This window comes from Streptomyces albiflavescens (assembly GCF_014645835.1).
GTDB lineage: Bacteria > Actinomycetota > Actinomycetes > Streptomycetales > Streptomycetaceae > Streptomyces > Streptomyces albiflavescens.
Genome location: NZ_BMMM01000001.1, coordinates 545,962 through 982,793, shown reverse-complemented (window position 1 = coordinate 982,793; position 436,832 = coordinate 545,962). Strand labels below are relative to the sequence as shown.

Sequence of the window (436,832 nt, the reverse complement as noted above, 5' to 3'; positions counted from 1 at the left end):
AGGCCGATGCCACGGCAGCGGAGCCGACCCCCGACTCCACCCTGCCCGTCCTGGTTGACCCGGTGCCACTGACCGTGCCAGAGAAGTGCGCCGCCCAGAGGCACCAACTGCGCATCAGCAGGGCGTTCTCGGGGAAGGACACGGCCACGTACGGGGAGATGCAGGACAAGCTGACGAGCCTGAACTACCCGGCGGCGCGGATCCACCGCATGCCGGACTTCTCGGGCGAGCCCGTGGCAAGGCTCGACGTGCGCGTGGGGGCCGAGCACTTGGCTCTGGAGGTCACCGACATCAACAACGGCGTGATGGTTGAGGCGTTCGGCGCTCCGGAGGGCGTGAGCGTGACCGAGGTACGGCTGGAGCGTCAGCTGGACCCGCCCACATCATAGGCTGGCACCGCAGCCATCGCCGCGCCCCTGTGCAGAGGCTTGGCCGGGGGGCTGGCAACTCCCGCGTCATCGCTGCCGGATCCACCAGAGGAATGCCCCGACCAGCGCACCGTCGGTATGTATCGACACCGACATGCGACCTGGTCCAGGTACCAGCGCTCGGCGCTGACGCGGTGCCACGCCGTCGCCTCGTCCCAGCGGTACCCGTCCCAGACGTACACGTGGTTACCGTTCCAGCGCTCTTCCCCGTAGTGGCCCTGGCGGTCGTCGTTCGTGTACCAGCCGCGGGGTGCGCCCCAGCTGTCGTCCTGTGCCTCGTGGTGAGCGCTCTGGTATCCGTCCGCGCGGTCGCCGCCGGTGGCGAAGGCGGTGCTCGCGGACTGCGTGTGCTCCCCGGGTGCCGAGGCCGTCGCCACTGACGCCGTGCCGCTGACTCCGAGAAGGGCTCCGCCTGCCAGCGCCGTAGAAGCGACAGCAGTCGAGACGCGCTTGATCCACTTGTTCATGGCCATCTCCTTGTGATGTGCCGCGATTCCGTTGACCGGGCGGCCGTCCTGTCCGTGATCCGGGGAATCCGGATCGGCCGGGCGCCGAACTGTGAGGATCATCCGGAGGGGACCCTCATGTTTGTTGTGAGGCTCATCACAGCACGTCGGAGGGGTCGACTGGCACGAATGACGCGACGGCGGCCGAGGCGGCGGGCGCCGGTTCTGACCTGCAGGAACGGGCATCCGGGACCCGGGGCGCCGACGCCAAGCTCGCGCTGGGAACCGCCGGGATCAGGCGCCGCCTGCGCCGCGACCTGCACACAGGGGATGTCGTCCAGCATTACCGCCCGGCTCTCCCGCGGCCGACGCGCACCGCGTGCCGCACACGGTGTCGCCGACGCGGACGGCCGCGCTGGCCAAGCCGGCACTCCGCGACCGGGGCAGGTGAGCAACGGCGCTTTCCTGGAAGGGAACCCACCTTTTTTTGGCGGGGCCGCTGCCGGCCTCTTGAGGGCAGCCGTTGGAGCAGCACGGTTCTTTGCATGGCGCCGGTATGGGGGACAGACGTAGGCCGGAAGCGATGGCGCGGCACGGTCATCGCCAAGGCGCGGGTGAACATGCACCGCAAGAAGGCCGCCACCAGCACCGGCATCACCATCGAGACCCGGGCCCGGTTCGGCTACACCGCCCCCGTCGGCACGACCGACGACCCCCGGATGCGGCGCCTGACCGTCCACCTCCCCGCCGCGTACGCCAGCCGCCTCTTCGAGGCCCAGCAGCAGGGTGCCGGCGACGCTCAACTTCGCGAAATCGTCGTCGAAGGCCTGCAGGAAATCTGTTTCAAGGACAACGGCCGCCGCGCCGACCACCTCGCAGTCGAGCTCATCGAAATCGACTACATCGACGTCTCGTTCTGACGAGGAGAGGCCATGCCCGAAGGCTTAACCGACAGGTGAGCCGAAGCGCGATAGTTGTCACAAAAGCAGACCGACTGTCACCAAAGCCTCTGGTGGACGCCCGGCGACGCGCCCGGATGGACACGAAATCAAGCCGCTGACCGCACTGTTGAGCCAGTGGTCCCTCTCGTGGAAGCTTGTGGGGTGAACGAGGACGGCGCATACATGCTGAGAGAACTCCAGTCGCTGGATCCCGCGGTGCGCGCGGACGTCCTGCGCGTGCTGGACTGCGTAGTGCGGGGCCTCCCCGCTCACTGGCAGCGCCGCAGGGGGGTACCGCAGCTCATGGTGTTCCTCGACGGCCCAGAGAACGTGCGGATGGAGAAGATCACCCTGCGGGAGCTGTCCGAGCACGGGTATCTCGACGAGTTCAGCCGCTGGGCCGCCGGCGTCCCGGCATCGAAAGCCAGGAAGCACGGCTGTGCCGCTCTGGTCCACGGGAACCGTATTCACGCGAGGATCAACCGGATCGGCCCCATCGGATCGGGCCGGCACTTTCCGGACACCTTCGTCTCCGTCCGCACCGTGCACCGGGATCTGCGAATGAGCCCATCGTTTTCGCTCAAGTTCGACGTCGAAGGACGGTTCTTCCCGCGGCTTGTGTTTCACGAGTGGGTGTTCGACACCATCGCCCGCGCCCGGCAGAGCTGACCCCGGGTCGAGTACTCCTGCCGTGCCGGGGAAGCTCTTTGGCCGCTGCCGCGCAACGCAGCCGATCACAGAACGTGGTGAATGCCACGGGCGTTGCTCCGGAGCGTGTGGGGGAGCGGCTGGCCGGGGCGCCCCCAGGCGGCGGCCGAAGCCGCTTCTGCGAGCGGCTGACCTTCCTGCGTGACACACGCCTGGATGCCCGCGGCAGGAAGCTCTCCCTCCGGAAGATCGCCAGCGAGGTCAGCGCGTCCTACGGCGTCAGCTTGTCGTACAACAACGTGCACTATCTCCTGAACGGGCGCAGCGAGCCCGGGCGGGAAGTCGCCGCCGCCTTGGAGAGGTTCTTCGGCGTGCCCGTGGGATGGTGCTCACTCAGCGAGAGCGAGGCACTTGCCGCGCATGTCGCCCCGCTCCTCCAGCAGTTGAAGACCGTCAAGGCGTACCGCCGGCTCCCGGCTCCGGGAAGGTGGAGAAGGACGGCTGAGCTCCCGGTCTGCGTAGACGGCCCCCGCTCCGGCGATTCGGTGGCGGGGGCCGTCGGGTTCACGGGCTGTGAGGGGCTAGCGGTTCCTCTTCGCCAGTCGCAGCTTGTCTTTCAGCCGGTCGTAGGCCCTGCCGAGCGCGGTCAACCGCGCGACCGAACGGGGCATTCCAACGGGAAACACGCCAGTCTTCTCCTCAATTAGGGGGATCACCGGGAGCAGTGTCGGCCCAGGATGGAGTGCAGGGACACCATTGGCCTGGGACCGTCCGGATTTCGTCTGCAGGCGAGGGCGTTCACGGCCCAGTTGGCGTGGTCGTCGCCGCTACTTGGGCCCCTTCTCGGGGCCTGGCGGTCATCTCGAGGGTGCTGGGCCGGACCGTGGCCCGGGCCACCGGGCGGATGGTCTGTCCAGGGGTGAGGTCGAGCCGCCAGGTCCGGGTGAGCGTTGCGATCGCGGTGGTGATCTCTGCCTGGGCGAAGCGGTCGCCGATGCACTTGTGCTTGCCGGCCCCGAAGGGCAGCCAGGCCCCCTCCGGCAGCTCCTGCTTCTCGTCCAGCCAACGGTCGGGATCGAACGCCAGGGGATCGGGGAAGAAAGCCGGGTCGCGGTGCAGGGCATGCTGGCAGTACGCCAGCTCGGTTCCCGCGGAAATCTCCCACTGGCCCAGGCGGGTCGGCTCCAAAGTGCGGCGGGTGACGAGCCATCCGGTGTGGTGCAGGCGCAGCGCCTCGGTGATCACGCGGCCCAGGTAGGGCAGGTTGGGCAGGTCGTCGAAGGTGATCGGGCGGTCACCGAGCACGTCGTTGAGTTCCGCCTGCAGACGGGCATCGATCGCGGGGTAGCGGGCGAGTTCATAGAGCACCCAGGACAGCACGGACGCGGTGGTCTCGGTGCCGGCTACAGCCAGGGTGAGGACTTCGGAGCAGATCTGGTGGCTGGTCAGCGGCCGGCCGGTCTCCTCGTCCGTCGCCTGAAGCAGCAGGGAGAGCATGTCGCCGGTATCCCGGTCGGCGGCGCGGAGTTCGGCGACCGCGGCGTCGATGGTGGCGCGGACGGCATCCCGGGCGGCGGTGAAGCGCCGGTTCGCGGGCAGCGGCAGCTTCTCCACCCAGTCCGGCAGCATGATGCGGGCGCCGACGCCGTTCATGACGACGGACAGGTCGCGGCGCAGCTGGTGGAAGGCCTGCTCGTCGATGCTGCCGGAGAACACCGTCGCGGAGAGCATGTCCAGGGAGAGCTTGACCATGACCTCGCGCACATCGAGGACTTGGCCGGGACGCCAGCCGTTCATCGTGGCGGTGACCTGCTCGCGCATGAGATCGACGTACCGGGTGATCTCGGTGTGGCGGAAGGCGTGCTGGAGTTGGCGGCGTTTGCGGACGTGCTCGGCGCCCGCAGCGGTGACCACGGAGTCGCCGAGCAGTTGGCCCATCTTTTCGAAGAAGCGGCCCTTGTCGAGGGTGGAGGCAACCTCGACGAGCATGGTGCGGATCAGTGGGGGGTCGTTGAGGACGATGGTCCGCTGGCCGGGCTGCAGCTGGATTTCGACGAGCGGTCCCTGGTCGCGCAGCGAGGCGATGAAAGCGAGGTTGTTGCGGATGAGCGGTATCGCGTGGCCGAGCAGCGGAAACGATCCTGCTGCCTTGGGTATGGGGGGAGGCGCAGCGATGGGCACGGTCAATCCCTTCACGGAGATGGCACCGTGATCAATTCCCGTGGCGTTTCAGTGGGCAATCCCGTCCGGTGCGTGGCGTTGGCCACGTGTAACCCGCTTTTCGGGGCTACCGAGCCCGTGTGCGGTCCGAAGTCGCTTCCTGCGCGGCAAGTTGGGCTGAAGTGGAGGCGAGGTGGTCCAGGGCGGCGGTCACCACGGGATGGTTCGGATAGCCGGCTACCGGGATCAGGTGGGCCCGCTGGCGGGTTGCCGGTACGCCGTCCCAGGCGAGCGCCGACGGACTGGGCTGGTGCTGCGGCGGCTGGTCCTGCACTTCCGCGCCGTCCCGCAGCCGCCGCGCGTGCCGCACGGCGGCCGCCGCCGTGAGGGCGTCGACGTCGACACGTTCCGCCTGGTGCTGCTTCAGCCTGGCGCTGACGGGCTCGTCGGCGGCAGCGCTCGTCCAGGGGTGCAGTACCCGGATGTCGTCGAGGATTTCGACCACGAGGTCGGTGAGGGCGTACCGGCTGTTCCACCGAGTCGCATATCGAGGGCCGGGCTGCCTGGTGACCGTGACGGCTTCCCGCAGGGGGAGCAGGGCCTGGTGGTCGCGGCGCTCGGCTGCGCGGGCGGTGAGCGCCGGCCTTGCGAGACCGTAGCCGGCGACCAGGGCGCTGCTGCTGGCGACCGAACCGAGCGCGGCCAGGACATCGAGGCCGTGCTCGCGCTGGGAGGCGGCCAGTACGGCGGTCGCGGTCCCCGCGACGTAGACCAGGTCGAGCGCGACCGCAGCGGCGAACAGCCGCAGGCTGTGGGCGAGTTCGGGGCGCTCGGGCAGAGCGATCACCTCGTCCGGTCCGCGGCACTGGCGGACCGTCGCGACGATGTCGACGACCAGGGCCGTCAGGGTCGGGCCTGAGCGGCGAAGACGGCGTCGACGTACGGTCCGCGCAGCTGCACCGGCCCGACTCGATTCCCGTGCACGGTCATGGAGACGTAGTGCTCGAAGCGCTCCATGGTGGCGACCCGGTCGGTCGCGCGCGCCACCACCACCACTGTGCAGGCAACGCACGCCCCCACCGCACCCGCCCCCACCGCACCCGCTGAGCTGCACGTATGCCGTATCGCCGCAGGTCGCGGCCGCGTAGCGTGGACGGTACGCGGCAGGCACGCCGACGGGGGCGCTGCACCGTACGGGCGGGGGAGCGGCAGGGCGTACGCGGGTCGCGATCATGGGTCCCCTCGGAAGCGTCAGGCGGCCTGCCTTCGCAAAAATTTTCCGCCCCCTCCCTCTCCGAACCCGACGGTCACGGACCGTGACGAAACCCTCCCCGCCCCCGACCAGGGGGTATGGGGTTACCCGTCGGTGTATACGCCCCTTCCTCACCGGCGGGTAGGCCGGACCCCTCCGACACGCCCGGCGCAGGATCGGCATAGACAAGGCGAATCGGACACCCCCTCGGTAACTCGGCGTGGAGGCTCGGCCGGAGCTCCACGATGGCGTCGGCGTCTGCCTCGTCGCCCTCCTCGTCGCGCCAGAGGCAGACCCGCACGTGCTTCGCCCGGTGAAGGCCGCGCGTCTTCCACTCGGTCATCAGGTCGACGAGGACGAGTGAGAGGGCGTACTGGGGGCCCTCGCTCGAATCGTCGGCGGTGATCGTGCCCCGCCACCGTTCGGGGTCGCTGCCGTAGGGGCGCCATCCCTGCGAGCCGTGCGGCTCGAACACCCGGTACACCCAGTCCGTCTCGGTGCCCATAGCACCGATCCTGCCACTGCAAGGAGCATCGTGCGCCGCATCGGGATCGACGCCTGCCGAGCGCGGGTGGGCCGGCTACAACAACTGCCCGGACGTCATCGAGCTGGACGACGGGGACTTCCCCGTGATCGGGAAGCTCACCTTTCTCGGGCTCAGCCTCGATTCGGGCACCGAGCTGCTGGTCCGGCTGAAGGAGCAGGGCGCGTCCGTCGGTGACGACGAGACGGTGGTCGTGGTGCCGCGCGACTGCATCTTGGCCGCGGCGAAGCAGCTCGTGGCCGAGGGGCAGCGAAGCAGTCGTGGGCCCTTCCTCGGCAGATCACGATGCCGATACTCAGCGTAGGTTCAGCGCACGCCGCGCCGCGTTGATCACGTTGTGGGCGTCGGCTCCGTACACCGTGGACTCCTGGAGCGTCTTCCAGGTCCGCAGGTAGAGGGCGATCGAGTCGGAGTCGTCGAGCCACAGCTCCGCGTGCCAGGTCTCGGTGACCACCTGGCGGTCGTCGTAGATCCAGAAGCCCAGGCCGGGCGGAACCTTGAGCGACGCAGTGAGCGGCACGATCCCCAGCTCCACGGTGTCCATGCCGATGACGCCGTGAGGCGGTCGAGCTGGACGGCGAGCACCGAGGGCGGGCAGACCAGCGAGCGCTACACCGGCTCCCACAGGAGGATGCGGTAGCGCCTGCCCCGTTGTAGAGCAGCTCCTGGCGCTTCATGCGGGCCCGTACCGCCTCCTCGATGCCCCGCGGAGACCTGTGCGGTTCGGCGGAGCGGGTGAGCACGGCGCGTGCATGGTCGGGCGTCTGGAGGACGCCGACGATCCACGAGGACTCCCATGCCCGCAACACCTTCGAGTTGGCCTGCGCCTCGTTGTGGGCGTCCGTGCCACGCGTGCCGCGCTGCCTGTGGGCGTCCTGCACGGGCTTGTGCCCGCCGACGAGCTGCCGCCGCCAGGAGCGGATGTGCGGCTCGAGCCTGCCAGCGGGGCGCGCAGCTCCTCGCACGAGTCGGGCCGGCCGCATGCCGCCGCCCACTGGTACAGGTCGTCCGGGCTGGCAGTCTGCTTGCCCAACTCCAGCTTCGAAACCTTCGAGTTGGGCAAGTCTGCCTCCCCCGTGGCGGATGGGCGGGGCCTCTTCGTGCTTCTGTCACTCAGCGGAGCGTTGGCATTTTCCAGAGATTCAGCCCGCAGAACAGAACGTGGAGGCCGTCCGCGACGACATCCGGCACGAGCCGGTCGCGGGCGGCCTCCAGGTCCGCGGGGGTGAGCCGCGTCAGAGGATCGCACCCGGCGTGTAGCCCGCGGCCTCCGGGTGCTGCTTCACGACTTCCTCGACACGGCCGACGACGGCGGCGACCTGGTCGGCAGCGGCACCCGTGAACGACAGCTTGTCGGCCATCAGCTCGTCGAGCTGGGCGCGGTCCAGCGGGATGCGCTCGTCCGCTGCGAGCTTGTCGAGCAGTTCGTTGCGCTCGGCGCCCTGCTCACGCATGGCGAGTGCGGAGGCGACGGCGTTCTCCTTGATGGCCTCGTGCGCGACCTCGCGGCCGACGCCCGCGCGCACCGCGCCCATCAGGACCTTGGTCGTCGCGAGGAACGGCAGGTAGCGGTCCAGCTCACGCGCGACGACGGCCGGGAAGGCACCGAATTCGTCGAGGACGGTGAGGAAGGTCTCCAGCAGGCCGTCCAGCGCGAAGAACGCGTCGGGCAGCGCGACTCGGCGTACGACCGAGCACGACACATCGCCCTCGTTCCACTGGTCGCCCGCCAGCTCGCCGGTCATCGACGCGTAGCCGCGCAGGATGACCATGAGGCCGTTGACGCGCTCGCAGGAGCGGGTGTTCATCTTGTGCGGCATCGCGGACGAGCCGACCTGGCCGGGCTTGAAGCCTTCGGTGACCAGCTCGTGCCCGGCCATCAGCCGGATCGTCTTGGCGAGCGAGGACGGGGCGGCCGCCAGCTGCACCAGTGCGGTGACGACCTCGTAGTCGAGAGAGCGCGGGTAGACCTGGCCGACGGAGGTGAAGGCCTGGGAGAAGCCGAGGTGCTGGGCGATGCGCTGCTCCAGGTCCGCGAGCTTCGCCGCGTCCCCACCGAGCAGATCGAGCATGTCCTGCGCCGTGCCGACCGGGCCCTTGATGCCGCGCAGCGGGTAGCGGGCAAGGAGCTCCTCGACCCTTCCAGACGCCACGAGCAGCTCGTCGGCGGCGGTCGCGAAGCGCTTGCCGAGGGTGGTGGCCTGGGCGGCCACGTTGTGCGAGCGACCGGCCATGACCAGCTCGGCGTACTCACCCGCGAGCTTGCCGAGGCGGGCCAGGACGGCGACCGTGCGGTCACGCATCAGCTCCAGCGAGAGCCGGATCTGCAGCTGCTCGACGTTCTCGGTGAGGTCCCGGGACGTCATGCCCTTGTGTACGTGCTCGTGCCCGGCGAGGTCGTTGAACTCCTCGATCCGCGCCTTCACGTCGTGCCGCGTGACCTTCTCGCGCTCGGCGATCGAGGCGAGGTCGACCTGGTCGAGGACGCGCTCGTAGTCGGCGATGGCGGCGTCCGGCACCTCGATCCCGAGGTCCTTCTGGGCCCGCAGTACGGCGAGCCAGAGCTGACGCTCCAGCTTCACCTTCTGCTCGGGGGACCAGAGCGTGGCGAGCTCGGCGGAGGCGTAGCGTCCGGCGAGGACGTTGGGGATACGGGGCTTTGCGGGCGCGGCAGTCACGTGTAGGGAGTTTACCCGGCGTCCGGTGGGGCTCCGTACGTCCACACAGTTCAGAGCCCCGCGGCCAGTCTGATGAAGCTCTAAGGACGGATGCCGTCGCAGGCGATCGGGAGGTGGCGCGGACCGCGAAGCACCGCGTTTTGCCGGTAGGGCGGCGGGTCCTCCAGCAGCCGCGGGTTCTCCAGTCTGCGGGCCAGCTCGCTCAGCGCGAGCTGTGCCTCCAGCCGGGCCAGGGGGGCGCCGAAGCAGCTGTGGATGCCGCTGCCGAAGCCCAGGTGCTGGATGTCCCCGCGTTCCGGGTCGAACCGGTCCGGGTGATCGAAGCGGTCGGGGTCGCGGTTGCCCGATGCCAGCACCAGCCACAGGGACGCGCCCTTGGGGATGGTGACTCCGCGGACCTCGATGTCGGCGAGCGTGGTGCGCTGCGGCACCAACTGCACGGGTGGCTCGAAACGGAGCAACTCCTCGACGATCGGGACGGACAGTTTGGGGTCCTCGCGCAGCCGCCCCAGGACGTCGGGGTTGCGCAGCAGGGTCAGCATGCCGTTGGTGATGAGGTTGACCGTCGTCTCGTGACCGGCGATCAGCAGGAGTGCCGCCGTGCTCAGGACTTCCATCGTCGTCATGGCGCCGTCCGGCCCGTGCGAGGAGGCCAGCTCCGACAGCATGTCGTCGCCGGGCTTCTTGCGGCGTTCCTCGATGAGCCCGGCCAGATACATGCCGAGTTCCGTGCGGGCGTTGTGCACGATCTTGTCGCGCTCCTCGCGATCGGCGTCCGGGGCGGGATCCAGGCCGGCGGCGATGGTGTCCGCCCAGGTGTGGAACCGCGACTCGTCCTCGCGCGGCACCCCCAGCACCCGGCAGATCACCGTCACGGGGAAGGGATAGGACACCTGGTCGACCAGGTCGATCCGATCCGGGTTGTCGATCCCGTCGATGAGCCCGGAGACGATGTCCTTCAGCTCGCCGTGCATGTCGTAGACACGTCGAGGGGAGTGCGGCGGCCCGAAGGGCCGGTTCGTCATACGCCGCAGCCGGTCGTGCTCCGGAGGGTCGAGCCGCAGGAAGCTCGGCGGCAGCGCCGTCTCCTCCTGTGCGTCGGCGGCCAGCGGGTCGGCCGCCGGCGACTTGAGATTGCGGGCATCGGAGCTGACCCGCGGATCGTGCAGCAGGCTCTGGATGTCGTAGTACTTGCTGACGACGTACGGTCCGTCCGCCTCGTGGAGCACCGGCGTCTTGCGGAGCTCCTCGTACAGCGGATACGGATTGGCACGGTGGGCGTAGTCGAGAATCTCCCGCAGGATGGCTTGCGTCATGGTGCGTCCTCGTGAGCGTCGGATCAGTGCCGAGCGGGGGTGAACGTCAGCCGCCGGTCGTCCGGCGCATATCCGCTGAGGGTGACGGTCGGGCCGTGCGTGGGCACCGACGGGTCGGGGAAGTCCGCGTCCCTCGGGTGCTGCCCCTCGAGGCGGCGGTCCACCGTGGGGAAGGGCGGGGGGAAGGGCGCTGTGGTCTCGATCTGCTGTTGGTAGAACTGCAGCCACTTCGACTGGTCGAAGGTGACAGCCCCGATGACGCGTCCCTGATACCCGTACACGCCAGTGAATCTGCGCTCGTTGAGGGCGCCCTGAGCGATGACGATCTCCGTCCCCATCGTCGGCACCCCGACGGACTTGATGTTCACACCGAACTGGGAGGACCAGAAGGCGGGCACCCAGATGTGCGGGCGGCGGTCCGCGCTTTCACTCATCATGTTGTGCGCCGCGGTCTCGGCCTGGGAAACGGCGTTCCCCCAGTGCTCCAGGGACAGGAACTGGTATCCGAACAGCGGATGCGGGGACCGTGCGACATCTCCGGCCACGTAAATGTCGTCGGTCACGATGCCCCGGATGTCGAAGGCCCGGCAGCCGGCGTCGCAGGCGATGCCACGAGGGCCCGCGCCGAGCCCGGATCCGGCGAGCCATTCGGTGTTGCGCGTGGCACCGAGGGCGACGACCACCACGTCCGCCTCGACGGAGTTCCCGTCGGAGAAATGGGCGGTGCGGACGCGTCCCGTGGAGTCGCCCTCGAGACCGGTCACCATGACGCCGCAGCGCAGATCGACGCCGTTCTCGTGGTGCAACTCGGCCGCGACCGCGCCGATGACTCCGCCGAGCGCTCCGACCAGGGGTGCGGCGGCCCGTTCGGCCACGGTGACCGCGATACCGCGTTCCCGGCAGGCGGAGGCGATCTCCGAGCCGGTGAACCCCGCGCCGATCACAAGGACCCGGCGGGGGCTCTGCGCGAGCGAGCGCTCCAGCGCGTAGGCGTCGTCGCGGGTGCGCAGCACGAACACTCCGTCGAGCTCCGCCTCGTCCTCCTTCGGCCACGGTCTGGCCCGTACACCGGTGGCGATGAGCAGCCGGTCGTACTCCACCTCGTCGCCGTCGCCCAGCCGAACCCGCCTGGCCGCCATGTCGAGACCGGTGGCCGGCACTCCGAGGCGCCACTCCGCGTCGATCGCCCGGCGCCGGGGCAGGAGGGTGTGATCCGCTGTCGCCCTGCCCAGCAGGATCTGCTTGGACAGCGGGGGGCGGTCGTAGGGCTCGTACGGCTCGTCCCCGATCATCGTGAGCGAGCCCGTGAACCCTTCCTCGCGCAACGTCTCCGCGCCCCGCAGCCCCGCCAGGGAGGCGCCGACGACGACGATGCGCCCGTCGCGCTTGAGCCGGTCCAAAGATCCGTCACCGCTCACCGGTCGCCTCCCGGTCGGGTCCGGGGGGCCTCGGCCGAGGGATCCGCCTCCACGAGGATGGCCTGGACGGGGCACGCGGCGACGGCTCGCGCCACTTCCTCGTGCCTCTCCTCCTCGGCCAGCGGGTTGTAGAGCAGCGACTCTTCTCCATGCATGGCAAACACATCGGGAGCGAGGAACGCGCACTGCGCGTATCCCTGGCAGCGGTTGAGATCGACGACAAGCCTCACCGAGGATCCGCCTTTCCGTAGCCCCCTCTCGCTCCGTCCTCCTCAGCATGCGCGAGTGGGTGCGAAGCCGCGCGCCGAGGCACCCGTCGGGTGCGCAACTCACCGCGCACCCGCGGAAGGGAGCGGCTCGCGGAGACCGACGCGCAGGATGTGGATGCTGACGACCAGCGCCCAGGCCGGGAAGACCAGCTCGGACCAGGGCAGGCCGGACCCGAAGATGAGCATCACAAGGCCCGCGAGGTACCCGAGGACGGCGAGCGGACGGGGGAAAACGCCGAGGCGGTGCGCGATGGTCGAGGTGGTGAAGACGAACACGGCCGCCATGCGGAGCGCGTACGTCGTCATGAGCGTGTACGCGAACTGGCGGCCGAAGCCCGAGGGCTGAGCCTCATTCAGTACGGTGCCCGCCGCGGCGCCGGCACCGAACGTGGTGGCGACGAAGACCAGTCCACTGCCCAGGAACACGGTGGCGATGAATCTGTCCTCGGCGTCCCCGACCTGCGCGCGCAGAGCGCCCATGAACCACAGGAAGAAGATTCCCGCGAACGGGAGGATCTCCAGGGCCACCCGCACCGCCCACCTCTCACCCGGATCGACCTTCGCGTCGGCGGCGTTCCCCGCGGGGATGGCGATCCGCACCAGTACGATCGCCGCCGCCATCAGGACGGCGAACACCGCCCCTGCCATACCGGCGGCCCGCGGCGTCCGCAGGCGCTCGTCCCTCGGCTCCATCGACGCTCGCCTTCTTTTCCGATTCCTCTCTCGGTCCAGAAAGCAGGCAGTGGCGCGCCCACGCCATCGGTGACAGCCACGGGAGTGACGGGCCCGGGCTCGGCCTACGAGGCGTCCGCCAGCTCCGCCAGGATGTCGCCGTGGCACAACTCGGGCGCGCACCAGCACGCCAGCGTCTTGCCGCGCAGGGCGGGCACCTGGGCGAGGAGGTCGGGGCGCTCGAGGAGATACGCCCGGTACTTCTCCATGACCTCGGCCCGCGGGCCGTCGCGCTTCTTGGTGGGGGTGTCGGGCGCGAACGGGTTGTAGAGCGGGTGCTGCGGGAGGTCCCAGTGGCCGATGGTCCAGCGGCGACCGATGTAGACGAGGTCGGCCGGCGCCTTTTCCAGCCGGGGGCCGAAGTCGTGGATGCGGCCCTTGAGATTGATCACGGTGGTGGGCATGCGGCTCCCTTCCGCCGTATGTCTACCCCACCGGCCCCTCGTACGGCAGCAGCTCCGGCCGCTTGGCCGGGAGTCCGTCACCCGACGAGCGGCCCGTCAGCCGCCGTCCTATCCACGGCAGCAGGTGCTGCTTGGCGAACCGGGCGTCGGCGGTGCGGCGCGTGACCCAGCCGGGCGGCGCCGTGGCCGGCATCGGCGTGCGCCACTCCGCGTCCTCTGGCTCGTACCCGAGCGTCTGCCACACCGCCTCGGCGACGCGACGGTGCCCCTCGGCCGTCAGGTGCAGCCGGTCCACGTCCCATATGCGGGGGTCGGCGAGCGAGGGCGCCCCGTACAGGTCGACCACGAGCGCGCCGTGCCGCTCGGCGAGGCCGTCGACGACGGCGAAGAGCTCCTCCATGCGCGGCCGGAATCGTTCGAGCACCGGGCCGTTGCGGCCCGGGCTGCGCATCAGGACGAGCTGGTTGCAGGCGGGGGCGAGCTTCTCCACGGCCTCCTCCAGGAGACCGCGGACGCGTCCCATGTCGACCTTGGGGCGCAAGGTGTCGTTGAGCCCGCCGACCAGTGTGATCACGTCGGGCCGCATCGCGGCCGCGACGTCCACCTGCTCTTCGACGATCTGCCCGATCAGCTTTCCGCGGACCGCGAGGTTGGCGTACCGGAAGCCGGGCGTCCGTGACGCCATCCGGGCCGCGAGGAGATCGGCCCATCCGCGGTAGGAGCCGTCGGGCAGGAGGTCCGACATGCCCTCGGTGAAGGAGTCGCCGACCGCGACAAGGCTGGTGTAAGTGGCATTCGTCTGCATGGCGGAAAAGATGGTATCCGGACGGCATACCCGTCGGTCGGTCGGGCCACCCGGACGCGGACGCCCAGGTGGCGCGGCCTGCTTACACCGGCTGCCCGAACAACTCCCGCAGCACGTCCTCCATGGTCACCAGCCCCGCGAGCCGCCCGTCGCTGCCCATGACCGCCGCGAGGTGCGTACGACTGCGCCGCATGGCCGTCAGTACGTCGTCCAGGGGAGTGCTCTCCCGGACGCGGGCGATGGGCCGCATGTCCTGCACGCGGAAGGCCAGGTCGCGCGGCATGGCGTCGAGCGCGTCCTTGACGTGCAGGTAGCCGACGATGCGCCGGCCCTCGTCGACGACCGGGAAGCGGGAGAAGCCGGACTCGGCGGCCAGCCGTTCCAGTTCCTCCGCAGTGACGCCCACGCGCGCGTGGACGACGCGTTCCACGGGGAGGACGACGTCGCGCACAGGTCGGCGTCCCAGCTCCAGCGCGTCGTGCAGTCGCTCCTGGGCGCGGTCGTCGATGAGCCCGGCGGCGCTGGAGTCCTTGACCAGCCGGGCCAGTTCGTCGTCCGAGAAGGTCGCCGTGACCTCGTCCTTGACCTTGACCCGCAACAACTTGAGCAGCCCGTTCGCAAAGGCGTTGACCGTGAAGATCACCGGGCGCAGCGCGCGCGAGAGCCCGACCAGCGGCGGGCCGAGCAGCAGTGCGGTGGGCACCGGCTCGGCGAGCGCGATGTTCTTCGGCACCATCTCGCCGAGCAGCATGTGCAGATACGTGGCCAGAGTGAGCGCGATGACGAACGAAACCGCGTGGCCCGCGCTCTGCGAGACGCCCACCGCGTGGAACACCGGCTCCAGAAGGTGTGCGATCGCCGGCTCGGCCACGATGCCCAGGACCAGCGTGCACAGGGTGATGCCCAGCTGCGCGGCCGCCAGCAGCGCGGACACGTGCTCCAGACCCCACAGCACACTGCGCGCCCGTCGGTCGCCCCGCTCGGCGTGCGGCTCGATCTGGCTGCGCCGCACCGAGATCAGCGCGAACTCGGCGCCCACGAAGAAGGCGTTCACAACCAGCGTCGCGAGGCCGATCAGCAGCTGTACGGCGGTCATCGCTCCCCCTCCTCGTCGTCGAGCGGTGCGTGTGACAGCACGCGCGCGGCTCGCCGCCCGGAGGCGTCCACCACTTCGAGGAGCCACCCGGCGACCTCGACGGTGTCTCCGACGGCGGGAATGCGGCCGAGCTCGGCCGCCATGAAACCGGCCAGCGTCTCGTACGGTCCCTCGGGCACCCGCAGCCCGACCCGTGCCAGCTGGTCGGTGCGGGCCGATCCGTCGGCCGAGTACAGCGCCCGTCCTTGGTCATCGGCGCCCGCCGGGGCGAGATCGGGCGTCTCGTGCGGGTCGTGCTCGTCCCGCACCTCGCCGACGACCTCCTCGACGATGTCCTCCAGCGTGGCGACGCCGGCCGTGCCGCCGTACTCGTCGATGACCATGGCCATGGTGCGCTTGCCGGACAGCCGGTCGAGCAGCCGGTCGACGGTCAGTGACTCCGGCACGAACAGCGGCTCACGGATGATCTGGGAGACGCGTGTACGGGCCCGTAGTTCCGCCGACACGGCGAGCGCGTCCTTGATGTGCGCGATGCCGACGACCGAGTCGAGGTTGCCGCGGTAGACGGGGAAGCGGGACAGTCCGGTCGCCCGTGTCGCGTTCGCCACGTCCTCGCAGGTCGCCTGCACATCCAGCGCGATGACCTGTACGCGCGGGGTCATCACGTTCTCCGCGGTCAGGTCGGCCAGGTTCAGCGTGCGCACGAACAGCTCGGCGGTGTCCGCCTCCAGGGCGCCCTGCTTGGCGGAGTGCCGGGCGAGCGCCACCAGTTCCTGAGGTCCGCGTGCGGAGGCCAGCTCCTCGGCGGGTTCGAGGCCGAAGCGTCGCACGATGCGGTTCGCCGCGTTGTTGAGGTGCGTGATGAACGGGCGGAACGCGGCGCTGAACCAGCGCTGCGGCGTCGCCACCCGTTTGGCCACCGCGAGCGGCGAGGAGATCGCCCAGTTCTTGGGCACGAGCTCGCCGACGACCATCAGGAAGACCGTCGACAGGGCCGTACCGATGACCAGGGCCACCGAGTTCGACGCGGAGGGCGAGATCCCGACCGACTCCAGCGGACCCGCGATCAGTTTGGCGATCGACGACTCCGAGAGCATGCCGACGACCAGGTTGGTGACGGTGATGCCGAGCTGAGCGCCGGAGAGCTGGAAGGTCAGATTCCGTACCGCTTTCAGGGCACCCGAGGCGCCGCGCTCACCGCGCTCGACGGCCCGCGCCAGCTCGCTGCGCTCGACCGTGGTCAGCGAGAACTCCGCGGCGACGAAGGCGCCACAGGCCAGTGAGAGCAGGACCGCCACCAGGAGGAGGAGCACTTCGGTCATCGGGTCACCTCCGTCCCATGGTCGGCCAGGGGCGGGGGGATCGCGCGATGTCGGGTGCTGGGAGGCTCGCCCATGGGCGGACGCTCACGCCTTTCCTTGGAGGATCGAGTGATCCTCCAATAGTAAAGGATCGGCAAAAGGCTCTCGTCGGCGGTGGGTCCTAGGGCCTGTCGTCACATTCCCGTCGTCGCCCGAAGGGCGGCTCCGCGGCGTCTGGTGCGTGCTCTCGGCGTGTCGGGCGGAAGTCCTCGTACTGGACGTACTTGGGCTTTCGCCCGGTGCGGCGAGAGTGCGTGCCAGGCGTCGCGGGGCAGACGGGAATGTGACGACAGGCCCTAGGCGGTGAGCGGCTTCACCCAGCGGCGCCAGTGCTCCTCGGGCGCATACCCGGCCGCCCGCCAGGCGTGGTGCGCGCTCTCGTTCCGCTGGAGCACCATCGCATCGCCGCGGCGCCCGCCGAGCCGTACGAAACGCTCCTCGGCCGCGGCGAGGAGCGCCGAGCCGATACCGAGACGCCGCCGCTGCGGGTGCACCGCGAGACGGTACAGATGACACCGCCAGCCGTCGAAGCCCGCGATCACCGTGCCGGCCAGCTCGCCGTCCTGCTCGGCGAGGATCAGCGCTTCGGGATCACGGGCGATCAGCCGCTCCACGCCGCCGCGGTCGTCACTGATGCTGGTGCCCTCGGCGGCCACCTTCCAAAAGGCCAGCACGGCGTCGAGGTCGTCGGGTGTCGCGGCCCGTATACGCAGGTCAGTCATGCCGCGATCCCATCACGAGGCCTCGCCCTCGCTACGGAAATTCCAGTATCCGGACGTCACTCGCCGCGCAGCGCCTCGACGACGGGGGCGAACGCCTCCATGTTCGGCTCCAGCACCGTCAGATAGGAGAATCCGTACCGCTCCCGCTGCGCCCGCACCTGCTCGATGATCTGCTCCAAGGTGCCCACCAGCACGATGGGCAGCTCCAGGACCTGTTGCTCGGTCAGGTGGGGAATGCGGGGCAGCCAGGGCTGGACGGCGGCACCGCGGTCGTCCGTGACGGTGACGATCTGCATCAGCAGGTTGAGCTCGGCGGGCTCCTTGCGCCCGGCGGCGGACTCCCGGAACCGGCTGACGCGTTCGTCGAGTTCCTCGGCCGTGAGGGGCTCCAGCGTGCCGCCCTCCAGAGTGCGCGCGCCGGTGAAGGCCGCGATGTCCGCGTGCTCGGCGGTGAGCCGCAGCATCCGGTCGCCGTTGGCGCCGATCAGCAGCGGCACCCGAGGCTTCTGCACCGCCTGCGGAATGGGGGTCCCCCCGCTTGAGCGCAGCCGAGACTGGGGGAGCGCCTCCGAGCCGAGGAGTCGGTCCAACTCCTCCACCGTGCGCTGAAGATGGTCGACCCGCTCACGCGGCGAACCCCACGGGAGATTCGCGGCCTCGTGCTCCGCCTGTACGTAGCCGGTGCCGAGGCCGAGTTCGAGACGTCCGCCGGTCAACGCGTCCGTGGTGGCCACCTCGCGGGCCAGCAGTGTGGGGTTCCAGAAGCCCGTGTTGAGCACGAACGTGCCGAGGCGGGGCCGCTCGGTCGCCTCGCCTGCGGCGACCAGGGCGGGGAAGGGGGCGGGCATGCCGAGATGGTCGGCCACGGTGATGACGTCGTAGCCGAGTTCCTCGGCCCGGCGGCACTTGGCGCGCCATTCGTCGGCGGGCGCGAGGCTGAGCAGGTTGACGCCGAAACGGAAGGGACGCGGCATGAACTCTCCTTGTTCGGAGGCGACTTGAGGCGAGTGCATCACTCGTGCGCGATCGCCGCCAGCACATTCATGCGCGATGCACGCAACGCCGGCAGCAGCGCCGCCACGATGCCCACGACCGCCGAACCGACCACCACCGCGATGATCGTCGTCCAGGGGATGGCGAGCGACTTCATGCCCTGCAGCGCGAGCACCTGCTGGATGCACACACCCCAGACGATCCCCAGTGCCAGCCCGAGGACCGCGCCGAACACGGCGATCACCACCGACTCCAGGCGGATCATCCGGCGCAGCTGGCGCCGGGCGAGCCCGATGGCGCGCAGCAGCCCGATCTCGCGGGTGCGCTCCACGACCGACAGGGCGAGCGTGTTGACGACGCCGAGCACCGCGATGACGATCGCGAGGCCGAGCAGCGCGTAGACGAGGTAGAGCAGCACGGCGATCTGGTCGTGGATCAGCTTCTTGTAGTCGGCCTGGTCGAGGACCTTTGCCTGCGGATACGGGTCGAGCGTCTTCTCCAGCCGCGCGCGCAACTGGTCGGCGCCGGTACCCGAGGCCGCGTTCACATACAGCGCGGAGTCCTGCCCGCCGGGCAGGTACCGCTCGATGGTGTCGAAGCCGAAGTACAGACCGCCCTGCATGCCGAAGCCCTCGGCGGCGTCCTGGTCGGTGAGCGCCGCCACCGTCAGCTCGGTCTTCCGTTTGGCGGGGAATTCGACGGGGATCACGCTGCCGAGGCGCACGTGATGTTTTCTTGCGAACTTCACGTCCATGGCGATGTGTCCGTCGCCGAGCGCCGCCGCGGTGTTCCCCTGCGCGTATGTGACGTGGGCGACGTCGTCCAGCCGCGGATCGTAGGCGGCGGCGGTCGTCTCGATGCGCTTGCCGTCCGGCAGCCTGACCGCGACCGGCGTGAACCGCTGGCGGACCACGAGCCCGGCGCCCTGCGTGCCGCGTACCTTGTCGGTGAGGTCCTGCGGGAACGGCACGAAGTTGCTGTTCTGGATCACGAAGTCGGCGCCCAGTGTCTTGTCGATCTGGTGGTCGAAGGACTTGGTCATGGACGCGCTGGCCACGGACATTCCACCGACCAGGGCGAGGCCCACCATCAGGGCGGCCGCGGTGGCGCCCGTGCGCCGCGGATTGCGCAGCGCATTGCGCTGGCTCATCCGGCCGACGGAGCCGAAGACCGCGGGGAAGGCCCCACCCAGGACCCTGATCACCGGCCGCACCAGGAGCGGACCCGCGATCACCGTGGCGATGAGCGTCAGGACGACGCCGAGTCCCAGCAGTGAGGCGGCCGTCGAGGTCTTCGACGACGCGGCGCACCCCGCGAGCGCGGCGGCACCGAACGCGCCGACGACCGTGCCCACCACGGCGCGCACCCGCAACGGCCGACCGACACCGGCGACTTCGGCGTCCGCGAGGGCCGCCATGGGGGAGACGCCCGCCGCGCGTCTGGCCGGGAGATACGCCGCCACGAAGGTGACGCCGACGCCGACGACGTACGCCGAGACGGGTGTCGCCCAACCGATCACCATCTCGGTCGACTTGAGGTTCATGCCGAACGCCGTCATGAGCTTGATCAGGCCCAGCGCGAGCCCGATCCCCGCGGCGAGTCCGAGCGTCGAGCCGACCAGGCCGAGCAGCAGTGCCTCGGTGAGCACGGACCGGCGCACCTGACGCCGGTCGGCGCCGAGCGCGCGCAACAGGCCCAGCTCACGGGTGCGTTGGGCGATCAGCATCGAGAAGGTGTTGACGATGAGGAAGACGCCCACGAGCACGGCGATGCCGGCGAAGCCGAGCATCACGTACTTGATGACGTCGAGGAATCCGCCCAGTTGGGCGGCGGCGGACTTGGCCTGTTCCTCTGCGGTCTTCAAGTCGTAGGTTTTCGTGCCGAGTTCGGCGGCGATGCGCTGCTTGAGCTGGGCGTCGCCGACTCCTGGCGCCGCGTCCACGGAAATGCTGGTGGCGGCGGCCGGGCTGCCGAGCAGCCTGGTCTGGGCGGTGGGGGTGTCGAGGAAGATCAGCGCGGCACCGGGGTTGGTGGTGGTGAAGGTGGCGATTCCGACGATCCGCACCTTGAAGGGGCCGGGCTGTGCCTGCACCGTCAGTGTGTCGTCGATGCGGACGTGCTTCTTCTTTGCGGTGTCCGCGTCCAGGAGCGCCTCGCCGTCGCCCCGGGGCTCATGACCGGAGGTCAGCTTCACCGGGCTGCGCTCGGTGACCTCCCAGTTGGTGACGATGGTGGGGGCGCCCGTAGTCGGACCGACCGACTCGTGTTCGCTGTCGACGACCGTGGCGTTCTCCACCGCCGCGTCCACATGGGTGGCGGCGACGCCGTCGACCTTCGCCAGTCGCTCCGCGAGCGAGGCGGGCACGGTCTGGGTGGCGCCGGTCGGGATCTGCGAGCTGAGATCGTTCTTCGGCTCCACGGTCACATCGGCCGAGGTGGAGGCGAAGAGCCGGTCGAAGGTCCGGGTCACCGTGTCCGAGAAGATGAGGCTGCCCGCGACGAACGCCACGGACAGCACCACGGCCAGCGCCGACAGCAGAAGCCGCCCCTTGTGCGCGAGAAAGCTCCGCAGAGTCGCTTTGAGCACGCCCGCCTCAGTCCTTCTCGAGGGTTACGTCGCCGGAGTCGCCGTCGAGAAACGCCGCGCCGGGGCTGTCATCAAGGGGTACGTCGCCCGAGGTGCCGGCAGGGGGCGCCCCGTCGGATCCGCCGCCCCCGCCGTCGAAGGTCACCCGGATCGTGTCGAACCGCTTCATCCGCTCCAGCACCGCCTCCGCCGAAGGCCGCTCCATCTCGTCCACGATCCGCCCGTCCCCGAGGAAGAGCACCAGATCGGAGTGGGCGGCCGCGCCCGGGTCGTGCGTCACCATGACGACGGTCTGGCCCAGTTCGTCGACCGCCTCGCGCAGGAAGCCGAGGACTTCGAGCCCCGCGCGGGAGTCGAGATTGCCCGTCGGCTCGTCCGCGAAGATCAGCTCGGGGCGTGAGGCGAGCGCGCGGGCGCAGGCGACGCGCTGCTGCTGGCCGCCGGACAGTTGTGCCGGCCGGTGCTTGAGCCGGTCGCGCAGACCGAGCGTGTCGATGACCTGATCCAGCCACTTCTGGTCGGGTTTCTGGCCCGCGATGTCCATGGGCAGCGTGATGTTCTCCGCCGCGTTGAGCGTCGGGATCAGGTTGAACGACTGGAACATGAAGCCGATCCGGTCGCGCCGCAGCCGGGTCAGCTCACGATCCTTCAGCCCCGTGATCTCGGTGTCGCCCAGCCACACCTGTCCGGCCGAGACGCTGTCGAGCCCCGCCAGGCAGTGCATGAGGGTGGACTTCCCGGAGCCCGACGGACCCATGACCGCGGTGAAGCGCCCGCGCGCGATGTCCACGTCGACCGAGTCGAGGGCGAGCACCGTCGTCTCGCCCGAGCCGTATGCCTTCGTCAGGCCGCGGGCGCGGGCGGCGATCCCATCCGCCTCCGCGCGGCCGACGGCATGCTCCGGAGCAGGTGTGGACAAGGCCGCCTCCTAGGTGATGGACGTCCTGACTCCCTTGTCCGGCCGAGCCTAATGTGATCCGAGGCACACTCGGTATCCCCCAGAGGTCCCGCGCGTTCTCCGCCCCAGGTCGTGCCCCTGATATCCGTGTAAGGGGCACGCTCCACCCGCGCCCTCCACCCCTCTCTCCGTCCGAGGCTCTCTTGCCGGTGCTAGCAATTCGGCGCTAGCTTCAAAGCATGGCGAAGACACAGCTGAACGTACGGGTGGACGAGGGCACGGCCCGCGCCGCCCGCGAGCGAGCCCTGGAGCGCGGGATGAGCGTGAACCGCTACATCGAAGAGCTGGTCAGACAGGACACCGGAGAAGTGGGCCACACCTTCGTGGACGCCGCCGCCGATTTCATGAAGCAGTACGAGTCCGTCTTCGCCGAGGAATTCGGCGCGGACCGCGAAGGCACACGCGAAGGTCGTCGTTGATCCCTTGAGCAGTCTCAGAGTCGACCTTGCCTGGCTCCTCATGATCGCCGAACAGAAGACGCCCGGAGATCCCCAGGTCACCGACTGGGGAGCCCTCGTCGCCGCCGTCAGCCGGCACGAGGCGGAGATATTCGGCATTCCCGTCTACGATAGCCCGTACGCCCGCGCCGCCGCGCTGCTCCAGCTCCTGCTGCACGTACCGGCGCTCGAACGCTCCAACGCGATGTTCGCCTCGGCCGTCGCGTACGCCTATCTCGTCGCCAGCGGTCTGAAGGTCGTCACCTCGCCCGAGCAGGTGCGCGATCTGGCCCGCCTGGTGAAGGGCGGCGACGCGACCGTGCACGACATCGCGCAGCAGCTGCGCCAGTGGAGCCTATGAGGCCGGGCGCCACGCCGTGCCGAGCACGCAGTACGAGGTGGGCAGCCGCGGCCCCTTCTCGGGCATCAACAGCTGCCGGTAGGGACCGAGTTCGAACCCGGCGTCGCGCAGCGCCGCGATCGGGTCGCGGGCCAGATGGCAGCCGCCGTTCAGCCGCGGCCACACGGTGCGGTCCAGGCCGCGCTGGGTGTAGGCCATCGCGCGCCCGCCGCCCTTCCCGTGCTCGAAGAACCGCAGGGTGCCGCCGGGGCGCAGCACGCGGCGCAGTTCGGCGAGCGCGCGTGGCACATCGCGCACGCTGCACAGCACCAGCGAGACCACGGCCGCGTCGAACGCCTCGCTCTTGACCGGCAGAGCCTCCGCCGCGCCCGGCACCACGTCGACGGGAACGTCGGAGCGCAACGCGGCCTCCACCGCCAACTGCCGTAGCAGCCGCTCGGGTTCGATGGCGACGACCTCCGAGACGGCGCTCGGATAGTGCGCGAAGTTCAGACCGTTGCCCGCGCCGATCTCGATGACCCGCCCGGACAGCCCGGCGAGCATCCGCTCGCGCACTCCGCCCATGCCCAACCGCGTCTCGGCGGTCACGCTGATCCGGGCGTAGTAGCGGGCGAACAGCGGATGGTGCACGGGGCCCCGTGTCACCTTGCCGGAGTCGGCTGACCTGAGCGGCATGACGGACCTCCCGGGAGGACGGGTTTTACGGTGATTGTCCCCACGGGGCGTCCGCCACACGCGTTGCGCCGACCTCCGGGCACAGCTTTCCGCGACTCTCAGGGGGCGTGGGACGAGGCGAAGGCACTCGCGTTCCACCTGCCGCCCAGCGTGGGTGCCAGCCAGCTCGGCGCCCCCGCACGGAAGTCGGCCGGCGGGTAGGCCCCCGCGCCTGACGGCAGCGCACCGAGCAGTGGGGCGCCGGACACCGTCGGCAGGTCCGCGAGGTTGCAACGGGACGCCAGGTCCGCGTCGTCGGGCCAGCTGCCGATGACCACACCGGCGAAGTCCAACCCACGGAGCCGCAGTTCACGGGTCGTGAGCTCTGTCGTGTTGAGCGTGCCCAGTCCCGCGGAGGCGACCACGAGCACCGGCGCGTCGAGGAGCCGCGCCGCGTCCGCCAGGGTGCCCCCCTCGTCGTCGAACCGTACGAGCAGTCCGCCCGCCCCTTCCACCAGCACGAGGTCGTGCTCGGTGGCCAGCTTGGCCGCCGCTTCCGCGACCTCCCGGGGTCGAACCGGCGCAAGCGCGGCGCGTCGTGCGGCGGTCGCCGGCGCCAACGGCTCCGGGTACCTGGCGAGTTCGAGTGTGGTGACGGTGCCCGCGAGCCGGGCCACCTCGTCGGCGTCACCGCGCTCGTCCGGACGTACACCGGTTTGGGCGGGCTTGAGTACGGCCACGGACCGCCCGGACGCCACGGCCACCGCGGCGACGGCGGCCGTCGTGACCGTCTTGCCGACCTCCGTGCCCGTGCCCGTGATCACCAGTACCGCCATGTCATCCCTCCCGAGCCGCCGCGCACACCGCGCGGGCGATCCGTGCCACATCGGCGTCGCTCGTGACGTACGGCGGCATCGTGTAGACGAGGTCGCGGAACGGCCGCAGCCACACGCCCTCGCGCACGGCGGCCGCCGTCGCCGCCTTCATGTCCACCTCGTGGTTCAACTGCACGACGCCGATGGCACCCAGGACACGCACGTCGCGAACCCCGGGAAGCTCCGCAGCCGGAGCCAGTCCCTCCCGCAGCCCCGCCTCGATGCGCTTGACCTCGGTCTGCCAGTCCTGCCCGAGCAGTAGGTCGATCGAGGCGCAGGCCACGGCGGCGGCCAGCGGATTGCCCATGAAGGTCGGCCCGTGCGCGAGCACCGGGACCTCACCCCGCGAGATGCCGTCGGCCACGCGCGAGGTGCACAGCGTCGCCGCCATCGTCATATAGCCGCCGGTCAGTGCCTTGCCGACGCACATCACGTCGGGTGTGACGCCCGCGTGCTCAGCCGCGAACAGCGTGCCGGTACGGCCGAAGCCGGTCGCGATCTCGTCGAACACGAGCAGCACGTCGTGCGCGTCGCACGCCTCCCGCAGCACGCGCAGGTAAGCGGGGGAGTGGAACCGCATTCCGCCCGCGCCCTGCACCACCGGCTCCACGATCACCGCGGCCAGCTCGTCGGCGTGCCGCTCGATGAGCTCGCGCAGCTGATCGGCGTACGACTCCTCGTAGGCGACCGGCGGCGGATCGGCGAACACCTGGCGCTGGAGCACGCCCTGCCACAGCTCGTGCATCCCGCCCTCGGGATCGCACACCGACATCGGCTGCCAGGTGTCCCCGTGGTAGCCGCCGCGCCAGGTCAGCAGCCGCTGCTTGCCGGGGCGGCCGAGCGAGCGCCAGTGCTGGAGGCACATCTTGACGGCGACCTCGACCGAGACCGATCCGGAGTCGGCGAGGAAGACGTGCTCCAGGCCCTCCGGCGAGATGTCGACAAGGCGCTTCGCCAGCCGAACGGCCGGCTCGTGGGTGAGCCCGCCGAACATGACGTGGCTCATGCGCCCCAGCTGGTCGCGCACCGCGTCGTTGAGCACCGGGTGGTTGTAGCCGTGGATGGCCGACCACCAGGACGACATGCCGTCGACCAGTTCACCCGAGCCGTCGGCCAGCAGCAGGCGTACGTCGCTCGCCGACTCCACGACCAGCGGTTCCTGGCGGCCGGGCATCGGCCCGTAGGGATGCCAGACGTGCCGTCGGTCGAGGTCGAGCAGTTCCTCGACGGACAGGTCAGGCATTGGGCGCGAGATCCGTTCCGGCGCCTCGGCGGCGTACGGCGACGAGGTCCGTACGGGCGTCAGTGGGCTTCTCGGCAGAAGCCGCTGAAGCCACAGAAGCCGCTGAAGCTACAGAAGCCGCAGAAGCCGCAGGAGCCGACGAAGCGGAACCGCACACGGAGCCCCCCTCGTGGGACCCGCACCCGGCACTCTCGTGCGAGCCGCATCCGGCACTCCCGTGGGACCCGCACCCGGCGTCCGCGTGCGAGCCGCACCCGCCACCGACCGAACCCCGGTGCTCCGGCAGAGTCACCTCGCCCGCGCTCTCCACCTCGAAGCCGGCGTCGGCGATCATGTCCAGGTCCGCCTTGCCTGCCTGGCCCTCACTGGTGAGGTAGTCGCCGAGGAAGATCGAGTTGGCGAGGTGCAGGGCCAGCGGCTGCATGGTGCGCAGATGGACCTCGCGGCCGCCCGCGATGCGGACCTCGACGTCAGGGCAGACGAACCGGACCATCGCGAGGATGCGCAGACAGCGCTGCGGGGTGAGGTTCCACTCCTTGGCGAGCGGGGTGCCCTCGAAGGGGATCAGGAAGTTCACCGGAACGGAATCGGGGTCGAGCTCGCGCAGCGAGTAGACGACATCGACGAGGTCCTCGTCCGACTCGCCCATTCCGGCGATCAGGCCCGAGCAGGCGGACAGCCCCGCCGCGTGCGCCTTCTGGACCGTGTCCACCCGATCGGCGTACGTGTGCGTGGTCGTGATGTCCCCGTACGTCCCCTCGGACGTGTTCAGGTTGTGGTTGTACGCGTCCGCGCCCGCCTCGCGAAGGCGTTCGGCCTGGCCGTCGGAGAGCAGGCCGAGGCAGGCACACACCTCGACGTTCTCGTTCTGGTCCTTGATCGCCTTGATGGTGTCGGAGACCCGGTCCACGTCGCGGTCCGTCGGGCCGCGGCCGCTGGCCACCAGGCAGACCCGCTTGGCGCCCCCGGCGAGTCCGGCCGCCGCCGCCTGCGAGGCCTCGTCGGGCTTGAGCCAGGTGTACTTCAGGATGTCGGCCTTGGAGCCGAGCCGCTGCGAGCAGTACGAGCAGTCCTCGGGGCACAGGCCCGACTTGAGGTTGACGAGATAGTTGAGTTTCACCCGTTGCCCGAACCAGTGGCGGCGCACCTTGCCGGCCGCGGCCACCACGTCGAGCACGTCGTCGTCGGAGGTGGCCAGCACGGCCAGAGCTTCGTCCCGGGTCGGCAGCTCGCGCCGAAGCCCCTTGTCCACCAGCGTGTTCAGCAGGTCCATGAGGTCCGATCCTGGCCTATGCGACCGCTCTCGGCCAAGGAGAGTTTGCACAACAGAGACGGTTCGACGTGTGGGTATTGCCACATCCTGGGCGGCTGGTCCGGCCGCTAGGGTCTGTGCACTGCCTACAAAACACCCGTCACCACGGCCCGGAGGACACATGGCGTTCGGCTGGATCGACGAGCAGGCCGAGGTGCGCCGCCGGGCCGGACTTGTGCGCACCCTGCGCCCGCGCCCCGCCGACTCGCCGCTCCTGGACCTCGCGAGCAACGACTACCTCGGTCTCGCCCGCCATCCGGAGATCACCCGGGCGGCGGCAGACGCCGCACGCCGCTGGGGCGGCGGCGCGACCGGCTCCCGGCTCGTCACCGGCACCACGGAACTCCACGGCGAACTGGAACGCGAGCTGGCCGACTTCTGCGGCTTCGAGTCCGCGCTCGTCTTCTCCTCCGGGTACGCGGCCAATCTCGCCGCCGTCACGGCGCTCGCGCCGCACGGCTCGCTCGTCGTGTCGGACGCGGGCAACCACGCCTCGCTGATCGACGGATGCCGACTGGCCCGCGGCACCACCCAGGTCGTCGCGCACGCCGACCCCGACGCCGTGCGCAAGGCGCTCGGCACCCACGCGGGCCCCGCCGTCGCCGTCTCCGACACGGTCTTCTCGGTGGACGGGGACGCAGCGCCGCTGTCCGAACTCGCCGTCGCCTGCAGAGAGTACGGGGCCGGGCTGATCGTCGACGACGCGCACGGGCTCGGAGTCCTGGGCGACGGTGGCAGGGGCGCTCCGCACGCGGCGGGGCTCGCGGGCGACCCGGACGTCGTCGTGACCGTCACCCTCTCCAAGTCGTTCGGCAGCCAGGGCGGCGCCGTCCTCGGCCCCGCCCCGGTCATCGACCACCTGGTCAACGCGGCGCGTACGTTCATCTTCGACACCGGCCTCGCGCCCGCGGCGGCGGGCGCGGCCCTCGCGGCACTGAGGCTGCTGCGTCGCGAACCGGAGCGCGCGGCGCGGGCGCGCGCGGTGGCGACCGCGCTGCACACCCGTCTGACGGCCGAAGGTCTGGAAGCGGTACGACCGGACGCCGCTGTCGTCTCCGTGCGTGCGCCGTCCCCCGAACGGGCCGTGCGGTGGGCGGCCGACTGCCGTGAGGCGGGACTGGCCGTCGGCTGCTTCCGTCCCCCGTCCGTGCCCGACGGCATCTCACGGCTGCGGCTGACGGCCCGCGCGGACCTCACTGAGGAGCAGATCGAGCACGCCGTACGCGTGATCAGCCAGAAGCGGTGAATGGGTAGCGGTCAGCTCAGTGCGGCGATGAATCCCTCCCAGGCGGCAGGAGCGAAGAGCACGGCGGGACCCGCCGTGTTCTTGGAATCGCGCACGGCCACCAGTCCGGACCAGGGGCCCGGTCCGGGGCGCGCCGTCTCGACACAGTTGTTCATTCCCGTGCTGCGGCTGCTGCGCAGCCATCGCACGTCGTGCAGTGAAGTGCTGGAAGGCAGGTACCGAGGCAGTGCAGACATGGTGCCTCCTTACGCGCCGTCACCAATCACGGCGATGTAATCCAACGAGTCCTCGGGCGAAAGGGCGTGGATCTGAAGGGCGTTGAAGGCCTCGCTGTAGGCCTGAAGGTCTTCTTTCCGTTCGAGGTAGAGGCTACTCGTCAAGTGGTCGAGAACAACCACATCCAGATCAGTTGTGTTCGGAAATGAGAAGATAACGAAAGGCCCGGTGACCCCGATGTGTGCTCCGGCGGCGAACGGCAGCACCTGAAGGCGCACTTGAGGCAGTGTGGCCGCCTCCCGCAGCCGCTCCAGCTGCCGTGCCATGACCTCCGGTCCGCCGACTTCCCGTCGTAACACCGCCTCGTCCAGGACGGCGCTCAGTTCCAGCGGCGGATTCGAACGCAGCACGTCCTGGCGGGCGAGGCGCACCTCGACGAGCGCGTCGAGCTTGCCGTCCTCCAGTCCGTCCACCGCGGCCTGCGTCACCGCACGGGCGTACTCGGGCGTCTGCAGCAGCCCCGGCACGACGGAGGTCTCCAGCGTGCGCATCCCGCTGGCCTGCGACTCCAGGCTGATGAAGTCGCGATATGTCGGCGGCAGCACCCCGCGATAGGCGTGCCACCAGTGGTGCCCTCCGTTGCCCTCGGAGCCCGCCAACACGACCAGGAGGTCTCGTAATTCGGGATCCTCGACGCCGTAGGCGTCCAGCAGTCGGGCTACGTCCGCCGGCTTCACCCCGCTGGTGCCGGTCTCGATCCGGCTCACCTTCGACTGATGCCAGCCCAGGAGGCGGGCCGCCTCACCACTCGTGAGACCCGTCTCGGCGCGCAGCGCGCGCAGTTCGGCACCGAGCTTGCGGCGGCGCACCGCGGGACCGTGCTGCATGGCCGTACTCCTTACTCCTTCCGAGCCGCCCAAATACGGTCTGCCGTCGCAGAGTTCACCGCTTCGAGCGACAGATATATGCACATCTTGGTGGATCGCACCCGTGACCGGCCCGGTGATGGCAGTCTGGCGCGAAGCACCAGTTCGGGACCGTACTCGAACCATCCGCTCCGTGTCGGACTCCGGTCCCGTGGGAAAGGGACGACGTCGCCATGGCAGATCATCAGGAAGCATCCGTCACTCTGCCGAGCGATCCCGCCTCGGTCTCCGCGGCCCGGAAATTTGTCGCCGACGTGCTGGCCGAATGGGGCCTGCCGTGCGACTGCGAAGTCGCGGACACCGTACGCCTGATCGTGTCCGAACTAGCCACCAATGCCGTCCAGCACACCTTCGGGCAGTCGCCCACCTTCACGGTGGACGTGCGGCTCGACCGAGACGAACACCTGCGCCTCGGCGTCACCGACAGCCACCCGCGCTTCCCGAAACGGCTGCCCGCAGCCGTCCAACAGGACAACGGCAGGGGCATGGTGATCATCCGCTGGCTGACCGCCGAGTGCGGCGGCAGACTCATCGTCCGGCCCACCCGGGAGGGCGGCAAGACGGTCTCCATCGAACTGCCCTGGACGGCGTCCGTCCAGCCGGTGGCGGCCGGGGGACCTCAAGAGCCTTGAGGAGAGGCGCGGTTGTCGTGTCTGTGCTGCCCGGCGTCGTGCCTGTACTGCCCGACCCGTCCGAAGGCGCCGCGCAGCAGGGCACGAAAGGCATCCGCCGCGGGTGCCGCCTCGTCGGTCCGGTGGACGACTGAGATCGTACGGCGCAGATCACCCGGTTCCAGCAGCCGCGCCCCCACCGGTGTCGCCGCGGTCGCGGCCACCATCTCCGGTACGACCGCCACTCCGAGACCGGCGCTGACCAGCGCGCAGACGAGGGCGTATCCCGGGGTCTCGACGAGCACCGCGGGGGTGGCCCCCGCCCGGGCGAGCGCGGCCTCCACGCCCTGCCGGGGCGGATGGCCCGGGGCCATGCTGATCAGCGGCTGTCCGGCGAGCTCGGTCAGCGGCAGCCGCGCCGAGCCGCCCGCGAGGACATGCCCGGGAGCGGTCACCAGCACCAACTCCTCCACCAGGACCGGCTCCGCGCGCACGGACGAAGGCAGTGGTGCGGGGGTGGAGGGCTCGTAGACGTGCGTCAGGGCCAGGTCTACCTCGCCCGCCGCGACCGCCGAAACGCCCTCCGGAGGCTCGTAGTCGGCCACCGCGAGCTCCACGTCGGGATGAGCCCGGCGAAAGGCGCTGAGCACCGGCGGCAGCAGATGGATGCCCGCCGTCTGGAAGGTGCCGAGCCGCAGTGTGCCGCCCGACAGGCCTGCCAGGCGGGCCAGTTCGTGCCGCGCCCGTTCCATCTCGTCGAGGACCCGGCGTGCCCGCGCCACGAGCAGCTCGCCCGCGTCCGTCAGCCGCGCCCCGCGATGCGACCGCACCAGCAGGGTCGCGCCCGCCTCCCGTTCCAGCTTCGCCAGCTGCTGGGAGAGCGCGGGCGGGGTGTAACCGAGGCGCTCGGCGGCCCGGGTGATCGACCCCGCCTCGGCGACCGCCACCAGCGCCGCGAGCCGCGTCGGGTCGTACATCGTGCCCCTCCCGCTGCCTGGGCTCCCCCCAGGCTCTGGGCTCCCTCGAGTCCTTGGGTCTAAACGATTGCTTAAGGCTCACCCAGGATATTCGACATACCTGCTGAAGGCCCGGCGGAGGCAGTCTGGTGCTCATGGACGCACAGCTCATCGCCTTCACGGGGGTCGCGGCCGGCATGGTCGCGATGCCGGGCGCGGACTTGACCGTCGTCGTACGCAATGCCCTGGCCTCACGCCGGGCCGGAGTCGCGTGCGCGCTCGGGATCACGGGTGGGCTGCTGCTGCACACGGCGCTCGCCGTCGCCGGGGTCGCCGCGGTCCTCACCGCCGTACCCGGGCTGTTCCGGGCGCTGCAGCTGCTCGGCGGCGCCTATGTGCTGTACCTCGGCGTACGGACACTGCGGTCGCTGGGACGGCCGCGCCAGGCGGTTCCCGACGAGGCGCCGTCCGACGCACGCCCGCTGCGCCAGGGCTTCGTCACCAACGCGCTCAATCCGAAGGCGCCGATCACCTTCCTCAGCCTGCTGCCGCAGTTCGTGCCCGCGGGCAGCCCCGCGATGCCCCGGACCCTGCTGTTGGCGCTGATCGTGGTCGTCCTCGCCCTGGTGTGGTTCCCCGCGGTGGCCCTCCTGGTGGACCGGCTCGGCCGGTGGCTGCGCAGGCCGAGTGCCGCCCGGGCCGTCGAGGCGGTCACCGGCACCGCGCTCACGGTGCTCGGTCTGGTGCTTCTGCTCGAACCTCTGAGGGGCTGACGCCACGCTGCACCAGCCGGGGAAGCAGGCCCCACAGCCCCAGGCAGACGACCAGCGTGCCCGCTCCTGCGGCGATGCCCGCGCCGCGCCCCAGGGCCACGTCCACGACGAGGAGCACCGAACCGGTGAACGCCAGCATCAGCACGTACAGACCGATGTGGGCGAGCCGCGATGAGACCCGCACGATGACGCGCTTCACGTTGTGCTGGAACAGCGCCCGGTGCAGGGCGGCAGGGGCCGTGAACAGGGCGGCGGCCAGCATCGAGAGCAGCAGTGTGGTGACGTAGACGGCGCGCTGCACGGTGTCGAGGGACGGGAAGCGCGGGGTGAAGGCCAGGGTCAGCAGGAAGGCGAAGAGGATCTGTACCCCGGTCTGGACGACGCGCAGCTCTTGGAGCAGTTCCGAGAAATTGCGGTCCGCTCGTTCGAGGGGCGTCTCGTCACGTGCCTCGGGGTGAGGATGCTCGGCCATGGTGCACGAGTAACCGGTTCCGCCCGCTTTCACGCACCGAGGGGGTGACGGCGGCGCGCGCCGTCACCCCCTCGGCCGGGTCAGCTGACTCGGCCGTACCAGACGCTCTTCGTCCAGATCTTCTGGAGCTTCACGACCTCCCCGGTCTTCGGGGAGTGCCAGATCTTTCCCTTCCCGGCGTAGATGCCGACGTGGTACACGTACCGGCCCGAGTGGAAGAACACGAGGTCTCCGGCCTTGCGGTGCGAGGCGGAGATGTGATGCGTCTTGTTGTACTGCGCCGCGGCCGTACGAGGCAGTTTCTTGCCCGCCTTCTTGAACGAGTAGAGCGTGAGCCCGGAGCAGTCGAAGCGGCGCGGCCCCGCGGCGCCCCACTGGTACGGGGACCCCTTCTTGGAGGCCGCGATCTGCAGTGCCTTCGCCGCAAGAGTGGCCGCCTCGGCGTCGGGTGCGACGCCCGGGACCACGAGGCTGCCGCCCACGGCGGCGATGGTGAGGGCCGAGGCCGTACCGGCCCTGGTCCACAGCGACGGGACACGATTGAGCGCAGTCATGCGCAACCCTTCGTCAGCCGCCTGTGAAGGATGACCTGTCGGATTCGGGCTGGCGAAGTAGCCCGGCCGCGTAAGCGGCTTCACCCCAAGGACCGCCCGGATCTCTCCGGCGGCCCGTCGTGCTGGGTCCTCCACTCCTGCCGATCCACTTCTGTCGACCGGTCATCCGGGCAGCGGCAGGACTCGGCGTCCGCCCGGACCGCCCCGCCGTTGTGGCGGGGGCTTGTCGTCGGAAGGGATCTTCACTCATGAGTGACGGAAATACCGAGCTGAATCGGTGGTTTGTGGGGTTACTCACCACTCACCCGTTCGGGTGGACACCCCTCCGTTCGAGGGGGTGTTGAGGAAGTCGACCACGCTCGTACCTGCGATGGAGGGGTTCATTCCGCCTCTGAGCTACGCGCGTTGCGCAACTTTTGCGCGCTCTTGAAAGGACCGGTGTCTACTCCATCGGGGGGTACATCATTCGGTCCGTTTGAAACCCGGGCCGGACGCTTCGCGTCGCGACGCGCACCGCGGCCCGGGTGTCCCTGCGTCAACTGCCGGAGTCGGGTGGCAGGGTGACCCGGGCCGCCCGCCGTTCGCCGTCGAGGACGCGCAGGGCTTGCGCCAGGGTCGGGGCGTGCACCTCGCTCTCGCCCCGCTGGTGCATCAGCGCGAGGGCGTCACGCAGTGCCGTCGCCTTGCCGACCAGCGCCTGAGCGGCCCTCAGGCCGCGGTAGGTGTCCCCGGGGCGGGCGGGGTTGATGCGTCCGACCAGATCGACCACGTCGAGGTAACGGTCGATCAACTCGGCCTCGGCGCGGGTCAGCGCGGGCAGCGGGGGCAGGTCGGGGATCATCGGGCGATCACCTGGAGCCGGGCGTGGTGCGCGAGGCCTTGCGGCTCGGGATGATCCGGTCGATCAGTCCGTACGCCACCGCCGCCGGCGCGTCCAGGATCTTGTCCCGCTCGATGTCCGCGGCGACTCGCTCCGGACTCTGCCCCGTGTGCCGTACGAGCATCTCCTCGAGCAGCCTCCGGGTGCGTACCAACTCCTCGGCCTGGATGGTGAGATCGCTCGCCTGACCCTGGATCGGTTCGGGGATCGACGGCTGGTGGATGAGCACGCGGGCACCCGGCAGCGCGAGCCGCTTGCCCGGTGTACCGCCGGCCAGCAGCACGGCGGCGGCCGACGCCGCCTGCCCCAGGCAGACCGTCTCCACGTCGCAGGTGACGAACTGCATCGTGTCGTACACCGCCGACATCGCGCTGAACGAGCCGCCGGGAGAGTTGATGTACAGCGAGATGTCCTGGTCCGGGGCCAGGTACTCGAGGTGCATGAACTGGGCCATCACGTCATTCGCCGACGTGTCGTCGATCGGCGTCCCGAGGAACACGATCCGTTCGTCGAGCAGCTTCGAGTACGGATCCAGGGTCCGGTGCCCCGCGCTGGTCCGTTCGGTGAACTCGGGCAGGACGTAGCGGGCGGACGGGCTCTCCATGGCACGTGCCTCCTCTGATCGACATCTGTAAAAAATGTACAGGACGTACGCTCTCCGTGGGGGTGCCCTCGCTGACAGCGAAATGCGCCGCAGGGGGAGATGTGGCGGATCCGAACGAGATCGTCCGCTCTGCGAGGGGTGTCGGGGGCCGGTCTAAGCTGGAGGACATGGCCTACGAGATTCCGGTGACGCAAGCCAGGGCTGAGCTCGCCGATCTGATCAACCGCGTGGTGTACGGCGGTGAGCGCGTCGTTGTGACGCGGCACGGGAAGCCCCTCGTCGCCCTGGTCTCCGCCGCCGACCTGGAACGCCTCGAAGAACTCCAGGACCCCGCGGACGAGCAGGTGATCAGTTCCCTCTCCAGCGTCCGCGAGGTCGCGTCCGCGCCGCGCGAGCGACAGCGGTTCGGCATCGCCGCGGAGCACCGGGGGCCCAACGCCTCCTAGGGCCTGTCGTCACATTCCCGTCTGCCCCGCGACGCCTGGCACGCACTCTCGCCGCACCGTGCGAAAGCCCAAGTACGTCCAGTACGAGGACTTCCGCTCGGCACGCCGAGAGCACGCACCAGACGCCGCGGGGCCGCCCTTCGGGCGACGACGGGAATGTGACGACAGGCCCTAGGCGCAAGGCGGTTCACCACAGACATAGAGGATCGGAAACGTCGACCGGGAACGGCGGAACAAAGAGACGCCGTCCGCCACCACGGAGGCGGGCGCCGAGCGGGAGTTCGCCCTGGTGAGCCGGCCGCCAGGTCAGGGACGGCGCAGGTCGGATCGCGGCGGCGCCGTCGAAGTACGACACCGAGCGCGGCAGTGACGCGCCCGCGGCCCCGGCCAGGGCCGACCGCCGGCCCGCCGGGCCACTGCCTGCTGGAGCAGCTGGGCGACGGGTGGGCTCGTGGTGGAGCCGGTCAACGGCTTGGGTCCCTGTGCGGTGGCGACGACCGCGCCGTATACGGTCCGGTGCTCGATGGCGTCGCGGGCGATCACGGCGACCATGGAGAGAGGTAGGGCCAGGCAGGCTGGACAACGGCGAAGGGGTGTTCCCCCGGCTGATGATCCAGGTGTGGACCGAGGCCCTGCGCAACGACGAACTGTCGGCCCTGACGACCGCGGGGTACGACAAGGCGCGCGCCGCCTGGGCGAAACTCGTCGAGAACTACAAGGCGGCGGGGCTGATGCCCGAGGACGCCCGCGCCGACGCCATGGCGCGCACGGTGATCGCGCTCGCGCAGGGGTCCGCGGCGCGGACGGCCGTCTTCGGCGCCTCCTCGGCGGTGGTCCTCAGGGACGCTCTGCGGGCCCTGATGGGCATGGGGGAGTCCACCGTGCGGCCGTGAAGGGACCAGGGGCTGGTTAACGTCCTCGAAACTCCGGCCAACTACCGTGCGCATCCATGCCACCAGGGGTTTTCGGTGGCTTCGGCCACCGGGCCCCGCACGGTCCGGAGCGAGGATGTGAGGTGGGACGCCGTGCAACTGACCCCGCACGAGCAGGAGAGGCTGCTCATTCATGTGGCCGCCGACGTGGCCGAGAAGCGGCGGGCCCGCGGGCTGCAACTGAACCACCCCGAGGCCATTGCCCTCATCACCTCGCACATCCTCGAAGGCGCGCGTGACGGCCGTACCGTCGCCGAGCTGATGTCCTCCGGACGCAAGATCCTCACCCGGGACGACGTCATGGAGGGCATCCCCGAGATGATCCATGACGTCCAGGTCGAGGCGACGTTCCCCGACGGCACCAAGCTCGTCACCGTCCACGACCCGATCGTCTGACGGGGGAGCGCGAGCCGTGATTCCCGGAGAGATCCTGTTCGCCGACGGACCCGTCGTCTTCAACGAAGGCCGCGAGGTCACCCGGCTAACCGTCCTCAACGCCGCCGACCGGCCCGTCCAGGTCGGCTCCCACTACCACTTCGCCGAGGCCAACCCCGGACTGGAGTTCGACCGTGCCGCCGCGCGCGGCAAGCGGCTGAACGTCGCCGCCGGCACCGCCGTGCGCTTCGAGCCGGGGATCCCCGTCGATGTCGAACTCGTTCCGCTCGCCGGCGCCCGTGTCGTGCCCGGACTGCGCGGTGAGATTGGAGGTGCCCTCGATGCCTGAGATCTCGCGTGCCGCGTACGCCGATCTGTTCGGCCCCACCACCGGCGACCGCATCCGGCTCGCCGACACCGATCTGCTGGTGGAGATCGAGGAGGATCGCTCCGGCGGCCCCGGACTCGCCGGTGACGAGGCGGTGTTCGGCGGTGGCAAGGTCATCCGCGAATCCATGGGCCAGGCGCGCGCCACGCGCGCGGACGGCACCCCGGACACGGTGATCACGGGTGTCGTGATCATCGACCACTGGGGGATCGTCAAGGCCGACGTCGGCATCCGCGACGGCCGGATCACCGGCATCGGCAAGGCGGGAAACCCGGACACCATGGACGGTGTGCACCCCGACCTGGTGATCGGTCCGGAGACCGAGGTCATCGCGGGCAACGGGCGGATCCTGACCGCGGGCGCCATCGACGCGCACGTCCATCTGATCTGTCCGCAGATAGCGGACGAGGCGCTCGCCGCCGGGATCACGACGCTGGTCGGCGGCGGCACGGGTCCCGCAGAGGGCTCCAAGGCGACCACCGTCACGCCCGGCCCCTGGCACCTGGCCCGGATGCTGGAAGCGATGGAGGGGTACCCCCTCAACTTCGGCCTGCTCGGCAAGGGCAACACCGTCTCGCACGACGCGATGTACTCGCAGATCCGGGGTGGCGCGCTCGGCCTGAAGATCCACGAGGACTGGGGCTCGACGCCGGCGGCGATCGACGCCGCGCTCACCGTGGCCGACCGTACGGGTATTCAGGTCGCCATCCACACGGACACCCTCAACGAGGCCGGCTTCGTCGGTGACACGCTCGCCGCGATCGGCGGGCGCGGCATCCACGCGTACCACATCGAGGGTGCGGGCGGCGGCCACGCCCCGGACATCATGTCCGTGGTCTCCGAGCCGCACGTGCTGCCCAGCTCCACCAACCCGACCCGGCCCTACACCGTCAACACCGCCGAGGAACACCTCGACATGCTGATGGTGTGTCACCACCTGAACCCGGCCGTCCCGGAGGACCTGGCCTTCGCGGAATCCCGGATCCGGCCCTCCACGATCGGGGCCGAGGACATCCTGCACGACCTCGGCGCCATCTCGATCATCTCGTCCGACTCCCAGGCCATGGGCCGCGTCGGCGAGGTCATCATGCGGACCTGGCAGACGGCACATGTGATGAAGCGGCGGCGAGGGGCTCTTCCCGGTGACGGGCGCGCGGACAACCATCGCGTACGTCGCTATGTCGCCAAGTACACGATCAACCCGGCGCTCGCCCAGGGGCTCGCCCGCGAGGTCGGTTCCGTCGAGACCGGCAAGCTCGCCGACCTCGTGCTCTGGGAGCCCGCGTTCTTCGGGGTCAAGCCGCATCTCGTCATCAAGGGCGGACAGATCGCGTACGCGCAGATGGGCGATGCCAACGCCTCGATTCCGACGCCGCAGCCGATTCTGCCCCGGCCGATGTACGGGGCCATCGGGCGGGCCCCGGCCTCGAACTCGTTCAACTTCGTGGCGCCGCTCGCCATCGAGGACGGGCTGCCGGAACGGCTCTCGCTCGGGAAGCGGTTCGTCGCCATCGAATCGACGCGTGGGGTGACCAAGGCCGACATGCGCGAGAACGACGCGCGGCCGCACGTGCGGATCGATCCCGACAGCTTCGCCGTGCACATCGACGGGGAGCTCGTCGAGGCGACTCCGGCCGCCGAACTGCCCATGGCCCAGCGCTACTTCCTCTTCTGATGTCCCGCGCAGCACTGCTCGTCCTGGCCGACGGCCGCTTTCCCGCCGGGGGACATGCCCACTCCGGCGGGGCTGAGGCGGCGGTCAAGGCCGGGCGGATCACCGGGGCGGCGAGTCTGGAAGAGTTCTGCCGGGGGCGGTTGCACACGGCCGGGCTCGTGTCGGCCTCGCTCGCCGCGGCGGGTGCGCTCGGCGTCGATCCGGTGGCGTTGGACGCGGCCGCGGACGCCCGTACGCCGTCGCCCGCGCTGCGGGTCGCTGCGCGCAGGCTCGGGCGGCAGTTGATGCGGGCGGCTCGGGCGACGTGGCCTTCGGCGGAACTCGACGCGGTGGCCCGGGAGTTTCCGAAGGGGGCGCATCAGCCCGTGGTGCTCGGGCTGGCCGTCCGCGCTGCCGGGCTTGGGACCGATGACGCCGCGTACTGCTCCGCGTACGAGTGTGTGAGCGCACCGGCGACCGCGACCGTGCGGTTGCTCAGTCTCGACCCCTTCGATGCGACGGGGGTGCTGGCGCGCCTCGCGCCGTCGCTGGATCTCGTCGCCCGGCAGGCGGTGGATGCCGCGCGGAGTGTCCTCGACCACGGGGTCGATGCGCTGCCTGCCGCGTCGGCTCCGCTGCTGGAGATCAGCGCTGAGGCACACGCGGCGTGGCCTGTACGTCTCTTCGCGTCATAGGGAGATCCTCGGCCCTTCCGCCCTACCCGTCCTGTATCCGGGGGCTGCGTCCCCGGACCCCCGCTTTCGGCCCGAACGGCCTCGTCCCCGAACGCCGACCGGGCGGAAAGCAGCCCGCCGGGCTGAAACATTGGAGCCACGCCATGCACCTCGACCACTCCCACTCACACGACGGTCCCTCCGCCGTCAGCGCTGATGCCCACCGGCCCGACGGGGCTCGTCGCGCGCTGCGGATCGGGCTCGGCGGGCCCGTGGGCTCCGGGAAGACCGCCACCGTCGCCGCGCTCTGCAAGGCGTTGCGTGACGAGTTGTCCCTGGCGGTCGTCACCAACGACATCTACACACGGGAAGACGCCGAGTTCCTGCTGCGGGAGGCCGTGCTGCCGCCCGAGCGGATTACCGCCGTCGAGACAGGGGCCTGCCCGCACACCGCCATCCGGGACGACATCTCCGCCAACCTCGAAGCGGTCGAGGATCTGGAGGACGAGGTGGGGCCACTGGATCTGATTCTGGTGGAGTCCGGGGGTGACAACCTCACAGCGACCTTCTCCAAGGGGCTGGTCGACGCGCAGGTCTTCGTCATCGATGTGGCGGGCGGGGACGACATTCCGCGCAAGGGCGGGCCCGGTGTCACGACGGCCGATCTGCTCGTCGTCAACAAGACCGACCTCGCGCCGTACGTCGGGTCCGATCTGGGGCGCATGGCGGCCGATGCCAAGGCGCAGCGGGCCGAGCTGCCGGTCGTCTTCCAGTCGCTCCGAACCGAGGCCGGGGTCACGGACGTCGCTGAGTGGGTGCGGGAGCGGCTCGCCGCGTGGACGGTATGACGACGGGGGGAGTTCGGGCCACCGCACGGATTTCGGCACGGGACGACGGGCGGGGCGGGACCTCGCTGCCCGTGCTGGAGGGGAACGGGCCGCTCGCCCTGCGCCGTACCCGGGCCGACGGCACCGAGGCGCGCGTGTTGCTCGTCGGCGCGATGAGCGGTCCGCTCGGCGGTGATCACTTCACGGTCGAGACGGAGGTGGGAGAGGGGGCGCGGCTGCACGTCGGGTCGGCCGCCGCCACCATCGCGCTGCCGGGGCAGAACAAGGGGGAGGCGCACTACGGCGTGCGGCTCCACGTCGCCGACGGGGGAGAACTGCGCTGGCTGCCCGAGCAGTTGATCTCGGCGGGCGGCAGCGATCTGTACGTCTCCTCGCGCATCGAACTCGACGAGGGTGCTCGGCTCGTCTTCCGGGAGGAGCAGGTGCTCGGGCGGGTAGGCGAGGAACCCGGGCGGCTCACCAGTCGTCTTGCCGTGCGGCTCGGTGGACGACCGTTGCTGGACCAGGAGTTGGCGTGCGGACCCGGTGCGCCCGGCGGCTGGGACGGGCCCGCCGTCCTCGCGGGGCTTCGGGCCCTGGGGCAACTCGTGGTCGTACGACCGGAGTTCGAGACGGAGCTGCCGCAGGCGCGACTGCTGGGGGAGTACGCGGCGCTCACGCCGCTCGCCGGACCGGCCGTGCTGGTGACCGCGCTCGCGTCCGACGGGCTGCGGTTGCGGCGCGTGCTGGACGAGGCGCTGCGGATGCTCGGCTGAAAGAAGGCGTCTCCGCTCAACGGAACAGTGGATACCGGCTATCGGATTAGTAAAGAAGGCCGGTCACATCTGTTCTCAGGGACCTCACAGCCGAAAGGATCCCCGTACCAATCGCAACGACGTACGGGGAGGTCCCACTTGAGGTCCATGAGACCGTCGAGACGGGTGACAGCGCTCGGTTCCGCCGGAGCGCTCGTCACGGCGACCCTGATAGCCGGGGCCGTGGCGGCCCCGTCGGCCACCGCCGACTCACGCCACGGTCAGAGCCGGGAGCAGCGCGGAGCGGCCATCGCCGCGGAGCGAGCCGCCAAGGCCGGAATCGACTGGCAGGACTGCCCCGCGGACTGGGGCTTCGAGAAGCCGATCCAGTGCGGCTGGGTCAGTGTGCCGCTCGACTACGCCCACCCGAACGGCAAGCAGATCAAGCTGGCCGTGGACCGTATCGGGAACACGGGCACCAAGGAGGAGCGTCAGGGCGCCCTCGTCTACAACCCGGGTGGCCCCGGTGGTTCGGGCATGCGCTTCCCGCGCCGTGTCACCACCAAGAACCCCATCTGGGCGAACACCGCCAAGGCGTACGATTTCGTGGGCTTCGACCCGCGCGGTGTCGGTCACTCGGCTCCCATCTCCTGCATCGACCCTCAGGAGTTCGTGAAGGCGCCCAAGGCCGACCCCGTCCCGGACACCGAGGCGGACAAGAGCGCCCAGCGCAAGCTGGCCGCTGAGTACGCGGATGGCTGCGCCGAGCGCAGCGGCGCCATGCTGCCGCAGATGACCACGCCGAACACCGCACGCGACCTGGACGTCATCCGGGCCGCACTCGGCGAGAAGAAGCTCAACTACCTGGGCGTCTCGTACGGCACGTACCTGGGTGCCGTCTACGGCACGCTCTTCCCGGGCCACGTCCGTCGCATGGTCGTCGACAGTGTCGTCAACCCGTCGCGCGAGAACATCTGGTACCAGGCCAATCTGGAGCAGGACATCGCCTTCGAGGGCCGCTGGAAGGACTGGGAGGACTGGGTCGCCAAGAACGACGCCGCCTTCCACCTCGGCGACACCCGCGCCAAGGTGCAGGACCAGTGGCTGAAGCTGCGCGCCACTGCGAAGCAGAGCCCGCTGGGTGGCGTCGTCGGCCCTGCCGAGCTCATCTCCTTCTTCCAGAGCGCCCCGTACTACGACTCCTCGTGGGTGCCGGTCGCGACGGTGTTCAGCAAGTACGTCGCCGGTGACACCCAGGCGCTCGTCGACGCCGCCGCGCCCGACCTGTCGGACACCGCGGGCAACATCGCCTCGGAGAACGGCAACGCCGTCTACACGGCCGTCGAGTGCACCGACGCCAAGTGGCCCACCAGCTGGAAGAAGTGGGACCGGGACAACACGCGGCTCCACAAGGACTACCCGTTCATGACGTGGGCCAACGCGTGGATGAACCTGCCGTGCGCCACCTGGCCGGTCAAGCAGCAGACCCCGGTGGACGTGAAGACCGGCAAGGGGCTGCCGGCCGTCCTGATCGTCCAGTCCACGCGTGACGCCGCCACTCCGTACCCCGGCGCCGTCGAACTGCACAAGCGCTTCAAGGGCTCCCGCCTGATCACCGAGAAGGACGCGGGCTCGCACGGCGTGACCGGTCTGGTCAACCCGTGCATCAACTCCCGGGTGGACGCCTACCTGCTGACCGGCACGACGGACAGCAGCGACGTGACGTGCACGCCGCACGCCACGCCGACGCCCTAGCTCGTCGTCAAGTGACCGAAGGGCGGCCGGAGTTCCGGCCGCCCTTCCCTCATTTCTTCAACCAGGCGTCCTCCGCCGCGTAGTCGAAGAGATCCCCGTACGCCCGGAACATCTCCGGATACGCCTCGCGCCAGTCCCGCCCGGCGAGCCGGCCTTCGATCCAGGCGACCGTCTCCGGGAGGGACTCGGCGTACCGGACCACGGGGCGGTAGCCCAACTCCCGTTCGGCCGCGGTCATGTCGCAGATCACGGGATGCGGAACCGACCAGGGTGTGTCGCCCACCGTGGGGGCGGGAGGGGGCCCATCCACGAGGACGTTCTCGCTCTCGACGCCCATCACCGCATCGACCGCCGCGCCGATCTCCGCCACCGTGGGTGCCTCGGGGTCACAGGCGTTGAGGACACGCGATCCCGGCCGCTCGGCCGCCAGGCGGACCAGCTCGGCGAGGTTGTGGACGCCGGCCGGATGGAAGCGGCTCGTGCCGCCGAAGGGGAGGATCCGTCTGCGGCGGCCGTCGAGGTTGCGCTTGACGAAATACAGCTCGCGGGGCGAGCGGCAGTGCGGCCCGTGGACGGCACCCGCGCGCAGCAGGGTCGCGGGCAACTGGTCGCCCAGGGAGAGAAGTTCGCGCTCCAGGGCGACCTTCCGGGTGCTGTACGTGTCGTCACCTGGCCGCACGGTGCGCTGACCCTCCGGGATCGGCACCGGATACTCCGGGAAGCCGTCCGGCTGCGACTGTGTGTCGAAGCCGCGCCCCTTGCCGTCCTCGTAGACCGACACGCTGGAGATCACCACGGCGGAGCCGACGCGACCGGCCAGGCCCGTCAACTGTCCTGCGTGCCCCGCTCCATAGGCGACGATGTCGACGACCACGTCGCAGCCGTCGCCGATCACCGATCCCAGTGCCGCGTCGTCCTCGCGGTCGAGGCGCGCGCTGCGTACGTCCTCGGGCCAGGTCTCGTCCTGGCCCCCGCCACGTGACGCGGCCGTCACGTCCCAGCCGTCCCGCGCGAGCGCACCCACGACCGCACGCCCGATCTGTCCCGTCGCCCCGATCACCACAGCTCGTCTCATGACAAGACCGTACGGCGGCGAGCACGGGTCTCTCAGTGGATTAGCCCTCGGCAGATTCGCGGGGCCCGCGGGGGTCAGCTGAGCGGCATCCGCCGGAAGGGGCGGGCCTTCGCCGCGCTCTCGGCGGCCTCCTCGGCCTTCACGACGGCCGCGTACCGGTCGACGTACTCCTGTTCGGAGAGGGTGAGGATGGCATACATGATCTCGTCGGTGATGGCACGCAGGACGGCCTTCTCGTTCTCCATGCCGGCGTAGCGGGAGAAGTCGAGGGGCTTGCCGAAGCGGATCACGACGGGGTGGATGTTCGGGATGACCTTGCCCGGGGGCTGGGCCTCGAAGGTGCCGATCATCGCGCAGGGAATCACCGGGACCTGGGCTCTGAGAGCCATCACCGCGACGCCGACCTTGCCCTTGTACAGACGGCCGTCGTGCGAGCGGGTGCCCTCCGGGTAGATGCCCAGCAGTTCGTTCTTGCGCAGGACGCCGAGTCCCTCACGGATCGCGGCCTGGCCTGCCTCCTTGCCGGAGCGGTCCACCGGGATCTGCCCGGCGCTGCGGAAGAATGCGGCGGTCAGCCGGCCCTTGATGCCGGGGCCGGTGAAGTACTCGGCCTTCGCGAGGAAGGTGATCCGCCGCTTGAGGATCGCGGGCATCAGGAAGTGGTCCGAGAACGACAGATGGTTGCCGGCGACGATGGCGGGGCCCGACGGCGGGATGTGCTCAAGGCCCTCGATCCGGGGCCGGAAGACAAGCCTCAGCAGCGGCCCGAGAAGGACGTATTTGAGGACGTAGTAGAACATGGGGTCGCTCCTCACTCTGGCGGATCGGCTCAACCGCCGCGTTCCAGCAGGTCAACCGGCATGTCGCGGAGTGCCAGTCTATGTGCAGGCGCAGCCGGCCGGAACCGTGTCCGAACGGACTCATGCTGACCCATGACCGCTTTCCTGACGGCAGGTCAGGGTGCGATGGGCGTGTTCTTGCGCAGGTCGGGACGATCGCTGGTCCAGCCTGCTGCTACTGACCGGTACACATCAACCTGATGGCGCAGTGTGGCGCAATCACGGCTGCCTGCTGGCAAGCGGGTGGGTCTTGTGTCCCCGGGGGTACTCCTGCTGCAGGTTTCGCGAAGCCGCAGCTCCTCGTCGGGCGCGAGCGGCGGATGCTTCGTAGATTGGAAGTGGCGCGTCACCAGGACTGGGCAGGAAGCACGTGACATCACCAGAGATCGACTACGCAGCGCTGTTCGCGGCCACGCCGAGCCCCTACCTCGTGCTGGGGCCCGACCTGGTGATCGTCGATGTGAACCGGGCCTACCTGCAGGCGACCAACCGCAGCCGCGACGACCTGGTGGGGCAGTACATCTTCGACGCCTTCCCCGACAACCCCGGGGACCCGAACGCCGACGGGGTGCGCAACCTGGACGCCTCGCTGCGCCGGGTCCTCGCGACGCGCGAACCCGACACCATGGCGCTGCAGAAATACGACATTCCCATCATGCAGCGGCCGGGCCACTTCGAAGAGCGGTGGTGGTCCCCGATCAACACCCCCGTCCTGGCACCCGACGGAACGGTGGCCTGGATCATCCACCGAGTGGAGGACGTCACCGCGTTCGTGCGCGCCCGTCAGACCTTCCGTCGGCTGTACGGCGTGAACGCGAGCGTGAGCGAGCGCGAGGAGGGAATGGAGGCCGAGCTGTACGCCCGCGCCCGGGAACTGCAGTGCCTCAACGAGGAACTGCGCCTGGCCCACTCCCGCGAACGCCAGGTCGCCGTCACCCTGCAAGAAGCCATGCTGCACTCCCCGGACCTCGCCCGGCACCCCGACATCGCGGTGCGGTATCTGCCCGCCGTCGGTTCCCTGAACGTGTGCGGCGACTGGTACGACGTCGTCGACCTGCCCGGCGACCGCTTCGCCGTCGCGGTGGGCGACGTCGTCGGCCACGGCCTGGAGGCCGCGACTGTCATGGGCATGCTCCGCAGTGCACTGAGTGCCTCCATCCGCACCGTGGGGGGGCCGGCGAAAGCCTTGGAGGTGCTCGGCTTGTACGCCCGGTCGGTCGAGGGTGCGATGGCCACCACCGCGGTCGCCGCACTGATCGACTCCGGTAGCCGGCAGGTCTCCTACAGCAGTGCCGGCCACCCGCCGCCCGTGCTGCTGCACTCCGACGGCACCTGCCGGCTGCTCGACCGGGCCACCGACCCACCGCTGGGCGCACGCCCCGAACACGTCGCCCGCCCCCAGTCAGCCGTCCCCTACACCCTGGGAGACACCCTCGTCCTGTACACCGACGGGCTCATCGAACGCCGGGGCGAAGACATCGACGCCGGCCTCCACCGCCTCACCGACGCCCTGTCCCGCTCCGCCCGGCTCGGCCCGGACCGCCTGGCCGACGCCCTGCTGGCCCGCCTCGGTGTCACCGGTGGCGCCCGCGACGACATCGCCCTCGTGGCCGTACGGCTCTGACACCTCCGGACCCCGCGGCCGCACCGGAAGACGGCTGTGGGGCCGGTGGGACCTTCACGGCCCCACCGGCCCCGGAACCTCCGTCGCCGTATCGCCCTGCGCGGGCCGAGGTGACGCCCCGACCCGATCGCCGTCGGTATCAGACGCCTTGGGTCAGGACCTTCTCCAACGCCCCGAGCGCCGACCGGAGTTCCTCGCCGGTGATGGTCAGCGGCGGGGCCAGCCGGATGGTCGAACCGTGGGTGTCCTTGACCAGGATCCCTTCGCGCATCAGGCCCTCGCTGATCTCGCGCCCCGTGCCGATGGCCGGGTCGATGTCGACGCCCGCCCACAGCCCGCGCGAGCGGAAGCCCTCGACGCCCTTGCCCACGAGTGCGGAGAGGCCTCCACGCAGGACCGCGCCCAACTCGGTGGCGCGGCGCTGGAATTCACCGGTCTCCAACAGCTCGACGACGGCCGAACCGACCGCCGCGGCGAGCGGATTGCCGCCGAACGTCGAGCCGTGCTCGCCGGGCCGCAGCACTCCGAGGACGTCCCGGCGGCCGACCACCGCGGAGACCGGCACGATGCCGCCGCCGAGTGCCTTGCCGAGCAGCAGCAGGTCCGGGACGACGTCCTCGTGGTCGACGGCGAGGGTGGTGCCCGTGCGGCCGAGGCCCGACTGGATCTCGTCCGCGATGAACAGGCAGCCGTTCCGCCGGGTCAGTTCGCGTACGCCGGTGAGGTAGCCGTCGTCGGGGATGACGACCCCCGCCTCGCCCTGGATGGGCTCGATCAGCACGGCCGCGGTGGTCTCGTCGACCGCCGCTTCGAGCGCGGCGAGGTCGTTGTACGGGACGACACGGAAACCGGGCGTGAAGGGGCCGAAGCCCGTGCGGGCCGTCTCGTCCGTGGAGAAGCTGACAATGGTCGTCGTACGGCCGTGGAAGTTGTCGGCGGCCACGACGATCGTCGCCCGGTCCGGCGCGACGCCCTTCACCTCGTACGCCCATTTGCGGGCCACCTTGATCGCGCTCTCCACGGCCTCCGCGCCCGTGTTCATGGGCAGGACCATGTCCTGGCCCGTCAACTCGGCCAGCGATTCGGCGAAGTGGGCCAGCTGGTCGTTGTGGAAGGCGCGCGAGGTGAGCGTCAGCCGGTCGAGCTGCTGGTGCGCCGCCTCGATCAGCACCGGGTTGCGGTGGCCGAAGTTGAGCGCCGAGTAGCCCGCCAGCATGTCGAGATAGCGGCGTCCCTCGACGTCCTCGACCCAGGTGCCCTCGGCGCGGGCGACGACCACGGGCAGCGGGTGGTAGTTGTGCGCGAGGACGGGCTCCTCGGCGCTGATGAGGTCGGCGGAGGTGCGCGTACGGGCGGGGATACGGGTGGGTGCCGTCATGAACGGATCTCCTGAGTGCAGCACTTGATGCCGCCGCCGGCCTTGTGGAACTCGGACAGGTCGACGGGGACGGGGACGTAGCCGTGGCGTACGAGCTGGTCGGCGAGGGCTTCGGCGCGCGGCGAGATGAAGACGTGGCGGCCGTCGGAGACGGAATTGAGGCCGAAGGTCATGGCGTCCTCGCGGGTCGCGAGCACCGCGTCCGGGAAGAGGCGGGCGAGCACCTCTCGGCTGCCCGGCGAGAACGCCTCCGGGTAGTACGCGATGTTCGCTTCGTGCCCGTCGTCCAGGACGAAGAGGGCCGTGTCCAGGTGGTAGAACCGCGGGTCCACCAGCTGGAGGCCGATCACCGGGACGCCGAAGAACTCCTGCACCTCGCGATGGGCCTCGGGGGTCGTACGGAATCCGGTGCCGGCCAGGACGTACCGGCCCGTCGGGACCAGATCGCCCTCGCCCTCGCACACCGACTCGGGGCGGTAGACGTCGAAACCGGCCGCCTTGAACCAGGTCTCGTACGCGGTGGACTCGGGGCGGCGCTGCGGCGCGTGGAAGAGCGAGCCGAAGACACGGCCCCCCAGGACGAGCGCGGAGTTCGCCGCGAACACCATGTCGGGGAGGTCGGCGACGGGCTCGACGGAGTCGACTGTGTGGCCGTGGGCGCGATAGGCGCTGATCAGCGCCTGCCACTGGCCGCGGGCCAGATCGACGTCCACCGGGGTGTCGGGGTGCATCCAGGGATTGATCGCGTACTGCACGGCGAAGTGTCTGGGTTCGCAGACGAGGAAGCGCCGGGGGCGCGGCACACGGCTGTCGGGCACAGAGAGGTACCTCCGCTTCCTGCGGTGTTGGCTGGGGGTGCCTCCACGGTAGGAAACGGGGGATACGGGCGACAAGCGACGAGAGCTGCGCGTGTGCGCAGCTTTGCTGCGCAATCCGGGGGGTCAGCGCACGGTTGCTGCGTCATCCGGCGCGGCGTGGGTCGCGCCCGCCTCCGGGGCCTCGGGCAGCAGGTGGGACAGCACCATGTAGCTGATCGTCTTCCGGATGAAGGGTTCGGCACGGATCCGCTCCAGCACCTCCTCGAAGTGCTCCACGTCCGTGGCGCGCACATGCAGCAGCGCGTCCGCGCCCCCGGTCACCGTCATCGCCGCGGTGATCTCCGGATGGTTGCGCACGACCTCCGCGAGCCGCCGGGGTGGGGCCGCGCCCTCGCAGTACACCTCCACATACGCCTCCGTGCGCCAGCCGAGCGCCGTCGGCTTCACCGTGGCCGTGAAGCCGGTGATCACGCCGGTCTCGCGCAACCGGTCGACGCGGCGCTTGACCGCGGTGGCGGACAGGCCGATCGCCGCGCCGATCTCCGCGAAGCTCGTCCTGGCATTGGCCATCAGGGCCGTGATGATCTTGCGGTCGAGGTCGTCGAACATCGCGGGCTTGCTGTTCATGGCGGCACTGTATCCAGCGCGCCGCCCGGGCCCCGTCCGGCGCAACATCCATGCCGCATCCAGCGGCAAGGTCCACGCCCCGCACATGTCCAGTCCCGCGAATCGCTCTTACACTCCACTCTCATGCTGCGCGCGCTCGCCGTCGACGACGAACGACCCTCCCTCGAGGAACTCCTCTATCTGCTGAACGCCGATCCACGCGTCAGCAGCGTCGAGGGCGCGAGCGACGCGACCGTGGCGCTGCGCCGGATCAACCGGGCGCTGGAGTGCGGACCCGGTGGGCCCGAGGCGATCGACGTCGTCTTCCTCGACATCCATATGCCGGGGCTGGACGGGCTCGACCTCGCCCGGCTGCTCACGGGCTTCGCCCAACCGCCGCTTGTCGTGTTCGTCACCGCCCACGAGGGCTTCGCCGTGCAGGCCTTCGACCTCAAGGCCGTCGACTACGTCCTCAAGCCCGTCCGCCGGGAGCGGCTCGCCGAGGCCGTCCGGCGAGCCACCCAGCTCAGGGACACCGCACCGCTGATTCCCGTGCACGAGCCCGACCCCGACCACATATCCGTCGAACTCGGCGGGGTGACCCGATTCGTGGCCGTCGAGGACATCACCCATGTCGAGGCGCACGGCGACTACGCCCGCCTGCACACCGCCCAGGGCAGTCACCTCGTGCGCATCCCGCTGTCCACCCTCGAAGAGCGCTGGCGCTCCCGAGGCTTCGTCCGCATCCACCGGCGCCACCTCGTCGCGTTGCGCCACATCGGCGAGCTCCGGCTGGACGCGGGTACGGTGAGCGTCCTCGTCGCCTCCGTCGAACTCCAGGTCAGCCGTCGGCACGCGCGCGAACTGCGCGACCTGCTGCTGCGCCGGACCACGAGCTGAGGAGGGCCGCGTGCCGCAGGACCCGACCGAGCGCCGTGTGGTCGTCACCGGCGTGCCCCGGCAAACCCGCCGGACGTCCGGCTACTACCGGCCCAGGACCGAGATCGACGAACAGACCACACTCGGCCACACTTACGTCCGCTCCCTGATGCGCAGTCAACTCCGCGTCGCCCTCGTGGTGTTCGCGGTCCTGGTACTGCTCGTCGGTCCCCTTCCCCTCGTCTTCGCCGCGATGCCGGACGGCGCGAGTCTGGAGTGGGCCGTGCTCGGATTCTGCGTGTACCCCCCGCTGGTGCTGCTCGCCCGCTGGTACGTACGCCGGGCGGAGCGCAACGAGAAGGACTTCGTGCGCCTGGTCGAGGACCGCTGAGCCGTGAACCAGAGTTACGCCGTTCCCGCGGTCGCCCTCGTCGTCGTCGCGACCGTCCTGGTCGGCGCCTTCGGCCTGCGCATCTCCCGGACCACCTCGGACTTCTACGTCGCCTCGCGCACCGTGGGCCCCCGGCTCAACGCGGCGGCGATCAGCGGCGAGTACCTCTCGGCCGCCTCCTTCCTGGGCATCGCCGGCCTCGTGCTGGTCCAGGGCCCGGACATGCTCTGGTACCCGGTCGGCTACACGGCGGGCTATCTGGTGCTGCTGCTGTTCGTCGCGGCCCCGCTGCGTCGCTCCGGCGCGTACACCCTGCCGGACTTCGCGGAGGCACGGCTCGGCTCGGGGGCGGTACGGCGGCTGGCCGGTGCCTTCGTCGTCGGCGTCGGCTGGCTGTATCTGCTGCCCCAACTCCAGGGCGCGGGACTGACGTTGGCCGTGCTGACCGACGCGCCCGACTGGTTCGGCGGAGTGCTCGTCGCCGTCGTCGTGGTCGCCACCGTCGCGGCGGGCGGCATGCGCAGCATCACCTTCGTGCAGGCCTTCCAGTACTGGCTCAAGCTCACCGCCCTGTTGGTCCCCGCGCTCTTCCTGGTCCTCGCCTGGCAGGCCCACGGCGCACCCCGCGACGCCTTCGACGAGCCGGCGACCTTCCGCGAACAGCGGGTCGTACGCGTCGACGACACCCTCGACCTGAAGCTCTCCCGGCCGCTGGGCGTCACGGCCACGGGCAGCGTCGACGGACGCCGGTACGAGGGTGAGCGCGTCGAACTCCCCGCGGGCGTCCACCACATCGAGCGCGGCGCCCGGCTCACCTTCACCAAGGGCGACCCGGTCCCGGTGGCCGACCGCGGCAGCAACGGCGGCATGTCGACCTCGCTGGCGGCCGGGCGCGAGGAGCGCCCGCTGTACGCCACCTACGGACTGATCCTCGCGACCTTCCTCGGCACGATGGGACTGCCGCATGTGGTCGTCCGCTTCTACACCAGCCCGCACGGCGTCGCCGCCCGCCGCACCACGGTCGCCGTGCTCGGTCTGATCGGCGCCTTCTATCTCCTTCCGCCCGTCTACGGGGCGTTGGGACGGCTGTACGCCCCCGAGCTCAGCCTCATCGGGAACGCGGACGCCGCGGTGCTGCTGCTGCCCGACCGGATGATCGGCGGAGTCGGCGCGGACCTCCTGGGCGCACTCGTGGCGGGCGGCGCCTTCGCGGCGTTCCTTTCGACCGCGTCCGGACTGACCATGGCGGTGGCGGGCGTGCTCACGCAGGACGTGCTGCCCGCGCGTGGGGTACGGCACTTCCGGCTCGGGACCGTGCTCGCGATGGCGGTGCCGCTCGCGGCGAGCGTGCTGGTGGGCGGGCTGCCGGTGGCCGACGCGGTGGGGCTCGCGTTCGCCGTCTCCGCCTCGTCCTTCTGCCCCCTGCTGGTGCTCGGCATCTGGTGGCGGCGGCTGACCCCGCCGGGCGCGGCCGCCGGGATGCTCATCGGCGGCGGCTCCGCGCTGGTCGCGGTCGGCGCGACCATGGCGGGCTATCCGGGCACGGGCTCCCTGCACGCACTGCTCGCCTGGCCCGCGCTGTGGTCGGTGCCGCTCGGATTCGTGACGATGATGCTCGTGTCACTGGCCACGCCGGGACGGGTGCCGGCCGGGACGGCGGCGATCCTGGCCCGGTTCCATCTGCCGGAGGAACTGGCCGGCGCTCAGGTGCGCGCCGCGGTGAGCGCCAAGGAGGTCGGGGCGTGAGGGGGAGCGGCGGGAGGCCAGGCGTGCGGGGAAGGGACGAGGGCCGGCGCCTGCGGGGGACGGACCAGCGTCGAGGCGTGTGGGGGATCGGCGGGAGCCGGGGCGTGGCGGGGGTCGGCGGGAGTGGAGGCGCCTGGGGGATCGGTCGTAGCCGGGGCGTGGTGGCGGTCGGCGGAGGGCGAGGAGTGCGGGGGACGGACGAGGGGCGAAGCGTGCGCGGCGTGCTGGGGGAATCGGCGGCATGAGTGGATTCCTCGCGGGGCTCTGCGTCGCGGTACTGCCGTTGCTCGCCGCCGGGTTCTGGCTCGGCAGGCGCACCGCGCGGCCCGAGAGCCTCGGTGGGCTCGGTACCCCCGTCGAGCACGCCACCTTCCAGACCCTGCACACGGCGTCGCTCGCCGCGCCCCCGCTGCGCGCGGGACTCACGGAGGAGACGGCGGGCCGGTCCGCGCGACGACTGCGCACGCTGCTCGGCACCGACGCGCTCTGCCTCACCGACCAGGAGACGGTCCTCGCCTGGGCCGGAGTGGGGGCGCACCACCGCGCCGAGATCATGGAGCGGCTCGGCGGACCGCTGGAGACCGGCCGCGGAGAGGCTTTCCGGCTGTCGTGTGACGAGCCCGCCTGCCCGCTGCGCTGGGCCGTCGTCGCGCCCCTCACCGTCGACGAACGGGTACACGGGGCGCTCGTCGCCTGCGCGCCCCGCGAGTCCGCCGTCCTCGTACGGGCCGCCGGCGAGGTTGCCCGCTGGGTCTCCGTGCAACTGGAACTCGCCGACCTCGACCAGTCCCGTACGCGGCTCATCGAGGCCGAGATCAAGGCACTGCGCGCCCAGATATCACCGCACTTCATCTTCAACTCGCTCGCGGTGATCGCCTCGTTCGTCCGCACCGATCCCGAGCGCGCCCGCGAACTGCTGCTGGAATTCGCCGACTTCACCCGCTACTCGTTCCGTCGGCACGGTGACTTCACCACGCTCGCCGACGAACTGCACGCCATCGATCACTACTTGGCCCTGGTCAGAGCCCGCTTCGGGGAGCGTCTGTCGGTCACCCTGCAGATCGCGCCCGAGGTGCTGCCGGTCGCGCTGCCCTTCCTCTGTCTCCAGCCGCTCGTGGAGAACGCCGTCAAGCACGGCCTGGAGGGCAAGACCGACAAGAGCCACATCAGCATCACGGCTCAGGACGCGGGCGCCGAGGCGCTGGTCGTCATCGAGGACAACGGCACCGGAATGGACCCCGACCGGCTGCGCCGGATCCTGGCCGGAGAGGTCAGCCCCTCCGGCGGCATCGGGCTCTCCAACGTCGACGAACGCCTGCGCCAGGTGTACGGGGACGATCACGGCCTCGTCATCGAGACCGCGGTGGGGGCCGGCATGAAGATCACCGCCCGGCTGCCCAAGTACCAGCCGGGCGTGCACTCGGCGGGACGGCTGCCCCGGGAGTGACCCCTACGTACTGCGCGAGGACAGCATCCCCAGCGTGATCAGGCCGAGCACGACCCAGCCGAACCACAACCAGCCGTTGCTGTCGAGCGCCACCGTGTAGGCCGTCACCACGACGAGCCCGCTCACGGTGATCACGCCCATCGCCTTCGTCGAACCGGGCATCGCAGCACCCTCCTCCAGGCGGGTCCGCGGCGCGGGCCGTGGCCTTGGGCCCATTTTCACCCGGAGGAAGGTGGTTCGCCAGAGCCGGGTGGTCTAGTTGACCGCGGGCATCAGGGCCTTGTCCACGCGCTCGATGCTGCAGACCACCAGGTATGTGCCGTTCGACCAGATCCCTGTGCTGCGCAGGCCGTGACTCCAGTGGGTGGTGGGGCTGTAGTGGTGCTTCTCGGGTGGGGCGTCCTTCTCGCACTGCGCGTTCGCCTGGTCCAGGGGGTCCTCGCCCGGCGCGTAGGTCGTGAGGTGCGTGATGTCGACGACGCGCCCGACGTGCTCCTTGTCGCAGGCGACCAGCTCGTAGTGATCGTTGACCCGTGCGTCGCCGTCGACATGGCCGAGGCAGTCCCCCCGCTGTATCTGGGTGGCGTCCGTAAAGGTCATCCCGTACGGGCGAAGGCCGCCCAGCGGGCCGTACACCGGGCCGTCCTTCCCGACCAGCAGGCACGCGACATTGCCCCCCGTGGCGCCGAACCCCTCGCGGGTGGGGACGACGGCCATGCTGCGCACGTTCCACGCGAGCCTGCCCGCGGTCTCCTTCGTCCGCTCCAGACACTGGTCCTCGCCCTGGCGTCGCGCGATCTCGAACGAGGGGGCTTTGTACAGCGCCATCACCTGCCCGTCGGGGCGCAGGGCCTTGCAGCTCGGATCGAGCGTCAGACGTGGGACACCCGCCACCTTCCACGGGGCGGGGTCGCCGAGGACGCAGTCGCCCTTCTGGAGCGGTTCGGAGAGTCCCACCTCGGCGCCGTACGGCAGCTCGGCCTTGTGCGCCATCGCGTACCAGACCCCGCCGGCGGTCAGCCCGAGCGCGAGGAGTACCGCCGCCACCGCTTGCAGGGCGCGAGGGCGCCTGCGCCGACGCCGGCCTCCGGGCCCCGGCGGAGGAGTGGGCGGTGCCCCGTACCCGGGCGGGCCGAACCCCTGGCCCGGCGGGGTGTACGCGCCCGGTCCCGGTGTGGTCGGGGTGTACGCACCCGGTGCCTGGGCGGTGGGCGCGTAGGCGGCCGGTGCGGCCAGGCCCTGGTCGCCGGCCGGGCTGCCGGAACCCATGACCGTGGGCGTGTACGCGTGCGGAGAGGCGGATCCCCGGTCTCCGACCGCGCCGCCCGGAGCCGAGGGCCCGTCGGAGGTGACGAGCCCCGCCCACGGCGGCTGCGAGCCCGTGTCGACCCGGGTCGGCGGATGCGGTTCGGGCGTGATGATCCGGGCCAGTGCCGCCGCCGTGTTCTCCGCGGAGATCCGCCGGGCGGGATCCTTGACCAGGAGTGCCTCGACGACCGGCCGCAGCGCCCCGGCCCGCCGTGGTGGCGGCGGCTCCTCCAGGACCACGGCGGTGATGGCGGCGAGATCGGTGTCGCGGTCGAACGGCCCGTGGCCCTCCACGCCGAAGTACAGGGTGCAGCCCAGCGAGAACAGGTCGGCCGCCGCGGTCGGCGGCCCGCCCGTGGCGCGCTCCGGCGCCAGATAGCCGGCCGTGCCCACCAGAATGGACGTCCTGGTCCAGCGGGTCTCGGGGGAGTCCGGCTGGACGGAGATGCCGTAGTCGGTGAGCAGGATCCGGGCGCCCGGTGTGCCCGTGCGGTCCGGAGCGAGCAGGATGTTGGCGGGTTTGACGTCCCGGTGCATGATGCCGCGCTCGTGCCCGGCGGTCAGGGCGTCAAGGACCGCGAGGCCGATGCGGGCGCACTCGGCGGGAGCCAGCGGACCGCGCCGGGCGAGCCAGGCGCGCAGATCCTCCGCGCCCGCCACGTACTCCATCACGATCCACGGTAGGCCCTCGTGCTCCAGGACGTCGTGCACGGTCACCACGTGCGGGTGCCCGCGCAGCACCGCCGCGTGCCGTGCCTCGGCGCGGGCGCGCGCGATGCGGGACTCGTGCTCCTCATTGCCTTCCGGCATGGTGCGGAACCTGATCTCCTTGAGCGCGACATCGCAGTCGAGCCGCTGGTCGTGGGCGAGCCACACATGACCCATCCCGCCCGAGCCGACCTGGTCCAGCAGCCGATACCGGCCGGCGATGATCCGGCCCACTCCCGATTGCGGTGATCCTGATGCCATCCGGTTGCTCCCCGGGTTCTGCGCTGATTCGTACGCGGGTCAGGACGTGCCTCCGGTGAGCCCACCGGAGTCGGTCGCGTCGGTCGCGGAGGAGGAGGCACCGGGCGCGGAGTCGCTGACGCCGGGGTCGACCGAGGAGGAGTCGCTCGACCCCGGCGCGCCGCTGTCCGTCGGCTGGGTGGGGAGCGGGGCGGTCGAGACGGACTCCGAGGAGGTGGCCGAACCGCTCGTCGACGTGCTCGGCGGAGTAGTGCCCGACACGGGCGGGGAGTCCGTGCCGCCGGTTGTCGGTGCCGTCGACGTTGTCGACGGCGTCGTGCCGGGGCCGGTGCTGGACCCGCTCGGTCCGGTGCTCGACCCGCCGGGGCCGGTGCTGGACCCGCTCGGTCCGGTGCTCGACTCGCCGGGGCCGGTGGTGGATTCATCCGGTCCGGTGCTCACCCCGCCAGGCCCGGTGCTCGACTCGCCGGGGCCGGTGCTCGCCCCGCCAGGTCCGGTGCTCGACTCGTCCGGACCCGTGGTCACCCCACCGGAATCCTGGGGGGTGCTCTGCCCGTCGTCGGCGGACTGTACGAACAGCGTCACGGAGGCGCCCCACTCCAGCGTGCTGCCCTGGACGGGCTGGGAGGCAGTGACCTGGGCGTCGTCCGGCGGCAGGGTGTCGCCGTCGTATGCCAGGGCCAGCCCGGCGTCGGTGAGGTTTTGCGCCGCCTGGGCGAACGTCATGCCGGTGACGGCCGGAACGGTCTGTTGCGCGTGCGGGTCGAAGGACGTGTCGTCACCGTCGACGCCCAGCTCGCGGGCGATCCCGCGATCGGGGTCGTCGACGTCGATGAGCTGGAGCCGGTCGATCTTGGGGTTCCCCGGCGGCGGTTCGACAATCACGATGTGGTCCTGCCGATATCCGGACCACTTCTTGTTTCCGTCCTTGAACTGCACCGAGGTCTTTTTGATGTTCACCTCGGACGGACGCAGTGGATTCCCGCAGGAGCACTTCACGGCGGGCAGTCCCTGCTTATCGACCAGAATGGCGATTCCTGCCTGCAACAAGGCGTCGAAGGGGACGGCTTTGCCGTGCTTGTACTCGTGATTCGTCACCAGAGTGTCGTGGCGCAACACGACGGGTGTGAGTTGATCGATGTAATTCGGGATCTCGGCGGTGCTGATATGCAGGACGCGTGCCCATTCCCGCGCCTTCGCGGAGTTCTCGGGAGCGGTGAGGAATTTCTTCAGCTTCGCCACGACGCAGGTGCCGGGCTTGGTCGACCCGCCGAACTCACCGGTGGACCCACCGCCACCATCCTGTCCTGGCGAACCGTTGTCCCCGCCCGTGCTGTCCCCGCCCGTGCTGTCCCCGCCCGTGCCGTTTCCGCCGGTGCTGTCTCCGCCCGGGCTGTTCCCGCCGCCCGGTGTGCCCCCGTACAGCCCCGGACTGTTGCTGGCCTGTACCCCGCCGGCCGGTCGTGCCTCGGGGACGCGGGTGTCCCTGCCGAGCTTGCCGTCCTCCTTGAAGAAGGGGCTGGCCTGCGAAATCCCCGCGGCCACGGCACGCACTACGAACAACTGATCGGATTTGCTGCACCCGCTGACTATCAGCACAGAAACCAGCAGTAGAGCGATCCTGCGGGCCGCCGATATCCCAGCCCTTTGCATGGACGCACGAAATGTCATGACCGCTCCCCCTGCGGTTTCCCCCGTGGACCCCGCGCACCGGAAGGCCGGGCGCAGGGGCTTCACATTCCATGCTACTGAATGGAAACGCCTTTCACGCAACGCGAAGAGAAAAGTTAATTCAGCGACCGCGTGTGTTGAGTGAGGCCAGATAGGCGTTGTACGCCTCGAGTTCCTTGTCGCCGTCGCGGTCCGCAGCCCGGTCCGCGCGCCTGGCCTGCCGTTGCTCGGAGCCGTACCACTGGAACAGCAGCGCGATCAGTACGAGGACGGAGGGGATCTCGCTGAACGCCCAGGCGATGCCGCCCGCCGCGTTCTGGTCGGCGAGCGCGTCGATGCCGAGTGAAGCGGGCGGGTTCTTGTACGTCTCGACCATGGGAGAGGACGCCATCATCAGTGCGATGCCGAAGAACGCGTGGAACGGCATGCCCGCGAACAGCTCCAGCATCCGCATGAGATAGCCGGGGCGGTGCGGACCCGGGTCGACGCCCATGATCGGCCAGAAGAACACCAGGCCGACCGCGAGGAAGTGGCACATCATCGCGATGTGGCCCGCCTTGGAGCCCATCAGGAAGTCGAAGATCGGCGAGAAGTACAGCGCGTACAGGCTCGCGATGAACAGCGGGATGGTGAACGCGGGGTGCGTGATGAGGCGCATGTACCGGCTGTGCAGGAACATCAGCAGCAGCTCACGCGGTCCCTTGTTGCCCCGCTTCGCCGCGACCGGCAGCGCGCGCAGCGCCAGTGTGATCGGCGCCCCGAGCAGGATCAGGATCGGCGACAGCATGCTGATCACCATGTGCTGCACCATGTGCACGCTGAACATGACCATGCCGTAGTCGTTCAGCTTGGTGCACATCACGAGCATCACGGTCAGTACACCGACGACGAAGGCGGCGGTCCGGCCCCACGACCACTTGTCGCCGCGTCGCGCGAGCCGCACGACCCCCCAGCCGTACAGGCCGAGCCCCACCAGGCAGGCGACGAGGAAGAACGGGTCCGCGGACCATTCGAGCCCCCGCCCCAGCGTGAACGGCGGCAGATCCATGGTCATGCCGTGCCCGCTGTGATCCATCCGCCGGCTCCTGATTCTGGGGGTACCTCCCAGGCCCTTTTAAGGCACTGGGGGAGGGTTGTGCGCTGTCTGTCCGCACCAGAGTAGAACTGCCCCCGGTCGCGGCTGCGACCGGGGGCAGTTCCACCTACGTATGCGTCAGAGCACGCACTCGGCTTCGGCGTACCGCTCGTCCGGAACCGTTTTGAGCGTCTCGACCGCCTCGGCGAGCGAGACCATAACTATGTCCGTGCCACGCAGCGCGGTCATCATGCCGAACTCCCCGCGGTGCACGGCCTCCACGGCGTGCCAGCCGAACCGCGTCGCGAGGACACGGTCGTACGCGGTCGGCGTACCGCCCCGCTGAACGTGCCCGAGGATCACCGGACGGGCCTCCTTGCCGAGCCGCTCCTCCAGCTCCAGCGAGAGCTGCCGGGCGATCCCCGCGAACCGCTCGTGCCCGTAGATGTCCTTGCCGCCCTCGTCGAACTCCATCGTGCCCGCGCGAGGCTTGGCGCCCTCGGCGGCCACGACGATGGCGAACCGCTTGCCCGCCTCGAAGCGCTCGCCGACCTTGGCGGCCAACTCCTCGATGTCGAAGGGGCGTTCCGGTACGACGATGGCGTGGGCGCCGGCCGCCATGCCGGAGTGCAGCGCGATCCAGCCGGTGTGGCGGCCCATGACCTCGACGATCAGGACACGCTGGTGGGACTCGGCGGTGGTCTTCAGCCGGTCCAGGGCCTCGGTCGCGACGCCGACTGCCGTGTCGAAACCGAAGGTGACGTCGGTGACGGCGATGTCGTTGTCGATGGTCTTCGGCACGCCGACGATGGGCAGCCCGCTGTCGCTCAGCAGCCGGGCCGCCTTGAGGGTGCCCTCACCGCCGATCGGGATGATCGCGTCGAGGCCCAGTTCCGCGACATGGCCCTTGGCTCGCTCCACGCCGTCACGCAGATGCGCCGGCTGGACCCGGGAGGAGCCGAGGATGGTGCCGCCGCGAGCCAGGATGCCGCTCACCGCGTCGAGGTCGAGCTTGAGGTAGTCGCACTCCAGGAGGCCCTTCCAGCCGTCCCGGAAGCCGATGACCTCGTCGCCGTGGTCGACGACGGCACGGTGCACGACGGACCGGATGACGGCGTTCAGGCCGGGGCAGTCGCCGCCGGACGTGAGGACACCAATGCGCATAGCCCGAAATACCTTCTCAACGTGGGCCGGAGACCGGACCACGCTGTCCGGCTGGACCCCGCCACCCTACCGGCGGCAGGGGGCGGGTCCGCATCGTGCGTCCGCCTGCTGGACGCCCCCGCACACGTGAGCGGAGGCCTTGTCAGACGGGCTCCCGCCCGCGCCCTGCGGAACCGTTTCTCGAGAGGGCCGGGCGGGTCTCCAACCGGTCAGGCAGGCCGCTCTGCGGCTGTCTTCACGCAGGCTGCTGCGCAGCCGCGATGCGCTCGTTGCGCAGCGCCTCGTACCACCGGTCGTCGATCGGCGGCAGCGCGTTCACGTCGAGCGCCAGCTTCAGCAGCAGGTCGGCGATCTGCGGGTTGCGGGCGAGGACGGGGCCGTGCATGTACGTACCGAAGACCGTGTCGTTGTACGCGCCCTCGGTGCCGTCGCCCGTGCCGTTGCCCTTGCCGAGCCGCACGTTCGCGAACGGACGGGCGGTGGGGCCGAGATGGGTCACACCCTGGTGGTTCTCGAAGCCGGTCAGCTGGGGCAGGCCGAGGCGCGCGTCGATGTCCGCGAGGACGTCGCCGACGCAGCGCTCGCCCTCGCCGCGCGTGGAGACCACGTCGAGCAGGCCGAGACCCGGCTCGCGCTGGCCGAGGTCGTTGATGAACTCGTGGCCGAGGATCTGGTAGCCGGCGCAGACCGAGAAGACGATCGCGCCGTTGCCGACCGCGCGGTGCAGACCGCCGTCGCGGCGCAGGCGCTCCGCGGCGAGCCGCTGCGGCCTGTCCTCGCCGCCGCCGATCAGGTAGATGTCGCCGGAGGTCGGGATCGGCTGGTCGCTGCGCACGTCGAGGCGGGCCACGTCGAGGCCGCGCTGGCGGGCCCGGCGCTCCACGACGAGCGCGTTGCCCTGGTCGCCGTAGGTGCTCAGCAGGTCCGGATAGATCCACACCAGACGCAGGCTGTTGTCACTCATTCTCTTCGTCCTCCGTGGCTCAGTTGCCGACACGACGCCGCAGATCCTGGAAAGCGGTGTAGTTCGCGATGACCTCGATGCGTCCGGGCGGCGCCATCTGCACGGCCTGGTCGAGGTTCTCGCAGACCTGGAAGTGCTGGTTGGCGACTTCCAGGCGCACGGCCAGGTCCAGCTTCCGGTCGCCGAGAACGAAGATCGGGTGCCCGGTCAGGCGCGTGTAGTCGACGTCCCACAGCCACGAGGTGTCCGTGCCGTCGGCGCCGCGCGCGTTCACGGACAGGATGACCGGGGTCGGCGGCGGGTCGATCAGGGAGAATGTCTCCAGCCAGCCCGCGGGGTTCTTGGCGAGCAGCAGACGCAGGTCGCGCTGCATGAACTGCACCACGTCGTAGCGCCCGGCCACGGCCTGCACCTGGTACATGCGCTCCAGGGCGACCTGCGGGGGGACGCCGAAGACCGCGGCGACGGCGGCCGACGAGGCGGCGTTCGCCTTGTTGGCGCGGCCCGGCAGCTGGAGGTGGATCGGCCAGGCCGAGCCGTGCGGGTCGAGGACGTGGTCGCCGGAGAGCGCCCAGGTCGGCGTCGGACGGCGGAAGCCGCACTCGCCGCAGAACCAGTCGTCGCCGGGGCGCTGCATCACACCACCGCAGGACGGGCAGGACCAGGCGTCGTCCTTCCACATCTGACCGGCCGCCACCCACATGACGTTCGGCGAGGAGGACGCGGCCCACACGACCAGCGGGTCGTCGGCGTTGGCCACCACGACGGCCTTGGAACCGGCCAGGCCCTCGCGCCAGTGCTCGGCCATCATCCGGGTCTCGGCGGCCCGGTCGAGCTGGTCGCGGGAGAGGTTGAGCAGCGCGATGCACTTGGGGTCGGTGTCGCGCGCGACACCGGCGAGGTACTTCTCGTCGACCTCGATGACCGCGTACTTGGCGTCCGAACCGCCCGCGAGCGCCGAGGTGATACCGGCCGGCATGTTCGCACCCAGCGCGTTCGACACGACCGGGCCCGCGGCGCGCAGCGCTTCCGCGATCAGCCGGGTGGTGGTGGTCTTGCCGTTGGTGGCCGAGACCAGGATCACGTCCAGGTGTGTGGCCAGCCGGGCCAGCAGGTCGGGGTCGAGCTTGAGTGCCACCCGGCCACCGATCACCGATCCACTGCCGCGTCCGGCGGCACGCGAGACGGCCGCTGCCGCCTTGCCCGCCGTCACGGCCAGCTTGGCCCGCGGCGTCAGCGGGTCCGAGTTGCCTGACATCGTTTCTCGATCCTCCTTGCGTACGCGCCGCGCCCCTGCCCCCGGCACCGTGTGGGCCTCAGCCTATCGAGATCCACTCACGTGCCCGAATCGCGGCACCACCACGGTGCCGGCGCGACATGCACGCGCCATCAAGGACCGTACCCTTGCCGCCATGCGACACGGCTCCATCCCGGGCACCCACGGGCGCGTCCGGCCCCTCACCCTGCTCGGCGACCCCGTCCTGCACACACCGTGTGAAGAAGTCACCGGGTTCGGCCCCCAACTCGGGCAACTCGTCGAGGACATGTTCGCGACGATGTACGCCGCGGAGGGCGTCGGCCTCGCGGCCAACCAGGTCGGCGAGTCGCTCCGGGTCTTCGTGTACGACTGCCCCGACGACGAGGAGGTCCGCCACGTGGGACATGTGGTGAACCCACGCCTTGTCGAGGCCGACGGTGTGGTGCTCCGGGGCCCGGAGGGTTGTTTGTCGCTGCCGGGCCTGGAGGCGGGGACCGAGCGCTACGACCACGCGGTCGTCGAGGGGTACACCGTGACCGGCGAGCCGGTGAGCGTGCACGGCACCGGCTGGTTCGCGCGGTGCCTGCAGCACGAGTGCGATCACCTTGACGGTGGGGTGTACGTGGACCGGCTCACCGGGTGGCGGCGTCGGCGGGTCATGCGCCAGGCGGCGCGGGCGTCTTGGAGCCGCTGAGCTCCGTCTGCTCGGCCACGGGCCGTCCGTGGCCGCTCGCGCGACCCCGTGCCCCGTTGCCGGGCTCAGAACCCAGGACCGCCGATCTTGTCCCCCGCCGCCGCCAGGCGGCCCCACAGCAGGTCGGCCAGACTCCGCACCAACTCGGCCCGAGGACACGGCCGTTCCCCCAGCCACCAGTCTCCGGCGGCATGCATCATGCCGACGATCCCGTGGCCCCACACCCGGGCCAGCTGCTGGCTGCCGGGGCCGAGGTCGACGCGCTCCTCGATGACCTCGGCGAGCTCCTCGCCCATGCGGCGCAGCAACGGCGCGGAGTGCTTGCCCACGTCGAAACCCTGGTCGCCCGGCTGGCCGCCCTCCGCCGGATGCATGAGGAAACGGTAGACCTGGGGGCGTGCCTCGATGGCCGCCAAATAGGTGTCGAGTGTCGACTCGACCCGCTCCCGGCGCTCGGCCGGCGCGTCCAGTGCGGCCCGCAGCGCTTCGAGGAGGGCGTCGGTGTGCCGCTTGGCGAGCGCGGCGTAGAGTCCGCCCTTGTCGCCGAAGTGGCGGTACAGGATCGGCTTGGTGATGCCCGCCTCGGCGGCGATGGCGTTCATCGATGCCCCGGGGCCGTCGCGGAGCACCACCCGGTCGGCGGCTTCCAGCAGCTCGCGCCGGCGGCGGTCGGCGGACCTCTGCTGATCGGTCCGCTGTGTGGTGTCCATGTGCTCTCCCCACCCGTGGTGATTCGGTGACGCCTGCGCAAACTAACACTCGTCGGCGTATGGGTATCGAACGGGCTACCGAGCGTGGCTCAGGAGTTGACTTTTCCTACTGGTCAGTAACACACTCCAGTTACCGCAAGTAACAGCTTAGTGCAGCCCTGGAGGGGACATGGCCGAGTTCACCATGGAGCTCAACGACGAACAGAAGGAGGTCCGCGACTGGCTGCACGGCTTCGCCGCCGATGTGATCCGCCCCGCGGCCGCCGAATGGGACGAGCGCGAAGAAACTCCCTGGCCGGTCATCCAGGAGGCGGCGAAGGTCGGCATCTACTCCCTCGACTTCTACGCCCAGCAGTACTTCGACTCCACCGGCCTCGGCATCCCGATGGCCATGGAGGAGCTGTTCTGGGGCGACGCGGGCATCGCCCTCTCCATCGTCGGTACCGGCCTCGCCGCCGTGGGCGTCCTCGCCAACGGCACCGAGGAGCAGATCGGCACCTGGATCCCCCAGATGTACGGCGATGCCAACGATGTCAAGGTCGCCGCCTTCTGCTCCTCCGAGCCCGACGCCGGCTCCGACGTCGCCTCCATGCGCACGCGCGCCGTCTACGACGAGGCCAAGGACGAGTGGGTCCTCAACGGCACCAAGACCTGGGCGACCAACGGCGGCATCGCCAACGTCCACGTCGTCGTCGCGGTCGTCGACACCGAGCTGGGCTCCAAGGGGCACGCCTCCTTCATCGTCCCGCCGAACACGCCGGGCCTCTCGCAGGGCCAGAAGTTCAAGAAGCACGGCATCCGTGCCTCGCACACCGCCGAGGTCGTCCTGGAGAACGTCCGTATCCCCGGCTCCTGCCTCCTCGGCGGCAAGGAGAAGCTCGACGAGCGCCTGGCCCGCGCCCGTGAGCGCGCCAAGGCGGGCGGCGAGCGCGTGAAGAACGCCGCGATGGCGACGTTCGAGGCCAGCCGCCCGGCGGTGGGTGCCATGGCGGTGGGTACCGCTCGGGCCGCGTACGAGGTGGCCCTCGACTACGCGAAGACGCGTGAGCAGTTCGGGCGGCCGATCATCGACAACCAGGGTGTCGCGTTCCAGCTCGCCGACATGCGGACGTCGATCGACGCGGCGCGGCTGCTGGTGTGGCGCGCCTCCTGGATGGCGGTCAACGGCAAGCCGTTCACCGCGGCCGAGGGGTCCATGTCGAAGCTGTTCGCCAGTGAGACCGCGAAGAAGGTGACCGCGCAGGCGATCCAGATCCTCGGTGGCAACGGGTACACCCGGGAGTACCCCGTGGAGCGGATGCACCGGGATGCGGCCATCTACACGATCTTCGAGGGTACGAGTGAGGTTCAGCGGCTGGTGATCGCGCGGACGTTGTCCGGGATGCCCATCCGCTAGCGGTTTCGAGGAGGCTGCGGACCGGTTGTGGCCGGTCGCGCAGTTCCCCGCACCCCCTGAAAGGGGCGCTCCGGCTAGCGGTGTTTCAAGGGTGTGAGTTGCTCGATGTCGTACCTGGAACGCAGCTCCTCGATCGCCGCATGGTCCGGGGGGCCGCCGTTGCCGAGGATCTCCAGGAGTTCCTCGAAGTAGTGCTCGTGGTCAGGGGGCGGTGACGCCTGGAAGAACATCTTCGCCGGGGTCTCCGTGGGGTTGGAGAAGGCGTGCGGGCAGCCTGGGGGCACGACGATGACCGTGCCGGGGGTCGCCCGGACCACCCGGCTGCCCGAACCGGACTCCCACTTCTGCCAGTTGTCCGGGGTCCGTACCCGCGGCTCGAAGGCGAGCACGTCCAGCTCGCCTTCGAGCACATAGAACAACTCCTCGCTGCGTGTGTGCACATGGGCGCCGACGTCGAAGCCGGGCGGCACGCGCACCTCGAAGGTGGACGCCGTGCGCGAGTGCGAGCCGGTCACCTTGAACGTCACGTGCTGCGCGGGCGTCTGCACGACACGGCCGTGCCCCGGCGGCACGAGTAGCCCTTCGGTCCTTGTCATCGGCCGCTCACCACGTCACAGGCAGGTTCGCGGGGCCACGGATCAACGCGCCCGTCCTGAAGGGAACCTGATCCGGCGGCACGGCGAGCCGCAGCCCCGGCATCCGGTCGAGCAGCACGTCGACCATGAGCTCGGACTCCAGCCTGGCCAGCATCCCGCCCGGGCAGTAGTGCGGGCCGAAGCCGAACGACACATGCGGGTTGGGGATGCGTGAGAAATCGATGGCCTCCGGGTCCGGGAAGACGTCCGGGTCGCGGTTCGCGGCCAGGTACGACACGTAGATCGCGTCGCCCGCCCGGATCCGCACGCCGCTGATCTCCACGTCCTCCAGCGCGATCCGCGACAGCCCGACCGCACTGCGGTGCGGGATGTAGCGGAGCAGCTCGTCGATGGCCCGGGGGCGGATCTCCGGCTCGGCCCGCAGTTGTTCGGCCAGGTCGGCGCGGGTCATCAGGATGTAGAACAGCTGGCCGCTGTTGTTGGTGACCGCCTCGCCGCCGATCTGGAGGAGCACGGCGAGCCCCACGGCCTCGTCCAGCATGATCTCGTCCCTGCCCACGGCGGCGCCCAGCAGCGAGGTGACGTCCTCGCCGGTGCTGTCGCGCCGATCGCCGATGAGCCGCGCGAAGTACGCGCTCATCTCCGCCTTGGCCTTCTCGCTGACCTCGGCGCCGTGCGACGAGGACAGGATCAGCTGGGTCCAGCTGTGCATACTCTGCCGGTCGGTGGCCGGGACGCCCATCAGCTCGCAGATGACGGCGATGGGGAAGGGGCTCAGGACCGTCGCGGTGAGGTCGGCGGGCGGCCCGTCCTGGAGCAGCTCGTCGACCAGCTCGTCGAGCATCCGCCGGGACTTCTCCCGCACCCGCTCCACGCCGCGCGCCGTGAAGGCGGGGGCCACCGAGCGGCGCAGCCGGGTGTGGTCGGGCGGATCCAGGAAGCCCACCGCGCCGCGGGACGGGATGAAGTGCGGGGCGAGCCGGGTGACCCGCCCGTCCATGACCGCCGCACGGCTGAACCGGGCGTCGTTGGTCACCGTGCGCACGTCGTCGTACCGCGTCACCAGCCACGCCCAGCCCTCGCCGTTGGGCAGTTGGATCCGGGTGACCGGGCCCTCCCGCATCAGCTTGGTGAGGACCGGGTCGAAGTCCACGCCTGGCAGGTCGACGACCGGCCAGGGGTGGACGGGTGGCAGTGGTTCGGTGATGGTGTCTTCGCTCATGCCTGTCACACCATCTCGTCGCCCGCGTTGCGCCAGCTGCCCAGCGCCATCTCCGCGGTGATGCCGGGGCCGAAGCCCGCGAGCAGTCCGCGCGCGTCGTGCTCGGCGCCGCCCTCCTCGAACAGCCGGCGCAGCGCGTCCAGGACGACGGCGCTGGCGATGTTCCCGTACTCCGTGAGGGTGGCCCGGCTGAACCGGAAGGCCTCCGGCGGTACTTCGAGGAACTTGCAGAGGTCGTCGAGGATCCTGGGGCCGCCCGCGTGGATGATGTAGAAGTCCAGGTCGGAGGCGTCCCAGCCGTGCTTTCGCGCGAGGGCGTGGAGCGCGGGGGCGAGGGGTTCCATCGTCCCGGGCACCCGCTTGTCGAGCAGGAAGTGGAAGCCCGTGGCCCGGACGTCGTACATGATCCACTCTTCGGTCTTGGGGATCAGGTACGAGCTGTTGCGCTCCAGCTTGACGCCGGTGCCGCCTTTGCCGCGGACGACCGCGGCGGCTATGCCGTCGCCGAAGAGTCCGTTGGAGAGCAGCGAGCCGACGCCGAGGTCGGTCGGCTGGTAGCAGAGCGAGCAGAACTCGCAGGCCACGATGAGCGCGTTGGCGTCGGGGTACGCCGTGCAGAAGTCATGCGCGCGGTTGATCGCGGCGCCGCCGGCCGCGCAGCCCAGCTGGGCTATGGGTATCTGCCGGGTGTCGCTGCCGAAGCCCATCGAGTTGATCAGCCAGGCCGTGAGTGAGGGCATCATGAACCCGGTGCACGATACGTAGATGATCACGTCGATGTCGGTGGTGAGCAGCTCGGCGTCGTCCAGTGCCCGCTGCACCACTGCGGGGACGCGGGCCTTGGCCTCGCTCTCGTAGACCTTGTTCCGGTCTTCGAAGCCCGGGTGCTTCAACGTCTCCTCGATGGGCTGGACGATGTGCCGGGTGGCGACGCCCGTGTTCTCGATCAGGCGTAGCGCCAGAGGCAGTTGTGGGTGGTCGGCGTGACGGGAGCGGCATAGCTCCAGCGTCTCCTCCATCGTGATGACATGTTCCGGAACCGAGACCGAGGGTCTGCACAAAGTCGCCATGGAGCACGCCTTCTTTCCGCCGTCCGGGGAACTCTTCGTCCCTCGGTGGTCCACCCACGATCACCCGGCTGCGCGCGGATATCTCGTCGAATTACTCCATTCCGGGGATCTTTGGGATGGTGTGGGACCCTGGTGGAAAGGGCCCCGGGACCGCCGAACCCAAGGAGCAGCAATGACGCGGACGGCCAGGGAACTGCTGGAGAGCACGACCGGGAAACTCGCCCCGGACCCGCACGCCAACCGGCTTCTGCCCCTGATCGCCCGGGGCGCGGCGCGGCGCTCGACCCTCGCCGCGCTCGCCCTCGAACAGCGCCATGTGATCGCCGCGGACCGCCGGGCCTTCCTGCATCTGGCCGCACGGTCGGCGGCCGGCGCCGAGATGTCGGCCGCCGCGCCGGAGAGCGCCGCCTTCTTCGAAATGCTTGCGGAGGGTGAAGCCGTGGCCTGGGAGCGGCTCGGTGCGTATGCCGCCGCGGTCGGGGCCGACGAGGCGCAGGAGGCCGCGTACGAGCCGCTCGCGGACTGCCAGACCTATCCCGCGTACGTCGCCTGGCTCGCCCTGAACGGCTCACTGGCCGACGTCGTGCTCACGCTGAGCGCCAACTTCGCCGCGTGGGGCGGCTACTGCGCGACGATCGCCCAGGCCCTGCGCCGCCATTACGGCTTCGCCGACGAGGCCTGCGGCTTCTTCGACTTCTTCGCCGAGCCCGCTCCGGACCTGGAGCGGAAGGCGCTGGCAGCGGTGCAGGCGGGACTCGACACCGGACAGGTCTCGGAAGACGCGGTGCACCGCTACGGGCGGCTGCTCCAGGCCTATGAGGCGAAGTTCTGGCACGCCCTGTGGGAGTTGGACCAGCGAGTCGCCTGACGCACGGTCAGCCGGCCGTCGTCCCACTGCTGTGCGCGATGCAGGCCACGTCGATGCGGTCGGCGAGCTTGGCGAGTTCGATCGTGAGCGCCGCCACCGTATCCTCGTCGAGCCCGTCCTGGCCGGCCTCCACCAGATGCAGCCACCGGCCGCCCACCGTGCGCAGCAGCTTGCTGACGTCGGCGGCCGCCACCTGCAACGTGCCGCGGTCGTCGACGATCAGAGGCAGGGTCACTTCGCGGTTCACAGAGGGGATCGTAGCTGCGGAACGCTCACGCTCCGTGCCATACGGTGGTGATGTTGCAGAACTCGCGGATTCCGTGCTCGGACAGCTCACGCCCGTAGCCCGACCGCTTCACCCCGCCGAACGGGAAGGCCGGGTGGGACGCCGTCATCCCGTTGATGTACACGCTGCCCGCCTCCAGATCACGGACGAATCGGTCCACCTCGGAGCCGTCGCGCGTCCAGACGTTCGAACTCAGCCCGAACGGGGTGTCATTGGCGAGGGCCACCGCCGTGTCCAGATCGGCCGCGCGGTAGAGCGTGGCGACGGGCCCGAAGGCCTCCTCCTGGTGGATGCGCATCTCGGGGGTGATGTCGGCGAGGACGGTCGGCGCGTAGAACCAGCCGCGGTCCCGGAAGCCGTCCGGGCGCTCGCCGCCGCACAGGACGGTCGCGCCGTTCTCCACCGCGTCGTCGACCAGCTCCTCCAGATCGCTGCGGCCCTGCTCGGTGGAGAGCGGACCGACGTCCGTGTCCTCGTCCAGCGGGTCGCCCACCTTCAGCGCCCGCATGCCCGCGGCGAACCGCTCGGCGAAGGCGTCGAACACATCGGTGTGCGCGATGAACCGCTTGGCAGCGATGCACGACTGCCCGTTGTTCTGCACACGCGCCGTCACGGCGACCTTCGCGGCCCGGTCGAGGTCGGCGGACGGCATGACGACAAAGGGGTCGCTGCCGCCCAGCTCCAGAACCGTCTTCTTGACCTCGTCCCCGGCGACCGAGGCGACCGCCCGGCCCGCCGGTTCACTCCCGGTGAGCGTGGCCGCCCTGACGCGCGGGTCGCGCAGGACGCCCTCGACGGCGCCCGAGCCGATCAGCAGCGTCTGGAAGCAGCCCTCGGGGAAGCCCGCGCGGCGGAACAGGTCCTCCAGGTAGAGGGCGGTCTGCGGCACGTTCGAGGCGTGCTTGAGCAGGCCCACATTGCCCGCCATCAGCGCGGGCGCGGCGAACCGGATCACCTGCCAGAGCGGGAAGTTCCACGGCATGACGGCCAGGACCGGGCCCAGCGGCCGGTAGCGCACGAGGACACGGGAGGCCCCGGAGTCCTTGACGTCGGAGTCGGCGGGCTCCTCGTCGGCGAGGAGCCCCTGGGCGTGGTCGGCGTACCAGCGCATCGCCTTCGCGCACTTGGCTGCCTCGGCACGCGCCTGCTTGACCGGCTTGCCCATCTCCGTGGTCATCACCCGGCCGATGTTCTGCTGGTCCTCGTCGAGCAGGTCGGCGGCCCTGTGCAGGAGCCGAGCCCGCTCGGCGAAGGACGTGGTGCGATGCGTACGGAAAGCGGCTTCGGCGGCCGCGAGCCTGCGCTCGATCTCCTCGGCGCCCAGGGCGTCGTACGTCTTGAGCGTCTCGCCGTTCGCCGGGTTCACCGTTGCGATGGGCATGGCCGACCTCCTGACTGCGGGCTGTGCTCCGACCCTCCCGCGCGGCGCGGTACGGCGCAACGCGGAAGGCCCTTCCTCGTGGGGCGAGACGCTCGGGCGGGTGACCCGGAGGCGCACCCCGGCCTTCTCAGCCCGAGTGCTCCGAGAGCCGGTCGAGAAACTCCGCCTGCGCCTTCACGATCGCCGACCGGGCCCGGTCCAGGTCGAACCACTCCACCCGGTCCAGCTCGGGGAACTCCTGCCGCCGTCCCGACTTCGGCGGCCACTCCATCTCGAAGGTGCCGGGGACCACGGCCGCCGGGGCGAGATCCGCCTCGACCGCCCAGGCCGTGACGACCTTGCCATTGGTCTGCGTGATCTCGCCCAGCGAGATGGCCTCGCCTTCGGGCGGCGGCAGCCCCAGCTCCTCCTGGAACTCGCGGCGGGCCGCGTCCCAGGCGGTCTCGTCGGGCTCGTACTCGCCCTTGGGCACGGTCCAGGCCCCGGCGTCGCGCCGCGCGAAGAACGGCCCGCCCATATGGCCGAGCAACACCTCCAGACCGCGGTCGGTGTGTCGGAACAACAACAGTCCCGCGCTCCGCTTCCCACTCACGGGGTGACCTCCGGGTGTGCGGCGAGCAGTGTCCCGACGGTGTCGGCCTCGGCCGGGGTCTTGTCCTCGCGGTAGCGCACGACACGGGCGAAGCGGAGGGTGACGCCGGCCGGGTAGCGGGTCGACTTCTGCAGACCGTCGTACGCGATCTCGACGACGAGTTCCGGTCGTACGGTCACCACGTAGCCGTTGTCCTCGACGGCCAGCTCCTGGAGGTGCTCGGTCTGCCAGGCGAGCATCGCGTCGGTCATGCCCTTGAACGTCTTGCCGAGCATCGCGAAGGACCCGTCCGCGTTGCGCGCGCCGAGGTGCAGGTTGGACAGCTTGCCGGTGCGCCTCCCGTGGCCCCACTCGGCCGCCAGGACCACCAGGTCGAGGGTGTGTACGGGCTTGACCTTCAGCCAGGAGGCACCGCGCCGGCCCGCGCTGTAGGGAGCGTCGAGGGCCTTGACCACGACGCCTTCGTGGCCGCGTTCCAGGGTGTCGGCGAGGAACCGCTCCGCCGCGGGGAGGTCCGCGGGGCCGTCCACGAGACTGCGCCGCACCCGCATGGGCTCGGGGACCAGCCGAGCCAGTTCCGCGTGTCGTTCGGTGAACGGCAGATCGAGCAGATCCTGGCCGTCGACGGACAGTGCGTCGAAGAAGACGGGGGAGACGGGCATGGTCCTCGCGGCCGTCGCCACGTCCACACGCGAGCCCACCCGTCCGGCCGTCTCCTGAAAGGAGCGCGGCCGGCCGTCCTCGTCCAGCGCGATCACCTCGCCGTCCAGGATGAACCGCTCGCCCTTCAACTCCAGTGCCGCGGACGTGAGTTCGGGCAGCCGGTCGGTGATGTCGTCGAGGGTGCGGGTATAGATCCGTACGTCGCCGCCGTCGCGGTGGAGTTGCACGCGGATGCCGTCCAGCTTCTCCTCGACGGCGCACGCGCCCAGTTTCTCGACCGCGTCGGAGACGGACCCCGCCGTGTGCGCCAGCATCGGCAGCACCGGGCGGCCGACGGTGAGCCGGAAGCCGTCGAGGGCTTCCGGGCCGTGGGACAGCAGTGCCTGTGCCACCGTCTGCAGCGAACCGGCGAGCATCACCGCCCGTCGTACGTCCGCGCCGGGCGCGCCGGTCGCCTCGGCGAGCCCCTCGACCGCGACCGCGTCCAGTGCGCCCTGCCGCACCTCGCCGCTGATCAGTCCGAACAGGAAGCGCTGCTCGTCCTCGGTGGCCGCCGCCATCAGCTCGCCCACCAGGCGCGCCCGTTCGGCCTGGGAACCGGTGCCGGTGACCGCACCGAGCCGCGTCAGCCGGGCGTCCACCTCCCGCACCGTGAGGGAAGGATCCGGCGCCGGAGGGACCGGGCGGCTGAGGATCTTCCAGCCGACGCCCAGCCGCCCCTGTGGCAGGCGGCCGGCCAGATACGGGATGACGATCGGCACGTCGTCCGCCTCCGCGTCCCGGAACAGCTCGGCGAGCAGCGCGATCTTCCGGGACCGCGCCGAGGTGGCGGCGATCTCCTGGGACACATGAGCGAGCCGGCTCAGCAGCATGCAGCCATGGTGCAACGCGGACGTCGGGTGCACACCCCTACGGGTACGGAACAAGGCCCCATCCGTACGGGTACGGAACGGGGCCACGGTTGTGCGGGCACAGACCGGATCCAGGTCCGTATGGGCACGGCTCGGGTCCACGCCGGAGCGGGTACGGAGCCGGCTAGGTCCTGTCGTCACATTCCCGTCGTCCGCCCGGAGGGCGGGCCCTGCGGCGTCAGGTGCGTGCTCTCGGCGTGCCGGGCACAGGCCCTCGTACTGGATGTACTTGGGTCTGTGCCCGGTGCGGCGAGAGTGCGTGCATGGCGTCGCGGGGCAGACGGGAATTTGACGACAGGGCCTAGCCCTGCCCCCGGGCGACGGCCGCGTCGAGGTCCGCGAAGAGCAGCTCCCCGTTGAGCGTGGCCGCCGCCCGGTACCCGCCGCTCGCCGCGTTCACGACCTGCTCCGCGAAGCCGATCGCGTTCCCCGCCGCCCAGACGCCGGGCACCGTCGTCAGCCCCGTCTCGTCGACCACCGGATACGTGCCGAACGGCGTCTCCCGCAGCTCGGCGCCCAGTCGCTCGAACAGACCGCTGCGCGGGACGGCGCGGGGCGCGACGAACAGCACCGAGCGGTCGTGTGCCGTGCCGTCCGCGAGACGCACCCCGGTCAGCCGGTCGCCTTCGACCCGCAGTCCCGCGACCTCGCCGGGCACCACGACGACCCCGGCGGCGGCGAGCCTGAGCGGATCCTCGTTCGACAGTTCGTCCTCGCCGACGGTGTGGAGGAACAGCGTCACGTCCTTCGACCACTGGCTGACCATCAGCGCCTGGTGCACGCTCATCGGCGTGGTGGCCAGCACCCCGAAGGCCTTGTCGCGGACCTCCCAGCCGTGGCAGTACGGGCAGTGCAGCACGTCCCGCCCGAAGCGCTCGGCAACCCCCGGCACCGGCGGCAGTTCGTCGGCCAGGCCTGTGGTGACGATCAGCCGGCGCGCGTGCACCGTGGGCCCGGTCGCCAAGGTGACGTCGAACTCCCCGGCGCCGTCCCGGGCCACGTCCACCGCGCGGTCGCGGACGAGCTCGACCCCGTACGCCTCGATCTCGCGCCGCCCCGCCGCGAGGAATTCGGCGGGCGGCATGCCGTCCCGGGTCAGATAGCCCTGCATGTGGGCGGCGGGCGCGTTGCGCGGTTCGCCCGCGTCGACGACGAGCGTGCGGCGCCGGGCGCGCCCCAGGACGAGCGCGGCCGACAGCCCCGCCGCGCCGCCGCCGATGACTACCGCTTCGTATATCTCGGTCATGGTGACCACCTCCACGGAAAAGGTCGCCCGGCCGCGGACGAATTGACAAACGGCTTTGCCGATTCTGCAATATGGACATGAGTGACGACGCGGAGACGGATCAGACGGACGAGGTGCTGGCCGAGGTCGGGCCGCGGCTGCGGCGGATCCGGAAGGAGCGGGGCGCCACGCTCGCGGGGTTGTCGGAGGCCACCGGTATCTCCGTGAGCACGCTGTCGCGCCTGGAGTCCGGGCTGCGCAAGCCCAGCCTGGAACTGCTGCTGCCGATCGCCCGTGCCCACCAGGTGCCGCTCGACGAGCTGGTCGGGGCGCCCGAGGTGGGTGATCCGCGGGTGCGGTCCAAGCCGATCGTGCGGTACGGCCGTACGCACTGGCCGCTCACCCGGCAGCCCGGCGGACTCCAGGCGTTCAAGGTGCTCGAGCCGCAGCGGTCGATGGCACCGGAACCACGCACGCACGAGGGGTACGAGTGGCTGTACGTACTCTCCGGGAGGCTGCGGCTCGTGCTCGGCGACCACGACGTGGTGCTCGGTCCCGGAGAGGCCGCCGAGTTCGACACCCGCGTGCCGCACTGGTTCGGGTCGACGGGGGAGGGGCCCGTGGAGTTCCTGAGCCTGTTCGGGCCCCAGGGGGAGCGGATGCATGTGCGGGCCCGGCCCGCCCGGTCATAGGAGGCCGCGTCGGCGCGTGACGGACGCTACTGTTCCCTGAAGGGCAAGCGACCGCTTAGTATGCGGTCGAGCCCGGTCAGACAGAGCAGTCCCGTGGAGGCCCCGCATGCAGGCATGGCAAGTGCACGAGCTCGGCGAGCCGAGTGAGGTGATGCAGCTCCAGGAAGTGGAGCGTCCGCAGCCCGGCGAGGGTCAGGTCCTGCTCAAGGTGCGCGCGGCGAACATCAACTTCCCGGACGCGTTGATGTGCCGGGGGCACTACCAGGTCAGGCCCCCGCTGCCGTTCACGCCCGGCGTGGAGATCTGCGGGGAGACCGAGGACGGACGCCGTGTGCTCGCGAACCCCGCGCTGCCTTACGGCGGTTTCGCCGAGTACGCCGTCGCGGACGCCGCCGCGCTGCTGCCCGCGCCCGACGCCCTCGACGACGCCGAGGCGGCCGCCCTGCACATCGGATACCAGACGGGGTGGTTCGGTCTGCACCGGCGCGCCGGGCTGGAAGCCGGTGAGACGCTGCTCGTCCACGCTGCCGCCGGAGGGGTCGGCAGCGCGGCCGTACAGCTCGGGAAGGCGGCCGGCGCGAATGTCATCGGCGTGGTCGGCGGGGCCGACAAGGCCGTCGTGGCACGGGAGCTGGGCTGCGACGTCGTCATCGACCGGCGTACGCAGGACGTCGTCGCCGCCGTGAAGGAGGCGACCGGCGGCCGGGGCGCCGATGTGATCTACGACCCGGTCGGCGGTGCGGCCTACGCCCAGTCCGCCAAGGTCGTCGCCTTCGAGGGCCGTATCGTCGTCGTGGGCTTCGCGAGCGGGACGATCCCCAGCCCGGCGCTGAACCACGCCCTCGTGAAGAACTACTCGATCCTCGGCCTGCACTGGGGCCTGTACAACACCAAGAACCCGAAGCTGGTCCAGCACTGCCATGAGCAGCTCACCGAGCTGGCAGCCCGGGGCGCGATCAAGCCGCTGGTGAGCGAGCGCGTGCCGCTGGACGGGGCCGCGGCCGCCGTGCAGCGAGTCGCCGACGGCGTCACCACCGGCCGGGTCGCGGTCGTACCGTCGCTGGAGAATGGAGCCGCCGCATGACCGACGAAGCCGAACTCAAGCGCCGTACGGCCGAGCTGCTGGCGGCTCACCCGCCGGCGACCACCGGCCGTGGGGACTTCCTGAAGGCCCGATTCGATGCGGGGCTCGCCTGGGTGCACTACCCGGAGGGCCTCGGCGGCCTCGGTGCCCCGCGCTCCCTCCAGGCCGTCGTGGACACCGAACTGGAGGCCGCGGGCGCCCCCGACAACGACCCGCGGCGCATCGGCATCGGCCTCGGGATGGCGGCGCCGACGATCCTGCGCTACGGCACCGAGGAGCAGAAGCAGCAGTACCTGAGGCCGCTGTGGACGGGCGAGGAGGTCTGGTGCCAGCTGTTCAGCGAGCCGGGCGCCGGGTCCGACCTGGCCGCGCTCGGCACCCGCGCCGTTCGTGAGGGCGACGCATGGGTGGTCAACGGGCAGAAGGTGTGGACCTCCAGCGCCCACGTCGCCCGCTGGGCCATCCTCATCGCCCGCACCGACCCGGGCGTGCCCAAGCACGCAGGCATCACGTACTTCATCTGCGACATGACCGACCCCGGCGTCGAGGTCCGTCCGCTGCGGCAGATCACCGGCGAGGCCGAGTTCAACGAGGTCTTCCTCACGGACGTCCGCATCCCCGACTCCCGCCGCCTCGGCGAGGTCGGTGACGGCTGGCGGGTCGCGCAGACCACGCTGAACAACGAACGCGTCGCCATCGGCGGCATGCGGCTGCCCCGCGAGGGCGGCATGATCGGCCCGGTCTCCAAGACCTGGCGCGAGCGCCCGGAGCTGCGCACCCACGACCTGCACCAGCGCCTGCTCAAGCTGTGGGTCGAGGCCGAGGTCGCCCGTCTCACCGGCGAACGCCTGCGCCAGCAGCTCACCGTCGGCCAGCCCGGCCCCGAGGGCGCCGGCATGAAGCTCGCCTTCGCCCGCCTCAACCAGGAGATCAGCGGCCTGGAGGTCGAACTCCTCGGCGAGGAGGGCCTGTTGTACGACGACTGGACCATGCGCCGCCCCGAACTGGTGGACTTCACCGGCCGCGACGCCGGCTACCGATACCTCCGCTCCAAGGGCAACAGCATCGAGGGCGGGACCAGCGAGGTCCTGCTCAACATCGTCGCCGAACGCGTCCTGGGACTGCCGTCCGAGCCGCGCACCGACAAGGACGTCGCCTGGAAGGACCTGGCTCGATGACCGATCTGCTCTACACCGAGGAGGAAGAGGCGCTGCGCGCCGCCGTCCGCGACCTTCTCACCGACCACTGCGACGCGCCGGGCGTCATCGCCCGCACCGAATCCGGCACACCGCACGACCCCCAGCTGTGGAAGTCGCTCTCGGTCGGGATGGGCCTGGCGGGTCTGCTGGTGCCCGAGGCGCAGGGTGGCCAGGGCGCCACGCACCGCGAAGTCGCCGTGGTGCTGGAGGAGTTGGGGCGGGCCGTCGCCCCCGTGCCATATCTGACGAGCGCCGTCGTCGCGACGGAGGCACTGCTTGCCTGCGACGGCGAGGAGGCCGCCCGGCTGCTGACGGCACTTGCCTCCGGCCGCACGGTCGGGGCGCTCGCCGTCTCCCTCGCGACCGCTCCCGGTGCGCCGTTCAAGGCCGTACGCCATGAAGGCGGCGCCCTGCACGGGGAGTTGACCGGCATCGCGGAGGCGGTGGCAGCCGATGTGCTGCTGGTTCCGGCGGAGGACGGCGCGCTGTACGCGGTGGACGCGGACGCGGTGACGGTCACTGCGCAGGTGTCCCTGGACCTGACCCGGCCGGTCGCGAAGGTCACCTTCGACGGGGCGCCCGCGCGGCTGGTGACCTCCGACGCCCCGACGGCCGTACGACGTGCCCTGCGCGCCGGTGCCGGTCTCCTGGCGTCCGAGCAACTCGGTCTGGCCGACTGGACGTTGACGGAGACCGTCCGCTATCTGAAGGAGCGCAAGCAGTTCAACCGGCCCGTCGGCGGCTTCCAGGCGCTCAAGCACCGGCTCGCCCAGCTGTGGCTGGAGGTCGTCAACACGCGCGCCGCGGCCCGCAACGCCGCCGACGCGCTCGCCCACGGCAGCGAGGACGCCGACGTGTCGATCGCCGTCGCCCAGGCGTACGCGGCGCCGGTCGCCGTCCACGCCGCCGAGGAGGCGCTCCAGTTGCACGCCGGGATCGGCATGACCTGGGAGCACCCCGTGCACCTGTACCTGAAGCGGGCGAAGGCGGATTCGATCGCGTACGGCACGGCGGGTGCCCACCGCGAGGCGCTGGCCGGACTGGTCGACCTCCAGGCGCCCTGACCACACCCGCTGACGCTGACGCACGCCCGCTGACGCACACCCGTGAGAAGCCCGCCCCAACCGGGGCGGGCTTTTCCGTGCGCCCTGCTCCGCCGAAGTGAACGCACAGCGGCAGTCCGGCCAACTCCCTGCACGGCACTGCTCCTTGGGACTGTTCGGAACGCATACTCTCCCCCAGTCTCGACTTCGCTCGACCGGGGGCACCCCCCTGGTTTCCGTAGGCACTTCCAGGGAGGCAGAGCATGGCCCTTACCACCCGCCGCAGAGCCCTCACCACCCTCGGCGCCGCCCTCGCGGGCTCCATCGCGCTGCCCGCCGCGTACGCGCGGGCGGGCGAGCAGAAGCACGGTCGGCGCCCGCTGTGGCGCGCCCACGCGCACAACGACTACGAGCACCCGCGCCCCCTGTTCGACGCCCTCGACCACCGCTTCGGCAGTGTCGAGGCCGACATCTACCTGGTCGGCGACCAGCTGCTCGTCGCCCACGACCCGGTCGAGCTCGACCCGACCCGCACCCTCGAATCCCTCTACCTCGACCCCCTCGCCGCCCGCGTCAAGGCCAACCACGGTGCGGTGTACCGGGGTTACCGCACGCCGCTGCAACTCCTCATCGACATCAAGACCGAGGGCTCGTCGACCTACCTCGAACTCGACCGTCATCTGCGCCGCTACCGGCACCTGTTCACGACGTACGCGCACGGTCGCGTGTACCCCGGTCCCGTCACGGCCGTGATCTCCGGCGACCGGGCCGCCCGTACGCCCATGGAGGTGCAGAGCGTGCGTCGCGCCTTCTACGACGGTCGGCTCGCCGACCTCGGCAGCGCGGCACCCGCCTCCTTCATCCCGCTGATCTCCGACAACTGGACGCTCAACTTCACCTGGCTGGGCGACGGCCCGTTCCCCGACGCCGAGCGGGAGAAGCTGCGCGGCATCATCGCGGCGGCCCACGCGCGCCGACAGAAGGTCCGGTTCTGGGCGACGCCCGATCTGGCGGGCCCGGCCCGTGACGCGCTGTGGGGCGAACTGCTCGCCGCCGACGTCGACTACCTCAACACCGACGACCTCGCGGGCCTTGAGGCGTTCCTCGACGCCCACGAACGCACGTACTAGCCGGTACAGACACCACACGTTCGGAGGACATGTCAGCCGCCCGGACGAACCCTCCGCTACGCCACACTTGCGGCCGTACGCCGCGAAGCGGACGTGGCGGAGGAGGTTGACGATGGCCATTTCCATCTCTGTGGTGCTGCTGCTTCTGACCCTGGCGGTGATCTTCCTGCGCAACGGCGGGTTGAAGTTCTCCCACGCCCTGGTCTGCGCCCTGCTCGGCTTCTATCTGGCGAGCACGAGCATGGCGCCGACCATCACCAGCGGGCTCACCGCGACGGCGGACCTCGTGGGCAGCCTGAAGCCGTGACACGCGGGGCCCGTCACGTCACGGGCCCGCGGGTCACGTCCGGGAGAACACACCGATGCCGTTCGGAACGGGGCGTTCGGCGCCCCCGCTGGGGTGGTTGAGAACGCTGACGGCGGCCGCCCCCGGCTGCCGGGCGACCATCGTGGTGGAGCCCCCGCCGTCGAGGCTGAAGGCATCGTCCGCCCCCAACTCCCGCATGGCCTTAGTCACTTCGGCGATGGTGAGTCCGCTGCGGAAGTCGGGCGCGCCGTCGAGAGCGAGGAGCAGCAGGCGCCGTCCGTGGTCCGAGATGCCTACGGCGGTCCGTACGGCCGAGGTCGTGTTGTCCAGGCCGGGAAGCGGTGAGCCGTCCACGAGCACCGGGTAGCCGCCGAGCGCGAAGCGGAACGGGATCCTGGTGGCCTTCGCCACCAGACGATGCCGCACTGCGACGGGTTCGCCCACCGGCAGTTTCCGCAACTGCTGGGCGCCTTCCTCGCGGCCCACCAGCACCGTGGTGCCCGGAGCGATGGGGCCGCCGCCGGGAGTGTTGGCCGCCGACACCACCCGACCGTGTTCGACCGTCACCTCATAGGTGTCGGTACTGCACGGCGCGGCCCGGTTGACGTCCGTGCCGCAGGTGGCGCGCACCCGGGAGACGCTTCCCCAGTCCGAGGTGAACGCGCCGATCGAACCCTCGGGCAGGGCGTACTGGTTGAGCCCGCCGAGCGGCCACCGCCCCTCGTCACTGCGTACGGAACCTTCGAGGGCCATGCTGTCGAGCCGGGCCTTGCGATCGATGCCCACGCCGAGGACGTCCTCGGTGGTCGTGCCGGGCGGCAGGGCGGGCCCGAAGCGCTGACCGTTTGGCACCGCCGCCTTGAGCTCGTGTCCGCTTGCGATCGCCGGGCCTACCGTCGCCCCCGTCGCCTCGACGCCCGGATGCTGGGTCTCCGTGATGTTGAAGAAGTCGCCGTTGACACCCGCGACGGCGCCCCGGGAGTCGGCCAGTTGGGAGACGGGCGCCCGGGACGCCACGGCTCCGGGATACAGCAGGTCGACCCGCACTCGTGGATTGCGCAGATCGACGCTCAGCACATGTGCGTGCGCCACACCTTTGGCGGCCGGGATGTCCAACTGTGTGTAGTCGACGCCGGGGGCGAGGGCAGTGTCCGTGGCCCCCTCCGCGCCGCTGGCCGGTGCCGCCCCCACCAGGGCGGTACCGGCCAGCGCACTCCATGCCACGACAACCGTCAGTGCCGTTCTGAAACGTCCGTTGAGACGCGTCACACGTGCCCCCTGATGTCTCGTCAACTCTCCCAGGACTCAAGGCGAGTGCACCAGATGGCGGTGACCGTGTCGTTGGCTAGGCATCGACAACGCGCGAACGGATGAGAAAACGCACTCCTTCGGGTGCCTCGAGAGAGAAGCCGCTGCCGCGGCCCGGCACGACATCGACGATCAGCCGGGTGTGGCTCCAGACCTCGTACTGACTCTTCGACATCCAGAACGTCACCGGCTCCTCGACCCCCTCGACCGACAACTCGGCGAGCAGCACGTCGGACCCGCCGGTACGGAATTCGCCCTCGGGATAGCACATGGGCGCGCTGCCGTCACAGCAGCCGCCGGACTGGTGGAACATCAACGGTCCGTGGACCGCCCGTAGTCGCCGCAGCAGGTCGGCGGCCGCGGGGGTCAATTCCACGCGCGGGACTTCCTCGATCACGCCAACCACCCCATGCAAGCCGGTTCTTGGTCACCGGACCCTCGTCGGTCCGGTGACCCAGCGAACATCGTGCGAGGTTGCGAGAGGGTTGCATACGACGGGCCCTGCCACCCACATCCGGCCTTGCCGGCCGGGCCCTGCGTAGTGTCTTGCCCCAGGCTCGGTCCTGTCGGCCTGACAGCGGTACGGCGGTGGAGCGGTGGGTGCTCAGATCCAGGTATCGAGCCACATCCTGGCGCGCCGGCCGGACTGCGGCCTTCGACGGTCATGCTCAGCGCCGCGGACACGGTCCCCGGCGCGGGGGCCACCTGGTTCAGGTGTGTGCCATATCTACGCCGCTTGCGGTTGTGCCGCGGGCTTTCGGGTCGCCTGAAAGCGGTCCACGTACGGCGTCGAGGATAACTTGGCCCTGTTGGTCTACGAACTTCGTGAAGAGCTGCTGAGAGTAGCCGAAAACGAGCGCCCAGGCGATAATCTGAGCCGTCGAGTCCAAAGCGCTTAGGCCAGGAATGAAGCCACCGCGCATGACGAGTAGGCCAAGCACGGCCGTGAGTGCGCCGGTCGGAAGCTTCAACAAAGCCAGTGAAACCGGCACCGGGTAAGGGGTTGCAGTGCCGTTAATTCTCCGCAGGGCCGAAGTCGCCGAGATGGACGCAGCCAGTACGCCGGCAACTTCAACAACTGCGTAGTCCGCCTGGGCTACAGCTGTGTAATTCTCCGAGGGGAGAAAACTCGGTCCGCTTGTTACTAGTTCGCTATATACGGGACAGACGACACGGTACGGCTTCTTGCTGTCAGGTGGATTCTGGGGGATGAAGCACAATGGAACCAGCCATGGCCAAATGGCGGTGAGTACGCCAACGGTCACTGCCAAGGCTGCGAGGCCTGCGGTGACGACCTGGACGATCCGGACGAAGCTTCCTACTCGCAGGTGTTCTCGGAGAGCTTCCAATTGGGAGACGCCTACAGCGTCAAGAATCGTCTGGACTTTGCTTTCGTCGAGTGTGCCGTCATGCAGGATTTTCTCGGAGTGGACCCTTCGGGGGTCGTCCTCGCGGAGTTGCTCCCTGATTACACCTACCAACCCTGGTAGCAATGGCAAGACTTCATCAGGGGGGATGGCTTGCAAGAGCAGTGCGCGGGCAGTATTCACGTGAATCTGTGCGACAGTCAGATGCGAACCGACCAGGTGGCCTGGGTGCTCATGATGTCCAAGTTTCTCGGACGCTTCTCCTAGTTCTTCCCTGATCTTGACGGCTAGCGCTTCTTTCCCTGGCAGGATTGGCTTACTCTCCAGGAGTGCTTCCAGCTCGTAGATATCGGAACGAACCACCTCTCGAAGCTCCCAGGAGCCGACCTCTAATCTCCTGTCATGGCAGCGCCGTTTCCAATCCGCCCACCAGCGGACGGGGTGACGGATAAGCGAGGGTCTCGCTTTGGTGGGCTGTTCGTGTGTCTGTTCGTCGGGCATGTGGAGATTGTGTGCCTGTCGGATGATCCAGGCGAGGTGGGTTGCTCTGCGCGGGCTAAATTTTCGCCTGCTGGGCGATGGGCGCTTGCGGTATCCGCATCTCTATTGTTCGACGCGTGAGCAGCCTTCTGTTTGGGATGCTCACCCAGGCCTGTTCCGCTCAGCTGAGCGAACACGTCAGGGGCGAGGCTCGGCGGCCGTCGGTTTCGCCGAGAGGTAGCGGCTGTGTCCTATGACCCTGGAGCACACCGCCAGTTGCCCCATGCGCGGAAGATCCCGTGGTTAGGCTGTCTGGTCTGCCGTGTCCGCGGGGCTGCGGTCCGTGACGAGCGGGGGATGGGTGCCTATGTGGTCCATTGGGGTGCAATTGGGGCTCTGGGTTGGTGTGGTGGGCGGCACCTCCTACCTTCTGACGCGTGAGCTGTGTCGGTGGGCGACCTTCCGATGGGACTTGAGCAAGCCGGTCGTGGAGGCCGAACACCGGCGCCGTGTGATCTCGCTGGCTGCCCTCTCCCGGTACTGCGGCCGGCGCATGGAATCGACTGTCGAAGCACTCGCTGGAAGACTGGCGAAAGCTGAGAAGGTCAAGAAGAGGGTCAGCCGCGTCGAGTGGCTCTGCGGCATCGTCCTGGTGGGCGGTCCGGTCGTCTGGCTTGCTGTCATGACGGCCCTGTCCCTTGCGCATGGCATGCCACGTGGGGGCAGAGCCACGCTGCTGTACGTGCTGGCGCCGGGAACCGCCTTCATAGGCGGGGCTGGGGCATGGCTGGCGTTGCACAGAGCGTGCCAGTACTGGTTTCGGCTCATCGGTGATTACAGGGCTTTTGTTGAGTGCGTTGACGTCCTCGCAAGCTGTGGTTTCCTGATACGCCACCCTGGGAGCAGCCGGTGGATGAATGTGCTCGTTGCGGACATCTGCACCGCCCTGAGCGAGTTCACTTCAGAAAAAGAGGCGTTCCCGGTTGAGGCGCAGCGCGATCAGGTCCGCAGGCACGTGTCGGCAGTGCAGCAGGAACTGATCTCGGTGGCGGGAGGGCTGTTCCGTGAAGGTCCCCCGGGCGTCACACGTCTAGTGGTCACAGTATCGGCCTTGGTTGATCGCCTGGTCGCCGAGAGATGGTTGAGCCTCCTTGACCTGGACGGGACGCACGGCGAAGCCGAGGGCTTCGCCTTTCAGGCCACGGAGAGGGGCCGTGACGGGTGGATCGTCATCGGGGGTTCCGCCACGGCGGCTCTCGGGCTCGCTACAGCCGTCTCACTAGGTGTTCCGATCGCGGCGGCCGTACCAGGCGCGCTGGTGCTCTTACTCGGTCCCGCAATGGTCTGGGGAGGCAGGCAGTGGAGGCCTTCTCCTCAACGGTTGATGACGCTGGTGCAAGACAGCATGAGCAGATCCTCGGGGTCCATCGAACCCGTTCAGACGGAGCTCGCACAGCCTCCAAGGTAAGGCTCGGGGGAGTCTACGGCTGAGGTGAGCCGCTCACGCCGCATGGGGCATCTGTGGGCTAGACCCAGGTGTCCAGCCACATCCGCGACCGCCATTCATCGATGGGGATCGCGGTGCCGGTGTACAGCGGCCAGAAATAGATGAAGTTCCAGATGATGAGCAGCACTAGAGCGCCTGCGGCCACCGCACCCCGTATGCGGCGTTTTTCATCCGCCCCCGGCGGACCCAGCAGCGCGCCCACCATCATCGCCACGGCCAGGCACAGGTACGGCACGAAGACGACAGCGTAGAAGGAGAAGATCGTTCGGTCCTGGTACAGGAACCAGGGAAGCCAGCCGGCCCCCACCGCACACAGGACGGCGCCCGCGCGCCAGTCGCGGCGCAGGGCCCACCGGTAGAGCAGATACACAAGCGCGCAGCATGCCGACCACCACAGCAGCGGCGTCCCCAGGGCGAGTACCTCCTGCGAGCAGCCGGACGCCGCGTGGCAGCCGTCCTCTCCGGCTTGCGGCGACGCATAGGAGAACAGCACAGGACGACCGAGGACCAACCAGCTCCACGGGTTGGACTCGTACCGGTGCGCGGCGTGCAGCCCCACATTGAACTGATAGACCCCGTACTCGTAGTGCCACAGGCTGCGGAGCGGAGCCGGAATCCACGACCAAGTGCCGCCACGGCCGTCCGCCCAGTGCCGTCCGTAACCGTCGTCGGACAGGAACCAGCCGGTCCACGTCGCCAGATAGGTCACCACGGCCACCGGAACGACCGACAGCACCGACCAGCCGAGGTCCCTGCGCAGCACCGCGCGGTACGGGTGGCGTGCCCCTGCGACGCGGCGAGCGCCGACGTCCCACAGCACGGTCAGGACCATGAAAAAGGCCAGGACGTACAGGCCGTTCCACTTGCTTGAGGCCGCCAGCCCCAGGAAGACGCCGACCGCGAGCCGCCATGGACGCAGTCCCGTTCCCGCCCGGCTGCCGGTGTCGTGGTCGGGGCCCACGTGGCCGTCCCCGCCCACTGGCAGGGCTGCCGCGAGCCGGGCCCGCGCCCTGTCCCGGTCGATCAGCAGGCATCCGAACGCCGCAAGTACGAAGAACATCACGACGAGGTCGAGCAGAGCGGCGCGGCTCATCACGTAGTGCAGGCCGTCCACCGCCATCAGCGTGCCGGCCAGGCAGCCCAGCACCGTCGACCGGAACAGGCGGCGTCCTATTCGGCACAGCATCAGCACCGACAGCGTGCCCAGGACCGCCGTCATGAAGCGCCAGCCGAACGGGTTGAGGCCGAACATCCACTCGCCGAGGGCGATCACCCACTTACCCGTCGGTGGGTGCGCGACAAAGGCCCCGGTGTCGGAGAGCGGGATCACCTGAGGGTGCGCCAGGATCTGCGGGTCGGAGATCTTGCGGTCCGGCCAGGTGCCCTCGTAGCCGAACCGCAGCAGGGCCCAGGCGTCCTTGGCGTAGTAGGTCTCGTCGAAGATGATGTTCTGCGGCCGATCGAGGCGCCAGAAGCGGATCGCCCCCGCTGTGACGGCGACGAGCACCGGCCCGAGCCAGCCCATGGCCTTCGCGACGCGGTACGCCAGTACCGGGCTGAGACCCATGAACTCCCAGACGCGAGTCCCCGGCTCCGGGAAGGGCGGAACCAGACGTTCGCGGATGTTGGTACGGGGGCGTCCGGTGTACCCGAACAGGCGCAGACGGTTCGTCCACGCGCCGGGCGCCGCCATGGGACGGGTGTCGTCGAGGACATGGGAACGCGTCGCGTCGGTGCTCGTCACCGGATGACCCTAGTACTTGAGGGCACCCTGGCCGCCGACCGGTCGTAGACGCGTGAGCCCGTCGCCCCGTCACAGCAGGACGCCTCTGCCGGGCATCGACGCCCTTTTCCACTCGGTGCATCTGCTCGGTGGTGGCCATCCGGTACTGCACCAGTACCGCCGTCGCCAGCCGGTCGCCGTCGCCCGCGTCCACGTCTGTCATCGCCGTCCGCTCGCTTCCCGTCGGGCGCGGCACCGTTTTGGCGCCGCGCGTACCGGACAGGCCGGCAGCCGGCCCCGCTCTCTCAACGCCGGCTCACGGGCCGGGATCATCGAACTGGTCGAGAAGAAAGTCGACCGGTGCGAGGCCCGTGGCGGCGGATGCGCCGTCGTGAAGAAGCTGTTCCGCCCAGATGACCTTGCCGTGGGTGGTGTACCGCGTCCCCCATCGCTGGGCGAACTGCGCCACCAGGAACAGCCCCCGCCCGCCTTCGTCGGTGGTCGCCGCCCGCCTCAGGCGCGGCGAGGTGCCGCTTCCGTCCGACACCTCGCAGATCAGACAGCGTCCGTGCAGCAGCCGTACGCCGACCGGCGGCGAGCCGTACCGGATCGCGTTCGTGATCAGCTCGCTGAGGATCAGTTCCGTGGAGAATCCGGCCTCCTCCAGTCCCCACTCCCGCAACGTCTCCCTGCATCGCGCCCGCACCGAGGGAACCGCCGCCGGGTCCGGCGGCACGTCCCACACGGCCACACCCGAGGGCGGGAACTTCCGGGTACGTGCCGTCAGCAGCGCGATGTCGTCGGAGGACTGTGACGGCTTCAGCGCGTCGATCACCGCCTGACACGTCTCCTCCGGAGTGCGGCGCCCGGAACCGTCCAATACCTGGCGCAGCCTCTCCATCCCGACGTCGATGTCGTGGGTGCGGTCCCCCACGAGGCCATTGGTGTACAGCACCAGCTGTGAACCCTCCGGCAGGGACAGCTCGGCGGTCTCGAAGGGGTAGCCGCCCAGGCCGAGCGGCGCCGAGGCCGGCACGTCAGGACAGGTGACCGTCCCGTCCGGGCGCACCACCACCGGTTCCGGGTGTCCCGCACGGGCCATCGTGCAGGCCTCCGCCACCGGGTCGTAGACCGCGTACAGACACGTCGCTCCGGTCACCCCCTCCCCCTCGCGGCCGTTGTCGGCGTTCTCCTCGTCGTCCATGCGGGCGACCAGGTCGTCCAGGTTCCCGAGCACCTCGTCCACGGGGAGGTCCAGGGTGGAGAAGTTGTGCACCGCGGTGCGCAGCCGGCCCATCGTCGCCGCCGCGTGCAGTCCGTGACCGACGACGTCCCCCATGACCAGGGCCACGCGAGCGCCCGGAAGCGGGATGACGTCGAACCAGTCCCCGCCCACCCCCGCCTCCGCGGGCAGATACCGCCAGGCCACCTCCAGCGCGTCCTGCTCCGGCTGCCCCCGCGGCAGCAGGCTGCGCTGCAGCGTCACCGCCATCGCGTGCTCCCGGGTGAACCTCCGGGCGTTGTCGATGGCCACCGCCGCCCGCGCGGCCAGTTCCTCCGCGAAGGTGAGATCCTCCGACTCGAACGCCGGGGAGTCCACCGTCCGGTAGAAGTTCGCCACGCCCAGCGCCACGTTCCGCGCCTGCAACGGCACGGCCACCAGGGAACGCAACCCGCGCTCCAGGGCCCTCCTGGCGCGCTCCGCATCCTGTTCCCGCCAGCCCTGTGCCTGCCGCAGGTCCGCCTCGAGCATGACCCGTCGCTCCTGCAGCGCCCGCATCTGCGGTGTCCGGGGCGAGAACGTGATCACTTGGCCCAGCGGATACACCGGAAACATCCGCCGATCGCCGCCGATCGCCGCCCGGCGCAGATGCCGCCAGCCCTCCGCCGTGGGCTCCCACCCCCGCAGCACCGCTTCGAGCAGATCCACCGTCACGAGGTCGGCGAACTGCGGCACCGCCACGTCGGCCAGCTCCTGGGCCGTACGCTCCACCTCCAGCGTGGTCCCGATCCCCACCCCGGCCTCGTACAGCAGCTTCAGCCGCTCCCGCGTGACCTCGGCCCGCCCCGAGACCGCCGCCAGCTCCGTGGTGTCCCGCAGGGTCACCACGCTGCCTCCCCGGTCGGCCTGCGGATACGTCGGCCGCTTGTTCACCGCCAGCAACCGGTCCCCCGCGAGATGCACCTCATCGGTGACCGCCTCCGGCGACGACAGCAGACGCATGATCGGCTCCGACAGCCCCAGCTCTCGCACCGGGCGCCCCCGCACGTCCGCCGGCAGTCCGAGCAGCTGTGTCGCCTCGTCGTTGGCCAGCAGCAGTCGTCCGTCGGCGTCGGTGATCAGCACTCCTTCCCGTACCGCGTGCAGGACCGCGTCGTGGTGCTCGTACAGCTGCGCCAGCTCCGCCGGGGCCAGGCCGTGCGTCTGCCGCCGCAGCCGCCGGGACACCAGCGTCGTTCCCGTCACGGCCAGCGCCAGCGCGGCCGCGCCGCTGCCCAGGATGATCGGCAGCTGTGGCATCCACAGTCTCGCCACGTTCTTGACCGTGATTCCGGCGGAGACCAGGCCGACCACCTTGCCGTGCGAGTCGGTCACGGGGACCACCGCCTGCACGGCCGTCCCCTTGCCCGCGGGCAGCGGCGGCCCGCCGGCCTGCTCGACGACGGTACGGCCCTTCAGCGCCGGTGCGATGGTGCCGACGAACTTCTTCCCGATCTCCCGCGGGTAGGGATACGTATAACGAATCCCCTCCGTGTTCATGGCGACGACAAAATCCACGCCCGCACGCTTCCGAGCCTCCTCGGCCCGAGGCTGGAGCACCGCTGTCGGATCCCGGCTCTGCAGCGCCGCGGCCGTGCCAGGAGCGCTCGCGAACGACTGCGCCGCGACGATCGACTCCCTACGCCCCTGTTGCACCGCGTCAACCGCCGTCTGGAGCACAACGGCCCCCGCCGCGGCCACGACCAGCAGGACCACGATCACGACCTGGAGAAGGAACACCTGACCGGCCGCACTGTGCAGGTCCAGCGGGGAAGCGCGATGTTCGCGCGAGCGTCCGACGGGCGGATGCCGTTCCGGGCTCTGAGAGCGCCCGGAAAATACTTCCATACACCCTTGATAGCACCTCTGCGAGGACGCCTGATAACACCTCTGCGAGGACGCCGACGCTGATCGCGTCCCTCGCGCGGGCTGCCGCGTCCCCGGTAGCCAACGCCACGCGGCCGGTTCCTATCCCACCTGTGCTCGTCCGTATGGTGCGTGAGCACATACGAACCTTCGGGGTGGCGCCCGACGGACATCTGTTCTGCAACGCGGCGGGGAACTACATCGATGCCTCGGCGTACGGCGCCTTACCGCTCGGCCGTGCGCTGCGGAGAACGCCTGACGGGCATCTTGCCTGGTCAGGCGCCCTTTCCCGCGTCTGGAAGAAGCCCAGCTTCTTCGGCGAGTACGACACCAGCAGGTTCTTCGTCTCATGGTGGTACGGCAGCCGCAAGGCTGTTGACCAGCAGGAATGGTCGCGACCGTGGGGGGATGGCCCGTGCACGGACCGGATCTCGGCCGGCTGGGCCGTGAGGATGGACGGCTTCAATCGTCCGTCCATCCTCGGTTGCCGCTCCCGGCCTCCCCGCCCGGCCGGAGCATCTGGCTCGCGGCCAGCTTGCGATAAAGGTCGCTGCCTGCCAGCAACTCCTCATGGCGTCCGCCGGCGGTGGTGCGGCCGTCCTGCAGCACCAGGATGTGGTCGGCGTGCTGCACGGTGGAGAGGCGGTGGGCGATGACCAGCAGGGCGCACTCCTGGGCTACGTCCTTCATGACGGTGGCGAGCGCCGATTCATTGATCGCGTCGAGGTGGGAGGTGGGCTCGTCCAGCAGGAGCAGTGAGGGGCGGGCCAGCAACGCGCGGGCGAGGGCGACGCGTTGGCGTTCGCCGCCGGAGAGGGTGCTGCCGCGTTCGCCGATGACAGCGTCCAGGCCGCCGGGCAGCCGGTCGACGACTTCTTCGAGTCGGGTCAGTTCGACGACGCGCCGGATCTCCGATTCCGTGGCGTCGGGCACGGCGTAGGTGATGTTGCCGCGCAGGCTGCCGTGGACGACGTGGGTGTTCTGGTCGACGACGGCGATGCGTCGACGGCATGCGTCACGGGTGAGTTCGGTCGCGGGCCGTCCGTCGAAGAGGACGGTGCCCGCGTCCGGCTCGTAGAACCTCGCCACCAGGGCGAACACCGTGCTCTTGCCGGCTCCGGACCGGCCCACCAGGGCCACGTGGCGGCGGTGCTGGACGGCGAACGAAACGCCGCGGAGGACCGGCCGTTCCGGGTCGTAGCCGAAGTGGACGTCGCGCAGGGCGAGGGCGGGCTGTTCGCGAGTGAAGGACGGCCTGGGCGGCCTCGGTGTGGGTGTGCGATCTCTCGGGATCTGGGGCGCGGTGGGCTCGACAGGCAGGCAGAGCGCCTCGTCGATGCGCTGGTAGGCGCCCATTCCACGTTGGACGAGACCCACGGCACGGAAGACGGAGGACAGCGGCAGGACGAGATACGAGGCGTACAGCAGGAAGGCGACGAGGTCGCCGAGGGAGCCGGCGTGGCCGTTGACGCGCAGGCCGCCGACGACCAGGACGATGAGGAAGGAGCCCTGGACGGCGAGTTCGACGGCGGAGCTCATGACGGAGGCGAGTTTCGCGGTGCGTACCCCCGCGCCGTAGGCCGCATCGACGCGCGCACCGATGCCGGCCCCCTCGCGCTCCTCGGCGCGGTGCACGCGGACCATCGGAAGGGCGCCGAGGGCGCGTTCCAGATCGGCGGCGATGGCACCGACCGAGTCCTGCATGTGTTCGGACGCGCATCTGATACCCGTGAGCAGCGACGCGACGACCACGGCCGCCGATGCCACGGTGACAGCGACCAGGATCAGCAGCAAGGGGTCCAGCCACGCCATGAGGATGATCGCCCCGGCGGCGACAAGGCTCCCCGTCACCAGATCGACCAGGGCCTGCGACACGACCTCCCGGAGCAGGGTGGTGTCGGCCGTCACCCGGGAGATGAGGTCGCCGCCCCGGTGGCGGTCGTATTCCCTCATCTCCAGCCGGAGCAGCTGTCCCACCAGCCTGTGACGGAGCTGCTGTACGACGCCTTCGCCCGTCCGTTCCAGAATGAAGCGCCCCGCAGCTCCCGTCGCCGCCTCGATGACGAACAGCGCGCCGAGCAGGCCCAGCAGCGGCCAGATGACCTGTCCGCGGCCGCTCGCGTCCACGACGTGCTTGGCGACGAGCGGCTGGGCCAGTCCCAGGGCGGAGCCCATGAGGGTCAATACGGTGGCGACGGCGATGGCGCTCCGGTGCCCGGTGGTGAGCCGGTACATCGTGGCCACCGCCGCGCGGGTGGACTTGTCACCCTCGGCAGCCGCGGCCCGGTCGCCGTGCAGCACCGTCGCGCCGGTCATCGGTCCGTCGGCCGTGGCAGCGGGTCGACGGCCACCAGCCGGGCGAAGTAGCCCTCCGGCAAACCCTCGCCGACGGGACGGCCCTCCGCCTCGATCCAGGCGTGCGCGGTGAAGGGCGGGACGACGCGTACACCGGTGCACCAGGTCGGCCACGTTCCGCCGAGCCGGCACAGTAGTGCGGCCCCCAAGGAGCGCGGCAGACACCCCTTCGGCCCGGCGCAGCGCAGGCTGGCGGCGCACATGGCGTCGCGCGCGTTCTGGGCCTGCGCGGTGGTGGCGGGCGCGGCACCGTGCCGCAGGATGCCGAGTACGGTGCGGATGCGGCGGGGCGGCAGCAGGGCGAAGGTGACGGCAGGGAGCAGGACGAGGCGGGCGGCCAGGCGTCGGGCCAGGGGCACACCGGTGGGTCGCTCCAGCGCGCTGGGCGTCGTCATGAGGCGAGCCCCGAGCTGCGCAGCTGCCGTACGAGCGTCCCGACGTCCTGCAGGGCCTGTGCCTGGTCGATGTCGAACTCCTGGACCAGGGCGGCGGCCGCGTCCGCTTCCTCGCCGCCGTCGAGCAGCGTCCGCACCACGAGAGTGGCAGTCGGGTTCAACTCCCAGTAGGCGCCGGCCCGTTCGTCCAGCAGCACTGTGCCGTAGTCGGTCTCGGCCGTGGAGACGTCGTCGCCGAACCGCAGGGGCATATGAGGGCCTTTCTGACATGGGGATGTGGTCAGGGTCATGGGACACGGGTGTGGCTGCGGGCAAGACCCCGGAGCCACACCTCGGCGGCGATCGTGGAGTAGAGGATGGCGTCGGACAACCCCGGGGAGGCGGGCCGCCGGGCGAGGCGGCGGAGCTCGGCGCCGTCCACCAAGCCCAACTCCTCCAGCCGCGAGTCCTCCCACAGGGCCAGCAGGTCGGCGCGGTGTTGGCGCAGCCCGTTGGAGGCATCCATGGCGGCCGTGGCCTTGTTGGCCCGCCGCAGGCAGGCGTCAGGCACGATCCCGCGCATCGCGGCGCTCAGGACGGGCTTGTACTGCCAGGGCGTGACGCGCTCGCTCGGGCGTACGGCGAGACACGCCTCGATGACGCGGTCGTCGAGGAAGGGAGAGGCCATCGGCAGGCCGGCGCGGGCCGCCATCCGGTCCCACTGCCGGATGACGCGGGTGCACGAGCGGATCTGCTCCAGGTCGGCGTGCAGTCCACGGTCCGGATGCAGCGGCGAGGCCGTCGCCGCGGCACCGAGCAATGCCCGGCGGGCCAGTCGTTCGGCCTCGGGAGTCACCCAGTCGAACAGGCGCGGGGCCATGCCCCAGCCGAGACCTGTTGAGACGGACGGGGCCAACGGGCCGCGTAGGTGGCCGGCGGCGTCGGCGAGCCACTTGCCGTACGGCCGGGAGTCGGCGAGAGCGCGGACTGTGCCGCCGAGCGGCCACTGCCACAGCGCCCGGAACCCACGCAACTGTCGGAGGGCGAACAGCGGACTGGTGCGCAGCAGGCGGTGGTAGTACGCCTCGGAGCACCATGCCACGTGGTCGCCGCCGATGCCGGTCAGGTGCAACCGGCTGCCGCGTGCGGCGAGGCCGGGCAGATGGTGCAGGACCCGGGAGCGGTCCATGACGCCGATGGTGGGCTCGTCGAGGAGGTCGTCGATACCGAGCAGGTCCTCGTAGACCAGCGGCGAGGCGTCGGCGTCCCAGACCACGTGCTCGACGTCCGGGAGGTACCCCATCGCCCGCTCGGCCCAGTGCAGGTCGGTGTCCGCCGGATCGCGTCCCGGCCACGTACTGGCCACCACGCGGGCCGGGGAGCGGTCGGCCAGGAAGCAGACGGAGGTCGAGTCCAGGCCGCCGGACAGGTCGCAGCTCACCACGCCGCCCTGAAGGGTACGCGCGCCGACGGCCTCCTCCAGTGCCTTCCGGATCAGGGGCGCCGCTTCGGCAAGCGGCCGGACCGGCTCCGGCGGCGTCCACCACCGGGTGTGCCGTACGCCGCGGCCTTCCGCGGCGATGACCACGGCGTCTTGCGGAGGAACGGCGGTGATCGCACGCCACAGGGACGTCTCGGAGAGCGGATACGGGGCGGGCCACAGCAGCCTTACGGCCAGTTCCTCCACGTCGGGGTCGAGGCCCAGGACGGCGGCGAGCGTGTCGGCTCGGGTAGCGGCCACCCGCACGCCGTCGATCTCCGCGTGGAAGACGAGGCGCAGTCCGGAGGCGGTGCCCTGCACTCTGATCTGTCCGTCGAGGGCGGCGACGAGGTGGAAGCTGCCGGGGAGGGAATGGGCCAGTGCGTCGAGCTCCGCGAGATCACGCAGCCGTGCGACCCGGCGCCGCAGGTCGTCGGCTTGGATCGGGCAGCAGCCGACGACGGCGACGGAGGCACCGCCGGCGTTGGCCGTGATGACCTCGTCCTCGTGCCAGTGGCCGACCAGCCAGGGCCGGCCCGACGCATGCGCGAGGGTCCGGCTTCCGGGGCGGGCGAAGGAGCGGGCCACGGCGGCCGCGTCCGCACGGTCCGTGAAGACCGCGAAGTGCGCGTCGCCGGGGCCCGTCCCCGCACTTTCGTGCAGTTCAGTCATGACGTCGGTCAGGGACCGTCGGTCGTCAGTTCTTGCTCAGGATCAGTCGGTCGTTGCCGTGGCGCTGCAGGAGCCCCGTCTCCTTCCGGAACGTACCGAGCCGGACGAGCGTCGGCGCCTCATAGGCCTTCTTCATGACTACTCCTCACATGCAGCTTTCCCGACCACCTCCCTGACCGACGGGCCAGAGGACTGGCCGATATGCCGCCGGTCGGTCCAGGGTTCATCGGGAACCCGGGCCAGGAAGTGGGCGCAGCACATAGCTAGCTGCAGAGCGTGAGACCAAGGCAAGAGTGGTTGCGAAGCTCGGATGATATGCAAAAGCCGAATTGCTTGGGTTGTGCGCCCCTCTCGTTTTGGTTGTTGTTGGCGCAGCATTGTTTGTGACCCGGATGCACGCATGTTTGATTGAACGTTTCGACCTGTGTCTTGGCAGTTGCTCGCCGCACTTGCCGGACACGCCTGACGGCGACCACGGGCGGGCGCCGCCGGGGGGCGCGCCACGCCCCTGGACATGCTCCCCTTGAGGGACCACCACGATCGCCGACCAGAAGAAGCCGGGCTTCTTCGGCGAGTGCGACACCAGCAGGTTCATCGTCTGTTGGCGGTACAGCTGTCGCATGGTCCTGACCAGTGCGAATGTGTCGGCCGCGGGGAAGTCGGCGGACTTTGGCCCGCGTATGGTCCTGGTCGTGAGGGTCAGCTGAAGACCACGGTCCGATTGCCGTGGATCAGGACGCGGCCCTGGCAGTGCCAGTTGACGGCGCGGGCCAGCGCCAGGCGTTCGGCGTCGCGGCCGACGGTGACGAGTCGGTCGGCGCCGGCACGGTGATCGACCCGGATGATCTCCTGCTCGATGATCGGTCCCTCGTCCAGATCGGCCGTGACGTAGTGGGCGGTCGCGCCGACGAGCTTCACCCCGCGGCGGTGGGCCTGGTGGTACGGCTTGGCACCGGCGAAGCTTGGCAGGAAGGAGTGGTGGATGTTGATGGCCCTGCCTTCGAGCCGTTTGCACAGGTCGTCGGAGAGCACCTGCATGTAGCGGGCGAGGACGATGAGGTCGATGTGGTGTTCCTCGACCAGAGCGAGCAGCCGGGCTTCCGCCTGCGGCTTGGTGTCGGCCGTCACCGGGATGTGCTCGAACGGCACTCCGTCGGCTGCCACCAGTGGCTCCAGGTCGGGGTGGTTGGAGGCCACCAGGACGATCTCTGCGTCCAGGGCGTTGCTGCGCCACCGGTAGAGCAGGTCGGCCAGGCAGTGGTCGAACTTGGACACCATCACCAGCACGCGCGGCTTGAGTGCGGCGTTCCTGAGCTGCCATTCCATCCCGAACTCGGCGGCCACGGGCGCGAAGGTGTCCCGCAGACCGTCCACGGTGACCTCGGTGTCGAGGGCGGCGAAACTGGTGCGCAGGAACACGATGCCGTGGTCGGCGTCGTCGAACTGCTGGTGCTCGGTGATGTCGCATCCGTGCCCGAGCAGGAACGACGTCACGGCGTGGAGGATGCCGGGACGCTCGGGGCAGCTGAGGGTGAGGACGAACTCGGTCTTCATGGGGGGGCTCCTCAGCACTCGACGACGTTGAGAGCGAGACCACCGCGGGCGGTCTCCTTGTACTTGTCCTTCATGTCGGCTCCGGTCTCCCGCATGGTCTTGATCGCCTGGTCGAGAGAGACGTGGTGGGTGCCGTCGCCGTGCAGGGCCATCCGCGCAGCGGTGATGGCCTTGAGGGAGGCGACCGCGTTGCGTTCGATGCAGGGGATCTGGACGAGACCGCCCACGGGGTCGCAGGTCAGGCCGAGGTTGTGCTCGATGCCGATCTCGGCCGCGTTCTCCACCTGTTCCGGGGTTCCGCCGAGGGCCTCGGCCAGGCCTGCCGCGGCCATCGAGCAGGCGGAACCCACCTCGCCCTGGCAGCCGACCTCGGCGCCCGAGATGGAGGCGTTCTCCTTGAACAGCACACCGACGGCGGCCGCGGTCAGCAGGAAGTGGACGATCCCGTCCGGCCCAGCACCGCGCACGAAGCGTTCGTAGTAGTGCAGCACCGCCGGGACGATGCCGGCCGCACCGTTGGTCGGGGCGGTCACCACCCTGCCGCCCGCCGCGTTCTCCTCGTTGACGGCCAGCGCGTACAGGGTGACCCACTCCATGGCGTGCAGGGAGTCGGTCTCGGCCTCGGCATCCGCCGCCACCAGCTTGCGGTGCAGGGCGGCCGCCCGGCGGCGCACCTTCAGCCCGCCGGGCAACACCCCGTCGTGTGCGGTGCCTTGGCGCACGCACTCCTGCATCACCGACCAGATGTGCAGCAGGCCGGCGCGGACCTCGTCCTCGCTGCGCCAGGCCAGTTCGTTCGCCATCATGATCGAGCTGATCGGCAGCCCGGTGGCCCTGGTGTGGGCCAGCAACTCGGCTCCGGTGGTGAACGGGTAGCGCACCGGTGTGCTGTCCGGGACGATCTGCGGTCCGTCGGCCGAATTCTCGTCCACGACGAATCCGCCGCCGACGGAGTAGTACGTGCGCCTGACCAGGCAGCTGCCGTCATGGCCGGTGGCCTCGAAGGTCATGGCATTCGCATGGAAGGCCAGCCGCTTGCCGCGGTGCAGGACAACGTCCTCGTCGACCTGGAAGGCGATGGCGTGCTTGCCCAGCAGCCGCAGGCTCCGCGTCGCCCGGACCCGGTCCATCGTCGGCTCCGCGACGGCCGGGTCGACCAGCTCGGGCCCCTCGCCCTCCAGCCCGAGGACCACGGCCTTCACACTGCCGTGCCCGTGCCCGGTGGCGCCCAGCGAACCGAACAGCTCGACATGGACGCGGCTCGTCTCCTCCAGCAGACCGTCCCGCTCCAAGGCGTTCGCGAAGGAGAGCGCCGCGCGCATGGGGCCGACGGTGTGGGAGCTGGAGGGGCCGATGCCGACCTTGAACATGTCGAAGACGCTGATGCTCATCCGCTGCTTCCCCGGTATTCCGTGCCGGCGTCGACCAGCCAGGTGGCCAGGTAGGAGGCGAACGAGGAGCGGACCAGCAGCCAGACGCTGGACGCCCCCTCGCCGCGCACCACGAGGGTGATCGGCGCCTGCGCCAGCAGCGTGGTCAGGCAGGAGCCGACGGGTGTTGCCCGCGGGTCCAGATCGATGGCACAGCCCTGGGCCAGGACCTCGCGGACGAGGTGCCCGGAGAGGGCCAGCGTGGTGCGCTGCGCCGAGACGTCGGTGACGGCGGCGAACTCGTCACCGATGGCCGATCGCAGCTGCGCGAGGAGCTCGTCCTGCAGGCCCTCGGGGGCCGCCAGGAGCCATTCGTCCGGGCCCATCCACAACACCTTGACGTCGCCGGACAGTTCGGCGCGCAGGGGACCGGGGAGGGTGATGTCCAGGGCGGATTCCACGGCCTTCGCCGCGGCACTGCCGGGCGCCACCCGCAGGGTGAGCTGGGTCAGGTAGGGCAGTTCCCGCACCTGGAGTCCGGTCGGCAGCTGGGCGAAGTCGTCCTGCCACTCGGACAGCGGGCTGAAGCGAATGGGCGTCTCAACCGTCACGGCGAGCTCCCTCCTTGTCGAAGAGCACGGGGTCGGTCACGGTCACCGGGACGGTCCGGCCGTCCAGCGGGACGTAGAGGGTCTCGCCGATGCGCCGGGTTCCCGAGCGCACCAGGGCCAGGGCGAACGTCCGCTGCAGGGCGTCGCTGCGGTAGCTGGAGGTGACGTGGCCCAGCATGGGGACCGGCGGCGCCGGGATGTCGCTGGTGGCGATGATCTGGGCGCCTTCGGGGAGCAGGACCCGCTCGTCGACGGGCAGCAGACCCACCAGCTGCTTGCGGTCGTCGCGCTGGTTCTCGGCTCGGGTGAAGGACCGCTTGCCGACGAAGTCCGGCTTCTTCTTGGACACGACCCACGACATGCCCAGGTCCTGCGGGGTGATGGTGCCGTCGGTGTCCTGCCCGATGATCGGGTAGGCCTTTTCGGCGCGCAGCACGTGCATCGTCTCGGTGCCGTACGTCGTGAGGCCGAACTCGCTGCCTGCCGTGTACAGGGCCTTCCATACGGTGATGCCGTACCAGGCGGGCACGTTGATCTCGTAGGCGAGTTCACCGGAGAAGCTGATCCGGCACACGCGCGCCGCCACCCCGGCGACGGTGGTGTCCTTCCAGGACATGAAGGGGAAGGCGTCGTTGTCGACGTCCAGGTCCGGTGCCACCAGGGCCAGTACGTCGCGGGAGCGCGGGCCGACCAGGGGGATCGTCACCCAGTGCTCGGTGACGGAGGTGAGGTGCACGCGCAGGTCGGGCCACTCCGTCTGCAGCCACTCCTCCATCCATTCGAGGATCTTGGCCGCGTTGCCGGTGGTCGTGGTCAGCAGGAACTCCTGCTCGGCCACCCGGATCACGGTGCCGTCGTCGATGGCCATGCCGTCCACGCCGCACATCACGCCGTAGCGGACCCGGCCCACCTTGAGGGTGCTCATCAGGTTCGTGTAGAGCCGGTCCAGCAGTACGCCGGCGTCCGGTCCCTGCACATTGATCTTGCCGAGCGTGGAGCCGTCCATCATCGCGACGCCGGTGCGGGCGGCCCGGCACTCGCGCAGCACGGACTCGTCCATGGTCTCGCCCGGCCGGGGGTAGTACCAGGGACGCTTCCACTGGCCGACGTCCTCGAACAGGGCGCCCTGCTCGACGTGCCAGGGGTGCAGCGCGGTCACCCGGACCGGGTCGAACAGTTCACCGCGGTTGCGGCCGGCGAGGGCGGCGAAGGCGACCGGTACGGCCGGCGGGCGCAGGCGCATGGTGCCGAGGTCGGCGACATCCACGCCGAGTGCCTCGGCGACGATGCCCGAGGTCATCACGCCCGAGGTGCGGCCCTGGTCGTGGGCGGTGCCGATCGTGGTGTACCGCTTGACGTGCTCCACCGACCGCAGGCCCGCCCCGGTCGCCCGCAGCACGTCGGAGACGGTCGCGTCGCGTTGCAGGTCGACGAACTGGAGCACGCCGTCCAGACCTTCCTGGGGGCTCGGCACCCGCCACAGCACCCGGGTGGGTGCCGCTTCCGGGAGCGGAGCGGGCGTCGGCAGGGCGATCATCTGGCCGGTCCTGCTGATGGCCGACAGCGCCTGCCAGGCGGCGTCCACTCCGTCGGCGAGACAGCCGGACAGGGTGAACGTACCGTCGGCCGATCCCGCCGCACGGACGGTGCGCAGTGCCTCCCCGGGGACGAAGGCGCCGATTCCGGCGTCGTAGCGCAGGGTGCCGCGGGCCTGGCTGAACAGGGCCACCGCGGGGTTCCAGCCGCCGGAGACCAGCAGCAGGTCGCAGTCGATGCCCTGCCGCTCGCCGAGGTCTCCGTGGCCGAAGGGGGCGACATGGGCGCGGGTGACGCGTTCGATGCCGCTCGTGCCGGTGACGACGTGGCCCGCGCGGATGCCGATGCCGCGTTCGTCGCAGGCAGTGCGCCAGTGTTCCGGCACCTCCTCGCGAGCGTCGATCACCGCGGCGATCCGCACGCCCGCGTCGGCCAGTTCGAGGGCGGCCGGGTAGGCGCTGTCGTTCGTGGTGAACACGACGGCCTGCTCGCCGGGCAGCACGCCGAAGCGGTTGAGGTAGGTGCGGGCCGAGCCGGCCAGCATGATCCCGGGGCGGTCGTTGTCGTCGAAGGCGACCGGACGCTCGTAGGCGCCGGTGGCGTACACGACCTGCCGGGCGCGGATACGCCAGATCCGCTGCCGTGAGACGTGCGGGGGCGCCGCGGCACCGAGGTGGTCGGTGCGCTTCTCCAGGGCCAGGACGAGCCCGTCGTCGTAGTGGCCGAAGGCGGTGGTGCGCTGGAGTATCCGTACGTCGGCGAGGCCGTCGAGTTCCGCGACGACCTCGTCGACCCATGCCTTCGCCGGTGCGCCTTCGAGCAGTTCCTGGCTGCCGAGCAACGACCCGCCGGGCTGCGGGAGTTCGTCGACGAGGATCACCCGGGCTCCGGACCGGGCGGCGGCCAGCGTGGTGGCCAGGCCCGCCGGGCCCGCGCCGACGACGAGCAGGTCGCAGTGGGCGTGCATGGTGTCGTAGCGGGCGGTGTCGGGCTCGCTGCTCAGCCTGCCCTGGCCGGACAGACCCCGGGCGACGAGACCGTCGTACAGCTCCACGGTGGTGGCCGTGAGCATGGGCTCGGGGAAGGGGGCCTCGATCTGCACGAGCGCGTTGGGCTCTTCGGCTCCGGCGGCCAGGACACCGCGCGGGCGGCCGTGCTTGATGCTGTCGGCCACGTGGTGCACGCCGTTGGCCAGCAGCGCCGAGGCGAGGGTGTCGCCGGGGTGCCCGGTGTAGGCGGTGCCGTCGAAGGTGAAGGAGAGGGTGGTGTCGCGGTCGACGTGACCGTGGCCGGGGGCACGGAAGGGGGTGTTCATCGGCTGGCCTCCTGGCCCTTCGCCCGCGGGGCGGCGGGTGCGGTGCTCGTGTGGGAAGGGCGCTCGGCCCCGATGCCGTAGACCGTGAGGAACTCGTGGGTGACGGTGTCGCGCAGCGCGTTGAACCAGCGCCGGCAGCCGGCCGAGTGCACCCACCGTTCGGCGAACGGGCCCTTGGGATTGTCGCGGAAGAAGACGTACTGGGCCCACTGCTCGTCGTCGAGCGCGTAGGGGTCCTCGGGGTAGGCGATGTGCGCCTCACCGCCGTAGTGGAACTCGATCTCCTCGCGCTCACCGCACCAGGGGCAGGCTATGAGCTGCATGTCGTTACTCCTTGGCTGGTGGGCGACGGCTAGTGGGCTACGGCGGCCGCGCCGTGCTCGTCGACCAGAGCGCCGGTGGTGAAGCGGTCGAGCGTGAAGGGCGCGTTGTAGGGGTGCGGTTCGCCCGTGGCGACGGTGTGCGCGAAGCACCAGCCGACGCCCGGGGTGGCCTTGAAACCGCCGGTGCCCCAGCCGCAGTTGAGGTAGAGGTTCTCGACGGGGGTCAGGCCGACGATGGGGGAGGCGTCCGGGGTGGTGTCGACGATGCCGGCCCAGGTGCGCAGCATGTGGGCGCGGGCGAAGACGGGGAACAGCTCCAGGGCGGCGGCCATCTGGCGCTCCAGGATGTGGAACGCGCCGCGCTGTCCGTAGCCGTTGTAACTGTCGATGCCGGCGCCCATGACCAGCTCGCCCTTGTGCGCCTGAGAGACGTACACGTGGACGGCGTTCGACATCACCACGGTCGGGTGCACGGGCTCCAACAGCTCGGACACCAGGGCCTGCAACGGGTGGCTCTGGAGCGGTAGCCGCAGACCCGCCATGGCGGCCAGTACGGAGGAGTGGCCCGCGGCGGCGAGCGCGACCTTGCCGGCGGCGATGTCGCCGCGAGTCGTCCGCACTCCGCGTACCCGGCCGTCGACGATATCGAGGCCGGTGACCTCGCAGTCCTGGATCAAGTCGATGCCGTACGCGTCGGCCTTGCGGGCGAAGCCCCAGGCCACGTAGTCGTGCTTGGCGATACCCGCGCGCGGCTGATACGTGGCGCCGAGCACCGGATACCGCACGTCGGGCGAGATGTTGACGATGGGACAGACCTTGGCGACCTCTTCCGGCTCCAGCCACTCGGCGTCGATGCCGTTGAGCTGGTTGGCATAGACACGGCGCTTGCTGTCGCGGATGTCCTGAAGGCTGTGGGCGAGGTTGAGCACACCGCGCTGGCTGAACAGGATGGGGTAGTCGAGGTCCTCTTCGAGGGTCTCCCAGAGCTTGAGGGAGTGCTCGTAGATGCCGGAGCTCTCGTCCCAGAGGTAGTTGGAGCGGATGATCGTGGTGTTGCGGGCCATGTTGCCGCCCGCGAGCCAGCCCTTCTCCAGCACCGCGATGTTGGTGACGCCGTGGTTCTTGGCCAAGTAGTAGGCCGTGGCCAGGCCGTGTCCGCCGCCGCCGACGACGACGACGTCGTACGACGGCTTGGGGTCGGGGTTGCGCCACAGGAAGTCGGGGTGGTCGGGCAGGGCGTCGCCGGGCCCGGCAGAGGGGCGCGAAGCTCGATTGAGGGTGGTGGTGGGAGACGGGCGGGCGGGGGCGTTGTCGCGCGGGCCTATCACTGGGCAGCCTCCTCGGCCACGAGCTGCGGGTCGACGGGGTACAGCGGGAAGCGGTCGGTCAGGACCTGGACGCGGCGGCGCAGCGCGGCGGCGACCTGGTCGTCGAAGCCGGGCAGGAAGGCCGTGGCGACGATGTCGGCGACCTCCGTGAACTCCTCCGTACCGAAGCCGCGCGCGGCCAGCGCCGGGGTGCCGATGCGGACGCCGGAGCTGATCATCGGCGGGCGCGGGTCGAAGGGGACGGCGTTGCGGTTGACGGTGATGCCGATCCGGTGCAGCCGGTCCTCGGCCTGCTTCCCGTCGAGCTCGGAGTGGCGCAGGTCCACCAGGACCAGGTGTACGTCGGTGCCGCCGGTCAGCACGCTGACTCCGGCCGCCTTCGTGTCCTCGGCCAGCAGCCGCTCGGCCAGGATCGCCGCCCCTTCCAGGGTGCGGCGCTGACGGTCCGCGAACTCCGGCTGTGCGGCCATTTTGAAGGCCACGGCCTTCGCCGCGATGACGTGTTCGAGGGGGCCGCCCTGCTGGCCCGGGAAGACCGCGGAGTTGATCTTCTTGGCGAGTTCGGCGGTGGACAGGATCACCCCGCCGCGAGGGCCGCCGAGGGTCTTGTGGGTGGTCGTGGTCACGACGTGGGCGTGCGGCACGGGCGAAGGATGCAGACCGGCGGCCACCAGACCCGCGAAGTGGGCCATGTCGGCCATCAGGTAGGCGCCGACCTCGTCCGCGATGCGACGGAACTCCGCGAAGTCGAGCTGCCGGGGGTAGGCCGACCAGCCGGCCACGATCAGCTTCGGCCGGTGCTCGTGGGCGAGCTTGCGGACCTGCTCCATGTCGACGCGGTGGTCGTCCTCGCCGACCTGATAGGCCGCCACCTTGTACAGGCGCCCGGAGAAATTGAGCCGCATGCCGTGGGTGAGGTGGCCGCCGTGGGCCAGGTCCAGGCCCAGGATCGTGTCGCCGGGCTGGAGCAGAGCGGCCATGACAGCGGCGTTGGCCTGCGCGCCGGAGTGGGGCTGCACGTTGGCGGCCTCGGCTCCGAACAACTGCTTGATGCGGTCGATCGCGATCTGCTCGACGGCGTCGACGTGCTCGCAGCCGCCGTAGTAGCGGCGTCCGGGGTAGCCCTCGGCGTACTTGTTGGTCAGCACCGAGCCCTGGGCCTGCATGACCGCGAGCGGCGCGAAGTTCTCGCTCGCGATCATCTCCAGGGTGCCGCGCTGCCGGGCCAGTTCCGCGCCGATCGCGGTGGCGATCTCCGGGTCGAAGTCGTCGAGCCGGGCGCTGAGCACCGCGGATCGGGCCACTTGCCGGTCGGGGGTGTGGGCAGTCATCAGAACTCCCTGGGGATCTGGGGACCGACTGAAATGCGACTGATATATCAACCTGCTGTTGCGCTACGCTAAGAGCCCCGATCGGCTCGCGTCAAGGGAGGAATTCGAGTGACCGCGTCGACCATCGCTGGTGACCAGGGCGGTGGAACGCTGGCTGATCAGGCCTATCGCTCCATCTCGGACCGCCTGGTGACCCTCCAGATCCGCCCCGGTGAGCCCATCAACGACGAGCGGATCGCCGCCGAACTCGGCTTCGGTCGTACACCGGTCCGGGAGGCCCTCAAGCGTCTGGAGCACGAGCGCCTCATCGTCGCCTACCCCCGGCGCGGAACCTTCGCCACCGAGGTCCAGATCGCCGACCTCGGACACATCTCGGAGGTCCGGGAGCAACTGGAGCCCCTCGCCGCGCGGATGGCCGCCCAGCGCGCCGGCCAGAGCGACCGCGCCGACCTCGACCGGCTCCTGTCCCGGCTGGCGGACGTGTCCGACGGCGGTACGGGCCTGATCCGGCTCGACATGGCCGTGCACCGCGCCATCTACGCCGCGACCCGGAATCCCTATCTGGAAGACACCCTGATCAGGTACGACAACCTGGCCACGCGGATCTGGTGTCTGTTCCTCGACCGGCTCCCCGGCCTCGCGGGTCACGTGCACGAGCACGGGCCCCTGCTGCGCGCCGTCATCGACGGCGACGCGGAGAAGGCCGCGGCTCTTGCCGCGGGACACGTGGAGGGGTTCGAGGCGGCGATCCGCGGCGTGATCTGAGCCGCGGCACGCGCCGGAGGTCCTCGCCCGTCGGCGAGCCGGGCCGCCTTGGCCCTCAGCTTCAGTGCCTCTGCTTCAGCGCCTCCGCTTCAGCGCCTCTGCTTCAGTGCGCCGCGCCCCGCGGTTCCCCTGGGCGCATACGGGGCCTGCCCGCCAACGTGGTCCACAGATAGGGCGCGGCGTCGTCCTCGGGCAGCTGGGCGATCATGTAGCGGACGCAGCGTTCGATCTTCACCCGCCACAGGCGGGCCGCCTCGTTCCCGTCGGCGTCGCGCAAGGCGTCGTGGACGGCGCTGTCCTCGTTCGCGATGGTGTCGCAGGCCTGGCTGTAGTCCATGTCCAGGACGTTGACGAACATGCGCAGACGGGCCGTGAGGCGTTCGAAGGTACCGGCCGCCTGCGGAAGGTCCGCGATGCGAGCGAGTGCGTCCTGGTACCGCAAGTCCACTTCACGGATGCGGAGATGGTCGTTGTCCCGGGCGGCGGCACGTACCTCCGCCAGCGCTGCCGAGGCCGGAGCGAGGTTCTCGCGGCCCAGCATGGCGATCCGGCGCATGAGCAGCGCACCCAGACTCGCGCGCAGGGCGTAGAGGTCCAGCACGTCCTTCGCCGTGACGGCGGGGATCGCCGTCGCACCGCCGGGCAGCAGGTCGAGCATGCCCTCCTCGGCCAGCGCGTGCAGTGCGGCGCGCACACCACGACGGGACAGGCCGAGACGGAGCGCCAGCGGCGCCTCCAGGACGCGGTCCCCCGGCCGGTAGCCGCCGGTCAAGAGGGCTTCACGCAACAGACCGACAGCGGGATCAGTGGTGATGGGCGCACCGGGAGACACGTCGGCCGATGTGATCTCCGCCGCGCCGAGCAGGGCCTGGGGGTCGCGGGCGCGCACATCCTCGACGTTCGAGTCACTGTCAGGGCCGCAGATGGCGGGAGCGTCGTACGACGGGCGCGGAGCGGCGATCCGCGTGAAGGGGGCCGCGGAGGGGGTCCAGGTGCTTGACCAGGTCAGCAGCGCGTCGCGGAGCCGGGGAACGTCGGGTGCCGTCTCCCGAAGGGCATGGCCGTCGGCGGCGAGGAGGCGCTGAGCCTCGTCGGTCCATTCCTCCGGACCGGGTGCGTGGTGCACGTGCAGGCGCGGAGACGCGGCATGGTCCGGGCCGTCGAGGGGCGCGCACGCCTGTGCGGACAGGCCGTACGCCAGCAGGTGCACGCTGGTGCCGCCCCCCGCTGCCGACCTCGCCTGCTCCACGAACGAGCGCACCGCGGAGTCGTCCGTCCCGGCCGCCTTCTCGCCGCACTGCGGGCCGCGCAGGGCCGCGAACGCGCAGGCCACGGCCAGTACATGGGACGGTTCCCGGTCCTTGCCGAACAGCCGGCTCGCGTCGGTTGCCACGGACGTGCGTGCGCCGCCGCCTCGTCCTGCCGGCGTGGTCACCGCGAGGACGCACACCGGTGGGGCGATGAACAGGCCCACCACCTCTTCGGCGCGGTCCGGCAGGGAGTACGCCCGGCGCGGCCCGGCCGTGAGGCGGTCCGGCCGCTGGATGCGGTAGGTCCGCCAGATCCGGCTCACCGTGCTCTGACTCAGGCCGGTCTCGGCCGCCATGGAACGGGTCGACCAGGTCTGCCGGGCGTCCGGCGGGGGAGGCGTCAGCGTGCGGACGAGTACATGCGCGACGGTGTCGTCGTCGGCCGTGGGAGGCCGGCCGGGGCGAGGCTGTTCGTCCAGGCCGGCCAGCCGGTCGGCCAGGAAGCGCGTGCGCCATGTGCCGACCATGTCGCGGGAGACGCCGAGGCGCTTGGCCACATCGCTGTTGGTGGGCTCCTCCGCGCACGCCAGCACGATCCGGGCGCGCAGGGCACGGGCCTGTGAGCAGGTGCGGCTGCGGGACCACTGGATCAGTTCGGTGCGTTCGTCCTCGGTGAGGACCACGGCATCGCGGGGACGGCCGGCCATGCCGGGAACCGTAGCCGAACTTATGACTCGGTAACAGCCCCGTGCCGGGTGCCGTGACGGGGGCATTGTTGGCCGGGCCACGCCTTCACATACTTCGAAGCCATCCGGTGGCCACGCCGCCGGCGTCCCCGCGAAACCGCGAGTTCGTCTTGATCGGCGAGCCCCGGCCCGACCCCCACACCCGCCGGGCAGCACACGAGTTCGCGCACCAGCACATCAAACCCCGACCTGGCCCGGACCTACCCTGAAACAGGCATGTCCGGGTACCGCTCCCGGAGGCTGTGATGACCGTAAACGCAGGAAACCGAGTGGATGACGCGCCACTGTCGCGTTTCCACAAGAAGCTCGCCCTGTACTCCTCCGGGGGTCCGTTCCTCGACGGCTATGTCCTGAGCATCATCGGCGTGGCCATGGTGCAGATCTCGCCGCAGCTGGATCTGTCGTCGTCCGCCGAGGGACTGATCGGCGCGTCCGCGCTGATCGGCATCTTCCTCGGCGCGTTCGTGGGCGGCTATCTCACGGACAAGTTCGGCCGCCAGGTGCTCTACACGATCGACCTGGTCGCCATCATCGGCTGTTCCGTCGCCCAGTTCTGGGCGAACGACCCGGTGTGGCTGTTCGTCCTGCGGCTGCTGATCGGCATGGCGGTCGGCGCGGACTACCCGATCGCGACCTCGCTGCTTGCCGAGTTCACACCGCGCCGCTACCGGGGACCGCTGCTTGGCGGCCTGGTCGTCATGTGGTTCGTCGGCGCCGCCGTGGCCTACATCGTGGGCGAGCTGCTCCTCCAGACCGGCGACGACGGCTGGCGATGGATGCTCGCCAGCGCGGCGCTGCCCGCGACGGTCATCGTGCTGCTGCGCCTCGGCACCCCCGAGTCCCCGCGCTGGCTGGCGAACAAGGGGCGCGTCGAGGAGGCCGAGGCCGTCCTGAAGAAGGTCTACGGTCCCGAGGCGACGATCGCCGACCTGCCGGACGAGGCGGAGGAGCGCGAGAACGTCGACCTCAAGGCGATCCTGCGGGCAGGCTACGGCGGGCGGATGCTCTACATCTCCGTCTTCTGGACCTGTTCCATCGTCCCGCTCTTCGCCATCTACGCCTTCGGCCCGAAGATCCTGGGCGCCCTCAAGCTGGAAGGCTCGCTGGCCAACGTCGGCTCCGCCCTGATCACGGTCATGTTCCTCATCGGCTGTGTGATCGCCCTGCTGTTCGTGAACCGCATCGGCCGGCGTCCCCTGGTCATCCACAGCTTCGTCTGGTCGGGCCTGGCACTGCTGCTCCTCGGCGTCTTCCCCGGCGCCCCCGCGGCCGTGATCATGGTGCTCTTCGCCGTGTACGCGCTCATCATTGGCGGCACCCAGATCCTTCAGTGGATCTACCCGAACGAGCTGTTCCCGACCGAGGTGCGCGGCTCCGCCGTGGGCCTGGCCTCATCCGCCAGCCGTATCGGCGCCGCCGTCGGCACCTACCTCGTCCCCATGGCCCTGACCGGCTGGGGCATCGGCGGCACCATGATCGCGGCCGCCGCCATCAACGCCGTGGGCGCCGTCGTCTCCGTCCTGTGGGCGCCGGAGACGCGTGGCATGGCCCTGCACGAGGCCGCCGCGCTGACGCCCCGGACGGACGTCGCCGCCGCCGAGCGTCCCGCGGCCGTCTGACCGTCACCGACCGTCGCAACGGGCCCCCACCCGCTGGGGGCCCGGGCGGCTCGAGCTCTTCACCCGTAACTGTTCAGGAGGTTTTCCATGAAAGACGTCGTGATCGTAGGCGGCGGCATCGCAGGCCTGGCCGCCGGCTGGCGACTGCGGCACTGGGACACGCTCCTGCTCGAATCCGAGAGCCGGATCGGCGGACGCATCCGCTCGGAGCGCCGCGGACCGTACTGGATGAACTGGGGCGGACACGTCTACGCGGGCGGTGACTCGGCGACCTCGTGGCTGCTGAACAACACCGGCGTCGACTCGGTCCCGGTGCCCGGCTCGCTGGCCGGGCTGTCGATGAACGGCAAGCTGCTGCTCAAGGGCCGCGTGGAGAGCTACCCGTTCCGCATCCCCATGTCGATGGAATCGCGGATCGGCATGGTCAAGGCGGGCGCCAAGGTCGCGGTCCAGGTGGCGCGTTACGCCCGGATCGTGGGCCGGCGGCGGGGCGAGACCGAGGCCCAACGCCAGCAGCGGATCTACGACTTCATGAACGACCGCTCCTTCAAGGACTTCATCGGCGACCTCCCCGAGGACGCCGAAGCCCTCTTCAAGCCGACGGTGACCCGTTCCGCCGCCGATATCGACCAGCTCTCGGCGGGCGCCGGCGTCGGCTACTTCAGCCTCGTGTGGAACATCGGCGCCGGCCTGTCCCAGAGCATCCTCGGCGGCCCGTCCACCCTCACCGAGTCCATCGCGGCGGCCCTCGGGGACCGGGTGCGGCTGAACGCGTCCGTCGACGAGATCGTCCACAAGAAGGACTCGGTCGTCGTCCGCTACCGCCAGGACGGCGTCGAGCAGGAGGTCGAGGCGCGCTACGTGGTCCTCGCCACGCCCGCGACCGTCAGCCACCGCGTCGCGGTCGACCTCGACCGTGACGTCCGCGAGGCCCTGTCGAAGGTCGTGTACGGGCCCTACGTCAGCGCGGCCTTCCTCTCCGACGAGACGGGCCGCCAGGTCTGGGACGACGCCTACGGCATCGCCACGCCGAAGCGGTCCTTCAACGTCGCGCTCAACATGTCGAACGTCGTGCACGGTTACGCCCATGAGCGCCGGCCCGGCAGCAGCATCATGACCTTCTCGCCGGGCAGCCTGGCCCGCGAACTGCTGGAGCACGACGACGACAAGATCCGCCGGATCTACCTCGACGACCTCGACCAGGTGCTGCCCGGCTTCTCCGACCACGTCGTCGAGGCCGAGGTGCAGCGCTGGCCCACGGGAGCGCCGTACTGCTTCCCCGGCCGCGGCAAGCTCCAGCAGACCCTGACCCGGCGCGGCGACCGCGTGTTCCTGGCCGGTGACTACCTCGGCACCCTCTACACCGAGACCGCGATCTCGTCCGGACTGTCCGCCGCCCAGGAGGTGCGGAGCCTGCTGGCCACCGGCCGGCAGACCGCGCGGCGCGACCTGGCGTCGGCGCACACGGCGCCGTAAACCCCGTGCGTGTCGACGCGCATCTTGGCCTGAATCCCGAACGCGTCGGCGCCCACCGCTGCGTAAACCCGCACCCCCTAAGGAGACTTGAGCATGTCTGCACAGCTGAGCGGTGTCCTGACCGCCCTCGCCACCCCCTTCGCGTCGGAAGGGCGGATCGACGACAAGACACTGCGCCGCCTCGTCGATCGCAGCATCGACGGCGGCGTGGACGGCGTGGTGGCCTGCGGTTCCACAGGTGAGTTCGCGGCGATGACCGGAGCGGAACGGCGCCAGATCATCGAGACCGTCGTCGACCAGGCGGCCGGACGTGTGCCGGTCATCGCGCAGACCGGTGCGCTGAGCACCCGGGAAGCGGTCGAACTCTCCCGGCACGCGCAGGACGCCGGGGCTTCGGTCCTGATGGTGGTCACTCCGTACTACGAGCCGCTCACGCTGGACGAGACGCTGCGCTACCTGCGTACGGTCGCCGACGCCGTGGACATCCCGATCATGCTCTACAACCTGCCCGGGGCCACCGGCGTCAACCTCGACCCGGACACCGTCGGGCAGCTGGCCCGCGAGGTCGACAACATCCTGTACATCAAGGACACCAGCGCCGACATGGGCCAGGCCGGGCAGCTGATCCACCGTCACGGCGACGTCATCTCCACCTTCATCGGCTGGGACAGCCTGCTGCTCCAGGCGATCACCGAGGGCGCCGCGGGTGTGATGGCCGGGACCGCAAACGTGATGCCGGCCGAACTCGTCTCGATCCACCGCGCGTTGACCTCCGGCGACCTCGACCGGGCGCGGGCCGAGTGGGCGCGGATCTACCCGCTGATGGACGCGATCATGTCCGCCCCGTTCATCCCGGCCGTCAAGGCGGCCCTGAACGCGACCGGGTTCCCCGTCGGCGAGCCGCGTGAACCGCTCCTTGGGCTCGATGCCGACACCACCGCCAGGATCGCCTCCCTGGTGGAGGCACTGCCGTCACTGACGGCCGCTCACTGAACCATGCGATTCCTCGACGAGCACGACGTCCGTTCCCGCAGCGTCGACTGGCCGGCCCTCTCACACCAAGGAGTCACTGATCATGACCACTGACGCCGCCGTCTCGACGGCCACCGTTCGACGCGTGACCGACGTACGCCCCCTGATCACCGCGGCAGACCTTCCTCCGGCCCGCCACTTCATCGACGGGACCTTCGCCGAGGGCTCAACCGAGCGCGTCGTCGACGTGGTCGACCCCTGTACGGAGAACGTCATCGCCCGCATCCCCGAGGGCACCGCCGAAGACATCGACCGAGCGGTCAGTGCCGCTCTCCAGGCCAAGGCCGGGTGGTCCCGGCTCGTTCCCAAGGAGCGCTCGGAGCTGCTGCACGCCGTCGCCGACCGGCTGGCCGAGCACACCGAGCTCCTGAGCAGGCTGGAGTCGGCGAACACCGGCAAGCCGCTTGCGGTGTCGACGGACGACGTCGGCCAGGCCGTGGACACCTTCCGCTTCATGGCCGGTGCGGTGCGCGCGACCACTTCCCTGGCCGCCGGCGACTACGTCGAGGACCACCTGTCGGTCATGCTGCGCGAACCGCTGGGCGTGATCGGTGTGGTCACCCCGTGGAACTACCCGCTGCTCATGGCGGCCTGGAAGATCGCCCCCATCCTCGGCGCGGGCAACACCCTGGTCCTCAAGCCCTCCGAGCAGACCCCGCTGACCACCCTGAAGTTCGCCGAGCTCGTCGCCGATCTTCTGCCTGCCGGTGTGCTGAACGTGGTGAACGGCTACGGGGCGACCGTAGGTGCCCGGCTCGCCGAGCACCCGGACGTGAACATGATCGCCCTGACCGGCTCGGTCAACAGCGGCCGTGCCGTCGCCCGTGCCGCCGCCGAGAGCCTCAAGCGCGTCCACCTCGAACTCGGCGGCAAGGCACCGGTGGTGGTCTTCGAGGACGCCGATCTGGCGGCCGCGGCATCGGCGTTGCGCGTCGCGGGCTTCTGGAACTCGGGCCAGGAGTGCGGGGCCGCCTGCCGTGTCCTCGTCCACGAGTCGGTCGCCGAACGGTTCGTCGAGCAACTCGTCGGCGAAGTACGGGAACTGATCGTCGGCGAGCCTGCCGCCGGTGAGGACGTCGAGGTCGGCCCGATGGTCTCGAAGGCCCACTTCGAACGGGTCACCGGGTACTTGGAGCGGGCGAAGAAGGAGGGCGTGCGGGTGGCCGTCGGAGGCGGGGCCGTCGACGGACCGGGCTATTTCGTGGCCCCGACCGTCCTGGTCGACGTGCTTGAAGGAGCCGAGGCAGCCCACGAGGAGATCTTCGGCCCGGTGATCACGGTCGAGACCTTCACCGACGAGGAGGAGGCGGTACGGCGGGCCAACGACGTCCCCCTCGGCCTCTCGGCATCGGTGTGGACCGAGAACGCCCGCCGCAGCCACGACATCGCGGCCCGCCTCGACTTCGGAACCGTCTGGGTCAACTCCCATCTGGTGCTGTCCAGCGAAGTCCCCTGGGGCGGCTTCAAGGGCTCCGGCTACGGCCGTGACCTGTCGATCTACGCGCTGGACGACTACTCGCGCACCAAGCACGTCATGCACCACCACGGCCGCTGAAAAACCCCTGGGAGGTGTGGGATGAGCGTCAACGATCCCCTGATGAGTCCGTTCGTCATGAAGAACCTGACCCTGCGCAACCGTATCGTCAGCACGTCCCACGAACCCGCCTACAGCGAGGACGGCCTGCCCAAGGACCGCTACCGGGCCTACCACGTCGAAAAGGCCCGGGGCGGCGTCGCGTTGACCATGATCGGAGGCAGCGCGCTGGTCAGCCGGGACAGCGCGCCCGCCTTCGGCAACCTCCAGCTCTGGAAGGACGAGGCGGAGCCCTGGCTGCGCCGCCTCGCCGACGAGGTCCACGAGCAGGGCGCGGCCGTGATGACCCAGCTCACCCATCTCGGCCACCGCACCAGCAACTACACCGACCACTGGCTCCCGGCCATCTCGGCGAGCAACGTCCGCGAACCCGCGCACCGCGCGTTCACCAAGGCGGCCGAGCAGTGGGACCTGGACCGGGTGCTGAAGGACTTCGTGGTCGTCGCCCAGCGATGTCGGTCCGCGGGCCTCGACGGCATCGAACTCATGGCGTGGGGCCACCTGTTGGACTCGTTCTGGACGCCGTTCTGGAATCACCGCGACGACGAGTACGGCGGCTCGTACGAGAACCGCATGCGCTACCCGCTCCAGGTCATCCGCGCCGTACGGGAAGCAGTGGGCCCCGACTTCGTGATCGGCGCGCGCATGACCTTCGACGAGGAGCGCGAGGGCGGTCTGGAGACCGACGAGGCGCTGCGCATCGCCCAGGACATCACCGAGGCCGGCATCGACTTCATCAGCCTCATCAAGGGCTCGATCGGCACAGACGCCGACCTGGCCCGCACGATCCCGCCGATGTCCACCCCGGCCTCCCCGCACCTGGAGTTCGCCGGCCGGATCAGGCAGAAGCTCTCCGTCCCGGTCATGCACGCCGCCCGCATCAGCGACGTCGCCACCGCACGGTACGCCGTCGCCGAGGGCCTCCTCGATCTCGTCGGCATGACGCGGGCGCTGATGGCCGACCCCGAACTGCCCAACAAGGTCCGCGACGGCCGTACGGACCAGATCCGGCCGTGCGTCGGCGCCAACATGTGCATCGACGGCATCTACGCCTCGGGTGCGGCGTTCTGCATGCACAACCCTTCCACGGGACGGGAGTTGGAGGTCCCTCAGCGCATCGACCGCGCGAGCGTGGTAAAGCGCGTAGCGGTCGTGGGCGCCGGACCCGCCGGCCTGGAGGCATCCAGAGTCCTGGCCGAGCGCGGTCACGACGTGCATCTCTTCGAGGCCGCGGACAAGGTGGGCGGACAGCTGCTGCTTGCCTCACGGGCCCCGCGCCGCCGCGACCTGCGCGGCATCATCGACTGGCGAACCGAGCAGCTCGCTCGTCTGGGCGTTCCGATTTCGTTGAACAGCTACGTCGACGGCCGGGCGCTTCTCCGGCAGGCCTGGGACGTCGTCATGGTGGCGACCGGTGGCACTCCTGCGGCGCCCCGTATTCCTGGAGCGGGTCTGATCCATGACACCTGGGACGTGCTCGGGGGGGTGCGACGGCCGCAGGGGCGTGTGATGGTCTACGACGACCACGGCGGAAACCAGGCACTCGACGCCGTGGAGGCCCTCGTCGCAGAAGGCGCCACCGTCGAGATCGTCACACCGGAGCGAACGCTCTCCCCCGACGTGGGCTCGCTCACGGCATCCGGCTACTTCAACTCACTGGCGGAGAACAGCGTCACGATCACCGTCCTGCGACGGCTGCTCGGGGTCACCGGCACGCCGCAGGGGTTGGCGGCGGAACTCGGCGTGGACGGCTTCGAGTTCCGCGAGCACCGCACTTTCGACGCGGTCGTGGCCGAGTTGGGCACCGATCCCGTCCAGGAACTCTATGACGAACTGCTCGGTTCCTCCAGCAACTTGGGAGCCGTAGACCTGGAGGACCTGCTCGCCCGTCGGCCCCAGTCGGTGGTGCGGAACGAGGACGGTACCTTCCAGCTGTTCCGCATAGGGGATGCGGTGGCGAGCAGAAACGTCCACGCCGCGATGCTGGACGCGGCCCGCCTCTGCCGAACGATCTGAATCCACGGGTCGAACGCACCATCGCCGGGCTCGCATCGGAGCAGACACCGGTCTCTCCTCCGGGCGGGTGCAGCGGAAGGCGCCTGACGGGCAAAAGCCTAGGTCAGGCGCCTTTGCCCGTGCCTTCAGAAGAAGCCGAGCTTCCGCGGCGAGTAAGACACCAGGAGGTTCTTCGCCTGCTGGTGGTACCCGCTCACCATCACCTCTGACCTGCGGCAAAGGGCGGAATCGTCTGCTGCTGAGCCGAGTTGGTCCGCACCCGGTCCGGATCTTGGTCCGTGATCTGCGGTGTTGGCGTGCGAGTCCTGACGCGGGCGGTGCGGTGACTGCGAGTTGGCTTGCGGTGCGTTATCCACACTGCTTCCGCCTGGAGGATGTCGAGCTCGACTGGGCCCGAACGCCGAAATAGAAGTGGTCGGTGCCGGGATGGCTCATCCCGGCGCCGGCTGTTCTTCTCGTACGCTTCCAAATCCACTCGTAGTCCATCGGCGCGCGCCTGGAACGTCGGCGTTCGCCTCCTCGGCGCCCGGCAAGCCTGGCCGACACCCTCGTACTCGGGTGCACTGCGGTGCGGAGACCACGTGGTCTCCATACGAGCCAGGGCGGTTCAGTGTGAGCGATCCTCGCGGAACGGACGCCTACCTCTCTGCCGCCCTCAGACGCTGGGCCGCCGTGTCGCCGCGCCGACCGATCGGTACGACACCTGTCGCGGCGCCGAGGCCGTATGCGGGCATGTCGACGTACACCGATTCGTAGGAGCCTGCCGGGACGATGAACGTCTCGTGCCAGATACCCACATGACCCTTCCCGGCACGTGCTCGTCGGTTGAACGCCGTCCATGCGGGCCGGTGCTCCTTGTCCTGCTGGTGGGCGTAGGCGAGGAGCCGTTCCTTGTCGGACCAGTACTGGACGACGTAGAAGTCTCGGAGGCTGCCGTAGAGCACCTTGTAACCGAGAAGCCCGCTGGTCTTTTCCTGCGACAGTTCACGGAGCATGCGAGGCATCGACATAAATGCCGGCAACCAGCTGGAGAATGCTCGCAGCCGGTTGATCCGTAGCCCGATGTGGAAGACGACGACGTCGCCTTCGGCGGCGGCGGTGTTGCGACCCGGAATCACTTTCTCGGACATGATTCTTCTCTGGCCCTTCTTGCGATGGTTCAGGTCATGGCCGGACGAGTGATCGGGACTTCGAACGAATCACCCAGAAGTGGATCACCAGCCCGATACCCCAGCCCAGAATCGACCACAAGGGCCAGAGGAAGTGGTCGGGTGTGAGAATCGCCCACAGCACAACCTGGGCCACATTGGCGATGATGTACCAGAGAAAGTGGACCCGCAGGCCCCACCTCATGGCCCTTTCGCTCTTCTGCATTTTCCCTCCCATGGTTCATTGGATCGATGCACTTGCGATGACCGGCGGTGCTATTGCGGGAGCGTCTGCTCCTCTACGGCCCTCTCGATGAGGGCCACCGTCGCGCCCGGCCGGGAGACGAACACCATGTGCGAAGCGCCCTCGACCACCTGGGTCTTCGCGCCGGAGCGCTGGGCCATGAACTCCTGCGTGGCCGGTGGGATGATCCTGTCGGCGCCACTGATCAGGTTGTAGTTCGGGATCGTGTGCCATGCCTGCGGACCGGTGGCGGGCTCGCCCAGGGCGGCGCCGGTGGCCGGGCGTTGCGTGATCGAGTAGAGGGCGGCTTCCTCTGCCGACACGTCGGCTGCGAAATGGGGATGAAAGACCTTCGGGTCGATGTAGAGGTCCACCTGTCCGTCGGGCAGCGGCACAGGCTTCAGGGACTCGCCCACGGTGCTGCCCGGGAACCGCTCGACCAGTGCTTGCGCGCTCTCGCCCGTCTCCGGCACGAACGCCGCCAGGTAGACCAGTGCCTTCACGTTCGCGTTTCCCTCGGCGGCAGTGGAGATGACCGCACCGCCGTACGAGTGCCCGACCAGCACGATCGGTCCCTCGATGCTGTCCAGCAGCGCCTTGACGTGGATCGCGTCGAAGGTGAGCCCTCGAAGTGGATTCGGCGCGGCGACCACTGGATAGCCGTCGGCGACAAGCCGCTTGGCGACGGCGTTGAAGCCGCTGCTGTCAGCAAAGGCTCCGTGTACGAGCACGATCGTCGGTTTCCCGCTCACCATGGACCAACCTCTCCTTCGGATGACGGCCGACAAGGACCGGAGCGGGTGTCGGTTCTCCCGTACCGTCCGGCTGACGACCACTTCTTCGAACCCCGCTTGCGGGGAACGTTCGCCGGCGCGACGTCGACCGCCGGAAGTGTCCGGACACGTCGGTCGACGAACCGGAGGCGTGACCGCGGCGACCGTGGTGGGTTTGCGGATGAATTCAGCGAAGAACGACACGGCTCCACACCCTCACGCTCGGCGCAAAGCTACGACGTCGCACTGGACGGGAATGGAATGAGACCGGGACCTGGTTCCGGGTGGCCTTCACTGATCATTCAGTCGACGTCAAGCCGGTTCGGCCAATCTGGGCGCCTCGGAGGACAGATGACTGGGGGGTTGCCGATGGTGTCGGACGAGGAAGCCGATGTGGTGGTGATCGGGTCGGGTATGGGCGGTCTCGCGGCGGCGCGCACGATCGCGCAGTTCGGCGGGAAGCGTGTTCTCGTCCTCGAACAGCACTACACGCTCGGTGGGATGACGCACGAGTTCTCCCGCGCCGGGCGATACCGGTTCGGCACCGGGCTGCATTACATGAGCGCGAGCGCCGGCCCGTTCCTCGGGTTCATGACGGACGGACGGGCGCAGCTTTCGCCCCTGCCGGACGACTACGACGCAATGCACTTCCCGGAGTTCGAGTTCGCCGTCCCCGCCACGAAGGAACGGTTCCGTGCGCGCCTGAAGGAACGGTTCCCCGCCGAGGCCGACGCCATCGACGGCTTCTTCCGGACCACTCGCTGGGCCATGGCCGGGCTGGCCGCGCGCAATGTCTTCGCCTCGTTTCCCGCCGGCGTACGAAAAGCGGGTGCGCCCATCGTCGAGCGGCTCTTCCCGTCGACGTTCCGATCATTGCGGGACCAGGTTTCCCGCAGTTTCCACGATCCGCGTCTGCGGGCCGTTCTGGCCGCGCGCTGGGGGCTGTACGGCACTCCGCCGGCATCGAGCGCGTTCGGCTATCACGCGGCGGTCCCGCTGACCTTCTTCATGGAAGGCACCGCACATCCCGTGGGCGGCCCGCAGGAGCTCAACCGGGTCGTTCTGGAGATCCTTCAGCGGTACGGCGTGGTGCTGCGCTCCCGGCAGAGGGTTCATGAGGTCGTCGTCGAGGGCGGCAAGGTGGCCGGCGTCGACGTCGAGGACACCGCCACCGGGCGCCGCTACCGTGTGCGGACGGACACCGTTGTCTCGGCGGCCGGAGTTCGCAACACGTACCGCCTGATCGGGAAAAGCCACGAACTGACGGAGCTGCCCGAGGAACGGTCGGCGGTCATGCTGTTTCTCGGACTGAACCGGTCGCCGGCCGAGTTCGGGCTGCGCGGCGAGAACCACTGGTTCATGCCGGATCTCGACGAGTACGACAGCATTCATCGCCCTCCGGGGGAAGGCACGCTGTACGTCTCGTTCGCGTCGCTCAACAACCCCGCCGCCCGGTTCCACACGGTGGAGCTGCTGGAACTCGTCGATCCGAAGGTGGTCGACCAGTGGCGCGGGACGCCCGAGAACGACCGGCCGGACAGCTACCGGAAGTTCAAGGACGAGCTGACCGGCCGGCTGATCGCCCGCCTGGACGCACGGTGGCCCGGCTTCCGGGAGACGATCGCATTCGCCGAACTGGCGACGCCGCTGTCGTTCGAGACCTACCAGCACAGCGTGCTGGGCTCCTTCTACGGACTCGCGGCGACTCCCCAGCGGTTGCGCTCGGCTCGGGCGGGATGCCGTACTCCGGTCAAGGGCCTCGTCGTGGCCGGGCAGGATGCCTGGGGGTCCGGCGTGGTGGGGGCGCTGGCGGGCGGGCTGATGGCGGCGAACGCTGTCCTGAAACCGCGGCAGCTCGGGACGATGTGGCAGGCCATCCGTTCCTGCGCGGTGGCCCGCGATTCGGCCACGCCCTGGGAGGGCTATCTGCGTGTGGCCGGCATCGAGGTGCTGACTCCGACGGTCCGGAGGATCCGCTTCGAACCCCTGGACGGGGACACGATGCCGTTCGCGTTCGCCGCCGGGCAGTACGTGAAGGTCGCCCTGCCCGTCGCCGTCGAGCCGATCGAACGGTCGTACTCGATCTGCAGCAGCCCCGGGGAGAGCGGCTTCGTGGAGATCGCTGTGAAGCACGAGCCGGACGGCCTGGGTTCGGGATTCCTGCATGAGGAACTGGAGGCTGGGCTGGCGTTGCGGGTGAGCGGCCCGCACGGTGAGTTCACCTGGGATCCAGGCACCGAGGCGGACACACTCCTGCTCATCGCCGGGGGCGTCGGGATCACCCCGCTGATGAGTGTCCTGCTCGCGGCCGCCGACGCCGGTCACACGGGGCGGATCGTCTTGCTGGCGAGCTACCGGACCGAGGACGAGGTGCTGTTCGGGCCGGAGATCGCGGCGCTGCGGTCCCGGCTGCCGGGGCTGGCGGTGTCGATCTTCGTCACCGAACGGGAGGGACGGATCGGTCTGGACGAGCTGCGGCCCCACGTAGGCCTGACGACCCGCGTGCACCTGTGCGGGCCGGCGCCCATGATGCAGGACCTGATCGGCCGCCTGACAGAACTGGGGGTGCCGCGAGAGGCCATCCACACCGAGGCGTTCGTGTCGGGCCGGAGCAAGGAGACCCGCCGGGAGAAGGCGCACGCCATCGCCGTCGCCGCCGCGGCGGCCGGTGTCACCGAGTTCATGATCGGTACGGTCGGCAGTGCCCCGGCGTTCCCGTGCAGCCCCGGGCAGACGGTCCTTGACGCCGCCAACGCCGTCGGCGTCGCGTTGCCCCAGTCGTGCGGCGAAGGCGCTTGCGGTACCTGTCGGGTGCGGGTGCTCTCCGGCGCCTACGAGACCGACGACCGGGGGATGTTCTCCGCCGACGAGTTGGCGGCGGGCTGGCGGCTGGCCTGCCAGACACTGCCCACCGAGGACCTGGTGATCGGCCAGTAGGACGGGCCGGCCGCGGTCACTGTCCGCGCCGTCCCGTCGACAGCACGACGGACAACGGCTTCTGACTCCAGCCTGTCCATTCCAGTGGCACCCGGCGCGTTGCCCCGCTGAAGAACCTGCCGCGATCACTGCTGTCGCCTCTCGTCGTTTGCCTGGCCCTTCCGGCCGGCCATTGGCAGTAGTCGCTTTCCCTGCCGCGCGACGTCGGTCACCACGGGCAGCGGATGGCAAGGAGGGCGACCCGGGACTGGGAATGGAAAATGGAATGGCCTCCTCCGACGCATCTCTGCGTCTGCAGGTTCTCGGTCCGCTACGGGTCTGGCGAGACGGTGTGGAACTAGACGCCGGTCCGCCGCAGCAGGCGTATCTGCTCGCCGTTCTCCTCGCCCGTGCGGGCGAGCCGGTCAGCATCAGCGAGTTGGTCGACCTGATCTGGGCCGAGGACGTCCCGGCCTCGGCGGTCAACATCCTCCAGAAGTATGTCGGCGCGCTGCGGCGGCTGCTGGAGCCGGCGTTGCCCGCGCGTGAACCCGGCTCGTACCTGCAGCGTCGCGGTAGCGCGTACCTGTTCGTGGCTGCCCCCGGGACACTGGACGTCGTCAGGTTCCGTGAGCTGGTCGAAGCGGCCGAGGCCGGCGTCGCGGAGCAGCGGCTCGCTGCGGCACTCGACGGGTACTTGGAAGCGGTGGGGCTCTGGCACGGCTCGGCCGGCGACGGGGTCGCCTACGGCTCGACCGGTATGGCGATCTTCGCCGGGCTGGACGGCGAGTTCCGCCACGCCTGCGTGGCGGCAGCCGAGTTGGCGATAAGGCTCGGCCAGCCTGAACGTGTGCTCCAGTCCTTGCACATGGCCGCCCGGATGGCGCCGTTGCACGAGAGAGTGCAGGCGAGTCTCATCGCCGCCCTGGCTGCCGCCGGCCAGCCGGCCGAGGCGCTGTCGGTGTTCCGGACCGTCCGCGCCCGGCTGGCCGAGGAACTGGGCGTCGACCCCGGCCCGGCACTGGTGGCCGCTCACCTGCGTGTGCTGGAACGGGCACCGGCTGAGGAAATGCCCTATGAACGGCCTGCGGCACCCACCACCGGGGCGTCGACTACCGACTGCTTGGTCGGCCGGGCCGAGGAACTGGCGGTGGTGCGGCATGCGGTGGAATCGGCACTCGCCGGATCGACGGGGCTTGTGCTCGTCGAAGGAGAACCCGGAGTGGGCAAGACCCGCCTGCTCGAGGAGGCCGGTGCCGAGGCGAACCGGCGTGGCGCGCTCGTTGTCCGGGGCCACTGCCTGCCGGGGGACGGCACGCCGTCGATGTGGCCGTGGGCGCAGGTCATCAGCGCGCTCCTGGACGACGTGCCGGCCGCGGCGCGCGAGGACTGGCAGGCGGGCGAACTCGGTCGTCTCGTGACACCGCGCGGCAGCGGCCACACGACGTCGGCCCTGCCGGACAGCGGCGTCCGGTTCCGCTTCTTCGAGCAGGCTGTCGCGCTCGTCCGCCAGGTATCGGCGCGGCGACCCGTGGTGCTCGTCGTCGACGACCTTCAGTGGGCCGATGCCGCCTCGCTGGAGCTGCTCGGTCACCTGATGGCTCGGCTGCCGGCCGGCACCGCCGTGATCGGGGCGCTCCGCGACCGTGCGCCCGCGCCGAGCTCGGAACTGGGGCGGATGCTCGCCGCGGCGAGTCGGCTGCCCGGTCACCGCAGGATCCCGCTCGGCCCGCTGGGCCCGGCCGAGGTGGCCGAACTCGTCCGCCGTGAGACGGGGCAGGACCCGGGCCCGGGTGCCACGCGCCTCATCCACATCCGCACCGCCGGCAACCCCTTCTTCGTCCGCGAGCTGTCCCGGTTTCTCGCCGACGGCGATGTCCTCACGGAGGCCACCGCGGCCCGGACCGCGGTACCGGCCACTGTCCGGGATGTCGTTCGCGACCGGATGTCCGGACTGGGTGCTGACGCCAGGAGCCTGTTGCAGATCGCCGCGCTCATCGGCCGTACCGTCGACCTCGCTCTCCTTGCCCGCACCGCCGGTCTGGACCACCAGACGTGTCTGGACCGCCTGGAGGCGTGCGAAGGGCTGGGCCTGCTCGAACCTTCGCCCGGCGACCCCTACTCGTTCGGATTTCCGCACGACCTGGTCCGCGAATCGGTGGTCGAGACCATATCGTCGCCGCGCGCGGCCCGGCTGCATCTGCTGGTCGCCGACGCCCTGGAGCACAGGGCCGCGGACATCGAACTGGTGGCCGAGCGCCTCGCCCATCACTTGTGGTCTGCCGGGCCGCTCGCGGATCCGGCCCGAACCGCGACCGCGCTCGTCCGGGCCGGCCGCTGCGCCGCAGCCAAGCTGGCGCTCGAGGCAGCCGCGCGCCCGCTTCACTCGGCCGCGCGGGTGGCACGCACAGCGGGCCTGGCGGAGTTGGAGCTGGCTGCCCTGTCACTGTTCACCGCGGTGGACGGCATGCGGGCGGGATACGTGGGCTCGGCGGTCGATCTGCTGGAGCGGGCCGAACACCTTTCCCGTGGGCTGAACCGGGAACGGGAGGCCGCCGACTTCCTCTTCTCCCGCTGGGCCGCGTACGCCCAGGGCATACAGCTGGACCGCGCCGGCCGGTTGGCCGGCCAGTTGCTGGCGCAGGGGGAGGCGTCCGACAACTCTGCCGTGCGCGCCTACGGCTGGTACGCCTGGGGCATTCACCAGTGGGGTGTCGGCAACATCGGAGAGGCGTTCCGGTACCTGAGCCGGACCGACTGGACCGTTCTGGACGACCTGGCCCACCATGAGGAGGACCCGCTCCGGCGCGATCTGCGACTGCTCGCGGCCGGGATGCTCGCGATGATGACCGCACTGCACGGGGACGTCGACGGGGCACTGGCTCAGCTCGCCACGATGGAGGCCGCCGCGGGAGGCGACCCCTACGCGATCACGGTCTGGGCGGCGTTCTCCGCAAGAGTCGCGGCTTTGATCGGCGACCCGGCGCGGGCGCTGCGCGCGGCCGAGTGCGGGATCGCCGTGGACCCCGCGTTCTCGTTCGGCTTCCTCGGCGCCTACCAACGGCTGGCCCGCTGCTGGGCGCGCGCCGTGACCGGCGAGGACCCGGCCGGCGCAGCCGCAGAGGCGCAGGATCTGATCGTCGCGTCGCTCTCCGACCCGCCACGCTCGGGCCTGGCCACCTGGTACGGGCTCCTCAGCGAGATGTGGCTGGCAGCCGGAAAGCTGGACGAGGCCGACGCGGCGCTCGACCGGGCGGACTCGGCCATCGAAACGTACGGCCAGCGCTACGCCGAAAGCCTGCTGCTTCTGCTCCGGGCACGGGTGCTGCAGGCACGCGGCGAGCCGACCGCCACCTTTCGGGCCGTTGCCGAGCGGGCGCACGCACTGTCCGTCGATCGCGAGGCCCACCTGTTCGCCCGCCGTGCCGGGGAACTGTTGGCCGAGCTTGCGGACAACACAACCCGCTGACATCCGTGTTCACGACGCCGACGGCCGGTGAGCGAGGCCGGCCCGCGCACACGGCACGGCAGATCCACGTACTTGACGAGGACTGCACAGCGCCTGGACGCGCCGCCCGACGCGCGCTGGGGCGCCGTCCGAGGCACGTCAAGAACACGCAATCGGCGTAGTGGTGACCGGAGCAGCCTCTGCACTGCGTGGATCTGGGACGGAACTCCCTCTGGAACCTTGCTGCTCGGCGATCGGCAGTTCGGTCGCGCCGGCAGAGGTGGCCGAGGCCGAATCACACCGGGCCCCCGCAGATCGGCACGTGGACCGGCCGCGGGCCGCCGACGCATCGGTACCGGCCGATCGGGAACCTGGTTCCGCCACGACAGCACCGCCCAGCGGTCGCCCCGGCGGATGGACCCAGGCCGCAAAGCAACCGTAAAGTGGCTACGCCGCAGCCGATCGTGGTCGGCCCGTGAGTGGGGGTAGGGGTGGGGATGGCTTCCTCCGGCGGACATCTGCGTCTGCAGATTCTCGGTCCGTTGCGGATCTGGCGGGACGGCGTCGAACTGGACGCTGGGCCTCGGCAGCAGTCGTACCTGCTCGCGGTGCTGCTCGCCCGTGCGGGCAAGCCGATCAGTACGAGCGAGTTGGTCGACCTGATCTGGGCCGAGGACGCTCCCGCGTCGGCCGTGAACATTCTCCAGAAGTACGTCGGCGCGTTGCGACGGCTGCTCGAGCCTCTGCTGCCCGCCCGCGAAGCCGGATCGTTCCTCCACCGTCGCGGGAATTCCTACCTTTTCGCCGCCGGCCCCGCCACGCTGGACCTCGTCGCCTTCCGAGAACTCGTCGATGCCGCCAGGGCCGCGCTGACTCGGCACGATCACGAGGCGGCCCTCGATCACTACGTCGGAGCGCTCGTGCTCTGGCATGGCCCGGCGGGCGACGGCATCGCCGACGGGACCATCGCCACGACGGTCTTCGCCGCACTCGACAACGAGTTCTACGACGCGTGCACGGCGGCGGCGGAGCTCGCCGTGTCGCTGGGCCAACCGGAGCGGGTGCTTGCGGCTCTACAACTGGCCGCATCGATGGCACCGTTCAACGAACCCGTGCTGGCCGGTCTCGTCGGCGTTCTCGGCGCTGCCGGACGCCAGGCGGAGGCGCTGTCGGTGTTTCGTCAGGTCCGTGACCGGCTCGCCGAGGAGCTCGGCATCGACCCGGGTCCGGCGCTGGAGGACGCACAGCGGCGGATTCTCGCGCAGCCCCTGGCGTCGCCGCTTGTGCGGAAGGCGGACGAGGAGGTCGGGCCGACCACGGCGGCCACCTTGATCGGCCGGACCGAGGAACTCGCCACGCTGCGGCGCATCGTGGAGCGCGCACTCGCCGGCGACACCGCGATCGGCGTTGTCGAAGGCGAACCGGGCGCAGGCAAGACCCGGCTGCTGGAGGAGGCCGCCGTCGTGGCGGGCCGGCTGGGCGCACTCACCGTCTGGGGCTCCTGCCTGGAGGGCGACGGGACACCGGCGATGTGGCCATGGGAGCAGGCACTGAGCCAGGTCGTCCACAGTCTGCCCGCTCCGGCGAGCGAACAGTGGCTCACCGGCGGGCTGGGAAGCCTCCTCGCGGCGCGGGACGACGCAACCCGGGAACTTCCCGACGGCAACGCCCAGTTCCGGCTGTTCGAACAGGTCGTCGCCCTCGTCGGACAAGCCTCGGCGCGGCGGCCGACGCTCCTGATACTCGATGACCTCCAATGGGCCGACGCCACCTCCCTGCAGTTGTTGCAACACCTGGCGGGGCGGCTGCCCCACGGCACCGCGATCATCGGCGCGCTACGTGACCGCGCACCCGCACTCAGCCCGGACCTCTCCCGGGTGCTGGCCGCTGCCAGCCGGCGGCCCGGCCACCGGAGGTTCCGGCTCGGCCCGCTCGGTCCGGCCGACGTGGCCGAACTCATCCGCCACGAGGCCGGCCAGGATCCCGGCGACGCCGTCGCCCGCGCCATCCACGCCCGCACCTCCGGCAATCCGTTCTTCGTCCGCGAACTGTCCCGGCTCCTCAGCGGCGCCGGCGCGATCGGCGACGGCGACACGTCCGCATCGGCCGGGGTCCCCTCCACCGTCCACGACGTCGTCCGCGACCGGATGGCCGGGCTCGACGACCGCGCCCGCGACCTGCTGCAGGTGGCCGCGCTCATCGGCCGCGACGTCGACCTCAGGCTGCTGTCCCGCGCCACCGGTGTGGACGTCGCGGACTGTCTCCATCGCCTGGAACCGCTGCATACCCTCGGGCTGCTCGAACCCGGGCCGCAGGACCCGTCCTCGCTCCGCTTCGCGCACGACCTGGTTCGCGAGTCGGTCTCCGAGACCGCGACGACACAGCAGGTCACCCAGCTGCATCTGCGCGTCGCGGACGCGCTCGAACAGATCCACGCCGACGACGAGGACGTCGCCGAACGCCTCGCGTACCACCTGTGGGCCGCCGGCCCCCTCGCCGAACCCGTTCGCACCGCGGAGGCGCTGATCCGCGCCGGGCGCCGCGCGGCGGCCAAGCTTGCCTTCGAGTCCGCCAATCGACAGCTGCGCTCCGCCGTACAGGTCACCCGGGCCTCCGGACTCATGGAGCTGGAGTTCTCCGCCCTCACGCTGCTCGCCATCGTCGTCAGACGACAGTCGGGGTACGACGCGTCGACATTCGATCTGCTGGGGCGGGCCGAATACCTGGCCCGCACCCTCGGCCGGGAGGCGGAGGCCGCCGACTTCCTCTTCATCCGTCTGATGGGCGCCTACACCTCCATGGAGAAGGGCCGCGGGCAGTTGGCCCGCCGCATGCACGAGCTCGGTCAGGCGTCCTCCGCTCCCGCCGTCCGACGCTACGGCCGGCAGGCCTGGGGCCTGCATCAGTGGGACATCGGCAACATCGGCGAGGCGTACCGGTCCTTGAGCAAGGAGGATGTCGCCGCCGCCGGCGGCACCGTAGCCCCGGACGAAGAGACACCGCTCCGGCGGGACGGCAGCGTTCCCGGGGAAGGACCCGGCTGGCGGGCGGTCATGACCGCGCTGCACGGTGATGTCGACACGGCGCTGGCCTTCGTCGACACCTGGGACACCCCGGGGGACCCGTACGCGGCCTCGGTCTGGGTCTACTACACGACCATGATCGCTTCCATGGCCGGGGACGCGGAAACGGCACGGCGAGCCGGCGAGCGGTGGGTCGCCGCCGGCCTCGCCCGCCTCAGCGCCCACATCGACCACTACATCCGGCAGTTCTGGTGCTGGGCACGTGCCCTCACCGGCGAGGATCCGGCCGACGCCGCGGCCGAGGCCGAGGAACTCCTGGCAGCCCACCTGCTCGATCCGCCGCAATGGGGCATCGCCTACCACTACGCACTGATCGCCGAGATGTGGCTGGCGGCCGGATCGCCCGATCGGGCCGACGCCGCTCTCGACCGAGCCGACCAGGCGATGTGGGACTACGGCCAGCGTTATGCCGAAGGGCTGCTCCTGCTGCTGAAGGCGCGCCTGCTGCAGGCCCGCGGTGCACCCCTCACCGCTGTCCGGGCCGCCGCCCAATGGGCCTACACGCAATCCACCGCATGTGAGGCGCACCTGTTCGCGCGACGCGCCGAACGACTCCTCTCAGGACCTGGAGGCAATGCGTGACCGCAGGCCCTGAGGAACAGAGCGGGCTGACGGCCCTGGCCCGTGGGCTCTCGGCGCCGAAGGGATTCGTCGACGCCAGCCTGGCCGCCCCTGCCCCCGGAACGATTCGCCTGCTGGGTGGCATCCCTGCGCCTGCGGCTTTGCCGGTCGAGGCGATCGGCAAGGCATCGGCGCAGCTCTGGCAGGCCCCCGACGCCGCGGTCGCGAGCCTGCAGTATTCGCCGGCGCGTGGATCCGCCGCGCTGTGCGACTGGATCGCGAAACGGGAGGGCGTTGACCCGAGCCGGATCGTGGTGACGAACGGTGGCATGCACGGCCTCGCACTGGCGGTGCTGACCGTGGTCGAGCGCGGTGCCACCGTCGCGGTGGACGATCCGGTGTTCCCGGGTTTCCTGTGGGCCCTGGAGGTATCGACGACGCGGACCCTGCCGGTACCGGTCGTGGCCGACGGCTTCGATGTCGAACACCTCGCCCGGCGGCTCGCCACCGGCGCCCGGGTCGCCGCGGCCTACACCGTGCCCGACTTCCACAACCCCGCCCAGGTCAGTCTCTCGGCGCCGAAGCGGCAGGCACTGATCGAGCTCGCCGAGCGGTACGGCTTCTACGTGATCGTCGACAATCCGTACCGCGAACTGCGCTTCGCCGGCCAGGACCAGGGTGTCGCGGTCTTCAACCAGTCGGACCGGGCGATCCACGTCAACACCTTCACCAAGACCCTCGGCCCCGGCTGGCGCGTGGGCTGGCTGGTGCTGCCGGACCACCTCGTGGACCCGGTGATCCGGCTGCGCAACCGCCTCGACGTACACACGTCCTCGGTGGCCCAGGCGATCATCGAACGGCTGCTCACCGACGACGCCGATTGGTTCGACGGGATCGTGCGCGGCGCCACCGCGCTGTACGAAGAACGCGCCGGCGTGCTGATCGACGCCCTGCAGGAACAACTCCCGGGCGCCCTCGACATCGTGGCTCCCGAAGGCGGGCTGTTCCTCTGGCCGCGGCTCACCGACGACGCCGTGGACCCCGCGGCGCTGTTCCAGCGGGCGGCCGCCCACGGTGTGATCTACCAGCCGGGCGAGTTCTTCGCGGCGGACCCCCGGCGGCGGTCTTCGGCCCGGCACCTGCGGTTGTCCTACAGCGACCGCACTCCGGAAGAACTGCGCGAGGCCGTACGCCGACTGGCCCTGGCCTTCTGAGGGCGCAAGCGAGTAACGACAGTCCCCTACGGCAGATTCCCGGAAGGCCGCTCATGACCAACGTTCGGCTCCCCCTCCGCGCACTCGTCCCGTTCGCCGCCGGTTCGGTCGGCATGGGCATCTGGGTCACCGTGCCGGGCATCTTCCTGCTGTACTTCCTGACCGACGTCCTGGCCGTGCCGCCGCAGACGGCCGGCCTCGCACTGCTGCTGCCCAATGTCGCCGACATAGTGCTGCACCCGTGGGTGGGCCGGATCTCCGATGCAAACCTGGCCGGCCGCGGCCACCGCCGGCAACTGATGTTGGTCGGCTCCGTCGTGGTGCTCGCCTTCGTGGCCATGTTCGCCGTGCCGTCGGACCTGCACGGGACGACCGCCGCGATATGGGTCTCGGTGGCGCTGGTCGCCGGCAACCTGCTCTACTCGTGCTACCAGGTTTCCTACCTCGCCACCCCGGCCGACCTGGGCATCGGCTACCACGAGCGGACCCGCCTCATGGGCTACCGCAATGTCGTGATCACCGTGAGCGTCCTGCTCGCCGGAGTGGCCGCGCCGGTGGTCGCCGGTGATGATCCGGGCGTCGGCGATTACACGAGAATGGCCCTGCTGCTCGGGTTGGTCATGTTTGCGGCGATGCTGGTCGGCATCACCGGCGTCGCGCGCCTCAACCAGGCTGCGCCGGGCACCTCGGCCGAGCCGGGGCACCGGGGCGGGCTGCTGGTGGCGCTGCGCGACCGGCAGTTCCGTGCGCTGACCGCGTCCTATCTGACCGTCGCGATCACGATGAACCTGGTACTGGCCGCCATGCCGTACTTCGCCGAGTACGAGCTGGGCCGCTCCGCGCTCACGACCGTGCTCATCGCGGCGTTCATGGCGCCGGCGGTCCTGACCACGCCCCTGTGGGTACTGGTGGCCCGGCGTCTCGGCAAGCAGCGCAGCCTGCTCGCCGCCCAGGCCGCGTTCGTGGCCGGCTCGCTGGTGCTGGCACTGGGCGCCGCGGCCGGCCTGCCCCTGCTGATCGCAGCCGTGGCGGTGCTGGGCGTCGCGTTCGCCGCGATGCAACTGATGCCGCTGTCGATGGTGCCCGACGTCATCGCCGCCGCCGGGCCGACGGGTAGTGCCAGTGCGGGCAGTTACACCGGCGTGTGGACCGCCGCCGAGGCCACCGGCGGCGCATTGGGGCCGTACGTGTACTCGGCCTGCCTGGCTGCGGGCGGGTTCGTGGCCAGTACCGCAGGCGAGCACACCACGCAGTCTTCCGGCGCGCTGGCGGCCGTTCGCTACGGCTTCACCTTGGTGCCGGCCGTGCTCATGACGATCGCCATCGTGCTGCAACGCCGGTACACCTTGGACAAGCACGCCCACACTGAGGCGCCGCGTGCCGTTGAAGTATCCCCGTGATCGCGGACTCTTGATCGTCACGCTGCGCGGGCGGCGGCGTTGTCGAAACATGATCCGCTGCGCCCGCAACTCCGCCGTAGCCCAAGCTCACTTGTTCGGTTGGTGCCGCTCGGCACGACTTGACCCCGAGGGGCACCGACTCAGTGTCTGTCACTCAATTTCGCCGACGGGTATTTCACCGACGCGTATTCCGGCTTTGTGCGAAGGCAGCTTCGCTCCTTATCGGCTACATGTCCGCAGGCTGCTTCGACGTGCTTGACAACAACGGAACTGATGGTGAAGCGGCCCCGGGAGCGCGCCCGGATTTCTGTTCAGTGCTCGTCAAGTAACCGGTTCTACGCTGACCCGCGATCACCACTGAGAACACCGGATACCGAAGGGCATATATCGATGACGACAACTCGCCGGGGGCTGTTGGCCGGATCCGCCGCGGTCGTGGTGGGCGCCGCACTCGACGCGCCCGCCGCGCAGGCACACACCGGAAGCGGCAGTGGCAGCGGCCAGAAGCCCACCGTAGTACTCGTGCACGGCGCGTTCGCCGACGCCTCCGGCTGGAACGGGGTCGCCTCCCGGCTCATTCGCGACGGCTATCCGGTCATCGCACCGCCCAACCCACTGCGCAGCGTGGCCTCCGACTCCGCCTATCTGGCCGGCATCCTCGCGACCCTCAGCGGCCCGCTCGTCCTCGTCGCGCACTCCTACGGCGGGATCGTCGTCACGAACGCCGCGACCGGCAACCCGAACGTGAAGGCGCTGGTCTACGTGGCCGCGTTCGTGCCCGATCAGGGTGAGACGCTGCTGGGCCTGCAGACGAAGTACCCGGGAAGCAGGCTCAGCGAGGAGGCGCTGGACTTCCGTCCCTACGGTGAGGGCCTCGTCGACGGCTACATCAAGAAGGAGCTCTTCCACGACGTGTTCGCCGGGGACCTGCCGAAGGCGACCACCGAGCTGATGTGGGCCGGCCAGCGGCCGGCGGACGTGCGCACCCTCGGGGAGCCGTCCGGCGCCCCTGCCTGGAAGACCATTCCGTCCTGGTACCTCGTGGGCCGCGACGACCAGGTGCTGCCCCCGGCGGCGCAGCGGTTCATGGCGCGCCGGGCCGGCGCACACACCTTCGAGGCCGACACCTCGCATGTCGCGATGATCGCGCAGCCCGCGGCGACGGCCGCCCTCATCAAGCGCGCCGCGCGCTGACACCACCAAGCCGACGAAGCCAGGAGGGGACGGCGATGTTCGAGCGGTTGGGGCGGACGATGGTCAGCCGACGGTGGTGGGTGATCGGCCTGGCCGCGGCCTTCCTGGCGTTCGGCGGCATCTGGGGGACGCGGGTCTTCGGCTCGCTGACCACCGGAGGGTTCGACGACCCGGCCGGCCAGAGCTCGCGCGCGGCCGCACGTGCCGAGGCGACGCTGGGCCGGACCGGCAACGACGCGGTGGTCCTGTACACCAGCCCCAGCGCGACAGTTGACGACCCGGCGTTCCGGCGAGCCGTCACGGAGACGCTCCAAGCGCTTCCTCACGACGTGGTGGCCCGGACCGTCACCTATTGGAGCACCGGCAGCCCGGCCCTGGTCAGCCACGACCGGCACGCCACCTACGCGGTGCTGACCCTGGCCGGCGACGACGAGGCGCGGCGCGGCGAAGGGCTGGACGAGATCGAGCACGAACTGGCCGCGCCCGGCCTGCGGACCCAGGTCGGCGGCGCCACCACGGTCGACCGCGACATCCGCGAGCGGGTCGCGGCGGACATCGCTTTCGCCGAGACGATCTCCATACCGGTGCTGCTCGTGCTCCTGGTCGTCGTCTTCGGCAGTGTGGCCGCGGCGAGCCTGCCGCTCGCGATCGGCGGTCTGGCCATCCTCGGAGCGTTCACCGCGCTGCGCGGGATGACCTACCTGACCGACGTCTCGGTCTTCTCGGTCAACGTGGTGACGATTCTCGGGCTGGGTCTGGCGATCGACTACGGCCTGTTCATGGTCGGGCGGTTCCGCGAGGAGATCGCCCGCGGGCTCAATGTCGAGGACGCCGTCGCCCGCACGATGGCCACCGCGGGTCGTACGGTCGCGGTCTCCGGCGTCACCGTCGCCGTCTCGTTGGCCGGACTGCTGATCTTCCCGATGGCCTTCCTCCGCTCGATGGGTCTCGGCGGTCTGTCCGCGGTCGTGGTGGCGATGGTGGCGGCACTGACCGTGCTGCCCGCCCTGCTCGCCGTCCTCGGCCCCCGGGTCGAGGCACTTTCGGTGCGACGGCTGTTCCGCCGCCCGCCGCCGGCTCTCCCGCAGGACGAGGTCGTGCACGGGTTCTGGTACCGCCTCGCGCACAGCATCATGTGCCACCCGGTCGTCTATGCGACCGGGGTGCTCACGGTCCTGTTGCTGGCCGCCGCGCCGTTCCTGCGCGTCGAGTTCGGCGGTATCGACCCGAGGGTGCTGCCGACGGGTACCGAGAGCCGTGTGGTCTCGGAAACCGTCGACCGGGACTTCGTCCGGAACGGTCAGGAGCCGGTCGAGGCGATCGTGACCTCGTCGGACCGGGCCGGTCTGGAGCGCTACGTCGACGCCGTCCAGACTGTCGACGGGGTGTCCGGAGCCGAGGTCACGGGTCGGTCCGGCGACGTCGCCCGGGTCACGATCATGTACCAGGGCGACCCCATATCGCCCCGGTCGCGGGATCTCGTGAGCCGGATCCGGGCCGTACCGGCACCGCCGGGTGGTGAGGCGCTGGTGGGTGGCCAGACCGCGCAGCTGGCCGACCAACTCGACGCCGTGGGCGATCTTCTGCCCTGGATGGCGCTGATCATCGGCGGCGCCGGCTTCGTCCTGCTGTTCCTCGCCTTCGGCTCCGTCGTGCTGCCGATCAAGGCGATCGTGATGAACATCCTGTCGCTCGGCGCCTCGTTCGGCGCACTGGTCCTGATCTTCCAGGACGGCCATCTGTCCGGCCTGTTGGACTTCACCCCCACCGGGACGCTGGAGGCGACCCAGCCGATCCTGGTCCTCGCGGTCGTGTTCGGGCTGTCGATGGACTACGAGGTCTTCCTGATGTCCCGGATCCGCGAAGAGTACGACCGGACCGGCGACAACACCGCGGCGGTCGCGGTCGGGCTGCAGCGCAGCGGCCGGATCATCACCAGCGCCGCGCTGCTCATCCTGGTCGTGATCGGGCTGTTCTCCATCTCCGGAATCACGTTCATCAAGCTGATCGGGGTGGCGATGCTCATCGCCGTCCTGGTGGACGCGACGATCGTCCGGGCGTTGCTGGTACCGGCCACGATGCGCCTGCTCGGCAACGCGAACTGGTGGGCGCCTGCGCCCCTGCGGCGCTTCTACGCCCGCCACGGCCTCCGGGAGGGCGACGACCCGCCCCCCACGCCCGATCTCCGTCCCGCACCGGCCCGTACGCCGTCCAACTGACCCTCCTGCCAAGGACGAGACGATGCATCAGCGCGCATACGACAGCCAGTGCACTGCCGAGGAGAAGCGGCACACCTCCGCGAAGTCGCCCATCAGGAATCCGAAACTGACGTTGTTCGCACTGGCGTTGGGGACCTTCGCGATCGGCGCCGGCGAGTTCGGCAGCAACGGCATCATCCAGCTGTTCGCGTCCGATCTGGAAGTGTCCGTTCCGGTCGCGACATACGCGATCACCGCGTATGCCTTCGGGGTGATGATCGGCTCTCCGGCGATCACCCTGCTCGCCGCCCGGGTCAACCGGCGCACTCTGCTGCTCGGCCTGATCGGACTGTTCCTGGTCGGCAACGGACTCTCCGCCCTGGCGCCGGACATCGTGCTGTTCGTCGTGTTCCGGTTCGTCGCGGGCAGCGTGCAGGGCGCGTTCTTCGGCGCCGGTGCCGTCGTCGCCGCGTACGTGTACGGGCCGGGCAAGGGCGGCAAGGCGTTCGCCACCGTGATGGGAGGACTCACCGTCGCCACCATCGCCGGGTCGCCGCTCGGCACCTTCATCGGCCAGCACGCCGGCTGGCGCGTCATGTACGGGACCGTGGTCGCCGTCGGCCTCCTCGCCGGAGCTGCCCTGGTGGCCTGGCTGCCGCGCACCGACGACCTGCGCGGCAGCTCCCTCACGGGCGAACTGGGCGCCCTCCGGCGGCGTGGCGTCTGGCTGATGGTCACCATCGCGGCGTTCGGCATCTCCAGCATCTTCGCCGTCTACACGTTCATCGGCCCGTTCGTCACCGACGCGGCGCTGCGGGACGCCTCGCTCATCCCGATCGCGCTCGCCGTCTTCGGCCTCGGCATGGCGGTCGGCAACCACGTCGGCGGACGTGTCGCCGACCGGTACGAGAACCGCGGTCTGATCTCCGGCTATGGCGGTGCTCTGGCGTTCCTGGCGCTGATCGGCGTGGCGGGCGGCAACCTGGTGATTCTGCTGCCCTGCCTGTTCGGCGTCGGCGCGACCATGATGTTCGCCATCCCCGCCATCCAGGTCCGGTTGACGAGTTTCGCACCGGACGCCCCGACCTTGATGGGAACGCTCAACCTGGCCGCCCTCAACCTGGCCAACTGTCTCGGCGCGATCGGCGGCGCGGTCACCCTCGACGCCGGCTGGGGGACCTTGTCCACCGTGTGGGCCGGCTTCGTCCTCACCACCGCGGGTCTGCTCCTGTACGTCATGACCGTCGCCCGGGTGAAGCCGGCGCCCGTTCCGGTTCGCGCCTGAACTGCTCGACTCGACCAGCACTCTGGCAAGAGACCCTCGTGGTCCGGTGTGACGGAGGAATCACTTGAACGACGGTGCGGCACAACGTGGGCCGGTCCTGGACGACGAGCAGTTCCGCCGGCTCGCCGAGTACGGTGAGGTGGAGCATGCCGAGCCCGGCCGGGATCTGTACACGTCCGGCGACGACACCTACGACTTCTTCCTGCTCCGGTCGGCGACCGTGGACATCGTCCGGGACGCGACGGCGATCGAGCCGGAGCGTCTGATCTACCGGGGCGGCCCCGGAGACTTCCTCGGTGAGCTCAACCTGCTGACCGGTCAGCACGTCTACCTGACCGCCCGGGTGGTGTCCGCCGGGACAGTCGTCCGGATCCGGGCGGCGATGTTGCGCCGGGCCCTCGCCGAGCAGGTCGACATCGCCGACACACTGATCGAGGCGTTCAGGGAACGGCGCGAGGTGATCCGCGGGGCGGCAGGCAGCGTACTGGAGCTCGTCGGCCGGTCGTACGCCGCGCGGACGCTGGAACTACGCACCTATGTGACGCAGATGCTCCTGCCGCATTCCTGGCTCGACGCGGCCTCGCACCCCGGAGGCTCGCTGATGAGACGGGCGGGGCTCGGCGAGGACGACCTCCCGGCCGCGATGGTCAACGGTTCGCTGCTGAGGCGTGCGACGCCCAGAGCTCTTGCCGAGGTGCTCGGTCTCACCTATCGGGCCGACGGGCGTCCGGTCGATCTCGTCGTGGTGGGCGCCGGCCCGGCGGGTCTGGCCGCCGCCGTGTACGGGGCGTCCGAGGGTCTCGTCACCGTACTGCTGGACCGCGCCGGGCTCGGTGGCCAGGCCGCCAAGAGCGCCCGCATCGAGAACTACTTGGGCTTCCCGCACGGAGTCAGCGGCGAAAGCCTGACCCGTCTGGCGATGGTCCAGGCACTCAAGTTCGGTGTACGGATTCACGCGCCCTGCGCGGTGGCCGGCCTGGACCTCTCGGAGGAGCGACGCCCGGCCGTCCTGCTGGAGGACGGCGCACGCATTCGCTGCCGCGCGGTGATCGCCGCGACCGGGGCGCACTACCGGCACCTCGACCTGCCGCAATGGACGACTTTCGAGAGCTCCGGGTGCGTCCGGTACGCCGCGACCGAGCTGGACGTCCGAGGCTATGAAGACCAGCCGGTGACGGTCGTCGGCGGCGCCAACTCGGCCGGGCAAGCGGCCCTGTCCCTCGCCGCCCGTGGTGCGACGGTGGACCTGATCGTCCGCGGCGCCGATCTCGGAGCCCGGATGTCGTCCTACCTGACCGACCGGATCCGGGCGCATGCGCGGATCCAGGTCCACACCAGCAGCACGATCCGCGAACTGGGCGGCGACGACACCCTCGCGTCGATCGTCGCCGAGAAGTCCGACGGGCGGCGGGACCGGCTGGCTTGCCGCGCCCTGTTCTGCTTCATCGGCGCCGACCCGGTGTCGGGCTGGCTGGACGGCGTGGCCAAGGACCACAACGGCTTCGTCCTCACGGACAGCCGCCTGCCTGCCGAACCGTTCGGTACGGCCCTGCCGTTCCAGACAAGCGCACCCCGGGTCTTCGTAGCCGGCGACCTTCGTGCGGGCTCGACGAAAAGAGTGGCCACCGCCGTCGGCGACGGCGCCGGCGCGGTCTCCTCCGTCCACGAGGCACTCGCCGACGACTGACACGACCCTCGGCCGCCGCCGGGGGTTTCACCGCTGTCGATACCCGAAGGGCCGAGTCGGCAACTGGACGGACACCCCGTACCGGGCGCCTGCCACCGCTGCCGCGATGCCTCTACAGCCTCGCGGCCGCCTACCGCAGCGCCTACGGCGACTTCATCCAGAAGCTGCGCACACGCTACGGGGCCGACACGACCATCGTGGCGGTGGGAGCCGGCCAGTACGCCGGCCATGTACAGCAGGTGGTCAAGGCGCGCAACGACGCCGGCGACAGCCGGGTCCGCTACTGGTTCCTCGACGACACGGGCCTGGACTTCCTGGGCTGCGACTGGCACTACTCGGCCCACGACGACCGACTCATCGCCGACCGGCTCACCTCGTTCATCTCCGCTCTGCCGACAGACTGGTGACGGCACCGACCGACCAGGAGCATCACGGATCCGACCAGAGACATCCGACTCCTGATACCGGAGCCACTTGGACTGGGACCTTCGCGCCCTCTCCGCGCGGACACATTGGATGTCCTTGGGGTCCAGTGACAGGGATTTCGAAGCGCTTCGATCACTCGATGCTTGCCCCATGCCAGAAGCGCGTCAAGAGATCAACATTGGCGCGTCAAGTGGGATAAGCGCTGATCGCCTCCAAGACATGGGAGGAATCTTGGAAGCGACTCTTGTGCACCCTTGGGTGTTCACCTAATCTCACAGAACGTCGAAGCGCTTCGACTGTTGATCGGGTTGCAGTCATGGGATGTCCGCTTCCAGCTCAGCCAATTCCACTCAAGACACCGCAGCCGACGGCCACCGCCGGGTGTCCTGGTGCGCCACGAAGGGTTGACGCAATGACACCGAATGCCGCCTCCACCTCCTCAGGGCCCAGCCGGAGAAGCTTCCTCGCCTCCACGGTGGTCGCCACCGCAGCGGTGGCCGGTGGGATGCCCCTGCTCACCGCCTGTGGCGGGTCGGACAGCAGGTCGGGCGAGGGGACCACATCGGGCAAGGCCGCCGACAAGCTCCTTCCGGCATACGTCGCCAGCACGGTCGCCAAGCCGGATCTTCCGTCGAAGAACGGTTCGTCGGCCGGCTACACCGGCAAGATCGACCTAGCGGGTCTCCAAGCCTCGGTCCCGAACAAGCTCGGTACCGGCGCTCCCTTGAAGATCATGTCCCCACTCTGGGGCACCCCGCCGAAGGACGGGTGCGCCTACTACAAGGCAGTCGACGCGGCGGCGGGCACCAACGTCACCTGGCAGAACCAGGACGGCAACACCTACGCCCAGAAGCTCGGCGCCGTCCTCGCCTCCAGTTCCATACCCGACATGGTGGTCGTGCCGAGCTGGATACTGGTCAGCAACAAGCTCCCGAACGCGGTCATTGCGAAGTTCATGGACCTCGGCCCCTACCTGGCGGGCGACAAGGTCAAGAAGTACCCGAACCTGGCCGCGATCCCATCCGACTCCTGGCGCATGAGCATCTTCGGCGGCGCGCTGCGCGGCATTCCGATGCCGTCCGCCCCCGCCTCCTTCATCATGCCGTACTACCGCAAGGACATCTTCGACAAGAAGGGCTACTCCGTACCCAAGTCGGCCGACGAGTTCCTCAGTTGGGCCAAGGACGCCACCAGCGCCAGGGCCAAGGTGTACGCCTGCGGTGACATGAGCTGGGTCTCGGGGAGCATCTTCGGCGCCGCCCCCGGCTGGAACATCGATGCCGACGGCAAGCTGAGGTACGGCATCGAGCGGCCCGAATACCTCGAAGCCCTGGAGTGGACCCGCAAGCTCTTCGACGCCGGCGTGGTCCACCCCGACGACAAGGCACGTACCGGCGACGCGGGCCAGCGCTTCACCGCCGGACAGATCCTGGTCTTCAACAGCGACTCCTCCGCCTGGTACACGAAGACCGCCGAACAGGCCCATGCCAACCCGGACTTCCGGATCGAGGCGATGGACATCTTCGGCGCCGACGGTGGCAACCCGACCCTGTACGCCTCCGCGCCCGCCACCATCTGGTCGATGATCCGCAAGGGCGCCTCGAAGTCGACGGTCGAGAACGCGCTGGCCGCCGCCGACTTCGCGGCCGCGCCGTACGGCACCAAGGAGCGCATGCTCGTCGACTACGGCGTCGAGGGCACCCACTACACGGTCAAGGACGGCGTCCCGGTCAAGACCGACCAGGGCAACTCCGAGGTGATCAACGCCTGGACGATGCTGGCGGCCCCGGCTCCCTACTTCGCCCACCCCGACTTCCCGGAAATCGCCCGCAAGCAGGCCGAGTGGCAGCAGCGGATGGGGGCCTTCATGAAGAAGACGTCCACGTACGGGATGAACATCGTCGAGCCGACCCGCTATGCCAGCCTCTCCAGCCAGTTCGAGCAACTGCAGATCGACTACGTGCGGGGCAACAAGAAGCTGTCCGACGTGCAGGCGGCCATCTCCACTTGGAGGTCCTCCGGCGGGGACAAGCTGCGCGACTGGTACAAGGAACTCCTCGACAAGAACGGCAGCGGCAACTGATGTCTCTCACGGCCCGGAGCAGGCCCGACGGGACTCGTCCCCCCGCGGCCGTCGAGGAACCGACGGTCGCGGTCGCCACCGCGGGGACCAAGGTGCGGGCGCCACGCAGGACGAGCAAGGCAGGCAGGGTTCCCTGGCGGATCCGGCTGCGCCGTGACCGCGCGCTCATCCTGATGACTCTGCCCGTCATCGTGCTGCTTCTGCTCTTCAACTACGTCCCGCTGCTCGGCAACATCGTCGCCTTCCAGGACTACGACCCGTACGTCTCCAGCAACGGCGTCACGGCGATCCTCCACAGTCCGTGGGTCGGCGTCGAGCAGTTCTCGCGGATGCTCGACGACCCGCTGTTCTGGGGCGCCGCGAAGAACACCCTCGTCCTGTTCGTGCTCCAACTGGTGTTCTTCTTCCCGATCCCGATCGCTCTCGCGCTGCTCATCAACAGCGTGATCCGGCCCCGGGTGCGGGCCGTGGCGCAGGCGATCATGTATCTGCCGCACTTCTTCTCCTGGGTCCTGGTGGTCACCGTCTTCCAGCAGGTCCTCGGTGGCGCCGGCATCATCGCCCAGACCCTCGAGAACCACGGGTGGAGCGGCTTCGACCTGATGACCGACTCGAGCCTCTTCAAGTACCTGGTCATCGCGGAGGCGGTGTGGAAGGACGCCGGCTGGGGGATCATCGTCTTCCTCGCCGCGCTGGCCGCCGTCAGCACCGACCTGTACGAGGCCGCCGCCATGGATGGCGCGGGGCGCTGGCGCCGCATGTGGCACGTGACGCTGCCCGCGCTGCGTCCGGTGATCGCGCTGCTGCTGGTCCTGCGGGTGGGCGACGCGCTCAGCGTCGGATTCGAGCAGTTCCTGCTCCAGCGGGACGCGGTCGGCGCGGGGGCCAGCGAGGTCCTCGACACCTACGTGTGGAACATGGGTATCAAGAACGGCGACTTCAGCTACGCGGCCGCGGTCGGCCTGGCCAAGGGACTCATCGGAGTCTGTCTCGTCCTGGGGGCGAACAAGGTCGCGCACCTGCTGGGGGAGCAGGGGGTGTACCAGAAGTGAGCCTCAACACGCAGCTCATCCGCAGCCTCCAGGCGCCCGCCCGCCCCGTGTGGGAGGAGCCTCCGAACAAGGCAGGACTCACCGCCAAGAGCGGCTTCCTTGTGCTCTGCTGCCTGGGGGTGCTCGGTCCGCTGTGGATCGTGATCGTCACCAGCCTCTCCCCGAAACCGGTGATCGACCGGGTCGGCGGCCTCGTCGTGATCCCCCAGGGCATCACCTTCGTCAACTACACAGAACTGCTCAGCGGTGGCCAGGTCAGTCGGGCGATCACGGTCTCGGTCGGTGTCACGCTCTTCGGCACGCTGTTCTCGATGACGGTGTCGGTGCTGGCCGCCTACGGCCTGTCACGGCCGGGCAGTCTGGGGCACCGGTTCTTCCTGATGACCATGATGGCGACCATGTTCTTCGGAGCCGGGCTCATCCCGACGTACCTGCTGGTGCAGTCTCTGGGCCTGACCGACACCTACCTGTCCCTGGTCCTGCCGAGCGCGGTCAGCGTCTTCAACATCCTTGTCCTGCGGGCCTTCTTCATGGGCATCTCGCCCGAACTCACCGAGTCCGCCCGCATCGACGGGGCCAGTGACCTGCGCATCCTGCTGACCATCATCATGCCGCTGTCGCGCGCGGTGCTGGCCGTCATCTCGCTGTTCTACGCGGTCGGGTACTGGAGCGCCTGGTTCAACGCCTCCATCTACCTCTCCGACCAGGAGATGATGCCGCTGCAGAACGTGCTCATCCAGCTGGTCCAGAAGAACACCGAGGCTCCTACGGGCTTGCAGCAGGCGGTCCGTACCGGGCAACTCTCCTCTCTGGGCCTGCAGATGGCCGTGATGGTCCTCGCTCTGATCCCCGTCGCAGTGGCTTCTCCCTTCGTCCAGCGGCACTTCAAGAAGGGCATGCTCACCGGAGCGATCAAGGGCTGAGCCCTCGACCTCGTCGCCGGAGAGGACCACGTCCTCAGCATGGGGGCGTGGTGGCAACCCCCACATTTCCCCCCACCCGTGGAAGGGACACCATGGTCAAACACAAGATCACCATGGCGGTGCTCGCGCCGGCGATGGCTCTCGGTGCCACCGTCGGCCTCGCCTCCGCCCCCGCTTCGGCCGCCGTCTGGAGCTCCTGCGACCGGTGGGCCGGCACCAGCCTGGACGGCTACAGGCTCTACAACAACATCTGGGGCTCCGGTGCGGGCGGCCAGTGCATCTGGGCCAACTCCGGGACCGGCTGGGGTGTCTGGGCCGACCACCCCAACACCGGCGGCATCAAGTCCTACGCGAACTCGACGAAGTCGATCAACAAGTCGATCGACACCCTCAGCCGGCTCACCAGCAACTACGACGTCAGCGTCCCGTCGTCCGGCGCGTACAACACGTCGTACGACATCTGGGACAACGCCCACCAGTACGAGATCATGCTCTGGGTCAATCACACCGGAGCCGTCGGCCCGATCGGCAGCTGGCAGGCCAACGTCACGCTCGGCGGCCACAACTGGAACGTCTACAAGGGCACCAACGGGTCGAACCAGGTGTTCTCGTTCCTGCGGACGTCCAACTCCAGCTCCGGCACCGTGGACGTCAAGCCGATCCTCAACTGGATCGCCTACACCAAGGGCTGGATGCCCGGTAGCGAGATCATCGGCGACGTGCAGTTCGGCTATGAGATCACCTCGTCGTCCGGCGGGCTCAACTTCAACACCAACGACCTGACCATCAACGGCGGTTGACCCATCATCAGGGCCGAGGTCGGCTCCGCGTCCTGCTCCAGTCGCGGCGGCCTCGGCCCGCAGTGCGTTTGTGGTCGCCTTCCCCGGCTTTTCGGAGCGCTCCCATGCGTTGTTCTCTCGCGGACTGTAGGACAATGGCCGCCACAGCAGGCGAGGGGAGGGGGAAAAGCGACCGTGCCGGACAACCGAGCGGGCACACCTTCGACGGGAGAACACGGTCAACGCGGCGAGGGACCCCCATCGGTGACGATCGCGTACATCGCCGAATCCGCGGGTGTCTCCGTGCCCACTGTGTCGAAGGTGCTCAACGGCCGGTCGGGGGTGTCGGACGAGACCCGGGCCCGCGTCGAGCAGCTCATCCATCAGCACGGTTACCGCAAGCCCCCGAAGAACCGCAGCAATCTCGTGGAGCTCGTGTTCCGCGAACTGGAGAGCATGTGGGCCGTGGAGATCATCCGCGGTGTCGAGCGCGTGGCCCGCAGGAACCGGATCGGTGTGCTGGTGTCGGAGTTCGGACTCCATGACGCCTCGGGCATGACCATCGACGACACGGTCGGTCGGCGCCCGCGATGCGTCCTGTCGGTTGCCCAGCTCTCGGAAGCCGAGCGGGAACAACTGACGGCGAAGGGCATTCCATTCGTCGTCTTCGACCCGATCGACGAACTGCCCGACCACGTGCCGTTCGTGGGAGCCACGAACTGGAGAGGCGGGCAGGCGGCAACCCGGCATCTGGTCGGACTGGGGCACCGGCGCATCGCCATGATCAGCGGGCCGGATCACCCCTTCTGCCTCGCCCGGCTGTCCGGCTACTCGTCCGCTCTCGCGGAAGCCGGCCTGCCGATGGAACCCGAACTGATCGTGAAGACCCAGCTCGCCCGCGAGCACGGGTACGCCGCCGCGCGGGAGCTGCTGTCCCGCCCCGATCGCCCCACCGCCGTGTTCACCGCCAACGACATGCAGGCGCTCGGGGTCTACCAGGCCGCGCGCGAGCTGGGCCTGCGCATCCCGCACGATCTCAGCGTGGTGGGCTTCGACGACGTACCGGCCGTGGCCTGGATGGATCCGCCCTTGACCACGGTCCATCAGCCGCTGGCCGAGATGGCGACGGCCGCTACCGAACTGGCCCTGGCGCTCGGCCGCGGCGAGGAAGTGCCACAGGTGGGACTGGAGATCGCGACCACCCTCACCGTCCGGGAGAGCACGGCACCGCCCAAGGAGGAGTGACGCGACCGCGCGCGAAAGGGGCGGTGCCCTGGTCGCCGGGAGGGGCAACCAGGGCGAGGGGGTCGGTCGTTCAGGATGTCGTGCCGGTGACCGAGCCTTGGGACTTGGTGACGTGGTAGGTGACGGTGGCGCCGCTGTGGAAGTGGAAGGTCAGCGTCACCGCTGTGCCGTCGTGCAGCGCGTTCAGGAAGTCGGGAGTCAGAATGATCGTGCCGCCCGGGTAGTCCGGTGAGAAGGCCGCGTTGAACTCCTGGTACGGAGTCCAGCCGGCCTGACCGGCGTTGCTGCCGTCGGCGTACCTGGCCTCCATGGTCGCCAGTACGTCACCCCGGTACTGGGTGGGAATGGTGAACGAGCCGGTCGTACCCGTGGCGTTCGACAGCACCGGAGTGTCGGACGTGATCACGTCGATCGTCCAGGGCAGCCCGCGGGAGAACCGGGCCTGGAGCGTCGCGTTGACCCCGTACCGGCGATCGCCGGTCAGCCGGGTCAGTGCGCGCGCCGTGAGGGTGAGCTGGTTGTCGGTGACGGTGTAGTCAAGCCCCGGAGTAAGCGGGGTGCTGCCCTGCCACAGGCCGCGGAACTTGGTGCCGTTGGGGTTCAGAGTGAGCGTCTTGGCCGTGATCGGGCTGGACTTCGGCACGAAGACCTTGTCGAAGGAGGCGGTGCCCGAGCGGGTGGTCCAGCTCGACTTGATCCAGGCGAACAGGGCGGGGTCGCTCCACTTCAGCGTCTCGCGATTCAGGTAGGCGAACGTTCCGGGGTCCCACAGGGCGGTGGTGACGCCGGCGACGCGCGCCGCGTAGCCGAGGTGCTCGAAGTACTTCAGCGCCTCACCGCGCTCCACGCGGTCGGGGTGGTTGTGGTCCGGCCACGCGAGCAGACCGTACTCGCCGAGGTAGACCGGGATGTTCTTGGCGACGAACGTATCGTGCATCCGCGCGAAGGCCTCGTTCAGGTCCTTCTGGGCGGACTCGTCGTACCGGGTGCCGCCCGCTATGTTCACGCTGAACGGGTACCAGCTGTAGTAGTGCACGGTGGCGACCAGATTGCTGTCGTGCAGCGCGCCGATCGTGGCGGACAGGGAGTCCATGAAGTTCTGGGAGGGCGTGCAGCCCACCGTGGGCAGGACGAGCAGGCGGTTCGCGTTCCCGCCGCCCGAGGAGCGGACGACCTTGTGGAAGGAGGTGTTCAGCTCGTTCAGGAGCTGGGTCTTCTGCGCGTCCGTGGCATTGTCGAAGGCCGGTTCGTTGACGCTCTCGAAGAGCAGGGTGCGCGGCTCGTCGCGGAACGCCGAGGCGATCTGGGTCCAGCCGGCGTTGAAGCGGGCGAGTACGTTGTCGTGGTCGGCGGGCATCTTCGAGATCCACTGCCACGAGTCATGGTGGACGTTGAGCACGACGTACAGGCCGTCGGACTGCGCCCAGTCGACCACCTGCTTGACGCGGCTCAAGAAGGTGGCGTCGATGGTGTAGGGGGCGGTGGCGGACTGGTGGTCGGTCCAGGTCACCGGGATGCGGACGCTGCGGTAGCCCTGCGCGCGGATGGTGTCGAACAGGTCCTTGGTGACCTTCGGGTTGCCCCAGGACGTCTCGTCCGGGATCGCGTCCAGGGTGTTGCCCAGGTTCCAGCTGGGCTGCATCGCGGCGACGGCGTCCATGGCACGGGCCGGAACTCTGACCTTCGACGGTGCCGGAGCAGCCGTGCCGTCCGGCGCGGCGATCGCGGCGCTGCCGGACAGTCCCAGGATGACGAGGAGGAGCGCCATCAGCAGGCCGGCCAGGCGTCCGGGGCTGCGCCGGCGGTGGCGGGCGGGTAGCCGTATGTCCTTCATCTTCTTTCCTTTCGTTCGGGCGTGGATGATGTGCGCCGTGACGTCCTCGGGTTCAGCCGTCGAGGGGCTCGTAGTCGAACCAGTCGAAGTGGACGGTGCCTGCCGTGGCGTACATGCCGATGACCCGGCCGGTGAAGCCGCCGGCCACCTCCGTCGACAGGTAGCGACCGTCGAGAGTCGCGAGCTCGGTGAACGTTCCGTCCGGGCCTTCGACGCCCAGCGAGACGACGTCAGGGCCGGTGCAGGGCCCGTGCGGTGACGGCGGGTCAGCGATGGTGAGGGCGAGGACCACAGGTCCGGCGGGCACGGACTGGGCGGCCACGACCGTGCGCAGGGAGCCGACGCGCGCGATCACCCGCACCTCCGCGCCGGACGCCTCGATCGCGTAGTGGTGCCGCTCGTCCAGCCGGACGGCGAGGCCGCCGCGCCCCTGCCCGGGGTCGACCAGGGTGCGTGCCCGGCAGGTGTGGTGCTGCTGGCGGCGGCCGGTGAACACCACGTCGGGCTCGTCCAGGGAGCCGCCCCGCGCGCGGAGCGTCAGCCATCCGGGGCGCTCCTTGGTGGTGCAGAGTTCGGCGGGGCGGTCCCGCACGGAGATCCAGGCCGGCCCGAGTTCGCTGAGCTCGAAGTCGTCGCGCCGTTCCTCGGCCAGGACGGGGGCGGGGGTGAGCGGCCAGGGGAGCGCGGACAGGTCCAGGGCGACCTCGCCGACGACCGGCCAGTCGTCCTCCCAGGTCACGGGGGCCAGGAAGGTCTCCCGGCCGAGCACATGCCAGCCGGGCGTGCCGCCGCGCGGCCGTACCCCGAGCAGGACCGTCCACCACGAGCCGTCGGGGCCCTGGACCAGGTCCGCGTGGCCGGTGTTCTGCACGGGGTGGTCGGTGCCGCGGTGGGTGAGGATCGGGTTGGCCGGGTGCGGTTCGAACGGGCCGGTCGGCGTACGGCCGCGGGCGATCGACACACCGTGGCCGCGCTCGGTGCCGCCCTCGGCGATGAGCAGGTACCAGTAGTCGCCGACCCGGTACAGGTGCGGCGCTTCGGGTGCCTTCGCGCCGGGGCCGCCGGACCAGAGCTTGTGCGGTGTGCCGTGCGTCTGTCCGGTGGACGGGTCGATACGGACCTGCGACACCCCGGCGACCGTGCACCAGCAGGTGCCGTCCTCGTCCCAGGCCAGGTCGGGATCGATACCGGGCACGCCCGGTGCCCAGACGGGATCCGACCACGGTCCGGCCGGGTCGGTCGCTGTGACGATCAGGTTGCCGCCGCCCTCGCTGCAGTTGGTGACGATCAGCCAGAAACGGCCGTCGTGATGGCGCAGCGTGGGGGCGTAGATGCCGCCCGAGGACGGCATGGAGGCGGGCAGACGCAACTGCTCGGACCGGTCCAGGACGTTGCCGATCTGCCGCCAGTGCACCAGGTCGCGGCTGTGGAAGAGGGGTATGCCGGGGAAGTACTCGAAGCTGGAGCAGGCGAGGTAGTAGTCGTCGCCGACCCGGCAGACGCTGGGGTCGGGGTGGAACCCGGGGAGTACGGGGTTGGCGGCGCGGGCGGGCGGGGTCTGAGCGGGCACCCTTGATCGTCCTTTCGTCGGGTGGGCGGCAGGGGCGGCGCTCAGGGAGCGTCCGGTTCCGTGCGGGTGATGCGGAGCAGCGCCGCGGACGGCGCTGCGGGCAGGGTCACGGTGAGGTCGGCGGTGTCGGGGTTCCAGGCGGCAACGGCCTGACGTGCGGCGGGGTACAACACCTCGACACAGGCTGCGCCGCCCGACCGTTCCGGCAGCCGGACGGTGGTGGTGGCCTCGCCGCCCGGGCGGCGCCAGACGGTGAGGTACGTGGTGTCGGGGGTGTACAGGGCGAGAGCGATCCAGGGGTCGTCCCAGCCGGGCAGCCCGAGTGGCCAGGACGGCACGGCCCCGGGCAGGTCGGCGCGGACGGCCTTGTACACGGCGACCGCCTCGTGGACCAGGGCGCGGGCCTCGGGCCCCAGCTCCGGCAGGAGGCCGGAGAGGTGGATACGGCCGAGGAGGCCGCTCGCCATGGTGAAGGCGACCTCGTCGAGGGAGTCCTCCGGCTGCGGATAGGCCCACACGGCGCCCTGCTCGGGGGTGACGGCGGTGGGCGCGGAGGCCGCGATGGGCGCGTAGCGGTGCAGGTTCTGCTGGTCGCTGGTGGACTGCAGTTGCAGCCGCGACAGCAGGGCGTGGTCCCAGCGCATGCCGCCCGAGGCGCAGTTCTCCACCACCAGGTGCGGATGGCGGTCCAGGATGCCGTCGAGCCAGTCCAGGTGCGCCCGGTTGTGGCCGAGCAGTCCGGCGCCCGCACTCTCGCCGGGGTGGGCGCTGGTGCCGGAGCCGGGGTCGATGTTGTGGTCGAGCTTGAGGTAGCCGACGCCCCACTCGCCGACCAGACGGTCCACGACCTGGTCCAGGTGGCGCGGGCGGCGGGATGGCGCAGGTCCAGATGGTGCCGGCCGGACTCCGTGACCCGGACGCCGTCGCGGCGGAAGAACGCCTCGTCGGGCAGGGACTCGGCCATGGGGCTGTGTACGCCGATCACCTCCGGCTCCAGCCACAGGCCGGGCACCATGCCGCGCTCCCGGATGCGGTCCAGCACCTTGTGGATGCCCTCCTCCCCAGGGAAACGTGAGGCGGCCGGTTCCCAGGCGCCGACGGTGGTCCACCAGCCGTCACCGCCGTCGTCGTACCAGCCCGCGTCGATGACGAAGTACTCGGCGCCGGCCTCGGCCGCCGCGTCGATCAGCGGCAGCAGCTTTTCGGTGGTGGGGTCTCCCATGAGGCAGTTCATGTAGTCGTTGAAGATGACGGGCAGACCCCGGTGGTCGGGATGCGGGCGGCGCTGGGCGCGTCGGTAGCGGGTCAGCGCGGCGAACGCGGCGTCGGGGCCGCCGTCGGCGCCGAAGGAGAGGGCCACGGGTACGGTGCGGAAGACGGCACCCGGTTCCAGCGGCTGCCGCCAGCCGTGGTGGAGGTCGGTAGGCCCGAACAGTGCCAGGTAGGCCGTCTTGTCACGCTCGGCGCACTCCCAGCGCCAGCCCCCGCCGTTGTGCTCGATCTGCCACACCCAGCTGCGGCCGGTGCGCCGGTCCGTGAGGCCACCCATGGGCAGGCGCCCGCAGCTGGACCAGGTGCCCTGTCCGGTCAGGGCGAAGCCGGAACGGCCGTTCGCGTGGCTCACGCGTCCTCGGTGGTCCGGTGTGGTCAGCCGCAACGGCCGGCGCTGCCAGCGGCATTCGGCGAGCCAGTCGTTCTCCGCCCACAGCAGGTCGGCGGCGTCCAGGTCCGCCGGGTCCGGCGTGGTGAGGCACCCCATGGCGAACGAGCTGACCGACTCCAGGTGGAGCGTGTCCGGCCCTTCGTTGCGCAGGGTCACCTCGCTGCGGAGCACAGGTATGCCGTCCGGTGACCGGTAGGTCACCTCCGCGACCAGACCGGTGTCCGGGTCGTGGAGTTGGACGGTCAGGGTGTGCCAGTCGCCGTCGCGGGCCGCACGGTGGGCCCGGTGGCGCAGCCGCCCGCCGATCGCCGTCTGGACCAGGCGGCTGCCCGACCAGTCGCGCCCGTGACCCGTGGCCGTCACCTCCACCAGAGGCAGGGACCCACGGGGGCCGTTGGCCGCCTCGTCCGGCAGTCCGAGGTGCGTCAGGCGGGCGTCGCCGTCGTCGCCGAGGACGAACTCGAGGTGCAGGGCCTCATGACCCCAGCGGAAGCTCCGCTGTTCCTTTTCCATGGTGGCCTTTTCAGGTCAGTGGCCGCGCAGGACCGCGCAGGCGCCGGGCGGCAGTTCGTGGGCCGCCTGGCCGGTGAGCAGGTCGAGGGCGGGATCCGGCAGGGGCACGGTGTCCTCGGTGTGGTTGATCAGGACGTGCCAGCGGCGGCCGTCGGCCGCATGCCGGGTTACGGCCTCGACACCGGTCGGCAGGTCCGGCAGCTCCGGCTCGACGCCGGCTTCCTTCAGGAGCCGTCCGAGCAGGGCGCCGTAGTCGGCGTCGTCCAGGCGGGTGGAGAGATACCAGCCCTGTCCGGTGCCGAAGCGGTGCCGGGTGAGTGCCGGGCTGTCCCCGAGCATGCCGTGGGTGTAGGCGGCGAGCGTCTCCGCGCCCTCGGTGCGCAGGGACTCGCTCCAGACGGTGCCGTGCGAGCCGTCGGACAGGGTGATCCGCTCGTCCGTCCGCAGCGGCCGGTGCTCCTCGACGCGGATGCCCAGCGCCTCGCGCAACGGTGCGGCCGGGTAGCCGCCGAGACGGGCGTGCATGCGGTCGTCGACGTAGCCGGTGGCGCGCTGGACGAGGAGCGTTCCCCCGCCCTCGACGTAACGGCGAAGGTTCTCCGCACCCTTGTCGGACAGCAGGAACAGGGAGGGCGCGACGACCAGCCGGTAGCGGCTCAGATCGTGCTCCGGGTGGGCGAAGTCCGCCGTGACACCCTCGTCCCACAGCGCGCGGTGCGCCCCGGCGAGCGGTGCGTGGTAGTCGAGGCGGGAGGAGGGCAGGCCGTCGACCTCCAGCGCCCACATGGCGTCCGGGTCGTCGAGCACGGCCACCCGTGCGGTGACGGTCGATCCCGCCAGCTCGCCGAGTCGGGCGACCGCCTCGCCGGTCTGCGTGACCTCGCGGAAGATGCGGCTGTCGGGGCCCGCGTGCGGCAGCATCGCCGAGTGCCAGGTCTCGGCACCCGCCCGGGACTGCCGCCACTGGAAGAACAGGGCGCCCTCCGAACCACGCGCGATGTGGCCGAGGCTGTGGCGCAGTACGTCACCCGGCTCCTTGCCGATCACCTGATCGTCGTCGTAGACCGTGCTGGTGCCCTGCTCCATCAGCAGCCAGGGGCGGCCGCCGGCCAGGGAGCGGGTGCGGTCGGCGTAGAAGGCCGCGTGTGCGGCGCCGTCGAGACCGTTCGCGTCCGGGTACTGGTCGGAGCTGACGACGTCGAGTTCGCGGGCGAACGCCCACACGTTCAGCCGCAGGTCGTAGGGCAGCATCAGGTTCGTCGTCACCGGGCGGTCGCTGTGCTCGCGGATCGCGTCGCGCTGCTCGCAGTAGGCGGCGATGATCTCGTCGCCCCAGAAGCGGTGGAAGTCCACTGTCTGGCCGGGGTTCCTGTGGTACTGCGTCGCGCGGGGCGGCAGTACCTGCTCCCAGGAGGTGTAGCGCTGGCTCCAGAAGGCCGTGCCCCACGCCTCGTTGAGGGTGGCCAGCGAGCCGTGCCGGGCGCGCAGCCACACCCGGAACGCGGTCGCCGCGTGGTCGCACCAGCAGAGCGTGCCGTACTCGTTGTGCACGTGCCACAGCGCGAGGGCGGGATGGTCGCCGTACCGTTCGGCCAGGGCGGAGGCGATCCGGCGGGCCGCGCTGCGGTAGGCGGGTGAGGCGAGGCAGTAGGTGTCGCGGCTGCCGTGGACGAGGCGGGTGCCGTCGGCTCTGACCGCCAGCGACTCGGGGTGGGCGAGGGTGAACCAGGGCGGCGGGGAGGCCGTCGGGGTGGCGAGGTCGACGGCCACGCCGTTCGCGTGGAGGCGTTCGATGTGGGCGTCCAGCCAGGTGAAGTCGTAGCGTCTCTCCTCCGGTTCGAGCAGGGCCCAGGAGAAGACGCCCATCGTGGCCAGGTTGACCCTGGCCCGGCGCATGAGTTCGTCGTCTTCCTTCCAGACCGGCTCGTCCCACTGCTCGGGGTTGTAGTCGCCGCCGAAGGCGAGGCCGCCCAGGCGGTCGGTGATACTGCGTGCCGTCATGAGGCTTCCTTGGGTACGGAGAGACGCGTGATTCCCTGACGAGACGTCAGGAAAGGTTGGAGCGCGCCCAGTTCATCCGCCGACCGCTCGCAGCGGCGTCACCGGCGCGATGATGCGCTGACTCACGGCGGCGGCTCATCCTCGGCAGTTGTCGAAGCGCTTCACCTCCAGGCGAAGGTAACGGAGAAGTTTCGTGCGAAACAAGAGTCCATACGCCAAGAAACCTTCTTCCCTATTGCTCATTGACAGCTTCGCAGGGGGTCACGGCTGTCGATGCGCTTCGACAATCCGCCCTCATGACCAAGAGTCGGCTTCACGTCCGACATCTGCGCGATGGAAGCCGAGGCGGGTGGCGACTTCGGGGGAACTCTCGTTGGCCGTCAGGGTCACCACCAGGACCGGCTGGTCGGGCAGCTCGTCGGCGGCGGCGCGCAGCAGAGCCTTGGCGGCCTCGCGTGCCAGTCCCGCGCCCCAACTGCCGTGCCGGTCGGCTTCCTTGTCGGCGCCGTGAGCCTTCCGCAGCCGGAGCCGATCCGTGGTGATCTCCGTGGCCGACAGCGTGGGTAATGCGTTCGTGAGAGCGATTGTCCCGGCTCATCGGACCCCGGGGTACTGCTGCGACTCCTGGCTACCGGGGTGGGCGCACGCTCGCCAACCGTGGGCTCCGCCGTATCCGGTACTGCCACGAGTCGGAGCGGCTCCTGACGAACAGCCACTGAATCGGCAGTCGCCGCCCCGACGTCCGGTGAAAGGAGACGCGCGCCGGGCGGCGCGATCAGTGCCGGGCGAACTGGACCTGGGTCGGTCGCACGACGTTCGGCCGCAGGGCGATCCCGCTGACGGTCAGCTGTTCTCCGTAGATGTCCGTGACTCTGATCGTGCTGCCGCACCCACTGCCGTCGGCGGAGATGAAGTAGTTGTAAGAGGTGCGGGGCAACTGCCGCCAGCCGCTCCCGGTGTGGACCTCCAGCCGCATCACCGGATTGCGTTGGCCGATCGTCTGGATGCCGCACCAGTAGGGGTTGGACCCGGTCTTGTACCTGATGGACAGCGTCTGGGACGTGCTCGGGCTGACCAGGCTCCAGGTGATCGGGATCCGGCCGACCTTGAGGTCGGCGAGTTTGGCGAAGGCCTGCCGGCTGAGGTCGAGTTGCCCGGGTGCGCAGGGCAGGGGGCACTCGTTGGTGATCCGTACGGTGATGGCGGCGCCGTTCGCCGCGCGGACGTGGACGTACGCGCCGCACGCCCTGGACGTCTCGTAGTCGGTGGTGTTCATCGCCGCGATCATCATGTCGTCGCTCGGGCCGAATCCACAGGCGCCGTCTCCGTCGCCGGCTTCGTAGGCGGTGGCGACCCCTTGGTAGGTGGTCCCGGGCCGTATCCGCCCTGCCGACGATGCCGTGGTCGACGTCGTTGGCGCGGCCCGCGGGGTGGACGCGGCCGACGGTCGTTCTGACCGGGTGTTTTCGGAAGCCTTCGGCGTCGGCGTGCCTGTCGCGGTCGGGGTGCCCGTGGAACTCGGGGCGGCTGTCGGCGGCGTGGCTTTCGCCGGGGTGCCCGCGGCGCGTGCGACCGCGACCGACGCCCCGTCGGCCCCGCGGTCGGGGAGCAACGCCATGACCAGGGCGGCGACGACGCCCGCGGCGGCCAGCGCCACCGTAGTGCCCACCAGCAGCCTGTGTCTGCGCCTGCGCTGCCGCGCGGCTTGCCTTGCTGTCTGCATGCCTGTCCGTTCGGATGGTCGAGTCGACGGTGCACTGTTCAGTGGCCGCAGGAAGCGCAAAGGTTGCCGACGTCCTTTTCGGCTTGTCGGCGAGGAGCGGTCGCCGAGTCCTGCCCGGCGCCGCGCTCACGGACCCGGGGGTGAGTCCTCCGGACCGGTGCGCGGGGCGTCCATCAGCTGCAGTTCTGCCTCCGCACCTCCCGCTGGAAGGTTGCGGAAGGTCAGACGGGGGCCGAGCAGACGGGCCTGGCCGACCGCGATGGTCACGCCGAGGCCCGTGCTGCCCGTCCGGGAGCCCGTGCGGAAGCGCTCCGGGCCGGAGGAGTGCAACACGGCGAGCCACGGGCGGGGCACCATGAGCACAGCTCGTCGCGATCTGCTTGAAGGGATCGCTCCACGGAAGGACAGCGCGGGCGTACCACTACCGCTTCCTGGCGCGGCTCCAGGGCAACGGCGGGGATCTCATCGGCGCCCCCTGCTTCGTGGATCAGCGGGGCGCCTTCCCCATCACCCTGCCGGTCGACGTGGTGGCGGAACTCCATCCCGGGGGAGAGGCGCTGTGGGATCTGCGCCTGAGCGCGTACGGCGGGCCGGAGATCCGCCTGGCGATGCCGGCCGGCGATCTCGTCGACCGCCGGGACGTCAGCGTGTTGCCGGTCCTCCGGTGCGCGGGCCCCGGTGGCGGGCTGTCGCTGCGGCCCCAGCTGACTCGTGACCACGACCTGGTGGTCAGAACCGCCGATACGGTGCTCGGCCGACCGTAGAGCGGCGACGGTCAGAGGGCGAGCAGCCGCCACTGCTGGTTGGTTCCGTCTCCGACAGGCCACTGAATCACCTTGGCGCCGTTGGCCGCCGATCCGCCCTCCACGTCCGCGCACAGGCCGTTGCGGACGTTGACGAGCCGGACGTATCCGCCGCCTGCGTCAACCACCTTCCAGTGCTGGTTGTCGCTGTTGCCGTCCGGCCACTGGATGAGCTGGGCACCCTGTCCGGAGCCCCCGGGGCTGTCGACGACCTTGCCGCTGTGGCGGGCGACGAGGCGGAAGGAGCCGTCGGCGTCGGGCTGGAGCCGCCACTGCTGGTTCTCGCTGCCGGACCAGCCCCACTGGATGAGGCCGGCGCCGTCGGCCGTACTGCCGCCGGCGACGTCGAGCACCTTGCCGCTGCGCCGGTTTTCGAGCCGAAAAAGGCCGCTGAGCAGGGAGACGGTCATGTCCGTGCGCTGCCCGGCGGTCAGGGAGACCTTCCTGGCGTGGGTGCCGAGGGGGGAGGGCATGACGGTCGCGGTCGTGGCCACGGAGGTCATGCCGCGGCGGCTGATCAGCGTGACGTCCTGGTTGACGGCGGAGGTGACGGACAGGGTGGCGGTCCGGGCGTTCAGGTCCCAGGCGAAGCTGTGGATCTGGATCCGGCCGCGGGCCCGGACGCCGGTGATCGTGCCCTTCGGCAGCTGGTCGGGCAGCGCGGGGAGGATCTCCAGCACTCCGGGCCGGCTGTAGATCAGGGCCTCGGCCAGCACGCCGGGGATGGTGTTCGCGGCGTCGGCGTTGTAGATGTCGAGGTTCGGGTTGTGGGAGGTCATCAGCGACTTGAAGACCATGTTGTTGCCGAGGATCTTCCGCAGGTTGCCGTAGACCTGTCCGCCGTCCTTCAGCCGGGCCCAGGCCAGTGCCCGGTGCAGGCTGCCGTGTGCGGAGACGTTCTGGTCGCCGCGCAGCTCGAGGGCCCGCTGCGCCGGGCGGACCAGGGAAGGTCCGTTCTCGGGGTTGATCTCATGCAGCGGCCAGGCACCGTACAGATGCTGGACATGCCGGTGGTTGTAGTTGTCGGTGAGGCTCGGCCAGGACCATTCGGCCAGTGCGCTGTCACCGTTGACGCGGTAATCAGGGAACTTCTTCAGCAGCGCCGTCCAGCGGGCGACGCCCTGGCCGCCACCCTGTTCGACGCCGAGGGTGTTGGCCGCGTCGACGGCGGCCTGGAGGGCGTGCTTGCCGGCCATGATGTCGCCGGTGGCGTTGATCGAGAGGTACACGCCGGTGTTGCCGGGGGCGTTCTCCATGGAGAAGGACGGGACGAAGACCGCCTTGCCGGCCGCGTCGGTGCGGGTGAGGAAGTCCTCGTAGAACAGGGCCAGTTCCATCAGCGCGGGACCGAGTTTGTCGCGCAGGAACGCCTGGTCGCCGGTGACCTGGTAGTACTCCAGGAGCGGGTGGAGCAGCCAGTCGGCGCCGCCGGTCCAGCACTGGCCGGGGAAGTTGCCGTTGTTGAAGTGGAGCATGTGGCCGTACTCGCCGTCGGTGCGGGAGGGGGCGAGGAAGCCGCGGGCTCCGTAGAGGTTCTTCGCGTTGGTACGCCAGTCGTCGAGCTGGCCCAGGATCAGGTCGAAGTAGCCCTGCATGGACTCGGTCAGGTCGAGGATGTTGCCCCCCGCGACCTGGAGGTTGACGTTGGCGTCGGTGGTGAAGTCGTCGGCCCAGGCGGCGCCCCACGATCCGGCCCATATGCCGGTGAGACGAGGTGGGAGGATGCCGCTGGAGCTGAGGAAGAGGTAGCGGCCGGAGTCGTAGAGCCGTTCCAGCAGCGCCGTGTCGATAACCGTGCGGTCGGCGTTCTGGCGGGCGATCAGTTCACTGACGGAGAGCTGCCGGGCGGCGGCCGAAACGTTCAGGTCGAGGCGTGAGCGGTCGTAGACAGGGGTGTGCAGGGCGGTGTGCCGCGAGAGCAGTGCGGTGTAGTCGGTGCCGAGCGCGGCCAGTTGTGTGTGCAGCGGCTGGGAGTCCCAGCCCGTGGACGACTCGTAGCGGCCCAGCTTCGTCAGCAGCAGCACCCTGGCCGCCTTGGCCACCACGATCGTGGAGCCGTTGGCGGTGACCGTGGCGCCGGTGCCCGAGGCGACGACGCGGGTGACGCCCTCGTAGCCGAAGGCGCCCTGCCCCGAAGGGTAGGTGCCGCGCAGATTCAGGTAGCCGGAGCCGCTGGTGACGGTGGCATGCGTGGTGAAGCTCATGCTGCTGGGAACCCCGGTGAGCGCGGTGTTGGCGCTCAGCGTGGTGTCGACGGTACGGCCGGGAGCGGGTGTCAGCTCATGGACGATCACCTTGTCGGCCCGGGAGACGAACGCCCGCCGGGTCCAGGGGCCGAACTGGTCCGTCCAGCTCGAACTCACCTCGCCGGTACGGAAGTCGGTGACCCGTGCGTAGTTGTCGACCGTGGTCATGCCGGGCGTGTCGATGTGCAGTTCGTACGCGGGGTGGTAGGCCTGCGTCCAACGCAGCGACCAGCCCGCGGCGAAGTCCCGGTTGGCGCCCGCGTAGTCACCCGCGAGTGCTTTGTCGCGTGCGCCTTCCAGACGGCCGGAGATCACCGGCGGGGTCACGTCACGGGTGCCGTTCGGCAGCACCAGCCGGTGGTAGTTGAAGACCACCTTCTCCAGGGCGGGAGCGCCATACAGCACGGCCCCGTATTCGCCGTTGCCGGTGAGGAAGCCGTCGGTCCAGGAGGAGGCCGGGGACGTGTCGTGGATGCCGCGCTCGGGGAGTGTGATCTGCGGGGGGACGGCAGCCGCGGCCCTGCCCGGGAGCAGGCCGCCGGGCAGGGCCGCGGCTCCCGCGGTCAGTGCGGCTGCGGTGAGGAACCGTCTGCGGTCTATGGCGCTGTCCGTCAAGGGGACTCCTGTGTCCGGTCGGCGGTGCGTGGTCGTGGGGGAGTGGAGCGGTGACCCGTCGTCGTGGTGACCCACCGCCGCCCGGTCGACTTGGAACGGAATCCGGGCGGCGGCGGGGGCCGCGGAAAATGGGATCAGACGGCCGTGAAGGACCACAGCAGGTTGGTGCTGCTGCCGTACGTCCACTGCTTGGTGACGGAGCCCGAGGAGACGTTGCCGCCGCCGTCGAGGACCAGGCCGGTGGTGCGGTTGGCGATCGAGTAGCTGCCGCCACCCCGGTGGGTGATCTTCCACTGCTGGTTGGTGCCGCCGTTCCAGGCGGCCTGTCGGGCTGCGGAGCCGTCTGCGGTGGCGCCCCAGCCGTCGGCGACCATGCCGTTCGTGCGGTTGACCAGCCTGTAGTAGCCGTCCGAGACCGCCACCGCCTGCCACTGGAGGTTGGAACTGCCGTCCCATGTCCACTGCTTGAGGTTGGACCCGGAGGCGACGTTGCCGCCGCTGTCCAGGGCGAGACCGTCGGTGACGTTGGTGATCCGGAAGTACGTCGCCGGGTTGAACTGGACCCTCAGCGAGGTGATCTGGTCGTTGTTGCCGGTGACCCGCAGGTCGGGGTTGTCGGTGGTGAAGGTCCAGGCGGTGCCGGTGAAGTTGTCCCCGGAGTAGCCGGTCACCTGGTAGCCGGGGGCCGGCCGGAGGGAAGAGAGGGCGCGCACGCCGAGTCCGGCCGCGGTCAGGTCGGCCGCGCTGTAGTCGCCGATGTCGAACACGGCCGAGTTGCCGGTGTAGTTGACGTCCGAGAAGGCGACGGCGCCGGCGAGCGGCCGTAGGCCTGGGATCGTGCCGGAGAAGGTGAGCTTCAGGACGTAGGCATTGGCACTGTACGGGGCCGTGGAGGGCAGGGTGACCGTGAGGCCGGACGAGTTCTGGACCGGCGTGGGCAGGCCGATGTAGGTGCCCGCGGTGGTGCCGAGCATCTTCACCGAGGTCAGCGACGAGAGGTTGATCCGGTCCGAGCTGAGCGTCTTGATCGTCAGCGAACTGCCGGGCCAGCCCAGGACGGTGGCGTACAGGACGTTGTCGGCCTTGTTGCGGGTGAAGCGGATGTCCTGGGGCGTGCCGGCGTGCGGGGTGCTGAACGCGCCGCCGCCCATCTTCGTCGGACCCTCGCCGTACGCCGTCCAGGCGCGGGTCGAGTAGATCGACTCGCCGAAGCGCTTCAGGTGGTCCCCGATGCCGAGCAGGATGTCCTTCTGCGCCTGCGGGATGGTGCCGTCGGCCATCGGTGCGATGTTCAGCAGCATGTTGCCGTTCTTGCTGACCCGGTCGATGAACGAGTGCAGCATCTGCTGGATGGTGTAGTAGCCGATGCCCTGGGTGTAGCACCAGCTGCTGCTGGAGATGCTGTCGTCGGTCAGCCAGTACGGGGTGGTGATGTCGGCCGGGCCGCCACGCTCGTAGTCGAAGACCTCGCCCCTGGCGTCCATGCCGTCCTTGTAGGTGGCGACTACCTCTTTGCCCCACGAGTTGGCCTGGTTGTAGTAGTACGACAGGAAGTTCAGGCGCTGTGTCTCGTCGACGGCGTCCATCCTGAAGTCCTGCCACAGGATGTCGGGCTGGGCGCGGTCGATGACCTCCTTGAGCTTGTCGTACCAGAGCTGGTTCTCCGCGGTCGAGCCCAGCTGGCCGTAGAGCTTCTTGAGACTGGGGTCCGTCTGGGCGGGAACGTACTCGTAGAAGCCGTTGAAGTGGTACGCGTGATGCATGGCCACCAGCAGCTTGAGGCCCTTGGCGCGGATGGCCGTGGAGAACAGCCGCAGCAGGTCGAGGCCCGGGCCCTTGTTCACCGAGTTCCACTCGTTAACCTGGCTGTCCCACATGGAGAAGCCGTCATGGTGCTCGGCGACCGGGCCGGCGAACCTGGCGCCGGCGTCGACGAACAGCTGCACCCACTCGTCGGGGTCGAACTTCCCGCCCGCCGACTTCAGCTTCGGCGCGAACTTCACGAAGTTGCCCGCCAGGTCCTGCGCGCCGTTGATGAAGTTGTGGTACGGCCATGCCGATGACTGGCCGTAGGTCGCGATGTGGTGCTGGTTGGCGTTGCTGCCCGCCTGGTACATGTTGCGCGGGTACCACTCGTTGTCGTAGGCGGGGACGCTGAAGACACCCCAGTGGAAGTAGATGCCGAACTTGGCGTCCTGGAACCACTCCGGGGCCGGCGGGTGCTGGTCGACCGAGTTCCAGTCGGGCGTGTACGTGCTGGGCGCCGCCTGGGCGATCCCGGCACCGAACACACCTCCGGCAACGGCCGCCGCGACGACGCAGGTGGCACCGGCCAGGAAGTGGCGTCTGTTGATCGAACTCGACATGGAGACATCCCTGATGCAGAAGGGGACAGGGGAGGGCAGGGCGCCGCTTGTTACGCATGAAGGTCTGCCATGTCTCCCTGGGATGTCAACCGGTTTGCAGGGATGAAATGCACTGCATGGCAAGGTAGTTGGCCGTACTTGAGGTGGTTCTGATGCGATTTGCGACTGCCTAAACATGGCATGTCTGTCAGCGCTTCATGGCTGATCTGGATCATCCAAACGCGAGGATTGATGGGATGGATCTTGCCTTCTTGGTGTCACCCCCTACCAATCCCAGGTGTGGCGTGACCTGGTATTACGGTGCTCCTTCGATCGCGGGGGTAGACAGGAGGCTATGGGCGCGCCTATAAACATCCCATCTCTACTGCACGGCGATACGCAGATGTCGTCGAGGCGAAACATCTCCCGCTACGGGACCGGCGCGAGGAAGCACCGATGAGACTCAGAACCGCCCTCTGTTCCGCCGTCTCCGCCCTGTCCGCACTGGCTCTGCTCAGTGCGTGCAGCAGCGGCTCCACCACCTCGGCGTCGTCGGGCGACAAGCCGCTGGTCGGCGTCGACTACCCGCGCTCCGACACCGACTTCTGGAACTCCTACATCAAGTACACGCCCCAGTACGGCAAGCAGCTGGGCCTGGACCTGAAGACGACCAACTCGCAGAACGACGTCGCCAAACTCACCGCCAACGCGCAGACGTTCATCAGTCAGGGCGTCAAGGGCATCGCGATGGCCCCGCAGGACACCGCCGCCATCGCGCCCACCCTCGCGCAGCTGGAGGCGAAGAAGATCCCGGTCGTCACCGTCGACACCCGCCCCGACAGCGGCAAGGTGTTCATGGTCGTGCGCGCCGACAACCGCGCCTACGGCGAGAAGGCCTGCCAGTACCTGGGCACCAAGCTCGGCGGCAAGGGCAAGGTCGTGATGCTGGAGGGCGGCCTGGACTCCATCAACGGCCGTGACCGCACCGAGGCGTTCAACGACTGCATGAAGAAGAACTACCCGGCTATCAAGGTGTTCGGCGAGGCCACCAACTGGGACGGCGCCGTCGCCGCCCAGAAGCTGCAGACCGACCTGACGGCCAACCCGGACATCAAGGGCGTCTACATGGAGGCCAGCTTCGCGCTCTCCGGCACGCTCCAAGTCCTCAAGCAGAAGGGCCTGTTGGTGGGCCCGAAGGACAAGAAGCACGTCTTCGTCGTCTCCAACGACGGCATCCCCGAGGAACTCAAGTCCATCGCCGAGGGCAAGATCGACGCCACGGTCTCCCAGCCGGCCGACCTGTACGCCAAGTACGCCCTGTACTACGTCAAGGCCGCGATCGACGGGAAGACGTTCAAGCCCGGCAAGACCGACCACGACAGCACCATCATCCAGGTCCGCGACGGCGTGCTCGAGGACCAGCTCTCCGCCCCGCTCGTCACCGCCGACGGCGCCACCTACGGCGGCGTGCCCAGCGTCAAGAGCGACGACAAGTCGCTGTGGGGCAACAACCTCGGCTGATTCGTCTTCCGGAACAACGGCCCACGAGATCAAGGCGGTTGAGATGAGCGACGGGGAGCGAGCAGCCACCCCCGCGCCCGCCCCGGCGGACGACGGGCGGGCCCCCTCGGACCCGCCCGTCGTCGAGGCGACGGGCATAGTCAAACGATTCGGTCCGACGGTGGCCCTGAACGGCGCCCGGATCACCATCAGGCCCGGAGAGACCCACGCGCTGGTCGGCCGCAACGGAGCCGGCAAGTCGACCCTCGTGTCGGTCCTCACCGGTCTTCAGGCCCCCGACGAGGGAACGGTGACCTTCGGCGGCGAGCCGGCCCCCCGGCTCGGCGACCGTGACGCCTGGCGCCGGCGTGTGGCCTGCGTCTACCAGAAGTCGACGATCATCCCCACGCTGACCGTCACCGAGAACCTCTTCCTGAACCGGCACGACCACGGACAGAGCCGGCTCATCAGCTGGCAGGCCACCCGTCGCCGCGCACAGGACCTGCTGTCGGCCTGGTCGGTGGACGTCGACCCGCAGACCCCGGCCGGTGATCTGAGCGTGGAGCAGCGGCAGTTCGTCGAGATCGCCCGCGCGCTGTCCTTCGGGGCCAGGTTCATCATCCTCGACGAGCCGACCGCCCAGCTCGACGGAGCGGCCATCAACCGGCTCTTCGACCGCATCCGCGACCTGCAACGCCAGGGCGTGACCTTCCTGTTCATCAGCCACCACCTTCAGGAGATCTACGAGATCTGCGACCTGGTGACGGTGTTCCGCGACGCCCAGCACATCGTGACCGCACCGGTCGCGGAACTGCCTCGCACCGACCTCGTCGCCGCCATGACCGGCGAGGCGGCGGCCGACCGGCGCGAGGAACGCACGAGCGCCCTCGACTCCGGTGCCACGGCCGCACTGAACGTTCGCGCTCTCCGGGGCGACGCGTACGACGACGTCAGCTTCCAGATCGGGGCCGGCGAGATCGTCGGCCTCGCGGGGGCCGCCGGCAGCGGTCGTACCGAGGTCGCCGAGACCGTCGTGGGACTGCGGGCGGCAGCGGCGGGCGAGGTGGAGATCGCCGGGAGGCGGCCCCGGCCGGGCAGCGTGCCCGCGGCGCTCGCCGCAGGCGCCGGGTTCGTCCCGCAGGACCGGCACCACCAGGGCTTCGTTCCCGACATGTCGATCGCGGACAATGCCACCCTGTCCGTTCCCCGCAGGCTCGGCCTCAACGGGTTCCTCAGCCGCAGCCGCCGGGACCGGCTCGCCGAAGGCTTGATCGAGAACCTCGCGATCAAGACTCCCGGCCCCGAACTGCCCGTCTCCGCCCTGTCCGGAGGCAACCAGCAGAAGGTCGTCATGGCCCGCGCCCTCGCCGACGACCCCCGGCTGCTGGTCCTGATCAACCCGACCGCAGGAGTGGACGTGCGCTCCAAGGAGTTCCTCCTCGGCAAGGTCGAGGAGACCGCGGCCGCCGGCACCGGAGTGCTCATCGCCTCCGACGAACTCGACGACCTGCGCATGTGCGACCGGGTCCTGGTGATGTTCCAGGGCCGTGTGACCTCAGAGATCGCCCGCGGCTGGCACGACCACGACCTCGTGGCGGCGATGGAAGGAGTGGACCTCGATGCCTGAAACCGTCCTCGCGGACACCGCCGCCGCCAAGGGCACGGAGCCGGCGCCCAAGCGGACCGTGCTGCTCGGCGGCCGGATACCCCTGGCCCGCCTGCGCGACCTCGCGCTCGTCCCGGCCATCGTGGTCATCGCGATTGTCGGACAGATCGTCAACCCGGTGTTCCTGCAGGCCGACAACCTCATCAACGTCCTGCAGACCATGTCCGAGATGGCGCTGCTGGTCCTCGCCCAGACGATGATCCTGATCGTCAAGAAGATGGACCTGTCGCTGGAGTCCACCATGGGTCTTGCGCCCGGCGTCGCGGCCTGGCTGGTCGTGCCGGTCGGCGCGGGGCACGGACTCGGACTGCTCCCCGGCGCGTGGTCCGTTCCCGTCACCCTGGCCGTGGGCGCGCTCGTCGGCGTGATCAACGCCCTGCTGATCATCCGCTTCGGCCTCAACGGCTTCATCGTCACCCTCGGCATGCTGATCGTGCTGCGCGGTGTCCTCACCGGCATCTCCGGCGGCCAGACCTTTTTCCAGCTGCCGCAGTCGATGCTCTACCTCGGCACCGCCGAATGGTTCGGGATGCCGGCCTCCATCTGGATCTGCCTGCTGCTGTTCGCCGTTGCGATCGTGGTGCTCGGCTGGACCAGCTTCGGGCGTTCGCTGTACGCCATCGGCGGCAACGTCGACGCCGCGAAGGCGGCCGGTATCCGCACCGACCGGGTGCTGTGGATCGTGATCGTCACCGGCAGCGTCCTCGCCGCCCTCGCCGGGCTGATGCTCTCCGGACGCCTGGCCTCGGTGGCCTCCGCGCAGGGCAACGGCTATATCTTCACCGTCTTCGCCGCCGCCGTCATCGGCGGGATCAGCCTAAACGGTGGCAAGGGCACCATGTTCGGGGCTTTCTGCGGCATCCTGCTGCTCTTCATGATCCAGAACGTGCTCACGCTGGCGGGCGTCCCCGCGCAGTGGATCGGCGCTCTCAACGGCCTGATCATCCTGGTCGCCCTCGCCATCTCGCGTATCACGGGCGGCAAGGCCCAGGAGTGAAACCGGCGGGCGTCCAGGACGCCCGCCATCCTCCGCCGCACCCCATCTCGTCGCCAGGGGTCGTATCGCCCCCGCACCTCACAGGAGTTGCCGCCATGTCATCCGCCCTGTCCTCTTCCCAGGCATCCCCGGCCTCTGCCCGCATCACCGCCCTGGATGTGCTGGACGTGCGTTTCCCGACGTCCGAGCACCTGGACGGGTCGGACGCGATGAACCCCGAACCCGACTACTCCGCCGCCTACGTCGTCCTGCGCACCGACGTCGGCGACGGACTGGAGGGCCACGCCCTGGCCTTCACCACAGGTCGCGGCAACGACGTCCAGGCCGCCGCCATCGCCGCTCTCGCCCCGCACGTGGTGGGCCTGTCGGTCGAGGAAGTCTGCGCCGACCTCGGCGCGTTCTCCCGCTCCCTCGTACACGACCCCCAACTGCGCTGGCTGGGCCCGGAGAAGGGCGCCATGCACATGGCCACAGGCGCAGTCGTCAACGCCGCCTGGGACCTGGCCGCCAAGCGGGCCGGCAAGCCCGTGTGGCGCTTCCTCGGCGAGATGTCGCCCGAGGAGCTGGTCGCGCAGGTCGACTTCCGCTGGCTGTCCGACGCCCTCACCCCGGAGGAGGCCCTGGAAATCCTCAGACGCGCCGAGCCCGGCCGCGCCCAGCGCATCGGCCACCTGCTCGACCGGGGCTACCCCGCCTACACCACCACCCCCGGCTGGCTCGGCTACTCCGACGAGAAACTGGCCCGCCTGGCCCGCGAGGCCGTCGCCGACGGCTTCACCCAGATCAAGCTGAAGGTCGGCGCCTCCCTGGACGACGACATACGGCGCATGCGCACCGCCCGCGAGACCATCGGGGACGGCATCCGTATTGCCGTGGACGCCAACCAGCGATGGGACGTCCAGGCCGCGATCGACTGGATGCGTGCCCTGGCGCCCTACCAGCCGTACTGGATCGAGGAGCCCACCTCCCCCGACGACATCCTCGGTCACGCCGCCGTGCGTAAGGCCGTCAGCCCCATCAAGGTCGCCACCGGCGAGCACGTCGCCAACCGGGTCGTCTTCAAGCAGCTCCTCCAGGCCGGCGCGGTGGACATCGTGCAGATCGACTCCGCGCGGGTCGGCGGCGTCAACGAGAACATCGCGATCCTGCTCCTCGCCGCGAAGTTCGGCGTCCCGGTCTGCCCGCACGCGGGCGGCGTGGGCCTGTGCGAGATGGTGCAGCACCTGTCGATGTTCGACTACGTCGCGGTCTCCGGCACGACCGAGGACCGCGTCATCGAGTACGTCGACCATCTGCACGAGCACTTCGTCGACCCGGTGCGCATCGTCGACGGCCACTACCTTGCGCCGACACTGCCGGGGCTGAGCGCGCAGATGCACCAGGCGTCCCTCAAGGAGTACGCCTACCCCGACGGCCCCGTCTGGATCGCTCGTGTCTGACGCACCGCACCTGGTCGACGCCCACCACCACGTCTGGGACCTGGACGTCCGGCCGCAGCCCTGGCTGGACGAACCGGGGCACGAGCCGATCCGCCGCAACTTCAGCCCGCACGCCCTGCGCTCGGCCGCGACCCGGCCGATCGCCGGACGGCGACTGACGAGCACGGTGGTCGTCCAGTGCGTCGCCTCCGTTCCCGAGACCCGAGACCTGCTCGCCCTGGCCGACATCGACCCGCTGATCGGGGCCGTGGTCGGCTGGGCGGACCTGACGTCCCCCGCGATCGGCGACGTACTCGACGACCTGCGGACCGGGCGCGCAGGCCGGTACCTGCGGTCCGTACGCCACCTTGTGCAGGGCGAGTCCGATCCGTACTGGCTCCAACGGCCGGACGTGGAAAGGGGATTGCGAGCGGTCGGGGAGCGCGGGCTCGGATATGACGTGCTGATCCGCACCCACCAGCTCCCGCAGGCGATCCGTCTCGCGGAACGGCTCCCCGAGCTGCCGCTCGTCCTGGACCACGCCGGCAAGCCGCCGATCGCGCGGCGCGAACTCACCGATTGGACACAGCAGTTGAGGATGCTGGCCAGGCATCCCCAGGCCCGTTGCAAGGTGTCGGGGTTGATCACTGAGGCGGACCACGAGAAGTGGACCGTCGACGACATCCGCCCCGTGTGGGACGTCCTGCTCTCCGCCTTCGGCCCCGACCGACTGATGTTCGGCTCCGACTGGCCGGTCGCGAACCTCGCGGGCGGCTGGAACCGCTGGGCCGCCACCGTCGAGGAACTCCTGGACGGCTGTTCCGACACCGAGATCCACGCGGTGCTCGCCGGCACCGCGACCGCCTTCTACCACCCGACCCCCATCCCATGAAGGAGGTGACACCGTGCTCCTGACGGAACTGCTGCACCCCGGGATCCTCGAATCCCTGGCCGGAGCCGGTCACGGATCCCGTGTGCTGCTCGCCGACGGCCACTACCCCGCGAGCACCGCCACCGGCGAGCGCGCCCGGACCGTCCATCTCAATCTCGCCCCAGGCCTGCTGGACGTCACCACGGTGCTCGACGTCCTGCTGCGTGCATTGCCCGTCGAGTCGTCCCACGTCATGGTGCCACCCGACGGCGAACCGGAGCCGCCCGCCATCGCCGAGTACCGCTCGATGCTGGCGCCCCTCCCGGTCGACACGCTCGGCCGTTTCGAGTTCTACGCCGCCGCCCGCTCGCCCGACCTGGCGCTGGCGATCGTCACCGCCGACACCCGTACCTACGCCAACCTGCTGCTGACCATCGGCGTCCGCGCTGAAGGGACCCTGACGACACGATGACACTCGCCGTCCGTTACGTTTCCGCCCGCTCCCTGGACACGGCTCCAGCGATCGGTGTGCCGCCCGGTCCGGGTGAGGTGGAGCTGGCTCCCGCCTTCGTCGGTATCTGCGGTACCGATCTGCACATCTTCCACGGCGACATGGACGCCCGAGTCCGGACGCCCGCCGTCCTGGGACACGAGATGTCCGGCCGGGTCGTGCGGGTCGGGCCGGGCGTGGAGGGCTGGCAGCCCGGGGACGCGGTCACCGTGATGCCGCTGCGCTGGGACGACACCTGTCCGGCCTGCCGTGCCGGGCATCAGCACATCTGCCAGCACCTCGACTTCATCGGTATCGACTCGCCGGGGGCGATGCAGCAGCGCTGGACGGTGCCCGCCTCGACGCTGATCAGGCTGCCGGAGTCGCTCGCCCTGGACCGGGCCGCGCTCGTCGAGCCGACGGCGGTCGCCGTGCACGACGTGGGCCGGGCGGGGCTGCGTGAGGGCGAGAAGGCCGTCGTGGTCGGCGGCGGCCCGGTCGGCATCCTGATCGCGCTGGTCGCGCGGGCCGCGGGCGCCGAGATCCGGGTGGTGGAGGTGAGCGCCCACCGTCGGCTGCTCGCCGAGGAGTTGGGGCTCACTGCCTGGGACCCGGCCGCCGAGGACGTGTCCGAGGCGGTGCGGCAGTGGACCGGGGACGCGGGCGCGGACGTCGCCTTCGAGGTGTCCGGCGCGGCGGCCGGCGTGGACACGGCGGTCGACGTGCTGGGAGTGCGCGGCCGGTTGTGCCTGGTCGCCATCCACCCTCGCCCGCGTGAGGTGAACCTGCACCGCTTCTTCTGGCGCGAACTGACCCTGGTGGGCGCCCGGTTGTACGACCGCTCCGACTTCGAGCGGGCGGCGGCCCTGGTCGCCGACGGCACCATCCCGGCTGAGCGGCTGATCAGCAAGGTCGTGCCGCTCACCCAGGCGCCCGCCGCCTTCGAGGCCCTGGAGGGCGGCGGCGACGTGATGAAGATCCTCGTGGACTGCACCGACGACGCCCAGGGAGCCGACGCATGACCGCCTTCGACCTCACCGGACGGCTCGCAGTCGTCACCGGTGCCCGACGCGGCATCGGCAGGGCCATGGCCCGCGCGCTCGCCGAGGCCGGCGCGGACGTCATCGGCGTCAGCGCCACCCTGGAGGAGTCCGGCAGCGCGGTCGAGAAGTACGTCCTCGCCGCGGGCCGCACCTTCGAGGCGATCCGCGCCGACTTCGCCGACCCGGAAGCCGTACGAGCCCTGGGCGCGGACCTTGCCGGGCGTGAGCGTCCGGTGGACATCCTGGTCAACAACGCGGGCACGATCCGACGCGCCCCTGCCGCGGAACACGCCGACGCCGACTGGGAGTTGGTGCTCCAGGTCAATCTCAGCGCCCAGTTCGTCCTGACCCGGGCGGTGGGTGCCGCGATGGTGGCCCGCGGCCAGGGGAAGATCATCTTCACGGCGTCGCTGCTCAGCTTCCAGGGCGGTATCAACGTCCCCGGCTACACCGCCGCCAAGCACGGCATCGCCGGGCTGACCAAGGCGCTGGCCAACGAGTGGGCGCCGTACGGCGTCAACGTCAACGCCCTTGCCCCCGGTTACATCGCCACCGACAACACCCAGGCTCTGCGGGACGATCCGGAGCGCAGCAGGGCGATCCTGGACCGTATCCCCGCCGGACGGTGGGGCAGCGCGGACGACCTGGCGGGCGCCGCCGTCTTCCTCGCCTCGGACGCGGCCGCCTACGTCCATGGCACCGTCCTGCCCGTCGACGGCGGATGGCTGGGCCGATGACCACAGACCCGGCCGCCGTGCTGGCCGGCTCCCGCGTCATGCCGGTACTGACCGTGCCGTCCATCGCGACCGCCGGGCCGCTGGCCGAGGCGCTTGCGGCGGGTGGTGCCCGGTGCGCCGAAGTCACCTTCCGCACCCCGGACGCCGAGCAGGTGCTCAAAGCGATGGCGGCCCATGGCGGCCTGGCCGTCGGTGCGGGCACGGTCCTCACGCCCGAGCAGGCGGAACGTGCCGTGGCGGCCGGGGCCCGCTTCGTCGTCTCTCCCGGCTTCGACGAGGAAGTCATCGCCAAGTGCCGGGAGTTGAGGGTGCCCGTGGTGCCCGGTATCGCCACCGCCACCGAGCTGATGCGCGCCCTCAAGGCGGGCCTCGACACCGTCAAGTTCTTCCCCGCCGAGCCGCTCGGCGGCCTGCGGACGCTGCGAGCGCTCGCAGCCCCCTTCCCCCGGACGCGCTTCGTGCCGACCGGCGGGATCGACGCCTCCCGCCTGGCCGCCTACCTCGCCGACCCGACGGTCCTGGCCGTCGGCGGCAGCTGGATGGCCACCGCCGCCCACCTGGAGCGGGGCGACTACGAGGCGATCCGCCGACTGACCGCCGAGGCGGTGGAGAGGAGCATGACGTGATCGACGTGGTGGCCCTCGGCGAGGTGATGCTGCGCTTCGACCCGGGCGAGGGACGCATCCGCACCGCCCGCACGTTCCAGGTCTGGGAGGGTGGCGGCGAGTACAACGTCGTCCGTGGGCTGCGGCGCTGCTTCGGCCTGCGGACGGCCGTCGTGACCGCGCTAGCCGACAACGCGGTGGGCCGGCTCGTCGAGGACCTGATCCTCCAGGGCGGCGTCGACACCTCGCTGATCCGCTGGATACCGGACGACGGCATCGGCCGCACCGCCCGCAACGGCTTGAACTTCGTCGAACGCGGCTACGGCATCCGCGGCGCGCTGGGCGTCAGCGACCGTGCCCACACCGCCGTCTCCCAGCTGCGGAAGGGTGATGTGGACTGGGACACGGTGTTCTCGGCAGGGGTGCGCTGGTTCCACACCGGTGGCATCTTCGCGGGCTTGTCCGACACCACGGTGGACGTCGCAGACGAGGCCATGGCCGCGGCCCGCCGCCACGGCGTCACCGTCTCCTACGACCCCAATTACCGCCCGAGCCTCTGGGCCGGCCGGGGCGGCGCCGACGCCGCCCGCGAGGCCGACCTGCGGCTCGCCCGGCACGCCGACGTCATCGTGGGCGCACTGGGCCTGGCCGGGACGTACCCGGGACAGACGCGTATCGGGGACGACGAAGCGGCGGACGTCCTCGCCGAGTTGGCCGGCCTGCTCCCCGACGCACAGGTGCTGGCGACGACCCTGCGCGGCGTACCGTCGGCCGGCGTCAACGACTGGTCCTCGGCCGCCTGGTCAGCCGAAACCGGCTTCATCGCCGGCCCCCGGATGCCAGGCCTGCAGGTCCTGGACCGCATCGGCTCCGGCGATGCCTTCGCCGCCGGCCTCATCCACGGACTTCTCGACGAGGCCGGCCTGGAGCGCGCCCTGGCCTACGGCACCGCCCACGGCGCGCTCACCATGACCACGCCCGGAGACGTCTCCATGGCCTCGCTCGCCGAGGTCGAGGCGCTCATCGCGGGCGGGTCTGCCCACGTCAGACGCTGACGACGCCCGTATCGCCCGTACCCCAGGAGCACGACTTGTACCAGCGGAAGATCCAGAACACGTCCGTCTCGCTCACCGAGCTCGGCTTCGGGGCCTCCGTGATCGGCAACCTCTACCGCGTCACCCCCGTCGACGACGCGACCGCCGCCGTCGACGCGGCCTGGGAGGCCGGCCTGCGGTATTTCGACACCGCCCCGCACTACGGGCTCGGCCTCTCCGAGCGCCGTCTGGGCGCTGCGCTGCGAGACCGTCCGCGCGACGAGTACGTCATCTCCTCCAAGGTCGGCAGGCTGCTGGTGCCCAACGAGGAGTCACGCGGAGTCGACGCCGAGGGTTTCGTCGTACGGGACGACCTGCGCAGACAGTGGGACTTCAGCCGCGACGGCGTACTGCGCTCCATCGAGGACACGCTGCAGCGCACCGGCCTGGACCGGCTGGACATCGTCTACCTGCACGATCCGGACGACCACTGGCGGCAGGCGGCGGAGGAGGCCATGCCCACGCTCGCGGAGTTGCGCGACCAGGGTGCGATCGGCGCGATCGGCGCCGGCATGAACCAGTCGGCGATGCTCGCCCGCTTCCTGCGCGAGACCGCCGCCGACGTGGTGATGCTGGCCGGGCGCTACACGCTCCTGGACCAGTCGGCGCTGGACGACGTCCTGCCCGCCGCGCGGGACCTCGGCAAGAGCGTGGTGGCGGTGGGCGTGTTCAACTCGGGACTGCTCTCCCGTGACCGGCCCGCCGAGGGCATGAAGTACGACTACCAGGACGCCCCGCCGGCTCTGGTCGCCCGTGCCCGGGCGATCGCCGAGGTCTGCGCGGAACACGGGACCAGCCTGCCCGCCGCCGCGATCGCCTTCCCGTACACCCATCCCAGTATCATCAACGTCACCCTCGGCATGCGGACTCCGCAACAGGTCGGACGAAACGTGGAACTCCATGATCAGCACGTCCCGGACGGCCTCTGGGACGATCTGAGCGCGCAGGGGCTGATCAGGGCGGACGTGCTCGCGGGGCACGGTGGAGGGAGGGATGTGCGGTGTCTCTGACGGACAAGGCCATCGAGCAGATCCGTGAGCTGATCCGGACCGGTGCCCTTCCTCCGGGCTCGAAGCTCCCACCGGAGCCGGACCTGGCCGCGCAGCTGGGCCTGTCCCGCAACCTCGCCCGAGAGGCGGTCAAGGCGCTGGCCGTCGCGCGGGTCCTGGAGGTCCGCCGGGGGGACGGCACGTATGTGACCAGCCTCCAGCCGAGCCTGCTCCTGGAGGGGCTCGGCGGTGCGGTGGAGCTGCTGCAGGGCGACTCGGTCGCCCTGCAGGACCTCATGGAGGTACGGCGGCTCCTCGAACCCATGGCCACGGCCCTTGCCGCCACGCGGATTTCTGATGAGCAACTGGCCGAGGTGAAGCAGCACCTGGACGCCATGCGCGAGGCCCGCGACGACGTCGAACGGCTCAACGCCCACGACGCCGCCTTCCACCGCGCCGTCGTCTCGGCCACAGGCAACGAGACCCTCCTCACCCTCCTGGAAGGGATCTCCGGCCGCACCCTGCGCGCCCGTATCTGGCGCGGTCTGGTCGACGACAAGGCGGCGGGCCGCACTCTCGCCGAGCACGAGGCCATCTTCAACGCCCTGTCCACCCGTGACGCCACCCTCAGCCAGGCAGCGGCACTGCTGCACGTGAGCAACACCGAGCAGTGGCTGCGGGAACACCTGCGCTCGGGCGAACCGCTCCCCTTCGGGACGACAGCGGGGAAGTGACGGGCGGGCGCCGATGCTCTCCCGGGACCGGAGGGCGGAAAGGCCGAGGTCCCGGGAGCGGAGGTCATCCGGCGGTCAGAGCTCGACCCCGCATCGCTGAAAGAGCCGCTACGGGGCTTCACCGCCGACGTCTCCGACGACGCCTCCGTGCGCGCGGCGGTGGTTCGGGCGACGCGATCGGCGGATACGGGTTCGACGTCATCGCGCTGTCCAGAGGTCAGGTCGCGCCGGTGGCGGGCGACGGACCATCGCCGACGCGGACTTCGCGCGTGACCGTTGCCGTGGTGGTCACCGCTGCATACGGCCGGACGCCCGCTGACCGGCAGAGTAGGTGCCGCGCAGATTCAGCAGGCCGCCGCCGCTGACCGTGGCCGTCGTGGCGCACGTGACGCTGGACGGGGTGCGCCGGCCGGAGCGGAGTACGAGCGGGGACCGCGCCGTCACGCGGTACGGCCCCCGCCCGGCGTTGTCAAAGCGCGAGGATCTGCCAGTCCTGGTTGGGGCCGCCGGTGGCGGGCCACTGGATGACCGAGGCGCCGTCTGCGGTGGAGGCGTCCTTGACGTCGGCGCACCAACCGTTGCGGACGTTGACGAGCTGGTGGTAACCGCTGGTCTGAGAGGGCACCAGCTTCCACGACTGGTTGTCGCCGCCGTCGTCGGTCCACTGGCTCAGTCCGTCCCCCTTGGCCGAGCCGCCCGGGCTCTGAAGGACCTTGCCGCTGCGGACGTTGGACAGCCGGTAGGATCCGTCGGCGTTGGGCAGCAGTTTCCACTGCTGGTTGGTACCGCCGCCCCACGGCCACTGGATGACGGCGCCCCCGTCGGCGGTCGAGGCGCCGCTGACGTCCAGTACCTTGCCGCTCTTGCGGTTCACCAGCCGGACGGTGCCGACGTCCGCGCTGAAGGGCCGGTCGTAGACCTCCAGGTTGCGGACCGACGCCCAGACACCCGAGGGCAGCCCGGTGACCGTCACCCGCACATACCGTGCCTGCGCCCGGAAGACCGAGACCTGCACCTGACTGGTGCTGGTGGTGGCGGTCAGGTCGGCCAGGGTTGTCCAGCCGGCGTTGTCGGTGGAACCCTCGATCCGGTAGCGGTAGTTCGTGCCCGGGGACTCCCAGGCGATTCGGGTTCCGGTCAGCGACCTCACCGACCCCAGGTCCACCTTGAGCCACTGCCCCGTGTCGCCGTTGCTCGCGCTCCAGCGGGTGGCGGTGGAGCCGTCGAAGGCCTTGGCGGCGGTGTTGCCCTTGGAGGTCTCCTCGCTGCCGGCCGTGGCCGTCTTGCCGACGGCGATGTCGGCCGGCTGCACGGAACGGTCGAGCGTGACCCCGATGACGCTGTCCTCGGGGATGCGGGTGCGGTTGACGCCGGTGATCGTCACCCTGCCGTCCGAGCCGACGGTGTACGACAGGTCGGTGCCCGTGGCGACCTCGAAGACGCGGGTGACCTTGGCGTCTCCGGTGGACGGGGTGGTGAAGGAGGTGCCGCTGTAGCCGGGCAGCAGGTGGACGTAGAAGGTGTTGTCCTTGTACGTGTAACCGTACCGGCCGTCCACTGGTTCCCACGGCCCGCCGCGCGTGCCGTAGACGGCCTGGCCGCAGGTGGAGAGGAAGGAGCCGACCCTGCGCACCACGGCGGCCTGGTCGGCGGGGACGACGCCGGTGCGGTCGGGGCCGACGTTGAGGAGGCACACCATGTTGCGCACCCAGGAGTTGACCAGGATGTCCATGATGGTGCCGAAGCTCATCACGGGCGCGCCGGCTCTGTAGCCCCAGGATCCGCAGATGGTGAAGTTCTTCTCCGTCAGACGGCCGGTACGCATGGCACCGGTGGGGATCGCGCCGCCTTCCTCGCTGGTGTAGTCGCCCATCCAGCCGGAGCGCGGGTTGACCACGATGTCGGGCTGATGCTTGCGGACCAGGCCCATCACACCGAGGGGGCGGCCGGTGGCGGAGTCGGTCTCGCTGTAGGCGGAGTCCACCGGCCACTGGTTGGCGGTGTCGCGGAGCTTGCCGGGTTCCCAGAAGAAGGCGGAGTCCGAGTCGGAGCCGTGCTGGCCCAGCCAGCCGCCGTCCCAGTAGATGTCGTCGATCTTGCCGTACTGGGTCATCAGCTCCTTGACCTGTTGGTACACCTCGTTCTTCATGATCCGCGCGTTCTCCTTGTGCGCGGGATCGGTGGTGTAACCCCACTTGTTGGGCAGGCAGTTGGTGCCGGTCACGTCGTAGTAGCCGGGGTAGCGCCAGCTCATGGGGGAGTAGTAGAGCCCGACCCTGAGGCCGGCGTCGCGTACGGCGGTGACGTACTCGCCGATCAGGTCCCGCCGCATCGGAGCCTGTCCGGCGTGGAAGGCGTTCGGGTGGTTGGACGGCCACAGGGCGAAACCCTCGTGGTGACGAGTCGTCAGGACGGTGTACTTCGCGCCCATGTCCTTGGCCAACTGGGCCCAGTCGGCAGGTTTGTAGGCGCTCGCCGTGAACTGCTCGCCGGTCGTGTCGGTGAAGTACTTGCGGTAGGTCTCCGGCGGGGCGGCGGAGTTCTCCATGTACCACTCGCCCCTGGCGGGGCCGGAGTAGACCCCCCAGTGGATGAACATGCCGAGCTTGGCGTCCTGCAGCCACCGGATCTTCTCGTCGGACTGCTGCTCGATGCCCAGGTCCGGTTGGGGGACCCGCAGCGGGAGGAGGGGGAGGGGCTGTGGGGTGGAGGCGGCGTGGGCGGGGGCCGCCAGCGCCGGTGAGACGACTGCGGCAACGGTCATGGCGCTCATGCCGGTCAGCACTCTGCGGCGACTGATCGGTTCGGGCAAGGATCTCTCCTGACTGTTCACAGAACAGCACGGGCGGTGTGCCGTTTCAGGTTCGAAGCGAGCGGGTCGAGGGGCGTCCCGGTGATGGAGCCCATGCCGCGACGCAAGAGAACATTGGATGTATTACCGGGTATCGAACGGGTTGTTGTCCAGAGATCAGACGTAACTACCCAATCTTGTCAGGGTTTTCACGTGTCACCTGCGGGGCTGTCGAACTCTCGACATGGGATGTATTTACCGTGCGGTAGCTATTGACGAGGGCATGCCCAGTACTTAGTGTCCTGCGACGGATCCGAACAGATTCCAACAACAAGTTGCCGGCCGCTCGGAGCGGAGTACCGATGCTCAGACGTGTGTTCCCCCCTCTTCTCGCTCTTGTCCTGGGCGTGTTCACGCTGCTCGTCGCCGGCGCCCCGGCCCAGGCCGCCCCGGTCACCGTGACCAACGGGACGCAGTTCACCGACACCACGGGAGCCGTGGTGCATGCCCACGGCGGCGGGGTGATCAAGGTGGGCGCGTACTACTACTGGTTCGGTGAGAACCGCAACCCGGACAACACCTTCAAGGCCGTGTCCGCCTACCGCTCGACCGACCTGAAGACCTGGGAGTTCAGGCGCAATGTGCTGACCCAGAGCAGCGCTCCCGAGCTGGCGGTCGCCAACATCGAGCGGCCGAAAGTCATTTACAACACCACGACCGGCAAGTTCGTGATGTGGATGCACAAGGAGAACGGCAAGGACTACAACGAGTCCCGTTCCGCGGTGGCCGTCTCCGACACCGTCGACGGCGACTACGCCTGGCGGGGCAGCTTCCGGCCGCCGTCCGGTACGACGTCCCGGGACATGACCCTGTTCAAGGACGACGACGGAACCGCGTACCAGGTCACTTCCGCGGCCGGCAACGCCGACCTGCACATCTACAAGCTCACCGCCGACTACACCGGCTACGACAGCCTGGTCGCCAACCCGTGGCCGAACAACTTCCGTGAATCACCCGCGCTGTTCAAGCGCGACGGCGTCTACTTCATGCTCACGTCCGGCACCAGCGGCTGGAACCCCAACCAGCAGAGGTACGCCACCGCCACCAGCCTGACCGGTCCCTGGACCCCCATGACCGAGATCGGCGACGCCACCGCCTACGGCTCCCAGACGGCGTACGTGCTGCCCGTGCAGGGCACCTCGGGCACCTCCTACCTCTACATGGGCGACCGCTGGGGCAACTCCATGGGCGGCACGGTCAACGACTCCCAGTACGTATGGCTGCCGCTGACCTTCCCGACCCGGACCACCATGAACCTGCCGTGGTACCCGCAGGTGGCCATCGACACGGCCGCCGGCACGGTCACCGGAGTGGGCGGCGGCCCCTACTACAACCTGGTCGCCCGGCACAGCGGCAAGTGCCTCGACGTCACCGACAACTCGGCCGCCGACGGCGCCAACGCGCTGCAGTACACCTGCAACGGCGGCCTCAACCAGCAGTGGCGGCTGCAGGACGCGGGCGGCGGCTACGTCCGGGTGCTCGCCCAGCACAGCGGCAAGTGCCTGGATGTCGACGGGGGCTCCACCGCCGACGGTGCGTTCGTGAACCAGTACCACTGCACGACGGGCACCAACCAGCAGTGGCGGTTCGACGACCAGGGAGGCGGCTACTACCGCCTGGTCGCCCGGCACAGCGGCAAGTGCCTTGACGTCGCGAACGCCTCGACCGCCGACGGCGCCCGCCTCATCCAGTGGCCCTGCGGTACCGGCACCAACCAGCAGTTCCAGCGACCCGCGGTGTGAGACGGGGCGGGACGCCGACCAGCGATTCCAACTGCAGCGTGCCCCGGCCCCGCCCGGGGCGCGCCCCCCCACAGCGGCGAGGCAGCCGCACGCAGTGAAGGAGACACAGATGACGGGCATGCGTACGGCATGCAGGGTCCCGTGGTGGCGACGCGGGAGGCGAACGGCCGTGCTCGCCGCGGTGACCGCCCTGATGGCAACGTTGCTGACCGGGTTGGGCGCCGCCGGGACGGCGCAGGCGGCCACCGTGGACACGAGCGCGTGGTACGTGCTGGTCAACCGTGGCAGCGGCAAGGCGCTCGACGTGGCGAATGCGAGCACTGCCGACGGGGCGAGTCTCACGCAGTGGCCCCAAACCGGCGGCGCCAACCAGCACTTCCAGTTTGTCGACTCGGGCGGCGGCTACTACCGGCTGAAGGCGCAGCACTCGGGCAAGGTGCTGGATGTGCTCAACTACTCCACGGCCGATCATGCGGACATCGCGCAGTGGAGCGATGCCAACGGCACGAACCAGCAGTTCCGGCTGGCTGATTCGTCGGACGGTTACGTCCGTCTGCTCAACCGCAACAGCGGCAAGGCCGTCGAGGTGGACAACGCCTCGACGGCGGACGGTGCCAAGGTCGTACAGTTCACCGACTGGGGCGGGGCCAACCAGCAGTGGCAACTGGTCCGCGTCGGCTCCAGCGGCAGCGGCGCACTGCCGTCGACCTTCCGGTGGTCCTCCAGCGGCGTCCTGGCCGGTCCGAAGCCGGATGCCCAGCACAGCACCGTGGCCATCAAGGACTTCTCGGTGATCCGCAACAACGGCCAGTGGGTGGTCTACGCCTCGGCCGTGGGCCCGAACTTCGGTTACGGACTGGAGCAGTTCAGCTTCAGTGACTGGTCACAGGCCGCATCGGCACCACACTCGTACCTGGACCAGTCGCCGATGGGACCGGGCTACCGGGCCGCGCCCCAGGTGTTCTACTTCGCGCCACAGAACCTGTGGTACATGGTCTACCAGACCCCTGCGCCCACCTACTCCACCAGCACCAACCCCGCCGACCCGAAGTCGTGGTCCTCGCCGCGCACCTTCATCGCCCAGGAGCCGCCGATCGTCACCCAGAACAAGGGCAACGGCACCTGGATCGACTTCTGGGTCATCTGCGACACGGCAAACTGCCACCTGTTCTTCAGTGACGACAACGGCCACCTCTACCGTGCCGATACCAGCCTGGCCAACTTCCCGAACGGTTTCGGGAACACGCAGATGGTGATGTCGGACACCAAGAACAACCTGTTCGAGGCGACCAACGTGTACAAGGTCGCCGGCAGCAACCAGTACCTGCTCCTTCAGGAGGCCATCGGCAACTCCACAGGCCGGCGCTACTTCCGTTCCTTCACCTCGAGCAGCCTCACCGGCGGCTGGACCCCCCTCGCCGACACGTGGGACGAACCCTTCGCCGGCCGCAGCAACGTCACCTTCCCGGGCGGCGCCTGGACCCAGGACATCAGCCACGGCGAGATGGTCCGCGCCGGCAACGACCAGACCCTCCCCATCGACCCCTGCCATATGCAGTACGTCTACCAAGGCGTGGACCCCAACGCCGGCGGTGACTACAACTCGCTGCCCTGGCGGATGGGCCTGCTCACCCAGACCAACTCCACCTGCTGACCGCCTGAACCGTCACCGGTCATCCACGTCGCCCCGCCGGGCAACTCGCCCGGCGGGGTGACGTGCTGTCTGCGCGTCTCCGCCGGTCGCGGGCGCCCTCAGGCCATGGCCAGGACGGCGGAGATCAGAGCCCGCATGCAGACCCCTTCCGCTTCCTCGTCCGGCAGTGAGAGGTGCAGCCGGACGCACCAGTCAGCCACCGGTCGTACCCGAAGGGCCGGAAGCCGGTCAGCGGCCTCAGGTCCTTCGGGCGCCCTTGCATCGAGGGGTGGTTCAGGACGTCGTACCGATCACCGCGCCACCGGACTTGGTCACGTGGTACGTCACCTTGGCACCGCTCCAGAAATGGAAGGTGAGGTTCACCCGTGCGCCGTCGCGAAGCGAGTCGAGGAAATCATGCGTGAGCGAGATGCCGTTGCCGGTGTAGCTCGGCGAGAAGGCCTTGGTGAACTGCTGGTACGGAGTCCAGTCGAGCGGTCCGGCGTTGCCGCCCTCGGCATACTTGGACTCCATCGTCGCCAACAGGTCGCCCCGGAACTGGGTGGGGATGCGCAAGGAGCCGGTCGTTCCAGTGGCGTTCGAGAGTACGGGCGTGCTGTTCGAGATCACCTTGATCTGCCAGGGCACACCCTTGGAGAACTCGGCCTGGAGTGTCGTGCGGACTCCGTAGGCGCGGTCGCCTGCCAGCCTGGTGAGCGTGGCGGCCTTCAGCGTCAGCCGGTTGCCGGAGAGGGTGTAGTCCCTGCCCTCGGCCAGCGTGGCACTGCCTGCCTTGAGCCCCTTGAAGGTCGTGCCGTTCGGGTTCAGGGTCAGTGTCCGGTCCGGGACGGACCCGGACCGGGGTTCGACCTGCGAGCCGGTCAGGCCGATGCCGGAGAGGTTGCCGAGGTTGGTCCACGTACCGAGGATCGAGTTGCTGCCTTCGAGCGTGATCTGGCCGTCGCCGGAGGCCCGTACGTAGCGGTAGTTGCCTGCTCCGGCCGGTACCCCGACGATCTGGGTGTCGATGATGCCCTGGGTGCCGGGGCGGTCGATGTACACCTGCGGGGTGGTGATGGTGTGGAAGTCGGTGGTGCGGGCGTAGTAGATGCGGTGCTTGAGTACGCCGTTGAGGGTCGCGTTCGTCGCCCAGTACAGGACGTAGTCGTTGGTCTCCGGGTTCCAGATCGCCTCCGGTGCCCATGCGTTGCGCCCGTCGGGGATCGCGGCTGCGACGTTGAGCAGCCACGGCTGCGACCAGGTGACCAGGTCAGTCGACTCCCACACCACGATGTTGCGGCTGGCGTTGTTCACGGCCTGGTCCCAGTTCTGCCCGCAGCCGATGCACAGGTCGGTCGCGATGATCCAGTACCGGCTTCCGTCGGGGGAGCGCACCAGTGCAGGGTCGCGTACTCCGCGTGTGCCGACCGTGGAGCGCAGGGCTATCCCGCCGCCGTTGAAGTCGCTCCAGTTCAGGCCGTCCGTGCTGTGCGAGAAGTAGATCTGCTGACCGTTCGACCCGTCCCCGGTGAAGTGCACCATCAGGTAGCCGGGATCGGCGGCGGCGGCATGTTGCGGGGTGGTCAGGGCCTGGCCGGTGAAGAGGAGGCACGCGGCGAGCAATATCGCCGCCAGCCGTGCGCGCAGCGCGGACATGTACATCTCCTGTCGTCCTTCGCACGCCACCATCGGGTGACGAGGGGCGCGGTGGAGTGGTGGGGGGTGGGGTTGGCTCGGTCTCGTTGTGGCGGGATGGACGCGGCTGGAGCGCGACATGGAAGGGCCGCGTCACGGTTGTCGTTCGAGTGGGGCGGTCGTGGTTGGGTTGGCCCGTCCGGGCGCGGGTGGACAGGGTGCGGCAGGAGCAGGGCGTTCCGCGGCGTTCAGGCGCCCGTGAGGTGGTGCTTCACCTGTGCCGCTTCGGCGTCCTGTTCCCGTGCGGCTTTTGCTTCTGTCTTGTTCGGGCCCGGGGGCCCCGATTACCTGTGCAGCGGGGGGAGCTGTCCGAAATATCGAACGGTGTTCGTGAAGTCGGGCAGACGCTAAATGGGGAAGCGAGACGCGTCAATACCTCCGACATCCGTGGATCGGGGGACCTGGGAAGGCCGTTGCGGTCGGCGACCGCACCCTGGCGCAAGCACCGCCTCGCCACGGCCTGTGCCGCGGGGTGGGAGGCGGTGGTGGGCAACGCGTGCCGTTCTGCCTGGTGGGCGTGGTGAATGCGGTAGCGAACCGGTTCGATGAAGGAGCGCAGGGAACTGGGCACGGGCTTCTCGAACCGGTCGCGGTTCGAGAAGCCCGTGCTCCGTCCGGGCGAGGTCAGCTGCGCTCAGGGCGTTCGATGGACACCTTGGGCAGTCTCCGGGCCAGCGGTGCGGGGAGCCACCAGGCCCACTTGCCGAGCATCTGCATGACGGCGGGGACGATGAGGCACCGGATGACCACGGCGTCGAGGAGGATGGCGACGGCCAGACCGAGCCCGAACTGCTGGAGCATCCGGTCGGAGCTGAGGACGAACGCCCCGAAGACGAACATCATGATGGCCGCGGCGGCGGTGATGACCTTGCCGGTGGAAGCCAGTCCCTCGCGTACGGACTGCGAAGGGTCTTTGGTGCGTGTCCATTCTTCGTGGATGCGTGAGATGAGAAAGACCTCGTAGTCCATGGAGAGCCCGAAGACGATCGCGAAGACCAGCGCCGGGATGAACGCCTCGATGGGGCCCGGCTGCGCTCCGAACCAGCCGTGCTGGAAGACCAGAGTGATCACACCAAGCGCCGCGGAGATGGACAGCAGATTCAGTAGGGCGGCCTTGACGGGGATCCAGACGGACCGGAAGACCAGCAGGAGCAGCAGGGAGGAGACGCCGACGACGACGGCGACGAACAGGGGCAGCCGGTTCGCGAGTGCCTCCGAGACGTCCTGGGAGGCAGCCGTGGCACCGCCGACCAACACCTCGGCGCCGGTGGCCCGTTCCAGGGGCGGGGCCACGTCGTCGCGCAGGTGGTGGACCAGGTCCGCGGTCCCCTCGTCCTGGGGTGCGGTTGTCGGGTAGACGAAGACCGTGGTCAGGGCGCCGTCCGCGGAGGGCATGACGGGGCTGGCCTCGGCGACGCCGTCGGTGGCGGCGAGCTTTTCCTGGACGGTCCTACCGGCTTGCTGATCGCCCTTCACCAGGACGATGAGGGGACCGTTGAAGCCGGGGCCGAATCCTTCGGCGAGCAGGTCGTACGCGTGTCGGGAGGTGGTCTCCTCGGGGTCGTTGCCGGAGTCGGCGAAGCCCAGGCGGGTGCCCAGCGCCGGTGCGGACAGGGCCAGGAGCGCGATCACGCCGACGACCAGAGTGGGGAGCGGGCGGCGCTGCACGGCGCGTGCCATGGCGCGCCAGCGGTTGCCTTCGGTCCTGCCCTTCTCGGTGGCCTTGGCCTGCTGCTTGAGCACATGGCGTTGGATGCGCCTGCCGAACAGTGCCAGCAGGGCGGGCAGCAGCACCAGGGAAGCGGCCATGGTGATCAGGACGGTGACGGCCACCGCGAGGGCGATGCCCTGCAACGAGCCGAGGCCGAGGGCGACCAGGCCCAGCAGGGCGACGATGACGGTGCAGCCGGCGAAGAAGACCGTGCGGCCGGCGGAGTCGAGGGCCCTGCGTCCGGCTTCCGCGGGCCGGTCCCCGGTCAGGAGCTCATGGCGGTAGCGGTAGAAGATGAGCAGGGCGTAGTCGACGCCGACGCCGAGGCCGACGAGCATCAGGATGGGCGGGGTGAAGTCGGCGACGGTGAAGACGTGCGAGGCCAGGGCGATCAGACCGATGGCGCCGCCGACGGCGAACAGCGCGGTGATCAGCGGCAGTGAGGCCGCAAGCAGTGAGCCGAACAGCAACACCAGGATGACAAGGGCGGCCGCGATCCCGGTGAGCTCGGCGGTCGGGCCCGACTTGTCCTCCGCGTTGCGTGCGGCCTCGCCCCCCACCTCGACCTGGAGGTGCTCGGTCGCGATGCCCTGCGCGATGTCGATGATCTTGGCGATGTCTTCCTTGGGGACGTCTTCCGTCTTGCCCTCCAGGGTGACGGAAGCGTAGGCGATCGTGCCGTCCTTGGACACCGCCGAGGTATCGGCGAACGGGCTGCGTACGTCGGCGACCCCCGCCATGTGTTTCACTTCGGCCAGCATCGGCTCGACGACGGGTCGGGCGCTCTCGATGCCGGCGGTGTCCTTGAAGACGATGTCGACGCTGTCGCCCGCCTGGTCACTGCCGTGCTTCTTGAACAGGTCGGTGGCCGCCTGGGAATCGGTGCCCGGCAGCGAGAAGTCGTTCTGGTACGCGGAGCCGGCCGCCGTGGAGCCCAGCGTGATGGCGGCCACGACGGCCACCCAGAGCACGAGGGCGGCCCAGCGACGACGTTGTGCCCAGCCGGCCAGGGCACCGAACCGTCCGGGCGGCGCGGTTCCGCCCTGTGGCTGGGGCGGGGCGAGGGGCGCGGCGGAGCCGCGGGGGGAAGACATGATGCCTACCTCGGATTCGAGCGAGTGTTGCCTGGGGTCACCGCCACGCCCACGGCCGTTCCGGCGACAGCACCGGCCACGAGTGCGCGGGCGATGGCGGCACCGGGCCGGGTGGGAGTGGGGGACGACGACATGCCCTCGATCGTGCTCGCGCATCCCGGGCGCGGGCGTCGGCCCACGGCTGACAGTCGGCTTGCACCATCGGCGGGAGGCAAGGGCCGTGCCGTACACCATCAGATGTACGTCCCGGGCGCCGCGTACATCTCCAGCACGCACCTGGACGCACATGGGGATTCAGATCCCCGGGCTCGACCGCGCCACAGGCAGAATGAAGCAATGCCACACCTCGACGTAACCCGCTTCCGCCTGCCCACAGGGCCCCGTGCCGACATGATGCTTGCCGCGCTCGTGCTGGTTCTGACAGGCGTGGCCGAGGGGCAGCGACTGGGCTCGGACTGGGACGCGTCCACGTCGGTGGTCGTCTCCTGGCTCCTTGCGGTGGCGGTGTGTGTGCCGCTGCCGCTGCGTCGCAGCCACCCGGTGGCGGTGGGTTGGTTCACCGTCCTCGGCACGGGTGTCTACTACCTGCTGAGTTCGGTCGACGGTCCGCTCGTCGTGATCCCGATCGCCGCGCTGTACACGCTGGCGGCGCAAGGACGCATCCACGCATCGGTCGCCATGGCCGCGGTGATGATCGTCGGGGTTGGCGCTGGAGCTCTGGCCGGTACCGGAGACGTGAGCGGTACGGCCGTCTTCATGCTGACCGGCTGGCTGGTCGCGGTGGTGGCGCTGGGCGCGATGCGCCACGGCCGGGTCGCCTACGCCAAGGAGGAGGCGAGGCTGCGGGCCACGCAGGAACGGCTGCGTATCGCCCGGGAACTGCACGACGTGATCGGCCACAACATGTCGATGATCCACGTCCAGGCCTCTTCCGCCCTGCACCGGATCCAGAAGGACCCAGGCCAGGCGCAGGAAGCGCTCGCTGCAATCAAGCAGGGCAGCAAGGAAGGCCTGCAGGAGCTCCGTGCCACCCTCGGCGTACTGCGGCAGGTCGACGAACAGGCTCCCACCGCTCCCTCGCCGGGGCTGTCCAGGGTCGACGAGCTGGTCTCCTCAGCAGCCCGAGCCGGCCTGGATGTACGCATCCAGCAGACCGGAGCACCCTTCACGCTGCCGGCAGCGGTGGACTTCGCCGCCTATCGCATCGTGCAGGAATCACTGACCAACGCCGTCAAGCACAGCGGTGCCGAGCACGTCGTCGTCCGGATCCACCACGGGGACAGGGAACTTGCGCTCAGCGTCGAAGACGACGGCCAGGGCGCGGCCCGAGCCGCGGACGGGGAAGGCAGCGGGATCGCGGGCATGACGGAGCGGGCGCATGCTCTGGGCGGAACCCTGAGCGTCGAGCGTGGCAGCGCGGGCGGATTCGGCGTTCTGGCCCGGCTACCGTTCTCAGACCACCACGAGCCGATCGGCGGAGCAACTGATGATCAGGATCCTGCTGGCGGATGACCAGCGCCTCGTGCGGGCGGGGATCCGCGGCATCCTCGACGACGAGGACGACCTGCAGGTGGTCGCCGAGGCCGCCGATGGTCAGGTCGCCCTCGCGGCCTGCCGCGAACTGCAACCCGACATCGTGCTGATGGACATCCGCATGCCAGTCATGGACGGGCTCGAAGCCGCCCGTCGCATCGCGGCCGATGAGCAACTGGCGGCGGTCAAGGTGGTCATGCTGACGACCTTCGACCTCGACGACTACGTGTACGAGGCGCTGCGCGCGGGCGCCACGGGGTTCCTTGTCAAAGACACCGAGCCGGCAGAACTCCTGCACGCGGTGCGCGTCGCTGCGCGGGGCGACGCGCTCATCAGCCCCTCCGTCACCCGCCGGCTCATCGCCGAATTCGCCAACCGCCCGGACAACACCCGGGAGCCCGACCACCGCCTCGGTGCCCTGACCCGCCGCGAACGCGAGGTCATGCGGCTGATCGCCGCTGGATGCACCAACAACGAAATCGCCGCACGACTGGTGGTCTCGCCTCTCACCGCGAAGACTCATGTCAGCCGCATCATGGCCAAACTCGGCGCCCGGGACAGGTCTCAAGTCGTGGTCATGGCCTATGAGTACCGCATGGTCAGCCCCGGTTGGCTCACGCGCTGAATCCCCGGCTGCCGTCGCTGGTCCGTCGCGCTGTCTGCCTTGCTCGACCACTAGTCTCTCAGGCCGCGAGTTCGGTGCGGTCAGCGCGGAAGAACGCGGCCTGACGTGCGACGCGTGCGCCAAGGCCCTCGGCGGTGGGCGACGTCGGAGTTGTGGACGGCCTCCGGGCCTGTATCGACCGGGGTCCGGGCGCCGGCGCCGACGAAGTAGCCGGGCGTACCAGCGCTTGCCGCGGGCCTCGGCATCGGCAAAGTCGTGGCAGGCAGCGGACACGATGCCCAATGTTCCTCGGTGATCGCGTCAACGGCTACGGAGGTCACCTCGGCGCCGGCGTCCACCGCGCCGCGAGCCACGGCCTCGGCGAGGACGGCGGTGTGGCCGTGGCCGGAATGGAAGGCGAAGGCGACGGCGACGGTGGGACGGTCGGAACCGGACATGCTGGTGGTGCTCCCCGAAAAGGGGATTGCGGGGGTATGGCTGCCTGGCCTGGCACCGGAAAGCCCGCTGTGTGTGGGCGGAGGAAGACGTGTGCCTCCGTACGGGATCGTCCGAGGCGAACGGCCGTGCCATCCCATCCCTGGGTCTGCTGCTACCTGCCCCGAATTGCCCGCATGCTGCCGCAGATCGCTGTACCGGCCCGCAGCCCGAATCACCCTCGGCACATGGTTCTAGAACACTGCGAGGTCGATGCCTGTGCCACCCCGCGGCCTCGTAGACGGCGGCCGCGCTCAGGACGGCGTCGGCGTGGTGCGGCCCGATGACCTGGAGCCCGATGGGCAGACCCTCTTTCGTCAACCCGCAGGGCACGGTGAGGGCCGGATGACCGGCGTGGCTCGGGGGTTCGGTGAAGCAGTGGAAGTCGTAGTCGGGTTCCTTCACCGGCTGCCCGTCCACCGTGACCGGGCTGCCATCGGGGCCGGGGTGGGGGGTAAGGCGGCCATCGTGGAGCCCGCGCAGTGGCGCAAAGTTCTGCTCTGGTCGCTAAGTGCAGCCAGTCTGTCGGGTTGCCTGGAGTGCAAGAGAGCCCCCAGGCAACCGACTTGAGGCTCTAGAAGAAGCCGAGCTTCCGAGGACTGTAAGAACAAAGAATGTTCTTCGTCTGCTGGTGGTACAGCGGTTTCATGCCTCTGACCTGTATGTATGCACCGTCGATAGGGGAGTTGGCAGGCTCCGGCCCACGTATGGTCCGGATCTTGGTGGGGCGACGCAGGCGTACGTGGGACGGCGTCTATCGGCGGGCCGGAGTAAGGTTGCGTCGCATTACTGGCGAGGGCTCGCTCCAGCGCGTCCTCGTCGCCGCTGACGCTGCGGGGGCGCGTGCCCCCGTCCTCTGGCAAAGCCCCGACCCCAAGTCGCTTCCGGCCCCTATCCTCCCTACCTGGGCCACCGTACGGTTGGTCGAGGTCCAGGTCGAACGCGGGCCCGCAGTATGCCCGATCCACACCGCACTCGGTCTGCCCGAGCACTGGCCGACCGGCGACGCCTTCCCCCGACGCCGCTGGAGCAACCCGAGCTGACGGCAGCGGCGCCACCAGCCTCGGCTTCTTCGCCTTGTAGCGATCACCGCGTGCCGCCGATGCTGCCTCTCTCTGGCCAGTCCACCGCGCCGACCACGCCACACGCAGCCATTCATGGCGAGCCCCAGGGCTAAGCTGAGGGGTTCCTTCGCTGTGGGAGAAGAACGGGCAGCACACGCCCAGGCTTCGGCGGGATCCTGACTTGCTGCCCTGCCTGTAGAGGTCTACTTTGCATTTTGGTCCCTTCTCCGTCCTGTAGGTACCCGACCGGAGACAATGCTCCCGACATGGGTGATCTGACTGCCGCGCATCGCGGATACGATCGGGCGGTAGAGACCCATGCTCCCGCTGCCAGGGGCCGACCTGCCTATACGGACGCGACGCCCAGCTCGTGTGCCTCGCCTGCCGGGCGAGCGAGGAACGGGCCGCCGGGGACGCACCCGCTTCGGGCCCTCGTGCGCCCCGGTCTCCGAGTCCTCGCCGCCCTGCGCCTTCACCCACTGAATGCTGAAAAATTTACCCAAATCCTATTGACTCGTGGCATATCTCGTGCAGTGTGGTGACTAGACCACAACACCGAAAGAGCCACAAAGTCGGTGAGGACGTCTAGTCGGCGGAGTGACTTGGACAGGATGTGGTTCAGGCCCCCGGCAAGCCGGCGCGATACCGAGGCAACAGTGACGACTGAGGCTTCAGGACACGCGCAGCACTACCGGGGACTGTTTTGCCCTCGGAGCCTTCGCGCGGGCCTGACCGCGGCGCGAAGGTTCCGCCGCGCCTGCGCTCCGCGGAACCGAAGAGCACCGAGCCTGTTCCCTGCGGCCGGATCGGTCAGTCTGCATCGATGTCGGGCTGGATCTCCACGGTGAAGGCCGCGTCCTCGGGGCCGTCGCCTTCCTCGTCCTCCCAGACAATCACGCGTACGTGCCTCTGCCCGGTGCCGCGCACCTCCCACTCGGTCACCAGGTCGGTGACGACGAGGGCGGCGACGTACTCGGCGGCCTCTTTGGGATCGTCGGTGATGAGGGTCCCTCGCCACCGCTCGGGATGGCCGCCGGATCTACATGCTGCGGCGTGCCGCCGGCGCCCGTGCTGCCAAGGAAGCCCGCGGACTGCCGACCGGACGGCCCGCGAAGCTCAACGCGACTACCCGCGCCGGAGCCGCCCAGCGGATCAAAGACGGCGCTATCCCCGAACAGGTCGCCGCAGAGCTCGGCGTCAGCCGCTCCAGGCTGTACCGAGAGCTACGCAAGCACCGCGAGAGCACCAGCCACGAAGGCTGATCAGTGATCCAAGCCGCATCCCTGCTGGTCAGCGGTATCCGTTGTTTCGCAGCGAGTACTACCGGGACCCCAACACCTTGCGACGCTTGCTACCGATGACGGAGTCTGGTCGTAGTCGTCCACAGGCACGGGTGGAGTACACAGCTGCCCTACCTTGCTGCTCCTGCGGTCCGCGGGGTGCGAAATGAAAGTCGAACTGATCCAACAGGCTGCCAACGTGCTGTTCGGCGTCCCGGACGAGGTGCATGAGGAGATCATCACGCTCATCACTGCTGTGACCCGGGCCCCGAATCTACAGGCCCCGGAGCTGGCCGCAGTATTCGGTGAATGGTGCTGGCTTGTCTACACCAGCCACGGTGACGTGATCGAAGTGCTGGACGTCGGCTGCGCCCGGTGACGTCAGCGGCGTGCTGGGCCTGTGCGTGGTCTTCCTCGGGGCCGTGTTCAGCGGCACCTGGCTCGTACTCATCGGCTGGTTCGTGATCGCCTCAGCGACTGCGGAGAGCGGGCAGGCCACGCTCCAAGTACTCCTGCGGGGCGTCCCAGTGCCCGAGGCCATGACCGCCAGCCCTCTCGTGGCCGCAGCCGACACCACCGTCTCCGGCTTCCTCGCCGAGCCCGCTTTCCGCTACCGTCACTCGGCCTTCCCCGTCACCGGCAAAATGCCGTGGGGCGCCGACCGCATTTGGGGTGCCTCCCATCCGGTGCCGACAGGACGTCCCCGCTTATGGCCCCGCGGTGAAGCCTGAGGGAGTATGGAGGAGAGGGAATAACGATGGCGCGGATCCTCGTCAAGGGCGACGACCTCGTCGTACGTCTGTCGTGGTGGGAGAAGGCGGCCGCAGGCCGCGGCACAGTGCGCGTGCTATTGGCGGCGGTGTGCCGGGTGACGGTGGAATCCGACTGGTGGCGCGCCCTGCGCGGAGTCGCTCAGCGCGGCGTCTGGATTCCCGGTGCGCTGTGCATCGGCACGCGGGGCCACCACGGCGGAAAGGATTTCGTGGCGGTACGGCCCGGCAGGCCCGTGGTGTGCATCGAACTGTGGCCCACGGCTCCTTTCAGCCTGATCGCTGTCTCCGTGCGGGACGACGCCGAGGCCACGGCACGATGGCTCTGCCGTCTGGCACCGAAGATCGACTCTTCCACCTGTTGGCGGCAGGCTATTCCCGTGCCTGAGGAGACAGACCATTCCTGAAGAGATCCGGCCATGAATGAAAGCCGCTGAGTGAGCGGTGCGGAGGAGCAGTCATCAGGGTCGTGACTCTTTCGCCCCCGAAGGCTGCTCATCCGCCTCGGGAGGCCGGTCGTACGCGCGCAACAGTGTTCGAAGCGGCGGTTGTTGATGGACTACCAGTCGCAGAGGCATTGTGCGTACCAGGGCAGGAGAACCCAGACGCTGTTGCCGGCCCGCTGAGTGACCTCGGCGCTGCGCGGTGGCGGAACGGCACGCCGACGACTCGCAGCGCTGATCGGCGGGCTGCTCCTTCCAGTTGGTGAGACGATCGCCGTCGCCTCCACGGGCGCATGGCCAGGCAGACGTCCACTGCCGTGGTGGCCTGTCCCGGTCGGCGAATCGCCTGCGCCGACCCTCTTCCGCCTCGGCTATGAAGTCGCCGCGGTCGGCAGGTCCCGCTGAACCGTCGACGCGCGACCGTTGGCCAACGGCAGCGTGAGAACCACTGTGAGGCCGCCGCCGGGCGTGTCCTCGGCGTTGAGGGTGCCGCCGAGGGCCACGGGGGCTACCTCGTCGGGTCCACTTCGCGGATCAGCGGGGTGCCGGTGCCGGTCTGGTGGCGGGACATATCGAGGCGGTTGTCTACCAGGTGTTCGAGGCGGTCGGCGCCCTCCTCGATGGCCGCGAGGAGACCGATGCCTTGATCCCGGCGAGTGGCGTGCGCCGGTCGTGGCTGACGGCGGCCGGCAGGGCGGTGCGGATGAGGTTGCCCCCGGCCAGTTCCTCGGCCTGGTCGGCCTCGGACTGCAGGCGCTGGCGGTCCAGGACGACCGCCGCCTGGGCGGCGAACGCGGCGAGGATGCGGCGGTCCTCGGCCGGCAGCACGCGGCCGGTCAGCGCGAGCGCCACGTGGTCTCCGACCGGTACGTCCACGTCTGCGTCTTCCGGCCGCTCCAGCTCGCGTTCCAGGCCCACCCGGCCCGCGCATGTCCACGGCGCCACGTCGCTTGGAAGTAGTTCGACAGGGCCGCGTCCACCTTGTCCGGCTTGTAAATGCCGCCGTGCGCCATACGGCGGCGCAGTGCCGGAGGCGACATGTCGACCAGCTCGATCTGGTTGGACAGTGCTCGATACGCCGTTGCAGCAACGTGGCCGGTGACCGGGCATGGCGACGCAGCGACGTCAGGGTAGTCGGCACACCGGTCAGGTTTCCATCACGGCATCGCAGTCGGGGCAGAGCACGGATGCGTACTCCTCGGGATACCAGTGAGTCTCAGGGTGTTCAGAGGGCTTCCAGCAGGTCGTCTCCATGGCGAAGGTGTCCTTGCCGCAGAGGGTTCGCGGTCCAGTCGCGGTGGGCGCCCCCGGGGCGGTGGGCGCCGCGTGCACGCGGCGGACGGGCCGTTCCTCGCCACGCGGTACACGCGTGGCCACCGCCTTGCTGAGCTCGTACACGACGAGGATCTCGCCCATGCCTCCACGATAGGCGGCTGAACGCCCGATCCGACCGCAGCAGCCAGCCGGGCGGCTACCGAGGCCCGTCTGCCGGTTCGAGGCGGGCCACTTCGAACTCCATTCGGACCTCGTCGGCCAGCCGCAACGCGCCCAGGAACGCGGTGTATGGCTTGATTCCCCAGGTGGACTGCGTGACGGTCGCCCAGCCGGACAACAGCCCGTCTCCGTTTCCCTTCCCGTGCACCGTCGCCGGGTGGGGCCGGCCCTTGATGGTGAGGTCCCCGGTGATCTCGAAGGACTGCGGTGTTCCCGTGACACGGGTGGAACGGAAGGTGATCGTCGGGTGTTCCGCGGTGTGCAGCAAAGTCTTGTCCGCCAGCGTCCGTTCGATCTCGGCCCGGTCGGCGTCGGTGAGCGTCTTCAGCCCGCCCGTTCCCTCGCGGACTTTCAACGAGCCCGTCTCGATGCTCACACTGACCGACGAGCTGTCCGGGGCGCCGACGACCAACACCACCTCCCCGGACCACCGGGTGGCCTCGATTGTGAGATCGTGCCCCGCCCTGCGGCCCAGCCCGGCGCGGCCGGTCTTGATCAGGAGGCGGGCGGTCGAGGGCCCGAGCCGGTACGTTCCGTCTGTCAGCGTCACAGCACCGAGGGTATGAGGCGGATGCGGGCCGGGGCATCGAGGCAGCCCGGTCGGCGTGTCCCCTGTCCGCTTGCCGAGCTGGTGGGCGATGAGCAGCGCGCGGGTCTACCGATCCGTACGGACCAGGCCACCGTGGCCCCTTCGGACCTGCGCCGGGAGGAGGCCGACCAACTCGCCACACTGCACAGGCGGGCTAGCGAGGCGCCAGTCCGGCCGGCCCGCTGGGCAGCGTACCGTCGCGGCGGCGCACAAGGGCGTCGCGTCCAGCCACCAGCCACCGGTGATGCGCGAAGCAACGGCCTGACGCACAAGGCTGAACGACCGGTGGGCCCGGGCCGTCCATCTCTGGTCCGGTGGTCACCCGCGTGACGTCTGCCTGCGAGACAACACAGTCAGCCATGCCGTTTCACCACCAACGACGCATCGCTGTCCGGGCGTAAGACCACCGATCTACAGGAGGGCATGGCGGGTGAAGGCCCGCGCTGCCGGCACGGGGGAGGGCTACGCCGACCCGCTTCAGCCGACCGCCGCGGACCTGGGGCCCTGGGCCGAAGAGGCTGCCCGCCAGGCGGAGGTGATCGCTCGGTGCAGGCGGGCAAGTTCGCGGTCGAAGTGGCTTCCGACGGACGCCGCGGTGCTAGGTGTGCACCGGCACCAGGCCGACCTTGGTGCCGAAGCCGAGCACCGCAAGCACGAAGGACAGCCGCACCCCGCGCAGGCCGCGTACACGAACGCCGTGGCCAGAACGAACGACAGGGCCTCCGCGCGCAAGAACCCGGCGTGCAGGTCCCGGCGCTCCGCATCGGGGACGAGCGCGAAGGCCGGGCCGGGGCAGGCGAGCCCGGAGACGACGGTGAGGGCCTGGGCTACCCACACCGGGGCCACGAGCGCGGCCCGGCCGGGATGAACGGCACCAGCGCCAGCAGGATCAGAACAACGGTCACTCCCGCTCACCCCCTCAGCAGCGTCAGCGACTCGGTGGACAGGGACTTGGTGCGGTGATGGTGTACGCGCATCAGCACGTCGAACACGACCATGGCCACCAGCGGGTCGAACAGGAACGCCACTTCGATGATCATCGGAATTCCGGCGGCCACCACCAGCGAGGCCAGCGACACCCCGTTCTCCAGCGAGAAGAAGGTGACCGCCTGCGACACCACGTCCCGGCGGACAATCATCAGCACGAACGCCACCGGCACGATCGCCACCGACAGACCGAGCGAGGTGTGCGGCAGGAAGCGGCTGCGGATGTCGAGCGAGCCGACCGCGAAGAACCCGAACCCGGCCAGCGCCAATGACAATGCCAATGCCAGCAGCGTCGCGGACGCCACGCCCAGCGCCCCCGATCCGGCGATTTCGACCTGGGCGTCCCGCCGCAGCCGGGTGACCCGCTCGCCGGCCACGATTACCGACAGCCCGGACACCAGCAGCGACTGCACGGCGTGCAGGCGCACTTGAGAGCGGGACAGCGTGGCCCGCAGCATTGCGAACTCGGTCAAAGCCCCCGTGATCTCACGTACCACCTTCTGACGCCTGCTCACCGTTCGCCGCCCGGAGCACCGACAGCGATCTCCCTTCTGGAGTGGGGCATCGCCGTCGGTCCTGTAGCAAAAATGCCAGGGGGCGGACCCGACTGCCACTCTTGGCTCGCTCGCTGCTGGCCGGGGTCGCCCACTGTGACTTGGATTGGCGTGCGGATGCACATCACCTGACGGGCAGAAACTGCGCCGGTCACCCCTGCCGGTCGGTTATGGGCGCCCACCCGGCCAGACCAATGGACATCATGTAGACAGCTCGGCGTCATCATTTCCGCAGGCGCGGGATACGACCTCAACACCCGTACCACGACGGCGCCGTACCTACGACCGCGACGTTCGACCGCAGCTGGACCACCGCAAACTGCCCGCCCCTCTGCCTGCGCGCGCCACTGGTGAGTCGACGGTCCCGTAGTGACCGGCGCGGCAGGGCCCGGCGTCCCCGGTCCCGGTGCCCGAACGACCTCCTTGACGCAGTCGACGTCCGGCCTGCATGAGGTGGGACGGTCAGCCGTCGCCGACGCCCTTGACGTATCCCTCGTATCCCTCCTCCTCCAGTTTGTCCGCGAGCTCCGGGCCGCCGGATTCGATGATCCGGCCCTCGGCGAAGACGTGGACGTGGTCGGGGTGGACGTAGCGCAGGATGCGCGTGTAGTGGGTGATCAGCAGTGTGGCGGTCTGCCCGGTGGCGCGGACCCGGTTGACGCCCTCGGACACGATGCGCAGCGCGTCGATGTCCAACCCGGAGTCGGTCTCATCAAGGATCGCGATGCGCGGATTGAGCAACTCCAGCTGGAGGATCTCGTGGCGCTTCTTCTCCCCGCCGGAGAAGCCCTCGTTGACGTTGCGCTCGGCGAAGGACGGGTCGATCTGGAGCCTCTCCATCGCCTCGCGGACCTCTTTCAACCAGATGCGCAAGCGAGGGGCCTCGCCGCGGACAGCCGTGGCAGCGGAGCGCAGGAAATTGGACACGGAGACGCCGGGGACCTCGACGGGGTACTGCATGGCTAGGAAAATCCCGGCGCGGGCTCTCTCGTCGACCTTCATCGCCAGCACGTCCTCCCCGTCCAGGGTGACCGTGCCGGAAGTGACCTTGTACTTGGGGTGGCCGGCGAGGGCGTATGCAAGGGTCGTCTTGCCTGATCCGTTCGGCCCCATGATCGCGTGAGTGTCACCTTGCTGCACGGTCAGGTCGACCCCGCGCAGGATCTCGCGCGGACCGGTGTCGGTCTGGACCGAACAGTGCAGGCCGTGGATCTCCAACGTTGCCATGGCGCACCTCACCGCCTTGAAATGCACGGAATGTGGCTGACGCATCAGCCCGGCTCCCGAGCGGGGCGGGGCTAAGCCGCGCGTTGGCCGTTGGCCTCCTCGCCAGGGCGGTTCCACGGGCCGGCGACGCGGGCGCCTTGTCCGCACCGGCCGGTGCAGCATGGTCCTGCCCGCTGGACCCCGGACACCCACACCGCGATCACCGCGCGCTGCTCAGCGGGCCACCGCGCGGGATACCTGTTCATCGCCTCGCCTTCCCTCCGCGCGCAGAGAGCCTGGCGCTGGCCAACGTCACTTCCAGCATGCCGCGCCGCCCGGCCAGGTGCGCGTTGCGCGACGGCGGCCAACCCGTTGGCGATCGGGTCCTGGGCCGCGGTTTTCGCGGGCACTTCCGCGACGGGCGTGACGGGCAGTGCTGGGCAATGCGGCGGGGCTCCTCGGCAGGATCGGGGCGGACGCCTGAACCTGGGCGACGGCCGTCGCCGCCCGGCCCTACTCGGCAGAAATCTCGTCTATGCCCTCGATTACCACGTCCTCGGTTACGCGGCTCCCCGGAGCAAGACTGTAAGTGAGGAGACACCGCGCAGGCCCGGTCGCGCGGAGGGCGCCGTGGCCCACCGGCACGCGTGGACGGACGCACGCTCAGTCGTGCAGGAGACAGCGATGAACAACGCGCCGCAGATCGGGCGAGTCCTTGGGGTGCCCCTGCGCCTCCACTGGAGCGTGCCCGTGCTGGTGTTCCTCTTCGGCTACAGCCTGGGCGGCCAGACCCTTCCCGCCTGGGCCCCGGGACATTCCCAGGCCGCCTACACACTCGGCGGACTCATCGGCGCCCTGCTGCTCCTGCTGAGCCTGCTGGCTCACGAGTCCGCGCACGCCGTCACAGCCCGGCGCAAAGGCATTCCCGTCCACGATGTCACCCTCTGGGCCCTCGGGGGCATGACCGAGATGGGCAGGCCCCCCGCACCCGGCGCGGCCTTCGTCGTGGCCGTGATCGGACCGCTCACCAGCCTGATCGTCGGCGGAGCGGCGCTCGGCGCAGGGATCGGACTCGACACTGGACTCGGCTGGAAGGTGCCCGCGGCCGTCCTGGTGTGGCTCGGCTGGACGAACCTCCTGCTGGGAGTGTTCAACCTCCTGCCCGCCGCACCGCTCGACGGCGGCCGGGTGGTGCAGGCCGCGGTGTGGTGGCGCACCGGAGACCGGGAGCGGGCCGAACGAGCAGCCGGCCGCAGCGGCCAGGTGCTCGGCACGCTGTTGATCGCCCTCGGTTTGATCTCCCTCCTGCGCGGCGCGGTGGGCGGTTTGTGGCTGGCGTTCGTCGGCTTCTTCATCCTGATCGCCGCCAACCTCGAGCGGCAGCAGGCCGCCCTGGCCGAGGCCGTGGCCGGGCTGCGGGCCGCCGACGCCATGTCCACCCCCGTGGAGACCGCCCCCGACTGGGTAACGGTGCAGAGCTTCATCGACGGGCCGACGTTGAATACACGCCACTCGGCGCTGCCGCTGCTCGACTTCGAGGGCCGCCCCAGCGGCCTGCTTCATCTGTCGCAGCTCGCGAAGATTCCCACGGCGCAGCGGGAGACGCTGCGGCTGCGCGACGCGGCGACTCCCCTGTCGCAGTGCAGCACCTGTGCCCCGGTCGACCTCCTGGAGGACACTCTCAGGAATCTCCGACTGGGCGGCGGCGTACGCATTCTCGTTATCGACGGCCAACGCCTCACCGGCATCATCACCGCACGCGACGTCATCCGCCTCGCCCAGCGCCACCGGCTGCGCAGCGGCGGGTCCGGCTGAGGACCGTCCGTGCCATCCCCGAGTCGGCGCTCGCGCGGCTCCTACACGGAGAGTGAGATTGTTACCGGGATGTGTGGCGTCCCGTGCTGACGTCGGCCGCCTGCTTGGCAGCGGTGCGCGATCCGATCGGCGGCCCCAAGCGGTTCATGGATCTGATGGCCCGGCTGGGCGGCGTCATCCCCAAGATCCTCACCCGGCTGCTGCGTGAGCTGGAGGAGAATGGAGTGCTGCGTGCCGAGCGGGTCAGCGGGCGGCGCGATTTGGTACCAACTCACCCAGGCGGGGGCGGAACTTGGGCCGGTGGTGGACGCGCTCAGCTGGTGGGGGATGCGGCACGCCTGGCGCCCGCCCCGCCCCGGGGAGCCGCTGCACATCGAGCATCTGCTCCGCGCGAACGTCGAGGCCATCGCACGCACCGGGCACGACCGCGAACACGCCTGTCGGCAGCTGGACTTCGGGCCGGACGGCCGCTACGTCATCGAGGGCGGCGAGGACGGATGGCGCCTGGAGGACGGCCTGGCCGCACGGCCGCCGGACGTGACCGTCACCGGCCCCGCGGCCGCCTGGCCCCACTTCACCATGGAGCCGACCGCATTCCGCGCTTCCGCACTCGGTTTCGCGCTCACCGGTCCCGCCCCCGCCCGCGCCCGCTTCCTGCGCCTACTGCGCGCGTTCCCCCGTACGGTCGGGCAGGACACCTGATCCCGGCAAAGGCCCCGGTCCACGAGCCGCTCGCGCAGGGCCGCCACGCTGCTGTCACCGCCCGCTCTCGCCACTCCGGCCGCGTTCAGCAGCAGCCGGTCTCGGCGGTGCCGGAGCGGGTCTGCTCGATGAGGGGGCGTTCGACGTCGTAGGCGTCGGCGACGGGCAGGACCCGGGCGCCGGGATGCTGGTCCAGCCAGCCAGCCAGCCAGCCAGCCAGCCAGCCAGCCAGGCAGGCAGGCAGCCAGCCAGCCAGGCAGCCAGCCAGCCCTTGGCCGCGTCGGCGCCGGCGCCGACGCCAGCGAAGAAGTGGAATTGGTTGCAGAAGGACGCACGGACCGTGGTCGGCGCGTCGGGGGTGACGATGGAGACCACGGCGGTGGCCGGCTCCACGGCCGTGGGTCCGTCGGGCGTCGCGGTGAGGCGGACCGGGTCCCCGGTGGCCGGGCATGTGGAGGTGACCTGGGCGGTGTGGCCGAGGAGGGCGGGGAAACCCCGGCCGGGGTCGCCTTGCGCCAGACCAGCTGGGGTGACGGGCACAGCAGGCAAGGCCGGACGCCGGTGACCGCCGGCCGGCCGAGCAGCGGGTTGTACGTGAAGTGCCGGAGCTGCGCCGCTTTGTCGCCGGCTGCCTTCGCCAGGTTTTGTGCGCGGGCGCGGATCCGGCCGAGGTCGCCCAGCGGGCAGGGAACAGCGCGGAGGTTCTCCTGTCCCCGTACGCGAGGTGTCTCTATGACCGGCGCAGCGCAGCGTTCAGTATTGCTCCGTCTCCACGAAACCCGCGTCCGCGTCGTCGTCCGCACCGAGTGCGGCGGCGGTCGGGTCGAATCCGGGCGGGCTGTCCTTGAGGCCCAGGCCCATGCCGGCGAGCTTCGCCTTGACCTCGTCGATGGACTTCGCACCGAAGTTGCGAATGTCGAGGAGGTCGGCCTCGGAGCGGGCGACGAGCTCACCCACGGAGTGGACGCCCTCGCGCTTGAGGCAGTTGTACGACCGGACGGTGAGGTCGAGGTCCTCGATGGGCAGTACCAGGTCGGCGGCGAGCGCGGCGTCCGTGGGGGTCGGGCCCATGTCGATGCCCTCGGCGTCGATGTTGAGCTCGCGGGCGAGCCCGAACAGCTCGACCAGGGTCTTGCCGGCCGACGCCATGGCGTCACGCGGTCGCATGGCCTGCTTGGTCTCGACGTCGACGATCAGCTTGTCGAAGTCGGTGCGCTGCTCGACACGGGTCGCCTCGACCTTGTAGGTGACCTTGAGCACCGGCGAGTAGATGGAGTCGACCGGGATGCGCCCGATCTCCTGACCGACCTGCTTGTTCTGAACGGCGGAGACGTAGCCGCGACCGCGCTCGACGGTCAGCTCCATCTCCAGCTTGCCCTTGCCGTTGAGCGTGGCGAGGACGAGGTCGGGGTTGTGCACCTCGACACCGGCCGGCGACGCGATGTCGGCGGCGGTGACCAAGCCCGGGCCCTGCTTGCGCAGGTACATCACGACCGGCTCGTCCTGCTCGCTGCTCACGACGAGCTGTTTGATGTTGAGGATCAGGTCGGTGACGTCCTCCTTGACGCCCGGCACGGTGGTGAACTCGTGCAGAACGCCGTCGATGCGGATGGATGTGACTGCCGCACCGGGGATCGAGGAGAGGAGGGTCCGGCGCAGGGAGTTGCCGAGGGTGTAGCCGAAGCCCGGTTCCAGCGGCTCGATCACGAACCGGGAGCGGAACTCGTCGACGACCTCTTCGGTCAGGGACGGACGCTGAGCGATCAGCACGTGGTGTTGCCTCCAGTGGTTTGGCGCCCGCTATGTGACGCCGTAGACACCATGAAGGGTACGGGCGATACGGGCGATACGGTCTCCGTAGAGGCCGAACCGCCCGTCTCCCCGAGTCAGCGAGGAGGCTTCGGGCCTCCCTTCATGGGCGGGCAGTCGCAGTCGTGGCCGCCTCCGCGACGTACACCGCCCGCTGCAGGTCGTCCACGGTCGGCGCCCCCTCGGTCCGCCCGTCCGGGCTGCGATACAGACGGCAGGAGACGGAGGCGGCTGTACCCGGCGCGGCGAAGAGGTCGGCGCCGTCGATGAGCACGGTCGGGGAGCCGGCCATGCCGAGCCGTGCGGCCTGCGCCTCGTCGGCGACCTCGAAGTCGGCTGCTGGATCTTTGGGTCGGCGACGTCCTCGACGCGTACATCTTGGGCGGCATGCATCAGGGTGGCTCGCATGAGCGGATCTCCTCTGATAGAGGGAGTGGGGGAGGGAGCTGGTGTCAGCGAGGTTCGAGGCGGAGGGTGGACTCGCGGGCGCGGTCGGTCAGCACGTGCTCGACGATGCTCGTGTACCGGCCGTACTTCTCCCGATAGGCGGCGTCCACGGCCGCGTGATCTGCAGGATCGGCCTCGCGGAAGGTGACGCTCCGCTGTACGCCGCCGGCGTCGATGCGGCCCTGGTGGCGGGACTGGGTGCCCCGGTACCAGGGGCCGGCAGTGCCCTTGACCGAGCGGACGTAGAGGTGGTCGCCGGCGCGGACGACCCACATGGTCACGGGGTCGCGCAGGGTGCCGTCGGCCCGCTCGGACTCCAGGTCCAGCTCTTCCGCCGCGCCGACCTTCGCCAGGTCCGCGTCGTTCCAGTGCATCATGGTCGTTCGTCCAGGCTGGTCACGGGCCTCGGGGTGGGTATCCGAGGACGGTGCGGGGTCGGCGTCCGCGTTCGCCGCATCTGCCGGGCGTCCTGGGGGTGGTCTGCCTTGGGGCAGAGCACCCCCAGGACGGTGGCTCAAGCCTTCAGTTCGGCGAAGGTCGCTCCGTCGATGACGAACCGGTAGCGGACGTCGGAGGCGAGGATCCGCTCGTAGGCGGTGTTGATGTCCTGGGCGCCGATCAGTTCGATCTCGGCTGTCACGCCGTGCTCGGCGGCGAAGTCGAGCATCTCCTGCGTCTCGGCGATGCCGCCGAACAGCGAGCCCGCGTAGGCGCGGCCGTTCTGCAACAGGGGGAAGACATCCAGCGGCATCGGCTGTGTGGTCACGCCGACGCTGACCATGGTGCCGTGCAGGCGCAGCATCCCGAGGTAGTCCTTGATCGCCACCGGTGCGCTGACGGTGTTGAGGATGATGTCGAAGGTGTTGGCCAGGTCGGTGAAGGCGGACCCGTCGCCGGTGACGGCGTAGTGGTCGGCGCCGAGGGCGGCTGCGGCCTCGCGCTTACGGTCGGACTGCGAGAGGACGGTGACCTCGGCGCCCATGGCCTTGGCCATCTTGACGCCGAGGTGGCCAAGGCCGCCGAGGCCGCCGATCGCGACCTTGGTGCCCGGCGCGGCGCCGTAGCGCTTGAGCGGCGCGTAGACGGTGATGCCCGCGCACAGCAGCGGCGCCGCGGCGGCCGGGTCGAGGCTGTCGGGGACGCGGACGACGAAGTCCTCGGGTGCGACGATCGCCTCGGAGTAGCCGCCTTGGGTGTGGGTGCCGGGCTCGGCCGGGTCGGGGTTGCCGAAGACCAGGGTGTGGCCGTTGAGGCAGTACTGCTCCTGCCCGGCTCGGCAGTTCTCGCACTCGCGGCAGGAGTTGACCATGCAGCCGATGCCGACGAGGTCGCCGACCTGGTGGCGGGTGACCGCGGATCCGGTCTCGGCGACCCGTCCGACGATCTCGTGGCCGGGAATGAGCGGGCTGGTAGGCAGCGGGCCGAACTCGCCACCGACGAAGTTCATGTCGGAGTGGCAAATGCCGCAGTACAGGATGTCGAGCTTGACGTCGTGCGGGCCGACGTCGCGGCGCTCGATGGTGAGGGGGACGAGCGGCTGACGCACATCGTGGGCGCCGAACGCCTTGACGGTGGTGGGCACAGTGAATCCTTTGTGCATGGTGATGCTTGAGCGGGTGGGTCAGGCTTCGGGGATGGCGCGTCCGTAGTTGGCGAGGGTGACGTTCTCGGGATCGGGGCCGCCGCGCCGACCGGTCTCCAACGTGTCCAGGGCGGTGAGTTCGTCTGCTGTGAGCTCGAAGTCGAAGACGTCGATGTTCTCGGCGATGCGGGTGCGCTTGGTGGACTTGGGGATCACCGAGCGGCCCTGCTGGAGTCCCCAGCGCAGCAGCACTTGGGCGGGGCTCTTGCCGTGCGCCTCGGCGATGCGGGTGACGGCCGGGTCCGCAAGGACGCTCTTGCGGTCCTCGCCATAGCCCGGGTAGAAGGTGATCCCTCCGATCGGTGACCACGCCTGGTTGAGGATGTGGTGCTGGTCGTCGAAGTCGAGCACGGCGCGCTGCTGGAAGTAGGGGTGGATCTCCAGCTGGTTGACCGCCGGCACGACGGAGGTGGCGTCCAGCAGCGTGGTCAGGTGGTCGACCATGAAGTTGCTGACGCCGATGGCTCGCACCTTGCCGTCGGCCAGGAGCTCTTCCAGGGCGCGGTAGGCGGCAAGGGTCTTGTCGAACTCGGAGGGCAGGGCCTGGTGCAGGATCAACAGGTCGATACGGTCCACCCCGAGCTTTGCGGCGCTCTTCTCGAAGCCGTGCAGGGTCTCGTCGTAGCCGTAGTCGCTGATCCAGATTTTGGTCTCGATGAAGATCTCGTCGCGCGGCACACCGGAGTCGCGGATGGCATGGCCGACCTCGCGTTCGTTGCCGTAGGCGGCGGCGGTGTCGATGTGCCGGTAGCCGAGGTCGAGCGCGGCCTTGACAGCGGCCTGGGTCTCATCGGACGGGGTCTGGAAGACACCGAGTCCGAGGGCGGGCATCTCGACGCCGTTGTTGAGGGTGAGGGTCTGCATCACAGGGACCTTTCATGGTGAGTAGCCCGTGCGGGCACGGTGAGGGCGAGGACGGTCACGACCGCCAGCGCGAGCAGCACGGCGGAGCCGGTCAGGGCCGTTCCCGAGCGGGCCGCGATGTCTGCGGCCGCGTGCCCGGTGGAGACGGAGGCGGCGACGGAAGTCAGGATGCTCAGGCTCAGTGCGCTGCCGATCTGGTGCACGGTGTTGACCAGGCCCGATCCGGCCCCCGCGTCCGCGGGGGCGACGCCGTCGGTGCCGCTGGAGGTCAGCGGGGCCAGCGTCAGGCACTGGCCGGCGCCGATCAGCACCATGGGCAGGGCCACGCCCGTCAGATAGGGGATGTGCAGGTCGAGGCGGCTGAGCCACGCCATGCCCAGCGTGGTCAGGACAACCCCGGTCAGGAGCACCAGCGGCCGTGCGGCCCGTTCCAGCAGCCGCGGGACCTGGACAGCGAAGACGAAGTTGACCAGCGTCATCGGCAGGAACGCGAGGCCGGCCTGCAGCGGCGTCCAGTGGTAGACGCTCTGCACAAACTGCGCGGTGAAGAAGAACCCCATCATCGCGCCCATGTAGAGCATCCGGGCGAGGTAGGCGCCGGAGCGCTCCCGGCTGGCGAACAGCCGCAGCGGCACGATCGGCTGCGCGGTTCGCCGCTCCACCCGGACGAACAGCCCGAGCAGCACCACGCCAGCCACCAGCGGCACCAGGGTCAAGACAGCGGTCCAGCCGAAGTCGGCGGCGTCGACGATGCCGAGGACCAGTGCGGTCGAACCCAGTGTCGCCAGCACTGCCCCGGCGATGTCGAAGCGGCCTTGCCGGCGTTCGGTCTCGGGCAGGAACCGCAGGGCCAGCACCACCATCACGACGCCGACCGGCACGTTGAGCAAGAACCCGGCCCGCCACGAGATCAGGTCGGCGACCAAGCCACCGACGACCAGGCCGAGCGCGGCGCCGAGACCGGCGACGGCGCTGTAGGCGGCCATCGCCCGGTTGCGGGCCCGGCCCTCGGCGAAGCTGCGCGTCAGAAGGGACAGCGCGGACGGGGCCAGCACCGCAGCCCCGATGCCCCGGAACGCGCGTGCGCCGATCAGCCACCACTGGGTCTGCGCGGCGCCCACCAGGAGCGAGGTCAGGGAGAAGACGACCAGGGAGAACAGGAACACCCTGCGGTGTCCGAACAGGTCACCGACCCGGGCTCCCAGCAGCAGCAGTCCGCCGAAGACCAGGACGTAGGCGTTGGTGATCCAGGACAGGCCGGTCTCGGAGAACCCCATGTCGGAGCGGATCTGCGGCAGCCCGGTGAAGACGATCGAGTTGTCGAGGATCACCATGTAGTAGCTGACGCAGATGATCGCGAGGATCAGCGTCGCGTGGACCGGCGTCCCGTTGGGTCGCGCCGCCGCAGGTGCCGACGCGCGCTGTGCGGTGGTGGTCATCGCGTCAGCAGCCCCATCGTCAGCGTCCCGCCGTCGGTTCCGGTGATCGCCCACGCGGCGGACGATGCGCCGGCGAGGCGCGCAGAGGCGTCCACCGTGCTGATCACAGGCTGCCTGGTCACAGCCGCACCAGCACCTTCAGGGCGTTGAGCTTCCTTGAGGTACGGGTCGACGCTATGTCCGGCGCGGACGTCGCCGGCTTTGTACATGAGTGCTGCGCGCACGATGTTCCTTCAGGTCGGTTTCATCGGGCCCATTGAGGACTTGCAGCCCTTGGCCTTCTCCAGACAACCGCGGGCGGACGCGCAGGTGGGAGTCACTCCTTTTCCAGGTAATGGCAGTACCTCGCAGGCGTTCACCGACGCACCTACCGTGAGGGTGCAGGCCAGATCCACACCGCCCGAGCAAGAGGAGGTCCCCGCGCCCTTGGCCGCCCATGCCGAAGCTGTCGCCCACCCCACGTTCGACGCCGACCGGTCCGAGGACACGCCCGCCGACGCGTTGCCCATCAAGCTCCAGAGGTCTGACCATGACTGAGAGTGACAAGAAGAAGAACCTGGCCGCCGAGGTCCGCGAGTTCCTGAGCACCCGGCGCGCTCGGATCACTCCGGAGCAGGCCGGGTTGCCGGTCTTCGGCGGGAAGCGCCGTGTCGCGGGCCTGCGCCGTGACGAGGTTGCTCTGCTGGCGGGCATGAGCGTGGACTACTACGTCCGGCTGGAGCGCGGAAACCTCAGCGGAGCCTCCGACTCGGTCCTCGAAGCTCTCGCGCACGCTCTGCAGCTCGACGAGGCCGAGCGCACCTACCTCTACGACCTGGCCCGTGCGGCCACTCCCTCAAGTCGACGGCCCACGGTGACCGCTTCCCGGGTGCGGCCGACGATCCTGCGGCTGCTCGACTCCATGACCGACGTACCGGCATACGTCCGCAACGCACGGTTCGACATCCTGGCCACCAACAGACTGGGCCGCGCGCTGTACGCACCCGTCTTCGACTCGCCGCTGTTCGCTCAGCGCGGGCCAGTCAACAGTGCTCGTTTCATGTTCCTGGACCCCGCGAGCAGGGAATTTTGGGTCGACTGGGACAAGGGCGCCGACGACGCAGTGGCCTTCCTGCGGACCGAGACGGGCCGGGCACCGCACGACAAGGCGCTGACCGATCTGATCGGAGAGCTGACGACGAGGAGTGCTGACTTCGCCAGCCGGTGGGCGCGCCACGATGTGAAGTTCCACCGTTCGGGCGTCAAGAACCTGCACCATCCGCTGGTCGGCGATCTCGCCCTGCCCTACGAGGCGATGGACCTGCCGTCAGACCCCGGCCTCCGGCTCAACTTCTATACCCCTGAACCGGACTCGCGAGAGCGGGAGGCACTCGGTCTCCTCGCCAGTTGGGTGAGCACCGGAACGGCCGTCTCCTCCGGGAGCGACCGGCCAGGGAACGACTGACTAGACGGACACCAGCGAGGAGAAATGCTTCATGCAGTACCGACCGCTCGGCCGCACAGGCGTCCAAGTCAGCCCCCTCTGCCTGGGCGCGATGATGTTCGGCCCCTGGGGCAACGAGGACGAAGCAGACTCGGTGCGGATCATCCACCGCGCCCTCGACGCGGGCATCAACTTCGTCGACACCGCTGACGTGTACTCCGCCGGCGTCTCCGAAAAGGTCGTCGGCAAGGCGCTCAAGGACTGCCGCGACGATGTCTTCCTGGCGACCAAGTTCTTCATGCCGATGGACCAGGACGACCCCAACCAGCGAGGCGGTTCGCGGCGCTGGATCATCCGCGAGGTTGAGAACTCCCTGCGGCGCCTGGGCACCGATCACATCGACCTCTACCAGGTACACCGCCCCAGCCCGGACATGGACGTGGCCGAGACCCTCGGCGCCCTCACCGACCTCGTGCGCCAGGGCAAGGTCCGCTACATCGGCTCCTCGTCCTACTCCGGCTCCCAGATCGTCGAGGCTCAGTGGACCTCGCGGGAGCGGCACCTGGAGCGGTTCGTGACCGAGCAGCCCCCGTACTCGATCCTGGTCCGGGGCATCGAGGAGGACGTTCTCCCCACCGTGCGCCGTCACGGCATGGGCACGCTCACCTACAGTCCGCTCTCCGGCGGCTGGCTCTCCGGCCGCTACCGCAAGAACGCCTCCGAGGGCCCCGCCTCCGCGGCGCGCCCCCAGGCCCGCTTCGACATGAGCACCCCCGCCAACCAGCGCAAGCTCGACGCCGCCGAACAGCTCGCAGTCCTGGCGGAGAAGGCCGGCCTCACCCTGATCGAGCTGGCCGTCGCCTTCGTCCTCAACCACCCGGGCGTCACCTCGGCGATCATCGGCCCGCGCACCATGGAGCAGCTGCAGGCGTTCCTGCCCGCCGCCGACGTCACGCTGTCTTCCGACGTGCTCGACGCCATCGACGAGATCGTCGCCCCCGGGGTCACGGTCAACCCGGTCGACAACAGCTACGGCGACTTCGAGCTGCGGGCCGACCAGCGGCGACGCTGACACGATCCGGCCCAAGGCCCGGGGCCGGATCGCCTCCGGAATGGCCTCTGCCTCCTTGCCAGCTCTGGCTCTCTGGAAGAGGCGTCGCCACCTTCCGGGACTGCGGGTGCGCCGCGGGGAGGGAGATCAGTTCTCTCGCGGCCGCCCGGCGAGGGCTTCCTGTGTCGCGGCCCAGGAGGCGAGCAGGCGCAGGCCCTCTTCGGAGGGTGAGCCGGGTTCGGCGGTGTAGATGGTGACGGTGAGGCCGGGCTCGGCCGCCATCTCCAGGCCCTCGTAGGCGAGGGTGATATCTCCGACGGCCTCGTGGTGGAAGTTCTTGGTGCCGGTGCCGTGGTGGCGGACGTTGTGGGCGCCCCAGCGGGTGCGGAAGTCGTCGCTGCGGGTGGAGAGTTCACCGACGAGGTCGTGCAGCTCCTTGTCGTGAGGGTTGCGGCCGGCCTCGGTGCGCAGGATCGCGACGGTGACGTCGGCGGCCAGGCCCCAGTCGGGGTAGAAGCGGCGGGACGCGGGGTCCAGGAAGGTGAAGCGGGCGAGGTTCGCCTGGTTGTGGGGGTTCGCGTAGACGACGCTGTAGAAGGCGCGGGCGAGGGCGTTGGTGCCGAGGATGTCCATGCGGCCGTTGCGGACGAAGGCGGGGCCTGCGGTGATCGCGTCGAGCGTCCACTGCAGGCTCCGGTGCGGGGTCCACTGCCGGGCGGGGCGACGGCGTCGGGGGCGGGTGAGGGTATCGGAGCCGTCGGCGGCCTGGGCCAGATGGAGGAGGTGGGCACGTTCGGCGTCATCGAGCCGGAGGGCGCGGGCGACGGACTCGAGGACGGCGGGGGAGGCACCGGCGAGGTTGCCGCGTTCGAGCTTGGCGTAGTACTCCACGCTCATGTCGGCGAGCGCCGCGACCTCGCTGCGGCGCAGCCCGGGGACGCGGCGCCGGGTCCCGGAGGGCAGTCCGGCCTGCCCGGGGGTGATCTTGGCTCGCCGCGAGGTGAGGAACTCGCGGACCTCCTGTTGGTTGTCCACCCTTCGACCGTACGTGCAGCGGGCCGCATGAGGGATGTACTGCCGGTACACCCATCGACGGTGACTGGCTGGCCGCCACCAAGGGCGGTTACCTGGAGGACGTGGCGCTGTCCCCGGCCGTCCGTCGGCGGGGACGGGGCCGCCCGACCTCGGCGCGCGGTCGCCTCGCGACCCGGGGACGGTCGTACGCGGACCGCTTACAGCAGTCCGACTTCACGTGAGCAAAGGAACCCTCATGCGCGGCGCAGTGATACACGCCCCCGGTGACGTCCGCTTCGAGACGCTGGACGACCCGAAGATCCTCCATCCCACCGACGCGGTCATCCGCACGGCCGTCACCTGTGTGTGCGGCTCCGACCTGTGGCCCTGGCGTGGTCTGGAGCCGATCGGCGACGCCCATCCGATGGGCCACGAGTACGTCGGCTTCGTAGAGGAGGTCGGCTCCGAGGTCACGGCCGTGAAGCCGGGCCAGTTCGTCGTCGGCTCGTTCGCGACCTCGGACAACACCTGCGCCAACTGCCGAAACGGCTTCCCGTCGAACTGCCTGCATCGCGAGTTCATGAGCACCTGCCAGGCCGACTACGTCCGTATCCCCAACGCCCAGGGCACCCTGGTCGCCACGGACGAGGTGCCGGGCGAGGAGCTGTGGCCCGGTCTGCTGTCCGTCTCCGACGTCATGGGCACCGGCTGGTGGGCCGCCGACGCCGCCGAGGTGAAGCCCGGATCCACCGCCGTGGTCGTAGGCGACGGGGCGGTCGGCCTGTGCGCGGTGATCGCCGCCAAGGAGATGGGCGCCGAGCGGATCATCGCCATGAGCCGCCATGAGTCCCGGCAGAAGCTGGCCCGCGAGTTCGGCGCCACCGACATCGTCACCGAGCGCGGCGACGAGGGCATCGCCCGGATCAAGGACCTCACCGACGGCATCGGCGCCGACAGCGTGCTGGAGTGCGTGGGCACCGCGCAGGCCATGCAGCAGGCGCTGCACTCCGCCCGCCCCGGCGGCAACGTCGGCTTCGTCGGCGTCCCCCACGACGTCGCCATCGACGGGCAGGAGCTGTTCTTCTCCCACGTCGGCCTGCGCGGCGGCCCCGCCCCCGTGCGCCGCTACCTGCCCGACCTCATCGAACGCGTCGTGACCGGCCGGATCGAGCCGGGCAAGGTCTTCGACCTCACCCTGCCCCTCGACCAGGTCGCCGAGGGATACAAGACCATGGACGAGCGCCGAGCCATCAAGGCACTCCTCAAGCCCTGACCCCGCACTATTCCGCTTCCGGGGCTGAACGCCCCCTCGCCCCGCTCGAGGAGGGCCTCCAGCATGACCACGTTCGCTCTCGTCGGTGCCGGTCCCGGCCTGGGGCTGGCCACCGCCCGCCGCTTCGGCACTGCCGGCCACGGCGTCGCCCTGATCGCCCGCAGCGCCGAACACCTCCAGCACCTGACGGACGATCTCCGCCGCGACGGCATCGAAGCCCGCGGATTCTCCGCGGACGTCCTGGACCCGGTCGCGCTCACCGGCGCCCTCCAGGACGCGGCCGAGGAACTCGGGCCGATCGAGATCCTGCAGTACAGCCCGGTGCCGCGCGCCGACTTCATGAAGCCGGTCCTCGACACCACCGCCGCCGACCTGGAGGACCCGCTCGCCTTCTCCCTCAAGGGCCCGGTGACGTGCGTGAACGCGGTCCTGCCCGGTATGCGCGCCCTGGGGCGCGGCACCCTTGTCTTCGTCAACGGAGGCAGCGCGGTCCGCCCGCACCCCGAGCGGGCCGGCACCTCGGTCGCCTTCGCCGCCGAGAGCGCCTATGCCCGAATGCTCCACGACGCGCTCGCGGCCGAGAACATCCACGCCACCCAGCTGATCATCCCCGGCGCGATCCGGCCCGATTCCGAGCACAGCAGCCCTCAGGTGCTGGCCGAGCGCCTGTACGCCCTGCACACCGAGCGCGACGGCTTCCGCCACTACGCCGAGCCGATGCCCGAGTGACGAACAAGCCGTGGACAAGTCTCCGGCGCCCTCTCCGGGCGTGCCACTTTGGCCACTTCGGCTTTCGGCTGTTCGGGCCGCTCCGACCGGTCCTGTCGGCGATCGCGGCGGCCGTCGGACTGCTGGCTCTGACCGCCTGCTCCGGCAGCGAGCAGACCGCCGACCAGTCCGCCCCGGCGACCGCCTCCGGGCGCCCCCGGACGGCCAGCACCCAGCCCACCCCATCGTCCGACAGGAGCAGCGCCGTGCGCATCCAGCTCATCCTCGACGGACATCCCGTCCGAGCCACTCTGAACGACAGCCCCGCTGCCAGGGATTTCGCCGCGCTGCTCCCGCTCTCGCTCGGCCTGGAGGACTTCCACCGGACCGAGCGGGTCGCCGACCTCCCACGGAAACTGGACACATCCGGCGCCCCGGACGCGCCCACCCCTCAAGCAGGGGACCTGGCCCACTACGCACCCTGGCGCAACCTGGCCCTCTTCTACCGCGACGGCGAGAGATCCCCGGGCCTCGTCATCCTCGGGCGCCTCGACGACAGCCAGGACATCGATCGGCTGGCCACCGCCCACCGCGTCACCATCGAACCCCTGACTTGACCTGACTCGGCCCGCACACCCACTCGGCATACCGCCGCCGCCCCCACGCACCGCACGGAAAGAGCGAAGCCCGTTGAACCCCACGTACGACTTCACCGGCCAGGTCGCCTTCGTCACCGGAGCCTCATCCGGCATGGGTCTGGCCACGGCACGCGCCTTCGCCGAAGCGGGCGCCGCCGTCGGCCTCGCCGACATCAACGAAGCCGCCCTCGATACGGCGGCACGGCAGCTCACCGACGAAGGCCACAGGGCGCTTGTCCTCACCTGCGACGTCACCGACGAGTCTCAGGTCGCCGCCGCCGTCGACCGCACGGTGGAGACCTTCGGACGCCTGGACATGGCCTACAACAACGCCGGCATCCAGATCCCGCCCGCCGACGCCGCCGAGGAAGCGGCCGAGATCTTCGACCGCGTCCACGCCATCAACCTGCGCGGCATCTGGGCGAGCATGAAGCACGAGCTGCGTCACATGCGCACCCAGGGCAGCGGAGCGATCGTCAACTGCTCCTCCCTGGGCGGCCTGGTCGGCATCCCCGGTCGCGCCTCGTACCACGCCAGCAAGCACGGCGTCATCGGTCTGACCGGCAGCGCCGCCCTGGAATACGCCCCGCGCGGCATCCGCATCAACGCGATCTGCCCCGGCACCATCGACACCCCCATGGTGAGCGACATGATCGCCAAGGGAGAACTCGACCGCGCCGCGGCCGAAGCGAACCAGCCGATCAACCGTCTCGGCACCGCCGACGAGATCGCGCAAGCCGTCCTGTGGCTGTGCAGCCCCGGCGCCGGCTTCGTCGTCGGCGTCGCACTGCCCGTCGACGGCGGCTACGTCGCCCAGTGACCACCGAGCCGACGAGCGGCTCCCCCCGGCGGGGCCGACCCGATACGCAACAAGGAGTGACAGCATGCCCGAGCAGTCCGCGCCCAAGGAGCTGGAGGCGATCGCGCCCAAGCTCGTCGAGGTCACCAACGAGGTGCTCTTCGGTGACGTATGGGAGCGCCCCGGGCTCTCACCGCGCGACCGCAGCCTGGTGACCGTCAGTGTCCTCGCCGCGCTCTACCGCAGCGAACAGCTGTCCTATCACCTGGGCGTGGCGCTGGAGAACGGCCTGAGCGTCGAGGAGCTCTCCGAGGCCATCACCCACCTGGCCTTCTACGCCGGCTGGCCCAACGCCATGACCGCGATCAACCAGCTCAAGAAGCTCACCGAAGAGCGCGACGCCTGACACCCGCACACCACTTCCCCGCAGCCGCACAGCAAGGAACACCTTCCGTGGAAATCGTCACGCAGACCCCGACCGCCAAGGCCCCCGCCGAGCGCTTCACCGGCGACGTCTACCTCAACATGATCGAGACCCCCGCCGAGCAGGCCCGGCTGGCGACCGCCCTGGTCCGCTTCACCCCCGGTGCCCGCACCAACTGGCACTCCCACGCCAACGGCCAGACCCTCTACATCACCGACGGTGTCGGCCTCGTCGGCACCCGTGACGGCGACGTCGTACGCGTCAGCGCCGGCCAGACCGTCAAGTGCCCGCCTGGTGAGGAGCACTGGCACGGCGGCACCGACACCACCCTCATGGCGCACATCGCCATGGTCGTCGGCGATGCCGACGGCGACGGCACCACCTGGCTGGAACCCGTGACCGACGAACAGTACGCCGCAGCGCTCGCCCCCGCCACCCGCTGAGGGCCAATGCGACGGTCGGTGCGCGAGTGATGGGACGCACACCCGGCATTCAATCTGATGCGGTGCCAGGAGGCGTTCTCATGGACTCGCGGCGCTCATGAGCGGGTGGCTCGTGGGGTGATGTCCTTCGGCGCCGTTTGGTCCACGACTGGTCCCGGAGAAACTCTCTCGGATGTCAGACAGTAACTCGAAGAACCCAATTAATTACAGAGGGCAGCCGTCATTTCAGGTTGCCTGGAGCGCAACGGTGCCTCCAGGCAACCGACTTGAGGCTCTAGAAGAACCCAAGTTTCTTCGGGCTGTATGAAGTGAGAATGTTCTTCGTCTGCTGGTAGTGCTCCAGCATCATCTTGTGGGTCTCGCGGCCGATGCCGGACTGCTTGTATCCGCCGAACGCGGCGTGCGCCGGGTACGCGTGGTAGCAGTTCGTCCAGACGCGGCCCGCCTGGATCGCGCGGCCCGCCCGGTAGGCGGTGTTGATGTCCCGCGTCCAGACGCCCGCCCCGAGCCCGTACAGAGTGTCGTTCGCGATCTTGATGGCGTCGTCGAAGTCGTCGAACGACGTGACCGAGACGACCGGGCCGAAGATCTCCTCCTGGAAGATCCGCATGCGGTTGCCGCCCTCGAAGATCGTCGGCTGGACGTAGTAACCGCCCTTCAACTCCCCGTCGTACTCGATGCGTTCACCGCCGGTGAGGACCTTGGCGCCTTCCTGCCGGCCGATGTCCAGGTAGGAGAGAATCTTCTCCAGCTGGTCGTTGGAGGCCTGGGCGCCGATCATCGTGTTGGTGTCCAGGGGATGGCCGGGCTTGATGAGTTCGGTGCGTGCGACCGCCGCTTCGAGGAATTCGCGGTAGTGGCCGCGCTGGATCAGCGCGCGGGACGGGCAGGTGCACACCTCGCCCTGGTTCAGCGCGAACATCGTGAAGCCTTCCAGCGCTTTGTCGCGGAAGTCGTCGTCGGCCGCCCACACATCGTCGAAGAAGATGTTCGGGGACTTGCCGCCGAGCTCCAGCGTGACCGGCTTGATGTTCTCCGAGGCGTACTGCATGATCAGCCGCCCCGTAGTGGTCTCGCCCGTGAACGCGACCTTCGCCACCCGGGGGCTGGACGCGAGGGGCTTTCCCGCCTCCACACCGAAGCCGTTGACGATGTTCACCACACCCGGGGGCAGCAGATCCGCGATCAGGCTCATCCAGTAGTGGATGGAAGCCGGGGTCTGTTCGGCGGGCTTGATGACGACCGCGTTGCCCGCGGCCAGCGCCGGGGCGAGCTTCCAGACCGCCATCAGGATGGGGAAGTTCCACGGAATGATCTGCGCGACCACACCGAGCGGCTCGTGGAAGTGGTACGCGACCGTGTCGTCGTCGACCTCGCCGAGCGAACCCTCCTGGGCGCGGATCGCCCCCGCGAAGTAGCGGAAGTGGTCGATCGCGAGCGGGATGTCGGCCGCCAGGGTCTCGCGCACCGGCTTGCCGTTCTCCCAGCTCTCGGCGACCGCCAGCTTCTCCAGGTTCGCCTCCATCCGATCAGCGATCTTGAGCAGGATGTCGCCGCGCGCGGTGACGGAGGTGCGACCCCAGGCGGGCGCTGCCGCGTGCGCCGCGTCCAGCGCGCGCTCCACGTCTTCGGCGGTGCCCCGCGCGACCTCCGTGAACGGCTGCCCGTTCACCGGACTCGGGTTCTCGAAGTACTGCCCGCGAGCCGGCGGTACGTACTCTCCGCCGATGAAGTGGTCATAACGCGACTGGTAGGAGACGATCGCGCCCTCGGTGCCGGGCGCCGCGTAACGGGTCATGCTGGTCTGCCTCCCGGAGAAGCGCTGCCCGCCGTTGGGCAGCTCTCGCCGCGAGGCTAGGAACGCGGACGTTGCATGGACGTTGCGTGGCATCCTTCCGCTCGCGTGGACGGGAGCTTCGGGCGCGTCCGTCAGGGCCGCGCCGGTCGCTCCCGCCCGCGCGGTACGTGACGCAGCAGGCCCCCGGGCGCCGACAGCTCGGACTCCAACGCCTCCAGACGCGCCCGCACGGCCGCCGTGGGCCGCACGGTGGCCAGCGCCCGCCATACGTCGAGGTCGTCTTCGCCCCACGCCGCGCGGGCCCAGTCGGCCAGCAGGTCGGGGTCGCGGCGGGCGATGAGCGCCGCACGCAGCCCGTCGGCGAGCCTGTGCCGCAAACGCACCACCGCCGGGGCGCCCGAACCCGGCAGCAGCGGACCCGCGTACGCCGCCGCGGCCGCGGCGACCGCCCCGGTGCCGAGCCGCCGCTCCACCACCGCGACATCGGACTCGACCGGCGCCGTCAGCCGATAGGGGCGCGAACCCAGCAGGCCCGGCTCGAGGACCCGGCGCAGCCGTGCCATTTCCGCGCGCAGCGTCACCGGCGTCACCGATTCGTCCTCGTACAGCGCGCACAACAACTCGTCGCCCGTCAGTCCTTCCGGGTGCCGGGCCAGCAGCACCAGGATCTCGCTGTGCCGGCGACTCAGCCTGATCTTCCGGCCCCCAGCGAGCAGTTGCGCCTCGTCGCGGCCCAGCGCGGTCAGTTCGACGGTGTCGTCCATGACCTTCGGCGGTGTGAGCAACGCCAGCTGCGACTCGGCGGCGCGCGCCACCGCCTGGACGAAACCGAGACTGTGCGGATGCGCGAGCCCGTCCCCACCGGTGATGTCCACCGCGCCGAGCACCCGCCCGGTGCGCGGATCGTGCACGGGCGCCGCGGCGCACGTCCAGGGCTGGACCCGCCGGATGAAGTGCTCCGCAGCGAACACCTGCACCGGCCGGTCGACGGCGACGGCCGTACCCGGAGCGTTCGTACCGACCGCCGTCTCCGACCACCGAGCGCCCGGCACGAAGTTCATCCGCCCCGCCTGCCGCCGTGTCACCGGATGCCCCTCGACCCACAGCAGCCGACCCTGCGCGTCGCACACCGCCAGGAGGTGCTCCCCGTCCGCCGCGAACGTGCCCATGAGTTCCCGGAACAGTGGCATCACCCGGGCCAGCGGATGTTCCGCCCGGTACGAGCCGAGATCCCCGTCCGTGAGCTCCACGCGCGCGGTGCCGTCCGGAACGACTCCGGCCCGCGCCGAACGCCGCCACGAGTCGGCCACCACGGATCGGACCGGCCGCGGCACCGTGCCCGCCTCGGTGAACGCCTCGTGGGCGCGACGCAGGAGCCGCACACGCTCGACGGGATCGGTCCCCGGTTCCAGGGCCACCCATGGATCGGTCAATTCGGCCTCCCGGAAGGCGATGCGGCTGGGACCATCGTCACTTCCGGTGCGGACGCGGACAAGCTGTGTGACCGTTCTCCGCACCCGCCGCCCACATCGCCGTCGCCTTCCGGACACCCTCGAGGGCTCTTCGCCCCTTTGGATCAGGCGAAGTTGACGAGCCTTATGTAGCGTGTCCAGTCCCAGTTCGGCCCCGGGTCGGTGTGGTCGGTGCCCGGCACCTCGTAGTGGCCGATGATGTGGGAGCGGTCCTTGGGGATGCCGTACCTGGAGCAGATCGCGGCGGTGAGCTTGGCCGACTCCTCGTACAGGGCGTTGGTGAAGTAGGCGGGCTGTTTCACCCAGCCCTCGTGCTCGATGCCGACGCTGCGTGTGTTGTAGTCCCAGTTCCCCGCGTGCCAGGCGATGTCGTGCTCCCTCACACACTGCGCGACATGTCCGTCGGCCGATCGCACGAGGTAGTGGGCGGATACCTTCTTCTGCGGGTTCTGGAAGATGGACAGGGTGTCGGGGTAGGTCGCCTGGGTGACATGAATGATCACGTAGTTGACCGGATAGGCCGTCGGCCGCTTGGACGCGGTGTAGTTGGACGCGCTCGCCTGTGCCCATTCGGCGCCTGGATAGTCCACCGTCGCAGGCTGTGCACCGGCCCGGGTGTGGGGGAGTAACGCGTAGGGGAGAGCGGCGAGGGCTGTGCCTTTCAGCAGCCGCCGTCGGCTCGGGAACGATCCGGCTCGTTCCATGGAGTGTCTGCCTTTCGATGGTGGGGGGACGACGCCCGGCTCAGCGTCGGAGTACCGCTGCCGTGTCGCGCAGCTGTGCGTGCAGTCCGCGATGGGTCTCCCGCGCGGGCAGCCATTCCTTGCGGAGCTTGGCGACGCACGTGTAGTTGGTGTCGCAGACATTGGCGAGAGGCGACTCGACCGCCTGGGTCGCGAACTGGTACGCGTCCAACTCGCTGAACCCGTAGTCACGCACCAGCCACTGCACCAGGTCGAGCTGGGATATCCGGAACGCGTCCTCCAAGGGGCGTGCCGAGCCGGTCGAGATGATGTGCGTGTCGGACTCGATGCGCGGCCAGGGGGTGGCCACTCCCTTGAGCAGTTCGACGATCACCACGGTGTTCATCGCGCACTCGACGGCGACTCCACAGGTCTCGCCCTCGCCCTGCCGCGCGTGCCCGTCACCGAGGCTCAGCAGGGCGCCCTCGACATTCACTCCGAGGTAACAGGTCACGCCGGCCCGCATCTCCGGAGTGTCCATGTTCCCGCCGTGCGCGTCGGGCACCAGCGCGGAGCGCACCTCCAGGTTCGCCGGCGCCACACCGACGGTTCCGTGCATCGGATCCATGGGCAGCTCGATCCGGATGTCACTGTCACGCGCGCTGAACAGCGCGGTGCGCCGCTGCCGGTCGAGCTGCCAGATCCACACGGTCTCCGGCAGCGGTGGCTGCAGAGTGGCCGTGGTGTGCGTGGACGTGAGCGCGCCGAAGAGGGGAACCGTCGTCGATGCCGCCCAGTCGCGGGCCGGTTCGATCGACACGAAGTGGATGGCTACCGTGTCGCCCGGCTCGGCTCCCTCCACATGGAAGGGTCCCGTCTGCGGGTTGAGGAACGGAAACTCGCACACCTCGGAGACCAGGTCCTTCTCGGAGCGCACCCGTCCGGCGAAGCAGTCCTCGGTGTAGAGATCGAGGACTGTGCCGGGCGCGATACGCGCCACGGGCGGCGCGCCGCCGAACGTCCACGCGTACTCGCCCGGTGCGGGCCGCACGGTCAGGATCCGGGGGTCGCTCATGACTGCACGGCTCCGCTCTGCCGGGGATCGGGGGTGGGGTTCTCGTCGAGATGGACTCGGGCGGTCTCGGCTATGCGCCCGGGGTGACGCCGCAGCAGGAAGATCAATACCACGACTCCCGCGAACATCCAGGCACCGACAACGGGCCCCGCGTATGACACGGGCGCGGTCAGTTCGGATACGAAGTCGAAGACCGGCAGGCCCGCCGCGGTCAGCAGCGCGGGGACGAAGGCGACGATGCCGAATAGCGGGAACAGCAGATGCCGCACCGGTTTGAGCAACTCCCGTCTGCGGCGCAGGAAGTAGCCCGCACAGGCGAGGTTCACCACGATGTACACGCCGATCACGACCGTGACGATCACGGTCGCGAGCAGCAGGAAGGCGGTCACGGGGTCGTAGGAGAAGCCGAGCCCCAGCATGGCCGCGAGCGCCACGGCGCACTGCACGGCGACTCCGGCGACGGGGGAGCGGTGCCTGGGGTGCACGCGCGCGAAGAGCTGCGGGAACACCCGGATCCGTCCCAGGGCGAAGGCAGTTCGCGTGGAGACAGTGGCGCAGGCGTTGGCGTTGGCGATCGTCGAGTTGACCACCGCGAGGAACACGAGCACCCAGAACAGACCGAACGAAGCGCGGGCCACGCCCTCCCAGGACGCGGCGCCGGAGGCTCCGAACCCGGCGAAACGGTCGGGTCCGAAGTACACGGTCATGGCGTAGGTCGTCAGCACGTAGACGAGGCCGATCGCGAGTGCCGCGCCGAGGACGGCGCGGTGCATCGTGCGGCGCGGGTCCTTGGTCTCCTCCGCGAGGGGTGCCGCCGCCTCGAACCCGGCGAAGGCGAGCACGGTGTACACCGATCCCGCGAACACGCCGCTGATGCCTTGGTACCCCTCGGCCGTGTGCGACGTGCCGAACACCGACCATGTGTTGTCACCGCCCGCCTTGACGATCAGCCAGAGCGCGAAGACCACGAAGACCAGCACCTCGAACACTCCGAGGACGGTTCCGAAGCGGGCAGAGGCGCGTACTCCGAAGTACCCCGCCACCGCGATCACCGCCGCGCCCGCGAGCGACCAGGGCCACCACAGGTCGTCCGGATACGAGGACCACTCCTGGTGCAGCGTGCCCGCCGTGGTGAACCCGAGCTGCAGGAGCAGCAGCGGCGGCACCAGCGCCTCGACGAACACATAGCCCCAACCCACGAGGAATCCGACGGCCGGGTGCAGCCCTTGGGCCGCGTACGTGGCCACCGATCCCGCGGCGGGCAACTGCCGTGCCAACTCCGCCACGCACGACGCGGTGAACAGGCACGCCACCAGAGCGATGAGCACGGACAACGGCAGACTGCCGCCCGCGAAGGCCGCTCCTGACGGAATGGACGCGGCGACCGCCGCGGCCGGCGCCATGGCCGTGATGCTCTGGAACAGCACCTCTCGCAGCCCGATCGCCTCGCGCCGCAGTCCTGGAACTGTCTCCCCCGACATGTGAACCCCCCGATTCGCCGGACACGCGGCCATCCGTCCGACGGCTGCGCCTCGCGTGAATTACGGTACGGCGCTTGCCGGTTGGGCAGGAAGAGCGAGGCGTGAGTCGGTGGACAGGCCGGGGACTGTGGACAACTCGGCCACCCGAACGAGGGAATGGGCGCCAGGCGAGGCGTCTCGCGCCTCTCGGCCCATGTCGCCCGCTCCGCCTGTCCGCCGGTTACGCCCGCCCGACCGCTGCGCTCTCCCGCTCGCTGCGTTCCCCCGCTCGCTACGCCCGGCTCGCCGCCCCGGCCGGATCGTCGAGCACTGCCCGCACCACCGAGTGGGCCGCGCCCAGCAGCGGGCCCTCGGGACCCAGCCGCGAGACGGACACGGCACAGGCCGGACCCGCCGTGCGCCGCGCCAACTCGCCTTCCAGGGACGGCAGCAGCCATGGCGCGAGACCGGACAGCGCTCCCCCCAGCACGACAGTCTCCGGGTCCAGCAGATTGACCGCCCCGGTCAGCGCGATGCCGAGCGCTGTTCCGGCCTCGCGCAGGGCACGCCGTACCTCCGTGTCGCCCTGCGCGGCGCGCTGGGCCAGCAGCCCGACCCGGTCCTCGCCCGGCTCCAGGCCGGCTGCGCGCAGGACGGCCTCCTCACCCGCGTACTGTTCGAGGCAGCCGCGTCCACCGCATGGACACTCCGGCCCTTCGGGATGGATCGGCACATGCCCCAACTCGCCCGCGAAGCCGCGTGTTCCGCGCAGCAGCCCGCCGTCCACGAGCACCGCCGCGCCGATGCCGATCTCCGCAGACACATGGAGAAAGTCTCGCGGCGTCCCCTCGCCGAGCCAGAGTTCCGCGAGACCACCGAAGTTGGCCTCGTTGTCCACGGCCAGCGGCAGTTCCCCGGGCAGCAGCGCGCCGAGGTCCGTGTCGTGCCAGCCGAGGTTGGGGGCGCGGACCACGGTTCGGGCGTCGCGGGCCACCAGACCGGGCACGGCCACCGCGAGGCCCGCGGGCCACAGGCCCTCCCGCTCCGCCTCGGCGATCACCTGACGTATCAGCGTGGTCAGTTCCTGGATCACCGGCTCGGGAGGCCGCCCCCGGTTCGTGCCGTGCCGCACGGCCCGGGCCCGTACCTCACCCCGTAGATCGACCGCGCACACCGCGAGATGGTCGACGCCCACCTCCGCCCCGATCCCCGCGGGACCGTGCCCGCTGATGGCGAGGGCCGAGCCCGGTCGCCCCACCCGGCCGGGCCGCTCGGGGCCCAGCTCTTCGAGGAGTCCCGAGCGGATCAGCTCGTCCACCAGTGTCGACACGGCCGCCCGCGTCAGGCCGATGCGGGAGGCTACGGCGGCGCGCGACAGCGGCCCCTCGGCGTTCACGGTGTGCATCACCCGGGAGAGGTTGCGGCGACGCATGCCCTGCTGGGTATCGGGCAGCCGGCGGCCGGAACCGGTGGGGTGAACCTCGTGCAGCGGTGCGGTCATGCCTGCGTCAGTCCTCGTCCGGACGGTCCCCTCGGGGCGGTCCTTGTCAGTGTCCGGTCAGTTCCTGTTCGGCTCCTGTTCGAGCAGCGGGGCCGCGTCGGAGAGTACCCCGGAGATCCTCGCGAGCGTCTCCTCGTCCCGCTCCACGGCGTCCAGCACGGGCCCGCGGGCAGTGTTCCAGCGCCGGGCGACGGCGGCCGGGTCCTCGCCGGTCAGCAGACCCGCGGCCTGCGCGGCGGCTCCCAGCGCGACCAGTTCCTTGGCCTCGGGCACCTGAACGGGCCGGCCCGACAGCCGGCGGACCGTCTCCTGCCAGGCCCTTCCCCGGGCACCGCCGCCGATCAGCAGCAGCGGAGCTGAGCGGTCGGCGTCCTCGTCGAGCACCAGGTCGAGGGCGCCCAGCAGCGAGTGGACCGCGCCGTCGTACGCCGCCTGGAGCAGCTGCCCGCCCGTCGTGTCGTGCCGGAGCCCGTGCAGCAGTCCGGAGGCGTGCGGGAGGTTCGGTGTGCGCTCGCCGTCCAGGTAGGGGAGCAGCGTCACGCCCGCGCCCGGCTCGACGGCCTCGCGGTCGAGTCCCAGCAGTGCGGCGACACGGTCGACGGCCAGGGTGCAGTTCAGGGTGCAGGCCAGCGGGAGCCAGTCACCGCGTGCGTCGGCGAAGCCCGCCACCGTGCCGGTCGGGTCGGCGGGGCGTCGCGTCGAGACGGCGTACACCGTGCCGGACGTGCCGAGGCTCAGCACCGGGGTGCCGGGGCGCAGCCCGAGGCCGAGTGCGGCGGCCGCGTTGTCGCCGGTGCCCGCGGCGACCAGTGTTCCCCTGGAGAACGGCAGCTCATGGCCGGCGTGCACCGTTCCGGCCACCTCACCGGGCCGGACGATGGGCGGGAGCAGCGTCGGGTCGAGGCCGACGTGGGCGAGGACCTCCTCGTCGTACGTCTCGGTCGCGGACGTCCACCAGCCCGTACCGGAGACATCGCCGCGGTCGGTCGTGCCCTGTCCGGTGAGACGTTGGGTGAGGTAGTCGTGGGGGAGTCGTACGGCCGCGGTCGCACGCACGGCGTCCGGCTCGTTCTCGGCCAGCCAGGCCCACTTCGTGACCGTGAACGAAGGGCCGGGCACACTGCCGGTCCGTTCGGCCCAGGCCTTCGAGCCGCCCAGCTCCTCGACGAGCCGACGCGCCTGCGGCGCCGAGCGCACGTCGTTCCACAGCAGGGCAGGGCGTACGGGATCGCCCTGGGCGTCGAGCGTGACGAGCCCGTGCTGCTGGCCGCCGATCGACACCGCCGCGGCCTCGTGCGCCGCCTCTCCGCACTGGTGCAGGGCCTCGCGGAGCGCGTCCCACCACTGCCGCGGATCGCTCTCGCGGCCCGCCCCCGTGGAGACGGTGTGCGGCGCCTGTCCGCTCGCCACCACCTGTCCGGTCGACGCGTCGACGACCAGGGCCTTGGTGGACTGGGTGGACGTGTCCACCCCGACAACGAGCGGACCCTCGGCTGCTGACATCGGGCTCTCCCTCTTCCGCGGCTCCGCGGGATCGGCCTGTTTTTGAGGTACCCAGGACCAAGCGTGACCCGGGTTTCGCACTTCGTCTCTTCCCAGAGATGCCTTCGCATACTAATTTGTTAACCGCCATGACGAAATAGTCGGAGCTAGCAAGGAGCCGCGGCATGAACTACCAGCCCACCCCCGAGGACAGGTTCACCTTCGGCCTGTGGACCGTCGGCTGGCAGGGAAGGGACCCGTTCGGCGACGCCACCCGGCGCGCCCTGGACCCGGTCGAATCGGTGCAGCGTCTGGCCGAGCTCGGTGCCTACGGAGTGACCTTCCACGACGACGACCTGATTCCGTTCGGGTCCTCCGACAGCGAGCGCGAGTCGCACATCAAGCGGTTCAGGCAGGCACTGGACGCCACCGGCATGAAGGTGCCGATGGCCACCACCAACCTCTTCACGCACCCCGTCTTCAAGGACGGCGCGTTCACCGCGAACGACCGCGACGTACGCCGCTACGCGCTGCGCAAGACCATCCGGAACATCGACCTGGCGGTCGAGCTGGGCGCCCAGACGTACGTCGCCTGGGGCGGCCGGGAGGGCGCCGAGTCCGGTGCCGCCAAGGACGTACGCGTGGCCCTCGACCGCATGAAGGAGGCCTTCGACCTCCTCGGCGAGTACGTGACCGCGCAGGGCTACGACCTGAAGTTCGCGATCGAGCCGAAGCCGAACGAGCCGCGCGGCGACATCCTGCTGCCCACCGTCGGCCATGCCCTCGCGTTCATCGAGCGCCTGGAGCGCCCGGAGCTGTACGGCGTCAACCCCGAGGTCGGCCACGAACAGATGGCCGGGCTGAACTTCCCGCACGGCATCGCGCAGGCGCTGTGGGCGGGAAAGCTCTTCCACATCGACCTCAACGGCCAGTCCGGCATCAAGTACGACCAGGACCTGCGCTTCGGGGCGGGCGATCTGCGCTCCGCGTTCTGGCTGGTCGACCTCCTGGAGAGCGCTGGTTACGCGGGGCCGAAGCACTTCGACTTCAAGCCGCCGCGGACCGAGGACTTCGACGGCGTGTGGGCGTCGGCGGCCGGCTGCATGCGCAACTATCTGATCCTGCGCGAGCGTTCCTCGGCCTTCCGTGCCGACCCCGAGGTCCAGGAGGCCCTGCGCGCCTCGCGTCTGGACGAGCTGGCGCAGCCCACCGCGGCGGACGGCCTGAAGGGGCTGCTCGCCGACCGCACGGCCTTCGAGGACTTCGATGTGGAGGCGGCCGCCGCACGCGGGATGGCCTTCGAGCGTCTGGACCAGTTGGCGATGGACCACCTGCTGGGTGCGCGGGGCTGATCGGGTTCCCTCGGACGTGTGGCCTTGCCTTCTGGCGGGTTTGCGCGGTGCGGCCCTGCTGCCCGGCGGATTCGTGAGGCCCGTACCCGCCTTCCGACGGGTCCGGGCCTCACGGTCTCCTTCTGCGGATCTCTGCGCGGAATACTCCGGAATCATGCGATCCATCGGCCAATACTCCAGCCGGACTTCGGTATTTGTGCTGATCAGCGGCCTGGTGGCGGGGAGTTTAGCCGGGGCGTCACGTGCGTGTGAGGGCCTTCTCCATCTGGTGCCGGCGAACAGGTAGTCGCGTCGCATGTAGTGGCAGTGGCGGGCGCGTGACTGGTGACGTCGCCTCCACCGTGACCAGTTCACGGCGTGATCACGGCATTCTCGGGGCGGAGGGCCAGTTGCCAGGAGACGGCGGATCTCGGCCGGTGTGAGGTCCACGAGGTCGGGAGCGTCGTCGTCACGACCCCCTTTTCGCGCTCCAGGGTGGCCATGGCGGCGAGGAAGGCATGGGCGAGCATGGCGAGGGTGATGTGCCGGTACCAGCTGGTGTAACGGCGAACCTCGTACTCGTCGAGGCCGCACTCGTTCGTGGCGGTCTGGAAGCACTCCTCGATCTTCCAGCGGCACCCGGCAATCCGGACGAGGTCCACGAGAGTGGCGTCGAGCGGAGCGCTGGCCAGGTAGTAGGCGATCTCGTCAGGGTTGGAGATGCTGCGGCAGGCAAGCATCCACCGCCTGCGGGTGGGCTCGTCACCATCGCGTTCCCGGACGACGGGCAGGAGGGCGCCGGCCCAGTCGTAGAAGCGTTCGCCCTTCGCTCCGGGGCCGACGGACAAGCGTTGCCAGGCCTCCGGCGGCGCCTCGCGGCGGAAGCGGTCCTCGATGCGCGGGCCGTGGACCTGCTGGGACTTGGGCACGGCCACGACGTAGTAAAGCTGAAGGTCTTCGATGAAGCGTCGGAAGCGGCTGTCCTGGCCGTAGGCGGCGTCCGCAGTGACCCACCGGAATTGGAGTGGGGAGGCATGGGCCCGGCGGACCATGTCCCGGGCGAGGTGGCTCTTGGTGGCGAAGACACGGTGGGTGCGTGGGTCGTGACGCATGCGGACCAGCACGATTGTGTGCAGCGCGCGGTTGGCCTGCCGAGCTCGGCGCGGACGCCAACGACCTGGACGTGTCCCTGGTCATCCTCGACTCGCCGTACCGGGAGGTCACCGGCCCTGGAGTACTCCGCAATCACCGCTGCGATAGTCCGTGCGAAGCGATCTGGGTCTTCATCCCGGAGTGCGTACTGGGGCGCTGATGGGCGCAGATGCTGCACAATCAGAGCGCGCTGCGGCTGAGGGCGCGGCTGCTGTTCACGCCGGGGGTGGTGGTGACGAGCGTGCTGCACCAGCTGGACGTGGCTGCCCCGGCGGCCCCTTGAAGGCGGCAGACACCGCCGCTATACCAGTGCCATCGGGGGGAGGCGTGCGCATGCGGATGAGGGTGCGCGCACGGGTGCTCGCGTGGTGGGCGGTGCTGCTCGCGGGCCTGGGGCTGGGCTTGGTGACGATGCGGATCGCGACGGAGGCACCCGGCTACGGGCTCGCCGACGGCGGGTTGCCGGTGGGGGCGGAACTACTCGCGGGGTGCGGCCTGATGCTGGCGGGTTTGTTCTCCGTAGCGCGGAGGCCGCGGGCATCGTTCGGCCCGCTGTTGGTGGCGGCCGGGTTCGCGTGGTTTCTCGTGGAGTGGAACAGCGCCGGGGTGTCCTCGTCCGTCGTGTTCACCGTCGGGCTGGCGCTGTACGCGGCGTGCCCACCACTGGTCGGGCACGCGCTGCTCGTGTACCCGGACCGGCGGTTGCCCGGGGTGGACAGAGTGGTGGCCGGAGTTGGTTATCTCACGACGGTCGGGGCCTTGGGCGTACTCCCTGCCCTGGTATTCGGTCCTGCGACGCAGGGCTGCTCCGCGTGCGCGGCGAACCTGCTCATGGTCGTGGACGGTCCGTTCACCCCGGTGAACCGGGTCGGGGTGTGGCTGGCCGGTGCCGGGGTGGCGCTGTTGGCCTTGTGGTGCGGCGGGCGGCTGGTACAGGCCTCGGCGGTGCTGCGTCGGAGGGTGGTGCCGGTCGTGGTGCCGGGCCTGGTGTATCTCGGCCTGGTGGTCGCCGATGACGTGCATGCGCTGGGCCGGGGATTCGTGAGCAACGATCCGCTGGACCGCGGGCTCTGGCTCGGGCAGGCCGCCGCCCTCGTCGCCGTCGCCGCCGGCACCTGCTGGGAGTGGCTACGGGCCCAGCGCACCCGTACGAGGCTGGCCAGGTTGGTGATCGAGGCGGGGGGCACCCCGCGGGCGGGCGGGCTGGTGGGTGTGCTCGCCGAGTTGCTGGGCGATCCGTCGCTCGCCGTGTTGTATCCCGTCTCCGACGGCCGCCAGGTCGACGCCGACGGACGGGCGGTGGCGGTGGACACCGGCCGGGAAGTGACCCGGCTGGTGCGGCGCGGTGCTGTGGTCGCCTCGCTGGTGCACCGGCCCCGGCTGCTCGAGGGTCTCGGCATTGCCGACGACATCGCCCGTACGGTCCGGCTGGCGCTGGACAACGAGCGGCTGCGGGCGGAGACCCGGGCGCAGCTGGCGGACCTGCGGGAGTCGCGGGCCCGGATCGTGGCACTGCGGGACGCCGAACGGCGCCGGCTGGAGCGGGACCTGCACGACGGGGCGCAACAGCGCCTTGTGGCGCTGGCGCTGGCGATCCGGCTCGCAACGCTGCGGGCCGACGACCAGGACCTGGCCGACCGGCTGACGCGCGCGGAGTCGGAGGTGCAGGCCGCGCTGGCCGATCTTCGTACCCTCGCACACGGGCTATACCCGGCGGCGCTCGCGGAGGAGGGGCTCGACGCCGCACTCGGCGTTCTCGCCGAAGGCGCCGCGATCCCGGTCACGGTCGCCACGGCAGCAACGGGCCGCTGCGTCCCGGCCGTCGAGCTCGCGGGCTACCTGGTGGTGGCGACGGCGGTCGGGCACAGCGCCTGTCGCCGGGCCGACGTTCGGGTGGACGGCGCGGACGGGAGGCTGGTGGTGGAGGTCGAGACGGATGCCGGCCCGCCCGGGGAGCTGGGCAGGGTGCAGGACCGTGTCGGCGCCCTAGACGGTCGGCTGACGCTGGCGGGCACGCCGGACGGCGGGACCCTGATCCGTGTGGAGCTGCCATGCGCATCGTGATCGCCGACGACGAGGTCCTGCTACGTGAAGGCCTTGCGCGGCTGCTCGCCGAGACCGGGCACGACGTGGTGGACACTGTCGGCGATGCGAACGCCCTGCTGCGGGCGGTCGAACGTGAGAGCCCCGAAGTTGTAGTGGCCGACATCCGAATGCCGCCGACCCATACCGACGAGGGGCTGGTGGCTGCCGCGGCCATCGGTGAGACACACCCCGGGGTCGGTGTGCTCGTGCTGTCGCACTACCTGGATTCCCGGTACGCCCTGCGGCTGCTCGAACAGCTTCCCGAGCGTGCCGGATATCTGCTCAAGGAGCGGGTGTCCGATGTGGCGGTGCTGCTGGACGCCCTGCAGCGGATCGCGGAGGGCGAGTGCGTGATCGATCCGACGATCGTGTCGCGGCTCATGGCGAAGAAGCGGGCGGCCGGGCCCCTGGACCGGCTGAGTGCGCGGGAGCGCGAGGTCCTGACACTGATGGCGCAGGGCCATTCCAACGGAGGTATCGCGGCCCAGCTGTTCCTCAGCCAGCGGACCGTCGAGGCACATGTCGCGCATATCTTCACCAAACTGGGCGTGCCGGAGTCGGCGGACTACCACCGGCGGGTGCTTGCCGTGCTGTTCCTGCTGCGGGGGTTGTGATCTCCGGCGGCGGCGCGGCCGTCATGGACCTCGGTGTCGGGCTCGCGTTCCTGGCCGCCGGGCTCGTGGTCGCGCCGCGGCGGCGCACGCCGGTCGCCGCGCTGATGATCGCGACGGGCGGATCGTGGCTGGCCGGTGATCTGGGCGCCGGCGTCGCGCTCTTACACCGGGGGCCGCTCGTACATCTGCTGCTGAGCTATCCGGAGGGCCGGCTGCGCAGGCCCGCGCTCCGCGTGGTCGTGGCGCTGGCGTACGCCGATGCCCTTGCCTATCCACTCGCCCGCTCGGAGCCAGTGACGATCGCGCTCGCGCTGACGGTGGTGGCGGCCGCGGGCACCCGTGTCGCGCGTACGAACCTCTCCGGGCGCCGGTCGTGCGCGCTCGCCCTGGCGGCGGCCACCTCCGTCATGCTGGCACCGGCGGCGGGGGCGGTGGCGCGGCTGGCCGGTGAGCCGCACAACCGGTCGGCGCTGTGGGCGTACGAGGCGGCTCTCGTCGGCTGCGCGGTGGCGCTCGCCGCCGATCTGCGCTGGCGCCGCCGAAGTGATGCGCTCACCGGGCTGGTGATCGACCTCGGTGATCTCGAAGAGGGCGGCACCCTTCGGGAGAAGCTCGCCGACGCGCTGCGAGACCCGGCGCTGACGGTCGGGTACTGGCTTGCGGAGACCGGCGGCTACGTCGACGAGTCCGGGCTCCCCGTCGATCCTGCCGATGCGGCGCCGGGGACGGCGGTCACGGCGCTGGAGGAGGATGGGGCGCGGGTCGGGGTGCTGCTGCACGACAGTGCCGTGCTCGACGATCCCGACCTGGTGCGATCGGTCGCGGCGATCGTCCGGCTCGCGCTGGTGAACGCCCGGCTGCAGGCGCAGGTACGGGCCCGGGTCGCCGAGGTCGAGGCCTCCCGTCGCCGTATCGTGGCCGCGGCGGACGATGAGCGTGACCGGCTGGAGCGTGAGCTCGCCGAGGGCGCTCAGCGGCGGCTCGGCCTCGTCGCGGAGCTGCTCGACGACGCACCGGACGGGATCCCCGGCCAGGTGCGCGCCGCCCGCACCCAGCTCCGGGAGTTCGCCCGCGGCGTCCACCCGCGCACCCTGACCGAGTCCGGCCTCGCGGCGGCGCTGGACGAGCTGGCCCGGGAAGCGCCGCTGCCGGTGCGATCCGCGGTCAGAGGGCGTCCGCTTCCGCCGGCGCTCGCGGCCACCGTGTACTTCGTGGTCTCGGAGGCGCTGGCGAACACTGTCAAGCACGCGCTCGCCACGGCGGCGCGGGTCACGGTCACCGTCGCCGAGGGCGTCGTCATCGTCGAGGTGGCCGACGACGGAGTCGGCGGTGTCGACCCGGCGCGCGGTTCCGGGCTGCGGGGCCTGGCGGACCGGGTCGACGTGCAGGGCGGGACCCTGGACGTCGACAGCCCGGCCGGCCAGGGCACCCGGATACGCGCCCGACTGCCTGTCACCCCGTGAAGGCCGCCGCAGGTGGCGGGCACTTCCGGCTGAGGAGACCGTCGTCAGGAGTGTTGCTGATCCGCCGCCACGGCTTGACCCAGAACGGCGTCGGCGAGACCTGGCCCTTGACGCCGGAGAGCGTCAGGAGGTCGCGGTACGCGCTCCACCGGAAGACGAAACGCTCGCCGAATTGGTTCGCGGCGTGATTCGGGCTGGTCCCTCCGCCGCCCCCGACCGTCAACGTCAGCTGCCGGTCCCGCACGGTGAACTCACCGTAGGCCCAGACGCAGGCCTCTGTGTTCTCGGTGGTGAACGCGAAGTGGCCCTTGGCGAAGACGAGCCTAAAGTCGCCCCAGTTCTGCGGCTTGACCTCATCGCCCGCGGCGCCCGCCGCGACCAGCTCGTCCTCGGACGTCGTCATCTTGTACGCCCCATCAAGTCCGCTTCGCTCGGTGGGTGAGCGATCGGCGCCCTGGCCCTCGCACGAGGGGATCTCCGCATCCCGGGCCGCCTTGGTGCCGTGTCGCAAGGCTCGGATGCGGTCCAGGTACCCGCGGGTCCGGGCGTCTTGGCGCAGCCACGCATAGACAGGGTCGACGGCCTTGCGTAGACGGGCGAGCTGGGCAGCGGTGGTGTTCTCGAACCGCACCCGGCCGCGCCGGCACAGGGCCTCGGTGCCTTCGTCGGCCTCCGCCTGGCGCATCTCCGTGGTCATGGACTCGACCGCGGTGTGCGCGGCCCGGCGCAGGTCGCCGCGCTGGTCACCGCTGAGCGCCCGCAGGTGCTTCGGGTTGCCGACGACGACCGCCGGCCGCGGCCACAGGTTCACGTTCGCCGTGATCGATTCCGCGGCGACGTCGTACTGGTCCAGCGCCACGTTCAGCACCTGATGCTCCACACCGTCGAGTCCGGCGATCGACGCCCCGTAGAAGGCGCGCGGTACGGGCCGCGCCCCGAGGGTGCGCAAGGTGCGGGCGGCGACCGCCGAGGTCGCGGCTCCGATCTTCGCACCGCGGTAGTCCTCCGGCCCGCGCAAGAACCGGGTGATCCCGACGGGTTTGCGCATCGGCCCGGGCAGTATGCCGATCTCCTCGACGCCGGCCTTGCGGACCCCTTTGAGCATCGTCGCGGCGATATCGCCGTCCAGCACCTTCTGCTGCAGCGCGTAGCTGTCCACGGCCAGCGGCGCGACCAGCGCGTCGAAGTCGGACACACCGGCGCCGTGCCAGGCGCGTACGGGCACCACCGCCAGGTCGTAACGGCCATCTCTGACCGCGCGGATGAGGTCCGCCTCGCCGGACTCCCCGTGCTTCGAATGGATCCGGTCGATGCGCAGCTCCCCCTCGGAGACCTCGCCGACCGCCTGGATGAACGGCTCCACCTCGTCGAGCCCACTGAACATTCTCAGAACCGTGGGCCGCGGCCCGCTGCCGCCGCCCGCCTTGTCCACCGAACCACCGCATCCACTGGCGACCAGCAGTGCGGTCACGGCGCCCAGCCCCGCCCACAGACGTCTGTTCCGCATGGCGACCCCCTCCGTTGACCCCGAAGGTAGGCGGCGCCGATGCCTGCCCGCATCGGGCAGCACACCCGAAACCGCACCCCGACCGTACGTGCCGGCACGTATTCCCGTCACCGGCGGCCGCGCGCCCGCCCCGATTCCGCCGCGTGCCGCCGCTCCTAGGGTCCTTGGTTGCCACTCGAAGGAGGCCACCGACATGAACAAGCTCCGCCCGGCACGGCTCATTTCGACCGCGCTGCTGACCCTAGGCGCCACCGCCGCGCCCCTGTCGGCGTCGTACGCGAACACGGCCGATGACCCGACCGGCCACGTCCTCTTCAGGAAGACCTATCCCCGTGACCGTCAGGCGTACTTCGCCGCGGCCGCGGACGGCGACAGCCAGCGGGTGCTGACCCGGCCGGGCGCGTACTGCTGTCTCCTACGTGTCTCGCCCGACGACCAGCTGATCCTGGTCATGCCCGGCTCCATCACCGAACTGCCCGTCACCGGCGGCACCGTCGGCATCGACGGAACCGGCTACCGGAAGCTCACGCTGACCGACCCGAGCCTGAACCTGGTCCCGCAGGCCTGGTCCCCGGACGGACACCGGATCGCCTACGAAGGCTGGGACTTCGACGACCCCGACCGGACCGGGATCTACACGGCGAGCTACCCCGACGGCACCGACCTCGTACGGGTGACCACCCGTCCCGGATCAGCCCACGACATGCCGCTCGACTTCTCACCCGACGGCAAGCAGTTGGTGTTCTACCGGGCTGCGCGCAGCGAAGACGACGGACCCGCCGACCTCGGCGGCTCCCTATGGGTGGTGAACACCGACGGCACCAACCCGCACCAGATCTCCACCGACGCGGTGCCCCCCAACTGGTGGGCGCGGTGGTCCCCTGACGGCTCCCGAATCCTGTTCGCCAGCGAACGGCTGCAGCCCAGCGGGGCGATCTGGACGGTCGACCCCGACGGCAGCCATGTGACCCGCGTCTTCGCCGACTCCAAGGGCGGCTTCCCGATCGAGCCGACCTGGTCACCGGACGGCGACTGGATCATGTTCGCGCTCGACCCGACGAACGACCAGTTCACCCACCCCGCCAACCGCCTCGTCGCCATCCGGCCCGACGGCAGGGGACTCCGCGTGATCAGCGCCACGCACGACTTCAAGAGCCAGCCCGAGTGGTACGAGGAGTAGGGCGCGCCGCACATTCAGGTTGTCGATAGCGGGTTGCTCATGGCCCTCGGCACTTCGCTGGCGCCGCGGAGAGTCGGTCGACGTACTTCAGCTTGAGGACGTCGGCGGAGCCGTACACGTCCTGCATGACGGCTTTTACGGAGGAGTCCTCCCGCTCAGGTGAGGCGCGCGGGCACGAACTCGGGACAGCTTCGCCCTCCGCTTCCTGGGCTGATCCGCTCCACCTTGGCTCAACGCACGGTGACGGCCACCGTGGTGGCCGGGCCGTTGGTCCAGCCGTAGCGGTGGGTGGTGACCTTCACTGTGATCTTCTGGCCCATGTCGGACCGCTCGGGACGTACGTGGACTTGGTCGCACCGCTGATGGCCGTATCGTTGCGCTTCCACTGGTAGGTGTGTGGGGTCACCGCCGGTGACCAAGTGCAGTGCGCGGCCGTCGGCTTGTAGCCGACCTTCGCGGTGCCGCCGCTGTTGCTCGCCGCGATCTTGCAGGTGACCTTGTGCGTGTAGTCGTCCGAGGCCAGGGTCGCCGCGAAGTCCCGCCGCGGCGGATTCATGAAATAGATCCACTCAGCCACGGGTCCTGCATGGCGTGACGCGCCAGGACCGACCAGCGTCACGGCGCGCTGATCAGCGTCCGGTGACGGTCGAGCTCGGCGAGGCTGCACCCTTCCACCTCGCGCACGCCTACATGATCAGGGCCGCACGGGTAGTGCCCCGAGACCAGCCGCCGGGCGGAGACGAAGACGGTGTCGAAGTAGTTCGCCACGTTGAGCAGCTGGTCCAGCGGAATGCCGGCTGCTGCATCGGTGGCTCGGGCTCCGGCCGGCGCGGGAGCGGCTGCCCGAAGCGTCCGTGATCTCTCCCGCGACGAGCTTGTCGACGACCTGGTTGTGGAACTGGACTATGAGCACGTAGAACTGACTGAGGATCAGGTTCTCGTCGTTGCGCGGATCGCCGATAAGCGGTGTGCCGGTCGGTGTCCTGCGAGGTCCCCCTCGGCGTCAGCGCCAGCCTCCAGAACCCGGTGGCCCGCCGCGGTGCCAGATGCTCCGCCCGAAGCTGCTGTCCTGTGACACGGAATCTTGAGTCCGTGTCACCTTGATGCACACGCTTCGGTCCCCGGCTACGCGTGCCGGATGACGTTGTAGATCGTCTGAGAGGCAGGTGCCGCATGAGGGGTGTTGTTCCAGCCGATCTCCTCGGCTCGTTTCTCGATGGCCTGCCGTGCGGCTTGAGCTGCGGCTTCGTCCTCAAAGAAGGCGATGGCCAGCCCATTGCCAGTCGCAGGATCGATGAGGTGATACGCGCCGTGGACACCGGGCACGGTGGCGGCGGCCTCCAGCACCCAGTCCCGGTCGTCCGTCGGCATCGGTTCCCAAACGGCCACCCTCGCGATCATGCTCTCTCCTTTGTCCACTCGTTGAGACTTCAGGATGAGGCAACCACGGGTGGCAGTGCTCAGCTTTCGGTTACACCGAACGCCGATGTGTGATGTGTGATGTGTGATGTGTGATGTGTTAGGGACCTTGAGCCCTTGCCGTGTCTTCCGGCAGCCCCCAGCTCCGGAGTCGAACGCCGCCCGGTGACCTTCTGACCAGCCCGCTTCAGCTTCGATGACACGATCCCGCGTCCGTCAAGGTCCGGACGGCACGCTCAACATCCGTTGGCACCCGACAGCTGCCGTTGGTCACGGGGCTGTTGAAGCCGCGCGAAGGCATGCAATGAGACAGGGACACGTGTACCGGTGCCCGCATGGCCACCGGGCCCTGATCCACCTTGCCACGGCCGCTGACATGCCCACCGTGCCAAACAGCCCGACGCCGAGGTCAGCGACCTGTACCAGCAGCTTGCCGACGCCGGACTGAGCCTGTCGTTCACCGAGCACGTCACCGCCCGCGCTCCCTACCCGGACAAGCGCACCGCACTACCGTGTCACCGCCGATGCCTGATCTGCTGCTTCCACACGGGCAGCAGTCCGCGCAGCTCAAAGAAATCCGGGCGGTCGACCCCGAGCGGCACGGCCGCTGGTCCTTCTCCAGCCAGCAGGCGACACTGCGCCGTCTCGACAAGGCGATGCAGGCGTTCTTCCGCCGGGTCAAGACCGTCTCGGTCAACCGCGAGGGCAAGCAGTGGTACGTCATCCTCGCCTGTGACTACGTGCCCGCCGGACCGCTCCCCGCCACGGGTGCGGTGACCGGCATCGACATGGGCATAGCCCACTTCCTCACCACGTCCGAGGGCGAGCACCAGCCCAACCCGAGGCACGGCCGCCGCAGCGCAGAAGCTCTCGGCGACGCTCAGCGGGCGCTCAAGGCGTTCCCACGACGCAGACGGGAGAACCGCACCACCAGGCATCGCCGGGCGGTGGAGAGGGTCGCCAGGCTGCACCGCAAAGTCCGGCGGCAGCGTACCGACCACGCACACAAGACCGCGCTGGCGATGGTCCGCACCTACGACGTGATCGCGCACGAGCGCCTGAGCATCGCGAACATGGTCCGCACCACCAAGCCCAAGCCCGACCCCGACATGCCCGGCAGATTCCTGCCCAACGGGGCCGCCGCAAAGGCCGGGCTGAACAAGAGCATCCACGATGCGGGTTGGGGGGTGTTCCTGGGCATCCTCGCGCACAAGGCTGAAAGCGCCGGTCGTGTACTGATCCCGGTGGACCCCCGCAACACCTCCCGCACCTGCCCCGAATGCGGGCACGTGTCCGGCGAGAACCGCACCACCCAAGAGAAGTTCGAGTGCACCCGGTGCGGACACACCGCCAACGCCGACCAGGTCGGTGCACTCAACGTCGCCATCAGGGCCGGGCTGGTCCTTCCCGACGTGGCCTAGCCACCGACAGGAGAAGCTCCCTGGATTTATCCAGGGGGAGGAGTCACGGCATGAGTCCGTATCAACTTCCGCGCGGGGGTCGCGTCATGACCGGTTCGAGGCGACTCTTGACGGTATGGCCATGCCACCCGTACCGCCTCAGCCCCCTCGGCCGCCGGGAGACACGCCGCCTCCTGGAGGTGGTGGTTTTGGCCCTCCGTCCGGAGGCTACGGACCTCCACCCGGCGGCTACGGTCCGCCGCCCGGCGGCTACGGTCCCCCTCCTGATGGCTACGGTCCGCCCTCGCAGGGCGGTGGTTGGCCTCCCGGACAGGGGGACGGGGGCTGGCAGCCGCCGCCTCCTGGATCACCCGGCGGGCCCGGTGGCCATCGAGGTGGAGGGCGGCGCCGCGGCCCCCTGTTCCTCGTGCTCACCGTGATCGTGGCCGTAGGAGCCATCGTGGCCGTGGCCGTGGTGGCCTTCGGCGGTGACGGGAAACAGGACAAGAAGTCGCCCACCGAGAGCACACGCCGCTCACCCAGCCCCTCACTGAGCATCCCGTCCGAACTGCCGTCGCTGCCTTCAGAGGTGCCCAGTGTCGTACCGACACTGCCCTCGGAGGTGCCCAGCGGAGTCGTACCGAGCGATCTGGAATCGCTCTTCCCGACCCTCGCGAACGACGAAGTGCCGTACTACATGCTGAAGAAGGGCGACTGTTTCGACACGTTCGACAGCCTGCCCGGGCAGGCCGCCAAGCGCTCGTGCACCAAGCCGCACGACGCCGAAGTCGTGAAGGTGGCCGAACTCAACGGCAGTTACTCGACCGACTCCGCCCTCAAGAAGGCCGCGTCGGCGCTGTGCGAATCGACACTGGAGCGCAAGGCGGCCAGGCAGCCCGCGGGCACCGTGCTCGGCACCCTGGTGCAGTATCCGGACTCCAGCGGCTACAAGATCGGCATCGACAACGTCGCCTGCAGCCTGGCGGCGGACATCGGCAAAGGCACCCACAAGCTGACCAAGCCACTGAAGTGAGCGCACGCGCGCGCGTGGCCGCCGTTCATCGCCCACGCGCGCGCTGTACGAAAAGTCCCCGAGATCAGATGCCGTGCGGCAGCCGCACGTACGTGACCGTCGTCTCGATCCCGCTGTCCACCAGCCGGCCCTGCGCGTCGAACGCGCCCGCCCCGTCGGTCATCCCGAAGTCGTTGTCGTTGATGAGGGCGAGCGTGTCGTGGTCCACGCGCGCGACGCCCTCGATTTTGCCTGGCACTCCTGCGACCGTGCCCAGGTCCACGACCAGGCGCTTGCGCAGCACCGGAACGCCGGCAGCTGACGGGTCGTCGAGCTGCTCCAGGGAGGGCGACGTCGTGTCGGTGTCCCACGCGTCGCCGAGGATGTCCGCGTCACGCGTGAGCCTCACCAGCTGCAGGCGGGCGGCCTTGTCGGTGCGCTCCTCGACGAGCAACCGGTCACGGCCGACGGCCACCACGGAGGAGATCTTCAGCTCGGACGTGTCGTCCTCGCTCGGGTCGACCACGTTCACCGGGTCGAAGCGGTAGGCGTACTCGGCCGTCACGGCCTGCTTCTTGGGCGAGAAGCGCAGCAGCCGCGTCGTGCGCGAGGCGTCACCCGCGCCGCCGTCCGGCAGCGAGAGCGGGCTCTGCAGGGCCATCACCAGATCACCGCCCGGGAGTTGGGCGAGCCCTTCGAAACCACGGTTGACCTTCCGGTGCAGCAGGATGGCCGGCAGCGCCTCGACCACCGGGTAGTCCGTGCCCGTCAGGTTCAGCCCCTTGGGCACATAGCGCGTGAGTACCTTCCCGCGCGCGGAGACATGGATCAGCGAAGGGCCGTACTCGTCGACGAGCCAGAAGGTGCCGTCCTCGGCCCGCACGATGCCCTCGGTGTCCACGCCGTTCGGGTCGTACGTGAGCGGGGTCTGCGCGTCATAGGAGTACGGCGCTTCGTCGCGCCCCGCCTGGTTGGGCAGACCGCTGACGGGCTTCCCGGAGGACGTGGTGAGCGGGATGGCGTCGAGTACCTCCACCGTGTCGCCGGACACCCTGATCTTCACGATCGCCGGGTCGAAGCCCGGCACCGGGAACGTCCGCCGCTTCTTGCCGTCCACCTTGATCTGGCCGTTGGGCCCGCGGTCGGTGATCGTCCAGAACTCGCCCTTGCGCCCGGCCGGATAGATGTCACTGCCGATTCCCCCGAGGTCCACGCCCCGGTCGTCGGCCACCGTCCCGGGCAGCAGTGCGTTGCTGAACGCGCCCAGAGGGATGTCGCCGAGCGTCGCGGTGCGGGTCACCCGCGGCTGCGACGGGTCGACCGCAGCGCTCGCGGTGCCGGACACCACGAAGGCGGCCAGCACGGCGAGCGGCACACCCGTGGCGACGGATCGGTGGACGCGGCGCCGGCCGACAGCATGCGGGGACATCTGGCCTCCTGGGGCACAAGTTCGTTGACAGCGGCCAGAGTTGGCCCCGGCATCGAACGTGTTGCGACCTGGAGGTGAACTCCGGGCGTCAACCGTTCATCGGGTTTCCTTCCGCCGTGGCGAGCGCCGTTGCCGGATCCTTTGCCGCCGGTCCGGCCGGCACCCAGCGGCCCCGCTCCTTGCGATACGGCCACCACCGCCCGTCGCGCCCCAGACGCAGCTGAGTGGACGCGCCGACCGCCGTCCAGCGGTTGTGTGCGGCGCGGAGCCGCGGCCGCTCGTCCTCGTCCCAGGCGGACTCCAGAGCCGCACGCGCGCGTGCCAGCGATTCCGCCTCCACAGCCCACTCGTCATCGAGGACGGACAGTGCGGCCGCACCCCCGTACCGCCACGCACGTATGGCGTGTTGCAGCTCCTCGCGATCGCGTCCCGAACCCTCGGCGAGGCGCTGGGCGATCGCCTTCTCCGGACCGCCCGCGGCCAGCCGGACCGCGTCCTGGCCAGGTGTCAACTCGGCCTCGACCGCACGCTGTCCGTGTCCGGAAACCAGTGCCTCGGCGAGCAGCCGGTACGCCTCGCCCGCGGCGGCGGTCGCGAGGAACTCCACGGAGGCCAGGTCGACTCCGGGCGCGGGCGTGGTCTCCACGTCCAGGGTGGGCGCCTGCGCGGGCTCGGCAGGCAGTTCCGGGAGGGCCGGCAGCGACGGCAGGATGTCCCCGACCGCGTACGCCTCGGCGGCGTCCACACCTTCCCGACTCGTGTCCGGTGGTACCTGGACAGGCGCGCTGCCGCGCTCCTGGAGTTCGTCCAGCAGGCGGCGTTCGCCGCGCCCCCGCATCAACAGCAGAACGAACGGATCCTCGTCCAGCAACCGCGCCATCTGGTAGCAGAGCGCGGCCGTGTGCCCGCAGTGGTCCCAGGCGTCACAGTCGCACTTCGCCTCCAGATCGCCCAGTCCTGGCAGGAGTTCGACTCCGGCGGCCGCCGCGTCCTCGACCAGATGCGGCGGCATGTCGCGATCGAGCAGCGCCGCGATGTGCCCCGCGCGCTCGACGGCCATGTCCAGGAAGTGGTCCCACTGCTCCTCGGACAGCTCCTGAAGCAGGACATCCGCGCGGTGTGCGGTCCGGTCGCGGTCCTGGACGACGGCCGTGATGCGCCCGGGACGCACCGACACGGCGCCCACCGCCCCGGCGCGCGCGAGCCTGCGGCCCGTCTTCACCTGCTCCGAGTCCAACGCCGCGTCTTCCAGGGCCTTCAGCCAGGCCAGACCCCACCACGTCTGCGCGAAACCCCGCCCGTGCGCGGGCGGCAGCGCGGCAAACGTGCGCTCCTCGTTCCGATCCGTCATCGTGCGCCCCCTCGCAGCTCCACCAGGTCGGCCAGTTCCGCATCCGTCAGCTCCGTGAGCGCCGCCTCACCGGTGCCGCCCAGGACGGCGTCGGCCAACTTCTGTTTGCGTCGCAGCATGTCGGCGATGCGGTCCTCGATGGTCCCCTCGGCGATGAGCCGGTGCACTTGGACGGGCCGACTCTGTCCGATGCGGTACGCCCGGTCCGTGGCCTGTGCCTCGACGGCCGGGTTCCACCAGCGGTCGTAGTGCACGACGTGTTCGGCCTGTGTCAGGTTCAGCCCCGTGCCCGCGGCCTTCAACGACAACAGGAAGACGGGGACTTCGCCCTCCTGGAAGCGCCGCACCATCGCTTCGCGCTCGTTGATGGCTGTCCCTCCGTGCAGGAACTGCGTTGGCACCCCGCGCGTCGCCAGGTGCCGCTCGATGAGGCGCGCCATCTGCACGTACTGCGTGAACACCAGAACGCTCGCTCCCTCGGAGAGGATGGTGTCGAGCAGTTCGTCCAGCAGTTCCAGCTTCCCGGACCTGCCCGGGATCTTCGGCCGGTCCTCCTTCAGGAACTGGGCCGGATGGTTGCAGATCTGCTTCAGCCCGGTCAGCAGTTTCACGATCAGACCGCGCCGCGCCATGCTGTCCGCGCCCGAGATCTCCGCGAGGGTTTCGCGCACCATGGCCTCGTACAGACCTGTCTGCTCCTTGGTGAGCGCCACGGCTCGGTCGGTTTCCGTCTTCGGCGGCAGCTCGGGTGCGATGCCCGGGTCCGACTTGCGGCGGCGCAGCAGAAAGGGTCGTACGAGCTGGGCGAGCCGCTCGGCCGCCGCGGGATCCAGGCCGCCCTCGACGGCTTGCGCGTAGTGCGTGCGGAACGTGCCGAGCCTGCCGAGCAGACCTGGTGTCGTCCAGTCGAGGATCGCCCACAGCTCCGAGAGGTTGTTCTCCACCGGGGTGCCGGTGAGCGCCACGCGCGCGCGTGCGCCGATGGTGCGCAGCGCCCGCGCCGTCGCCGAGTAGGGGTTCTTCACATGCTGGGCCTCGTCCGCGACCACCATGCCCCACGCCACCTCGTCGAGCCGGGGCGCGTCGAGCCGCATCGTGCCGTACGTCGTGAGCACGAACTCGCCGGGGGCCAAGCCCTCCAGGCTGCGCCGAGAGCCGTGGAAGCGGCGTACGGGGGCGCCGGGAGCGAACTTCTCGATCTCGCGCTGCCAGTTGCCCATCAGGGAGGCCGGGCAGACCACGAGGGTGGGGCCCGCGGCGGACTCGTCGGTCTGCCGGTGCAGATGCAGGGCGATCAGCGTGATCGTCTTGCCCAGGCCCATGTCATCGGCCAGACAGCCGCCCAGTCCCAAAGAGGTTATCCGGGCCAGCCAGTTGAGCCCCCGCGCCTGGTAGTCCCGCAGCGTCGCGTGGAGCGCGGCGGGCTGTCGGATCGGCTCCTGACCCTCCGGGTCCGCCAGCCGCTCCCGCAGGGTCGCCAGCCATCCCGTAGGACGTACGTCGACCCGGCGGCCGTCGACCTCCGTGGAGCCCGTCAGAACGGCGCTCAGCGCGTCGATGGGCGTGACCTTGCGGTCCTGCTGTGCCTGGGCACGGCGCACCTCGCGGGGATCGACGAGGACCCATTGGTCGCGCAGCCGCACCATGGGCCTGTTCGCCTCGGCCAGCTGGTCCAGCTCCTGGCGAGTGAGCTGCTGATCGCCCACCGCGAACCACCAGTTGAAGGCGAGGAGCGCGTCCGCGGACAGGAACGAGGGCGCGTCCGACGAGAGCTTGTCCGGGCCCTTTCCCTCGTTCGGCGGACCGATGACCGCCCGGGTCGTCAACTTCCGTGCCAGCTCCTTCGGCCAGTGCACATCGACACCGGCGAACGCCAGCGTGCGTGCGGCTTCGCCGAGGAGCTCCGCCACTTCCTCGTCGGCGAGCTCGACGGCATCCGGCACGGCTGCCGAGAGCAGGGGAGCCAGCGGGGGCCAGGCCCGGGCCGCGCGGCGCAGCGCGAGCAAGGCGTCCATCCGCGCGCGTGGGCCGAAGCCCGAGGATCCGGCCCAGACGGCGGAGGCATCCGCCACGAGGGCAGGATCGCTCACGCTGTGCAGCTGCAACACCGCGCGGAACGGCAGCCGCGTCTCGTCCGACACCGCCGACGCCAGCCCCAGCACCTCGACGCGCAGGGAGATCCGTACGTCCGCGTCGTGCACTGCGGCGACATCTGTGGCCCAGGCGCGCTGCTCGGGCACGTGCTGGGGCTCCGGCGCCGCGAAGACCGGACCACCCGCCGCGAGCGCCGCCGCGGGTGAGCGGGGCAGCGCGTCGGCGACCGCGTCCAGGAAGGCATGCAGCAGCCGCTCGGGCTCGGGCAGCCGCAGCGGTTCGGCGCCGTCCACCGGCACCGCGTGTGCGTGGGGCGGCATCGCGGCGGCCAACTCGCGGATCCGCTCCAGGTCCTCCGCGCGCAGCGGACCCGCCCGCCACGCGTCGTGGTCGTCGGCCGTGAGCCCCGGCAGCAGCAGTCCGCGCGCGGCGAACTGCAGGGCGAGCACGGCGGCCGTGCCCCAGAATGCGGTCGCCCGCTGAACCTGTGCGGCGCCGCGCGCGCGCGTGAGGACCGGCAGAGCGGCCCGCACAGGAAGCAGCACGGCGGGCACGGTCAGGAGCTCGACGCCCTCGTCCGCGGGCAGTACGACGGTCAGCTCCTCGGCGGAGCCGGACGCCACCGCGGGAGGGGACTCGCCTTCAGGGCGCCAGAATGCGACGGTGCCGGTACGGGGCGGATCGGCGGGCACGAACACGGCGCAGCAGCGGGCCAGTTCGGAGATCTCGGCGGGGGTTGCCGTGGGAATCCTCTGCACAGCGATGGCGCAATCCTCAAATTTGACTACTGGGGGCCGGGGCGCCGAGGGTACAGCACTCCGGAGGCGGGCGAGCGTGGCCGAGTCATGACGTGGGTCACCTTGCGAGAGGTGTAGCCAACCCCCCTGCCGGTGCGCCGGGAGGCCCCCGCACGGACACGGGTGGTGGCGCCATGGTCGCCGAAGGTCACTGATTCGTACGTTTCATCAGGTCAGCCCGTTCCCCGAGAGACCGGAGACCCGCCATGCCCCAGACTGCCGCAGTCCTCGCGGAACACCCCCCTGGGGCGAGCGTCGGGCAGACCCCCGGAAGCGAGTTCGCGCCCCTCTTGCGCACGGTCAAGGACCGGGGACTCCTGAGGCGGCGCCACGGCTGGTACGCGCGCGAGATCGCCACGAACGCGCTGGCCCTGGCCGCTGTGGTGACCGGCGTCGCCCTGATCGGCAACTCCTGGTGGACGCTGCTCCTCGCCCCGGTCCTCGCCGTCCTCGCCGCCCGAACGGCCTTCATAGGCCACGACGCGGGCCACTCCCAGATCACCGGCAACAAATCCGTCAGCCGCCTGCTCGGCCTGATCCACGGCAACCTGCTCCTGGGGATGAGCTACTCCTGGTGGAACGACAAGCACAATCGCCACCACGCCAACCCGAACCACATCGACAAGGACCCCGACGTCGTCGCCGACGTCCTGGTGTTCACCAGTGAGCAGGCCAAGACCCGGTCCGGCTTCCGGCGCTGGCTCACCCGCAACCAGGCCTGGTTGTTCTTCCCGCTCACCCTCCTCGAAGGCGTCGCCCTGAAGGTCCACGGCTTCCAGGACCTGCGCAGGCAGCCGCCGCGTGAGCGGGCCGCGGAGGCCCTGCTGCTGGTGGCCCACGTCGCCGCTTACGCGACCCTGTTGCTCACCTCCATGTCCCTCGGCAAGGCCCTGGCCTTCGCCGCCCTGCACCAGGCACTGTTCGGGCTGCACCTGGGCATGGCCTTCGCGCCCAACCACAAGGGCATGGAAATGCCCGACCCGGACGGCGAGCGCTGGGGGCATCTGCGTCGCCAAGTGCTCACCTCGCGCAATGTCCGTGGAGCTGTCCTGACGGACTGGTTCCTCGGCGGCCTGAACTACCAGATCGAGCACCATTTGTTCCCCAGCATGCCCCGCCCCCATTTGCGTCTTGCCCAGCCCCTGGTACGCGCGCACTGCCAGGAGTTGGGTATCTCCTACACGGAGACCGGGCTCGTCGACTCCTACCGGCAGGCCCTCCGCCACATGCACGAGGTCGGGGAGCCTCTCAGGGTTGAGTAGGGGGCGCGGCTCAGGGACGTATCAGGGTCGCGGTCCGGAACCGTGGGAGGCAGAGACCCGTTCTCAGGACAGAGAGCGGCAGCAGCCGCGAAGGAGGCGACACATGTCGAAGAACGCGAAGATCGCCGCAGGAGGTGTGGCGGTCGGCCTCATCCTGCTGATCTGGCTGCCCTGGTGGGCCGCCTTCTTGATCGTGCTGGGAGTCCCGGCGGCCGCATACCTCGCGCTGGACCCCTCGCAGCGGCGCAGGCTGCGCCGCGTCACGCGCAAGGAGCTCGGCCGCTGAGGCGTCACCGACCAGGTGCGTCGCCGTCCAGCGCGCAGGAGCCGACCACATCACCGCTCGCGGGCCTGCCGACGGCATGGTCCGCGGGCGGCTGAGCGCCCCGCTCCACCCAGGCGGTGAGGGCGTCGAACGCCGACCGGTAGCAGGGAAGGATCGGTCGCAGTCGCTCTGGATACGTGTCGTACAGCCCGTCGACATGAGTGCCGCCATCAATCACGTAATAGCGGTGCAGCCGTCCTCGCCCGCTCTCGTCGATCATCCGGGCGTACACATCGGAGTCCGCCGCCTTGGGCAGGAGCGCGTCCAGGTCACCGTGCAAGGTGATCAGCGGTCTGCCGATCCGCCCGGTGAGGGCGACCCGGGCCACGGCGCGATGCACGGACGCGGGGCGCGCGGCGTAGTCGTATGTGGCGTCGGAGGCACACGGCGCCAGGATCTGCTCCGCGGTGGATCCGGCCGACGCGCCGGGGCAGCCGACGTCGTACGACGGATCGAACTCGGCCCGGTAGATCTTCTGTGTCACACCCCAGTACGCCTTCTCGTGGTACGGCCACAGGAACTCTGAGCCACGGGCGAAACCCACCCGGTACAGGTCCTCGTCGCCCGCCGATCCGAGCGTCCGGGCCACTGCCGCCGGCAGTGAGGTGAGCAGGCTGGGCCCGTGCGCGGTCCACAGCGCGCCCTCCCAGTCCACGCCGCCGTCGTACAGCTCAGGGTGGTTCTCCAGCTGCCACCGAGTGAGATAGCCGCCGTTGGAGATGCCCGTCATGTACGTCCGCCGCGGTGCGCGGCCATAGCGCTGAGCGACGACCTTCCGGGCAGCCCGGGTGAGTTGCGTCGTCCGCATGTTCCACTCGGCGACGGCATCGCCGGGCCGCCCGCCGTCGCGATAGAAGTCGGGTCCGTTGTTGCCCTTGTCGGTGGCGGCGTATGCGTATCCCTGGGCCAGTACCTGGTCGGAGATCGCCGTGTCGGTCGCGTACTGCCTGCGGGTACCCGGCGCGCCCGTGACCACCAGACCGCCATTCCAGCGGTCGGGAAGCCGGATCACGAACTGCGCGTCGTGCTGCCAGCCATGCGTGCCATTGAAGTACGAACTGTCAGGGAAATACCCGTCGATCTGCACGCCCGGCACCCCGGACGGGTTGCGGGTCCCCCTGGCCGTCAAGCCGGCCTGGTCGGCCATGTCCGTGTAGGGCGTTCCGGCGAGCGCGTACGTGGTCAAGTCACCCAGACAGGCGCTCTGCTGAAACGCCGCCCCGGCCACGTCCACCCTCTCCTGGCGTGCGCAGTGCCCGGCGTCGCCCGCGGCGGACCCGGCCGAGGCAGACCCCGGCACGGTCAACGCCACCAGAGCTGCGGCGAGAAGGGGAACGCCACGGGACACACGCATGACCGACCTCCGTGACACGACGTGAGAGGTGAAGAGAAGCGAAGCGTTGCCTCATGGTGCGCATTCGCCCCGGGGTCGGCCATGGGGCCGGACCACATGGAATGGCAGCGGCATATGGGGGGCGAGACGGTTCGATCGAGGCTGTCATCGAGTCCCGCGCGGTCGTCACAGATGTGGACGGGGGCAACTCATCCCGGGCATCGCGGGGGCTCGGCATCCGGGGATGCAGAAGCAGGGGCGACGCCTCGGCCATCAATTGTTGAAAGGCGCAATCCGTCAAGGGGGTGTTGCCCGTACTGACTAACGAGGCATCTCCTCCTGACAAACGGTCCGCCCACCCCGCCGGCGACCAATTCCCCGTCGGTGGTCTGCGGCATCAGTCAGGCTTCCAGGCCGGCTACCCATCCGGCCTGGGATGAGACAGGACCAGAGCGGCGCATGCCCCGCGACACTCCGGATCGCGCCTGCGAGCGATGCGCCGCAGCCCTGTTCAGGCCGCCTACCAACGGCGACCCCCTCCGGCCAGGGCCTTCTCATCCGTGCACATGAACAGCTGGAGTCGCGATGACCTCCACCCATGCCACCGAAGTTGTCTTGAGGGGACTGGGGGTGGGCTGTGCCGTCGCCAACGCAGTGCTGCACCTGCTCCTCGTGCCCGATCATCTTGAGGAGAAGTTCTACATCGGCTTCCTGTTCGCCGTGGGAAGCGCCGCCATGGTCGTCGTGGCGGTGGCGATCGTCGTTGTGAAACGCCCCTTGACCGCGTGGCTGACCGGGTCGATCGTCAGCCTCGGCATGATCGTCGGCTTTCTGCTCTCGCGTACGGTCGGCCTGCCCGATGGCTACTACGAAGCCGGCTGGGAGCCGCCGTACGGACCCCTGTCACTGTTGGTTGAGGGGCTCTTCGTCCTTGCCTTCCTTGCCTGGCTCGGCGACAGGGCGGCACAGGGTGCCGCCCCCACACTTCCGCTGCTTCCGCACAGGGCGGACCGCGAGCAGGTCCCGCAGGTCCCGCTGGGGCGTGGCGCATCACGACGTGGGTCAGGCTGAGCCGGGGAGCCTCAGCGACTCCCCGTGCCCAGCTCGAGCAGAGGAAGCGAGGGAGGCGTAGCGCACGACGTCGGCGTCTAGTGCTCCTGCTGTTCCGTGCGATTGAGGCCGCGGGCGATCTCCTGGAGGATCTCCTGCTCCGACTTTCCCGTCATGCCGGCCATCTGGCGCAGGAGCAGGGCGCACAGAGCTGTCGCTCCATCTGCGACTTGGTCGAGGTTCCCGTCGGACTCGGCGCGCTCCATCATGTACTTCGTCATGAGGTTGTTGCCGGAGATGTAAGCGGTCATGGCCTCGATGCCGAGGCGCACACGGTCGTAGTCATTTGTTGCCATCGCGCCACCGTTCCACGGTGCGCCGGGTCGCGCCACCGCCTGCTTAAGATCCGGCTGTGGCTGACATCCCCGAAAATTTGATGAAGCTGGAACGTTCCATGGAAGAGCAGCGTGCGAAACTCGCGGGCCTCGCCGGCGACGAGTACCAGGCGCAGTGGCGCCGCTGCCGGAAGGCGTCCGAAAAGTTCCAGGCAGCGGTCGACGAATACGCCTCGCGTGACGACGTGACCATGTCCCGAGACGAGGTGGAACAGGCGGCGAAGGCGGCCGCACGGCACGCCCAGGAGGATCCTGCCGTGGAGTAGCCGAACGCAAGGATGCCCTGCCTCGCGCGTTGAGGTAGGGGCTTGGCACTCTGCAGCAATGAACGGCCGGTGTCTGCCGGGGCTGTGACCGACCGAGCAGGGCCCTTGTTCTTTCCCTCCCTCTCTGCTGCAACTGCGCAGCGCAACTCACCAACGTGCCGAACGTCCGCCTGCCCCGTGGGCAGCGAGGTCTGGCGGCTTTCTCACCTCGGAGAACCACGACGTCGACGAGTCACAGAAAAACCCTTTGCGCACCTGATCGCCGAACCCCGACGATGACGGGCATGAAGAACGGAAAGGAGGCCCAGCGACTCCACGGTGAGCGCTGATGGCCGAGTACGAGGCGTCGCAGACGCCGCAGCCCCAGTCCCGAGAGCCCCGGACGCCGCCGGCACCGCTGACAGCGGCCTGGCTGAGGGCCCATTTCGACCCGCTGCCCTTCCCGGCACGGATGAGCGCCCTGGCGCGTTACGCCCGCACGCTCACCCCGCACGCCTACGAATCCCTCCACCGAGCCCTCGACGCCGGTGACTCCAGCGAACGGCACACCGCGCTGTTCCTGGCCGTCGTCCGCCGCGACCTCGATCGGGTGACCGATGCCCTCGCCGATTCGCTGCTGAGCCGTCGCGCACGATCGGCCGCCCTTCGACTCCCGATTCCCGAACACGCCCTTGAGCGGCTCGCCTTGAGCGACGTCAGGGCGACCCGCCACGACACGTACCGACTCCTCAGGCTCAGCCGCCGCCGAACCCTCGCCGCCGAACTGCTGCCTCAGGTGTACGAGCGCTACGGCGACCGGGAAGCGGCCCGCCTGCTGTCGGCCTGCCCAGCCGAAACCGTCCTCGAGTGGCTGCCCCGCCTCGATGTGCCCCTGGGGGCGCTGAACTCGCTGGCCCGCACGACCCCTCGAGCGGTGGCGGAGTACGTCGCCGCACGCCGGGAAGAGCGGACACCCCACGACGCGCACCGGATCATGTGCCACTTCCGGGCCGTAGCCTCGGTCGCCGCGCAACGAGACCCACACGCGGCTCTGATTCTCCTGGAACGGGCACCCGACCTCCTCACTCCACCCGCGGTCCTCGCAGCCCTCCGGCTGCCCGCCGAAGCGCTCGCCGTACTGCACGCCGCGCGGCCACTCAGCGACGGACGACCTCGCGAACACCTGATCCCCGCAGGGCCTTTGTCGCCCTCCCACCGCCGCGCTCTGGAGGAGCGGCCCGTCGAGGACCTCGTCGCACTGGCCGAACACTGCCCGTCCACCGGAAGCCGCGAACGCGGCCCGGGCCGCCGCGAGGTGGTGGCCGACGGCCTGCTGCGACTGCTCCCGCACGCCGAGCGGTTGCGCATCGTCGAGAGCCGCACCGTGGGCCGGGGCCGGATGCGCGGCGTCACGCTGAACACGCTTGCCGCCCTCGCCCCCGCCGATCGCGCGAACCTGCTCGGCCCTTGGCTGGAGCGGCATGGACGACCCTCCTGGTCGACGGCGCGCCTGGCCGCGGCCCTGCCCCTGGCACAGGGCGAGCCTCTGCTGCGCGAACTCGCCGCCAACCACCGCGTCCACCATCGCGCCCAGGCCTGGCCGGCCCTGCTGGCCTGCGCGGAGCTCGAAGGGGACCGTGACCAGTTCGCACGGATCGCCGGTGACTGCGAACGCGCCTGGCACGACCAGGACGTAGTGCGCTGCGCCGCCCTCCAGCAACTCGCCGGAGCCGCGCCACATTTGCTCACGGCCCTGCCCGAACGCGTCCTGCGCGACGCCGTCCTCACCACGGTCCAGTCGCGCGACTCCACGGCCGCCACCCTGTCCGCCGCCGAACGGTTGCTGCGCCGCATCGCGGAGCGAGCCGCGGCCACCGGTCGTCACGCACGGACCGCGTACGCGATCGAGTTGCTCGGCCAGGTCGTCTCCGCACCACGGCACACGGGACCAGTGGTGCCCCTGAACATTGGTGAGGAAGCGACCCGGACTCTCTGGTCCGCCATGGCACCGACCGCATTGCAACGCCCCGAACTGGGCACGGTGCTCGCCGAACTCCTCGGGCATCATCTCACCGCACTGCCCGACCTCGACGACCATGTACGCCGGACCGCACTCGAAGTCGACGACCCGGAACTCGCGGCTCGCGCCGCAGCCGCGTGGGTGCGGCCCCCACAGTCACGGGAGCACCGCTGCGCCGAACTGATCGGCCTGGACGCGACGTTCGCGACCGTGCCCGTGGTCCTGCGGACGATCGCAGCACGGCGCACCGATCTGCTCGATCCCGTCCTGACCGCCGCTCGCGAAGGGTTTTCCGGTCGGGTACGCCCCCGCGCCACATCTTGGGCGCCCAGGCTGCACCCCGGTGTCGTCCGCCGATGGCTTCCCCAGCAGCAGGAGCAGTGGGAAGAACACCACGCGCGTGTGGCCGCTGACGAAGCAGCCCCCCTGCGCACCAGGGCCGACGCCGCGACACTGCTCCGGGAGCCGGGGCGGCTGACAGCGCTGGCCGACAGCGCTCCGCAACCGGTGGCCGCCGCGGCGCTCACCGCACTGGGCGAAGATCCCCCTGCGGAGTCGAGCGCCGTCCTGCGGGACATCCTTCTCCGGCATGCGGCAGCGGGTGGTGTGCGGGGGCGGGCCGCGATGACCTCGCTTCGGCGGCTCCTTGAACGGCTGCCCGACCGTGAGGCCGTACCCCTGCTGGCGCCGGTCGCATCCTCGACCCGTGCTCCGGTCGGCGCCCGCAAAGAAGCGGTCCGGGCGCTGGGCGCCCTCTTCGGAGAGGACGCCTTCGAGGCACTGGTGGTGGCGTGGGACGTGCCGGGGCAGCATCCCGACGTCCGTGCCGTGCTGGCCCGCTGCCTCCTCGTGGGGATCGACCGCCCGGGCGTGACACGGCGCCTCGTCGAGGCCGCCGGCGAAGCCGTGGTGCGGGACGCCGTCGTGCACCCGCGCGTGGGAGCCGTACCGGTCTCCAGCCGCGAGGCCTACGCTGCCTTCCTCGCACGGCTCGTCGAGGAGGGCGACGACGACACGGCCGTCGCCGCGTGCCACGCTCTGCCCGCATGGCTGACTCCGGGCGCGACCGATGCCATGAGGGTGCTCGTCGAAGCGTTCGCCGCCCCGGACCGGCGCCCCACGGTGTGGAACGTGGCGGCCCGCCACCTCGCCGGGCTCCCGCCGGGAGCGGCCACCGAAGCCGCGCTGCGCGGCGCCTTCGACGCACTGCGGGAACGCGCGGGGTCGCTGGACCCACAGGTCCGCGCCGATGCCCTCAGGCGACTGCACGGGTGCCCGGACGTCCTGGTGCCGGGCTACGGGGGCGCGCACCTACGGGAGGAGGTCGCCGACACACTCGTGGACACGCTGGAAGCCGTGGGCCTACACGCCGACGCCGCACGCCTCAGCTGGAACGCGGCCATGGCCGACGTACGACGGGGTGAGTACGAAGAACACCGTTGGGAACGACTGTTGCGGCTCTGCGAGACACAGCCTCAACGCCTGAGGTCGTTGCAGTACCTGTCCGTGGATCTCGACAGGGCCCGCGTGCCTGAGGCCCTGCTCGCCGCGACACGGACGCTGCGTACCCGCCAGACTCCCACGTCCGGCCGACTCGCGCTCCACCTGGTCGGTCTCGGAGGGCGCGGGACCCGGTGGGACGACCCCTGGCGGGCCGAACTCGACGCGCTGCGCACCCACACCGATCACGACACCGCCATGGCCGCCCTTCTCGTCGACCCGGACGAGAGCCGCTGACAGAGCGGGCAGGCGTGTCCGACAGGGGCCGTACCACGGGGATCACCTGTGGCACAGCCCCTCAGCTGGGACGTACCGCCATCTTGTCGAGGGCTTCCAGGAGCCCGGGCAGTTCCGGTCCGCGACCGACGGGCAGGACCTCTCCGGGCTCCTCGTCCAGGAGGACGAACGCGATGTCGTCGGTCCTCGCGACCAAGGACCAGCCGGGGCCGTCGGCCCGCAGGGTCCGGGCGTCGCCTGTGGCGAAGGACGAGCGGACACGACCGAGCGGAGGCGGTGTGTCCACATACGAGCGGGCCTCGGCGAGGACCCGGCGGACACCGCTGCGTGCCTCGCCGTCGCCGCTCTCCTCCTGAGCCGCGTCCTCGGCCGGGGCCACCTCGGCCTGGGCCGTCCCCTCCGACGTCACGAACTCGGCGTCGTCGATCTGCTCCCGCCAGATCGCCCACTGCAGCGCGATCTCGTCGGCGCCGAGGCGCCGTTGCGCCGGACCCCACGTGGTGGTGTCCGGCGGGCTGAGCGGGGGCCGCTCCGTGAGCTCGTCGGAAGGGTCGTGCGGTGCCGGCACCCCGGGGGCCGAGACGGCGACCTCGAGGGGCCAGCCGGGCAGCGCGGCGACGACCGTGCGCTCGTCCGGCGACAGGTCGTGCTCCATGCCGCAGTCCCAGGACGCGATGGCGACAGCGACCAGCGAGACGTCGTCCACGACCACCGTCCACCGCGCGCCCTCGCCGTCCTGGCCGAGCACGAGACCGTACCCGTCGGCGAGCGGCGCGAGGCCGAGCGCCGCACAGGCCTCCGGGTAGTCGTCCCCCAGCACGCTGGGGAACTTGGCGGGCGTCAGCAACACCGCCGTCAGCACATACAGCGCGTCATCGTCCAGCGCGTCGTCGTCCCCGGTGGCGACGGCGCCATCGTCCGTCCCGGTCATCCCAGCCTCCCCATCGCTACGTTCGTCGGCGCACCATAATGCGACCGGAAGGCGCTTGTCACGGGCCCGAAGCACACCCGGAGCTGCTGTTATCCGGCTGGACAGGGGCGAAACGACCGTTCCGGCCCCGAGGTCAGGCCACGGGCAGCCCGAGCAGTGTGCGGGCCACTGTGCGGGGCGACTCGTCGCGCTCCCGCGCCAAGGCGATCACGGCCCGGCAGGCGAGTTCGTTCACCCCGAACGACAGCGCCTCCGGTGACACCCAGGCCGCTGCCTCGTCGATCTGGTCCTGGTCGTCCTCCGCACACGCGGACACATACGCCGCGGCCGCCTCGAACAAATTGTGCGCACGCTTCTCCGGCCGCGGCGTCACGGGCCGCCGCTCCCCGGGCCCCTCGGCCGTCTTCTTCTGCCACTTCTTGCGGAGTCTGCCGATCATGCCGGACATCAGGCCACCTTCCCCCTGCGCGATGGTCATCGCCGATCTTTCATCTGCCGCTATTCAACGTAGAGTTGGAGCCGCGGCGACAGAAGGGGGACGGCCCGGTGAAGCGGTACGAGCGGCTCGCACGGATCCGGCGGATGGACCCGGAAAAGGAAGCCTCGGAGATCTATCGGCTCACCTCCGCGTACGAATTCCCCTGGGACTTCACCCGAGCCCTGGAACTGGCGCTCTACCGCACCTACGCCGTTCCCAGCATCGGTCGCCTGCTTGCCCGGACGGCGGAGCTCACGGACCGCACGCAGAAGCGTTACGACGACACCGCGCTGCTTCTCGACGCCATCGTCGAGCACGGTTTCGATGGCGAAGAGGGCCGGACGGCGATCCGCCGCATCAACCAGATGCACGGCAGCTACGACATCAGCAATGACGACATGCGTTACGTGCTCTGCACCTTCGTGGTGATGCCCAAGCGGTGGATCGAGGCCTATGGATGGCGCAGGTTGTCGCGCCACGAGATCGTCGCGTCCACCGTGCACTACCGCATCCTGGGGCGGCACATGGGCATCAAGGACATCCCGGAGACCTACGAGGAGTTCGAGGCCTGCCTCGACGCCTACGAGGAGGCCCATTTCGGTTGGGACGAGGGTGCGCGGCGGGTCTCGGACGCGACCTTGGATCTGATGGCCTCCTGGTACCCGCGTCCTCTCGCACCCTTGCTGCGCGCCTCGACCCTCGCCCTGCTCGACGAACCGCTGCTTCAGGCCTTCCGGTACGAACCCCCGAGCGCCGCCACACGCGCACTGGTCCGCCGTGCGGTGCGCGCGCGTGGCCGACTGGTCCGTCTGATGCCGCCGCGCCGTTCCCCGCACTTTGCGAGGCAGAACTGGGAGATCAAGGGCTACCCGGACGGCTACCGCGTCGCCGAGCTGGGCACCTGTCCGGTGCCCGGTGTCCGCGGCTGCCCCGTCTCACGGGCTCCCCGCGTCGAGTGAGTCGATCGTGGCGCGCAGCCAGGCCAGTTCGGCTCGGCTCGTGGCCCGCGCGATGGTGAGGATGCCGCGGCGGAAGGGGTCGTCCAGTTCCTCGGCGCGCAGCGGCCGGTCACCGGAGTAGAAGAAGCTCGCAGGCTCCTCCAGGAAGGCGAGCCTGCGCCGCAGCACGGCCGCCTGCGCGCTCGGGTCGTCCAGGTGCCTGAGGAAGGCGAGCACCGTGAACCAGCGGTTCTCGTCGGTGATGTCGCGCTGTGCCGGTTCCGCGAGCCGGCGGCACAGCTCGTTTCTTCCTGTCTCGGTGAGTGTCAGGACATGACGGGGGGCGGCCACGGAACCGGGCTGGGTCGCCCGCGCCAGCAGGTCCGCCTTCTCCAGCCGCTTGATGGCGGGGTACAGCGTGCTCTCCGCCACGGGTTTCACATGCCCGGTCAGCGCGGTGATGCGCTTGCGCAGCTCGTAGCCGTGCAGCGGGGCGTCGTACAGAAAACCGAGGATGGCCAGCTCCAGCATGCTCACATTCTGCCGCACGCTCGCTGTACATCGCTTCCTCTATACATCGATACCGATGTATCCTCCTGGAGGCGTGAGACACCACGAAGCGGCACAGGGGAGTGCGTGATGCAGCAGGCCGAATTCGACGACAAGGGAAGCCTGATCCGCTGGACGGAGGTGGCGGGCGCCGAACCGGCGCGGGTGTACGTGCACGGCCTGGGTGCGGCCTCGACGGTCTACCACGCCCATATCGCGGCCAGGCCCGAGTTGGCGGGTCGCCGCACCCTGTTCGTCGACCTGCCGGGTCACGGCATCAGCGACCGGCCCACAGACTTCGGATACACCCTGGAGGAGCACGCGGATGCGTTGGCGGCGGCTCTGGACGCGGCCCGCCTTACGGGCACGGAGCTGGTCGCGCACAGCATGGGCGGCGCCGTCGCCATCGTGCTCGCCCATCGGCGGCCCGAACTCGTCTCACGTCTGGTCCTGACGGAGGCCAGCCTCGACCCGTATCCTACGGGCACCGCGGGCAGCAGCGGCATCGCCGCATACGAGGAGGACGAGTACGTCGAAGACGGCGGCCACGCGCGCGTGCTGGAGAAGATCGGTCCCTCCTGGGCGGCCACCATGCGGCTCGCCGATCCGCGGGCCCTGCACCGCACGGCGACGGGCCTCGGGCGCGGCACGAACCCCACGATGCGCCGGATGCTCGAAGCGCTGACGGTGGACCGCGTCTACCTTCAGGGCGAGCTGAGCGGTGAACTCCCGGGCAGGGAACGCCTGGAGACCGCCGGAGTGCGGGTCGTGACGGTGCCCGGGGCCGGGCACAACGTCATGTTCGACAACCCCGGCGCCCTCGCGGCGGAGATCGCCGGTAAGGGCTGACGGCTCAGCCGCGGCGGTGTCCGGGCGGGGCCCGACGCTTTACCGGCGGCGTCCTACTCTTCAGGCGCGGCGTACGGCCAGTGCGAGGAAGCGGTCGTCCTCGTCGACGTACGACGTCATGTCCCAGCCGGATTCGGCCAGCAGGGGACGGAGGTTGGCCTCCGCGCGCAGGTCGTCCGGGGTGATCCGGCGGCCCTGACGGGCCGCGAGCGCCGCCCGGCCGATCGGGTGGAAGAGGGCGAGGGTGCCGCCCGGCCGCACCACGCGTGCCAGCTCCCTGAGGTTCTCCGCCGGGTTCGGCAGATGCGCGATGAGGCCCGCCGCGAACACCGCGTCCAGCGACTCCGTGCGGAACGGAAGCCCGGCGACGTCGGCGAGCAGCAACTGCCCGTCCCGGTCCCGTCCGGCCCGTACGGCGGCCTCCAGCATGGCCGGGGTCAGATCGGCCCCGACGACCACTCCGGAGGCCGTCACGGCCGCGCGCAAGGGCGGCAGGGCGCGGCCGGTGCCGCAGCCCGCGTCTAGCACGCGGTCGCCCTTGCGCAGACCGAGTTCGGCGACCGCGGCCGCGTACGCCGGCTCGTCGTCGGGGAACCGCTCGTCCCAGTCCGCCGCGCGGGCCGTGAAGAACTCCTGGACGTGTGTGTGGTCGTCACTCATGTTCCGCATGATCCCTCACCGACACGAAGGACGTCGCGGTGCGCACGTTCGAGCGCGACGCGATCGTTCAGGTACATCTCTTCGTCATATTCCAACAGCTTTCGAAATGCGCCCCCTTTGCGCGCCCCTGCCCGGACTAGCGTCCCTGGGCCATGGGACACCTGGACCACGCCGCCTTCGGCTGGCTGACCCCCGTGCTGTCGTACGTGATGGCCTGCATAGGCGCGGCCCTGGGGCTGCGCTGCACGGTCCGCGCGCTCGGCACCACCGGGCGTTCGCGCCGCAACTGGCTCCTCACCGCGGCCTCCGCGATCGGTACCGGCATCTGGACCATGCACTTCGTGGCGATGCTCGGATTCAGCGTCACTGGTACGGAGATGCGCTACAACGTGCCGTTGACCATCCTCAGTCTGCTCGTCGCCATGGTCGTCGTCGGCGCGGGCGTCTTCGCCGTCGGCTACGGCCGCGACCGGGGCCGAGCACTCGTCCTGGGCGGGCTCACCACCGGACTCGGCGTCGCGAGCATGCACTACCTGGGCATGGCCGCGCTGCGGCTGCACGGCCAAGTGCGCTACGACCCGGTCCTGGTCGGGCTCTCCGTCGTGATCGCCGTGGTGGCGGCGACCGCAGCCCTGTGGGCGGCGCTCAACATCAAGTCGCCCGTGGCGGTCGCCGTCGCCTCCCTCGTCATGGGCGGCGCGGTGAGCAGCATGCACTACACCGGAATGATGGCGGTGAGCGTGCGCGTCAGCCCCTCCGCCCAGGCCCTGCCCGGGGCCACGGCGATGCAGTTCATCTTCCCCCTCGCCGTCGGCCTCGGGTCCTATCTCTTCCTGACATCGGCGTTCGTCGCGCTGTCGCCGACGTCCGACGAACGCGAAGCATCCGCATCGGCCCAGCGGCCGGTCGAGAGCGTCGCCCGCTAGTCGCGGGCCCGGAGCCACGACGGCCCGGAAGACACGCCCCGAACCTTTCCGAGCGAGGAGGCCATGCGTACACCCCGTAGGACCCCCACAGCCGGCGCCGAGCCGCCGCCCCAGCCCTTGGCGCGCGGTCGCCGCGCGCATGCCGGCCCGCCGGCCGACGAGCGCGCGGACGCCGACGAAACCGTCGCGGGGCCACCGTCGGAGGCACCCACACGCGCGGGCGGGTGGCGCATCCGGCCCCGCACCGTACGAGCCAAGATCGTCTGCTTGCTGATGGTGCCGGTCATCTCCTTGCTCGCGCTGTGGGCGTACGCCACGGTGAGCACCGCCCAGGACGTCGCGCGGCTACGGCAGTTGCAGCGCGTGGACTCGACCGTCCGGGCCCCCGTCGACGCAGCCGTCGCCGCCCTCCAGGCCGAACGCGCGGCCGCCGTCCGCTACGCGACCGACCCGGCCACTGAACAGCCGAACGACCTCAAGGAACTGGCACGGCACACCGACCGCGCGGTGGCGAAGCTGCGACTGGGCGACCACAACACCGTCGCCGACGGTGCCGACCTGCCGGCGGGAGTGGCCGGGCGCCTCGAAGCCTTCGTCGCCGCAGCCGAACAAGTGCCGTCCCTGCGCACCGCCGTGCTGGACCGCCGTACGGGATGGGACGAGGCGTACGGGCAGTACACCAGGACCATCTCGACGGCCTTCGGCGTAGGCGGCGCCCTCACCGGCATCCAGGACGCCGACCTCGGTTCCGACGCGCGCGTGCTGCTCGAATTCTCCCGGGCCGGGGAGTCACTGGCCCAGGAGGACGCGGTGCTGTCCGGCGCGCGGGTCGCCGGGAGCCTCGACGGTGAACGGCTGCGGCTGTTCACCGGTGCCGTCGACACCCGCCGAACCCTGACCGATGCGGCCGTCGCGGATCTGCGTGGGCCCGAGCGAGCCGCCTGGCACGACCTCGTGGAGGGGAGCGCGTACGCCGACGTGCGCGCCGTCGAGGACAAGGTGCTGGTCTCCCGCCCCGGTGGCAAGGCGATCGACGCCGCGCCGGAGGCCGCCTGGAACACGGCCCACGCGCGCGTGCAGCACGGAATGCACACGATCGAGGCGAACGCGGGCCGCGGTGTCGCGGACCGGGCCGACCCGTTCACCCGCGGTCTGCTCACCCCCGCCGGTGCCGCGGTCCTGTTCGGGCTCGCTGCCGTCGTCGCGTCGCTCGTCATCTCCGTACGCATCGGACGCGGGCTCGTCGTCGAGCTGGTGAGCCTGCGCAACAGCGCCCTGGAGATCGCGCGCCGCAAACTGCCGCAGGCCATGCGCAAACTGCGAGCGGGGGAGGAGATCGACGTCCGTGCCGAGGCCCCGCCCGGGCCGCCCGCAGAAGACGAGACCGGACAGGTCGCGGAGGCCCTCGGTACCGTGCACCGGGCCGCCCTGCGCGCCGCCGTCGAGCGTGCGGAACTCGCCAGCGGAATCTCCGGGGTCTTCGTCAATCTCGCCCGCCGCAGCCAGGTTCTGGTACACCGTCAACTGAGCCTGCTGGACAGCATGGAGCGCAGGTCGGAGGATCCGAACGAGCTGAGCGACCTGTTCCGGCTCGACCACCTCACCACACGGATGCGGCGTCACGCGGAGAGCTTGATCATTCTTTCGGGAGCCGCTCCCGGCCGGGCCTGGCGCATGCCGGTCTCACTGACGAACGTGGTCCGTGCGGCCGTCTCCGAAGTCGAGGACTACGCGCGCGTGGAGGTACGACAACTTCCCGAGGCATCCGTGGTCGGAGCCGCGGTGGCCGACCTCACGCACCTCTTGGCGGAGATCGTCGAGAACGCCGCACAGTTCTCGCCGCCGCACACCCGGGTGCGGGTCACCGGCGAGCCCGTCGGCAACGGCTACGCGGTCGAGGTCGAGGACCGGGGGCTCGGCATGGGCAAGGAGACGCTCGCCGAGGCCAACCGGCGCATCGAGCAGTCCGAGGCGCTCGACCTGTTCGACAGCGACCGGCTCGGCCTGTTCGTGGTCAGCAGGCTGGCGGCCCGGCACGGCATCAAGGTGCACCTGCGGACCTCGCCCTACGGCGGTACCACCGCGGTCGTTCTGTTGCCCACGGCCCTGCTGCAAGGCGGCGCGGCGGAACGTTCCCCCAGCAGGGCGGACATCGACAGGCCCGCGGAACGGGAGTACGCGCGCGTGTCGGCGGCCCCGGAACAGGACTCGGTCCAGGCCATCACCGAGCGGCCCGCACTGGTGCCCCCGGTACAGGCAGCCCCCGAAGCCCCCGTGAACGGTTCGTCGGAAAGCCCTCCGCCTGGAGTCACCACGCTGCGGCTGCACCGTCCCCCGGACGACTCCGAAGGCTCCGACGACCTCCCACGGCGTGTGCGGCAGGCGAGCCTCGCCCCGCAACTGCGCGCACAGCGCTCCGAGGAGCCGGCGGAAACGCCGGGTCCCCGGAGCGACGACCAGCGCACCCCCGAACTCGTACGGGACCGTATGGCGGCCTACCGCGACGGCTGGGCACGCGGCGGCGGCAGGTCACCCGGCCTGGGCGCCGCCCCCGACCCGGAAGCGGGCAGCGACAGCAGCGAAGGAGACCCCGCATGATCCAGGATCCGAGCATGAGGGCCGCCCAGCGGTCCGGCGAACTCGACTGGCTGCTGGACGACTTGGTGCTGCGCGTGGCCGAAGTGCGACACGCCGTGGTGCTGTCGAACGACGGTCTCGCGGTGGGCGCGTCCACCGGCCTCCGGCGCGAGGACGCCGAACACCTCGCCGCCGTCGCCTCCGGCTTCCACAGCCTGGCCAAGGGTGCGGGCCGCCACTTCGGCGCCGGCGGCGTACGTCAGACGATGGTGGAGATGGACGACGGCTTCCTGTTCGTCGCCGCGGCGGGGGACGGTTCGTGCCTCGCCCTCCTCACCGCCGTCACGGCCGACATCGGCTTGGTGGCGTACGAGATGGCGCTGCTGGTCAAGCGCGTCGGCGAGCACCTGTACACGCCGACGCGTGTCGCCGCACAGCCGCCCGCCGCCGGATGACCGGGGACGGTCGGTGCAGATGATCGAGGACACGCCGGGCAGCCAGTGGTACGACAACGAGGCCGGACCACTCGTCCGCCCCTACGCGATGACGGGTGGGCGCACCAAACCCGGCCCCACCGGGGTGCGCTTCGACCTGATCGCCCTGGTCACGCTCGACGCGGGCGCACCCGGCGTCGACGACGACACCTCGCTCGGACCGGAACACCGGGCACTGATCGAACTGTGCCGTATCGAGACGCAGTCGGTGGCCGAACTGGCCGCGGACGCCGACCTGCCGGTGGGCGTGGTCAGGGTGCTCCTCGGTGACCTCCTGGAAATGGGCTGCGTCACCGTCAGCCGCCCCGTACCGCCCGCACAACTGCCCGACGAGCGGATTCTCCGTGAGGTGATCGAGGGACTGAGGGCGCTCTAGATGAATCACCTCGGTTTGTCCTTGGACCTCTTTGTGCCCACCTCCGGGCACGGATTGGGCAGGAGTCGGTCAGAACGGTCACATTGCGGTCCAATCCCTCGAGTAGGAGCCGCAGTTGTCATGATGCTGACTTCGCACTCCCGCACAGATGTACCGACGCACACCCGCCCACATAGGACGCACGTCCCGCACAGATGTACCGACGTCGACCGTTGTCGGCACTCCCGAGAGAAGTGATCGATGGTCTCCGAGAACCCCGACGCCTCGGGTGGCGAGATGACCGCCCTGGCATTGAAGATACTGGTCGCCGGCGGATTCGGCGTGGGCAAGACCACCCTGGTGGGCGCGGTCAGTGAGATCAGGCCGTTGCGTACCGAGGAACTGCTCAGCGAGGCGGGGCAGTCGGTGGACGACACCGACGGCGTGGATCAGAAGGTCACGACGACCGTCGCCATGGACTTCGGACGCATCACCATCAGGTCCGGCCTCTCGCTCTACCTGTTCGGAACCCCGGGGCAGGACCGGTTCTGGTTCCTGTGGGACGAGCTGTCGCAGGGCGCCCTCGGAGCCGTCGTCCTCGCGGACACCCGGCGGCTCGAGGACTGCTTCCCCGCGGTGGACTACTTCGAGCACCGGCACATCCCGTTCGTGGTGGCCGTCAACTGCTTCGCGGGCGCCCGCGCCTACGGCGCCCAGGACGTGTCGCGCGCCCTCGACCTCGACCGGGGCACGCCCGTGGTGCTCTGCGACGCACGTGACCGCGACTCCGGGAAGGAGGTGCTGATTCGTCTCGTCGAGTACGCCGGGCGGGTGCACACCGCCCGGCTGCTCGACTCCGTCGGCTGATATGAGGAGCGACCTCACGGGGGCAGTGGCCGCTCCCGTCGAGGCCGATGCGCTCAGTCGGCCACGGAGGCGTAGGCCAGGACCTTCTCGACCCGTACGCGTACGAGGAGTTCACCAGGAACCCCGTTGCGTTTCCCGAACTCCTCGGCACGCTCCTCTCCCATGTAGCGGGCCCCGATTCGAGCGGCCCAGTGCCGCAGTTCGTCGAGTTCCTCGGACAGCGTCGCCCGTCCCTCAAGCATGACGAAATCGAACGGCGGCCGGTCGTCGTCCACGCACAGCGCGACCCGGCCGTCCCGGGCCAGGTTCCGTCCCTTGACGCTCTCCTTAGCGGTGTTGAAGACCACGTCGTCGCCGTCCAGCAGAAACCAGATCGGCGTCACATGCGGACTTCCGTCGGCTCGGACAGTGGACAGCTTTCCGGTGCGGGTGCCGTGCGAGACGAACGCCCGCCATTGCTCGTCGGTCATCTTCTGTGCCATGCCGACCATCCTCCTTGCCCGGAGGGCGGCTGTGGGGAAGGCTGGCTGGTCAGATCCTCCGGCCAGGGGGATGGACACACGGGGAGAGCGGGACATGGCGCAGAACACGGGGCTCGGCTGGCTGCTGGACGACCTGACCGAGCGGGTCGAACACATACGGCACGCGTTGGTGCTGTCCAACGACGGACTGGTGACGGGCGCGAGCACGGGGCTGCGGCGCGAGGACGCCGAACACCTCGCCGCGATCTCGTCGGGCCTGCACAGCCTGGCCAAGGGCTCAGGCCGTCACTTCGGCGCGGGTCAAGTGCGCCAGACAATGGTCGAGTTCGACGATGCGGTGCTCTTCGTCACCGCCGCGGGCGCCGGCAGCTGCCTGTGCGTCCTCAGCGCCGCGGAGGCCGACATCGGCCAGGTCGCCTATGAGATGACGCTTCTCGTGAACCGGGTCGGCGAGCACCTGGGCGTGGACGCGCGGCAGCCGGAAGGGTCACCGTCCGCAGACCTCTGAAGGGCGGTGAGCCCAGGGAGCGCTCGGTGCACCGGTCGTGGCTGCGGTACGGGCGGCGGAAGCCACTCGACACGGCCACGGCACGGGAAGCTTCGGTGATCTTGGGCTTGGCGAGCTGGTCGACCCGTGGGGCGACGGGGTCGGCGATGACTCCGACAGCGGCGAGCGTCTCGGTGACGACCGCGTGCCGTGACCGGCACGCCCAGCAGACGCTGCAGCGCGCGGAACTGCGGCAGGTGTTGGTCCGCTTACCGGCAGCGCCGGCGGCATCAGCACCACCTTCCACCCCTCCTGCGGCTCCGGCTGCCAGGCCCACGTCGGCGGCGGCCTTGCCTCCCCGTTCACCCTGAACGGCTCCGCCCACACCGGATCGGCGGACCACACCTTCACCGTCAGCAGGGGCCACCCGCGTTCCAGCCACACCCGCTACGAATTCGATTTCAAGAAGCCCGGCCACACCAGCGGTGAAACCGCCTACGTCGGATCCACCTACCGTTGCGACGACGAGGACCGCCAGTACGGCGCAGGCTGCGTCTATCCGGCACGCATCTCGGACTTACAACCCGCCCAACCGGTCTATCAGGTGGGTGCCGTTGAAGGAGAACCGCCAGCAGGGCGGCATCATCCGAACTTTCTACAGCCGCTACCACGTCCTGCCGGGGGACAAGTTCTACGTGCAGGCTGGCGCGTAACACCGCCAACCCAACACCGGCAGGCCCCTCACGCCCCTTGGCGCGAGGGGCCTGACCCTATGACGGAGGAAAGAAACGCCTATGACAGAGATCGTGCCGGTAGTTGAGTACACCGGAATGGCCACCCTGAACCACGCCTTCTATGTCATCGGAATGGGAGAACCCGAGGGCATCGCCCTGCCCTCCATGACCTCCCACACCCGCATGACCGTCACCGACAACAAGAGCTGCCTCACCATCACCGCAGGATCCACCGAGTGGGAGCCGATCAAGATCAGCTTCCTCATCTACGACCAGGAACCCGAGCCACTGCCGGGGGAGTGGACTCACACCGAAACCTTCGCCTGCACCGCCACCGACACCCCGGCCAGCTTCACTACTGGCACTGACTCCGACGACATGTTCCAAGACCCCATGCCGCCGGAGCACCTGTTCAACCGGTCCGGCCTCCAACCCCCCTACCACTGGAAGGGCCGCCTCCTCATCGGTGTGTACGAGGTAGAGGAACACGTCCTCCAGTTCTGGCCCGCAGAGAGCCCGTGAGTGGTGTAGCCGTCGAAGGCCCTCCAGGGGTATCTCCGCACACGCAGGGAGCAGTTCCGCACACGGGGACCGGCGGGCACCGTGGCGGGCCATCCCCGCGGGCGCGGGGAGCAGGCGCGCACGAACCCGCTCAGGACTGGTACGGCTGCTGCCCCAACGTCTGACTGCCGTGGCCGCTCGAGGGCTGCGCCAGCAGCTGCTCCGCCTGCTCCTTGGTCACTTTCTGCTCCGCGCCGCAGAAGGAGCACTGCGTCGCGTACTTCGTCGAGAACGGGAACAGCGGAACGAAGAACAGCGTGAACTTCGTGACGCGCTTCCTGAGCGTGTGCGCGGAGGGATTGCCGCACTGGCCGCACACCAGCGTCAGTATCGCGAGCTGATACAGGTAGCCCTTGGTGCCAAAGATGATCACGCTGTGGTCCCTCCAGGTCAGTCAGTGCGCAGGCGGCGATGTGCGCTCACGGAGCACGGTCTCGTGCACATCGATGCGATCGGCTGCATCGTGCACCCGCAGCGTCATCGTTCGCCACCGCCAGAGGCATTCGTAATGCATCAAGTGGTACGACGCCAAGGCCAACCCCGCCGACAGACCCTGGTGGCTGCCGGAAGTCGAGAACAAAGCCAAAAGAACCTCCCCCACGGGCGCGGGGAGCAGAGCATCACCTCGGCCTCGCCCGGCGAGGTCGCGGGACCATCCCCCGGACTCGAGGCACACTGTCTCGACCGATTGAAGCCCGCCGCGCCGCGCTCCTCCGTCAAGCCGTGTGGCCTGGGAACCCGGGTCAGGGTCCGGCGGTCGATGGCGCGAGGCGGACTCGCTGAGCTGGCGGCGTTTCTGCCGAATCCCGCGGACCTCCCCGGTACCGCACCCAACGACGCTGCTCACACTCGTACGCCGCAGCGGATCAAGGCCACCGGCGCCGCCAGGCGCACCCGCTTCCGGGACCGCGGCCGATCAGCAGGACGCCGCCTGAAGCAGATCTCCCGCACACTGCGGCGACGCACCGGCCAGGCGCTGGCCGAGATCGACCGGCTCACCGGCGAGGTCGCCGCCATCGCCACAGCGACACTGCGAGATGTGGCCACGGTGGAGCACAACGCCTGACTGACCGACCGTCCCCGGCAGCGTCGCAATACCTCGCCGAGGAGGGCCGGGCACTTCTCTACAGCGCCCGGAACAGTCCCTCCTGGACGACCGAGACGAGCAGCCGTCCCTTCAGGTCGTAGATCCGTCCGCGGGCGAGTCCGAGTCCGCCCGTCGCGATCGGGGACTCCTGGTCGTACAGGAACCACTCGTCCGCGCGGAACGGCCGGTGGAACCACATGGCGTGGTCCAACGAAGCCATGTCGAAGCCCCGCGGACCCCACAGCGGTTCCACGGGGATGCGGACGGCGTCCAGGAGGGTCATGTCGCTCGCGTACGTGAGGGCGCAGGTGTGCACGAGCGGGTCGTCGCCCAGCGGTCCGACGGCACGCATCCACACCGCGCTGCGCGGCTCGGCGTCCTTGGTCTCCTCGGGCGTCCAGCGCAGCCGGTCCACATAGCGGATGTCGAACGGCTGGCGCCGTGCCATGCGCTCCAACGCCTCGGGGAGCGCGCCCAGATGCTCCTTGATCTCCTGCGTCACCGTCGGCAGCGACTCCGGGTCCGGAACCTCGCGGGCCGGCGGCAGCTGGTGCTCGAAGCTCCCCACCTCAGGCTTGTGAAAGGAGGCGGTCAGATTGAAGATCGTGCGGCCCTGCTGCACGGCGGTGACACGGCGGGTGGTGAACGACCGCCCGTCCCGGACCCGTTCGACCTGGTACACGATCGGCACGCCCGGTCGGCCCGGGCGCAGGAAGTACGCGTGCAGCGAGTGCACCGGCCGGTCGCCCTCGGTGGTGCGCCCGGCGGCGACCAGCGCCTGGCCCGCCACCTGGCCGCCGAAGACGCGTTGGAGTGACTCCTGCGGGCTGCGGCCACGGAAGATGTTGACCTCGATCTGCTCCAGGTCGAGCAGGTCGACGAGCCTCTCGGCAGGGTTCGTCATGTGTGGGATTCTCCTGTGCTCACAGCTGGCCGACGTCGGTGACCTTGACGATGGCGCGCCCCTCCGCGTCGGAGGCCGCGAGGTCGACCTCCGCGCTGATGCCCCAGTCATGGTCGCCGTTCGGGTCGGCGAAGGTCTGACGGACGCGCCACAGGCCGTTCTGCGGCTCCTCCACGATCGACAGCAGCTTGGGACCACGGGCGTCGGGCCCGGTGCCGAGGTCCTCGTACTCGTCCCAGTACTTGTCCATCGCCTCGCCCCAGGCGTCGGCGTCCCAGCCGGAGTCGCCATCCATCTCGCCGAGTTCGTCGACGTTGTCGAGAGCGGCGAGCTCGACGCGGCGGAACATGGCGTTGCGGACGAGGACGCGGAAGGCGCGGGCGTTGGAGGTGACCGGTTTGACCTGGTCGGCCTTCTCCTGGGCCTCCTCGGCCGTCATCTCCTCGGGGTTGGCGAGCTGCTCCCACTCGTCCAGGAGGCTGGAGTCGACCTGGCGCACCATCTCGCCCAGCCAGGCGATCAGATCCTCCAGGTCCTCGGACTTGAGGTCGTCCGGGACGGTGTGCTCAAGGGCCTTGTAGGCGCTGGCGAGGTAGCGCAGGACAATGCCCTCGGTACGGGCGAGCTCGTAGAAGGAGACGAACTCCGTGAAGGACATGGCCCGTTCGTACATGTCACGGATCACGGACTTCGGGGACAGCGGATGGTCACCGACCCACGGATGGCTCTTTCGGTAGGTGTTGTACGCGTGGAAGAGCAGCTCCTCCAGCGGCTTGGGGTACGACACGTCCTGGAGCCGCTCCATGCGCTCCTCGTACTCGACGCCGTCCGCCTTCATCGCGGCCACGGCCTCGCCGCGCGCCTTGTTCTGCTGGGCCGCGAGGATCTGCCGCGGATCGTCCAGCGTGGACTCGACCACGGACACCATGTCGAGGGCGTACGAGGGGGATTCGGGATCCAGGAGCTCGAACGCGGCGAGCGCGAAGGTCGACAGCGGCTGGTTGAGCGCGAAGTCCTGCTGGAGGTCGACAGTGAGGCGCACGATACGGCCCGTGGCGTCCGGTTCGTCGAGCTTCTCGACGATGCCGCCGTCGAGGAGCGAGCGGTAGATCGCGATCGCCCGCCGGATGTGGCGCAGCTGCTGCTTGCGCGGCTCGTGGTTGTCTTCCAGTAGATGCCGCATCGCCTCGAAGGCGTTGCCGGGCCGGGCGATCACCGACAGCAGCATGGTGTGCGTCACGCGGAAGCGCGAGGTCAGCGGCTCGGGCTCGGAGGCGATGAGCTTCTCGAAGGTGTTGTCCGTCCAGCCGACGAAGCCCTCGGGAGCCTTCTTGCGCACCACCTTGCGGCGCTTCTTCGGGTCGTCGCCCGCCTTGGCGAGAGCCTTCTCGTTCTCGATGACGTGCTCGGGCGCCTGCGACACGACGAAGCCGGCCGTGTCGAATCCGGCTCGCCCGGCGCGGCCGGCGATCTGATGGAACTCGCGGGCGCGCAGTGTCCGGACCCGGTTGCCGTCGTACTTCGTCAGTGCCGTGAACAGCACGGTACGGATGGGGACGTTGACTCCGACTCCGAGTGTGTCCGTGCCGCAGATCACCTTCAGGAGTCCGGCCTGGGCCAGTTTCTCCACCAGTCGGCGGTACTTGGGCAGCATGCCCGCGTGGTGCACGCCGATTCCGTGGCGCACATAGCGGGAGAGGTTGCGGCCGAACTTGGTGGTGAAGCGGAAGTTGCCGATCAGCTCGGCGATCTGGTCCTTCTCCTCGCGGGTGCACATGTTGATGCTCATCAGCGCCTGCGCCCGCTCCACCGCCTGGGCCTGGGTGAAGTGCACGATGTAGACGGGAGCCTGCTTGGTCGCGAGCAGTTCGGTGAGTGTCTCGGTGAGCGGAGTCAGCATGTACTCGTAGGAGAGAGGCACGGGCCGGGTCGCCGAGCGGACCACCGATGTGGGGCGGCCGGTGCGCCGGGTCAGGTCCTTCTCGAACATCGAGACGTCGCCGAGCGTCGCCGACATCAGGATGAACTGGGCCTGCGGCAGTTCCAGGATCGGAATCTGCCAGGCCCAGCCGCGGTCGGCCTCCGCGTAGAAGTGGAACTCGTCCATCACGACCTGGCCGACGTCGGCGTGCTTGCCGTCCCGCAGGGCGATGGACGCCAGTACCTCGGCGGTGCAGCAGATCACGGGGGCGTCGGCGTTCACGGAGGCGTCGCCGGTGAGCATGCCGACGTTCTCGGTGCCGAAGATCTTGCACAGCTCGAAGAACTTCTCCGAGACGAGTGCCTTGATCGGTGCTGTGTAGAAGGTGACCTCGTCACGGGCGAGCGCCGCGAAGTGCGCACCCGCGGCGATCATGCTCTTGCCCGAGCCGGTGGGCGTCGAGACGATCACGTTCGCACCCGAGACCACCTCGATCAGCGCCTCCTCCTGATGCGGGTAGAGGGTGAGACCGCGTTCCCCGGCCCACGACTCGAAGGCTTCGTAGAGGGCGTCGGGATCTGCGGTCTGCGGCAGCTGATCGATAAGGGTCACGCCCCCATCTTGCCTGTCAACCCGCCCGATGGGGGAATCGGATGCTGGTCGGAAGATCACGGGAGCTACGCTGTGGCGCCGACGCAGCGTCAGCGCACACGGGCAACTGGACAGCGGTACAAGAGGAATGGGGCGGGGAACGGCCATGATGGGACCAGCACACTCACTGTCGGGAGCCGCGGCCTGGCTCGGCGTCGGAGCGGCGGCCGCCGCGGCCGGCCACACCATGCCCTGGCCTGTCCTCCTGGTCGGCGCGCTGATCTGCGCGGGCGCCGCGCTCGCCCCGGACCTGGACCACAAGGCGGCCACCATCTCGCGCGCCTTCGGGCCGCTCTCGCGGGGCCTGTGCGAGATCGTCGACAAGCTCTCGTACGCCGTCTACAAGGGGACGAAGAAGCCGGGCGACCCGCGACGCTCCGGCGGCCACCGCACGCTGACGCACACCTGGCTGTGGGCGGTGATGATCGGCGCGGGCACCTCGGTCGTGGCGATCACGGGCGGCCGGTGGGCGGTCCTGGCCATCCTCTTCGTCCACATGGTGCTTGCCATCGAGGGTCTGCTGTGGCGGGCGACCCGGGGTTCCAGCGCCGATGTCCTGGTCTGGCTGCTGGCCGCGACCAGCGCCTGGATCCTCGCCGGGGTCCTGGACAAGCCGGGCAACGGCTCGGACTGGCTGTTCACCGCGCCGGGCCAGGAATACCTGTGGCTCGGGCTCCCGATCGTGCTGGGTGCCCTCGTGCACGACATCGGGGACGCGCTGACGGTGTCCGGCTGCCCGATCCTGTGGCCCATCCCCGTCGGTCGCAAGCGCTGGTACCCGATCGGCCCGCCCAAGGCGATGCGCTTCCGTGCCGGCAGCTGGGTCGAGCTCAAGGTGCTGATGCCGGTGTTCATGCTGCTGGGCGGGGTGGGGTGCGCGGCTGCGCTCAATGTCTTCTGAAGGCGGACGCCCCGGGGGCGAGACCGGCAGAAGCTGATGCGCAGGATTTCCGCAGACCGCAGACCGCAGACCGCAGACCGCAGACCGCAGACCGCAGACCGCAGACCGCAGACCGCAGACCGCAGACCGCAGGCCGACCGCTAGGTAGCCGCGGACCCGGTCGACCTGGGGCTGCGGCGAGTCGGGTCGGCGGCGCTCGTCGACAGCGGCGAGGGGCGGCGAGCAGGACCGCAGCCTGCCAGGGGTCGAGGGGTCGAGGGGGCGGGGTGAGCACGCAGTGTGCCTGGCGCGGCAGCGTGCAGTCACCTGACGTTCGGTCGCTCTCTAGGCTGTGTCGCCCGCGCCGGCTCCCTGGCCGCCACCCCCGTACCGCCGCTCGAACTGAGCGATCCTTCCCTCTGTGTCCACGGTTCGGGCCTTCCCGGTGTAGAAGGGGTGGCTCTCCGAGGAGATCTCGACATCCACCACCGGGTAGGTCTCGCCGTCGTCCCATTCGATGGTCTGGTCGCTCGTCGCGGTGGAGCGGGTGAGGAACGCGTACCCGGCGGCGCGGTCGCGGAAGACGACAGGGTGGTAGTCGGGCTGCTTGTCCTGCTGCATGGGTGCTCCTTGACAGGGAGTGGCGGGATAGGTCAGCCGGACAGGGAGTCCTCGTCGACGATGTGCATGGCGGCCTCCTCGGCCGAGGCCGCGGCACCGTCGATGCCCACGTCCGAGGCGATGAGCCCGCTCTCCTCGTCCTCGTGCGCTCCTTCGTCGGGAGCCACCAGGCGGCCGGACCGAAGGTCGCCCACCTCGTTGTCGAGGGGTTCGCCGTCGGTGCCCTGGCAGTCGCCGATGTCGTCTCCGTCGGGTTGGGGGATCTCGGGAAGCTCCTCCGCGAGGCGCTGGTCCAGGGTCTCGCCCTTCCGCCGCTCCTCAGCGGTCACCCCGGTGTGCTCCACCGCCCACGGCCGCTCGGGCGGCGACCAACCCCGATCGAGGGGATCGCCGACGCCGTCGGCGAGCAGCGTGTCCTCGGCGTCGAGCAGCCCCGCGTCGTCCTGTACCTCGGATCCGTCGGGCTGGTAGACGTCGTCTCCCCATCCGTCGGCGCTGTCCACGGCTACCTCCAGGGGGTGCGGGCGGGGTCCGCTGCCGCCGCGTTCGACGGCGGGCGTGCGGGCCACGGGACACGGGCGTCGCCCCGCGCGAACCGGGTGGTTCGCCAGAGTCCGCCGAGCCGGTGTCCACTTCCAGCCTTCCACCCCCCTTCGGCACAGCGCAACGCCACAAGGTCCGACCATGGGAACGGCCCGCCCACGAAGGGACGGCCGGAGGCCGACGTGGCCCCGCCCCTCCCCACAGGAGGGGACAGGCGCCGAGGCCGCCCCACCCCGGACGGAGGCCGCCCCACCCCGGACGGGGCCGCCCCGAGCCGGCTCGCTCACCCGTGCCAGGACCGCCACAGTGCCGCGTACGCACCCTCCGCCGCGACCAGCTGGTCATGGCTGCCCAGCTCGCTGATCCGGCCGTTCTCGACGACGGCGATGACATCCGCGTCGTGCGCGGTGTGCAGCCGGTGCGCGATGGCGACGACGGTGCGGCCGTCGAGGACGCGGGCCAGCGAGCGCTCCAGATGGCGGGCCGCTCGCGGGTCGAGGAGCGAGGTCGCCTCGTCCAGGACCAGCGTGTGCGGATCGGCCAGTACCAGCCGGGCCAGCGCGATCTGCTGGGCCTGGGCCGGAGTGAGCGCGAGCCCGCCCGAGCCGACCTCGGTGTCCAGGCCGTCGTCCAGCGCCCGCGCCCAGCCGTCCGCGTCGACCGCGTCGAGCGCCGCCCACAGCTCGGCGTCGTCGGCGCTCGTCCGAGCGAGCAGCAGGTTGTCGCGCAGTGAGCCCACGAAGACGTGGTGCTCCTGGTTGACCAGGGCCACGTGGGAGCGCACATCCTCGGCGGGCATGTTGGCCAGTTCGGCGCCGCCGAGGGTGATCCGGCCCTCCCGGGGCGCGTAGATCCCGGCGAGCAGCCTGCCGAGCGTGGACTTGCCCGCGCCGGACGGGCCGACCAGGGCGAGCCGGGTGCCGGGCGCGACCTCCAGGGAGACCTTGCGCAGTACGTCCACTCCGGCTCGGTAGCCGAAGTGCACCCGGTCCGCATGCACATCGCGCCCGTCCGGAGCCACCGCCGGGTCGCCCGCGGCCGGCTCGATGTCGCGGACACCCACCAGCCGGGCCAGCGAGACCTGGGCGACCTGCAGCTCGTCGTACCAGCGCAGGATCAGGCCCACCGGGTCGACGAGCATCTGTGCGATGAGAGCGCCCGTCGTCAGCTGGCCCACGCCGATCCAGCCCTGGAGGACGAAGACCCCGCCGATCATCAGGACCGAGCACAGCACCGTCACATGGGTGAAGTTGATGACCGGGAAGAGGACCGAGCGCAGCCAGAGCGTGTACCGCTCCCATGCGGTCCACTCCTTGACCCGGCGGTCCGACAGCTCGATGCGGCGCTCGCCCAGGCGGTGCGCCTCGACCGTGCGCCCGGCGTCGACCGTCTCGGCGAGGACGGCGGCGACGGCGGCGTAACCGGCGGCCTCCGAGCGGTATGCCGACGGCGCCCGCTTGAAGTACCACCGGCAGCCCACGACCAGCAGCGGTACCGCGACCAGTACGGCGGGGGCGAGCGGTGGCGCGGTCACAGTGAGCCCGCCGAGCAGCAGCGCGGCCCACACCACACCGATGGCCAGCTGCGGCACCGCCTCGCGCATCGCGTTGGCGAGCCGGTCGATGTCCGTCGTGATGCGGGACAGCAGGTCGCCCGTCCCGGCCCGCTCCAGCACCCCTGGCGGCAACCCCACCGACCGTACGAGGAAGTCCTCGCGCAGATCGGCCAGCATCCGCTCACCGAGCATGGCGCCGCGCAGCCGTACCTCTCGTACGAACACGGCCTGTACGACGAGCGCGGCGACGAACAGCGCGGCGGTGAGCTCCAGATGGAGCTCGCGCGCGTGGTCCGAGACCCGCTCGACGACCGAGCCCAGCAGATAGGGCCCGGCCATCGAGGCGACGACGGCCACGGTGTTGACGGTGATCAGGAGCAGGAAGGCCCTGCGGTGCCGTTGGAACAGTTCGGCCACGTAGGCGCGTACGGTCGCGGGCGCGCCGACGGGCAGGGTGTTCGCCGTCGTCGGGGCGGCCGGGTCGTACGCCGGTGGCGCCACGCCGATCATGCGGTCTCCTCGATTTCTTCCAGTACGCCGTCAAGAGCGGCTTCTTCGTCGGTCTCCCGGGTCACCACGGCCCGGTACCGCAGCTCGCTGTGCACCAGTTCGCGGTGCATGCCGACCGCCGCGACCTCGCCCTCGTGGACCAGGACGACACGGTCCGCGTGGTCGAGGAGCAACGGCGAGGAGGTGAAGACCACCGTCGTACGCCCGGCGCGCAGGGCACGCACGCCGTCGGCGATCCGGGCCTCGGTGTGCGAGTCGACGGCGGACGTCGGCTCGTCCAGGACGAGCACCTCGGGGTCGGTGATCAGTGACCGGGCCAGCGCCAGACGCTGGCGCTGGCCGCCCGACAGGGAGCGTCCGCGTTCGGTGATCCGGGCGTCCAGCGGGTCCTCGGCGTCCAGTGACCCCTGGGTGAGCGCGTCCAGGACGTCGCCGCACTGCGCGGCGGCAAGTGCGGCCTCGGCGGTGACAGAACCGGGCGCGGGCACGTCGAGCAGCTCGCGCAGCGAGCCGGAGAGCAGCACCGGGTCCTTGTCCTGGACGAGGACGGCGGTACGGGCCGAGTCCAGCGGCAGTTCGTCCAGCGGTACGCCGCCGAGGAGCACCGAGATGCCCTCTTCGGACGGATGCCCACCCAGCCGCTCGGCCAGCAGTCCCGCCGCGTCCGGGTCGCCGCACACCACGGCGGTGAGTCGTCCGGCGGGCGCGAGCAGCCCGGTCGCGGGGTCGTACAGATCGCCTCTCGGCGCCTCCGCCGAACGGGATCCCTCGCTGTCCATGGCTCGTTCGAGGGACAGCACCCGGGCGGCCCGCTTGGCGGACGGGCGGGAGAAGGAGTAGGCCATCGCGATTTCTTCGAAGTGCCGCAGCGGATAGGTGAGCAGCATGACCGCGCTGTACACGGTGACCAGTTCGCCGACCGTGATCCTGCCGTCGCGGGCGAGATGCACACCGTGCCAGATGACGGCGATCAGCAGCAGACCGGGGAGCAGCACCTGGATGGCCGAGATCAGCGACCACATCCGGGCGCTGCGCACGGCGGCCCGGCGGACCTCCTGCGAGGCACGTCGGTACCGGTCGAGGAACAGGTCCTCTCCGCCGATGCCGCGCAGCACCCGCAGGCCCGCGACGGTGTCCGAGGCCAGCTCGGTGGCGCGTCCGGCCTTCTCACGCTGGAAGTCGGCGCGCCGGGTGGCGCGGGGCAGCAGCGGCAGCACGGCGAGCGCCAGGACGGGCACGCCCACGGCGACGATCACGCCGAGCGCAGGCTGGTAGACGACCAGGCCCACGCAGACCAGCACCACGGTGAGCGCCGCCGCCAGGAACCGCGACACGGCCTCGACGAACCAGCCGATCTTCTCGACGTCGCCGGTGGAGACCGCGACGACCTCACCGGCCGCGACACGCCGCGTCAGCGCGGAGCCCAACTGGGCGGTCTTGCGGGCCAGCAGCTGCTGGACGCGCGCGGCCGCCGTGATCCAGTTGGTGACCGCGGCGCGGTGCAGCATGGTGTCGCCCAGCGCGATACAGGCGCCGCAGAGCACCATCAGCCCGCCCGTCAGGGCGAGGCGGGTGCCGGAACGGTCGACGACGGCCTGGATGGCGAGGCCGACACAGAACGGCAGCCCGGAGACGGCCACGAAGTGCAGCAGACCCCAGGCGAGGGCCTTGAACTGCCCGCCGAGCTGGTTCCGGAAGAGCCACCGCAGGAATTGGGGACCCGAGCGCGCGTCCGGCACACCCGGGTCGGGATACGGAAGGTCTTGAATCTGCATGACGTCCCAGTGGCTCGTGTCAGTGAGGGGAGGGAGCCGCGATGTCGGCAACCGGCCGGCCGTGAAGGCCGGCAACAAACCGTGAAAGGTTCGCGTCGCGGCGTGGTCGGAAGCAAGCGATTTTCCGCCGCGAGGCAAGGATTCGGCCCCAACCGCCCGTGAAGGGACGAGAAGCGGGGGTGGGCGATTAGGCCTATAAGTGTGTGGTGCGACGATGGACCGCATGGGAAGGAACAGTGCGATGCGTGCGGGGTTCGCCGCGGCGGTATGTGGTGTCCTCGCCGGCGCCCTTTCGGCCTGTGGTGGTTCGGGCGGCGGGAGCGGGGCGAAGAGCGAGGGAGGGGCCGGCGGCAAGGACGTCCAACCCCCGGCGCGTACTGTCCATCTGAAACGCATCCCCGAGATCGGCGACCGGTTGCGGCAGCGGATCCCCTCCGACTCCCGCCAGGTCGTGGCGGTCTACGGGGACGGCAAGGACTCCGCGGACTCCACGGTCGTGCTGTACACGAAGGCCGGCTCGACGTGGGACACGACCCGCAGCTGGGCCGCGCACAATGGGAAGAAGGGCTGGACCAACGATCATCGGGAGGGCGACAAGCGCAGCCCGGTCGGCGTGTTCACGCTCAGCGACGCGGGCGGTGTGCTCGCCGACCCGGGCGCCCGGCTCCCGTACACCCGGTCGGCGTCCTTCCAGGCGCCGCGATACTGGGCCAAGTCCCACTGGCACGACTTCGACTACGTCATCGCCATCGACTACAACCGCGTCAAGGGCACCGCGCCGAACGACCCGACCCGACCCGAGGGCCAGTCGAAGGGTGGCGGAATCTGGCTGCACATGGACCACGGCAGCGGTACGTCGGCGTGCGTGAGTCTGCCCAAGTCGGCCATGGAGTATCTGCTGCGCACGCTCGACCCGAATCAGCACCCCGTCGTGGTGATGGGGGACAAGGCGGATCTGAACGCCTAGGGGGCTTCTGATGGATCTCCGCGGCGTCGCGACGCCCGGCACGCACTCTCGCCGCACCGGACAAAAGCCCTAGTAGCTCCTCCCCCACGCTCGGCTTCGCTCGCGCGGGGGGACCCCCATCGAGGACTTCCGCCCGGCACGCCGAGAGCACGCACCGAACGCCGCTCCTTCTTCCACGGAGATCCATCAGAAACCCCCTAGGGGGCCCATTGCGGGGCGGGCCAACTGCCCCGTAGAACACGGCACATGAGAAGACGGCTCATCATGTCCATGCTCGCCGGGGTGACCCTCGTGGCGAGCGCCCTCCTCGGGGTCAGCCCGGTCTCGGCCGCCCAACTCGTGGACCCATCCGCCGAGTTCGGCACCGACTGGCACGACCCCCTGACCGCCGCTCCGCCGATCGACAAGCCCGCCACCAAGTCCTGCGAAGTGACGGTCGCCGAGGCGCAATTCCGCGACTTCACGCCGTACAGGGGCACCTACATGCCGCCGAGCGGCTGCGGTGACCGCTGGAGCAAGGTCGTGCTGCGGCTCGACGGCAAGGTCAAGGGGCGGCAGTTCGACCGGCTCGGCTATCTGCACATCGGCGGTGTCGAGATCTTCCGTACGTCCACTCCGGAACCCTCGCCCGACGGTATCCAGTGGTCCGTCGAGAAGGACGTGACGCGCTACAGCGACACGTTCCGGCAGAACCGCGACGTCGAGATGCTCATAGGGAACGTCGTCGACGACACGTACACCGGCGTCCTCGACATCAAGGCCACGCTCACCTTCTACGCTACCGAGAAGTCTGCCGAGAAGTCTGCCGAGAAGTCCGCTGAGAAGTCCGTCGCGAACCCCGGGGCGAAGCCCGCGCAGAAGCCTGCCGAGCAGGCGTCGACGACGACCCCCGACCGCGTCCTCACCCTCCGCAACGGCCTCCTCACCACACCGCGCAACAGCGAACGCATCGTCGCCGAGGTGTACGCGACCGGGTCCGGCGGTGGCTGTGAGGAGTACTGGTACCTGACGGTGCCGACCTCCGCGCCGTACTCCTGCCAGGCGGACAGAGGCCCCTACCGCGAGGTGCAGATCAAGGTCGATGGCCAACTCGCCGGTATCGCCGAACCGTTCCCGACCGTGTGGACCGGCGGCTGGTCCAACCCGTTTCTCTGGTACGTGATTCCGGGCCCGCGCGCCTTCGACATCAAGCCCATCGAGTACGACCTCACGCCCTTCGCGGGGCTCCTCAACGACGGCCGCCCGCACCAGCTCGACGTGTCGGTCGTGGGCGTGCCCGAGGGGCAGACGGGCTGGAGCACCCCGGTCAACGTCCTCGTCTGGCAGGACGCGCAGCGTGAGCGCGTGAGCGGTGCGCTGACCGAGGTCAAGGCGGGAGACCTCGCCAACTCGTCGATGTACACACCGGGTTCGGAGAATCGTCTCGACACCGAGGGCGGGCACCGGCTGACGGTCGCCGGGTACGTCGACACCTCGCACGGCCGGGTGAAGACCACCGTCAGCCGCGCGCTGGCGAACACCTCCGTGCACCGCTGGACGGACGGCGAGAACACGGACGGACTCGAGGCCACCTGGATCGACGACGAGACGGTCACTGTCGACGGACGCGGACCGGCCAGGACGACGCGCACACGACGCACGTACGCGATGGACGGAACGACGACACTCGGCGCGGACGACCGGCTGCGGACCGTCCTGACGCTCGGCGACCGGGCGGGCGTCGTGGAGACCCGCCCCGGGCGCCGCACCGCGTGGTCACGGTTCGACGACTCCTACACGGGCGACGCGACGTATACGGCGAACGTGCCGCGCGACCAGCGTCACGCGGTCGGTACGACGCGCGAGCGCTATCGGCTGTACGGCTCGTCGGGCTGCTACGACCGGAGTCTGACCACTGTTCAGGGAGTGCTGACGCAGGACCGCGGCCGCTGCCGAGACTCCTGAGAGGGGCGGGTGAGGCTCCTGAGGGGAGTCGGCGCCCGAAGCCGGTTGAGGGTCTCAGGACGGGTCGCGCGCTCCCACCCCGGCAGCACGGAGTGAGCCGCGGCCCGTCGCGTGGTCGGCCACCCGCGAGGAGGCCTCCTTCAGCAGCCGCTCCTACCGCTTCAGCCCCGGCTCCTACTGCTCTTCAGCAGCGATGCTCCACAGTGGGCGCGCCGTCCACCAAGGTGTCCAGCAGCCCGCCGAGCACCTCGCGCTGTTCGTCCGTCAAGGGGGCCAGGATCTCCTCCGCGGCGGACCGGCGCGCGCCGCGCAGCTCCCGCAGCGCGTAGCGCCCCTCGTCCGTGACTTCGATGCGGATGACCCGCCGATTGGTGGGGTCGGGGACCCGGCGCACCTTGCCGCTCGCCTCCAGGCCGTCGACCAGGGTGGTCACGGCGCGGGGCACCACTTCGAGTCGCTCGGCGAGGTCGGCCATGCGGGGCGGCGCGCTGTAGTGCGCGAGGGTCCGCAGCAGCCGGGACTGCGCCGGAGTGATGCCCAGCTCGCGCTGCTCCAGATGGCGCTTCTGGATGCGGTGCACGCGACGTGTCAGTCGAAGCAGCTGCTCGGCGAGCAGGCCGTCGGCATCGGGGGTGGTCATGTGGGAACAATATCAGGACCTGGTTCATTGTGAGTATAGGTAACAATGAGCTATGCTCCGTCAGTCGTCGTCGCCTCTCGCCCCGAGAGGCGCTCTCACAACCCGTAGGAGCCCATGCGTCCCGACCAATCCACCTGGACCCCGCCACCTGTCGACGCGGAACAGCCGCGACAGGTGCGCCGCATTCTGAAGCTCTTCCGGCCCTACCGCGGCCGACTCGCGATCGTCGGCCTGCTGGTCGGCGCCGCGTCCCTCGTCTCCGTCGCCACGCCCTTCCTGCTGAAGGAGATCCTGGACGTCGCGATCCCCCAGGGCCGTACCGGCCTGCTGAGCCTGCTCGCGCTCGGCATGATTCTCAGCGCCGTCCTCACCAGCGTCTTCGGCGTGCTGCAGACCCTCATCTCCACCACCGTCGGCCAGCGCGTCATGCATGACCTGCGCACCGCCGTCTACGGCCGGCTCCAGCGCATGTCGCTCGCCTTCTTCACCAGAACGCGCACGGGCGAGGTCCAGTCCCGCATCGCGAACGACATCGGCGGCATGCAAGCGACCGTCACCTCCACCGCCACCTCGCTGGTCTCGAACCTCACCAGCGTGGTCGCCACCATCGTCGCGATGGTCGCCCTGGACTGGCGGCTCACCGCCGTCTCGCTGCTTCTGCTGCCGGTGTTCGTGTGGATCAGCCGCCGGGTCGGCAACGAACGCAAGAAGATCACCACCGAGCGCCAGAAGCAGATGGCCGCGATGGCCGCCACGGTCACCGAGTCGCTCTCCGTCAGCGGCATCCTGCTCGGTCGCACCATGGGCCGCGCCGACTCGCTCACGAAGTCCTTCGCAGCGGAGTCCGAGAGTCTGGTCGACCTCGAAGTGAAGTCGAACATGGCGGGACGCTGGCGCATGTCCGTCATCGGCATCGTCATGGCCGCCATGCCCGCCGTCATCTACTGGGCCGCGGGCATCGCCTTCCAGGTGGGTGGTGCCGCCATCTCGATCGGCACCCTGGTCGCCTTCGTCTCGCTCCAGCAGGGCCTGTTCCGTCCGACGGTCAGCCTGCTCTCCACGGGCGTCCAGATCCAGACCTCGCTCGCGCTCTTCCAGCGCATCTTCGAGTACCTCGACCTCCCCATCGACATCACCGAGCCCGAGCGCCCCGTCCACCTCGACCAGGTCAAGGGTGAGATCCGCTTCGAGGACGTCGAGTTCCGCTACGACGACAAGAGTGGCCCGATCCTCGACGGCATCGACATCACCGTCCCCGCGGGTGGCAGCCTCGCCGTCGTCGGCCCGACCGGCTCCGGCAAGTCCACGCTCAGCTATCTGGTGCCCCGGCTGTACGACGTCACGGGCGGTCGCGTCACGCTGGACGGCGTCGACGTCCGTGACCTGGACTTCGACTCGCTCGCGCGTGCGGTCGGCGTCGTCTCCCAGGAGACGTACCTCTTCCACGCCTCGGTCGCCGAGAACCTGCGCTTCGCCAAGCCGGACGCCACCGAAGAGGAGCTGTACGCGGCCGCGCGCGCGGCCCAGATCCACGACCACATCGCGTCCCTGCCCGACGGGTACGACACGGTCGTCGGCGAGCGCGGCCACCGGTTCTCCGGCGGCGAGAAGCAACGCCTCGCCATCGCCCGCACGATCCTGCGCGACCCGCCGGTGCTCATCCTCGACGAGGCGACCAGCGCCCTGGACACACGCACGGAGCATGCCGTCCAGCAGGCCATCGACGCCCTGTCGGCCAATCGCACCACGCTCACCATCGCGCATCGGCTGTCCACCATTCGGGGCGCCGACCAGATCGTGGTCCTCGACTCCGGCCGTACGGTCGAACGCGGCACGCACGAGGAACTGTTGGAGCAGGAGGGGCGCTACGCCGCACTCGTCCATCGGGATGCCCAACTGGAGCCGACAAGATGACGATATGCCGGGTTTGATGTCATTGGCGCGTTAACGTGCCCGCATGCAGATGAACACTCCGCCACGGAGCACGATTCGACTGACGCGCCGGGGCCGGATCGCCCTCGTCGCGACCGGAGCCGTCGTGGCGGCCACCGCCGTGGCGGTGCCGCTGCTGACCATGGGACGCGGCCAGGCCGCGCACCCGAGGTCCCTCGTCATCCCGGAGGGCTGGCGGGCCGGCCAGATCTACGAGGCCGTCGACAAGGCCCTCCGGGTTCCCCCGGGCACCACCAAGAACTCGCTCGGGAAGGCCAACCTGAAGCTGCCGAACGACGCCGAGGGCAACCCCGAGGGCTACCTCTTCCCGGCGACGTATCAGATCGGCAAGAAGGCGACTCCGGAGTCGCTGCTGAAGTTCATGGTCGACACCGCGAATCAGAGGTTCAAGAAGGCTCCGGTCGCCGCCGGGGCGCAGCGCAACGCGATGAACGTCTACCAGGCGGTCACCATCGCGAGCATCGCCCAGGCCGAGGCGGCGACCAAGGCGGACATGGGCAAGGTGGCCCGGGTCATCTTCAACCGCCTGGAGCGGGGCATGCCGCTGCAGATGGACTCCACCATCAACTACGCGCTGAACCGTTCCACCCTGAACACCAGCCAGAACGACACGACGCTCAACAACCCCTACAACTCGTACCAGCGCATGGGTCTGCCGCCCACGCCCATCGACAACCCCGGCGAGGACGCGATGCGCGCCGCGACCAACCCGCCCCCGGGTGACTGGCTCTACTTCGTGACGGTCAAGCCGGGCGAGACCCGCTTCACGGCCAGCTACGAGGAACACGAGAGGAACGTCGCCGAGTTCAACCAGAACCGCAGCAGCGCGTCCCACAGCGTTGCTCCCACCGGTTCCCCTGCCGTCACCCCCAGGGCCACCCCCAGCGTCACCCCCACAGCCACCCCCAAGGTCACCTCGACGGTCACCCCCACAGCCACCCCACGGTCACCCGCACCGGCTGAGCTGCCGTAGAGGTGTCAGACGGTGACCGGTACTCCCGCCAGCAGCCGCCGGATCTCCCGTACCGCCGCGCGTCCGGCCCGGTTGGCGCCGATGGTGCTGGCCGAGGGCCCGTACCCGACCAGATGGATCCGCGGATCGGCGACCGCGCGCGTCCCCTCGACGCGGATACCGCCACCCGGCTCGCGCAGCCGCAGCGGCGCCAGATGGTCGATGGCGGCCCGGAAGCCGGTCGCCCACAGGATGATGTCGGCATCCACGCGGCGACCGTCGTCCCACTCGACGCCGTCGGGCGTGATCCGGTCGAACATCGGCCGGCGGTCCAGCACGCCGTCGTCGAGGGCCTGCCGGATCGCGTTGTTCAGCGGCAGCCCGGTCACCGAGACGACACTCTTGGGCGGCAATCCCTGGCGGACGCGTTCCTCGACGAGCGCGACGGCGGCCCGGCCGAATTCCTCGGTGAAGGGACCCTCGCGGAAGACGGGCGGGCGTCGTGTCACCCAGGTCGTCTCCGCCGCGTACGGGGCGATCTCCATCAGATGCTGCGTGCCGGACGCACCACCGCCCACGACGACCACCCGCTGACCGGCGAACTCCTGGGGGCCGGGGTACTGCGCCGTGTGCAGTTGCCGCCCCCGGAAGGTCTCCTGGCCCGGGTAGCGTGGCCAGAACGGCCGGTCCCAGGTGCCCGTCGCATTGATCAGCGCCCGCGCCGACCACGTACCGTCGTCGGTCTCGACGAGCAGCCGTCCCCCGGAACCCTCCCGTACGGCCTTGACGTCGACCGGCCGCCGTACGCGCAGGTCGAAGGTGCGCTCGTACCGGTCGAAGTACTCGGCGATGACCTCGGAGGACGGACGCGCCGGGTCCGCGTCCGTGAGTTCCATGCCGGGCAGGGAGTGCATCCCGTGCACCTTGCCGTACGTCAGCGACGGCCAGCGGAACTGCCAGGCGCCGCCGGGACGAGGCGCGTGGTCGAGCACCACGAAGTCCCGTTCGGGCTCGAAACCGGTGCGCCGCAGGTGATAGGCGCTGGACAGGCCGGCCTGTCCAGCGCCTATGACGACGACATCGACTTCGCGCGCGCGTACCCCGTTGTTGTTCACGCATCTGCTAACCGGACCGGGGTCCGGGATCTTCCCGGAGGGGGCTGCCTGTGAGGCACCCGACGAGCCCGTGTCGGCGGCCACGCGCGACAGGCAGCGGCGTGCCACCTCCCGCGACCGTACGGGGAGCAGCCCAGGTGCCGTCAGGTCCGGAATCACGTCCTCCCCGAACCAGTACGCCTCCTTGTGACATGGACGGTCATCAGGATTCCTTGAAGACGCGGGGCGTGGTCGTGGACGGCGGCAGACTGCCGTTGAACCGGGTGTCCACGAAGTCGGCGAAGTCGACTTCGGGAGGTGCGTGTTGGTGCGCATCGGTCTTGGATGTATGCGAAATATCGAGCCCGGATGAGCCGGCGGGGCATGGCTGATGCTCATGAGTGCTCCACGGGGAGGAGAGCGACCGGAGAGGAGTACGCCAGGGCACCGCCACGTCACGAACTCGGCGTGAACACATGTCGCGTCACGAACTCGCGTGACCATGTGAGGCGGGACGCGCGGGCGGGGCGGAGCCCGGGCGAGGAGAAAAGAAGAGGTGAAAGGGCGTCAGCGGCCGCGGCGACACGCGGCGGAGGCCACCCGCAGCAGGTCGATGTGACCGCGCGTGGTGAGCAGGGCTGAACGCAACATGCGGCGGAAACCAGCCAGCTGGTGCGCGTACGGTCAATGGTGTCTCGCGGAGCGGACCCCTCGTATCGCCGCGCGGGCGGGGGTGTGCGGGGACGAACGCGACGTAGGCGCGGTCGGGTCGGACGCGGGCCTCGACGTATGGGCGAGGATGGGGGCATGCCCGATGCCTTCGGTACCCGCGTCCTGAACGTCACCACCGGTTCGTCGGAGACGGTCGTCGACCTCACCCGCGACTGTGAAGCCTTCCTGAGGGAGGCGGCGGCCGGTCGCGACGGCCTCCTGAATGTCTTCGTGCCCCACGCAACCGCCGGAATCGCCATCCTCGAAACCGGCTCCGGCAGCGACGACGACCTCCTCGCCGCTCTCCACACACTGCTCCCCGCGGACGACCGCTGGCAGCACCGTCACGGCAGCCCCGGCCACGGTCGTGACCACGTCCTCCCCGCGCTGGTGCCTCCTCACGCGACACTGCCCGTGCTGGGCGGGCGGCTGGCGTTGGGGACGTGGCAGTCGGTGTGTCTGGTGGACACAAACAGGAGCAACACGGACCGTCGGGTCCGGTTGAGCTTCTTCGGCTAGGGACCCGCTTGCCCGCTTGGGTGGGACTGTATCGGTGAGGTCCGGCCGCGCCGAACGACCGTGGCGGGCCAGGACTCTGCACGGTCGGGTGGCGGACAAAGCCTTCCTGCGATCGACCTGGAAGTTCTTCTACCAGAAGGTCAAGGGTGCCCTCCTCATGGAGCGCGACGCCGAGGGCGGTCGTGGCAGGGGCCAGATCCGGGTCCCAGGCCGCGCCGACAGGCTGGCCGTCGAGCGGTAGCTGAGGGATTCCCTCGGCCTGACTGCGGGCGGCCAGGCGCTCGTAGTCTTCGGCGCCCATGCGCCACGGCACGACTCCGTAACGGCGAATGATCCGGTTCGCCAGAGCGATGCCCGGCCAGTCGAAGTCGCCGTGATATGCGAAGCAGCAGCTTGTGGCGGTGAGGGCGTCGAGGAGCGTGAGGACCACCGTGGCGGCGCTGCCCGAGGCGCATACCAAGGGCCGGACGCAGGCTGCGTCCGCCGCCGCTTCCACCACGCGCGGATTCTCACAGATGTGGATCACGGTCCCGGCAGGCAGTTGCAGCTGCTGGCCGTGCAGATCGCGCGGTGTGAGGTGGGCTTCGGCGTGATGGTCGGCCCGCTCTCGCAGGGCCTGTTCCCGCCATCCCCCGCCGACGGGCCCCTCGCCCAGAGGCTGATCGGGCGCCCCGGCTGACTTTCCGGCGTGTTCGCCGCCCGCGCCTTCTCGGGCATGAGGGCCCCCGGTGGAGCGATCTTCGATAGCCCCCGTCAGGGGGTTGGCGTTGCGAGCTCGCGTCTCTAACGTATGAGCGAAACATGAGCCCCCCTCACATTTAAGGATCCATGCGATGACCATGGTTCAACCTCAGCGCCGCAGACTCAGATCCCTCATAGTGCCGTCACTGCTCCTCGCCGTGATGGCCCTCGTACTCGGTCCGCTGCCCAGCTCCGCGGCGGAGACCGACTGGTGGACCCCGACCGCGCGGCCCACGCCCGACGCGCAGATCAACGTCACGGGCGAGCCCTTCAAGGGCACCGACTCCCAGGGGCGCGTCAGGGGCTTCGTCGACGCCCACGACCACATCATGTCCAACGAGGGCTTCGGCGGCCGGCTGATCTGCGGCAAGCCGTTCTCGGAGCAGGGCGTCGCTGACGCGCTCAAGGACTGCCCCGAGCACTACCCCGACGGCTCGCTCGCCATCTTCGACTTCGTCACCAAGGGCGACGGCAAGCACGACCCGGTCGGCTGGCCCACGTTCAAGGACTGGCCCGCCCACGACTCGCTGACCCACCAGCAGAACTACTACGCCTGGATCGAGCGGGCATGGCGCGGCGGCCAGCGGGTGCTGGTCAACGACCTGGTCACCAACGGCGTGATCTGCTCGGTCTACTTCTTCAAGGACCGCAGCTGCGACGAGATGACCGCCATTCGTCTCGAGGCGAAGAAGACATACGACATGCAGGCCTTCATCGACAAGATGTACGGCGGCCCAGGCAAGGGCTGGTTCCGGATCGTCACGGACAGCGCGCAGGCCCGAGAGGTCATCGAGCAGGGCAAGTTGGCCGTCGTCCTGGGCGTCGAGACCTCGGAGCCGTTCGGCTGCAAGCAGATCCTGGATATCGCGCAGTGCAGCAAGGAGGACATCGACCGGGGCCTGGACGAGCTGCAGGAACTGGGCGTCAGCAGCATGTTCCTGTGCCACAAGTTCGACAACGCCCTGTGCGGGGTGCGCTACGACTCCGGCGCCCTCGGTACGGCCATCAATGTGGGCCAGTTCCTGTCGACCGGCACGTTCTGGAAGACGGAGACCTGCCGCGGCCCGCAGCACGACAACCCCATCGGCAACGCGGCGGCACCGGAGGCGGAGAAGCAGCTCCCGAAGGGCGTGGCCGTCCCCTCGTACGCCTCAGGCGCGCAGTGCAACACCCGCGGGCTGACCGACCTGGGTGCGTACGCGGTGCGCGGCATGATGAAACGCCACATGATGCTGGAGATCGACCACATGAGCGTCAAGGCCGCGGATCAAGCCTTCGACATCCTCGAGTCCGAGTCGTACCCGGGCGTCATCTCCTCGCACAGCTGGATGGACCTGGGCTGGACCGAACGGCTCTACAAGCTCGGCGGGTTCGCCGCCCAGTACATGAGCGGCTCCGAGGCGTTCAGTGCGGAGGCCAAACGCACGGACGCGCTGCGCGAGAAGTACAAGGTCGGCTACGGCTACGGCACCGACATGAACGGCGTCGGCGGCTGGCCGGCCCCACGGGGCGGGGACACCCCGAACCCGGTGAAGTACCCCTTCCGCAGCACGGACGGCGGCTCGGTGATCGACAAGCAGACCGCCGGCGAACGCACATGGGACTTCAACACCGACGGCGCGGCGCACTACGGCATGGTCCCGGACTGGATCGAGGACATCCGGATCGTCGGCGGCCAGGAGGTCGTGGACGACCTCTTCTCCGGCGCCGAGTCCTACCTCCGCACCTGGGGAAACACCGAGAAGCACAAGTCCGGGGCGAACCTGGCCTCGGGCGCCACCGCCTCGGCGTCCTCATCGGAATGGTGGAACCCGTTCGTCAGCTTCGCGCCCGGCAAGGCCGTGGACGGCGACAATGGCACCCGCTGGGCCAGCGAGTGGAACAACGATCAGTGGCTGCGGATCGATCTCGGATCCGCGAAGCCGGTCAAGCGCGTCACCCTCGACTGGGAGAGGGCGTACGCGAAGTCGTACCGCGTCGAGCTGTCGGAAGACGGCACGAACTGGAAGACGGTGTGGTCCACCGCCTCCGGTGACGGCGGCCTGGACACGGCGCGTTTCGCCGGAACTCAGGCCCGCTACGTACGCGTCAAGGGGCTGGAGCGCGGCACCCAGTGGGGCTACTCACTCCGTGAGGTCGGCGTCTACGCCGACTGAGGCACGGGGCCGGCCGGATCGGCTCACCTGATCCGGCCGGCCCCGGTGGATGAGTAAGACATGCGCCCAACTCACCTTTGAGGATTCGAGTGATCACTCACGACTCCGAAGCCCGCCTCTGGCTTCTGAGCACTCCCGGCACCTCCTACACCTTCCGGCTGGACGCCGACGACGTCCCCCGGCACGTGCACTGGGGCCGGCCGCTGACCCTGGAGCAGGCCGTCGTGATCGCGGCCGACCTGCCCACCGAGGACCCTGGCAGCGACGACCCCGGGGGTGAGGAGTACGTGGTCGAGGGCGGCCTGCGCTTCGGGGCGCCGTCGCTGACCGTCCGGTTCGACGACGGTGTCCGCGGCTTCGAGTGGCGGTTCGTCTCGCACACGGTCGAGGACGACCGGCTCACGCTCTCCTTCACCGATCGGGTCCGCTCCCTCGGTCTCGACCTGCACTACCGGCTCCGGGAGGGCCATGACCAGATCGAGCGCTGGGCCGTCCTCACCGCGGACGAGCCGGTGGACGTCCTGCGGTTAGACTCCGCCGCCTGGACGCTGCCCGCTCGCGACGACTACCGGGTCAGTCACGTGGTGGGGGAATGGGGCCGGGAGTTCCAACTCCAGCGCGACCGGGTGCCCGTCGGGGAGACCGTGTTCACCAGCCGCCTCGGCATCACGGGACAGCACGCCGGACCCTGGCTGATGCTCGACGCGCAGGACGCCGCCGAGGAGCACGGCGAGGTCTGGAGCGCGGCCCTGGCCTGGAGCGGCAGCCGCCGGATCACCCTGCGCCGCGACCCCTATGGCCGCGCCTCCTGGACGGGCGGGTTCGGACACGAGGGGCTGGTCTGGAAGCTGGGCGCCGGCGAGCGTCTGGAAACCCCTGTCTTCACCGGACTGTATGCCCCCGACGGCTTCGGCGGCACCAGCCGCCGCTGGCACGCCTACGTCGAACGTCAGGTGCTTCCCGCCCGTCCTGCCGAACGCCCGCTGATCTTCAACTCGTGGGAGGCGACCGAGTTCGACATCACCGAGAAGCAGCAGACCGAGCTGGCCGAGCTGGCCGCGGGTCTCGGCGTCGAGGTCTTCGTCGTGGACGACGCCTGGTTCGGCGCCCGCACCAGCGACATGGCCGGTCTCGGCGACTGGTGGCCCAACCCCGACCGCTTTCCGAAGGCTACCGCTCACTGTTCCTCTGCTCCGCGGCCATGTCCGCTTTGGGCGCGGTATTGGTCTGGAAGGTCAAGGGCGTCCGTTAGCGCTCAGGAGGGTGGCGGTGTCCTCCGGCAGCACGTCGGTGATTGAGGCGCCGTTGCTTTCCGTGGAGGCCAGGCGCTGGACGTTGTGGGGACAGATCCAGGGCATTGCTCGACGTGACCAACGACAGCGCCCGAGCGGTCCCAGCCGTTCGCGCTGTCGGCCGCGAAGCACGCCTCGACCACAAACTGGTTGCCCGTCACCGGAGTCGGCCGTTGAGGTAGCTGTTGAGGACTTGTTTGCACTCGGCGATCAGTTGGGGGTCGCCCTGCGGATCGGTACGGAAGGCCAGTTTCAGCACGCTGTCCGCGCACTCCAGGGCCACCCGCACAGCGATCTCAAGTTCGGCGTTGTCCTGGACACCGGTCAGGGAGGCGGTCAGTGAGCGCAGCCTTCCGGCGACCGCGGTGTTGTTGTCCAGGGTCGGCTCCAGGATGTGGTCCTGTCCCGCCGCGCCGAAGTCGACCACGCCGAAACCGGTGATCGTCCGGCGCATGGCGACGAACTCGTCGACGGTCACATCCACCATGCCCGAGATGCCGTCGGGCGCCTCGCGCTCCAACCGGGCCGCGACCCGCCCCAGGAATGCCTCCAGATTGCGGGCGGCGAGCGCGCCGATCAGCCCCTCCCTGTCGGAGAAGAACTGGTAAAGGGTGCCGATGGGCACCCCGGCTCTGCGTGCCACCTCTTTGGTGGTCAGCGCGGCATAGCCGACCTCGTCCAGGAGTTCGGCGCAGGCGTCCAGCAGCCGTTCGAAGCGTTCAGCGCTGCGCTTCTGGACCGGCAGCCGGCGGAGGGTCCCTGCAGTGCGGTCTTGATTCACGCTTCCATCATCCCACCGAACGGGCTAACGTGAGCCTTGCTCATGTTTCAGGAGGTTAGACGTGACACTGGACCATCTGCCCGCGGACTTCATCTGGGGCGCCTCGACGGCGTCGTATCAGATCGAGGGCGCCACCAAGGAGGACGGTCGCGGACCGTCGGTATGGGACACCTTCACCGCCCGCCCCGGCACGATCCGCGACGGGCACACCGGTGACGTGGCCTGCGACCACTACCACCGGTACGAGGAGGACCTCGCGCTGATGGCTGAGGCGGGCCTCACCGGCTACCGCTTCTCCATCGCCTGGCCCCGGATCCAGCCGACCGGCAAGGGTGAGGTCAACCTCCAGGGCCTGGACTTCTATGACCGGATGGTCGACGGTCTGCTCGCACGCGGCATCGAACCTGTCCCGACCCTGTTCCACTGGGACCTCCCACAGGGCCTCGAGGACGGCGGCGGCTGGCTGAACCGCGACACCGCGCACCGCTTCGCCGAGTACGCCGCCGTCATGGCTGACAGGCTGGGCGACCGCGTCCAGAAGTGGATCACCCTCAACGAGCCGTTCATCCACATGGTCTGGGGCTACGGCCTCGGCACCCACGCGCCGGGCCGCACCCTGTTCCTCGACTGCCTGCCGGTCGCCCACCATCAGCTGCTCGGCCATGGCCTGGCGCTGAGGGAGCTGCGGGCACGCGGCTTCCAGGTGATGATCGCCAACAACTGCACCCCGGTCTGGCCCGCCTCGGAGGCTCCCGCCGACCGCGCCGCCGCGCGGGCCTATGACAACCTGCACAACTGCCTGTTCAACGACCCGATCCTCACGGGCACCTACCCCGACCTGTCGGCCTTCGGCGCGGACGCCACCCTCGGCGGCTCCGTCCGGGACGGCGATCTCGAACTGATCTCGGCCCCCCTGGGCGCGCTCGGCATCAACTACTACAACCCGACCCGGATCCAGGCGCCGGCGTCCGAGGGGCTGCCATTCGAAGAGGCCCCCATCGAGGGCTACCGCCGCACCGCCTTCGACTGGCCCGTCGTCCCCGACGGCCTACGGGAACTGCTCGTCGGCCTCAAGGAGCGATACCCGGCACTCCCGCCGGTTTACATCACGGAGAACGGCTGCTCGGTCGAGGACGTCGTCAACGCGGACGGCACCGTCCTCGACCTCGACCGCATCGACTACCTGGACACCCATCTTCAGGCCGTCGACGCCGCCGTGGCCCACGGCGTGGACGTGCGTGGCTACTTCACCTGGACCCTGATGGACAACTTCGAATGGGCCGAGGGCTTCCACCAGCGCTTCGGTCTCGTCCACGTCGACCACGACACCCAGGTCCGCACCCCGAAGGCGTCTTTCGCGTGGTACCGCGACCTCATCCGTGCTCAGCGCGGTTGAGCCGCCCGCCAGGCGCACGCGGATTCCGTATGCGCTCCAGCGGATCCCGGATGCCGAACTCGTACCCGAGCCGGAATGGCCGGGGTATGGCGCAACTGGGCGGGGAACGAGGAGGCACGGCCCGCGTGCGTACGGACGCCGGGGAGCACGGCCGAGGTGGCCGACGCGGTCCGGGATGCGGTCCGCGACGGGCTGCGGGTCAAGGCGGTCGGGGCCGGGCACTCCTTCAGCCCGGCCGCTGTCGAGCGCGACGTCCAGCTGCGCCTGAACCGCATGGAAGGCCTGCGCTCCGTCGACCCAAAGAGCGGGCGGCCGGCGAGGGGCGGGCGCCGCACCGGGTGGTGACGGCGATGCCGGCCGCGTACTCGGTGGGCAGGCACTGACCCTTGGTAGTGGGCGCCGCCGGTCGCACCGACCGGGAGACTTCACATCCTGTCGCCCCGACTCTGCTTTCAGCAGGCCGGAGGCCGGTCTCTCATCCGTGAGAAGGAGGCCTATTGTGCGTCCGGGGCTGCTGCAGCCGGGCCGCGAGCTCCCCCGGCAGGACGTCCCGATTTGCCGGAGTGAGCTGAACGACCTCGATGTCGGCGCGCCGCTTGAGGGCGTCGGTGAACGGATCGCGGTGCGTGTGGACCGTGGCGACGACGTCGACCTCGGCGACGAACAGCGCGTCGACCGCGTGCCGGAACGCCGTGCACGCCAGTTCCATCCGCCCCAACTCGTCGATGAGCACGAGCCGCCCTGTTGCCTCCTCGGTTGCTGCCGGCCGAAGCGACGGCAGCGCCAGTCGTTCCATGACGCCCGGGTCGACGCCGTATTTCCCCACCCGTGGCGGACCGGGCAGGTCGACATGGGCGAGCACTTCCCGTCGGCCTGCCAGGGTCTCCATGGCGAAACCGACGCGGGCGCCGGATTGCCGGATCTCCTCCGTGGTGAAGCCGGTGGCCGCGTGGGTGGGCAGCAGCGCGGCCAGCCGACGCAGGGCGGTCGTCTTGCCCGCGCCAGGGCGGCCCTCGATCAGGATCCTTGTCGGCACACTGCCATCTTCACCCCCGCTTCCGGAGGCGGCCCGGGTGGGCTCGGCCGAGCGGGGGTTTTGGGGTGCGGACCGGTGCCGGTGCCGCGGTTGCGGGTATGGCGGCACGCATGAGCAGAATTGAACTCAGCAGCACAGCGTTCGACGACAAAACGGTGATCCCCCGTCGGTACAGCGGGGAGGGTGAGAACATCTCACCGCCCCTGACCTGGTCGGGGGTGCCCCAGGAGGCCACGGAGCTGGTGCTCCTGTGCGAGGACCCGGACGCGCCGGGGACGACCTTCCTGCACTGGCTGGTGACCGGCATCGATCCGGGGACCACCGGGGCGGCGGAGGGCCAGAAGCCCCAGGGGGGCCGGCCGTGGCCCAACGGCTTCGGCCGCGTGGGCTGGGGAGGGCCGATGCCTCCACCGGGGCACGGGCCGCACCGCTACTTCTTCCGCCTGTACGCCCTGTCCGAGCCGCTGCCGCTGCACGGCCACCCGGGCGTCGAGGACGTGCACCGTGCCCTGAAGGGCAGGGAGCTGGCCTCCGGCACCCTGGTCGGGACCTATCAGCGCTGAGCGCGTCACCGCTGGTCGTAGCCATGGGCGCCGTACAGCCGGACGAACCGGGCCGCGGTGACCGTCCTGCGGTGCACCAGGTTGTGGGGCCGCCGCTCGTACAGCTCGACGCGCTCCTGCCCGCCCTGCCCGATCGGCTGGACGAGCCGGCCACCGGTGCGGAGCTGATCCACGAGCGGCTCGGGCACGCGCGGGAAGGCCGCGCAGACGATGACGGCGTCGTACGGGGCACGGGTCGGCATCCCGAGGGTCCCGTCGCCGAGTACGACCTCGGCATTGCCGACACCCTGCCCGGCCAGCCGCAGACGGGCCTCGTCGACCAGGTCGGGCCAGCGCTCGACGCTGACGACATACGCGGCCAAGCGGGCCAGCAGCGCGGTCTGCCAGCCGTATCCGGTCCCGACCTCCAGGACCTGTTCGTCTCCGGTGAGGCCGAGCGCGGAGACCATCATGGCGATCAGCGAGGGCTGGGTGGTCACCTGCCCGTGGGGGAGCGGAACGGGCGTGTCCCGGTACGCGGATGCCACCTCGTCCGCGGGGACGAATTCCGCCCGGGGGACGCTCCGTACGGCCTCCAGGAGACGGGCGTCGGTCACGCCCACGGCATGGGCCGCGCGGACCAGGTCCTCGGGGGTTCCTTCATGGATCATCGGACCGCGGAGCCGTGGCGGTGGCGCCGGTGGCCCCGCTCGTGGTGCGTTCCAGAAGCCGCGCGGCGTGATCCTGCTCGCCGCCCGACGTCGCCTCGTTGCTCACGTGCTTGGTGCCGTTCTCGCAGTACTCGTTGCGGTGCCGGTGAGCGGGGTCCGGTTCCGGCCAGGCGCAGCCCGGGCAGTCGCAGCCTTCGGTCTGGTTGAGGTTGAGCAGCGTCAGCGCCGTACGGCGGACCGTCGTCTGCTCCAGGGAGTACCGCAGCGGGTTGGCCACCGCCGGCACGCCTACCGCCCAGGTCTTGGGCGGGGTGATCGAAACGTCCGTCTCCTTCCGCGCCGCTCCTGCTCCTGTCCATGTGCCCCATCCGCCGCTCATACGCCGCGCTGCCGCTCCAGCCCAGTGTCGGCATGTTTCGCGCGCGGCGCGATCCGGGGCGGTCGGGCGCAAGGGGCCCCGTGATCCGGGAGGCGCAGCGCGTCGGAGTCAGGACGGGGTCCCCGGGTCGGTGTACCGCAGCAGGGCGCCCACGCCTTCGTACAGCCTCAGCTCGCTCTCCGGTACGACGACCAGCTCGGCGCCGGTGCCGACGAGGGCCCGGACGAGGGCCTCGTCGGCGCGTTCCTCGTGCGGGGCCCGCACGCCGAAGGACATCAGTTCCGCCTCGGTCAGGGCGAGCTGAGTGGGCTGGGAGCCCGCCCAGAGCCGCAGCGAAGACCCTGGGGGTCGGTTCAGCAGAAGTGCCGCGACCTGGCCGCGCTGGAGGGCGGCGACGGTGGCGGCCAGCCCCTCCGTCATGGGTCCGTCCAGGGCACGCCGGCCGATGAAGATGTCCACGAGTTCGCGGTCGTGCGCGGCCATGCGGCCGCGGAAGACGCCGTCGAGCTGCGGCTCCAACAGGGCGCGTCCGGTGTCGGTGGGGGTCCGGCCGCCCACGCGTACGACCTTGTCCCGCAGGGTGTGCGGCAGGCGGCGGATCAGTACGTTGCACGCCCACTCGTTCCCGCCCACGACGACGGCGTCGGCATGGGCGCGCCGCGCCCGTTCGTCCAGCCGGTGGCCGAGCCGGAGGGAGGTGCGGTGCCAGGTCGCCACCGCGACCCTGCAGTGCAGCCGCTCACCTGGGGTGACGGTGGACGCGGGCCAGATGCCGGTCTCCGCCTCCAGAGTGACCCAGCCGTGGGTCTCGGCGGTCGGAAGGCCGCCGTAGTGGACGACTACGGCCATGTAGGGGATCTCCGGAACGTGCTGGGTGACCAGGGGCATCGCGTCCGGCAGGGTGCTGTAGCGCGCGGAGTCGTGCTCGGGCGGCCTGGGCAGCTCCCCGTCCAGGACGAGCGTGCCGTGGGCGGCGAAGATGGCCTGACCGTGCACCCCCGGCACCTCTGTGTCGGCGCCGACCACCTCCTCCAGTACGTTCAGCAGCGCTCGGTCCGAGCCCTGACGGGACAGACTCTCGCGCAGCCGCCGCCAGCGCAGCGCGATCGCCCGGTCGGGATGCTCGACGTTTCGGGAGGTGTCCAGGTACACGGAGGCGAACGGGCCCGGCTCCGCGTAGAGGGGTTCAAGGAACGACAACCTCATCGCCACTCCTCGTCGATGGTCTCCCCTCCTTTGATGATGCGCGCCCCGGGAGCGATGGAGCTCGACGAGCGCAAAGCGGTGCGCAACGCGGGGCGGTCAGGCGTCGGCAGCAGCCGGCCCATCGTGAGCATGGTGGCGGCGACCAGGCCGTCCAGCACCGCCAAGCCGCAGGCCGGGACGGCAGGCCGCTGAGCAGCCGGGCTCCGTAGCCGGATGAAGGAGCAGTCTGCGCGGGTTCACCAGATCGTGGCGGGGGCCGCCGTGCCCCACGTGAATACCGGTTTCTGGGCCGTATTCGACAGACCGAGCGGCGCGCTCGTGAGGTGCGGATCCAGCACGGGCCCACCCATCCAGAGGCCATCGCGGCACGCATCGAGTTGGACGAGCTGACCGGTCGCTCAGGCGATGCGCGTGGTGCGGCGCAACTCTACGGCGGACTTGGTCAGGACTTTGCTGCAGTTGGTTCGGTCCCCATGACCGGAAGACACTCGAGGCGCCGGCAGGGCCGGGCGTTGTCAGCGGACGCGGTGGCGGAAGACCGCGATCCTCAGCACGGTGAAGCGCAAAACGGTCACCAACGCAAAGGCTCCGACGAGTGCGAGCGTCTCGGCGACACGTGAGGCCGTGGGGCGGAAGTGACGGAAGATCAGGACCGCGGCCGAGGTGGTGAGGTAGGCCAGGACGAACAGGCCGCCCGCGGCGAGGTGTGCACGCATGGCCGGCACGGGGTACCTGCGGAAGGTGAGCCGGCGGTTGACCTCGGTATTGAGGACGGTGACCGTCGGCAGCGAGACCACATTGGCCAGGGCGGGTGGCCACCAGCCGCGCAGCACCCAGTAGAGCAGGGCCTGAGCCACCGTCGAGGCGGCGCCGATGACCAGGAAGCAGCCGATCTCCCAGGTCAGGGATGAGTGGCTGGGCCGGTCGGCGCTGTCTTTCGGTGTTGCTCCACCTTGCACACCATCATCGTCGGTCGGCGCGTGGGCGTCGGGGCGCGCACTGTTCCATGTCGCGATTGTCTGCGGGCCGGGTTGCGCCGTTCGGCTGGTGGGGTGCGGCCGTACGACTATCAGCGGGAGCCGCGATCACGACACGGGTGTGCCCTCGGGTGAGTCGGTGACATTTTGTAGGGGTTTCACCAGTCATGCGTCGCAAGAGGGTCTTGCGGTGGGCCGTCCGTCGGTGAGGGCGCGGCGCCGCGTGGAGGAGACGGCTGATGAGCAGTGGCGGACGGCCGCCGGAGTCTGGTTCACGCGGAGGACCGGAGCGCCCGAGGCCCGACGGGGGGCACCCGCGGCGGCGCCTGAAGCGGACCGTCGCCGCTGCGGCGGGTCTTGTCGCCGCGGCCGGCACTCGTGTCCGGGCCATTGCCGAGCGGGTCGGGCAGACGCCTCCGCCTCCGGGACCCTTCCGCCCCGGGTTCTGGCGCAGTCCCCTCCGCGGACCGTGGTTGACGTCGGTGTTCGGCCTGGTGCTGCTGGTCGGCATTCCGGTGCTCTTCGTCACCGGCGTGCTGTCCTACGCCGCGTACAACCCCGATCTGAGCGGGCTCAACGACAAGACTCCCGACAAGGGCCTGCTGGGCTTCTACCTCTTCGACTGGCCCACGCATCCCTACTGGTTGTACCGGCTCGTCCAGGGCGTGCACGTCACCCTTGGGGTGGTTCTCGTCCCGGTACTGCTGGCCAAGCTGTGGTCGGTCATCCCCAAGCTGTTCACGTGGCTGCCGATCCGCAGCGTCGCCCACGGCCTGGAGCGGTTGTCCCTGCTGATGCTGGTCGGTGGCGTCATCTTCGAATTCGTCACCGGGATCCTCAACATCCAGCTCCATTACGTTTTCCCGGGCTCCTTCTACCGCCTGCATTTCTACGGCGCCTGGGTGTTCATCGCGGCCTTCGTCGTCCACGTCTGCCTCAAGCTCGGTCGGATGAGACGCGCCCTGCGCTCTCGCGATCTGGTCACCGAACTGCGCACCGACCTCGCCCACACCCGGCCCGAGCCGCCCGACCCCGATGGCCTGGTGGCGACCGCACCCGACGCGCCGAGCATGACGCGGCGCGGCGCCCTGGCGATGGTAGGAGCGGGATCCCTGCTCCTGCTCGTGGTGACCGCAGGGCAGAGTATCGGGGGCCGACTGCGCACCACCGCCCTGCTCGCCCCGCACAACCGCAATCCAGGTGGTGGACCGAACGGCTTCCAGATCAACAAGACAGCCGCGGCCGTGGGTGTCTCCGCGGCCGATGTCGGCCCGAACTGGCGACTGGAGGTGCACGGACAGGGGCCGGCACTGGTCCTCGCGCGCGAGCAGCTTCTCGCGATGCGCCGGCACACCGCCGCACTGCCGATCGCCTGCGTGGAGGGGTGGTCCACCGCCGACCAGCACTGGAGCGGCCTGCGCCTGGCCGATCTCGCCGCCATGGCCGGCCTTCCCGATGCGGGAAGCGTCCTGGTGGAATCGGTCCAATCCTCCGGCCCCTTCAGGAGGGTGGTCCTGCGCGGCAACCAGATCCACGACCCGCGGTCGCTGCTCGCCCTGCACGTCAACGGCGCGGATCTCTCGCTCGACCACGGCTATCCCGCCCGCATCATCGTTCCGGCCAACCCGGGTGTGAACAACACCAAGTGGGTCCGCCGTCTCACGTTCAGGACGTGACCATGGCACGCTTCGTCCGCTGGTACGGCTCCGGGCCCCTGCATCTCCTTGTGCTGATCTGTTCGTTCGCCCTCACCGGCTACGCGATGGTGCGCCTGTTCGCCTTCCGGCCGATCGAGGTGGCGATCTGGTTCGTGGGGGCGGCGATCCTCCATGACCTGATCCTGCTGCCCCTGTACTCGGTCGCCGACCTCTCCGCCCACTTCGTGCTGCGGCATCGCGGCGACCCCGTACCGCAGGTGCCGTGGATCAACTACCTGCGCGTACCCACCTTCCTGTCCGGCGTACTGCTGCTCGTGTGGTTCCCCCTGATCCTCGAACTGGCGGTCCCCTACGAAGGCGACACCGCGTTGACCCAGGACGTCTACCTCGGCCGATGGCTGGCGATCACCGCGGTCCTGTTCGGTGCCTCGGCCGTGGCCTTCGCCGTCGAACTGCGTCGTGTCCGTCGGGCCGCCCGCGCCGATGAGGAAGGGCCCCCGGCCGATCACGACACCAAGCCGTGAGCTGGAGTCGGACACGTCGGCTCAGGGCGTCAGGAAGTTCGCGAGTCCCTCCAAGAGCCTGTCGGCGTCCTCGGTGTTGTTGTACGGCGCGAGGCCGACCCGGAGGCCACCGGTGTCTCCGAGCCCGAGTCGGCGGGAGGCTTCGAGGGCGTAGAAGGACCCGGAGGGGGCGTGGACGCCACGCTCCGCCAGGAAGCGGTAGGCGTCCGTTGTGCTGTGGCGTTCGAAGGTGAGCAGGAGCGTCGGCGTGCGGTCGGCCGCCCGGGAGTGCACCGTGACCTGTTCGAACGCCGAGAGACCCTTGTCGAGCTGTGCCCGCAGGGTCTCTTCGTGCGTTCCAAGTGCCGCGAACGCGGACGCCAGACGCTCTCGGCGGGTACCCGTGGCGTCGGCGTCGAGGCCGGCCATGAAGTCGACGGCGGCGCTGGTTCCGGCGAGCAACTCGTAAGGCAGAGTGCCGAGTTCGAAGCGCTCCGGAACCACATCGGTGGAGGGGAGCAGCTTGTCGGGGTGCAGGCTCTCGAGCAGTTCGGGCCGGGCGGCGAGGACACCGTGGTGAGGGCCGAGGAACTTGTAGGGGGAGCAGACGAAGAAGTCGGCGCCCAACTGTTCGACGTCGACCAGGGAGTGGGCGGCGTAGTGCACGCCGTCGACGTACAGAAGCGCTCCCACCTCGTGCACTTGACGGGAGATCTCGGCGATGGGGGGACGGGTGCCGATCAGGTTGGAGGCAGCGGTGATCGCGACCAGCCGAGTGCGCTCGGAGAGTACGGCTCGGACGGCTTCCAGAGGTAGTTCACCCGTGGTGGGGTCGAAGTCGGCCCATCGGACGATGGCACCGGACAGTTCGGCGGCCTGGAGCCAGGGGCGGATGTTGGAGTCGTGGTCGAGTCGGGTGACGACCACCTCGTCCCCGGGCGACCAGGTCTTGGCGAGGGTGCGGGAGAAGTCGTAGGTGAGTTGGGTGGAGCTGCGGCCGAAGACGATCCCGGACGGGTCCGCCCCCAACAGGTCCGCCATGGCTTGGCGGGACTCGCTGACGATGGTCTCGGCGTTGCGCTCCCCGGCCACCTCCTGACCCCGGTTGGACAGCGGGTGCGCCAATGCGTCGCTGATGGCCTGGATGACGGGTTGGGGGGTCTGCGTCCCACCCGGGCCGTCAAAGTGGGCGATGCCAGCGGTGAGGGCGGGGAACTGCGCGCGGACGGCGGCGATGTCGTAGTTCACGAAGGCTCCTGTCGAGGAGTGGCTCGGGGTGGTCAGCGGGCCGTGGCGGTGTCGACGCGTACGGTGATCTCGACCGGCCGGTCGTCACGGGAGGTGTCTCCCTGTCCCCGTAAGGGTGCCTCAACGGAGTTTCGCGGATACGCATCGGGATGCCCCGGACCGCCAGGTGCGGCTCGGCCACCTCGGGTGAGGTGCCTGGCCGTGGGGGCCGGGCTATGCGGGAGGTGTCGAGCCCGTCATGGCGGTCAGGGCCTGGTGGAGGGGAGAGCCGATGGGTGGACGGTCGCGCCAGCGGGCGCCGATGTGGCCGTCGGGCCGGATGAGCAGTGCTCCGTGTGGGCCGAGGCCGCAGAGGTCGGTGTGCGCGTCGGGAAGGGGCTCGACGTGCAGTGGCCAGGGTGCGGTGGCTTGCCGCTTCCAGTAGGGGGGATCCGGGGTGAGCAGGGTGAACCATTCGCCGACGGCGTCCAGTGTGGAGCGGTGGTGAGTGAGCCAGAGGTGTGGCATGCGGTGGCCCGGCTCAGCGGTGGGGACATAGTCCGTGCCTACGTCGGACAGCTCGGGTGGCTCGCTTCCGTCGGTGAGGACGGCGCCGGAGTGGTAGGTGACGCCGAGCACGAGACCGAGTTGGGCGAAGAACCGGTCCGACCAGGGCAGTTCGATCTGGGCCGGTGGTGCTTCGCCGGTCAGGCGCTGCTCGCGGCGTCGGCTTTGTACGTGGAGCGCGAGTTGAGTGTTGGCCACTGCTTGGCGGAGAGTCAGGTGGGCGAGGGGTTGTCGTTCCGCTTCGTAGGTTTCGATCAGGCTTGGTCCGGCCCACCCGCGAAGTACCCCCACGAGTTTCCAGCACAGGTTGTGCACATCGGCGATGCCCGTGTTCATACCCAGGCCGCCGAAGACGGGGATGGCGTGCGCGGCGTCGCCGACCAGCAGGATCCGGCCGTGACGGAACCGTTCGGCGACGAACGCGTTCATCACCCAGTGCTGAACCCGCAACACGTCGGCTCGTACTTCCGCGCTGGGGCCGAGTGCGCGCGAGACGAGGTCGGACCAGTCGGCGCGCGCAGCGTCTTCCGGTGTGGGACCGAACCAGGCCCAGCCTCCTTCGGGGTAGAGCGGGGCGAATGATCCGTGCGCGGTGAAGTAGACCCCGGCGGGCTGGTGGGCGCACCAGCGGTTGAGGTCGGCGTCGAACACGACGGTGGTGAAGGCCGCCATGGCTCCGGGGCCGGTGGTGTCGATTCCCAGCCGTTGCCGGACGGTGGAGTTCGCACCGTCGGCGGCGAGTACATAACGGGCACGGACGCGCCTCTCCTCACCGCGCCGGTGGTCGACGAGCAGGGCCACCACGCTGTCGGCTCTTTCGGCCAGGTCGATGAGCTCGACCCCGAACCGCACCTGCCCGTCCGCTGCGCCGAGCAGGGTGGGCTCCAAGCGATCCTGCGAGGTGACCACACCGAGCACGGGGCTTTCGGCGATCGGCGCGTTGATCCCGACCATCGCCGCTGCGGCGAAGTCGCGGTCGTGCAGGGTGTCGCGGAAGCGGATGCGGCCGAACTCCGGTGCGAACGCGTTCGCCGTGATCGTGGCAGCGAGCCCGAGCTGACGGTAGATCTCCATCGAGCGCGCGTTGACCAGCCGGGACCGGGGAAACGGTGACAGCTCGCCGTGTTTCTCGACCAGCAAGGCCCGTACGCCCCAACGTTCCAGCAGCGCTCGGGCGGTGAGCCCGACCGGCCCGCCACCGACGATCAGTACCTCCACCTCGGAGTCTGCTGCGGGCATGTCGGGCTCCCTGCTCACGCCGCGCTCGACGAGCAGCACGACGACGGTGGCAGCGACGCCCTTGCCGACCGAGAAGCCAGGGACGAGTGTGTCCGCCTGGAGCGGCACCCCGGTCTCGACGCCGGCCACCCGGTCGAGATGCCGGCGACGAGTTCGCCATCGGCGGGGGCCGCCGCCGGCTCGCCGAACCGGCCCCCCGACGCGACGCCCGCATCGGCGATGCCCCGTACCGTCATGAGATCAATTTTCCCCACCCGGCGGATGCCCGCAATGTCGGCGCGGGCGGCGCACACGCCGGGCGCCTAGGGGGTTTCTGATGGATCTCCGTGGAAGAAGGAGCGGCGTTCGGTGCGTGCTCTCGGCGTGCCGGGCGGAAGTCCTCGATGGGGGTCCCCCCGCGCGAGCGAAGCCGAGCGTGGGGGAGGAGCTACTAGGGCTTTTGTCCGGTGCGGCGAGAGTGCGTGCCGGGCGTCGCGACGCCGCGGAGATCCATCAGAAACCCCCTAGGGCCGCCGAAGGGGAGCGGAGCCCTCCGACCCATGAGGCGCTGCCCTGTCCGGCCTTCGGCGGGGCACGGTGGACGCCCCGCGCCAGGTGATCGAAGGGAGCCCGGCCGTCGCAGGGTCCGGCGAAGCCGGTTGCCGGTCGCCGCGCGTTCGGCGGCGCCGGAGCCCGGCAGGGAACGCACCGCGAACCGAAGCCCCGCCGTACGCCTTCGGCGAGCCGCTTCTGGCATGGGTGCCGAAGACCATTCCCCGTGTCACCGGAGCCCGGTTCGCTCCAGGTCTGTGCCGAAGAGCTCGGAGAGACGATCGCCCACCACGGGAGCGATGGCCTCGGCGTAGGCCTCGGCCATGTGGCTGTCGTCGCGGTAGACGAATGTGTCCCCCACGACCACGGGGCAGGTGCCCTCGCGCGTGCACAGCCAGGGCTCCGGGTCGATCACCGCGGTGTGGGTCGACCTTGCCGCCTCCTTGATGGCGTCGGTGCGGGTCTGGTCCCTGATCGCCTGCGGGACGTGGTTCGTACAGCGCCCCAGCCGCAGCGGATGCAGAGCCGCGCAGTCGACCGCGTCACCCTTCGGCCAAGGAGTGTCGAGGATGGCGGCCACCTGGGCACCGGTGCCCGCGAGCGTCCGGAACGTGTCCCGGAATCCCGCGGTCCAACCCTGAAGGGGATTGCTCATCGGCTGTGCCGGATCGCCCGCATCCGACGACGAGACGATCACCAGCGAGGGACGGAGATCTTTGATCTTTGCGAGCGCTCTGCTGCGCCATGCGTCGCATGACACGTACGGCTTGCCGCCCTGGATGATGGTCACCGCGGCCACCTTGCACGATGCCTTGGTCAGCGAAACCAGCTTCCACCGGTGCGCCTGCGCGAGCCGGTTCAGCGCCGGGAACCATTGGGCCGCGTGGGAATCGCCGAAGAGTACGACGACCTTGTCCGCGGAGCGGCTCCCGTAGACGCACGTCGGCGTCCGCGTGCTCGCGTAGTTCACGTGGCACCCGTCCCGATAGATCGCGGACTTCGCGTCCTTGATCTTGGTCAGTGCCGGTGCGAGGTTGCTCGGGAGGCGCGTCTCCGAGGCATCCAGGAGCTCTGTCAGACGCGACTTCGCGTCCGGCGCGGTCGCGAGAGTGCCCTTCAGCGTGGGCGCGGGCGCACCGGAGTCGATTGCGGGCGGGAAGGCCGCCGCGATCAAGGACAGCACGGCGGCGCCCACCGACAGGCCGAGGCCCAGCCCCAGTGCCCGGCCGTGCCGACCGCGGAACGCCGTGTGGAACCGCACCGGATTCTCGACCAGGTGCACAGTGGCCCACGCCAGGAGCAGGGCGATCGCGCTGAGTACCAGCGCCAGTCGCACGGTGGCAGGTCGGCCCAGCGCGATCGGTCCGATGAGCAGCAGCGGCCAATGCCACAGGTACCAGCCGTACGACAGCCCGCCGAGCCAGACCAACGGCTGTCGCGAGAGCAGCCGTCCGGCGCCGAACCGGGCCGGCGAGCAGCCGCCGGCCAGGAGGAGCGCGGCTCCGACAACCGGCAGGAGCGCGTGATACCCGGGGAACGGGGTGTCCTGGTCGAACCGGAGCGCCGACAGCACGACGCAGGCCAGGCCGGTCCACGTCATCGGCGCCGAGAGTGTGGGGGGCAGCTGCTCCAGCCGGGCGACGAACAGCGCGAGCAGGGACCCGACGCCCAGTTCCCAGACACGGGTGTGCGGACCGAAGTACGCCCAGGGCGGCGAGCTTTCCGTCACGGACACGCTCAGCCCGAAGGAAACCAGGCAGAGCGCGACGAGCGGCGCCACCAGAAGTGCACGTCGCCGGGCCAGTTTCCAGCTGAGCAGGAGCAGCAGCGGCCACAGCAGATAGAACTGCTCCTCCACGGCCAGCGACCAGAAGTGCTGGAACGGTGACGGCGGGCTCCCCTGGGCGAGGTAGTCCGTGCCGTTGATCGCCAGCCGAAGGTTCACCGCGTAGAGAGCGCTGCTGAGGGCATCGCCCACGTAGTCCGCGAAACGAATCTTCGACAGGAACAGCCAGGCACCGCCGAGCGTGGTGACGACGACGAGTGTCGATGCCGGGAGCAGGCGCAACGCCCGGCGGGCGTAGAACTTCCGGACCGAGATACCGCCCGTGGCGCGGAGTTCGCGCGACAACAACGAGGTGATCAAAAAGCCCGATATCACAAAGAAGACGTCGACACCGACATAACCCCCGCCGACCACGCTCACTCCGGCGTGGGAGAGAACGACCAACGAGACCGCAAGGGCACGAAGCCCCTGGATGTCGAGCCGCAACGCATGCTGTGTCGCGGTACCCTCGTGTGCTGGGGTGCGGAGCTCGGAAGGCACTGAATTCGGCATCAGACGGCCCGAGTGCCACGGGGTGGCGGTCGTCAACGGATCTCCTTGTGTCGATTCGTGAGCGGAGCGCGAAAGGTTTGGGCCACACCGACCAAGGGAGACCCCCGACCGCGAGCAAGGGTTGTACTCCCACCGCTCCGCAGCCCGCGGAATCCTCGCATGTCATTTACCGTCCGACCGCGTCGAGGAGTTCCTGTGATCCCCGTCACAAGGAGGTGCTGACGTGGATTGTCGGCCATGCGGCATCCGTTGCTGAGCCGTGTTCAACTCGGTGGCGGCGTGAGCCGCCGCGACCCGCCGGCGGTGACAGGTCCGGCCTCGAGAAGGGGCTGGATGATCTTGTTCTGTCGATTCAGAATTCGCATCGTGCGTGGTCAGCGCATTGCGGGCGGAAAATAGTGCCGTCGTTTCCGGATGTGTGCACCGTGCTAAAATTGCCCGAGTTGCGGCTGCGGCTCCCGTAAACACCCAAAGTGACTTGTGGCTCTTTGTGGGGTTTGCACTTTTCTTGGTGCGGGGTCATGTGGCCTGCTTCTCTTAATCTTACGTTCGGCTCGTTCTTGCAATTCGTTCGGCTCATGTATGCCGAGAATTCCTCGATGCGCGCCATATCGAGGAAGGTTCTCCATGAACCGCTCAGCTCGTCCGAACGACCGTTTCGGGACCGACCGGGGAGCCCGATTCCGGGCGCAGGGTCAAGGGCGCCCCGGCGTCGGCTCGGGCGGCACCGGGCGCCGCCCCTCCGCACCGCAAGGGGAGTTCGCGCTGCCTGTCACCGTCACCCCGGCCCTCCCCGCGGTGGCGAGCTTCGGTGAACTGGACATGCCGGTCGAGTTGTTGGAGATGCTCACCGGCCTCGGCCTGAACGAACCGTTCCCGATCCAGGCCGCCACACTGCCGAACTCCCTCGCGGGCCGCGATGTGCTGGGGCGCGGGCGCACCGGATCGGGCAAGACCCTCGCTTTCGGCCTCGCGCTCCTTGTACGCACGGCTGGACAGCGTGCCGACGCCCGGAAGCCACTGGCCCTGGTCCTCGTGCCCACCCGCGAGTTGGCCCAGCAGGTCACCGATGCGCTCACCCCCTACGCCCGGTTGCTGAAGCTGCGGCTGGCCACCGTGGTCGGCGGCATGTCGATCGGCAGGCAGGCGGGCGCACTGCGCGCCGGGGCGGAGGTCGTCGTCGCGACTCCCGGCCGGCTCATGGATCTCATCGAGCGCCGGGACTGCCGTCTGGACCGGGTGAACATCACCGTCCTGGACGAGGCCGACCAGATGGCCGACATGGGCTTCATGCCTCAGGTCACCGAACTGCTCGATCAGGTGCGCCCCGACGGCCAGCGCATGCTGTTCTCGGCCACGCTGGATCGCAACATCGACCTCCTGGTCCGTCGCTATCTCCACGATCCGGTCGTCCACTCGGTCGACCCCTCGGCGGGCGCGGTCACCACGATGGAGCATCACGTGCTGCAGGTGCACGGCGCGGACAAGTACGCCACCGCCACCGAGATCGCCGCCCGTGACGGGCGCGTGATCATGTTCCTGGACACCAAGCACGCCGTCGACCAGTTCACCAAGCACCTGCTGAGCAGCGGCGTACGGGCCGCGGCGCTGCACGGTGGCAAGTCGCAGCCCCAGCGGACCCGCACCCTGGCACAGTTCAAGTCCGGCGACGTCACGGCGCTGGTGGCAACCAACGTCGCGGCCCGTGGCATTCATGTCGACGACCTCGACCTCGTCGTCAATGTCGATCCGCCCAGCGATCACAAGGACTACCTGCACCGCGGCGGCCGTACCGCACGGGCCGGTGAGTCCGGCAGTGTCGTGACGCTGGTCCTGCCCAACCAGCGCCGGGACATGGCCCGTCTGATGTCCGACGCCGGCATCAGGCCGCAGGTCACCCAGGTCCGCTCGGGCGAGGCCGAGTTGAGCCGCATCACCGGCGCCCAGGCTCCCTCCGGCGTCCCGGTCGGCGGCAGCGGGCCGGTCGCGGAGCGCCCGAAGCGAGGCGGTGCCCCCTTCCGCGGTCTGGGGACACGCACCGGTCGGCCCGGTCGCGCCGGTGGCGAGTCACGCCGCTCCGCGGAGGCCCGCCTGACTGCAGAGGCCCGCAAGGCCGCCCGGATCCGTCGCGGCGGCTGACGACTCCCTGACGGCTCGGCGTTCGGGGCGGCCGCGGCGGCGGCCGGGGATCCACGCGGTCGGCGGCCCCCTGTGCCGTGAACTGGAGTACTGATCGTCTGCCTGGGTCCAGGCAGGCTGCCGGCGGAGCCTCAACCTGCCTTCGCCACCGTCACGGAGAGGTCGTTGTCGACGGTGTAGTAGGGGCGCAGGGCGGCGCCGCCGAGCGTGACCGTCGGGTAGACGAACACTTCCTTGCGGTCCGCCACGTCGTCGAGGAGACGGGCGACCCGGATGAGAGGTGCGTTGGCCGCGGGCTGTATGAAGACGTCCCAGACACCGCTCCCGGTGCTCGTCCCGGCGGCCAACTCCTCGTGGTCGACGGTGAAGGAGAAGCTGCGGCCGTCCTGTCCGGCCCGGGGCTCCACGGTGCGTTGGGTGCCGTTGCCGCCCCGCAGGCGCAGGCATACCACCGCTCCCTCCAGGAGCGTGGCGCCGTGCAGGCGTGCGCCGACCGTGATCGACCGGTCCGTGACGTTGATGCCGTCGACCTCCGCGTGGGCGGGGCGCAACCAGGCCCGTACCGCGAGATGGCCGTCCTTGGTGACGTAGGGAATGCGCACGGCCAGCGGTGACGGCCGGTCATGGAGGTATCCGTCGACGAGGGCGCGTAGGTCGCGCAGACCGGGGCGCAGACGTAGCCGCGGGGATCCCGGTTCCGGGACCAGGTACACGTCCCACCGGCCCTCCGTGAGAACGGGGTTCGCGCCCAGGACGGCGCGCCGGCGACCCTCGTCGGTGGCCTCCAGGTCGAGGACGTGAACGGTCTTCTCGGGCTGCCCCTTCTTCGGACGCAGCCCCAGCAGCAACTGCCCGCCCTCGGGCCACCGCGGCGGCAGGTCGAAGGTAATGCGGCCGTCCGTATCGACCATGCAGCCCACGCGTGGTTGCGCACCGTCGTCCCTGCTCATGGCCGCCCCCTCCGTACCCTGCGCAGCGCGCTGCCGGCCGCGGTGAGCGCGGCGTCGCGGGCGGCGAAGCCCTGACTGACGAGGACGCGGCGCGCGCCGGCGCGTCCCTGCACGACCCGTCGCCCCGTCCTTCTCGCCGAGACCGCCTCGGCGAACAGGCGCTCGGCCTGCTCGACCACAGGGCCGGGAGCGAACCGCCGCGCGTTCTCCAAGGCCGCTCGGCCCGTATCGCGGCGCCGGTCGTCCTCACGGACCAGCTCCAGCAGGGCCGCGCCCAGGGCGTCACGATCCCCGACCGGCACGAGCCGGCCGTCGACCCCGTCCTCGATGATTTCGCCGGGTCCGTAGGGGCAGTCGGTGCTCACCACCGGCAGGCCGCAGCGCATCGCCTCGACAATCGTCATGCCGAACGGCTCGAAGTCGGAGGCGGCCGCACCGATCGAGCCCTTGACCCACTCCGCTTCCATGGGAGCCGCCGCGCCCATCAGGAAGACGTTGTTCCACAGACCGAGGTCCGCGATGAGCTCGCGCAGCCGATCGTGTTGCTCCCCTTTGCCGTAGATGCGCAACTGCCAGTCCGGGCGTTCGGCGGCGACCACGGCGAAGGCCTCGATGAGCAGGTCGTACCGCTTCACCGGGACCAGCCGGCCTGCCGCGACGACCACCTTCGCGGTGCCGTCCGCGGCGGGGAGCGCGGGATCAGGCACGCTGTTCGGGAGTGTCTCCACCCGTACACCGGGCAGCCTCATCTTGCGCCGGTAGGCGGCGGCGTCCGCCTCGGTCACCGTGGTGAGCGCGTCGAGCCGGCGGTAGGCCCGGCGCAACGTGTTGCGCAGCTGTGGCGGATGGTTGTCCAGAGTGAGGTGCTCCTGCCCGATGCGTACGACGTGTCGCGGAGCCTGGAGCGCGAGATGCACATTGAGCCCCGGCCGGGTTCCGATCACCACGTCGGCGTCGATCGTGGCCAGGCAGTCGCCGATCCGCTGGTCGGTCAACTCGCTGTACTGCCGGTACCGGTACTCGGCGCGTGGGAACACCCTCGCCGGTCTCAGCTGTAACGGATGCCGCCGCTCATGCCTGAGGTCCACCAGCGGCCGCAGCGACACGCTCGAGTCAAGGGTGAAGGTCGGGTGCTCCCGGTGCCGCAGCACGGAGACGATCTCCACCTCGTGGCGCTCGGCCAGTGCGTGGGCCAGGTTGAACGTGGTGGTGATCGTGCCTCCGATTCCGTAGGCGTTGTGGAGCAGGAAAGAGATCTTCATGGTGGGCTAGACCACGGCAACTTCCCTACGGTTGTCGCCCGTTATCACTTCGTGGCTCATCGGTGCCGCTCCGGCAGGCGGCCCGGGACGCGGAGGAGTGCAGGCCGGCCGGACACACCGGCCGGTACGGCCCTCCTTGACCGGTGTGGCCCGGGGGCTGAACGTGGCCATATGCGATGAATATTCTCACCGTATGGTGAATGCCCTCAAAGGAGGCACTCGTGACCACGGGATCACAGCCACGGGTATCGGGTCTGGAAATCCGCTCCATCGACTACGTTCCCCTGGACGAGCGGCACGGAAAGCTGTGGCACCTGGGGCCTCTGTGGTTCATGTCCAACGCGCAGATCGCCACACTGGCGGTGGGCCTGATCAGCATCACCGAGGGTGGCAACCTCATCTGGTCGCTGATCGCGATCGCCGCGGGCACCATCCTGGGCACCTTCTTCATGGCCTTCCACTCCGCGCAGGGCCCGCAGCTGGGACTGCCGCAGATGATCCAGTCACGGCCGCAGTTCGGCTACGTCGGAGCCCTGCTGGTGTGGCTGTTCGCCTATGTGCAGTACGCCGGATTCAACGTCTTCAACACGATCCTGGCCGGCGAGGCCCTGCACACCACGGTGCACGGCGGGGTCAAGCTGTGGGTCGTCGTGGTCACCCTCATCGCGTTCGTCATCGCGCTGGTGGGCTACGACGTCATCCACCGCGCCGAGCGGGTCCTCACCTACACCTTCCTGGTCATCTTCGGGATCTTCACGGTGGGCGTGCTGGTCACCCTGCACTATCCCCCCGGCTCCTTCGACCTCGGCGGCTTCCAGTGGACGCCGTTCCTCGCGCAGTTCGGCGTGGTCGCCGGCTACCAGATCAGCTGGGCCATCTACGTCTCGGACTACTCCCGCTACCTCCCTCCGGACGTGACCGTCCGCAAGACCTTCTACTGGACGTACTTCGGGTCGGCACTCGGCGGTATCTGGCTGATGATGCTCGGGGCGCTGCTCGCCGCGTGGGCGGGCGAGGGTTTCGAGACGATCCGCTCGATCAACGCCGCGGGCGACAAGGTATTCAGCGGGTTCGGCGCGATCGTGCTGCTGTTCGCCGCCCTGGGACTGGTCTCGGTGACCGCGCTGAACATGTACGGCGGGTCCCTCACGCTCATCAGCGCGATCGACTCGTTCAAGAGAGTACGGCCGACCCTCGCCGTACGGCTCGTGACGATCGGCCTCACCGCGGCGCTCTCCGTGGTGGGTGCGCTCGCCGCCACCGCCCACTTCCTTCAGAACTTCAACAACTTCCTGCTGCTGGTGCTCTACCTGTTCATTCCGTGGACCGCGGTCAACCTCATGGACTACTACGTGGTGCGCCGTGGCCACTACGCGGTCGCCGAGATCTTCAATCCGCACGGCATCTACGGTCGCTGGGGCTGGCACGGCATCATCGCCTACCTGGTCGGGTTCGTTGTCATGGTGCCGTTCTTCTCCGTGGGCACGCTCTACGTCGGACCTGCCGCCGATGCGCTCGGCGGTGCGGACATCTCCTTGTTCATCGGCCTGCCCGTCTCCGCGGTGCTCTACTGGCTGCTCACCCGGTCGATCGATGTCGATGCCGAGGCGCGCCTGGCCGAGGCGGAGGCCGAGGCCCTGGAATTGGCGTCGCACGAGCACCGGGAGCCGTGATCTTCCCGTCGCGCTGTCTCACCGAGTGGCGGGAGCCGACCCGATGACCACCACACGTGCCCAGCCCGGCGGCGAGTCCGGCACGTAATCGGGATCGTCCTCGTCCCACGACCCGGCTGCCCGCTGCCGGGGGAACAGACCCACCACCGTCCGGCACGCCGGTCGCGTCTCCGGCCAGGGGGTCTGACCGTCGGTCAGGACCACGATGACATCGGGGCGGGGATTCGCTCGGAGCGCCTTGGCGAAGCCCGTGCGAAGATCCGTACCCCCACCGCCCATCAGCGGGATTCCCTCACCGCGGCACAGCGGGTGCACGATGCGGGCCGCCGCGTCGCACGGCAGCACGGTGATCAGGTCCCGACGACCGCCCACGGCGCTGGAGATCGCGGCAACCTCGAGGAGCGCGCTGCCCAGTTCGGTGTCACTGACCGAGCCTGATGTGTCGATGACCACGGAGACCCGGGGCGGGCTGCGCCGAAGGCTCGGCAGTACGGCGCCGGGTACTCCGGCCGAGCGCCGTGACGGCCGGCCGTAGGTGTAGTCCTCGCCGACGCCTGGGCCGCAGGCCGCCGAGCGGACCGCCGCGCCCAGCAACTCCCGCCAGGGCTGCGGCGGATGGAACGCCTCCTCCGCCCACCGCTGCCACCCCTTCGAGGCGTTGCCCGGGCGGCCGGCGATGCCCTGCGCCACCCGGAACCGGACCGCGTCCCGCTCCTGCTCACTGAGGCCGTGGGCGCCGTCCGGTCCCAGGTCCCACTCCCGCTCCAGCCCGTCGGCTCCACTGCCGCAGTCCAACCAGGCGGCGCTCGGCGTAAGGGGCTCGATCCGGAGCTCACGCAGGTAGTCCTCCATGAGCCACCCCTCGGGAAGCCCCAAGGATCTCGGTCGCACAGCGCCTTTGGGCCGGACCAGCCCGTCGCCGAACACGTCGTCGTTGATCTCGCAGTCCGCGGCGATGTTCATGCGCAGTCGTTCGCCCTGACCGGTCCACGAGCGCTCCCGCGCTACCCGGTCACTGCGCCCGTGGTGGTCGCGAAGGAGGTGCGAGACCTCGTGCACCCATACCCCGGCCAGTTCCTCCACCGGCGTCCGATCCACGAACGCCGGCGAGACGTAGCAGCGCCAGTGCCGGTCGACGGCCATGGTCGGAACCTGTCGGGACTCGACGGTGTGCAGGGCGAACAGGGCCGTCGCCAAGTAGGGCCGGGCCCGAGCGGCATGCAGTCGGGCTGCGAAGAGCTTGTCGAGGTCGAGTGTCCCCGGTGCGTCCGCGATCATCGGCCCGCCTTCGCGGCGACGGTGGTCCGGGCCGCCGCGTGGTCGGCTCGCCGGGACAGGGTCACCACTCCGGCGAGCCGCTCGATGGACGCCGGGACGTCCCAGTCCTCCTGGCGCAGCGAAGCGAGGGTGGTCGCGGGGACGACCACCAGGTCCGGGGCTCCGGTCTCCACCGCCCGGACCAGGAGCGCCCACGCCGCGTCCCAGCGGGTCTTGTCCGGGCGCTTGCGGATCGCGTCCACCACACCGTCCAGCACGGCCTGACGCAGATCTCCGCGCTCGGGCAGAGCGGCACCGGCCGGGTCGGCGAGGAGCACCTCGGGGTCCGGGAGGTCCATCCGGTCCATGCCGGCCAGGAGCTCCAGCCCCGGACCGTCTCCCACGGTGCCTCTGACCAGCAGGGAGAGCACCTCCCGGGAGGAGCCGGCCGCGGTCGCGAAGGCCACCAGGCGCAGGGCCATCTCCCAGCTCCGGGGCGACGGCCAGGCGCCGCCCCGGCGCGTCTCACTGCTGGGCAGTTGGTGCACGAGTCTGGGTCGGCCGGTGAGGAGTCCGCACACCGCGCGGCGGGCGAAGCCCACGGCCTCCGGCAACTTCTCCGGGTCGAGCCGTGGCAGGGTTGCGCGGGGCCACGTCCCACCGAGGCCGCGTACGACGACCTCGTGGTCGTGGGTCCACTGAAGATGGACGAAACGGTTGGCCAGAGGCGGGCTCAGCTCCCAGCCGTCGGCCGCCGAGGAACGTGGGTTGGCGGCAGCCACGATCCGTACCCCGGGCGGCAGTTGGAGGGCACCGATCCGCCGCTCCAGGACGAGGCGGAGCAGAGCGGCTTGAACGGCCGGCGGAGCGGTGGACAGCTCGTCGAGGAACAGCAGCCCTCGACCGGCCCGTACCAGGCGCACGGCCCAGTCCGGCGGGGCCATCGGGACACCGTGTTCCGCCGGATCGTCGCCGATGATGGGCAGCCCCGAGAAGTCGGACGGCTCGTGCACACTGGCGATCACTGTGGTCAGCGGAAGGTCCAAGGCCGCGCCGAGCTGTGTCAGGGCCGCGGTCTTGCCGATCCCCGGCTCACCCCACAGGAGTACGGGCAGGTCGGCGGCCACGGCGAGAGTCAGGGCCGCCAGTTGGGTGTCGGGGCGCGGCTCGGTGGCGGTGTTGCGCAGCAGGGTCAGCAACTCGCCGGCGACGTCGAGTTGGGAGGGGTGGGGCGGGGCGGAAGAGGTGCCGGTTGCGACGGACGGGGTGCATGTGGGCATGTGTGATCACCTTTGGGTTCGTAGTGAGCCGAGTGGGTGCGGAGACGAAGGTCCCCGCGTCAGCGAGTGCTCGCGTGGCGCGGGTGCGAACGGCGGTCACGGGAACGGCGACGGTCCGGGTGGATCCGGATGCGACCGGGGCCGGGTCCGACCAGGCCTGCCCTGAACAGTCCGTAGGCGATCCGCCGCTGTGCGGCCGCCTCCAATTCGTCCCGCAGCGCGCCGGTGCGCAGCAGCGCGCCGGGGCCCAGCAGGCCTTCGACGACGGCCAGCGCACCAGCCGTGTCGCCATGGTCCAGGCGTTCACGGACGCCGATGAGGCAGTCCGGATGGCGGTGCGCCTCGTCGATTGCCCGCAGGCAGGGCAGCGGAGTGCCGGTCAGCGCGGCCAGCAGTTCCTCCCGCCGGACCTCGGCAGGGTCGTGGTCCAGCGGCGCCAGTACCCCGTTGACCAGGCCGATCCGGTGCTGCGCTCCCCGGCACTCCACGAGGCGCGGTTGCCCCGCCCGGTCCGAAACCCGAGGCGAACCCGCCGGCGAACAGTCGGGTACCAATGCGGAAGCGACCAGCGGGTGCAGCCGATCGACCTCGACCTCGATCGACCCGGTGCGGATCAGTTCCAGGTCGGGCAGCACCCAGGTCGCCGCGTCGGGCAGGACGGGCAGCGCGGAGCCGCCGGCATCCGTGGCGGCGGCCGCAATGCGCAATGCGGGCGGTCCGGCGCCGTCGCTGTCCGCGACGAGGTCGAGGACCAGTCGATGTCGGGCCCCCAACCGCACAGTGACGGTGCCGGTGGACCGTCCTTCGGTGTGGAGCAGCATTCCCGCCTCGGCCGCCCACCGGTCAACGGCGCAGCGGTACCCCTGCGGCACCGTTCGTAGCAGATCCGCGTCCGGCACAAGGCGGCCGTCGGCGGGCGGCCGATCGGCCCCGGACCGGATCCGCAGCTCGTCGGTCCTGCGTGCGTCCCACAGGTGGCGGTGCAGGTCGAGGCGGAACCTGGGATGGGGGCGGGAATGGGGATGACGGCAGGCATCGGCCTCGGAGCGGGATCCGTCCCACAGCGCGAGGCTGATGCGCTGACCGCCGTCCGCCCAAGCCGGCGGAGTCCGGGCCACGAGGTGCACCGGGCATGGGCCGTGGCGTCCCGCGGTGTCGTAGCGAGCCAGAGAGATGGTCAGACCCGGGCGCAGCAATCCATCAGGAGCGATCCTCGGCATGTGCCAGCGCAACAGGTCGGGAGCCAGATGGCGCAGATCGGCCCGGACTTGGGCTGCGAGTTCCTGGCCATGAGTACGCGCCAAGGAACGCGGATTGAGATCGACATCGATGCCTGCGGCGGCACACGCTCCGGCCCAGTCCCCGATACGACGGCGGGCGGTCGCGGTCTCGATCATGGACGGCGGCACGGCGAACTCGCGCACGCGCAGCCAGAAGGAAGGGCGGGAATCCCTGTTCGCGGTCTGAGTGAGCATCAGCACTCACCTTGCGCGGACGGGTCCCCCAATCTGTCAACAGAGTGAGTCGTCATCGCGGGGAGCATAGCTCTCCGCACTTCCATCTGCCAGGTGTTTCCGGTCGCAGCGGAGCGCAGCGCGGGGTCCTGACGGCGGACGCGGAGCGCGCGGGCGCGGCAACCGCACGACCGGGCAGCGCAGTTGAACGAACGTGAGGAGTACGGCCGTGGGAATCGGACTGACGCCGTCGGCCACCATCACTTTCCGCCGAGGTCGGGACTCACAATTCCCTGGCGGGCCAGTCCAGAAGCCGGGCACCGATGACCGCGGTCTGGAGCACGTAGCGGTGGGCCGGGTCGGCGGGATTGGCACCGGTGAGTTTGTGGATTCGTTCCAGGCGGTACGTCAGGGCGCGGACGCTCAAGGAGAGGCGGCGGGCGGCTTCGGTCCCGACGCAGCCGGAGTCGAAGTACGCGGTGAGGGTGTCCAGGAGGTGCTGGGCGCCGCCGCGGGCGGTGGTGAGCGGGCCGAGGGTGTCGAGGACGAGGTCCGTCATGGCTTGGCGGTCACGGGTGAGGACGGGATACACCAGCAGGTCGGCGGCGCGCAGCACCGGGTCGTCGAGTTCGAGCCGCTCCGCCAGTTCGAGGGCGTTCAGAGCCTCCTCGTAGGACTGGACGACCCCGCCGGGGCCGGGCTGGGGCCGGCCGATGGCGACGCGTCCGCCGTCGGTGGCCGCGTACGCCTGCTTGGCGAAGTACGTGAGGGCGTCCTCCTGGTCGCCGGGGGCGATGCACAGCATCCGGCCGTCCTTGGTGGTGAGCAGGATGTTGCGGTCCCCGAAGCGGGCGATGAGGGCCCGCTCCAGTCGGCGCGGTACCGGGTCGGCCTCGTCGTACGCCGTCGTGGCCTGCGCGACCGCGACGGCGTGCGCGTGGGACAGGCGCAGCCCGAAGCGCTCGGCGCGTTCGGCGAGGCGCCCCAGGTCGCTGCGGCCGTAGAGGAGGTCGTCGATGAACTCGCGGCGGGCCGCCTCCTCCTGTCGTACGGCGAGGAGTTGTGCCCGCTCGAAGCCCTCGGCGAAGGCGTCTATGACCTGCTGGATCGCGGCAAGCGTGCTGTCGGCGGAAGCGGGCGTGGCGGGCCAGGCGGCGCGGGCGGCGGAGAGGTGTGCGCTGACCAGCGCGCGCAGCCCGTGGCCGGAATCGGCGGCACGTTCCCCGAGCACGCGGCGTGACTCGATCTCGTCGCGGGTGAGGCGGCGGCCGGTGGCCGAAACCTCGGACAGCATCCGGGCATAGCCGTCCAGATACTGCTCGGGTATCTCCCGCTGCGTCACGTCGTCCCCCGGTTTCTTGACGGCCCGGTGACGACTTCTTAGCGGCGACCGGCATCAAGACCCTAATGAACACTGCCGGGCACCGGCAATGCGCGGGCCGGTCCCGGCCATGCACGATGTGCCGCGGGGAGCACGACGGACGGTTCCGGTGCCGGACACCGGCAGGTGTCCGGCACCGGAACCCGGAGGGGAGTCGTGCACCACCGGAGCAGGCCGTCCCCTGGCGCGAACTGGGCGACCACGTAAGGGCGGAGGAACTCGCCGGACGCCTGAAGGCGGCCCGCCAGGAGGCGACCCGTGCCCTGCACGACCGCACCGACCTGTACGCCGACGGCGGCCGCACCCTCCGGCTGGGCCGTCACCGCCTCGCCGTCAACACCCCAGCCCATTGATCTCCCCCTGCTCCCGCACGGCAACGCCCTCGCCTCCGCGCTCACCTGCGCCGACGCCGCTCCCGACGCTCGCGGCGGTGGTCGACGCAGGCCATGCCGACCGGCTGTGCGCGGCGGTGGTCGACGAAGGTCACGCCGACCGGCTGTGCGAGGCACCGGCTGGCCGTGAGGCCGGGACTGCCATCTATCTGTGGTTGCGGTCTTTCGGGCCGGCCTGATAAGGCGGTGGGCCCTCACTCGGTCGGCAGGCTCGTCGCGACGGTGGGTCCCTCGTCGATCCACTCACCGAGCACGTTGTCTCCGTCAGGTCGGTTCCGGCGACGAGAATCCGGCCGCGCAATGGTAAATCGGTTCCCATAGGACGAGTGGGTCGTGAATTCGGCACGTTGAAGTGCTCTCCTTCCTTCGGCAAGCCTCGGGATGGAGATTCCCACCTACCTTGCGGTGGCGGGCTTGACGCCGGGTGGGCGCCTGACGACTGCCCTCCCGGCAGCCGGGATGAGCGCGAGTCCCATCCGGTACAGGTGCAGGATGTTCCGGGCGGCGTTGTGGTCGGCGTTGCCCGACCAGCCGCAGTCCCGGTTCTTGCACACGAACACTTCCTGGGACTCCCGGCTGCCCGGTGTGGTGAAGCCGCATGCTGAGCAGCGTCGGGAGGTGCCGGGAGCGGGGACCTTGTGCAGGATGCCGCCGTGCCTGGCTGCCTTGTACGTCAGCAGCGTGATGGTCCGGCCCCATGCCTCCTGGCTGATGGAGCGGTTCAGACCGGCCTTCTGCGCGACATTCTTGCCTGGCTCCTCGATGGTGCCCCGGGCGCTCTTGGTCATGGCCGGGATGTCCAGTTGTTCCACCACGATCACGCCGTAGGTGCGGGCGAGCTCGGTGGTGGTCTGGTGCTGCCAGTCACTGGCCCTGCGCTTGGCTTTCGCACGAAGGCTTGCGATCTGGTCATAGGTCCGCTTCAGCCGGTTGCTCATGCGCTGCCCGGGCTTGCAAAGGCTCTTGCGGTGCGCGGCCCTGCGTTCCAGACACAGCAGCCTGGCCTTCTCATCGGGGTTGAGCCACTTGTCCCGGTCGGCGGTCTTGTCGGGGAGCCGGGGTGATCGCCCGTGGTCCTGGTGGTTTCCGTCCGAGAGGGCGAGGGGGATGTTCACCCCGGCGTCGATGCCGGCCTCCGGTCCCCGGTGCGGCTGGGGCTTGGGTTCCAGGGTGGTGATGCGGAAGGCGATGTGCCAGCCCAGCGCATCCTTGACCAGCCGGGCGCCGGTGATCCGGTTGTCGGCGTTCGCCTTCTTCCCCACCGGCAGGTCACGGGTCCAGCGGAAGCGGACCCGGCCGACCTTGGGAATGTTGACCATGCCCCAGCGACGGTGCACCCGCGTGATCTGCAAGTCCCGCCCCTGCGGGATGTCCACGCTCATGACCGTGCGGAACCGGTTTTTGAAGTTCGGTTCGTCGGCGCGTTTTTCCCAGCAGTTCTTCCATGCCTGGTAGTAGGTCTTCAATACCGCTTGCGCGGCCTGCGCCGGCAGAACGCCGAGCCAGTCGATCTCCATGCGGGCCCGGCGTATCGCCACGTCGTCGGCGGCCAGTGTCCGCTTGTCCTTCGACAACATCGTCCACCAGGCGTGCAGACAGTTCCACATGGTGCGGGCCGCGTGGGCCTGGTCGTCGACGAGCCGGATCTCGGCAGGGCTCAGCGTCAGCCGGGCACGGTGCCCGAACTGCCGCTTCTCCAGACCAAGTTCCCAACTCACCCGGTCACCCTATCTTTTGGCGTATGTCACCACGGTGGAAACCGGATCCCGACATACGCACGGGCCCTACCGGCGTGGCGTCTTCTGACCGTGGTACGCCAGTACATCGAGAACCAGCAGTGCCCCGTGGGCTGAGCTAAACCGTGCAGCCCCGTGCTTACGTGCGGGTCAGAGCCGCTATGAGATGCGCTTCACCTTCCCCGTAAACGGGGGAGCACTACGCAAGATCAGAGGTAGAAAGGACGCATGGCGGAGCGCGAGATCCCCGCAGGGGGCACGGACGATGTCGATGCGGTCACCCGAGCGGTGCTGACCGCGTCCCGGCTGCTGGTCGCGGTCTCCGCTCGTTCTCTCGCCGAGGTCGAGGAGCGGGTGACACTGCCTCAGTTCCGCATGCTGGTTGTGCTGTCCACCCGCGGGGCCACCAAGCTCGTCACACTCGCCGACCTGCTTCAGGTCGCGCCGTCGACCGCCATGCGCATGATCGACCGGCTGATCGCGGCCGGGCTCGCCGACCGGCAGACCAACCCCGACAATCGTCGCGAGACCCTGCTGCAGCTCACCGAGGAGGGGCGGCGCGCGGTCGAGGACGTGACCGCCCGACGCCGCGCCGAGATCGCCGCCATCGTCGAACGGCTCGCCCCGCAGCAGCGCGCGGCGCTCGTCGAGGCACTCACCGCGTTCAACGAGGCGGGCGGCGAACCCCTGGTTCCCGCGATGGACGATCCTGAGCCGCATCCACTGGGCTGGGTGGACGCTGTCGCGGGGCGCGATGCCTGAAACCCCTGTTCCTGGCGCCGAGTCGGTCGGGCTGATCGCAGGCTCCAACCGGAGCTCCGTCGGCGGTCATCCGATCGTCGGGGTCGGGGTCGGTGTCGGTGTCGGGGAAGTCGTGTTCACATCCAGGCCCGGGGGCAGGGTGAGGGAGAGGACCGGGGATCCCGGCTGGGGAGGTGGCGGGGTCAGCTGGTCCTTGGGGAGTTTCGGCGGGGTGGTCTGTTGGAAGTTGGCCTGGTCGAAATTGACCAGTCCGGTCCGCTCCAGCACCGTGATGTGGTCCAGGACGGTGTCGTTGGCCTGATCGGCGAGCTGACGCACCAGGGTGTTCTGGGTGCTGGCGCGGATCTTGGCGATGACCGGGAAGATCTGGCCGTGGGTCACCCGCATGATGTTGACCGCGGTGGTGTCGAACTGCTTGCCGGTGCTCCCGTCGGCGGTGGCCACGAACTGCTGCTGTTGCGGGCTCGCCTGGTTGGGCAGGGCGATGCCCAGCTCGGGGGCGATCTTCCGGCAGGCTTCGTCGAGGCGTGAGTGCCCGACGACCAGGTGCTTGCCGGCCTCTTTCATCTCCGCCGTGGTGCCCCGCTTCATGGCCATCAGGCCGAGGGGATGCTCCCACAGGCCCGCCGCGCGGACCTTGACGACGAAGTCCCGGTCGGCCTCGGTCAGCGGTCCGTAGCGGGTGTTGGCGATCACGCGCGACGGGGAGGTCGTCGCGTTCTGCACGCCGAGCATCGCGGGGTAGGCGAGGGCGGCGAGAGTCAGGCTCAGTGCGCCGCCCACGAAGACGGTTCCTGCCATGTTGCGCGAAAGGCGCATCGTGCCTCCTGAGGTGAGTGGCCGGTACGCCAGGAGGTACGGACGGGCTGAACCGATCCATCATTGCCCTGAGCAAATCTTGCACTCTGCTTTGTGTTGTGCATCACATGTCGGTGGGGTGCGGCGGTTCGGTGGGGTGCGGCGGTGCGGCAGACGATTGACGGCGGTGCTGGTGAGGACCGACCGGTCGGCGCCGGAGCCCCTGAGTCCGGCGGAGGCTCGGGGCGTCGGGGCCGGGTGGCGGCGCGGCGCCCGCTTTCGGGTGACTCGACAGCCTGTCGCCGGAGCGGGACGGTTCGGCGTGTCCGACCATCTCAGCCGCCCGCACCGTCACCAGGAGGTCGCCGTGCACATCCTGCTCGTGGCCAGCGCGTTCAACAGCCTTACGCAGCGCGTCCATGCCGAATTGCGCGACCAGGGGCACACGGTCGCGGTGGAACTCGCCCTGCGCGACCGCCCGTTGCCGGAGGCCGTCCGGCGGCACGCGCCGCAACTCGTTCTGGCCCCGATGCTGAAGACGGCAATCCCCCGGGAGGTGTGGGCCGCGTACCCGTGTTTCATCGTCCACCCGGGGCCGTTCGGGGACCGGGGGCCGTCCTCCTTGGACTGGGCGATCCAGGAGGGCGCCGACCGGTGGGGCGTGACGGTCCTTCAGGCCGGCGAGGAAATGGATGCCGGGGATGTCTGGGCGTCCGTGGCCTGCCCGGTCCCGCCGGTGGGCAAGAGCGACCTGTACCGCAATGAGATCGCCGACGCGGCGCTGTCGGCCGTCCTGCTCGCCGTGGAGCGCTTCGCCTCGGGGACCTACACCCCGCGCAAACAGGGCGGGGCGCACGCACCGGACACGCCCGTGCGCATCCGCCCGTACCTCGACCAGAGCGTCCGCCGAATCGACTGGGACGCGGACTGCACTCGGACCGTCCTGGCCAAGCTGCGTGCGGCGGACTCGCAGCCCGGCGTGCTCGACGTGCTGCTCGGCGCCGAGTGGTACCTGCACGGCGGCCATCCCGAGGCCGGCCTGCGCGGCGTCCCGGGTGAACTGCTGGCCACCAGGACCGGCGCGGTCTGCCGGGCGACGAAGGACGGTGCCGTCTGGATTCCCGAGTTGCGCCGTCGGCGAGGTCCGGGGCAGCCCCCCACGTTCAAACTGCCCGCGGTGCTGGCCCTCGGCGATCGGCTGCCTCCCCTTCCGGAGATCGCCGCGCCGCACTCCGCGGACCCACGTCGGCGCACGTGGACCGACATCGCGTACCGGGAGGAGGGGGGCGTCGGTTTCCTCTCGTTCTCGTTCCCCGGCGGGGCGATGAGCACCACGCAGTGCCGACGCCTGCTCGACGCGTATCGGGAGGCGTGCGCGCGTCCCACGTCGGTGCTCGTGCTGGGTGGGCAACGGGACTTCTTCAGCAACGGAATCCACCTCAATGTCATCGAGGCCGCCGAGGATCCAGCCGCCGAGTCCTGGGCCAACATCAACGCCATCGACGACCTCGTCGAGGCGATCCTGACCACCACGGACAGGCTGGTGGTCTCCGCCGTCGCGGGCAACGCCGCGGCGGGCGGTGTGATGCTCGCCCTGGCCGCCGACGAGGTGTGGTGCCGCACCGGCTGTGTGCTGAACCCGCACTACCGGCTCATGGGCCTGTACGGCTCGGAGTACTGGACGTACACGCTGCCGCGCCGCGTGGGCGCGGTGACGGCCGAGCGGCTTCTGCGCGAAGCCCTGCCGATGAGCGCCGGGAGCGCCCGCGACCTCGGGCTCGTCGACCGAGTGGTCGAATGCGGTCCGCAGGACTTCGCCGCGGAGGTCGGACGGCTGGCGGCCCGGCTGGCGTCACTGCCGGGATCGCTGCCGCGGATCGCCGCGAAGAAAGCGGAACTGGACCGCCAGGAGAGCAGCGAGCCCCTGGCCGCGTTCCGGGAGCGGGAGCTGGCCCGGATGCGCCGGACGTTCGACGACCCGGACGCCCCCTTCCACGCACTGCGGCGCGCCTTCGTACGCAAGGATCGACCAGCCTGCACGCCACCACACCTCGATCTCGCCGCGGCCGCGAGGACGGGGTGGGGCCGGACCGGTCCGTGAGGGGCCGTAGCGCCTGAGTGGTCCAGAGCCCCGTCACTGGAACGGCCCGCAATGACCTCTCACTGGGGCCGGATGGCTGGTACGAAGAGGACTGGCGGTTGAAATACAGGTTTTCATCCCGATATGGGTTTTCCTTCCCCTACGGGTTCTCATCCCTCACCTCTCCGAGGAGGCGGTCCCATGACAGCGGCGACGCCGAGCACGGCCGGCGCAACGGATGCCGGTGGTGCGCCTGCCGACGAGACGCCCACGATCCATATTCTCTGGATCAACGCCGGGCTGAGCTGCGACGGAGACTCGGTCGCGCTCACGGCAGCGATGCAGCCGAGCATCGAGCAGATCGCGCTCGGCGCGCTGCCGGGGCTGCCGAAGATCGCTGTCCACTGGCCCCTCATCGACTTCGAGAGCGGCCCGGTGGGTGGCGCGGACACGTTCATCGAATGGTTCTTCAAGGGAGAGCGGGGCGAGATCGACCCGTTCGTCCTGGTCGTCGAGGGGTCCGTCCCCAATGAGGCGATCAAGCCCGAAGGCTACTGGTGCGGCTTCGGTGACAACCCGGAGACCGGCCAGCCGATCACCACCAGCGAGTGGATCGACCGGCTCGCGCCCAAGGCGCTGGCCGTCGTCGCCATCGGCACCTGCGCGACCTACGGCGGTATCCACGCCATGGCGGGCAACCCCACCGGCGCGATGGGCGTGCCCGACTACCTCGGCTGGGACTGGAAGTCCCAGGCCGGCATCCCGATCGTGTGCGTCCCCGGCTGCCCGATCCAGCCCGACAACTTCGCCGAGACACTCACCTACCTGCTCTACCAGGCGGCCGGCTCCGCCCCGATGATCCCCCTCGACGACAAGCTGCGCCCGGCCTGGCTGTTCGGCGCCACCGTGCACGAGGGTTGCGACCGCGCCGGCTACTACGAACAGGGCGACTTCGCCCAGACGTACGACTCGCCCAAGTGCCTGGTCAAGCTCGGCTGCTGGGGACCGGTCGTCAAGTGCAACGTGCCCAAGCGGGGCTGGATGAACGGCATCGGCGGATGTCCGAACGTCGGCGGCATCTGCATCGCCTGCACCATGCCCGGCTTCCCGGACAAGTTCATGCCCTTCATGGACCAGCCCCCCGGAGCGGCGCTGTCGACCAAGGCCAGCGGCGCCTACGGCGCGGTCGTCCGCAGACTGCGCTCCCTCACCCAGCAGACCGTCGACAAGGAGCCCAAGTGGCGCCACACGGGACGCAAGCTCACCACCGGATACCGGCGGCCGTGGTGAATCCCCGCCACACCTGAGCCGCACCCCCCGATCCGTCCACACCCTCCCGGACCACCCACGCGAAGAAGGGCACGACCCAGACGATGGCACCGACGAAGAAGGCGGCCGGTGACGGTAGCGGCCTGATGGAGATGGCCTGGGACCCGATCACACGGATCGTGGGCAGCCTCGGCATCCACACGAAGATCGACTTCAAACAGAAGCGGGTCGCGGAGTGCTACAGCACCTCGTCCGTCTTCCGTGGCTACAGCGTCTTCATGCGCGGCAAGGACCCCCGCGACGCCCACTTCATCACCAGCCGCATCTGTGGCATCTGCGGGGACAACCACGCCACTTGCTCGGTGTACACGCAGAACATGGCGTACGGCGTGAAGCCCCCGAACCTCGGTGAGTGGATCATCAACCTCGGCGAGTCCGCGGAGTACATGTTCGACCACAACATCTTCCAGGAGAACCTGGTCGGGGTCGACTACTGCGAGAAGATGGTCAAGGAGACCAACCCCGGCGTCCTCGAACTCGCCGAGCGCACCGAGGCCCCGCACGCCGGGGAGCACGGCTACCGCACGATCGCCGACATCATGCGGTCCCTGAACCCCCTCGAGGGCGAGTTCTACCGCGAGGCACTCCAGGTGAGCCGCTACACCCGGGAGATGTTCTGCCTCATGGAGGGACGCCATGTGCACCCCTCCACGCTCTACCCGGGCGGCGTGGGCACCGTCGCCTCCGTGCAGCTCTTCACGGACTACCTCAGCCGCCTGATGCGCTACGTGGAGTTCATGAAGCGCGTCGTCCCGCTGCACGACGACCTCTTCGACTTCTTCTACGAGGCGCTGCCCGGATACGAGGAAGTGGGGCGCCGACGGGTCCTGCTCGGCTGCTGGGGAGCGCTCAACGACCCCGAGTACTGCGACTTCACCTACGCCAACATGACGGACTGGGGCCGACGGATGTTCGTCACCCCCGGCATCATCGTGGACGGCAAGCTCGTCACCAACGACCTCACCGAGATCAACCTCGGCATCCGCATCCTGCTGGGCAGTTCCTACTACGAGGACTGGCAGGGCCAGGAGCAGTTCGTCACGCACGACCCGCTCGGCAACCCGGTCGACCCGCGCCACCCCTGGAACCAGCACACCATCCCCGCCCCGCAGAAGCGGAACTTCGACGACAAGTACAGCTGGGTCATGTCGCCCCGCTGGTTCGACGGCAAGGACCATCTCGCCCTGGACACCGGAGGCGGCCCCATCGCCCGCCTGTGGTCCACCGCGCTGTCCGGGCTCGTCGACACCGGCTATGTGAAGGCCACCGGCGACAGCGTGGTCATCAACCTGCCCCGCACCATGACCAAGCCCGAGGCCACCTTCGAGTGGAAGATCCCGAAGTGGAGCAACGCGCTCGAGCGCAACCGGGCGCGGACCTACTTCCAGGCCTACACCGCCGCCGTCGCCCTGCACTTCGCGGAGAAGGGGCTGGAGGAGGTCCGGTCCGGACGCACCCAGACCTGGGAGAAGTTCGAGGTGCCCGACGAGAGCATCGGCGTCGGCTTCACCGAGGCCGTCCGTGGCGTGCTCTCCCACCACATGGTGATCCGCGACGGCAAGATCGCCAACTACCACCCGTACCCGCCCACCCCGTGGAACGCCAGCACCAGGGACAGCTTCGGCACGCCCGGCCCGTACGAGGACGCCGTGCAGAACACGCCGATCTTCGAGGAGAACACCCCGGAGAACTTCAAGGGCATCGACATCATGCGCACCGTCCGCAGCTTCGACCCCTGTCTGCCCTGCGGCGTGCACATGTACGTCGGTGGCGGCAAGACCGTACAGAAGATGCATGTGCCCACCGGCCTGAGTGGACTGGGCGGATGAGCGCGGGCACGACCATCGACGCGACGAAGGTGACACAGGCAGTGGACGTGGTGCAGACCGGGCGGCGGATCGAGGACGTGCTCGACCGGCTCGCCGCCACCGGCGACCCGGCAGCTCACGCGGCGGCCGAGGAACTGGTGCAGGCTCTCATGGACTTCTACGGGGCGGGCCTGGCCCGGATGCTCCAGTTGCTCTCCGCACCTGAGAACCGCGGTGCCGCCCCCGTGACGGCCCTGCTCGGCGACGAACTGGTCGCCGGCCTCCTCGTACTGCACGACCTCCATCCGGAGGACCGGACGACCCGCATCGCCAGGGCGCTCGACAGCGTCGGCGAACACGACCTGGAAGTCCTGGACTTCGACGAGTCGACCGGGACACTCAGGCTACGGGCTGCCGCCGCCGCGGGCTGCGGCTGCGCCGGTGGCGGTACGACGGCCCAGCAGGCGGCCGAGGACGCGCTCGCCTGTTTCGCTCCGGAGGTCACGGTCGTCGAAGTGCAGTCCGCCGGTACGTCCAGGGAGCCCGCACTGCTTCAGATCGGCGTCGGCCCCGGCACGCGCGCCGGCGCACGTCCGGCCCCGGCCAAGACCCCATGAGCGCGTCCTTCGCGCCTGGTCGGGCCACCCGCGGTTCCGGACTGCGCAGATTCCTGACCGGGCGTCAGCCGCAGCCGGAGCGGTGCGGGCTGTGCGCGGTCGCGGTGGACGAGGCACACCACCGGCACCTGGTGGACACCGAGAACCGGGCCATCGTCTGCGCCTGCCCGCCCTGCGCCCTGCTGTTGGAGCAGCCGGGTGCCGCCGCGGGCCGCTTCCGACTGGTGCCGGACCGCTGCCTCATCGACCCGGACCACCATCTCGACGACGGTGCCTGGGAGGCACTGCAGATCCCGGTCGGCGTCGCGTTCTTCTTCCGCAACTCCGCGCTCGACCGGCTGGTGGCCCTCTACCCGAGCCCCGCCGGGGCCACCGAGAGTGAGCTCGAACCGGCGACCTGGGCGACCGTCCTCGGTGACAGCATCCTCGCCGAGCAACTCGCATCCGATGTGGAGGCGCTGTTGCTGCGCCGCACCGACGGCCGCTGCGAGTGCTATCTCGTACCGATCGACATCTGCTACGAACTGGTCGGCCGGATGCGCCTGTTGTGGCAGGGCTTCGACGGCGGGGCCGAGGCCCGCGCCGCGCTCGACGCGTTCTTCGAGCAGGTCGGGCAACGCGCCCGCACCGTGGAGAAGGAGAGCCGGCCGTGACGGAGTTCTCCTTCGCCTGCACCGGCGTCCGCGCCGACCGGTACGCCGCCGGACCCACCCTGGTGTTCCGGCTGCGCATCACCGCGACCGGCGACGAACCGGTCCATGCCCTGGCGCTGCGCTGCCAGATCCGCATCGAACCCGCCCGGCGCGGCTACGAGGCAGCCGAGGCCGGCGCTCTCACCGACCTCTTCGGCGAGCGCTCGCGCTGGGGCAGCACCCTCCATCCGGTGCAGTTCGCCCAGGTTTCCGTCATGGTCCCTGCCTTCACCGGGGAGACCGAGACAGACCTCGTCGTGCCCTGCACCTACGACATGGACATCGCCGCGACCCGCTACTTCGCCGCGCTCACCGGCGGCGAAGTACCCCTGCTGATGCTCTTCTCGGGCACGGCGTTCACCGGAGCGGGCGGCTTCCGCGTCGAACCCGTCCCCTGGGACCGGGAAGCGGCCTTCCGGATGCCGGTCGCGGTCTGGCGGGAGATGGTCGAGCAGCACTTCCCCGGCTGCGGCTGGATCCGGCTGCCCCGCGACACCATGGACGCCCTGCTCGCCTTCCGCTCACGACGGGCCCTGCCCTCCTGGGAGGCGGCCGTGCGGGCCCTGCTCGACGAGGCGGGCACGGCAGCCCCGCCCCGGCAGGGCCCGGCCCTGACCAGCATCACCGGAAGGACCGCTCCGTGAGCGTGACCGCGTTCGCCCCGGATATCGAGGAACGCCTCGCCGTCGCCCGGCAGGTGGCCGACACCGTCCTCTTCGAGGGCTATGTGCTCTACCCCTACCGTGCCTCGGCGGCCAAGAACCGGTTGCGCTGGCAGTTCGGCGTACTGGTACCGCCCGCCTGGGGCGCCACGTGCGAGGAGCACGACTTCCAGCACACCGAATGCCTGATGGAACCGAGGGCGGGCGCCACCCTCGCGGTCGAGCTGCGCTTCCTGCGCGCCCGGCGTCGTACGATCCAGCAGGCGCGCCCGGACGGCGGCTTCGACACGGTCCCCGAACTCCGGCTCGGGGACCGGATCCTGGTCCCCTGGGACGAGGGGACCGAGGAGCGCGTCGAGGCGGTCGTGCCGGTGGACGAACTCATGGGCGACGGGGTCACGATCCCCTTCGACCGCCCCGCCGGAGAGGAGAGCGAGCCCGTCCTCGACGAGGCCGGTCATCCCGTCGGCCGCACGGTCCGCCGGTGCGAGGAGATCCATGGCGCACTCCGGCTGTCGGCGTGCGAACTCGACGGGCCCTACCGGGTGTTGCGGCTGACCGCCGTCGTCGAGAACATCAGCACCTGGACACCCCCGGACGGCCCGGCCGCCGACCGTGACGCGGCGCTCCCGCGCTCCCTGGTGGCCTCCCACCTCCTCATGGGACTGAGCGCCGGGTCGTTCCTGTCGATGACCGATCCCCCCGAGTGGGCGAAGGGCGCGATCGCGTCCTGCCGCAATCTGCACACCTGGCCCGTACTCGCCGGCGAACCCGGCCGCGCCGATGTGGTGCTCTCCTCACCGATCATCCTGGAGGACCATCCGGCCATCGCTCCGGAAAGCCCCGGTGCCCTGTACGACGCCACCGAGATCGACGAGATTCTCACGCTGCGCACGGCGGCCCTCACCGACGAGGAGAAGCGCGAGGCCCGCGGCACCGACGAACGGGCGGCCGCCGTGATCGACCTCGCGGACTCGATGCCTCCCGAGGTCCTGGAGCGCCTGCACGGGGCGGTGCGCAGTCTGCGTGAGGTGACGGGATCGGCCCCCGCTCCGGCCGCCACCGGGTTTCCCGACGAGTACGGCGTGCAGCGTCCGGACACCCCGTGGTGGGACCCGGCGAGTGAGGCCGGCTTCGACCCGGGACACGACCGGGTCGTCGTCGACGGCCGGTCGCTGGGAGCGGGAAGCCGGGTGCTGCTGCGACCGGGACTGCGGCGCACCGACGCGCAGGACTTGTTCCTGACGGGGCGTACGGCGAAGGTCGAGGCCGTCCTGCACGACGTGGACGGCGGAGTGCACCTGGCGGTGACGGTGGAGGACGACCCGGGCGCCGACATCCGCCGTGAGCAGGGACGCTTCCTGTACTTCCAGCCCGACGAGGTCACACCCCTGGAGGACGGCGCATGAGCCTTTCCCCGGACTCGCCCCGTCGGGAGAGCGTTCCCGCGGACCCGCCCCGCCGGGAGAGCGTTCTCCCGGACCCGCTCCGCCAGGAGCACGGCAGGGTGCTCGTCGCCGGTATCGGGAACATCTTCCTCGGGGACGACGGCTTCGGCGTCGAGACCGTGCGCGTACTCGCCGGGAGGCAACTGCCCCCGCACGTCGAGGCCGTGGACATCGGCGTACGGGGCGTGCACCTCGCCTACCAGGTCCTCGACGGCTACGACACCCTGATCCTGGTGGACGCCACCGCGCGGGGCGAGGATCCCGGCACTCTCTACGTGATCGAGCACGACACCGCCGGCGGAGGCGAGCCGCACGGCGCACCGATCGACGGCCACCGGATGACGCCCGACACCGTGCTCGCGCTGCTTGGCACGCTCTGTGCCGGAACCGGTGGGCAGCCGCCGCGGCGCACCCTGGTGGTGGGATGCGAACCCGCCTCGGTGGCGGAGGGCATCGGGCTCAGCCCGCCCGTCTCCGCCGCCGTACCCGAAGCCGTCCGGCTGATCGAAGAGTTGCTGCGGGCGGACCAGCCGGGAGAGCCCGGGCCGCGGGCCACGGCCGCCGGCGCCACCAAGTGAGGAGACACGCAATGATCAAGACCCTGGTCTGCGGTGCGCTGGCCGCCGCTGTCGCCGTCGTCGTCGTGCAGTCCCTGCCCGACATCAGGCGCTATCTGCGGATGCGGTGCATGTGAGCCGACGTCCGCGCGGCGGACGTGTGCCGTTGCGGCGAACGGCGTAGGCGGCCGGGCGGCGACGGCGTGCCGGTCCGCCGCCCCGTACCGCCTCCTCTCTAATGAGGGGCGGCGGACGCCTGCCCGACAGACGATCGGCTCGCAGGGCGGTCGGTGGGCAGCGGCCTCCGCCAGGACGGAGACCGATGCACGAGATGTCCATCGCGCTGGCGGTGATCGGCCAGGTGGAAGAGGCGGCGGAGCAGGCCGGTGACATCACGGCCGTGCGCTCGGTGCGGATTCAGGTGGGCGAGCTGGCCGGCGTCGTACCCGATGCCCTTTCCTTCTGCTTCGAACTGGCCTGCGCCGGGACGGTGCTGGAAGGTGCCGAACTGGTCACCGATTCCGTGCCGGGCCGGGCCCGTTGCGCTCCTTGCGCGCACGAATGGGCCGTCGGCATGCCGCCCCGGCTGAGCTGCCCGCGGTGCGGGGGAGCCACCACCGACCTGTTGTCGGGCCGTGAACTGCAGATCGTCAGCGTGCGGTGGGAGGACGGCCCCACGCACGCACTCACCCGCGAACCGATTCCAGAGGAGCGCTGACCCATGTGCCGTGTGGTCGACCTGCAGCAGGCCGTCCTGGCCAAGAACGACACGACCGCGCACACCCTGCGCGCCGGCCTCACGGCCAGCGGCACCACGGTGGTCAATCTGCTGTCCAGCCCTGGCAGCGGCAAGACCGCCCTGCTGGAAAGGGAGTTGGTGCTGGCACGACAGCGGTCCGTGCCGGTTGCGGCACTCACCGCCGACCTCGCCACCGAGAACGACGCGGAGCGCCTGGCGCGCTCGGGCGTCCCGGTCAAGCAGGTCCTCACGGACGGGCTGTGCCACCTGGAGGCCGAGATGCTCGGCCGTCACCTGGAGGGCTGGCTGCCCGACGGCACCCGGCTGCTGTTCGTGGAGAACGTCGGCAACCTCGTCTGCCCGGCCTCCTACGACCTCGGGGAGACCCTGAGGGTCGTGCTCGCCTCCGTCACGGAGGGCGAGGACAAGCCGCTGAAGTACCCCACCGCCTTCGGCCTCGCCCACCTGGTGGTGGTCACCAAGACCGACATCGCCGAAGCCGTCGAGTTCGACGAAGGGGCGTTCCGCGCGAACGTCGAGCGGGTCAACCCCGGAGTGGAGGTGCTGCTCACCTCGGCCCGCCGGGACCGGGGCGTCGGCGCCCTGCTGGACCGGGCGCTGGCGGCCGCGGACGGATCCCCCCTGCACTCTCCCGTCATGGCGCGTCGGCCCGACGTCTCCGCGCACTCCCACCAGCACACCCATGAGCACCCGCACGGCACCGGCGCCATGGCGCAGTCCCGCTCGTGAGCGGTCCGCAGTCCTCGACCGCGGTCGCCGCGGAGGCGCCGCAGCGCCGTCGGGTCACCGTGCGGGGCGTGGTGCAGGGTGTCGGCTTCCGGCCGTACGTCTACACCCTCGCCACCGGGTTGAACCTGTCCGGGCACGTGACCAACACCCCCGAGGGCGTCATCGCCGAAGTCGAGGGAACACCCGCGGCGGTCGCCCGGTTCTGCGACCGGCTCGCCCCGCACGCACCGCCGCTGGCCCGGGTGGACTCCGTCGACCACCGGCCGGTGCCCGTCACCGGCGACGCCGCGTTCACCATCCTCGCCTCCCGCACGGACGGACCGGCCGGGACGCTGATCCCCCCGGACACCGCGACCTGCGCCGAGTGCCTGCGTGAACTGGCCGATCCCGCCGACCGGCGCCATCGCCACCCGTTCATCAACTGCACGCACTGCGGCCCCCGGTTCACGATCGTCACCGGTCTGCCCTACGACCGGGCCCACACCACCATGGCCGGCTTCCCGATGTGCCCCGACTGCGCCCATGAGTACGCCGATCCGGCCGACCGGCGCTTTCACGCGCAACCCGTCGCCTGCCCGGCCTGCGGCCCGCGGCTGCGTCTGCTCGTCCCCCGGGCGGGTCTCGGCGGGCCGCCGACGGACGTGTCCTCGCAAGCGGACCCCGTCGCCGAGGCACGCAGGCTCCTGGCGAGCGGTGCGATCCTCGCCGTCAAGGGACTGGGCGGCTACCACCTGGCCTGCGATGCGACCGATCCCGCGGCCGTCGCCCTGCTGCGCCGCCGAAAGGCCAGGGGGGACAAGCCGTTCGCCGTCATGGCCCGGAGCGTCGACGACATCGAACACCTCGTTCGGCTCGGCCCCGAGGAGCGGAGCCTGCTCGCCGGTGCCACCAGACCCATCGTGCTGCTGCGCCGGCGTACGCAGGCACCGGTCGCACCGGGGGCACCACGTCCGGCCGAGTCGGTCGCACCCGGCAGCCCCGACCTCGGCGTCATGCTGCCGTACACCCCCCTGCACCACCTGCTGTTCGGCCTGTCCGGCGACCCCGAGGGCTCCCGGCTGCTCGTCATGACCAGCGGCAATGTGGCCGGCGAGCCGATCGTCACCGACGACGAGGAGGCGCTGGAGCGGCTGGCGCCCCTGGCCGACGGCTGGCTCACCCACGACCGGCCGATCCATGTGCCGTGCGACGACTCCGTGGTGCGCGTGTGTGACGGCGAGCCGCTGCTGGTGCGCCGCGCCCGCGGCTATGCGCCCCTGCCGCTGACCCTTCCGGTGCCCGTGCGCACGGCCCTGGCCGTCGGCGGGGACCTCAAGAACGTGTTCTGCCTCGGCGAGGGCCGCCGGGCCTGGCTCTCCGCCCACATCGGGGACATGGACGACCTCGCCACCCAGCGGGCCTTCGAGCGTGCCACGGCACAACTGGAGTCGATCACTCCGGTGCGCCCCGAACTACTGGCGGCCGACCGGCATCCCGGGTACCGCTCGGCGCGTTGGGCCGACCGGAACGCGGCGGGCCGACCCGTCGTACGCGTCCAGCACCATCACGCCCATGTCGCCGCCGCGATGGCCGAACGGGGACTGGACGGCAGTCGGCCGGTGATCGGTGTCGCCTTCGACGGCACCGGCTACGGCGACGACGGGGCGGTGTGGGGCGGGGAGATCCTGCTCGCGGACTACGACGGCTTCACCCGGTTCGGGCATCTCCAGTACGTGCCGCTGCCCGGCGGTGACGCCGCGGTACACCGGCCGTACCGGATGGCGCTCGCACACCTGTGGGCTGCCGGGATCCGCTGGTCGGACGAGCTCGCCTGCGTCGCCGCCTGCCCGCCCGACGAACGCCTCGTGCTGGAACGGCAGTTGGAGCGCCACCTGAACTGCGTCCCCACCTCCAGCATGGGCCGGCTCTTCGATGCCGTGTCGTCCCTCGCGGGCGTCTGCCACCGGGCCGGATACGAGGCCCAGGCGGCGGTCGAACTGGAAGCCGCCGCGCTGATGGCGCCAACCGGGGACAGCGTCGTGTACGCCTTCGAGGTCCGGGAGATCGGGCCGGACGGCGATGCGGTGCGCGCGCCCACCGGCTCCGGGTCCGACAGCGACCCGCGACGCGCTGATTCCGGGCCCTGCGCAAGGGGCGGCGTGCCGTGGGCGGCTGCCGCGGCCGAACCGGGCGGCGGCGCGCTTCGGGCGGTGGCCGGTCCGGAGCCGACGGGCGGCGGTGCGACACGGACGGATACCGCACCCGTTCCGGCGGATCGGGCACCCTTCGTGGCGGATCCGGGGCCCGTGCTCGCGGCCGTCGTCGAGGATCTGCGCGCGGGCGCGGGGCCGGCCCTGGTCGCGGCCCGCTTCCACCGGGCCGTCGCCGGTCTCGTCCACCGCATCTGTGTGCTGGCGCGTGAGCGGCACGGACTGGAGACGGTCGCCCTGACCGGCGGCGTGTATGCCAACGCCGTGCTCTCCTCGGCCTGCGCGGCCGCCCTGCACGCGGACGGTTTCACGGTCCTGCGCCACCACCTGGTCCCGCCGGGCGACGGCGGTCTGGCTCTCGGCCAGCTCGTGGTCGCCGCGCGTGCTGCGGACCGTCCCCGAGCCATCGACTGACGAACCGACCCGGCGGCGCCGGGCGACGACGCACGACCCAGAGCGAGGAGAGGCCCATGTGCCTGGCGGTACCCGGCAGAGTGCTGGACATCGAGGAACGTGACGGCACCCGAATGGCCCATGTCGACTTCGGCGGTGTGGTCAAGGAGGTGTGCCTGGAGTACCTGCCCGATCTCCAGGTCGGCGAGTACGCCATCGTCCACGTCGGCTTCGCCCTGCAGCGCCTCGACGAGGAGTCGGCCAAGCAGACGCTCGAGCTCTTCGCCACCCTCGGCATGCTGCAGGAGGAGTTCGGCGACCCCTGGGAATTGGCCGCGGAAGTGGGCGCAACCCTGCCGCCCGCGGGAGAGGAGGCGCGGAAGTGAAGTACATCGACGAGTTCCAGGACCCGGACCTGGCGCGCCGGCTGCTCGACGACATCCACTCGACAGTCACCAGGCCGTGGGCGCTGATGGAGGTCTGCGGCGGCCAGACGCACACCATCATCCGGCACGGCATCGACCAACTCCTGCCGGATCAGGTCGAGTTGATCCACGGCCCCGGCTGCCCTGTGTGCGTGACTCCGCTGGAGGTCATCGACAAGGCACTGGAGATCGCCTCCCGGCCGGGGGTGATCTTCTGTTCCTTCGGCGACATGCTTCGCGTGCCCGGCACGGGACGGGACCTCTTCCAGGTGCGCGGCGCGGGCGGAGACGTACGGGTCGTCTACTCGCCGCTCGACGCGCTGAGGATCGCCCAGCAGAATCCGGACCGGGACGTCGTGTTCTTCGGCATCGGTTTCGAGACGACCGCGCCCCCCAACGCGATGACGGTGTATCAGGCCCGCAGGCTCGGCATCCCGAACTTCAGCCTGCTGGTGTCCCATGTGCGCGTACCACCCGCCATCGAGGCGATCATGCGGTCCCCGAGCTGCCGGGTCCAGGGCTTCCTGGCGGCCGGGCACGTGTGCAGCGTGATGGGTGTGGGGGAGTACCCGGAACTGGCGGAGCGCTTCCGCGTCCCGATCGTCGTCACAGGGTTCGAACCCCTGGACATCCTCGAAGGGGTACGCCGGACCGTGGTGCAGCTGGAGCGCGGCGAGCACACCGTCGACAACGCCTACCCCCGAGCCGTCCGCCCGGAAGGGAACCCGGCCGCGCGGGCCATGCTGGAGGACGTCTTCGACGTCACCGACCGGGCCTGGCGCGGCATCGGCGTGATCCCCGACAGCGGCTGGCGGCTGTCCCCGAAGTACCGTGACTACGACGCCGAGTACCGCTTCTCGGTCGACGGCATCCAGACCCGGGAACCGGCCGAGTGCCGCAGCGGCGAGGTCCTTCAGGGGCTGCTCAAGCCGCATGAATGCGAGGCGTTCGGCACTCTGTGCACACCTCGCACCCCGCTCGGAGCCACCATGGTCTCCAGCGAGGGCGCCTGCGCCGCGTACTACCTCTACCGGCGGCTGCAGCTCACCCCCGCGACCCGGGAGGCGAGCCCCGTTGTCTGAGACGACAGAAACCACCGGCCTCCGTACGCCGGTACTCGACGTGGCGGCCTGGACCTGCCCGGCTCCGCTGCGCGACCAGTCCCGTGTCGTCATGGGCCACGGCGGGGGCGGGGCGCTCTCCGCCGAACTGGTCGAGCACGTCTTCGCGCCCGCTTTCGGCGGAGAGGTGCTCGGCCAGCTGGGAGATGCCGCGGCGCTGTCGCTGGGCGGTGTCCGCATGGCCTTCTCCACCGACTCGTTCGTGGTGCGGCCGTTGTTCTTCCCCGGCGGCAGCATCGGCGACCTCGCCGTCAACGGGACCGTCAACGATCTCGCCATGAGCGGTGCCCGCGCCGCCTACCTCTCCTGCGGCTTCATCCTGGAGGAGGGCGTCGAGATGGAGACCGTCGCCCGCGTGGCCGAGGCGCTCGGTGCGGCGGCCCGGGCCGCGGGTGTCGAGGTGGCGACGGGAGACACGAAGGTCGTGGAAGCCGGTCACGGCGACGGGATCTTCATCAACACGGCTGGCATCGGGCTCATCCCGGCGGGCGTCGATCTGCGCCCGCAGCGGGTCGTTCCGGGCGATGTCGTGATGGTCAGCGGCGCGATCGGCGTGCACGGCGTGGCGATCATGAGCGTCCGCGAGGGCCTGGAATTCGGAGTGGAGATCGAGAGCGACTGCGCGGCGCTCGGCGGTCTGGTCGAAGCCATGCTCGGCGTCACCCCGGACCTGCACGTACTGCGCGACCCGACGCGGGGTGGGCTGGCGGCCTCGCTCAACGAGATCGCGGCGGCCTCCGGCACCGGCGTCGTCATCCGGGAACGCGACGTCCCGGTCCCGCCCGCTGTCGCCAACGCCTGCGCCGTGCTCGGCCTGGACCCCATGTACGTCGCCAACGAGGGAAAGTTGGTGGCCTTCGTCCCACGCGACCACGCCGACGCCGTACTGGACGCGATGCGGGCGCATCCGCTGGGTACCGAATCCAGGATCATCGGCGAGGTGGTCGAGGCCCATCCGGGCATGGTGGTGGCCCGCACCGGGCTGGGCGGAACCCGGGTGGTCGACATGCCGATCGGGGAGCAACTGCCGAGGATCTGCTGACACCCGTCCGGCCCAGGAGAGGGCGGGGAGACGGGGCAGCGACCACGTTTCCCCGCCGCCGGGCCACGACCGCACCGGCCCCGCCCACTTCCTGGGCGTCCGCTGCTTGAAGCGGACCCACAGGCCGCCGTCCGCGACCTGCAAGATCGCCGAATTCGGCCGGGGTACTAGGCTGGCCGTCATGAGCGCACACTTTGACGTAGTGGTCCTGGGCGCCGGCCCGGGAGGATATGTCGCGGCGATCAGGGCCGCCCAGCTCGGCCTCAGCGCCGCCGTCGTCGAGGAGAAGTACTGGGGCGGAGTGTGCCTCAACGTGGGGTGCATCCCGTCGAAGGCGCTGCTGCGCAACGCGGAGCTGGCGCACATCTTCACGCAGGAGGCCAAGACCTTCGGCATCCGGGTCAACGGCGAGGTGAGCTTCGACTACGGCGAGGCCTTCACCCGCAGCCGCAAGGTGGCGGACGGACGCGTCAAGGGCGTCCACTACCTGATGAAGAAGAACAAGATCACCCAGTACACGGGCCATGGCACCTTCACCGACGACCACACCCTGCAGGTCGCCCTTGCCGACGGGGGCACGGAAACCGTCACCTTCGGCCACTGCATCATCGCCACCGGCGCCACCACGAAGCTGCTGCCCGGCACCTCGCTCAGCGAGCGCGTGGTGACGTACGAGGAGCAGATCCTGTCCGACACGCTCCCGGAGAGCATCATCATCGCGGGCGCGGGCGCCATCGGTGTCGAATTCGCGTATGTACTGCACAACTACGGCGTCCAGGTCACCCTCGTCGAGTTCCTCGACCGCATCGTCCCGCTGGAGGACGAGGAGGTCTCGGCGGAGCTGACCCGCCGTTACAAGCGGCTCGGCATCAATGTGCTGACCTCCACCCGGGTCGAGGCGATCAACGACTCGGGCGATTCGGTCAAGGTCATGGTGACCACGGGCGGTCAGCGGCAGATGCTGCAGGCCGACAAGGTGCTGCAGGCGATCGGCTTCCAGCCGCGCGTGCAGGGCTACGGCCTGGAGAACACCGGTGTGAAGCTCACCGACCGCGGGGCGATCGACATCGACGGACGCTGCCGCACGAGCGTCCCGCACATCTTCGCCATCGGTGATGTGACGGCGAAGCTGATGCTCGCTCACGCGGCCGAGTCGATGGGCATCGTGGCGGCCGAGACGATCGCCGACGCGGAGACCATGGAGCTCGACTACATCATGATCCCGCGGGCGACCTACTGCCAGCCGCAGATCGCCAGCTTCGGCTGGACCGAGGCGCAGGCCCGCGAGCAGGGTTTCGACGTCCAGGTGGCGAAGTTCCCGTTCACCGCCAACGGCAAGTCGCACGGGCTGGGCGACACCGCGGGCTTCGTCAAGATCCTCAGCGACGCCCGGTACGGCGAGCTCCTCGGCGCCCATCTGATCGGCCCCGAGGTCACCGAGCTCCTCCCGGAGTTGACCCTCGCTCAGCAGTGGGACCTGACCGTCCACGAGGTCGCGCGCAATGTGCACGGCCACCCGACGCTCGGCGAGGCGGTCAAGGAGGCCATCCACGGGCTGGCCGGTCACATGATCAACATGTGACCGGCGGACAATCGTCGCCATGACCGAGGGTATGGGCGACGCGGAGAGCCGACTGAGCAGGATCGAGCGGATGCTGGCGGACGGCGAGCGCGAGGTGGTGCCCGCGTGGCGCCGGGCGACGCGGGGTGAGCCGCGTTGGGCGGTGACCGCCGTGATTCTGGTGGCGGTGGCTCTCCAGCTGATGCTGCCGCACCGGCTCACCCTCCAGCCGTACTGGGTGCTGCCGGTCCTGGAGTTGGTGCTGCTGGCCGGCCTGATCGCCGCGAACCCCCGGCGGGTGGAGCCGCGGACCCGGTGGCTTCGGTTGCTGGGCCTGGCCCTGATCTGTGTGATCAGCCTGGCCAACGGCTGGGCGGCGGTCCAGCTGGTGGCGGGCCTGGTGAACGGCACCGAGGGGAAGGACGCCGGGCCGCTGCTGCTGACCGGCGGCGGCATCTGGCTGACGAACGTCATCGTGTTCGCCCTGTGGTACTGGGAGTGGGACCGCGGCGGCCCCATGGCGCGGGCCCGCGGTCACCACCAGTACGCCGACTTCCTCTTCGTACAGATGCAGAGCCCGGAGGCCGCGCCGCCGGACTGGGAGCCGGCGTTCCTGGACTACCTGTATCTGTCGTTCACCAACTCCACCGCGTTCAGCCCGACCGACGTGATGCCGCTGTCGCGCTGGGCCAAGATGCTGATGATGCTGCAGTCCTCGGTCTCCCTGGTGACCGTGGTCCTGGTGGTCGCCCGGGCGGTCAACATCCTGCACTGACAGCACTGACAGCACTGACAGCACTGACAGCACGGACGGGGGACGGTCGTCCCTTGGACGCCTGCGCTTCGGCCTGCGCCCGGTAGAGGCGGCGCAGGCTTGCCGAGGGACAGGGGCGCGCCACGGTGCGGGCAGCGGTCGGCGAGCATCGACGGGCCGCCGTCGGAGCGGCGGAAGAGCAGCCACTGCTCGCCGAGCGCGGTCACCTTGCGCATCGCGCCCGGGGCGACGAAGTGCGAGGGGACGACGGCAGGCGAGGAGCCGTCGGCCTCCTGACCGTTCGGCGATCCGGTCCGCGCCCCGTACGCCGATGTGCGGGGCTCGTCCGTCACACGGTGCGCACCTCCTCCAGGCGAACGGGACGGTGCTCGGCCAGCGACAGCGTGCACGCCTCGGCGATCCGGCTCGCCTCGACGGCGTCCGCCACCGTGCAGGGAGAGGGGCGTGTGCCGGCCACGACCTCGGTGAACGCGGTGAGTTCGGCGCGGTAGGCGGCGGCGAAGCGGTCCATGAAGAAGTGGTGCGGGGGGCCCGCCGGGAAGGTCGTGCCCGGCTCGACGGAGCGCAGCGGCAGCTGGTCCTCCAGACCGACGGCGATGCTGTCCCGCATGCCGTGCAGTTCCAGGCGTACGTCGTAACCGCGGGCGTTGTGCCGGGAGTTGGAGACAACGGCGATGGTGCCGTCGTCGAGCGTGAGGAGTGCGGAGGCGGTGTCGACGTCGCCCGCGGCCGCGATGTACTCGGCACCGCGATTGCCGCCGGTCGCGTACACCTCGACGACCTCGCGCCCCGTCACCCAGCGAACGATGTCGAAGTCGTGCACCGAGCAGTCCCGGAAGATGCCGCCGGACACCGCCACATAGGCCTCGGGTGGCGGCGCGGGGTCCAGCGTGGTGGACCGTACGGTGTGCAGTGTGCCGAGCTCGCCGCTGACCACTGCCTCGCGTGCGGCGACGCAGCCCGCGTCGAAGCGCCGGTTGTAGCCGATGTGCACCTCGACGCCGCTGTCCCGAACGGCGCGCAGTACCTCCAGGTTTTCCGCGATGCCGCGGGCCACGGGTTTCTCGCAGAAGACCGGGACGCCGGCCTTGACCGCGGCGAGGATCAACTCCGGGTGCGCGTCGGTGGCGGCGGCGATCACGACGCCGTCGACGCCGGCCGCGAACACGGCCTCGGGGGAGCCCACCGCGGTGGCTCCGAACCGCTCGGCGGCCGAGGCGGCGGCCGCGGCCATCGGGTCGGTGACCACCAGGGAGTCCACCGCGTCCAGCCCGGCGAGGGTTTCCGTGTGGAACGCGCCGATCCGGCCCAGCCCCATGATGCCCAAGCGCATGAGAATCCTGCTCCTTCAGCCCCTCGGAGGGGCTCAGTCGAGTCCGCCGAGGACGATCTGGTCCCAGTCGATGACCGAGCCGGTCACCACTCCGCTGCGATCCGAGAGCAGGAAGACGACGAAGTCGGCGATCTCGTCGACCTGTCCGAGCCTGCCCATGGGCTGAGCCGCGGCGGCCCGCTCGCGCCAGTCGTCGCCCGCGCCGTGGAAGGCGCGCTGCGTGGCGTCCTCGCCCTCCGTGTCGGTCCAGCCGATGTTGACCCCGTTGATCCGGATGCGGTCCCAGCGGTGTGCGTGCGCGGCGTTGCGGGTCAGTCCGGCGAGTCCGGCCTTGGCGGCGACGTACGGGGCGAGGAACGGCTGCCCGCCGTGTTCGGAGGAGGTGATGATGTTGACGATGGTGCCCGGCGCCTTGCGGTCCACCAGGTGCCGCACGGTCTCCTGCATCGCGAAGAACGGTGCCCGCAGGTTGACCGCGATGTGCGCGTCGAACAGCTCCGGCGTGGTGTCGAGGAGTGTGCCGCGCGAGGTCAGCCCTGCCGCGTTGACGAGGCAGTCGATGCGACCGAGCGCGTCCACGGTCCGTACGACGCTGTCACGCGCCTGCGCGGGGTCGGCGAGGTCCGCGCGGACGAAGTGGGCGCCCGCGTCCGCCGCGAGCCTCTCACCGGGCTCGGCCCGGCGTCCGGTGAAGGCGACGGTCGCGCCCTCCCGTACGGCCGCCCTGACGATGCCCGCGCCCACGCCCTGGCTGCCGCCGTTGACGAGGAGGACCTTGTCCTCGAGCAGTCCCATGAGTGCTGTGTCTCCTTCAGTTCTGCCGGCGCTTGGCGGCGGCCCGCAGTGCTTGGCGCAGTTGCTTCGGGGCCCAGCCCTCGGTGACGGCCTGCCAGACGGTGTCCGCCTGGGCAGGTGGTGCGAGACCGTCGACCGGAGGGTCGAGGTCCAGGTTGGTCGGGAAGGGGTAGCCCTCGGCGGTGGCCGCGACCACGCGGCGCAGCCAGTCCTCGGGGGCCCCTTCGGCCTTGCGGCGCAGCAGCACCGGGAACAGTGCGTTCGCCACCGCGTCGCGGTCGACACTCTCCATGGCGCGGCCGAAGGCGGAGGAGATCTGCAGCAGATTCGCCATGCGCTTGATGCCGGTCGAGCGGTTGTGTCCGGCGGCATGGAAGAGCGCCGGGTTGAAGAAGACCGCGTCGCCCTTTTCCAGGGGGAGTTGGACGTGGTGCTCGTCGAAGTACGTGACGAATGCGGGGAGCCGCCAGGCCAGATAGCCCGGTTCGTACTTCTGGGAGTGCGGCAGATACAGCGTCGGGCCCGACTCGACGGACATGTCGCAGTGCGCCACCGCACCTTGGAGGGTCAGCACCGGTGAGAGCCGGTGCACATGGGCGGGATACGCCGCCGCCTGCTCCTGAGAGAGGAACCCGAGGTGGTAGTCGCGGTGCGCGCTCTGCGCGGCGCCGCCCGGGTTGACCACGTTGACCTGCGAGGTCACCTGGTACCCAGGGCCGAGCCAGGCCTCGGAGACCAGCGCCAGCATGTCGTTGGCGTAGTAGTCGGCGAACACCTCCGGCGCGCGCACGGCCACCTTGTCCAGAGCGTTCCACACGCGGTCGTTGGCGCCCGGCTTGGCGAAGTGGTCACCGTGGGCGGCGCCCGTGGCACGCTCCTCCTCGATCAGGGCGTTGAAGGTGTCGGATGCCCGGTCCACGACGGCCGCGTCGGCGAACGCCCGCTGGAGAACCACGATGCCGGGGCCGTCCAGCAGAGCCCGCACCAGTTCTTCCTGCAGGGCCCGACGGCCCTCGGGGGTGACCGCGAGGGTGCGGAGCCGGTCGCTGTCGTAGAGCAGAACGTTCTGCTCGACCCGCTCGGCCGAGGGGTAGTCGTCGGCATCGGTGCGCTGGGCGACGAGCGAACGGAACGTGTCCGGATCGCAGTCCGCCTCGGTCAGCCAAGTCCGTGATCCCGCAGGTGTGGGAGACATCCCGGGTCCTTTCGCCGTCCCTGTCCTTCTGTCAGTCTTATGAACCCGAACCCATCATTCAATCCGCAGAAACACATCAAAAAACCATCATCATCTTTCGAGGTCAGCGATGCGTCACCCCTACACGATCAGGGAGATCGCCCGTCAGGCCGGACTGAGCGCGGCCACCGTCGACCGGGTCCTCAATGACCGGGGAGGCGTGCGGGAGAGCACGATCCGCGAAGTGCGTCAGGCGATCAAGGACTTGGATCGGCAGCGGACCCAGGTCCGCATCGGTGGACGCACCTTCATGATCGATATCGTGATGCAGGCGCCGCAGCGGTTCTCGACCGCGGTGCGCGAGGCGCTCGAGGCCGAACTGCCCTCCTTGCGGCCCGCCGTGGTGCGCTCACGCTTCCACTTCCGTGAGACGGGCCCCTCCGCCGATCTGATCGCGACCCTGGACAAGATCGCCAAGCGCGGTTCGCAAGGGGTGATCCTCAAGGCGCCGGACCTGCCGGAGATCGGCGCAGCCGTCGGCCGGCTGGTCGAGGCCGGCATCCCCGTCGTCACCCTGGTCACCGATCTGCCGAGCAGCGCACGCATGGCGTACGTCGGGATCGACAACCGTGCGGCCGGGGCCACCGCCGCCTACCTCCTCGGACAGTGGCTCGGCGACCGGCCCGGCAACGTGCTCACCACCATCAGCCGAGGTTCCTTCCGCGGCGAGGAGGAACGCGATATGGGCTTTCGCGGCGCGATGCGCGTCGCCCATCCCCAGCGATCCTTGGTGGAGGTCACCGACAGCGACGGTCTGGACGTCACCCAGCGCGACCTCGTCCTCGAAGCTCTCGCGCGCGACGAAGGCATCGTCGCGGTCTACTCCATGGGAGGGGGCAACCTCGCGACCCTCGACGCCTTCGACGCCCTCGGCCGGACGTGCGCGGTGTTCATCGCCCACGACCTGGACCACGACAACACCCGCCTGCTGCGCGAGCGCCGTCTGTCCGCGGTCCTCCACCACGATCTGCGCCAGGACGTACGGCGCGCCTGCCAGACCGTCATGCGGGCGCACAAGGCGCTCCCGGACGACGGCCCCTCCCTGCCCTCGGCGATCCAGGTGGTGACGCCGTACAACATGCCGCCCGGGGTCTCTCCCCTGCCGTTCGTCGACTGAGGCCGTTCGTCGGCTGAGCCCGCCCCGTTCGTCGGCTGAGCCCGCCTGTCTGCCTATGTGGATGGTGTTCATAATAGAGAACGCCAGTCAGGGTATTCCAGCGCACGGCGGCGTCGTGCGGGAGCGAGAGGGTCACGTGAAAGAACTGATCGCCGGTCAATCGGGACTCGATGCGGCCTTGTTGCTCCTCGCGGCAGGAGTCGCCTCCGGGCTCGCCGGTTCGGTCGCGGGCCTGGCCTCGCTGTTCAGCTACCCCGCACTGCTTGCCGCAGGCCTTCCGCCCGTGGCGGCCAACGTCACCAACACCGTCGCCCTCTTCACCAACACCGTGGGAAGCGCCGCCGGATCCCGGGCGGAACTGCGCGGGCAGCGCGGGCGGCTCGTCCGTCTCGCGGTCACGGCGGCGCTCGGCGGGGCGATGGGCGCGGCGCTGCTGCTCGGTACCCCGTCCTCGGCCTTCGAACTGGTCGTCCCGTGGCTCATCGCCCTCGGCTCGGTGCTGATCCTGGCGCGCGAACCTCTGCGGCGCCTGACCGCGAAGCTCAACCCGGGCTCGGACTCCGTGCCGCGGATTCCGCTCGCCTGCGCGGTTCTGCTGGTCGGTCTGTACGGCGGATACTTCGGCGCCGCGGCAGGCGTACTGATGCTGGCCGTGCTCTCCCTGTCCGCGGCGGAGCCGCTGCCGGTGACCAACGCCGTCAAGAACATCGCCACCGGCGCCGCCAACGTCACCGCGGCCGTCGCCTACGCCTTCCTCGCGCCGGTCGACTGGAGCGCCGCCGCCGCGCTCGGCCTCGGCTGCTTCGTGGGCGCCTGGATGGGGCCTGCGGTCGTACGACGGCTGCCGGAGACGCCACTACGGGTTGCGATCGCCCTCGCGGGGCTGGGACTCGCCTGGAGCCTGTGGCGGAACGCCACCGGGTGAGTGGCCCGGCTCACATGGCGCGGCGGAGTCGTCACCGACACCATGGTCCTCGTCACCGGCAGGCTGAAGGGATTGTGCATGTTCCGCAAGGTGCTGGTCGCCAACCGTGGTGAGATCGCGATTCGCGCGTTCCGCGCAGGCTATGAGCTGGGCGCGCGAACCGTCGCCGTCTTCCCGCACGAGGACCGCAATTCGCTGCACCGGCTGAAGGCCGACGAAGCGTACGAGATCGGTCAGCCGGGGCACCCGGTGCGGGCCTACCTCTCCGTCGAGGAGATCGTCCGTGCGGCGCGTCGGGCCGATGCGGACGCCGTGTACCCGGGCTACGGGTTCCTGTCCGAGAACCCCGATCTGGCGCGCGCGTGCGAGGAGGCGGGCATCACGTTCGTCGGGCCGAGCGCGGAAACCCTTGAGCTGACCGGGAACAAGGCGCGCGCGGTGGCCGCCGCGCGCGCGGCCGGCGTACCGGTGCTCGGTTCCTCGGCGCCCTCCACCGACGTGGACGAACTCGTCCGTGCCGCCGAGGACATCGGCTTCCCGGTGTTCGTCAAGGCGGTCGCCGGCGGCGGAGGGCGCGGCATGCGCCGCGTCGAGGATCCCGCCCTGCTGCGGGAGTCCATCGAGGCGGCGGCCCGTGAGGCCGCGTCCGCGTTCGGTGACCCGACCGTCTTCCTGGAGAAGGCCGTCATCGAACCCCGCCACATCGAGGTGCAGATCCTCGCCGACGGGCACGGCCATGTCATTCACCTCTTCGAGCGGGACTGCTCGGTGCAGCGCCGCCACCAGAAGGTGATCGAGCTGGCGCCCGCGCCCAACCTGGACCCGGCACTGCGCGAGCGGATCTGCGCGGACGCGGTGCGGTTCGCCCGGCAGATCGGCTACCGCAACGCGGGCACCGTGGAGTTCCTGGTCGACCGCGCCGGGAACCATGTCTTCATCGAGATGAACCCGCGCATCCAGGTCGAACACACGGTGACCGAGGAGGTCACCGACGTCGACCTCGTGCAGGCGCAGCTGCGCATCGCCGCCGGCGAGACGCTGGCCGATCTGGGCCTCGCGCAGGAGACCGTCACCGTGCGCGGCGCCGCGCTGCAGTGCCGGATCACCACCGAGGACCCGGCCAACGGCTTCCGCCCGGACACCGGCAGGATCAGCGCCTACCGCTCGCCGGGCGGGTCGGGCATCCGGCTGGACGGCGGCACCACCCACGCCGGTACGGAGATCAGCGCGCACTTCGACTCGATGTTGGTGAAACTCACCTGCCGGGGCCGGGACTTCAAGACCGCGATCGGCCGCGCCCGACGGGCCGTGGCCGAGTTCCGCATCCGGGGTGTGGCCACCAACATCCCCTTCCTGCAAGCGGTGTTGGACGACCCGGACTTCCAAGCCGGACAGGTCACGACGTCGTTCATCGAGGAGCGACCGCACCTGCTCACCGCACGGCACTCCGCCGACCGCGGCACGAAGCTGCTCACCTACCTCGCCGACGTGACCGTGAACAAGCCCCACGGCGAGCGGCCCGACCTGATCGACCCGACCACCAAACTGCCGCCTGTGCCCACCATCGAACCGCCCGCCGGCTCCCGGCAGCGGCTCGCCGAACTCGGCCCGGAGGGTTTCGCCCGATGGCTGCGTGAGTCCCCGACCATCGGCATCACCGACACCACGTTCCGGGACGCCCACCAGTCGCTGCTGGCCACCCGGGTCCGCACCAAGGACATGCTCGCCGTCGCCCCCGTGGTGGCGCGGACCCTGCCGCAACTGCTGTCTCTCGAGTGCTGGGGCGGTGCCACGTACGATGTCGCACTGCGCTTCCTCGCGGAGGACCCCTGGGAGCGGCTGGCCGCACTCCGTGAAGCCGTACCCAACCTCTGCCTGCAGATGCTGCTGCGCGGCCGCAACACCGTGGGCTACACGCCCTACCCGACCGAGGTGACCGACGCCTTCGTGCAGGAGGCGGCGGCCACCGGCATCGACATCTTCCGCATCTTCGACGCCCTCAACGACGTCGAGCAGATGCGGCCCGCCATCGACGCCGTGCGGCGGACCGGAACGGCGGTCGCCGAGGTCGCGCTCTGCTACACCGCGGACCTGTCCGACCCTTCGGAGCGGCTGTACACCCTGGACTACTACCTCCGGCTGGCCGAACAGATCGTGGCCGCCGGTGCCCATGTCCTGGCGGTCAAGGACATGGCGGGACTGCTCCGCGCTCCGGCCGCCGCGACTCTCGTATCGGCCCTGCGCCGTGAGTTCGACCTGCCGGTGCACGTCCACACCCATGACACCGCCGGAGGCCAGCTCGCCACCTATCTCGCGGCGATCCAGGCCGGTGCGGACGCGGTGGACGGCGCGGTGGCGTCCATGGCGGGCACCACTTCGCAGCCGTCGCTGTCGGCGATCGTGGCGGCGACCGACTACTCCGAGCGGCCGACCGGCCTCGACCTGAAGGCGGTCGGGGACCTGGAGCCGTACTGGGAGAGCGTCCGCAGGGTCTACGCCCCGTTCGAAGCGGGCCTGGCCTCGCCGACCGGGCGTGTCTACCACCATGAGATCCCCGGCGGGCAGCTCTCCAATCTGCGCACCCAGGCGATCGCACTCGGCCTCGGCGACCGCTTCGAGGAGATCGAGGCGATGTACGCCGCCGCCGACCGGATCCTCGGGCGCCTGGTGAAGGTCACCCCGTCGTCCAAGGTGGTCGGCGACCTTGCCCTGCACCTGGTCGGTGCCGGAGTGACGCCGGAGGGCTTCGAGGCGACGCCGGACAAGTTCGACATCCCCGACTCCGTCATCGGCTTCCTGCGCGGCGAGTTGGGCAATCCGCCCGGCGGGTGGCCGGAGCCGTTCCGCACCAAGGCGCTGGCTGGCCGCACCGCCCCCAAGCCCGTGCAGGAGCTGACCTCGGAGGATCGTACGGGACTGGTGAAGGAGCGGCGCACGACACTCAACCGCCTGCTCTTCCCCGGACCGTCGCGCGACTTCGAAACACACCGTCAGACCTTCGGCGACACCAGCGTGCTGGACAGCAAGGACTTCTTCTACGGGCTGCGCCCCGCGAAGGAGTACGCCGTCGATCTGGAGCCCGGCGTACGGCTCCTCATCGAACTGCAGGCCGTCGGCGAGGCGGACGAGCGCGGCTTGCGCACCGTGATGTCCACTTTGAACGGTCAACTGCGGCCGATCCAGGTACGCGACACCGCGGCGGCCTCCGACATTCCGCCGACCGAGAAGGCCGACCGGGCCAACCCCGGCCATGTGGCGGCGCCGTTCGCCGGGGTGGTGACGCTCGCGGTGGCCGAGGGTGACGAGGTGGCGGAAGGCGCTGTGGTGGCCACCATCGAGGCGATGAAGATGGAGGCCGCGATCACCGCCCCGAAGGCCGGAAAGGTCTCCCGGCTCGCCATCAACCGGATCCAGCAGGTGGAGGGCGGCGATCTCCTGGTCGAGATCGGCTGAGCCGTGGATCGCGCCTAGGGGGCTTCTGATGGATCTCCGCGGCGTCGCGACGCCCGGCACGCACTCTCGCCGCACCGGACAAAAGCCCTAGTAGCTCCTCCCCCACGCTCGGCTTCGCTCGCGCGGGGGGACCCCCATCGAGGACTTCCGCCCGGCACGCCGAGAGCACGCACCGAACGCCGCTCCTTCTTCCACGGAGATCCATCAGAAACCCCCTAGCGCCAGGGTTTGCGCCGGCCGTCCGACAGCCGAGGCGGTAGCTCGGCCTGATCGGCGCACAGCCATTGCCGTCGAGTCCGAGACGCCCGAGTCTGGGGGAATGTGCCGGATCGTGAGGAGGGCGGGCGATGGGGACGAGCGGTGGCACACCGGACGCCGAGCGCCGGCGGCTGGCCGAGGCCGACGGTTCCGGAGTGCTCTGGCGTCGCTGGGGCCCGTATCTGAGCGAGCGCCAGTGGGGGACCGTCCGGGAGGACTACAGCCCGGACGGCGAGGCCTGGTCGTACTTCACCCATGACCAGGCCCGCTCCCGCGCCTACCGCTGGGGCGAGGACGGCATCGCGGGCGTCAGCGACGACAAGCAGCGCCTCTGCTTGGCGCTGGCCCTGTGGAACGGACGCGATCCGATTCTCAAGGAGCGGATGTTCGGCCTCACCAACACCGAGGGCAATCACGGCGAGGACGTCAAGGAGTACTACTTCCACCTCGACAGCACGCCCACGCACTCGTACATGAGGTATCTGTACAAGTACCCGCAGGCGGAGTTCCCGTACGGCGACCTCATCGCCACCAACCGGGCCCGGGGTCGCCGCGACGCCGAGTACGAACTCCTCGACACCGGCGTCTTCGACGAGGACCGCTACTTCGACGTGTTCGTCGAGTACGCGAAGGCGGGACCCGAGGATCTGCTGATCGAGATCACCGCGCACAACCGAGGTCCCGACGAGGCGACGCTGCACCTGCTGCCCACCCTGTGGTTCCGGCACACCTGGTCCTGGGCCGGCGGCACCGCCGTACCGAGCATCCGGCAGGAACCCGGCGGCCCGCTGCGCGCCGACCACGAGGAGCTGGGCCCGCGGTGGCTGTACTGCGACACGGACGCGCCGACCCTGTTCACCGAGAACGACACGAACAATGAGCGGATCTTCAACAGCCCGAACGCCTCCCCGTACGTCAAGGACGGCATCCACCGGTACGTCGTCCACGGGGAGACCGGAGCAGTGAACCCCGAACGGACCGGGACCAAGGCGGCCGTCCACCATGCGCCGGCCATCCCGGGCGGACAGAGCGCCACCGTGCGCCTGCGCCTCAGCGACCGCGAACTGACCGACTGGCGTGCGGACTTCGATGCGATCATGGTCCAACGCCGATTCGAGGCTGACGAGTTCTACGACGGCATCACCCCGTCCGGCATGGGCGAGGACGAACGCCGGCTGGTCCGCCAGGCGTTGGCCGGGATGCTGTGGAGTAAGCAGTACTACTACCTCGACGTGGAGCGCTGGCTGTCCGAGCACGGCGTCGACCCGCTCGGCTCCGATCCCCGGGTGCGCAACAGCAATTGGTACCACATGATCAACGACGAGATCATGTCGATGCCGGACACCTGGGAGTACCCGTGGTTCGCCGCCTGGGACCTCGCCTTCCACACCGTCGCGCTCTCGATGGTCGATCTCACCTTCGCCAAAGGGCAGTTGGACCTGCTGCTGCGCCGCCTGTACCTGCATCCCAACGGACAGATCCCGGCGTACGAGTGGAACTTCGGCGACGTCAATCCGCCAGTGCATGCCTGGGCAACCCTCTTCCTCTACGAGCTGGAGAAGCACCGCACCGGCCAGGGCGACCGCGCCTTCCTGGAGAACGCCTTCCACAAGCTGATGAAGAACTTCAGCTGGTGGCTCAACCGCAAGGACCCCGACGGCAACAACGTCTTCCAGGGCGGCTTCCTCGGCCTCGACAACATCGGCGTCTTCGACCGCAGCGCACCACTGCCCACCGGCGGCCACCTCGACCAGGCGGACGGCACCGCGTGGATGGCGTTGTACTGCCAGAACCTGCTGGAAATCGCCATAGAGCTGGCCGTGGACAACCCGGTCTACATCGAGCAGGCGCAGTCCCTCTTCGAGCACTTCGCGTGGATCGCCGTGGCCACGAACCGCATCGGCGCGGACAACGCCAGCCTGTGGGACGAGGAGGACGGCTTCTTCTACGACGTGCTGCGGCTGCCCGACGGCACGGCGACCCGGCTCAAGGTGCGCTCGCTGGTCGGGCTGATCCCGCTCGCCGCCACCAGCGTGGTCGGTGGCTGGGCGGACCAACGCTTCCCCGAACTGGTCGCGGGAGCACGGGAGTTCGTCGAGCGCCATCCGGCCGTCGAGGCCACTGTCTCCTCCCACGAGGCGCTGGGGCCGAACGCCGCGGGCCGGTATCTGTTCGCCCTGTTCGGCGAGGACCGGCTCCGCCGGATCCTGTCCCGGATGCTCGACGAGTCCGAGTTCCTCGGACCGCACGGCATCCGCTCGCTCTCCCGCCACCACGCCGAGCACCCGTACACCTTCCAGGTGCACGGCGAGACGTACGGTGTCGGCTATCTGCCCGCCGAGTCCGACTCCGGGATGTTCGGCGGCAACTCCAACTGGCGCGGGCCGGTCTGGTTCCCGGTCAACCTGCTGCTCATCCGCGCCCTGCTGAACCTGCACGCCTTCCACGGCACCGACTTCACGGTCGAGTGCCCGACCGGATCGGGCCGACAGCTCACTTTGTACGAGGTCGCCCGCGAGATCTCCGACCGGCTCTCCGCCACCTTCCTGCGCGACGACGACGGCCACCGGCCGGTGCACGGCGCGCAGGCCAAATTCGCCAAGGACCCGCACTGGAAGGACCTGATCCTCTTCTACGAGTACTTCCATGGCGACAACGGCGCGGGTCTCGGGGCCTCCCACCAGACGGGCTGGACCGGCCTGGCGGCGGTGACCGCGACGCTGTTCCACACGCTCGGCGCCGAGGACTGGTCCGCCCGTGGCCGCGAAAGCCTGCGCCCGACCGGGGACCGAGAGGAGCCACTGTCATGACCGCGTGGCCCGACCAGCCGGTGATCCACGAGATCAACACCCTGATCTGGCTACGGGAGTTGAGCAGCCGGTACGGCCACCCGGTCACCCTCGGCGAGGTGCCCGCGGTGGCCTGGGACGAGGTCGTCCCGCGTGGCGTCGACGCCGTCTGGCTGATGGGTGTCTGGGAGCGCAGCCCGGCCGGGCTGGAGATCGCGCTGCGCGACGAGTCGCTCCAGGCCTCGTTCCGCGCGGCGCTGCCCGACCTCCGCCCCGAGGACGTGGCCGGATCGCCGTACTGCGTCAGGAACTACACCGTCGACGAGACGCTCGGCGGCCCTGAGGGGCTGGCCGTCGCCCGCGCCGAACTGGCCGCACGCGGCGTACGGTTGATCCTCGACTACGTCCCCAACCACGTGGCACCCGACCATCCGTGGCTCACCGAACGGCCGGGCTGTCTCGTCCCAGGCACCCCGGACGATCTGGCCCGGGACCCCGACGCCTTCCTCGAGGCCGGCGGTCGGGTCTTCGCCCGGGGCCGCGACCCGTACTTCCCGCCCTGGCCGGACGTCGTCCAGCTGAACGCCTTCAGCGACGAGCTCCGTACGGCGGCCGTCGACACCCTCGCCGCGATCGGCGACCAGGCCGACGGCGTGCGCTGCGACATGGCCATGCTGCTCATGACCGACGTGTTCGCGAAGACGTGGGGCGACCGGGCGGGCTCCGCACCGGCCGAGGACTTCTGGCCGTACGTCATCCCCAAGGTGCGCGAGCGCCACCCGGACCTCCTCTTCGTGGCCGAGGCCTACTGGGGCCTCGAATGGGCGCTCCAGCAGCAGGGGTTCGACCACTGCTACGACAAGCGGCTCTACGACCGGCTGCTGCACGAGGGCGCCGGCTCGGTGCGTCCGCATCTGCTGGCCGACCTCGACTACCAGCGCGGGCTCGTCCGCTTCCTGGAGAACCACGACGAACCCCGGGCCGCCGCCACCATGTCGCCCGAGCGGGAGCGGGCGGCGGCCGTCACCATCGCGACGCTGCCCGGCGCGACGCTGTGGCACGAGGGCCAGTTCGAGGGGCGCCGGGTGCGGCCGCCGGTCTTCCTCTCCCGCCGCCCGGAGGAGCCCGTCGACATGGAACTGCTCGCCTTCCACCACCGGCTGGTGGCCTCGGTCGCCTCGTCCGGCATGCGTACGGGAGGGGACTGGCGGCTGCTCGACTGCACGGGCTGGCCGGACAATCCGTCCCACGACAACCTGGTCGCCTGGTCCTGGACCACCGGATCCGCCCGCCACCTCGTGGTCGTCAACCTCTCCGACCGGCCCGCCCAGGGCCGGATCCGTCTGCCGTGGACCGACCTCCGCGGCCGCCCGTGCCGACTCACCGAGCTGCTCACCGAGCAGATCTACGAGCGGGACGGCGACGAGCTGGTCGACCCCGGCCTGTACGTCGACCTGGAGGGCCGGCACTGGCACGTTGTCGCTGTGCCCGCCGGTCCGTAGTCCCGTCAGCGCCCGTGTGGGATGAACCGGCCGACTGCCTTCCACGCGGCCGGAACCCGCCGGTGGCGGACGGCCGCGAAGGCTCCCGCGCGGGTCGGGGGAACCGCCTGAGGCTGCCAGTCGCAGAGCGTCGAGGGGTCCTCGGGAGGTGCGGTGCCTCCGGCCCCGTCGTGCTCCTTGAGAGCGACGCTGATCAGCGTGAGCAGGAGCGCCACATCGGCGTCGCAGTCCAGCAGCACGGTGATCCATGACGAACCGGGGTGCACCCGCACGGCGGTGCTGTCCCGCAGGTGTGGGAGCAGCCGGTGGACGGCCGCATGCGTGAGATGCAGATCTGCGGCGTCGTCGGAGTGGAAGTGGACGATGTCGTGCCCCGGCGTCCCGAAGGCGCGTCCAGCGGCGCATCGGGGTGAGCCACTTATCAGGTTCGGCCATGACTCCAGTTGGGTCATGGCGCGATCGGCCACGGTCATGCGCACCATGGTCGCGCACTATTCACCCTGCCAACCACCCCTCTTCACTCTCTGCTTGGTCGATTGGCCGTTCTGCGTCGCTCGCGATCCAGGAGCGGTGCCGCGGCCGAACGGGGCACCGCTGGAGTGCTGCATCAGGCGGCACGGTTCACGCGGGCCGCGCCGCGCTGTGGATCGCCGACGCTCCGGCGTAGAAGATCGACTCCTCGCGCACGTAGGCCCCCGGGCTCGGCGCGTGGATCATCATGCCGTCGCCGATGTAGAGGCCGACGTGGCTGACATCGCCGTAGAAGAACATCAGGTCGCCGGGGCGGATGTCGGCGAGGGGGATGGCCGTACCGACGGTCGCCTGATCGCGCGCCGTGCGCGGGAGTGCGACCCCGGCGGTTCTCCAGGCGGCCTGGGTGAGGCCCGAGGAGTCGAACGAGCCCGGTCCGGACGCGCCCCAGACGCATGGCCTGCCGATCTGTCCACGGGCAAAGGCGAGTACCTGCGCGGCTTTGCTGTCGTGCCCGGAGTCCGAGACGCTGTCTGCGCCGATGGGGACGGCCTCGGCGATCGGCGTGGGGGTACTGAGAGTGGTCCATTGCTGTGGCTGCCACTCCTCCTCGGGCCGGGGAGGGGGCAGTTCGCCGAAGGTACGCCGGGCGTCCTCCGTCGGCCCGGACTCGATCGCCGGGAAGGGCGCGATCAGCTGCGAGGTGTGTCGGGAGAGCAACGCGCGGGCCACCGCGAGTTTCTGCCGGATCTGCTCCTTGGAGGTCTTCAACGCGGCCGTGGGCTGCCCTGGTTGCGCGGCCGGTGCCGGCAGGGCCTTGACGACTTCCTGCGATGTCGGCAGCGCGGCCGGCAGGGCCGCGACGGCCCCGGTGGTCAACTCCGCCACCGGACCGCCGGCCACCCCGACGGCAGGTCCGGCGGTCAACTCAGGGAGGGGGCGGGCGGCCAACTCCCGTCCATGGTGGGCGAGTCCGTCCGCCGGACGCTCCGCAGGACGCGTGGGCCGCGCCTCGGCCGGGCGGTTCGGCATTCTGTCGGCCGGCAGCCTTGCCGGGACGGTGGGCCCCAACCGCGTGCGCGCCGTGTCGAACCATTGTCTGGTGACGTCGTCGAGGGCGGGATCGGTGGGCCGCCGTCCGCTGTCGGGCGCCGGGTTGAAGCGCCTGCGTGCCCCCGTGGACATCGCTCGGGTCGCGTTGTAGTTCCCGGTGGCGGTCTCGGCCTGGTCGTAGAGACTGCTGATCAGCTGCCGGACCTCTTCGCGGCTCGGCTTGTCCGCTCCGGGCGGCGTGGCGTCGGGAGCCATGGGGGACGCACTCCTTCCGTGTTCCGCCTACCGAGTCAGCTGTCGGGTTCGGGCGGACGGTTCCGGAAGGTATGCCCTACGGCCCCTGCCCTGCTGGGCAGTTGGGCCGACTCACCCCAAAGTCGGTTGGGTCCCCGGCTCCGGCTGCCACGGGGGCGCACCGGACTCGGCGGAGGCCGCGCGACCCGGCGAGGTTCGCCGGAGGGAGTCGTGCGGTCTGCCGTCAACCTAGCCAACTTGTGCGCCTCGTGTGAAGGTTGAAGTGCGAAGTGTCCGATATGTATGTGTGACCTTCGTCGTACGGGTCGCCCCGGCTCGAACGGTTGGCGTGGGGCGGCGACGAACAGCTCGACCGCGATCCCGGGTGTAGGCGCTGACCTGGTCCATTGCTGGTGGGTCTCGTAGTTGATCTCGCTGCCGGAACTGTGGGCTCCACCGCAGCGCGTGCCGGCATGGACCTGATGAAGTGGCCGAATGCTCGGACTACTCCTCAACCTCCTGCCGTTCTGAGTCCGCGAGCCCCTGTTCGTCGCCTTCGGTATCCCCTTCAGCGGCTTTCGCGCATGACTGTTCACGCGGCTGCGACCGCCGACGCGCCGCATGAGGGGAGCGGTCACGTCATCGGTTGCATCGACGGCCCGGAATGCTGCAGTCCCGGCAGAAGCCAACTCTGGAAGGGAGCCAGTACGGCCAGGACCAGGAACGCGACGCCGACGGCGGCGCTGAACACCGGCCCGAGCCGCCACAGCTTCTCGATGAAGACGACGACCGCGAGTGCGGCCATCGCCGCGATGTTCATGGTGCCCAGCGGGATGAGGACGATCATGAGCCCCCAGCAGCAGCCCACGCAGTAGAGCCCATGGTGGGCCCCGACGCGCAGATCGCGGGCGTGCGACCGGTAGCCGGCATAGCGCACGAGTTGACCCACGGGGCTCCGGCAGTGGTGCAGGCAGATGTTCTTCAGCGGACTGAACTGGTGGAGTCCCGCGAGCAGGAAGGCTCCGGCGCCGATCCAGCGCCCGGCTTCGGGGTGGCTGCCGACAAGGTTGCCCGTCACGATGAGGATCCCGTACACGACGAGACCGAATGCCGCCCATGCGATCAGGTACCCGCCGACGAACTGGGTGATCCGGGCCGCTTGGGCCGCACCGGAGGACTGACGGCCGATGGCCCGGGCCCAGGTGATGGCCACCGGCGCCACCGACGGGAACATCATGGCGATCATCATGATCACCCAGAGCAGGAGGAACAGCGGCAGGTCGAGGCCCATCGTTCCCGGCCCCAACTCCATGCCGTCGGCCTGCTCCACCACGAGGAGCCACGCGAGGAGGGCCAGCAGAAGCAAGAGGGACCAGGCGACGGTCATCGTCCGGGCGGGGAGCAGATTGCCCGGCCGCATCGGCGCGGAGAGGGATGCCCAGGTACGGAACACACTTCCAGGTCATCACAGACGGCGGCCGATCGCGCGGCAGTCGCTCTGCCCGGAGGAACCTTGCCCGCCTGCGAGGGTGGGGCAGGGAGGTGGCCTTGCTCGTTCGAACAACCGCCCCCTTCGACCTCGTCACGCTGTCGGGAGGCCACTTCTTCCTCTCGGCGCACCAGGAGAAGGTGGCCGAGGTGATCACCGACGGCCTGGCTCCGTTCCTCGCTCACCGCCGAGGCGCGCCGTCCGACGGCTCGGGTGTGGCATCGGCACAGGACAACCACGCCGAAACGACTCATAAGGTGGCCTTATGAGGTCATAGATCGGGCCCGACTACTGACTTAGGTTTGCCTTAGTTTAGGCTTCCGGGCGAGTACGTTTATCACCCCTCGAAGGGAACCTGATCATGCCTCGCCCCCTGCGGGTAGCCATTGTCGGAGCCGGCCCCGCCGGGATCTACGCCGCCGACGCGTTGCTGAAATCCGCGGCGGCTGCCGAGCCGGGCGTGTCGATCGACCTCTTCGAGCGGATGCCGGCCCCGTTCGGCCTGATCCGCTACGGCGTCGCCCCCGACCACCCCCGCATCAAGGGCATCGTCACCGCCCTGCACCAGGTGCTCGACAAGCCGCAGATCCGTCTCTTCGGCAACGTCGACTACCCGGGGGACATCAATCTGGACGACCTGCGCGCCTTCTACGACGCGGTGATCTTCTCCACGGGCGCGACGGCCGACCGGGCGCTCGACATACCCGGCATCGACCTCGACGGCTCGTACGGTGCGGCGGACTTCGTCTCCTGGTACGACGGGCACCCGGACGTGCCCCGGACCTGGCCGCTCGAGGCGGAGAAGGTCGCCGTCCTCGGCGTCGGCAACGTCGCGCTCGACGTGGCGCGCATCCTGGCCAAGACCGCGGACGAACTGCTGTCGACCGAGATCCCGCCGAACGTCTACGACGGCCTGAAGGCCAACAAGGCCATGGAGGTCCATGTCTTCGGCCGCCGTGGCCCGGCGCAGGCGAAGTTCAGCCCGATGGAGCTGCGGGAGCTGGACCACTCCCCGAACATCGAGGTCATCGTCGACCCCGAGGACATCGACTACGACGACGGCTCGATCGCGACCCGGCGGGGCAACAAGCAGGCCGACATGGTCGCCAAGACGCTGGAGAACTGGGCCATCCGCGATGTCGGCGACCGCCCGCACAAGTTGTTCCTGCACTTCTTCGAGTCGCCGTCCGAGATCCTCGGCGAGGACGGCAAGGTCGTCGGCCTGCGCACCGAGCGCACCGCCCTCGACGGCTCGGGCAACGTCAAGGGCACCGGCGAGTTCAAGGACTGGGACGTCACCGCGGTCTACCGCGCCGTGGGTTACCTGTCCGACGAACTGCCCAAGCTGCCCTGGGACGTCGAGTCCGGCACCGTACCCGACCAGGGCGGCCGGGTGATCGAGGAGAACGGCGAGCACCTGCAGTCGACGTACGTCACCGGCTGGATCCGGCGCGGCCCCGTGGGTCTGATCGGCCACACCAAGGGCGACGCCAACGAGACGGTGGCCGGCCTGCTGGACGACCACGCGAACGGTCGTCTGCACACACCCGCTTCGCCCGCTCCCGAGGCCGTGGACGCGTTCCTCGGTGAGCGGAACGTCCGCTTCACCACGTGGGAGGGCTGGCACCGGCTGGACGCCGCGGAGAAGGCCCTGGGCGAGCCGCAGGGCCGCGAGCGTGTGAAGATCGTCGAGCGCGAGGACATGCTCGACGCGAGCGGCGCGTAGGCCTGACCGTTCCTCGCGGGAAGCATGGGTGGATCGATGGCTGAGGGCCCCTCGGTCGTCGATCCATCCGCGCAGTCGTCGATCCACCCGCGGGTCGCCTTCGACGATCACCGAAAACCCACCTGACCTCACCGCCCGACTCGCCTATCGTCAACGTGATTTCCGACGGACGCCTTTGTTCCTCGGCGGGGACGAGGGCGGTGACGAAGTGGAGGGTGAGGGTGCGCTACCGAGAGCTGGGACGCGGTGGGGTGTCGGTGTCCGAGATCGGTTACGGGGCATGGGGGATCGGTGAATCCGCCTGGGTCGGCGCCTCGGAGGACGAATCCGTACGTGCCCTGCACCGCGCCATCGATCTCGGCGTGAACTTCATCGACACCGCGCGCGGCTACGGCGAGAGCGAGCGGATCGTCGGCCGGGTCGTGCGTGAGCGGACCGGTGACGACGTGCTCGTCGCGACCAAAGTGCCGCCGAAGAACCGTAGGTGGCCGGCGCCCGACGGGCTGGAGCCGGCCGAGACTTTTCCGGGCGAGCACATCCGCGACAGCCTGGAGAACAGTCTGCGCGCCAGTGGCCTCGACCACTTCGACGTAGTGCAGTTCCACGTCTGGAGTGACGACTGGGTCGGCCGGGGTGACTGGCTGGAGACGATCGCGCAGCTGAAGCAGGAGGGGAAGATCCGCCTCTTCGGCGTGTCCATCAACGATCACCAGCCGGACAACGCCCTGGCCCTCGTCCGCAGCGGCGCCGTCGACTGTGTGCAGGTCATCTACAACATCTTCGACCAGGCCCCGGCCGACGCGCTGCTGCCGGCCTGCGAGGAGAACGGCGTCGGTGTCATCGTGCGGGTGGCACTGGACGAGGGCGGCCTCACGGGGCGGATCACCGCCGGTACGACGTTCCCCGAGGGCGACTGGCGCAACCGTTACTTCCGCGATGACCGCGCGGCACAGGTCGAGCGGCGGGTGGCCGCGATCGTCGCCGACCTCGGCATCGCCCCCGATGCGATCGCCGAGACCGCGCTGCGGTTCGTGCTGAGTTCGCCGGCGGTCTCCACCGTCATCCCCGGCATGCGCACCGTACGCAACGTCGAGCGCAACACTGCCCTGAGCGACGGGCGGCCGCTCACCGCCGACCAGCTCGCCGTGCTGGCCAAGCACCGGTGGCAGCGCAACTTCTACTCCTGACCTCAAGGAGCCGCTGATCCGCAGGAACCGTGGCCTGGCCAACGCACCACCTGCGGCCGTCGCTGCCGATGGAGGGCGGGACCACGTTCCACTTCACCGACGAGCCCATCGAGACGGTGCTGGAGCGAGCCTTCGAGGCCGCGGCGGGCAAGGACGTGCGCATCGGCGGAGGGCCGGCCACCGTTCAGCGGTATCTGCGCGCCGGGCTGATCGACGAGCTGCACCTGGCCATCGTCCCGAAACTCATCGGCAGCGGTGAGCGCCTGTTGGACAACCTGGGAGACGGGATCGACGGCTACCGGGTCGCCGAGCTGGTCGGCTCGCCCGCCGTCGCGCACGCCCGGCTGGTGCGCCGCTGAGGCCTTCCTCGAAAGGGGGGCAGGCTCAGCCTTCTCGGGCCGGGCTCTTCTGCGACCGGCCCGACCCGGGCGCGCCCGCGCGCAGTCCGTCCATCACGAGGTCGAGAAGCCGTGCGGCGCGCGGCTGCCAGTCCGCGTGCGGATCGAGCTGCCAGAGCCCCGCGATGGCCAGCATGAAGTCGTCCAGTGTCACACCCGGGCGGATCGTGCCGGCCTCCTCGTTCGCCTCGAGGAGGAGCGTGACGGCCGAGCGCACCGAGCCGTGTCCCAGTCTGGTCAGGGTGCCGCGCGTCACGGTGGACGAGCGCAACGCGTCGGCCAGGCCTGCCTTGGCCATGCCGTACTGGGCGAGCCGGTCCATCCACTCCCGCAGCGCCCGGTCCGGTGCGCGGGTCTTGAGGAGGTGGGCCGCGGTGTCGGCGACCTGCTGCACCTCGTGGCGGTAGACCTCCAGGACGAGGGCCTCGCGGTTGGGGAAGTTGCGGTAGAAGGTGCCCTGTCCGACGCCCGCCTTCTTCGCGATCGCGCTGAGCGGGGCGTCCGCCGAGTTCGTCAGCTCCACCAGGGCCACTTCGAGGATGCGCTCGCGATTCCGCTGCGCGTCGGAGCGAAGCGGCGCGTCCTTCTCGGAGTCCACTCGTCCTCCTTCCGAAATCACGGCCAGGCCGCCCTTGCTAAGCGGACAGCTGTCCGTTAGGTTCACTGGTAACGGACAGCTGTCCGGTTAAAGCTCACTCTAGTGGCTGAACCGCTCCGTGGGCATGGCCGGAACTGATGGCCGACCGGCATTCTCGCGCATCAAGCGGACTTTCGAGCCGCGGCGGTCTCCGCATCGACCCATCGACTCATCGATCCATCGACTTCGACTTCGACGCGCAACGCACACGCGAAAGAAGGCTGATCATGGGCCCAGGCCCCTTGTCGACGTACAGCGCCATCACTTTGAGCATCAATGGCGAGAAGTACACGCTGTCCGTCGACCACCGCACCACCCTGCTGGACGCGCTGCGCGAGCAGCTCGATCTGACCGGTACCAAGAAGGGCTGTGACCAGGGACAATGCGGCGCCTGCACGGTGCTGCTCGATGGTCGCCGGACGGTGTCCTGTCTGCAACTCGCGGTCGCCGCCGAGGGGCGAGCGATCACCACGATCGAAGGTGTGGCGGACGGTGAGCGGCTGCATCCGGTGCAGCAGGCGTTCCTCGATCTCGACGGTTACCAGTGCGGCTACTGCACGCCTGGCCAGATCTGTTCGGCCCTCGGGGTGATCGAGGAGCATGCGGCGGGCTGGCCGAGCGCCGTGACCGCCGATGTCCGGCCCGAAGCGGGTGTTCCTCCGCTCACCGCCGAGGAGATTCGCGAGCGGATGAGCGGCAACCTGTGCCGGTGCGGCGCGTATGTGTCGATCGTGCAGGCGGTGGCGCGGGCGGCAGAGGCCCAGGTCGCCGAGGCCGGGGACGACACCAAGGAGGCGGCGGCGTGAGGGAATTCGGCTACGAACGCGTCCTCGACGTCTCCGGCGCCGTCGCACTGCTCGGCGACGACCCCGACGCGCGTTTCCTCGGCGGCGGCACCAACCTCGTCGACCTGATGAAGGCCGGTGTGGAAAGGCCGACCCGTCTCGTCGACGTTCGCGAACTGCCCCTCGACCGGATCGAGTTCACGCCGGACGGCGGTCTGCACATCGGGGCGACCGTGACCAACAGCGATCTCGCCGCGCATCCCGAAGTGCGCCGCCACTTCCCGGCGTTGGCCCAGGCCGTCCTGGCCGGAGCCTCGGGGCAGCTGCGCAACATGGCCACGGTCGGCGGGAATCTGCTCCAGCGCACCCGCTGCGGCTACTTCACCGACCTGGCGAAACCGTGCAACAAGCGTGCCCCCGGCAGCGGTTGCCCGGCCATCGAGGGTGAGCACCACAACCACGCCATCCTCGGTGCCTCCGCGCACTGCGTGGCCACCCACCCCTCGGACATGGCGGTCGCCCTCACCGCCTTCGACGCCCTTGTCTCCTACGAAACGGCGGACGGGCCGGGCGAGTTGCCGCTCGCCGACTTCTATCTGCCCGTGGGCGACACCCCGCACCGGGAGACCGCTCTGCCTCCCGGCGCGCTGATCACCGGTGTCACGCTGCCGGCGGCACCGGTCGCGGCGCACTCGCGGTACCGGAAGGTGCGCGAGCGAGCCTCGTACGCCTTCGCGATCGGCTCGATCGCCGCCGCCCTCGATGTCCGGGGCGATGTCGTACGCGAAGTGCGGCTGGCTTTCGGGGCGGTGGCGTCCCGGCCGTGGCGGGCAGGCGAGGCCGAGCGGGTGCTGACCGGTGGTCCGGCGAGCGCCGAGGCGTTCGCCGCCGCCGCGGACGCCGAACTGGCGGCCGCCCGACCCCTGCCCCACAACGGATTCAAGGTGCCGCTGATGCGCAACCTCGTCGTGGCCGTGCTGACCGAACTCGCCGAGGAGGCCGCCCGATGACCACGACCACCGGAACAGCCGCGGCGACGCGGGCCGTCGGCACCGCGCACACCCGCGTGGAAGGCCTGGCCAAGGTCACCGGCGCGGCCCGCTACGCCGGAGAGATCCCCCACCCCGAACTCGCCCACGGCTGGCTGGTGTTGTCGACCGTGGCCCGCGGCCGCGTCCGCTCCGTGCAGGACGCCCCCGTGCTGGCCATGCCAGGCGTCCTCACCGTCCTGCACCATGGGAACGCCCCGCGGCTGGAGTCGGACTACACGGTCCCGTTCGGGCAGCCCGACCCCGCCCTTCAGCTCTTCCAGCACGACCGGATCCCGTACGTCGGCCGGCCGGTGGCGCTGGTCGTCGCCGAAACGCCCGAGCAGGCCAGGGAAGCGGCCGAGGCGCTCGTGGTCGAGTACGACGAGGAGCCGCACGACGTGGCGTTCTTCGCGGGGCGCCCCGGAATGTACACACCTGAGGGCTCCGCAGCGCACAAGGGCGACCTGGAGGCCGAACTCGCGGCGTCCGCCGTCGTCGTGGACGCCGAGTACACCACACCGGAAGAGCACCACAGCCCGATGGAGCCGCACGCGGCGACGGCGCGCTGGGACGGCGGCCGGCTCGAAGTCATCGACTCCAACCAGGGCAGCAGGTTCGTGGCGGACGAGCTCGCGAAGTTGTTCTCGCTGGACCCGGACTCGGTGCGTGTGCGGTCCGAGCACGTCGGCGGCGGCTTCGGATCCAAGGGGACCCGCCCGCACTCGGTGCTCGCGGCGATGGCGGCGACCGTCCTGCACCGCCCGGTCAGGGTTGTCATGACCCGCCGTCAGATGTTCGCGCTCGTCGGCTACCGCAGCCCCACCGCGCAGCGTGTCAGGCTCGGCGCCGATGCCGATGGGCGGCTGCGCGCGCTGGACCACCAGGCGGAGTGCCAGACCTCGACCGTCTTCGAATTCATCGAGCGCAGCGCCGATTTCGGGCGTCCGGTGTACGACGCGGACGCGCACCACACCGTCACCCGTGCCGTACGGCTCGACGTGCCGACCCCGACCTGGATGCGTGCCCCGGGCGAGGCGCCGGGTTCCTTCGCGCTGGAGTCGGCGTTCGACGAACTCGCCGAGAAGTGCGGCATCGATCCGATCGAACTGCGCCTGCGCAACGAACCGACCGTGGGCCCCTTGTCCGGGCTGCCGTTCAGCAGCCGCAACCTCCGTGCCTGCTTCGAGGAGGGCGCCCGCAGATTCGGCTGGGCGGACCGCGACCCGCGTCCCGGAGTTCGACGGGAAGGTCGCCGACTGCTCGGCACCGGCGTGGCCGCGGCCGCGTTCCCCACGCTGTCCGCTCCGTCCACGGCGGCCGTGACGGCGGAGGCGGACGGCACCTTCACGGTACGCGTCACCGCGATGGACATCGGGACCGGCGCGAGGACGGCGCTGACCCAGGTCGCCGCCGACGCGCTGGAGGTGGCGCCCGGGCGCATCCGGATGCGGATCGGGGACAGCGACTTCGGGCGGGCGATTATCGCGGGCGGCTCGATGGGCACCCGCTCCTGGGCCTGGGCGATCATCGCCGCGGCGCGCGAACTGCGCGAGCGACTGGTCCCGGGCGGGGCCGTTCCGCCCGAGGGAATCACCGCCCGGTCCGACACCTCCGCGGCCGTCGGCGCGCTGACGGAGATGGAACGGCACACTTTCGGGGCGCAGTTCGCCGAGGTCGCCGTGGACGTCACCACGGGGGAGGTGCGTGTGCAGCGCATGCTCGGCATCTTCGCCGCGGGCCGGATCGTCAACCCGCTCACCGCGCGCGGCCAGTTCATCGGCGGCATGACCTGGGGACTGTCGATGGCCCTGCACGAGGAGGCGGTCAGGGACCAGGCCTCCGGCGGCCATGTCGGCGCGGACCTCGCGGGCTATCACTTCGCCGCGCACGCCGACGTACCGGCCATCGAGGCGGACTGGGTGGACGACCCCGACCCGGACGACCCGGTCGGGATCAAGGGCATCGGCGAGATCGGGGTCGTAGGCGCCGCGGCGGCGATCGCCAACGCGGTCTGGCACGCGACCGGCGTACGCCACCGGAATCTGCCGATCCGGCCCGATCGGGTCCTGGGGGCGGCTGAGGGAGCCCTGGGTGCTTGACCTCGCCGCCGAGCTGAACCGGTGGGTCGAGGAGGGCCGGGACTTCGCCGTCGCCACCGTCGTGGCCGTCGACGGCAGCGCACCGCGTGGTCCCGGCGCCGCCCTCGCCGTCGACAGCCGTGGAACGGCCGTCGGCTCGGTCTCCGGAGGCTGCGTCGAAGGGGCGGTGTACGACCTGTGCGTCCAGGCGCTCCAGGACGGCGCGACGGTCCTCGAACGGTTCGGCTACAGCGACGAGGACGCGTTCGCGGTGGGCCTGACCTGCGGCGGGGTCATCGAGGTGCTGGTGACACCGGTACGGGCGGCCACTGGTGTCCGCAAGGACGCGTCCGTGTTCGCGGCATGGTTGGCCGCCGCCGCCCGGGGCGGGACGGCGGCTCTCGCCCGGGTGGCCCGGGGACCGGCCGAACTGCTGGGCAGGGCGCTACTGGTGCACGCCGACGGGTCGGACACGTCGTACGAAGGGAGCCTCGGCGCCGCGCACGACGGTGGTCTCCTCGATCGTCCGGAGCTGGACCGGACCGCTGCCGCGGAGGCCCGCGCGATGCTGGACGCGGGGCGCACCGGCACCGTCGAGATCTCCGAGAACGGATCGGGCTGCCCGGGCGGCATGACGCTGTTCGTCGAGGCGAGCGTGCCGCCGCCCCGGATGATCGTCTTCGGTGCTGTGGACTTCGCGGCGGCGCTGGTACGGGCGGGCAAGTTCCTCGGCTACCACGTGACCGTGTGCGACGCCCGTCCCGTCTTCGCCACTCGAGTCCGCTTCCCCGAGGCGGACGACATCGTGGTCGACTGGCCGGACCGCTACCTCCGGAGCACCGAGACCGACCACCGCACCGTCCTGTGCGTGCTCACCCACGACGCCAAGTTCGACGTTCCCCTCCTGGAGACGGCGCTGCGCCTGCCGGTCGCGTTCGTGGGTGCGATGGGCTCCCGCCGTACCCACGAGGACCGCAACCGCCGGCTGCGTGAAGTCGGCGTCACGCAGCGGGAGCTGGCCCGCCTGCGGTCACCCATCGGGCTGGACCTCGGCGCCCGTACCCCCGAGGAGACCGCGCTGTCGATCGCGGCGGAGATCGTCGCGGCCCGGCGGGGCGGGAGCGGCGTTCCGCTCACCGGATCGCGGACGCCGATCCACCGTGACCGGGTGACGGTGTCGGCGACCGCGGTCGGGTGACTCATGCACAACGACGATCCGCACCGCAGTCTGGAGGTATGGATGCGAAGCCGGAGGACTGGAGGTCGCCATGAGCACGATGCATGCGGTACGCGGTCACCATCGCGGTGGTCCGGAGCAGCTGACGTACGAGGTCGCACCGCGTCCCGAGGCGGGCGCGGGGGAAGTGCTGGTCGCCGTACGATCGGCGTCGATCACGCTGGGTGAGCTCACCTGGGACGCGACCTGGACCGACAGCTTCGACGGCAGTGGCAACTTGCGCACGCCGATCATCCCCTCCAAGGAGGTCTCCGGGATCGTCGCCCGGGTGGGCCAAGGGGTGACCGACTGGGACGTGGGCGACGAGGTGTACGGGCTGATCCCGTTCACCAGGGACGGGGCCGCCGCCGAGTACGTCGCCGTCCCCGCGGCCGTGCTGGCCGCCAAGCCGTCGCGGCTCGACCACGACCGTGCGGCGGCCCTTCCGCTCGCCGGGCTGACGGCCTGGCAGGGGTTGGTCGGGCACGGCGGGCTGCGCCCCGGCTTCCGCGTGCTGGTGCACGGCGGCGCGGGCGGCGTCGGTTCCGTCGCCGTGCAGCTGGCGGCCGCACTGGGCGCCTCCGTCACCGCGACGGCCTCGGCCTCATCCGCGGACTTCGTACGGGAGCTGGGTGCCGAGCACGTCGTCGACTACCGCACCGAACGCTTCGAGGAGCACGTCAAGGACATGGACCTGGTCCTCGACACCGTCGGCGGCGACACCCAGGACCGCTCCTGGCAGGTGCTGCGCCCGGGTGGTGCGCTGGTGAGCATCGTCGCTCCGCCGGACCCCTCGAAGGAGGGCGGGGTCTTCTTCATCGTCGAGCCCGACCGGACCGGTCTCGACGAGCTGACCCGACTGGTCGACGACGGCAAGCTGGAACCGCGGGTCGAGCGGGTGGTGCCGCTGGCCGAGACCGCCCAGGCGTACACGGCGCTGGAGGAGGGACACCGGCTCGGGAAGATCGTGCTCCGGGTGGCGTGAGCGAGAAGGCCTGAACAGCGGGCGTGAAGGGGTGGGGGCGCGCGCAGGCGCGCGCCTCACCGTGTGTCGATGCGCGTCTCACCACGTGTCGATGAACGAGCGCCCGCGTTCCTCAGGGAGGTCCGGGCCGTCGTCCAGCGCCGCCAGAATCCACACGCGCGACTCCGCCGGATCGATCACCGCGTCGATCTCCAGCGCCGCCGCCGCGTTGACCGCCTTCCCGTGCTCGTACAGCTCCGCCACCCGCGCTTCGAAGGCCCGCTCGCGCTCCTCGGGGTCGATGATCGCCGCCAGCTCCTTGCGGTAGCCGAGACGGACCGCGCCCTCCAGTCCCATGCCGCCGAACTCGCCGCTCGGCCAGGCGGCGGTGGCCAAGGGGGCGCGGGTGGAACCTCCCAGCATGGCCATCGCGCCGAGACCGTACGCCTTCCGCAGGACAAGGCCGACGAGCGGCACGCGGAGGTTCGCGCCGGTCACGAAGAGGCGGGCGAAGTGCCGCACCGTGGCGGTACGTTCGGCGTCCGGGCCGACCATGAAGCCCGGGGTGTCGCAGAGCGAGACGACCGGGAGTCCGAAGGCGTCGCAGAGCTGCAGGAAGCGGGCGGTCTTGTCGGCGGCGTCGCGGTCGACGGCGCCGCCCAGATGGGCCGGGTTGCTCGCGATGAGCCCCAGCGGGCGCCCCTCGATACGGATGAGGCAGGTCAACACCCCCGTTCCGAAGGCCTGCCGGAGCTCCAGCACCGACCCCCTGTCGGCCAGTGTCTCGACGGCCGTGCGCATGTCGTAGGCGCGACGCCGGTTCTCCGGGACGACCTGCCGGAGCAGCCGCTGGTCCGGCGCTTCCCAACTGCCCTGTGTGCCTTGGAAGTACGACAGGTACTGGCGCGCGACCCGCACCGCCTCCGCCTCGTCGGACACGGCCAAGTCCACGACGCCATTGGGGACTTGGACCGTCAGCGGACCGACCTCCTCAGGGCGGTACACGCCCAGACCGCCGCCCTCGATCATGGCGGGTCCGCCCATGCCGATCGAGGCGTCCGGCGTCGCGATGACGACGTCGCAGCAGCCGAGCAGTGCCGCGTTGCCCGCGAAGCAGCGGCCGGAGGCGATGCCGACCAGAGGCACGAGGCCGCTGAGCCGTCCCATCCGCTGGAAGGTGGTCACGTCCAGCCCGGCGATCGAGGTGGTGTCCGTGTCACCGGGGCGACCGCCGCCGCCCTCCGCGAACAGCACGACCGGCAGCCGCCGTTCCTCCGCCAGCGCCAGCATCCGGTCGGTCTTGCGGTGGTTCTGCAACCCCTGCGTGCCCGCGAGCACCGTGTAGTCGTACGACATCGCCACGCACGGCGCCCCCCCCCACGCGCCCGGTGCCGGTGACCATGCCGTCGGCCGGCGTCGAACGGATCAGGTCGTCCAGCGTGCGCCGCTGTCGCTGAGCGGCGATCGCCAGGGCGCCGAACTCGGTGAAGGTTCCCTCGTCGCACAGGTCCTGGATGTTCTCGCGGGCGGTGCGACGGCCGATGGCGTGGCGCTTGGCGACGGCCTCGGGGCGGTTCCCGTCCAGGCCGACGGCATGACGGCGCACGGCCTCGGCCAGATCGGGACGCATGGCGTCCAGGTCCGGCGTCTCGTCGGGGCGTGCCTCGGCCGTCGCGTCGCTCCTCTCTCCCAGTTCCAGAAGGGGATGCCCTTCGCCCACCGTTTCGCCGACACGTGCGTACAGGGCGCCTACGACACCGGCGACCGGAGCGAGGATGACGTGCTCCATCTTCATGGCCTCCAGGACCAGCAACTGCTCCCCGGCGCACACCGGTTCGCCCGGCGCGACCGCGATCGAGACCACCGTGCCGCTCATCGGTGCGGACACCGTCCCCTCGACCACGGTGGGCTGCTCGTCCTCAGGTGGCAACTCCGCCAAGTACTCCTCGACGATGCCGGTGTGCTTCCAGAACCCCGGTCGGTCAAGGACCGCCCGCAGCAAGGGAATTCCGGTCCGAACGCCCTCGATCCCGAACTCGCCGAGCGCTCGCCGGGCACGTTCGCAGGCGGCGGCGAAGTCGTGCGGTACGTGAGCGATCACCTTGGCGAGCAACGAGTCGTAGCGGACGCCCACTTGGGTGCCGGCGCGCATCGCCGTGTCGACGCGCACGCCGGGCCCCGTCGGCACGTCGAACCGCGTGAGCCGCCCGGCCGACGGCCGCACCGTCCCGTCGGCGGACGTGACCTCGGCGTTGACGCGGGCCTGGACGGCGAACCCGCGGGGCGCCGGCGGGGGCCCCGCGAGCCCCAGGGACTCCAGCGTCTCGCCGGCGGCCAGCCGCAGCTGTACGGCGACCAGGTCGACGCCCGTCACCTCTTCGGTGACCGTGTGCTCGACCTGGAGCCGCGGATTGGCCTCGATGAAATGGAACTCCTCGCCCTTCTCGCCCCCCTCGCCCTGTCCCCGGACGAGGAATTCGAAGGTGCCGAGCCCGGTGTAGTGCGTGGCGCGGGCCATCCGCAGGGCGGCGGACAGCAGCTTCTCCCTTGTGGAGTCGGCCAGTTCGGGAGCGGGGGCGATCTCGATCAGCTTCTGGTGGCGGCGCTGGGCGCTGCAGTCCCGCTCCCAGAGGTGTGTGACGGCTCCGGTCGCATCGCCGACGATCTGCACCTCGATGTGCCGGGCGCCCTCCAGCAGTCGCTCGACGTACAACTCTCCGCGCCCGAAGCCCTGTCGGGCCTCCGAACGACACCGTTCCCATGCCTGGGTCAGCTCCCGGTCGGAACGCACCACCCGCATACCGCGGCCGCCGCCCCCGCCGATCGCCTTGATCATCACCGCGCCGCCGGCCAGGAATTCCCGTGCCTCGTCGAGCGTGGTGGCGCCTTCCGTCCCCGGCAGGACGGGCACTTCGAGCCGCACGGCGAGTGCACGCGCGCGTGCCTTGTCGCCGAACAGGTCGAGGACTTCGGGGGAGGGGCCCACGAAAGTGATCCCGGCCGCGGCACAGCGCCGTGCGAAGTCGGCGTCCTCACTCAGGAACCCGTACCCGGGGTGCAGGAACGCACAGCCGGTGTTCCGCGCGGCGGCCACGATCGCCTCGGCGTCGAGATAGTCCTTCAACGGCACGGTCTCGTCGGCCCGTCGGGCATGCGGGTCGTCACCGTCCGCGTACACCGCGACCGTGCGCAGCCCCAGCTCGGAGGCGGCGCGCAGCACGCGTACGGCGATCTCCCCGCGATTGGCGACGAGTACGGCGGCAGCACCCATGAGCCCACCTTCCCTGAAGTCGTGGAAGTTCAGGATGCCGGAGTCGTGCCCGCGAGCCAGTCATAGGCGGACTGCGCGGTGAACTCGGCCTGGCCGCCGCGCAGCAGCAGCCCGGCCGTCGCGAAGGCGGGGTCGTCGGCCTGCGCGGCGACGTACGGGATCGCGATGCAGCGCATCCCGGCCGCGTGCGCGGCGGCTGAGCCCGGCGCGGCGTCCTCCAGGACCACGCAGTCCGCCGGGGCGGCACCCAGGCGACGCGCCGCTTCGAGGAAGACATCGGGGGCGGGCTTGCCGTGCGCGACCTCGTCGGCCGAGACGACGGTCGTCAGATGGGAGTCGAGCCCCGAGCCCGCCAGGATCGCCTCGATGGCCGTCGGCGAAGAACCCGAGGCAACGGCCATCGGGACGCCCTCGGCGGCCAGCAACTCCACGAACTTCCGCATCTCCGGATACACATGCGTGAAGGCGCGGGCCAGCTCCAGATAACGCCGGTTCTTCTCGGCGAGCAGGGTGTCGAGCGGGGCCGTCAGGCCGTAGCGCTCCTTCCAGAGCGCGAGCGTCTCCTGGGTGCTGATGCCGACGTACTGCTCGTGGTCGGCCCATGTGAAGTCTGTGATGCCCTGCCCGGCCAGAGTCTGCCGCCCCGCTTCGAAGTAGTTCGGCTCGCTGTCCACGAGCGTTCCGTCGAGATCGAAGATGATCGAGGTGCTGCCGAGAGTGCGCATGGGGTCAAGGATGCCAAGGAGCGATGGCCGGCCACGCGGCGCGGGTCAGCTCTTCGAGGCCCGCCCGATCGACTCCACCAGCGGCAGCACCCGGTGCGGGACGCGCTCGCGCAGGGCCACCTCGGTGCGCGTGCGGACGACGCCCGGCAGGCTGATCAGTGCCTGAATGACATCCTCCAGATGCGCGTTGTCCCGTGCCACGACCCGGGTGATCAGATCGCCGCCGCCGGTGATCGAGAACGCCTCGATGATCTCCGGGACGGCGGCCAGCGCCTCGCCCACGTCGTCGAGATGGCCCTGCGTGACCTCGATGTGCACAAAGGCGAGAACAGGGTGGCCGAGAGCCGCGGGGGACAGGGACGGACCGGTCCCGGTGATCACGCCTTCCCGCTCCAGCCGGTCGAGGCGGGCCTGGAGGGTGCCGCGGGCGACGCCGAGGATGCGGGCGTACTCGCGCAGGCTGGTGCGCGGCTGCTCCAGCAGCAGCCGCAGGATGCGGGTGTCGAGCTCGTCCACGGCCATGGTCCGTTGGCCTCCTTGTGGCCTGAGGTGATCTCCTTCGACTGTACCAATGGCTCAGTCTGGACCGAGCCTGTTGAGCCAGTTCCCGTCTGCCGCTTACCTTGTCTGTATTGATGGCGCTGCGCAGCGCCGGACGGCAAGGACGCCGTACCGGACCCGCGGCGCCATTCGCATGTGTCGAGGTCTTCGGACCACGAGGCCAAGAGCGAAGTGGGGGCGGGCAGCCGACGGTGAAGAAGATGTTCATGGCTCCGGATCCGGGACTGTTCCGGTTGCGGGTCTCGCTGCGGGCGGTCGTCGGCATCGGCCTCGCGGTGACCCTGTCCGAGGTGGCCGGGCTCTCGCTGCCCGCGTCCATCACGGGCGGGCTGGCGGCACTCCTCGCGCTGTTCACGGTCGCCGACCCGACCGTGCGCGGCCAGGCCCTCACCACCGCACTGCTGCCCGTGGTGGGCCTTCCGGTCCTCGCGCTCGCGACCGCCCTGCACGGCATGCCGCCGCTGCGCGACGGGACCTGGCTCGTGGTGATCTTCTGCGGGGTGTACGCCCGCCGCTGGGGTCCGCGCGGGCATGCGCTCGGCATCTTCGCGTTCATGATGTTCTTCACCACGCAGTTCCTGCACGCCGTCCCCGGTCAGCTCCCTCAGCTGTACGCGGCTCTCGCCCTGTCACTGGCGGCGTCCTCGATGGTGCGCTTCGGCGTGTGGTGCATCGAGCGGCGCACTCCGCTGCCCGCCGCGCCCGCGCCGCTCGACGGACGCGGGCTCGCGCGGCCCGCGACGCGCCAGGCCTTCCAGGCGACGGCAGCCTGTGCCTTCGCGCTGTTCGCGGGCCAATTGCTCTCGCACGACCGCTGGTACTGGGCCGTCGGCACCGCCTGGTGGATCTTCGTGAACACCGCCTCGCGCGGCGAGACGCTCATCCGGGGCTTCCGGCGCGTCGTCGGCACCGTCACCGGCATCGTGGCCGGCCTGCTGATCGCCGTACCGCTGCACGGTGCTGCGGCACCCACCGCCGCGCTCGTCGCTGTCTGCGTCTTCGGGATCTTCTATACGGCCGCACCCTCGTACAGCTGGATGATGTTCTTCGTCACCGTCATGGCGGGCCTGCTCTACGGGCTGCTGGGCGTGCTGCACCCCGGGCTGCTCGGTCTCCGGTTCGCCGAGACCGGCATCGGCGCGCTCGGCGCCGCGCTCGCCGTCGCGCTGATCCTGCCCATCACGACCCACACGGTGACCGACCGGTGGGTCGAACGGGCGCTGCACGCGGTGCAGGGCTGCACCGCGGCGGCGGCCAGGAGGCTCGCGGGTGACACCCAGGCCGACCCGGCGCCCCGCGCGGCGGAGCTCGAAGCACTTCTGGGGCGCGTACGCATGGCGCTCGCGCCCCTGGTGCATCCGCTCAACCCGATGCGGGCGCGCAAGGTCCGGGCCCGCCAAATCCTCGCCCTCCTCGACGACTGCGCCCGTGAGACACGCGGTCTCGCGGCCGTCGCCGCCGACCCGGACGCCTCCCACGACGCACGCCTCACTGCCGCGTGCCGACGCGTCGAGACGGCGATGGAGTCCCTGGTCGGCGCCGTGCCGGAGCGCACCCCGACGGCCCATCCGGCCACCCCGGGCCACCACCCCGGCGCCGAGCAGGCCCTCGCCCACCTCCACGGCCTGGAGCGCGCGCTCGTCGCGCTGGCCACGCCCCTGCGCGGCTCCCGGCTCATGAGCGTCTGACGCTTCCCGCACGGAGGTCCGACCTCGGCGCCTGGACACCAGGCGCCGGAATGACGCACTTTTACCGGCCACCTAGAGGGTGGATCACCGCCCCTGACGGGTAACCCCGCGGCTATCAGACGCACGGAACCCGCGGATCGTGCGGGAGCGGCCCGCGGGCCGATCCGCTTGGGGGTGGCACCATGCGGGACTTCCCCCGCAGAACCGGACGCGCAGAGGGCTGGGCCGACGACGGCAGCGCCGAGTACCCGGCCTTCGACGGCGACGGTCCGGGCGGCTGGCTGGACCGGGTTCCGGCCGTCCGCAGGCGGGACGGCACGGCTTCGAGCACCCCGTACGCGCAGGTCGGCGCCGACATCGTGACCCGGACCCCGGGTCTCAGGGGACAACTGGTCGGCGGTGGTTCCCCCGCGGCTCACGGCGAGGTCTCCTCCGGCTCCGTCTCCGCGCCCTACGAACTCCTCCGCTCCGCCACCGAGTTCCTCACCCTCCACCACACCGAGGAGCGCCTCGGCGACCCGGCCCGCCGGATCGCCGCCGTGCGCGCAGAGATCGCGGACACGGGGACGTACCGGCACACGAGGGCGGAACTCGTCTTCGGCGCGCGCGTCGCCTGGCGCAACGCCAACCGGTGCATAGGACGGCTGTACTGGCGCTCCCTGTGCGTGCGGGACCGCAGGGACGTGAGGGACGCGGAGGACGTCGCGGAGGCGTCGGCGGACCATCTGCGGGAGGCGACGCGCGATGGCCGGATCCGGGCGCTCATCACGGTCTTCGCGCCCGACGCGCCGGGCTGCCCCGGCCCCAGGATCTGGAACGAACAGCTCGTCCGGTACGCGGGCTACGCACGCCCGGACGGCGGCGTGACCGGCGACCCGAGGAACGCGGGCCTCACCGCGCTCGCCCAGCGGCTCGGCTGGCCCGGCGGCCCGGGCACCCCCTTCGACGTACTGCCGCTGGTGATCCAGGGTGCCGATGACAAGCCCCGCTGGTTCTCGCTGCCGGTCGACGCGGTGCTCGAAGTGGAGCTCGCGCACCCCGAGTACACCTGGTGGCGCGCGCTCGGACTGCGCTGGCACGCGGTTCCGGCGCTCGCCAACATGTGCCTGGAGATCGGCGGCATCTGCTACCCGGCGGCCCCGTTCAACGGCTGGTACATGGGCACGGAGATCGGCGCCCGCAACCTCGCCGACACCGATCGCTACGACCTCCTGCCGTACATCGCCGACCACCTCGGCCTCGACACCCGCACCGACCGCTCCCTGTGGAAGGACCGCGCGCTCGTCGAACTCAACCGCTCCGTGCTGCACTCCTTCGACCGGGCCGGCGTCACGGTCACCGACCACCACACCGAGTCCCGGCGTTTCCTGACCCACCTCGGCCAGGAGGAACGCAAGGGCCGCCCGGTCGGTGCGGACTGGTCGTGGATCGTGCCACCCATCTCCGGCAGCGCCACGCCGGTCTTCCACCGCACCTACGAGACCGTGGAGCGGCGCCCCGCGTATGTTCACCATCCGGAGGCACTCGAACGGGCGCAGGGCGCGGCCCTGTTCTAGGACGCCACTCCAGGAGGCCGTCCTCGGATCGCCGCCTTGGTCTAGACCGTCGATCGTCGACTGCTACCGTCGCCCCGAACGGCGCGGGACCGAGAGGGGACAGCAGTGGCAGACGGCGACAGGCGGCAACAACGGGCGTTCATCGGCTCGTTCACGGCGGCGGGAGGCCTCGGCGTCATCACCGCGGCCGTGGACCCGGGCAGCGGCGCGCTGACCGTCCTGAGCGCGGTGGACGGCGTTCCCGACCCCTCGTACCTCGCCCTGTCGTCCGAGCGGGACATGCTCTACGCGGTCAGCGAGACGGCCGACGGTGCGGTGGCGGCGTACCGCGTGAAGGGCGACAAGCCGGAACTGACCGGGCCGCCCGTGCCGGTCGGCGGCAGCGGCCCGACGCACCTCAGCGTCTTCGCCGGACACGTTCTGACCGCCAACTACGGCTCCGGCAGCGTCACCGCCGTGCCCGTCCGCCCCGGCGGCGGGCTCGCGGGCGCCGCCTCCAGCGTGCTCCAGCACACCGGCTCGGGCCCGCACACCCCGCGCCAGCAGGGGCCGCACGCCCACCAGGTGCAGCCCGACCCCAGCGGCCGCTGGGCGGTGAGCGTCGACCTCGGCACGGACTCCGTACGCGTGTGCGCGCTGGACGGCGGAACCCTCACGCTGCACCGGGAAATCGCGCTGCGCCCCGGCTCCGGCCCCCGCCACCTCGTGTTCCACCCACGCGGCGAACACGCGTTCGTACTCAATGAACTCGCGCCCACCGTCACCGTCTGCCGCTGGGACGCCGCGGAAGGCGGGCTGCGTCCGGTCGGCGAGACACCGGTGCTGTCGGGCGTCCCGAATGGCGACGCGTACCCCTCGGGCATCGTCGTGTCGCGCGACGGCCGCTTCGTATGGACCGCCACACGGGGCCAGGACGTCGTCTCCGTGCTCACGCCCGACGCGGTCGGCGAGGGGCTGCGGCTGATCGCCACGGTGCCCTGCGGCGGCACCTGGCCGCGCGCGCTGGCCCTCGACCCCTCGGGCCGTTACCTGTACGCCGCGAACGAGCGCTCCGGCGACGTGACCTGGTTCGTGGTCGACCCGGACACAGGCATGCCGCGACGCGGCGGCTCGGTCGAGGCTCCCGCCGCGTCCTGCGTGGTCTTCGGCTGACCTCGGCCCGCGTCGTACGCCGTCGGGGCCCGCTCCTCTCGGAGGAACGGGCCCGGACGGTGTTCTGGTACCGGTGTGCCGGACGGCTAGCGGACCGGCGTGCCCTGCGACTGCTGCGGGGCGATGCCCAGCGCGGTCGTGTACTTGGCCAGCGCCAGCTTGCCGATCGCCGGGTAGGGGCCGAGCGCCTCGGCGGCGGAGCAGCCCGCCTCCTTGGCGGCCGCGTCGAGCAGGCCCGCGTCGAGTTCCGGTCCGATCAGGTACGGCGCGAGCGCGAGCTGCTGGGAGCCCGAGCCGCGCAGCTGCGCGGCGGTGGCCGCGATCGCGCCCTCCTCGTCGAGCGCCGCCGCCATCACCGGCACGGCGAGCCGCGCGGCGAGCAGCATGCCGGTGATCCCGGCCGCCTGCACGGCCTCCTCGCCGCCCACGGAGGCGAGGATGATGCCGTCCGCGGCGGTCGCCACGGTGAAGAGCCGGGCGCGGTCGGCGCGGGCCAGACCCGCCTCGGACAGGCGCACGTGCAGCGCCTCGGCGAGCAGCGGGTGCGGGCCGAGCACATCGGTGAGATCGGCCGCGACCCGGCTGTCCATGACGGCCTGGCGGACCCGGCGCAGCAGCGCGTTGTCCGGGCTGGCGAGCAGCGGCACCACGATGGCGACGGGGCCGTCGGGCTCGGTCACATCAGCACCGGCGGCGCGGGCCTGCTCGAAGCGCGCGGCCCGCTCCTCGGCGGCGTGCGTCAGCACGGACTGCAGGGTGCGGAACTCGGCGTCGTCCCCGTCGAGGTATCCGATCCGAGCGTCGAGGCCGGGGAGCTCGGAGCGCGCGATGCTCACGACCTCCTCGGCGAGGCTGCGCGTGGCCGCGCTGGGGGTGCCCGGCACCGCGAGGACGAGCGCGGGCGCGCCCTCGGGAGCCGCCAGGGGTTCCGGGCGGCGGTGCCGCCCGGGCTGGCGGGGTCGCGGCATTCGTACTGGCAGGCCGGACGCGGGCCCAGTGGGGGAGCTCATGGCGCCGCATGTTACTGGCTTCTTGGGCTCCCCTGTTCGGGGAGGGTGCAGGTGAGCGGTTTCCGTCCGCTTTTGTCTGATGAGTTACGTAAGGATCAGAAGTGATCAGTATCGACGCACCACGTCCTGCGGCCTGCGTCAACTGCACTTGTCCGACAGGGCGGATCAATCCGTCTTTTCGGTCACTACGTACAGCATCCGCTGGTCACGGGGGAGTGCGAGCTCGTCGTTCGCGAGATCGACGGCGATGCGCAGGGCGCCGTCCACCGGGTCTCCGGCGGCCGGCACCCGCCGGGCGTGCGGCAGTTGCTCCGCCAGCTCCTCACCCAGAGGCGCGAGGAGGGCGTCGCCCATCTTGAACAGGCCCCCGGTGACGGCGACTTGGGCCTCACCATCGGCCGGGCAGACCGCGGCCGCCGACTCGGCCATGTGCCGGGCGGCCGCACGAAGAATGTCCGCCGCCACCGGATCGCGCCCGGCGCAGGCGGCCACCTCGGGGGCGAAGGAGGCGAGGACGGCGGGCCGGTCGGTGCGCGGATACAGTTTGCCCGGCAGGTCCGATACCGGGCCGAACATCCCCTCCGCGCGCTCCAGCAGCGCCGTCGAGCCGCCCCGGCGCCCGTCGAAGGCCCGCAGGGCCGCCTCCAAGCCCGCGCGGCCGATCCACGCCCCGCCGCCGCAGTCGCCGAGCAGATGGCCCCACCCATCGGCCCTGCGCCAACTCGTCAGATCGGTTCCGATGGCGATCATGCCGGTGCCCGCGGCGATCACGGCACCTGGCTGATGGCCGAGCGCACCCGCGTACGCGGTCACCGCGTCGGCGGCCAACGCGAGCCGACGCACACCGAGTTCACGCTTCAGCGCCGACGGCAGCTCGGCGCGCAGCTCGGCGCCGAGCGTGGCCAGGCCAGCGGCTCCGACGGCGACGGCCCCGAGCCCATCGACCCCTGCCGCCGCCATCAACCGCCGCGCCATCGGAAGCAGTTGCTCCAGCAGATGCCCTGCGTCGATGCCACGCGGGCCCGTACGGACCGGTTCCTTCGAGGCCAGCGGAGCACCGAAGGGCTCCCCTCGCACGGCGAGCACGGCGCGCAGCCCCGACCCTCCCGAGTCCACGGCCAGCACAGCCGGCAGTGCGCCGCCCCGGGTCACGGCAGGCGCCAGTCCACCGGCTCCGCTCCCTGCCTGGCGAGCAGGTCGTTGGCGCGGCTGAAGGGGCGGGAGCCGAAGAAGCCGCGGTCCGCGGAGTAGGGGGAGGGGTGCGGGGACTCCACCGACGGGAGGTCGCCGAGGAGCGGGCGGAGGTTGCGGGCGTCGCGGCCCCACAGGATCGACACCAGGGGCCCGCCGCGCGCGGCCAGTGCGCGGATCGCCTGCTCGGTGACCTCCTCCCAGCCCTTGTCCCGATGCGCGCCCGGGCTGCGCGGAGCCGTGGTGAGCGCCCTGTTGAGCAGCAGTACGCCCTGCTGGCTCCACGGCGTCAGATCACCATTGGACGGCTGGGGCAGCCCGAGGTCGGAGTTCAGTTCACGGAAGATGTTGATCAGGCTGGGAGGCAGCGGACGTACGTCCGGCGCGACGGAGAACGACAGTCCCACCGCGTGCCCCGGTGTCGGATACGGGTCCTGCCCGACGATGAGGACGCGTACCTCGTCGAAGGGCTGCTGGAAGGCCCGCAGGACATTCGCCCCCGCCGGGAGGTAGGTGCGTCCCGCGGCGATCTCCGCGCGTAGGAAGTCGCCCATCTCGGCGATCCGTCCGGCCACGGGTTCCAGAGCTTTCGCCCAGCCCGGTTCGACGATTTCATGCAACGGTCGTGGTGCCACGGGCGTCACCCTACTGCCGTACACACAGCGGAGATCAACCCGGTGTCCGTGGGGCGACCGAGGATGACCGGTACGTTGACGAACCGGGTGCTCCCGAGACAAGGTGCGCTTGTTCGTGGTCCGTTGGAGCCTCCCGAATGATCTTGTGTGATGCGGTGAGGTATCAGAAAGCCTCAGGCCACGACGGCCGCACGTACGCACAGCACGTCCGGCAGGTGCGAGGCCAGCTGCTGCCAGCTGTCGCCGTCGTCCGCCGACGCGTACACCTCGCCGTTGCGGTTGCCGAAGTACACCCCTGCCGGGTCCGCGCCGTCCGTGCACAGTGCGTCGCGCAGCACTGTGCCGTAGTGGTCCTCGGCGGGCAGCCCGGCCGCCAGCGGCTCCCAGCTCTTGCCGGCGTCCGCCGTGCGGTAGACACGACATCGCCGGCCTGCCGGGACACGGTCCGCGTCGGCGTTGATCGGGAAGACGTACGCCGTGTCGCCGCGGTGGGGATGGGCGGCCGCCGCGAAGCCGAACGTGGACGGCAGGCCCTCGCCGATGTCGGTCCACTGCCGGCCCGCGTCGTCGCTGCGGTACACCCCCCAGTGATTCTGCAGATACAGCCGGTCCGGAGTCACCGCGTCCTGAGCGACCTTGTGCACGCACTGGCCGAACTCCGGGTTCGGATCCGGCAGGAACACCGCGGAGACACCCGAGTTGGAGGGAGCCCAGCTCCCGCCGCCGTCGTCGGTGCGGAACACCCCGGCCGTGGAGACGGCGACCGTCACCGCGCGCGGGTCGCGCCGGTCGGTGAGGATGGTGTGCAGTCCCTCACCGCCGCCGCCCGGCACCCACTGCGAGCGGGTGGGGTGCTCCCACAGCGGACGGACGAGCTCGAAGGACTCGCCCCGGTCCTCCGAGCGGTACAGCGCGGCCGGCTCCGTGCCCGCGTACACCACGTCCGGTTCGGCGGCCGCCGGGTGCAACTGCCAGACGCGCTCCAGCGAAGCGCCGGTGTCCTTGGGGAACTTGACGGCCGGCCGGGACGGTTCGGTCCACGTCCGGCCCAGGTCGTCGGAGTGGAAGACGGACGGGCCCCAGTGCGCGCTGTCCCCTCCGGCCAGCAGCCGCGGCCTCTCGCCCCGGGTGTCGATCGCGACCGAGTACACGGCCTGAGCGTTGAAGTACGGACTCTCGTCGAACTCCCACGCACCGCCGCGCCGGCGCCCGATGAAGAGGCCCTTGCGCGTGCCTACGGTGAGCAGTACGTCGGCCATGCCGACCACCTCCGCGACGTCGTTGTCTCAGACACGGGCCAGTCTGCACCCAGCCACTGACAGCGACCCCCGTGTGCGGCATTTCGGCAGGTCAGGGCGGTGGTGTCGGGTCTCGGTCGGGCTTCTCGCCCGTCGTCACCGGGCTCGGCCGCGGGGCGCCGGGGCAACTGGGGCGCAGGAGGAGCGGGGCGCGGCGTGAGCATCGGGCGGGCCGAGCGCGTATGGGAGATGTGGCGTGTCGGCGCGGTTGTGAGGAGGATGCCATTGATGGCGGCATTCCGTGGTCCCAAGGTGTGGCTGTGGCGGTGGCGACGCAACCCGCTACGGCGACGCAGTGATGCCCTGGAGGCCTGGACCGTGCTCGTCGCCTGGGTGCTCACCGTGCTCGGCGGCCTGTTCGCCGGGCTCGCGGCCACGCAGTCCGTGGAGCAGGGTCTCGCCCAGCAGCGCGCCGAGTGGCGTTCCGTCCCCGCCCTGCTCACCGAGGACGCGCCCGATGCGAGCGCCATGGAGACCGGCGGCGATCTCGTGTGGGCGAAGGTGCGCTGGACCGCGGCGGACGGGTCTCTGCACGCGGGCCAGGCGAGGGTGTTCGCCGGCACCGCCGCGGGCACCTCGGTCACCGTGTGGTCCGACCCTCACGGCCGCCTCGTCACCAGGCCCGCCACCGCCTCCCAGGCCCAGCTGCGGGCCTCCTTGGTCGGCGTCCTGGTCGGCGTGAGCGCCGCGGGGGTGCCTTTCATCGGCGGACGGCTTTTCCGCGGCCGGCTGGAACGGCGGCGTATCGAGCGCTGGGACGAGGAGTGGGAGCGGGTCGGGCCCATGTGGGGACGAATGACTAGCTGAGGGGGAGCTTCGTCGCGCACGGGCCGCAGCGCGTCGCGGGCCGACCGGGCCCTCGGCAGGGCCGGTCGGCCCGTGCCCGACCCGGCCTCGCGGCGCAACGCTGAGGGGCGGACGACGAAGGGAAACGTCAGTCGAGGCGCAGGTAACCGACACGAAGGCGGGTACCTGCCGTGCGGCACATCTGAGCGCAGGCCCGCGCTGTGCCGCACCGCGTCTGCGCGTCCACGGCACCGGACGCGCAGACGTGTCTGCGCCGTACGCCCGAGGGGCGGCATATCTCATGAGCGGAGGCCGACCGTAACCCCACGTAAGCAGTGAGTGATGCCCGGTGCGCGGGCGGCCGCCCCGCGCGATGTCTCGAGGGGCCGGTCGCGGTGGCACCGAGCCGTGGCTACCGCATGGCATCCAGTGCCGTGCGGCAGCCGCGCAGGAGCGATTCGTCCTCCAAGATGTCGTGGCTGCCGTATCCCCCGGAACGCGCCCGGTGCCGTCGTGGGGCGGTGAGTTCTGCCTGGACCAGATCCCGGGCGGGGGCGGCCGCGCTCCCCATTCGGGCGAGGCACCCGGTGACGGTGCCGCGGGTGTACGCGTTCTGCCGCCACGCGGAGCGGAGCGCAGGGAGGACCGGCTCCGGATCCCGGGCGATGTCCCACAGGGCGCAGGCGGCGGCCGTCCGCTCCCACACCTCGGTGGAGGCGGCCAAGCGGTGGAGTTCCGGGAGCGCGGGGGCGGCCAACGGCCCCAGGCGGCCGAGGGTTTCGGCGGCGGTCCGGGGGTGTCCGGCCGGCGCCCGCTCTGCCGCCAACTCCCGCAGCAGTACGGGAAGTACAGCGTCGGCGTCCCCCGCCACCGACCAGAGCGCGTCGGCCGCCGTGACGGCGCATGCGCCGTCCAGCAGCTCACGCAGCGCCGGCACCGCCTCACGCCCGCCCGGCCCGAACGCCCCGAGAGTCCGGGCGAGCGCCTGCACGAGCCAGTCGCGGCGCCGCAGTTCGCGCGGCATGCCGTACAGGAGCCGCAACACCTCCGGTAGGGCGGCCTCGTACCGCAATGTGCCGAGCGCGACCAACAGGGGCGCCGCCCGGTCGTACGTTTCCGGGGAGTCGAGGGGGACATCACGGAGCCGCTCCCTCAGCAGCGGGGCCAGCTCCTGGCCCGCCGGGCCCAGGTACGCGATCGCGTAGCCGACGTCGTTCGGCACGACGGGCCCCGCCAGCACCTGGGCCAGCGCGGGTACCGCCCGGGGATCTCCGGCTCTGGCCAAGGCCTTCAGCGGGCGGCCGAGTGTCGGCGTCCCGCGCCCCCAGGACTCCGGGTCCGCCTCCAGGAGAACGGCGAGGCGGTCGGCGGCCGGGGCCGCCAGGGTGAACAGGGACTCCAGGACGGACACCGCGGCATCGCGCAACCGCTCCTCGTCCGAGGTGAGTTGCTCGCCGATGAGGGCGACCGGTTCGGCGTAGTCGGCGCGCCATTCGCGGAACAGCCCTGCGGACATCCACACGGCATTGCACCGGTCGGCGGGATCCGCGCTGGTCAACTGCCCCTTGAGCAGGGCGATCCGGTCGGCGGTGCGGCCGCCGAGCCCCGAGTGGAGCGTCCGCAGCAACTGGGAGCCCTCCTCGTCCGCGGGGCGCAGCCGCCGCAGATGGCCGATGAGCGTGTCGGTATCGGGCCGTTCGGGCTCGGCCGGCACCCGAGGGCGCCGCGATCTGGCCCGGAGGAGGGCGACGACGGTGGGCACGAGGTCGGCCGGCAGACGATCGGGTGCGCAGCCGGCGAGCTGACCCAGCGCGGCGAGCCGCAGTGCCGGATCGTCCGGGGCGGCGCAGAGCGTCACCAGACAGTCCACCGCCGCAGCGGCGGACTCGGTGTGCAGCCGCGCGAACAGGCCGAGGCCCTCGGCCAGTGCGAGCCGGACGCCGCCCTCCTGCTCGGCGTCGAGTCGCTCCCTCAACAGGCTGAGCACGCGCGCCGGTTCGTCCAGAAACCGCACGAGCGCGCTCGGCACCGCGCGGCGAACCACCGGATCCCGGTCCGCGACCAGTTCGACGAAGACCGTGGCGCCCGCCCGTATCGCGGCCCGTGCCATCGCGTAGTTGTCGTCGGCACCGTCCCCTTCGTCGGCGTCGACCAGGACGTCGTCCTCGGCGTGGGGGAACCCGTCCGCGGCGTCCCCTCCACCGATGCTGACGAGCAGCTCCACGATGCCGCCCCGGTCGGAGAGTTCGGTGTGTGCGACGAGCGCGAACAGGAAGGGGATGGACGCCAGCGTCGAGTCGTACACATCGCCTTGGTGGTGCACGGCCCCGTACATCCCGTCGAGGGCGGTCTCACGCTCCTGCGGGCACGGCGAGGCCAGTCCCCGGAGCAACTCCGGTACGTCCTCGGCACTTCCGTAGGCATGCTGCATCGAGGCCCAGTCGACCTCGTCGATCCCCGTGAACACGGTGTCCTCCCCAGGCGTAAGGCATTGATCGCGAGTGTGCACCACGGCACTGACAGTGACGCCCGGGACGCCGTCGGCGGCAGCCTGGACTGGGGCGATTCAGCCAGGACGGCCGGTCGTACGAGACGGCCGGGTCGGCGCGACGGGAGGACGGAGCGGTGGCGGCAGAGGTCGGCGGCTTCGAGGATTCGTGCGCCGAGGTGCTGGCCAAGTCGATGCGCATCCTCAAGAGCGAGGCGAAGGCGATGAAGGACGAGAACGCTGGGTCGGAGGCACCGCAGGTGACACCGGCGGCTGCCCGGACGGCTGCCGAGCCGGACGTGCCTCACCCGACGACACAGGCCCCGGGCGCCGCACACTGAACCCGGCACGCGGCAGGGCGGGCGGGGCGAGGAAGCCCTCCGCCCGGGCTGCCGCGATGCCGATGCGGGGAAGGTCGCTGCTCTTCTCGAAGAGGATGTAACGCGGTTCCCAGACGGGCCGGTACTTGGCGTTGGCCCGGTAGAGGGATTCGAGCTGCCACCAGCGCGAGAGGAACGTCAGCACCGAGCACCACAGGCGCAGTACGGGTCCCGCGCCCAGCCGGGTGCCGCGTTCGAAGACGGACCGGAACATGGCGAAGTTCAGGGATACGCGCTCGACGCCGATCTCCTGGGCGCGCAGCAGCAGTTCGATGACCATGAACTCCATGAGGCCGTTCTCGGAGTCGCGGTCGCGGCGCATCAGGTCCAGCGACAGCCCCCGCTCGCCCCACGGCACGAAGCTCAGCACGGCCCGCGGCTCGCCCTGGCTGTCGTGGCACTCCAGCATGACGCAGCGGCCGTCGGCCGGGTCGCCGAGACGCCCGAGCGCCATGGAGAAGCCACGCTCGGTCTCGCCGTCACGCCAGTGGTCCGCCTTGTCGGTCAGCGCGGCCATCTCCGCCTCGGGAAGGTCCGCGTGCCGCCGGATGCGCACGGTGTAACCGGCCCGGCGCACCCGGTTGTGCGCCTGCCGCACGCCCCGCATCGCGCGTCCCTCCAGGGTGAAGTCGGCCCGGTCCACGATGGCTTCGTCACCGAGTTCCAGGGCGTCCAGGCCGTGCCGGGCGTAGATGGTGCCGGCCTCCTCGCTCGCGCCCATCACCGCGGGCGTCCAGGCGTGTCGGCGCGCCTCCTTGAGCCATTCCTCGATCGCGCCGGGCCAGGCCTCGGGGTCGCCGATCGGGTCGCCGGAGGCCAGGGTCACGCCGCCGACGACCCGGTAGGCGATGGCTGCCTTGGCGCTCGGGGACCACATGACCGCCTTGTCGCGGCGCAGTGCGAAGTACCCCAGTGAGTCCCGTTCGCCGTGCCTGGCGAGCAGCTCCCGCAGGCGCGACTCGTCTTTTTCGCCCAGGAGTTCGCGACCGCGAGGCGCGCGGAAGCACGCGTACAGCACCAGGAGGAAGGTCGCGGCCATCAGGACGTTGATCAGGATGTCCACCCAGCGGGGCGCGACCACGCTGTCGAAGCGGTCGGCGAGCGGGCCGACGCTGACCCCGCGCAACAACGTGTACGCGATCCGGTCGCTCAGCGGTGTCCCGGACACGCGGTTGGTGACGCTCACGAGCAGGGTGCCGAGGGTGGCGCTGACCAGCAGCCCGCCGGCCCCGACGGCCAGGGCCAGTCGGGGGTTGGAGCGGTCCCCGACGGCGTGGAACTCCTTGCGCCCGAGCAGGAGGGCGGCGACGAAGAGGCCGGTGAGCAGGGCCGAGATCCAGTTGGAGCCGTGCTGTTGATACCGCTCCTGGGTGAGCGCCGCGGCGTACAGCGCGAAGAGGGGGCCGGCCATCAGCAGGTTGAAGATCCACGCCGCTCGTTTGCGGCGTCGCATCACCAGAGCGAGGAACAGGGCCAGCGCCGCCGAGATCAAGCCGGCGGTGGCCAGATACGGGGTGAAGAACCCACCTCCGTTGTGCTCGTGCACCTCTTGGCGGAACGGCAGCGAGAGCACCGCGACGATGTTGAGCAGCGCGAGCAGCCGCAGGTACCAGACGGTGAACGCGGCCGCCCGCAACCGCGTACCGGCGGCCGGTCGTCCGGCCGGGTCGGCCCGGCGCGACCTCGGGTTCCGCTGTTCCGGGAGGAGCGCTGACTGTTGTACGGGCACCGTGGAGCATCACCTTGGGGAGAGGCCGGGCGAACCGGTGGGGACAGAGGCGGGGAACCCTACATGTTGTAGGGAAGAGAAGGGTTATCGCGAGGTCAAGGAGTAAGGAGGCGGTAAGAATCGCCGCGCCGGCGAGCTGACCGAAGGGCCAGGTCAGTTGCGCTGCCGCGCGGCGAAGTCGCGCCCGATGTCGACTTCCGTGCCCGCCGCCCCTCTGCTTCACGTCGGCATTTCCGCAGGTCGGAGCCGCTTGAGTGGGTCTTGCCGGCGCGCGCTGCCGCGTGGCCGAGTCGAATGCTCACGGCATGCGGTGGCCGCTACGACGAATTACCCGTCCGATGCAGGGGCATTGATCCGCCGCGTTGATTTCCTCTCCTGCTGCTACCGGCAGGACGTGGTCCGCCCCTTCGAGGCGACCCAGGAGCGGTTGATCGACGAGCCGTTCGTCGACCACATCACGCCCACCGGTGGCGGCTACTTCTTCGCGCTTCCGGGTGTGCGCGGCCACTCCGACCGGCTGGGGCGCGGACTCCTCAAGGGGTGATGCGGGCAGGGCTCACCGTTGTCCCCGACCGGGCGGTCGCGCTTGGCCGCCCACCAGAGGAGGTCACCCAGGGCCGCGCCCGCCATCACCACGGCCATGATCACGCCCGCCATGGTCAGTCCGTCGTCGAGGTGCGGACGCCCGTGCACGGCGTGCAGATCGAACCCGCACAGGTGGTACACACCCACCGCGGCGATCCCGAGGCTCGGCACGAGCAGCGCCAGCACGGACAGCGGTCCGCGTCCCGTGCGTCCGGCGTCACGTTCCTCCATGGGGTCCCCCGATCCGTAAGAGGCTGATGGTGGAACCCTACGATATGTAGGGTGGCCCCGACGGTCTCGGGTGACGCTCGCCCTACAGCACTCTCGGAACCACCTCCCCCGGGATCGTGGCTGTCGTGGTCCGCCCTGGCGAGGGCGCGTCAGGAACGTACGGCTGTCGCCATGACCGTTCGGATCACGCCATGACCGCAAGGCGCCCGTGCCATGACTGTAGGGTTCCCGGCACGTTCTGGCAGGTGGCGGTGTGCCCCGGCCGTGGTCTGGGCGCGGATGCCGTAGTAGCGCAGCCCGTACCTCGTTTCGTCCAGGATGCTGTGCGGTCGATGGGCGACTACCATCTATTCGTGAGAGCCGCAATGCCGGGTACGCCCACCGCCGGCGCAGTCCCTGATCATCAGGGAACCGACAACCTTGCATGTGTACTCGGGCGGCAATCCCAAGACCGCGCCGGGGCTTGTGCCCCGCGGCCGCGGCCATCCGTCTCGTGCCTCGAAAACCGCACGTGGGGGTGGAAGGAAGGTAAGTCCATGAATGCACAACGCGCGAGGCGTCTCGTCGCAGTGTCCGCCGTCGGCGTTCTCATGGCCGGCGGTACCGCGATCGGCGCGGCGGGTACGGCCTCGGCAGCCGTCCCGACCCAGGTTTCCTACCCGACCCAGGTTTCCTACGATTCTCACCGAAACTGTGGATACGGTTACGGCGGCTGGTGGAACAACTGCTACCGCGGCTATGGCTATGGCAATGGCTACTACGGCTACGGCAATGGCTACTACGGCTACGGCAATGGCTACTACGGCTACGGCAATGGCTACGGCTATGGCAATGGCTACGGCTACAACAACGGTTCCTTCGTAGTGATCGTCGTGGGCTGAAGTGGATACAACGGAGCACACTGAGGGCCGCCACCTGCACGTGTTCAGGTGGCGGCCCTCACCGTCGGCCCCAACGGAAGCATTTCAGCGCACTCCCCTTCTACCGACGTGACCACGAAGCGCTGCTCGGGTCGATTGCGCAGCGCTCCTCGTGTCGGCCTCGTGCCTCGTCACCCACAGCTGGGACCGGCGCGGAATCGACGTCGATATTCCGTCGGCGTCGTGTTGAGTTTCCGGCGGAACGCTCGGATGAGGGTGTCGGGCGTGCCGAACCCGCAGGTGGACGCGATGCGTTCCAGCGTGGCCTCAGTGGATTCGAGTTGGTTGCGCGCCATTTCCACGCGGGCTGATTCGATGTAGGAACTCGGAGTCGTGCCGAGTTCGGTTCTGAAGATCCGGGTGAGTTGTCGCTCGCTGACGTGGGCGTGGCCGGCGAGGTCCGCGACGCTGAGTTTTCCGCCGAGGTTCCGCATGACGTAGTGGCGGAGATCTTCGACCAGTGGGTGCTCGGCGGCAAGCTGTTGGGCGGTCGACCAGTGAGTGGTGGCGCGTTTGCCGTCGAGCAGTCCTGCGGCGGCGAGGATGTGGGCTCCGACGCACACGGATGTGACTCGTCGTGTCCTGTCGGCGAGGGTCTTCACCCGACCGACCACTGCGGGGTCGGTGAGGGCGTGTACACGGCGATGGCCGTCGACTTCGACCGAGCCGGGCACCAGCAGGGTGTCGATGCTTCTCGTGGACGCCTCGTAGAAGGTGATGTCGGGGAGGACACGTACCCCCGCGGAGGTGGTGACGGGGTCCAAGGTCTCTGCGGCGAGGACGACGTGATAGCCCGTCGCGTCATGCGTCTCTCGCCGCACGAGGGAGAACACTTCCGGTGGTCTGGTGACGTCGAGCAGGTCGACGCCCTCGAAGAGGACGATGACGATGAGTCGTTCGACGGTGCTCATGTGGGCTCCGCGCGGTCGGCAACGGCGATGTCCGGATCTGCATGTGAGACGACATTGCCGACACTCTCTGACGGCCCGTAGGTTTCTGTGTGCAGCTCACCGCGCGGAAATCGCCCTGAGTTCCAGCCCTGTTCAGTGATGTGGATCACGGGTTCGTGCTTGACGGGACGCCCGGCGGTTTTCCGTACCCACTCATGGCGACCGAACCTCGGATGCAAGGATGAGCGACGTCATGACTGCTGGGTGGTGTTGTCGCACGGTACGAGCCGCGATGTTCGCGGCCGTCTGTGTGCTGCTTGCCGCCCTCGGGCACGTGATGATGTCCGACTCTTCCGTGGCCTGGTGGGCGTTGGCCGGTGGAGCTCTGGCCGCGTGCGGCGTGGGCTGGTGCCTGGCCGGCCGCGAGCGCGGGCTTCCGCTGATCGTGTCCGTGGTGGTGGTCGCCCAGGGGGCGCTCCACTCGGCGTTCTCGCTGGCGCAGTCGGCGAGTTCGAGCTCGGGCTCGATGGACATGGGTGTCCTGTCGACGGGCTCCATGGGGCACGACATGGGCTCCCCAGGACATGACATCGGCTCCATGCGCATGGACTCCATGGATATGGCGCACATGGGCCGCATGGGCTCGGACGGTATGGCTTACCCGGGATCCGATGCCGGCGGCATGTCCTCGTCCGGCATGCTCGCCGCCCACTTGCTCGCCGCGTTGCTGTGCGGCCTCTGGCTCGCGTACGGCGAGCGCGCCGCCTTCCGCATCCTGCGGGCCCTGGCCGGCCGGCTCGCCGCGCCACTGCGGCTGCTGCTCGCGCTGCCCACGCCACCGCACCGTCCGCGTCTCCGCGCGCGCCGCGGCTCCTCGGACCGCGCGCCGCAGCGCCTTCTCCTCGTTCACGCGATCACTTCTCGGGGTCCGCCCGTGGGGACCGCTGTCGCCTGAGACAGCCGGTTCCCCGAAGCGCCTGGGCGCGCTTCGGGCATCGGCCGTACCTCCCCGTACGGCCGTACCTCGCACCGGACCACCGCGCTCTCGCGCCGGTCCGGATCACGGATGACCCGAGAAGGACACCTGGTGATCACTTCTACCCTGCCCGTTTCGCGCGCCACAAGCGAGAAGAGCGAGCACACGGCATCGATCGACGCGTCGATAACCGCCTGGGCGCTGGCCGCCCGTGGCGGCGACCCGGATGCCGTCGAACGCTTCGTGCGCGCCCTGCACCGCGACGTCGTGCGCTACGTCGCCCATCTGTCCGCGGATCCTCAGGCCGCCGACGACCTGGCCCAGGACACGTTCCTGCGGGCGCTCGCCGGCCTGCATCGATTCGAGGGGCGTTCGTCGGCCCGCGCGTGGCTGTTGTCCATCGCACGCCGTGCGGTGATCGACAGCTTCCGGCACGCAGCCGCCCGGCCGCGGCTGAGCGACACCCGCGACTGGCAGGTGACCGTGGAGCTCGCCCAGCCCTGCGACCTGCCCGGCTTCGACGACGGCATCGCGCTCCTCGACCTGCTGGCCGCCCTGCCCGACGACCGGCGTGAGGCGTTCGTCCTCACCCAGGTGATGGGGCTGCCCTACGCGGAGGCCGCCGAGGTCAGCGACTGTCCTATCGGGACCGTCCGCTCCCGCGTGGCGCGCGCCCGGGCGACTCTGGTCGCCCTGCTCGCCGAGGCCGAGGCGCCGACCGCGCCGGCCGCCTGACAGGGGCCCCTGACAGGAAGGGTGCCGGTGTTCGCCTCACGTGCGGAACACCGGCACCCTTTCGTCGGCACTCGGTCCACGTCCAACTCCCGGGAACCCCACTTCGAGATCCCGATCCCCGAGGGCCGGCGGCCGCCGGGCGAAGATCCCCTACACGGACCGGTGGTACTGGTCCGGCACGTGCACGTCGCCTCCGAGTTCACGGGCCGCGAGACGTGCGAAGGACGGATTGCGGAGCAGCTCGCGGCCCAGCAGTACCGCGTCTGCCTCCCCGTTGGCGAGGATCTTCTCGGCCTGCTCGGCGTCGGTGATGAGTCCGACGGCGGCGACGGGCAGCGAGGTCTCGCTCTTCACGCGGGCGGCGAAGGGGACTTGGTAGCCGGGGCCGACGGGGATGCGTACGCCGGAGGCGTTGCCGCCGGTGGAGACGTCCAGCAGGTCCACACCGTGCCGGTGCAGTTCGCCGGCGAAACGGACGGTGTCGTCGGCGGTCCAGCCGTCTGCCTCCAGCCAGTCGGTGGCGGAGACGCGGAAGAAGAGCGGCTTGTCGTCGGGCCAGATCTCCCGCACGGCGTCGACGACTTCGAGGGCGAAGCGGGTGCGGTTCTCGTAGGAGCCGCCGTAGGCGTCGGTGCGGTGGTTGGAGTGCGGGGAGAGGAACTCGTTGATCAGGTAGCCGTGGGCGCCGTGGATCTCGACGATCTCGAAGCCCGCCGCGAGCGCGCGGCGGGCCGCGTCCGCGAACTGCCCGACGATTTCCTGGATTTCGGCGACGGTCAGTTCGGTGGGAACGGGGTGCCGGTCGTCGAAGGGCAGTGCGCTCGGGGCCAGTGACTGCCAGCCGTACGCGTCTGGGCCGACCGGTGCACCACCCTTCCAGGGACGATCCGTCGAGGCCTTGCGGCCGGCGTGCGCGAGCTGGATCGCCGGCACCGTGCCCTGCGCCGTCAGGAAGCGGGTGATGCGGCGGAACGCCTCGACCTGGGTGTCGTTCCACATGCCGAGGTCGTACGGGGAGATCCGGGCCTCGGGGGACACGGCGGTCGCCTCGACGATGATCAGGCCGGTTCCGCCGGTCGCGCGGGCAGCGTAGTGGGCGAAGTGCCAGTCGTGCGGGGCGCCCACCGACGGCCCCTCGTCGGCGGCCGAGTACTGGCACATCGGAGGCATCCACACCCGGTTAGGGATCGTGACATCACGCAGGGTGTAGGGCTCGAAGAGCGCGCTCACGGCGGACTCCATTCGTCGCGGGGCCGGTGTACGCCTTGTACGATAGACATCGTAGTACGTCGAGTGTCAAACTACGAGAGGACTCGTACAATGAAGCTCCCGGAAGAAGTGGAGCCACCGTGACGACCGCCGCCTCCGCCGCCAGTGGCCGAGATCTGCCGCACCCCGCGCGGGAAGAGATCCGGCTGGAATCGGTGCTGCACGCGCTCTCCGACCCCATGCGCCTCCAGGTCGTGCGAGAGCTCGCCGCCGAGAGCGACGAGCTCTCCTGTTCGCATTTCGACCTGCCGGTCACCAAGTCCACGACCACGCACCACTTCCGGGTGCTGCGCGAGAGCGGAGTGATCCGGCAGATCTACCGGGGTACGGCAAAGATGAACGCCCTGCGCTCGGACGACCTTGACGACCTCTTCCCCGGCCTTCTCGACAGCGTCCTCGGCGCCGCCGCCCGCCAGGCCGCCCGCCTGGGCTCAGGCTGAAGCCGCGCCGGCCTTCGCTTCGGCGGCGGCGTCGGTCGAACTCGCCTTCCCCGGCAGGTGGTTGAAGAGCAGATTCAGGACGATCGCGGTCAGGCAGCCCGCGCTGATCCCGCTGTTCATCACCGTCTGGAACCAGTCGGGGAACTTCTCGTAAATCGTCGGCACCCCGACCGGCAGCATCCCCACCGCGACCGAAACGGCCACCACCGTCAGGTTGTCGTTGCCCTTGAAGTCCACCTCGGAAAGGGTGCGCAGACCGCTCGCGGCGACCGTTCCGAACATCACCAGACCCGCGCCGCCCAGCACCGGCGCCGGGATCGCCGCGACCACCGCGCCGAGCTTGGGCAGCAGGCCGAGCAGCACGAGGATGCCGCCCGCCGCGGCGACCACCCAGCGGCTGCGCACCCGGGTCATGCCCACGAGGCCCACGTTCTGCGCGAACGCCGTGTACGGGAATGTGTTGAACACGCCGCCGAGGACCGTCGACAGACCGTCGGCGCGCAGACCGTCCGCGAGCGTACGCGGCCGGATGGGCCGGTCGGTCATCTTGCCCACCGCGATGAAGTCACCGGTCGTCTCGGTCATCGTCACCAGCGCCACGACCAGCATCGAGATGATCGCGGAGGCGTGGAACGACGGCGTCCCGAAGTGGAACGGCGTGCTGATCCCGACCCAGTCGGCATCCCCGACCCCGTCGAAGTCCGTGAACCCGAAGGGGACGGCGACCGCGAGACCCACGGCGATCCCGATCAGCACCGCGATCCGGCTCAGGAAGGCCGGCGCGAACCGCTGCACACCCAGCACCACGGCCAGTACGAAGGCCGCGAGCGCCAGGTTCTTCGGCTCGCCGAAGTCCTTCGCGCCCACGCCGCCGGCCGCCCAATTGCCCGCCACCGGCAGCAGCGAGACGCCGATGATCAGAATGACCGTGCCGGTGACGAGCGGCGGGAAGAAGCGGAGCAGCTTCCCGAAGACCGGGGCGAGCAGGATGATCGCGAGGCCCGCGACGATCACCGACCCGTAGATCGCGGGCAGTCCGCCGCCCGTCGTGCCGATGAGCACCATCGGCGACACGGCCGCGAAGGTGCAGCCCTGCATGATCGGCAGCCGCACTCCGAAACGCCAGAAGCCCACGCACTGGATCAGCGTCGCGATCCCGCACACCAGCAGATCCGCGGTGATCAGATACGCCAGGTCGGCGGGAGACAGCTTCATCGCACCGCCCACGATCAGTGGCACGGCCACCGCGCCCGCGTACATCGCGAGTACGTGCTGCGGCCCGAAGGCGGCCAGTTGGCGTACGGGTGGGACCTCGTCGACGGGATGCACGGGTGCTGCGGTCGCCATGGGCACTCCTGGGGCGGCGGGTGGGGACGGACGGTTCAACAGCACGAGACCGTAAGGGCCTTGAACAGTTTGTTGATTTCTGGTGTGTTGCCGTCAGGTGTCATGCCCACTGGAGGCCGCGCGACTCTGCTACGAAGCCGCCGTCCGCGCCGCGGCCAGCAGCGACTCCCAGTCCGGAAGCTTGACCACGCCACGGCCGAACGAGGCCCCGAGTTCCGCCTCGGCCCGCTCGATCTCCTGCCATCCGGCCCACTCGACCGGGCGGACCCCCTCCGCCCGCAGCGCCGCGAGCGGATCCTCGGGCACGTCTCGTTGCACGAGGCCGGCGGCGTCCTCGAGCAGTGAGGTCACCGTCTCCTTCGCGCACGGCCGGTTGGTGCCGATGACGCCCGTCGGGCCGCGCTTGATCCAGCCCGCCACATACTCGCCCGGGGAGATCGCGCCGTCCCGCAGGATCCGCCCCGCGACATTCGGCACCGTTCCGCGGTCGGCATCGAAGGGCAGCCCTTCCAGCGGCACCCCGCGATAGCCGACCGAGCGCAGCACCAACTGCGCCTCGATCTCCTCGTACCGTCCCGTGCCCGTCACCCCGCCCTGCCCGTCCGGCACCGTCCGCTCGAAGCGGACCGCACCCACACGGCCTCCCCCAAGCTCTCGGTTTCGATCGAGCAGGGAGGTACCCGCATCGGGGAGCAGCTCGACGGGCCGCAGGAAGAAGCGCAGCCGGATCCGGCGCGGACGGCCCTGCGGCGGCGCGGCGGCCCATCCCCGCAGCACCTCCACATTGCGGCGCTGGGCGGCGGGCAGGTCCGACGGGTCCAGATACGCCGGATCGAGGGCCAACTCCTCCGGGTCCACCACGACGTCGGTGTCCGGGAGCGTGCCCAGCTCGCGCAGCTCCTTGGTGGTGAAACGGGCCTGCGAAGGGCCGCGCCGCCCGACCATGCTGATCTCCGTCACCTTGCTCTCGGCCAGCGCCGTGAGCGCCGCCTGCGGCATGTCGGTGGGGCTCAGCTCCGCCGCGCCGCGGGCCAGCATCCGGGTCACGTCGACGGCCACGTTCCCGACGCCGATGACCACGGCCGACCGTGCGCCGAGGACGAATCCGTCGGTCACGGAGTCGGGGTGCGCGCTGTACCAGGACACGAACTCGGTGGCCGACCAGCTGCCGGGCAGGTCCTCGCCGGGCACGGAGAGGTGGCGGTCGGTGGCGGCGCCCACGCAGTAGACCACCGCGTGGTACAGCTCCCGCAGCCGGGCCACCGGCACTCCGCCCGGGCCGACCTGGACGCCGCCGAGGAACCGCACCCGGTCGTCCTCGAGGACCGCGCGCAGATTGTTCTGCAGCGACTTGATCTTCTCGTGGTCGGGCGCCACGCCGTAACGCACCAGGCCGTACGGGCATGGCAGCCGGTCCAGGACGTCCACCCGGACCCCGGGCTCCTGACTCTGCTGGACGAGACTCTGTGCGCTGTAGACCCCGCTGGGTCCCGAGCCTACGACGGCGACATGCAGCACGGCCGAACTCCTTACCCGAGGGGACCACGGAGAACGCTGACAGGAGATCGCTGTTGGTTCCAGCATCGCACCGCCGAAGCTCCGCTGACAGGGTGCGGTGCGCGACGCGCGGGCGTGTGTCCGTTCCTGTGAAATGTGATCATGCGATTGCGTTCTGTATGTACGGGAGGACCTTTGTCGATCGAGGACGATCGAGGACGTGCGGGCTCAGCCGCCGCTCTCCCTCGACGACCTCACGGTGCGCGCCGACTGGATCGAGGAACCGCTCGCCGGGGCGTTCGGCGCGTCGAACGCCCCGTCGAACGAACCGGAGGAAGCACCGGCGCGCCGTGCCCGGCCCCCCGTGGCCGCGCGGTGTCGAGGGGCGGTGGCTGGTCGCCGAGGAGTACCGCGCGGCGCGCGACGACGGTGCCCACCCGGTGCTCGCGGTCATGAGCGCCACCGGTCACAGCCGCGCACATCCCTCGGGCTGATCGCCGAGGCGCGCGACGCGGGGTTGCCGGCCCCCCTGATGCCGGCTGGTGAGCAGGGTGGTTACGCCATCTCGCGCATCCGCGTGATCTCGCTCGTCTGCTGCGCGATCACGTCGTCGGCCATCTCCTCGATCTGGATGTTGTTGCCCTGTGCCTTCACGTCCGTGGCCATGGTGATGGCTCCGTCGTGATGCGTGATCATCAGCTTCAGGAAGAGTTCGTCGAACACCTTGCCCTTCGCCGCGCGCAACTTTCCGAGCTGGGCCTTTGTCGCCATGCCGGGCATCGTCCCGTGCTTGTGCTCCGTGCCGGCCTGCCCGTCGCCGTGAGCCTTCAGCCAGCTCTTCATGGTGGTGATCTCCGGGCCCTGCGCGGCCGCGATCCGCGCGGCGAGCCGCTTCACCTGGCCCGACTCGGCCTGTTTCGGGGCGAGTTCGGTCATTTCCAGGGCCTGTGCGTGGTGCTCGATCATCATCCGCGCGTACGCGAAGTCCGCCGAGTTGGGGGAGTCGTCGTCGGCCCGCTGCTTCGCGGCGTCCTGCGCGGAGAGTGTTTCGGCCGCCTCGCCGGGTTTGCCGGGTGCGATCACCGAAGGCCCGCTCGCCTTCCCGGACTTGGTCTCGGAGTCGGAGTCACAGCCCCCGAGCGCGAGCGCGGCGACCAACAGTGACACCGCGACCAGGGATGCACGGGCCGTACGGCGAACAAGCACAGCGACCTCCTGTGGCACACGAACGGGCGGACACCTCAAGGGTGTTGATGACCGTCCTAGCACGCTTCCGCACGTGACTGATCAAAATCATTCATTACGAGTACGTTGCCATCTGTTGATCTCCCGATGGGTCGGACGATACTTCAGGGGTCCGTGAACCGTTCAACTGCGAACGGCTACAAGGGAGAACACAGTGATCCTGTTGAACAACCCCCGAACGCGGCGCAGACGCCTGGGAGTTGCCGCGGCCGCGGCCGGACTCCTGGCCGCACTGCTCACGGCCGGCCCGGCGGCCGCGACCCCCGACCCCGGGGACAGTCCCGCCACGCGGGAGCAGGTCTCCAAGAGCGACGCCGCCGAGGCGAAGGCCGCGGTGGCGAGTGGGGAGATACCGGGGACGGACGAGATCGTCCACTCCGACAACATCGAACACCTCGCCAATGTCCCCAAGGAGGCGTTCACCGGCCTCAATTCGGACCTGGCCTTCCAGGGCAAGTACGCGTTCGCCGGCAACTACGACGGCTTCCGCATCTTCGACATCAGCAACCCGAAGGCGCCCACGACGGTCGCGCAGGTGCTCTGCCCGGGCTCTCAGAACGACGTCTCGGTCTCCGGCAACCTGCTCTTCCTGTCCACCGACTCCTCGCGCAGCGACAACTCCTGCAAGAGCACCTCGCAGCCCGCGACCGAGAAGTCGTCGTGGGAGGGCATGAAGATCTTCGACATCAGCGACAAGGCGAACCCGAAGTACGTCGCCGCCGTCGAGACCGCCTGCGGCTCGCACACCCACTCGCTGGTGCCCGAGCGCAACAACGTCTACATCTACGTCTCCTCGTACTCGCCGAGCGCCACCTTCCCCGACTGCCAGCCGCCGCACGACGGCATCTCGGTCATCAAGGTGCCGCGCAACGCCCCCGAAGAGGCGGCCGTCGTGAACTTCCCGGTGCTGTTCCCGGGCGAGGGACCGGACGGCGGCGGCAACCCGGGCGCGCCGACCAACCCGGGCGTCTCCAAGACCACCGGCTGCCACGACATCACGGTCCTGCCGTCCAAGGACCTGGCCGCGGGCGCCTGCATGGGCGACGGCATCCTGTTCTCCATCAAGGATCCGGAGCACCCGAAGGTTATCGACCAGGTCGAGGACAACGTGAACTTCGCGTTCTGGCACTCGGCAACCTTCAACCAGAAGGCCAACAAGGTCGTGTTCACCGATGAGTTGGGTGGCGGCGGTGCGGCCACCTGCAACGCGGCGATCGGGCCGAACCGCGGTGCCGACGGCATCTACGACATCGTTGGCAAGGGCGACAACCGCAAGCTCGTCTTCAAGAGCTACTACAAGATTCCCCGTCATCAGGCGGACACCGAGAACTGCGTGGCCCACAACGGCTCGCTGATTCCGGTCAAGGACAAGGACCTCATGGTCCAGGCCTGGTACCAGGGCGGCGTCTCCGTCTGGGACTTCACCGACTCGGCCAACCCGAAGGAGATCGCCTACTTCGAGCGCGGCCCGCTGTCCACCGCCACCCTGCAGATCGGCGGCTCGTGGTCGGCGTACTACTACAACGGCTACATCTACTCGAACGACATCGCCAAGGGCTTCGACGTACTGAAGCTCAGCGACCGGCGCACGGATCCGGCGAAGCGGGTCCATCTGCGTGAGCTCAACGTCCAGACGCAGCCGGACTACTTCGACTGACCGCCGGGCCGATCGGACTGGTCAACCGGGCCGATCGGACTGACCGTCGGACTGTTTGGGCAGATCGCGCTGATCGGCCGTCCGATCGGGCTGATCGTCGGTCGGGCGGTCGGTCGCGAAGAATCGTGACAGATCCGTTTCACACGTCCCGCCGGGCACCTCGGTGTCCGGCGGGACACCCATCTCCCAGTCGAGTCGATAGCGCTTGAACAGCTCGGCCCGCAGCGTCGGGATCGGCATCGGCACGCCGGGCACCAGGGCCGCGTACACCGCGCCCATCAGCACCGCGCGCAGCATCGGGTAGTCGGTGGCGGCGTCCGGCGAGCCGTGTCCGGCGACGGTGTCCCGCAGCAACTGCGCCAGTCGCTGCTGCTCCGGGCACTGCACGAACCCCTCGGCCTGCAGCAGCCCGGCCATGTGCTGGCGCATCAGCACGGGCTGGCTCCGGGCGAGCCCCAGAATCGCGTCGATGGCCCGCGCCATCCGCTCCCGGCCGTCCTCGGTACGCGGCTCGCGCTCCAGCGCCTCCTCCAGCGTGCGGTGCATCAGCCGGTGCACGGCGGACTGCAGCAGCTGACGTTTGCCGGGAAAGTAGTACGACACCAGTCCACGCGCCGATCCGGCGCGATCCGCGATGTCGCCGAGCGTCGTCGCCTCATAACCGCGCTCGCTCACCAGCTCCACCGCGGCCTGCAAAAGCCGCTCTCGGGAACGCCGCCGCAACTCTTCATTGACCGAGGCGCTGCGCGGGGACATGCTGTAACTCCTGCGTTGACTGGCTGCCAGCCAACTATACTCAACGCGTTCGGGCCGAGACCCTTCGAGGGTCGGCTTCGGGCTGCCGTCTACCCTGGGCGACGCGGGGGATCGTCCAGGGTGGGCGTGCAAAGCCGCGGATGGTGTGCTGAGGCTACTTTCGCCGGCCGGTACGTCTCGCAGAGCCGCAGCGTCCTCCTTACAGTGGGCTGGAGTCCCCGAGGAGGCGTACGGACATGGATCAAGAGCAGATCCTGGCCAGGATCACGGCGATGGTGGACGACGAGCGACGACTGCGCGACGCCCTCACATCCGGGCAGATCGACAGTGAGACCGAACAAGAGCGGCTGGGACAGCTGGAGCGTGAGCTCGACCAGTGCTGGGACCTGCTGCGCCAGCGGCGCGCGAAGTCCGAGTTCGGTGAGAACCCGGACGAGGCGCGCGTCCGTCCGTCGTCGCAGGTCGAGGACTATCAGAGCTGAGAGCGTGCAGGGGCGTCAGCCGATCAGGTCGAGGACCGGTCGCAGTCCCTCCGGGCGGCGCGTCACCGGCAGGTGGTCCACGAAGTGCACCCCGCACCCCAGGGCCGCCGCACCGCCGTCCGCCCGGCGGTCGTCACCGACCATCAGCGTGTCCTCGGGGGCGACCCCGAGAGCGTCGCAGGCGGCCCTGAACAGCCGAGGGTCCGGCTTCTGGATGCCGTGCTCGTACGACAGGACGTACGCGCCGACGTACGGGTCGAGGCCGTGCTCGCGGAAGACGGGTCGCAGATCCCAGCCGATGTTGCTGACGACACCGACCGCGACGCCGCGCTCGCGCAGGGTGCCCAGCACGTCGGCAGCGTCGGGGTAGGGGCTCCAGGCGGCCGGTGCCATATGGCGCTCGTACAGCGCGTCGTGGAGCCGAGGGTCCGGCAGCGGAACCCGGCGGGCGGCGCCGGTGTACGCGGCCCGGTGCAGCTCGGCGGACTTGTCGCGGACCTTCCACACCTCGGCGAGGTCGTCCGGCAGCGGTTGTGACGGAAAGGCGCCGCCCGGCAGCGCGCCGGCGGCCTCCAGGGCACGTGCCGCTCGGATCAACTCCCCTTCAGGAAGAGTGAGTTCGGCCTCGGCGAGCACCGCGCGCAGCCATGATTCGGTGGACTCGATACGGAAGAGGGTTCCGGAGAAGTCGAAGAGTACGCCTTTGACCGTCATGAGGGTGATCTTTCGCGGCATGGCTCTGGCGGGTCAAGGGCGCAGTGACCCGCGCGGGTCGAGCCGGCCCGGGCCGGGCCATCGCTCGTACGAGGCCACCGCCAGCGCGACGATCATGGCGCCGATGAGCCAGCCGCCCACGACGTCCGACGGCCAGTGCACGCCGAGCCAGACACGTGACAGACCGACGCCCACGACGGATACCACGGCCAGCACGAGCCCCGTGCGCCGCAGGGCGAGTCCGGCGCCGTACAGGTGGAGCAGCCAGAGCAGCAGCCCGCACACCACCGTGGCTGTCAGGGCGTGGCCGGAGGGGAAGGCCGCGTAGCGGGCGGAGTCCACGGGGTCGGTCCAGACCGGGCGCTCACGGCCGAGCGCCGACTTCAGTCCCTGCTGCACTCCTGTGCCCAGCGCACATGTGGCCGCCACCCATAGGGCGAGCCACCATGCCGAGTGGATCCACACCAGCCAGACCACGGCGGCAGCGCACACCGCGCGCATCGTCCAGGGGTCCCACACCCAGTCCGTCAGGATCCGGAACGCATGGGTGACACCGGGTTGGTCGACCGCCCAGGTGTGTGTGGTGCGGGCGATGTCGCCGTCGAGGGTGAGCAGCGGGTGCCAGGAGAACGCGACCAGCAGGACGAGCAGCACGGACGGCGCGGCGAGAGCCGCCGCAACGAGGGCCGAGACGCGCGGACCCGGGGTGTGGGGCGGGGAGTGCATGGGTGCGATCTTCGCCGACTCGATGCGCGGGAGGCGAACCTCGCGGCACCGGACCTGGTGGCGGACGGGGCCCTGCCGTCACTCCCACGAGCGCACGGAAGGGGCCGTGTGTCATCCCCCAGGCACCCGCGGCCGCGAACGCACGGGAGGGGCCGTGCCGGTACATCGAATGCCCGTCACTTACGTCCGGATCTGGAAACGGCTCCTGGTAGGCCAACGTCTGATCCACCGGCGACGGGCGGATGTACCGGCACGGCCCCGACCCACCCACCGGCAGCAGGCGGGCGCCGCGGACCGCAGTGGCGGCTACCCCAGCGCCCGCAACCCCGGCACGAAGGCCACCAGCAGCGGGATCACCGGCACCAGCGCGGCCGCCGCCGTCAGGCGCAGCCGCCGGGCCGCCGTGAGCCGGTCCGGGGGAGTGAGGAGGCGGTTGACGCGCTGCGGGAGATGGGCGTCCGGGGTGGGGCTGGGGCCGAACACGCCCCGGTCCTCGTTGAGTTCCACCAGCGCGAGGGCGATGGTGAGGCGGCCGAAGCGGCGCGAGGCCATGTCGTCGGCGGCGAGTTCGACCAGGCGGTGCATCTCGCCGCGGAACGCGGCGAACACGGGCACCTGGGGAAAGCCGGTGGCCAGCGCGGCCGAACAGTGCAGCAGCCAGTCGTGCCGGGCCCGCGCGTGCCCCTGCTCATGGGCGAGTACGGCATCCAGCTGACGTCCCTTGAGGCGGCGCAACGCGGCCGTGGTGATGACGAGTTGGGGTGCCGCACCCGGCAGCCACCAGGCATCCGGACGTTCGCCCTCCAGGACCACCAGCCGATCAGGTCCGGGCTCCTCGCCCGGCAACAGCGGGGCACGTACGAGGAGTTCGGTCCGCCGCTGCCGACGGCGCGCCCGGGCCCGTACGACTTCGCGAGCCAGCATCGCCGCGGTCCACGCGCCACCGCACGCGAGCGCCACGGCGGTCGTCGCCGCCCAAGTGCCGCCCGTGCTGAGCGCGTAGGCGTCCACGACCGAACGGGGCGCCGAGCCGAACACATGGCCGCGCACCGCCACCCACGCCGCGGCCGCGCTCAGCGTCATCGACAGCACACAGCACAGCAGAACGGCCGCCACCACGCACTGCCACACCCACAGAGCGACCACCGGTTCACGGTCCGGCCAGTCCGCCCGGGCGAGCAGCCGCGGAGCGGCCACGGCGGCCAGGGCGCCGAGCAGCAACAGTGCCGCGGGGACCATCATGGGGTGAAGCCTATGAGCGGTGCGTCGCCCCTGGATACGGGCTGCGACGCCAAGTGACGTACGCCACGGTTTCGTAAAGCGCCACGGCTCGCATGCGTGCCGCCGCACGCCTCGAATCCGTGCGGCCCGGTCTCAGAGCGTGACCAGCATCGCCAGCATCGCTATCCCCATGGACAGGCGGCAAGCCTGTGAGAGTTCGGTGCGGTCGCCCCAGCCGAGAGTGCGGGGGGTTCCGGGTGCGGCGGTGGCCAAGGGGAGCAGGCGGACGCCGGAGCGGAGGACGTAGCCGGTGAAGTACAGGAGGAGCGCGCCGGTCAGCAGGGGGATTCCGGAGCCGCCGTGGTGGTGTCCCGGGGAGGCGGCCATCACGCCCGCCATGTAGACCATCGCGACGGCGCCCATCAGGTGATGCAGGTGGTGCGGGCTCGTGCGGGACGCCCACCGGGACGCCCACAGGGTGCGTACGGCGGTGGCGCCGAAGACGGCGGCGTAGGCGAGCCAGGCCCAGCGTGGCGGGGTGACCACCGCCGCGGGCAAGGCCATCGCGGCCATGCCGAAGCCCATGAGCGCCTCGCCGCCCGCGGTGCGCCGCTGTTCCTCCACGGGGCTGCGCATCCGCAGCAGGCAGTAGGCCCCGGTCGCCGCGCACAGCACCACGAGCAGCCAGCCGGGCGAAGCCGGTCCATGCACGGCGTACCTCCCCGCTCGACGACGTCGGACATCGGGACAGTCGCTCAGGGCATGCCCGGGGTGGCCGGTGCGCAAGCGAGCGCAAGGGTGTACGCGGGGGAGCGTGCGGGGGTGCATCGCAGGTGGGGAATGTGATCCGCCAGATACTTTATGAGTAAAACACCTGTTAAGGTTATGGGTATGAGTAGTGCGCCCAGTCCTATGCCCCCACGTGTGCAGCGCCTCCCGCTGACCGGTGTGCTGCGTCTCGGCCGGCCCTCCGACATCTGGTTCAAGCCCGCGCTGAGCGCCGTCGTCGCGATGGCTCCGCCGAATCTGACGCTCCTGGCGCTCGGCCGACTGGACCTGGCGATGTACACGATGGCCGGGTCGCTCTGCGCGCTGTACGCCCACAACCGTCCGTACGCGGCCCGGGCCCGCGTCCTCGTCCGGGTCGTGCTCGGCATGCTCGGTGGTCTCGCCGTCGCTCTCGTCACGGCCTCGCTCACCACGGACGCCGTCGTACTGGTCACGGTCGGTGCTCTCCTCGCCGCCGTCCAGAAGGTGCTGTGCGACGCCACGCGCATCGGTCCGCCCGGCCATGTGGTCCTCGCCTTCATCTCCTCCGCGTCCCTGTTCGCACCGCAGACCCTCGGCCAGGTGCCGGGCCATCTCGCGCTCGGCGCCGCGGCCGGAGCCTGGGCCTGGATCGTCGGCATGGCCCCCGGGCTCGTCCGCCCGCACGGGCCGGAGCGGCGCGCCACCGCGCACGCCCTGAAGGCCGCGGCGGTCTACGTCGAGGCGCCGGGGAACGCACGCGCCCGGGCCGCCGCTGCCGCCGCCGTGCACGGTGCCTGGCAGTCGCTGCTGTCCACCGGAGTCCGCTCCGAGCCCCGGCGCGCCCTCGAACGGCTCGTCGTGCGTGCCGAGGTCGCGCTCGCCGCGCCCGCCGACACGGAGCCCGACCGGCTGCGCGGATGGGCCCGCGAGCTGCGCGGCACCGGACCCGTGCCGCGCCCGGACGACCTCACGGACACCGCCGACGAACTCCTCGGCGTGGACGCCGCGCTCGCCTTCGGTGAACGGCCGCTGCTGCGCCGGCTCGGCCCTCTCGCACCCATCGCCCTGCGCACCGCGCTCGGCTGCGCCCTCGCCGGCTATGTCTCGCTCGCGCTGGGCGTCGGCCGCCCCTACTGGGCGCTGGTCACCGCCGCCTCGCTCTACCAGGCCAACGTCACCCTGACCTGGAGCCGTGGCGTGCAGCGCGTCGTCGGCAACCTCGTCGGCGTAGTGGTCTTCGCGGCGGTCGCCCCGCTCGCCCACCTCAGTCAGACGGTCCTCGTGCTCTGCTGCCTCGCCTTCAACTTCGGTGCCGAGGCGCTGATCGGCCGCAACTACTGGCTCGGCAGCATCTGTGTGACCCCGATGGCCCTGCTGATCACCGAGTTCGCACGGGTCCAGCAGCCCGGCGAGCTGATCACCGACCGCGTCGTGGACACCCTCGTGGGCGCCCTCGTCGGCTTCGTCGCCGCGATCGCCGTCACCAACCGGCGGGCCGGCGACCGCATCGAGCGTGCCCTCTCCACGGTGGAGCACGCCCGCGACCGCGCCGACGCGACGCTGGCCGAAAAGCGTCCGGAGTCCGGCGCCCTGGAGTCCGCCCGACGCGACCTGGCGGCCGCCGTCGTCGACCTGCGCGCCACGGCCGACGCCGCGGCCGGCGAATGGTGGCAGCGCGCCCTGCCGGAAGAGCGGGTCATGCGGGCCGAGCAGGCCGGACACCGTACGCTCGCGGCGACGGTACGACGGCAGGGACTGCACTCCGTGGAGGGCGCACAGGCATGACGACAGCGGATGGGCGGGCGGAGGCGGACGGCATCTCCGCCGGGCGGGGCGAGACGGAGGGTGCCTCTGCCGGGCGGGCGGAGACGGACGCCACCCGGCCCGGACGGGACGGGGCGGAGAGCGCCCCCGCCGGGCGGCCGGAGGCGGACGTCGCCTCGGCCGGGCGGGTCGAGAACGAGAGCGCCCCCGCCGGACGGACCGCGCCCGGAGACACCGTGGCCGCCGTCGTGCGCCAGTGGCAGACGGTGCGTCCCGACCTCGACACCGGGCCCATGGAGGTCATCGGCCGCGTCAACCGTTGCGCCGCGCTCCTGCAGCAGGCCGAGGACGCCCCGCTGCGCCGGGCCGGGCTCACCCGGCCCGAGTTCGACGTCCTCGGCACCCTGCGGCGCACCGGAAACGAGCTGACGCCCAGTGAGATCGCCCGCGAGACCTTCTCCTCCGGCGCCGCCGTCACCAAGCGGCTCAAGCAGCTGACCGAGCGCGGCCTGGTCGAGCGGCGCGGTGACACCCGTGACCGCCGGGTCGCGCACGTCCGGCTCACCGACGAGGGACGTGAACTCGTCGACCGCATCCTCCCCGAGCAACTCGCCTACGAGACGACGGTCCTGGCCGGGATCGACGACGGCCGCCGACGCGAACTGGCCGAGCTGCTGGGCGAGTTGCTCGGCCAGTTGGAAGGCCGACTGGGACTGCCGCGGTTTACGCACCGTTGACATGAGGTGAGCGCCACTCCTACGTTCGGGCGGACCGGTTCGGCACTCCGGCCGATGTACAGCATGTCGAACACGTGGGGTCTTGAAGGACATCGAGGCCTCGGGGAGGGAGACGGAGTGACGCTCACCATCGACCTGGGGACCGACACCGGGCCCTTCCACGGCGGCGCGAGCGGCACTCTCTACGGCCTGTACGGCGACGGCGTACCCAGCCGCAACGTCGTCGAGGGCATGTACGTCCGCACGGTCTCCACCAAGGCCCAGGACGGTATTCAGCATCCCGGTGCCGACGCGCTGGACATCCTGCCTTCCTTCGTCGACTGCGGTGGCAGGGACGTCTACGTCTACTTGGCCGACATCTACCGCGGCTTCCCCTATCAGTGGCCCGGTGCCACGGGCGAGGAGCGGCTTGCCGGCTTCATGACGCTGATCGAGCATCAGGTCAGGCGGGTGTCGGCGACGGGTGACTACAAGTCCCATATCGTGTATGTGCCGTTCAACGAACCCGAAGGCAACATGTTCGGCACGGAGGAGTGGAGCTTCAACCGGATCTCCTGGCGCACCGACCCGCGGCATTACTTCGCCGCCTGGAAGGACGCCGTCCAGCTCATCAAGCGCCTCGACCCGGACGCGCGCGTCGCGGGCCCCAACACCAGCATTCTGTACGAAGAGGTCAAGGGCTTCCTGGAGTTCGCCAAAGCCCGCGACGTGCTCCCCGACGTGATCACCTGGCACGAGCTGTCCACCCCCGATGCGATGCGCACCAACGTCGCCAAGTACCGTTGCATGGAACGTGAGTTGGGGATCGGCCCGCTTCCCGTGAACATCAACGAGTACGCGCACAACTACCACTTGTCCGTGCCGGGCCAGATCGTCCAGTGGATCTCCGCCATCGAGGAGTCGAAGATCGACGCCGACATGGCGTACTGGAACATCGACGGCAACCTCAACGACTCGGCGGTCGAGGCGAACAAGGGCAACGGTCAGTGGTGGCTGTTCAACGCCTACGGCCGGATGACCGGTCACACGGTGCGGGTGACCGCGCCCCGCGCCCATGTCCAGTACAGCCTCCAGGGCATCGCCACGCTCGACTGTGACAAACGGCAGGCCCGGCTGCTGTTCGGCGGTGAAAGCGGCGCCGCGGACGTGGTCTTCGCCCAGGTCCCGGCCGAGGTCTTCGGCCGCACGGTGCATGTGCGGCTCCACGAGATCCCCTGGACCGGACAAGTCGGAGCGTCCGCCCAGCCGTTGCGGCTCCAGGACCGCGAATTGCCCGTGGTGGACGGGAAGGCGACCCTGTCGCTGACAGACCTCCACGAGATGTCCGCCTACGAGGTCATCCTCTCGCCCGGTGGCCGGGGCGCCGTTCCCGTACCGCCGTCGGTGGGCTGGCGGGCGACGTACGCTGCCGAGAACGCCACGTACACGGGCGGCGGTTACTCGAGGAACGGTCCCGAGGGTTCGCCCTCGGCCGTCGAGAAGTTCGCCTCCTCCGGCACCTACCACATCGGCGGTCTGCGCACCGGTTCGGACGGAGTCCTCGCTTTCGCCGTCGAGGTCCCCCAGGACGGGACGTACGACCTGAGCGTCTTCGCCAACTCGTACAACCTCGACGACCTGGTCAGAGAGCAGGGCCCGACCACCGTCTTTCTGCGTGTCGACGGGGCAGACCCGCAGGAGCTGCGGCTTCCGCTCGGCTACAAGTGGGCGGTGTGGGGCCACACCGACACCCGGGTGCGGCTGACCGCCGGCAAGCACACGATCACGCTCGCCGCGCGGGACCCCGACCTCGGCGTCACCAAGGGCGACGCGGTCGTCGACAAGCTCGATCTGGCACTGCGGGACGAGAGGGTGACGGCTCCCGCGCTGTACGAGGCCGAGTACGCGGTGCTCGGCGGCGGCGCGCACGTGAGCCATGCCCACCGCGGGGCCTCGGGTCCGGGTGCCGCCGTGCTGCCCCACGGAGGCACCGCCACGTTCTGGGTGCACGCGACGGCCGACGGCGAGGCGACCGTGACGGTGGAGCAACTGGGCGACGGCGAGGGCATGGTGACCGTCAACGGGGAGGAGGTGGGGCGGCTCGGCCGGATTCCGCTGTTCCTGGTCGGCGGCATCAACAAGGTGACGGTCACGGCGACTTCCAGCCGGCTCGTCCTGGACCGACTGCTGGTGGCACCAGGAGAGGGGCACCTGCGGACGATCGTGTACGGAGCCGAGGACGGCACCGTGACGGGGAAAGCGAAGGTGACCGACGCGCACACGTTCGCCACCGGCGGGAAGGCGGTCGACGGCATCGGCGAGGGAGCCGCCAACGCACTCACCCTCACCGTGGTGACCGCGCACACCGGGCGGTACGCCCTCACCATCCGCTACTCCAACGGCGAGCAGGCCCCCGCGACCCACTACAACCCGGACCCGGTCTGCCGCCACGCGGAGATCTCCGTCAATGGAGAACCGGCGCGCCGAGTCCTGTTCCCCACCACCTTTCATTTCAACGACTTCCGCGACCTCACCGTCCCGGTGACGCTGAAGGAGGGGGCCAACACCCTCACCTTCACGAACCGGAACCAGAAGCAGGACGAACACCGGCAGCGCTCCGCACACGCCCCCGTCATCGACCGGGTGGCGGTGACACCACTGGCCCGACACCCATCCTGAGGCCCGGCTTCCGGGGCTGCCCAAGACCACCCCGCGCTACGCCCTCTGCGACGCGGTAGCTGTGTCCGCAGTCGACGGACTGTCCCGTGCCGCGTATGCCGCCTTCCGGCGCATCGGAGCTCCGACGAGGACAGGCGCACCCCGCTCGTCGAGACGGTCGGCCTGCGTGGAGAGAGCCGGAGAAGACAGGCAACGCCACCAAGCAGGTATCCGGGTATCCGCCGGACATGGCAGGGGTGGAAGGGTTGACGGTAGGGAAAGATCACGCGGCAAGGCCGGGAGGGTGCTGGCGCGACCTCCCACTGTGAACTGTCTGGGCGGTGGCCTCGTGCATGCAGCGGGCCCGCTCGATGACTGAGCCAGGCCCGCTTACGCGCTGCTGGTGTTCATGCTTCCGTTGCGGGACGCATCCCACATGCCGGCACCGCATCCGCCTTATTTGATGTTCCGTGCCGGTTGGGTGGCGATGTGGAGAAGTTGCTCCAAGGGGCCGCGCCGAAACAGTCGGGTCCACACAGTCGCAAGGAGCGTGGCGGCTGCGATGAAGCCGAACAGCACCGTCAGGGCGGACAGGGTCTGCCCCTCGAGCGCGGCCACGTACCAGACATCGCTGAAGAACCACAGCGCGACGATGTGCAGGACGTAGCCGGTCAGCGCTGTCATACCGACCGCGGCAACGGGTCCGGTCAGGCGCGTGAGGCGCGGCATCCGTTCGGCGACGGTCAGGCACGCAGCGACGACGCAGAGGGCGACTCCGGTGTTGCCGGCGATGGAGAAGGTCGTCTGGCTGTGCGGTGCGGCCACCAGCAACCAGACGAGGGGGGTGTGGCCCTTGGGTTCGCCGACGGTGTCGGACCACCAGGCAGACGATGCCGAGCCGCCGCCCGTGGCGGAGGCGACGGCGGAAAGAGCGTGGGGGACCAGGCGCAGGGCAAGCCATGAGCCGCCGTAGCCCAGCAGGACGAGCGCCCCGCCGACGAGCGAGAGCCGGGATCGAGTGCCCGTCCGAGTGAGGTCCAGACGGGCCACCGCCATGCCCGCGATCAGGAACGGGATCCAGGTGAGCACCGGATACTCGCCGGTGAACAAGAGCTCGATGATGCCGTCCGTGCCGTTGATCAGGGCCAACGGGTCACGAGCGGTGACGGCGTCCGCCCAGTTCCCGCCCTCGATGGACGTTCTGATCACGTACAAGATTTGGGGCAGGATCAGTGCACTTACGGCAGCGATGAGGGCGAGCGTCCCTGCCCGCAGTCGGTACAGCGGGAGGACGGTCAGGAAGAGCAGCCCGTAGAAGCTGAGGATCACGTCGACGTCGGTGTCCAGGGCGGTCAACGCGTAACCGAGCGCCAGCAGGACGATGGCGCGGATCGCGATCCTGACCACTGCTTGACGGCCTGCGCGCCCGGTACGGGGGTGCGGGCGGCCGGTGATGACGACCAGGGAGAAGCCGGCGAGCAGTGCGAAGAGGGCGGCGGAGCGACCACGCGCCGTCTCCAGCAGGAACCCCACTGGGCCGCCGACCGTCACGTCGGGCCCGACGTGGGCGGAGTACATACCGAATACCGCGAGTCCGCGAGCCAGGTCGATACCGATCAGCCGCCCCGCCGAGGACCTGACGGCGGGGACCGGGAAACGGTCACCCTCAAGTGACGGTGACACGTCTGTCGGCTCGAAGAAGAGTGTTTGCTGGGTCATGCCTCATGTGTTGACCGGCGACCCGCCCAAGCCACCCCGGCGGCCTTCCGAAGGCACCCCTCCGCCCGGCCGAAGCCACCCCTGCCGACCGGCCAAGGCAACCCTTGCCAACCGGCCGGGGCACCCTCAGCGCGCCCCGTGCCCCGGCCGACCGGCTGAGAGCACGCCGCCAAACGGCGGGTGTTTCGTGCCGGTCGCCTGGAGACGGCTCCCGCGGTGGTACGCATCGAACGGCGGGCATGCGACGAGCGGAGCGCACGTGATCCGGGTACTGGTGGTCGATGACGAATCCTTGATCCGCACGGGTTTCACGCACATTCTCAATACGGCGAACGACATCGAGGTCGTCGCGGCGGTACCCGGTGGCCAGGCCGTGCGCACTGCACAGGAGCTGCAGCCTGACGTCGTCCTGCTCGACATCCGAATGCCGGACGTGGACGGGCTCACCATTCTGGCCGACCTCCGCAGCATGCCGCAGCCCCCGGTGGTGGCCATGCTCACCACGTTCGACACCGACGAATACGTGGCGACCGCCTTGCGCTCGGGCGCCGCCGGATTCCTGCTGAAGGACACCGACCCCGAGCAGCTTCCCCACCTTGTGCGCACCCTGGCCCAGGGCGAGACCGCGCTGTCGTCCCAGGTCACCCGCCTGGTGGTGGACGGCTACCTCGGCAATGGCGTTCGCGAGCCCGCCGCCCGTCTCGCCGACCGGCTGACCGAGCGCGAGCGTGCCGTGCTCGTCCTCATGGCCGAAGGACTCGCCAACCCCGACATCGGTGAACGGCTGCACCTGAGCACCGGCACCGTCAAGGGCCACGTCACCAACGTCCTCGCCAAACTGCAGGTCAGCAGCCGCGTCCAGGCGGCTCTGATCGCCGAGCGCTCGGGCCTGCTCACGCCTGAGGGCGAGGGTGCCCGGTGAGCCTCCGCCGGCCGCCCATTCTGCTGCTCGACACCGTCCTCGTCGGGTTCGCGCTGGCGGACGCATGGAGTCACGTCGGCACCGGGGAGCAACCGGCCATGGCCGGCTCGCTGCTCGGCGCTCTCGCGCTCACGTTGCGTCGCCGCTTGCCACTGACGACCTTTGTCCTGACGCTTCCCACCGCCCTGGTCACCGACGCGGCGGTGGCCCCCATGGCCGCGCTGTACACGCTCTCCTCGCTCAGCCGCCACCGTCTCCTGCTGGGCGGCTGCGCCCTGATCTACGCGGTCACCGACTTCCTGCCCTGGCCGTGGTCGTCCATGGATGCCTCCGAGATGGCCCAGACGAACAACCTCTTCCACCTCAGCTACGCCCTGGCCACCGCAGCCGCTCCCGTCTTCCTGGGCCAACTCGTCCAGGCCCGACGCGAACTCTCCCTTCGGCTCGCCGACATCTCCGAAGCCCGCGAGCACGAACGGCTGTTGACCGCCCAGAACGTTCTGGCGAAGGAGCGCGCCCAGCTCGCCCGGGAGATGCACGACGTGGTCTCCCACCAGGTCAGCCTCATCGCCGTACAGGCCGGAGCGCTCCAGGTGGGCGGCCAGGACGCCGAAACGAGACAGGCTGCGGCCACAATCCGCCGCCTCAGCGTGCAGACCCTGGAAGAACTGCGGCACATGGTCAGCGTTCTGCGGGCATCCGGCAGCAGACCCACCGAGCTCACCCCCCAGCCTTCCCTCGCTGACTTGGAGTGCCTGGTCGACGCCAGCGGCATCGAAGCGAAGCTGGAAACCGACCTGCCCGACGAGCTTCCGCCCACGGTCCAGCGTGCCGTCTACCGCACCGTTCAGGAAGCGTTGACCAACGTCCGCAAGCACGCCCCCGGCGCCACTGCAACCGTCCGCATCAACCACAGGGGCGGTGCCCTCTGCACCACCATCACCAACACCGCCCCCACCCGACCCGCGTTCGCCCTGCCGAGCGCCCACCACGGCCTGGTCGGCCTGGCCCAACGAGCCGAGATCCTTGGCGGCACCGTCACATCCGGCCCCACGGACCAAGGAGGCTACGAGCTTTGCCTGGAACTGCCCGTCGAGCGGAACCGGTGAACGCCCCCCGAAGCGCCAGCGCGATCAGGCCGGCCCCGATGCCGAGGATCGTCTGCGTCGAGGTGAAGAAGTCGATGAGGCCATTGCCCTCGGCGGGCGCCCAAAGCCCTCCCCACACACGGGCGGGCGCTGGCGGTCGGGGTCGCAGTCTGGATCATGGTCGGGTTCGCAGCGCACCTCCATGACCGGCCGCGTTGTCTCGGCGGGGGCGAGTCGTTGTGGCCAGTTAAGGCAACTGCATTGGGCCTAGGGGGTTTCTGATGGATCTCCGTGGAAGAAGGAGCGGCGTTCGGTGCGTGCTCTCGGCGTGCCGGGCGGAAGTCCTCGTAGCGGAGCTACTAGGGCTTTTGTCCGGTGCGGCGAGAGTGCGTGCCGGGCGTCGCGACGCCGCGGAGATCCATCAGAAGCCCCCTAGCCCTCCTCGCCCGCGACATGCACACCGAACGCGGCCCCCTGCGGGTCCCGCAGGACGGCGATGCGCGGGCCGTCCGGTACGGACGTGGGCTCCATGAGGATGTTTCCGCCGGCCTGGACGGCGGCGTCCGCCGTGGCGTCCACGTCCTCGACGGCGAAGTACGGCAGCCAGTGCGACGGCACCTCGTGCGGAAACTTGTCGTCCATCGTCACCATGCCCCCGAAGTCGGCACCGTCGATGCCCCACTGCGGGTAGTACTCCGAGGCGGTCACGGTCCAGCCGAACACCGTCGTGTAGAACTCCTTGACCAGGTCCGGGGCGCGGGTCATCAGCTCCACCCAGCCGAGCGCGCCGGGAGCGTTGAACAGCCCCGCGCCGGGGAAGGCCCGCGCCTGCCAGAGCTGGAAGGCCGCGCCGCCCGGGTCGAGAGCCACTGCGAACCGGCCCACGTCGAACACGTCCATCGGGCCGAGGACCACCGTGCCGCCGGCGGCGGTCAGGGCTTCCGCGGTGGCGTCCGCGTCGGCCACCGCGAACGACACACTCCAGGCGACCGGCTGTGAGTCCTGGTACAGCGGTGTGATCGCCGCGACCGCGGCGTCACCCAGGTGCGCCACCGTGTAGCCGCCCGCCTCCTGGCGCGGATCCGTCACCGGGCGCCAGCCGAACAGGTCGGCGTAGAAGCGCTTGGCCGCCGCCAGATCGCTGGTCCCGAGCTCGGTCCAGCAGGGTCCGCCGGTCACCGGCCTGTCGAGCTTCATGGCGTTCCTTCCGCAGCGAGCCCCCTCAGAACGCTAAGCCCAGGCCGCCGCACCGGCCATCCGGGGCGTCGGCCCCGGCACCGCCCCCGTCTCGAACGGCCGTGCTGGACACCGTATAGGCCCCATATAGCGACCGAACCCACGCTCGACTCACTCGAACGGATGAGGGGGCTCGGACATGGGACGGGACGGCAGCGCGGCACGGGTGGCGGTGGTGACCGGTGGGTCGCGGGGCATCGGACGTTCCGTCGCCGTACGACTGGCGCAGGACGGTTTCGATGTCGCGATCTGCTACCGGTCGGACGAGGCGGCGGCGCAGCTGGTGCAGAAGGAGATCGAGGACGCGGGGCGCCGGGCGCTGGTCAGCCGGGTGGACGTCGCCGTCCGCGCGGAGGTGCAGGAGTTCGTCACCGCGGTGGAGGCGGAGCTCGGCACCCCCGACGCCGTGGTGACGTCCGCGGGCATCACCCGGGACCGGCCACTCGCCCTGATGGGGGACGAGGACTGGCACTCCGTCGTAGGGACCAACCTGAGCGGCACCTACCACCTGCTGCGCTCCGTCATCCGGCCGATGATCCGGGAGCGCGCGGGAGCCGTCGTCACCCTCTCGTCGGTCGCCGGGGTCGCGGGCAACGCGGGCCAGGCCAATTACTCGGCGTCCAAGGCGGGCATCATCGGCCTCACCCAGTCGCTGGCCAAGGAGGCCGGGCGCTACGGGATACGGGCCAACGCCATCGCCCCCGGGTTCATCGAGACCGAGATGGTCGCGGGACTGCCCGAGGACGTCGTGAAGGGCGCCCTCACCCGTATTCCACTGGGGCGGTTCGGGCAGGCCGACGAAGTCGCCGACCTCGTCTCGTTCCTGGTCTCCCCGCAGGCCGCGTACATCACCGGTCAGGTGCTGCGCGTCGACGGAGGCATGGCCCTGTGACCTCCGACGACCTGTGGTTCCGCCGCTATCCCGCGGCGCGGACCCCCCGGGTGCGCCTGGTGTGCTTCCCGCACGCCGGCGGCAACGCCCAGCTCTTCCACGGCTGGTCGATCCGGCTGCCGGGCGATGTCGAACTGCTCGCCGTGCGGTACCCCGGACGTCAGGAGCGGATGGCCGAGCCGTGCGTCGTGTCCATGGACGAGCTCGCCGACGCGATCGCCGTGGCACTGACCGAGTACCGCGACGTGCCGCTCGCGCTGTTCGGGCACAGCATGGGCGCCGCCGTGGCCTACGAGGTCGCCGCCCGCCTCCAAGAGACCGGCCCCGAGCCCGTCCACGCGTTCCTGTCCGCGCGCAACGCCCCGCACCGGGCGCCCCGCACCGCCCTGCACCGGGCCGCCGACGACGTCCTGCTCGCCTCGGTCCGGCGGCTCGGCACCCTGGGCGGCGACCCCTACGGCGTACCCGAACTGCGCGAACTGCTGCTGCCCGTGCTGCGCAGCGACTACCGCCTCATCGAGACCTACGCCCCCGAGAACCCGTCACGGCTGCGCGCCCCGATCACCGCGTACGTCGGTGTCGCCGACCCCGGCTGCGATGTCGAACGCGTCACGGCCTGGGCCGAGTTGACCACGGGCGACTTCGATCTGCGCGCGTTCCCCGGCGACCACTTCTACCTGGCTCCGCGGGAGGCCGAGCTGACCGCGGACATCGCCGCGCGGCTCGACCCGTCCCGTATCGGGGCCGGCGCATCCGCCCACCCGATCGTCACGACTGCGAGGACAGCTCCATGACCAACACCGAGACCTGGGCGCCGCTGGAGATCAAGGCCGCGGACGGTGGCGGCGCCGACGAACTGCTCGCCCGGATCGACACCCTCGACCCCGGCCTGGACGACCTCCTCGTCCGCGAGAAGGGCCTGGTCTTCCGCGGATTCGGCGTCACGCCGGAGACGCTCGACAAGGCGCTCGACCGGCTGCTGCCGCACCGGCTGGCGTACGTCCACGGCAACTCGCCGCGCACCAAGGTCGGCGGCAACGTGTACACGTCGACGGAGTACCCGCAGGAGTACACCATCTCGATGCACAACGAGATGAGCTACGCGCACGCCTGGCCGACACGGCTCGCCTTCTACTGCGAGGTGACGCCCGGCGGCGGCGGCGCGACCCCGGTCTCCGACGCCGCCCGCTGGCTGGCCGCGCTCGACGACGAGGTGCGCGAGGCCTTCGCGGGCGGAGTGCGCTATGTGCAGAACCTGCATGACGGGTTCGGCCTCGGCAAGAGCTGGCAGGACACCTTCGAGACCAAGGAACGCGCCGACGTCGAGGAGTTCCTGACCGGCACCGGCGCCGAGTGGACCTGGCGCCGCGACGGCAGCCTGCGCGTCGAGTCCGTGCGCCCGTCCACCACCCGGCACCCGGTCACCGGCGTCGAGGTCTGGTTCAACCAGGCCGACCAGTGGCACCCCGCCGGGCTCGGCGACGACACCGCCGCCGAACTCGCCGCGATCCTCCCCGAGGACGAGCTGCCGCAGATGGTGAAGTTCGCCGACGGGAGCCCCATCCCCGCCGAGTACGTCACCCAGATCCGGGACCGGGGCCTGGCCGTCGCCGTCGACGTCGACTGGCGCCGCGGCGATCTGCTGCTCATCGACAACGTGCTGCTGGCCCACGGGCGACGGCCGTTCACCGGCGACCGCCGGGTCCTCGTCGCGATGTCCGACTGAGCCGGGGGTTCCACGATGACGACCACTGAAGAAGAGGTGCTGCCCGGCTGGGCCGGCACCGGCACCGCACCCGCGCTGCACCGCGCCGCAGCCGAGGGCGCGTCCGTCCTCGACGGCATCGCCGAACACCGCGACGCGCTGCGCCGCTTGCTCATCCAGCGGGGCGCCGTCCTGCTGCGCGGCTACGCCATCGGCGGAGTCGACGGCTTCGACGCCGTCGTGCGCGCCTTCTCCGGCACACCGCCGCTGGCGTACGCGGAACGCTCCTCGCCCCGCAGCACCATCAAGGGGCAGGTCTACACCTCGACCGACTATCCGCAGGGCGAGGAGATCTTCCTGCACAACGAGAACTCCTACCAGGCCGTGTGGCCCGGCACCCTGTACTTCTACTGCGCCGAGCCGCCCACCACGCAGGGCGCCACCCCGCTCGCCGACACCCGACGCGTGCTGGCCGCCCTCGACCCGGACGTGCGCGAGGAGTTCGAGCGGCGCGGCTGGCAGGTCGTGCGCAACTTCCACACCGGGTTCGGCGTGCCCTGGCAGGAGGCGTTCAACACCACGGACCAGGACGCCGTGATCGCGTACTGCAAGGAGCGGGACATCGTCGCCGAGTGGCGGCCCGACGGCGGACTGCGCACCACCGCGAAGCGCGCGGCCGTGCACCGCCACCCCGTGACCGGCGAGCGCGTCTGGTTCAACCACGCCACCTTCTTCCACGTCACCACCGTGGCCGAGGAGGTGGGGGCGGGACTGCGGGCGATCTTCCCCGACGAGGACCTGCCCACCCACACGTACTACGGCGACGGCGGAGCCATCCCGGACGAGGTGACGGACCATCTGCGCGCCGTCTACCGGGCCAACTCCGTCCGCTTCGACTGGCAGCGCGATGACGTGCTGATCATCGACAACATGCTCACCGCGCACGCGCGCGAGCCGTTCACCGGGCCACGGCGGATCGCCGTGGCCATGGCCGAGCCGTCCGACGCCCCGTCGGACGGGGGGAGTTGAGGACGTCATGTCACAGCCCGAGGCTGAGAGGGCCCCGTTGGAGACCTATCTGACCCCGCCGACCCATGGGTCCCGCATCACCGGCATCGCCGCCTACCGGCCCACCCGGCTGCTGTCCAACGAGGAGCTGTCACCGCGCACGACGGTCTCCCCGGAGTGGATCGAGCAGCGGACCGGGATCAAGACCCGGCACCACGCGAGCGAGGCCGAGGACCTGGTCACCATGTCGGTCGCGGCGGGCGAGAAGGCCCTGGTGATGGCCGACATCGACCCCGCGGAAGTCGACCTGACCATCGTCGCCACCGCGACCCGCAAGCGCCGTATGCCGGGCATCGCCCCGGAGGTGGCCAGCCGCATCGGACTGCCCAACTCGGGCGCCTACGACCTGAACGCCGTGTGCGCCGGCTTCACCTACTCGATGGCGATGGCGTCCAACGCCGTACGGCTCGGCGAGGCGCGCCACGTTCTCGTGGTCGGCGCGGAACGCACCAGTGACTGGATCGACCCGAACGACCCCGACACCTTCGTGATCTTCGGCGACGGGGCCGGCGCCGCCGTGGTCTCGCGCTCCGAGCACACCGGCATCGGCCCCGCCGTGTGGGGCAGCGACGGCGCCCGGCACAGCGTCCTCGGCCTGACCGAGCGGCCCGACGGGCGTGAGTACGTCGCCATGAACGGTCCGCTCGTCTACAAGTGGTCGACCGCGACCATGCCGGACGTCGCCCACCGCGCCTGCACCGCCGCCGGGATCACCATGGCGGACATCGACTGGTTCGTGCCGCACCAGGCCAACAACCGCATCATCAAGACCCTCACCCGGGAGCTGGAGCTGCCGCCCGAGCGTGTCGTCAACGACGTCGTCGACACCGGCAACACCTCCGCCGCCTCCGTGCCGCTCGCGCTCAGCCGGCTCTACGACAGCGGCCGTTCCACCCCGGGCGATCACGTCCTGCTGCTCGGCTTCGGCGCCGGGCTCACCTACGCGGGTCAAGTCGTCCGCATGCCCTGACCGGGCCCGCCCCACTCCCACCCACACGCCCTTCACGCGAGAGACGGAATCTCACATGACCACGCACGAGCTGACCACCGACGCCCTGACCGCCGAGGTCATCGCACTCGTCCAGCGCACCGCCCCCGACCTGGAGGGCGACATCGACGCCGACTCCAGCTTCGAGGAGCTCGGCATGGACTCGCTCACGCGGGTCGACCTGCTGGCCGCCGTCGAGAAGAACTACAGCCTCTCGGTGCCCGACGAGACGGTCGCCGAGCTGCTGCGCGTGCGGGACGTCGTCGCCTTCCTCGCCACGGCGAAAGCAGAGGTCTGACGGTGGAACTTCACCACGGGGGGCTGACGGCGGAAGCCGTCCTCGACACACCGCTCCCGCTGTCGGTGGGCCAGGAAGGGCTGTGGCTGCTGCAGCGCCTGGCCCCCGACAGCGCGACGTACAACCTCGCCGGCGGGGCCCGTATGACGCCCGCGCCGGACCCGGAGATCCTCGGCCGCGCCGTACGCGCCCTGACGGACCGTCACCCGATGCTCCGCTCCCGTTACACGGAGACCGACGGACAGCCCTGTCGCGTCGTCCAAGCGGTCGGCGTATTGGGCGAGTTGACAGTCCGTGACATACCGGACGCCACGGACGAGGAGCTCGACAAGCTCGTGACGGCCGAGGTACGGCGGCCCTTCCGGCTGGACACCGAGGGCCCCTTCCGCGCCGTACTGCTGCGCCGCCGCGACGACGCCGTGGCACTCGTCGTCACCCACCACATCGCCACCGACGCCTTCTCGCAGTGGCTGCTGTGGCGCGACCTGCTCCAGGCGTACGAAGCCTTCGCGACGGGCGAGGACCGGCCTGCCTGGGAACCGCTCCCCGTCTCCTACGACGACTTCGTGGAGCGGGAGCAGGTGCTCCTCGATTCCTCGCGCGGCAAGCGGCAGGCGGAGTTCTGGCAGGAGGAGGCCGCCGGTTCGCAGGCCGCCGAACTGCCCACCGACCGGCCCCGCCCCGCCGTATCCTCGCAGGCCGGTGCGAGCCTGCTGCGTCGGCTGCCCGACCGGCTCTCCGACAAGGTGCTGCGCACCGCCGCGCGGCGTGGAGTCTCCCCGTTCGCCCTCACGCTCGGTGCCTTCCAGGCACTGCTGCACCGCTGGGGCGGCCAGAGCGACTTCCTGCTCGCCTGCCCGGCGTCCACGCGGCGCTCGTCCGCCGCCGAGGTCGTGGGCTACTTCGTGAACCCGGTGCTCATCCGCGGCCGGTTCGACCGGGTGACCACGCTCGCGGACGCGATGGACCGGGCGGCCGACCGGGTCCGGCAGGCGACCGCGCGCGTCTCCTACCCGTACCCTCTGGTCGCCCGCGACGCGGCCACGGCGGGCCCGCTGTACCGGATCTCGGTGACGATGGTGGCCACCGACCGGTTCGGTCCCGGCATGGGCGGGGCCGCCTCGGGCGAGCCGATGATCGTGGCGGGCATCGAGACGACGTACCTGGAGATCCCGCACCTGGAGGGCCAGTGCGACCTCTCGCTGGAGATCACCCGTGACGTGTACGGGCTGACGGTGGCCCTGCGCTACGACACGGACCTGTTCGAACGGGCCACCGCGGAGCGGCTGTTCGACCTCTTCGTCCGCTTCGTCGAGGCGGCCGCGGACGATCCCGACCAGCGCGTCTCCCGGATCCCGCTGACCGACGACGCGGAACGCCGGGCGCTCCTCGCCCTCGGCAGCGGCGGACCCGGCGGCACTCCGTGACCGACCACGCACGGCTTCCCGTGACTGACCACACAGGGCATCCCGTGACCGATCACGAACCCGGCAGGAGTCCGCGGCCATGACGCCACGACCGGTGCTCGACGGCATCCTCGACGCCATCGGCGACACACATCTGGTGGAGCTGGGCGGCCTGCTGCCCCGCTTCCCCTCCCGGGTCCTCGCCAAGCTCGAAGGGTTCAACCCGGGCGGCAGCGTCAAGGACCGGTCCGCGCTGTCCATGCTCCTGGGCCGGATCCGGGGCGGCGAGCTGATCCCCGGCCGGTCCACGGTCGTGGAGTCCAGCTCAGGCAACCTGGCCATCGGGATCGCGCAGATCTGCCGCTACTACGGGATCGACTTCATCTGCGTGGTCGATCCCAAGACCACCCGGCAGAACCTGGCGATCCTGCGGGCCTACCAGGTCACCGTCGACATGGTCACCGAACCCGACCTGGACACCGGCGCCTATCTGCCGGCCCGGCTCGCCCGGGTACGGGAACTGGTGGCCGCCCTGCCCGGCGCGTACTGGCCCAACCAGTACGCGAATCCGCTCAATCCACGGGCCCACACCCGGACCATGCGCGAGATCGCCGAGGCGCTGGACGACAAGGTGGACTACCTGTTCTGCGCCACCGGCACCGGCGGAACCATGACCGGCTGCGCCGAGTACATCCGCGAGCGCGGCCTGTCCACGACGCTGGTCGGCGTGGACGCGCTCGGCAGCGTGCTGTTCGGCGGTCCGCCGGGGCCGCGGCTGCTGCCCGGGCACGGCGCGGCCGTCCGCCCTGCACTGTTCGACCCGGCCCTCGCCGATGAGGTGGTGCTGGTCTCGGACCTCGACTGCGTGGTCGGCTGCCGGACCCTGACACAGCGCGAGGCGATCCTCGCGGGCGGCTCGTCCGGCGCCGTCACCGCCGCGCTGCGCAAGTTCGCGGACCGCATCCCGGCGGGCAGCACCTGCGTGCTGGTCTTCCCGGACCGCGGCGACCGCTATCTCGACACGATCTACGACGACGAATGGGTGCGCCGCCAGTTCGGCGAGGTGAGCCACCTGTGGAAGGAACCGGAGCACACCATGGCGGTGGGAACATGCTGATCATCGGCCACCAGACGGTCGCGGGGCTCCTCGAAGGGCGCGAGAAGGAGGTCGTCGACCTCGTCGCCGACGCCTACCGGCGCCACGACGAGGGCCGCACCAGCCTGCCGCACTCCGTCTTCCTGCGCTTCCCCGACCGGCCCCGGGACCGCATCATCGGCCTGCCCGGATACCTCGGTGGCAGCGCGGAAGGCGGCGAGGACGACATCGCCGGGATGAAGTGGATCGCCTCCTTCCCCGGCAACATCGCCTCCGGAGTGCAGCGCGCCAGCGCCGCGATCCTCCTCAACAACCTGCGCAATGGCCAGCCCGAGGCACTCATCGAGGGCTCGCTGATCTCCGCCCAGCGCACCGCCGCCTCGGCCGCCGTCGGCGCCCGCATGCTGCTCGGCGGCCGCAGGCCCTCCGGGGTCACGCTCATCGGCTGCGGTGTCATCAACCGCGAGGTGCTGCGCTTCCTCGCCGTCGAACACCCCGCGCTCGACCAGCTCACGGTGTACGACACGGACCCCGAGCGCGCCAGGCGGTTCACCCAGGACAACGCGCGGCTGCTGCCGTCGGCCACCGTGCGCCACTGCGCCACGCTCGACGAGGCGCTGGCCGCCCACGACCTGGTGTCCATCGCCACCACGGCCGCGACCCCGTACGCCACGCTCGACGCCTGTCCGCCCGGCACGGTCGTGCTGCATGTCTCGCTGCGCGACCTCACGGCCCGGGCCGTGCTCGGCGCCCACAACGTCGTCGACGACCCCGACCATGTGTGCCGCGAGAACACCTCGGTGCACCTCGCCGAACTCGCCACCGGAAGCCGGGAGTTCATCGACGCGAGCATCGGCGCGCTGCTGCGCGGCACCGCGAAGCTCGACCCGCACCCCGGCAAGCCGCTCGTGTACTCGCCCTTCGGGCTCGGTGTCCTCGACCTCGCGCTCGCCCGCTTCGTGCGGGACCGGGCCCGCGCCGGCGGCCTGGGCAGCGAGGTCACCGACTTCCTGCCCGCGCCCGCCGCGTAGCGGCCCGCCCTCGCCGCGCACACCCGCCCCTCGCCGCATGGGGCCGCCGCACCGCCGTACGTGATGACCTTCCCTGGAGAAGAGATGACAGTCCCGCTGCACGAACTCATCGCCCACCAGGCCGTGTCGACTCCGCTCGCCGTCGCGGTCGACAGCGCCCAGGGGCCACTGAGCTACGAAGCGCTCGACCGGCGCGCCAACCGGATCGCGCACCTCCTCGCGGCCCGCGGCGTCGGCGCGGAGGACCGGGTCGTCGTCTGCCTGCCGCGCGGTCACGACCTGGTCGCCGCGCTGCTCGGCGTCTGGAAGGCGGGCGCGGCCTATGTGCCGCTGGACGCCGGGCATCCGCAGGAGCGTACGGCCTGGGTGGTCGCCGACAGCGGCGCGGGCACGGTCGTGACGACCGCGGCCGACGCCGACGCGTTCGAGGAGCTGCTGCCCGGCGGCGTCGTGGTCCTCGACCAGGAGGCCGACGCCCTCGCCGGACTTGCCGACACGGCGCCGCGGGTGGAGGTCTCCGCGCACCATGCCGCCTACCTCACCTACACCTCGGGCTCGACCGGGCGTCCCAAGGGCGTGCTCGTACAGCACGGCGGTATCGCCGGCCGCGTCGCCTGGTCGCTCGGCAACCAGGGGCTGACGGCCGCCGACCGGGTGCTCCAGAAGACGGTGCTCACCTTCGACGCCGCCGCCTGGGAGCTGTTCACGCCGCTCGCCGCGGGCGCCACGGTCGTCATGGCACCGACGGGCGCCGAGGCCGACCCCGCGCTGCTGGTGGCCACGGTCGCCGACTCGGGCGTCACCGTCCTGCAGGGCGTGCCGTCCGTGCTGCGCCTCCTGGTCGCCGAGCCCCGCTGGGCGGACTGCGCGGAGCTGCGCCTGGTGTGCTCGGCAGGCGAGCCGCTGGACGCGGAACTGTGCCGCCGCCTCGCCGAACCGGGCGGCGCCCGGGTCTGGAACACCTACGGCCCCACCGAGTGCTCCATCGATGTCACCGCCCAGCTCTTCGACCCCGAGCGGCACACCGAGGCGGTCCCCATCGGACGGCCCATGGACCACATGCGTGTCTACGTCCTCGACGCCGAGTTCGACCCGGTGCCGATCGGCGTCGTGGGGGAGCTGTACGCGGCGGGCGAGGGTACGGCGCGCGGCTACGTGGGCCGTCCCGGACAGACCGCCGAGCGCTTCCTGCCCGACCCGCACGGTGGCGCGGGCAGCCGCATGTACCGCACCGGCGACCTGGTGCGCTGGCGTTCCGACGGCTCCCTGGACTTCCTCGGCCGCGCCGACCACCAGGTCAAGGTGAACGGTGTCCGCATCGAACCGGCCGAAGTGGAGGCCGCGTTGAACGCCCACCCCGATGTCCGGGGTGCCGTCGTCGACGCCCGCCTCCTCGGCGAGGGCAAGCGGCTCGTCGCGTATCTGACGACGGGCCGCCGCATCCCCCGGGACGAGCTGCGCACCTTCCTGCGCGGCCGGCTGCCCGAGCCGATGATCCCCTCGCTCTTCGTGCCGCTGGAGGCCTTCCCGCTGACCAGCAGCGGCAAGGTGGACCGTGGCGCCCTTCCCGACCCGGCTCCGGAGCAGACACAAGGCGCCGAGTACATCGCGCCGCGCACCCCCGCCGAACGGCTCGTCGCGCAGGTCTGGGAGCAACTCCTGCAGGTCGAGCAGGTCGGCGCGCACGACGACTTCTTCGCGCTCGGCGGCTCCTCACTCGTCCTCACCCGGCTCGCCGACGCCCTGCGCAGGGCCTCCGGCGACGACATCCAACTGCGCGGCCTGTTCGGCGCGTTCACGGTCGAGGCACAGGCCAAGCTCCTGGAGGACGCCCGTCCCGCCCTGCCCGGTGTGACGCCGGTCGGCCGCGACGAGCCGTTGCCGCTCTCCTTCGGCCAGCACCGGCTGTGGTTCCTGGACCGCATGCACCCGGGCAGTCCCGAGTGGGTGGCCCCGTTCTTCATGCGGCTGCCTGCCGGTACCACCCGCGACGTCGTGCAGTCCGCCCTCGACGCGCTGGAGGCCCGGCACGAGTCGCTGCGCACCCGCTATGTCGTCGAGGGCGAGGAACCCCGCCAGGTGGTCGTCGCGCCGGGCACCGTCGAACTCCGTGTCGAGGACGCCTCCGAGGCGGACCTGGAGCGCCTGTTCGGCGAGCAGTTCGCCCGGGGCTTCGACCTCACGGACGGCCCGCTGTGGCGTGCGCTGCTGGTCCGCGTCCCGAAGGGCGGTCCCGTCCTGCTGGTGACGGCCCATCACATCGCCACCGACGGCTGGTCGACCGTCGTCCTCGACCGCGAGCTGCGCGAACTGTGCGCCGCGGCGACCGAGTACCGGGCCCCCGAACTCGACCAAGTCCCGGTGCAATACGCCGACTTCGCGGCCTGGCAGGCGGCCCACGCCTCCGACATCTCGTCGTCGCGCGAACTGGACCACTGGAAGCAGACTCTCGCGGGCCTGCCGGAACTCAGGCTCCCTACCGACCGCCCCCGCCCCGCGCAGCGCGACGCGCACGGCTCCGGCGTCAGGTTCTCCGTGCCCGCCTCGCTCGCCGACGCCCTCACCGGCATCGGACGCCGGCACGGCGCGACCCCGTACGTGACGCTGCTCGCCGCCTTCGGCGCGCTCCTCGGGCGCTACAGCGGCCAGGACGACTTCGGCATCGGCAGCCCGGTGACCGGCCGGACCCGCCCCGAGACCCAGAGCACTGTCGGGTTCTTCCTCAACTCCCTCGTCATGCGCTGCGATCTGAGCGGCGATCCCACCTTCGCCGAACTGCTCCAGCGGGTCCGGGCCACGGTCATGGCCGGCTTCGCCCACCAGGAACTGCCCTTCGAGCGCCTGGTGGACGAGCTCCAGCCCACCCGTGACCTCTCACGCACCCCGCTCTACCAGGTCGCCTTCGACCTCCAGGACGAGGGCGCGACCTCGGTGGCCGCCGACGACGTCCTCATGGACGCCTTCCAGGGTGCCTGGCGCGTAGCCAAGACGGACCTCACCCTCTTCGTCTGGCGGCAGTCCGACGGCTCCCTGATCGGCGCCTTCGAGTACGCCACCTCCCTCTTCGACCACGACACCGTCGAGCGCCTGGCCCACCACTTCGTCCAGCTCCTCGAAGCGGTCGCCGCCGACGCGGACGCCTCCCTCTCCGCCGTCGACATCACCTCCGTCAAGGAGCGCCGACTTCTCAAGGCGTGGAATGACACGGCGGCTGTGGTGCGTGAGGTGTCGGTGCCGGAGTTGATTGCGGAGCGGGCGGTGGAGTCGCCGGGTGCGGTGGCGGTGGAGGCGAAGGGGCTGCGCCTCACGTTCGGCGAGCTGGACGTGCGGGCCAACCATCTTGCGGGAGCGCTGCGTTCTCGTGGTGTGGGCGCAGAGTCATCGGTGGCGGTGTTGCTGGATCGTTCGGTGGATCTGGTGGTGGCGTTGCTGGCGGTGTGGCGGGCCGGCGCCGGTTACGTGCCTCTTGATCCGGTGCTGCCGGTCGACCGTGTGGCCGGGATGCTGGCGGATGCCGGGGTGTCGGTGGCGGTGACGTCCGGGGCCTATGTGGACCGGTTCGAGGTCGATGTGGTGCGGGTGGATGAGGAGCATCCGGAGGCGGGGCTGCTGGAGCCGGTGGGGCTGGACTTGCTGGCGTACACGATTTTCACGTCGGGGTCGACGGGCCGGCCGAAGGGCGTGCAGGTCACCCATCGCAGTCTCGCCAACCATGTGGACTGGGCGGTGCGGGAGTTGGCTTCCTGTGGCTCGGGTGGTGCGCCGGTGTTTTCGTCGGTGGCGTTCGATCTGGTGGTGCCGAATGTGTGGGCGCCGTTGGTGGCGGGGCAGCGGGTGTGGTTGTTCGACGGTGAGCTGACGGAGTTGGGTCAGGCGCTGGCGGAGGCGGGTCCGTTCTCGTTCTTGAAGTTGACGCCGGGTCATCTTGAGGTGATCGGTGGTCAGCTGAGCGATGACCAGATCCGTGCGCTCACGACACGGATTGTGGTGGCGGGCGAGGCGCTTCCGGGTGCGCTGGTGGAGCGTTGGCGTCAACTCCTCGGCGACGGGCGGATATTCAACGAGTACGGTCCGACCGAGGCGACCGTCGGCACCTGTGTATTCCCGGTCGAGACGTCGTACGACGGTGTGGTGCCCATCGGCCGTCCCCTGCCCAATGTCCACATGCGCGTCCTGGACGCCGAGTTGCGTCCGGTCCCGGTGGGCGTCGTGGGGGAGTTGTACGTCGGCGGCGTCGGCGTCGCGCGTGGCTACACCGGCGACGCGGCGCGCTCCGCGGAGCGGTTCCTGCCCGACCCGCACGGCGAGCCCGGCGCCCGGATCTATCGGACCGGTGACCTGGCGCGCTGGCGTGCCGACGGCGCCGTGGAGTTCCTGGGGCGTATCGACGATCAGGTGAAGGTGCGCGGTTACCGCATCGAACTCGGCGAGATCCGGGCCGCGTTGATCGCCCACCCGAAGGTCTCCGACGCGGCCGTGACCGTGACCGACGACCAGCGACTGGTCGCCTACGTCGTCGGTGGCGTCGACGACCTCCGCGACGCCTTGGGGTCCGTGCTGCCCGAGTACATGATTCCGTCGATGTACATCGAGCTGGACAGGATCCCGCTGACGGCGAACGGCAAGCTGGACCGGCGTGCTCTGCCGGATCCGGAGGCCGGCGCCGCGGACACGTACATCGCGCCGCGCAGCGAGGTCGAGGAGAGCATCGCGGCCATCTGGGGTCAGGTCCTTGGCCTGGACAAGGTCGGCGTCGAGGACAACTTCTTCGACCTGGGGGGACACTCCATCCTCGCCGTACGGCTGATTTCGCGACTGCAGACCGAGTACGACCTCGATCTGCCGGTGCGGGTCGCCTTCGAACGCCCCACCGTGGCGCAGCTCGCCGTGGAGATCGAGGACCGGGTGCGGGCCGAGATCGACGCGCTCCTCACCGAAGCCCGCTGAAACTCGCCCCGCCTCCCGTTCCCCAAGAGCCCCACCAGAAGGGACCCCCATCGCCATGGGATCCGCGCGACACCTCATCTCCATCACCGACCTGACCGACGACGAGCTGCGCGGCATCGTGGCGAGAGGCGTCGAATTCGCCTCGGGAGAGCGGGCGAAGACACTGGACGGCGCCGTCGTCGGTGTCTACTTCCGGCGTACTTCGACCCGGACCCGCACCGCGTTCACGGCCGGCGCACTGCGCCTGGGCGCGCAGGCCGTGACGTTCGGGCCCGGTGATCTGCAGACCAACACCGGTGAGACCAGCGAGGACACCGGGCGGGTGCTCGCCGGGATGCTGGACCTGCTGGTGGCCCGGACCGCCGACGCCACCGCGGAGCTGCGGACCTGGGCGGCCGCCGGGGACATGTCGGTGGTCAACGCGATGAGCGCCGAGGAGCATCCGACCCAGGCGCTCACCGATCTGACCACGCTGCAACGGCACTTCGGGCGGGTGGACGGCCTGCGGCTGCTGTATGTCGGCGAGGGCAACAACAGCGCTGCCGCTCTCGCGCTGGCCCTCACCCGGTTCCCCGGCACCGAGCTGGAGCTGCGTACGCCGCCCGGCTACGGGGTCGCGCCGGAGGTGCTCGCCCGGGCGGCGGAGCAGGCGGTCCGCAGTGGTGCCAAGGTGAGCGAGCGGCACGACATGAGCGCGCTGCCGGCCGACCTCGACGCCGTCTACACCACGCGCTGGCAGACCACCGGCACCAGCAAGCCGACCGAGGACTGGCGCGAGGTCTTCGCGCCGTTCCAGGTCACCCGGGCGCTGTGGGAGTCCAGCCCGAAGGCCGCCTTCCTGCACGACCTGCCCGCCCACCGCGGCGAGGAGGTCACCGCCGAGGTCCTCGACGGGCCGGCGAGCATCGCCTTCACGCAGGCCACGCACAAGCTGCACAGCGCGATGGCGGTCCTGGAGTGGTGCTGGGCGGACGGACGATGACCAGTTCGGAACTGGAGGCGCGGGACGGCGGCGAGGAGAAGCTGCCGCCGCTGCGCAGCAACGCGCGGTTCCGGCTGCTGTGGGGCGGTTCCGCGCTGTCGGTCATGGCGGAACGCTCCTCGACCATGGCCTTCACCCTGCTGGTGCTCTGGCACACCGGGTCGAAGAGCGCGGCGGGTCTGGTCGGCTTCAGCGCCCTGCTGCCGATGCTGGTCATGCAGTTGCCCGCCGGTGTGCTGGTGGACCGCTGGGACAGACGGCGGGTGATGCTCGTGTGCGTGGCGGGTCGGGCGCTGGCGATCGGGTCGGTCGCCGTCTCGCTCGCCGGGGACGAGGTACGCGTCTGGCACATCGCGATCGTCGCCTTCGTCCAGGGCAGCCTCACCGTCTTCTACCAGCTCTCCGAACGGGCCGCCGTGCGTGGGGTCGTTCCGCCCCAGCAGGTGTCCACCGCGATGGCGCAGAACGAGGCGCGCTCCCGGGCGGTGAACTTCGTCGGGCATCCGGCGAGCGGTGTGCTGTTCGGCCTGTCGGCCTGGGTGCCGTTTCTGTCCAGCACCGGGCTGTACTTGATGTCCCTGCTGACGCTCGCCCGGCTGCGGATCCCCCACAAGAAGCGCTCCGGCAAGGTCAAGAGCGCCCGCGGGATGCGCGAGGAGATCTCCAGCGGACTGCGCTGGGTGTGGCAACGTGCCTATTTCCGCTCGGCGTTGCTCATCATCGCAGGCAGCAACCTCGTCTTCCAGGGGCTCATCCTCACCGTCGCCGTGATGGTCAGGGAGCAGGGCAGACCAGCGAGCACGGTCGGTCTGATCATGGCGGCCGGCAGCATCGGCGGACTTCTGGGAGCCTTCAGCGGCGGGTGGTTGAGCAGTCGGCTGCCGATGCGGCGCGTGATGATGTACGCGCATGTCGCCTGGGCCCTGATCATGCCAGGAACAGTATTTCTCTTGCATCCTGTGACACTTGGGATTCTCTTCTTCATAACGTCGCATATAGGAGCCGCTGTTACGGTCTCCGGTATGTCCCATCAGGTGCGCATCACGCCGGACGCCATGCAGGGGAGGGTCGGCAGCGTCGTCATGCTCCTTGTCTCCGGGGCGAGTTCGCTCGGCGCGCTCGGCACTGGCTACCTCCTCGAAGGTGTCGGTACGCGCGGGACACTGGCCATCGCATCCGGAGTGATGGCCCTGCTCGCCGTGGTGGCGACCGTCGTGTTCACCCGCCCCGGGGCGGAGCGCGAAGACCGGAGCGCCCAGGACGAGGCGTCCGGACCTCAGCGCGAGCTGACGGCCGGTCCCCCCACCACCATGACGCTACGGAGAATCGATGGATGACGCAGTGCGGCTGGAGTCGCTCACCAAGACCTATGGCTCGGGCACCGGCGCGGTCAGCGCGTTGCGCGAGGTCGACCTGTCCTTCCCGCGCGGCAGCTTCACGGCCGTGATGGGACCCTCGGGATCCGGCAAGTCCACGCTGCTGCAGTGTGCCGCCGGACTCGACCGGCCCACGTCCGGGCGGGTGTTCATCGACGGCACCGACATAGGCGGCCTGAACGAGACCCGACTGACCGAGTTCCGCCGGGAGTCCACCGGGTTCGTCTTCCAGGCGTTCAACCTGCTGCCCTCCCTGACCGCCGCACAGAACGTCGGGCTGCCGCTGCGGCTGGCCGGCCGTAAGCCCGGACGGAAGACCGTGCTGCGGGCGCTCGCCCAGGTCGGCCTCGAGGACCAGGCCGGCAAGCGGCCCAGCCAGCTCTCCGGCGGTCAGCAGCAGCGGGTGGCGGTGGCCCGCGCGCTCGTCACGCGTCCCGCCGTGCTCTTCGCCGACGAGCCCACCGGCGCGCTCGACATCACCACCGGCCGCGAACTGCTCGAAGTGCTGCGGAAGCTGGTGGGCAGCCCGGTCATGGGCGGCCAGGCCGCCGACGACCCCGAGCTCGTCGAGCCCACCACCATCGTGATGGTCACGCACGACCCGAACGTCGCCTCGTACGCGGACCGCGTGGTGTTCCTCGCCGACGGCGCGCTGGTCGGCGAGCTGACCACGCCGACGGCAGAGGCGGTCGCCGCCCGCATGACCGATCTGGCGGTGTCGTAGTGCTCGGCATCGCCCTCCAGACCCTTCGGGCGCGCTGGGTGTCGTTCCTCGGCACCATCGTGGCGCTCGTGCTCGGCGTCGCGCAGGTGGCCGCGATGGGCGTCCTGCTGATGACGATGCTCGACCTGCCCGACCGACCGCCCGAGCGGTTCGCCCAGGCCTCGGCCGTGGTGCTGCCCACCGACCCCGACTGGGACCCAGCCCATCACGACCTCGGCGTCCGCTCGCTGCCGGAGGCCGAGGGCGTCTCGAAGGACCTGCTGAGCCGGGTCTCGGCCACCGGGGAGACCGTCGTCGACCGGGCCTTCTACGCCCAGCTCCACGACGGACCGAAGAACCAGGTCGGCCACCCCTGGGCGGTCGCGCGCTTCGGCGGCTACAAGCTGACGAACGGCCGACAGCCCACCGGGGACCGGGAGATCGTCGTCCCCTCCGACCAGGCGCACACCGGCGAGAAGGTCACGGTGATGACCGCCGCCGGAGTCTCCACGTACACGGTGTCCGGCACGGTCGCCCCGGTCGACTGGGAGAACGCGGTGTTCTTCGGCGACGCCGAGGCCGCCCGGATCTCCCCGCGCATCCAGGCCCTGGTGGCGCTCGGACCGATCGACCAGGTGCGCGGCGCCGTCGGCAAGGACGCCGAAATCCTCACCGGCAAGGACCGGCACAAGGCCGACGCCAGCGAGGCCGAGGACCGGGAAACCCTCGACAACACCATCACGCTCGTCCCGGTGATGGCGTCCGTCGCGGGCACCACCTCCGTCTTCGTCGTGGCGTCCACCTTCGCCTTCGCCGTCATCCAGCGGCGCCGCGAGGTCGCCCTGCTGCGCACCGTCGGTGCCACCCCCAAGCAGGTCCGCCGGATGGTCCGCGGCGAGGCCCTGCTCGTGGGCACGCTGGCCTCCGCGCTCGGCACGGCCCTTGGCCTGTACGGGGCGCAACTGCTCACCGACATGCTCATCGACCTGGACATCTCACCGCCCTGGTTCCGTGTGCGGCCCTCGCTGCACTGGACGGTGACCGCTCCGCTGGCCGGCGCGTTCCTCGTCGGTGTGCTGGTGGCGCTGTGCGGGGCGGCCGCCGCCGCGCACCGCGCCGGACGCGTACGGCCCGTCGAGGCGCTGCGCGAGGCCGCGGTCGACGACTCCGGGATGACGCCGGGCCGACTGCTGATCGGCGCCCTCGGCGTGGGCGGCGGCGTGGGGCTCGCGGCGTGGATCGCGGTGGGCAAACCGGCCACGATCCTCTCGCCCAACACCTATGTCACCGAACTGCTCGTCCCGGTGCTGGCCGCCGCCGTCATCGCGCCTCTCGCCATCGGCCCGCTGGCCCGACTGCTGATGTGGCCCTTCCGCAACTCCGCCGGGCCCACCGCGATGCTGGTCCGTGAGAGCGTGCTCACCTCACGCAGGCGTACCGCCGCCACCGCGGCACCCATCCTGCTGACCGTCGGCCTCGCCCTGTCGCTGCTCGCCGCCACCGACTCGCTCGGCGCGGCCCGCGACCACGGACTGCGCAACCAGGTCGCCTCCGACTACGCCCTCGCCCCCGACGGCACCCCGGGCATCAGCCCCGAAGTCGTCGACCGGGTCAAGAAGATTGACGGCGTACAGATCGCGGCGCCCCTCCTCACCACCGTCTACACCCGCGACGAGGACCGCTACGACGAGAACGACGGCATGGTCGTGGACACCTCCGCGCTCAAGCGGACCATGGACCTCACCATCACCGAGGGCTCCCTCGACAAACTCGACGACAACAGCATCGCCGCCCCCGACCTGTGGGGCTGGGACGCCGGCACGACGCAGAAGATCCTCCTCGGCGACGGCGAGGAGGCCACGCTGAAGGTCGCGGCGGTCTACAAGGCCATGCGCGGCGAGGACGTCGCCTACCTCCCGGAACGCTTCGCCCCGTCCGCCGCCTACGCCCGCGACGGCCTCGCCCGCCGCGCCTACATCACCCTCGATCCGGGAACGGACAAGGCAACCGCCACCGCGGCCATCGCGAAGGCCGTCCAGGGCACGGGGGCACGCTTCCTGACCCGCGACGCACTGGTCGCCTCGGAGAGCGCGTACGCCCGCCACCTGATCGAGGTGCGGCAGCGCTCGACAGCCGTGATCGTCGTGCTGTTCTGCTTCATCGCGATCCTCAACACCCTGCTCATGGCGACCTCCGACCGGCGTCGCGACCTGGCGGTGCTCCGCCTGGCGGGGGCCACCCCCAAGCAGGTCGTACGGTTCTTCGTCGCCGAATCGCTGCTGGTGGCCGGCATCGGCATCGTCCTCGCACTGGTCGCCTCCGCCGTCAACATCGCGGCCCTGTGGGCGGCACTGCTCCAACTCTTCGGGACGACACCGATCGTGGCGCCGTGGCTCGTGGTCGTCGGCATCGCCGCCGTCTCCACCGTGCTCGCCGTCATCGGCACGGTGCTGCCGGTCTCGGCGGCGCTGCGCTCCCGGATCGTCCAACTCGTCGGCGCCCGCGAATGACAACGTCCCACCGGTCGGACGCCCGCGCATAGGGCGGACGCTCACCCCGAAAGACCGCGCGCGGCCTGGTCCCTCCCCCCGTGGGGACCGGGTCGCGCGCTTTTCCATGCCCAGGGGCCACCCCCGGCGTGCATGCATGCGTACGACAGTTCGCGTAGAGGCCCGGTATAGGCCCCCACCGGAAGCTGACGGCGGATCCGGGTTCGCATCCCGGTCCGCTGTCCGAACAGACCTCCGAGAGGGAGAGCCGACATGGCTGACGAGCAGACCGACGACCGCGTGTACCGGGTGGTGCTCAACGACGAGGAGCAGTACTCCATCTGGGCCGCGGACCGGGACCTGCCCGCGGGCTGGCACGCGGAAGGCACCGAGGGGACCCGCCAGGAGTGCCTGGACCGCATCGAGGAGGTCTGGACGGACCTGCGCCCGGCGAGCCTGCGCCGCCGCATGGAGCAGGCCACCGCCTGAGACGCGTCCGCCTGAGGGCAGCGCCCGAGAGACGTCCGCCCGAGGGGCCGGCGTCCGGGACGTCCGTCCTGAGGCGCACGCACACGCACAGCACCACGGCCGAGAACCGAAAGAAGCACACGGTGGGGGAGGAGCGCTCAGCATGAGCACGGGCGGAGTTCGTACGGGCCAGGAAGCCGGGGACCAGCGCGAGGAACTGGTGCGCGCCCGGCTCGCCGGTGCCCGCCGGGGGCGGCGCGCCGCACTGCGGCGGGCGGACCGGGACGGTCCCCTGGCCCTCTCCCACGGCCAGCAGCAGATGTGGTTCCTCAGCCGCCTCGACCCGGACAGCTGGGAGTACAGCGTCCCGGTCGTCCTGCGGCTGCGGGGACCGCTCGACGCAGACGTGCTGCGCCGCGGCCTCGAGGCGCTGCTCTCCCGGCACGAGATTCTGCGCACCCGCTATCGTCTCGACGGCGCGGAGCCGGTCCAACTCATCGACCCGCCGGGCCCGTTCGACCTCCCGGTCGACGATCTGACGGGACTGGCCGACGCGGCGGAGCGGGAGCGGCAGGCGCTGAGTCTGGCCGAGGCCGAACCGGGCCGCCCCTTCGACCTGGAGCGGGGCCGGCCACTGCGCGCCCGGCTGATCCGCCTCGCGGACGACGACCATATCCTGGCCCTGGTACTGCACCACGTGGCCTGCGACGAATGGTCCGTCGGCCTGCTGCTCGGCGAACTCGCCGCCCTGTACGAGGAGTTCACGACAGGCAGGCCCGATCCGCTCCCCTCGGTCGACTTCCAGTACGCGGACTACGCGGCCTGGCAGCGCTCCCGCCTCGCCGACGGCACCCTCGACCCCCAACTCTCCTACTGGCGCGAACAGCTGGAGGGCATCACCGCCCTGGAGGTACCGACCGACCGGCCCCGCCCGGCCACCCGCAGCTGGGAGGGCGACGCGGTACCCGTCCTCCTCCCCGCAGAGCTCACCGAACGGCTGCGCGCCCTCGGTTCGTCGCATGGCGCCACCCTCTTCACGACCCTGCTCACCGGCTATCAGGCTCTGCTGGCCCGCTACACCGGACGCACCGACATCCCCGTCGGTACCGTCGTGTCCGGGCGCGGCCGCCCCGAGCTGGAGCAACTCGTCGGCTACGCCATCAACACCCTGGTGCTGCGCGGCCGCTGGCAGGGCGACCCCTCGTTCCGCACACTTCTCGACGGCGCCCGCGCCACGGTCCTGGACGCCTTCGACCACCAGGAGTACCCCTTCGCCCGGCTGGTCGACGAGCTCCAGCCCGAGCGCGACATGTCCCGCACCCCGCTGTGCCAGGTCGCCTTCACCCTGCACCAGGAGCGCACCGAGGCCTTCCGCCTCCCCGGGGTGACCGCCGAGCCGCTCCGCGCCACCTCCCGCGTCTCCCGGTTCGACCTCACCCTCCAGCTGGGCGAGCGGGCGGACGGCTCCGTGCACGGCACGCTGGAATACAGCACCGCGCTCTACGACCGCGCAACGGCAGAGCGACTCGCCCGCCACTATGTGCGCCTGCTGGAGTCCGCGGCCACCGACCCGGACAGGGCGCTGTCGCTGCTCGACCTCCTTGACGACACCGACCTGGCCGTTGTCGCGCCCGCGCCGCGCCTCTTCCCGGCACCGGAGCGGTGCCTGCACGAGCTCTTCGAGGAGCGGGCCGCCGCCACTCCGGACGCCACGGCGATCGTCTTCGGCGGACAGCGGCTGAGCTACTCCGAGCTCGACACCCGTGCCAACCGGCTCGCCCACCACCTGCGCGAACTCGGCGCGGGCCCCGGGGAGTTGGTCGCCGTCAGCCTGGATCGGGGCATCGACCTCGTCCCCACCCTGATCGGCGTCCTCAAGTCCGGCGCGGCCTACCTTCCGCTGGACCCCGAACACCCGGCGGAGCGTCTCGCCTACACCCTCAAGGACGCCGGCGCCCGGATCGTCGTCACCTCGGACGCCCACGCCGAGCACCTCGCCGCCGCCCACGACGGCCGCCTGGTGAACCTGGACGGGGAGCGCGACACCGCTGCCCTGGCCGCCGCGCCCACCACCGCCCCCGCCTCCGGCGTCCGCCCCGACGACCTGATCTACACCATCTACACCTCGGGCTCCACCGGCCGCCCCAAGGGCGTCGGACTCACCCACGCGAACGTACTGCGCCTGTTCACCGTCACCGAGGAGCACTACGGCTTCGACGAGCACGACGTCTGGCCGCTCTTCCACTCGTACGCCTTCGACATGTCGGTCTGGGAGCTGTGGGGCGCCCTGCTGTACGGAGGCCGCCTGGTCGTCGTACCCCCGGACGTCGCCCGCTCCCCGGAGGACTTCCTGCGCCTGCTCGCCGACGAGCGGGTGACCGTCCTCAATCAGACCCCGTCCGGTTTCCGCGGCCTGGTCGCCCTCGCCGCCGACGGTCACCCGCTGATCGACGAACTCGCGCTGCGGGTCGTCACGTTCGGCGGCGAGCGCCTGGACATGCCGGCCCTGCGCCCGTGGGTCGCACGTCGCGGCCTCGACCGTACGACGCTGGTCAACATGTACGGCATCACCGAGACCACCGTGCACACCACCTACCACCCGGTCACCGACGCCGACCTCACCGCCGACCACGGCAATGACGTCGGCGTACCGCTGCACGACCTCCAGGTGCAACTGCTCGGCGCGCACGGCGAACTGGTGCCCATCGGCGTGCCCGGAGAGATCCATGTCGGCGGCCCCGGTGTCGCCCGCATGTACCTGGGCCGCCCACGGCTCACCGCCGAGCGGTTCATACCCGACCCGTACGGCCCGGCCGGCTCCCGCCTCTACCGAAGCGGCGACCTCGCACGCCGGCGTCCCGACGGCGGTCTCGACTACCTCGGCCGCATCGACCACCAGGTCAAGATCCGCGGACATCGCATCGAACTCGGGGAGATCAAGGCCGCGTTGACGGCCCACGCGCTGGTGCGCGACGCGGTCGTCGTCGCCCGCGAGGACACCCCCGGAGACAAGCGGCTCGTCGCCTACGTCGTGCTCGCGGGCGAGGCCGTCGTAGCCCCCAGCGAACTGCGCGCCCTGCTGGTCCGCACGCTGCCCGCCTACATGATTCCCACCGCCTTCCTGGCCCTCGGCAGGATCCCGCTCACCGTCAACGGCAAGCTCGACCAGGCAGCCCTGCCCGCGCCCGACCGGGGTGCCCTCGCCGTCGGACGGGCCCATGTCGCCCCGCGCACCGCCGCCGAGGAACGGATGACCGAGGTCTGGCGCGAGGTCCTCGGCGTCGACCGGGTCGGCGTCACGGACAGCTTCTTCGACCTGGGCGGCGACTCGCTCCGCGCCGTCGCCCTGGCCGCCGCGCTGCGCGACGCCGAGTACGACGTGACCGTCCGCGACGTCTTCGCGCACCGCACGCCGGCCGAGCTCGTCGAGTTCCTCACCGGACGCCCGGCCCCTGCCCGCGCGGAACCGGGCGTCGCCCCCCTCGCTCTCCTCACGGACGAGGACCGCGCGCTTCTGCCGGAGGGTGTCGTCGACGCCTATCCGCTCGCCCAGGTGCAGCTCGGCATGGTCGTGGAGATGCTCGCCGACGACGGCCGCAACCATTACCACAACTCGACCTGCTTCCGGATCCTCGACGAGGACCCCTTCGTCGCCGAGGCGCTCCAGCAGGCCGTGCAGGTCGTCATCGGCCGCCACGAGATCCTGCGCACCTCGTTCGCGCTCGACGGGTTCTCGGTGCCGCTCCAGTTGGTCCACGATCCGTCGTGTGTCAACTCACCCGTACGCACACGAGACTTGACCGCCCTCGACGCCGACGCGGCCGAGCAGTCCCTGCGCGCCTTCATGACCGAGGAACGCGCCGAACTCTTCGACCTGACCCGGCCCCCGCTGATCCGCTTCACCGCGCACACCCGCGACGACGGCAGCTGGTGGCTCACCCTCACCGAGTGCCACGCGGTCCTGGAGGGCTGGAGCCATCACTCCCTCCTGATGGAACTCGTCACCACCTACCGGGCCTTGCGTGACGGGCAGCCCCTCCAGGAGCCCGAGCCCGCCGCCGTGCGCTACGCGGACTTCGTGGCAGCCGAGCTGAGCTCCCTGGACTCGGACGACGACCGCGACTACTGGCACGGCATCGTTGACGATCACCCCAAGTTCGTACCGCCCGCCGGATGGGGCGACGACCCGCTCACCACATCTCGTGGCCTGCACCGCGCCTGGGTCCCCTACCACGATCTCGAATCCGGGCTGCGCGCCCTGGCGAGCGAGGCCCAGGTCCCCATCAAGAGCGTGCTGCACGCCGCTCACCTGAAGGTGATGAGCCGGCTCACCCCCGAGGAGACGTTCCGCACCGGACTGGTCACCAACGCCCGCCCGGAAGCCGTCGGCGCCGAACGCGTCCACGGCGTCTACCTCAACCCCCTGCCCTTCGCCTTCCGGCGCGGCGCCCGCACCTGGCGCGAACTCGTCCGCCAGGTCTTCGACCAGGAGATCGAGGTCTGGCCGCACCGCCGCTACCCGCTCGGCGCCATGCAACGCGAATTCGGCGCCGGCGAACGCCTCGTGGACGTCCGCTTCAGCTACCAGAACTTCCGCCAGGTCGACCAGGACCTGATCGACTACGCCGCGACCATCGACGACAGCCCCACCGAGTTCCCGCTCGGCGTCTCGACCCGCGCCGGCTTCATGGTGATCACCGCCAACCGGCACATCATCGGCCGCGCGGGCGTCGACCGGCTCGCGTCCATGTACCGCTCGGTCCTCGAATCCATGGCCGCGGACGCGGACGGCGACGCCGGGCAGGCTGTCCTGCCGGGCGGTGAGCGGGAGTTGGTGCTCTCGTCGTGGAATGACACGGCGTCGCCGGTTCGCGAGGTGTCGGTCTCCGAGCTGATCGCGGAGCGGGCGGCCGAGTCGCCGGGTGCGGTGGCGGTGGAGGCGAAGGGGCTGCGCCTCACGTTCGGCGAGCTGGACGTGCGGGCCAACCGTCTTGCGGGGGCGCTGCGTTCTCGTGGTGTGGGCGCTGAGTCATCGGTGGCGGTGTTGCTGGATCGTTCGGTGGATCTGGTGGTGGCGTTGCTGGCGGTGTGGCGGGCGGGTGCGGGCTATGTGCCGCTCGATCCGGTGCTGCCGGTCGACCGTGTGGCCGGAATGCTCGCGGATGCCGGGGTGTCGGTGGCGGTGACGTCGGCCGAGTATGTGGACCGTTTCACCGTGGATGTCGTACGCGCGGATGAGGAGCACCCGGAGGCGGGGCTGTTGCCGTCGGTGGATCTGGACTCGCTGGCGTACACGATTTTCACGTCGGGGTCGACGGGCCGGCCGAAGGGCGTGCAGGTCACGCATCGCAGTCTCGCCAACCATGTGGACTGGGCGGTGCGGGAGTTGGCTTCCTGTGGGTCTGGTGGTGCGCCGGTGTTCTCGTCGGTGGCGTTCGACCTGGTGGTGCCGAATGTGTGGGCGCCGTTGGTGGCGGGGCAGCGGGTGTGGTTGTTCGACGGTGAGCTGACGGAGCTGGGACGGGCGCTGGCTGAGGCCGGCCCGTTCTCCTTCCTGAAGCTGACGCCTGGTCATCTTGAGGTGATCGGCGGCCAGCTGAGCGACGAGGAGATCCGCGCGCTGACGACTCGGATCGTGGTGGCGGGTGAGGCGCTGCCTGGTGCCCTCGTGGAGCGCTGGCGCCGACTGCTGGGCGACGGGCGACTCGTGAACGAGTACGGTCCGACCGAGGCGACCGTCGGCACCTGTGTCTTCCCGATCCAGGAGGCCCACGAAGGCGTGGTCCCCATCGGACATCCCCTGCCGAACATGACGATGCGCGTCCTGGACGGGCGCCGGCAGCCCGTTCCGGTGGGTGTCGTGGGGGAGTTGTACGTCGGCGGCGTCGGCGTCGCGCGTGGCTATGTCGGTGATGCGGTGCGGACGGCGGAGCGGTTCCTGCCCGACCCGTACGGCGAGCCGGGGTCCCGGATGTATCGGACGGGTGACCTGGTGCGCTGGCGTGCCGACGGTGCCGTGGAGTTCCTGGGGCGTATCGACGATCAGGTGAAGGTGCGCGGCTACCGCATCGAACTCGGTGAGATCCGGGCCGCGTTGATCGCCCACCCGGAGGTCTCCGACGCGGCCGTGACCGTGACCGACGACCAGCGACTGGTCGCCTACGTGGTCGGCGGCACCGAGGGCCTGCGAGAGGCACTGGCGCCGGTGCTTCCCGAATACATGGTGCCGTCCCTCTTCATCGAGCTGGACAGGATCCCGCTGACGGCGAACGGCAAGCTTGACCGGCGTGCCCTGCCGGCCGCGGAGGCGACCGCCGCGGACACGTACATCGCGCCCCGCTCGGAGACCGAGGAGAGGATCGCCGCGATCTGGGGCCAGGTGCTTGGCCTGGACAAGGTCGGCGTCGAGGACAACTTCTTCGACCTCGGCGGGCACTCGATCAAGGCGATCGCCCTGGTCGGTGCCCTGCGGGCCGAAGGCTTCGAGGCGGCCGTGGGCGATGTCTTCCGCCACCGGACCGTGGCAGGACTCGCGACAGCGCTGCGCGCGAGTACCGGTACGCCCGAAGCGGATCCCTCTGTCGTGGCACCCTTCGCCCTGATCTCGCACGAGGACAGGGCCAGGCTGCCCGAGGGACTGGCCGACGCCTTCCCGCTGGCCCAGGTGCAGCTCGGCATGCTGGTGGAGATGCTGGCCGACGACGGCCTGAACAAATACCACAACACCACCACGTTCCGGATCAGGGACGGCCGGGTCTTCGACGCCGATGCGCTGGAACAGGCGGCGCGGGCGCTGGTGGAGCGGCACGAGATGCTGCGGGCGTCGTTCGCGCTGGAGGGCTACTCCGTACCGCTGCAGCTCATCCACCCGAGCGCGCGGATTCCGGTCACCGTGCACGACCTGCGGGGGCAGGACGAGGAGAGCCAGGCGGCCGCTCGTCGCGAGCATGTCGTCGGGGAGCGCGCCGCCACCTTCGACCTGGAGCGCCCGCCCCTGCTGAGGATTTCGGCGCTCGTGGAGTCGGACGAGGCCTGGTGGCTGTCGGTCAGCGTCTGCCACCCCATCACCGAAGGGTGGAGCCACCGTTCGCTGCTCAGCGAGATCGTGGAGGGCTACCTGCGGGTGCGCGGCGGCGAGTCGCTGCCCGCGCCGGAGGCGCCCGCCGTGCGGTACGCGGACTTCGTGGCGGCCGAGCGGGCCTCCCTGGAGTCGGACGAGGACCGCGGCTACTGGCGTGGTGTCATCGAGGGCCACGCCAAGTTCGAGCTGCCCTCGGGCTGGGGCGGTGACGAGACGTCGCGCCCTGCGCACACCGTCCGCGTTCCGCTTGCCGACCTCGCGCCGGCATTGCGCGCTGCCGCGAGTGACACAGGTACCTCGCTGAAGGCCGTGCTGCACGCGGCCCACTTGAAGGTGATGAGCCTGCTCACTCCGGAGGAGGCCTTCCACACCGGCCTCGTCTGCAGCGGTCGCCCGGAGATCCTGGGCGCGGAGCGCGTGTACGGCATGTACCTCAACACCGTGCCGTTCGCCTTCCGGCGCGGCGCCCGCACCTGGCGCGAACTCGTCCGCCAGGTCTACGACCAGGAAGCGGCCCTCTGGCCCCACCGTCGCTTCCCGATGCCCGTGATGCAGCGCGAACTGGCCGACGGATACCGCCTGTTGGACGTCCGCTTCAGCTATCTCGATCTCAAGGACGCCCAGGCCGAGTCCGACATCGTCGACGCGGACTCCGGCATGGGTGAGGGCGCGACAGAATTCGGCCTCGCCATAGCGGCCCGTGCGAGCGGTCTGCTCCTCACGGCCGACCCCCGCCGCCTCACCCCGGCCGCCGTCGACCGGCTGGCGTCGATGTACCGGGCCGTCCTGGAGGCCATGGCCCAGGATGTCGACGGGAGCGCGGAGTCCACCTATCTGCCCAGTGGCGAAAGGGAATTGGTGCTCTCGTCGTGGAATGACACGGCGGCTGTGGTGCGTGAGGTGTCGGTGCCGGAGTTGATTGCGTTGCGGGCGGTGGAGTCGCCGGGTGTGGTGGCGGTGGAGGCGAAGGGTCTTCGGCTGACGTTCGGTGAGTTGGAGGACCGGGCGAATCGCTTGGCGTGGCGCCTGCGTGAGAGGGGGGTGGGTCCGGAGTCGTCGGTGGCGGTGTTGCTGGATCGTTCGGTGGATCTGGTGGTGGCGTTGCTGGCGGTGTGGCGGGCCGGCGCCGGTTACGTGCCTCTTGATCCGGTGCTGCCGCGTGAGCGTGTGGCCGGGATGCTGGCGGATGCCGGGGTGTCGGTGGCGGTGACGTCCGGGGCCTATGTCGACCGGTTCGAGGTCGATGTGGTGCGGGTGGATGAGGAGCATCCGGAGGCGGGGCTGCTGGAGCCGGTGGGGCTGGACTCGCTGGCGTACACGATTTTCACGTCGGGGTCGACGGGCCGCCCGAAGGGCGTCCAGGTCACGCATCGCAGTCTCGCCAACCATGTGGACTGGGCGGTGCGGGAGTTGGCTTCCTGTGGCTCGGGTGGTGCGCCGGTGTTTTCGTCGGTGGCGTTCGATCTGGTGGTGCCGAATGTGTGGGCGCCGCTGGCGGCCGGGCAGCGGGTGTGGCTGTTCGACGGTGAGCTGACGGAGCTGGGTCAGGCGCTGGCGGAGGCCGGCCCGTTCTCCTTCCTGAAGCTGACGCCGGGGCATCTGGAGGTGATCGGCGGCCAGCTGAGCGACGAGGAGATCCGCGCGCTGACGACACGGATCGTGGTGGCGGGTGAGGCGCTGCCTGGTGCCCTCGTGGAGCGCTGGCGTCAACTGCTGGGCGACGGACGGCTCGTCAACGAGTACGGTCCGACCGAGGCGACTGTGGGCACCTGTGTGTTCCCGGTCGAGGAGGCTCACGAGGGTGTGGTGCCCATCGGCCGCCCGCTGCCGAACATGACCATGCGCGTTCTGGACGCGCGCCAACTGCCCGTCCCGGTCGGGGTTGTAGGGGAGTTGTATGTGGGCGGCGCGGGTGTTGCGCGTGGTTACACCGGTGATGCGGTGCGTACGGCGGAGCGGTTCCTGCCCGACCCGTACGGCGAGCCGGGGTCCCGGATCTATCGGACCGGTGACCTGGTGCGCTGGCGTGCCGACGGTGCCGTGGAGTTCCTGGGGCGTATCGACGATCAGGTGAAGGTGCGCGGCTACCGCATCGAACTCGGTGAGATCCGGGCCGCGTTGGTCGCCCACCCGGAGGTCTCCGACGCGGCCGTGACCGTGACCGACGACCAGCGACTGGTCGCCTACGTGGTCGGCGGGGACGTGGACGCCCTGGGGGAGTGGCTGAACGGCACGCTTCCCGAGTACATGGTCCCCTCGGTGTTCGTCGCTCTGGACATGATCCCGCTGACCGCGAACGGCAAGCTTGACCGGCGTGCCCTGCCGGCCGCGGAGGCGACTGCCGCGGACACGTACATCGCGCCCCGCTCGGAGATCGAGGAGAAGATCGCCGCGATCTGGGGCCAGGTGCTTGGCCTGGACAAGGTCGGCGTCGAGGACAACTTCTTCGATCTCGGCGGGCACTCCATCAAGGCGATCGCCCTGGTCGGTGCCCTGCGGGCCGAAGGCTTCGAGGCGGCGGTCAGTGACGTGTTCCGTCACCGTACCGTGGCAGGACTCGCAGCGGCGCTGGGCACCGACGGCGGCGCGGACGAGGTGGACCGATCGGCTCCCACGGCCGTGGCACCCTTCGCGCTGGTCTCCGCGGACATCCGGGACTCCCTGCCCGAGGACGTCGTCGACGCGTACCCCCTCTCGCAGGTCCAGCTCGGCATGGTGCTCGAAATGCTGGCCGACGACGGCCTGAACAAGTACCACAACACGTCGACGTTCCGGATCAAGGACGGGCGGCCCTTCGACGAGGACGCGCTGGCCCGTGCCGCGCGCACGGTCGTGGAGCGGCACGAGATGCTGCGTACCTCCATCGAGCTGGAAAACTTCGAGGTGCCGCTGCAGCTGGTGCACGCGGCGGCCGAAGCCCCCGTCGTCGTACGGGATCTGCGGGGCAGCTCCGCCGAGGAGTTCGAGGAGGCGCGGCGGGCCCACATCGCACGCGAGCGCGCCGAGCTGTTCGACCTCGGGCGGGCACCGCTGCTGCGGATCTCCGCGCTCGTCGAGTCGGACGAGGCCTGGCACCTCGGATTCACGCACTGCCACGCCATCACCGAGGGCTGGAGCCAGCAGTCCCTGCTGATGGAGGTGCTGGGGCTCTATCACGCCTGGGCGGCGGGGGAGGAGCCCGAGACCCCCGAGCCCGCGCCCGTGCGGTACGCCGACTTCATCGCGGCCGAACTCGCCTCGCTCGACTCCGAGAAGGACCGCGCGTACTGGCGGCGGATCGTCGAGCAGCACGCCCCCTGGAGCCTGCCGTCGGACTGGGGCACCGGGCCGGGATCACCCCGTGAGGACTTCAAGCTGTCGGTGGAGTTCCGCGACATCGAACCCGCGCTGCGGGCACTGGCCGCCGAGACGGGGACCTCCTTCAAGGCGGTACTGCTGGCCGCCCATCTGAAGGTGCTGGGCACCCTCACACACGAAGAGGCCTTCCACACAGGCGTGTTGTACAGCGCACGGCCCGAGGTACCGGGCGTCGAGCGGGTGTACGGCATGTACCTCAACACGCTGCCTTTCGCCCATCGGCGCGGCGCTCGCACCTGGGGGGAACTCGTCCGACAGGTCTTCGACCGCGAGGCCGAGGTGTACGGGCACCGGCGTCATCCGCTGCCCGCCGTACAGCGGCTCGCGGGCGGCCGCCGCCTGTTCGACGTCATGTTCCGCTACCAGGACTTCCACCAGGTCGACACCGGCACGGTCGACGTACAGGCGGGGGCGGGCGACAGCTCGAACGAGTTCACGCTGTCCCTCGCCAATGTGCCGGGACGGCTCGTCCTGCGCGCGATCAGCACCGGACTGAGCCGGCCCAACGCCGAGCGGCTCGCCGGAATGTACCGGGCCGTCCTGGAAGCCATGGCCGCGGGCCCGGACGGCGACGCGCAGGCGACGGTCGTCCCGGAGGCGGAGCGCACGCAGATCCTCCAGGACTGGAACGACACCGAGGTGGAGTGGGAATGAGCAATCCCCGACCGGGAACGAGCCGACCCCGACAAGGACCGCGCCGTGTCCACGAAGTGTTCGCGGACACCGCCGCCGCCCGCCCGGGCGCCGTGGCCGTCGAGGCGGCGGACGGAACACTGACGTACGGCGAACTCGACCGGCAGGCCAACCGCGTCGCGCACCGGCTGCGTGCCGCGGGCGTCGGACCTGAGTCGGTGGTCGGCGTGCTGCTGCGCCGCCGCCGCGGCCTGCTGCCCGTGCTGCTCGGCATCTGGAAGGCCGGCGGCTCCCACCTCCCACTGGACCCGGCGCTACCGCGCGAGCGGCTCGGCTACATGCTGAGCGCGGCGGGCGCACGCCTGGTGGTGACGGAGACGGGGCTTGCGGACCGGATCGCCGGCGAGCCGCACGCCGTCCCCCTCGACGGCGGCGTAGGCACGCGGGGCAACGCGCCGAGTGACTACGACGGCGTACTCCTCGATGTGGAACGCGAGTGGGAGGCGATCGCGCGGCAGCCGGACTCCCCACCGGACCTCGGAGCGCGGGACGGGCTGCACCACAGTCTCGCGTACACCCTCTTCACCTCCGGCTCCACCGGCCGCCCCAAGGGTGTGCAGATCGCGCACCGCTCGCTGCTGAACCTGCTGTTCTCGATGCGGGAGCGGTTCGGGTCCGGGCCCGAGCACATCTGGCTGGCGGCCACCTCGCTGTCGTTCGACATCTCCGCCGCCGAGCTGTACCTGCCGCTGGTGACCGGTGGCCGGGTCGTGCTCGCCGGTGACGAGCAGACGGGTGACTCCGGGGCCTTGCTGGGGCTGATCGACGGCCGTGGCGTCACCCATGTCCAGGCCACCCCGGCCGGGTGGAAGCTGCTGCGGGCGGCGGGCTTCGAGCACCGCCCGGTCACCGGGATCACCACCGGGGAGGCCTGTCCGCCGCCCCTCGCCCGGGAGTTGCACGGACACGTGGACCGGCTCGTCGACCTGTACGGGCCGACCGAGACGACCATCTGGGCCACCGGCTGGGAGGTCGAGGCCGACGTGGAGAGCGTGCCGATCGGCCGGCCGATCCACAACATGCGGGCCTATGTGCTCGATCCGGCGCTGCAGCCGGTCCCCGTGGGTGTGGTGGGGGAGCTCTACCTGGGCGGCGTTGGTGTGGCCCGCGGCTATGTGGGGCGCCCCGCGCTCACGGCGGATCGGTTCCTGCCCGAGCCGTTCGGCGGGGCGCCCGGCTCCCGCATGTACCGGACCGGCGACCTCGCCCGATATCGCGCGGACGGCGAACTGGAGTATCTGGGCCGAGAGGACCATCAGGTCAAGATCCGCGGCTATCGCATCGAACTCGGTGAGATCGAGGAGCGGTTGCTGAGCCGGGAGGGCGTGCGGGACGCCGTCGTCGTGGTCCTCGAGGACGCCGGCGGGGAGAAGTGGCTCGCCGCGTACGTCGCGGTGGACCGCGCTGCGGGCCCGGACCAGGAGGCATTGCGCGACGGCCTGGCGGCGGAACTGCCCGCGTACATGGTGCCCGCCGCCTTCGTCCTGCTCGACGAACTGCCGCTCAGTGCGGCCGGAAAGATCGACCGCAAGGCACTCCCCGCCCCCGGCCGGTCCGCGCTGATCGCCGACCGGGCGTATGTGGCGCCCCGCACACCGACCGAGCAGCTCCTGGCGGACATCTGTACCGAAGTGCTGGGTGTCCCGGACGTGGGCGTTCGGGACCGGCTGGCCGATCTCGGGGCCGACTCCATGCGGATCGTCCATGTCCTCGCGGCGGCCCGCCGCGCGGGCGTCGGCATCACCCTGCGCATGCTCCTGGACAACGGCACGATCGAGGACCTCGCGAGGGCCCTCGGCGCAACGGGAACGACCACACCCACGGGAAAGACGACGACGATGACGACAGTCGCCACCGCCCCCCTCTCCTCGGCCGAAATCGAACGGGTCATGGCGGAGCACCGGATTCCGGGTGCCGCCATCGCCCTCCTGCGGGACGGCGAACCCGTCGGCGTCCACGCCCACGGCGTCCGCTCCACCGAGACGGGCGCGCCGGTGACCCTGCGCACCCGGTTCCAGGCGGGCTCGATCAGCAAGCACGTCACGGCGTTCGCCGCGCTGCGGCTCGTGGACCGCGGGATCCTCGACCTCGACGCGGACCTGGACGGCCTTCTCATCGGCCGTACGCTGCCCAGGGCGCCCGGCGGTCGGCCCGTCACGCTGCGCCAGTGCCTGACCAACACCTCGGGTCTCGCGGGCAGTCAGGCCACCTGGTGGCGTCCCGACGAGGCCATGCCGGACCTCTCCCGCATCCTGGACGAGATCCGGGCGGAGCACGAGCCGGGCTCCCTGTTCCGCAAGGACGGCGCCCAATGGGCGGTCGTGGAACAGCTCCTGACCGACATCACGGGGCAGGACTTCGACAAGGCCGTCCAGGAGCTGGTGTTCGAGCCGCTGGGCATGCGGGACAGCGGCTTCGGGGCACCCGGCGCACCGGACGCCGCCGCCGGACACGACCAGCACGGACGTGAACTGTCCGGCGGTCATCGGGTGCGTCCGGTGCGGGCGGGCAGCGGTCTGTGGTCCACGCCCGCCGACCTGGCCGTCTTCGCCGGGACGCTGCGCCGCGCCCACCAGGGCCTGTCCGAACTGTTGTCCGCGCGGCTCGCGGGCGTCATGCTCACGGAGGCGTTTCCCGGCAGTTTCTACGGTCTGGGCACGGTGGTCGACGGCACGCCGGGGGAGCCCGAGTTCGGCCACGGCGGACAGACCGCCGGCTTCCGCGCCCTCACTTCGGTGCGGCTGCGGTCGGGCGCCGGTTGTGTGGTGATGACGAATTCGGACAACGGCAAGGAGCTCCACCGGGCCGTCGCCGCCGCGCTCGGAAGGATCATCTCCGCCTAGCGCAAGGCACCGTCCGGCCAAAGAAGGCAACGGATAACGCAGGAATAACGGTCCTTCATAGTTTCTCCACCGAGCCAAGTTCCGCAGATGTCAGAACGGGGGGTGCCGAATGGACTTCCAAGTCCTCGGCCCGGTGGAAGCCCGCAAGGGTGGCGAAAGAATCGCACTGTCCGGATCCAAGGTGCACACGGTCCTCGCGAGCCTGTTGCTCGCCCGGGGGCGCGTCGTGTCCGACGAACGGTTGAGCTCCATGCTGTGGGGGTGGGAGCCGCCCGCCACGGCCGGAGCGCAGATCTACACCTACATGTCGCGCCTGCGCAAACTGCTGGGCGACGAAGTCGAGATCGACCGGCGCCCGCCGGGTTACGTCCTGCGGGCGCCGCACAGCACGGTCGACCTCCTGGAGTTCGAGCAGCTGGACCGCGAAGGGCGCACGGCACTGAGCCGCGGGCGCCATCTGGAGGCCAGCACCCTGCTGAGCCGGGCGCTCGGCCTGTGGCGGGGCGCCGCGCTCGGCAATGTGACGGAGTATCTGGCGGGCGCCGAGCTGGCCCGCCTCGAAGAACTGCGGCTGCACGCACTGGAAAGCCGCGTCGAGGCCGATCTGGAGCTCGGCCGGCATGAGCAGCTGACCGCTGAACTGACCGGCCTGGTCGCCGAGTTCCCGCTGCGTGAGAAGCTGCGTGCCCAGCTCATGACGGCCTTCTACCGCTGCGGCCAGCAGGCCGACGCGCTGCACACGTATCACGAGGGCCGAAAAGTGCTCGACGAGCAGCTGGGCATCGAGCCCGGCGAAGCCCTCGGCGCCACCTACCAGGCCGTCCTCGTGGGCAGCCTCGGCGCGAAGAAGGGAGCCCCGGCCCGTACGGTGGTCTCCGCGTCGTACGGCGGGGGCGATCCGCGCGACCCCTACGAGCCGCGTCCGGCGACGCTTCCTCCGGACATCGAGGACTTCATCGGGCGCGAAGAGGAACTGGCCGCGTTGTGCGGGCAGTTGGCCGAATCACGCAAGGGCGGCGGGCCCCGCGCCCTGCTGGTGACCGGTATGGCGGGAGTCGGCAAGACCGCCCTCGCGGTGCGGGCCGCGCACCGCAGCGCCGTGCACTTTCCCGACGGCCAGCTCTTCGCCGAACTGGCCCACCCGGACGGCCGCCCCAAGAAGCTGGGTGAGGTCCTGACGGTACTGCTGCGCGCCCTCGGCGCACCGGTGGACAGTACGGGTTGCACCGCCGACCTCGACGAACTGATCCGCCGCTACCGCACCCGCACGGCGGGCAGGCGCCTGCTCGTGGTCCTCGACGGCGCCGTCGACAGCCGCGAGCTGGATCTGCTGCTGCCGGGATCCGCCGCGGCCGCCGTCCTCATCACCGGACGGGCGAGGCTGACCCGGGTGGCCCAGGCGCGCACCACCGTCCTCACACCCTTCGAGCGGGACATGTCGTACGAGTTGCTGGCGGCCGGAGTCGGGCGCAGGCGGCTGCTCGCCGAGCCCGACGCCACGAACGAGGTGCTCGCCTACTGCGGAGGGCTGCCGCTCGCGGTGCGCATCGCGGGCAGTCGTCTGGCCGCGCGCTCGCACTGGCCGGTCTCCTGGCTGGCGTCCCGGCTCGCCGAGCCCGAGCATCGGTTGCGCGAACTCTCCTACGGAGGGTTGGAGTTGCGGCGCACGCTGCTCCCGTCGCTGCGGCAGCTGCCCAGACAGGCCGGGCGTACGCTCGTCCGCCTGGCGGGGATCGGCACCGAGCCGTTCCCCGCCCAGCGGGCTGCCCGGCATCTCGCCGAGCCCGAGTCCGCGGCCGAGGAGAGCCTGGAGCACCTGGTGGACGCGGCGTTGCTCGACATCTGCGGCGTCGACCGCCTCGGCCGTCCGCTGTACCGCTTCCACGAACTGGTGCTTCTCTTCGCCGAATCACTCGCGACTGCACATCGCGAACGGGAACGGTCCACCGCCGCGCACTGATGACAGCGTTGCCAACAGTTCCACATTCGGCCTGAATCGGGCCGACACAGGTCCGGCTCCGCAGCAGCGGAGCCGGACCGGTCAGTCGACGGCGGGTACCTCAGTGCCAGTCCTCTTCGTCGGGGCTGACGACCGTCGTGCTGGCCGGGCCGGCCCCGGTGGAGGCGGCGGTCAGGGAACTTGCCGCGCCGAGCGCGCAGAGCGCGATGATCCAGAGCATCACTATCTGCCTGGCCGTCGTGCTCCAGGTGTTCTGCATGGCGACTCCCGAGTCTTCTGCCGTAGCGGGTGCGGGTGAGGGGAAAGCGCCGGGCGCCGCCCTCTTCGTTCGCAATCGAAACTAGGGACATGCGGCTTCGGGCCACTATCGATCCGCCTTCGTCCCGCACTCCGCCGTCGGCCGGACCTACCGCCGGACCCCTCAGCGGCGTCGCCCCGACGTGGCGGCCGCCGCCCGCCCCGTGCTCGCACGATCCGGTGACCCGCCCGCGCCGGACGTCTGCGCCGCAGGAAGTGCCGGAGCCCTATCGGAGCCCAGCGCTTCGACAGCACGGTCGACCCGCTCCAGCCAGGGCTTCACATCGATGCGCGCGAAGCAGTCCCGGGCGTCCGCCAGATACCGCAGCGCGCGGGCACGGTGACCGCACTGCCCGCAGGCCTCGCCCAGCACCAGCTTGATCTTCCCCTCCACCAGCGGATTGCTGACCTGGTTCGCCGCGTCGAGGGCCTGCGTCAGCGTCATCCGGGCCTGCTCCGGGCGGCCCGCCCCGAGCCGTACCTCCCCGAGCGCCAGCAGCCCGTGCGCGAGCCCCAGCGTGTCGGCGTTGTCCTGCACGATCCGCACCATGCGCAGCAGGGCCTCCTCGGCCCGCGCGAAACGGCCCTGGGCCAGCAGCACCCGGCCCAGCCGATGGGTGGCGAGCGCCACACTGCGCGAGCCGCCGTCACCGATGGCCTCGGCGACCCGGACGGACTCGCGGCTCAGTTCGGCCGCCCGGTCGACATGTCCGCGGTCGAGCTCGATCTGCGCCATGTTGTTCAGCACATGGGCCTCGGAGGAGAGGTCACCCACCTCGCGGAAGACCTCGAGTGCCTCGGTGCTGCGGCTCATCGCTCGGGTCAGCTCGCCGCGCATCTCGTCGATCATCGCCATACTGCGCAGCACCAGCGCCCGCCCGTGCCGTTCCCCCGCCCGCGTGTGCAGCGCCAGAGCGGCGGCGAAGCACTCGTCGGCCTCGGGGAAGCGCCGCAGCCGCATCTCCAGCGCGCCCAGGATGTGCAGCATCGCGCCTTGCCCCCGGACGTTCCCGGCGGCCCGCGTCGCGGCGAGGGCGCGCTCCGTGCAGGCACGCCAGTCGTCGGTGTGGTCACGGGTCTCGAAGAGCACCACCGTGGACATGGTGAGATCCCAGGCCAGTTCGTCCAGGCCGAGCTCCGCCGCCTGCTCCACCACCGCGGACAGGGTGAGTCGCTCCGCCCCCAGCCACCGCAGCGGCCGGGCCGCGAGATCGGCGGCCACGTCGTCGGGCAGTGGGCGGCGCGGGGTCGTGCCGTGCAGGATGCTGAAGTCACCTCCGTAGAAGCGCCGGTGGGCCAGTTCCGCCAGGGACAGCGCAGTGCGGAAGACCCGCTCGCGGGCGGTCCGCCGCTCCTGCTCGGACTCCTCGTCGTGGGCGCGCTCGTGGGCGTACAGCCGCAACAGGTTCTGGAAGCGGTAGCGCGGCCGGCCCATCGCGTCGGCGCCGGTCACGTCCAGGAACTGGGCGTCGACCAGCTGTTCCAGGAGCCGTTCCGCCGTCGCGGGATCGGCGTCGACGAGCGCGGCGCCCAGCCACGGCGCGAAGTCCGGTACCTCCAGGAGCCCGAGGAGCCGGTAGAGCCGGGCCGCCGCATCGCTCAGGCACCGATAACTCAGCGCGAAGCCCGCCCTGACCTGTGACTCGCCCTCGCTCAGCTCGTCCAGCCGGCGGCGCTCGTCGCTGAGCAGGGAGACGAGCCGCGCTACCGTCCAGTGCGGCTTGGCGGCGAGCCGCGCCCCGGCGATTCTGAGGGCCAGCGGCAGCCGGTCGCACAGCTCGGCGACCCGGGCGACGGACGCGGGATCGTCGGCGACGCGCTGCTCACCGACGATACGACCGAGCAGTTCCACCGCCTCGGGCCCGGTCAGCCGACCCAGCTGCACCCGGGACTGCGGCGGCCAGGCGACCAGCTCGGTGAGCTGTTCCCGGCTGGTGATCAGCACACTGCAGCCGGGGCTGCTCGGCAGCAGCGGCACGATGTGCGGGTACGAATGCACGTTGTCGAGCACCACGAGCACCCGCCGCTCGGCCAGGATGCTGCGATACAGCGAGGCCCGCTCCTCCAGACCGACCGGGATCCGGTCGCCCGGTACGCCCAGCGAGCGCAGGAAGCGGCCGAGGACCTCGCCGACCGGGGCCGGTTCGTGATTCTCGTCGTAACCACGCAGGTCGGCGAAGAGGTGACCGTCGGGGAAGTGCTCGGAGACGCTGTGCGCCCAGTGCACGGCCAGGCAGGTCTTGCCGAGTCCGCCGACTCCGGTGATGAGTCCTGCCGTCGGCCCGCGCACCCCGTCGGTGCGCTCCAACAGAGCGTCCAGCAGCGCCATTTCCCGAACGCGACCGGTGAACCCAGGTACGTCCGGGGGAAGTTCGAACGGCTTGCCCACCAGATCCCGCGGTTGTTCGTGCTCCGCGGCGGACGGCCCCCGCTCGCCCGCAGCCGGAGTCACGTCGTCGTGCAGGATCGCGTCGTGCAACTCGCGCAGGGCGGGGCCCGGTTCGAGGCCGAGCTCGTTGATGAACAGGCGGCGCCCGAGGCGGAACGTTTCCATGGCCTCGGCGCGGCGGCCGGAACGGTACTGCGCGGTGATCAGATGGTGTCGGGTGCGCTCACGCATGGGGTGCGCGCGCACCGTGGCGTCGAGTTCCGGAATGATTCTCTGGTGATGGCCCAGTTCCAGTTCGACGGCGATCGCGTCGTCATACGTGTTGAGACGTAACTCCTCGAGACGCCGTGCCTCGTCCTCGACCGCCGCCCCGGTCACCCCCGCCAATGCGGGACCGTGCCACAGCCGCAACGCCTCGGAGTAGTGCCGGGCGGCATCGGGGAGCCGCTTCTCCTGCACGGCGCGCTCGGCGCCGGAGACGAGTGCCGAGAATTCGAGGCTGTCCAGCCGATGTCCACTGGCACGCAGCAGATATCCCGGATGGGCCGTGACGATGACTTCCTCGGAGAATCCAGCTTTCCTGAATGATTTGCGCAACGCGGCTATGCAAATCGATACCTGTGTACGTGCCGTGGCGGGCGGTTGGTCTCCCCAGACCGCGTCGACCAGCCTGTCGACCGATACGGTCCTCTCCGGATTCAGCAACAAGAGTGCCAAAATGGTCCGGTGACGCGGCCCGCCCACCTTCACTTGTCCGTCGTCCGTGAGCACGCTCAGCGGACCTAGAATCTTGAAGCGCAGCGGCTTCTCCACTTGCCCTCCCCTGCTCCGAAGTCCCTGCCGGAGCTCGCGGGTGCCCCGTGACGGGCCATGGTTGATCCATTCTATGCGCCACCGGATGTGGAATTGTTAATTCCATCGGAAGGGCTGGATTTGGTTGTTTCTGAATACGCGTCAGTAAGGTTGATGTTGAGTTAAGGGCTTTGTTTGCGGATCAATAATCCAGGCGAATGCCGATTCATGAACAAGGCTCAGGTTTCTTTGAACAGAGTTCAATCCTTTTGGCGACGTCCTCAGGGGCGGTAGCGCAGCGGGTGTTCCGCGGGGATCTCCACCACCACGATCTCGGTCCCGTCCGGGTCCGCGATCCACATCTCGATCAGTCCCCACGGCTCCTTCACCGGCTGCCGCAGCACCTC

At 70.2% G+C, this 436,832-nt stretch carries 366 protein-coding genes, 17 pseudogenes and 2 riboswitches; of the genes and pseudogenes, 195 read left to right on the top strand and 188 right to left on the bottom strand.

The annotated features are described in order from the left end of the window. Window positions 1–389, top strand: a pseudogene (locus IEY95_RS04230) (hypothetical protein); the annotation flags it as partial. Here IEY95_RS04230 and IEY95_RS04225 read toward each other — a convergent pair. Then, the gene (locus IEY95_RS04225) at window positions 365–895 is read right to left on the bottom strand and encodes a hypothetical protein (protein WP_189184432.1); all 531 of its coding nucleotides are present in this window, start codon (window positions 893–895) and stop codon (window positions 365–367) included. The pseudogene IEY95_RS04230 and the gene IEY95_RS04225 overlap by 25 nt on opposite strands. Window positions 896–1,419: 524 nt before the next feature. Between IEY95_RS04225 and tpg the strand changes: the two genes are divergently transcribed. Further along, window positions 1,420–1,794 (top strand): telomere-protecting terminal protein Tpg, encoded by a 375-nt coding sequence (gene tpg / locus IEY95_RS04220; protein ID WP_189184431.1) that lies wholly within the window; start codon window positions 1,420–1,422, stop codon window positions 1,792–1,794. 324 nt (window positions 1,795–2,118) lie between these two features. Continuing rightward, a complete protein-coding gene (locus IEY95_RS04215; protein ID WP_189184430.1) occupies window positions 2,119–2,484 on the top strand; it encodes a hypothetical protein in 366 nt (121 codons plus the stop codon). A gap of 777 nt (window positions 2,485–3,261) precedes the next feature. Here the strand turns inward: IEY95_RS04215 and IEY95_RS04210 are convergent. The 4 genes from IEY95_RS04210 to IEY95_RS04195 form a co-directional block, all read right to left on the bottom strand. After that, complete coding sequence (locus IEY95_RS04210; protein WP_189184429.1) at window positions 3,262–4,644, bottom strand: cytochrome P450; 1,383 nt, start codon at window positions 4,642–4,644, stop codon at window positions 3,262–3,264. Between the two features lie 106 nt (window positions 4,645–4,750). Then, on the bottom strand, window positions 4,751–5,470 hold the full coding sequence (locus tag IEY95_RS04205; RefSeq protein WP_189184428.1) for a DUF6545 domain-containing protein: 720 nt from the start codon (window positions 5,468–5,470) through the stop codon (window positions 4,751–4,753). Between the two features lie 56 nt (window positions 5,471–5,526). Beyond that, the gene (locus IEY95_RS04200; RefSeq protein ID WP_189184427.1) at window positions 5,527–5,670 is read right to left on the bottom strand and encodes a hypothetical protein; all 144 of its coding nucleotides are present in this window, start codon (window positions 5,668–5,670) and stop codon (window positions 5,527–5,529) included. A 260-nt stretch (window positions 5,671–5,930) separates the two neighbouring features. After that, a complete protein-coding gene (locus IEY95_RS04195) occupies window positions 5,931–6,380 on the bottom strand; it encodes a hypothetical protein (protein WP_189184426.1) in 450 nt (149 codons plus the stop codon). Here IEY95_RS04195 and IEY95_RS04190 point away from each other — a divergent pair. After that, the gene (locus IEY95_RS04190; protein ID WP_189184425.1) at window positions 6,373–6,723 is read left to right on the top strand and encodes a hypothetical protein; all 351 of its coding nucleotides are present in this window, start codon (window positions 6,373–6,375) and stop codon (window positions 6,721–6,723) included. The two genes, IEY95_RS04195 and IEY95_RS04190, sit on opposite strands and share 8 nt — an antisense overlap. On the opposite strand, the pseudogene IEY95_RS04185 reads toward IEY95_RS04190, so the two are convergent. The 15 genes and pseudogenes from IEY95_RS04185 to IEY95_RS04120 form a co-directional block, all read right to left on the bottom strand. Next, window positions 6,715–7,482, bottom strand: a pseudogene (locus tag IEY95_RS04185) (DUF5753 domain-containing protein). The gene IEY95_RS04190 and the pseudogene IEY95_RS04185 overlap by 9 nt on opposite strands. Window positions 7,483–7,559: 77 nt before the next feature. Further along, window positions 7,560–7,658, bottom strand: a pseudogene (locus tag IEY95_RS48710) (mismatch-specific DNA-glycosylase); the annotation flags it as partial. Next, window positions 7,655–9,097, bottom strand: coding sequence for an adenylosuccinate lyase (gene purB / locus IEY95_RS04180; protein WP_189184424.1), 1,443 nt, complete (start codon window positions 9,095–9,097; stop codon window positions 7,655–7,657). The gene purB and the pseudogene IEY95_RS48710, both read right to left, overlap by 4 nt. Before the next feature lie 80 nt (window positions 9,098–9,177). Beyond that, window positions 9,178–10,413, bottom strand: a complete 1,236-nt coding sequence (locus tag IEY95_RS04175) for a cytochrome P450 (protein ID WP_189184423.1) — start codon at window positions 10,411–10,413, stop codon at window positions 9,178–9,180. A 23-nt stretch (window positions 10,414–10,436) separates the two neighbouring features. Continuing rightward, a complete protein-coding gene (locus IEY95_RS04170; protein WP_189184422.1) occupies window positions 10,437–11,831 on the bottom strand; it encodes an NAD(P)/FAD-dependent oxidoreductase in 1,395 nt (464 codons plus the stop codon). After that, window positions 11,828–12,061, bottom strand: a complete 234-nt coding sequence (locus IEY95_RS04165) for a ferredoxin (RefSeq protein ID WP_189184421.1) — start codon at window positions 12,059–12,061, stop codon at window positions 11,828–11,830. Before IEY95_RS04165 ends, IEY95_RS04170 begins: the two co-directional genes overlap by 4 nt. Window positions 12,062–12,160: 99 nt before the next feature. Beyond that, window positions 12,161–12,793: a hypothetical protein gene (locus IEY95_RS04160; protein ID WP_189184420.1), complete on the bottom strand. Its 633-nt coding sequence runs from the start codon at window positions 12,791–12,793 to the stop codon at window positions 12,161–12,163. Window positions 12,794–12,897: 104 nt separating this feature from the next. After that, window positions 12,898–13,236, bottom strand: a complete 339-nt coding sequence (locus IEY95_RS04155; protein ID WP_189184419.1) for a DUF4326 domain-containing protein — start codon at window positions 13,234–13,236, stop codon at window positions 12,898–12,900. Window positions 13,237–13,258: 22 nt separating this feature from the next. Next, on the bottom strand, window positions 13,259–14,041 hold the full coding sequence (locus IEY95_RS04150; protein ID WP_189184418.1) for an SGNH/GDSL hydrolase family protein: 783 nt from the start codon (window positions 14,039–14,041) through the stop codon (window positions 13,259–13,261). 82 nt (window positions 14,042–14,123) lie between these two features. Next, entirely contained in the window at window positions 14,124–15,137 is a 1,014-nt protein-coding gene (locus tag IEY95_RS04145; RefSeq protein ID WP_189184417.1) for a hemolysin family protein, read from the bottom strand. Next, window positions 15,134–16,459: a hemolysin family protein gene (locus tag IEY95_RS04140; RefSeq protein ID WP_189184416.1), complete on the bottom strand. Its 1,326-nt coding sequence runs from the start codon at window positions 16,457–16,459 to the stop codon at window positions 15,134–15,136. The genes IEY95_RS04145 and IEY95_RS04140 overlap by 4 nt, the downstream gene beginning before the upstream one ends. A 335-nt stretch (window positions 16,460–16,794) precedes the next feature. Further along, entirely contained in the window at window positions 16,795–17,220 is a 426-nt protein-coding gene (locus IEY95_RS04135; protein WP_189184415.1) for a GNAT family N-acetyltransferase, read from the bottom strand. 56 nt (window positions 17,221–17,276) lie between these two features. Beyond that, complete coding sequence (locus IEY95_RS04130) at window positions 17,277–18,194, bottom strand: LLM class F420-dependent oxidoreductase (protein ID WP_189184414.1); 918 nt, start codon at window positions 18,192–18,194, stop codon at window positions 17,277–17,279. A 38-nt stretch (window positions 18,195–18,232) separates the two neighbouring features. Continuing rightward, entirely contained in the window at window positions 18,233–20,800 is a 2,568-nt protein-coding gene (locus IEY95_RS04125) for an ABC transporter permease (RefSeq protein WP_189184413.1), read from the bottom strand. A 7-nt stretch (window positions 20,801–20,807) separates the two neighbouring features. Continuing rightward, a complete protein-coding gene (locus IEY95_RS04120; protein ID WP_189184412.1) occupies window positions 20,808–21,719 on the bottom strand; it encodes an ABC transporter ATP-binding protein in 912 nt (303 codons plus the stop codon). A 218-nt stretch (window positions 21,720–21,937) separates the two neighbouring features. Here IEY95_RS04120 and IEY95_RS04115 point away from each other — a divergent pair, with 218 nt between their 5' ends. Together IEY95_RS04115 and IEY95_RS04110 are read left to right on the top strand one after the other, a co-directional pair. After that, a complete protein-coding gene (locus IEY95_RS04115) occupies window positions 21,938–22,177 on the top strand; it encodes a toxin-antitoxin system HicB family antitoxin (RefSeq protein WP_189184411.1) in 240 nt (79 codons plus the stop codon). Between the two features lie 4 nt (window positions 22,178–22,181). Continuing rightward, window positions 22,182–22,556, top strand: a complete 375-nt coding sequence (locus IEY95_RS04110) for a fic family toxin-antitoxin system, toxin component (RefSeq protein ID WP_189184410.1) — start codon at window positions 22,182–22,184, stop codon at window positions 22,554–22,556. Here the strand turns inward: IEY95_RS04110 and IEY95_RS04105 are convergent. The 4 genes from IEY95_RS04105 to bioB form a co-directional block, all read right to left on the bottom strand. Continuing rightward, window positions 22,551–23,231 carry a class I SAM-dependent methyltransferase gene (locus tag IEY95_RS04105; RefSeq protein WP_189184409.1) on the bottom strand — a complete coding sequence of 227 codons (681 nt, stop codon included), beginning with the start codon at window positions 23,229–23,231 and terminating at the stop codon, window positions 22,551–22,553. The genes IEY95_RS04110 and IEY95_RS04105 overlap by 6 nt on opposite strands. A gap of 98 nt (window positions 23,232–23,329) precedes the next feature. Beyond that, window positions 23,330–24,046, bottom strand: coding sequence for a dethiobiotin synthase (gene bioD / locus IEY95_RS04100; protein ID WP_189184408.1), 717 nt, complete (start codon window positions 24,044–24,046; stop codon window positions 23,330–23,332). Window position 24,047: 1 nt separating this feature from the next. Then, window positions 24,048–25,328, bottom strand: coding sequence for an adenosylmethionine--8-amino-7-oxononanoate transaminase (locus IEY95_RS04095; RefSeq protein WP_189184407.1), 1,281 nt, complete (start codon window positions 25,326–25,328; stop codon window positions 24,048–24,050). Next, window positions 25,321–26,601, bottom strand: coding sequence for a biotin synthase BioB (gene bioB, locus IEY95_RS04090; RefSeq protein ID WP_189184406.1), 1,281 nt, complete (start codon window positions 26,599–26,601; stop codon window positions 25,321–25,323). The genes IEY95_RS04095 and bioB overlap by 8 nt, the downstream gene beginning before the upstream one ends. A gap of 160 nt (window positions 26,602–26,761) precedes the next feature. Here bioB and IEY95_RS04085 point away from each other — a divergent pair, with 160 nt between their 5' ends. Continuing rightward, window positions 26,762–27,886, top strand: a complete 1,125-nt coding sequence (locus tag IEY95_RS04085; protein WP_189184405.1) for an 8-amino-7-oxononanoate synthase — start codon at window positions 26,762–26,764, stop codon at window positions 27,884–27,886. Between the two features lie 11 nt (window positions 27,887–27,897). On the opposite strand, the gene IEY95_RS04080 is transcribed toward IEY95_RS04085, so the two are convergent. Both IEY95_RS04080 and IEY95_RS04075 read right to left on the bottom strand, forming a co-directional pair. Further along, window positions 27,898–28,122, bottom strand: a complete 225-nt coding sequence (locus IEY95_RS04080; RefSeq protein ID WP_189184404.1) for a DUF397 domain-containing protein — start codon at window positions 28,120–28,122, stop codon at window positions 27,898–27,900. Between the two features lie 9 nt (window positions 28,123–28,131). Continuing rightward, on the bottom strand, window positions 28,132–28,989 hold the full coding sequence (locus IEY95_RS04075; RefSeq protein WP_189184403.1) for a helix-turn-helix domain-containing protein: 858 nt from the start codon (window positions 28,987–28,989) through the stop codon (window positions 28,132–28,134). A gap of 212 nt (window positions 28,990–29,201) precedes the next feature. Here IEY95_RS04075 and IEY95_RS04070 point away from each other — a divergent pair, with 212 nt between their 5' ends. Continuing rightward, window positions 29,202–29,660 (top strand): ATP-binding protein, encoded by a 459-nt coding sequence (locus IEY95_RS04070; RefSeq protein ID WP_189184402.1) that lies wholly within the window; start codon window positions 29,202–29,204, stop codon window positions 29,658–29,660. On the opposite strand, the gene IEY95_RS04065 is transcribed toward IEY95_RS04070, so the two are convergent. After that, on the bottom strand, window positions 29,648–30,616 hold the full coding sequence (locus IEY95_RS04065) for a LysR family transcriptional regulator (RefSeq protein ID WP_189184401.1): 969 nt from the start codon (window positions 30,614–30,616) through the stop codon (window positions 29,648–29,650). The genes IEY95_RS04070 and IEY95_RS04065 overlap by 13 nt on opposite strands. 134 nt (window positions 30,617–30,750) lie before the next feature. Here IEY95_RS04065 and IEY95_RS04060 point away from each other — a divergent pair, with 134 nt between their 5' ends. Beyond that, on the top strand, window positions 30,751–31,368 hold the full coding sequence (locus IEY95_RS04060; RefSeq protein WP_189184400.1) for a LysE family translocator: 618 nt from the start codon (window positions 30,751–30,753) through the stop codon (window positions 31,366–31,368). On the opposite strand, the gene IEY95_RS04055 is transcribed toward IEY95_RS04060, so the two are convergent. The 4 genes from IEY95_RS04055 to IEY95_RS04040 form a co-directional block, all read right to left on the bottom strand. Next, window positions 31,322–31,840 carry a DUF6328 family protein gene (locus IEY95_RS04055; protein ID WP_189184399.1) on the bottom strand — a complete coding sequence of 173 codons (519 nt, stop codon included), beginning with the start codon at window positions 31,838–31,840 and terminating at the stop codon, window positions 31,322–31,324. The genes IEY95_RS04060 and IEY95_RS04055 overlap by 47 nt on opposite strands. An 80-nt stretch (window positions 31,841–31,920) precedes the next feature. After that, entirely contained in the window at window positions 31,921–32,394 is a 474-nt protein-coding gene (locus IEY95_RS04050) for a C40 family peptidase (protein ID WP_189184398.1), read from the bottom strand. Window positions 32,395–32,397: 3 nt separating this feature from the next. Then, window positions 32,398–32,561, bottom strand: a riboswitch (cyclic di-AMP (ydaO/yuaA leader). 368 nt (window positions 32,562–32,929) lie between these two features. Further along, window positions 32,930–33,235 (bottom strand): hypothetical protein, encoded by a 306-nt coding sequence (locus IEY95_RS04045; protein WP_189184397.1) that lies wholly within the window; start codon window positions 33,233–33,235, stop codon window positions 32,930–32,932. 7 nt (window positions 33,236–33,242) lie between these two features. Then, window positions 33,243–33,878, bottom strand: coding sequence for an ATP-dependent Clp protease proteolytic subunit (locus IEY95_RS04040; protein ID WP_189184396.1), 636 nt, complete (start codon window positions 33,876–33,878; stop codon window positions 33,243–33,245). A gap of 167 nt (window positions 33,879–34,045) precedes the next feature. Here IEY95_RS04040 and IEY95_RS04035 point away from each other — a divergent pair, with 167 nt between their 5' ends. After that, entirely contained in the window at window positions 34,046–34,324 is a 279-nt protein-coding gene (locus IEY95_RS04035; RefSeq protein WP_189184395.1) for a type II toxin-antitoxin system Phd/YefM family antitoxin, read from the top strand. 402 nt (window positions 34,325–34,726) lie between these two features. Here the strand turns inward: IEY95_RS04035 and IEY95_RS48705 are convergent. Continuing rightward, window positions 34,727–34,861, bottom strand: a pseudogene (locus IEY95_RS48705) (ABC transporter permease); the annotation flags it as partial. 71 nt (window positions 34,862–34,932) lie between these two features. Between IEY95_RS48705 and IEY95_RS04030 the strand changes: the two are divergent. The 8 genes from IEY95_RS04030 to IEY95_RS03995 all read left to right on the top strand — a co-directional run bounded on the left by IEY95_RS04030 (window position 34,933) and on the right by IEY95_RS03995 (window position 41,684). Beyond that, window positions 34,933–35,217, top strand: a complete 285-nt coding sequence (locus IEY95_RS04030) for a TetR family transcriptional regulator C-terminal domain-containing protein (protein ID WP_189184394.1) — start codon at window positions 34,933–34,935, stop codon at window positions 35,215–35,217. Window positions 35,218–35,349: 132 nt separating this feature from the next. Then, window positions 35,350–35,652: an urease subunit gamma gene (locus IEY95_RS04025; protein WP_189184393.1), complete on the top strand. Its 303-nt coding sequence runs from the start codon at window positions 35,350–35,352 to the stop codon at window positions 35,650–35,652. Window positions 35,653–35,668: 16 nt separating this feature from the next. Beyond that, window positions 35,669–35,980: an urease subunit beta gene (locus IEY95_RS04020; protein ID WP_189184392.1), complete on the top strand. Its 312-nt coding sequence runs from the start codon at window positions 35,669–35,671 to the stop codon at window positions 35,978–35,980. Next, a complete protein-coding gene (locus IEY95_RS04015; RefSeq protein ID WP_189184391.1) occupies window positions 35,973–37,694 on the top strand; it encodes an urease subunit alpha in 1,722 nt (573 codons plus the stop codon). The genes IEY95_RS04020 and IEY95_RS04015 overlap by 8 nt, the downstream gene beginning before the upstream one ends. Continuing rightward, entirely contained in the window at window positions 37,694–38,368 is a 675-nt protein-coding gene (locus IEY95_RS04010; protein WP_189184390.1) for an urease accessory protein UreF, read from the top strand. The genes IEY95_RS04015 and IEY95_RS04010 overlap by 1 nt, the downstream gene beginning before the upstream one ends. A 143-nt stretch (window positions 38,369–38,511) precedes the next feature. Beyond that, complete coding sequence (gene ureG / locus IEY95_RS04005) at window positions 38,512–39,195, top strand: urease accessory protein UreG (RefSeq protein ID WP_189184389.1); 684 nt, start codon at window positions 38,512–38,514, stop codon at window positions 39,193–39,195. Then, on the top strand, window positions 39,192–39,950 hold the full coding sequence (locus IEY95_RS04000; protein ID WP_189184641.1) for an urease accessory protein UreD: 759 nt from the start codon (window positions 39,192–39,194) through the stop codon (window positions 39,948–39,950). Before ureG ends, IEY95_RS04000 begins: the two co-directional genes overlap by 4 nt. 147 nt (window positions 39,951–40,097) lie before the next feature. After that, window positions 40,098–41,684 (top strand): alpha/beta hydrolase, encoded by a 1,587-nt coding sequence (locus IEY95_RS03995; RefSeq protein WP_373294426.1) that lies wholly within the window; start codon window positions 40,098–40,100, stop codon window positions 41,682–41,684. Between the two features lie 49 nt (window positions 41,685–41,733). Here the strand turns inward: IEY95_RS03995 and IEY95_RS03990 are convergent, their stop codons facing one another. After that, window positions 41,734–42,747, bottom strand: a complete 1,014-nt coding sequence (locus tag IEY95_RS03990; RefSeq protein WP_189184640.1) for an NAD-dependent epimerase/dehydratase family protein — start codon at window positions 42,745–42,747, stop codon at window positions 41,734–41,736. 86 nt (window positions 42,748–42,833) lie between these two features. Beyond that, on the bottom strand, window positions 42,834–43,559 hold the full coding sequence (locus IEY95_RS03985; RefSeq protein WP_189184387.1) for a lysophospholipid acyltransferase family protein: 726 nt from the start codon (window positions 43,557–43,559) through the stop codon (window positions 42,834–42,836). A gap of 409 nt (window positions 43,560–43,968) precedes the next feature. Here IEY95_RS03985 and IEY95_RS03980 point away from each other — a divergent pair, with 409 nt between their 5' ends. Beyond that, complete coding sequence (locus IEY95_RS03980) at window positions 43,969–45,222, top strand: PP2C family protein-serine/threonine phosphatase (protein ID WP_308429274.1); 1,254 nt, start codon at window positions 43,969–43,971, stop codon at window positions 45,220–45,222. Window positions 45,223–45,361: 139 nt separating this feature from the next. Here the strand turns inward: IEY95_RS03980 and rocD are convergent, their stop codons facing one another. From rocD to IEY95_RS03965, 3 genes are all read right to left on the bottom strand, one after another. Then, window positions 45,362–46,600: an ornithine--oxo-acid transaminase gene (gene rocD, locus IEY95_RS03975; protein WP_229702545.1), complete on the bottom strand. Its 1,239-nt coding sequence runs from the start codon at window positions 46,598–46,600 to the stop codon at window positions 45,362–45,364. Then, window positions 46,597–47,418 (bottom strand): dimethylargininase, encoded by an 822-nt coding sequence (gene ddaH / locus IEY95_RS03970; protein ID WP_189184386.1) that lies wholly within the window; start codon window positions 47,416–47,418, stop codon window positions 46,597–46,599. The genes rocD and ddaH overlap by 4 nt, the downstream gene beginning before the upstream one ends. A 123-nt stretch (window positions 47,419–47,541) precedes the next feature. Then, a complete protein-coding gene (locus tag IEY95_RS03965; RefSeq protein WP_189184385.1) occupies window positions 47,542–48,045 on the bottom strand; it encodes an Lrp/AsnC family transcriptional regulator in 504 nt (167 codons plus the stop codon). A gap of 123 nt (window positions 48,046–48,168) precedes the next feature. Here IEY95_RS03965 and IEY95_RS03960 point away from each other — a divergent pair, with 123 nt between their 5' ends. From IEY95_RS03960 to IEY95_RS03945, 4 genes are all read left to right on the top strand, one after another. Then, complete coding sequence (locus IEY95_RS03960; RefSeq protein ID WP_189184384.1) at window positions 48,169–48,924, top strand: LytR/AlgR family response regulator transcription factor; 756 nt, start codon at window positions 48,169–48,171, stop codon at window positions 48,922–48,924. 10 nt (window positions 48,925–48,934) lie between these two features. Continuing rightward, window positions 48,935–49,294 carry a hypothetical protein gene (locus IEY95_RS03955; protein ID WP_189184383.1) on the top strand — a complete coding sequence of 120 codons (360 nt, stop codon included), beginning with the start codon at window positions 48,935–48,937 and terminating at the stop codon, window positions 49,292–49,294. 3 nt (window positions 49,295–49,297) lie between these two features. Next, window positions 49,298–51,040 (top strand): sodium/solute symporter, encoded by a 1,743-nt coding sequence (locus IEY95_RS03950; protein ID WP_189184382.1) that lies wholly within the window; start codon window positions 49,298–49,300, stop codon window positions 51,038–51,040. A 241-nt stretch (window positions 51,041–51,281) separates the two neighbouring features. Continuing rightward, window positions 51,282–52,487, top strand: a complete 1,206-nt coding sequence (locus IEY95_RS03945; protein WP_189184381.1) for a sensor histidine kinase — start codon at window positions 51,282–51,284, stop codon at window positions 52,485–52,487. Window positions 52,488–52,490: 3 nt separating this feature from the next. Here the strand turns inward: IEY95_RS03945 and IEY95_RS03940 are convergent, their stop codons facing one another. From IEY95_RS03940 to IEY95_RS03910, 7 genes are all read right to left on the bottom strand, one after another. After that, window positions 52,491–52,649 (bottom strand): hypothetical protein, encoded by a 159-nt coding sequence (locus tag IEY95_RS03940; RefSeq protein WP_189184380.1) that lies wholly within the window; start codon window positions 52,647–52,649, stop codon window positions 52,491–52,493. A 93-nt stretch (window positions 52,650–52,742) separates the two neighbouring features. Continuing rightward, window positions 52,743–54,764 (bottom strand): serine/threonine-protein kinase, encoded by a 2,022-nt coding sequence (locus IEY95_RS03935; RefSeq protein WP_189184379.1) that lies wholly within the window; start codon window positions 54,762–54,764, stop codon window positions 52,743–52,745. Between the two features lie 39 nt (window positions 54,765–54,803). Further along, a complete protein-coding gene (locus IEY95_RS03930; RefSeq protein ID WP_189184378.1) occupies window positions 54,804–56,309 on the bottom strand; it encodes a PASTA domain-containing protein in 1,506 nt (501 codons plus the stop codon). Between the two features lie 247 nt (window positions 56,310–56,556). After that, window positions 56,557–57,510, bottom strand: coding sequence for a cytochrome c oxidase assembly protein (locus tag IEY95_RS03925; RefSeq protein ID WP_189184377.1), 954 nt, complete (start codon window positions 57,508–57,510; stop codon window positions 56,557–56,559). Window positions 57,511–57,648: 138 nt separating this feature from the next. Then, window positions 57,649–58,674, bottom strand: coding sequence for a 6-phosphofructokinase (locus IEY95_RS03920; protein ID WP_189184376.1), 1,026 nt, complete (start codon window positions 58,672–58,674; stop codon window positions 57,649–57,651). Between the two features lie 235 nt (window positions 58,675–58,909). Then, complete coding sequence (locus tag IEY95_RS03915) at window positions 58,910–59,638, bottom strand: type 1 glutamine amidotransferase (RefSeq protein ID WP_189184375.1); 729 nt, start codon at window positions 59,636–59,638, stop codon at window positions 58,910–58,912. Between the two features lie 19 nt (window positions 59,639–59,657). After that, on the bottom strand, window positions 59,658–60,896 hold the full coding sequence (locus IEY95_RS03910; RefSeq protein WP_189184374.1) for a MurT ligase domain-containing protein: 1,239 nt from the start codon (window positions 60,894–60,896) through the stop codon (window positions 59,658–59,660). Window positions 60,897–61,050: 154 nt separating this feature from the next. Here IEY95_RS03910 and def point away from each other — a divergent pair, with 154 nt between their 5' ends. Further along, the gene (gene def, locus IEY95_RS03905) at window positions 61,051–61,590 is read left to right on the top strand and encodes a peptide deformylase (protein ID WP_189184373.1); all 540 of its coding nucleotides are present in this window, start codon (window positions 61,051–61,053) and stop codon (window positions 61,588–61,590) included. Window positions 61,591–61,655: 65 nt separating this feature from the next. Here def and IEY95_RS03900 read toward each other — a convergent pair whose 3' ends face one another. After that, complete coding sequence (locus tag IEY95_RS03900) at window positions 61,656–62,300, bottom strand: TetR/AcrR family transcriptional regulator (protein ID WP_189184372.1); 645 nt, start codon at window positions 62,298–62,300, stop codon at window positions 61,656–61,658. A gap of 169 nt (window positions 62,301–62,469) precedes the next feature. Between IEY95_RS03900 and IEY95_RS03895 the strand changes: the two genes are divergently transcribed. Beyond that, the gene (locus tag IEY95_RS03895) at window positions 62,470–63,696 is read left to right on the top strand and encodes an acyl-CoA dehydrogenase family protein (protein WP_189184371.1); all 1,227 of its coding nucleotides are present in this window, start codon (window positions 62,470–62,472) and stop codon (window positions 63,694–63,696) included. Between the two features lie 74 nt (window positions 63,697–63,770). Here IEY95_RS03895 and IEY95_RS03890 read toward each other — a convergent pair whose 3' ends face one another. From IEY95_RS03890 to IEY95_RS03880, 3 genes are read right to left on the bottom strand one after another with little or no spacing between them, the layout of a single operon-like run. Further along, window positions 63,771–64,292 (bottom strand): cupin domain-containing protein, encoded by a 522-nt coding sequence (locus IEY95_RS03890; RefSeq protein ID WP_189184370.1) that lies wholly within the window; start codon window positions 64,290–64,292, stop codon window positions 63,771–63,773. Window positions 64,293–64,299: 7 nt separating this feature from the next. Continuing rightward, entirely contained in the window at window positions 64,300–65,514 is a 1,215-nt protein-coding gene (locus IEY95_RS03885) for a cytochrome P450 (RefSeq protein ID WP_189184369.1), read from the bottom strand. 5 nt (window positions 65,515–65,519) lie between these two features. Beyond that, window positions 65,520–66,584 carry a type III polyketide synthase gene (locus IEY95_RS03880; RefSeq protein ID WP_189184368.1) on the bottom strand — a complete coding sequence of 355 codons (1,065 nt, stop codon included), beginning with the start codon at window positions 66,582–66,584 and terminating at the stop codon, window positions 65,520–65,522. 172 nt (window positions 66,585–66,756) lie between these two features. On the opposite strand from IEY95_RS03880, the gene IEY95_RS03875 reads away from it, so the two are divergent. Continuing rightward, entirely contained in the window at window positions 66,757–67,452 is a 696-nt protein-coding gene (locus IEY95_RS03875) for a transcriptional regulator (RefSeq protein WP_189184367.1), read from the top strand. A 7-nt stretch (window positions 67,453–67,459) separates the two neighbouring features. Here IEY95_RS03875 and IEY95_RS03870 read toward each other — a convergent pair whose 3' ends face one another. The 5 genes from IEY95_RS03870 to IEY95_RS03850 all read right to left on the bottom strand — a co-directional run bounded on the left by IEY95_RS03870 (window position 67,460) and on the right by IEY95_RS03850 (window position 72,531). Next, entirely contained in the window at window positions 67,460–67,699 is a 240-nt protein-coding gene (locus tag IEY95_RS03870; protein WP_189184366.1) for a DUF6213 family protein, read from the bottom strand. A gap of 25 nt (window positions 67,700–67,724) precedes the next feature. Beyond that, window positions 67,725–69,119, bottom strand: a complete 1,395-nt coding sequence (locus tag IEY95_RS03865) for an NADP-dependent succinic semialdehyde dehydrogenase (RefSeq protein ID WP_189184365.1) — start codon at window positions 69,117–69,119, stop codon at window positions 67,725–67,727. Between the two features lie 127 nt (window positions 69,120–69,246). Next, window positions 69,247–69,711, bottom strand: a complete 465-nt coding sequence (locus tag IEY95_RS03860; RefSeq protein ID WP_189184364.1) for an NUDIX hydrolase — start codon at window positions 69,709–69,711, stop codon at window positions 69,247–69,249. Beyond that, window positions 69,708–71,246 (bottom strand): ATP-dependent DNA ligase, encoded by a 1,539-nt coding sequence (locus tag IEY95_RS03855; protein ID WP_189184363.1) that lies wholly within the window; start codon window positions 71,244–71,246, stop codon window positions 69,708–69,710. Before IEY95_RS03855 ends, IEY95_RS03860 begins: the two co-directional genes overlap by 4 nt. A 340-nt stretch (window positions 71,247–71,586) precedes the next feature. After that, on the bottom strand, window positions 71,587–72,531 hold the full coding sequence (locus IEY95_RS03850) for an NAD(P)/FAD-dependent oxidoreductase (protein ID WP_189184362.1): 945 nt from the start codon (window positions 72,529–72,531) through the stop codon (window positions 71,587–71,589). Window positions 72,532–72,608: 77 nt separating this feature from the next. Here IEY95_RS03850 and IEY95_RS03845 point away from each other — a divergent pair, with 77 nt between their 5' ends. The 6 genes from IEY95_RS03845 (at window position 72,609) to IEY95_RS03820 (ending at window position 77,965) form a co-directional block, all read left to right on the top strand. After that, window positions 72,609–73,202: a helix-turn-helix domain-containing protein gene (locus tag IEY95_RS03845; RefSeq protein WP_189184361.1), complete on the top strand. Its 594-nt coding sequence runs from the start codon at window positions 72,609–72,611 to the stop codon at window positions 73,200–73,202. A 106-nt stretch (window positions 73,203–73,308) separates the two neighbouring features. Then, window positions 73,309–74,286, top strand: coding sequence for an NADPH:quinone oxidoreductase family protein (locus tag IEY95_RS03840; RefSeq protein WP_189184360.1), 978 nt, complete (start codon window positions 73,309–73,311; stop codon window positions 74,284–74,286). After that, window positions 74,283–75,464, top strand: coding sequence for an acyl-CoA dehydrogenase family protein (locus IEY95_RS03835; protein ID WP_189184359.1), 1,182 nt, complete (start codon window positions 74,283–74,285; stop codon window positions 75,462–75,464). The genes IEY95_RS03840 and IEY95_RS03835 overlap by 4 nt, the downstream gene beginning before the upstream one ends. Next, window positions 75,461–76,549 carry an acyl-CoA dehydrogenase family protein gene (locus IEY95_RS03830; protein WP_189184358.1) on the top strand — a complete coding sequence of 363 codons (1,089 nt, stop codon included), beginning with the start codon at window positions 75,461–75,463 and terminating at the stop codon, window positions 76,547–76,549. Before IEY95_RS03835 ends, IEY95_RS03830 begins: the two co-directional genes overlap by 4 nt. A 242-nt stretch (window positions 76,550–76,791) precedes the next feature. Then, on the top strand, window positions 76,792–77,658 hold the full coding sequence (locus IEY95_RS03825) for a phosphatidylinositol-specific phospholipase C/glycerophosphodiester phosphodiesterase family protein (RefSeq protein WP_189184357.1): 867 nt from the start codon (window positions 76,792–76,794) through the stop codon (window positions 77,656–77,658). 112 nt (window positions 77,659–77,770) lie between these two features. Then, window positions 77,771–77,965, top strand: coding sequence for a hypothetical protein (locus IEY95_RS03820; protein WP_189184356.1), 195 nt, complete (start codon window positions 77,771–77,773; stop codon window positions 77,963–77,965). Between the two features lie 33 nt (window positions 77,966–77,998). Here IEY95_RS03820 and IEY95_RS03815 read toward each other — a convergent pair whose 3' ends face one another. The 3 genes from IEY95_RS03815 to IEY95_RS03805 form a co-directional block, all read right to left on the bottom strand. Then, entirely contained in the window at window positions 77,999–79,189 is a 1,191-nt protein-coding gene (locus IEY95_RS03815; RefSeq protein ID WP_308429273.1) for a phosphodiester glycosidase family protein, read from the bottom strand. Between the two features lie 121 nt (window positions 79,190–79,310). Beyond that, window positions 79,311–79,670: a DUF779 domain-containing protein gene (locus tag IEY95_RS03810; RefSeq protein ID WP_189184354.1), complete on the bottom strand. Its 360-nt coding sequence runs from the start codon at window positions 79,668–79,670 to the stop codon at window positions 79,311–79,313. A gap of 313 nt (window positions 79,671–79,983) precedes the next feature. After that, complete coding sequence (locus tag IEY95_RS03805; protein WP_189184353.1) at window positions 79,984–81,141, bottom strand: hypothetical protein; 1,158 nt, start codon at window positions 81,139–81,141, stop codon at window positions 79,984–79,986. A 451-nt stretch (window positions 81,142–81,592) separates the two neighbouring features. Here IEY95_RS03805 and IEY95_RS03800 point away from each other — a divergent pair, with 451 nt between their 5' ends. Then, window positions 81,593–82,588, top strand: coding sequence for a hypothetical protein (locus IEY95_RS03800; RefSeq protein WP_189184352.1), 996 nt, complete (start codon window positions 81,593–81,595; stop codon window positions 82,586–82,588). A gap of 58 nt (window positions 82,589–82,646) precedes the next feature. Here IEY95_RS03800 and IEY95_RS03795 read toward each other — a convergent pair whose 3' ends face one another. The 14 genes from IEY95_RS03795 to glyA form a co-directional block, all read right to left on the bottom strand. Continuing rightward, the gene (locus tag IEY95_RS03795) at window positions 82,647–84,320 is read right to left on the bottom strand and encodes a dolichyl-phosphate-mannose--protein mannosyltransferase (protein ID WP_189184637.1); all 1,674 of its coding nucleotides are present in this window, start codon (window positions 84,318–84,320) and stop codon (window positions 82,647–82,649) included. Between the two features lie 346 nt (window positions 84,321–84,666). Further along, window positions 84,667–87,459, bottom strand: coding sequence for a SpoIIE family protein phosphatase (locus tag IEY95_RS03790; protein WP_189184351.1), 2,793 nt, complete (start codon window positions 87,457–87,459; stop codon window positions 84,667–84,669). 480 nt (window positions 87,460–87,939) lie between these two features. After that, on the bottom strand, window positions 87,940–89,793 hold the full coding sequence (locus IEY95_RS03785; protein ID WP_189184350.1) for an ABC transporter ATP-binding protein: 1,854 nt from the start codon (window positions 89,791–89,793) through the stop codon (window positions 87,940–87,942). After that, entirely contained in the window at window positions 89,790–90,227 is a 438-nt protein-coding gene (locus IEY95_RS03780) for a lasso peptide biosynthesis B2 protein (RefSeq protein WP_189184349.1), read from the bottom strand. The genes IEY95_RS03785 and IEY95_RS03780 overlap by 4 nt, the downstream gene beginning before the upstream one ends. Then, complete coding sequence (locus tag IEY95_RS03775) at window positions 90,224–90,478, bottom strand: lasso peptide biosynthesis PqqD family chaperone (protein WP_189184348.1); 255 nt, start codon at window positions 90,476–90,478, stop codon at window positions 90,224–90,226. Before IEY95_RS03775 ends, IEY95_RS03780 begins: the two co-directional genes overlap by 4 nt. Window positions 90,479–90,513: 35 nt before the next feature. After that, window positions 90,514–92,358, bottom strand: a complete 1,845-nt coding sequence (locus IEY95_RS03770) for a lasso peptide isopeptide bond-forming cyclase (protein ID WP_189184347.1) — start codon at window positions 92,356–92,358, stop codon at window positions 90,514–90,516. Window positions 92,359–92,383: 25 nt separating this feature from the next. Continuing rightward, window positions 92,384–92,494 (bottom strand): keywimysin-related RiPP, encoded by a 111-nt coding sequence (locus IEY95_RS03765; RefSeq protein WP_107407388.1) that lies wholly within the window; start codon window positions 92,492–92,494, stop codon window positions 92,384–92,386. Window positions 92,495–93,057: 563 nt separating this feature from the next. After that, window positions 93,058–93,912: a formyltetrahydrofolate deformylase gene (purU, locus tag IEY95_RS03760; RefSeq protein ID WP_189184346.1), complete on the bottom strand. Its 855-nt coding sequence runs from the start codon at window positions 93,910–93,912 to the stop codon at window positions 93,058–93,060. Window positions 93,913–93,923: 11 nt separating this feature from the next. Beyond that, window positions 93,924–95,303 carry an L-serine ammonia-lyase gene (locus IEY95_RS03755; RefSeq protein ID WP_189184345.1) on the bottom strand — a complete coding sequence of 460 codons (1,380 nt, stop codon included), beginning with the start codon at window positions 95,301–95,303 and terminating at the stop codon, window positions 93,924–93,926. After that, window positions 95,300–95,893, bottom strand: a complete 594-nt coding sequence (locus IEY95_RS03750) for a sarcosine oxidase subunit gamma (RefSeq protein ID WP_189184344.1) — start codon at window positions 95,891–95,893, stop codon at window positions 95,300–95,302. The genes IEY95_RS03755 and IEY95_RS03750 overlap by 4 nt, the downstream gene beginning before the upstream one ends. Beyond that, a complete protein-coding gene (locus IEY95_RS03745; RefSeq protein ID WP_189184343.1) occupies window positions 95,883–98,744 on the bottom strand; it encodes a 2Fe-2S iron-sulfur cluster-binding protein in 2,862 nt (953 codons plus the stop codon). Before IEY95_RS03745 ends, IEY95_RS03750 begins: the two co-directional genes overlap by 11 nt. Then, window positions 98,741–99,067 carry a sarcosine oxidase subunit delta gene (locus IEY95_RS50350; protein ID WP_189184342.1) on the bottom strand — a complete coding sequence of 109 codons (327 nt, stop codon included), beginning with the start codon at window positions 99,065–99,067 and terminating at the stop codon, window positions 98,741–98,743. Before IEY95_RS50350 ends, IEY95_RS03745 begins: the two co-directional genes overlap by 4 nt. A 29-nt stretch (window positions 99,068–99,096) precedes the next feature. Next, window positions 99,097–100,302 (bottom strand): sarcosine oxidase subunit beta family protein, encoded by a 1,206-nt coding sequence (locus IEY95_RS03735; protein WP_189184636.1) that lies wholly within the window; start codon window positions 100,300–100,302, stop codon window positions 99,097–99,099. Between the two features lie 89 nt (window positions 100,303–100,391). Further along, entirely contained in the window at window positions 100,392–101,726 is a 1,335-nt protein-coding gene (glyA, locus tag IEY95_RS03730; RefSeq protein WP_189184341.1) for a serine hydroxymethyltransferase, read from the bottom strand. Window positions 101,727–101,834: 108 nt separating this feature from the next. Here glyA and IEY95_RS03725 point away from each other — a divergent pair, with 108 nt between their 5' ends. Then, a complete protein-coding gene (locus IEY95_RS03725) occupies window positions 101,835–102,491 on the top strand; it encodes a GntR family transcriptional regulator (protein WP_229702544.1) in 657 nt (218 codons plus the stop codon). A 103-nt stretch (window positions 102,492–102,594) separates the two neighbouring features. Here IEY95_RS03725 and IEY95_RS03720 read toward each other — a convergent pair whose 3' ends face one another. Further along, the gene (locus tag IEY95_RS03720) at window positions 102,595–104,448 is read right to left on the bottom strand and encodes a helix-turn-helix domain-containing protein (protein WP_189184340.1); all 1,854 of its coding nucleotides are present in this window, start codon (window positions 104,446–104,448) and stop codon (window positions 102,595–102,597) included. Between the two features lie 308 nt (window positions 104,449–104,756). Here IEY95_RS03720 and IEY95_RS03715 point away from each other — a divergent pair, with 308 nt between their 5' ends. From IEY95_RS03715 to IEY95_RS03695, 5 genes are all read left to right on the top strand, one after another. After that, entirely contained in the window at window positions 104,757–106,106 is a 1,350-nt protein-coding gene (locus tag IEY95_RS03715) for an MFS transporter (protein WP_229702543.1), read from the top strand. Window positions 106,107–106,193: 87 nt separating this feature from the next. After that, a complete protein-coding gene (locus IEY95_RS03710) occupies window positions 106,194–107,582 on the top strand; it encodes an NAD(P)/FAD-dependent oxidoreductase (RefSeq protein WP_189184338.1) in 1,389 nt (462 codons plus the stop codon). Between the two features lie 93 nt (window positions 107,583–107,675). Beyond that, window positions 107,676–108,575, top strand: a complete 900-nt coding sequence (gene dapA / locus IEY95_RS03705; protein WP_189184337.1) for a 4-hydroxy-tetrahydrodipicolinate synthase — start codon at window positions 107,676–107,678, stop codon at window positions 108,573–108,575. 82 nt (window positions 108,576–108,657) lie between these two features. After that, window positions 108,658–110,169: an aminobutyraldehyde dehydrogenase gene (locus IEY95_RS03700; RefSeq protein WP_189184336.1), complete on the top strand. Its 1,512-nt coding sequence runs from the start codon at window positions 108,658–108,660 to the stop codon at window positions 110,167–110,169. 21 nt (window positions 110,170–110,190) lie between these two features. Then, window positions 110,191–112,224 carry an oxidoreductase gene (locus IEY95_RS03695; RefSeq protein ID WP_189184335.1) on the top strand — a complete coding sequence of 678 codons (2,034 nt, stop codon included), beginning with the start codon at window positions 110,191–110,193 and terminating at the stop codon, window positions 112,222–112,224. A gap of 638 nt (window positions 112,225–112,862) precedes the next feature. Here IEY95_RS03695 and IEY95_RS03690 read toward each other — a convergent pair. Genes IEY95_RS03690 through IEY95_RS03680 form a run of 3 tightly spaced genes read right to left on the bottom strand, consistent with a single transcriptional unit; the run spans window position 112,863 to window position 114,371 of the window. Next, complete coding sequence (locus IEY95_RS03690; protein WP_189184334.1) at window positions 112,863–113,354, bottom strand: DUF4188 domain-containing protein; 492 nt, start codon at window positions 113,352–113,354, stop codon at window positions 112,863–112,865. 34 nt (window positions 113,355–113,388) lie between these two features. Next, the gene (locus IEY95_RS03685; RefSeq protein WP_189184333.1) at window positions 113,389–113,598 is read right to left on the bottom strand and encodes a 2TM domain-containing protein; all 210 of its coding nucleotides are present in this window, start codon (window positions 113,596–113,598) and stop codon (window positions 113,389–113,391) included. 50 nt (window positions 113,599–113,648) lie between these two features. Further along, entirely contained in the window at window positions 113,649–114,371 is a 723-nt protein-coding gene (locus tag IEY95_RS03680; protein WP_189184332.1) for an alpha/beta fold hydrolase, read from the bottom strand. Between the two features lie 369 nt (window positions 114,372–114,740). On the opposite strand from IEY95_RS03680, the gene IEY95_RS03675 reads away from it, so the two are divergent. From IEY95_RS03675 to IEY95_RS03605, 15 genes are all read left to right on the top strand, one after another. Next, window positions 114,741–117,326: an FAD-dependent oxidoreductase gene (locus IEY95_RS03675; RefSeq protein ID WP_189184331.1), complete on the top strand. Its 2,586-nt coding sequence runs from the start codon at window positions 114,741–114,743 to the stop codon at window positions 117,324–117,326. A gap of 265 nt (window positions 117,327–117,591) precedes the next feature. Further along, on the top strand, window positions 117,592–120,774 hold the full coding sequence (locus tag IEY95_RS03670) for an ATP-binding protein (RefSeq protein WP_189184330.1): 3,183 nt from the start codon (window positions 117,592–117,594) through the stop codon (window positions 120,772–120,774). A 476-nt stretch (window positions 120,775–121,250) separates the two neighbouring features. Beyond that, the gene (locus tag IEY95_RS03665) at window positions 121,251–124,418 is read left to right on the top strand and encodes an ATP-binding protein (RefSeq protein ID WP_189184329.1); all 3,168 of its coding nucleotides are present in this window, start codon (window positions 121,251–121,253) and stop codon (window positions 124,416–124,418) included. After that, window positions 124,415–125,611 (top strand): aminotransferase-like domain-containing protein, encoded by a 1,197-nt coding sequence (locus IEY95_RS03660; protein WP_189184328.1) that lies wholly within the window; start codon window positions 124,415–124,417, stop codon window positions 125,609–125,611. Before IEY95_RS03665 ends, IEY95_RS03660 begins: the two co-directional genes overlap by 4 nt. Window positions 125,612–125,664: 53 nt before the next feature. Next, entirely contained in the window at window positions 125,665–127,011 is a 1,347-nt protein-coding gene (locus IEY95_RS03655) for an MFS transporter (protein WP_189184327.1), read from the top strand. 390 nt (window positions 127,012–127,401) lie between these two features. Next, entirely contained in the window at window positions 127,402–128,205 is an 804-nt protein-coding gene (locus IEY95_RS03650) for an alpha/beta fold hydrolase (RefSeq protein ID WP_189184326.1), read from the top strand. 35 nt (window positions 128,206–128,240) lie between these two features. After that, complete coding sequence (locus IEY95_RS03645) at window positions 128,241–130,424, top strand: MMPL family transporter (RefSeq protein ID WP_189184325.1); 2,184 nt, start codon at window positions 128,241–128,243, stop codon at window positions 130,422–130,424. Window positions 130,425–130,446: 22 nt separating this feature from the next. After that, complete coding sequence (locus tag IEY95_RS03640; protein WP_189184324.1) at window positions 130,447–131,688, top strand: MFS transporter; 1,242 nt, start codon at window positions 130,447–130,449, stop codon at window positions 131,686–131,688. 64 nt (window positions 131,689–131,752) lie between these two features. Beyond that, window positions 131,753–133,375, top strand: a complete 1,623-nt coding sequence (locus tag IEY95_RS03635) for an FAD-dependent oxidoreductase (protein ID WP_189184323.1) — start codon at window positions 131,753–131,755, stop codon at window positions 133,373–133,375. Between the two features lie 203 nt (window positions 133,376–133,578). Beyond that, complete coding sequence (locus IEY95_RS03630; RefSeq protein ID WP_229702542.1) at window positions 133,579–133,782, top strand: SGNH/GDSL hydrolase family protein; 204 nt, start codon at window positions 133,579–133,581, stop codon at window positions 133,780–133,782. Window positions 133,783–134,213: 431 nt separating this feature from the next. After that, on the top strand, window positions 134,214–135,884 hold the full coding sequence (locus IEY95_RS03625) for an extracellular solute-binding protein (RefSeq protein WP_189184322.1): 1,671 nt from the start codon (window positions 134,214–134,216) through the stop codon (window positions 135,882–135,884). Beyond that, window positions 135,884–136,936, top strand: coding sequence for an ABC transporter permease (locus tag IEY95_RS03620; protein ID WP_189184321.1), 1,053 nt, complete (start codon window positions 135,884–135,886; stop codon window positions 136,934–136,936). The genes IEY95_RS03625 and IEY95_RS03620 overlap by 1 nt, the downstream gene beginning before the upstream one ends. Beyond that, a complete protein-coding gene (locus tag IEY95_RS03615; protein ID WP_189184320.1) occupies window positions 136,933–137,859 on the top strand; it encodes a carbohydrate ABC transporter permease in 927 nt (308 codons plus the stop codon). Before IEY95_RS03620 ends, IEY95_RS03615 begins: the two co-directional genes overlap by 4 nt. A 92-nt stretch (window positions 137,860–137,951) precedes the next feature. Continuing rightward, window positions 137,952–138,659, top strand: a complete 708-nt coding sequence (locus IEY95_RS03610) for a glycoside hydrolase family 12 protein (RefSeq protein WP_229702541.1) — start codon at window positions 137,952–137,954, stop codon at window positions 138,657–138,659. 243 nt (window positions 138,660–138,902) lie between these two features. Continuing rightward, window positions 138,903–139,883: a LacI family DNA-binding transcriptional regulator gene (locus tag IEY95_RS03605; RefSeq protein WP_229702540.1), complete on the top strand. Its 981-nt coding sequence runs from the start codon at window positions 138,903–138,905 to the stop codon at window positions 139,881–139,883. Between the two features lie 70 nt (window positions 139,884–139,953). On the opposite strand, the gene IEY95_RS03600 is transcribed toward IEY95_RS03605, so the two are convergent. From IEY95_RS03600 to IEY95_RS03570, 7 genes and pseudogenes are all read right to left on the bottom strand, one after another. After that, entirely contained in the window at window positions 139,954–141,717 is a 1,764-nt protein-coding gene (locus tag IEY95_RS03600) for a cellulase family glycosylhydrolase (protein ID WP_189184318.1), read from the bottom strand. A gap of 52 nt (window positions 141,718–141,769) precedes the next feature. Beyond that, complete coding sequence (locus IEY95_RS03595) at window positions 141,770–143,287, bottom strand: glycoside hydrolase family 43 protein (protein ID WP_189184317.1); 1,518 nt, start codon at window positions 143,285–143,287, stop codon at window positions 141,770–141,772. A 41-nt stretch (window positions 143,288–143,328) separates the two neighbouring features. After that, window positions 143,329–145,463: pseudogene (locus IEY95_RS03590) on the bottom strand (alpha-galactosidase). 15 nt (window positions 145,464–145,478) lie between these two features. Further along, a complete protein-coding gene (locus tag IEY95_RS03585; protein WP_189184316.1) occupies window positions 145,479–147,464 on the bottom strand; it encodes a beta-galactosidase in 1,986 nt (661 codons plus the stop codon). 294 nt (window positions 147,465–147,758) lie between these two features. Beyond that, entirely contained in the window at window positions 147,759–147,986 is a 228-nt protein-coding gene (locus tag IEY95_RS50570; protein WP_373294430.1) for a GNAT family N-acetyltransferase, read from the bottom strand. A 253-nt stretch (window positions 147,987–148,239) separates the two neighbouring features. Continuing rightward, window positions 148,240–149,187: an expansin EXLX1 family cellulose-binding protein gene (locus IEY95_RS03575; protein ID WP_189184315.1), complete on the bottom strand. Its 948-nt coding sequence runs from the start codon at window positions 149,185–149,187 to the stop codon at window positions 148,240–148,242. 126 nt (window positions 149,188–149,313) lie between these two features. Continuing rightward, window positions 149,314–149,544 carry a hypothetical protein gene (locus tag IEY95_RS03570; RefSeq protein ID WP_189184314.1) on the bottom strand — a complete coding sequence of 77 codons (231 nt, stop codon included), beginning with the start codon at window positions 149,542–149,544 and terminating at the stop codon, window positions 149,314–149,316. 23 nt (window positions 149,545–149,567) lie between these two features. On the opposite strand from IEY95_RS03570, the gene IEY95_RS03565 reads away from it, so the two are divergent. Continuing rightward, a complete protein-coding gene (locus IEY95_RS03565; RefSeq protein ID WP_189184313.1) occupies window positions 149,568–149,951 on the top strand; it encodes a hypothetical protein in 384 nt (127 codons plus the stop codon). Window positions 149,952–149,962: 11 nt separating this feature from the next. Here the strand turns inward: IEY95_RS03565 and IEY95_RS03560 are convergent, their stop codons facing one another. Together IEY95_RS03560 and IEY95_RS03555 are read right to left on the bottom strand one after the other, a co-directional pair. Then, the gene (locus IEY95_RS03560; RefSeq protein WP_189184312.1) at window positions 149,963–152,851 is read right to left on the bottom strand and encodes a glycosyl hydrolase family 95 catalytic domain-containing protein; all 2,889 of its coding nucleotides are present in this window, start codon (window positions 152,849–152,851) and stop codon (window positions 149,963–149,965) included. A gap of 134 nt (window positions 152,852–152,985) precedes the next feature. Then, entirely contained in the window at window positions 152,986–155,217 is a 2,232-nt protein-coding gene (locus tag IEY95_RS03555; protein WP_189184311.1) for an alpha-L-fucosidase, read from the bottom strand. 435 nt (window positions 155,218–155,652) lie between these two features. Here IEY95_RS03555 and IEY95_RS03550 point away from each other — a divergent pair, with 435 nt between their 5' ends. The 12 genes from IEY95_RS03550 (at window position 155,653) to IEY95_RS03495 (ending at window position 167,340) form a co-directional block, all read left to right on the top strand. Then, window positions 155,653–156,717, top strand: a complete 1,065-nt coding sequence (locus IEY95_RS03550) for a sugar ABC transporter substrate-binding protein (RefSeq protein WP_189184310.1) — start codon at window positions 155,653–155,655, stop codon at window positions 156,715–156,717. 43 nt (window positions 156,718–156,760) lie between these two features. After that, window positions 156,761–158,323: a sugar ABC transporter ATP-binding protein gene (locus IEY95_RS03545; RefSeq protein WP_189184309.1), complete on the top strand. Its 1,563-nt coding sequence runs from the start codon at window positions 156,761–156,763 to the stop codon at window positions 158,321–158,323. Beyond that, window positions 158,316–159,359: an ABC transporter permease gene (locus IEY95_RS03540; protein WP_189184308.1), complete on the top strand. Its 1,044-nt coding sequence runs from the start codon at window positions 158,316–158,318 to the stop codon at window positions 159,357–159,359. The genes IEY95_RS03545 and IEY95_RS03540 overlap by 8 nt, the downstream gene beginning before the upstream one ends. 95 nt (window positions 159,360–159,454) lie before the next feature. Beyond that, a complete protein-coding gene (locus IEY95_RS03535) occupies window positions 159,455–160,798 on the top strand; it encodes an L-fuconate dehydratase (RefSeq protein WP_189184307.1) in 1,344 nt (447 codons plus the stop codon). Beyond that, entirely contained in the window at window positions 160,791–161,669 is an 879-nt protein-coding gene (locus tag IEY95_RS03530; protein ID WP_189184306.1) for an amidohydrolase family protein, read from the top strand. Before IEY95_RS03535 ends, IEY95_RS03530 begins: the two co-directional genes overlap by 8 nt. 13 nt (window positions 161,670–161,682) lie before the next feature. Beyond that, on the top strand, window positions 161,683–162,120 hold the full coding sequence (locus IEY95_RS03525; protein ID WP_189184305.1) for an RbsD/FucU domain-containing protein: 438 nt from the start codon (window positions 161,683–161,685) through the stop codon (window positions 162,118–162,120). Beyond that, window positions 162,117–163,160 (top strand): zinc-dependent alcohol dehydrogenase, encoded by a 1,044-nt coding sequence (locus IEY95_RS03520; protein ID WP_189184304.1) that lies wholly within the window; start codon window positions 162,117–162,119, stop codon window positions 163,158–163,160. Before IEY95_RS03525 ends, IEY95_RS03520 begins: the two co-directional genes overlap by 4 nt. Next, window positions 163,157–163,918 (top strand): SDR family oxidoreductase, encoded by a 762-nt coding sequence (locus IEY95_RS03515; protein ID WP_189184303.1) that lies wholly within the window; start codon window positions 163,157–163,159, stop codon window positions 163,916–163,918. The genes IEY95_RS03520 and IEY95_RS03515 overlap by 4 nt, the downstream gene beginning before the upstream one ends. Further along, window positions 163,915–164,544, top strand: coding sequence for a bifunctional 4-hydroxy-2-oxoglutarate aldolase/2-dehydro-3-deoxy-phosphogluconate aldolase (locus IEY95_RS03510; RefSeq protein WP_189184302.1), 630 nt, complete (start codon window positions 163,915–163,917; stop codon window positions 164,542–164,544). Before IEY95_RS03515 ends, IEY95_RS03510 begins: the two co-directional genes overlap by 4 nt. Next, window positions 164,541–165,578 (top strand): sugar kinase, encoded by a 1,038-nt coding sequence (locus tag IEY95_RS03505; protein WP_189184301.1) that lies wholly within the window; start codon window positions 164,541–164,543, stop codon window positions 165,576–165,578. Before IEY95_RS03510 ends, IEY95_RS03505 begins: the two co-directional genes overlap by 4 nt. Before the next feature lie 35 nt (window positions 165,579–165,613). Then, window positions 165,614–166,627 (top strand): aldo/keto reductase, encoded by a 1,014-nt coding sequence (locus IEY95_RS03500; protein WP_189184300.1) that lies wholly within the window; start codon window positions 165,614–165,616, stop codon window positions 166,625–166,627. Beyond that, complete coding sequence (locus IEY95_RS03495; protein WP_189184299.1) at window positions 166,618–167,340, top strand: FadR/GntR family transcriptional regulator; 723 nt, start codon at window positions 166,618–166,620, stop codon at window positions 167,338–167,340. The genes IEY95_RS03500 and IEY95_RS03495 overlap by 10 nt, the downstream gene beginning before the upstream one ends. 469 nt (window positions 167,341–167,809) lie before the next feature. Here IEY95_RS03495 and IEY95_RS03490 read toward each other — a convergent pair whose 3' ends face one another. After that, window positions 167,810–170,152 carry an alpha-L-fucosidase gene (locus tag IEY95_RS03490; RefSeq protein ID WP_229702539.1) on the bottom strand — a complete coding sequence of 781 codons (2,343 nt, stop codon included), beginning with the start codon at window positions 170,150–170,152 and terminating at the stop codon, window positions 167,810–167,812. Window positions 170,153–170,493: 341 nt separating this feature from the next. On the opposite strand from IEY95_RS03490, the gene IEY95_RS03485 reads away from it, so the two are divergent. After that, window positions 170,494–171,933 carry an RICIN domain-containing protein gene (locus IEY95_RS03485; protein ID WP_189184298.1) on the top strand — a complete coding sequence of 480 codons (1,440 nt, stop codon included), beginning with the start codon at window positions 170,494–170,496 and terminating at the stop codon, window positions 171,931–171,933. A 109-nt stretch (window positions 171,934–172,042) separates the two neighbouring features. Continuing rightward, the gene (locus IEY95_RS03480; protein ID WP_229702538.1) at window positions 172,043–173,587 is read left to right on the top strand and encodes a non-reducing end alpha-L-arabinofuranosidase family hydrolase; all 1,545 of its coding nucleotides are present in this window, start codon (window positions 172,043–172,045) and stop codon (window positions 173,585–173,587) included. A 273-nt stretch (window positions 173,588–173,860) separates the two neighbouring features. Here the strand turns inward: IEY95_RS03480 and IEY95_RS03470 are convergent, their stop codons facing one another. Together IEY95_RS03470 and IEY95_RS03465 are read right to left on the bottom strand one after the other, a co-directional pair. Next, window positions 173,861–175,222 carry a X2-like carbohydrate binding domain-containing protein gene (locus tag IEY95_RS03470; protein WP_229702537.1) on the bottom strand — a complete coding sequence of 454 codons (1,362 nt, stop codon included), beginning with the start codon at window positions 175,220–175,222 and terminating at the stop codon, window positions 173,861–173,863. Window positions 175,223–175,885: 663 nt separating this feature from the next. Next, the gene (locus tag IEY95_RS03465) at window positions 175,886–178,066 is read right to left on the bottom strand and encodes an MMPL family transporter (RefSeq protein WP_189184296.1); all 2,181 of its coding nucleotides are present in this window, start codon (window positions 178,064–178,066) and stop codon (window positions 175,886–175,888) included. Between the two features lie 336 nt (window positions 178,067–178,402). On the opposite strand from IEY95_RS03465, the gene IEY95_RS03460 reads away from it, so the two are divergent. Continuing rightward, window positions 178,403–179,578 (top strand): sensor histidine kinase, encoded by a 1,176-nt coding sequence (locus IEY95_RS03460; RefSeq protein WP_189184295.1) that lies wholly within the window; start codon window positions 178,403–178,405, stop codon window positions 179,576–179,578. Beyond that, complete coding sequence (locus tag IEY95_RS03455; protein WP_189184630.1) at window positions 179,553–180,224, top strand: response regulator; 672 nt, start codon at window positions 179,553–179,555, stop codon at window positions 180,222–180,224. Before IEY95_RS03460 ends, IEY95_RS03455 begins: the two co-directional genes overlap by 26 nt. An 80-nt stretch (window positions 180,225–180,304) precedes the next feature. Here IEY95_RS03455 and IEY95_RS03450 read toward each other — a convergent pair whose 3' ends face one another. The 3 genes and pseudogenes from IEY95_RS03450 to IEY95_RS50095 all read right to left on the bottom strand — a co-directional run bounded on the left by IEY95_RS03450 (window position 180,305) and on the right by IEY95_RS50095 (window position 182,704). Beyond that, complete coding sequence (locus IEY95_RS03450) at window positions 180,305–180,661, bottom strand: flavodoxin family protein (RefSeq protein ID WP_229702571.1); 357 nt, start codon at window positions 180,659–180,661, stop codon at window positions 180,305–180,307. Between the two features lie 310 nt (window positions 180,662–180,971). Then, a pseudogene (locus IEY95_RS50100) lies at window positions 180,972–181,103 on the bottom strand (amidase family protein); the annotation flags it as partial. A 1,469-nt stretch (window positions 181,104–182,572) separates the two neighbouring features. Continuing rightward, window positions 182,573–182,704: a hypothetical protein gene (locus IEY95_RS50095; RefSeq protein WP_268240408.1), complete on the bottom strand. Its 132-nt coding sequence runs from the start codon at window positions 182,702–182,704 to the stop codon at window positions 182,573–182,575. A 101-nt stretch (window positions 182,705–182,805) separates the two neighbouring features. On the opposite strand from IEY95_RS50095, the gene IEY95_RS03440 reads away from it, so the two are divergent. The 4 genes from IEY95_RS03440 to IEY95_RS03425 all read left to right on the top strand — a co-directional run bounded on the left by IEY95_RS03440 (window position 182,806) and on the right by IEY95_RS03425 (window position 184,219). Further along, window positions 182,806–183,024: a helix-turn-helix domain-containing protein gene (locus IEY95_RS03440; RefSeq protein WP_189184294.1), complete on the top strand. Its 219-nt coding sequence runs from the start codon at window positions 182,806–182,808 to the stop codon at window positions 183,022–183,024. 184 nt (window positions 183,025–183,208) lie between these two features. Further along, entirely contained in the window at window positions 183,209–183,421 is a 213-nt protein-coding gene (locus IEY95_RS03435) for a hypothetical protein (RefSeq protein ID WP_189184293.1), read from the top strand. Window positions 183,422–183,431: 10 nt separating this feature from the next. Further along, complete coding sequence (locus tag IEY95_RS03430) at window positions 183,432–183,773, top strand: hypothetical protein (RefSeq protein WP_189184292.1); 342 nt, start codon at window positions 183,432–183,434, stop codon at window positions 183,771–183,773. 26 nt (window positions 183,774–183,799) lie between these two features. Then, complete coding sequence (locus tag IEY95_RS03425) at window positions 183,800–184,219, top strand: hypothetical protein (protein ID WP_189184291.1); 420 nt, start codon at window positions 183,800–183,802, stop codon at window positions 184,217–184,219. A gap of 524 nt (window positions 184,220–184,743) precedes the next feature. Here the strand turns inward: IEY95_RS03425 and IEY95_RS03420 are convergent. The 5 genes and pseudogenes from IEY95_RS03420 to sufC form a co-directional block, all read right to left on the bottom strand. Further along, window positions 184,744–185,206, bottom strand: a pseudogene (locus IEY95_RS03420) (histidine kinase); the annotation flags it as partial. A 195-nt stretch (window positions 185,207–185,401) separates the two neighbouring features. Further along, window positions 185,402–185,671: a hypothetical protein gene (locus IEY95_RS03410; RefSeq protein WP_189184289.1), complete on the bottom strand. Its 270-nt coding sequence runs from the start codon at window positions 185,669–185,671 to the stop codon at window positions 185,402–185,404. Between the two features lie 55 nt (window positions 185,672–185,726). Then, a complete protein-coding gene (locus IEY95_RS03405) occupies window positions 185,727–186,299 on the bottom strand; it encodes a YceI family protein (protein WP_189184288.1) in 573 nt (190 codons plus the stop codon). A 950-nt stretch (window positions 186,300–187,249) separates the two neighbouring features. Beyond that, the gene (locus tag IEY95_RS03400; RefSeq protein ID WP_229702536.1) at window positions 187,250–187,822 is read right to left on the bottom strand and encodes a hydrogenase; all 573 of its coding nucleotides are present in this window, start codon (window positions 187,820–187,822) and stop codon (window positions 187,250–187,252) included. 519 nt (window positions 187,823–188,341) lie between these two features. Beyond that, window positions 188,342–189,106 (bottom strand): Fe-S cluster assembly ATPase SufC, encoded by a 765-nt coding sequence (gene sufC, locus IEY95_RS03395; RefSeq protein WP_189184286.1) that lies wholly within the window; start codon window positions 189,104–189,106, stop codon window positions 188,342–188,344. Window positions 189,107–189,769: 663 nt separating this feature from the next. On the opposite strand from sufC, the gene IEY95_RS03390 reads away from it, so the two are divergent. Both IEY95_RS03390 and IEY95_RS48690 read left to right on the top strand, forming a co-directional pair. Beyond that, window positions 189,770–190,900, top strand: coding sequence for a site-2 protease family protein (locus tag IEY95_RS03390; RefSeq protein WP_189184285.1), 1,131 nt, complete (start codon window positions 189,770–189,772; stop codon window positions 190,898–190,900). Window positions 190,901–191,131: 231 nt separating this feature from the next. Beyond that, complete coding sequence (locus IEY95_RS48690) at window positions 191,132–191,602, top strand: hypothetical protein (RefSeq protein WP_229702535.1); 471 nt, start codon at window positions 191,132–191,134, stop codon at window positions 191,600–191,602. 54 nt (window positions 191,603–191,656) lie between these two features. Here IEY95_RS48690 and merB read toward each other — a convergent pair whose 3' ends face one another. Further along, on the bottom strand, window positions 191,657–192,142 hold the full coding sequence (merB, locus tag IEY95_RS03380) for an organomercurial lyase (protein WP_229702534.1): 486 nt from the start codon (window positions 192,140–192,142) through the stop codon (window positions 191,657–191,659). A 104-nt stretch (window positions 192,143–192,246) separates the two neighbouring features. Here merB and IEY95_RS48685 point away from each other — a divergent pair. After that, window positions 192,247–192,450 (top strand): annotated as a pseudogene (locus IEY95_RS48685) (hypothetical protein); the annotation flags it as partial. Here the strand turns inward: IEY95_RS48685 and IEY95_RS03375 are convergent. The 7 genes from IEY95_RS03375 to IEY95_RS03345 form a co-directional block, all read right to left on the bottom strand. After that, window positions 192,356–193,372, bottom strand: a complete 1,017-nt coding sequence (locus IEY95_RS03375; RefSeq protein WP_189184283.1) for a DNA-directed RNA polymerase subunit alpha — start codon at window positions 193,370–193,372, stop codon at window positions 192,356–192,358. The pseudogene IEY95_RS48685 and the gene IEY95_RS03375 overlap by 95 nt on opposite strands. A gap of 142 nt (window positions 193,373–193,514) precedes the next feature. After that, window positions 193,515–193,703 (bottom strand): hypothetical protein, encoded by a 189-nt coding sequence (locus IEY95_RS03370; protein WP_189184282.1) that lies wholly within the window; start codon window positions 193,701–193,703, stop codon window positions 193,515–193,517. 160 nt (window positions 193,704–193,863) lie between these two features. Next, the gene (locus IEY95_RS03365; RefSeq protein ID WP_189184281.1) at window positions 193,864–194,235 is read right to left on the bottom strand and encodes a DUF2255 family protein; all 372 of its coding nucleotides are present in this window, start codon (window positions 194,233–194,235) and stop codon (window positions 193,864–193,866) included. Window positions 194,236–194,372: 137 nt separating this feature from the next. After that, on the bottom strand, window positions 194,373–195,458 hold the full coding sequence (locus IEY95_RS03360; protein WP_189184280.1) for an NAD(P)-dependent alcohol dehydrogenase: 1,086 nt from the start codon (window positions 195,456–195,458) through the stop codon (window positions 194,373–194,375). Window positions 195,459–195,479: 21 nt separating this feature from the next. Beyond that, on the bottom strand, window positions 195,480–196,364 hold the full coding sequence (locus IEY95_RS03355) for an aldo/keto reductase (protein WP_189184279.1): 885 nt from the start codon (window positions 196,362–196,364) through the stop codon (window positions 195,480–195,482). Next, on the bottom strand, window positions 196,364–197,803 hold the full coding sequence (locus IEY95_RS03350) for an MFS transporter (protein WP_189184278.1): 1,440 nt from the start codon (window positions 197,801–197,803) through the stop codon (window positions 196,364–196,366). Before IEY95_RS03350 ends, IEY95_RS03355 begins: the two co-directional genes overlap by 1 nt. After that, on the bottom strand, window positions 197,800–198,027 hold the full coding sequence (locus IEY95_RS03345; protein ID WP_189184277.1) for a hypothetical protein: 228 nt from the start codon (window positions 198,025–198,027) through the stop codon (window positions 197,800–197,802). Before IEY95_RS03345 ends, IEY95_RS03350 begins: the two co-directional genes overlap by 4 nt. Window positions 198,028–198,332: 305 nt before the next feature. Here IEY95_RS03345 and IEY95_RS03340 point away from each other — a divergent pair, with 305 nt between their 5' ends. Together IEY95_RS03340 and IEY95_RS03335 are read left to right on the top strand one after the other, a co-directional pair. Continuing rightward, window positions 198,333–199,247: a helix-turn-helix transcriptional regulator gene (locus tag IEY95_RS03340; RefSeq protein WP_189184276.1), complete on the top strand. Its 915-nt coding sequence runs from the start codon at window positions 198,333–198,335 to the stop codon at window positions 199,245–199,247. Window positions 199,248–199,278: 31 nt separating this feature from the next. After that, window positions 199,279–200,298: an aldo/keto reductase gene (locus tag IEY95_RS03335; protein WP_189184275.1), complete on the top strand. Its 1,020-nt coding sequence runs from the start codon at window positions 199,279–199,281 to the stop codon at window positions 200,296–200,298. A gap of 126 nt (window positions 200,299–200,424) precedes the next feature. Here the strand turns inward: IEY95_RS03335 and IEY95_RS03330 are convergent, their stop codons facing one another. Continuing rightward, a complete protein-coding gene (locus IEY95_RS03330) occupies window positions 200,425–201,312 on the bottom strand; it encodes a helix-turn-helix transcriptional regulator (RefSeq protein WP_189184274.1) in 888 nt (295 codons plus the stop codon). A 235-nt stretch (window positions 201,313–201,547) separates the two neighbouring features. On the opposite strand from IEY95_RS03330, the gene IEY95_RS03325 reads away from it, so the two are divergent. The 6 genes from IEY95_RS03325 to IEY95_RS03300 all read left to right on the top strand — a co-directional run bounded on the left by IEY95_RS03325 (window position 201,548) and on the right by IEY95_RS03300 (window position 205,576). After that, window positions 201,548–202,564, top strand: a complete 1,017-nt coding sequence (locus IEY95_RS03325; RefSeq protein ID WP_189184273.1) for a zinc-dependent alcohol dehydrogenase family protein — start codon at window positions 201,548–201,550, stop codon at window positions 202,562–202,564. Window positions 202,565–202,627: 63 nt separating this feature from the next. Next, on the top strand, window positions 202,628–203,293 hold the full coding sequence (locus IEY95_RS03320; RefSeq protein WP_189184272.1) for an SDR family NAD(P)-dependent oxidoreductase: 666 nt from the start codon (window positions 202,628–202,630) through the stop codon (window positions 203,291–203,293). Between the two features lie 245 nt (window positions 203,294–203,538). Beyond that, entirely contained in the window at window positions 203,539–203,889 is a 351-nt protein-coding gene (locus IEY95_RS03315; RefSeq protein WP_229702533.1) for a cyclophilin-like fold protein, read from the top strand. Between the two features lie 73 nt (window positions 203,890–203,962). Next, window positions 203,963–204,730 (top strand): glucose 1-dehydrogenase, encoded by a 768-nt coding sequence (locus IEY95_RS03310; protein WP_189184271.1) that lies wholly within the window; start codon window positions 203,963–203,965, stop codon window positions 204,728–204,730. A 64-nt stretch (window positions 204,731–204,794) separates the two neighbouring features. Then, a complete protein-coding gene (locus tag IEY95_RS03305) occupies window positions 204,795–205,115 on the top strand; it encodes a carboxymuconolactone decarboxylase family protein (RefSeq protein ID WP_189184270.1) in 321 nt (106 codons plus the stop codon). Window positions 205,116–205,162: 47 nt separating this feature from the next. Next, the gene (locus IEY95_RS03300; protein WP_189184269.1) at window positions 205,163–205,576 is read left to right on the top strand and encodes a (R)-mandelonitrile lyase; all 414 of its coding nucleotides are present in this window, start codon (window positions 205,163–205,165) and stop codon (window positions 205,574–205,576) included. Window positions 205,577–205,850: 274 nt separating this feature from the next. On the opposite strand, the gene exaC is transcribed toward IEY95_RS03300, so the two are convergent. The 7 genes from exaC to xylB form a co-directional block, all read right to left on the bottom strand. Further along, the gene (gene exaC / locus IEY95_RS03295; RefSeq protein ID WP_189184268.1) at window positions 205,851–207,374 is read right to left on the bottom strand and encodes an acetaldehyde dehydrogenase ExaC; all 1,524 of its coding nucleotides are present in this window, start codon (window positions 207,372–207,374) and stop codon (window positions 205,851–205,853) included. A 131-nt stretch (window positions 207,375–207,505) separates the two neighbouring features. Continuing rightward, window positions 207,506–208,807 carry a GAF domain-containing protein gene (locus IEY95_RS03290; RefSeq protein WP_189184267.1) on the bottom strand — a complete coding sequence of 434 codons (1,302 nt, stop codon included), beginning with the start codon at window positions 208,805–208,807 and terminating at the stop codon, window positions 207,506–207,508. Window positions 208,808–208,950: 143 nt separating this feature from the next. Then, window positions 208,951–209,550 carry an N-acetylmuramoyl-L-alanine amidase gene (locus IEY95_RS03285; protein ID WP_189184266.1) on the bottom strand — a complete coding sequence of 200 codons (600 nt, stop codon included), beginning with the start codon at window positions 209,548–209,550 and terminating at the stop codon, window positions 208,951–208,953. Between the two features lie 40 nt (window positions 209,551–209,590). Then, window positions 209,591–210,604 (bottom strand): acetamidase/formamidase family protein, encoded by a 1,014-nt coding sequence (locus tag IEY95_RS03280; protein WP_189184265.1) that lies wholly within the window; start codon window positions 210,602–210,604, stop codon window positions 209,591–209,593. Then, window positions 210,601–212,085, bottom strand: coding sequence for an APC family permease (locus IEY95_RS03275; protein ID WP_189184264.1), 1,485 nt, complete (start codon window positions 212,083–212,085; stop codon window positions 210,601–210,603). Before IEY95_RS03275 ends, IEY95_RS03280 begins: the two co-directional genes overlap by 4 nt. Before the next feature lie 271 nt (window positions 212,086–212,356). Next, complete coding sequence (locus tag IEY95_RS03270; protein WP_189184263.1) at window positions 212,357–213,565, bottom strand: ROK family transcriptional regulator; 1,209 nt, start codon at window positions 213,563–213,565, stop codon at window positions 212,357–212,359. 57 nt (window positions 213,566–213,622) lie between these two features. Beyond that, window positions 213,623–215,068: a xylulokinase gene (gene xylB, locus IEY95_RS03265; protein ID WP_189184262.1), complete on the bottom strand. Its 1,446-nt coding sequence runs from the start codon at window positions 215,066–215,068 to the stop codon at window positions 213,623–213,625. Between the two features lie 164 nt (window positions 215,069–215,232). On the opposite strand from xylB, the gene xylA reads away from it, so the two are divergent. Beyond that, complete coding sequence (gene xylA, locus IEY95_RS03260) at window positions 215,233–216,399, top strand: xylose isomerase (protein ID WP_189184261.1); 1,167 nt, start codon at window positions 215,233–215,235, stop codon at window positions 216,397–216,399. 350 nt (window positions 216,400–216,749) lie between these two features. Here the strand turns inward: xylA and IEY95_RS03255 are convergent, their stop codons facing one another. After that, window positions 216,750–217,490 (bottom strand): IS701 family transposase, encoded by a 741-nt coding sequence (locus tag IEY95_RS03255; protein WP_189184260.1) that lies wholly within the window; start codon window positions 217,488–217,490, stop codon window positions 216,750–216,752. Window positions 217,491–217,699: 209 nt separating this feature from the next. On the opposite strand from IEY95_RS03255, the gene IEY95_RS51180 reads away from it, so the two are divergent. The 4 genes from IEY95_RS51180 to IEY95_RS03240 are packed head-to-tail and all read left to right on the top strand — an operon-like array spanning window position 217,700 to window position 221,692. Continuing rightward, a complete protein-coding gene (locus IEY95_RS51180) occupies window positions 217,700–217,813 on the top strand; it encodes a hypothetical protein (RefSeq protein ID WP_505992810.1) in 114 nt (37 codons plus the stop codon). A gap of 50 nt (window positions 217,814–217,863) precedes the next feature. Further along, on the top strand, window positions 217,864–219,594 hold the full coding sequence (locus IEY95_RS03250) for a sensor histidine kinase (protein WP_189184259.1): 1,731 nt from the start codon (window positions 217,864–217,866) through the stop codon (window positions 219,592–219,594). Then, window positions 219,582–220,229 (top strand): response regulator transcription factor, encoded by a 648-nt coding sequence (locus IEY95_RS03245; RefSeq protein WP_189184258.1) that lies wholly within the window; start codon window positions 219,582–219,584, stop codon window positions 220,227–220,229. The genes IEY95_RS03250 and IEY95_RS03245 overlap by 13 nt, the downstream gene beginning before the upstream one ends. 23 nt (window positions 220,230–220,252) lie before the next feature. Continuing rightward, complete coding sequence (locus IEY95_RS03240) at window positions 220,253–221,692, top strand: sensor histidine kinase (protein ID WP_189184257.1); 1,440 nt, start codon at window positions 220,253–220,255, stop codon at window positions 221,690–221,692. Here the strand turns inward: IEY95_RS03240 and IEY95_RS03235 are convergent. Next, window positions 221,682–223,199, bottom strand: a complete 1,518-nt coding sequence (locus tag IEY95_RS03235; RefSeq protein ID WP_189184256.1) for a TRAP transporter substrate-binding protein — start codon at window positions 223,197–223,199, stop codon at window positions 221,682–221,684. The genes IEY95_RS03240 and IEY95_RS03235 overlap by 11 nt on opposite strands. Before the next feature lie 193 nt (window positions 223,200–223,392). Here IEY95_RS03235 and IEY95_RS03230 point away from each other — a divergent pair, with 193 nt between their 5' ends. Beyond that, complete coding sequence (locus tag IEY95_RS03230) at window positions 223,393–224,379, top strand: TolB-like translocation protein (RefSeq protein ID WP_189184255.1); 987 nt, start codon at window positions 223,393–223,395, stop codon at window positions 224,377–224,379. Window positions 224,380–224,677: 298 nt separating this feature from the next. On the opposite strand, the gene IEY95_RS03225 is transcribed toward IEY95_RS03230, so the two are convergent. From IEY95_RS03225 to IEY95_RS03215, 3 genes are all read right to left on the bottom strand, one after another. Then, window positions 224,678–224,956, bottom strand: a complete 279-nt coding sequence (locus IEY95_RS03225) for a hypothetical protein (RefSeq protein WP_189184254.1) — start codon at window positions 224,954–224,956, stop codon at window positions 224,678–224,680. A gap of 38 nt (window positions 224,957–224,994) precedes the next feature. Then, entirely contained in the window at window positions 224,995–225,147 is a 153-nt protein-coding gene (locus IEY95_RS03220) for a hypothetical protein (protein ID WP_189184253.1), read from the bottom strand. 357 nt (window positions 225,148–225,504) lie between these two features. After that, a complete protein-coding gene (locus tag IEY95_RS03215; protein WP_189184252.1) occupies window positions 225,505–225,780 on the bottom strand; it encodes a hypothetical protein in 276 nt (91 codons plus the stop codon). Window positions 225,781–226,322: 542 nt separating this feature from the next. On the opposite strand from IEY95_RS03215, the gene IEY95_RS03210 reads away from it, so the two are divergent. Then, window positions 226,323–227,219, top strand: a complete 897-nt coding sequence (locus IEY95_RS03210; protein WP_229702532.1) for an RNA-guided endonuclease InsQ/TnpB family protein — start codon at window positions 226,323–226,325, stop codon at window positions 227,217–227,219. 406 nt (window positions 227,220–227,625) lie between these two features. Continuing rightward, window positions 227,626–228,231, top strand: a complete 606-nt coding sequence (locus IEY95_RS03205) for a hypothetical protein (RefSeq protein ID WP_229702531.1) — start codon at window positions 227,626–227,628, stop codon at window positions 228,229–228,231. A gap of 64 nt (window positions 228,232–228,295) precedes the next feature. Here the strand turns inward: IEY95_RS03205 and IEY95_RS03200 are convergent, their stop codons facing one another. From IEY95_RS03200 to IEY95_RS03190, 3 genes are all read right to left on the bottom strand, one after another. Further along, window positions 228,296–229,639 carry an esterase-like activity of phytase family protein gene (locus IEY95_RS03200; protein WP_189184250.1) on the bottom strand — a complete coding sequence of 448 codons (1,344 nt, stop codon included), beginning with the start codon at window positions 229,637–229,639 and terminating at the stop codon, window positions 228,296–228,298. A gap of 88 nt (window positions 229,640–229,727) precedes the next feature. After that, complete coding sequence (locus tag IEY95_RS03195; RefSeq protein ID WP_189184249.1) at window positions 229,728–230,990, bottom strand: SWIM zinc finger family protein; 1,263 nt, start codon at window positions 230,988–230,990, stop codon at window positions 229,728–229,730. After that, complete coding sequence (locus IEY95_RS03190) at window positions 230,987–233,842, bottom strand: SCO1167/SCO6262 family helicase (RefSeq protein ID WP_189184248.1); 2,856 nt, start codon at window positions 233,840–233,842, stop codon at window positions 230,987–230,989. The genes IEY95_RS03195 and IEY95_RS03190 overlap by 4 nt, the downstream gene beginning before the upstream one ends. A gap of 245 nt (window positions 233,843–234,087) precedes the next feature. Between IEY95_RS03190 and IEY95_RS03185 the strand changes: the two genes are divergently transcribed. Beyond that, on the top strand, window positions 234,088–235,143 hold the full coding sequence (locus IEY95_RS03185; RefSeq protein WP_189184247.1) for a fatty acid desaturase family protein: 1,056 nt from the start codon (window positions 234,088–234,090) through the stop codon (window positions 235,141–235,143). A gap of 103 nt (window positions 235,144–235,246) precedes the next feature. Continuing rightward, window positions 235,247–235,429, top strand: a complete 183-nt coding sequence (locus tag IEY95_RS03180) for a tail-anchor membrane protein (protein ID WP_151473737.1) — start codon at window positions 235,247–235,249, stop codon at window positions 235,427–235,429. Window positions 235,430–235,433: 4 nt separating this feature from the next. Here IEY95_RS03180 and IEY95_RS03175 read toward each other — a convergent pair whose 3' ends face one another. Then, a complete protein-coding gene (locus IEY95_RS03175; RefSeq protein WP_189184246.1) occupies window positions 235,434–236,822 on the bottom strand; it encodes a tannase/feruloyl esterase family alpha/beta hydrolase in 1,389 nt (462 codons plus the stop codon). Between the two features lie 564 nt (window positions 236,823–237,386). Between IEY95_RS03175 and IEY95_RS03170 the strand changes: the two genes are divergently transcribed. After that, window positions 237,387–237,872: a hypothetical protein gene (locus tag IEY95_RS03170; RefSeq protein WP_189184245.1), complete on the top strand. Its 486-nt coding sequence runs from the start codon at window positions 237,387–237,389 to the stop codon at window positions 237,870–237,872. A 77-nt stretch (window positions 237,873–237,949) separates the two neighbouring features. On the opposite strand, the gene IEY95_RS03165 is transcribed toward IEY95_RS03170, so the two are convergent. Beyond that, window positions 237,950–238,207 (bottom strand): hypothetical protein, encoded by a 258-nt coding sequence (locus IEY95_RS03165; RefSeq protein WP_189184244.1) that lies wholly within the window; start codon window positions 238,205–238,207, stop codon window positions 237,950–237,952. A 56-nt stretch (window positions 238,208–238,263) separates the two neighbouring features. Here IEY95_RS03165 and IEY95_RS03160 point away from each other — a divergent pair, with 56 nt between their 5' ends. Then, window positions 238,264–238,512 carry a hypothetical protein gene (locus tag IEY95_RS03160; protein ID WP_229702530.1) on the top strand — a complete coding sequence of 83 codons (249 nt, stop codon included), beginning with the start codon at window positions 238,264–238,266 and terminating at the stop codon, window positions 238,510–238,512. Between the two features lie 328 nt (window positions 238,513–238,840). Continuing rightward, the gene (locus IEY95_RS03155; RefSeq protein ID WP_189184243.1) at window positions 238,841–242,248 is read left to right on the top strand and encodes a hypothetical protein; all 3,408 of its coding nucleotides are present in this window, start codon (window positions 238,841–238,843) and stop codon (window positions 242,246–242,248) included. A 61-nt stretch (window positions 242,249–242,309) separates the two neighbouring features. Here the strand turns inward: IEY95_RS03155 and IEY95_RS03150 are convergent, their stop codons facing one another. Further along, window positions 242,310–243,179, bottom strand: a complete 870-nt coding sequence (locus IEY95_RS03150) for a hypothetical protein (RefSeq protein ID WP_189184242.1) — start codon at window positions 243,177–243,179, stop codon at window positions 242,310–242,312. Between the two features lie 133 nt (window positions 243,180–243,312). Beyond that, the gene (locus IEY95_RS03145; RefSeq protein WP_189184626.1) at window positions 243,313–243,618 is read right to left on the bottom strand and encodes a hypothetical protein; all 306 of its coding nucleotides are present in this window, start codon (window positions 243,616–243,618) and stop codon (window positions 243,313–243,315) included. Between the two features lie 107 nt (window positions 243,619–243,725). On the opposite strand from IEY95_RS03145, the gene IEY95_RS03140 reads away from it, so the two are divergent. Beyond that, window positions 243,726–244,616 (top strand): oxygenase MpaB family protein, encoded by an 891-nt coding sequence (locus IEY95_RS03140; RefSeq protein WP_189184241.1) that lies wholly within the window; start codon window positions 243,726–243,728, stop codon window positions 244,614–244,616. On the opposite strand, the gene IEY95_RS03135 is transcribed toward IEY95_RS03140, so the two are convergent. Next, window positions 244,593–245,126 carry a PadR family transcriptional regulator gene (locus IEY95_RS03135; protein ID WP_189184240.1) on the bottom strand — a complete coding sequence of 178 codons (534 nt, stop codon included), beginning with the start codon at window positions 245,124–245,126 and terminating at the stop codon, window positions 244,593–244,595. The genes IEY95_RS03140 and IEY95_RS03135 overlap by 24 nt on opposite strands. 108 nt (window positions 245,127–245,234) lie before the next feature. Here IEY95_RS03135 and IEY95_RS03130 point away from each other — a divergent pair, with 108 nt between their 5' ends. Beyond that, window positions 245,235–245,993, top strand: a complete 759-nt coding sequence (locus IEY95_RS03130; RefSeq protein ID WP_189184239.1) for an alpha/beta fold hydrolase — start codon at window positions 245,235–245,237, stop codon at window positions 245,991–245,993. A 60-nt stretch (window positions 245,994–246,053) separates the two neighbouring features. Here the strand turns inward: IEY95_RS03130 and IEY95_RS03125 are convergent, their stop codons facing one another. Further along, a complete protein-coding gene (locus IEY95_RS03125) occupies window positions 246,054–246,653 on the bottom strand; it encodes a class I SAM-dependent methyltransferase (RefSeq protein ID WP_189184238.1) in 600 nt (199 codons plus the stop codon). Window positions 246,654–246,805: 152 nt separating this feature from the next. Here IEY95_RS03125 and IEY95_RS03120 point away from each other — a divergent pair, with 152 nt between their 5' ends. From IEY95_RS03120 to IEY95_RS03100, 5 genes are all read left to right on the top strand, one after another. Then, the gene (locus IEY95_RS03120; protein ID WP_189184237.1) at window positions 246,806–247,579 is read left to right on the top strand and encodes an MHYT domain-containing protein; all 774 of its coding nucleotides are present in this window, start codon (window positions 246,806–246,808) and stop codon (window positions 247,577–247,579) included. A 63-nt stretch (window positions 247,580–247,642) separates the two neighbouring features. Beyond that, window positions 247,643–250,177, top strand: a complete 2,535-nt coding sequence (locus IEY95_RS03115; protein WP_189184236.1) for a sensor histidine kinase — start codon at window positions 247,643–247,645, stop codon at window positions 250,175–250,177. Next, complete coding sequence (locus tag IEY95_RS03110; protein WP_189184235.1) at window positions 250,174–250,611, top strand: roadblock/LC7 domain-containing protein; 438 nt, start codon at window positions 250,174–250,176, stop codon at window positions 250,609–250,611. Before IEY95_RS03115 ends, IEY95_RS03110 begins: the two co-directional genes overlap by 4 nt. 19 nt (window positions 250,612–250,630) lie before the next feature. Continuing rightward, a complete protein-coding gene (locus IEY95_RS03105) occupies window positions 250,631–251,026 on the top strand; it encodes a DUF742 domain-containing protein (RefSeq protein WP_189184234.1) in 396 nt (131 codons plus the stop codon). Window positions 251,027–251,266: 240 nt separating this feature from the next. Further along, entirely contained in the window at window positions 251,267–251,872 is a 606-nt protein-coding gene (locus IEY95_RS03100; protein WP_189184233.1) for a GTP-binding protein, read from the top strand. A 53-nt stretch (window positions 251,873–251,925) separates the two neighbouring features. On the opposite strand, the gene IEY95_RS03095 is transcribed toward IEY95_RS03100, so the two are convergent. Beyond that, complete coding sequence (locus IEY95_RS03095; RefSeq protein WP_189184232.1) at window positions 251,926–252,354, bottom strand: PPOX class F420-dependent oxidoreductase; 429 nt, start codon at window positions 252,352–252,354, stop codon at window positions 251,926–251,928. A 94-nt stretch (window positions 252,355–252,448) separates the two neighbouring features. Between IEY95_RS03095 and IEY95_RS03090 the strand changes: the two genes are divergently transcribed. From IEY95_RS03090 to IEY95_RS03080, 3 genes are all read left to right on the top strand, one after another. Beyond that, the gene (locus tag IEY95_RS03090; protein WP_189184231.1) at window positions 252,449–252,862 is read left to right on the top strand and encodes a roadblock/LC7 domain-containing protein; all 414 of its coding nucleotides are present in this window, start codon (window positions 252,449–252,451) and stop codon (window positions 252,860–252,862) included. A gap of 464 nt (window positions 252,863–253,326) precedes the next feature. Next, window positions 253,327–253,554: a NucA/NucB deoxyribonuclease domain-containing protein gene (locus IEY95_RS51010; RefSeq protein WP_444544755.1), complete on the top strand. Its 228-nt coding sequence runs from the start codon at window positions 253,327–253,329 to the stop codon at window positions 253,552–253,554. Between the two features lie 81 nt (window positions 253,555–253,635). Beyond that, entirely contained in the window at window positions 253,636–254,097 is a 462-nt protein-coding gene (locus IEY95_RS03080; RefSeq protein WP_189184229.1) for a hypothetical protein, read from the top strand. Between the two features lie 130 nt (window positions 254,098–254,227). Here the strand turns inward: IEY95_RS03080 and IEY95_RS03075 are convergent, their stop codons facing one another. Then, window positions 254,228–254,509 (bottom strand): zinc-ribbon domain-containing protein, encoded by a 282-nt coding sequence (locus IEY95_RS03075; protein ID WP_189184228.1) that lies wholly within the window; start codon window positions 254,507–254,509, stop codon window positions 254,228–254,230. A 397-nt stretch (window positions 254,510–254,906) separates the two neighbouring features. Here IEY95_RS03075 and IEY95_RS03070 point away from each other — a divergent pair. Next, window positions 254,907–255,199 (top strand): annotated as a pseudogene (locus tag IEY95_RS03070) (ISNCY family transposase); the annotation flags it as partial. Between the two features lie 61 nt (window positions 255,200–255,260). Here the strand turns inward: IEY95_RS03070 and IEY95_RS03065 are convergent. Both IEY95_RS03065 and IEY95_RS03060 read right to left on the bottom strand, forming a co-directional pair. Beyond that, entirely contained in the window at window positions 255,261–256,127 is an 867-nt protein-coding gene (locus IEY95_RS03065; RefSeq protein WP_189184227.1) for an acyl-CoA thioesterase, read from the bottom strand. A gap of 19 nt (window positions 256,128–256,146) precedes the next feature. Then, complete coding sequence (locus IEY95_RS03060; protein WP_189184226.1) at window positions 256,147–258,660, bottom strand: DEAD/DEAH box helicase; 2,514 nt, start codon at window positions 258,658–258,660, stop codon at window positions 256,147–256,149. 145 nt (window positions 258,661–258,805) lie between these two features. Here IEY95_RS03060 and IEY95_RS03055 point away from each other — a divergent pair, with 145 nt between their 5' ends. Continuing rightward, window positions 258,806–259,600 carry a metal-dependent hydrolase gene (locus IEY95_RS03055; RefSeq protein ID WP_189184225.1) on the top strand — a complete coding sequence of 265 codons (795 nt, stop codon included), beginning with the start codon at window positions 258,806–258,808 and terminating at the stop codon, window positions 259,598–259,600. 324 nt (window positions 259,601–259,924) lie between these two features. Here IEY95_RS03055 and IEY95_RS03050 read toward each other — a convergent pair whose 3' ends face one another. The 4 genes from IEY95_RS03050 to IEY95_RS03035 form a co-directional block, all read right to left on the bottom strand. Further along, a complete protein-coding gene (locus tag IEY95_RS03050; protein WP_189184224.1) occupies window positions 259,925–260,200 on the bottom strand; it encodes a type B 50S ribosomal protein L31 in 276 nt (91 codons plus the stop codon). A gap of 32 nt (window positions 260,201–260,232) precedes the next feature. Beyond that, on the bottom strand, window positions 260,233–260,703 hold the full coding sequence (locus IEY95_RS03045; protein WP_189184625.1) for a DUF5709 domain-containing protein: 471 nt from the start codon (window positions 260,701–260,703) through the stop codon (window positions 260,233–260,235). 323 nt (window positions 260,704–261,026) lie between these two features. Continuing rightward, window positions 261,027–262,808, bottom strand: a complete 1,782-nt coding sequence (locus tag IEY95_RS03040) for an ABC transporter ATP-binding protein (protein ID WP_189184223.1) — start codon at window positions 262,806–262,808, stop codon at window positions 261,027–261,029. After that, the gene (locus tag IEY95_RS03035) at window positions 262,805–264,583 is read right to left on the bottom strand and encodes an ABC transporter transmembrane domain-containing protein (RefSeq protein ID WP_189184222.1); all 1,779 of its coding nucleotides are present in this window, start codon (window positions 264,581–264,583) and stop codon (window positions 262,805–262,807) included. Before IEY95_RS03035 ends, IEY95_RS03040 begins: the two co-directional genes overlap by 4 nt. 223 nt (window positions 264,584–264,806) lie before the next feature. On the opposite strand from IEY95_RS03035, the gene IEY95_RS03030 reads away from it, so the two are divergent. Both IEY95_RS03030 and IEY95_RS03025 read left to right on the top strand, forming a co-directional pair. Beyond that, window positions 264,807–265,550 (top strand): L,D-transpeptidase family protein, encoded by a 744-nt coding sequence (locus IEY95_RS03030; protein WP_189184221.1) that lies wholly within the window; start codon window positions 264,807–264,809, stop codon window positions 265,548–265,550. A gap of 246 nt (window positions 265,551–265,796) precedes the next feature. Then, window positions 265,797–267,494 carry a peptide-N4-asparagine amidase gene (locus tag IEY95_RS03025; RefSeq protein ID WP_189184220.1) on the top strand — a complete coding sequence of 566 codons (1,698 nt, stop codon included), beginning with the start codon at window positions 265,797–265,799 and terminating at the stop codon, window positions 267,492–267,494. 184 nt (window positions 267,495–267,678) lie between these two features. On the opposite strand, the gene IEY95_RS03020 is transcribed toward IEY95_RS03025, so the two are convergent. After that, on the bottom strand, window positions 267,679–268,134 hold the full coding sequence (locus IEY95_RS03020) for a MarR family winged helix-turn-helix transcriptional regulator (protein ID WP_189184219.1): 456 nt from the start codon (window positions 268,132–268,134) through the stop codon (window positions 267,679–267,681). A 114-nt stretch (window positions 268,135–268,248) separates the two neighbouring features. Here IEY95_RS03020 and IEY95_RS03015 point away from each other — a divergent pair, with 114 nt between their 5' ends. Next, a complete protein-coding gene (locus IEY95_RS03015; protein ID WP_189184218.1) occupies window positions 268,249–270,048 on the top strand; it encodes an ABC transporter ATP-binding protein in 1,800 nt (599 codons plus the stop codon). A gap of 43 nt (window positions 270,049–270,091) precedes the next feature. Next, window positions 270,092–271,060 carry an endolytic transglycosylase MltG gene (gene mltG / locus IEY95_RS03010; protein ID WP_189184217.1) on the top strand — a complete coding sequence of 323 codons (969 nt, stop codon included), beginning with the start codon at window positions 270,092–270,094 and terminating at the stop codon, window positions 271,058–271,060. 5 nt (window positions 271,061–271,065) lie between these two features. On the opposite strand, the gene IEY95_RS03005 is transcribed toward mltG, so the two are convergent. Together IEY95_RS03005 and IEY95_RS50565 are read right to left on the bottom strand one after the other, a co-directional pair. Continuing rightward, window positions 271,066–272,154: an NAD(P)-binding domain-containing protein gene (locus IEY95_RS03005; protein WP_189184216.1), complete on the bottom strand. Its 1,089-nt coding sequence runs from the start codon at window positions 272,152–272,154 to the stop codon at window positions 271,066–271,068. Window positions 272,155–272,700: 546 nt separating this feature from the next. Continuing rightward, complete coding sequence (locus IEY95_RS50565; RefSeq protein WP_313884353.1) at window positions 272,701–272,784, bottom strand: putative leader peptide; 84 nt, start codon at window positions 272,782–272,784, stop codon at window positions 272,701–272,703. Between the two features lie 156 nt (window positions 272,785–272,940). Here IEY95_RS50565 and IEY95_RS03000 point away from each other — a divergent pair, with 156 nt between their 5' ends. Together IEY95_RS03000 and IEY95_RS48675 are read left to right on the top strand one after the other, a co-directional pair. Next, window positions 272,941–273,363: a secondary thiamine-phosphate synthase enzyme YjbQ gene (locus IEY95_RS03000; RefSeq protein ID WP_189184215.1), complete on the top strand. Its 423-nt coding sequence runs from the start codon at window positions 272,941–272,943 to the stop codon at window positions 273,361–273,363. 88 nt (window positions 273,364–273,451) lie between these two features. After that, window positions 273,452–273,604: a hypothetical protein gene (locus IEY95_RS48675; RefSeq protein WP_229702529.1), complete on the top strand. Its 153-nt coding sequence runs from the start codon at window positions 273,452–273,454 to the stop codon at window positions 273,602–273,604. Here the strand turns inward: IEY95_RS48675 and IEY95_RS48670 are convergent. Then, a pseudogene (locus tag IEY95_RS48670) lies at window positions 273,545–273,889 on the bottom strand (DUF2399 domain-containing protein); the annotation flags it as partial. The gene IEY95_RS48675 and the pseudogene IEY95_RS48670 overlap by 60 nt on opposite strands. Between IEY95_RS48670 and IEY95_RS48665 the strand changes: the two are divergent. The 3 genes from IEY95_RS48665 (at window position 273,881) to IEY95_RS02985 (ending at window position 277,558) form a co-directional block, all read left to right on the top strand. Further along, on the top strand, window positions 273,881–274,042 hold the full coding sequence (locus tag IEY95_RS48665) for a hypothetical protein (protein ID WP_229702528.1): 162 nt from the start codon (window positions 273,881–273,883) through the stop codon (window positions 274,040–274,042). The pseudogene IEY95_RS48670 and the gene IEY95_RS48665 sit on opposite strands and share 9 nt — an antisense overlap. 154 nt (window positions 274,043–274,196) lie before the next feature. Continuing rightward, complete coding sequence (locus IEY95_RS02990; protein WP_189184214.1) at window positions 274,197–276,260, top strand: discoidin domain-containing protein; 2,064 nt, start codon at window positions 274,197–274,199, stop codon at window positions 276,258–276,260. 89 nt (window positions 276,261–276,349) lie between these two features. After that, window positions 276,350–277,558 (top strand): glycoside hydrolase family 36 N-terminal domain-containing protein, encoded by a 1,209-nt coding sequence (locus IEY95_RS02985; protein ID WP_229702527.1) that lies wholly within the window; start codon window positions 276,350–276,352, stop codon window positions 277,556–277,558. 151 nt (window positions 277,559–277,709) lie between these two features. Here the strand turns inward: IEY95_RS02985 and IEY95_RS02980 are convergent, their stop codons facing one another. Next, window positions 277,710–278,333, bottom strand: a complete 624-nt coding sequence (locus IEY95_RS02980) for a TetR/AcrR family transcriptional regulator (RefSeq protein ID WP_189184213.1) — start codon at window positions 278,331–278,333, stop codon at window positions 277,710–277,712. A gap of 61 nt (window positions 278,334–278,394) precedes the next feature. Here IEY95_RS02980 and IEY95_RS02975 point away from each other — a divergent pair, with 61 nt between their 5' ends. Further along, a complete protein-coding gene (locus IEY95_RS02975; protein WP_189184212.1) occupies window positions 278,395–279,729 on the top strand; it encodes a GH1 family beta-glucosidase in 1,335 nt (444 codons plus the stop codon). Window positions 279,730–279,804: 75 nt separating this feature from the next. Continuing rightward, on the top strand, window positions 279,805–280,074 hold the full coding sequence (locus IEY95_RS02970; protein ID WP_189184211.1) for an FAD-binding protein: 270 nt from the start codon (window positions 279,805–279,807) through the stop codon (window positions 280,072–280,074). A gap of 130 nt (window positions 280,075–280,204) precedes the next feature. Here the strand turns inward: IEY95_RS02970 and IEY95_RS02965 are convergent, their stop codons facing one another. Further along, window positions 280,205–280,765: a nucleoside-triphosphatase gene (locus IEY95_RS02965; RefSeq protein ID WP_189184210.1), complete on the bottom strand. Its 561-nt coding sequence runs from the start codon at window positions 280,763–280,765 to the stop codon at window positions 280,205–280,207. A 110-nt stretch (window positions 280,766–280,875) separates the two neighbouring features. Here IEY95_RS02965 and IEY95_RS02960 point away from each other — a divergent pair, with 110 nt between their 5' ends. Beyond that, the gene (locus IEY95_RS02960; protein ID WP_189184209.1) at window positions 280,876–281,328 is read left to right on the top strand and encodes a YbhB/YbcL family Raf kinase inhibitor-like protein; all 453 of its coding nucleotides are present in this window, start codon (window positions 280,876–280,878) and stop codon (window positions 281,326–281,328) included. A 5-nt stretch (window positions 281,329–281,333) separates the two neighbouring features. Here the strand turns inward: IEY95_RS02960 and IEY95_RS02955 are convergent, their stop codons facing one another. The 5 genes and pseudogenes from IEY95_RS02955 to IEY95_RS02935 form a co-directional block, all read right to left on the bottom strand. Continuing rightward, window positions 281,334–281,978, bottom strand: a complete 645-nt coding sequence (locus IEY95_RS02955) for a protein-L-isoaspartate(D-aspartate) O-methyltransferase (RefSeq protein WP_189184208.1) — start codon at window positions 281,976–281,978, stop codon at window positions 281,334–281,336. Window positions 281,979–282,063: 85 nt separating this feature from the next. Further along, a pseudogene (locus IEY95_RS02950) lies at window positions 282,064–282,357 on the bottom strand (hypothetical protein); the annotation flags it as partial. Window positions 282,358–282,465: 108 nt separating this feature from the next. Beyond that, window positions 282,466–283,563, bottom strand: a complete 1,098-nt coding sequence (locus IEY95_RS02945) for a baeRF2 domain-containing protein (RefSeq protein WP_189184207.1) — start codon at window positions 283,561–283,563, stop codon at window positions 282,466–282,468. After that, entirely contained in the window at window positions 283,560–283,727 is a 168-nt protein-coding gene (locus tag IEY95_RS02940) for a hypothetical protein (RefSeq protein WP_189184206.1), read from the bottom strand. Before IEY95_RS02940 ends, IEY95_RS02945 begins: the two co-directional genes overlap by 4 nt. A 351-nt stretch (window positions 283,728–284,078) precedes the next feature. Further along, window positions 284,079–284,522, bottom strand: a complete 444-nt coding sequence (locus IEY95_RS02935; protein WP_229702526.1) for a GtrA family protein — start codon at window positions 284,520–284,522, stop codon at window positions 284,079–284,081. 257 nt (window positions 284,523–284,779) lie between these two features. Here IEY95_RS02935 and IEY95_RS02930 point away from each other — a divergent pair, with 257 nt between their 5' ends. Both IEY95_RS02930 and IEY95_RS02925 read left to right on the top strand, forming a co-directional pair. Further along, window positions 284,780–286,216: a molybdopterin-dependent oxidoreductase gene (locus IEY95_RS02930; RefSeq protein ID WP_189184205.1), complete on the top strand. Its 1,437-nt coding sequence runs from the start codon at window positions 284,780–284,782 to the stop codon at window positions 286,214–286,216. 2 nt (window positions 286,217–286,218) lie between these two features. Beyond that, a complete protein-coding gene (locus tag IEY95_RS02925; RefSeq protein WP_189184204.1) occupies window positions 286,219–286,722 on the top strand; it encodes a hypothetical protein in 504 nt (167 codons plus the stop codon). A 21-nt stretch (window positions 286,723–286,743) separates the two neighbouring features. Here IEY95_RS02925 and IEY95_RS02920 read toward each other — a convergent pair whose 3' ends face one another. From IEY95_RS02920 to IEY95_RS02910, 3 genes are all read right to left on the bottom strand, one after another. After that, a complete protein-coding gene (locus IEY95_RS02920; RefSeq protein WP_189184203.1) occupies window positions 286,744–287,949 on the bottom strand; it encodes a cysteine desulfurase-like protein in 1,206 nt (401 codons plus the stop codon). 213 nt (window positions 287,950–288,162) lie between these two features. After that, complete coding sequence (locus IEY95_RS02915) at window positions 288,163–289,863, bottom strand: FAD-dependent monooxygenase (RefSeq protein WP_189184202.1); 1,701 nt, start codon at window positions 289,861–289,863, stop codon at window positions 288,163–288,165. A gap of 631 nt (window positions 289,864–290,494) precedes the next feature. After that, window positions 290,495–292,537, bottom strand: coding sequence for an acyltransferase family protein (locus tag IEY95_RS02910; RefSeq protein ID WP_229702525.1), 2,043 nt, complete (start codon window positions 292,535–292,537; stop codon window positions 290,495–290,497). Between the two features lie 693 nt (window positions 292,538–293,230). Here IEY95_RS02910 and IEY95_RS02905 point away from each other — a divergent pair. After that, a complete protein-coding gene (locus tag IEY95_RS02905; RefSeq protein ID WP_189184201.1) occupies window positions 293,231–294,742 on the top strand; it encodes a DEAD/DEAH box helicase in 1,512 nt (503 codons plus the stop codon). 131 nt (window positions 294,743–294,873) lie between these two features. Here IEY95_RS02905 and IEY95_RS02900 read toward each other — a convergent pair whose 3' ends face one another. Both IEY95_RS02900 and IEY95_RS02895 read right to left on the bottom strand, forming a co-directional pair. After that, window positions 294,874–295,692, bottom strand: a complete 819-nt coding sequence (locus IEY95_RS02900) for a hypothetical protein (protein ID WP_189184200.1) — start codon at window positions 295,690–295,692, stop codon at window positions 294,874–294,876. Continuing rightward, entirely contained in the window at window positions 295,689–296,954 is a 1,266-nt protein-coding gene (locus IEY95_RS02895; RefSeq protein ID WP_189184199.1) for a glycosyltransferase family 4 protein, read from the bottom strand. The genes IEY95_RS02900 and IEY95_RS02895 overlap by 4 nt, the downstream gene beginning before the upstream one ends. Before the next feature lie 221 nt (window positions 296,955–297,175). Here IEY95_RS02895 and IEY95_RS02890 point away from each other — a divergent pair, with 221 nt between their 5' ends. Beyond that, complete coding sequence (locus IEY95_RS02890; RefSeq protein WP_229702524.1) at window positions 297,176–298,627, top strand: purine-cytosine permease family protein; 1,452 nt, start codon at window positions 297,176–297,178, stop codon at window positions 298,625–298,627. An 18-nt stretch (window positions 298,628–298,645) separates the two neighbouring features. On the opposite strand, the gene IEY95_RS02885 is transcribed toward IEY95_RS02890, so the two are convergent. The 4 genes from IEY95_RS02885 to IEY95_RS02870 all read right to left on the bottom strand — a co-directional run bounded on the left by IEY95_RS02885 (window position 298,646) and on the right by IEY95_RS02870 (window position 303,960). Beyond that, the gene (locus tag IEY95_RS02885) at window positions 298,646–299,905 is read right to left on the bottom strand and encodes a vWA domain-containing protein (RefSeq protein WP_189184197.1); all 1,260 of its coding nucleotides are present in this window, start codon (window positions 299,903–299,905) and stop codon (window positions 298,646–298,648) included. Further along, window positions 299,902–301,164, bottom strand: coding sequence for an AAA family ATPase (locus IEY95_RS02880; protein ID WP_189184196.1), 1,263 nt, complete (start codon window positions 301,162–301,164; stop codon window positions 299,902–299,904). Before IEY95_RS02880 ends, IEY95_RS02885 begins: the two co-directional genes overlap by 4 nt. A 59-nt stretch (window positions 301,165–301,223) precedes the next feature. Further along, the gene (locus IEY95_RS02875) at window positions 301,224–302,639 is read right to left on the bottom strand and encodes a hypothetical protein (RefSeq protein ID WP_189184195.1); all 1,416 of its coding nucleotides are present in this window, start codon (window positions 302,637–302,639) and stop codon (window positions 301,224–301,226) included. A 262-nt stretch (window positions 302,640–302,901) separates the two neighbouring features. Beyond that, complete coding sequence (locus tag IEY95_RS02870; RefSeq protein ID WP_189184194.1) at window positions 302,902–303,960, bottom strand: PucR family transcriptional regulator; 1,059 nt, start codon at window positions 303,958–303,960, stop codon at window positions 302,902–302,904. Window positions 303,961–304,184: 224 nt separating this feature from the next. Here IEY95_RS02870 and IEY95_RS50560 point away from each other — a divergent pair. Further along, window positions 304,185–304,407: pseudogene (locus tag IEY95_RS50560) on the top strand (hypothetical protein); the annotation flags it as partial. 379 nt (window positions 304,408–304,786) lie between these two features. Here the strand turns inward: IEY95_RS50560 and IEY95_RS02860 are convergent. Beyond that, window positions 304,787–306,109, bottom strand: coding sequence for an RNA-guided endonuclease InsQ/TnpB family protein (locus IEY95_RS02860; protein ID WP_189184192.1), 1,323 nt, complete (start codon window positions 306,107–306,109; stop codon window positions 304,787–304,789). A gap of 246 nt (window positions 306,110–306,355) precedes the next feature. On the opposite strand from IEY95_RS02860, the gene IEY95_RS02855 reads away from it, so the two are divergent. Further along, window positions 306,356–306,889 carry a MarR family winged helix-turn-helix transcriptional regulator gene (locus IEY95_RS02855; RefSeq protein ID WP_189184191.1) on the top strand — a complete coding sequence of 178 codons (534 nt, stop codon included), beginning with the start codon at window positions 306,356–306,358 and terminating at the stop codon, window positions 306,887–306,889. 66 nt (window positions 306,890–306,955) lie between these two features. Here the strand turns inward: IEY95_RS02855 and IEY95_RS02850 are convergent, their stop codons facing one another. Next, window positions 306,956–307,708, bottom strand: a complete 753-nt coding sequence (locus IEY95_RS02850) for a DUF4142 domain-containing protein (RefSeq protein ID WP_189184190.1) — start codon at window positions 307,706–307,708, stop codon at window positions 306,956–306,958. Window positions 307,709–308,054: 346 nt separating this feature from the next. Between IEY95_RS02850 and IEY95_RS02845 the strand changes: the two genes are divergently transcribed. The 17 genes from IEY95_RS02845 (at window position 308,055) to IEY95_RS02765 (ending at window position 325,875) form a co-directional block, all read left to right on the top strand. Further along, on the top strand, window positions 308,055–309,788 hold the full coding sequence (locus tag IEY95_RS02845) for an enoyl-CoA hydratase-related protein (protein ID WP_189184622.1): 1,734 nt from the start codon (window positions 308,055–308,057) through the stop codon (window positions 309,786–309,788). 180 nt (window positions 309,789–309,968) lie between these two features. After that, window positions 309,969–311,057 (top strand): NADH-quinone oxidoreductase subunit B family protein, encoded by a 1,089-nt coding sequence (locus IEY95_RS02840; protein WP_189184189.1) that lies wholly within the window; start codon window positions 309,969–309,971, stop codon window positions 311,055–311,057. A gap of 83 nt (window positions 311,058–311,140) precedes the next feature. Next, complete coding sequence (locus IEY95_RS02835; RefSeq protein ID WP_189184188.1) at window positions 311,141–312,925, top strand: nickel-dependent hydrogenase large subunit; 1,785 nt, start codon at window positions 311,141–311,143, stop codon at window positions 312,923–312,925. After that, window positions 312,922–313,521 (top strand): NifU-related iron-sulfur-binding protein, encoded by a 600-nt coding sequence (locus IEY95_RS02830; protein WP_189184187.1) that lies wholly within the window; start codon window positions 312,922–312,924, stop codon window positions 313,519–313,521. Before IEY95_RS02835 ends, IEY95_RS02830 begins: the two co-directional genes overlap by 4 nt. Further along, a complete protein-coding gene (locus IEY95_RS02825) occupies window positions 313,518–314,174 on the top strand; it encodes a DUF5947 family protein (RefSeq protein WP_189184186.1) in 657 nt (218 codons plus the stop codon). Before IEY95_RS02830 ends, IEY95_RS02825 begins: the two co-directional genes overlap by 4 nt. Continuing rightward, the gene (locus IEY95_RS02820; protein ID WP_189184185.1) at window positions 314,171–314,857 is read left to right on the top strand and encodes a DUF6084 family protein; all 687 of its coding nucleotides are present in this window, start codon (window positions 314,171–314,173) and stop codon (window positions 314,855–314,857) included. Before IEY95_RS02825 ends, IEY95_RS02820 begins: the two co-directional genes overlap by 4 nt. Further along, complete coding sequence (locus tag IEY95_RS02815) at window positions 314,854–316,284, top strand: hypothetical protein (RefSeq protein ID WP_189184184.1); 1,431 nt, start codon at window positions 314,854–314,856, stop codon at window positions 316,282–316,284. Before IEY95_RS02820 ends, IEY95_RS02815 begins: the two co-directional genes overlap by 4 nt. Beyond that, entirely contained in the window at window positions 316,281–316,901 is a 621-nt protein-coding gene (locus IEY95_RS02810) for a hydrogenase maturation protease (RefSeq protein WP_189184183.1), read from the top strand. The genes IEY95_RS02815 and IEY95_RS02810 overlap by 4 nt, the downstream gene beginning before the upstream one ends. A gap of 11 nt (window positions 316,902–316,912) precedes the next feature. Further along, a complete protein-coding gene (locus IEY95_RS50555; protein WP_373294422.1) occupies window positions 316,913–317,017 on the top strand; it encodes a DUF6893 family small protein in 105 nt (34 codons plus the stop codon). Between the two features lie 185 nt (window positions 317,018–317,202). Then, window positions 317,203–317,598 (top strand): hydrogenase maturation nickel metallochaperone HypA, encoded by a 396-nt coding sequence (gene hypA / locus IEY95_RS02805; RefSeq protein WP_189184182.1) that lies wholly within the window; start codon window positions 317,203–317,205, stop codon window positions 317,596–317,598. 3 nt (window positions 317,599–317,601) lie between these two features. After that, the gene (gene hypB, locus IEY95_RS02800; protein ID WP_189184181.1) at window positions 317,602–318,369 is read left to right on the top strand and encodes a hydrogenase nickel incorporation protein HypB; all 768 of its coding nucleotides are present in this window, start codon (window positions 317,602–317,604) and stop codon (window positions 318,367–318,369) included. Further along, a complete protein-coding gene (hypF, locus tag IEY95_RS02795) occupies window positions 318,366–320,972 on the top strand; it encodes a carbamoyltransferase HypF (RefSeq protein WP_229702523.1) in 2,607 nt (868 codons plus the stop codon). Before hypB ends, hypF begins: the two co-directional genes overlap by 4 nt. Window positions 320,973–321,028: 56 nt before the next feature. Next, window positions 321,029–321,337 (top strand): HypC/HybG/HupF family hydrogenase formation chaperone, encoded by a 309-nt coding sequence (locus tag IEY95_RS02785; RefSeq protein ID WP_189184180.1) that lies wholly within the window; start codon window positions 321,029–321,031, stop codon window positions 321,335–321,337. Continuing rightward, the gene (gene hypD, locus IEY95_RS02780; protein WP_189184179.1) at window positions 321,334–322,458 is read left to right on the top strand and encodes a hydrogenase formation protein HypD; all 1,125 of its coding nucleotides are present in this window, start codon (window positions 321,334–321,336) and stop codon (window positions 322,456–322,458) included. Before IEY95_RS02785 ends, hypD begins: the two co-directional genes overlap by 4 nt. Beyond that, on the top strand, window positions 322,451–323,539 hold the full coding sequence (gene hypE / locus IEY95_RS02775; protein WP_189184178.1) for a hydrogenase expression/formation protein HypE: 1,089 nt from the start codon (window positions 322,451–322,453) through the stop codon (window positions 323,537–323,539). The genes hypD and hypE overlap by 8 nt, the downstream gene beginning before the upstream one ends. A gap of 181 nt (window positions 323,540–323,720) precedes the next feature. Beyond that, entirely contained in the window at window positions 323,721–325,121 is a 1,401-nt protein-coding gene (gene lpdA / locus IEY95_RS02770; RefSeq protein ID WP_189184177.1) for a dihydrolipoyl dehydrogenase, read from the top strand. 19 nt (window positions 325,122–325,140) lie between these two features. Beyond that, the gene (locus tag IEY95_RS02765; protein ID WP_189184176.1) at window positions 325,141–325,875 is read left to right on the top strand and encodes a DUF1345 domain-containing protein; all 735 of its coding nucleotides are present in this window, start codon (window positions 325,141–325,143) and stop codon (window positions 325,873–325,875) included. A 98-nt stretch (window positions 325,876–325,973) separates the two neighbouring features. On the opposite strand, the pseudogene IEY95_RS02760 reads toward IEY95_RS02765, so the two are convergent. The 4 genes and pseudogenes from IEY95_RS02760 to IEY95_RS02745 form a co-directional block, all read right to left on the bottom strand. Continuing rightward, window positions 325,974–326,123, bottom strand: a pseudogene (locus IEY95_RS02760) (Rieske 2Fe-2S domain-containing protein); the annotation flags it as partial. Window positions 326,124–326,203: 80 nt separating this feature from the next. Further along, a complete protein-coding gene (locus tag IEY95_RS02755; RefSeq protein WP_189184175.1) occupies window positions 326,204–327,208 on the bottom strand; it encodes a Gfo/Idh/MocA family protein in 1,005 nt (334 codons plus the stop codon). A 33-nt stretch (window positions 327,209–327,241) separates the two neighbouring features. Further along, a complete protein-coding gene (locus IEY95_RS02750; RefSeq protein ID WP_189184174.1) occupies window positions 327,242–328,003 on the bottom strand; it encodes an SDR family oxidoreductase in 762 nt (253 codons plus the stop codon). Window positions 328,004–328,019: 16 nt separating this feature from the next. After that, complete coding sequence (locus IEY95_RS02745; RefSeq protein WP_189184173.1) at window positions 328,020–329,198, bottom strand: phytanoyl-CoA dioxygenase family protein; 1,179 nt, start codon at window positions 329,196–329,198, stop codon at window positions 328,020–328,022. 109 nt (window positions 329,199–329,307) lie between these two features. Between IEY95_RS02745 and IEY95_RS02740 the strand changes: the two genes are divergently transcribed. The 5 genes from IEY95_RS02740 to IEY95_RS02720 all read left to right on the top strand — a co-directional run bounded on the left by IEY95_RS02740 (window position 329,308) and on the right by IEY95_RS02720 (window position 339,281). Continuing rightward, window positions 329,308–330,354 carry a LacI family DNA-binding transcriptional regulator gene (locus IEY95_RS02740; RefSeq protein WP_189184172.1) on the top strand — a complete coding sequence of 349 codons (1,047 nt, stop codon included), beginning with the start codon at window positions 329,308–329,310 and terminating at the stop codon, window positions 330,352–330,354. A gap of 136 nt (window positions 330,355–330,490) precedes the next feature. Then, entirely contained in the window at window positions 330,491–331,279 is a 789-nt protein-coding gene (locus IEY95_RS02735; RefSeq protein ID WP_229702522.1) for a sulfite exporter TauE/SafE family protein, read from the top strand. 78 nt (window positions 331,280–331,357) lie between these two features. Then, window positions 331,358–334,732: a pyruvate carboxylase gene (locus IEY95_RS02730; RefSeq protein ID WP_189184621.1), complete on the top strand. Its 3,375-nt coding sequence runs from the start codon at window positions 331,358–331,360 to the stop codon at window positions 334,730–334,732. Between the two features lie 347 nt (window positions 334,733–335,079). Beyond that, on the top strand, window positions 335,080–337,800 hold the full coding sequence (locus tag IEY95_RS02725; protein WP_189184170.1) for an MGH1-like glycoside hydrolase domain-containing protein: 2,721 nt from the start codon (window positions 335,080–335,082) through the stop codon (window positions 337,798–337,800). After that, window positions 337,797–339,281: an alpha-amylase family protein gene (locus IEY95_RS02720; protein ID WP_189184169.1), complete on the top strand. Its 1,485-nt coding sequence runs from the start codon at window positions 337,797–337,799 to the stop codon at window positions 339,279–339,281. The genes IEY95_RS02725 and IEY95_RS02720 overlap by 4 nt, the downstream gene beginning before the upstream one ends. 5 nt (window positions 339,282–339,286) lie before the next feature. On the opposite strand, the gene IEY95_RS02715 is transcribed toward IEY95_RS02720, so the two are convergent. The 3 genes from IEY95_RS02715 to IEY95_RS02705 form a co-directional block, all read right to left on the bottom strand. Then, window positions 339,287–339,754: a luciferase domain-containing protein gene (locus tag IEY95_RS02715; RefSeq protein WP_189184168.1), complete on the bottom strand. Its 468-nt coding sequence runs from the start codon at window positions 339,752–339,754 to the stop codon at window positions 339,287–339,289. A gap of 148 nt (window positions 339,755–339,902) precedes the next feature. Beyond that, window positions 339,903–341,060: a C40 family peptidase gene (locus IEY95_RS02710; RefSeq protein WP_189184167.1), complete on the bottom strand. Its 1,158-nt coding sequence runs from the start codon at window positions 341,058–341,060 to the stop codon at window positions 339,903–339,905. A gap of 9 nt (window positions 341,061–341,069) precedes the next feature. Then, window positions 341,070–341,242: riboswitch (cyclic di-AMP (ydaO/yuaA leader) on the bottom strand. Between the two features lie 431 nt (window positions 341,243–341,673). Further along, on the bottom strand, window positions 341,674–342,459 hold the full coding sequence (locus tag IEY95_RS02705; protein ID WP_189184620.1) for a DUF2182 domain-containing protein: 786 nt from the start codon (window positions 342,457–342,459) through the stop codon (window positions 341,674–341,676). 128 nt (window positions 342,460–342,587) lie between these two features. Between IEY95_RS02705 and IEY95_RS02700 the strand changes: the two genes are divergently transcribed. The 4 genes from IEY95_RS02700 to IEY95_RS02685 all read left to right on the top strand — a co-directional run bounded on the left by IEY95_RS02700 (window position 342,588) and on the right by IEY95_RS02685 (window position 345,800). Beyond that, window positions 342,588–342,797: a hypothetical protein gene (locus IEY95_RS02700; protein ID WP_189184166.1), complete on the top strand. Its 210-nt coding sequence runs from the start codon at window positions 342,588–342,590 to the stop codon at window positions 342,795–342,797. 92 nt (window positions 342,798–342,889) lie between these two features. Then, on the top strand, window positions 342,890–344,254 hold the full coding sequence (locus IEY95_RS02695) for an FAD-dependent oxidoreductase (protein WP_189184165.1): 1,365 nt from the start codon (window positions 342,890–342,892) through the stop codon (window positions 344,252–344,254). 221 nt (window positions 344,255–344,475) lie between these two features. After that, window positions 344,476–345,441: an aldo/keto reductase gene (locus tag IEY95_RS02690; protein ID WP_189184164.1), complete on the top strand. Its 966-nt coding sequence runs from the start codon at window positions 344,476–344,478 to the stop codon at window positions 345,439–345,441. A gap of 29 nt (window positions 345,442–345,470) precedes the next feature. After that, window positions 345,471–345,800: a dihydrofolate reductase family protein gene (locus IEY95_RS02685; RefSeq protein ID WP_229702521.1), complete on the top strand. Its 330-nt coding sequence runs from the start codon at window positions 345,471–345,473 to the stop codon at window positions 345,798–345,800. A gap of 25 nt (window positions 345,801–345,825) precedes the next feature. On the opposite strand, the gene IEY95_RS02680 is transcribed toward IEY95_RS02685, so the two are convergent. Next, on the bottom strand, window positions 345,826–346,437 hold the full coding sequence (locus tag IEY95_RS02680; protein ID WP_189184163.1) for a TetR/AcrR family transcriptional regulator: 612 nt from the start codon (window positions 346,435–346,437) through the stop codon (window positions 345,826–345,828). Window positions 346,438–346,703: 266 nt separating this feature from the next. Between IEY95_RS02680 and IEY95_RS02675 the strand changes: the two genes are divergently transcribed. The 5 genes from IEY95_RS02675 (at window position 346,704) to IEY95_RS02655 (ending at window position 352,571) form a co-directional block, all read left to right on the top strand. Continuing rightward, entirely contained in the window at window positions 346,704–347,282 is a 579-nt protein-coding gene (locus tag IEY95_RS02675) for a (2Fe-2S)-binding protein (protein ID WP_229702520.1), read from the top strand. Next, window positions 347,279–348,271: an FAD binding domain-containing protein gene (locus tag IEY95_RS02670; protein WP_189184162.1), complete on the top strand. Its 993-nt coding sequence runs from the start codon at window positions 347,279–347,281 to the stop codon at window positions 348,269–348,271. The genes IEY95_RS02675 and IEY95_RS02670 overlap by 4 nt, the downstream gene beginning before the upstream one ends. Then, on the top strand, window positions 348,268–350,391 hold the full coding sequence (locus IEY95_RS02665; protein WP_189184161.1) for a xanthine dehydrogenase family protein molybdopterin-binding subunit: 2,124 nt from the start codon (window positions 348,268–348,270) through the stop codon (window positions 350,389–350,391). Before IEY95_RS02670 ends, IEY95_RS02665 begins: the two co-directional genes overlap by 4 nt. After that, window positions 350,384–351,568 carry an XdhC family protein gene (locus IEY95_RS02660; protein WP_189184160.1) on the top strand — a complete coding sequence of 395 codons (1,185 nt, stop codon included), beginning with the start codon at window positions 350,384–350,386 and terminating at the stop codon, window positions 351,566–351,568. The genes IEY95_RS02665 and IEY95_RS02660 overlap by 8 nt, the downstream gene beginning before the upstream one ends. 70 nt (window positions 351,569–351,638) lie before the next feature. After that, entirely contained in the window at window positions 351,639–352,571 is a 933-nt protein-coding gene (locus tag IEY95_RS02655) for an NADP-dependent oxidoreductase (protein WP_229702519.1), read from the top strand. A gap of 78 nt (window positions 352,572–352,649) precedes the next feature. On the opposite strand, the gene IEY95_RS48660 is transcribed toward IEY95_RS02655, so the two are convergent. The 4 genes and pseudogenes from IEY95_RS48660 to IEY95_RS02640 form a co-directional block, all read right to left on the bottom strand. After that, window positions 352,650–353,906 (bottom strand): acyl-CoA carboxylase subunit beta, encoded by a 1,257-nt coding sequence (locus tag IEY95_RS48660; protein ID WP_229702566.1) that lies wholly within the window; start codon window positions 353,904–353,906, stop codon window positions 352,650–352,652. A gap of 394 nt (window positions 353,907–354,300) precedes the next feature. Then, window positions 354,301–355,821 (bottom strand): annotated as a pseudogene (locus IEY95_RS48655) (ATP-binding protein); the annotation flags it as partial. A gap of 29 nt (window positions 355,822–355,850) precedes the next feature. Continuing rightward, window positions 355,851–356,546: an HAD family hydrolase gene (locus IEY95_RS02645; protein ID WP_189184159.1), complete on the bottom strand. Its 696-nt coding sequence runs from the start codon at window positions 356,544–356,546 to the stop codon at window positions 355,851–355,853. Window positions 356,547–356,591: 45 nt separating this feature from the next. Next, window positions 356,592–357,068, bottom strand: coding sequence for an Lrp/AsnC family transcriptional regulator (locus IEY95_RS02640; RefSeq protein ID WP_189184158.1), 477 nt, complete (start codon window positions 357,066–357,068; stop codon window positions 356,592–356,594). Between the two features lie 239 nt (window positions 357,069–357,307). Between IEY95_RS02640 and IEY95_RS02635 the strand changes: the two genes are divergently transcribed. The 3 genes from IEY95_RS02635 to IEY95_RS02625 all read left to right on the top strand — a co-directional run bounded on the left by IEY95_RS02635 (window position 357,308) and on the right by IEY95_RS02625 (window position 361,503). Beyond that, window positions 357,308–358,795: an FUSC family protein gene (locus tag IEY95_RS02635; protein WP_189184157.1), complete on the top strand. Its 1,488-nt coding sequence runs from the start codon at window positions 357,308–357,310 to the stop codon at window positions 358,793–358,795. Window positions 358,796–358,977: 182 nt separating this feature from the next. Further along, window positions 358,978–360,351: a nitric oxide synthase oxygenase gene (locus IEY95_RS02630; protein WP_189184156.1), complete on the top strand. Its 1,374-nt coding sequence runs from the start codon at window positions 358,978–358,980 to the stop codon at window positions 360,349–360,351. 105 nt (window positions 360,352–360,456) lie between these two features. Next, window positions 360,457–361,503, top strand: coding sequence for a lactonase family protein (locus tag IEY95_RS02625; RefSeq protein WP_189184155.1), 1,047 nt, complete (start codon window positions 360,457–360,459; stop codon window positions 361,501–361,503). 86 nt (window positions 361,504–361,589) lie between these two features. Here the strand turns inward: IEY95_RS02625 and IEY95_RS02620 are convergent, their stop codons facing one another. From IEY95_RS02620 to IEY95_RS02605, 4 genes are all read right to left on the bottom strand, one after another. After that, window positions 361,590–362,513 (bottom strand): sirohydrochlorin chelatase, encoded by a 924-nt coding sequence (locus IEY95_RS02620; protein ID WP_189184154.1) that lies wholly within the window; start codon window positions 362,511–362,513, stop codon window positions 361,590–361,592. A 165-nt stretch (window positions 362,514–362,678) separates the two neighbouring features. Further along, the gene (locus tag IEY95_RS02615; protein WP_189184153.1) at window positions 362,679–363,665 is read right to left on the bottom strand and encodes an N-acetylglucosamine kinase; all 987 of its coding nucleotides are present in this window, start codon (window positions 363,663–363,665) and stop codon (window positions 362,679–362,681) included. Further along, entirely contained in the window at window positions 363,662–364,339 is a 678-nt protein-coding gene (locus tag IEY95_RS02610; protein WP_189184152.1) for a uracil-DNA glycosylase, read from the bottom strand. The genes IEY95_RS02615 and IEY95_RS02610 overlap by 4 nt, the downstream gene beginning before the upstream one ends. Window positions 364,340–364,512: 173 nt before the next feature. Then, complete coding sequence (locus tag IEY95_RS02605; RefSeq protein WP_189184151.1) at window positions 364,513–365,598, bottom strand: WD40/YVTN/BNR-like repeat-containing protein; 1,086 nt, start codon at window positions 365,596–365,598, stop codon at window positions 364,513–364,515. 267 nt (window positions 365,599–365,865) lie between these two features. On the opposite strand from IEY95_RS02605, the gene IEY95_RS02600 reads away from it, so the two are divergent. Next, window positions 365,866–366,444, top strand: a complete 579-nt coding sequence (locus IEY95_RS02600) for an Rv1733c family protein (protein WP_189184150.1) — start codon at window positions 365,866–365,868, stop codon at window positions 366,442–366,444. Window positions 366,445–366,835: 391 nt separating this feature from the next. On the opposite strand, the gene IEY95_RS02595 is transcribed toward IEY95_RS02600, so the two are convergent. Both IEY95_RS02595 and IEY95_RS02590 read right to left on the bottom strand, forming a co-directional pair. After that, the gene (locus tag IEY95_RS02595) at window positions 366,836–368,890 is read right to left on the bottom strand and encodes a HEAT repeat domain-containing protein (protein WP_189184149.1); all 2,055 of its coding nucleotides are present in this window, start codon (window positions 368,888–368,890) and stop codon (window positions 366,836–366,838) included. A gap of 225 nt (window positions 368,891–369,115) precedes the next feature. Beyond that, window positions 369,116–371,020, bottom strand: coding sequence for a phosphatidylglycerol lysyltransferase domain-containing protein (locus IEY95_RS02590; RefSeq protein WP_189184148.1), 1,905 nt, complete (start codon window positions 371,018–371,020; stop codon window positions 369,116–369,118). A 376-nt stretch (window positions 371,021–371,396) separates the two neighbouring features. Between IEY95_RS02590 and IEY95_RS48650 the strand changes: the two are divergent. Continuing rightward, window positions 371,397–371,564: pseudogene (locus IEY95_RS48650) on the top strand (deferrochelatase/peroxidase EfeB); the annotation flags it as partial. On the opposite strand, the gene IEY95_RS02585 reads toward IEY95_RS48650, so the two are convergent. After that, window positions 371,495–371,836, bottom strand: a complete 342-nt coding sequence (locus IEY95_RS02585; RefSeq protein ID WP_189184147.1) for a hypothetical protein — start codon at window positions 371,834–371,836, stop codon at window positions 371,495–371,497. The pseudogene IEY95_RS48650 and the gene IEY95_RS02585 overlap by 70 nt on opposite strands. A gap of 536 nt (window positions 371,837–372,372) precedes the next feature. Between IEY95_RS02585 and IEY95_RS02580 the strand changes: the two genes are divergently transcribed. Beyond that, window positions 372,373–372,717 carry a hypothetical protein gene (locus IEY95_RS02580; protein WP_189184146.1) on the top strand — a complete coding sequence of 115 codons (345 nt, stop codon included), beginning with the start codon at window positions 372,373–372,375 and terminating at the stop codon, window positions 372,715–372,717. Between the two features lie 170 nt (window positions 372,718–372,887). Here the strand turns inward: IEY95_RS02580 and IEY95_RS02575 are convergent, their stop codons facing one another. Next, window positions 372,888–373,667, bottom strand: coding sequence for a GlxA family transcriptional regulator (locus IEY95_RS02575; protein WP_189184145.1), 780 nt, complete (start codon window positions 373,665–373,667; stop codon window positions 372,888–372,890). Between the two features lie 232 nt (window positions 373,668–373,899). On the opposite strand from IEY95_RS02575, the gene IEY95_RS02570 reads away from it, so the two are divergent. Further along, window positions 373,900–374,601 (top strand): hypothetical protein, encoded by a 702-nt coding sequence (locus IEY95_RS02570; protein ID WP_189184144.1) that lies wholly within the window; start codon window positions 373,900–373,902, stop codon window positions 374,599–374,601. A 132-nt stretch (window positions 374,602–374,733) separates the two neighbouring features. After that, complete coding sequence (locus tag IEY95_RS02565) at window positions 374,734–375,357, top strand: sigma-70 family RNA polymerase sigma factor (RefSeq protein ID WP_229702518.1); 624 nt, start codon at window positions 374,734–374,736, stop codon at window positions 375,355–375,357. A gap of 150 nt (window positions 375,358–375,507) precedes the next feature. On the opposite strand, the gene IEY95_RS02560 is transcribed toward IEY95_RS02565, so the two are convergent. Then, window positions 375,508–376,587 carry an NADH:flavin oxidoreductase/NADH oxidase gene (locus IEY95_RS02560; protein ID WP_189184142.1) on the bottom strand — a complete coding sequence of 360 codons (1,080 nt, stop codon included), beginning with the start codon at window positions 376,585–376,587 and terminating at the stop codon, window positions 375,508–375,510. A 119-nt stretch (window positions 376,588–376,706) separates the two neighbouring features. On the opposite strand from IEY95_RS02560, the gene IEY95_RS02555 reads away from it, so the two are divergent. Then, a complete protein-coding gene (locus tag IEY95_RS02555; protein WP_189184141.1) occupies window positions 376,707–377,066 on the top strand; it encodes an ArsR/SmtB family transcription factor in 360 nt (119 codons plus the stop codon). Here IEY95_RS02555 and IEY95_RS02550 read toward each other — a convergent pair. Further along, window positions 377,058–378,413 (bottom strand): nucleobase:cation symporter-2 family protein, encoded by a 1,356-nt coding sequence (locus tag IEY95_RS02550; RefSeq protein WP_189184140.1) that lies wholly within the window; start codon window positions 378,411–378,413, stop codon window positions 377,058–377,060. The genes IEY95_RS02555 and IEY95_RS02550 overlap by 9 nt on opposite strands. 129 nt (window positions 378,414–378,542) lie before the next feature. Then, complete coding sequence (locus IEY95_RS02545; protein WP_189184139.1) at window positions 378,543–379,931, bottom strand: FAD-dependent oxidoreductase; 1,389 nt, start codon at window positions 379,929–379,931, stop codon at window positions 378,543–378,545. Between the two features lie 187 nt (window positions 379,932–380,118). Here IEY95_RS02545 and IEY95_RS48645 point away from each other — a divergent pair. After that, window positions 380,119–380,439 (top strand): annotated as a pseudogene (locus IEY95_RS48645) (DUF6214 family protein); the annotation flags it as partial. A 26-nt stretch (window positions 380,440–380,465) separates the two neighbouring features. Here the strand turns inward: IEY95_RS48645 and IEY95_RS02535 are convergent. Further along, window positions 380,466–381,116 (bottom strand): DUF305 domain-containing protein, encoded by a 651-nt coding sequence (locus IEY95_RS02535; RefSeq protein WP_189184137.1) that lies wholly within the window; start codon window positions 381,114–381,116, stop codon window positions 380,466–380,468. Between the two features lie 193 nt (window positions 381,117–381,309). On the opposite strand from IEY95_RS02535, the gene IEY95_RS02530 reads away from it, so the two are divergent. Further along, entirely contained in the window at window positions 381,310–382,812 is a 1,503-nt protein-coding gene (locus tag IEY95_RS02530; RefSeq protein WP_189184136.1) for an LVIVD repeat-containing protein, read from the top strand. A 21-nt stretch (window positions 382,813–382,833) separates the two neighbouring features. Here IEY95_RS02530 and IEY95_RS02525 read toward each other — a convergent pair whose 3' ends face one another. Further along, window positions 382,834–383,568, bottom strand: a complete 735-nt coding sequence (locus IEY95_RS02525; protein WP_189184135.1) for a TetR/AcrR family transcriptional regulator — start codon at window positions 383,566–383,568, stop codon at window positions 382,834–382,836. Window positions 383,569–383,804: 236 nt separating this feature from the next. Between IEY95_RS02525 and IEY95_RS02520 the strand changes: the two genes are divergently transcribed. Continuing rightward, window positions 383,805–384,050: a DUF2630 family protein gene (locus IEY95_RS02520; protein WP_189184134.1), complete on the top strand. Its 246-nt coding sequence runs from the start codon at window positions 383,805–383,807 to the stop codon at window positions 384,048–384,050. A 15-nt stretch (window positions 384,051–384,065) separates the two neighbouring features. On the opposite strand, the gene IEY95_RS02515 is transcribed toward IEY95_RS02520, so the two are convergent. The 4 genes from IEY95_RS02515 to IEY95_RS02500 all read right to left on the bottom strand — a co-directional run bounded on the left by IEY95_RS02515 (window position 384,066) and on the right by IEY95_RS02500 (window position 387,422). Then, window positions 384,066–384,764 (bottom strand): HAD family hydrolase, encoded by a 699-nt coding sequence (locus IEY95_RS02515; protein ID WP_189184133.1) that lies wholly within the window; start codon window positions 384,762–384,764, stop codon window positions 384,066–384,068. Between the two features lie 33 nt (window positions 384,765–384,797). Continuing rightward, window positions 384,798–385,490 (bottom strand): phosphatase PAP2 family protein, encoded by a 693-nt coding sequence (locus IEY95_RS02510; protein ID WP_189184132.1) that lies wholly within the window; start codon window positions 385,488–385,490, stop codon window positions 384,798–384,800. Window positions 385,491–385,796: 306 nt separating this feature from the next. Beyond that, window positions 385,797–386,732, bottom strand: a complete 936-nt coding sequence (locus IEY95_RS02505; RefSeq protein ID WP_189184131.1) for a M56 family metallopeptidase — start codon at window positions 386,730–386,732, stop codon at window positions 385,797–385,799. Window positions 386,733–386,864: 132 nt separating this feature from the next. Further along, window positions 386,865–387,422: a DUF5134 domain-containing protein gene (locus tag IEY95_RS02500; protein ID WP_189184130.1), complete on the bottom strand. Its 558-nt coding sequence runs from the start codon at window positions 387,420–387,422 to the stop codon at window positions 386,865–386,867. Window positions 387,423–387,602: 180 nt separating this feature from the next. Here IEY95_RS02500 and IEY95_RS02495 point away from each other — a divergent pair, with 180 nt between their 5' ends. The 3 genes from IEY95_RS02495 (at window position 387,603) to IEY95_RS02485 (ending at window position 392,620) form a co-directional block, all read left to right on the top strand. After that, window positions 387,603–389,246: an FUSC family protein gene (locus tag IEY95_RS02495; protein ID WP_189184129.1), complete on the top strand. Its 1,644-nt coding sequence runs from the start codon at window positions 387,603–387,605 to the stop codon at window positions 389,244–389,246. Next, the gene (locus IEY95_RS02490; RefSeq protein ID WP_229702517.1) at window positions 389,243–389,962 is read left to right on the top strand and encodes a MarR family winged helix-turn-helix transcriptional regulator; all 720 of its coding nucleotides are present in this window, start codon (window positions 389,243–389,245) and stop codon (window positions 389,960–389,962) included. Before IEY95_RS02495 ends, IEY95_RS02490 begins: the two co-directional genes overlap by 4 nt. A 63-nt stretch (window positions 389,963–390,025) precedes the next feature. Continuing rightward, complete coding sequence (locus IEY95_RS02485) at window positions 390,026–392,620, top strand: cellulosome protein (RefSeq protein ID WP_189184128.1); 2,595 nt, start codon at window positions 390,026–390,028, stop codon at window positions 392,618–392,620. A gap of 435 nt (window positions 392,621–393,055) precedes the next feature. On the opposite strand, the gene IEY95_RS02480 is transcribed toward IEY95_RS02485, so the two are convergent. Continuing rightward, window positions 393,056–394,318 carry a DUF418 domain-containing protein gene (locus IEY95_RS02480; RefSeq protein WP_189184127.1) on the bottom strand — a complete coding sequence of 421 codons (1,263 nt, stop codon included), beginning with the start codon at window positions 394,316–394,318 and terminating at the stop codon, window positions 393,056–393,058. Between the two features lie 259 nt (window positions 394,319–394,577). On the opposite strand from IEY95_RS02480, the gene IEY95_RS02475 reads away from it, so the two are divergent. Together IEY95_RS02475 and IEY95_RS02470 are read left to right on the top strand one after the other, a co-directional pair. Continuing rightward, a complete protein-coding gene (locus IEY95_RS02475) occupies window positions 394,578–395,240 on the top strand; it encodes a response regulator (RefSeq protein ID WP_189184126.1) in 663 nt (220 codons plus the stop codon). Then, the gene (locus IEY95_RS02470) at window positions 395,237–396,349 is read left to right on the top strand and encodes a sensor histidine kinase (protein WP_189184125.1); all 1,113 of its coding nucleotides are present in this window, start codon (window positions 395,237–395,239) and stop codon (window positions 396,347–396,349) included. Before IEY95_RS02475 ends, IEY95_RS02470 begins: the two co-directional genes overlap by 4 nt. 411 nt (window positions 396,350–396,760) lie before the next feature. Here IEY95_RS02470 and IEY95_RS02465 read toward each other — a convergent pair whose 3' ends face one another. After that, window positions 396,761–397,525 carry a VOC family protein gene (locus tag IEY95_RS02465; protein WP_189184124.1) on the bottom strand — a complete coding sequence of 255 codons (765 nt, stop codon included), beginning with the start codon at window positions 397,523–397,525 and terminating at the stop codon, window positions 396,761–396,763. Window positions 397,526–397,703: 178 nt separating this feature from the next. Between IEY95_RS02465 and fabG the strand changes: the two genes are divergently transcribed. From fabG to IEY95_RS02375, 18 genes are all read left to right on the top strand, one after another. Beyond that, the gene (fabG, locus tag IEY95_RS02460; RefSeq protein ID WP_189184123.1) at window positions 397,704–398,456 is read left to right on the top strand and encodes a 3-oxoacyl-[acyl-carrier-protein] reductase; all 753 of its coding nucleotides are present in this window, start codon (window positions 397,704–397,706) and stop codon (window positions 398,454–398,456) included. Continuing rightward, entirely contained in the window at window positions 398,453–399,250 is a 798-nt protein-coding gene (locus IEY95_RS02455) for a thioesterase II family protein (RefSeq protein WP_189184122.1), read from the top strand. The genes fabG and IEY95_RS02455 overlap by 4 nt, the downstream gene beginning before the upstream one ends. Next, window positions 399,247–400,182, top strand: coding sequence for a TauD/TfdA family dioxygenase (locus IEY95_RS02450; RefSeq protein ID WP_189184121.1), 936 nt, complete (start codon window positions 399,247–399,249; stop codon window positions 400,180–400,182). Before IEY95_RS02455 ends, IEY95_RS02450 begins: the two co-directional genes overlap by 4 nt. Before the next feature lie 15 nt (window positions 400,183–400,197). After that, window positions 400,198–401,190: a TauD/TfdA family dioxygenase gene (locus IEY95_RS02445; protein ID WP_189184120.1), complete on the top strand. Its 993-nt coding sequence runs from the start codon at window positions 400,198–400,200 to the stop codon at window positions 401,188–401,190. Between the two features lie 7 nt (window positions 401,191–401,197). Then, a complete protein-coding gene (locus IEY95_RS02440; RefSeq protein ID WP_189184119.1) occupies window positions 401,198–402,199 on the top strand; it encodes a beta-ketoacyl-ACP synthase III in 1,002 nt (333 codons plus the stop codon). A 55-nt stretch (window positions 402,200–402,254) separates the two neighbouring features. Beyond that, window positions 402,255–402,515, top strand: a complete 261-nt coding sequence (locus IEY95_RS02435; protein ID WP_189184118.1) for an acyl carrier protein — start codon at window positions 402,255–402,257, stop codon at window positions 402,513–402,515. A gap of 2 nt (window positions 402,516–402,517) precedes the next feature. Beyond that, on the top strand, window positions 402,518–403,942 hold the full coding sequence (locus tag IEY95_RS02430; RefSeq protein ID WP_189184117.1) for a condensation domain-containing protein: 1,425 nt from the start codon (window positions 402,518–402,520) through the stop codon (window positions 403,940–403,942). A gap of 79 nt (window positions 403,943–404,021) precedes the next feature. Next, the gene (sbnA, locus tag IEY95_RS02425; protein ID WP_189184116.1) at window positions 404,022–405,038 is read left to right on the top strand and encodes a 2,3-diaminopropionate biosynthesis protein SbnA; all 1,017 of its coding nucleotides are present in this window, start codon (window positions 404,022–404,024) and stop codon (window positions 405,036–405,038) included. After that, window positions 405,032–406,048 (top strand): 2,3-diaminopropionate biosynthesis protein SbnB, encoded by a 1,017-nt coding sequence (gene sbnB, locus IEY95_RS02420; RefSeq protein ID WP_189184115.1) that lies wholly within the window; start codon window positions 405,032–405,034, stop codon window positions 406,046–406,048. Before sbnA ends, sbnB begins: the two co-directional genes overlap by 7 nt. A gap of 84 nt (window positions 406,049–406,132) precedes the next feature. Continuing rightward, window positions 406,133–410,995, top strand: a complete 4,863-nt coding sequence (locus tag IEY95_RS02415; protein ID WP_189184114.1) for a non-ribosomal peptide synthetase — start codon at window positions 406,133–406,135, stop codon at window positions 410,993–410,995. 55 nt (window positions 410,996–411,050) lie between these two features. Beyond that, complete coding sequence (locus IEY95_RS02410; protein WP_189184113.1) at window positions 411,051–411,977, top strand: ornithine carbamoyltransferase; 927 nt, start codon at window positions 411,051–411,053, stop codon at window positions 411,975–411,977. Continuing rightward, the gene (locus IEY95_RS02405; RefSeq protein ID WP_189184112.1) at window positions 411,974–413,314 is read left to right on the top strand and encodes an MFS transporter; all 1,341 of its coding nucleotides are present in this window, start codon (window positions 411,974–411,976) and stop codon (window positions 413,312–413,314) included. Before IEY95_RS02410 ends, IEY95_RS02405 begins: the two co-directional genes overlap by 4 nt. Next, the gene (locus IEY95_RS02400; RefSeq protein ID WP_189184111.1) at window positions 413,307–414,077 is read left to right on the top strand and encodes an ABC transporter ATP-binding protein; all 771 of its coding nucleotides are present in this window, start codon (window positions 413,307–413,309) and stop codon (window positions 414,075–414,077) included. The genes IEY95_RS02405 and IEY95_RS02400 overlap by 8 nt, the downstream gene beginning before the upstream one ends. Further along, a complete protein-coding gene (locus IEY95_RS02395) occupies window positions 414,077–416,566 on the top strand; it encodes an ABC transporter permease (protein WP_189184110.1) in 2,490 nt (829 codons plus the stop codon). Before IEY95_RS02400 ends, IEY95_RS02395 begins: the two co-directional genes overlap by 1 nt. 252 nt (window positions 416,567–416,818) lie before the next feature. Further along, a complete protein-coding gene (locus tag IEY95_RS02390) occupies window positions 416,819–417,034 on the top strand; it encodes an MbtH family protein (protein ID WP_028805844.1) in 216 nt (71 codons plus the stop codon). 142 nt (window positions 417,035–417,176) lie between these two features. Then, window positions 417,177–428,105: a non-ribosomal peptide synthetase gene (locus IEY95_RS02385; RefSeq protein WP_189184109.1), complete on the top strand. Its 10,929-nt coding sequence runs from the start codon at window positions 417,177–417,179 to the stop codon at window positions 428,103–428,105. Beyond that, window positions 428,102–430,987, top strand: a complete 2,886-nt coding sequence (locus tag IEY95_RS02380; protein ID WP_189184108.1) for a non-ribosomal peptide synthetase — start codon at window positions 428,102–428,104, stop codon at window positions 430,985–430,987. The genes IEY95_RS02385 and IEY95_RS02380 overlap by 4 nt, the downstream gene beginning before the upstream one ends. Window positions 430,988–431,096: 109 nt before the next feature. Beyond that, the gene (locus tag IEY95_RS02375; protein ID WP_189184107.1) at window positions 431,097–432,947 is read left to right on the top strand and encodes an AfsR/SARP family transcriptional regulator; all 1,851 of its coding nucleotides are present in this window, start codon (window positions 431,097–431,099) and stop codon (window positions 432,945–432,947) included. A 100-nt stretch (window positions 432,948–433,047) separates the two neighbouring features. Here the strand turns inward: IEY95_RS02375 and IEY95_RS02370 are convergent, their stop codons facing one another. From IEY95_RS02370 to IEY95_RS48640, 3 genes and pseudogenes are all read right to left on the bottom strand, one after another. Further along, window positions 433,048–433,206 carry a hypothetical protein gene (locus IEY95_RS02370; protein WP_189184106.1) on the bottom strand — a complete coding sequence of 53 codons (159 nt, stop codon included), beginning with the start codon at window positions 433,204–433,206 and terminating at the stop codon, window positions 433,048–433,050. Window positions 433,207–433,368: 162 nt separating this feature from the next. Then, the gene (locus IEY95_RS02365) at window positions 433,369–436,404 is read right to left on the bottom strand and encodes an AfsR/SARP family transcriptional regulator (RefSeq protein ID WP_444544756.1); all 3,036 of its coding nucleotides are present in this window, start codon (window positions 436,402–436,404) and stop codon (window positions 433,369–433,371) included. A 302-nt stretch (window positions 436,405–436,706) separates the two neighbouring features. After that, window positions 436,707–436,832 (bottom strand): annotated as a pseudogene (locus IEY95_RS48640) (VOC family protein); the annotation flags it as partial.

Coding starts and splice junctions, on each gene's coding strand:
- IEY95_RS04010 (WP_189184390.1), top strand. CDS start 37,694: ATGTCCCGCGCAGCACTGCTCGTCCTGGCCGACGGCCGCTTTCCCGCC.
- IEY95_RS02970 (WP_189184211.1), top strand. CDS start 279,805: ATGGCCGGGGTATGGCGCAACTGGGCGGGGAACGAGGAGGCACGGCCC.
- IEY95_RS04065 (WP_189184401.1), bottom strand. CDS start 30,616: ATGTACGACCCGACGCGGCTCGCGGCGCTGGTGGCGGTCGCCGAGGCG.
- IEY95_RS03575 (WP_189184315.1), bottom strand. CDS start 149,187: ATGCAGACAGCAAGGCAAGCCGCGCGGCAGCGCAGGCGCAGACACAGG.
- IEY95_RS04070 (WP_189184402.1), top strand. CDS start 29,202: ATGGCAGATCATCAGGAAGCATCCGTCACTCTGCCGAGCGATCCCGCC.
- IEY95_RS03235 (WP_189184256.1), bottom strand. CDS start 223,199: ATGCGGAACAGACGTCTGTGGGCGGGGCTGGGCGCCGTGACCGCACTG.
- IEY95_RS03130 (WP_189184239.1), top strand. CDS start 245,235: ATGCAGCAGGCCGAATTCGACGACAAGGGAAGCCTGATCCGCTGGACG.
- IEY95_RS03030 (WP_189184221.1), top strand. CDS start 264,807: ATGGGAAGGAACAGTGCGATGCGTGCGGGGTTCGCCGCGGCGGTATGT.
- IEY95_RS03240 (WP_189184257.1), top strand. CDS start 220,253: ATGGACCTCGGTGTCGGGCTCGCGTTCCTGGCCGCCGGGCTCGTGGTC.
- IEY95_RS02515 (WP_189184133.1), bottom strand. CDS start 384,764: ATGACGGTCAAAGGCGTACTCTTCGACTTCTCCGGAACCCTCTTCCGT.
- rocD (WP_229702545.1), bottom strand. CDS start 46,600: ATGACGGCACCCACCCGTATCCCCGCCCGTACGCGCACCTCCGCCGAC.
- IEY95_RS02600 (WP_189184150.1), top strand. CDS start 365,866: ATGGCGGCATTCCGTGGTCCCAAGGTGTGGCTGTGGCGGTGGCGACGC.
- IEY95_RS03150 (WP_189184242.1), bottom strand. CDS start 243,179: ATGACCGGGACGGACGATGGCGCCGTCGCCACCGGGGACGACGACGCG.
- IEY95_RS03425 (WP_189184291.1), top strand. CDS start 183,800: ATGGCGCGGATCCTCGTCAAGGGCGACGACCTCGTCGTACGTCTGTCG.
- IEY95_RS48660 (WP_229702566.1), bottom strand. CDS start 353,906: ATGTCGTACGACTACACGGTGCTCGCGGGCACGCAGGGGTTGCAGAAC.
- IEY95_RS04000 (WP_189184641.1), top strand. CDS start 39,192: ATGACGACGGGGGGAGTTCGGGCCACCGCACGGATTTCGGCACGGGAC.
- IEY95_RS03765 (WP_107407388.1), bottom strand. CDS start 92,494: ATGAAGAAGGCCTATGAGGCGCCGACGCTCGTCCGGCTCGGTACGTTC.
- IEY95_RS03795 (WP_189184637.1), bottom strand. CDS start 84,320: ATGGCGGCGCCCGGCGCGTGGACGAACCGTCTGCGCCTGTTCGGGTAC.
- IEY95_RS04105 (WP_189184409.1), bottom strand. CDS start 23,231: ATGCCGCTCAGGTCAGCCGACTCCGGCAAGGTGACACGGGGCCCCGTG.
- IEY95_RS04050 (WP_189184398.1), bottom strand. CDS start 32,394: ATGACTGCGCTCAATCGTGTCCCGTCGCTGTGGACCAGGGCCGGTACG.
- IEY95_RS02380 (WP_189184108.1), top strand. CDS start 428,102: ATGAGCAATCCCCGACCGGGAACGAGCCGACCCCGACAAGGACCGCGC.
- IEY95_RS02370 (WP_189184106.1), bottom strand. CDS start 433,206: ATGCAGAACACCTGGAGCACGACGGCCAGGCAGATAGTGATGCTCTGG.
- IEY95_RS02880 (WP_189184196.1), bottom strand. CDS start 301,164: ATGCCCACATGCACCCCGTCCGTCGCAACCGGCACCTCTTCCGCCCCG.
- IEY95_RS03050 (WP_189184224.1), bottom strand. CDS start 260,200: ATGCAGCAGGACAAGCAGCCCGACTACCACCCTGTCGTCTTCCGCGAC.
- IEY95_RS02445 (WP_189184120.1), top strand. CDS start 400,198: ATGACGACCACTGAAGAAGAGGTGCTGCCCGGCTGGGCCGGCACCGGC.
- IEY95_RS03200 (WP_189184250.1), bottom strand. CDS start 229,639: ATGTCCCCGCATGCTGTCGGCCGGCGCCGCGTCCACCGATCCGTCGCC.
- IEY95_RS02990 (WP_189184214.1), top strand. CDS start 274,197: ATGACCATGGTTCAACCTCAGCGCCGCAGACTCAGATCCCTCATAGTG.
- IEY95_RS03840 (WP_189184360.1), top strand. CDS start 73,309: ATGCAGGCATGGCAAGTGCACGAGCTCGGCGAGCCGAGTGAGGTGATG.
- IEY95_RS03600 (WP_189184318.1), bottom strand. CDS start 141,717: ATGAAGGACATACGGCTACCCGCCCGCCACCGCCGGCGCAGCCCCGGA.
- IEY95_RS02385 (WP_189184109.1), top strand. CDS start 417,177: ATGAGCACGGGCGGAGTTCGTACGGGCCAGGAAGCCGGGGACCAGCGC.
- def (WP_189184373.1), top strand. CDS start 61,051: ATGCGACACGGCTCCATCCCGGGCACCCACGGGCGCGTCCGGCCCCTC.
- IEY95_RS02635 (WP_189184157.1), top strand. CDS start 357,308: ATGTTCATGGCTCCGGATCCGGGACTGTTCCGGTTGCGGGTCTCGCTG.
- IEY95_RS03230 (WP_189184255.1), top strand. CDS start 223,393: ATGAACAAGCTCCGCCCGGCACGGCTCATTTCGACCGCGCTGCTGACC.
- IEY95_RS03650 (WP_189184326.1), top strand. CDS start 127,402: ATGACGACAACTCGCCGGGGGCTGTTGGCCGGATCCGCCGCGGTCGTG.
- hypB (WP_189184181.1), top strand. CDS start 317,602: ATGTGCCGTGTGGTCGACCTGCAGCAGGCCGTCCTGGCCAAGAACGAC.
- IEY95_RS02525 (WP_189184135.1), bottom strand. CDS start 383,568: ATGTCCCCGCGCAGCGCCTCGGTCAATGAAGAGTTGCGGCGGCGTTCC.
- IEY95_RS03820 (WP_189184356.1), top strand. CDS start 77,771: ATGGCCATTTCCATCTCTGTGGTGCTGCTGCTTCTGACCCTGGCGGTG.
- IEY95_RS02750 (WP_189184174.1), bottom strand. CDS start 328,003: ATGGGACTGCTCGAGGACAAGGTCCTCCTCGTCAACGGCGGCAGCCAG.
- IEY95_RS03410 (WP_189184289.1), bottom strand. CDS start 185,671: ATGGGCGAGATCCTCGTCGTGTACGAGCTCAGCAAGGCGGTGGCCACG.
- IEY95_RS04045 (WP_189184397.1), bottom strand. CDS start 33,235: ATGATCCCCGACCTGCCCCCGCTGCCCGCGCTGACCCGCGCCGAGGCC.
- exaC (WP_189184268.1), bottom strand. CDS start 207,374: ATGACCCGTTACGCGGCGCCCGGCACCGAGGGCGCGATCGTCTCCTAC.
- IEY95_RS04155 (WP_189184419.1), bottom strand. CDS start 13,236: ATGCCCACCACCGTGATCAATCTCAAGGGCCGCATCCACGACTTCGGC.
- IEY95_RS03340 (WP_189184276.1), top strand. CDS start 198,333: ATGACTGAGAGTGACAAGAAGAAGAACCTGGCCGCCGAGGTCCGCGAG.
- IEY95_RS03370 (WP_189184282.1), bottom strand. CDS start 193,703: ATGGCCGGCTCCCCGACCGTGCTCATCGACGGCGCCGACCTCTTCGCC.
- IEY95_RS04030 (WP_189184394.1), top strand. CDS start 34,933: ATGATCCAGGTGTGGACCGAGGCCCTGCGCAACGACGAACTGTCGGCC.
- IEY95_RS03835 (WP_189184359.1), top strand. CDS start 74,283: ATGACCGACGAAGCCGAACTCAAGCGCCGTACGGCCGAGCTGCTGGCG.
- IEY95_RS03210 (WP_229702532.1), top strand. CDS start 226,323: ATGCCTGATCTGCTGCTTCCACACGGGCAGCAGTCCGCGCAGCTCAAA.
- IEY95_RS03465 (WP_189184296.1), bottom strand. CDS start 178,066: ATGTCTTCCCCCCGCGGCTCCGCCGCGCCCCTCGCCCCGCCCCAGCCA.
- IEY95_RS03080 (WP_189184229.1), top strand. CDS start 253,636: ATGACAGAGATCGTGCCGGTAGTTGAGTACACCGGAATGGCCACCCTG.
- IEY95_RS02715 (WP_189184168.1), bottom strand. CDS start 339,754: ATGACCGTGGCCGATCGCGCCATGACCCAACTGGAGTCATGGCCGAAC.
- IEY95_RS03545 (WP_189184309.1), top strand. CDS start 156,761: ATGAGCGACGGGGAGCGAGCAGCCACCCCCGCGCCCGCCCCGGCGGAC.
- IEY95_RS02375 (WP_189184107.1), top strand. CDS start 431,097: ATGGACTTCCAAGTCCTCGGCCCGGTGGAAGCCCGCAAGGGTGGCGAA.
- IEY95_RS03360 (WP_189184280.1), bottom strand. CDS start 195,458: ATGCACAAAGGATTCACTGTGCCCACCACCGTCAAGGCGTTCGGCGCC.
- fabG (WP_189184123.1), top strand. CDS start 397,704: ATGGGACGGGACGGCAGCGCGGCACGGGTGGCGGTGGTGACCGGTGGG.
- mltG (WP_189184217.1), top strand. CDS start 270,092: ATGCAGATGAACACTCCGCCACGGAGCACGATTCGACTGACGCGCCGG.
- IEY95_RS03165 (WP_189184244.1), bottom strand. CDS start 238,207: ATGGCAACAAATGACTACGACCGTGTGCGCCTCGGCATCGAGGCCATG.
- IEY95_RS03155 (WP_189184243.1), top strand. CDS start 238,841: ATGGCCGAGTACGAGGCGTCGCAGACGCCGCAGCCCCAGTCCCGAGAG.
- IEY95_RS02550 (WP_189184140.1), bottom strand. CDS start 378,413: ATGGCGACCGCAGCACCCGTGCATCCCGTCGACGAGGTCCCACCCGTA.
- IEY95_RS03940 (WP_189184380.1), bottom strand. CDS start 52,649: ATGCCCGGTTCGACGAAGGCGATGGGCGTGATCACCGTGAGCGGGCTC.
- IEY95_RS03920 (WP_189184376.1), bottom strand. CDS start 58,674: ATGCGCATTGGTGTCCTCACGTCCGGCGGCGACTGCCCCGGCCTGAAC.
- IEY95_RS03305 (WP_189184270.1), top strand. CDS start 204,795: ATGCCCGAGCAGTCCGCGCCCAAGGAGCTGGAGGCGATCGCGCCCAAG.
- IEY95_RS03275 (WP_189184264.1), bottom strand. CDS start 212,085: ATGTCGGGGGAGACAGTTCCAGGACTGCGGCGCGAGGCGATCGGGCTG.
- IEY95_RS03095 (WP_189184232.1), bottom strand. CDS start 252,354: ATGGCACAGAAGATGACCGACGAGCAATGGCGGGCGTTCGTCTCGCAC.
- IEY95_RS03015 (WP_189184218.1), top strand. CDS start 268,249: ATGCGTCCCGACCAATCCACCTGGACCCCGCCACCTGTCGACGCGGAA.
- IEY95_RS03100 (WP_189184233.1), top strand. CDS start 251,267: ATGGTCTCCGAGAACCCCGACGCCTCGGGTGGCGAGATGACCGCCCTG.
- IEY95_RS03675 (WP_189184331.1), top strand. CDS start 114,741: ATGACTGGGGGGTTGCCGATGGTGTCGGACGAGGAAGCCGATGTGGTG.
- IEY95_RS03935 (WP_189184379.1), bottom strand. CDS start 54,764: ATGGCATCAGGATCACCGCAATCGGGAGTGGGCCGGATCATCGCCGGC.
- IEY95_RS04145 (WP_189184417.1), bottom strand. CDS start 15,137: ATGACCGCCGTACAGCTGCTGATCGGCCTCGCGACGCTGGTTGTGAAC.
- IEY95_RS03195 (WP_189184249.1), bottom strand. CDS start 230,990: ATGACGGATCGGAACGAGGAGCGCACGTTTGCCGCGCTGCCGCCCGCG.
- IEY95_RS02640 (WP_189184158.1), bottom strand. CDS start 357,068: ATGGCCGTGGACGAGCTCGACACCCGCATCCTGCGGCTGCTGCTGGAG.
- IEY95_RS02945 (WP_189184207.1), bottom strand. CDS start 283,563: ATGAGGTTGTCGTTCCTTGAACCCCTCTACGCGGAGCCGGGCCCGTTC.
- IEY95_RS03065 (WP_189184227.1), bottom strand. CDS start 256,127: ATGACGAACCCTGCCGAGAGGCTCGTCGACCTGCTCGACCTGGAGCAG.
- IEY95_RS03555 (WP_189184311.1), bottom strand. CDS start 155,217: ATGTCGAGTTCGATCAACAGACGCCACTTCCTGGCCGGTGCCACCTGC.
- IEY95_RS03855 (WP_189184363.1), bottom strand. CDS start 71,246: ATGCTGCTGAGCCGGCTCGCTCATGTGTCCCAGGAGATCGCCGCCACC.
- IEY95_RS04095 (WP_189184407.1), bottom strand. CDS start 25,328: ATGCCTGACCTGTCCGTCGAGGAACTGCTCGACCTCGACCGACGGCAC.
- IEY95_RS02810 (WP_189184183.1), top strand. CDS start 316,281: ATGAGCCTTTCCCCGGACTCGCCCCGTCGGGAGAGCGTTCCCGCGGAC.
- IEY95_RS03570 (WP_189184314.1), bottom strand. CDS start 149,544: ATGGTGCCCCGCCCGTGGCTCGCCGTGTTGCACTCCTCCGGCCCGGAG.
- IEY95_RS03055 (WP_189184225.1), top strand. CDS start 258,806: ATGATGGGACCAGCACACTCACTGTCGGGAGCCGCGGCCTGGCTCGGC.
- IEY95_RS02830 (WP_189184187.1), top strand. CDS start 312,922: ATGAGCGCGGGCACGACCATCGACGCGACGAAGGTGACACAGGCAGTG.
- IEY95_RS04115 (WP_189184411.1), top strand. CDS start 21,938: ATGGCGAAGACACAGCTGAACGTACGGGTGGACGAGGGCACGGCCCGC.
- IEY95_RS02905 (WP_189184201.1), top strand. CDS start 293,231: ATGAACCGCTCAGCTCGTCCGAACGACCGTTTCGGGACCGACCGGGGA.
- IEY95_RS03125 (WP_189184238.1), bottom strand. CDS start 246,653: ATGAGTGACGACCACACACACGTCCAGGAGTTCTTCACGGCCCGCGCG.
- IEY95_RS02925 (WP_189184204.1), top strand. CDS start 286,219: ATGGCACGCTTCGTCCGCTGGTACGGCTCCGGGCCCCTGCATCTCCTT.
- IEY95_RS03640 (WP_189184324.1), top strand. CDS start 130,447: ATGCATCAGCGCGCATACGACAGCCAGTGCACTGCCGAGGAGAAGCGG.
- IEY95_RS04075 (WP_189184403.1), bottom strand. CDS start 28,989: ATGCAGCACGGTCCCGCGGTGCGCCGCCGCAAGCTCGGTGCCGAACTG.
- IEY95_RS03720 (WP_189184340.1), bottom strand. CDS start 104,448: ATGGCCGGCCGTCCCCGCGATGCCGTGGTCCTCACCGAGGACGAACGC.
- IEY95_RS02745 (WP_189184173.1), bottom strand. CDS start 329,198: ATGTCTCCCACACCTGCGGGATCACGGACTTGGCTGACCGAGGCGGAC.
- IEY95_RS03875 (WP_189184367.1), top strand. CDS start 66,757: ATGACGCGGACGGCCAGGGAACTGCTGGAGAGCACGACCGGGAAACTC.
- IEY95_RS03115 (WP_189184236.1), top strand. CDS start 247,643: ATGCGTACACCCCGTAGGACCCCCACAGCCGGCGCCGAGCCGCCGCCC.
- IEY95_RS03865 (WP_189184365.1), bottom strand. CDS start 69,119: ATGCCCATCGCAACGGTGAACCCGGCGAACGGCGAGACGCTCAAGACG.
- IEY95_RS02895 (WP_189184199.1), bottom strand. CDS start 296,954: ATGAAGATCTCTTTCCTGCTCCACAACGCCTACGGAATCGGAGGCACG.
- IEY95_RS03185 (WP_189184247.1), top strand. CDS start 234,088: ATGCCCCAGACTGCCGCAGTCCTCGCGGAACACCCCCCTGGGGCGAGC.
- IEY95_RS03770 (WP_189184347.1), bottom strand. CDS start 92,358: ATGACTGAACTGCACGAAAGTGCGGGGACGGGCCCCGGCGACGCGCAC.
- IEY95_RS03105 (WP_189184234.1), top strand. CDS start 250,631: ATGATCGAGGACACGCCGGGCAGCCAGTGGTACGACAACGAGGCCGGA.
- IEY95_RS04080 (WP_189184404.1), bottom strand. CDS start 28,122: ATGTCTGCACTGCCTCGGTACCTGCCTTCCAGCACTTCACTGCACGAC.
- IEY95_RS03485 (WP_189184298.1), top strand. CDS start 170,494: ATGCTCAGACGTGTGTTCCCCCCTCTTCTCGCTCTTGTCCTGGGCGTG.
- IEY95_RS04175 (WP_189184423.1), bottom strand. CDS start 10,413: ATGACGCAAGCCATCCTGCGGGAGATTCTCGACTACGCCCACCGTGCC.
- IEY95_RS03685 (WP_189184333.1), bottom strand. CDS start 113,598: ATGCAGAAGAGCGAAAGGGCCATGAGGTGGGGCCTGCGGGTCCACTTT.
- IEY95_RS02605 (WP_189184151.1), bottom strand. CDS start 365,598: ATGGCCGACGTACTGCTCACCGTAGGCACGCGCAAGGGCCTCTTCATC.
- IEY95_RS02840 (WP_189184189.1), top strand. CDS start 309,969: ATGACAGCGGCGACGCCGAGCACGGCCGGCGCAACGGATGCCGGTGGT.
- IEY95_RS03690 (WP_189184334.1), bottom strand. CDS start 113,354: ATGTCCGAGAAAGTGATTCCGGGTCGCAACACCGCCGCCGCCGAAGGC.
- IEY95_RS03325 (WP_189184273.1), top strand. CDS start 201,548: ATGCGCGGCGCAGTGATACACGCCCCCGGTGACGTCCGCTTCGAGACG.
- IEY95_RS03910 (WP_189184374.1), bottom strand. CDS start 60,896: ATGTCAGGCAACTCGGACCCGCTGACGCCGCGGGCCAAGCTGGCCGTG.
- IEY95_RS02930 (WP_189184205.1), top strand. CDS start 284,780: ATGAGCAGTGGCGGACGGCCGCCGGAGTCTGGTTCACGCGGAGGACCG.
- IEY95_RS03390 (WP_189184285.1), top strand. CDS start 189,770: ATGAACAACGCGCCGCAGATCGGGCGAGTCCTTGGGGTGCCCCTGCGC.
- IEY95_RS02740 (WP_189184172.1), top strand. CDS start 329,308: ATGCGTCACCCCTACACGATCAGGGAGATCGCCCGTCAGGCCGGACTG.
- IEY95_RS02410 (WP_189184113.1), top strand. CDS start 411,051: ATGGGATCCGCGCGACACCTCATCTCCATCACCGACCTGACCGACGAC.
- IEY95_RS02665 (WP_189184161.1), top strand. CDS start 348,268: ATGACCACGACCACCGGAACAGCCGCGGCGACGCGGGCCGTCGGCACC.
- xylB (WP_189184262.1), bottom strand. CDS start 215,068: ATGTCAGCAGCCGAGGGTCCGCTCGTTGTCGGGGTGGACACGTCCACC.
- sufC (WP_189184286.1), bottom strand. CDS start 189,106: ATGGCAACGTTGGAGATCCACGGCCTGCACTGTTCGGTCCAGACCGAC.
- IEY95_RS03120 (WP_189184237.1), top strand. CDS start 246,806: ATGGGACACCTGGACCACGCCGCCTTCGGCTGGCTGACCCCCGTGCTG.
- IEY95_RS02695 (WP_189184165.1), top strand. CDS start 342,890: ATGCCTCGCCCCCTGCGGGTAGCCATTGTCGGAGCCGGCCCCGCCGGG.
- IEY95_RS03965 (WP_189184385.1), bottom strand. CDS start 48,045: ATGAACAGCAAGCCCGCGATGTTCGACGACCTCGACCGCAAGATCATC.
- IEY95_RS04150 (WP_189184418.1), bottom strand. CDS start 14,041: ATGCAGACGAATGCCACTTACACCAGCCTTGTCGCGGTCGGCGACTCC.
- IEY95_RS03960 (WP_189184384.1), top strand. CDS start 48,169: ATGCTGCGCGCGCTCGCCGTCGACGACGAACGACCCTCCCTCGAGGAA.
- IEY95_RS02415 (WP_189184114.1), top strand. CDS start 406,133: ATGACAGTCCCGCTGCACGAACTCATCGCCCACCAGGCCGTGTCGACT.
- IEY95_RS51180 (WP_505992810.1), top strand. CDS start 217,700: ATGCTGCACAATCAGAGCGCGCTGCGGCTGAGGGCGCGGCTGCTGTTC.
- IEY95_RS03625 (WP_189184322.1), top strand. CDS start 134,214: ATGACACCGAATGCCGCCTCCACCTCCTCAGGGCCCAGCCGGAGAAGC.
- IEY95_RS03020 (WP_189184219.1), bottom strand. CDS start 268,134: ATGACCACCCCCGATGCCGACGGCCTGCTCGCCGAGCAGCTGCTTCGA.
- IEY95_RS02900 (WP_189184200.1), bottom strand. CDS start 295,692: ATGAGCAGGGACGACGGTGCGCAACCACGCGTGGGCTGCATGGTCGAT.
- sbnA (WP_189184116.1), top strand. CDS start 404,022: ATGACGCCACGACCGGTGCTCGACGGCATCCTCGACGCCATCGGCGAC.
- IEY95_RS02725 (WP_189184170.1), top strand. CDS start 335,080: ATGGGGACGAGCGGTGGCACACCGGACGCCGAGCGCCGGCGGCTGGCC.
- IEY95_RS02850 (WP_189184190.1), bottom strand. CDS start 307,708: ATGCGCCTTTCGCGCAACATGGCAGGAACCGTCTTCGTGGGCGGCGCA.
- IEY95_RS03945 (WP_189184381.1), top strand. CDS start 51,282: ATGAGTGGATTCCTCGCGGGGCTCTGCGTCGCGGTACTGCCGTTGCTC.
- IEY95_RS04055 (WP_189184399.1), bottom strand. CDS start 31,840: ATGGCCGAGCATCCTCACCCCGAGGCACGTGACGAGACGCCCCTCGAA.
- IEY95_RS02785 (WP_189184180.1), top strand. CDS start 321,029: ATGTGCCTGGCGGTACCCGGCAGAGTGCTGGACATCGAGGAACGTGAC.
- IEY95_RS04195 (WP_189184426.1), bottom strand. CDS start 6,380: ATGGGCACCGAGACGGACTGGGTGTACCGGGTGTTCGAGCCGCACGGC.
- IEY95_RS03255 (WP_189184260.1), bottom strand. CDS start 217,490: ATGCGTCACGACCCACGCACCCACCGTGTCTTCGCCACCAAGAGCCAC.
- IEY95_RS04135 (WP_189184415.1), bottom strand. CDS start 17,220: ATGACTGACCTGCGTATACGGGCCGCGACACCCGACGACCTCGACGCC.
- IEY95_RS02765 (WP_189184176.1), top strand. CDS start 325,141: ATGACCGAGGGTATGGGCGACGCGGAGAGCCGACTGAGCAGGATCGAG.
- IEY95_RS04085 (WP_189184405.1), top strand. CDS start 26,762: ATGGCGTTCGGCTGGATCGACGAGCAGGCCGAGGTGCGCCGCCGGGCC.
- IEY95_RS03850 (WP_189184362.1), bottom strand. CDS start 72,531: ATGACCGAGATATACGAAGCGGTAGTCATCGGCGGCGGCGCGGCGGGG.
- IEY95_RS03320 (WP_189184272.1), top strand. CDS start 202,628: ATGACCACGTTCGCTCTCGTCGGTGCCGGTCCCGGCCTGGGGCTGGCC.
- IEY95_RS02720 (WP_189184169.1), top strand. CDS start 337,797: ATGACCGCGTGGCCCGACCAGCCGGTGATCCACGAGATCAACACCCTG.
- IEY95_RS03655 (WP_189184327.1), top strand. CDS start 125,665: ATGACCAACGTTCGGCTCCCCCTCCGCGCACTCGTCCCGTTCGCCGCC.
- IEY95_RS03215 (WP_189184252.1), bottom strand. CDS start 225,780: ATGATCGCGAGGGTGGCCGTTTGGGAACCGATGCCGACGGACGACCGG.
- IEY95_RS03270 (WP_189184263.1), bottom strand. CDS start 213,565: ATGACCGCACCGCTGCACGAGGTTCACCCCACCGGTTCCGGCCGCCGG.
- IEY95_RS03440 (WP_189184294.1), top strand. CDS start 182,806: ATGCTGCGGCGTGCCGCCGGCGCCCGTGCTGCCAAGGAAGCCCGCGGA.
- IEY95_RS02710 (WP_189184167.1), bottom strand. CDS start 341,060: ATGGCTCCCGACGCCACGCCGCCCGGAGCGGACAAGCCGAGCCGCGAA.
- IEY95_RS03610 (WP_229702541.1), top strand. CDS start 137,952: ATGGTCAAACACAAGATCACCATGGCGGTGCTCGCGCCGGCGATGGCT.
- hypA (WP_189184182.1), top strand. CDS start 317,203: ATGCACGAGATGTCCATCGCGCTGGCGGTGATCGGCCAGGTGGAAGAG.
- IEY95_RS02585 (WP_189184147.1), bottom strand. CDS start 371,836: ATGGAGGAACGTGACGCCGGACGCACGGGACGCGGACCGCTGTCCGTG.
- IEY95_RS03450 (WP_229702571.1), bottom strand. CDS start 180,661: ATGTCCGGTTCCGACCGTCCCACCGTCGCCGTCGCCTTCGCCTTCCAT.
- IEY95_RS03175 (WP_189184246.1), bottom strand. CDS start 236,822: ATGCGTGTGTCCCGTGGCGTTCCCCTTCTCGCCGCAGCTCTGGTGGCG.
- bioB (WP_189184406.1), bottom strand. CDS start 26,601: ATGGACCTGCTGAACACGCTGGTGGACAAGGGGCTTCGGCGCGAGCTG.
- IEY95_RS03645 (WP_189184325.1), top strand. CDS start 128,241: ATGTTCGAGCGGTTGGGGCGGACGATGGTCAGCCGACGGTGGTGGGTG.
- IEY95_RS02510 (WP_189184132.1), bottom strand. CDS start 385,490: ATGCACTCCCCGCCCCACACCCCGGGTCCGCGCGTCTCGGCCCTCGTT.
- IEY95_RS03830 (WP_189184358.1), top strand. CDS start 75,461: ATGACCGATCTGCTCTACACCGAGGAGGAAGAGGCGCTGCGCGCCGCC.
- IEY95_RS03925 (WP_189184377.1), bottom strand. CDS start 57,510: ATGGATCACAGCGGGCACGGCATGACCATGGATCTGCCGCCGTTCACG.
- IEY95_RS04215 (WP_189184430.1), top strand. CDS start 2,119: ATGGTGTTCCTCGACGGCCCAGAGAACGTGCGGATGGAGAAGATCACC.
- IEY95_RS02855 (WP_189184191.1), top strand. CDS start 306,356: ATGGCGGAGCGCGAGATCCCCGCAGGGGGCACGGACGATGTCGATGCG.
- IEY95_RS03985 (WP_189184387.1), bottom strand. CDS start 43,559: ATGTTCTACTACGTCCTCAAATACGTCCTTCTCGGGCCGCTGCTGAGG.
- purU (WP_189184346.1), bottom strand. CDS start 93,912: ATGAAGACCGAGTTCGTCCTCACCCTCAGCTGCCCCGAGCGTCCCGGC.
- IEY95_RS02755 (WP_189184175.1), bottom strand. CDS start 327,208: ATGCGCTTGGGCATCATGGGGCTGGGCCGGATCGGCGCGTTCCACACG.
- IEY95_RS03535 (WP_189184307.1), top strand. CDS start 159,455: ATGTCATCCGCCCTGTCCTCTTCCCAGGCATCCCCGGCCTCTGCCCGC.
- dapA (WP_189184337.1), top strand. CDS start 107,676: ATGTCTGCACAGCTGAGCGGTGTCCTGACCGCCCTCGCCACCCCCTTC.
- IEY95_RS02505 (WP_189184131.1), bottom strand. CDS start 386,732: ATGATGGTCCCCGCGGCACTGTTGCTGCTCGGCGCCCTGGCCGCCGTG.
- IEY95_RS03915 (WP_189184375.1), bottom strand. CDS start 59,638: ATGAGTGACAACAGCCTGCGTCTGGTGTGGATCTATCCGGACCTGCTG.
- IEY95_RS03550 (WP_189184310.1), top strand. CDS start 155,653: ATGAGACTCAGAACCGCCCTCTGTTCCGCCGTCTCCGCCCTGTCCGCA.
- IEY95_RS03435 (WP_189184293.1), top strand. CDS start 183,209: ATGAAAGTCGAACTGATCCAACAGGCTGCCAACGTGCTGTTCGGCGTC.
- IEY95_RS03620 (WP_189184321.1), top strand. CDS start 135,884: ATGTCTCTCACGGCCCGGAGCAGGCCCGACGGGACTCGTCCCCCCGCG.
- sbnB (WP_189184115.1), top strand. CDS start 405,032: ATGCTGATCATCGGCCACCAGACGGTCGCGGGGCTCCTCGAAGGGCGC.
- IEY95_RS02495 (WP_189184129.1), top strand. CDS start 387,603: ATGAGTAGTGCGCCCAGTCCTATGCCCCCACGTGTGCAGCGCCTCCCG.
- IEY95_RS04015 (WP_189184391.1), top strand. CDS start 35,973: ATGCCTGAGATCTCGCGTGCCGCGTACGCCGATCTGTTCGGCCCCACC.
- IEY95_RS02620 (WP_189184154.1), bottom strand. CDS start 362,513: ATGAGCTCCCCCACTGGGCCCGCGTCCGGCCTGCCAGTACGAATGCCG.
- IEY95_RS03670 (WP_189184330.1), top strand. CDS start 117,592: ATGGCCTCCTCCGACGCATCTCTGCGTCTGCAGGTTCTCGGTCCGCTA.
- IEY95_RS03695 (WP_189184335.1), top strand. CDS start 110,191: ATGAGCGTCAACGATCCCCTGATGAGTCCGTTCGTCATGAAGAACCTG.
- IEY95_RS04160 (WP_189184420.1), bottom strand. CDS start 12,793: ATGGAGCCGAGGGACGAGCGCCTGCGGACGCCGCGGGCCGCCGGTATG.
- IEY95_RS02390 (WP_028805844.1), top strand. CDS start 416,819: ATGGCTGACGAGCAGACCGACGACCGCGTGTACCGGGTGGTGCTCAAC.
- IEY95_RS03470 (WP_229702537.1), bottom strand. CDS start 175,222: ATGTCCGCGCTGCGCGCACGGCTGGCGGCGATATTGCTCGCCGCGTGC.
- IEY95_RS03895 (WP_189184371.1), top strand. CDS start 62,470: ATGGCCGAGTTCACCATGGAGCTCAACGACGAACAGAAGGAGGTCCGC.
- IEY95_RS02450 (WP_189184121.1), top strand. CDS start 399,247: ATGACCAACACCGAGACCTGGGCGCCGCTGGAGATCAAGGCCGCGGAC.
- IEY95_RS02575 (WP_189184145.1), bottom strand. CDS start 373,667: ATGAGCACCGTCGAACGACTCATCGTCATCGTCCTCTTCGAGGGCGTC.
- IEY95_RS03480 (WP_229702538.1), top strand. CDS start 172,043: ATGACGGGCATGCGTACGGCATGCAGGGTCCCGTGGTGGCGACGCGGG.
- IEY95_RS02400 (WP_189184111.1), top strand. CDS start 413,307: ATGGATGACGCAGTGCGGCTGGAGTCGCTCACCAAGACCTATGGCTCG.
- IEY95_RS50555 (WP_373294422.1), top strand. CDS start 316,913: ATGATCAAGACCCTGGTCTGCGGTGCGCTGGCCGCCGCTGTCGCCGTC.
- IEY95_RS03110 (WP_189184235.1), top strand. CDS start 250,174: ATGATCCAGGATCCGAGCATGAGGGCCGCCCAGCGGTCCGGCGAACTC.
- IEY95_RS02520 (WP_189184134.1), top strand. CDS start 383,805: ATGGATCAAGAGCAGATCCTGGCCAGGATCACGGCGATGGTGGACGAC.
- IEY95_RS50350 (WP_189184342.1), bottom strand. CDS start 99,067: ATGCAGCTCATAGCCTGCCCCTGGTGCGGTGAGCGCGAGGAGATCGAG.
- IEY95_RS03825 (WP_189184357.1), top strand. CDS start 76,792: ATGGCCCTTACCACCCGCCGCAGAGCCCTCACCACCCTCGGCGCCGCC.
- IEY95_RS03180 (WP_151473737.1), top strand. CDS start 235,247: ATGTCGAAGAACGCGAAGATCGCCGCAGGAGGTGTGGCGGTCGGCCTC.
- IEY95_RS03455 (WP_189184630.1), top strand. CDS start 179,553: ATGATCAGGATCCTGCTGGCGGATGACCAGCGCCTCGTGCGGGCGGGG.
- IEY95_RS04035 (WP_189184395.1), top strand. CDS start 34,046: ATGGCCTACGAGATTCCGGTGACGCAAGCCAGGGCTGAGCTCGCCGAT.
- IEY95_RS04040 (WP_189184396.1), bottom strand. CDS start 33,878: ATGGAGAGCCCGTCCGCCCGCTACGTCCTGCCCGAGTTCACCGAACGG.
- IEY95_RS02885 (WP_189184197.1), bottom strand. CDS start 299,905: ATGATCGCGGACGCACCGGGGACACTCGACCTCGACAAGCTCTTCGCA.
- IEY95_RS03520 (WP_189184304.1), top strand. CDS start 162,117: ATGACACTCGCCGTCCGTTACGTTTCCGCCCGCTCCCTGGACACGGCT.
- IEY95_RS02960 (WP_189184209.1), top strand. CDS start 280,876: ATGAGCAGAATTGAACTCAGCAGCACAGCGTTCGACGACAAAACGGTG.
- IEY95_RS04060 (WP_189184400.1), top strand. CDS start 30,751: ATGGACGCACAGCTCATCGCCTTCACGGGGGTCGCGGCCGGCATGGTC.
- IEY95_RS03335 (WP_189184275.1), top strand. CDS start 199,279: ATGCAGTACCGACCGCTCGGCCGCACAGGCGTCCAAGTCAGCCCCCTC.
- IEY95_RS03700 (WP_189184336.1), top strand. CDS start 108,658: ATGACCACTGACGCCGCCGTCTCGACGGCCACCGTTCGACGCGTGACC.
- IEY95_RS03510 (WP_189184302.1), top strand. CDS start 163,915: ATGACCACAGACCCGGCCGCCGTGCTGGCCGGCTCCCGCGTCATGCCG.
- IEY95_RS03135 (WP_189184240.1), bottom strand. CDS start 245,126: ATGCTGGAGCTGGCCATCCTCGGTTTTCTGTACGACGCCCCGCTGCAC.
- IEY95_RS02465 (WP_189184124.1), bottom strand. CDS start 397,525: ATGAAGCTCGACAGGCCGGTGACCGGCGGACCCTGCTGGACCGAGCTC.
- IEY95_RS02630 (WP_189184156.1), top strand. CDS start 358,978: ATGCGGGACTTCCCCCGCAGAACCGGACGCGCAGAGGGCTGGGCCGAC.
- IEY95_RS03995 (WP_373294426.1), top strand. CDS start 40,098: ATGAGACCGTCGAGACGGGTGACAGCGCTCGGTTCCGCCGGAGCGCTC.
- IEY95_RS03245 (WP_189184258.1), top strand. CDS start 219,582: ATGCGCATCGTGATCGCCGACGACGAGGTCCTGCTACGTGAAGGCCTT.
- IEY95_RS03170 (WP_189184245.1), top strand. CDS start 237,387: ATGACCTCCACCCATGCCACCGAAGTTGTCTTGAGGGGACTGGGGGTG.
- IEY95_RS03460 (WP_189184295.1), top strand. CDS start 178,403: ATGCCACACCTCGACGTAACCCGCTTCCGCCTGCCCACAGGGCCCCGT.
- IEY95_RS03040 (WP_189184223.1), bottom strand. CDS start 262,808: ATGATCGGCGTGGCGCCACCGGCGTACGACCCGGCCGCCCCGACGACG.
- IEY95_RS03880 (WP_189184368.1), bottom strand. CDS start 66,584: ATGGCGACTTTGTGCAGACCCTCGGTCTCGGTTCCGGAACATGTCATC.
- IEY95_RS03285 (WP_189184266.1), bottom strand. CDS start 209,550: ATGGAACGAGCCGGATCGTTCCCGAGCCGACGGCGGCTGCTGAAAGGC.
- IEY95_RS03775 (WP_189184348.1), bottom strand. CDS start 90,478: ATGCCCCTGCGGTTCGGCGACGACGTCTCCACGGCCGAGACCGACTAC.
- IEY95_RS02405 (WP_189184112.1), top strand. CDS start 411,974: ATGACCAGTTCGGAACTGGAGGCGCGGGACGGCGGCGAGGAGAAGCTG.
- IEY95_RS03845 (WP_189184361.1), top strand. CDS start 72,609: ATGAGTGACGACGCGGAGACGGATCAGACGGACGAGGTGCTGGCCGAG.
- IEY95_RS02675 (WP_229702520.1), top strand. CDS start 346,704: ATGGGCCCAGGCCCCTTGTCGACGTACAGCGCCATCACTTTGAGCATC.
- IEY95_RS02875 (WP_189184195.1), bottom strand. CDS start 302,639: ATGCTCACTCAGACCGCGAACAGGGATTCCCGCCCTTCCTTCTGGCTG.
- IEY95_RS03790 (WP_189184351.1), bottom strand. CDS start 87,459: ATGGAAGTATTTTCCGGGCGCTCTCAGAGCCCGGAACGGCATCCGCCC.
- IEY95_RS03885 (WP_189184369.1), bottom strand. CDS start 65,514: ATGAGCGAAGACACCATCACCGAACCACTGCCACCCGTCCACCCCTGG.
- IEY95_RS03000 (WP_189184215.1), top strand. CDS start 272,941: ATGCCCGATGCCTTCGGTACCCGCGTCCTGAACGTCACCACCGGTTCG.
- IEY95_RS03785 (WP_189184350.1), bottom strand. CDS start 89,793: ATGACCGGCGCGACGGTGCTGCACGGCGACCGGGCCGCGGCTGCCGAG.
- xylA (WP_189184261.1), top strand. CDS start 215,233: ATGAACTACCAGCCCACCCCCGAGGACAGGTTCACCTTCGGCCTGTGG.
- IEY95_RS02825 (WP_189184186.1), top strand. CDS start 313,518: ATGAGCGCGTCCTTCGCGCCTGGTCGGGCCACCCGCGGTTCCGGACTG.
- IEY95_RS03350 (WP_189184278.1), bottom strand. CDS start 197,803: ATGACCACCACCGCACAGCGCGCGTCGGCACCTGCGGCGGCGCGACCC.
- glyA (WP_189184341.1), bottom strand. CDS start 101,726: ATGACTGCCCACACCCCCGACCGGCAAGTGGCCCGATCCGCGGTGCTC.
- IEY95_RS03515 (WP_189184303.1), top strand. CDS start 163,157: ATGACCGCCTTCGACCTCACCGGACGGCTCGCAGTCGTCACCGGTGCC.
- IEY95_RS03280 (WP_189184265.1), bottom strand. CDS start 210,604: ATGAGCGACCCCCGGATCCTGACCGTGCGGCCCGCACCGGGCGAGTAC.
- IEY95_RS02835 (WP_189184188.1), top strand. CDS start 311,141: ATGGCACCGACGAAGAAGGCGGCCGGTGACGGTAGCGGCCTGATGGAG.
- IEY95_RS03540 (WP_189184308.1), top strand. CDS start 158,316: ATGCCTGAAACCGTCCTCGCGGACACCGCCGCCGCCAAGGGCACGGAG.
- IEY95_RS03680 (WP_189184332.1), bottom strand. CDS start 114,371: ATGGTGAGCGGGAAACCGACGATCGTGCTCGTACACGGAGCCTTTGCT.
- IEY95_RS02570 (WP_189184144.1), top strand. CDS start 373,900: ATGACTGCTGGGTGGTGTTGTCGCACGGTACGAGCCGCGATGTTCGCG.
- IEY95_RS02580 (WP_189184146.1), top strand. CDS start 372,373: ATGAATGCACAACGCGCGAGGCGTCTCGTCGCAGTGTCCGCCGTCGGC.
- IEY95_RS04225 (WP_189184432.1), bottom strand. CDS start 895: ATGAACAAGTGGATCAAGCGCGTCTCGACTGCTGTCGCTTCTACGGCG.
- IEY95_RS04140 (WP_189184416.1), bottom strand. CDS start 16,459: ATGACCGAAGTGCTCCTCCTCCTGGTGGCGGTCCTGCTCTCACTGGCC.
- IEY95_RS03365 (WP_189184281.1), bottom strand. CDS start 194,235: ATGATGCACTGGAACGACGCGGACCTGGCGAAGGTCGGCGCGGCGGAA.
- IEY95_RS03035 (WP_189184222.1), bottom strand. CDS start 264,583: ATGCAGATTCAAGACCTTCCGTATCCCGACCCGGGTGTGCCGGACGCG.
- IEY95_RS03755 (WP_189184345.1), bottom strand. CDS start 95,303: ATGAGCATCAGCGTCTTCGACATGTTCAAGGTCGGCATCGGCCCCTCC.
- IEY95_RS02655 (WP_229702519.1), top strand. CDS start 351,639: ATGAGCACGATGCATGCGGTACGCGGTCACCATCGCGGTGGTCCGGAG.
- IEY95_RS03090 (WP_189184231.1), top strand. CDS start 252,449: ATGGCGCAGAACACGGGGCTCGGCTGGCTGCTGGACGACCTGACCGAG.
- IEY95_RS02645 (WP_189184159.1), bottom strand. CDS start 356,546: ATGCGCACTCTCGGCAGCACCTCGATCATCTTCGATCTCGACGGAACG.
- IEY95_RS03710 (WP_189184338.1), top strand. CDS start 106,194: ATGAAAGACGTCGTGATCGTAGGCGGCGGCATCGCAGGCCTGGCCGCC.
- IEY95_RS50565 (WP_313884353.1), bottom strand. CDS start 272,784: ATGTTGCGTTCAGCCCTGCTCACCACGCGCGGTCACATCGACCTGCTG.
- IEY95_RS02435 (WP_189184118.1), top strand. CDS start 402,255: ATGACCACGCACGAGCTGACCACCGACGCCCTGACCGCCGAGGTCATC.
- lpdA (WP_189184177.1), top strand. CDS start 323,721: ATGAGCGCACACTTTGACGTAGTGGTCCTGGGCGCCGGCCCGGGAGGA.
- IEY95_RS03805 (WP_189184353.1), bottom strand. CDS start 81,141: ATGCCCGACGAACAGACACACGAACAGCCCACCAAAGCGAGACCCTCG.
- IEY95_RS02485 (WP_189184128.1), top strand. CDS start 390,026: ATGTCGAACACGTGGGGTCTTGAAGGACATCGAGGCCTCGGGGAGGGA.
- bioD (WP_189184408.1), bottom strand. CDS start 24,046: ATGGCGGTACTGGTGATCACGGGCACGGGCACGGAGGTCGGCAAGACG.
- IEY95_RS03890 (WP_189184370.1), bottom strand. CDS start 64,292: ATGACAAGGACCGAAGGGCTACTCGTGCCGCCGGGGCACGGCCGTGTC.
- IEY95_RS03900 (WP_189184372.1), bottom strand. CDS start 62,300: ATGGACACCACACAGCGGACCGATCAGCAGAGGTCCGCCGACCGCCGC.
- IEY95_RS03025 (WP_189184220.1), top strand. CDS start 265,797: ATGAGAAGACGGCTCATCATGTCCATGCTCGCCGGGGTGACCCTCGTG.
- IEY95_RS02955 (WP_189184208.1), bottom strand. CDS start 281,978: ATGATCCATGAAGGAACCCCCGAGGACCTGGTCCGCGCGGCCCATGCC.
- ureG (WP_189184389.1), top strand. CDS start 38,512: ATGCACCTCGACCACTCCCACTCACACGACGGTCCCTCCGCCGTCAGC.
- IEY95_RS04130 (WP_189184414.1), bottom strand. CDS start 18,194: ATGCCGCGTCCCTTCCGTTTCGGCGTCAACCTGCTCAGCCTCGCGCCC.
- IEY95_RS02730 (WP_189184621.1), top strand. CDS start 331,358: ATGTTCCGCAAGGTGCTGGTCGCCAACCGTGGTGAGATCGCGATTCGC.
- IEY95_RS03585 (WP_189184316.1), bottom strand. CDS start 147,464: ATGACGGCACGCAGTATCACCGACCGCCTGGGCGGCCTCGCCTTCGGC.
- IEY95_RS02440 (WP_189184119.1), top strand. CDS start 401,198: ATGTCACAGCCCGAGGCTGAGAGGGCCCCGTTGGAGACCTATCTGACC.
- IEY95_RS02705 (WP_189184620.1), bottom strand. CDS start 342,459: ATGCGGCCGGGCAATCTGCTCCCCGCCCGGACGATGACCGTCGCCTGG.
- IEY95_RS03665 (WP_189184329.1), top strand. CDS start 121,251: ATGGCTTCCTCCGGCGGACATCTGCGTCTGCAGATTCTCGGTCCGTTG.
- IEY95_RS03250 (WP_189184259.1), top strand. CDS start 217,864: ATGCGGATGAGGGTGCGCGCACGGGTGCTCGCGTGGTGGGCGGTGCTG.
- IEY95_RS03145 (WP_189184626.1), bottom strand. CDS start 243,618: ATGATCGGCAGACTCCGCAAGAAGTGGCAGAAGAAGACGGCCGAGGGG.
- IEY95_RS03780 (WP_189184349.1), bottom strand. CDS start 90,227: ATGACGACGCCCAGCGCGCTGGAGCGACCCACCGGTGTGCCCCTGGCC.
- IEY95_RS03745 (WP_189184343.1), bottom strand. CDS start 98,744: ATGAACACCCCCTTCCGTGCCCCCGGCCACGGTCACGTCGACCGCGAC.
- IEY95_RS02480 (WP_189184127.1), bottom strand. CDS start 394,318: ATGACCCAGCAAACACTCTTCTTCGAGCCGACAGACGTGTCACCGTCA.
- IEY95_RS03355 (WP_189184279.1), bottom strand. CDS start 196,364: ATGCAGACCCTCACCCTCAACAACGGCGTCGAGATGCCCGCCCTCGGA.
- tpg (WP_189184431.1), top strand. CDS start 1,420: ATGGCGCCGGTATGGGGGACAGACGTAGGCCGGAAGCGATGGCGCGGC.
- IEY95_RS02490 (WP_229702517.1), top strand. CDS start 389,243: ATGACGACAGCGGATGGGCGGGCGGAGGCGGACGGCATCTCCGCCGGG.